Below are 458,462 nucleotides of genomic sequence, written 5' to 3' on the forward strand. Positions count from 1 at the left end.
CGCGTCCAGGCGTCGGCGTCGCGGTAGAGCGCATCGACCTCGGCCTGCTTCGCGACGTAGCTCGCGTAGTCGGCCAGCAGCAGGTAGTGGTCGCCCCAGTTCACCAGCGCGTCGTAGATGCCCTGGTAGCGCGCGGGTTCAGCCGGCGAGAAGGCGCCGTCGCGGATCGCGTCGAGCACGCGCCGCAGCTCCTCGTTCCCGTCGTAGATGTCGCGTGGCTGGTAGCCGCGCGCGCGGATCTCGGCCACCTCGGGCGTGGTGTTGCCGAAGATGAAGATGTTCTCGGGCCCGACGTTCTCGCGCATCTCGACGTTGGCGCCGTCGAGCGTGCCGATGGTCAGCGCGCCGTTGAGCGCGAACTTCATGTTGCCGGTGCCCGAGGCCTCGGTGCCGGCGGTGGAGATCTGCTCGGACAGGTCGGCCGCCGGCATGATGATCTCGGCCAGGCTCACGCTGTAGTTGGGCAGGAACACCACCTTCAGCAGCTTGCCCACGCGCGCGTCGGCGTTGATGGTCGCGGCCACGTCGTTGATGAGGCGGATCACCTGCTTGGCCATCACGTAGGCCGAGGCCGCCTTGCCCGCGAACACCACCACGCGCGGCACGAGGTCGGCGCTGCCGCCCGCGGCCTGGGCGTCGAGGATGCGGTGGTAGCGCGAGATCACGTGCAGCACGTTGAGCAGCTGGCGCTTGTATTCGTGGATGCGCTTGACCTGCACGTCGAACATCGCGTCGGTGTCGACCACGATGTTCATGTGCTGCTCGATCCAGTTGGCCAGCCGCAGCTTGTTCTCGCGCTTGGCGTGGCGGAAGGCGCGCACGAAGGGCGGCTGCACCGCCATCGGCCGCAGCGCCTCGAGCTGCGAGAGGTCGCGCCGCCAGCCCTTGCCCAGCCGTTGGTCGAGCAGCGCGGCCAGCGGCGGGTTGGCCTGCGCGAGCCAGCGCCTGGGCGTGACGCCGTTGGTCTTGTTGTTGAAGCGCTCGGGAAAGATCTTCGCGAAGTCCGCGAAGATCGACTGCTTCATCAGCTCCGAGTGCAGCCCCGACACGCCGTTGATCGAGTGGCTCGCGAGCACCGCCACGTAGGCCATGCGCACGCGGCGCTCGCCGGCCTCGTCGACCAGCGAGAGGCGGCGCATCAGCTCGACGTCGTTGCCGTGCGTCTGCGTGATGGTGGCGAGGAAGCGCGCGTTGATGTCGTAGATGATCTGCAGGTGGCGCGGCAGGATGCGCCCGAGCATCTCGACCGGCCAGGTCTCGAGCGCCTCGTGCATCAGCGTGTGGTTGGTGTAGCTGAACACCTTCTGCGTGTGGGCCCAGGCCGTGTCCCAGGGCAGTCCGTGCTCGTCGAGCAGCAGCCGCATCAGCTCGGGCACCGCGAGCACCGGATGGGTGTCGTTGAGGTGGATGCTGACCTTCTCCGAGAGCCGGTCGAAGCTGGTGTGGTTGCGCAGGTAGCGCCGCAGCAGGTCCTGCACGCTGGCGCTGCAGAAGAAGTACTCCTGGTGCAGCCGCAGCTCGCGGCCCGAGGGCGTGGAGTCGTCGGGGTAGAGCACGCGCGAGACGTTCTCGGAGTGGTTCTTGCTCTCCACCGCCGCCATGTAGTTGCCGCGGTTGAAGGCCGAGAGGTCGATCTCCTCGGTGGCGCGCGCCGACCACAGGCGCAGCGTGTTGGTGGCCTGCGTGCCGTAGCCGGGAATGATGGTGTCGTAGGCCACGGCGCGCACGTCGTGGGTGTCGACCCAGTCGGCCGCGCCGTAGGGCGCGTTGGTGCCCTCGCGCTTCTGCACGCGGCCGCCGAAGCGCACGCGGTAGTTGACCTCGGGCCGCTTGAATTCCCAGGGGTTGCCGCGCGTGAGCCAGTAGTCGGGCGTCTCCACCTGCTGGCCGTCGACGATGCGCTGGCGGAACATGCCGTACTCGTAGCGGATGCCGTAGCCCATGCCCGGCACGCCGAGCGTGGCCATCGAGTCGAGGAAGCAGGCCGCGAGCCGGCCGAGGCCGCCATTGCCCAGCGCCGCGTCGGGCTCGCGCTCGGACAGCGCCTCCATGTCGACGCCGAAGTCGGCCAGCGCGTCGCGCACGGTGGCATGGAGGTCGACCGCGAGCAGCGCGTTGGTGAAGGTGCGCCCGATCAGGAACTCCATCGACAGGTAGTACACGCGCTTGAGGTCCTGCGCGTAGTTGGCGCGCGTGGTCGCCATCCAGCGCTCCACCAGCTGGTCGCGCACCGCGAGCGCGGTGGCGTACAGCCAGTCGTCCTGGCTCGCGGCCACGGGGTCCTTGCCGACCGCGTAGATCAGCTTGTTGGCCACGGCGCGCTTGAAGGCCGCGACATCGCGGTCGGGATGGTCGTAGGCGAAGTCTTCGATCGTCATGGTGGGTGTGTCTTGTGTCTGCGGGTTGAACGGATGCCCTGCGCCTTCTTCAGTGGGGCAGGGGCGTCGGTGCCTGGGCCGCGGCCAGCGCCTGACGGTACACGGCCACGTACTGCGCGGCCGCGGTGGCCCAGTCGGCGGGGCGCCGCATCGCGTGGCCGCGCACGCGCCGCCAGTCGGGCGCGCGCTGATACAGCGCGAAGGCGCGGCGCACCGCGCGATCGTAGTCCGCCGAGTCGAAACGGTCGAACACGAAGCCGGTGGCCTCGCCGCTGGCCATGTCCTCGAGCGTGCTGTCGACCACCGTGTCGGCCAGCCCGCCGACGCGGCGCACCAGCGGCAGGCTGCCGTACTTGAGGCCGTACATCTGCGTCAGGCCGCAGGGCTCGAACAGCGAGGGCACCAGGGTCACGTCGCCCGCGCCGAAGAGCTGGTGCGCGAGCGTCTCGTTGTAGCCGATGGTGACGCTGACCGCGTCGGGCGCGGCGGCCGCGCGCTGGCGGAAGGCGTCTTCGAGCCAGGCTTCGCCGCTGCCCAGCAGCGCGAGCTGGCCGCCCTGCGCGAGCAGCGCGTCGAGGCCCTGCAGCACCAGGCGCAGCCCCTTCTGCTCGGTGAGCCGGCTCACGAGGATGAACAGCGGCGCATCGGGCCGCGCGGCCAGCCCGAGCTGGTGCTGCAGCACGGACTTGCAGCGCGCCTTGCCCGCCATGTGGCGGCCCTCGGGCGTCTGGTAGCCCTGCACCAGCGCCGGGTCGGCGGCCGGGTTCCAGACTTGGTCGTCGACCGCGTTGAGGATGCCGTCGAGCACGCCGCCGCGCTGGCGCAGCAGGCCGTCCAGGCCGCAGCCCTGGTCGGGCGTCTGGATCTCGCGCGCGTAGGTCGGGCTCACGGTGGTGAGCCGGTCGGCATAGGCGAGCCCGCCCTTCATGAACGAGAGCTGGCCGTGGTATTCGAGCCCGTTCATCTGGAAGGCCGGCGCGGGCAGGCCGAGCTCGGGGAAGTGCCAGGGCGCGAACAGGCCCTGGTAGGCGAGGTTGTGGACCGTGAAGACGCTGCCCACGCGCGGCCCGTCCACGCCGCGCGCGAAGGCCATGTAGGCCGGCGCGAGACCGGCGTGCCAGTCGTGCGCATGGACCACCTCGGGCAGCCAGGCGGGATCGAGCCCCCGTGCGAGTTCGGCCGCGGTCCAGCCCAGCAGCGCGAAGCGCCGGTGGTTGTCGCCATAGGGCTGGCGGTTGGCGTCTTCGTAGGGATTGCCGGGCCGGTCGAACAGCGCGGGCGCGTCGACCACGTAGGCCGGAATCGGCGGCGCACCGTCGATCTCGATGCGCCCCCGCAGCAGCCCGAAGCGCTCGCCCCAGGGCGCCGCGAAAGTGGCGACCGGCGCGAGCCCGCGCACGCCCGCCACGATGGCCGGGAAGCCCGGCAGCAGCACGCGCGCGTCCTGGCCCGCGGCCATCAGCGCGAGCGGCAGCGCGCCGGCGACGTCGGCCAGGCCGCCGGTCTTGAGCAGGGGAAAGAGTTCGGCGCTGACCTGGAGGACTCTCATCGGCGACATCAGGCGGCGGGTGCCGCGGAGCGCTCCGCCAGCCGCTTGAGCATTTCGCGCGTGACCAGCACCACGCCCGTTTCGGTGCGCTCGAAGCGCGCGGCATCGGCCTCCGCGTCCTCGCCGATCACCATCTCGTCGGGGATCACGCAGGCGCGGTCGATCACCACCCGGCTGAGCCGGCAGCCGCGCCCGACCTCCACGTCGGGCAGCAGCACCGCCTCGTGGATGGTGCAGAACGAATGGATGCGCACGCCCGAGAACAGCACCGAGCTGCTGACCTGCGAGCCCGAGACGATGCAGCCGCCCGAGACGATGGTGTTGACCGTCATGCCATGGCGGCCGTCGTGGTCGAGCACGAACTTCGCCGGAGGCAGCTGCCGCTGGTAGGTCCAGATGGGCCAGTCGGTGTCATAGATGTCCAGCTCCGGGGTGATCGACGCGAGGTCGAGGTTCGCAGCCCAGAATGCATCAATCGTGCCCACGTCGCGCCAGTAGGCCTTGGCGCCCGGCCCGCGCGAGGCGCGCGTGACGCAGGACATGCCGAACGGATGCGCGAGCGCCCGGCCCTCGGCCACCGCGCGCGGGATGATGTCCTTGCCGAAGTCGTGGCTGGAGTTCGGGTCGCGGCTGTCGTCCTCGAGCAGCTTGTAGAGATAGGCCGAATCGAACACGTAGATGCCCATGCTGGCCAGCGCCACGTCGGGGTGGCCCGGCATCGCGGGCGGGTCGGCCGGCTTCTCGAGGAAGCTGGTGATGCGGCGGCTGTCGTCGATCGCCATCACGCCGAAGGCCGTGGCCTCCATGCGCGGCACCTCGATGCAGCCCACGGTGCAGCCGGCGCCGCTCTCGGCATGGTCCTTGACCATGATCGAGTAGTCCATCTTGTAGATGTGGTCGCCCGCGAGCACCACCACGTAGTCGTGCGGCGTGGAGCGGGTCTGGATGATGTCTAGGTTCTGGTAGACCGCGTCGGCCGTGCCGCGATACCAGTGCTCGTCGCCCATGCGCTGCTGCGCGGGCAGCACGTCGACCATCTCGTTGAGCTCGGCGCGCAGGAAGCTCCAGCCGCGCTGCAGGTGGCGCATCAGCGAATGCGACTTGTACTGCGTGACCACCGCCATGCGCCGGATGCCCGAGTTGAGGCAGTTGGAAAGCGCGAAATCGATGATGCGGAACTTGCCGCCGAAATACACGGCCGGCTTGGCGCGCCGGTCGGTCAGCTGCTTGAGCCGGGAGCCGCGTCCGCCGGCCAGGACCAGCGCGATGGTGCGGCGCACGAGCTGGTGCGATTGCAGCGGCGTGCCGGGGGCGGCCGCGGGTGTCTTGTGATCCATCCTGTGTCTCCGTTCTTTCGTTCGTTCGTTCGTTCGTGTGTCGTCAGAGTTTCTGTGCGTGCGTGTACCCGCTCGGGCCCTTGCACACTAGCACCGCCGCGCGGCGCAGGCTCCTACGTCGTTGCAATCCAGAGGCTCGAGGGCGGTATCTCGACCTCGGTGGCGTTCACCGCCGAGGGCTCGGGGCCCGGGTCGATGGCGGGGTCGCTCGCGAGGACGCACCTCCAGGCGCCGGGCGGCAGGCGGAACGGCTGCGCCCGCGCGCCCGCGTTCACGAGCAGCAGCCAGGCCGGCGCTGCCTTCGGTGTCGAGGGGGGGGTGGTCGATGTCGGTGTCTCCTTGGCGGTGCCTGCCTCCAGGCTGCCGAACAGGATTGCAAGGGCCGTGCCGCCTTCCCAGTCCGGCGGCTGCATCGGTGCGCCGTCGGGCCGCAGCCAGCGGATGCCGGCCGTGCCCGGCGCCGGGTCGGCCGGCCACCAGCGCGTGCTGCGCAGCACCGGCGCCGCGCGCCGCAGCGCGGCCAGCCGCGCCACGAAGGCGCTCAGTTGCGCCGGCTCGCCGGCCGGGTCGGTGCTGCCGACCCAGTGCAGCCAGGTGGTCTCGTTGTCCTGGCAGTAGGCGTTGTTGTTGCCTTGTTGCGTGTGGCCGATCTCGTCGCCGGCCAGCAGCATCGGCGTGCCCTGCGACAGCATCAGCGCGGCCAGCAGCGCGCGCGAGAGCCGCAGCCGTTCGGCCCGCACCGCGGGATCGTCGCTCGGGCCTTCCACGCCGCAGTTGCGGCTCAGGTTGTGGCCATGGCCGTCGCGGTTGTTCTCGCCGTTGGCCTCGTTGTGGCGCGTGTCGTAGCTCAGCAGGTCGCGCAGGGTGAAGCCGTCGTGCGCGGTCACGAAGTTCACGCTCGCGGCGGGCGAGCGCCCGTCGTGCGCGAACTGCGCGCTCGAGGCCGCGAAGCGGTGCGCGAAGTCGCCGAGGCCCGCGCGCCCCTCGCGGTCCTGGCGCAGCCAGAAGCCGCGCTGCGTGTCGCGAAAGCGATCGTTCCATTCGAGCCAGCCCGGCGGGAATTCGCCGAGCCGGTAGCCGCCCGGTCCGATGTCCCAGGGCTCGGCGATCAGCAGCGTGCGCGACAGCAGCGGGTCCTGCGCGATGGCCGCGAAGAAGGGCGCGCGCGGATCGAAGCCCGTGGCCGTGGCGCGGCCCAGCACCGGCGCGAGGTCGAAGCGGAAGCCATCGACCCCCATCTCGCCGGCCCAGAAGCGCAGACTGTCCATCACGAGTTGCAGCACGCGCGGCTCGCCGAGGTTCAGGCAGTTGCCCGTGCCGGCCCAGTTCTCGTAGAGGGCGCGGTCGTCGGCGCGCAGGTGGTAGTAGAGGGCGTTGTCGATGCCGCGCAGCGACAGCGTGGGGCCGAGCTCGTCGCTCTCGGCGCTGTGGTTGTAGACCACGTCGATCACCAGTTCCATGCCGCGCGCATGCACCGCGTCGGCCAGCGCGCGGAACTCGCCGGCCGGCGTGGTGCCAGGGCGGCCGCTCCAGTAGCGCGCCTCGGGCGCGAACCAGCCGATGGTGTTGTAGCCCCAGTAGTTCGCGAGGCCCATCGCGAGCAGCCGCTCCTCGTCGGCGCGGTGCTGCACCGGCATCAGGCTCAGCGTGGTGACACCCAGGCGCTGCAGGTGGTCGAGCACGGCCGGCTCGGCGAGGGCGGCGTAGCTGCCGCGCAGGGGGGCGGGGACGGCGGGGTGCAGTTGCGTGTGGCCGCGGACGTGGAGTTCGCAGATCACGCGGTCGGTGGAGGGGATGCGGGCGTGGCCTGAGTTCGAATGGGTTGGCGCGGGCACCACGCGGGCCTTGAGGGCGATGCTGGCGTTGTCCCGTGTGTCGCGCTGCGTTGGGTCGGCGGTGGTGTGGCCGTGGAAGAGGTCGCTGCCGTCGTAGCGGCCGACGATCTCGCGGGCGTAGGGGTCTAGCAGCAGCTTCGATGGGTTGAAGCGATGGCCCTCGCTCGGGGACCAGGGGCCGTGGACGCGGTAGGCGTAGACGAGGCCGGGGCGGGCGCTGGGGAGTTGGCCGTGCCAGATGCCGTCTGTGAATTCGGGGAGCTTGAGTCGTTGTTGTTCGTTGCGGCCCTCGGGGTCGAAGAGGCAGAGTTCTACCTTCTCGGCTGCTGGTGCTGCCAGGGCGAAGTTGACGCCTGTCTGGGTTGCTGTGGCGCCCAGGGGGAAAGGTTGGCCTGGGTTCAGCACGATGGGTGAGGCTTTCTTTTGCTGAGGCTGTTGGCCGGGACTCGCCCCGGCGGGCGAGTCACTTTCTTTTGCTTCGCCAAAAGAAAGTAACCAAAGAAAAGGCGACCCCGCTGTCTGCGACCCCTGCGCTGCGCTGCGGGGCAACCTGCGGTGCTCGCGTTTCGCGGGGTCTCGCAGAACTCGCTTCGCTCAAACAGCTGCGAGCCCTGATCCGCGAAACGCTGCGCTCCTCGGCGCAGCCAGAGGGGGGCGCTCGGGCCTTTGCTTCGCTCGGCCTTGGAATGCCGCTCGGGCCATCGCTTCGCTCGGCTTCTTGTTCCCTCTCCCTCTGGGAGAGGGTTAGGGTGAGGGCACCGGGCCTTACCGATGTTGCGACGGTATCCACCGCCCGGAGCCCTCACCCCAGCCCTCTCCCAGAGGGAGAGGGAGCAAGACCGCCGAGCGAAGCGATGGCCCGTTGGATATGCAAGGCCGAGCGCAGCGATGGCCCGACCACTCCCCTCTGGCTGTGCCGAGGAGCGCAGGAGAAAGCGGGATAAGGGCCGCAGCTGTCTGAGCGGAACGAAGTGCAGCGAGTTCTGCGGCCCCCCGCTTTCTCCGAGCACCGCAGGTTGCCCGTAGCGAAGCGGAGGGACACAGACAGTGGGGTCGCCTTTTCTTTGCCTACTTTCTTTTGGCGAAGCAAAAGAAAGTAGGTCCGCCGCCGGGCGGAATTCCCGGCCCCTGCCGTCGCAAGGCAAACAACTCAAATTCAAACCAACACCCACATCAACGTAGCCAAGGGCGGCAAGTCAATAACCACCGAGTCGACTTTCCCATGCCAAGCCAAAGCCTCACTGGCAACCACCCCATTCCCCACCCCACTCCCCCCATAAACAACCCCATCGGTATTGATGATCTCGCGGTAGGACCCCGAACAAGGCACCCCCACCCGATACCCATGCCGAACCACAGGCGTGAAGTTGCAAACCGCCAGAACGAATGCCCCATCCCGCCCCCGACGAACAAAGGCAAACACCGACTGCGCCGTATCGTCATGCACCAGCCACTCGAACCCCGCCCCTTCATGGTCGAGCTCGTGCAACGCCGGATAGTGCTGATACACGTTGTTGAGATCCCGCACCAGCCGCCGAACCCCCTGATGCGATGCATGCTCGAGCAGATGCCAGTCCAGGCTGCGGTCCGCATTCCACTCCGCCACCTGCGCGAACTCGCAGCCCATGAACAGCAGCTTCTTTCCCGGATAGGCCCAGAGGTAGCCGTACAGGTTGCGCAGGCCCGCGAATTTCTGCCACTCGTCGCCCGGCATGCGCGCGATCATCGAGCCCTTGCCGTGCACCACCTCGTCGTGCGAGAACGGCAGCACGAAGTTCTCGCTGTGCGCGTACATCAGCCCGAAGGTGATCTCGCGGTGGTGATGCGGCCGGTACAGCGGGTCCTTGCCCGCGTAGGCCAGGGTGTCGTTCATCCAGCCCATGTTCCACTTGTAGTGGAAGCCCAGCCCGCCGTCCTCGGGCGGGCGCGTCACGCCGGGGAAGCTGGTCGACTCCTCGGCGATCGTCACCGCGCCGGGGCGCTCGGTGCCCACCACGCGGTTCATGCGGCGCAGGAACTCGATCGCCTCGAGGTTCTCGCGTCCGCCCTGCGCGTTCGGCACCCACTCGCCGGGCCCGCGGCTGTAGTCGCGGTAGAGCATCGAGGCCACGGCGTCCACGCGCAGGCCGTCGATGCCGTAGCGCTCGAGCCAGTACAGCGCGTTGCCCACGAGGTAGTTGCGCACCTCCGTGCGCGACCAGTTGAAGATCAGCGTGTTCCAGTCGTTGTGGAAGCCCTCGCGCGGATCGGCGTACTCGTACAGCGCCGTGCCGTCGAAGCTGCCCAGGCCGTGCGCGTCGGTCGGGAAGTGCGCGGGCACCCAGTCGAGGATCACGCCGAGCCCGGCCGCATGGGCCGCGGCCACGAAGAAGCGGAAGTCGCTCGGGGTGCCGAAGCGCGAGGTCGGCGCATAGAGGCCGATCGGCTGGTAGCCCCAGGAGCCGTCGAACGGATGCTCGGTGATGGGCAGCAGCTCGATGTGCGTGAAGCCGAGGTCACGCACGTAGGGCACCAGGGTGTCGGCGAGCTCGATGTAGTCCAGCCATTCGTGGCCGTTCTTGCGCCGCCACGAGCCCAGGTGCACCTCGTAGATGCTGATCGGCGCGTCGCGCCCGTTGGCCCTGGCGCGGCCCGTGGGCATGGTGGCGACCGGCGGCAGCGGGCGCACCACGCAGGCGGTGTCGGGCCGCAGCCGCGACGAGAAGGCGAAGGGATCGGCCTTGCGCAGCAGCTCGCCCTGCGCCGACAGGATCTCGAACTCGTAGGCATCGCCCACCGCCACGTGCGGCGCGAAGACCTCCCACACGCCGCATTCGCGGCGCAGCCGCATCATGTGGCGCCGGCCGTCCCAGTTGTTGAAGTCGCCGACCACCGACACGCGCCGCGCATTCGGCGCCCAGACCGCGAAGGCCACGCCCTTGACGCCGTCCATCTCGCGCAGGTGCGCGCCCAGGCGCTCCCAGGGGCGCAGGTGCGTGCCCTCGGCCAGCAGCCAGATGTCGGTGTCGCCGAGCACGAAGGGAAAGCGGTAGGGGTCGTCGATGCGCGAGACGTGCGAGCCCCAGTCGACCTGGAACGCATAGCCCATGCGCGCCTCGGCCGCGGGCACCAGGCCCGCGAAGATGTCGGAGCCCTCGTGCCGCTCGAGCGTGGCCAGCGGCCAGCCGGTGCGCGCATGCAGCACCGTCACGCCCTGCGCGCCGGGCAGCAGCGCGCGCACCACCAGGCCGCGCGAGGTCTCGTGCGGGCCGAGCACGCCGAAGGGGTTGCCGTGCTCGGCGCGCATCAGCGCATGGACTTCGGTTTCGGACAGTTGCGTCGGGGCCATGGGGTCAGTCGGTGATCGGTTCGCCGAAGAAGGCACCGAAGGGCGTCAGCGTGAGCGTGCGAGCGTCGGCGCCGCCGAGCGTCGCGGTCGAGGCCAGCGGCGCGCCGGCCAACGGCCGCAGGTCGTCGCGCAGCACGATCGACACCGGCGCCGCGCCGAGGTTGAACACGGCCTGCAACGAGCGCGCGCCCTCGCGCCGCTCGAACCACAGCAGCGGCTCGGGCGCGTCGAAGAAGGCGATGGCTGCCGTGTGCAGCAGCGGCTGTGCGCGGCGCCAGTGCAGCATCGCGCGGCTGAAGGCCAGCATCGACCGCGCATCGTCTTCCTGGCGGTCGACCGCCAGCGGCAGGTGCGCGGGCGACATCGGCAGCCACGGCGTGCCGGTGGTGAAGCCGCCCTGCACGTCGTCGCCGCGCCAGGGCATCGGTGTGCGGCAGCCGTCGCGGCCCTTGAACTCGGGCCAGAAGGCGCGGCCGTAGGGGTCCTGCAGCAGTTCGAACGGCACCTCGGCCTCGGGCAGGCCCAGCTCCTCGCCCTGGTACATGCCGGCGCTGCCGCGCAGCGACAGCAGCAGCGCGAGCCACAGGCGGTTGCGCCGGACGTCGGGCGCCGCGCCGTCGCTCCAGCGCGTGGCCACGCGCGGCACGTCGTGGTTCGACACCGCCCAGCAGCCCCAGCCGCCGGTGGCCGCGAGCGCATGGTCGAGCGCCTCGACCTGCTGGCGCAGGTGCCTGGCCGTGTGGTCGGCGGTCAGCAGGCTGAAGCTGTAGGCCAGGTGCAGGCGCCGGTCGCGCGCGGTGTACTGCGCCATCACGGGCGGGGCGTTCTCGTCGCCGACCTCGCCGAGCGCGACCGCGCCGTGGCGGTCGAGCAGGGCGCGCAGCCGCTCGAGGAACAGCAGGTTCTCGCCCTGGCTCTTGTCGTACAGGTGCTGCTGCATCGCATAGGGGTTGTCGGCGCGCACCGTGCTGACCTCGCCCACCGACTGCGCCGAGGCCGGCGGGTTGCTGCGCAGCAGGGCATCGTGGAACTGGTGGTTGCAGGCGTCGAAGCGGAAGCCGTCGACGCCGCGCTCGCACCAGAAGCCGACCTCGCCGAGCAGCGCGTCCTGCACCGCGGGGCAATGGAAGTTGAGGTCGGGCTGCTCGGCCAGGAAGCTGTGCAGGTAGTACTGGCGGCGGCGCGAATCCCATTGCCAGGCCGGCCCGCCGAAGACCGAGAGCCAGTTGTTGGGCGGCGTGCCGTCGGGCTTGGGGTCGGCCCACACGTACCAGTCGGCCTTGGGGTTGTCGCGGCTCGCGCGGCTCTCGGCGAACCAGGCGTGCTGGTCGGAGGTGTGCGAAAGCACCTGGTCGATGATGAGCTTCAGGCCCAGTTCGTGCGCCCGCGCGAGCATGGCGTCGAAGTCGGCCAGGGTGCCGAACATCGGGTCGACCGCGCGGTAGTCGGCCACGTCGTAGCCGAAGTCCTTCATCGGCGAACGGAAGAAGGGCGAGACCCAGATCGCATCGACTCCGAGCGAGGCCACGTGCGGCAGCCGCGCCGTGATGCCGGGCAGGTCGCCGATGCCATCGCCGTTGCTGTCCATGAAACTGCGCGGATAGATCTGGTAGATCACCGCGCCGCGCCACCAGTCATCGCTCTTGCTGCCGTTGCTGCTGCTGCTGCCCATGCTGTCCCTTGGTCTGAAATCATTGTGACATGCGAAATCCGGGCCAGCGGTACGCTCGTGCGCGCCCCGCGACTCTCTACACTGCACGCCCTCCATGACAGAGACGACTCCCCACGCCGCCGCGGGTTCCCCGCTCCCCGCTTCCGATGCCGAAGGCCTGCCCGCGCTCGAGCGCCGGCTCGCGCGCGACCTCGACATCCTGGGCTGGCGCGCCCGTGCCTGGATGCCGGCCTGCGAACACGAAGGCGAGGCGGTGCTCGATGTGGCCATCGTCGGCGGCGGGCAGGCCGGGCTGGCCGCGGCGGCCGCGCTCGCGAACCAGGGCATCCGCGCCGTGGTGTTCGACCGCGCGCCCGAGGGTTTCGAGGGGCCCTGGGCCACCACCGCGCGCATGGAGACGCTGCGCTCGCCGAAGGAGCTCACCGGCCCGGCGCTGGGGCTCGCGGCGCTGAGCTTCCGCGCCTGGTTCGAGGCCCAGCACGGCAGCGCCGCCTGGGCCGCGCTCGACAAGATCCCGCGGCTGCAGTGGATGGACTACCTGCGCTGGTACCGGCGCGCGATGGCGCTCGAGGTGCGCAACGACTGCGCGGTGACGGCGATCGTGCCCGAGGCCGATGGGGCGCTGGTGCGGCTGGACCTGCGCACGCCCGCCGGTGCGCGGCGCGTGTTCGCGCGCCGCGTGGTGCTGGCCACCGGGCGCGACGGCCTCGGCGGCCCGGCGGTGCCGGATTTCGTGGGCCGCCTGCCGCGCGAGCGCTGGGCGCATTCGTCCGACGCCATGGACTACGGCCGGCTCGCCGGGCTGCGCGTGGGCGTGATCGGCGCGGGCTCCTCGGCCATGGACAGTGCCGCCACCGCGCTGGAGGCCGGCGCCCACAGCGTCGAGCTGCTGATCCGCCGCCCCGACCTGCCGCGCGTCAACAAGGGCAAGGGCGCGGGCGTGCCGGGCCTGACCCAGGGGCACTACGACCTGCCCGACGAGCACAAGTGGCGCGTGCGCCACTACATCAACCGGCTCAACGTGCCGCCGCCGCACGGCAGCACCCTGCGCGTGTCGCGCTTCGCCAACGCCTTCTTCAACTTCGGCTGCCCGGTCGAGGCGGTGGCGCTGGCCGGCGACGGCGCGATCCGCGTGGCGACGCCGCGCGCGAATTTCGAGTTCGACTTCCTGATCGTCTCGACCGGCTTCAAGGTCGACTGGGCCGCGCGCCCCGAGTTCGCCGCCATCGCACCCCATGTGCGGACCTGGAAGGAGCGTTACGTGCCCGCGCCCGGCGAGGAGGACCAGGAGCTGGCCGATTCGCCCGACCTGGGCCCGGTGTTCGAGTTCAAGGAACGGGTGGCGGACGCGTGCCCCGGGCTCGCGCGCATCCACTGCTTCTGCTATCCGGCCGCGCTCTCGCACGGCACGGTCTCGGGCGACATCCCGGCCATCAGCGACGGTGCCAAGCGGCTGGCCGCGGGCATCGCGGGGCTGTTCTACCGCGAGGACTTCGAGCGGCATTTCGCCAACATCGAGGCCTACGCCGAGCCCGAGCTGTACGGCGACGAATGGACGCCCGCGCCGCCGCCCGACCGGCGGCCGGCACCCAAAGCCGGCTGAATGGCCCGGCCCGGCGGGAGCCCGGCGGCCGGGGCGCGATAATCCGCCTTCCCGGCCGCCCCGCGCCGGGCTCCTGCCGAAGCCCCGTCATGAACCCCAGCTACAAACCCAGCGACGTCGAGTCCGCTGCCCAGGCGCAATGGAGCGCCGCCGATGCCTACCGCGTGACCGAGGACGCGAGCCGCAAGAAGTACTACGCCTGCTCGATGCTGCCGTACCCCAGCGGCAAGCTGCACATGGGCCACGTGCGCAACTACACGATCAACGACATGCTCACGCGCTACCTGCGCATGAGCGGCTACAACGTGCTGATGCCCATGGGCTGGGACGCCTTCGGCCTGCCGGCCGAGAATGCGGCGCTCAAGAACGGCGTGCCGCCGGCCAAGTGGACCTACGAGAACATCGCCTACATGAAGGGCCAGCTCCAGGCCATGGGCCTGGCGATCGACTGGAGCCGCGAGATCGCCACCTGCGATCCGAGCTACTACAAGTGGAACCAGTGGCTGTTCCTCAAGATGCTCGAGAAGGGCATCGCCTACCGCAAGACCCAGGTCGTGAACTGGGACCCGGTCGACCAGACCGTGCTGGCCAACGAGCAGGTGATCGACGGCAAGGGCTGGCGCACCGGCGCCACGGTCGAGCGCCGCGAGATCCCGGGCTACTACCTGAAGATCAGCGACTACGCCGAGGAACTGCTCGAGCACACCCAGCACAAGCTGCCGGGCTGGCCCGAGCGCGTCAAGCTGATGCAGGAGAACTGGATCGGCAAGAGCGAGGGCGTGCGCTTCGCCTTCACCCATGACATCCAGGGTGCCGACGGCCAGCCGATCCAGGACGGCCGCATGTACGTGTTCACCACGCGCGCCGACACCATCATGGGCGTGACCTTCTGCGCCGTCGCGCCCGAGCATCCGCTGGCCGCGCATGCCGCCACGCTCGACCCGAAGGTCGCGGCCTTCATCGAGGAGTGCAAGAGCGGCGGCACCACCGAGGCCGAGCTCGCCACGCAGGAGAAGAAGGGCGTGCCCACGGGCCTGACCGTGACGCACCCGATCACCGAGGAGCAGGTGCCGGTGTGGGTCGGCAACTACGTGCTGATCGGCTACGGCGACGGCGCCGTGATGGGCGTGCCCGCGCACGACGAGCGCGACTTCGCCTTCGCCAACAAGTACGGCATCGAGATCATCCAGGTGGTGCTGGTCGACGACGAGCCGCACTTCGACTATCACAAGTGGCAGGACTGGTACGGCGACAAGCAGCGCGGCGTGACCATCAACTCCGACAACTTCAGCGGCATGAGCTACAAGGAGGCCGTGGCCGCCGTGGCGCATGCGCTGGGCCAGAAGGGCCTGGGCGAGCTGCAGACCACCTGGCGCCTGCGCGACTGGGGCGTGAGCCGCCAGCGCTATTGGGGCACGCCGATCCCGATCATCCATTGCGAGGAGCACGGCGCGGTGCCGGTGCCCGAGAAGGACCTGCCGGTGGTGCTGCCCACCGACTGCGTGCCCGACGGTTCCGGCAATCCGCTGAACAAGCACGAAGGCTTCCATGCCGGCGTGGTGTGCCCGGTGTGCGGCAAGGCCGCGCGGCGCGAGACCGACACGATGGACACCTTCGTCGACTCGTCGTGGTACTTCATGCGCTACTGCGACCCGAAGAACGACCAGGCGATGGTGGCCGAGGGCGCCGACTACTGGATGCCGATGGACCAGTACATCGGCGGCATCGAGCACGCGATTCTTCACCTGCTGTACGCGCGCTTCTGGACCAAGGTGATGCGCGACCTCGGCCTGGTGAAGGCCGACGAGCCCTTCAGCAAGCTGCTGACGCAGGGCATGGTGCTCAACCAGATCTTCTACGCGCGCAACGAGAAGGGCGGCAAGGACTACTTCCCGCCCTCGGAAGTCACGCCGGAGCTCGATGCGCAGGGCCGCATCGTCGGCGGCACCGCGGCCGACGGCACCAAGGTCGAGTACGGCGGCGTCGGCAAGATGGGCAAGAGCGAGCGCAACGGCGTCGACCCGCAGGACCTGATCGAGAAGTACGGCGCCGACACCGCGCGCCTGTACACCATGTTCACGGCGCCGCCCGAAGCCACGCTCGAGTGGAACGACGCGGCCGTCGAGGGCAGCTACCGCTTCCTGCGCCGGGTGTGGAACTTCGGCGCGGCGCAGTCCGCGCTCGCGGCGCCCGCGGGCGGCAAGCCGGCCTACGGCAAGCCGGCCCAGGCGCTGCGCCGCGACGTGCACACCGTGCTGCGCCAGGTCGACTACGACTACCAGCGCATGCAATACAACACCGTGGTGTCGGGCGCGATGAAGCTGCTCAACGCGCTCGAGGGCTTCAAGCCCGACGGCAGCGCGGGCGACGCGGCCGCGCTGCACGAAGGCTTCGGCATCCTGCTGCGCTGCCTCTATCCCGCCACGCCGCACATCGCCCAGCAGCTGTGGACCGAGCTCGGCTACGAAAAGGCGCTCGGCGCCCTGCTCGACGCGCCGTGGCCCGTGGTCGACGTCGAGGCGCTGGCGCAGGACGAGATCGAGCTGATGCTGCAGGTCAACGGCAAGCTGCGCGGCAAGCTGCTGGTGCCGGCCGGCGCTTCCAAGGACGAGATCGAGAAGCTCGCGCTGGCCTGCGAGGACTTCACCGCCTTCGCGCCGGGCGCGAGCGCCAAGCGCGTGATCGTGGTGCCGGGCCGCCTGGTCAACGTGGTCATTTGAACGAGCAAGCATGAACATCCGCACTGTCTCGCTGCCGCGCCGCGGCTTCCTCCTGGGCCTGGCGGCCGGCGGCGCCTCGCTGGGCCTGGCCGGTTGCGGCTTCGAGCTGCGCAAGCCGCCGGTCTTCGCCTTCAAGTCGATCGCGATCTCGGGCAACTCGGCACTCGTCAGCCAGATCCGCCGCAACCTGCGCGCGGCCGGCACGGTGACCCTGCTGCCGGGCGACGACAAGAGCGCCGAGGCGGTGCTCGAGATCCTCGGCGAGGACCGCGAGCGGCTGGTGGTGTCGACCAACTCGGTCGGCCTGCTGCGCGAGACCCAGCTCGTGCTCAAGGTGCGCTTCCGGCTGCGCTCGCAGGACGGCAAGGACCTGCTGGCGGCCACCGAGCTCACGCAGACACGCGACCTGACCTTCAACGAGACCAACGCGCTGGCCAAGGAAGGCGAGGCCGAACTGTTGTACCGCGACATGCAGATCGACATCGCGCAGCAGCTGGTGCGCCGCCTCGGGGCGGTGAAGGCGCTGTGAGCGGCCGCTGACGCGATGCAGCTTGCCAGCGCCCAGCTTTCGGCCCACCTGCAGAAGGGGCTGAAGCCGCTCTACACCATCCACGGCGACGAGCCGCTGCTCGCGCAGGAGGCGGCCGACGCCATCCGCGCGGCGGCGCGCGCGCAGGGCCATACCGAGCGCAGCTCGTACACCGTGGCCGGCGCGCACTTCGACTGGAGCGCGGTGCTCGCGGCCGGCGGATCGCTCTCGCTGTTCGCCGACAAGCAGATGGTCGAGATCCGCATCCCCTCGGGCAAGCCCGGCAAGGACGGCAGCGTCGCGCTGCAGCAGATCGCCGAGGGCGCGGCGTCGAACGAGGGCACGCTCACGCTGGTGATGCTGCCGCGGCTCGACAAGGCCACGCGCACCGGCGCCTGGTTCTCGGCGCTCGAGAACCACGGCGCCAGCATCCAGGTCGACCCGATCGAGCGCGCCGCGCTGCCGCAGTGGATCGCGCAGCGGCTCGCGCTGCAGGGCCAACGCGTGAAGCCCGGCGACGAGGGCCAGCGCACGCTGCAGTTCTTCGCCGACCGCGTCGAGGGCAACCTGCTCGCGGCGCACCAGGAGATCCAGAAGCTCGCGCTGCTGCATCCGGAGGGCGAACTCGGCTGGGAGGAGGTCGAGGGCGCGGTCAACAACGTCGCGCGCTACGACGTCTTCAAGCTGTCGGAGGCCGTGCTCGGCGGCAACCCGCAGCGCGTGGCGCGCATGCTCGACGGCCTGCAGGCCGAGGGCGAGGCCGAGGTGCTGGTGCACTACACGCTGGCCGAGGACATCCGCGCGCTCAAGCGCGTGAAGGACGCCATGGCCGCGGGCCGGCCGCTGCCGATGGCGCTGCGCGAGAACCGCATCTGGGGCCCGCGCGAGCGCGCCTTCGAGCGCGTGCTGCCGCGGCTGGACGACCGCATGCTCGCGCGGCTGCTGCGCGCGGCGCACCTGGTCGACGGCATCGTCAAGGGCCTGAAGCAGCCCGACTGGCCGGCCGGCGGCTGGCAGGCGCTGCAGCGGCTGGCGCTGATGCTGTGCCGCGCCTGCGGCAACGGCGGCGCCGCGGCATCGCGCCGCGCCTGAATTCCCGGCGTCAGCCGCCCGCGAGGTTGGCGTGGGAAAATGCCCACATGAACGCGTTCAATGTCAGTGAACACATGCAGACCCTGGGTCTGCAGGCAAAAACGGCCGCCGCCCTCATGGCGCGTGCGGATGTAGCTACCAAAAACGTAGCGTTGAAGGCGCTGGCCCGGCGCCTGCGCGAAGCCGGCGCGGTGCTGGCCACGGCCAACCAGAAGGATCTCGAGCGCGCCACGGCCGCCGGCCTGTCGGCGCCGATGGTCGACCGCCTGAAGCTCGGGCCCAAGGTGATCGAGACCGTCGCCCTCGGCTGCGAGCAGCTCGCGGGCATGGCCGACGTGATCGGCGAGATCATCGGCATGAGGCAGCAGCCCAGCGGCATCCGCGTCGGCCAGATGCGCGTGCCGATCGGCGTCTTCGGCATGATCTACGAGAGCCGTCCCAACGTGACCATCGAGGCCGCGAGCCTGGCGATCAAGTCGGGCAACGCCGCCATCCTGCGCGGCGGCTCGGAGGCCATCGAGTCGAACAAGGCGCTGGCGCTGCTGGTGTCCGAGGCACTGGCCGAGGCCGGCCTGCCGGTCGAGGCGGTGCAGCTGGTGCAGACCACCGACCGCGAGGCCGTCGGCCAGCTGATCGCGATGCCGCAGTTCGTCGACGTGATCATCCCGCGCGGCGGCAAGGGCCTGATCGAGCGCATCAGCCGCGACGCCAAGGTGCCGGTCATCAAGCACCTGGACGGCAACTGCCACGTCTACGTCGACGACACGGCCGAGTTCGGCATGGCGCTGCGCATCGTCGACAACGCCAAGACCCAGAAGTACAGCCCCTGCAACGCCGCCGAAGGCCTGCTGGTGGCGGCCTCGGTGGCCGAGGACTTCCTGCCGAAGATCGGCGCCGTCTTCGCCGCCAAGGGCGTCGAGATGCGCTGCGATCCGGCCGCGGCCCAGATCTTGCGCGCCGATGGTGCTATCGATCCGGGAGCAAAGGTGGTCGATGCGGTCGAATCCGACTGGTCCGAGGAATACCTGGCCGCGGTGATCAGCATCAAGGTGGTGGCGGGCCTCGAGGAGGCCATCGCGCACATCAACCACTACTCGAGCCACCACACCGACGCGATCGTCACGCGCGACCACGTGAATGCCCAGCGTTTCCTGCGCGAGGTCGATTCGGCCAGCGTCATGGTCAATGCGAGCACACGCTTCGCCGACGGTTTCGAGTTCGGCCTGGGGGCCGAAATCGGCATCAGCACCGACAAGTTCCACGCCCGCGGACCGGTGGGCATCGAAGGGCTGACCTCGCTCAAGTACGTGGTGCTGGGGCAGGGCGAAGTCCGGACCTGAAGGGGCGCGACGGGCGCCGTTCGGTGCCCTTCGCACCGGCGGCGCGTGTGGATTCCACGTAGGCCATGGTGCTTGTCATCGGGGTTCGTGTCCCCAAATCCTAGAATCCCGCATACCGTTCAGTAGAAAACAAAGAAGGCCGCCGCATGGTTCCGCATCTCGTCACAGCCTTGACCGGCCCGATCAACGAACTGGAGCAGCGGGTGCTCGACTCGATGCCCGCCATCGAGCGCTGGTTCCGGCTCGAGTGGATGGAGCACACGCCGCCGTTCTACAGCGCGGTCGACATCCGCAACGCGGGCTTCAAGCTGGCGCCGGTCGACACCAACCTCTTCCCCGGCGGCTGGAACAACCTCACCAAGGAAATGCTGCCGCTGGCGGTGCAGGCCGCGCAGGCCGCGATCGAGAAGATCTGTCCGGAGGCGCGCAACCTGCTGGTGATCCCCGAGAACAACGCCAAGAGCAGCAGCTTCTACCTCGCCAACGTGGCGCAGATGGTGCGGATCTTCCACATGGCCGGGCTCAACGTGCGCGTGGGCTCGATCGATCCGGCGATCAAGTCGCCCAAGAAGATCGAGCTGCCGCACGGCGACGTCGTCACGCTCGAGCCGGTGGTGCGCACCAAGCGCCGCCTGGGGCTGAAGAACTTCGATCCCTGCACCATCCTGCTGAACAACTCGCTCTCGGCGGGCACGCCGGGCATCCTCGAGGACCTGCACGAGCAGTACCTGCTGCCGCCGCTGCACGCGGGCTGGTCGGTGCGCCGCAAGAGCAACCACCTGCACAGCTACGAAGAACTGTCCAAGCGCTTCGGCAAGCTGCTGGGCATCGATCCCTGGCTCATCAACCCGATCTACGCGCGCGCCGACGGCGTCGACCTGGCCGAGGGCCGCGGCCTCGACGTGCTGACCAGCCACGTCGACGCGGTGCTGACCAAGGTGCGGCGCAAGTACAAGGAATACGGCATCAACGAGAAGCCGTTCGTGGTGGTCAAGGGCCAGAGCGGCGCCGAGGGCCCGCGCGTGCTGACGGTGCGCGACGCCAAGGAGGTCGAGGGCCTCGTGGCCAAGGCGCGCGGCGCGGCCGCCCGGCCGGCCGGTGCGCGCGAACCCGGCGAGATCATCGTGCAGGAAGGCGTGCTGACCAACGAGCGCGTGCACAACGGCGTGGCCGAGCCGGTGGTCTACATGATGGACCGCTACGTGGTCGGCGGCTTCTACCGCGTGCATGCCGACAGCGCGCCCGACGAGAACCTCAAGCTGCCGGGCGCGAGCTTCGTGCCGCTGGCCTTCTCCGAGAGCGCCCACATGCCGCAGCCCGGCGCCAAGCCCGGCGCCAGCGCGCCCAACCGCTTCTACATGTATGGCGTGGTCGGCCGGCTCGCGATGGTCGCCGCCAGCTACGAGATGGAAGCCACCGACCCGGACGCCGAAGTCTACGAATGACCCCCTCCGCGCGCCGTCTTTGCGGCCCGCGCGGGTGACGGCAGAATAGCGGCCCCACAGCAACGGAAATCGAAGGGCGGCGAGGGCGAGGATCGAGGCGCGGCGGATGCACCGTCCGCCCGGGCACGCCCCCTGGCATACCTGATGCGTCGTCATCGCGAGCCACCGGCCCTTTTCCCATCGACCTCGTGTCAGCCCCCAAATCCCTCTCCGCCGGCCTGATCGTCGGCGCCATCGGCGTCGTCTATGGCGACATCGGCACCAGCGTGCTGTACGCCGTCAAGGAAGTCTTCGGCCACGGCCACGTTCCCTTCACCGTCGAGAACGTCTACGGCATCCTCTCGATGTTCGTCTGGACGCTCACCACCATCGTCTCGCTCAAGTACGTGGTGCTCGTGCTGCGCGCCGACAACGAGGGCGAGGGCGGCCTGGTCGCGATGCTGGCGCTGGCCTCGCGCGCCGTGGCCGACAAGCCGCGGCTTCGCCACCTGCTGCTGGTGATCGGCATCTTCGGCACCTCGCTGTTCTACGGCGACGGGGTCATCACGCCGGCGATCTCGGTGCTCTCGGCGGTCGAGGGCCTGGAGGTGGTGTCGCCGCACTTCAAGCACTACGTGATCCCGATCACCCTGGTGGTGCTGTTCGGCCTGTTCGCGGTGCAGAAGCACGGCACCGCGGGCATCGGCCGCTTCTTCGGGCCGATCACGCTGGTGTGGTTCCTCGCGCTGGCGGTGCTGGGCGTGTGGCACATCGTCGACCACCCCGAGATCCTCAAGGCCCTGAGCCCGTTCTACGCGCTCAAGTTCATCTGGGACAACCCCGGCACCAGCTTCATCCTGCTGGGCGCCATCGTGCTGTGCGTGACCGGCGCCGAGGCGCTGTACGCCGACCTCGGCCACTTCGGCAAGGCGCCGATCCGCATCGCCTGGTTCACCGTGGTGATGCCGGCGCTGATCCTCAACTACTTCGGCCAGGGCGCGCTGCTCCTGGCCAACCCCGAGGCGGTGAAGAACCCGTTCTTCATGATGGCGCCCGAGTGGGCGCTGATCCCGCTGGTGCTGCTGGCCACCGCCTCGACGGTGATCGCCTCGCAGGCCCTGATCACCGGCGCCTTCAGCGTCACGCGCCAGGTGATCCAGCTCGGCTACCTGCCGCGCCTGAACATCGAGCACACCAGCGTGCGCACGGCCGGCCAGATCTACATCCCGCTGGTCAACTGGGGCCTGTTCGTGGCGATCGTGCTGGCGGTCGTCATGTTCCGCTCCTCGAGCAGCCTGGCCGCGGCCTACGGCATCGCCGTGACCACCGACATGCTGATCACCACGGTGCTGACCTTCTTCGTGATCCGCTACGCCTGGAAGCTGCCGCTGGCGCTGTGCATCGCCTCGACCGCGGCCTTCTTCTTCATCGACTTCATGTTCTTCGCGTCGAACCTGCTCAAGCTGCCCGAGGGCGGCTGGTTCCCGCTGGTGATCGGCGGCGCGGTGTTCATGCTCATGATCACCTGGAAGGAAGGGCGCCGCCTCATGGGCGAGGTGCAGCGCTCCGACGCGATCGAGCTGCAGGCCTTCCTCGACTCGGTGTTCGAGAACCCGCCGGTGCGCGTGGACGGCACCGCCGTGTTTCTCACGGCCGAGCCCGGCGTGGTGCCCAACGCGCTGCTGCACAACCTCAAGCACAACAAGGTGCTGCACGAGCAGAACCTGTTCGTCACCGTGCGCAACCACGAGGTGCCGTGGATCCCGATGGACAAGCGCATAGAGATCGAGCCGCTGGGCCGCCATTGCTGGCAGGTGATCGTGCACTACGGCTTCAAGAACGACATCGACCTGCCGCGCGCGCTCGACAACGCGCGCCTGCGCGGCTGCCAGCTCGAGCCGATGCTGACCAGCTACTTCCTCTCGCGCGACGTCGTGATCCCCACGCTGGGCAGCGGCATGGCGCCCTGGCGCGAGAAGCTGTTCGCGCAGATGCACCACAACGCGAGCGGCGCGGCGGCCTTCCTGGGGCTGCCGAATAACGCGGTGGTGGAGCTGGGCTCGAAGATAGAGATCTGAATTCGGACAGCCGAACGCAGAAGTCGCGGCCTCTGCGTGCTTTTGGCTTTCTTCTGCGTTCGGCTGTCCGCTTTCAGTCGAAGTCCGTTGGCCGCTCCCGCGCGAGCTGCCCCATGTGCGCCGCGATCGCGCCGGGCGTGGTGAACCAGATCTCGCCGCGGTCGCGCGCGAACGCCAGCTGCGTCAGCACGCCACGCAGGTGGCGCAGCCGGTAGGGCTGGCCCACGATGTAGGGATGCAGCGCGAGGCCCATCACCAGCGGCTGGGCGCGCGACTGAGCGAGCATCTCCTCGAAGTTGTCGAGCACCATCGCGCAGAAGTCCTTCGCGTCCATCAGCCGGCCCACGATCATCGGGATGTCGTTGAGCTCCTGCGGATAGGGCACCGACCAGATCGCGCCGCCGCCGCGCGTGCGCATGCGCACCGGCTGGTCGTCGTGGCACCAGTTGAGCGTGTAGCCGTAGCCGGTCTCGGCCAGCAGGTCGGGCGTGCGCGGGCTCTCGGAGATCCACGGCGACAGCCAGCCCGCGGGCGCCTGCCCGCTCTCGCGCGCCATGCGCTCGCGGCAGCGCACCAGCAGCGCGCGCTCGTGGTCTTCGCCGAGCGTGCCCTGGCGCTCGGCATTGCTGTGGCCGTGGCCGATCAGCTCGTCGCCGCGCGCCACCACCGCCTGCACCAGTTCCGGGCAGTGGTCGTAGAGCGCGGTGTTGACCAGCGCGCCCGTGGGCAGCGCGAGCGCGTCGAACAGCTCGAGGCAGCGCCAGGCGCCCACGCGGTTGCCGTACTCGCGCCAGCCGTGGTTGAGCACGTCGGGCTGCGGCGAGGCCGGGCCGAGGCAGGCGCCCAGCCCGTCGCCGAAGGCGAAGTGCTCGAGGTTGAAGCCGAGGTAGACCGCGAGCCGCGCGCCGTTGGGCCAGCGGTAGTCGGGCCGGCGCGTGATCGGCCGGTAGTCGAAGCGGTCGTGCGAGGGCAGCAGTTCGGGCCAGCGTGTCGTCATGCCCAGGCCGCCTGCAAGCCTCGTGCCCGATGGTCGACATATCGATCGAAAATTGTTGACCATCGTTCGGCCAGCGCGAGCCAGCGCGGGCGGCCCGGCACAATCGCGCGATGCGTTTCTTCAAGGACCTGAGCCTCTCCGCCTTCACCGCCGGCTTCGTCGCCGTGCTCGTCGGTTTCACGAGTTCGGTGGCCATCGTGTTCCAGGCCGCGCAGGCCTTCGGCGCCACGCCCGAGATGGTGGCCTCGTGGATGTGGGCGCTGGGCATCGGCATGGGGCTGGCCTCGGCGCTGCCCTCGCTGTGGTGGCGCAAGCCCGTGATGATCGCCTGGAGCACGCCCGGCGCCGCGGTGCTGGCGGTGGCCGGCGTGGGCCACGGCATGGGCGAGGCGGTCGGCGCCTTCGTCGTCTGCGCGCTGCTGATCGTGGCGGCCGGTGCCACCGGCTGGTTCGAGCGCGTGATGAACCGCATCCCGATGGCCATCGCCTCGGCGCTGCTGGCCGGCGTGCTCGCGCGCTTCGGCCTCGCGGCCTTCACCGCGGCGCAGACCGCGCTGCCGCTGGTGCTGCTGATGCTGGCCACCTACCTCGTGGGCAAGCGCTGGCTGCCGCGCTATGCGGTGCCGCTCACGCTGCTGGTGGCGATCGCCTTCGCGGCCGCGCGCGGCGAGCTCGCCTGGTCGGCGGTGCATGTTTCGCTGACCTGGCCGGTGTTCGTCATGCCGGTGTTCCACTGGCAGGCGATCGTGAGCCTGGCGCTGCCGCTGTTCGTCGTCACCATGGCCTCGCAGAACCTGCCGGGCGTGGCCGCGATCCGCGCCGCCGGCTATGGCGAGCTGCCGGTCAGCAAGCTCATCACCCTCAGCGGCCTCGCCACGCTGGTGCTCGCGCCCTTCGGCGCCTTCGCGCTCAACCTCAGCGCCATCACCGCCGCGATCTGCATGGGCCGCGAAGCCCATGAAGACCCGGCGCGGCGCTACACCGCGGCCGTGAGCTGCGGCGCGATCTACGTCGTGATCGGCCTGTTCGGCGCGGCCGTGACCGGGCTGCTCACGGCCTTCCCGAAGGAGCTGGTGGCGGCCATCGCGGGACTCGCGCTGCTCGGCACCATCGGCGGCGGGCTGGCCGCGGCGGTACGCGACGAGCCGCACCGCGAGGCCGCGCTGATCACCTTCCTGGTCACGCTCTCGGGCGTGACCATCGCCGGCATCGGCTCGGCCTTCTGGGGCGTGGTGGCGGGCGCGTTCGCGCTCGCGGTGCAGCGGCTGGGCCGCCGGCCGGGCCTGCCAAAAGCCCCGGCCGGCCAGGGCCTCGCGGCTTCCGGCAACATCGCGACCGACAGCAGCAACATGGCGGCCCCGCCGGGCGCCGGAAAGACCTCCTGATGAAAAACATCCTCTTCGTGGCCGACCCGCTCGATCACTTCAAGATCTACAAGGACACCACCTTCTCGATGATGCGCGAGGCCCAGCGCCGCGGCCACCGCATCGCGGCCTGCCTGCCGCAGGACCTGCAGTGGGTGTCGGGCGGCAAGGTCACGGCCACGGTGCGCCAGGTCACGCTGACCGGCGACCCGAAGGACTGGTATGCCGTCGACATCGTCGAGAGCAAGGAGCTGGCCGACTTCGACGCCGTGCTGATGCGCAAGGACCCGCCCTTCGACGCCGAGTACATCTACGCCACCCACCTGCTCGAGCAGGCCGAGCGCGAGGGCGCGCGCGTGGTGAACAAGCCGCGCGCGCTGCGCGACCACCCAGAGAAGCTCGCCATCATGGAGTTTCCGCAGTTCACCGCGCCCACGCTGGTCACGCGCAGCGCGCAGGCGGTGCGCGACTTCCATGCGCAGCACGGCGACATCATCCTGAAGCCGCTCGACGGCATGGGCGGCATGGGCATCTTCCGCGTGAAGCAGGACGCGCTGAACCTCGGCTCGATCGTCGAGACGCTCAACAAGGACGGCGCCGAAACCATCATGGTGCAGCGCTTCGTGCCCGACGTGGTCGAGGGCGACAAGCGCATCCTGATCATCGCGGGCGAGCCCGCGCCCTTCGTGCTGGCGCGAATCCCGCAGGGCACCGAGGTGCGCGGCAACCTCGCGGCCGGCGGCAAGGGCGTGGCCCAGCCGCTCACGCCGCGCAACCGCGAGATCGCCGAGATCGTGGGCCGCGCGCTCGCGCCGCGCGGGCTGCTCTTGATCGGCCTCGACGTGATCGGCGACTCGGTGACCGAGATCAACGTGACCAGCCCGACCTGCTTCCAGGAGATCACCGAGCAGACCGGCTTCGACGTGCCGGCGATGTTCGTCGATGCGCTGGAGGCGCATCTGAAGCAGGCGGCCTGAGGGCGAGCCCCCAACGACAACGGCCCCGGCGACGCGTCATGCGCCGCCGGGGCCGTTGCTCATGGGGCGATCAGAAGTCGACGGTGCCGCTGACCGAGAAGGTGCGCGGGGCGCCGAGCACGAGGTAGTTGGCGCCCGGATAGCCGCCGGTCGAGGCCCAGTACGACTTGTCGAACAGGTTGTCGATGCGCGCGCGCAGCGTCAGTGCACGGCCGTTGCCGATGTCCATCAGGTAGCGCACGCCGGCGTCAACGCGGGTCCAGGCGGGCAGCACCTGCGTGTTGGCGGCATTGGCGTACTGCTTCGTGGTGTGGATCACGCGCGCATTGAGCGCCAGGCCGCGCACGCCTGGCACGTCCCATTCGCCGCCGATGTTGAGCTGCGTCTTGGGCACGCCGATGGCGGTCTTGCCGTCGGTGGCGCCGTTGGCGGTGCGGCGCTGTTCGGCGTCGAGCCAGGTCAGGCCGCCCAGCAGGCGCAGGCCCTTGACGGGTTCGCCGAAGAGGTTGAGTTCCACGCCCTGGTTGCGCTGCTCGCCGTTGGGGCCGAAGGTGCCGCTCTGCACGAAGTATTGCGGCTGGGTGGTCGAGAAGGCCGAGAGACTGCCGCCGAGGTTGCCGCCGTCGTACTTGACGCCGATTTCCTTCTGCTTCGAGCGATAGGGGGCGAACACCGTGCCGCCGTTCAGCACGATGCCGCTGGACGTCGTGCTCGGGGCCGTTTCGCCGGGCAGCAGCGCCTCGATGTAGTTGGCGTAGACCGAGACTTCCTTCGTGGCCTTGAACACGACGCCGGCCACCGGCGTCGTGCGCGCCGACTCGTAGCCGTCGGTGGGCAGCCCGGTGGTGTAGCTGTAGGTGTCCTGGTCGATGTTCTGGCGACGCGCGCCGAGCGTGACCAGCAGGCGGTCGTCGACGAAGGACATGGTGTCCGCGATCGCCACGCTCTTGGAGCGGTAGCGCGATTGCACCAGCGGATTGGACAGGATCCCGCCCGCCGTGGTCGCATTTGCGAGCGGGATGAAGGAGTCGTAGTGGGCGTAGAGGTTGTCCGTCAGGCCGCCGAAGCTCGAGAAGGCATAGGCGTTGCGGCGCTTGTTGTCGTACATGGCCGCCGATACCGTCACCGTGTGGCCGACGGAGCCGGTCTGGAACTTGCCGCGCAGGCCGATCTCGCCGGTGCTGACTTCGTCCTTGCGCACGTTGTCGAAGCGGTAGTTCGACAGGTTGCCGAAGGCATTGGTGAGGGTGGGATTGGCCAGCACGTTCGACTCCGTGCCGCGGCGCACGCCGGCGGCGGCCCAGGCCGTGACGTTGTCGGTGACGTCGACTTCGGCGCGTGCGGTGGCGAAGGTGTCGCGTTCCTTCGCGTAGGTCCAGGATTGCGCGAAGTTGCTGCTGGCGTCGGGCGCGCGCGGAATCGGCAGGTTGGAGGCCGGCGTCACGTTGGGGCGGCCGCCGCGGATCTCGTGGTCCTGGAAGCCGACGTCGGCCGAGATGCGCACGTTGCGGTTGCGCCAGTCGAAGCCCAGGCCCAGCGCGCTGAGTTCGCGCTTCTCGTCGTCGATGCCGGTGCCGCCGTCGCGGCGCACGGCATTCAGGCGGATGCCGGTGCTCTGGTCGGGGCCGAAGCGGCGCGCGATGTCGGCCGCCACGTAGCCCTGGCCGCCGCTCTGCACGCCGGCGCTCACGCGCGTGATCGGATCGTTGGGCGCGCGCTTGGGCAGCAGGTTGATCGCGCCACCGATGCCGCTGCCGGCCGGTGCCGCGCCGTTGAGGAAGGTGCTGGCGCCGAGGAAGACCTCGACGCGCTCGAACAGCTCGGACGCCACGTACTGGCGCGGCAGCATGCCGTACAGGCCGTTGTAGGAGATGTCGTCGGAGCCCAGCTGGAAGCCGCGCACCATGTAGAGCTCCTGGAAGTTGCCGAAGCCGCGCGCCTGCCGGATCGAGGGATTGTTGAGCAGCACGTCGGCCACGCTCTTGGCCTGCTGGTCCTGGATCAGGTCGGCGGTGTAGCTGGTGGCCGAGAACGGCGTCGACATCATGTCCTGGTTGCCCAGGATGCCGACCCGGCCGCCGCGCGCCACCTGGCCGCCCGCGTAGGGCTTGGTCAGGCCTTCAGCCGAGGCATCGGCGCTGGCTTCGACGGTGATGGTGCCCAGCGCGGCGCCGGGGGCGGTGGGCGCGGTCGCGGCAGCCGGTGCCGGCGCGGCGGTCTGCGCCGAGGCCGTCAGGGCATGGAGGGCGAGCAGCGTCGCGGCGACGGTCGGGCGGAGGCTGGCACGGAGTAGGGCGGAGGAGGCGGGCATGGACGGTTCGTTTTCACGCAAATGAGAACCGTTATTGTTAACGGACTCCGTCGGTCCACCGATACTTTCTTGCAATGTTGCAAAAATGTGTCAGAAAAAACGTTTCATTTGGAGGGGCATTGCCCGAATAAACCGGGCACTCGTCCAACAAGCCGCGCCGGGCGGCAGCCCCTCAGCGCCCCTCAGCGCCCCGAACGCCGCCCGTCCACGAACACGTGCAGCTCGCCCGGCTGGAACGCGGTCCATTCCTCGTTGGTGGTCAGCGGCGCGGTCACCACCACCGCGACGCGGTCGTTGGGCGTGGTGTGCTGGGCGAAGTCGATCTCGAGGTCCTCGTCCGACAGCTGCGCGGTCACGAAGGGATGGCGCCGCTCCACGTACCAGAGGTTCGTGGAGGCATGGGCCCACAGCGCCTGCCCGTTCGAGAGCATGAAGTTGAAGGTGCCGTGCCGCGCGAGCTGCGGCGCGAGTTCGCGCAAGGTGAGCGTGAGCTCCTCGACGCTGGGCACGCCCGCATGCGACTTCGCGAGCTCCTGCATCAGCCAGCAGAAGGCGTGCTCGCTGTCGGTGTTGCCCACCGGGTGGAAGTTGCCGTGCAGCCGCGGGCGGAAGTCCTTCAGGTCGCCGTTGTGCGCGAACACCCAGTAGCGGCCCCACAGCTCGCGCACGAAGGGGTGGCAGTTCTGCAGGTTGACCTCGCCCTGGGTGGCCTTGCGGATGTGGGCGATGACGTTGCGGCTCTGGATCGGGTAGCGCCGGATCAGCTCGGCCACCGGCGACTCGCAGGCCGGCTGGTGGTCGACGAAATGGCGCAGCCCGCGGTCCTCGAAGAAGGCGATGCCCCAGCCGTCGGCGTGGTGGTCGGTGCGGCCACCGCGCTGCGCGAACCCCGTGAAGCTGAAGGTCACGTCGGTCGGCGTGTTGCAGTTCATCCCTAGCAATTGACACATGGGGCCATTAGACACCGCCCCCGCTTACCCGAGCGCCCGGGTTTGCTTCCGCCTCAGCGCAGGAAGCGGCCTTCCTTGGTCACGCGGACCATCTCGATGAAGCGCGAGCCGGTGTTGCTGGCGCCGGTGAAGTCGACCTCCATGCCGGCGATGCGCAGCTTCATCGCCTTGAGCGCCGCATGCAGCCGCGCGCGCGTGAGGTCGCGGCCGGCGCGGCGCAGCGACTCGATCATCACCAGCGCGTTCACGTAGCCCTCGAAGCTCAGGTAGCCGATGTCGACCTTGGCGCGCTCGGCGAGCTGGCGGTAGTCGCGCGTCACCGGATCGACCTCGCTCCAGGGATAGGGCACCACCTGCGAGATCGCCAGCCCGCTGGTCTTGTCGCCCACCAGCCTGGCCGTGACGTCGCCCGGCACGATCGACATGCCGTAGAACATCTGGCGCCCGCCCGCGTCCCAGGCGCTCTTCATCACCTCGCCGCCGATGGCGCCGCCCAGGTACATGATCACCGCCTGCGCCTTGCTGTCGGCCAGCGCCTTGCCCATGGCGGCGTTGGTCGAGCCGTCGCCCTTGACCGCCACCGCCGCCACCGGCTTGAGCTGGTGCGCCGCGAGCGCGGCCTCGACCAGCTTCGTGACTTCGGCGCCGCCCGGGTTGTCGAGGCAGGCCGAGGCGATGCGCGTCACGCCGATGGTCGTGAGGTGCTGCACCAGCGCCTGCGCCTCGCGCGCGAAGGTGGCGCGCACGAAGTAGCCCGAGCCCATGACCTTCTCGCGCGCCGAATCCGACACCGCGTAGCCCGCGACCATCGGCGCGCCGCTTTGCGACAGCACCTTGGCCGCGGCCGCGGTGGTGGCCGAGCCGACGCAGCCGAAGAAGGCGAACGCGCGGTGTTCGCCGAGCAGCTTCTCGTAGTTGGCCACCGCCTTCTCGGGCGAGAGCTCGTCGTCGAGCGACACCAGCCGGATCTTGCGGCCCGAAACGCCGCCCTGCGCGTTGACGGCGTCGAAGGCCAGCCCCGCGCCGGCCATCACCACCTTGATCGGCGCGCCCAGCGGGCCGCTCAGGATGCCGGTGTGGCCGAGCACCACCTCGGTGTCGGTGACGCCGTTCTCGGCCGCGCGGGCCACGGGAAAAAGGCCAAGGCTGGCCGCGGCCGCCGAGGCGGCCATGAAATTCCGACGATGCATGGGAGAAAACCGTCCAATCGATACAACTGATAACAATTGAAATCGATGGGCGGCCGTTTGCCCGCAGGGGTTTACCCCGGCTTGCGGGGCGCGTCGTCGGCGTTCGGGCGGATGCGCAGCTGCCAGGCCGCGCAGATCGCGAGCGCGCACAGGCCGGCCAGCATCGCGAACACCTCGTCGAAGGCCGCCAGCCGCGCCGGGCTGGTCTGCGGGTTGGCGAGCGAGTCGCCGTGCGCCGCCAGCCGCCACTCGAGCACGATCGCGCACAGGCTCACGCCGGCCGCGCCGCCGAGCATGCGCACGAAGTTGATGGCGCTCGCGCCCTGCGGGATCAGCGGCTTGGCCAGCGGCCGCATCGAGCCCAGGTTCAGCGAGGGCAGGATGAAGCCCAGCCCGATGCGCCCGACGATCGCGAAGGCCACCAGCAGCCACAGCGCGCTGTCGGCGCGCAGCACCATCATCAGCGCGAACGAGGCCGCCAGCAGCGCCAGCCCGATGCTCACCAGCGCCCAGGTCGGCTGCCGGTCGGCCAGCCGGCCCACGCCCGCGATGGTGGCCGCCAGCACGAAGCCCGCCGGCAGCAGGATCGTGCCCACGTGCGAGGCCGACAGGTGCAGCCCGACCTGCATGTAGACCGGCAGCAGGTAGGTGGAGCCGAACAGCGCGGTGCCGTAGATGAAGGCGACCACGCTGCCCATCGCGAACTGGCGGTAGCCGAACAGCGCGAGGTTCATCAGCGGCGTGCCGCCCGCGGCCGCCAGCCGCCGCTGCCACCAGATGAAGAGCCCGAACGAGAGCAGCGCGCCGCCCAGCAGCGCGACCGCCTCGAGCGGCGAATCGCCGCGCAGCGCCACCAGGCCGTTGAGCAGGCACAGCGTGCCCACGGTGCCGAGCGCGAGGCCGCGCACGTCGAGCCCGCCGCTGCGCGCCGCGACCGCGCCGCCGGGCGCGGTGGTCGGGACGAACTTGTAGGCCAGCCACAGCGAGGCCAGGCAGAACGGCACCACCATGTAGAAGATCGAGCGCCAGCCGAACAGGTCGACCAGCACGCCGCCGATGCTCGGGCCGATGGCCGGCGCCAACACCACGCCCATGCCGAAGATGCCGCTCGCGCGGCCCTGCTCGTGGGGCTCGAAGGCGCGCAGGATGATGATCGCGGGGATCGGCTGCACCACGCCCGCGGCCAGGCCCTCGGCCACGCGCGCCAGCAGCACCAGCGAGAAATCGTTGGCCATGCCGCCCGCGACGCCGCCGGCCAGCAGCAGCAGCATGGTGCCGACGTAGGTGCGCCGGTAGCCGTAGCGCGCCAGCAGCCAGGGCGTGGTGAGCATCGAGACCGTCATCGCCACCATGAAGCCCGAGCTCACCCACTGGGCGCGCTCCTGGCCCAGCGAGAAGTGGTGGCTCATGCCGGGGATCGCCACGTTGACGATGGTCGAGGACATGATCGAGGCCATCGTGCCGACCATCACCGACAGCAGCAGGTACCAGCGGTAGCGTTCGCCGTAGCGCGCGCGCAGCGGGCCCATGGCGGGGGGCGGGGCCGGCGTGGCGGCTTCGGGCGTCTCGTGGTGGGTCATCGGAAGTGGGGAAGCGTCGGGCGTGAAGGTCGGCGATGCCGGGCCCGTCGTCCTACAAGCATATCGGGCTTTGCGCGGCGGCCCGCGCGGGGGCCGGCTCCACAATGCCCCGGCTGTCCCGCATCCGACCCGCCGCAGGCACCACACAAAGACGACCATGGATCACTCTCCCTCCGCGACGAACGACGAAACGACGCCCGAACCCGCCGAAGGCGCGACCACCCTGGCCGCCGAGCTCGCCGCGCCCACCGTCACGCGCGCCTACCGTTGCCAGTGCGGCCGGCCCGTGTTCCTGCGCAACAGCGAATGCCTGGCCTGCCACACGCCGCTGGGCTACGTGGAGGACAGCCTCGGCGTGGTGCCGCTCGCGCCCGCCGCGGCCGAGGACGCCAACGGCAACGCCGTCGCCGAGCCCGACAGCTACACCCTCTTCGGCGACCCGCAGGGCCCGACCTACCGGCGCTGCGCCAACCTGATGACGCCCGCGGCCTGCAACTGGATGGTGCCGGTGGCGCGCCCCGGCCAGGCGCCCGCGCCCGACACGCACGGCCTCGCGCCCGGCTACTGCCTGGCCTGCAGCGTCACGCGCACCATCCCCGATCTCTCGGTGGCCGGCAACGACGAACTCTGGCGCAAGCTCGAGCAGGCCAAGCGGCGCCTGATCTCGCAGCTGCTCGCGCTGCGGCTGCCCGTGGTGAGCCGCCATGCCGACCCGGTGCACGGCCTGGCCTTCGACTTCCTGAGCAACGTGCCGGGCGGACCGCACGTGATGACCGGCCACGACACCGGCATCATCACCCTCAATGCCGAGGAGGCCGAGGACGCGGTGCGCGAGCGCATCCGCACCGAGATGCACGAGCCCTACCGCACGCTGGTGGGCCACTTCCGCCACGAGATCGGCCACTACTACTGGGACCTGCTGGTGCTGCCCTCGGCCTGGCTCGAGGACTTCCGCACCTTGTTCGGCGACGAGCGCGCCGACTACGGCGCCGCGCTGCAGCAGCACTACAACCAGGGCCCGCCGCCCGACTGGGCGCAGCGGCTCGTGAGCAGCTACGCCAGCATGCATCCGTGGGAGGACTGGGCCGAGACCTGGGCCCACTACCTGCACATGGCCGACTCGGCCGACACCGCGATGAGCTTCGGCGTCGACGCCACCAACGTCGAACTCACGAGCGACCTCTTCACGCCCGAGGACCTGTGGCGGCCCGAGCATCCCGAGGCCGCGAAATTCCTCGACTTCATCAACAGCTGGGTGCGGCTGACCAACGTGCTCAACGAGCTGTCGCGCAGCATGGGCCAGCCCGACTTCTATCCCTTCGTGCTGCCGCGCACCGCGGTCGGCAAGCTGCAGTTCATCCACTGCGTGGTGACCGAGCTGCGCGGCGACGGCGGGCCGTCGCTGGTGACGGCGCAGGACGTGGAGGCGGCGGCCGAGGCCACGGCGCAATCGCAATCGCAAGCGCAGGAGCAGGAGCAGGAGCAGGAGCAGGTGGCCGAGGTCGAGGCCCAGCCCGCGGTTCAGTCGTCCTGAGCGCCCGCCGCGCAGCGCGCGCAGAGGCAGGCCTGGCCGCGCAGCGCCTCGGGCAGGCGCTCGAGCGGTGCCTGCGAGAAATCCATCGCCATGCACCAGCACGGCGGCTGCGGCTGGCCGGTCTCGCGCTCGATCTCCATCGCGCAGCGGTTCGACTCGCCGCACAGCGGGCAGCGCGTGGCGTCGAGCGCCTGCACGGTGTTCGCCATCACGCGAGTTCGAACGGCGGCAGCTTCTTCGGCACCGCCACGTTGTTCAGCGTGGCGTAGACCGGCAGGCCGCCGCGGTAGGCCGGGTAGTCCTCGCCCTCGATCAGCGGCAGCAGGTAGCGCTTGCATTGCTCGGTGATGCCATAGCCGTCGTCGGAGATGAAGTCGCGCGGCATCGGCTTCTCGACATTGGCCACCGAGGCCAGCGGCGCGCTGCCGATGACGTAGGCATAGGGCACATCGCTGGTGCGCTCGATGGTCGGCATCACCGCGTTGTGGCCTTCGAGCGCGAGCTCGACCGCGCGCTGGCCGAGTTCGTAGGCCTGGCGCACGTCGGTGGCCGAGGCGATGTGGCGCGCCGCGCGCTGCAGGTAGTCGGCCACCGCCCAGTGGAACTTGTGACCCAGCGCGTCCTTCACCATCTGCGCCACCACGGGCGCCGCGCCGCCGAGCTGCGCATGGCCGAAGGCGTCGCGCGTGCCCTGCTCGGCGAGGAAGGTGCCGTCGGGATGGTGGCAGCCCTCGGACACCACCACCGAGCAGTAGCCGTGCTGCTTCACCAGCGCGTCGACGCGCGCGAGGAAGCGCTGCTTGTCGAACTCGATCTCGGGGAACAGCACCACCACCGGAATGCCCTGGTCGGCCACGAGCCCGCCGGCCGCCGCGATCCAGCCCGCGTGCCGGCCCATGACCTCGAGCACGAACACCTTGGTCGAGGTCGCGGCCATCGAGCGCACGTCGAACGAGGCCTCGAGCGTGGACACCGCCACGTACTTCGCGACCGAGCCGAAGCCCGGGCAGCAGTCGGTCAGCGGCAGGTCGTTGTCGATGGTCTTGGGCACGTGGATGGCCTGCAGCGCATAGCCCATCGACTGCGAGAGCTGGCTCACCTTGAAGCAGGTGTCGGCCGAATCGCCGCCGCCGTTGTAGAAGAAGTAGCCGATGCCGTGCGCCTTGAAGACCTCGATCAGCCGCTCGTACTCGCGCCGGTTCTTCTCGAGCGACTTGAGCTTGTAGCGGCAGGAGCCGAAGGCGCCCGCGGGCGTGCTGCGCAGCGCGGCGATGGCCTCGGCCGGCTCGGCGCCGGTGTCGATCAGGTCCTCGGTCAGCGCGCCGATGATGCCGTTGCGACCGGCATACACCTTGCCGATGCGCTCGGGATGACGGCGCGCCGTCTCGATCACGCCGCAGGCCGAGGCATTGATGACCGAGGTGACGCCGCCCGACTGGGCGTAGAAGGCGTTGGTGGGGTTCGTGGGCATGCGGGGCTCCTTCGCGCGGGAAGGCCATTCTGGCGCACTCGCATGACAGCGGCCAGCCGCGCGCCGGCCTCGCTCAGCGGCCCGGGAATTCGGGCGCGCGCTTCTGCAGGAACGCGCTCACGCCTTCGCGGAAGGTCGGCCGCTCGATCAGCTCGCGCTGGCGCTCGCTCTCGTAGTGCAACTGCTCGGGCAGCGTGTGGCGCTCGGCCGCGGCGAAGGCGGCACGCGCCTCGGTCACCGCATGCGCGGGCAGCCGCGCGAGTCGCTGCGCGGTCTCGCGCGCCTCGGCCATCAGGTTCTCGTCGTCCACGCAGCCCCAGATCAGGCCCCACTGCACCGCGCGCCCGGCGCCGAGCCTCTCGTCGAGCAGCGCCATGCCCATCGCGCGCGCCCGGCCCGCGCGGTGTGGAATGGCCCAGGTGCAGCCCAGGTCCGGCACGATGCCGAGCTTGGGCAGGAAGGGCAGGTAGAAGTAGGCACTGCGCGCCGCCAGCGTGATGTCGGCCGCGAGCGCGAGGCCCACGCCGGCACCGGCGGCTGCGCCGTTGACGGCGGCCACGACCGGGATCGGCATCGACTGCAGCGTCTCGATCAGCGGATTGCTCAGCGACTGCATCCATTCGGCGGTCTGGTCGCCGAGCGTGTTGCCATCCTGCGGCGGGCGCATCGCGCTGAGGTCGGCGCCCACGCAGAAGGCCTTGCCCGCGCCCGTGAGGATCAGCGCGCGCACCGCGCGGTCGTCGCGGATGCGCTCGAGGTGGGCGCGCAGTTCCTGCTGCAGCTCGATCGCGAGCGGATTGAGCTTGGCCGGCAGGTTGAGCGTGAGGGTGGCGATGCCCTCGTCGAGCGCGTAGATCACGCTGGGCTGGGCGCCCGGGTCCTGGGGTGGCTGCTGCGTCATCGGAATCTCTCCACGTGTTCGTCGGCTCGGATGTTCGGGGCGAATGGATGACCGTGCGTGGCGCCCAAAGAAAAAGCCGCCCGTCGACGGGGCGGCTCTGGATGGCCTGCTCCGGTTCCCTGGCATCGATGGTTCGATGCCGGGGCGCCCCGGGTCAAGCCGGGGACAACCCGTGGGGCAGCAGTCGCCAAGGCGACCGCCGGCGCGCGGGCACCGGCAGCGGGATCGCGGCCGGCTGCGCGTCCGACACCGTGATGCGCGCGGGCTCGAGCGCCGACACCAGGATGCGGCGGTGCTCGGTGCCCTCGAAGCGCTCGCCGGGCTCGAGCACGATGTCGCGCGGATCGCGGTCCAGGGTGACCCAGACCGAGCCGCTGCGGCATTCGATGCCCACGCCGGCGCCATCGGCCACGGCGAAGACCGCGCGCGCCGGCAGGCTGAGCTGGAAGCAGGAAGGGAAGGGGGTGCTCATGGCAAGCTCCATTGCATTCGTCATGCGAATGAATATATTGAGCGCCCAGTCCTTTACAAACGGTCTTTTGGAACTCATTGCATGCGTATCGAGAATGCAAAGAAGGCCTCGCCGGCCCCGCCCCAGAGCACGGTCGACCTGCCGCCGCTGGAACTCATGCGCAGCTTCGAGGCGGCCGCGCGCCGGCTCAGCTTCACGCTGGCCGCGACCGAGCTGCATCTCACGCAGTCGGCCGTGAGCCGCCAGATCCAGCAGCTCGAGGCGAGCCTGGGCGTGCTGCTGTTCGAGCGCCGCCATCGCGCGCTGGTGCTCACCGAGGCCGGCGGCGTGATGCAGCGCGCCGTCACCGACAGCCTGGAGCGGCTGCGCGATGCCACCGCGCGCGTGCGCGCCGGCTCGGCGCCGCGCCAGGTCGCGATCACCACCACGCCGGGCTTCGCTTCGCTGTGGCTGATCCCGCGGCTCGCGCGCTTCACCGGCAGCCATCCGCAGGTCGACGTGCGCGTGTCGGCCACGCTCGAGGTGCTCGACCTCGAGCGCAGCCGCGTCGACGTGGCGGTGCGGCTGATGCCGGTCTCGCGCGGCAAGGGGCCGGCGCTGTTCGAGGAGAGCGTGGTGCCGCTGTGCTCGCCCGCGCTCGCCAAGTCGCTGCGCAAGCCGGCCGATCTCGCGAACCTCACCTTGCTCACGGTCGAGTACCCCGACCACAGCGAGGCGCCCACCGTCGACTGGGAGCCCTGGCTCAAGGTGATGGGGCTGCACGACCTGCGCATGAAGAGCACGCTGCGCTTCACGCAGTACGCCGACGCGGTGGGCGCGGCGGTGGCGGGGCAGGGCGTGGTGATCGGGCGCCTGCCGCTGTTGCGCGAGCTGATGCGCGAGGGCCGGCTGGTGGCGCCGCTGGGCGAGGGCGCGGCCTCGCAGCGCGGCTACTTCGTCGAGACCTCGCGGCGTGCCGCGGGCAACCGCGATGCGCTCGAGTTCGCGCAGTGGCTGCGCGAGGAGGCCGAAGAGGCCGAGGCGGCGCAGCGCGCCTGAGCGCGCCGCGCCGGCGGGCGATCAGCCCGGCAGCAGCACCTTGTTCACGACGTGGATCACGCCGTTCGACTGGTAGACGTCGGCGATCGTCACCATCGCGGTGCCGCCCTTCGCGTCGGTCACGAGCACGTTGCTGCCGCTCATCATCGCGGTCAGCGTGCCGCCGCTCGCGGTCTTCAGCGTGGCCTTGCCGCCGCCGGCCTTGATCGCGTTCATCAGCGCGGCGCTGTCCATGCGGCCGGGCACCACGTGGTAGGTCAGCACCGTCGTCAGCGTGCCCTTGTTCTCGGGCTTGAGCAGCGTGTCGACCGTGCCGGGCGGCAGCGCGGCGAAGGCCGCGTTGGTCGGTGCGAACACGGTGAACGGGCCGGGGCTCTTGAGCGTGTCGACCAGGCCCGCGGCCTTCACTGCCGCGACCAGCGTGGTGTGGTCCTTCGAATTCACGGCGTTGTCGACGATGTCCTTCGTCGGATACATCGGCGCGCCGCCGACCATGGGCGTGTTCATGCTGCTGCTGCTGCTGCTGCTGCTGCTGCTGCTGCCACCCATGCCCATGCCGCCGCCCGCGCAAGCGCCGAGCAGGACCGAGACGCCGAGTGCGATGACGAGTTTCTTCATGAAGGTCTCCTTGAGGGATGCGCCATGCGCGCATCGCCGTGTGTCTGTGGAACCGCCAACAGCGCGGGGGCGCGATGCGCTTGAGACCAATACGGGGCGCATGCGCGGCTGGATTCGCGCGGCGGTTTTTTTCTTCGATGACGGTGAAACGAGCACGTCGCCTTCACGCCACAGCGTTGCACAACGGTCTTGCGCGCCGTGCGCGGCCTCGCCAGAATCCGGCCTTCATTTTTCAGCGACAGTTTTTCCTTCACGCGCGCACGGCGACGATCGACCTCCCGGGCGCACCACCACTTCAATGAACCGTCCTCTGAACTCCTGACCGCACACCGACCGCCCCGGCCGGATGTGCATCCACGCATCCCGCCGCGGCCGTATCGACAAGGGCCCCGCGCGCAGACATTCGCCGGGGCCTTTTTGTTTTTGATCCGGAGTGTGTGCACATGAGTGCTCAGCGAAAGGCCCGCGACGACGAGAAGCGTCTGGGCCGGTTCTATTTCTCGGTGCCGGGCGAAGCCCCGCGCAATCCCGTCGTGGCCGCGATGGCACGCCGCGCATCCAGCCAGGGTGCGGGCCGCCACCTGCGCACGCATCGCGCCGAGCGGCGCGCGCAGAAGGTCGCGCTGCAGAAGGCGGCGCGCGGACTGAAGGAGGACTGACCATGCGCGAAGACATGGACAAGGTGATCGTCGAACGCCCGCGCGGCGGCTGGCGCGTGCAGGGCGACGGCCGCCTGTGGCGCAACAGCCGCGAGCGCGGATCGCACCTGGGCATGCGGCGCGGCTACCAGCACCCCAAGTGGCTCAGCGAGAACCTGCAGCCGCTCAAGCGCTGGCTGCACAAGCAGGTGCATCGGCCCTGGGACAAGGTGTGGAGCGAGCTCTGCGAAGGCATCGACCGGCGCAACACGGTGCAGGCGCACCTCTTCGTGCACATCGACCAGTTCGTCGAACGCCAGGCCGAGCTGCGCGAGGGCGAGGTGTGGGTGCCGGGCCGCGTGTGGCAACGGTCGCTGGTGCCGCTGCGCGAGTCGGCGTCGGTGGAGCTGTTCGTGCATCCCGCCACGGGCATCCTGCTGCCCAACCGCCATCTGCAGCGCGCGAAGCAGCAGCGCAAGGCCGAGTGGGCCGAGCGCTACGGCGGCCACGAGACGGTGCGGCCCTATGCGCCCTATCACGTCATCGATGCCGTCACGCAGTGGCACCGCGTCGATGGCGCCTGGTGGGAGGTGCGGCTCGAGCGCGTGCCCGAGGCGCGCGCCGGCGAGGCCGAGCCGCGGCACTACGACGTGCTGCGCCGCTGCTTCGTCACGCGCAAGGGTTGCGAGACCCCGGCCTTCGGCAGCGCCGATGCGCGGGCGATGTACGGCCGGCCGCAGGTGTACGCGCAAGAGATGCGCCGGCTGGGCCGCGTGGAGGTGCGCTCGCGGCTCGGCTGAGCCGCAGCCTCAGCGTTGGGCAGCGACCGCGCGCGGCAGCAGCAGGAAGGCCGTGGTGCCCGCGGCCAGCATCAGCGCGATCGTGAGGAACACCGCGCGGAACGGCTCGACGCCGTTCGTGGCCGCCCACGAGGCGGCCACGCCGGTGGTCCACTGCATCAGCGAGACGCCGAGGAACATCGCCATGTTGAGCAGCGACAGCGCGCGCCCGGTCATCGCGGCCGGATAGGCGGCGCGCGTGTACGAGTACTGCAGCACCGAATAGCCCGAGAGCAGGCCGTAGAGGATCGGCAGGCCGATGTCGACCGCCAGCGACTGCGTGAACGCCATCACCCCGAACATGACCGCGGCCACCGAGGCGCAGCCCATGAGCCAGCGCCCGCGGCGCGCGCCGCCGGGATCGAGCCGGCCGAACAGCGCCGGGCTGATCATGCCCGCGACGGTCATCACCAGCGCCACGTTGCCGCTGCTCACGAGCGAGAGCCCGTGGCGGTCGTGCAGCACCGGGCCGAGCCACAGGCCGCGCAAGGTGATGAAGGCCGCATACGAGACGCAGGCGAAGCACAGCAGGCCCAGCGTGTGCGGCATCGCGAACAGCGGCAGCAGCTCGCGCACCGCCTGGCCCACCGTCTGGCGCTGCGTGGCCTGCGCATGCGGCGGCTCGTGCACGCGCCAGAACACGAAGCCCCACGACAGCACCGCGAAGCCCGCCAGGCAGGCATAGCCCGCGCGCCAGCTCGCGGCCTCGATCAAGAGCGCCAGCGGCGTGCCGGTGAACAGGATGCCCAGGCCCGCGAGGCTCATGACCAGGCCCGACATCGCGGTGAAGCGCGCGGCCTCGAAGTGGCGCGCGATGAACACGGTGCAGGCCAGGAAGGCCGGCGCGCAGCCGACGCCGATCATCGCCTGGCCCAGCAGCAGCGCATGGAAGCTCGGCGCCAGCGCGCACAGCACCGCGCCCGCGATCGCGAGCGGAAAGGCCGTGAGCACGGTGCGGCGCACGCCGTACATGTCGATCGACACGCCCATCGCGAGCTGCGTGGCGCCGAACATGAAGTGGAAGGTGCCGGCCCACAGGCCGAGTGCCTGCGCCGTGAGGCCGAAGTGCTGCGAGAGCGGCGTGGCCATCATCGCGCCAACGGTGCGGAAGGCCTGGCTCAGCGCGAAGGCCGAGGCCAGCACGATCAGCATCGAGGTGGCCGAACGTGCGCGGGCCGGGGAGAACGTCATGGAGCAGCGGGAAACGGAGAGCGGCCCGCATCCTAACCAGCCATGAAAAACGGCGCCCGAAGGCGCCGCGTTTCGCGAGTCGTTCGCTCGGCGATCAGGCTTCGCCCTTGACCTTCAGGCGCCAGGCGTGCAGCAGCGGCTCGGTGTAGCCGCTGGGCTGCTCGATGCCCTTGAACACCAGGTCCTGCGCGGCCTTGTAGGCGGCCGAGGTATCGAAGTGGCCGGCCATCGGCTGGTACAGCGGGTCGCTGGCGTTCTGCCCGTCGACCACCTTGGCCATGCGCTGAAAGGTCTCGTCGACCTGCGCCTTCGTGACCACGCCGTGCAGCAGCCAGTTGGCGATGTGCTGGCTCGAGATGCGCAGCGTGGCGCGGTCTTCCATCAGGCCCACGTCGTGGATGTCGGGCACCTTCGAGCAGCCCACGCCCTGGTCGATCCAGCGCACCACGTAGCCCAGGATGCCCTGCACGTTGTTGTCGATCTCCTGCTGCTTCTCGGCCTCGGTCCACTTGGCTTCGGCGGCGATCGGCACCTGCAGCAGCGCGTTCAGGATGTTGTCGCGCTCGGCATCGGCGTCGATCTTCTCGAGCTCCTGCTGCACCGCGGTCACGCTGACCTGGTGGTAGTGCAGCGCATGCAGCGTGGCGGCGGTGGGCGAGGGCACCCAGGCGGTGTTGGCGCCGGCCTTCGGGTGGCCGATCTTCTGCTCGAGCATGGCGGCCATCAGGTCGGGCATGGCCCACATGCCCTTGCCGATCTGCGCCTTGCCGCGCAGGCCGCACGACAGGCCGACCAGCACGTTGTTCTTCTCGTAGGCGCCGATCCAGGCGCTGGCCTTCATGTCGCCCTTGCGGATCATCGGGCCGCCCTGCATGGCGGTGTGCATCTCGTCGCCGGTGCGGTCGAGGAAGCCGGTGTTGATGAAGGCCACGCGCGCGGCGGCCTCGGCGATGCAGGCCTTGAGGTTCACGCTGGTGCGGCGCTCCTCGTCCATGATGCCGAGCTTCACGGTGTTGGCCGGCAGGCCCAGCAGCTGCTCGACGCGGCCGAACAGCTCGCTCGCGAAGGCCACTTCGGCCGGGCCGTGCATCTTGGGCTTGACGATGTAGATGCTGCCGGTGCGCGAGTTGCCCTTGCGCTTGAGGTCGATCATCGCGATGGTGGTGGTCACCACGGCATCGAGGATGCCTTCGGGGATTTCCTTGCCGCCGTCGTACAGCACGGCCGGGTTGGTCATCAGGTGGCCCACGTTGCGCAGGAACATCAGCGAGCGGCCATGCAGCTTGATCGGCTGGCCGTTGGCGCCGGTGTATTCGCGGTCGGGGTTGAGGCCGCGCGTGAAGGTCTTGCCGCCCTTGGCGACTTCTTCCGTCAGCGTGCCCTGCACGATGCCGAGCCAGTTCGAGTAGGCGACCACCTTGTCGGCGGCATCGACCACGGCCACCGAGTCCTCGAGGTCGAGGATGGTCGACAGCGCGGCCTCGAGCACCAGGTCGCTGACGCCGGCGGCGTCGCTCTTGCCGATCGGCGTGGAGCGGTCGATGCGGATGTCGAGGTGGATGCCGTTGTGCTTGAGCAGCACCGACGACGGGGCCGCGGCATCGCCCTGGTAGCCGACGAACTGCGAGGGATCGGCCAGCGCGGTGCTGCTGCTCTGCAGCGCGACGACCAGCTGGCCGTCCTTCACGCTGTAGCCGGTGGCGTTCTTGTGCGAGCCGTTGACCAGCGGCGCGGCCTGGTCGAGCACGTTGCGCGCGAACTCGATGACCTTGGCGCCGCGCACGGGGTTGTAGCCCTTGCCCTTCTCTGCGCCGTCGGTCTCGGGAATGGCGTCGGTGCCGTAGAGCGCGTCGTACAGCGAGCCCCAGCGCGCGTTGGCGGCGTTGAGCGCGTAGCGCGCGTTGAGGATCGGCACCACGAGCTGCGGGCCGGCCTGCTGCGCCAGTTCGGCGTCGACGTTGGCGGTGGTCGCCTTCGCGCCCTTGGGTTGCGGCAGCAGGTAGCCGATCTTCTCGAGGAAGGCGCGGTAGGCCGGCATGTCGGCGATCGGGCCGGGGTTCTTCTTGTGCCAGGCGTCGAGTTCGCTCTGCAGGCGGTCGCGCTCGGCGAGCAGCGCCACGTTCTTGGGCGCGAGGTCGGTGACGATGGCGTCGAAACCCTTCCAGAAGGTCTCGCTGGCCACGCCGCTGGCGGGCAGCACCTTCTCCTCGACGAAGCGGTGGAGTTCGGTCGCGACCTGGAGTCCGTGGGCGGTGGTGCGGGCGGTCATGTTTTCTCCTCGGGGACGAAATGCGATGCGGGGGATGTATTCGGATTCGGGGCGCGCGCATGCGCGATCCATAAGCTCCACTTTATTGCATACCGTAGTGAAGAGTAATAGCTCAAAGCGGGATTAATCGATGACAAAAATGAATGTAATCGGCGCCGCTCACCGCCATTGCGTTCACCCGCGGCCTGCAATGCGTTCACCCGCCCGCCACCGCGGGAAGGGTAGGCCCCGATGGCCACGCGGGGCCGGCCGGATAAATTTAACTTCTTAAATAAATCCGCCTTCTGTACCGACGACATGACCGCCCCGAAGATCCTCCTGGCCTCCAACGAAAACCCGCTCGGCATGCCCGAATCGGCGCGCCGCGCGGCCGCCGACGCGCTCGCGGGCGCCGGCACCTACCCCGACAGCAACGGCAGCGCGCTCAAGCAGGCGCTGGCCGCGCGCCTGGACGTGCCGCCCGAATGGCTGGTGCTGGGCAGCGGCTCGAGCGAGATCCTCGAGCTGGCCGCGCAGGTCAGCCTGAAGCCGGGCGAGAGCGTGGTCTATTCGCAGTACGGCTTCGTGGTCTACGCCCAGGCCACGGCGCACGCCCATGCGCGCGCCACCGTGGTGCCGGCGCGCGACTTCGGCCACGACCTCGACGCGATGCGCGCGGCGATCGGCGAGGACACGCAACTGGTCTTCGTCGCCAACCCCAACAACCCCACCGGCAGCTTCATCGAGGCCGCGCCGCTCGAGGCCTTCCTGCAGTCGGTGCCGGCGCACGTGACGGTGCTGCTCGACGAGGCCTACACCGAGTACCTCGCGCCCGCGCAGCGCTACGACAGCATCGGCTGGGTGCGGCGGCTGCCGAACCTGATCGTGGCGCGCACCTTCTCCAAGGCCTTCGGCCTCGCGGGCCTGCGCATCGGCTACGGCGTGGCGCAGCCCGCGCTGGCCGCGCGCATGAACGCGCAGCGCCCGCGCTTCAACGTCACGACGCCGGCGCTGGCCGCGGCCACGGCCGCGCTGGGCGACGCGGACTTCCTCGCGCGCAGCTACGAACTCAACACCGCCGGGCGCGCGCAGCTCGCCGCGGGCTTCGACGAACTCGGCCTCGCGCACCTGCCCTCGTCGGGCAACTTCCTGGCGGTGAAGGTGGGCGACAGCGCCGCGGTGCATGCGCGCCTGCTGGCCGCGGGCATCGAGGTCTCGCTGCTGGGCAACTACGGCCTGGGCGAATGGCTGCGCGTCTCGGTCGGCCTGCCCGAGCAGAACCGCGCGCTGCTGGCCGCCTTGCGCTGAAGAACGAAGAAATCCAGGGACGACGACACGACAACAACGCGACAGACCATCCACCCCCGAGGAGACAGACCCCCATGAAACGCCGTCAGTTCGCAGCGCAGGCCGCTGCATTCGCCACCGCCGCCGCCATCGCGCCGCGGTCCTTCGCGCAGGAGCGCACCCTGCGCATCCTGGTGGGCTTCCCGCCCGGTGGCTCGGCCGACGTGGTCGCGCGCCTGCTGGCCGACAAGATGCGCGTGACGCTCAACCAGAACGTCATCATCGACAACAAGCCCGGCGCGGCCGGCCGGCTCGCGCTCGCCGAGGTCAAGCGCTCGGCGCCCGACGGCAACACGCTGGTGTTCTCGCCGAGCGGCGCGCTGGTGATCCATCCGTGGCTCTACCCGAGCCTCGGCTACGACCCGGTCAAGGACTTCACGCCGGTCGCGCTCGCGGGCACCTTCGACTTCGCGGTCACGGCCGGCCCCGGCGCGCCGGCCGGCGACCTGAAGGCCGTGCTGGCCTGGATGAAGGCCAACCCCACCAAGGCCAACTACGCGACCTCGGGCGCGGGCACCGTGCCGCACTTCGCGGGCCAACTGCTGGCGCAGGCCTCGGGCGTGCCGATGACGCACGTGGCCTACCGCGGCGGCGCGCCGGCCGCGCAGGACCTGATCGGCGGCCAGGTGCCGCTGATGGTCGACACGGCCTCGGAGACCATCGAGCACCACCGCGCGGGCAAGGTGCGCATCCTCGCGATGACCGGCGCGCAGCGCAACCGCTCGCTGCCCGAGGTGCCCACGCTCAAGGAGGCCGGCATCGACGTCACGGCCAATGCCTTCTTCGGCCTCTACGGCCCGGCGGGCCTGCCGGCCGAGACGGTGCAGCGCCTCGACCGCGCCGTGGCCGAGTCGCTGCGCGCGCCCGACGTGCAGGAACGCATCTACGCGCTGGGCCTGGTGCCCACGCACGCCGGCCCGGCCGAACTCGCCGCCACGCAGGCGGCGCACCTGAAGATGTGGGAGCTGCCGATCAAGAACTCGGGCTTCAAGGCCGAGGGCTGAAGCCGAACAGCCGAACAGCCGGACAGCCGAACGCAGAAGGAAGACAAAAACTACGCAGAGGTCGCAGAAGGAAAACCATTTTTTGGCTGTTCCTTTCGCGACTTCTGCGAAATCTTCGCGACCTCTGCGTTCGGCTGTCCGATCCCGCTTTCCTAAACCAGCCCGGTCAGCTCGCGCGCCGCCGCGCGCACCGCCTCGGCGTGGCGCGCGTCGTAGCGGTGCGCGGGCATGGTCAAGGTGACCGCCGCGGCCAGGCGGCCGTCGCCATGGAACACCGGCGCCGAGATGCCCGCGAGCTCGGCGCTGCGGTCGCCCACCAGCGCGCAGAAGCCCTGCGCGCGGATCTCCTCGTAGCGCCGGCGCTCGGCCGCGGCGCGCGGCAGCTCGGCCTCGGGCCCCCAGGCGATCAGCACGCGCGCGCCCGCGCCGCGGTCGTTGGGCAGCAGGTCGCCGGCGCGCACGTGGTCGCGCACCACCTGCGGCGAATCGACGCGGAACTGGCACAGCCGCACCCAGCCCGTGCCCTGCGGCTGCCGCACGTGGTAGGCCGCGCTCTCGCCGGTGGCCGCGACCAGCGCGCGCAGCACCGGCAGCACGATGCGGTCGAGCGACTGCGCGGCCGCGTAGAGCCCGTGCAGCCGCGCGATCTCCGAACCGAGCGCGTAGCGGCCGTCGTCCTGGCGGCGGATCAGCCGTGCGTGCTCGAGCGAGGCCAGGAGGCGCAGCACCGTGCTCTTGTAGAGCTGCGTGCGCTCGGCGAACTGCGCGAGCGACAGCGCCTCGTCGCCGGGGCGGAAGGCGCCGAGCAGACTCAAGGCACGGTCGACCGCGGCCGCGCCACCGGGCGCGGCATCGCGGTCGGACATCGATTCGGTCTGGGCTTTGCGGGGCATGGGCGGGGCCTGTGGCTTGACAGCGATGCCGGGGGCGGCGTCTAATTCTGTTCTGCAAAATATAGTTCTGTCAGATAGAACTGTCAAATAGAGCCTTCAAATAGAACCGTCAAATTTCCGATGACAACCCCAGATGTGCTCATCAGCGAGGTCGGTCCGCGCGACGGCCTCCAATCGGTCGCGGCCACCATGCCCACGGCCGACAAATTGCGCTGGATCGATGCGCTGCACGCCGCCGGCGTGCGCGAGATCGAGGTCGCCTCCTTCGTGCCCGCGAAGCTGCTGCCCCAGATGGCCGACGCGGCCGAGGTGGTGCGCCATGCGATCACCTTGCCCGGCCTCGTCGTGATGGCGCTGGTGCCCAACCGCAAGGGCGCGCAGGCCGCGCTCGAGGCCGGCGTGCACAAGCTCACCATGCCGGTGTCGGCCAGCGTGGCGCACTCGCTGGCCAACGTGCGCAAGACGCCCACCGAGATGGTCGAGGAGGTGCGTGCCATCGCCGAGCTGCGGCGCGCGATCGCGCCCCAGGTGAAGCTCGAGGCCAGCATCTCCACCGCCTTCGGCTGCACCCTGCAGGGCCTGGTGCCCGAGGACGACGTGATCCGCCTCGCGGCCCAGTGCATCGAGGCCGGCGCCGACGAGTCGGGCCTGTCGGACACCGTGGGCTATGCCAATCCCGCCCAGGTGCGGCGGCTGTTCAAGCGGCTGCGCGCCGAGCTCGGCGCCCATGCCGGCGCGGCCCACATGCACAACACGCGCGGCCTCGGCATCGCCAACTGCCTCGCGGCCTGGGACGAGGGCGTGCGCACCTTCGACGCCTCGCTCGGCGGCCTCGGCGGCTGCCCCTATGCGCCCGGCGCCTCGGGCAACGCGGTCACCGAGGACCTGGTCTTCATGTTCGAGGCCATGGGCGTGCGCACCGGCATCGACATCGAGAAACTCATCGCGGCGCGCGCGCCGCTCATGGCCGGCTTGCCCGGCGAACCGGTCTACGGCATGACGCCCGAGGCCGGCCTGCCCAAGGGCTTCGCCCAGGAGAACACCGCACATGGCTGACACCAATCCGCTGCCCTACGCCGGCGTGCGCGTGGTCGAGTTCACCCACATGGTGATGGGGCCGACCTGCGGCCTGATCCTGGCCGACCTCGGCGCCGAGGTCATCAAGGTCGAGCCGGTCGAGGGCGACAACACGCGCCGCCTGCTCGGCTCGGGCGCCGGCTTTTTCCCGACCTTCAACCGCAACAAGAAGAGCATCGCGCTCGACCTCAAGCAGCCCGAGGGCATCGAGGCCGCGCTGCGGCTGATCGCCACGGCCGACATCGTGAGCGAGAACTTCAAGCCCGGCACGATGAAGAAGCTGGGCCTGGACTACGACACGCTCAAGACCCTGCACCCGGGTCTGATCTACGTGAGCCACAAGGGCTTCCTGCCCGGCCCCTACGACCACCGCACCGCGCTCGACGAGGTGGTGCAGATGATGGGCGGCCTGGCCTACATGACCGGCCGCTCGGGCGATCCGCTGCGCGCGGGCACCAGCGTCAACGACATCATGGGCGGCATGTTCGGCGCCATCGGCGCGATGGCCGCGCTGCGCCAGCGCGAGCTCACGGGCAAGGGCTGCGAGGTGCAGTCGGCGCTGTTCGAGAACAACGTGTTCCTGGTGGCGCAGCACATGATGCAGTTCGCCGCCACCGGCAAGCCGGCCGACCCGATGCCCAGCCGCATCTCGGCCTGGGCGGTGTACGACGTGTTCACGGTCAAGGACGGCGAGCAGATCTTCCTCGCGGCCGTCAGCGACAAGCAGTGGGCCGTGTTCTGCCAGGCCTTCGGCCTCGAGGAACTGGCGGCCGATCCGCGCCTGAAGACCAACAACGACCGCGTGCTGGCGCGCGAATGGATGATGCCGATCCTGCGCTCGCACCTCGCCGGGCGCAGCGCGGCCGAGCTCGCCGCGGTGTTCGAGAAGAACGAGCTGCCGTTCGCGCCCATCACCAAGCCGCAGGCGCTGTTCGACGACCCGCACCTCAACGCCACCGGCGGCCTCGCGCCGGTGCGCATGAACGACGGCCACATGGCCAAGGTGCCGCTGGCACCGTTCACCCTCGACGGCGTGCGGCCCGGCATCCGCCTGCAGCCGCCGCGCCTGGGCGAACACACCGTCGAGCTGCTGCGCGAAGCCGGCTACGACGACGCAGCGATCGAGACGCTCCGGCGCCGCCACATCACCACAGGAGACTGATCCCATGACATCCATCCCACGGCGCGGCCTGCTGGCCGGCGCCGCGACCGCGTTCGCCTGCGCCCTGGCGCTCAGCGCCTGGCCGGCCCATGCCGACACCGCCTGGCCCGACAAGCCGGTGCGCCTGGTCGTGCCCTACACGCCCGGCGGCGCCACCGACATCGTTTCGCGGCTGGTCGCGCAGAAGCTCGCCGAGGACACGAAGTGGAGCTTCATCGTCGACAACCGCGCGGGCGGCAACGGCAACATCGGCATCGACGTGGTGGCCAAGGCCAGGCCCGACGGCTACACCATCGGCATGGGCCAGACCGCGAACCTCGCGATCAACCCGACGCTGTTCCCGAAGATGCCCTACGACGCGCTGAAGGACGTGGTGCCGGTCTCGGTCGTCGCCGCGCAGCCCGTGGTGCTGGTGGTGCGCGCCGATTCGCCCTACCGCTCGCTGGCCGACTTCGTCGCCGCGGCCAAGGCCAGGCCCGGCGAGATCAAGCAGGCGCTCGCGGGCACCGGCACCCTGGGCCACATGGCCGGCGAGGTGCTCGCCAAGCGCGTGGGCTTCAAGGTGCTCAACGTGCCCTACAAGGGCGCGGCGCCGGCCATCACCGACCTGCTCGGCGGCCAGACCGACTGCATGTTCGCGACGCCGCAGGGCGCGCTGTCGATGGTCAAGGCCGGCAAGCTGCGCGCGCTGGCCGTGACCTCGGCCAAACGGCTGCCGGTGATGCCCGACATCCCCACCGTGGCCGAGACCTACAAGGGCTTCGAGGCGGTCGACTGGAAGGCGGTGGTGGTGCCCGCGGGCACGCCGAGCGAGATCGTGAAGAAGCTCAACGCCGCGATCGACAAGGCGCTGGCCAAGCCCGCGACCATCGCGCAGCTGCAGGCCGAGGGCAGCATGCCGGTGGGCGGCAGCCCCGAGCAGGCGGCGCAGTACGTGCGCGCCGAGCATGCGCGCTGGGGCGCGGCGGTGCGCGAGGCCGGGGTGCAGCCCGAATAGCCGGTCCCCGGGATGAGCCCGCGCGGCGCCGGGCTTCCCGCCGCCTCTATATAGTTCGGGCGCCATGGACCGCCTGAAGCAGCTCGAATCCTTCGTCTCGGTCGCCACGCGCGGCAGCCTCACCGCGGCCGCCAAGGCCGAGGGCGTGGCGCCCGCGATCATGGGCCGCCGGCTCGATGCGCTCGAGGAGCGGCTGGGCGTGAAGCTTTTGGTTCGCACCACGCGGCGCATCACGCTCACGCACGAGGGCAGCGCCTTCCTCGAGGACTGCCAGCGCCTGCTGGTGGAGTTCGCCAATGCCGAGGCCAGCGTGAGCGCGGGCGGCGTCAAGGCCAGCGGCCACCTGCGCGTGACCGCGCCCGCGGGCTTCGGCCGCCGCCACGTCGCGCCGCTGGTGCCGCGCTTCCATGCGCTGCATCCCGAGGTGACGATCTCGCTGAACCTCAGCGACCGCGTGGTCGACGTGGCCGGCGAGAGCTTCGACTGCGCGGTGCGCGTGGGCGATCTGCCCGATTCCTCGCTGGTCAGCGTGCGGCTGGCCGACAACCGGCGCCGCTGCGTGGCCACGCCCGAGTTCGTGCTGCGCCATGGCGCGCCGCGCCATCCGAACGAGCTGTCGCGCTTCGCCTGCCTCGCGCTCACCAGCGATGCCTCGCAGACGCGCGGCTGGGCCTTCCGCATTCCCGACGACCAGGGCGGCCACGAGCTGATCCACCTGCGGCCCAGCGGCCCGCTCGACTGCTCCGACGGCCAGGTGCTGCACGACTGGTGCCTGGCCGGCCACGGCATCGCCTGGCGCAGCACCTGGGAGGTCGAGGCCGAGATCGACGCCGGTCTGCTGGTGCCGCTGCTCGACGAGTTCGCGGCGCCGCCCAACGGCATCTACGCGGTGTTCGCGGGCGCCAAGCACCTGCCGCTGCGCGTGCGACTGTGGCTTGATTTCCTCAAAGACCAATACGGGCGGCCCGAATTCTGGGGTGGACGGACCTGAGCCGGGCGCGCGGCTGCACAATCTGTTTGCATTTGCAAACCCCACGCGCCCCGACGAAGAGAACGCCACGATGACCCTCGAAGCCATCCTCGCCTACCTGCATCTGCTGGCCATCCTCACGATGGTCGTCTTCATCGCCAGCGAGGCGGCGCTGTGCCGCGTCGAGTGGCTCAATGCCGCGGTGGTCGAGCGGCTCGCGCGCGTCGACATGGTCTACGGCATCGCCGCCGTGGCCGTGCTGCTGACCGGCATCGCGCGCACCCTCTGGGGCGTGAAGGGCACGGCCTGGTACTGGACCAACCCGCTGCTGCACCTGAAGCTGGGCCTGTTCATCGTGGTCGGCGTGCTGTCGATCTTCCCGACCCTGAACTACCTGCGCTGGCGCAAGGCGCTGCGCGCCAGCGGCACGCTGCCGTCGGAGGCCGAGGTGAAGAAGACGCGCAAGCTGGTGATGATCCAGGCCCACCTGATCGCCGTGATCCCGCTGGCCGCGGTGTTCTTCGCGCGCGGCTTCGGCAGCAAGTAGTCGCATGGCGAACGCCGGCATCCAGTTCCTGTTTGCCGGCACGATCTTCGGCAGCGCCTTCCTCCTCTTCCTCGTCCAGCCGCTGATCGCCAAGCAGATCCTGCCGTGGTTCGGCGGCTCGGCCGCCGTGTGGTCGATCTGCATGGTGTTCTTCCAGGTCGCGCTGCTCGCGGGCTATGCCTATTCGGACTGGATCTCGCGCCACCTGCGCATGCGCGCGCAGGCGCTGCTGCATGTGGCGCTGCTGCTCGCGAGCCTGGCGTTTCTGCCGATCGTGGCTGGCGCGCAGTGGAAGCCGGCCGGCGCCGAGGATCCGGCCTGGCGCATCCTGGGCCTGCTGGTGGGCACCATCGGCCTGCCGTATTTCCTGCTCTCGACCACCGGGCCGCTGGTGCAGTCGTGGGTGTCGCGCACGCCCTGGGGCGCGCGCGTGTACCGCTACTTCTCGTTGTCGAACCTCGCATCGCTGCTCTCGCTGCTGAGCTACCCGGTGCTGATCGAGCCGCGCAGCACGCTGATGCAGCAGGCCATCGGCTGGTCGTGGGGCTACGCGGGCTTCGTCGTGCTCTGCGCGGGCACCACGCTATACATGGCGCGCCGCTGGAGCCACGACCTGCCGGCCGCCGCCGAGATTGCCGATGCGTCCACCGATGCGCCCGGCGCGGCGCCGCGCCGCATCGACCAACTGCTGTGGCTCGCGCTGCCCGCGCTCGGCTCCTGGCTGCTGCTGGCCGTCACCAACCACATCACGCAGAACATCGCGGCCGTGCCCTTCCTGTGGGTGCTGCCGCTGTCGCTCTACCTGCTGAGCTTCGTGCTGTGCTTCGAGAGCGACCGCTGGTACCGGCGCGGCCTGTTCGTGCCGCTCGCGGCCGCGATGCTGGCGCTGTGCGCCTACCAGCTGCAGGACGGCGCCGGGCTCAAGATCCACACCGCGCTGACGATCCACGTGGCGGGCCTGTTCGTGCTGTGCATGTTCCTGCACGGCGAGACCGCGCGGCTGCGGCCCGCTCCCGCGCACCTCACGCGCTTCTACCTGATGCTGTCGCTGGGCGGCGCCATCGGCGGCGTGACGGTCGGGCTGGGCGCGCCGTACCTGCTGCCGGCCTACTACGAGCTCGGCATCGGGCTGGTGCTGGCGGCGCTGCTCGGCGCGCTGGTGCTGCGCGCGCGCTGGCTGCTGTGGGTGCCCGGCGTGGGGCTCGCGGCCTGCTGCGCCTGGCTGCTGGCGGAGCAGGTGCGCAGCGACCACGAGGGGCTGCGCACCCTGGGGCGCAATTTCTACGGCTCGATGCACACCTACGACGTGCGGCGCCAGGACCCGCCCGACTACGTGCGCCAGTTCGTCCACGGCTCGATCAAGCATGGCGAGCAGTTCCTCTCGCCCGAGCGCCGCCGCGAGCCCACCACCTATTACGGCGCCACCTCGGGCGTCGGCCGCGCCATCGAGGCGCTGCCGATCGGCGCGCGCCGCGTCGGGCTGATCGGGCTGGGCGCCGGCACGCTCGCGGCCTACGGGCGCACCGGCGACGTCTACCGCTTCTACGAGATCAATCCCGAGGTGTTCGACATCGCCGACCGCGAATTCACCTTCCTGCGCGACAGCCGCGCGCAGATCGAGCGCGTGCTCGGCGACGCGCGGCTGGCGCTGGAGCGCGAGAGCGCGCAGGGCTTCGACGTGCTGGCGGTCGATGCCTTCTCGGGCGACTCGGTGCCGGTGCACCTGCTGACCGCGCAGGCCATGCAGGTCTATCTGCGGCACCTGCGGCCCGACGGCGTGGTGGCCTTCCACGTCACCAACCACTTCCTCGCGCTCGCGCCCGTGGTGGCCCGCATCGCGCAGTCGCAGGGGCTGCATGCGGTGCTGGTCAGCGACGACGCGGAGGATTCGGCCTGGCTGCACGCCACCGACTGGGTGCTGGTGGCGCGCGATCCGCAGGTGCTGGCGCGCGCGCCGATCGCGGCGGCGGCGCAGCCGATCGCGGTCGACCCCACCGCGCGGCCCTGGACCGACGACTACAACAACCTGTTGGGCGTGCTCAAGTAACAAAGCCCGCACGAGGCGGGCTTTGTTTGCAAAGGTTGCTCAGAGACGCGGTTCGGGTCTCAGCCCTTGGCGGCGTCCGCTTCGCACTTCTTGACGAAGCTGTTCTTGGCGGCGCCGGCGAGCGCCTTGCCGTTCTTGTCGACCGCCTTGGCGGCGCAGGCGGGAGCGGCGGCGGCCTTGGCTTCCTTCTCGCACTTCTTGATCGAGCTGGCCTTGGCGGCGCCGGCCAGGGCCTTGCCGTTCTTGTCGACGGCCTTGGCTTCGCAGCCGCCGGCGGCTGCGGCGGGGGCTGCCGCGGCGGGAGCGGCCGGGGTGGCGGCCTTGTCCTGGGCCTGGGCGGCGCCGAATGAAAGGCAGGCGCCGAGCGCGATGGTGGAGGCGACCAGGGAAAGGAGCTTCTTCATGGTGTGTGTCCTTGCAAACGGGTTGTGACAGTGGCTGCCCCGCCTCGGGGTTGACCATCGTAGCGGGCCAGGGGGACGGTCGGATGACGATCGTCAACTGCGGCCGAGTTTGCCCCCGGTAAAATTCGGCGATGCTATTGGTCAAACAGGAGCTGCTCGCGGCGCTCGCGAACACGCTCGAATCCTTCTCCCCCGGCGCCGGCCTCAAGGCCGCGTTCGAGTCTCCCAAGGTCGCGGCCCACGGCGACTTCGCCAGCAATGCCGCCATGCAGCTGGCGAAGCCGCTCGGCCGCAAGCCGCGCGAGCTCGCCGAGGAACTGAGCGCCGCGCTGCTCGCCACCCCCGCCTTCGCCCAGTGGGTGCAGGCGGTCGAGATCGCCGGTCCCGGCTTCCTCAACATCCGGCTGAAGACCGCCGCCAAGCAGCAGGTGGTGCGCGAGGTGCTCGACGCCGGCGCCGCTTTCGGCCAGCGCCCGGCCACCGGCGAGAAGGTGCTGGTCGAGTTCGTCTCGGCCAATCCCACCGGCCCGCTGCACGTGGGCCACGGCCGCCAGGCCGCGCTCGGCGACGCCATCTGCAACCTGCGCGCTTCGCAGGGCGAGAGCGTCTGGCGCGAGTACTACTACAACGACGCCGGCGTGCAGATCCAGACCCTGGCCAACAGCACGCAGCTGCGCGCGCGCGGCTTCAAGCCCGGCGACGCCGAATGGCCGAGCGGCGAGAAGGCACCGGCCTACAACGGCGACTACATCGCCGACATCGCGGCCGACTTCATCGCGAAGAAGACCGTGAAGTCGGAGGACCGCGAGGTTACGGCCAACGGCGACATCGAGGACCTGGACGCGATCCGCGAGTTCGCCGTCGCCTACCTGCGCCGCGAGCAGGACCTGGACCTGCAGGCCTTCCGCGTGCGCTTCGACCAGTACTACCTCGAGTCCAGCCTCTACACCAGCGGCCGCGTCGAGCGCGCGGTGGCGCAGCTGGTCGCCGCGGGCAAGACCTACGAGCAGGACGGCGCGCTGTGGCTCAAGTCGACCGACTACGGCGACGACAAGGACCGCGTGATGAAGAAGCAGGACGGCACGTACACCTACTTCGTGCCCGACGTCGCCTATCACATCGCCAAGTGGGAGCGCGGCTTCCACAAGGTCATCAACATCCAGGGCACCGACCACCACGGCACGATCGCGCGCGTGCGCGCCGGGCTGCAAGCTGCCGGCGAGGGCATTCCCGAGGGCTACCCCGACTACGTGCTGCACACCATGGTGCGCGTCACCAAGGGCGGCGAGGAGGTCAAGATCAGCAAGCGCGCCGGCAGCTACGTCACGCTGCGCGACCTGATCGAGTGGACCAGCACCGACGCCGTGCGCTTCTTCCTGCTGAGCCGCAAGCCCGACACCGAATACACCTTCGACGTCGACCTGGCCGTGGCGCAGAACAACGACAACCCGGTGTACTACGTGCAGTACGCGCATGCGCGCATCTGCTCGGTGCTCGCGGCCTGGGGCGGCGACGCGGCCGTGCTGCAGGGCGTCGACCTGTCGCCGCTCGAGAGCCCGGCGGCCCAGTCGCTGATGCTGCTGCTGGCCAAGTACCCCGAGATGCTGAGCGCCGCGGCCAAGGATTTCGCGCCGCACGACGTCACCTTCTACCTGCGCGAACTGGCGGCCACGTACCACAGCTACTACGACGCCGAGCGCATCCTGGTCGACGACGAGGCGGTGAAGCTGGCGCGCCTGGCGCTGGTCGCCGCGACCGCGCAGGTGCTGCACAATGGCCTCGCGATCCTCGGCGTCACCGCGCCGCGCAAGATGTGAACCCCCTCCCCATGAAGAAGACAACCAGACAACGCGGCAACATCGTCATCGGCCTGATCATCGGGCTGGTGCTCGGCCTGGGCGTCGCGCTGGGCATCGCGGTCTACGTGACCAAGGTGCCGATCCCCTTCGTCACCAAGACGCAGCGCGGCGGTGCCGAGCAGGACGAGGCCGAGGCGCGCAAGAACCGCGACTGGGACCCGAACGCCCCGCTGGCCGGCAAGCCGCAGCAGCCGCGCCCCGCGGCCGCCGGCCCGGTCGGCGCGCCGCCGGCCGATGGCAGCAATCCCGCCACCGCCGCGGTCTCGCCCGGCACCCCGCCGCCCACGGCGCCGGTGCCCGTGGTGGTCGCGCCCAAGCCCGCGCGGCCCGCGCCGGTTCCGGCCGAGGCCAATGCGCTGCCGCCCTCGAACGATCCGCTCGGCGATCTGGCCCGGGCCCGCGCCGGCAGCGTCGGCGGCAGCACCACGGTGGCCGCCGCCCCGTCCTCGAGCAGCGGCAATGCCGCGGCCGCCACCGGCTCCGGCGGTGCCGATCCCTTCATGTACTTCGTGCAGGCCGGCGCCTTCCGCACCACCGAGGACGCCGAGGCGCAGCGCGCCAAGCTCTCGCTGATGGGCGTCGAGGCCCGCGTGACCGAGCGCGAGCAGGCCGGCCGCACCGTCTACCGCGTGCGCGCCGGTCCGTTCAACAAGAAGGACGACGCCGACCGCCTCAAGGAACGGATGGACGGCGCCGGCCTCGACTCGGCGCTGGTGCGCGTCCAGCGCTGAGCGCCGTCCGGCCGGGGGAGGGCGCCGCCGGGTGGCCCCCCACGGCAACGGTCATGGTTTTTCTTTAAGCTTCGCCGCGGTCCGCGCCGCCCCCGGGTTTCCCGGAGCCCCGAGCACCGCGCGCGGGAACTCCGCTTCACCGGCCCGGCTCAGTCTGCCGTCTACCAACTGGAGAGCTCTTTCCCATGAAACGTCGTGATTTCTCGCTGGCCGTCGCCGCTGGCTCGCTCGGCCTGATGGCCCACCTGCCCGCGCAAGCCCAGGCCCGCGCGCCCAAGGCCGGCACCGAATACCTCGTGCTCGACAAGCGCGTGCCGGTCGACGCACCGGCCGGCAAGATCGAGGTGATCGAGTTCTTCTCGTACAACTGCCCGCACTGCAACGACTTCGAGCCCGCGCTCGAGGCCTGGGCCAAGAGCAAGCCCGCCGACGTGGTGCTGCGCCGCGTGCCGGTGCCCTTCGTGGGCAACGACGTCGAGGCCAAGCAGCGCCTGTACTACGCGCTCGAGGCGATGGGCAAGGTCGACGAATACCAGCCCAAGGTCTTCAACGCGATCCACGCCCAGCGCCAGAACGTGAACGGCGACGCCAACATCGTGGCCTGGGCCGAGAAGAGCGGCCTCGACGCCGCGAAGTTCAAGGAACTGTTCACCTCCTTCGGCGTGGCGAGCAAGGCCAAGCGCGCCTCGCAGCTGACCGACGCCTACAAGGTGGCCGGCGTGCCGGCGCTGGCCGTGGCCGGCCGCTGGTACGTGGATGGCGAAACCGCCGGCAACATGAACAAGGCGCTGTCGGTCACGAACTACCTGATCGGCGAAGCCCGCAAGGGTTGACAAGGGCGTGAATAAACCTGCCGCGCGCCCCGATCTCGCACCTGCGGTCCTCACCGTACAGAGTACGGCTCCGGTCCTCGGCGCAACCTCGGGGCGCTCGCGACGGTTTCTTCACACCTTGTAGCCGCTCCGCCGCCGGGAGGCCGGAATCCCGTCGAGGGTTCCGGGGCGGCCAAGCCGCCATCCGGCGGAACGCGGGGCCATCCCGCGAGGGGCCGCAACCCGGGTTCGCCACCCCGGGGCTTTTTCATCCGCGCGCATGGGTCTGGCGCGATGGGCCGCATACAATGCAGAGCAAGTTTCGTGCCTCTATGACATCGCACTCTCACCCCACCTCCTCCCTTCGCCGCACCGGTCGCCTCGTGCTGGCCGCGCTGCTGCTGGCCGGCTCCGCCGCCACGGCCCTGGCCGAAACGGCCGACCGGACCAAGCCGATGAACATCGAATCCGATTCGATGCGCTACGACGATCTCAAGCAGACCAGCGTCTTCACCGGCAACGTGGTGGTCACCAAGGGCACCATCATCATCCGCGGCGCGCGCATCGACGTGCGCCAGGACCCCGAGGGCTACCAGTACGGGGTGGTCACCGCGGCGCCCGGCAAGCTCGCCTATTACAAGCAGAAGCGCAACGGCAACGGCGACGAGTGGATCGAGGGCGAGTCCGAGGTCATCGAGTACGACAGCCGCGCCGACAACGTCAAGTTCATCCGCCGCGCCGTCATGCGCCGCCTGGTCGGCGCCACGCCCAACGACGAGAGCAGCGGCGCGCTGATCGTCTACGACCAGGGCAACGACACCTACACCGTCAACGGCTCGACCGTGCCGCCGAACGCCGGCGTGTCGGCGCCGGGCGGCGGCGGCCGCGTCAAGGCCATCCTCACGCCGAAGTCGGCCGCGCCCGCGGCACCCGGTGCCTCGGCCCCGGCCACGCGCCGTCCCGCGGCCCCGACGTCCACGCCGGCCCCGGGCGCCGGCCTGCGCCCGAGCACCACGCTCAGCGGCGAAGCGGAAGAACGCAAGTGATCGAAGCCGCCGGAACCCAGGAAGCCAACGGCGTGCCGGGCAGCCGCCTCGTCGCGCGCGGCCTGCAGAAGAGCTATGGCAGCCGCAAGGTGGTCAAGGACGTCTCGCTCGACGTGCAGAAGGGCGAAGTCGTCGGACTGCTCGGCCCCAACGGCGCCGGCAAGACCACCTCGTTCTACATGATCGTCGGGCTGGTTCGCGCCGACGCGGGCGAGATCTCCATCGACGGCGAGCCGATCGCCCACATGCCGATCCACCGCCGCGCGCGCATGGGCCTGAGCTACCTGCCGCAGGAAGCCTCGATCTTCCGCAAGCTCACGGTCGAGGAGAACGTGCGCGCGGTGCTCGAACTGCAGCGCGAACCCGATGCCAACGGCCGGCTGCAGGCGCTGTCGAAGCAGCGCATGGAAGAGCGCCTGTCGGAGCTGCTGGCCGACCTGCGCGTCGACCACCTGCGCGATTCGCCCGCGCTCGCGCTGTCGGGCGGCGAACGCCGCCGCGTCGAGATCGCGCGCGCGCTGGCCACCCAGCCGCGCTTCATCCTGCTCGACGAACCCTTCGCCGGCATCGACCCGATCGCGGTGATCGAGATCCAGCGCATCATCAGTTTCCTGAAGGAGCGCGGCATCGGCGTGCTCATCACCGACCACAACGTGCGCGAGACGCTGGGCATCTGCGATCACGCTTTCATCATCAGCGACGGCCATGTGCTGGCACAGGGCACGCCCTCGGAGATCGTCGACAACGCCGAAGTGCGCCGGGTCTACCTGGGCGAGCACTTCCGGATGTGATGAAGCTCGCGCCAGTCATTTGCTGAGGGCATGAAACAAGGCTTGTCGCTGCGCGTTTCGCAGCATCTCGCGCTGACGCCTCAGCTGCAGCAGTCGATCCGGCTGCTGCAGCTCTCCACGCTCGAACTGAGCCAGGAGGTCGAGCAGATGCTCGACGAGAACCCCTTCCTCGAGCGCACCGCCGAGGAAGCCGCGCGCGAGGAATTCGGCCTCGACGCCGCCGACACGCCCGCGCCGCGCGAGGACACCGAGCGCGAGGCCGAGAGCGACTACGCGAGCGCCGCGCCCTCGACCTCGACCACGTCCACCGAGACCACCTCGTCGTCCGAGGCCGAGCCGGCCCTCGACTCGCCCGAGCGCGAGCCCGACTGGGAAGGCGACGGCACCGTCGACATGGCGCCCGACGACAGCGAATGGGGCAGCGACGCGCCCGCGCGCAACAACAGCAGCACCGGCGACGACGAGCGCGCCGATGCCACCGAGCTCGCGCGCAGCCAGGAATCGCTGCAGTCCTTCCTGCACCGCCAGGCGCTGAGCCTGCGGCTCAACGAGAACGACAGCGCCGCGCTGCGCTTCTTGATCGAATCGCTCAACGACGACGGCTACCTCGAGGATTCGCTGCCGGCGCTGGCCTCGGGCCTCGCGGGCGACGACAACGACCAGTTCGACGAGCTGGTGCATCACTTCCAGGTCGCGCTCGGCCTGCTGCAGAGCCTGGAGCCCGCGGGCGTGGGCGCGCGCGACCTCGGCGAATGCCTCGCGATCCAGCTGCGCGCGCTGGCCGACGAGGACGAGACCGAGGACGAGGAGCTGGTGCGCAAGACCGCGCTCGCCATCTGCAAGCAGCCGATGGAGCTGCTCGCGCGGCGCGACTTCAAGCGCCTGGCCACGCTCACGCGAACTAATGAAGAACTGGTGCGCTCGGCGCTGCAGATCATCGCGCGCCTGGAGCCCAAGCCGGGCCGCCGCTTCGTCGACGTCGAGCGCAACATCGTCATTCCCGATGTGATCGTCACCAAGACCGGCCGCGGCACCAACGTGAAGTTCCGCGTCATGCTCAACCCCGAGGTGATGCCGCGGCTGCGCGTGCACGACATCTACGCCGGCGCGCTCAAGTCGCACAAGGGCGAGGGCAGCCAGGCGCTGTCGCAGCGGCTGCAGGAAGCGCGCTGGTTCATCAAGAACATCCAGCAGCGCTTCGACACCATTCTTCGCGTCAGCAACGCCATCGTCGAGCGGCAGAAGAGCTACTTCGTGCACGGCGAACTCGCGATGCGCCCGCTGGTGCTGCGCGAGATCGCCGACGAGCTCGGGCTGCACGAGTCCACCATCTCGCGCGTGACCACCGCCAAGTACATGTCGACGCCCTTCGGCACGGTCGAGCTCAAGTACTTCTTCGGCTCGGCGCTGGGCACCGAGACCGGCGGCAATGCCTCGAGCACGGCCGTGCGCGCGCTGATCAAGCAGTTCGTCGGTTCGGAGAGCGTGAAGAAGCCGCTGTCGGACAGCCAGATCTCCGAGATGCTCAAGGAGCAGGGCATCGAGTGCGCGCGCCGCACGGTCGCCAAGTACCGCGAGGCGCTGCGCATCGCGCCCGCCAACCTGCGCAAGGCCCTCTAGAAAGCCGCCGATGGCCCGACGCCTGCTGTCGCGCCGTGGGCTTCGGGCGTTCGCCATCGCGGCCACGCTGCTGGCCGCCGGCTGCGCGAGCTTGCCCGACCAGGCCCCGCGCGCGCCCACCCAGGCCATCGCCGTGTCGAAGGACACCGCGCTCGGGCGCATCGCGCTGGCCGCGCAGCCCGACCCCGACCTCAGCGGTTTTCGCCTCATGCCCGGCGGCGACTTCGCCTTCGACACCCGCATCCAGCTCGCGCGCCGCGCCCAGCGCACGCTCGACGTCCAGTACTACCAGATCGAGAACGACGAGACCGGCCGCTACCTGCTGCGCACCCTGCGCGATGCCGCGCAGCGCGGCGTGCGCGTGCGCGTGCTGATGGACGACCTCTACACCGCGGGCGAGGACGAGCTGCTGCGCGGCTTCGCGGCCACGCCCAATGTCGAGCTGCGCCTGTTCAACCCCTTCCCGGCCGGCCGCGGCAGCCTGCTCGCGCGCTTCGGCGCCTCGCTGTTCGACTTCAACCGCGTCAACCGGCGCATGCACAACAAGCTGTTCATCGCCGACGGCGCGATGGCGGTGGCGGGCGGGCGCAACATCGGCAACCAGTACTTCCGGCGCACCGCGGGCGAGAACTTCATCGACCTCGACACCTTCGTGACGGGCGCGCTGATCCCGCGCCTGGGCAGCCTGTTCGACCAGTACTGGAACAGCCCCTACGTGCGGCCCGTCGAATCGGTGGTGGCGAGCACGCTGCCTGCCGACGAACTGCAGCGCCGCTTCGAGGCCGCCACCGGCCCCGACACCACGCCGCCGCCGCCGAAGCCCGCGCCCAACGACCTGCTGGGCTACGGCCCGATCGCCGAGGACCTCGACGCCGGCCGGCTCGGCCTGATCTGGACCACGGCCGAGGCTTATGCCGATTCGCCCGACCGCGTGATCGGCAAGACCGCCTCGTACGGCGGCGTGCCGCTGCTCGATGTCGACAGCGTGCGCTACAACGTGGTCGAGCAGATGCGCCGCGCGCGCAGCGAGGTGACCATCGTCTCGCCCTACCTGATCCCGGGCGCCGCGGGGCTCGAGGCGATGAACGAGATCCGCCGGCGCGACGTGAAGATCAGCGTGGTGACCAACTCGCTCGCCGCCACCGACGAGCCGCTGGTGCACACCGCCTACCGCCGCTACCGCCCCGACATGCTGCGCCTGGGCGCCGAGCTCTACGAACTGAGCACCAACCGCACGCGTCGCAGCGTGCGGCTCGGCCTGTTCGGCACCTCGGTCGGCCGGCTGCATGCCAAGTCGGCGGTGATCGACCAGCGCATCCTGTTCGTCGGCTCGATGAATTTCGACCCGCGCTCCGAGGTCCACAACACCGAGATCGGCCTGTTCATCCGCAGCCCCGAGATGGCGCAGCAGGCGCTGAAGCTGCTCGAGGTGCTCAAGCAGCAGGGCGCTTACCGGCTGCGTTTCGCCGAAGGCAGCGACTCGCGGCTGGAGTGGATCAGCGAGGAGGCCGGCAAGACCACGGTGCTGAGCGAGGAGCCCGACTCGGGCTTCTGGGACCGGACCATGCTCGAGCTGCTGGCGCCGTTGACGCCGGAGAGCCTGCTCTAGGCGGTTTGGGCGGTTTTCGCAAACCGTCGGTTTCCGTTCCGCAAACCTCGGCCTGTCATGCTGTGGTGCCCCTGCGAGCAGGGGCCCGAACACCACCGACAGGAGCACGCGCATGAAATGGATCCACTACACCGCGCCCGGCGCGGCCGCCAGCAGCTACGGCGTGCTGGAGGACGACCGCGTCCGCGCGGTGAACGGCAGCCCCTTCGGCGGCCACGACTTCACGGGCGCCGTGCATCGCTTGGCCGACGTGAGGATCGAGGTGCCGCTGCTGCCGCGCACCTTCTATGCGGCGGGGCTCAACTACGTGCGCCACATCAGGGAATACGCCGAGCAAAGCGGCCAGACGCTCGCGATCCCCGACAAGGCCGACATCGGCTACCGCGCGGTCAACGCCCTGGTTCCGCACGAGGCGGCCGTCGTCATTCCGTCCAACGCGAAGCAGGTGGAATACGAAGGCGAGCTGGTCGTGGTGATCGGCCAGAAGGCCCGCCACCTGAGCGAGGCCGACGCGTTGTCGTGCGTGCTGGGCTACACCATCGGCAACGACGTGAGCGAGCGGCTCTGGCAGGCCTCGGACCGCACCTTCTGGCGCGCCAAGAACAGCGACACCTTCAAGCCGATGGGGCCGTGGATCGAAACCGACTTCGACCTCGACGCAGCTCGGACCACGGTGCGCGTCAACGGCGAGGTGAAGACGCAGTTCCGCACCGGCGAGATGCTGTTCGGCATCGCGACCTTCATCAGCGCGATGACGCGGCATCTTACGCTGTACCCGGGCGACGTGATCTGGATGGGCACCGACGGCAAGTCGCCGCACCTGGAGGCCGGCGATGTCGTCGAGGTGGAGATCTCGGGCCTCGGCTGCCTGCGCAATCCCTTCGTCGCCGAAGAGGCCTGAGGACGACCGTTCAACGGCCCGCGGTGCCGCGCGCCGCGGTGGTGGCCGGCAAGGCCCAGTCGGGCGGATGGCGCGACCATTCGCGCAGGAACTCCAGCAGGTGGCGCACGCGGCTGGGCATGTTGCGCCGGGTCGAGAACACCACGTGGATGTCGAGCTCCTCGGGCACCGCGCCGGGCAGCAGGGCCTCGAGCGTGCCGGCCTTCAGTTCCTCCGACACCATGTAGTGCGGGTGCAGCGAGATGCCGGTGCCCAGCAGCGCGCACTGCTTGATCGCATCGCCCATGTTGGCGCGCACGGTGCCGCGCACGCGCACCTCCTGCGGCGGGTTGCCGGCGAACTTCCACACGCCCGAGCCCGACTTGATGATGTGCACCAGGCAGTTGTGGCGCGCCAGGTCGGCCGGCGTGGCGGGGCGGCCGTAGGCCTTCAGGTAGGCCGGCGACGCCACCACCACCTGCGGCGCCTTCAGCAGCGATTGCGCGACGTAGCTCGCGTCCTCGAGCGAGGGCGCAATGCGGATCGAGAGATCGAGCGCCTCGGCCACCAGGTCGGAGCGGCCGTCGTCATGGACCACCGTCACCTCGATGTCCGGGTAGCGGTGGGTGAACTGCGCCACCACGCGCATCAGGTGGTAGGCGCCGAACGAGGGCGGCGTGCCCACGCGGATCGCGCCGCGCGGCAGCTGCACGGCATCGCGCACCTCGCCCTCGATCGCCTCGTAGCGCTCCAGCAGGTCGCGCCCCGAGTCGAGCACGCGCGCGCCGGCCTCGGTCAATGCCACCTGCTTGGAGGTGCGCTTGAGCAACTGCGCGCCCATCGAGGCTTCGAGCCAGGCCACGTGCTTGGTGATGGTGGCGCGCGATACCGAGAGCTGCATGGCTGCGCGCGCGAAGCTGCCGCAGCGCGCGACCTCGGTGAATATCTGAAGGCAGCGAAGGCGATCCACGTCGTTCGACCCGGTTCAAGGTTTCCAAATCGCAAACCTTGGATTGTCGAACAGGGTGTGTCAGCGGGCAAGCCGACTCCTAGACTCGTTCGCCACATGACCGCCGATGTTTCCATTCCCGACGCCGCGCGCCTGCTGCCCGAGCTGACGCAGGCGCTGCACCGCTTCTTCCATGCGCTCGACCGGCGCGACTACGACGCGATGCTCGCGCTGTTCGCCGACGACTGCCGCTGGCTGCGCCAGGGCCGGTGGCTCGAGGGCAAGCCGGCCGTGCGCGCCGCGCTCGAAGCGCGCGCCGCCGATGTCGAGACGCGCCATGTGCTCACCAATGCCCATGTGAGCGCGCAGGACGGCACATCGACCGAGGTCGAGGCCTACATGACGGCCTACCGCCATCCCGCCGCAGCGCAGCCCGACGGCGCGCCGCCGCGCATTGCCGGGCCGTTGCGCTTCAACCTGACGACCACCGTCTTCCGCCGCGATCCGGGCCAGGGCTGGCGCATCGCCGAGCAGCGCATGGTGACGGCCTTCGACTTCGCCTCCGCTTCCGCCGAATGAACGCCTTGCCCGCCTCCTTCGTCCACCGCGGCGTCGTCACGCGGCTGGTGATGCGCGAAGGCGCCATCGACGGCCTGCGCGCCGAGCTCGATGCGCTGGGTGTCGCGCGGCCGCTGGTGCTGGGCGGTGCGCGCACGCAGCGCTCGGCCCTGTTCGCGCGCAGCCTCGCGGCGCTGGGCGACCTGCCGCATCTGCTGGCCGACCCGGTGCCTGCGCATTCGAGCGTGGCGCTGGTCGAGCAACTGGCCGCGCGGGCGCTGGCCGAGGGGGTCGACGGCTTCGTCGCCATCGGCGGCGGCAGTGCCTCCGACACGGCCAAGGCGATCGCGCTGCTGATGGCGGAGGGTGGTGCGCTCGCCGACCACGCGGTGCGCTTCACGCCGCCCGACTCGCTGGTGGCGCCGCGCCTCCTCGCGCCGAAGCTGCCGATCGTGGCCATTCCGCAGACCGCCTCCGGCGCCGAAGTCACGGTGTCGCTCGGCGTGCGCGGCGACGACGGCGCCAAGCTGTTGTTCACCGATGTGCAGCTCGCCGCGCGGCTGGTGCTGATCGACCCGCGCGCCAACCTCGAGATCCCCGCGGCGCTGATGTGCGCCACCGGCATGAACGGCCTCGCGCATTGCCTCGAGGGCCTCTATTCGATGGAACGTTCGCCGCTGGCCGAGACGCTGGCGCTCGATGCGATGGCGCGCTTCGCGCAGGCGCTGCCCGCCGTCCACCGCGATCCGCGGGACGTCGCGGCGCGCGCCGCGCTGCTCTATGCCGCGCACCTTTCGGGCCAGGTGCTGGTCAACGCGCGCACCTGCCTGCATCACGCCGTGTGCCATGCGATCGGTTCGGTGACCGGCGTCGGCCACGGCGATGCCAATGCCGTGATGCTGCCGCACGCCATCGCCTTCAATGCCGAAGCCGCGGCCGGGCCGCTGATGCGCGCCGCCGCGGCGTGGGGCGCGCCCGGCGTGCCTGCGCTGGTGGACGCCCTGCGTGCGCTGCAGGCGGCCATCGGCGTGCCCACGCGGTTGCGCGACATCGGCGTGCCGCGCGATGCGCTCGACCGCATTGGCGCCAAGACGATGCGCGAACGCGGCCTCTACTACAACCCGCGGCGCGTCGCGGGCGCGCACGAGGTTCGCGCGCTGCTCGACGCCGCGTACTGACGGCCTTCCCCGAACACGACTCCCTTCATCCGCCAGAGGACTCCATCCATGACCATCCGCATCGTTCCCGGCGGCGCCACCCTCGGTGCCCGCGTCGAGGGACTCGACCTGTCGCGCCCGCTGTCCGCCGAGGTCTTCGAACAGCTGCTGCAGGCGCTCGGCCGCCACGGCGTGCTGAGCTACCCGCGGCAGGAGCTGTCCGCGACCCAGCTGCGCGACTTCTCGGCGAACTTCGGCCGGCTCGAGGTCAACGTGGCGGGCGCCTACCAGGAGCCGGGACTGCCCGAGGTCATGGTGCTGTCGAACATCGTCGAGAACGGCAAGCCGCTCGGACTCTCCGACGCGGGGCAGGACTGGCACACCGACATGTCCTACAACCGGATGATCGCGTTCACCAACGTGCTCTACGGCATCCGGATTCCGCACCGCGACGGCCAGCCGCTCGGCAACACCGAGTTCTGCAACATGCATGCGGCGCACGAGGCCCTGCCCGATGCGTGGAAGCGGCGCCTCGAGGGCATGACCGTGCTGCACGACTTCGACAAGTTCTGGGAAATGATGCGCCGCGAGCGCGGCAGCACACGCCCGCCGCTCACGCCCGCGCAGCGCGCGGCGCGGCCGCCGGTCTCGCATCCGCTGTTCCTCGTGCACCCGATCACGGGCCGGCGCGTGCTCTACGCCAACCCGGGCTATGCGATCCGCATCAACGAGATGGACGAGAAGGAAAGCGCCGAGGCGCTCGAATTCCTCTTCGCGCACCAGACCCGGCCCGAGTTCCGCTACGCGCATCGCTGGGAGGTCGGCGACGTGCTCATGTGGGACAACATGGGCACCATCCACAACGCGATCCCCGACTACCGGCCCGACGAGCCGCGCTACATCAAGCGCTGCCAGGTGATGGCGACGCGCTTCTTCCATGACGACGGCACGCCGCGCGCGGTGGCCGACACGGCGCTGGCCGGCGCATGACGCGCAGCGCGGCCGCCTGCTATTCGATCGCCGACCTGCGCACGCTCGCGCGCCGGCGGCTGCCGCGCGCCGTGTTCGATTTCTTCGACGGTGGCGCCGAGGACGAGCGCACGCTCGTCGGCAACGGCCGCGCCTTCGAGCGCTGGCAGCTCGCGCCGCGCGTGCTGGTCGACGTGGCGGATGCCTCGTCCGCCTGCAGCCTGCTGGGCGCGCCCGCGGGCATGCCGGCCGCCATCGCGCCGACCGGCGCGGCGGGCTTCGGCTGGCGCGGCGCGGACCTGGCGCTCGCGCGCGCGGCGGCCAGGATGGGTTTGCCCTACACCCTGTCGAGCAGCGCCACCGCCGCCATCGAGACCATCGCCGAGCAGGCGCCCGGGCGCCTGTGGTTCCAGGCCTATGTGCTGCGCAACCGGGACTTCTTCTGGCAACTGGTCGACCGTGCCCGCGAGGCCGGGTACGAGGCGCTGGTGATCACCGTCGACCTGCCCGTCGGCGGCAAGCGCGAGCGCGATTTCCGCAACCACTTCTCGATCCCGTTCCGCTTCACCTCGCGCAACGTGCTCGACTTCGCCTCGCGGCCGCGCTGGGCCCTCGACATGCTGCTGCGCGGCCTGCCCGCGATGGAGAACCTGCGCGGGCTCGAGACGGCGGCGACCAGCGCGGGCGCCATCGCCTCGTCCGTCGGTCGCAGCTACGACCCCGCCTTCGACTGGGCGCGGCTGGCCGAGGTGCGCGAGCGCTGGCCGCGCAAGCTGATCGTCAAGGGCGTGAGCCGCGCCGACGATGCCACGCGCCTGGCCGCCATGGGCGTGGACGCCATCGTCGTCTCCAACCATGGCGGCCGGCAGCTCGACGGCGCCGTTCCCAGCCTGCAGGCACTGCCCGAGGTTCTGCAGGGCGTGGCCGGGCGCTGCCCGGTGCTGGTCGACGGCGGCATCCGCCGCGGCGCGGACATCGCGAAGGCGCTGGCCCTGGGCGCGCACGGCGTGCTGCTGGGCCGCGCGACGCTGTTCGGCGCGGTGGCCGCGGGTGACGCCGGTGCGCAGCGCGCCCTCGACATCCTGCACGACGAACTGCTGCGCACGATGCGCCTGTGTGGCGCCCCGGGCGTGGCGCAGCTCTCGGCCGACCTGCTGCGGCCGGCCCCGTGAATCCCCGAACCGAAAGGAAAAACAAGATGACGAGACATCTGCCCACCCGCCGCCTGCTGCTGATCGCTGCCGCATTGCTCGGCAGCGCCGGCCTCCATGGCCGCGCGCAGGCCCAGAACGACTACCCCGACAAGCCGATCAAGCTCGTGGTCGGCTACAGCGCCGGCGGTCCCACCGACATCCTGGCGCGCGTGTTCGCGCAGGACATCGGCAGCGCGCTCGGGCAGTCGGTCATCGTGGAGAACAAGCCGGGCGCCAACGGCAACATCGCCACCGAGTACGTGCAGCGCGCCGCGCCCGACGGCTACACGCTGGTCGTCAACACCATCTCGCACAACGTGAATCCGCTGCTGCAGCCCGAGCGCGTCAAGTACGACCCGGTCAAGGACTTCACGCCCGTGAGCATGGTCGCGGTGCTGCCGCAGCTCATCGTCGTGGCCGGCGACTCGCCGTACCGGACGCTCGGCGACCTGGTGAAGAAGGCGCAGAGCGGGCCGAGCGCGGTCAGCTACGGCACGGCCGGCGTGGGCGGCTCGGCGCACCTGGCGGCCGCGCTGCTCGAGCAGCGCACGAAGACGAAGATGAACCACATCCCGTTCAAGGGCAACGCGCCGGCGCTGACCGAGGTGATGGCGGGCCGGGTCGACTTCATGTTCTTCCCGATGGTCGGCGTGTCCGACTTCGTCGCGAGCGGCCGCATCCGCATCCTGGCCGCCACCACCGCCCAGCGGCATCCCGACTATCCGCAGGTGCCCACCACCGCCGAGCTCGGCTTCAAGGGCTTCGAGGACTATGCGCAGCCGATCGGCTTCATCGCGCCCGCGGGCCTGCCCGCGCCCATCGCGGCCAAGCTCGACACCGCCATCGCCGCGGCGCTCGCCAAGCCGGCCATGCAGGCCAAGCTCAAGTCGCTGGGCGCCGAGGTCAAGCACCTCGGGCCGGCCGCGTACCGCCAGTGGCTCGGCGAGGACCGGGCCCGCTGGGCCCAGCTGATCCAGAGCGCCGGCATCAAGGGCGAGTGAGCGTTCCGCCTCAGGTCCCGCGCACCGCCGACCACACCAGCCGCAGCCCCAGCAGCCCCATCACGCCGCCGGCCGCGCGGTCGATCCAGGTCTTGTAGCGCAGGTAGGCCGAGCGCGGCGCCGCCGACGACAGCGCGAGCGCGACGATGGCGTACCAGCCGGTCTCGATGCAGAAGATCACGGCCGGCACGGCGAGCGCCAGCACCAGTGGCACCTCGCGCGGCAGGAAGGCCGCGAAGATGCTCGCGTAGACCACGGCCGTCTTCGGGTTGCTGACCTGCGTGGCCAGCCCGAGCAGGAAGGTGCGCTTGCCGCGGCCTGACTGCGGAAGCGACGCATCGGCGTCCTGCGCCATCGCGAGCGGCTGCCGCGCGCCGCGCCAGATGCGGATGCCCAGGTAGACCAGGTAGGCGCCGCCGAAGCCCTTGATCGCGAGGTAGAGCGCCGGCACCGCGAGGAACGCGGCCTGCAGCCCCGCGAGCGCCGCGATCGCGAACACCAGCCCGCCCGCGCCCATGCCGAGCGCGGCCGCGAGGCCATCGGCGCGCGAGGCCACGGCCGTGCGCGCCACCATCACGAAGCTCGGGCCCGGGCTCATCGCGCCCACGGCCATGGCGCCGGCGATGCCGAGCAGGGAAAGGGTGGTGTCGATCATCGGGGGGCTCTCCTTGAGTTCAGGTTCGTACAGTCTCGGCCCATGCGGGCCATCGCACATGCCAGCGGTCGCGAAGATCACCGACTCGCCGTCATCGTGCAGGGCCTACAAGCGCTTCCATTCCTCGACGACCACCTGAAAGCGGTCTTCATAGAGCACCTTGCCGGGATTCCGGGAGCGAAGCATTCGTACAGGACGTTCGTGCTGCGTCAAAAGAGCGGCCAGTATGCGCATCTGCTGGATGGATTCGATCGCACCGTCCTTGAACCAGGCCACGGCATTTTTCGACCAGCCGGACCCCGCGAACGGAGGGCAGGGCAGGTTCGTGTTCAACCACGCATAGGTGGCCTCGAGCAGTTCCTCCTCGGCGGCGGTGAGCTCGTTCCTGTCCCGAAGAAACCGTGCCTCGGACACCAACCCGTTGAGCAGGCGGTGATCCTCGTCATCGGCCCCGACCACGAATCGGACGAACACCGTGCCGGCTTATTGCTGCACGTTGACCGCCTCGACCTGCACCAGCAGCTTCACCTTGTTCTCGAAGCCGAAGTTCAGCCCCCAGGTGATGCCCCAGTCGCTGCGCTCGACGGTGGTCTCGAAGTCGCCGCCGCAGACCTGGCGGTTGATCAGCGGGCTCAGGTAGCAGTTGAAGCGCACGGCCTTGAGCGTGACGGGTTTGGTCTGGCCCATCAGCGTGAGCGTGCCGGGCACCTCGGCCACCTTGTCGCCGCTGAAGGCGATGCGCTCGGCGACGAAGCGGCCGGTGGGGAATTCGGCGACGTTGAAGAAGTCCTTGCTCTGCACGTGCCGGTTCAGCAGGTCGACGCCGGTGTTGATCGAGCTGATGTCCATGGTGATGTCGACCTTGCCGCTGGTGCCGGCGGCATCGATCTGCACCGAGCCGTCCTTGGTGCTGAAGCGGCCGCGGTTGGTGGTGGTGCCGTAGTGGCCCATCTCGTACATGACGAAGGTGTGGGTCGGGTCGACCACGTAGCTGGCGCCCTTGACCGGGCCGCCCGCGGGCTTGGCCGCGACGGCCGGGGCGGTGTATTCCTGCGCGGCGGCAAGGCCGGACGCGGCGAGCGCTAGGCCCAGCAGGACGGCGGAAAGCAGTGTCTTGTTCTTCATGGCGAATGCTGCATGCGGGGGAGTGTGTGGGGGTCAGGGCGCGCCGAGGCCGTCGACGACGAGCTTGAAGCGCACCTGCACGTCGTTGGCGATCACCGAGGTGTCGGTCCATTCGCCGTCGCCGACCTTGTAGTCGATGCGCTGCAGCACGAAGCTGCCGCTGGCCACCGACTGGCCGTTGGCGGCCGGCGCGATCGTCACGGGCACGGTCAGCGGCCTGGCGATGCCCTTGAGCGTGAGCTTGCCGGCCATCTCGAAGCGGCCGTCGCCGAGCGCCCTGATGGCCGTGGTCTGGAAGCCGGCCTGCGGGAAATGCGCGGCATCGAACCACGGCGCCTTGGGCAGCTCGGCATCGGTCATCGGGATGCCGAAGGCCGCGCTCGCGGTGTCGATCTGCAGCGCCACGCTGCCGCCCTCGGGCTTCCTCGGGTCGAAGGCGATGCGCGCGTCGAACTTCTTGAACGAACCCTCGACCGGCACGCCCATCTGCTTGCTCACGAACACGATCTGGCTTTTCTCGGGCACCAGCCGCGCGGGCGGCGGCTCGGCATGGGCCGCCGGAAGGAGAAGGGCGGCAAGCGCCAGCGCGCCGTGCCAGCGGTGAAGAAGCGAAGTCATGCGTTGGGTTTCCTGGAAGTCGACGACGGCCCGGGCCACATGCGCCGCAGCAGGCCGTCGCGCGCGATCCACTGGTGCTTGACGACGGCCGCGACGTGCAGCACCGAGACGGCACCCAGCAGGTAGGCGCCGGCCCGGTGCAGCGGCTGCAGCCACTGCTCGGCGAGCGCGCGGTCCACGGGCACGACATCGGGCAGCGGCAGCACGCCGAACCACACCACCGGCACGCCGAGCGCCGAGCTCTGGGCCCAGCCCAGCAGCGGCACGGCGAAGAACAGCAGGTACATCAGGCGATGGCTGATCGTGCGGCCCGTGCGCTGCCAGCGCGGCATGGCGGCCAGCACGAAGTCGGGCAAGGCGGGCGCCGGATGGCCGAGGCGCCACAGCAGGCGCACGGCGGACAGCAGCAGGATCGCGATGCCGGTCCATTTGTGCCAGCTGTAGAGGCGCACGCGCTGCGGCGAGAACGGCAGCCCGGTCATGTACAGGCCCAGTGCGAGCGCGCCGAGGATCAGCAGCGCCAGCAGCCAGTGCAGCCCGATCGCGACCGGCGTGTAGCGGGCCGCCTTCAGTTCGGCGAGGGTCGGGGGGGAGGGGGCGCTGGGCATCGGCGGGCGGGCCGGCATCGGGGATGGCGCGCAGCATAGCTCGGAACGCCGCGCCCGGTGGCGCCGCGCCCAGGAGGCTGCTACCGCGGCGGCGCCTGCTGCGCGCGCCGCAGCAGCGCATGCAGCTCGGCCGGCTGCACCGGCTTGCGCAGCGCATGCCAGCCGCGCTCGTTGGCCAGCCGCTGCGTGGCCTCGTCGATGTCGGCCGACACCAGCGAGATGGCCAGCGCGGGCTTGAGCTGCTGCAGTCGGGTGGCGAGCGCGATGCCGTCGAGCGCGCCCGGCAGCCGGATGTCGCACAGCGCGAGGTCGAGTGCCTGCAGGTCGGCCAGCGCCAGCGCCTCGGCGGCGCTGCCGTAGACGCGCGGCTGCGCGCCCCACTGGCGCAGCAGCGACTGCAGGCTGTCGGCGACCACGGCGTTGTCCTCGACCACCAGCACCGCGAGGCCGGGGCGCAGCGCGGGCGCGGCATCGGCCGGCGGCTTGAGGGCGGACGGCGCCGGCGGCGCGGCGTCGGCGGGCGCGGCCGCGAGCTCGAAGGCGAACACCGAGCCGCGCCCGGGCGCCGAGCGCAGCACGACCTCGATGCCGAGCTGGGTCGCGAGCCGCCGCACGATCGCCAGCCCCAGGCCGTGGCCGCGCTGCAGGTTGCGCTCGACGTTGCCGATCTGCTCGAAGTCGCCGAACACGCGCTCGTGCGCCTCGGGCGCGATGCCGATGCCGCTGTCGCGCACCTCGACGCGCCAGGCGGCCTCACCCTCGCGCCGGCGCGCGCGCACCGCCAGCAGCACCCGGCCCGCGGGCGTGAACTTGACGGCGTTGTCCACCAGGTTGGCGAGCACGCGGCGCAGCGAGACCGCGTCGCTCCAGGCCACCGCGTCGCTCGGGCAGCGCACCAGCACGCGGCGCTCGCCGGCCTGGCGCGCCAGTTCGTGCAGCAGCGGCGCCAGCGCGACCGCGGCCGGGCGCAGCGGGTCGGCCGCGGCCTCGATGCGGCCGATCTCCAGCAGCTGGTTGGTGAGTCCTTCCAGCGCCTGCTGGGCGCGTGCCAGCGAGCCCACCGTGTGCTGCACCGCCATCGTGTCGGCGCCCTCGCGCAGCTGCTGGCGCAGCACCTCGGCCTGCAGGCCGATCGCCATCACCGGCTGGCGCAGGTCGTGGTTGGCGGCCGAGAAGAAGCGCAGCCGCTCGGCCTGGGCCTGCTCGGAGGCGCGCAGGCCGGCCAGCGCCTGCTCGCGCAGGGTGCGCTCGTTGAGGCGCAGGCCGATGTTCTCCTCCAGCTGGCGCGAGCGCTCGGCCACCAGCTTCCACATCATGGCGGTGAGGCCGGCGCCGATGACGGCGACCGCGATCATCATCGGCGGCCCGAGCCAGATGCCCATCACGATGATCGGCGCCAGCAGCAGGGTGATCGCGAGCTGCGTGGCCGGCGTGTAGAACGAGACCGAGAAGGCGGCCGACAGCGTCATGCCCATCACGATCACGCCCAGCAGCAGCTGCAGCTCGATGCGCGAGGGGTCGAACAGCAGCACGCCGGCCGCGCCGTGCGCCAGCTCCCAGATGCCGGTGCGCAGCACGTGCACGCGCTGGGCGCGGCGCAGGCTCGCGGGCGTGAAGGGCTCGGGCAGGCGCTGCGGCACGAAGGCGCGCATCACCGTCACCAGCGTGATCAGGCCCAGCCAGGCCAGCGACAGCGGCAGCGAGAACTGCCAGGCGAACAGCGCCGCGATGCCGCAGTTCAGCAGGTACTGCACCGCCAGGATCGGGCCGATCGGCTGCACCGAGATGCGCAGCACCTCGCACTGGATGGCGAAGCCGTCGTCCCGCGCCGCCCCGGGGGAAGAGGGGTTACCGCCGGCGCTGGCGGGGTGGGCGGCGGGCGCCGCGGAGTCGTGCAGGGGCTTCATGGACCGGACCACTATAGGCAAGCAGGGCGACACAGCGACAATGGCAATCCCGTAGCCGGCCGTCGACCAAGCGAACTTCCGTGAATGATCTCTCCCTTTTCCTGCCTTGCGCCGCCGGCGTCGAGGAGTTTCTCGCGCAGGAGGTGCATGCGCTCACCGGCCGTGCCGGCGACGACCTGCTGATGCTGCGCGGCGGCGTGCGGGTGCGCGCCGACTGGCGCGAGGTGCTGCAGCTCAACCTGCACTGCCGCCTCGCGCAGCGCGTGCTGGTCGAGCTGGCCCAGGGCCTGTACCGCAACGAGAACGACCTCTACGGGCTGGCCAGCGGCGTGGCCTGGGAGATCTGGTTCACGCCCAAGCAGACCTTCAAGATCGAGACCACGGCCCAGCACAGCCCGCTGCAGAGCCTGAACTTCGCCACCCTGCGCATCAAGGACGCGATCGCCGACCGCTTCCGCGCCCGCGCCGGCGGGGTGCGCCCCAGCATCGAGACCCAGTGGCCCGACTGCCGCGTGTTCGCGCACCTGACCACCGACACCTGCACCCTCTACATCGACACCTCGGGCGAGCCGCTGTTCAAGCGCGGCTGGCGCCAGGACAAGGGCGACGCGCCGCTGAAGGAAACCCTGGCCGCCGCCATGCTGGCCGCCAGCGGCTGGTGGAACCCCGAGACCGGCGAGGTCGCCGGGCAGCCGCTGTACGACCCCTGCTGCGGCAGCGGCACCATCGCCATCGAGGCGGCCCAGATCGCGCTCGGCATTCCGGCCGGCTGGCTGCGCCGCTTCGGCTTCGAGAAGCTGCTGCCGTTCCAGCCCCATGTGTGGGCCGCGGTGCGCGCCGCGTCCGAACCGCCGGCGGCCGAAGCCGGCGCCGCGCCGCGCATCTTCGGCTCCGACGTCTCGCACCGCATGGTCGACTTCGCGCAGCGCAACGCCGAGCGCGCGGGCGTCGACCACGCGGTCGAGTTCCGCGGCGGCGACGCGCTGCAGCGCATGCCGCCCGCCGAGGCCGGCCTGATCGTGCTGAACCCGCCCTACGGCGAGCGCATCGGCATCGGCGGCGTGGCGCGCAGCGGCGCGCGCGAGACCGCGCAGGTGGCGGCGCCCGCCGCGGGCGAGGCGGAAGGCGACGGCGGCGAATTCTTCCCGCAGCTCGCGAGCCACTGGAAGAAGAACTACCCGGGCTGGACCGCCTGGGTGCTCACGCCCGACCTCAAGCTGCCCAAGCGCATGCGCCTGAAGGAATCGCGCCGCGTGCCGATGTGGAACGGCCCGATCGAGTGCCGGCTGTTCCGTTTCGACATGGTCGCGGGCTCGGCGCGGGGCTAGCGGCTTCATGCGCGTGTCCGCAGACAGCCCGGCGCTGCCCGCGCCGCCGTCGATCGTCATCGACACCAACATCGCGCTCGACCTGCTGGTGTTCGAGGACCCGGCCTGGGCCCCGCTGGCGGCCGTGCTCGCGGCCGGCGAACTGCGCTGGATCGCCACCGAGCCCATGCGCGGCGAACTCGCGCGCGTGCTGCGCTATCCGCTGATCGCGCGCCGCATGGCGCAGCGCGCGCTCGAGCTGCCGGCCGTGCTGGCCGATTTCGATGCGCGCGCGCGGCTGGTGGAGGGCGTGCCCAAGCGTGCGCCCTACGTCTGCAGCGACCCCGACGACCAGATGTTCGTCGACCTCGCGGTGGCGCACCGCGCGCGGCTGCTCAGCAAGGACAAGGCGGTGCTCTCGATGCGCAAGCGGCTGGGCACGCTCGGCGTGGCGGTGCAGGCGGCCTTCGAGCCGCTGCCGTAGCCGGCCGGCGCTCAGGCGCCGTGCCAGCGCCCGAGCAGCCGTGCCACGGCGCGCACGCGCTGCGTGTCGCGGCCCCAGCGCCGGCTCGCGGGCAGCTTCTGCGCCCACTTCATGCGCCGTGCCGCGTTCGCGATGCGCTCGCGCACGTCGGCGTTCACCTCGGCCAGCGCCGCATGCCAGTGCTGGCCGGCGGCATCGGGCGCCGCGGCCTCGAGCATCATGGCCGTGGAATGCAGGTAGCTGAGCCAGTCGCGCGCCTGGCATTCGGCCAGCGTCATCACCTCCGAGGGGTCGTCCTCGAAGTCGATGTAGCCGATCACGCCGTCGGGGCACTGCACCAGGTTGCGGTCGAAGGCCTGGCTCAGGTGCTGGCCGTGCGCATGCACGGTGGCGATCGCCGCCAGCCCTTCGCGCCAGACCGCGAGCAGCGCGGCCGGGCCGGCGGTGGCGGCCTGGTCGAGCCGCTCCTGCAGCACCACGGTGCCGCGGCCGCTGGCGCCCAGGTCCGAGATCAAGAGGCCGTCGGCCTGCTCGGCCAGCACCCGGGGCACGCGCAGTCCGGCCGCGGCCAGCTGGCGCAGCCGGCGCGCCTCGGTCGCGATGGCGGCCTCGCCGCCGGGGTTCGGCACCGGCTTGATGATGTCCAGCCGCGCCATGCGCGCGACCGCGGCCATCACCCGGTAGCCCCACTTGCCGTGGCGCGGGCCGGCCTTCTTGAGCCACACGCGCTCGTCGCCGAAGCGGTGGCTGGCCACGTTCTTGGCCTGGCGCGGCAGGGTGGTGCGCAGGAAGGCGGCGTAGTCGCCCGGCGCGGGCGCGGAGGGGATCGCGTCCAGCGGGGCCGGGCCCGAGGCCACGCCCTTGCGCATCGAAAGGCGCGCACCGGCGCCGCCACGTCGCAACGGATTCATGCGGCCAGCGCGAGCCCCTGGGGCGCCGTCGCGAGCGCCTCCTGCGTGCCCTGGATCCCCTGCGTCAGGGGCTGGAAACTGTCGGCGCTGGCCAGCGGCCAGTAGGTGCGGAACACGTTGTGCTGCGCGTCGAGCGGGCCCAGCAGCGCGCCGGGCTGCACCTGCATCACCAGGTTGCTCAGCAGGCGCACCTCGGTGTCGGAGATGCGGCGCACGATGTGGTGGGCCGTGATCTGCTGCGGATGGTCGAGGCCGGCGGCCTGCACCAGTTCCTTGAGCGCATGCAGCGTGCTGTGGTGGAAGTTGCGCACCCGCTCGGCCTTGGTCGGCACCACCAGCGCCTGCTGGCGCACCGGGTCCTGCGTGGTCACGCCGGTCGGGCAGTGGCCGGTGTGGCAGCTCTGCGCCTGGATGCAGCCCAGCGCCATCATGAAGCCGCGCCCCGCGTTGCACCAGTCGGCGCCCAGCGCCATCATGCGCGCCAGGTCGAAGGCGGTGATGACCTTGCCGGCGCAGCCCAGCTTGATGCGGTGACGCAGGTTCACGCCCAGCAGCGTGTTGTGCACCAGCAGCAGCCCTTCCTGCAGCGGCGCGCCCACGTGGTCGCTGAACTCGACCGGCGCCGCGCCGGTGCCGCCCTCGGCGCCGTCGACCACGATGAAGTCGGGCGTGATGCCGGTGGCCTGCATCGCCTTGACGATGCCGAACCATTCCCAGGGATGGCCGAGGCAGAACTTGAAGCCGGTGGGCTTGCCGCCCGAGAGCTCGCGCAGCCGGGCCACGAAATGCATCATCTCGGTGGGTGTGGAGAAGGCGCTGTGCGAGGACGGCGAGATGCAGTCCACGCCGATCGGCACGCCGCGCGCGGCCGCGATCTCGGGCGTGACCTTGGGCGCCGGCAGCACGCCGCCGTGGCCGGGCTTGGCGCCCTGGCTCAGCTTGATCTCGATCATCTTCACCTGCGGGTCGCGCGCGTTGGCGACGAAGCGTTCCTCGCTGAACGAGCCGTCGTCGTTGCGGCAGCCGAAGTAGCCCGAGCCGATCTCCCAGATCAGGTCGCCGCCGTGCACCCGGTGGTGTTGCGAGATCGAGCCCTCGCCGGTGTCGTGCGCGAAGCCGCCGCTCCTGGCGCCCTGGTTGAGCGCGAGGATGGCGTTGGCCGAGAGCGCGCCGAAGCTCATGGCCGAGATGTTGAACACGCTGGCGCTGTACGGCTGCGTGCAGACCTGGGCCGGGTTGGCATCGGCCGGCTGCGGCGTGCCGCCGATCACGATGCGGAAGTCGTGGCCGGCCAGTTTCGTCGGCTGCATCGAGTGGTTGATCCACTCGTAGCCCGCGATGGTCACGTCGAGCTGGGTGCCGAAGGGACGGTTGTCGGGCTCGCCCTTGGCGCGCTGGTAGACCAGCGAGCGCTGGGCGCGCGAGAAGGGCGCGGCCTCGGCGTCGCTCTCGATGAAGTACTGGCGGATCTCGGGCCGGATGAATTCGAGCAGGAAGCGCAGGTGCCCGATCACCGGGTAGTTGCGCAGGATCGCGTGCCGGGTCTGCCGCAGGTCGTGCACGCCGGTGCCCGCGAGCACCGCGAACACCACCAGCGCGAGCCAGGCGAACCAGAGATGGGGGGAGGCCAGAACGAAGGCCAGGCTGGCCGCGAAGCCGGCCACGCACAGGGCGAAGGCGGTGTAGCGGACCGGAAACGGAGTGATCGTGGGCATGGTTGTTGGGGGCTGCCGGAGCCTGCTGCATCATAGAGGGCTGCTTCGAACTTGCCATGACGACCACCCCACCCGACTCCGCCGGCACGAATCCGGCCCCCGCCACCGACCTGCAACCCCTCGGTCCCGACGACTTCGACGCCCTCGACCGGGCGCTCGACGCGATGCGCGAGCACGACGAGGAAATTCCCCAATGGGAGTTCTGCGAGGGCTTCCTGGCAGCGCTGGTTTGTACCCGCCGCGTCATCGAGCCCGCGGAGTACTGGCCCGTGCTACTGGGCGACGGCTTCGTGCCGGCCCAGCAGATGGAATTCGTCTGGCACTGGAAGCGCCGCTGGCGCGAGATCGAGACCGGCCTCGATGCCGACGTCGAGACGCTCGAGGACGAGCGCAGCTGGCAGCCCGAGGTGCTCGACACCCGCGGCGCCGTCGCCGCGCTGCCGCCCGAGGAGCGCGCCGAGATGGACGGCGAGGCGCTGCCCTCGTTCGCCCAGGTCTGGGCGCTGGGCTTCATGTACGCGGTCGAGAACTGGCCCGAGGACTGGACCCCGCCCCGCGACAAGGAGGCGGCCCAGATGCTCGACGACGCGCTCGAGAACATCGTCGTGCTGACCGAGGACGACAAGGCCAAGCCGGTGCTCTCGATGTACGACGAGAACGGCCCGCCCAGCGTGAGCCAGCAGCGCCTGGACGACTTCGGCGCCGCCATCTGGGCCGTGTACGACCTGCGCCAGCTCTGGAAGAGCCTGGGCCCGAAGGTCGAGACCCTCCGCAAGGAGGCCACGCCGGGCCGCAACGACCCCTGCCCCTGCGGCAGCGGCAAGAAGTACAAGAAGTGCCACGGTGCCGGCTGAGGGCGCCAGCACCGCTTCACCACCGGCCGGCGGGCTGAACGCGCGCGCCGCCTGGGCCATGGTGCTCGCGCTGTGCGCGGGCGTGGCGCTGAGCCAGGCCTTCCGCACCGTCGGCGCCATCATGGCCAGCCCGCTGCAGGCCGAGTTCGGCCTGTCGCCGCAGGCGCTGGGCATCTTCTCGGGCGCCTTCCATTTCGCCTTCGGCGCGATGCAGCTGTTCATGGGCATCGGCATCGACCTGCACGGCGTGCGGCGCACCGTGCTGGTGGCCTTCCCGGTCGCGATCGCGGGCGCGCTGCTGTCGGCCCTGTCCTCGAACTACCTGGTGCTGGTGCTGGCCCAGGCGCTGATCGGCGTGGGCTGCGCGCCGGCCTTCCTGGTCTGCACCGTCTTCATCGCGCGCCACTTTCCTGCCGAGCGCTTCGCCACCGTCTCGGGGCTGGTGCTGGCGATCGGCGGCCTGGGCATGCTGGTCACCGGCACGCCGCTGGCCTGGCTGGTGCAGGCGCATTCCTGGCGCGCCGGCTTCGTGCTGCTGGCGCTGGCGGCCGCGCTGGCCTGGCTCGCGATCTGGCACTGGGTGCGAGAGCCCGCGGCGGCCGCGCCGGCGCGGCGCGAGTCGGTGCCCGAGGCGATCCGCCAGTTCGGCGCGCTGCTGATGCTGCGCCACACGCTGGGCATCGTGGTGCTGGGCGGCGTGACCTACGCCGCCTTCATCTCGCTGCGCGGGCTCTGGCTCGGGCCGCTGATGATCGAGCGGCACGGCTTCTCGCTGGTGCACAGCGGCAACGTCGCGCTGGCGGTGTCGGTGATCTCGCTGGTCGGCGCGCCGCTGTTCGGCCGGCTCGACAGCGCCGAGCCCGGCGCGCGGCGCCGCCGCATCGTCGTCTGGGCGCTGGCCTACGCGGGCCTGTTCGCGCTGATCGCCTTCGTGCACTCGGCCTGGCTCGACATCGCCGGCATGCTGCTGATCGGCCTGCTCTCGGGCTTCATCGTCTGGCAGTACGCCGACGTGCGTGGCGCCTACCCGGCGGCGCTCACGGGGCGTGCGATGGCGGTCTTCACCATGGCGATGTTCATGGGCGTGGCGCTGATGCAGTGGGGCACGGGCGTCGCCGCCTCGGTGGCGGTGGCGCATGGCGGCGATCCGCTCACGGCCGTGCTGGCCACCATCGCCGCGCTGCTGCTGGCGGGCATCGCGGCCTTCGCCTGGCTGCCGGCGCCGGCCGTGAAGCAGCGTTCCTAGATCTTGAAGGCGCGCTGGATGTCCGGCCGCACCAGGTCGGCGTACTCGCGGTGCTTGCGGATGTAGCCCGCGATGAACTGGCACACCGGGATGACGTGCAGGCCGCGCGCGCGGGCCTCGTCGAGCACGTGCTTCGCGATCTTCGAGCCCAGGCCCTTGCCTTCGTGCGCGGGCATCACCTCGGTGTGGGTGAACATGATCGCGTCGGTCAGCAGGTTGTATTCGGCCAGCGCGGCGAGCTCGCCGCCGATGCGGGCCTCGTAGCGATGCTCGGCCTCGTTGTTCGAGAGGATCGGGGCGTTGTCGTCGGTGCTCATGGTTTTCCTTGCAAGGTTGGTGTTCAGGCGGGCCGGCTCGCGAGGTACCTGGCGAGGTTGGCGGCGGCGGTGGCGCGCACCTTGTTGCGCAGCATCGGCGACCAGCCCAGCAGCAGCCCCGGCGTGCCCAGCGCCTGGCGCGACCAGGTCCAGAACGGGAAGCTGTCGCGGTGGGTGGCGATCAGGCCCTCGGGCGTGAAGCCGAAGCGCGCGTCGATGCTGTTGTCGACCAGGCGGCCGGTGGCGCTGAAGCGGTAGTGGGCGTCCCAGTGGGCGCTGCCGCCGCGCTCGTCGGCGCGCACGTCGCGATGGCTCAGGCGCCAGACGTCCGCGCCCTTGGCCTTCGTGGCCTCGCACAGCATGCGCCACATGCCGCCGATCTCGCGTCGCCCGCGCAGCGAGAAGGCCTCGTCGTCGAACACCGCGTCGGGTGCATAGCAGGCTTCCATGGTGGCGGCGTCGAGCTGGGCGAACGCGCCGTAGAAGCGCTCGATGGTCTGCGCGTTGGTGGTGGCTGTCATGGGCCTCGGGCGCCGGCGGCGCGGTGGTTGGGGAAGAGGGTCAGAGCGCGGCCGGAAGGCTGCGCACCAGGAAATCATAGACCGCGCGGATGCGCCGGTCGGTGCGGACCTCGCGGTGCACCGCCAGCCACACCGGCAGCACGGGCAGCTTGAGCGCGGGCAGCACGCGCACCACCTCGGGGTCGCTGCGCGCCAGCGACTCGGCCACGAAGCCGATGCCCATGCCGTGGCGCAGCGCCTCCCAGTAGACGCTGACGTCGTCGGTGCGAAAGCAGAAGTCCTCGCGCTGCAGCGGCGCGCCGAGCGCGGCCGAGCTGCGCAGGATGCTCTCGTCGCGGTCGTAGCCCAGCAGGTCGTGCCGCGGCAGGTCGCTCCAGTGGCGCGGCGTGCCGCGCCGGCGCAGGTAGTCGCGCTGCGCGAAGGCACCGAGCGCGAAGCGGCCCACGCGCCGCGCCACCAGGCTCGCCGTTTCGGGCCGGGTCATGCGCAGCGCGATGTCGGCCTCGCGCCGCAGCAGGTTGCTGACCTCGTTGCTGGCCACCAGCTCGATCTGGATCTCGGGCAGCTCCAGCCGCATGCGCGCCAGGATCGCCGGCAGCAGGTGGCGCGCCGTCGCCTGGCTGGCCGACAGCCGCACCGTGCCCGAACTGGCGGCATTGGCGCCGGCCACGCTGCGCGACAGCGCGAGCGCGCCGTTCTCCATGACGCGCGCCGACTCGGCCAGCTGCGTGGCCATGGCGGTGGGACGCAGGCCCTGGCCGGTGCGCTCGAACAGCAGCACGCCGAGCTGCGATTCGAGCTCGGCGATGTGCCGCCCCAGCGTCGGCTGGCTCGCATTGAGCAGGCGCGAGGCGGCCAGCAGGCTGCCGCTGTCGAGGGCCGCGAGGAAGGAGCGGATCAGTCGCCAGTCGAAATCGAGGTCGGTGCCGCGCCGCATGGGATATTCAATTCTGAATATCTGTTGTCAACGGGTGTCTAATTGTGAAGTCATTCTTGACTTCCGATAATCCCCGGCATGGACGAGCGAAGAAACTTTGTCCGGCTGCTGGGAGGCGGTGTGGTGTTGGCCGCGGGCGCCGCGGCACTGGCCACCTGGTGGCTGCACGACGACATGCCGGCGGCGGCCCTGGAGATCTGGAACGGTCCGGGCGACGAGCCCGACGTGCGCCGGCGCGCGCTCGCCTATGCGGTGACCGCGCCCTCGGCCTACAACCGGCAGCCCTGGCGCGTGGACCTGCGCGAGCCCGATGCGATCGTCCTGTACTGCGACCGCGAGCGCCTGCTGCCCGAGACCGACCCCTTCGGCCGCCAGCTGGTGATCGGCCAGGGCGCCTTCCTCGAGCTGCTGGTGATGGCGCTGGCCCAGCAGGGCGTGGCGGCCAGCGTGCAGCTGTGGCCGCAGGGCGAACTGCCCGCCGACCCGCGCCAGTGGGGCCACCTGCCGGTGGCGCGGCTGCGGCTCGCGGGCGGCGGCACGCCCGATCCGCTGTTCGCCCAGGTGCTGCGCCGGCGCACGCCGAAGCAGCGCTTCGACACCGCGCGCCCGGTCTCGGCCGAACTGCTGCAGGGCGTGATCGCGGCGGTGCCCGACGGTGGCTCGCTGCGTGCCGACGGCACCGTCGAGATGGCCCGCGTGCTGCCGCTGCGCGGGCTCTGCCTGGCCGCGGCGCGGGTGGAGATCACCACGCCCCACACCGCGCGCGAGAACCTGCGGCTGCTGCGCGTGGGGCCCGAGGAGATCCTCGCGCACCGCGACGGCTTCTCGCTCAACGACCCGGCGCTGCGCGTGGCCGTGGCGCTGGGCCGCTTCGACCGCGAGGTGCCGGCGCGCGAGGGCAGCCGCGCCTTCGAGCGCACGCTGGCGCTGTATGCCGACCAGGCCAGCACCGCCATGGGCTTCACCTGGATCAGCACCGCCGGCAACAGCCGCACCGACCAGCTCAACGCCGGCCGCGCCTACCTGCGCCAGCAGCTGCGCGCCACCGACCTCGGGCTGGGCATGCACCCGATGAGCCAGTCGCTCGAGGAGTTCGCGGAGATGGCTGCGCACCACGCGGCGGCGCACGAGATGCTGCTCGGCCTGCCGCCGCCGCGCGACGCGCGCGGCCGCACGCTGCAGCTGCTGTGCCGCATCGGCTATCCGACGGCGCTGGTGCCGCCCGCGCCGCGCCGGCCGCTGGGCGAGTTCGCGCTGGCCTGATCAGGCCGCGGTCGGGGTTTCGAGCAGCTGCACCAGCGTGTGCAGCGCATGCCGCACCGTGGCCGCGCGCACCGTGGCGCGGTCGCCGTCGAAGCGGCGCCGCTCGGTGCGTACCTGGCCGTCGACCGACCAGCCGAACCACACGGTGCCGACCGGTTTGTCGGGCGTGCCGCCCGTGGGGCCGGCGATGCCGGTGACCGCCACCGCGGCGCGCGCCGGCGCCGAATGCGCGATCGCGCCCAGCGCCATCGCGCGCGCCACCGGCTCGCTGACCGCGCCATGCGCCTCGACCAGCGCGGCGTCCACGCCCAGCAGTTCGGTCTTGGCCGCGTTGGAGTAGGTCACGAAGCCGCGCTCGAACCAGGCGCTGGAGCCCGCGAGCTCGGTGCAGGCGGCGCCGATCAGGCCGCCGGTGCAGCTCTCGGCGGTGGCCAGCAGCCAGCCCTTCTTCAGCAGCAGGCCGGCCAGGGCCTCCACCAGCTCGGGCGTGTCGAGGTCGTGCGACGAAGGGGGCGGGAACGAGGATTCCATGGGTCGGGGTCTCACCAGGCGCGCCAGAGCGCGATCACCAGCAGCGAGCAGAAGGCCGCCACCAGGTCGTCGAGCATGATGCCGAAGCCCGCGTGCCACCAGCGCACCTGCGCGGCATCGCGCTGCTTGAACAGGCCGTCGGCCCAGGCCACCGGGCCCGGCTTGGCGGCATCGAAGAAACGGAACAGGGCGAAGGCGACGATCTGCGCCCACAGGCCGGCCGGCGTCACCAGCCACAGCACGATCCAGAACGCGACCACCTCGTCCCACACCACCGCGCCGGGGTCGGCCAGGTTCATGTCGCGCGCCGTCAGCGTGCAGGCCCACCAGCCCAGCGGCAGCGAGACCCCGATGATCCAGCCGATCGCGGCCGGCGACAGCCAGTGCTGCATCACCGAGAACGCGGCCCAGGCCCACAGCGTGCCCACCGTGCCGGGCGCGAAGCGCGACAGGCCGGAACCCAGGCCCAGCCCGATGAAATGCGCGGGATGCGAGAACAGGAAGCGCGCGCTCGGGCGGCGGATGGAGGGCGGGGGCATGGCGCCGGAAGTGGGCATCGGACGGGCGGGATCGGAGACGGGAACGGCGGCGTGCATCAGCCGGGAGTGTCGCGCATCTTGCCGCAGCGGGTGCCGCCGGGGCGCGCGGCGCGTCGTCTTCGATTTTATTTATCAAAGAGATTGCTTGTTTAATTTGGGGCGGCGGCCTAGGATCCAGGCACCTTTCCAGATCCGGGCCCGGGCGCTTTCGCCGCCGGGGCCGACGCTTCCACCATGGCCTCTTCCTCCTCCCCCGCCCTCGACCGCTCCCGCGCCGACCCGCCGGCCACCGCCGGCTGGGGCGAACTCTTCAGCGGCCGCAACGGCTGGCGCGCGCTCGCGCTGACCGGCGGCGTCGCGCTGCATGCGGTCAACGTCCACATCGTGACCACCGTGCTGCCCTCGGTGGTGCGCGAGATCGGCGGGCTCGACTGGTACGCCTGGAGCACCACGCTGTTCGTGCTCGGCTCGATCCTCGGCGCGGCGCTGTCGGTGCGCCTGCTCGCGGTGCTGGGCCCGCGCGGCGCCTGCCTCGCGGCGCTGGCGGTGTTCAGCGCCGGCGCCATCGGCTGCGCGCTCGCGCCGGCCATGCCGTGGATGCTGGCCGGCCGCACGGTGCAGGGCCTGGGCGGCGGGCTGCTGGCGGCGCTGAGCTACGGCCTGATCCAGCTGGTGTTCGCGCCGCGGCTGTGGCCGCGCGCGGTGGCGCTGGTGTCGGGCATGTGGGGCGTGGCCACGCTGTGCGGGCCGGCGGTGGGCGGGCTTTTCGCGCAGGGCGGCCACTGGCGCTGGGCCTTCTGGACCCTGCTGCCGGTGGCGGCCGCGCAGGCGCTGCTGGTGGCGCTGCAGCTGCGCCCGCGGCCGGCGTGCGGCACGAGCGCCCCGCCGCCGCGCCGCGCATCGCGCTGCCGCAGATCGCGCTGCTGCTGGCCTCGGTGCTGGTGATCGCGGCCAGCGAATTCGGCGCCTCGCTGCCGGTGCAGGCCGCGGGCGTCGCGCTCGGGCTGGCGCTCGGCATCGCCGCCACCCGCGTCGACCGCGCGGCCGCGGTGCGGCTGCTGCCCACGGGCGCCTATTCGATCGCCGCGCCGCTGGGCGCGATCTACGCGAGCGTGGCGCTGCTGCTGATCGGCACCACCACCGAGATCTTCGTGCCCTATTTCCTGCAGCTGCTGCACGGCCACACGCCGCTCGCGGCCGGCTACCTCACGGCCGCGATGGCCGGCGGCTGGAGCGTGGGCTCGCTGCTGTCGTCGGGGCGCGGCGGCGCCGGTGCCGACCGCATGCTGCGCGCCGGTCCGGTCGTCTGCACGCTGGGCCTGGCGGCGCTGGCCGTGCTGCTGCCGGCGCCGGGGCATCTACCGGCCGCGCTGGAGACGCTGGCCGTCGCGTTCGCGCTGGCGGCCGTGGGGCTCGGCGTGGGCATCGGCTGGCCGCATCTGTTGACGCGCGTGATGTCGCGCGCGCCGGCCGGCGAGGAAGGCCTGGCCTCGGCCTCGATCACCACGGTGCAGCTCTACGGCATGGCGGTCGGCGCCGCGGTGGCCGGGCTGGTGGCGAACGCGGCCGGGCTCACGCAGCCGGGCGGCGTCGAGGGCGCGCGCTCGGCGGCCGTGTGGCTGTTCGCGAGCTTCGCGATCGCGCCGGCGCTGGTGGTGCTGCTGGCGCGGCGCGTGGTGTCGACCACGCGCGAGTCCTAGGCCAGCACCCCTTCCCACGGCAGCGCGCGCTTGGCCGCGCGCTCGCGCTGCGGCTCGCCGCGCAGCCGCGCCACCAGTTCGTACACGTCGGCCGGGACGTAGGCGCCGCGCCAGGCCACGTGCTGGTCGGCGCGGCACAGCACCAGGCGGTGCGCGTAGGCCGGCGGCACCACGGCGGCGTCGATGTCGAGCACCGTGAGCGGCATGCGGTAGGCGTCGGCCGCGCGTTCCAGCGCGCGCACGTCGGCGCTGCGGTCGAAGCGCAGCAGCGTGTAGCCCGGGCCGAAGGCGTCGTAGAGCGAGCGGCCGTCGGCCAGCCAGAAGTGCGGCGCGCGGCAGCCCGGCACGGTCGAGGCCGTGAAGGCGCCCATCGAATAGGCCGGCGGCACGTGCTCGCCGTCGGGCACGATGATCGGCGAGCCGGTGTAGAAGTAGCCGAAGTTCAGGCCCGCGCAGCAGAACTGCTGCACGTTGAGCTCGTAGGCCTCCTGGCCGATGTCGGCGCGCAGCGCGTCGCCCTCGGGGCCGGGCGCCTCGATGTTCGAAGGCACCGCGCGCCGCGCGCGGATCATCTTCTGCGCATGGTCCATCGCGAACTGCGAGACCTGCTCGGTGATCGGCAGCCGTTCGGCCTCGTAGGCGTCGAGGATGCCCTCGTCGGCCCAGCCCTGCACGCAGGCCGCGAGCAGCCACGCGAGGTTGAGCGCGTCGGCGATGCCGGCGTTCATGCCGTAGCCCGCGTAGGGCACCCACAGGTGGGCGGCATCGCCCGCGAGGAACACGCGGCCGTTGCGGAAGCGGTCGGCCACCAGGCGGCGGCCCACCCAGTCCTCCTTGCTGAGGATCTCGTACTCGAAATCGGGACCGACGCCGAGGATCTCGCGCAGCGAGCGGTCGCGGTCCACCGAGTCGAACTCGGGCTCCTCGGCGTTGAGGTGGTTGTGCACCAGCCAGGTCTCGTGGCCGTCGATGGCGAACATGGTGCCGCAGCGGCGCGGGTTCATCGCGTAGTACGACCACGCGGGCTTGCCCGGGATCAGCGCGCGCAGGCCGGGCGCGCGGATGCAGGTCGACTGCACGCGCTGGATCACCGCCGTGCCCTCGAGCTTCGCGCCCATCTGCTTGCGCACCGCCGAGCTGCCGCCGTCGCAGCCCACCATGTAGCGCCCGCGCAGGCTGCGCGTCACGCCGCTGTCGAGATCGGTGGCGATCGCCGTCACGCCCTCGGCGTCCTGCGTGAAGCCGCCGACCTGCGTGCGGTTGAGCAGGGTCACGCCCGGCAGCGCGGCCGTGTGGCGCAGCAGGATCGGCTCGAGGTAGATCTGGTTGATGCGGTGCGGCGGCTCGGGCGTGGGCCACCAGGCATCGGGGCCCTCGGTCTCGGTGTAGCGGTCGCGCCGGCAGGGAATCGGGATGCGCGCGAGCTCGGTGCCGGTCACGCTGGTGCGGAACACCACGTCGTTCGGATGCTCGGGCGGCAGGCCCGCGTCGCGCAGCTTCTGCGCCACGCCCAGGCGGCGGAACTGCTCCATGGTGCGCGACGCCACATGGTTGCATTTCACGTTCGGCGGCTCGGCGAAGGCGCGCGTCTCGCACACGATCGTGCTGACGCCGCGCGAGGCCAGGTCCATCGCGAGCGAGAGGCCCACCGGGCCGGCGCCGACGATCAGCACGTCGGCCTGGAGATCGAGGTCTTGCTTCATGCGCAGGGGGTCTATTCGAGCTTGATGTTGGCGGTGCGGATCACCTGGGCCCACTTGCGCGTCTCGGAGCGGATGTAGGCATCGAAGGCTTCGCTCGAACCGGGCGCGGGTTCCACGCCGAGGTTGCGCATCGCGGCCTTGATCTGTTCGTCGCCCAGCGCCGCGTTGATCTCGGCATTGAGCCGCGCGACCACCGGCGCGGGCGTGGCCGCCGGCGCCACCACGCCGAACCAGCCGGTCGAGTCGTAGCCGGGCAGGCCGGCCTCGGCCACCGTGGGCACCTCGGGCAGCATCGGCAGCCGCGCCGGGCTGGTGACGGCGAAGGCGAGCAGCTTGCCGGCCTTGATCTGCTGCAGCGCCGAGGGCAGGTCGACCACCGCGAGCGGCACCTGCCCCGCGAGCGCGTCGAGCGCGGCCGGGCCTGAGCCGCGGTAGGGCACCTCGACCAGCTTGACCTCGGCCATCTGCGCGAACAGCGCAGCCGACAGGTGCATCGCCGTGCCGTTGCCGCCATGGCCGATCGACAGGCCGCCGGGCTGCGTCTTCGCGAGCGCGATCAGCTCGCGCTGCGTGCGTGCCGCGATCGAGGGATGGCCGACGATCACGAACGGGATCGCGGCCAGCATGCCCACGGGCTTGAAGTCCTTCAGCGGATCGAAGGGCATCTGCGCATAGAGGCTCGCGTTGGCCGCGAGCGCGCCCGCCGCGCCCACGCCCAGCGTGTAGCCGTCGCCGGGCGCCTTGGCCACCAGCGTGAGCCCGACGTTGCCGCCCGCGCCGGGCCGGTTGTCGACCACCACCGGCTGGCCCAGCTTCTCGTTGAGCCGCGGCACCAGCATGCGCACCACCGCGTCGGCGCTGCCGCCGGGCGGGAAGGTCACGACCATGCGGATCGGCTTGTCGGGAAAGGCGCCCGCCGCGGGCGCCTGCGCGAAGGAGGTGCCGCCGGACAGCGCGGCGGCCGCGGCCAGCAGCAATTGCCTGCGCAGCGGTTGTGTCGCGCCGCGGGCGATCGTTGCGGTCATCGGGACTCCTTGAATGTGTGCATCCGGGTTCTGGCGCCCGATTGAACGCTGGGCGCATTCATTCGTAAATCAAGAAATTCAGAATCAAATATCATGTTTCCTGATGAAAGCGAACTTCAGTCCTACGATCCGCCAGCTGCGCGCCTTCCTCGCGGTCTACCAGCTGCGGCAGCTCAGCGCCGCCGCGCAGCGGCTGTTCGTCACGCAGTCGGCGGTGAGCATGCTGCTGCGCCAGCTCGAGGACGGACTGGGCACGCGGCTGTTCGATCGCACCACGCGCTCGCTCAAGCCCACGGCCGCCGCGCAGGAGATGCTGCCGGCGGCCGAGCGCATCCTGCGCGACGTCGATGCGCTCGCGGCCGGCTTTCGCGACCTGGCCACGCTCGAGCGCGGCCGCGTCTCGATCGCGATCACGCCGACCCTGGCTTCGTTCCTGCTGCCCGAGGCGATCGCACAGTTCCAGCAGCAGCATCCCAAGGTGCGCGTGGTGGTCAACGACTGCGCGCCCGACCAGTTCATCGCGCGCATCCTCGGCGAGCACGTGGACTTCGGCATCGGCACGCCCGAGCGGCCCGGTGCCGAGGTCGAGACGCAGCGCCTCTTGCGCGACCATCTCGCGCTGGTCTGCCGCGACGACCATCCGCTGGCGCAGGCGCGCGTGGTGCGCTGGACCGACCTCGGCCGCCATCCGGTGATCACGGTGCGGCCCGGCTATGGCGTGCGGCCGCTGATCGACGGCACCGCCAGCGATGCGGGCGTGGCGCTCGAGGTCGCGCACGAGGTGTCCTTTCTCTCGACCGCGCTGTGGATGACCGCCTGCGGCATGGGTCCGTCGATCATGCCCTCGGCCTTCGCGCGCGCGGCCGGCGATCCCGCGCTGGTCATCAAGCTGCTGAGCGCGCCGCGCGTGGCGCGCGACATCTCGGTGGTCACCAAGCGCGGCCACACGCTGTCGGAGGCGGCGCGCCAGTTCCTCGACGTGCTCAAGCGCACGCTGTGAGGCGGCGTGGCGTTCAGGCGAAGTGATCGAAGGAGCCGAAGCGCTGCGCCACCGGCGCGCCCGCGGCATCGACGAAGCGCAGCCCGCTCTCGGCATCGATGCGCCCGATGCGCGTGACCGGCGTCGCGCTGTCGCGGCCGGCCTGCTCGACCGCCGCGCGCGCCGAGGCGGGCGCGGTGAACACCAGCTCGTAGTCGTCGCCGCCCGAGATCGCCATCGCGCGCAGCGTGTCGCGCTCCAGCCCCGCGGCGGCGGCCGAGCCGTCGGCCACGGCCGCGATGCAGTGCATCGCCGCGTCGACGTCGAGCGTCGCGCCCACGCGGCTCGCGCGCAGGATGTGGCCGAGGTCGCCCGCGAGGCCGTCGCTCACGTCGGCCGCCGCGCTCGCGATGCCGCGCAGCGCCTGGCCCAGCGCCACGCGCGGCGCGGGCTGCTCCATGCGCGCGCGCGCTCTCTCGAACAGCGGGCCCGGCAGCGACAGCGTGCCGCGGAAGTTCTCGAGCGCCAGTCGCGCATCGCCGAGCGTGCCGCTGGTCCACAGCTCGTCGCCGGCGCGCGCGCCCGAGCGCAGCAGCGCCGCGCCGGCGGGCACTTCGCCGAACACGGTGATGCAGAGGTTGAGCGGGCCGCGCGTGGTGTCGCCGCCCACCAGCTCGCAGCCGTGTTGGTCGGCCAGCGCGAACAGGCCGCGCGAGAAGCCCTCGAGCCAGCCCTCGTCCACGCCCGGCAGCGCCAGCGCGAGCGTGAAGGCCAGCGGCTTCGCGCCGCAGGCCGCGAGATCGCTGAGGTTGACCGCCAGCGCCTTGTGGCCGAGCCGCGCCGGATCGACGGTCGAGAGGAAGTGCCGGCCCTCGACCAGCATGTCCGAGGAGACCGCGAGCTGCATGCCCGGCGCGGGCGCGAGCAGCGCGCAGTCGTCGCCCACACCGAGCGGCGAGCGTGTGGCGGGGCGCTGGAAATAGCGCTGGATCAGGTCGAATTCACCCATGCGCCGAGCATAAGCGGGGAAAGGCATGCGCCGATGGCCGACACGCGGCGCCGCGACGATGCATTAGATTGAAGGGCTGTACGAGGAGACCCGCCGGATGCCCGATACCCTGACCCTGTCCGCGACCGAACGCGTCGGCGAAGCCATGCGCCGTTCGCTCCCGCTGCTGCCCGGCGAGGCGCGCGGCACGGTCGAGGCGATGCTGCAACCCGAGGCGCTGGCGATCGTCGCCGGCACGCTGGTGGTGTGGGCCGGCTCGCATTTCTTCGGCGTGGGCGAGGTGGTCGACATCATCCTGCTGGTGGTCGGCTTCGCGGCGCTCGGCATGTCGGTGTTCTCGGGCGCGGGCGAGCTGTCGGAGTTCACCGCCAAGGCCGTCAACGGCCGCACCAGCGCCGACCTCGACGAGGCCGCCGGCCACTTCGCGAAGGCCGTGATGCTGCTGGGGATCTCCGCGATCCAGGCGATGCTGCTGCGCGGCGCCGCGAAGCCCGTGGTCCAGCGCGGCATGCCGCGCGTCGAACCGCTGCCCGACGTGGGCACGCCGCCGCCGGCCGGCAACGGGCTGTCGCTGAGCCGGCCGCGCTCGCTGCCCGGCGGCGAGCTCGGCGGCACCAGCATGTACGGCGAGATCGCGGTCTCGCGCGCCCAGAGCCTCACCGAGCAGAAGGTCACGCTGTTCCACGAGCTCGTGCACCGCTACTTCTCGCCGCGCACCGGCCCGCTGCGGCAGCTGCGCGCGCAGTTCCGCTGGAACGCCTATTCGAAGTCCTCGCTGCTGCGCTATCTCGAGGAGGCGATGGCCGAGGGCTACGGCCAGCTGCGGGTGCACGGCCTGTCGCAGGCGCTCGGCGCCTACCGCTTTCCCATTCAATTCGGCTACGTCACCGTGTCGCAGATGCGCGCCGAGGGCATGGCCATCGGCACCATCTCGCTGGGCGGCACCCTGTTCTGGGTCGGCGTGAGCGACGGGCCGATGCCCACGCATCCCCGCATGCCGCAGGCACTGCCGCCGTTGCCGCCACTGCCCGCTCCACCGTCCTCGCCGCGGCTGCAGCCCGCGCCCGCGCGATGATCGACGAAGCCACCGCCATCGGCGTCGCGCGCCGCATCGCGCTGCAGCAGGGCTGGGCCTTCGTGGAGCCGGTGCAGGCGCGGCTGCGCAAGCCCTGGTTCTTCTCGAAGCAGCCCGCGCGCTGGGAGATCGAGAGCAATGCCGTCGCCTTCGGCGCGCGCGCGCGCTTCGTGATCGATGCCGAGAGCGGCGCGGTGCTCGAGAAGGGCTACGTGCCGCGCTGAGGCGCGCGCTACGCCGCCCCGCGAAAGCGCAGCGACGCCTGCCGCACCACCTCGGCCAGCAGCCGCTCGCGCCCCTGCCGCTCGCGCAGCCAGCGCGCGTCGTTGCGGTTGGTCTCGACGCTGGTGCGCAGCTCGCCCAGCGCCTGCGTGGCGTTGAGCGCCTCGCTGTGCCATTCGAGCTGGGTCATGGTCATCAGGATGTGGTCGCGCAGCGGCATGTGCTGGCCGCTGGCCGGGTCGACGTAGACCGCGTCGAGGCCGAAGCGGCAGGCCTGGAAGCGGTTGTAGGTGTAGACCAGATAGTCGTCCTCGCTGGGCTCGAAGGGCTGCTCCTGCAGGAACCAGGCGGCCAGCGACTGCACGTAGCCCGCGAGCGCGGCGGCGCGCGCCACGGTCAGCGGGGTGTCGAAGACGCGGATCTCGATGGTGCCGAACTCGGGCTTGGGCCGGATGTCCCAGTAGAAGTCCTTCATGCTGCGCACGACGCCGGTGCGGGTCATGCGCTCGAAGTAGGCCTCGAATTCCTTCCAGCTGGTGGTGAAGGGCGCGCGGCCCGACAGCGGGAAGGCGAACACCGAGTTCAGCCGCGCCGAGTCGAACTGCGTGTCCTGCCCCTGCACGAAGGGCGAGGAGGCCGACAGCGCGATGAAGTGCGGGATGTAGCGCGACATGCGGTGCAGCATCAGCAGCGCCGAGTCGGCATCGGGGCAGCCGATGTGCACGTGTTGGCCGAAGATGGTGAACTGCTTGCTCAGGTAGCCGTAGAGCTCCGACAGCTCGCGAAAGCGCGGCTTGTCGTAGATGCGCCGCTCGTGCCATTGCTGGAAGGCATGCGTGCCGCCGCCGACCACCGCGATGTTGAGCTTGTCGGCGTTCTTGATCAGCGCGTCGCGGATCGGCGTGAGCTGCGCGATCACGTCCTGCGCCGAATGGCAGATGCCGGTCGAGATCTCGATCATGCTCGAGGTCATCTCGGGCACCACGCTGCCGGGCAGCGGGGTCTGCGCCATCAGCCGCAGCATGTCTTCGGCATACGGCGCGAGGTCGTAGTCGTGCGTGTTCACGAGCTGCAGCTCGAGCTCGACGCCGAGCGACAGCGCCTCCGACTTGTTGAAGGGCTCGAGCTTGACGGCGCGGCTCGCGGGATCGGCGGCGAGCGGCGCCGAGCGCACGTCGTCGCTGTCGGGGTCGATCGCGGGGCTTGGGGGAGTGGTCGTGTGGCTGCTCATCGCTGCGTGTCCTCGGCGGTGCTGCTGAAGGCCTCGGGCGCCCAGGGCACCGAACTCTCGCCGACCGCGTGGATCGCGACCGTGGCGAGTACCGCGCCCAGCAGCTCCATCAGCAGGATCGAGGGCAGCGCGACCTGGGTGATCATGGTGCCGAGCAGCGGCGAGGCGGTGGCGAAATTGGAGGCGATCAGCAGCGCGATCGACGACAGCGGCGACATCGCGCAGCCGACCCAGAAGGCCTGCTTCCAGCTCGCGCCGCTGCCGGGATTGGCGATCGCCACGCCGGCGATCTTGGCGACCATGCGCACGGCGATCAGCGCCAGCACCACGCTGGCCACTGGCAGCGTCCAGTCGGCCTGCGCGGCGACGATCGACACCAGCACGAACATCAGCATGGTGAGCAGCGAGGCCGCGGTGCCGAGCTGGCGCTGCCAGGCCCAGGGCTTGGGGTTCAGGGTCTTGAGCAGCACGCCGCCGATCAGCGCGGCCAGCGGCGCGGAGCCGCCGATGTGCGCCGTGACGGCGGCGCCGGCCGCGATCAGCGCCAGCAGCAGCAGCGAGGTGTTCTCGCTGGTCGGGCTCATCACGCGCAGCGCGGTGCGCAGCGCCAGCGCCATCAGCGCGCCGACCACGAAGGACAGGCCCAGCACCACCGCGATCGGATAGAGCTTCTGCAGCACGGTCTGCGGCGCGCGCTCGATCAGGCCGGCCTGCGCATAGCCGAGCGCGAGCGCATAGAAGGTGTTGAGCGTGGCCAGCGTCATCGCGCGCTCGGTCACCGGGCCGGCGGCGCGGGTGTCCATGATCACGCGGCTGAGCACCGCGGGCGAGGCGACGATCGCCATCAGCGCGAGCGGGTTGGCCACCGGGTCGGGCAGGCCCAGCAGGCGCAGCACCCAGAACACGCCGAAGTAGGTCAGCGTGGCCTCGAGCAGGCTCTGCACCAGCACCATCGGGTTGTGGCGGAACCAGCGCAGCGGCAGCCGGCCGCCGGCCTCGAACAGCACCACGGCCACGCCGAGCTCGAGCAGGAACAGGCTGATGCCGCGCAGCGGCCAGATCGCGCCCTCGAAGCCGGCGAAGCCGACGATGGTGCCCACGATCGAATAGCCGACCACCTTGGGCATGCCCATGTAGCGGCGCACCAGGTGGCCGGAGGCGGCGGCCGCGGCCAGCAGCAGCGACCACAGCACGGTGGGAAGGCCGGCCGACGGGCGGGCCCATTCGGACCAGAAGCCCATCAGGTCGGCGGTGAGACTCGTCAGGTTCATGCGGGTAGGAAGAAGCTCATGGGCCGGCTGCGCCAGCGCTCGCGCAGCGCGCCGCGGATGCGGGCGCGGTCGGCGAGGCTCACGCTGTGCGCGCGCAGCGCCAGCCGGAATGCGAAATAGAAGCTCACGCTCACGTTGAGCGCACCGATCACCGGGATCGCCGCCACCGCCCACCACAGCAGCGGCTGCTGCAGCACCGGCAGGCCGAGCGACACCGCGGCCGCGCCGATCTGGCCGGCCGACAGCGTCACGTGGCGCACGTCGAGGCCGAGCCCGAAGAAGCCCGCGACCGCTGGCAGCAGTCCGAGCATCAGGCCCAGCGAAATGTTGGCGGCGAAACCGGAGATGTGGGTGCGCATGAAGTCGGCCCATCGACGGGCCCGGGCGGCGCCCAGGACGGCGCCGATGCGGGGGTTGTACCGCATGGCCGAGTCCAGCCGATGCAGGACAAAGGCGTTTTCTGCCCAGCCCGCGATCAGGCTGGAGGCGAACAGCAGCACGCCGGTGAAGGCCGCGAACAGCGCCGTCGGGCCCGCGAGCGACAGCGACCGCAGCACCGCGCCCGCATGCGCGGCATCGAGCAGCGGCTGCTGCAGCGCCAGCTGCCAGGCTATGGCGAGCGCGGCCACGGCCGGCACCACCACCAGCACGTTGCCCAGCACCGCCGCCACCTGCGAGCGCACCAGATTGGCGACCTCGTCGACGAATTCGTCGAGGCCGCTGTGGTCCCGGATCCCGCGCAGCCGCGCGGCCAGCGCCGGCGCCGTCATGGCCGGCTGCTTGGTGGCGAGCGTGAGGTGCAGCAGCTGGATCGCGACGAAGCTGGCGGCGTACATCACGCCCGAGCCCAGGCCGCTCCAGAAGGCCGACAGGCCCAGCGCGTAGATGCCGAACTTCGCGAGCACCGTGAGCGAGGTCAGTGCGCCGCCGCCCGCGGCCTTGCGCACCATCTGCCGGTAGCTCGCGCGGTCGCGCGTGATGTAGTGCTCGCCGGTCTCGGCGCTGCGCTCGGTGACCTTGGCCGCGAGCATCGACGAGTTCGAGGCGATCAGCGCGCGGATGCTGTTGCGCTCGCTGCCGGCCTGCACCAGCCGGCCGACCAGCCGCGCGATGCTGACCGCGGGCGTGGGCGACATCAGGCCGTCGAGCAGTTCGCGGATGCGCAGCACCCGCTCGCGCATCTGGCGCACGCGGAACACCAGGCCGACCGAGATGCCGTTGTCCTCGAGGTGTTCGTAGACCGAGGCGGCGCTCGCGCGGCAGGCATCGAGCCGGTCGCGGAACGCGACGAAGGCCGCCTGCACCGCGGCCTCGTCGCGCGGGCGGTCGTCGAACAGCCGCTCGCGCAGTTCGTCGAGCTCGGCCATCAGCGCATGGAAGGGCCGGCTCTCCTCGGTGCTGCGCATGCGCAGCCGCAGCTCGGACGAGAAGCCCGCGGCCACCAGCTGGCTCGCGCAGTAGGTGATGGCGTCCATCAGCGTGGCGCGCCAGCGCGGCACGGTGAGGCCGTCGTCCGCCGTTTCATCGGCCAGCAGCGCGCCGATGCGCACCAACTGCGGCGCCTCGAGCAGCGCGATCCAGCGCGCGTCGAAGACGCCCGGCAGCACCAGGCGGAACAGGTCCGAGGCATCGGTGGTCTCGGGCGTGCCCGGCAGGATCTTGCGGCGCAGCCGCTCGTTGAATTCGCTGAGGAAGGCGGTGCGCGGCGCGAAGCCGTAGTCGGCCAAAAGCGTCGACAGGTCGACGTCGCGCGTGAAGACGCGCCACCAGGCGCGCACGCGCTCGCGCAGCTCGGGCCGCGCCTCGATGGCGTCGAGCAGCAGCAGCACGCGGCCCATGGCCGCCTGCGGCGAGGCACGGTCGCCGCGCAGCCAGTCGAACAGGTCGATGAGCCAGATGTGGCGCCGAGCGACGTCGGCGGAAGGATCGAGGCCGGCGAGCAGCCCCTGCAGGTCGCGCGAAGCGGCAGCCATGGGGAGGAGGGAGCGAGAAGGGAAGAGGAGGGCGATTGCCGCAGCGGGAGGAATTCCGTGCGGTGCCCGAGCGGGAAAGGCTAGTGCAGCACGCGCGAGACCGGCGCGCCGCCGATGTCGGCCTCGAGCACGAACATCGGGATCGGCACGTCGAAGCGCTCGCCGTCCTCGGTCACCACGAGGTAGCTGCCGTGCATGGTGCCGCTGGCGGCCTGCAGCCGGCAGCCGCTGGTGTAGCGGAAGCTCTCGCCGGGCGCCAGCAGCGGCTGCTGGCCGATCACGCCCAGGCCCTTGACCTCCTGCGCATGCCCCGAGGCGTCGTTGATCAGCCAGTGCCGCGCGATCACCTGGGCGCCGGTCGAGCCGGTGTTGGTGATCGTGATGGTGTAGGCGAAGGTGTAGATGCCTTCCTTCGGCGAGGACTGGTCGGCGAGGTAGCGCGGCTCGACCTCGATGGAAAGGGGGCTGTGTGACATGCGCGCGATGGTAACTGCTGAGGTTTTGGCGCGGGGCGAGCGCCCTGGCGCCGGACCGGCTTTCTTGCCGAAAGTGCGATAAAGGCATATTCTGGTCGGTATGACCAGAATTTCTCTTCCAGGCCATTGGCCGCTGCAGGACGCCAAGGCGCGCTTCAGCGAACTGGTGCGTCGCGTCCACAGCGAGGGGCCGCAGCACGTCACGGTCCACGGGCGCGACGAGGTCGTGGTGATCGCGGCCGAGGACTTCCAGCGCCTGCAGGGCGCGCGAACGGGTCAGGCCCTGGTCGACGTGCTGCAGGCTTCGCCGCATCGGGACATCGAGCTGTCGGTCGGCGCCTCCGAAGCTTCGCCGGTGCGCAGCGTCGAGCTGTGAATGCCGTGAGCGCCATGAGCGCCATGAGCGGCTTCCTGCTCGACACCAACGTCCTGTCCGAGCTGCGGCGCCCGCGGCCCGACCCGCGGGTCGTCGCCTTCGTCGGCGCGCAGCCGCTCGAGCGCCTGTTCGTCAGCACCGTCACCTTCGCCGAGATCCGCTTCGGCATCGAGCTGGTGGCCGACATCCACAAGCGCGCTCAGCTCAACGACTGGCTGCAACTGCAGCTGCGGCCGATGTTCGGCTACCGCGTGCTGCCGGTCAGCGAGGACGTGATGTTCAAGTGGCGGCTCATGGTCGAGCAGGGCCGCAAGGCCGGGCGCACCTTCTCGCAGCCCGACCTGATCATCGCCGCCACCGCCGCGCAGCACGGCCTCGCGGTGGTCTCGCGCGACACGGGCGGCTATGCCGGCACCGGCGTGACGCTGGTCGATCCCTGGCGGGCATAGAAGTCCGGCAGCTGCGCTGCGCCTTTGGCCGGCTGCGACAATTGCCGCCCATGACCTTCCGCATCGCCCCCTCCATCCTTTCCGCCGACTTCGCCCAGCTCGGCCAAGAACTCTCGGACGTGATCGCCGCGGGCGCGGACTGGATCCATTTCGACGTGATGGACAACCACTACGTGCCGAACCTGACCTTCGGTCCGATGATCTGCCAAGCGCTCAAGCCGCATGCCAAGACGGCCGACGGCACGCCGGTGCCGATCGACGTGCACCTGATGGTGCAGCCGGTCGATGCGCTCGCGGCCTCGTTCGCGCAGGCCGGGGCCGACTACATCAGCTTCCATCCCGACGCCGCGCCGCACGTGCACCGCAGCATCCAGGCGATCCGCGCGGCCGGCTGCAAGCCGGGGCTGGTGTTCAATCCGGCGCGCGGGCTCGAGGTGCTCGACTGGGTCATCGACGACATCGACCTGATCCTGATCATGAGCGTCAACCCCGGCTTCGGCGGCCAGAGCTTCATCGACTCGGCGCTGCGCAAGATCGAGCAGGCGCGCAAGCGCATCGAGCAGAGCGGGCGCGACATCCGCCTCGAGGTCGACGGCGGCATCAAGGCCGACAACATCGCGCGCGTGGCCTCGGCCGGCGCCGACACCTTCGTGGCCGGCAGCGCGATCTTCAACGCCAAGGACTACGGCGCGGTGATCTCGCAGATGCGCACGCAACTGGCGGGCGTGGCCGCCGCCTGAGCGGCAACGCGCCGCCGCCGAATCAGCGCCTGGCCTGCTCGCCGACCTTGTCGGCGCGAAGGCCCTCGTCGGTGTCGACCAGGCCGCGTTCGACGTCGTCGTGCGCGCGGCGGCCGCGCTCGGTCGGCTTGCCGTCGCGGGTCTGCTGGCTGTCCGAGGACTGGTCGCGTTCGTGCGGCAGCCGCGGCGACGATTCGCCGTCCTGCGCGACCTTGGTCTTGCCGCCGCCCGCGTCCTTCTGCGGATCGGCGGGCTGCTTGCGGGTCGGGGTGCTGTCCTTGGCCATGAAGGCTCCTTCGGTCGTTGGTGGGCACCAGCTTGCGTGGCCGTCCGCGCGGGGCCGGTAGGACAGCCCAGGGCACGGCTGTAGGCTGCGCGTCGATCGCGGCCATGGCCTCGCGGCCGCGAAGGTCGGTGCTATGAAAAGCGAAGCATCTTTGCGCCTGTCGAAACGCCTCCTCATAATCCCCGCATGGCTTCCTCTCCCTTCGACGCCGTCGCGCACGACAGCATCCGACTCCACGCCTTCGCCTCCCTGAACCCCGGCCCCCGGCTGCTCGTGATGGGCGGCGTGCATGGCAACGAGACCAGCGGCACCGCCGGCATCGAGCGGGTGCTGGCCGAATTCGCGGCGGGCGAGCTCGCGCTGCTGCGCGGCGAGCTCACGCTGGTGCCGGTGGCGAATCCGCTCGCACGGCGCCGTCTGCAACGCGAGGGCGAGCGCAACCTCAACCGGCTGTTCAAGCCCGCGGCCGAGCCGGCCGACTACGAGGCCCGCGTGACTAACGTGCTGGCGCCCGTGATCGCGCGCCACGAGGTGCTGCTCGACCTGCACTCGTTCCAGAGCGCGGGCGAGGCCTTCGCGATGATCGGCCCGCGCGACAACACCGGCACGCTCGAGCCCTTCGCGCGCGCCGCCGAGGAAGGCCGACTCGCGCTGCACCTGGGCACGCCGATCGTGGTCGAGGGCTGGCTCGACATCTATGCCGCGGGCCTCGCGCAGCGCGGCGCCGCGGTCGACGAGGCCGCCATCGACTTCGGCCGCGGCACCAACGAATACATCCGCAGCTGCGGCGGCTACGGCGTCACGCTCGAATGCGGTCAGCACCAGGATCCGCAGGCGCCCGAGGTGGCCTGGCGCGCGATCCGCCGCACGCTGGCGCTGCTGGGCATGGCGGCGCTGCCGCCGGGCCTGTCGGCCGGGCCGGAACAACCGCCGCGGCTGCTGCGCCTGGCCAGCGTGACCGACCGCCTGCACGCCGACGACCGCTTCGCGCGCGACTGGGCCACCTTCGACCCGGTGCGCCGCGGCGAACTCATCGGCACGCGGCACGACGGCACGCCGCTGACCGCGCCCGACGATGGCTGCATCGTGTTCCCCAACGCGCTCGCGCTGCCGGACACCGAGTGGTTCTACTTCGCGCGGCCCAGCGAACGGCGGCTCGACGGCACGGCCTGAGCGCCAGGGATACACGGCGCGCCGTCGCGTTCCTACATCCGCCGCCCCAGGCGCGCATGACCATGGCGGGCCAAGGAGCCGAACCATGGCCGCTGCCCGCAAGCAATCCACGCCGCGCATCACCCATGCCGACCGCCTCGTCGACGCGCAGAGCGGCATCACCAAGGGCGAGCTCGCCGCCTACTACGCGCGCGTCGCGCCGCTGATGCTGCCGCATCTGCGCGGCCGGCCGGTGGCGCTGGTGCGCGCGCTCGACGGCATCGCGGGCGAGCTGTTCTTCCAGAAGCATGCGCAGCACGGCGAGATGGCCGGCGTGGGCCTGCTCGACCCGGCGCTCGATCCCGGCCACGAGCCGCTGCTGCAGATCGATGTGGCCGAGGGCCTGCTCGGCGCCGCGCAGTTCAACGTGGTGGAGTTCCACACCTGGAACGCGCTCTCGCGCGCCTTCGCCCAGCCCGACCGCATGACCTTCGACCTCGACCCCGGCGAGGGCGTCGAATGGCCGCGCATGCAGGAGGCCGCGCTGCTGGTGCGCACCCTGCTCGACGAGCTCGGGCTGCCGTCCTTCCTCAAGACCAGCGGCGGCAAGGGCCTGCACGTGGTGGTGCCGATCCGGCGCGCGCACGGCTGGGACGAGGTCAAGGGCTTCTCGCAGGCCATCGTGCAGCAGCTCGCGCGCAGCGTGCCCGAGCGCATCGTCGCCAAGAGCGGGCCGCGCAACCGCGTCGGCAAGATCTTCGCCGACTACCTGCGCAACGGCTTCGGCGCCACCACCATCAGCGCCTGGTCGGCGCGCGCGCGGCCGGGCCTGGCCGTGTCGGTGCCGCTGGACTGGGACGAGCTGTTCGAGGTCGACAGCTCCGACCACTGGACCGTGGCGACCATCGCTGAGCGGCTCGAGATCGGCAACGCGCCCTGGGCCGCGATGGAGCGCAGCCGCAAGGGGCTCGGCGACGCGATGCGCAGGCTCGGCTACCTGGTGAACTAGCCTCCTGCCCCGCGCGGGCAAGCCGATTCTGATCGCGCGACATCACATCGAATTCATCGATGTGTAACTCCCATTCCATCGATTGGGCAAATGAACGGGTACTCCTAAAGTCCCCGTCCACGAGCCACCCACGATGAAATCCGGCGCTTCCCGCGGCGCCGGCCGGAGACAAGAAACACCATGGAGCGATCCTTCGCCGAAGAAGTCAAGCGCCTCTCGCTGGGCGCGAACGAGGAATTCCACGGCGAGGGCATCCTGGCCGTCACCAAGGCCCTGCTGCAATCGGGCGTGAGCTACATCGGCGGCTACCAGGGCGCGCCGGTCTCGCACCTGATCGACGTGCTCGGCGATGCGCGCGAGCTGCTCGACGAGCTCGGCATCTACTTCGAGAACAGCGCCTCCGAGGCCGGCGCGGCCGCGATGCTCGGCGCCTCCATCAACTACCCGGTGCGCGGTGCCGTCACGTGGAAGTCCACGGTCGGCACCAACGTCGCGTCCGATGCGCTGTCCAACCTGGCCTCGGCCGGCGTGCAGGGCGGCGCGCTGGTGATCCTCGGCGAGGACTACGGCGAGGGCTCGAGCATCATCCAGGAGCGCACCCACGCCTTCGCGATGAAGTCGCAGATGTGGCTGCTCGATCCGCGGCCCAACCTGGGCTCGATCGTCGATGCGGTGGAGCATGGCTTCGAGCTGTCCGAGGCGAGCCAGACGCCCGTCATGCTGCAGCTGCGCATCCGCGCCTGCCACGTGCATGGCAGCTTCGTCTGCAAGGACAACCGCGCGCCGGCCATCTCCACGCGCGAGGCCATCGCGCAGCCGCGCTTCGACTTCGCCAACATCAACCTGCCGCCCTCGATCTACGCGCAGGAGCGCATGAAGATCGAGTCGCGCTGGCCGGCCGCGCTGGCCTACATCCGCGACGCGCGGCTCAACGAGCGCTTCGACGGCGACTGCGCCGACGTCGGCCTGGTGCTGCCGGGCGGCCTCTACAACGGCACCCTGCGCGCGCTGCAGCAACTCGGCCTGGCCGATGCCTTCGGCAACAGCCGCATTCCGCTGCAGGTGCTCAACGTGGTCTACCCGATGGTGCCCGACGAGCTCGTCGACTTCTGCCGCGGCAAGCGCGCGGTGCTGATGGTGGAAGAGGGCCAGCCCAACTACATGGAGGACGCGCTGCACGCGATGCTGCGCAAGGCCGGCTGCGACACGCGGCTGCATGGCAAGGACATCTTCCCGATGGCCGGCGAATACACCGGCGAGGTGCTGGTGCGCGGCCTGGCCGAGTTCATCCGCCAGGCGCGGCCCCAAGCACTCGGCGACCAGGGCGCCGTGCGGGTGGCCGACAGCGCCGCGCCGCTGGCCGCGCTCAAGCCGCGCGCGGTCGAGGCGCTCGGCGAGCCCGTGCCGAGCCGGCCGCCGGGCTTCTGCATCGGCTGCCCCGAGCGCCCGGTGTTCGCCGCCATCAAGCTGATGCAGAAGGAACTCGGCAGCGTGCACGTCAGCGCCGACATCGGCTGCCACACCTTCGGCACCCTGCCGCCGTTCAACACCGGCAGCACGGTGCTCGGCTACGGCCTGGGCCTCGCGAGCTCCTCGGGCATCGCGCCGCTGATGGGCAACCGGGTCGTCAGCATCATGGGCGACGGTGGCTTCTGGCACAACGGCTTCACCAGCGGCGTGGTCAACGCGGTCTACAACGGCCAGGACTCGGTGCTCGTGATCCTGAAGAACGGCTACACCTCGGCCACCGGCACGCAGGCCATTCCCTCCTCGCCCACGCAGCCCGCGGCCAGGCCGCTGACCTTGGACATCGAGGCCGCGCTCAAGGGCGTGGGCGTGGGCTGGGTGCGCAAGGTGCGCAGCTACAGCGTGGCCGAGATGCGCGACACGCTGCAGGAGGCGATGACCACCGAGGAGGGCGGCCTCAAGGTCATCATCGCCGACGGCGAATGCCAGCTCGAGCGCCAGCGCCGCATCAAGCCCGTCACGGCCGCGAAGCTCAAGCGCGGCGAGCGCGTGGTGCGCACGCGCTTCGGCATCGACGACGACGTCTGCACCGGCGACCACTCGTGCATCCGGCTGTCGGGCTGCCCGTCGCTGACCATCAAGCCCAACCCGAGCGCGCTGCGCACCGATCCCGTGGCCACCGTCAACCAGGGCTGCGTGGGCTGCGGCCTGTGCGGCGAGAACGCGCACGCCGCGATCCTCTGCCCCTCGTTCTACAAGGCCGAGATCGTGCAGAACGCCGGCACCTGGGAGCGCCTCTTGCACCGGCTGCGCAGCGGCGTCATCGGCCTCATGGCCGGCAAGGCGCGCGACCGCGCGGAGGCACTGGCGGCATGAACGACATTGCCTTCGAAGACGCACCGCGCATCGTGACCGTGCTGGTCGCCGCCATGGGCGGCGAGGGCGGCGGCGTGCTGGCCGACTGGCTGATCGCCGCGGCCGCGGCCCAGGGCTTCCCGGTGCAGAGCACCTCGGTGCCCGGCGTGGCGCAGCGCACCGGCGCCACCAACTACTACATCGAGATCTACCCGGTCGAGGCCGCGCGGCTCGGCGGCGCGCGCCCGGTGTTCTCGCTCACGCCGAGCCCGGGCGACGTCGACATCGTCGCCGCTTCCGAGCTGATGGAGGCGGGGCGCGTGCTGCAGGGCGGCTTCGTGCATCCGCGGCGCACCACGCTCGTGGCCTCGACGCACCGCGAGTTCGCGGTGGCCGAGAAATCCGCCATGGGCGACGGCCGCTACGACGGCCGGCGCGTGAGCGAGGCCGCGCGCGAACTCGCGCGGCACAGCCACCTGTTCGACATGCGCGCGCTGGCCTGGCGCCACGGCACGGTGATCAACACCGTGATGTTCGGCGCCATGGCCGGCAGCGGCGCGCTGCCGTTCTCGCGCGAGGCCTGCGAGCAGGCGATCCGCGCCTCGGGCAAGGCGGTGGAGGCCAGCCTCAAGGGCTTCGCGGCGGGCTTCGAGCAGGTGACTCGTCCCGCGCCGGAGGCCGCTGCAGGCACCGCTGCGGCAACGCCGCGCGCGCCCGTCGACCCGCGCATCGCCGCCATGCCCGAGCCGCTGCACGAACTGCTGGGCCACGGCCTGCAGCAGGTGCTCGACTACCAGGACACGCGCTACGGCGCGCTCTACCTGCGGCGCGTCGACGCGGTGCTCGCGCTCGAGCGGCCCTTCGGCGGTGAGCTGCCCGTGACGCGCGAGACCGCGCGTTATCTCGCGCTGTGGATGAGCTACGAGGACGTGATCCGCGTGGCCGACCTCAAGACGCGCGGCGAGCGGCTGCAACGCGTGCGCGAGGAAGTGGGCGCGCGCCAGGGCGAGCCGCTGCGCCTGACCGAATACCTGAAGCCCGGCCTCGACGAGGTCTGTTCGCTGCTGCCGCCGCGTGCCTCGGCCTGGCTGCGCCGGCGCCTGGCCCACAAGGCGCACCGGCTCAACGTGGGCCTGCACATGCGCACCGACACCGTGCTGGGCTTCGCCATGCTGTGCGGCCTGCGCTCGCTGCGCGTGCTGCGCCGCGCCGGCGCGCGCTACGCCGTCGAGCAGGCCATGATCGAGCGCTGGCTCGGCACCGTGCGCGCCGCGCTCGCGCTGAGCCCGCGCCTGGCCTACGAGATCGCGCTGTGCGGCAACCTGGTCAAGGGCTACGGCGAGACCAGCGAGCGCGGCCACCGCAACCTCGGCGCGGTGCTCGACGACATGCAGGCCCAGTTCGCCGCGCCGCCCGGCGACGCCGCCGCGCTCGCGCAGGCGGCCGAGCGCGTGCGCGCCGCGCGCGAAGCCGCGCTGGCCGACCCCGAGGGCCGCACCCTGGCGCGCGCGCTGGGCCTGCCGCCGCCCGCGCCGCGCGTCCACCCCATCCACATCGTGCGGCGAAAGCCGGCGCGCTGAGGGCCCGCATCCCTTCCCCAAAGAGAACGACGACAGGAGACAAGACGATGAGAAACAGCACCCCTTCCACCTCCCTCGGCCGCCGCGCCGTCAACGCGCTGCTGGCCGGCGCGATGCTGCTGCCGCTGGCCGCGCAGGTCCATGCGGCCGGGCCCATCAAGATCGGCGCCGTGGTCTCGGCCACCGGCCCGGCCTCCTTCCTCGGCGATCCGCAGCAGAAGACGCTCGAGATGTACGTGCGCAAGATCAACGCGGCCGGCGGCGTGCTCGGCCGCAAGCTCGAGCTGGTGCTCTACGACGACGCCAGCGACGCGAACAAGGCCAATGCCTTCACGCGCCGCCTCATCATGCAGGACGAGGTCGATGCCATCCTCGGCGCTTCGACCACCGGGTCGACCATGGCGATGGTGCCGCAGGCCGAGGCCGCGAAGATGCCGCTGATCTCGCTGGCCGCCGCCTCGGTCATCGTCGAGCCGGTCAAGCCCTACGTCTTCAAGATGCCGCACTCCGACCGCATGGCGGCCGAGAAGGTGCTCGGCGAGATGAAGAAGCGCGGCTTCACGCAGTTCGCGCTGCTGTCGGACACCGGCGGCTTCGGCAAGTCGGGCCGCACCGAGACGCTCAAGCTCGCCGAGTCGCTGGGCCTGAAGGTGGTGGAGGACCAGACCTATGGCGAGAAGGACACCGACGTCACGCCGCAGCTCACGCGCATCAAGTCCTCGGGCGCGCAGGCCGTGTTCGTGTTCGGCACCGGCCAGGCGCCGGCCATCATCGCGCGCAACCACCAGCAGCTCGCGATGAAGCAGCCGCTGTACACCTCGCATGGCCAGGCCTCGACCGAGTTCATCCGCATCGCGGGCAAGTCCTCCGAGGGCATCCGCATGCCTTCGCCCGCGCTGCTGATCGCCCAGGCGCTGCCCGACGCCGATCCGCAGAAGAAGGTCAGCGTGTCGTATGCGAAGGACTACGAGTCGACCGCGAAGATGGACGTGTCGACCTTCGGCGGCTACGCGCACGATGCGCTGTACCTGCTGATCGACGCGATCCAGCGCGCCGGCGGCACCGACAAGCAGAAGCTGCGCGACGCCATCGAGGCCACCAAGGACTTCGTCGGCGTGAGCGGCATCTACCGCATGTCGGCCACCGACCACATGGGCCTGGACGTCTCCGCGTTCCGCATGGTCGAGATCAAGGACGGCAAGTTCGTGGAAGTCCGCTGAGTTCGCGCGCGTCACCGGAGAGCGCATGAAGCTCAATGCGAACGATCACCGCCGGCATGCCCGCCGGCGGCTGCCGCGCTTCGTCTTCGACTACGTCGACGGCGGCGCGGAGACCGAGGACTGCCTGCGGCGCAACGAGGCCGACCTGGCCGCGCTGCACCTGGTGCCGACCGCGCTGCGCGACACGCGCCATGCCGACCCCGGCATCACGGTGTTCGGCCGGCGCTGGGCCGCGCCGCTGGGCGTGGCGCCCGTGGGCTTCTCGGGCCTGGTGCGCCCGCATGGCGACACCCTGCTGGCCTGCGCGGCCGCCGCCACCGGCGTGCCGCACGTGCTGTCGACGCCGTCGAACGACCGCCTCGAGGCGGTGCGCGAGGCCGCGCTGCGGCGCGACCCCGAGGCGCTGCAATGGATGCAGCTCTACGTGATGGGCGATCGCGCCATCGCCGAGCAGCTCGTGCGCCGCGCGCGCGCCGCCGGCTATTCGGCGCTGGTGCTGACGGTCGATGCGGCGGTGAGCGGTTATCGCGAGCGCGATGTGCGCAACGGCTTTCGGCTGCCGTTCCGCTTCACGCCCTCGACCCTGCTCGACCTCGCGCTGCATCCGCGCTGGTCGCTCGCGATGGCGATGCAGGGCCGCTCGCCCTCGTTCGTCAACCTGGCCGAGGCCGACGACGGCGCCACCTCGGCCCAGCTGCAGGCCGCGCTGCTGTCGCGCACCATGGATCGCACGCTGGCCTGGGAGCACCTGGCCTGGCTGCGCCGGCTGTGGGACGGCCCGCTGCTGGTCAAGGGCCTGCTGCATCCGGGCGATGCCGCGCTGGCCGTGCGCCACGGCGCCGACGGCATCGTGGTGTCGAACCACGGCGGGCGCCAGCTCGACGCGGCGCCCTCGACCATCTCGGTGCTGCCGCGCATGGTCGATGCCGTGGCCGGGCGCATCCCGGTGTTCGTCGACGGCGGTTTCCGCCGCGGCAGCGACGTGGTCAAGGCGCTGGCCGCCGGCGCCACCGCGGCCTTCGTCGGCCGCGCCGCGGTCTGGGGCATGGCCTGCGACGGCGAGGCGGGCGCGCGCGGCGTGCTGGCCGGCCTGGTCGACGACATCGCCCGCACCCTGGTGCTGCTGGGCGCCGACCGCGTGGACGAGGTCGCGCCCCACCACCTGCTCGCCAACCTTCCCTTTCCCGGCAGTGCCGGGCTTTCCCACGCCGGAGCACGCCATGGCTGACTTCATGCAATTCGTCTTCTCGGGACTCACCACCGGCGCGATCTACGCGCTGGCCGCGCTGGGCTTCTCGCTGATCTACAACGCCAGCGGCGTCATCAACTTCGCGCAGGGCGACTTCCTCATGCTCGGCGCCATGATCACGGCCGCGCTGCTCGGCGCCAGCCTGCCCTACGGCGTGGCCGTGGCCGGCGGCGTGTTGGCCACGGTGGTGGCGGGCCTGCTGCTGTACCGGCTCGCGATCAAGCCCGCGGGCGAGGCCAGCGTGGTGTCGCTGATCATCATCACCATCGGCGCCTCGATCTTCATCCAGGGCGTGGTGCAGATCGTGCTCGGCAAGAACCAGCAGACCCTGCCGGCCTTCAGCGGCGACGCGGCGCTGTCGATCCTTGGCGCCTACGTGCTGCCGCAGAGCCTGTGGGTGCTGGGCACCGCCGCGCTGCTGGTGGCGCTGTGCTTCGCCTTCTTCCGCTTCACCATGGTGGGCAAGGCCATGCTCGCGGTGGCGGCCAATGCGCTGGCCGCGCGCGCGGTCGGCATCCCGACCTCGCGCGTGCTGCAGCTCTCGTTCGGCCTGTCGGCGCTGCTGGGCGCCGTGGCCGGCGTGGTGGCCGCGCCGATCACCACCACGGTCTACGACATCGGCCTGATGCTGGGCATGAAGGGCTTCGTCGCGGCCACGCTGGGCGGGCTCGGCAGCGCGGGCGGCGCGGTGGTCGGCGGCCTCATCGTCGGCCTGCTCGAGGCGCTGATGGCGGGCTATGTCTCCTCGGCCTACAAGGATGCCGTGCCCTTCGTGCTGATCGTGTTCATCCTGCTGGTCATGCCGCACGGCCTGTTCGGCAGCAAGGGAGCGGAGCGGGTATGAAGGCGTCCTCGCGGGCGCTGCTGCGTCCCTCCCTGCTGCTGCTGGCCCTGGTGCTGGCGCTGCTGCCGCTGGCCCTGCCCAACAACTACGTGATCGACGTCGCGGTGCGCATCGCGCTGGCGGCTATCGCCGCCATCGGCCTCAACCTGCTGATGGGCTTCGCGGGCCAGATCAGCATCGGCCACGCGGCCTTCGTCGCCATCGGCGCCTACGGCAGCGGCATCGTGACGGCGCGCTTCGGCTGGCCCGCGCTGCCGGCCATCTGCGCCGCGGCCGTGGGCGCGGCGCTGGTGGCCTGGCTGATCGCCAAGCCGATCCTGCGCCTCAAGGGTCATTCGCTGACCATGGCCACGCTCGGGCTGGGCGTGATCGTCAACATCGTGCTGATCAACGAGGTCGCCTGGACCGGCGGCCCCGACGGCATGCCGGTGCCGCCGCTGGCGGTGGCCGGCTTCGCCTTCGCCAAGGTGCTGCACTGGTATGCGCTGGCGGCGGTGCTGCTGTGGCTCGCGGTGCTGCTGTCGCTCAACCTCTACGAATCGCCGGCCGGGCGCGCGCTGCGCGGGCTCAACGGCTCCGAGGTGGCGGCGCGCGTGATGGGCGTGGACGTGGCGCGCTTCAAGGTGCGCGCCTTCGTGGTGTCGGCCGTGTTCGCCGCGGTCTCGGGCAGCCTCACGGCGCATTACCTGGGCTTCATCAGTCCCTCGCTGGCGGCCTTCACGCATTCGGTGGAGCTCGCGACCATGGTGGTGCTCGGCGGCATGGCCTCGACCTTCGGCGCGCTGCTCGGCGCCGCGCTGCTGACCGCGCTGCCGCAGCTGCTGGGCGGCCTGCACGGCTACGAGATGGTGTTCTTCGGCCTGGTGCTGATGCTCACCATGATGTTCCTGCCCAAGGGGCTGGTGCCCACGCTCGCGCTGCGGCTGCGCAGGAAGGGCTGAGCCATGCTCGAAGTGAAGAACCTCAGCAAGTCCTTCGGCGGCGTGCACGCCATGCAGGACGTGAGCTTCAGCGTGCGCGCCGGCTCGGTGCATTCGGTGATCGGGCCCAACGGCGCCGGCAAGACCACGCTGTTCAACCTGATCAGCGGCGTCTACGAGCCCACGCGCGGCGAGATCCTGCTCGACGGCGAGAACGTGGCGGGCATGGCGCCCGACCGGCTGGCGCGGCGCGGCATGAGCCGCACCTTCCAGAACCTGCAGGTGTGCATGAACATGACCGCCTGCGAGAACGTGATGCTCGGCGCGCACCTGCACACGCGCAGCTCGCTGCTGGGCGGCATGACCGGCGCCACGCGCCGCGCCGACGCCGCGCTGCGCGAGGAGGCGCTGCGGCTGATCGACTACGTGGGCGTGGGCCGCCATGCGCATGCCCATGCCACGCAGCTCTCGTTCGGCCTGCTCAAGCGGCTCGAGATCGCGCGCGCCCTCGCGAGCCGGCCGCGCCTGCTGCTGCTCGACGAGCCGGCCGCGGGCCTCAACGACACCGAGACCCACGAGATCACCGAACTGATCCGCAGCATCGCCGCCTCGGGCGTGACGGTGCTGCTGGTGGAACACGACATGAAGCTGGTGATGAACATCTCCGACCACCTGCTGGTGCTCGACTACGGCCGCAAGCTCGCCGAGGGCACCGCCGCCGAGGTGCGCGCCAATCCGCAGGTGATCGCGGCCTATCTCGGCACCGAGGCGGAGGCCTCGGCATGAGCGGCATCGCACTGGAAGTCAGCGGCCTGCGCGCCGGCTACGGCCGCATCGAGGCGCTGCACGGCATCGACCTGCAGGTCGGCGCGGGCGAACTGGTGGCGCTGGTCGGCGCCAACGGCGCGGGCAAGACCACCTTGCTGCGCGCGGTCTCGGGCCTGATCCGCGGCAGCGCCGGCAGCGTGCGCCTGTTCGGCCGCGAGATCGCGCGCGACAGCGCCGACGCGCGCGTGCGCGCGGGCCTGGCGCAGGTGCTCGAGGGCCGGCAGGTGTTCGGCCCGCTGTCGGTGCAGGACAACCTGCTGCTGGGCGGCTACACGCGCGCCGAGCGCCGCGCGCAGCGGCTGGACGAGATGTACGCGCTGTTCCCGGTGCTCGGCGAGAAGCGCCTGCTGGCGGCCGGCACGCTCTCGGGCGGCCAGCAGCAGATGCTGGCGATCGCGCGCGCGCTGATGTGCGAGCCGCGCATGCTGCTGCTCGACGAGCCCTCGATGGGGCTGGCGCCGCTGCTGGTGAAGGAGATCTTCGGCGTCATCGCGCGGCTCAAGTCGCGCGGCATCCCGATCCTGCTGGTGGAGCAGAACGCGCATGCCGCCCTCTCGGTGGCCGACCGCGGCTACGTGCTCGAGACCGGCGCCATCGCGCTCGGTGGACCGGCCGCGCAGCTGCTCGGCGACGAGCGCGTGAAGGCCGCCTACCTGGGCCTGTGAGGAACGACGCACGCATGAACTCCCTTCCCGATACCGGCCTGCGCGTGGCCGACGTGCAGGCGCGCAGCGTCAACGTGCCGCTCGAGCATCCGGTGCGCACCAGCGTGGGCGTGGTGGCGACCGCGCCGCTGGTGCTGGTCGACCTGCACGCGGACGACGGCACCGTCGGCCATGCCTACCTGTTCACCTACACGCCGCTCGCGCTGCGCGCCACGCGGCGCATGGTGCTGACCCTGGGCAGCGTGCTCAAGGACCAGCCGCTCGCGCCCTTCGACCTCGACCGGCTGCTGGCGCAGCGGCTGCGCCTGCTGGGCCGCACCGGCATCGCACTGATGGCCGGCGCCGGGCTCGACATGGCGGCCTGGGACGCGCTGGCCAGGGCGCGCGGCGTGCCGCTGGTCGAGCTGCTGGGCGGCACGCGCCGCGCCATCGCCGCCTACGACAGCCACAGCATGGACGGCCTCGCGCTCGGCACGAAGCGCGCCGCGCTCGCGGTGGCGCAGGGCTTTCGCGCCATCAAGACCAAGATCGGCCATGCCACGCTGGCCGAGGACCTCGAGGTGGTGCGCGCGCTGCGCGCCGTGGTCGGCGACCGCGTCGAGCTGCTGGTGGACTACAACCAGGGCCTGAGCGTGCCGGAGGCGGTGCGCCGCATCCGCGCGCTCGAGGACGAGGGCATCGGCTGGGTCGAGGAGCCCACCTTGCAGGAGGACTACGCGGGCCATGCGCGCATCCGCGAGCGCGTGCGGCTGCCGCTGCAGATGGGCGAGAACTGGTGCGGTCCCGAGGAGATGGCCAAGGCGCTGCAGGCCGGTGCCTGCGATCTCGCGATGCCCGATGCGATGAAGATCGGCGGCGTGACCGGCTGGCTGCGCGCCGCCGCGCTGGCGCAGGCGCATGGCGTGCCGATGTCGAGCCACATCTTCCAGGAGGTCAGCGTGCACCTGATGGCGGTGACGCCGACGGCCCACCTGCTCGAGCGCATGGACCTCGCGGCACCGGTGCTGGCGCGGCCGCTGGCCTTCGAGGATGGCATGGCCACCGCGCCGGCCGAGCCCGGCACCGGCATCGCGTGGGACGAGGAGGCCGTGCGGCGCTATCTGGTCTAGAGCTTGCCGAGCGTGCGCACGATCTCGTCGACCAGCCAGCGGTGCGCCGCGCTGTACTCGTGGCGCGCATGCCAGTGCGCCTGCACCTGGAAGTCGGGCAGCGCCAGCGGCAGCGGCAGCGCCTTGAGCCCGCCCTGGCGCACGTAGAGGTCGGCCACGCGCGAGGGCAGCAGCACCAGCAGGTCGCTCTGCGACAGCAGCTGCGGCAGCACGGTGAACTGCGGCACGCGCGCCACGATGTTGCGGTTGATGCCGCGCTCGGCCAGCATGTCCTCGATCAGGAAGTGGCCCGAGCGCGGCGACGACACCATCACGTGGCGCGCCGCCGAGAAGGCCGCGAGGCTCATGCGCTCGCCGATGCTCGGATGGCTGGCCGACATCAGGCACACGTAGTGCTCGCGGAACAGCAGCGCGCCGTGCATCGGCGAACCGAGCGAAGGGATGTTGCCGACCGCCATGTCCAGGCGCCCGGTCGACAGCTCCTCGCCGAGCGTGTCGGAGATCTGCGCGATCTCGATCTCGATGCGCGGCGCCACCTCCTGGAAGCGGCGCAGCAGCGGCGGCACGAAGTACAGCACGCCGATGTCCGACATCGCGAGCCGGAAGCGCCGCGTCGAGCGCAGCGGATCGAAGCTGGCGTTCTGCTCGAGCGTGCCCTCGACCATGGTCAGCGCCTCGCGGAAGCGCTGGAACAGCTGCTCGGCCATGCCCGTGGGCACCAGCCCGTCGCTGCCGCGCGAGAACAGCCGGTCGAGGTAGACCTTGCGCAGCTTCGCGAGCGCATAGCTCACGGTCGACTGCGTGACGTCGAGCCGCTCGGCCGCATGGGTCACGCTGCGGGTTTCGTAGATCGCGACGAACACGCGAACGAGGTTCAGGTCGAGGTGGCTCATGCGGGGCTGAATGTGCCACACCAATACGGGATCGGACAGCCGTACGCAGAGGACGCGAAGGTTACGCGAAGGACGCAAAAGGAAAACCCCAAAGGTGGGCTGTCGTCGCGCGACCGCCTCGCCCGATTCCGGCCATGTTCGGCGCACGGCGGCCGCTTGGGCGCGGCCCACACATTTCGGCTGTTCTTTCGCGTCCTTCGCGTAACCTTCGCGCCCTCTGCGTACGGATGTCCGTATTCAGAACCCCCTAGACCTCCACAGTCGTCACCTCGAAGCGCGCCAGCGTGTGCGCGCCGAACATCATCGTGATCGGCACGTCGGCCGCGTCGCGTCCGCGCGCCACCGTCACGCGGCCGATGCGGCGCTGGTTGTGGCGCGCGTCGAAGGTGTGCCAGCGGTCGCCGAGGTAGACCTCGAACCAGGCGCTGAAGTCCATCGGCGAGCGAACCGGCGGCACGCCGATGTCGCCGAGGTAGCCGGTCACGTAGCGCGCCGGGATGTTCATGCAGCGGCACAGCGTGATCGCCAGGTGCGCGAAGTCGCGGCACACGCCGGTGCCCTCGCGCAGGCCCTGCGCGGCGGTGCGCGTGGCGCGCGCGCTGGCGTAGTCGAAGCGCAGGTGGCCGTGCACGAAGTCCGAGATCGCCTGCACGCGCGACCAGCCCGGTGCCACCGTGCCGAAGCGGTCCCAGGCGAACTGCAGCAGCTCGCTGTCGACCTCGCAGTAGCGGCTGGGCAGCAGGAAGGCCAGGGTCTCCACCGGCAGCGCGGCGGGATTGTGCTCGATGGCGTCGCGCTCCACCGGCTCGGGCGTGCCCGGGTCGGCGATCACGGCCTGGTTGCGCAGCCGCACGTTCGTCACGCCCGCGGGAATCTGCACGCGCGCGCAGGCATTGCCGAAGGTGTCGAAGTAGTGGTCGGTGAACAGCGGCGGCTCGATCGTGAGCTGCTCGCCGCCGCCGCGCAGGTCCGCCACCCGCGAGGGATGGACCTGCAGCATGTAGACCAGCGCGGTGGGCGCTATGGGGGCCGTGGCGAGCGCGAGCTCGATGTCGTAGCCGATCCGGATGAGCATGGGTTCTTTCGCGGGGGAGATTCCCCAACACCGATCTTGGGGCCGGCGACACCCGCGCGCGTGGGGTCAACGCGCGCATCGCTCGTAGTCCGTCGCGCTGTCGGCGCCTTCCTACCGCAGGGGCGTCCGCTCTCCCACAGACGGGGGCGGGCCGCCACTACGGGTTTTGCGCGGTGCGACCCCTACGCTCGGTCTCCGCCCGCATCGAAGCCAGGCAGGGAGCGTTCGCAAGTCCTGGCCAGAGCGATCCATATCGCACGGGCGCGTTCAACCGGTCCGCTGGAGGGAATCATGGAGTTTTCGTCGCTGTTCGACTCGTTCGCCACCCATTGGGGCGACGAGATCCTGATCTGGTCCGTTGCCGCCGTCGCCGGCTGCATCTGCCTGGTCGCCGTGGTGAATGTGCTGGACATGCTTCTGGACAACGGCGGCGCTGGATGAGCCTGAGCTCCCTACACGACACCTGAAAGCCCCTCGATGACGCCACAGAACAAGGCCGCCGCCCGGCGCGCCAAGCCCGCCAAGAATTCCAAAGCGGGGGACGCCAGCGACGCCAAGCAGCAGCAGCTCGAGGGCTTCACGCTCGACCATGGAGCCGAGCTGACGACCAACCAGGGACTGCGGATTCCCGACAACCACAACTCGCTGAAGGCCGGACGGCGCGGACCCACGCTGCTCGAGGACTTCATCCTGCGCGAGAAGATCACGCACTTCGACCACGAGCGCATTCCCGAGCGCGTGGTGCATGCGCGTGGCGAGGCCGCCCACGGCTACTTCCAGGTCTACAAGTCGATGTCGCAGTTCACCAGCGCCGACTTCCTGCAGGACCCCGATGCGCGCACGCCGGTGTTCGTGCGCTTCTCGACCGTGGCCGGCTCGCGCGGCTCGGCCGACACCGTGCGCGACGTGCGCGGCTTCGCCGTCAAGTTCTACACCCGCGAAGGCAACTACGACCTCGTGGGCAACAACGTGCCGGTGTTCTTCATCCAGGACGCGATGAAGTTCCCCGACCTGATCCACTCCGTCAAGCCCGAGCCGCACCACGAGATGCCGCAGGCCGCGAGCGCGCACGACACCTTCTGGGACTTCGCCTCGCTGATGCCCGAGACCACCCACATGCTGATGTGGGCCATGAGCGACCGCGCGATCCCGCGCAGCCTGCGCATGATGGAAGGCTTCGGCGTCCACACCTTCCGCCTGGTCAACGCGCGCGGCGAGAGCCACTTCGTCAAGTTCCACTGGAAGCCCAAGCTCGGCATCCACGGCCTGGCCTGGGACGAGGCGCAGAAGATCGCGGGCAAGGACCCCGACTTCCATCGCCGCGACCTCTGGGAGGCGATCGAGAACGGCGACTTCCCCGAATGGGAGCTCGGCGTGCAGATGATCCCCGAGGGCAAGGAAGGCACGCTGGGCTTCGACCTGCTCGATCCCACCAAGCTGATCCCCGAGGAGATGGTGCCGGTGCAGAAGATCGGCCGCATGGTGCTCAACCGCAACCCCGACAACTTCTTCGCCGAGACCGAGCAGGTGGCGTTCCACCCGGGCCACCTGGTGCCGGGCATCGACTTCACCAACGACCCGCTGCTGCAGGGCCGGCTGTTCTCGTACACCGATACGCAGATCTCGCGCCTGGGCGGCGCCAACTTCCACGAGCTGCCGATCAACAAGGGCGTGTGCCCGTTCCACAACTTCCAGCGCGACGGCATGCACCGCCAGACCATCGCGCGCGGCCAGGTCGCCTACGAGCCCAACACGCTGGGCAGCGGCGCCGAGTTCCGCGTGGACGGCGACAGCGCCGGCTTCCAGAGCTACCCCGACACCGACTACGAGGCGCCCAAGCTGCGCCGCCGCAGCCACACCTTCGACGACCACTTCACGCAGGCGCGCCTGTTCTTCGAGAGCCAGAGCGCGCCCGAGAAGGAGCACATCATCGCGGCCTTCCGCTTCGAGCTGTCGAAGGTGGAGGTGCCGGCGATCCGCCAGCGCATGGTCGACAACCTCGCGCACGTCGACGAGAAGCTGGCGCGCCGCGTGGCCGAGCCGCTGGGCATCGGCGAGCCCGATGCGCGCGCCGCGGCCGGGCGCGCGGGCTTCCGCGAGCACCGCATCCACATGCCGATCGAGGAGTCGCCCGCGCTCAGCATGGCGGGCACCGGCGACGGTTCGATCCGCACGCGCAAGGTCGCGATCCTGGTGGCCGACGGCATCGACTCGGCCTCGCTCAAGCCGATCCGCGAGGCGCTCGAGCAGGCAGGCGCGCAATGCAAGGTCGTGGGCCCGCGCCTGGGCTCGGTCGTCAGCGGCTCCAAGCGCCAGGTCGACACCGACGCCACCTTCGTCAACATGCCCTCGGTGATGTTCGACGCGGTGCTGGTGCCCGCGGGCGCCGAGGGCGCGCGTGCCTTGGCCGCCAGCGGCGACGCGGTGCACTTCGTGCTCGAGGCCTTCAAGCACTGCAAGGCCGTGTGCACCGTGGGCGAGGGCGTGCAACTGCTTTCCACCCTGGGCATCGCCGCCGACACGCCGGCCGACAGCCTGCCGCCGGGCGTGGTGGTGGCGGCCACGCCGGTCACCAACCTCGGCGACGCCAGCGCCGCGCAGCAGATCGCGCAGGACTTCGTGGCCGCGATCGCGAAGCACCGGCACTGGGACCGGCCGAACATCGACGCCGTGCCGGCCTGAGTCCGCTCAGAACGTGTTTGTGATCTATTCATGGTGCCCGCAAGGCAGCAAAGCGTCGCAATCTAGGCGCGCGCCGCCGTCCAGGCTGATGCCTGGACAAGGTGCGCAACGACGAGTGCGGCGCTTTGCTGCCTTGCCCGAAGGGTTGCCCCGCAAAGCTGGCATCTGCGGCGTTGCAAATGCTCGCCGGGCCACCAGCCCGGCTGCGCTTTGCGCCTTGCACCTGCCAGCTTTGCGGGGCAACGGGCACCATGAATAGATCACAAACACGTTCTCAGACCCGTGCCGAGCGCCGCAGCTGCTTGAGCAGCAGGCCCAGGTACGGGTTCGGGTCGGCCTCGCGGTAGCCCAGGTGCAGCGCCGACACGGCGCTCTTCTCGCGCAGCCGCTGGTAGACCACGCCCTCGAGCCGGATCGACTCGGTGCCGCTGGGCACGATCGCGAGGCCCACGCCGGCCGACACCAGGCCGACGATGGTCGAGGCGTCGCGTGCCTCCTGCACCATGCGCGGGCGGAAGCCCGCCTTCGAGCACAGCTCCTGCACCTTCCAGTACAGCCCGATGCCCGAATGGCGCGGGTAGAGGATCAGCGGCTCGTCGCGCAGGTCGGCGATGCGCACCGGGGCCTGGCTCAGCGGATGGGTGGCCGGCACCGCCACCATCAGCGGCGCCTGGTACCAGGCCTCGATCGCGATGCCCGCGGGGATCGGCACGTTGGGATGGCGCAGGATGCCGAGGTCGAGCCGGTGGCCGTGCACCGCGTCGAGCTGGTCGAGCGAGGTCATCTCGTGCAGCGCCAGCGCGATGCGCGGATGCGCGGCCTGGAACTCGCGGATCGCGGCCGGCAGCGTGGCCGACAGCATCGACGAAGCGGTGTAGCCCAGCGCGATCTTGCCGATGCCGCCGGTGGCCGCGTCGCGCGCCTCGCCCTTGGCCGACTCGACCGACGCGAGGATCGCCTGCGCGCGCTCGAGGAAGTGGCGCCCGGCCTGCGTGAGATGCACGCGGCGCTTGTCGCGGTCGAGCAGGCGCACCTGCAGCTCCTCCTCGAGCAGGCGGATCTGCGTGCTCAGCGGCGGCTGCGCCATGTGCAGCCGCTGCGCCGCGCGCGTGAAGTTCAGCTCCTCCGCCACCGCCACGAAATAGCGCAGATGCCGTAGTTCCATCGATATCTCCTGCGTATGGAAATCTGTGACCAATCAGTATTTCCAAATATAAGGCCGACTGCCTACAGTCGCCGCCATGGAGACAAGAGACACCCCTTCGCCGGCCTCCGCCGGCAGCACCAGCCCCGTGATGCAGCGGCTCGCGCGCCGCCAATGGGTGGCCGCGCTCGGCGTGCGCCATGCGCGCGGCGCCGAGATCGCGCGGCTGGCCAAGGCCAGCGGCCACCATGCGATCTGGGTCGACCTCGAGCACAGCGCGATGCCGATCGACGCGGCCGGCGCCATCTGCGCCACCGCGCTCGACATCGGCCTGGTGCCCTTCGTGCGCGTGCCCGAACGCGAATACGGCGTGATCGGCCGGCTGCTCGACGCGGGCGCGGCCGGCATCATCGTGCCGCGCGTCGAAACCGCCGGACAGGCGGCCGACGTGGTCGCGGCCTGCCGCTTCCCGCCCGAGGGCCATCGCTCGGCCATCGCCGCGCTGCCCGCCTTCGGCTACCGCCGGCTGCCCGCGGCCGAACTGCGCGAGCGCGCCAACCGCTCGACCGTGGTCAAGCTCTTGATCGAGAGCCCGCGCGGCATCGAGAACATCGAGGCCATCGCACGCGTGCCGGGCGTGGACCTGCTGGCGATCGGCAGCAATGACCTCGGCGCCGAGATGAACCTGCAGGGCGGCCCCGCCGTGCATCCGCGGCTGCGCGAGGCGCACGACGCCGCGCTCGCGGCCTGCGCGCGCGCCGGCAAGCCGCTGGCCATCGGCGGCGTGGCCGACATCGCCTACGTGGCCGACTGCATCCGCCGTGGCGCCGCGCCCTTCCTCATGACCGGCATCGACACCGACCTGCTGCTCGCCGTGCTGCACGAGCGCGTGGCGCAGGCGCTCGATTCGGTGCGGCCGCTCGACGGCGCCGTGCTGCTCGACTGAGTCTCTTCAAATTTCCGATTCGACCTTTTCCATGACCGACCAGATCCTCGTTTCCAAGCCGATGCGCGACGCGCAGACCCTGACCCGCGCCGCCTTCGAGGTGCCCGCCGGTGCCTGCGACGCGCACGTGCACGTGTTCGGCCCCGAGGCGCGCTACCCGCGCGTGCCCGCGCCGCACTACACGCTGCCCGACGGCGACCTGCCGCAGCTGCGCGCCGCGCTCGGCGTGCTCGGCCTCGAGCGTTTCGTGATCGTGCAGCCCAGCTTCTACGGCACCGACAACCGCTGCATGCTCGATGCGCTCGACATCGCGGGCGATGCCGCGCGCGGCGTGGCGATGGTCGAGGACGGCACCTCGGCGGAGGAACTCGTCGCCATGCATGCGCGCGGCGTGCGCGCGCTGCGCCTCGACCTGTTCCTGCGCTCGGGCCTGCCCACGGCCGAGCTGCAGCGCTTCATCGCGCGCAGCGTGGAGCGCACGCGCGCGCTCGGCTGGCATGTCCAGTTCTACACGCCGGGCTGGGTGGTGCGCGACCTGATCCCCTTCCTGCCCGAGATCGAGAGCGACTTCGTGATCGACCACATGGGCTACATGCTCGAGAGCGACGGCCTCACGCGCGCCGACTTCGACCGCCTGCTGCGCGCGGTGCACGACGGCCGCGGCTGGTTCAAGCTCTCGGGCCCGTACCGGCTCGCCAAGGACGGCAACTACGCGCGGCTGCGCCCGCTCGCGCAGGCCATCGTCGAGGCCGTGCCCGAGCGCGTGATCTGGGGCAGCGACTGGCCGCACATTCCCGAAGGCGGGCGCGACACCGGCGAGTTGCTGAACCTGCTGGGCGACTGGATCCCCGACGCCGCCGCGCGCCGGCGCATCCTGGCCGACAACCCGGCGCGGCTGTTCGGGTTCTGAGACCATGGATGCCTCCACGATCGAAAGCCCGGCCATGCAACTGAACTGCATCCAGGAACTCGCCACCACCGGCGCGCGCGCGGTGGCCGGCTTCGTCCACGGCGGCACGCGCTACCTCGCGGTGCCGCAGCTGGCGCGCGACGTCGAAGGGCAGCCCGCGAAGATGACGCTGGGCGACAGCGACCTCGAGATGTCGGTGTACCGCTGGGACGGCGGGCGCTTCGTGCCGCATGCCAGCCTGCCGGTGCCCGGCGGCGAGGACGCCGAGTTCTTCCGCATCGGCGAGCGCGCCTTCCTCGCCACCGCGAGCCTGCGCAGCGGGCGCGATCCCTACACGCTGGCCGTGCCGTCGACGATCTTCGAACTGGTCGACGGCCGCTTCGAGCCCTTCCAGCGCATCGACGGCTTCGCGGCCAAGCAGTGGCACCACTTCGCGATCGGCGAGCGCCACTTCCTCGCGCTCGCGCAGGGCGTGACCCTGCCGGGCGAGCAGCCCGCGCGGCCGGTGTCGTCGTGCCTCCTCGAATGGGATGGCGCGCGCTTCGTGCCGTTCCAGGACGTGCCCTCGGCCTGGGGCTACAACTGGGCCTTCTTCGAGGTCGGCGGCGAGCGGCTGCTGGCCCATGCCGACCATGCCGTGCCCTCGCTGCTGCTGCGCTGGAACGGCGAGCGCTTCGAGCCGTTCCAGCAGCTCGATGGCCGCAGCGGCCGCGCCTTCTGCTTCTTCGAGACCCAGGGCCAGGCCTGGCTGGCCTTCGCCAACCTGCATGGCGACACGCTGCTCTACCGCTGGCAGGACGGCGGCTTCGCGGTGCATCAGGTGCTCGCGGGCCCGGGCGGGCGCGAGTTCGCCTGGCGCGGCGATGCGCAGGGCGGGCACCTCGTGCTCGTCAACTTCCTGCACGGCACGCGCGAGGCGCCGATCCCCGAGCTCGAGTCGATCGTGTTCCGCATGCAGGAGGGCCGGCTGGTCGAGGCCGCGCGCTTCGCGACCTCGGGCGGCACCGACGCCGCCTTCTTCGAGGCCGACGGCGCGCTGCATCTCGCGGTGGCCAACAGCCTGAGCGCGGCGGTGCGCTTCGCGACGCCCAGCCGCATCTACCGCGTCGAGGGCCTCGGCGCCTCCATCACGGGCTGATCCGCCATGGCCACCTACGCACCTCACGAGAGCCCCGAGCTGGTCCGCCTGTTCGAGACCTACACGGCCGGGCCCACGAGCATCGGCGCCACGCTGACGGCACGCACCGCCGCGGCCACCGCGCACGATCCGCTGATCGTCGCGACCAGCACCGACATCGTGCTGTTCCCCGGCGGCGGCCGGCCGCCCGAGATCGAGGGCTTCCGCCTGTCGACGCGCGGCTTCAAGGAACTCGCGGGCATCTCGCACCACGGGCCCGCGGTGGCTTCGCTGCTGCGGCTGCGCGAGCTCGATCCCGAGGGCGAGCTCTGGCGCGCCGAGACCCGACGCCTGATCGAGAGCACGCGCGCCGCGCGCGCCGCCAACTCCGAGGCGCTGTGGCGCGACACCGTCGCGGTGCCCGCCTACCGCGGCCGCGAGGCGCGCATCGCGCAGCTGGTCGACTACTCGTGCGCGCTGACCGAGCGCTACCTCGAGCGCGCGCTGCGCGAGCCCGAGAGCTTCACCGCCGCCGACCTGCGCGAGCACTACATCGAGGCGCGCGGCGATGCCGTGGGCGCCACGGTGCCGATGAACGCCGTGATGATCGCGACCTTCTTCCTGGTCGGCATGGACACCGGCCACCGCGTGATCGGCTGGTTCGACCGCCATGCGATCGACTGGTCGCGCGCCATGGTGCTGATCGTCGGCCGCCAGGGCCGGCCCACGGCCGGCGTGACCTGGACCACCAACTCGGTCGCCGCCATGATCCTCGCGGCCTCGGGCCAGCGGCTCGCGCTCGACCGGCTCTACATCGCGCCGCACGGCCCGAGCTTCAAGGTGGCCGAGCTGCCCGACCTCGCGGCGGTGCGCGCCTTCGAGGAGCCGCTGCGCCAGATCTGGGCCCATACGCGCACCGTGAGCGAACTCGGGCCGCTGATGTACGAGGGCTATCCGCGCTTCGAGCCCGGCGCCGCGGGGCGGCCCCATATCGACGCGCGGACGGAGTCGGTCGGCGAGATGCCCGCGATCGCGAGTCCCGACGACTGGTTCGCGCTCAACACGCGGTTGCGCGTGGTGCTCGAGGACCCGCGGCAGCTGCTTTCGGGCTGCGTGGTCGACTATGCGGTCGACCAGCTGCGCGCCAACGGCAACGACCCTGCGCGGCTGGTGGTGCCGGGGCTGGACAACGTGAGCTATCCACCGTTGGCGCCACGCGCCGGCGGTTGAGCGGAACGCGGCGGACCGATCGGGTTCGCGGAGGCGGGACAACAAGACAAGAGCAGAACGGCAGGCACGCCGGCGGCGACGCCGCGCGCATTCGATTCATAGAAAAGAGAAACGGAGACAAGACACCATGAGAAAGCTTGCAACCCTGTGGGGCGCCGCCCTCGCGCTGACGCTGGCCGGCGCCGGCGCGCAGGCGCAGTCCGGCGCCTGGCCCCAGCGCCCGATCCGGATCATCACGCCCACGCCGGCCGGCGTGGGCTCGGACGTGTTCGCGCGCGCCTACGCCGAGCGGCTCGGCCAGATGCTCAAGACACCGGTGGTGGTCGAGAACCGCCCCGGCGCGCTCGCGGCCATCGGCACCGACGCGGTCGCCAAGGCCGCGCCCGACGGCTACACCATCCTGTTCTCGACCAGCAACCCGTTCACCATGACGCCGTTCCTGCTGTCGAAGCTGCCCTACAACCCGCAGGCCGACCTGGTGCCGGTCACGCAGGCGCTCAAGGGCGGCTCGTTCATCGTCGCCAATCCCTCGGTGCCCGCGAAGAACCTGGTGGAACTGGTGGCGCTCGCGAAGAAGGACCCGGGCCGCGTGAGCTTCGCCTCCTATGGCTCGGGCAGCACCGCGCACCTGGGCTTCGAGCTGCTGCAGGACGCCGCGGGCATCGAGCTGCTGCACGTGCCCTACAAGCAGAGCGCCATGCCCGACGTGATCGCGGGCCAGGTGATGCTGGGCTTCGAGCCGCCGATCTCGGCGCTGCCCAACATCCGCGCCGGCCGCATCAAGCCCATCGCCTACACCGGCAGCCAGCGCAGCGCCGCGCTGCCCGACGTGCCCACGCTGGCCGAACGTTATCCGGGCCTGGAGGTGTTCACCTGGCTGGGCTTCTGGCTGCCCGCGAAGACGCCGCCCGAGATCGTCGACCGCTTCAACCGCGAGATCCGCGCGGCCACGCAGTCGCCCGAGATGCAGCGGCTGATCGCCGAGGCCGGGCTCGAGCCGATGGGCACCACGCCCGAGGAGACGCGCGCCATCGTGCGGCGCGAGGCCGAGGCGATGGGCAAGCTGATCAAGGCCAAGAACATCCGCATCGACTGAGCGCTCTCGGGGCGCGCCCCCAGCGCCGCATTCCGCACCACCACCATCACGCCGCGCCGGCCCAAGGGCCGCAGCGCCGGCTTTCGCTCGCCCATTTTTCGGAAGACACCCATGCGCCACATCCCCTTCGCGTTCCGCGCCGTCCTGGCCGCCCTGTTCCTTGCCTCCTTGCCGCTGCTCGCGCAGGCCCAGTCGAGCGTGCAGGTCTTCGGCACCGTCGACCTCAACTTCACCTACAGCAAGGCCGGCGGCAAGAGCGTGCGCGCCATGGACCAGGGCGGCAACATCTTCCCGAGCCGGCTGGGCTTTCGCGGCAGCGAGGACCTGGGCGGCGGGCTGGTCGCGAGCTTCTGGCTCGAGTCGGCGCTGCTGCCCGACACCGGCGAGTACCAGGGCGTCTACTGGCACCGGCGTTCCACGCTGAGCCTGTCGAGCCGCACCTGGGGCGAGCTGCGGCTGGGCCGCGACTACGTGCCCACCTTCTGGAACGTCTCGCAGTTCTCGCCCTTCGGCACGGTGGGCGTGGGCGGCTCGGCCGCGATGGTCGAGGGCTGGCCCATGGGCCTGGGCGGCGCGCGCACGCTGGTGCGGGTCGACAACTCGGTCGGCTACTTCCTGCCGCGCGACCTCGGCGGCTTCTACGGCCAGGCGATGTACGCGATGCCCGAGGGCGCGGAAGGCATGCGCTATGCGGGCGCGCGCCTGGGCTATGCCAGCGGCCCGCTCGACGTCGCGGCCGCCTATGGCCGCACGCCGGTGGCCAACGGGCAGGTCTACCGCACCGCGACCGTGGGCGGCACCTACGACTTCGGGCCGGTGAAGCTCTATGCCAACTACCACCGCCACCAGGCCTTCAACGACCGCCAGGTGCACGTGATGGTGGGCGCGAGCATGCCGGTGGGCCCGGGTGTCATCAAGGTGTCGGCCGCGCGCGCCAATCGCAGCGGCCCCGGCCTCGATGCCGACGACGCGACCCAGTTCGCGGTCGGCTACGTGCACTGGCTCAGCAAGCGCACGGCGGTCTACACGGCCTATTCGCGCATCCGCAACCGCGGCAACGCGGCCTACGTGGTGGCCGATTCCTCGCCCGCCGGCTCGCCCGGCATGCCCTCGAGCGGGCTGCAGTTCGGCATCTCGCACAACTTCTGAGACCGGGGCGTGACGTCCCCCTAGTCCATTTGCGCTAGACCGTATTGCGAATAGGCGGGGGTAGGGGCCGTCCCTAGACTTTCCCCACGAGGCCAGAACGGCGCGCACTTCCGCGGCGTCGATGCCCGCCAAGGCGGGCATGCCGGCCGCGCGCGGGGGTCCAATGGCGAGGTTTTCGAGAATGGGATGGGCGCTGGGATGGGCCGGCGTGGTGCTGCTGACGCAGCTGTCGCCGGCGCAGGCGCAGGAAGGCCCGAGTGCCGAGGCCGCGGCCAGCAAGATGGAGCAGGCCCGGCTCGCCGACACCGACACGCTGCTGGCGCTGACCAGCGAAGGCGCGGTGCTCTACGGCCAGGACAACGTCAAGCTGTCGGGCTACCAGTACTGCAGCCAGGCGGTGGCGCTGGCCGAGGCCGGCGAGTTCCGCCAGAGCGTGCGCGCCGCGAGCAAGGCGCTGCACCTGGCGAACACCACCAACGACCCGAACCTGCGCGCGATGGCCAACCGCGACCTGGCCATCGTCTACAGCTATTCGGGCCAGCTCGAGAAGGCCGAGCAGTTCGCCCGCGAAGCGCTCAAGAGCGAGGCGCGCGATCCCAAGCTGGTGGTGGGACCGGTGCAGAAGGTGATCGGCGACGTGCGCACGCGCCGCGCCGACTACGACGGCGCGATCCTCAGCTACGACGAGGCCCTGGCCAACAGCTCGCCGCGGTATGCGCCGCTGGTGCAGGCCTCGCTGGTCAATGCGCTGATCGAATCGGGCACGCCGGCCAACACGCAGCGTGCGCGCGAACTGATCGGCACGCTGCCGCAACCGAAGGACGCGCCGCTGGCCGCGCAGCTCGACCGCACGCGCGCACGGCTGCTGCTGGCCGAAAACAAGCCGGCCGAGGCGCGCGATCTCTACCGCACGCTGGCCACGCGCCAGGTCGGCGCCGACAGCGGCTACTACCAGCTCTGGGCCTGGGACGGCGTGGCGCGCAGCGAGGTGGCGCTGGGCCAGAAGCAGGCCGCGGCCGAGGCCGTGGGCCGCGCGCTCGATGGCGTGGACAAGGTGCGCGCGAAGTTCCGCAGCGAAGAATTCAAGATGGGGCTGTTCTCGGACCTGCAGTCGGTGTTCGAGCGCGGCGTGGCGATCTACAGCGACGCGGGCGACAGCGGCCGCGCCTTCGAAGTCAGCGAGCACAGCCGCTCGCGCGCGCTGCTCGACGCGGTGCGCGGCCGCGCGAAGCTCAGCGAGCAGGCCGCCGCCACGGTGGACCTGGCGACGCTGCAGCGCACGCTGGCCGCCGACGAGCGCGTGGTGCAGTTCCATTCGCTGCCCGACCGGCTGATGGTGTGGGTGGTGAGCCCCGCGGGCATCGAGAGCAAGACGATCCCGGTCAAGCGCGAGGAGCTGACCGAGCTGGTCGAGACCTTTCGCAACACCATCGTGCGCGGCCGCCGCACCGCGATCACCAACGCCGACAAGCTCGGCGCCGCGCTGCTCGGCCCGCTCAACCTGCAGCCCGGCCAGCGGCTGGTGATCGTGCCGCACGGCCCGCTGCACTACCTGCCGTTCCAGGCGCTGCGGCTGAACGGCCGCTACGTGATCGAGACGCACCCGGTGGCGGTGGCGCCCTCGATCAGCATCGCGGTGCAGCTCGCGCAGCGCACGCCGCGCGTGAACGCCACGCTCACGGCCTTCGGCAATCCGCGCATCGAGGACAAGTACGACCTGCCGGGCGCGGAGAGCGAGGTCAAGCAGCTCGCCCAATACTTCCCGAGCAACACCGTCTACATGGGCGCGGCCGCGACCAAGACGCAGTTCCGCGACGTGGCCTCGCGCTCGCCGCTGATGCACGTGGCGGCGCACGCGGAGGCCGACGAGGTCGATCCGCTGTACTCGCGCATCCTGCTGGCCAACGAGGGCGGCAAGCAGAACTTCCTCGAGGCGCACGAGATCCTCGAGCTGCCGATGCAGGGTACGGCCCTGGTGACGCTGTCGGCCTGCGAGTCGGGCCTGGGCCGCATCGCGCAGGGCGACGAGGTGCTGGGCTTCACGCGCTCCTTCCTCTCCGCGGGCAGCTCCAGCCTGATCGCATCGCTGTGGCCGGTGTCGGACGACGCGACGGCCGTGCTGATGAGCACGCTCTACGGCGAACTCGCCAAGGGCCGCGACCTGCAGAAGGCGATGCAGGCGGGGCAGCTCGCGGTGCTCAAGGATCCCAAGATGTCGCATCCCTTCTTCTGGGCGCCGTTCAATCTGATCGGCAACTGGCGTCTGACGGTGGGGAGCTGAAATGAAACACCAACAGCCGGACGCAGAGGACGCGAAGATTTCGCAAAGGGCGCGAAAGAGAAATTCAAAATTTTCTTGCCTTCCTTTTGCGTCCTTCGCGCAACCTTCGCGCCCTCTGCGTCCGGAAGTCCGCTTTCGTCTTCGACCCCATCTGTCGCTTCATGCGATGCGGGTGGCGCGCAGCGCAATGGATAACTGAGATGCGAAACGAAAACCTCTCGAAAAGCCCGCGCCCCGATGCGCGGCGGAGCATCCCCATGCGCGTCCTGCAACGCTCCACGCCGATCGCCCTCGCCGTCTCCGCCCTGTTCGGCGCCGCCTTGCTCGTGGCCGCCCAGCGTGCCCATGCCACCGAGGCCGAGGAGACCGCCTTGCTGCCCACGCAGGACCCCTGCGGCAGTTGCAACCGACCGATCGCCCAGGCCACCGGCGGTGTCGCGCCGCAGACCCTGCCCGCGCCGTCGCGCAACACCTCCGCCACCGGTGCCTTCAAGCTCAACGACCTGCGCCTCAATGGCGTGAAGGCGCTGAGCAACGAGGAACTGCAGTCGATCACCTCGCCCTACATCGGCCGCGACGTCACGCTGGCCGACCTCGAGGAACTGGCGAAGGCGATCACCGCGCGCTACAAGGAGCGCGGCTACTTCCTCGCGCAGGCCGTGGTGCCCGTGCAGACCGTGCGCGACGGCATCGTCGAGATCAGCGTGATCGAAGGGCGGCTGGGTCGCGTCGACGTGCTGGTGGCGCCCGAGGCACCGATCGCCGAGGCGCGCGTGCGCGGCTTCCTCGCGCCGCTGCAGCCGGGCGAGGCCGTCAATGCACCCGCCTACGAACGCGCCATGCTGCTGCTGTCGGACCAGCCCGGCGTCAAGGTCTCGTCGGCGCTGCAGGAAGGCACGCAGCCCGGCACCACCGATCTGTCGGTCGAGGTCGCGGCCGCGCCGCGCTGGGCCTTCACCGCCGAGGGCGACAACCACGGCACCAAGGAGTCGGGCCGCTACCGGCTCGGCGGCACCGTGCGCTGGCTCAGCCCCTTCGGCATCGGCGACAACCTCGACGCGCGCGTCATGGTGTCCGACAGCAATGCGCTGCAGTACGGCCGCATCGCCTACGAGGCGCCGATCGGCACCAGCGGCCTGCGCGCCGGCATGGGCCTGGCGCGCGTGAGCTACGACCTCGGCGGCCAGTTCTCGGACCTCGACGCGCAGGGCCGCGCCGACGTGCTCGATTTTTCGCTCAACTATCCGTTGATCCGCCAGCGCCAGCAGAACCTGTTCCTGCGGATGACCGCCGACCTCAAGGACCTCAAGGACGAGATCCGCGTCGTCGACTACGACGTGAAGAAGCGCGTGCGCGGCATCGGCCTGGGCTGGGCCTGGGAGCGGCGCGACGACGTCTTCGGCGGCGGCTACTGGGCCAGCACCGGCACGCTGTATCACGGCTCGCTCTCGATCCGCGACCCGCAGACCCTCGCGGCCGACCAGGCCTTCGGCGGCCGCCGCACCGAGGGCGGCTTCACCAAGATGAGCTTCCAGCTCTCGCGGCTGCAGTCGATCGTGCCGCGCCATTCGTTGTACCTCGCCATCGGCGGCCAGTGGGCCAGCAAGAACCTCGACGCGTCGGAGAAGCTCGCGCTCGGCGGCGCGCGCGCCGTGCGCGCCTACCCCTCGGGCGAACTGCTGGCCGACCAGGGCGTGATCGGCACCGTCGAATGGCGCTGGTCGGTCAACGAGGAGTTCACGCCCTTCGTGTTCTACGACGCGGCGCGCGGCAAGCTCGCGCGCCGTCCCTCGCCCTTCGACGGCGAGAACTCGCACAGCCTGCGCGGCTACGGGATCGGCATGAGCTGGTCGCGCCCCGGCAATTTCTCGATCAACGCGACGCTGGCCTGGCGTGACGGCACACCGCGGGCGCAGACCGACGGCGGCGGCCACAACCCGCGGCTGTACGTCCAGGTTCAAAAGGCGTTCTGACCATGAAGCAACGCACGTCTCCTCTTCTTCGCGCCACCACGCGCCGCCTGCGGCTGCGGCCGGTCGCGTTCTCGCTGCTGTGCGCGGGCGCCGTGCCCGCGATGGCGCAGGTGCTGCCCACGGGCTTCCTGCCCTCGGCGCTGCCGGGCAACGTGGTCTCGATGACCCAGGCCGGCAACATCATGAGCATCGTGCAGGGCAGCCAGCGCGGCATCGTCAACTGGACCACGTTCTCGATCGGCGCCAAGAACATCGTCAACATCCAGCAGCCCAATGCCTCGGCGATCCTGCTCAACCGCGTGACCGGCAACGAGGTCTCGAACATCGCGGGCCAGCTCAATGCCAACGGCCGCGTGTTCCTGATCAACCCGAACGGCGTGATGTTCGGCGCCGGTGCCACCGTCAACGTGGGCGGGCTCGTGGCGTCGACCCTGCGCCTGACCACCAGCGACGAGAGCTTTCTCGGCGGCACGACCAACTTCACGTTCGAGCGGCTCAACGGCGAGGCGAAGATCGTCGACAACGCCGGCACCATCACGGCGTCGGGCGGACCCGTGGTGCTGATGGGTGCGGGCGTGAGCAACAGCGGCACCATCACCGCCGACGGTCAGACCGTTGGGCTGGCCTCGGGCCGCAAGATCACGCTCGACCTCGCGGGCGACGGCCTCACCAGCATCGCGATCGCACCCGACTCGATGGCGACCAATGCCTCGGTCAACAACACGGGCACCGTGCAGGCCGACGGCGGCAAGGTCGTGATGGTGGGCCAGTCGACCACCATCGGCGAGCTGGTGGTGAACCAGACCGGCGTGGTGCGCGCGCGTTCCGTGGGCACGAAGAACGGTGAGATCGTGCTCGGCGGCGGTGCCGACAACGAGGTGCGCGTGGGCGGCACGCTCGACGCGACCTCGACCGGCACGGTGGCCGGCGGCCGTATCTCCGTGGCCGCGGGCAATGTGCGCGTGGTGGATCGCGCGCTGCTCGACGCGAGCGGCGATGCGGGCGGTGGTTCGGTGCAGGTCAAGGCACTCAACGGCCTGTCGATCGCGTCGGCCCCGCCGGAAGCGCGGGCCGCGCTGGACGAGTCGGGCGCGGTCCTGCGTGCCAACGGCCGCGCGGGCAATGCGGCGGGTGGCGAGATCCGCATCGAGCAAGCCACCTACGCCTCGCTGCCGGGCACCGGCAGCGAAGCGCCGCCGGCCACCCGGCTCGGCCTGCATCTGTCGGGCACGCTGTCGGCCACCGGGTCCGGCTCGGGCGCGGGCGGCAACATCGTCACCAGCGCCGATGCGATCCAGGTCGGCGACGACCTCGCGCTGTCGGCCGCAGGCGGCGCGAACGGCGGTGCCAACGGCAAGTGGACGCTGAATTCGAACAAGCAGATCGTGGTGACGCCCGACGCGCCGAACTACGACCCCGGCAGCTTTCTCGGCGCCGGCGGCATGGCCTCGAGTCCGATCAGTGCGCAGGCGCTGGGCGGCGCGCTCGGCCAGGGCACCGACGTCACGCTCGCGAGCAACGCGGCCAATGCCGAGGGCGGGCAGGAGCGCTTCGGCGTGCTGTTCGACACCGCGGCCCAGGTGGTCAAGAACGAGAGCGGCACCTCGTCGCTGCGCGTGGATTCGGCCACCGGCATCGCGATGCTCGACGGTTCGACCATCCAGTCGAAGAGCGGCGCGTTGAACGTGGACTTCAATGTCGATGCCAACGGCACGGTGCCTGGGGCCGGCAACACCCCGATCGTGACCTCCGAAGGCGAGGGGGCCGCGCAGATCCAGATGACGAACGCGCGCATCGAGACCAACGGCGGCAACGTGCGCTTCTATGGGCAGGGCGATGCCGCCAACGGCCGCGCCATCGGCTATGCCTCCGAGTTCGGCGATTCGGGCGTGGGCGCCGGCATCGAATTGCGCAACAGCCGCATCTCGGCCTGCGGCGTCGATGCCGCCAGCTGCACCGAGGGCGGCGTCATCAATCTGCGCGGCGAGGGCCGCACGCTGTATTCGAGCTCCACGCTCAACGGCAGCTCGGGCGTGCTGATCTCGAGCTCCGAACTCATCACCGGCAGCGGCGCCATCACCGTCGACGGCGTCGGCGGGCTGGCCGCCAAGGGCGTGGAGATCGGTCGCGAGGCCGGCAGCGTCCCGGGCCCTCGCAGCCGCATCGCATCCACCGGCGGGGACATCGTGCTGCGCGGCAGCACGCGCGGATGGAGCACCGGCGATGCCGTGGGTCGGCTGCGCTTCAACGTCGCGGGTGCGGGCGTGCAGGCCGAAGGGGTCGACATCGCCACCGGCGGCAACGTGCGCGTGGAGGGCCAGGGCGCCGACCTCGGCACGCTGCTGGGCACCGACGAATTCGCCAAGCTCTCGGCCTCGGCCACCATCAATGCATCGCACGGCGTGCTGATCGGCGACGCCGGCATCACGGCCGGCCAGGGCCGGCGCATCGACGTCGTCGGCACCGCCGGCAGCGCGGGCGTGATCTACGACTTCAACGGCGTGCCGACCCCGCCACCGGCCGGCATCGACGAAGGCATCACGCCCGCGGCGGTGTGGATCCGCGCCAGCGGCGACGGCCAGGGCCTGCGTGCCGAGGGCGGCCAGATCAACGTGGTCGGCGGCAACGGCGACGTGCTGCTGCAGCGCGGCGGGCAGGCCGATGCGCTGCTGAGCACCGCGAGCCGCACCGTGGCCGGCGGCGCCATCGCCGTGACCGGCCGCAACATCTACGGCGGCGGCCTCGCGGGCGCCACCGGCAAGCTGGCCGACGCGAGCGGCGCGGGCACGGGCGGCGACATCCGCTTCGAGGCCAGCGTGAGCGACAAGACCGGCGGCATGCTCGCGCTGGCCACGGGCATGGGCGTGCTCGCCGACAGCACCTCGGCCAGCGGCAACGGCGGCAACATCCGGCTGCTCGCGGGCAACGGCCTGCGCGCCCACGGCACGCTGTCGGCGCGCGGCGGCAGCGCGGGCGGCAACGGCGGCTTCATCGAGACCTCGGGCACGCAGTTCGACCTGACCGGCATCCGCGTCAACGCGGGCGCGCCGGCGGGCACCGCGGGGCAGTGGCTGATCGATCCCTACGCGGTCACCATCGTCAATGGCGCGGCGGCCGGCACGCTGCCGACCAATCCCTTCGACGCGGTTGCCACCTCGACCATCCAGGACGGCGACATCAACGCCGCGCTCAACGGCGGCGCGAGCGTGAAGATCACCACCGGCACCGGCGGGCCGGGCGCGGGCAGCATCACGCTCGCGAACAACGCGCTGATCGACTACAACGCCGCCTTCGGCCCGCTGAGCTTCGAGCTGGCCTCGGGCAACAGCATCCAGGGCGGCCTGGGCACGGTGATCCGTTCGTCGGGCAAGGGCGGGCCGCTCACCGTGCTGTTCAACGCGGGCGTCAATCCCGACGGCACGCCCGCGGCCACGCCCGGCTCGATCAGCTACAACGGCACCATCGCCACGCGCGGCGGCAGCGTCACGATGAACGCGCGCGGCGACGGCAGCCCCACCAGCGGCTTCATCCAGCTGAACGGCGCCACGGTGCAGACCGATGGCGGCGCGGTCACGCTCTACAGCGGCCAGCCCGGCGCGCCCACCGGCTACGTCGCGCTGGTCGACAGCCAGATCGACACCCGCGTCGGCCAGACCGATGCGGGCGCGGGCGGCGCGGTGCAGATCGCCGGCGGCAACGTGACGCTGGCGGGCGCGCAGATCGCGAGCTCGACCGGCAACGTCGACATCCGCGGCACCTCGGCCGACTGGAACAGCGGCGTGGTCATCACCGACGGCCGCACGCCGTCGACCATCTCGACCACCAGCGGCAACGTGACGGTGCAGGGCGTGGCGCGGCGCCAGGCCTCGTCGACCTTCGCGGCGGCGCATGGCGTGCTGGTCAACGGCGGCAGCAGCATCACCACCGGCAGCGGCAGCATCGCGCTGCGCGGCTACAACTTTAACAACGACACCACCGTGCCCGCGGCCACACCCGACTCGGGCGTGCGGCTGGAGAACGGCGCGCGCATCGTCACCACCGGCGGCGGCGACATCGAGATCACGGGCCGGTCGCAGAACGGCGGCACCGGCGTCTCGATCGAGGCCGGCGGCTCGCCGAGCCTGCCCGGCACGGCGCCCGTGGTGCAGGGCAGCCGCAACGTGGTGCTGCGCGCCGTCAACGACGGCAGCACCGACGCGATCGTGATCGGCACGCCGGTCAGCGCGGCCAACGCGATCAACCTGAGGCCCGGCGGCATGGACGCCAACTTCGTGGTGTCGGACGCCACCAATGCGCCGATCGTGCTCGGCGGCGCGGGCACCGGCGGCTTCTCGGTCTCGAGCGCCGAGTTCGCGCGCCTCACCGCACCCACCATCGTGGCGGGCAGCGCCACCCATGCGGCCGACATCACGGTGGCTGGCGCCATCGCCACGCCGGGCGCGCTCACCCTGCAGAACGACGCCGGCGGCAACATCGCGGTCAACGGCACGGTCGGCGCCTCGCAGCTGGGCCTGCTGTCCGACGGCCGCATCACGCAGTCGGCCGCGGGCGCGATCACCGCCACCGGGCTGCTCGCGCGCTCGAGCGGCGCGAGCGTCGACCTGCAGAACCCGGCGAACAACGTCGCCACCGTGAGCGGCGGCGCCGAGGGCGGCTTCGCCTACGTCGACGCGAATGCCGTGACCATCGGCGCGCTGAGCGTGAACGGCTTCAACGCCGCGACCAACCAGCTCGCGCCGACGGCCGCCGCGTCGATGTCGGCCGGCACCGTGTTCGTGCGCACGCTGGCCGGCGACCTCACGCTGGGCACCGGCGTCACCGCGAGCACCAGCGCCGACCTGGTGGCGGCGGCGCGCTTCCAGAACCCGGGCGCCTTCACCATCGGCGCCGGCACCTGGCGCGTCTGGGCCGACACCTGGATCGGCGAGACGCGCGGCGGCCTCGCGGGCTCGGGCCCGCTGCCCAACCTCTACCACTGCGCCTACCTGGGCCTGTGCACGGTGACGGTGCCGGCCACCGACAACCACTTCATCTACGCGCAGCAGCCGACCGCGATCGTGACCGTGGGCAATGCCGCGCGCCAGGAAGGCGCGCCCAACCCCAGCTTCACCTACAGCGTCAGCGGGCTGATCCTCGGCGACAACGCCTCGAGCTTCAGCGGCGCGCCGGGCACCAGCGCGAACGCCTCGAGCCCGCCGGGCAACTACCCGATCGATGGCGCCTTCGCCTCGGCGGCCGGCTATGCGATCCAGGTGGTGCCGGGCAACCTGCGCGTCGATCCGGGACCGCCGCCGCCGCCCGCGCCCCCAGCGCCGCCGGTCGCGCCGCCGCCACCGCCCTTCGTCTTCCTCGAGCGGCCCGAGCTGCCCTCGGTCGACGTGGTGCGCGACCAGCCCTCGACCTACCTCTACGACCGCAACATCGGCCAGGCGCCGATCTGCGTGGCGACCGGACCGCTGGACGGCGACCGCGCCGCGCAGGGCGGCGACGTGCTGGCGCGCGAATGGTCGCGCGTGCGTTCTCGGCCGAACCTGCTGAGCTGCGTGAACACGGAACGGCGCAACGGCTGCGCCGACTTCTAGGCGTCCCGCGCCGTGATGACGAACAGCTGCGCCATCAGGTCGGCCAGCAGGCGCAGTTTCGGATCGTCGGTCAGCGCCGCGTGGCGGTAGCCGGCCACATGGGACTCGAGCCCATCGATCGGGCCGGCGAAGAACAGCCGGCGCAGCGCGCCGCCGAGCGCGTCGTTCTCCGCCGCGCGCGGGCGGTCGTCGATGGTGCTGTGCGCATGGCTCTCGAGCCGCGGCGTGGCGAGGAAGGGCGCGAGCACCGCCGCGCGCAGGCGGCCCTCGGCCACCCAGCGGTTCAATGCCATGTCGAAGGCCTGCGCCGGTCCCTCGGCCAGCGCCTCGCGCAGCAGCGGCGGCAAGGCGCGCAGTCCCTTCGGCGTGGCGAGGTAAGCGACCGCGCCCCAGTTGTAGAGGCCGCGCGCGTCGAGCACCTCGATGCCGGCGATCGCATCGCGCGGCACGGTGGGATCGGCGGGCAGCTGCTTCTTCAGCGCCTGCCACAGCGCGAGCAGGACGGGGGCCGAGGTGTAGGGCAGGCATTCGAGGAACACCAGGTCCCAGTCGGCGAGCTGCGCGAGCGCCTCGGGCCGCAGCAGCGGCGGCAGCGCGCGGCTCAGCAATGCGTCATCTTCCAGCACCAGGAAGAAGTCATCGGGCGGCGCGCCCTCGAGCGCGCGCGCATGCGAGAGAAAGCAGGCGCGCTCGCCGGCGCTGGTGGTGGCATCGGGTGCCGCCGCGGGCAGGGTGGCCGCGTCGATCGCCTCGAAGCGCGCCACGCCCTCGATGCCGAGCGCGCGCAGCTGCGCTTCCATGGCCGCGCGGCGATCGCCACTGCGTTGCAGATTGATGAAGCAACCGTTCATGATGCGGGGATGAAGCAGGTCCTGCCATTGTCTCCCTTGTCGCTTGCCATCGCGCCGATCGCCGAAGGGCGGACCGCATGATGCTCAGCGTGGTGCTGCCGTTCTATCGCAAGCTCGCCGAGTTCGAGCGCGTGGCCGCGCTCAACGCGCCGCACTGGTCGCGCGCCGGCATCGAGGTGGTGATCGCGCTCGACGAACCGGCCGAAGAACAGGGCCTGCTGCAACTGCTCGCGCGCTTCGATGCGGTGCGCTGGCGCGTGGTCGTCAACGACCGGCCGCATGGCTGGCGCCCGCCTTGCCGCGCCATCAACGTCGGCGTGCGCCATGCGCGCGGCCGCTTCGTGCTCGTGCATTCGCCCGAGTCGGCCTACGTGGGCGACGCTCCCGCGCTGGCGCTGCAGGCCGCGCTGTCGGTCGAGCGCGGCGTGGTGCTGGGCCGCGTGGGCTTCGCGCGCTTCGACGCGGTCGACGGGCCACCGGCCACGCTGGCCGCGCTGTTCGCGCGCCAGGTGCCCGAGGCGCTGTTCCTGCGCACCTTCTACGGCTCGCTGTGCGGCCCGCGCGAGGCCTTCGAGGCGGTCGGCGGCTACGACGAATCCTTCACCGGCTGGGGTGGCGACGACGACGACTTCCGCGTGCGGCTCGAGATGGCGGGCTGGCGGCTGTCGGCCTGCGCCGAACTGAAGCTGCTGCACCTGTCGTTCGAGACGCGCGACGGCGCCGAGCAGTTCGATCCCGACAACGACTGGCGCAAGTGCACGCCCGCGCAGGCGCGCGCGAACGGCGAAGACTGGGGGCGCGATTTCGCGCGCATCGCCCGCGACGACGCGCCGCCGGCCGATGCCGGGGCCGTGCCCGCATGGCTGCAACCCGCACCGGTGTTCGCGATGGGCTCGCGCCGCCAGTGCGAACTCTGCGCGCGCATGCTGCACCACGAACCGGCGCCGCACTACTTCTGCCCGCGCTGCAGCGCCGAGCCGCCGAAGCCGCTGGCCGCGCGGCCGCGCATCGTCTGCGTGCTGCAGCTGCGCAGCGAGGCGCGGCTGCTCGAAGGCTGCCTCGCGCACCTGCGCGAGCATGTCGACGGTTTCATCGCGCTCGACGACGGCTCGACCGACGACACCGCGCAAATACTGCAACGCGAACCCAAGCTGCTCGAGCTGCTGTCGAACCCGCCCGGTGGCGACTGGAACGAAACGCGGAACAAGCAGCGGCTGCTCGAATGCGCGCGGCGCCATGGCGCGGGCTGGGTGCTGGTCTGCGATGCCGACGAGCGCTACGAGACCTTGTTCCTCGAGCACCTCGGCGCCATCGTCGATTCGCTGTTCGAAACGCAACTGGGTTGCCTCTCGCTCGCGGTGCGCGAACTCTGGGACGCGCCCGACCGCTTCCGCGACGACGGCCGCTGGGGCAGCAAGTCGCGCGTGTGTCTGTTCCGGCTGCCGCGCGAGATCGCCTTCGACGCGGCGCCCGCGCTGCACGGACCCTGGTATCCCGACGCGGTCGCGCAGCATGGCCGGATGTTCCGCAGCTACTTCCGGCTCTACCACCTGCACATGATCCGGCGCGAGGACCGCATCGCGCGGCGCGACCGCTACCGGCAACTCGATCCCGAGCGTCGCTGGCAGCCCATCGGCTACGACTACCTCACCGAGGAAGGGCCGGAACTGCGGCTCGAGAAGATCGCGCCCGATCGCGGCTACGACCTGGCGAGCCTGCCGGCCGACCTGGCCGATCTGCTTCAGGCCGACGGCCCGGCGCTGGCCGCGAGAGAGCGCGCGTAGTCGCCGCGGTAGACGCGCGTGCCGGTGTGGGTGAGGCGCGAGTGCGTGTCGACGAAGACCTGGCCGCCGATCGATTGCCAGCGGCGGCAGAAGGCGAAGTCCTCGCTGAGGTAGCGGCCGTTGCCGGGCTCGGCCCAGACGTCGAAGAAGCGGTGGTGCGGCCAGGCCGCGGCCGCCTCGTCCTCCATGCGGTCGGGCGTGTAGCGCAGCTCGGGCAGGGCCTGCGCGAGCCGCTCGAACACGGCGCGCTCGATCAGCATGAAGCCGGTGGGCGCGTCGAGCACCTCGACGAAGCCGTCGGCATCGACGCGCGCCGCGACGTCGGGGCCCGTGAGGTTGACCGGGTACACCGCGTGCTTCGCCTCGAAGTCCTCGCGCGTGCTGCCCGCGGGCAGCGGCTGCGCGAGGCCGGCGCGCGGCCAGCCGTCGTTCTTGTGCGGATAGGCGCCGGCCACCACCGCGCGGCCGGCCAGCAGCAGGCGCAGCGCGGCCTCGGGCTCGAAGCCGATGTCGGCATCGATCCAGAACAGGTGGGTCCAGCGGCTGTCGGCCATGAACTCGGCCACCAGCCGGTTGCGCGCGCGCGGGATCAGGCTGTCGCCGTCGAGGAAGCGCGTCTGCATCGGGAAGCCGTGGCGCCACGCGAGGTTGACCAGCCCGAGCAGGCTGCGCACGTAGTCGCTGGTCATCGCGCCGCTGTAGCTGGGCGTGGCGATGAAGGGGCGGATGTCTTTCAGGGCGTCGATGGGCAGCATCGTGGAGGGGAAAGGACCGTGTTCATGCGGGCTGCGCATGCCGCCGCGTCGACAGCAGCGCCCGAAGCTTCGCCGGTGCCACCGGCTTCGTCAACAGCGTCGCGCCGCTGTGGCGCAGCCGCTGCAGCGCGTCGGGCCCGGTGGCGCCCGAGACCAGCACCGCGAGCGCCTCGGGCTGCAGCCGCTTGGCGGCGTCGATCACGTCCATGCCGTCGGTGTCGCCGGGCAGCTGCAGGTCGCACAGCACGGCGTCGTAGGGGATGTCGCCGGTGCCCAGCCGCGCGATCGCCTCGGCGCCGGTGGCCACGCATTCGACCTGGCAGCCCCACTGCTCGAGCAGCGCGCGGCTGCCGTCGAGGATGGCGGGGTCGTCGTCCACCACCAGGCAGCGCAGGCCCGCGAGCGGCGCGGGCGCGGGCGGCGCCGGCTGCGGCGGCGCGATGTCGGCGGCATTGGCCGCGGGCAGGGTCAGCGCGAAGGTGCTGCCGGCGCCGAGCGCCGAGCGCAGCGCGATGCGCGTGCCCAGCAGGGTGGCGATGCGCGCGCAGATCGCGAGGCCCAGGCCGAAGCCGCGGCGGCGGTCGCGCTCGGTGTTCGCCACCTGGTAGAACTCCTCGAAGATGCGCTGCTGGTGGATCGGCGCGATGCCCACGCCGTTGTCGCGCACCTCGATGCGCACGCCGCGCCCGCCGTCGGGGCCGCTGCGCGCGCGGCGCGCGGCCACCAGCACGGTGCTGCCCGCGGGCGCATGGCGCAGCGCATTGCTCACGAAGTTGCCGACGATGCGCTTGAGCAGCGCCGCGTCGCTGCGCACCGCGAGGCCGCGGTCGCTCCAGCGCAGCCGCACGCGCAGCTCGGCGGCGCTGGCCGCGTGCTGGGCCTCTAGCTGGTCGAACAGCGCGGCCAGCGAGACCTTGGCGATGGCCGGCGTCAGCACCTGCGCGTCGAGCCGCGAGATCTCGAGCAGGTCGTCGAGCAGCACGCCCATGAACTCGGTGCTCTCCTGCAGCCGCAGCACGGCCGGGCGCTGCGCCTCGCTGGCGCCGGGCAGCAGGCCGTCGATGAACAGGCCCATGGCATGCAGCGGCTGGCGCAGGTCGTGGCTGGCCGCGGCCAGGAAGCGCGCGCGCGACAGCGCGGCCTGCTCGGCCTCGGCCATGCGCTGCAGCGCGACCGCGGTGGCCTCGCGCACGCGCTCCTCGCTGACTTGGCGGTTGTGCTGCAGCCGCTCGGCGAGGCGGTCGATGTCGTGCGCGAGCATGGCCAGCTCGTGCGTGCCGCGCGAGCCGCCCTCGACCACGCCGCAGCGCATCTCGAAATGCCCGGCCTCGAGCGCCGCCACCGTGCGCGACACGCGGCGCAGCGGCCGCGCCACGGTGCGCGCCATGTGGCGCACCGAGGCCCAGGCCGCGAGCAGCGCCACCATCGCGATGCCGATGCCCGCGAGCAGCGAACGCGTGCGCTCGCGCGAATAGGCGGTGGTGTCGCGGAAGGTCTGCACCAGGCCGACCGGCGTCTCGCCCGCGGCGGTCGAGCCCGCGGGCGCGAAGGCGCTGGCGCGCGAGGCCTCGCGCAGCGTGACCGGCGCGGTGAACATGCGCAGCTGCGCGAGCGAGCCGGCCTTGGGCCCGGCCGTCACGTAGACGCCGGCGCTGTTGCTGATCTCCACGCGCATCACCTGGCCGCCGCGCAGCGCGGCATTGGCCACGTTCTGCAGCGCGGGCAGGTCGCCCGCGTAGAGGCTCAGGTCGGACATCGCCGCCACCTGGCGCGCCACCGCCTGGCCCTCGGCGTCGAAGGCGGCCTCGAGCGTCTGCAGACGGTTGTGGGTGAACCAGGCGGTGAGCGCGAGCGCCACCGCGACGCAGGGCACGACGCCGAGGCGGAACAGGTCGCGCTGCAGGTTGCCGCGCACCACCAGCGCGCCGGCGCTCGGCACGGGCGTCTGGGCCGGCGCCGTGGCCGGGCTGGGATCCGCGCCCTCGGGCGGCCGGGTGGCGCTCATCGGGTGGCGGTCAGGCGCTCGGTCAGTTCGCGTTCCTCGGGCAGCCGCAGCCCGAGCCCGCGCGCGACGGTGGGATTGATGCGCACGGTGGCGGGCGTCGCGGCCTCCACCAGCGGATTGCCGCCGCTGCCCGCGCCGCCGCCGCCCGTGACCTTCTGCGCCAGCAGCCGCGCCTGCTGCGCGAGCTGCGCCGGCGTGGAGACCGCGGCCGCGAGGCCGCCCGAGCGCACCAGGCCCTCGCTGGCGCCGAACACCGGCAGGCCGGCGCCGGCACCGGCGCGCAGCACCGACAGCGTGGCCGCCTGGTTGTCGCCGATCAGGTCGGGCAGCACCATCAGCGCATCGCTGCGCGGCACCACGGCGCGCAGCGCGGTGGCGAGCGAGCGCGCATCGGGCGCGTACTCCACCTGCAGGTCCCAGCCGCCGCCGGACTGCGCCTGCGCGGCGCGCTGCAGGTCGCGCACCAGCGGCTCGGATTCGGGCGTGGCGACCACGCCGATGCGGTGGCGCTGCGCCGGCAGCACCGCGCTCACCAGCGCGAGCTGGTCGGTCATGGCCGGATCGCGCAGCAGCACGCCGACGCGGCGGTCGGCGCGGCGCAGCGCGGGGCTGGCGCGCAGGCCCTCGTAGTCGAGCCGGCTCAGCATCGCGAGCACCAGCGGCTCCTGGCCCGGACGCTCGATGGCGGCGCGCGCGGCCACCGCGCCCACCGCCATGGTCAGCGAGCCGCCGTCGGCGCTCGAGATCGAGGACCGCATGCTGCGCGTGCGCACGCCGACGTTGACGTCGCCGGGCTCCGCCGCTGCCGTGTCGGGTGCGCCTGGAGCGAGCCGCACCAGCTCGAAGCGGCTCGCGGGGTCCAGCCCCTGGCGCAGCTGCTGCACGAACTCGGCATGCGCGGCGAGGTCGTCGCCCATCAGCACCGTGAAGCCGGCGGCCGGGCACAGCGCGGCGCCCAGCAGCGCGGCGCAGGCCAGCAGCGCACGCGTGGCACCGCGCAGCAACCGGTTCGTGCAGGGGAGGGGGAGAGAGGTTTTCGCGGCGACGGACATGAAGGCTTCTGCCACAAGGGGCGACGGTTCAATGTACGGAAGCGCCCCCCTTCGCGCGATAAGGCAGAGGGCTTATGCCCGCGGCGCGCACCCTGATGGGGTGTGAGGAAGTTCACACGGCAACGGCCGCTTGGCCTATCTCCGATGGCGTATCGCCACCGAAGCCCGTTGCCCGGGACGTTCTCAGGCCTGCACGGCCTGCGCCGCGGCCGCGCGCTGCGCCAGGATCGCCTGGCGCAGCACGCGCGGCGACACCGGCTTGTAGAGCACGGTGATGCCCGCGCTCTGCACCTCGCGCAGGCGGTCGGGCTTGGTCTCGCCGGTGACCAGCAGCCGCGCGGTGCCGATGCCGATGCCGCGCGGATGGCGCTCGAGCGCGGCGATCACGTCGAGGCCGTTGTCGCCGCCCTGCAGCAGCAGGTCGCTGACCACCACGTCGGGCGGCGTGGTCCAGCGCTCGGCCATGGCCAGCGCCTCGGCGCGGGTCTGCGCGGCCAGCACCTCGGCGCCCCAGTTCGACAGCACCACCGTCAGGCCCTCGAGGATGGTGCGCTCGTCGTCGATCACCAGGATGCGCAGGCCCGTGAGGCAGTGCTCGTCGTTCTCGGGCACGGGCAGCGCGGCCACGGTCGGTGCCGGCAAGGCGGCCGGCGCCGAGCGCACCAGCACGCGCACGCAGGTGCCCTTGTTGACGCGCGAGCTCAGCTCCACGCGCGTGTTGAGCAGCTCGGCCAGCCGCTGCACCGTGGCCAGCCCCAGGCCCATGCCGCGCGTGCCGCGCGCGGCATGGCGGCCCGAGGGCTCGACCTGGTAGAACTCCTCGAACACCCGCGCCTGGTGCTGCTGCGCGATGCCCACGCCGGTGTCGACCACGTCGATGCGCACGCCGCGCCCGCGCTGGCGCGCGCCGATCAGCACGCCGCCCTCGAGCGTGTGGCGCAGCGAGTTCGACACCAGGTTGTTGAGGATGCGCGACAGCATCACGTAGTCGCAGCGCACCCACAGGTCGGTCTTGCGCGCCACCAGCCGCAGGCCCTGCTGCTCGGCCACCGGGCGGAAGTTGCGGCTGATCTCGTCGAACAGCCGGTCGAGCGGGAAGTCGACCCACTGCGGCTGCAGCACGCCGGCGTCGAGCTGCGAGAGGTTCAGCAGCTCGGAGAACAGCCGGTCGAGCGAGTCCACGCATTCACGGATGTGGCCGATGCGCTGCAGCCGCAGCGGATCGGTCTCGCCGTTGGCCAGGCCGTCGGAGAACAGCGTGAGCGCATGCAGCGGCTGGCGCAGGTCGTGGCTGGCGGCGGCCAGCAGGCGGGTCTTGGCCTGGCTCGCGACCTCGAGCTGCTGGTTCTTGCGCGCCAGTTCGGCCGTGGCCTCGGTGATGCGGCTCTGCAGCAGCCGGTGGCTCTCGGCCAGCGCGCGCGCGGCCTCGTTGAAGCCGCGCTGCAGATGCTGCACTTCGGAGGTGCCCTCGATCGTCACGCTCGCGGCCTCGCCCGCGCCGAGCCGGTCGACCGCCTTGCCGAGCGCGCGGATCGGCTCGCTGATGCGGCGTGCCGCCCACCAGCCGGCCAGGCCCACGCCCACCAGGCTGGCGCCGAGCACCAGCACCACGTTGAGCCAGACCGAGCGGCGCGCGTTCTGCACCGCGCCGAGGCTGATCTCGACCATCACCTTGCCGCTGGCGCGGCCGTCGTCGCCCACGATCGGCACCACCACCTGCAGGCCCTCGCCGCGCGCGCGGTCCATGGTCTCGGAATTGGCCACGATCTCGCCGTCCTCCGACCAGATCTGCACCTGCTGCACGTGCGGCTGGTAGGTGCCCGACTGCGCGGTGCGCTGCAGCGCGCGCCGGTCCATGCGCGCGATCGGCGCCTGCGCCACCGTGGCCACCTGCAGCGCCACCGTCTGCGCATTGGCGCGCATCAGCTCGGTGAGGTTGTCCAGGTGCTGGCGCGTGAGCACCGTGATCGCCACCAGCGTCGCCACCATGGCCGGCAGCATCGCCAGCAGGATCAGCTGCTGCGCGAAGGTGAGCCGCGCCAGGCCGCGGACGACGGCGAAGTTCCAGTTCATGGATGCGGGAAGGGCATGGCCGGCGAGCCTACGGAGGCCTTGCAAGGCAGGGAAGACGGGAAAAACATCACGAAAACTGCTTCTGGTTGATATCTAATGGCGTCCGCTTCGCCATGTTAGACCGGCCGGTTCGTTGCGGCCCTTCTCGTTCGTCCAAATATGCCGGCTTTCCCGCGCCGTTCCAAAGGCCCCTCCGAACCCACCGGTAGCCGTCGCCCCGCCTGGCGGCGCTGGCTGGCGGTGGCGCTGCTGGGTGCGGCGCTGCCGCTGGCGGCCGCGGCCCAGGGGCAGGCCGCCCCGTCGTTGCCCTCGGTCTCGACCATTCCCCCCTCGACCCAGCCCACGCCGACCCAGCCCGTCAAGGGCGGCTTCACGGCCGCCGCCGGCCATGGCGCAGAGGCCGCGCCGCTGCGCTTCGGCATCCTGCCGCTGGGCGGCGCCTTCGAATCGCGCAGCGACTGGGACCCGCTGCTGGCCGAGCTCAGCCGCGCGCTCGGCCGGCCGGTGGCGGTGCTCTCGGTCAATTCGTACGAGGCGCTCGAGCAGGCGATCCAGCGCGACGACGTCGACATGGCCTTCCTGTCGGGCAAGATGGCGCTCGACGCCGTGAGCCAGCGCCGCATGAAGGTGGTGGCGCAGGTGGTGCGGCACGACGGCCTGCCCGGCTACCGCGCGCTGCTGCTGGCGCGCAAGGCGCCGCCGTTCAACACGCTGGCGGGCCTCTTGGCCGACCCCGACCGCTGGCGCCTCGCGCGCGGCGAGAAGCAGTCGGTGTCGGGCTTCATCGTGCCGCAGCTGCAGTTCTTCCTGCCCCACCACATCGCCATGGAGACCCGCTTCGCGAGCGAGGTGGTGGGCACGCACCAGGTCACGGCGCTGGCCGTGGCCAACAACGAGGCGGACGTCGCCACCAACAACACGGCCGACTTCGAGCGCTTCAGGCTGCGCTTCCCGGCCGAGGCCGGCCGGCTGCAGGTGCTGTGGGAGTCGGAGCTGATCCCGCATGCGCAGATCGTGATGCGGCGCGACTACCCGAGCGAGCTGCGCCAGCGCGTGCAGGCCTTCCTCGTGGCCTACGGCCGCGCCAAGGGGCCGCGCGGCGATGCCGAGCGCGTGGTGCTGAAGTCGCTGCACGACCTCGCGGGCTTCGTGCCGGCCGACAACAGCTCGCTGCTGCCCGCGGCCCGGCTGGCCTACCAGCTCGCCACGCAGAACGCGAAGACCGCGCAATGGGTCAACGACGCCGCGCGCCAGGCCCGGCTGCAGCGGCTGGACAGCGGCTATGCCGAGCAGGTCGGCGTGCTGAAGGACGTCTCGCCTTGATCGCCTGGCTGCGCGCCGCCTTGCTGGCCGTGCTGGCCTGCGCCGTGGCGCCCGCCGCGCTGGCGACGCAGCCGGCGCCCGTCAAGGCGATCCGCTTCGGCGTGCTGCCGCTGGGCGGCGCGGTCGAGTCGCGCGCGCTGTGGACGCCGCTCCTGGCCGACCTCGGCCGCGCCATCGGCGTGCCCGTGAGCGCCTACTCGGTCTCGTCGTACGAGGAGCTCGACCGTGCCATCGGCCGCGACGAGGTCGACATGGCCTTCCTGTCGGCCAAGATGGCGCTCGATGCCGTGACCCAGGGCCGCATGAAGGTGATCGCGCAGATCGCGCGCCGCCCCGGCATGCCCGACCACCGCGCCGTGCTGCTGACGCGCAAGGCGCCGCCCTTCAACAGCCTCGAGGCGCTGCTCGCCAAGCCCGAGTCGTGGCGGCTCGCGCGCGGCGACAGCCGCTCGGTGACCGGCTTCCAGGTGCCGCAGAGCGAGCTGTTCCTGCCCAACCACATCGTGATGGAGACGCGCTTTCGCAGCGAGATCGTCGACACCCACCAGGCCACCGCGCTGGCCGTGGCCAATGGCGACGCCGACGTGGCGACCAACAACACGACCGACTTCGAGCGCTTCCGCGAGCAGTTCCCGGTCGAGGCCGAGCGGCTGCAGGTGGTGTGGGAATCGCAGCCGCCGCCGGGCGCGCCGATGGTGGTGCGGCGCGACTGGCCGCCCGAGTTCCAGGCCCGGCTGCAGTCCTTCCTGACCCACTACGGCCAGGGCAAGGGCGCGCGCGCCGATGCCGAGCGCGAGGTGCTCCGGACCCTGCGCGCGGGCTTCGGCTACGCGGCGGCCGACGACAGCGCGCTGCTGCCGCAGGCGCGGCTCGACCGCCAGCTCGGCCGCCAGCGCGCGATGGCCGCGCAGTGGGTCAACGATGCCGCGCGCGAGCAGCGGCTGCAGCGCATCGAGAAGGTCTACGCCGACCAGGTGCGCTTGCTGGGCGGTAACCCCGCGCGCTGAGACATATCTCCCGCCCGGCGGCGCCGGCGCAACCATTGTTCGCAGTGCCAACGCGATGGCGCTTGCACACTGCGCGACCTCGTTTCCCTGGAGGTCACGCCGATGTCGAATCTGCCGCGCACGCTGTCGGTCCTTGGACCGGCGCTTCCCCTCGTCGATGGTCAGCCCGCGCTGCGGGCCGTGCGGTTGTCGGGCCGCGAGGGGCTCAATGCGCTGTTTTGTTATGAGCTGCTGCTCGAGTCGCCCGGTGACGCCGACCTCGACCTCGATGCCTTCATCGGGCGCGAGATCCACTGCCGCATCGCGCTCGACGACGGGCTGGAGGGCGTGCGCGAGATCAACGCGCTCGTCACCGAGGCCGCCTTTCTGGGCGAGGCGGGCCGCCACGCGCAGTACCTGCTGACATTGCGGCCCTGGCTGCACCTGGCCGAATTGCGCACCGACTGCAGGATCTTCCAGGACCTGACGGTCGTCCAGATCCTCGAGGCCCTGCTCGCGCGCTACCCCTTTCCCGTCTGCTGGCGCCTGGCCGAGCACTATCCGCCGCGTGACTACCAGACCCAGTTCAACGAGAGCGACTTCGCCTTCTTCGAGCGGCTGTGCCAGGAGTGGGGCATCGGCTATCACTTCGAGCATGCGGGCGGGGTGCACCGGCTGGTGCTCGGCGATGGGGCGGGGGCTTTCTGCCCCGCTGCCGGGCGCTACCGCGACCTGGACTTCCACCCGCCGGGCTGGAAGCTCGATGCGGAGTACGTTCACAGCTTCGTGCCCATGCGCCGGCTGGTCAGCGCGCGGTATGCGAGCCGGGAGTACGACTACATGCGGCCGCGGGCCGATCTTTCCGTCAGCCAGGGTGGTGATTCACAGGCCGAGGTCTACAACTGGCATGACTCGGTGGGCGGCAGCCACTGGGCGCAGCCGAGGGCCGGGCGCGGGGGATTCGAGGAGGCGGCGAACGATCCGTTCGCCGAGGGACGTCAGCTCGCACTGCTTCGCCTGCAGGCCCTGCGCGCCGACGCGGTCCGCGCAAATGGCTGCGGCCCTCTCCGCGGCCTGGCTCCGGGCTCCACCTTCCGTCTCCACGGCCATCCGCGCCAGGAAGTCGAAGCCACCGAGTACCTCGCGCTCGACACCCGCTTCCTGATCGAGGAAGTCGGCGCCGACAGCAATCGCCGCGAACACTGGCGCGTGAATCTCGACTTCACCGCCCACCCGCTGGCCGAACCGCTGCGCCCCGCGCTCGTGCGGCCCAAGCCCGTGGCCGTCGGCCCGCAGGTGGCAAGAGTGGTCGGCCCTGCAGGCCAGAACCTCTGGACCGACGCCCTGGGCCGCATCAAGGTGCAGTTCCCCTGGGACCGCGAGGGTGCGCACGACGCCCACAGCAGCTGCTGGCTGCGCGTGAGCGCGCCGTGGGCCGGCAACCAGCTCGGCGGTGTCTTCCTGCCGCGCATCGGCCAGGAAGTGATCGTGAGCTTCATCGGCGGCGACGCCGACCTGCCGATCTGCACGGGGCGGGTGCATGACCGGGACAACCTGCCGCCGTGGGCGCTGCCGGGTCAAGCCGCGCTCAGCGGGTTCAGGAGCCGCGAGCTGACCGAGGGCGGCGGCAATGCCGCGGCGGGGCGCAGCAACCATCTGGTGCTCGACGACACGCCCGACCGCATCCAGGCCCAGCTCAGGAGCGACCACCAGTGCAGCGTGCTGAGCCTGGGGTGCTTGGCGCGCATCGAGGACCATGCGGGGCGCAAGGAGGAGCGAGGCGAGGGCTTCGAGCTGCGCACCGACGGGCACGGCGTGCTGCGGGCGGCGCGCGGGATGCTGATCACCACCGAGGCCCGGCCGAACGCGGCGAACCATGCGCTGGACATGGGCGAGACCACGGCGCGGCTGGCCGGTGCGCAGGAGCAGCACCGCACGCTGGCCGAAGCCGCCCTCGCCGCGAAGGCCCAGGACGCCGGCGACGATCAGGCGCGGGTGGCGCGCGCGTTGGCAGCCCAGAACGATGCGATTCGCGGCGGCCCCGGCGATCCGCCCGCGGCCCGCTTCCCGGAACTGCGGGCAGCGCAGTTGGCGCTCGCCAGCGCGGGAGGCATCGCCGCCACGACGCCCGGCAGCCTGCACCTGCAGGCCGGCGGTCCCCTCGCGCTCACGAGCGAAGGCCCCGCGAGCTTCAGCGCGCTGCGCCGGCTGCTGGTCGCCGCGCGCGAGGGCGTGCGCCTGTTCGCGCTGCGCCACGGCATGCGGTGGGTCGCGGCCAGCGGCGCGGTCCGCCTCGAGGCGCGCGCCGACGCGATCGGCGTCCGGGCCCGCGGCGCCGTGCGCATCACCAGCAGCACCACGGAAATCCGGATCGCGGCGCCGAAGCGCGTCGTCGTCAACGGCGGCGGCAGCTTCAGCGAATGGAGCAGCGCGGGCATCGTGCACGGCACGCCGGGCCGCTGGGTCGAGCACGCGGCCAGCCACCTCAAGACCGGGCCGGTCGACCCTCCCGAATAAGCACGCGTCTACTCCCTTCGCCGTACGTCCTCGCGCGCCGCCTATGCCGTTAGCTAGGCCTTAAGGCGGATTTGCCCACGACTTCGCGCGCCGGAAACTCACCGCTTCTTACAGGCAGCCCTTGCCGTTGACGGAGTGCGAGCGGATGAGTTGGCGAACAAAAGTGGTCTGGAGCGAGGGGATGCTGCTGCAGCCCCAGCACCTGCAGCAGAGCGAACGACATGCCGATCACGCGCGGCACGTGCTGCTGCGCTCCACCACGCCCTATGCCTGGGGCTTCGCCGAACTGGAGATCGACCAGGCCGCGCTGACGCTGGGCAAGCTGGCGCTGGTGCGCGCGGTGGGCGTGTTCGGCGACGGCACGGTGTTCGACATGCCGGCGGTCGATCCGCTGCCCGAACCGATCGACATCCCGCAGGCGATGCGCGACGAAGCCGTGGTGCTGGCGCTGCCGCTGCGCCGCGCCGGGGCGCGCGAGGCCGATGCCGAGGAATACGAGGAACTGGTGCGCCACCGCGTGCTCGAGTCCGACGTGCCCGACTCCAACACCGCCGGCGAGCGCACCGCGATGCTGCAGCTGGGCCAGCTCCACACGCGCCTGATGCGCGCCAGCGAGGCCACCGACGCCTGGACCACGCTGGGCGTGGCGCGCGTGGTCGAGCGCCGCGTCGACAACCAGGTGCAGCTCGAGCGCGCGATGCTGCCGCCGCTGCTCGACGTGGCCGGCCATGCGGTGATACGCGCCTGGCTCGACGAGCTGCTGGGCCTGCTGCGCCAGCGCGGCGAGGCGCTGGCCGGGCGCATGACGCAGGGCGGCACCGGCGGCGTGGCCGAGATCGCCGACTTCATGCTGCTGCAGACCGTGAACCGCAACGAGGCGGTGTTCGCGCACCTCGCCAGGAGCGCGATGCTGCATCCGCAGCGCTTCTTCGAGCAGGCGCTGGGCCTGGCCGGCGACCTCGCGAGCTTCCGCGACTCACGCCGCGTGGCGCGCTTCGGTCCCTACATCCACGACGACCTCGCGATGAGCTTCCGGCCGCTGATGGACGACCTGCGCCGCAGCCTGTCGATGGTGCTCGAGCAGTCGGCGATCCGCATCGACCTGCACGACCGCAAGCACGGCGTGCGCGTGGCGGTGATCAGCGACGTCGAGCTGCAGCGCAACGCGGTGTTCGTGCTCGCGGTCAACGCCCACATGCCCAGCGAGGCGCTGCGCGCGCGCTTCCCGACGCAGGTCAAGATCGGCCCGGTCGAGCGCATCCGCGACCTCGTCAACCTCGCGCTGCCGGGCGTCACGCTGACGCCGATGCCGGTGGCGCCGCGCCAGATCCCGTTCCATTCGGGCGCGAACTACTTCGAACTCGAGACCCGCAACAGCGACCTCTGGCGCCAGCTCGAGCAGTCGGGCGGCGTCGCGATGCACATCGCGGGCGACTTCCCGGGCCTCGACCTCGCGTTCTGGGCGATCCGTGGCTAGCCACCGGCAAAGGACGGACACACCATGACCACACCCGACCCCTTCGCCGCCTTCGAGTCCGAGCGCACGGTCATCAAGCCCAAGCCGCGCACGCCGGCCAACGCGCCGGCGGCCTCGGCCGCGCCCGCGCCTTTCTTTCCCGCCACCGATCCCACGCCGGCCGCCGACCTCGGCGAGCTCGGCCTGCTCAATCCGCTGGTGTCGGCGGCCGGCAAGCTGCTGGTGCTGATCGGCAAGCTGCGCAACCTGGTGCAGCCGCCCAACGTGCCGGCGCTGCGCGCCTCCACCGCCGAGGCCGTCAACCAGTTCGACCAGAATGCGCGCCGCGCGGGCGTCGGCAACGAATCGGTGCTGGCCGCGCGCTACGTGCTGTGCACCGCGCTCGACGAGGCGGTGGCCAACACGCCCTGGGGCGTGCAGGCCGGCTGGAACAAGCAGAGCCTGCTGGTGCAGTTCCACAACGAGACCTGGGGCGGCGAGAAGGTGTTCCAGCTGCTGGCCAAGCTCGCGCAGGACGTGCCCACGCACCGCCAGCTGCTCGAGCTGATCTACAGCGTGCTGGCGCTCGGCTTCGAGGGCCGCTACCGCGTGGTCGACAACGGCCGCGCGCAGCTCGACTCGGTGCGCCAGCGGCTGGCCGACCTGATCGCCAAGGACCGCCCCGCGGTCGAGCCCGAGCTCTCGCCGCACTGGCGCGGGCAGGGCGCGGGCACGGTGCGGCTGCGCGAGTCGCTGCCGCTGTGGGTGTTCGCGGCCGGCTTCGCGCTGCTGCTCGCGCTGGCCTGGTTCGGCCTGCGGCTCACGCTCAACTACCGCTCCGACACCACCTACTCGGCGCTGTCGAGCCTGCGCGTGCCCAACATCCAGATCGCGCCGCCGGCCGCGCCGGCCAAGACGCCGCGGCTCGCGCGCTTCCTCGAGCCCGAGGTCAAGCAGGGCCTGGTCACCGTGACCGACGAGGCCGACCGCAGCGTGGTGCGCCTGCGCGGCGACTCCTTCTTCGGCTCGGGCAGCGCCGACCCGATGGCGCAGTCGCTGCCGGTGCTGCGCCGCATCGGCCAGGCGCTGGCCGAGGTCAAGGGCGAGGTGCTGATCACCGGCCACTCCGACAACCAGCCGATCCGCTCGCTGCGCTATCCGTCGAACTGGCACCTGTCGGCCGCGCGCGCCGACGCGGTCAAGGGCGCGCTGTCGACGCTGGTCGATCCGGCGCGCATGCGTTCCGACGGCAAGGCCGATGCCGAGCCGGTCGCGCCCAACGACACCCCCGCCAACCGCGCGCGCAACCGCCGCGTCGAGGTGGTGCTGCTGACCGAGCCCGAGCGCCTGGCGTCGGCACCACCCGCTGCCGCCGCCGCGCCCGCCACGCCGTCGCCCGCCACGGGAGCGACCAAATGATCAAGAAAATCCTCGGCTTCCTGTTCAGCCCGCTGCTGCTGACGCTGCTCGCGCTGATCGTCGTCGCGCTGCTGATCTGGTGGATCGGCCCGCTGGTGAAGATCGGCGCGCTGGCGCCGCTCGAGAGCGAGACCACGCGCGCCATCGTCATCGGCGTGATCGTGCTGGTGGTGCTGCTGCGCGCCATCTACCGCCGCTGGCGCGCGCGCCGCGCCAGCCAGCACCTGACCGACGGCCTGATGAAGGCGCCCGCGGCCAAGTCCGGCACGCCGGTGGCCGGCGAGCAGCAGATCCTCGACACCCGCTTCAACGAGGCGGTGGCCACGCTCAAGCAGATGAAGCTGCACGCCGCCGGCAAGAAGCCCGGCTGGCGCGACTGGCTCTCGATCTCGGGCGGCAGCTATCTCTACGACCTGCCCTGGTACGTGTTCATCGGCGCGCCGGGCGCTGGCAAGACCACCGCGCTGGTCAACTCGGGCCTGTCGTTCCCGCTGGCCGAGAAGTTCGGCCCCGGCGCCATCCGCGGCGTGGGCGGCACGCGCAACTGCGACTGGTGGTTCACCGACGAGGCCGTGCTGATCGACACCGCGGGCCGCTACACCACGCAGGACAGCCACCAGTCGGAGGACAAGAGCGCGTGGGAAGGCTTCCTCGGCCTGCTCAAGAAGGTGCGCCCGCGCCGGCCGCTCAACGGCGTGTTCCTCACCGTCAGCGTCGGCGACCTGCTGAGCCAGGGCCCCGAGGCGCGCTCGCAGCTCGCGGCCTCGATCCGCGCGCGCCTGCTCGAGCTCGACGGCAAGCTCACGACGCGGCTGCCGGTCTACGTGCTGGTCACCAAGAGCGACCTGCTGTACGGCTTCACCGACTACTTCGACGACCTCGGCAAGGAGCAGCGCGCGCAGGTGTTCGGCTTCACGCTGCCGCCCGAGGAGAACCAGCAGGTCGACGAGAAGGGCCTGTCGCTGGCCTTCCAGCGCGAGTTCGCGTTGCTGCACCACCGCGTCAACGACGGCCTGATCGCGCGCATGCAGCGCGAGACCGACGGCACGCGGCGCGCCGCGATCTTCGGCTTCCCGGCGCAGTTCGGCTCCATCGGCCCGCTGCTGTCGGACCTGCTCGACCAGGTCTTCACCGGCTCGCGCTTCACCCAGCCGCCGTGGGTGCGCGGCGTGTACTTCACCAGCGGCACGCAGGAAGGCAGCCCGATCGACCGCGTGATGGGCAGCCTGGCGCGCAGCTTCGGCATCGAGCGCGCGATGCTCGCGCCGCAGAAGTCGAGCGGGCGCAGCTACTTCCTCACCACGCTGCTGCGCGAGGTGGTGTTCCCCGAGCAGCGCCTGGCCGGCGCCGACGTCAAGCTCGAGCGCCGTCGCCACACGCTGCGCTTCGCGGCCGTGGCCGCGATGACGCTGCTCACGGTGGGCCTGCTCGCGGCCTGGGGCTACAGCACGCTGCGCAACATGGACTACCTGAAGTCGGTCGAGGCGCGCGTCGATCCGGCCAGGCAGAACCTGGCCGCGCTGCCGGCGCGCGTGCAGAACCTGGTCGAGGTGGCGCCGGTGCTGCAGAACCTGCGCGACATCTGGCGCACGCCCGAGAACCGCCTGGGCGACGAGCCGCTGGCCATGACCCTGGGCCTCTACCAGGGCGACAAGCTCGATGCCGCCGCCATGCTGGTGCACCAGCGCGCGCTCAACGAGGCCTTCCTGCCGCAGATCGCCAAGCGGCTCGAGGACCAGCTGCGCACCGCGCAGAAGGACAACCTCGAGTACACCTACGAGGCGCTCAAGAGCTACCTGATGCTCTACCAGCCCGAGCACTTCGATCCCGAGGCGCTCAAGGCCTGGATCACGCTCGACTGGTCGCGCAGCCTCGACCGCGGCATTCCCGAGGACCAGCGCAAGCAGCTCGAGGACCAGCTCGACGTGCTGATCGCGCAGGGCCCGCCGCGCTCGCCGCTCAAGGTGGACGAGAACCTGGTGCGCAGCGTGCGCGCCGTGCTCGCGAGCTATCCGCTCGAGCAGCGCGTGTTCAGCCGCCTGAAGCGCCAGCGTGCCTCGCGCGACATCCCGGCCTTCAGCGTCGCGCAGGCCACCGGCCCCTCGGGCCCGCTGGTGTTCGAGCGCATCAGCGGCAAGCCGCTGACCGAGGGCGTACCGGGCATGTTCACCTACGACGGCTACCACAAGCGCTTCCAGAACGAGGTGGTGGTGCTGACCGGCCTGCTCGCGCAGGAGGACCCGTGGGTGCTGGGCCAGGACCGCAGCACCGCCGACCGGCTGCGCGACGCGGCCGCGCTCGGCGAGCTCACCGACCGCGTGCGCCGGCTCTACCTGGCCGAGTACGTCAAGCAGTGGGAAGCGCTGCTGGCCGACGTGCGGCTGATCCGCGTCACCGGCCTCGACAAGAACATCGAGACCGCGCGCATCCTCTCGGGCGTGGATTCGCCGCTCGCGAACTTCCTGCGCGCCGTGGTCAAGCAGACCACGCTGATTCCCGCCGCCGACGCCAACAAGGACGTGGTGAGCAAGGCCTCGGAGACCGTGCGCAACACGCGCAAGGGCCTGGAGGACCTGTTTGGCGGCGACCCCGGCCGCCAGGTCGCGCCCGGCAAGCGCATCGAGAGCATCGTCGACGACCGCTTCGAATCGCTGCGTCGCCTCGTCACCGCCGGCGGCCCGAACCAGCCGGCGCCGATCGACGACGCGCTCAAGCTGTTCAACGAGGTCTACGTCTACCTCAACGCCGTCGACACCGCGGTCAAGGGCCGCACCTCGCCGCCGCCCGGCGACGTGGCCGGCAAGCTCAAGTCCGATGCCGGCCGCCTGCCCGAGCCGGTGCGCAGCATGATCGAGAACCTGAGCCAGACCGGCGCCACGCAGGCGCAGGTGGCCGAGCGCGGCAACCTGAGCCAGGACCTGCGCCCCGTGGCCGAGTTCTGCGCGCGCGCCATCGCGGGCCGCTATCCCTTCGTGCAGAACAGCAAGCGCGACGTGCTGCCCGAGGACTTCGGCCAGATGTTCGGCGCCGGCGGCCTGATGGACGACTTCTTCCAGAAGCGGCTGGCCGCGCTGGTCGACACCAGCACGCGGCCGTGGCGCTACAAGCCCGTGGCCGAGCGCGGCGCCATCACCACGCAGGCGCTGGCGCAGTTCGAGCGCGCGGCGCGCATCAAGGAGATCTTCTTCCGCGGCGGCGGGCGCGGTCCGTCGATGCGGCTCGACTTCAAGCCGGTGGAGATGGACGCGAGCATCACGCAGTTCATCCTCGACGTCGACGGCCAGCTCGTGAAGTACGCGCACGGCCCCGTGGTGCCGATGGCGGTGCAGTGGCCCGGCCCGAAGGGCAGCAACCAGGTGCGCGTGCAGGTCAGCCCGCCTTCGGCCACGGGCAGCTCGGGTTCGGCGGTCGATGGGCCGTGGGCGCTGTTCCGCACGCTCGACGACGGCCAGCTCGAGGCCGGCGACGCGCCCGAGAAGTTCTTCATCACCTTCCAGGTCGGCAACCGGCGCACCCGCTTCGAGGTGACGACCAACAGCGTGCAGCACCCGATCCGGTTGAAGGAACTGCGCGAGTTCTCGTGCCCGGAGGGCTTGTGAACCTGGCCTCGTCCCCGTTGTTCGCTTCCACGCAATTGCCGGGATGGTTCGGCAAGTTGCCGGGGATGGGGGACTTCGCGCATCGCCGGCTGCCCGAATCGTTTCGGGGGGTGTGGGATGCGTGGCTGCAGCAGGGGCTCGCGCGGCTGCGGGATCGGCATGCGGACTGGACTTCGCATTACCTCGAGGCGCCGGTGTGGTGCTTCGTGCTCGGGCCTCGGGTGGCGGGGGAGCGGGGGTGGATCGGGGTGTTGATGCCTTCGGTCGATGGGGTGGGGCGGTACTTTCCGTTCACCGTGGCTGTGGAGTTGGAAGACCCGCTGCTCTCTGGGCTCGAGGGGGCTGCGTTGGTGGCTGCCTTGCGGTGGTGGGGGGTGGCTACTCAGGCTGCTCTGGAAGGGCTGGAGCTGGATCTGGATGCGGCGCGGTTTGATGCTGCTTTGGCTCGGTTGTTTGGTGGTGCTGCTGGGTCTGAGGCTTCGTCTTCTGAAGGTGCGTTGGCTTTGCCTTTGGAAGGGGCCTCTTTGTGGATTGGGGATCCTTCTGTTGAAAGCGGGCTGCGGATGGTTTGCGTTGGGCTGCCAATGGATTTGCAGTTCGAGGCGCTGTTTCTTGGGGGAGGGGAGTGAGCTTTGTCTTCCTCTGATTGTTTTTTTGAGGGTGTCGGCCGGGAATTCGCCCCGGCGGGCGAGTCACTTTCTTTTGCTTCGCCAAAAGAAAGTAACCAAAGAAAAGGCGACCCCACTGTCTGTGTCCCTCCGCTTCGCTGCGGGCAACCTGCGGTGCTCGGCTACGGCGGGGGTCCGCAGAACTCGCTGCACTGCGTTCCGCTCAGACAGCTGCGGCCCTTATCCCGCCTACGCCTGCGCTCCTCGGCACAGCCAGAGGGGAGTGACTCGGGCCATCGCTGCGCTCGGCCACACGACATCCACTCGGGCCTTCGCTTCGCTCGGCATTGGTCTTGCTCCCTCTCCCTCTGGGAGAGGGCTGGGGTGAGGGCACTGGGCGGTGGATACCGTCGCAACATCGGTGAGGCCCGGTGCCCTCACCCTAACCCTCTCCCAGAGGGAGAGGGAACAAGAAGCCGAGCGAAGCGATGGCCCGAGCCGCATTCCAAGGCCGAGCGAAGCAAAGGCCCGAGCGCCCCCCTCTGGCTGCGCCGAGGAGCGCAGCGTTTCGCGGATCAGGGCTCGCAGCTGTTTGAGCGAAGCGAGTTCTGCGAGACCCCGCGAAACGCGAGCACCGCAGGTTGCCCCGTAGCGCAGCGGAGGGGTCGCAGACAGTGGGGTCGCCTTCTTTTGCTTACTTTTCTTGGCGAGACAAGAAAAGTGAGTCGCCCGCCGGGGCGAGACCCGGCCAACAGCCTCCCGCAGGGAGCAAGCCACCTCGAGGCCCCCATCCCATGACCGAGGAAATCAAGCCCGAAGGCAGCGACGACCGCACCAGAGTCGTCCCCCGAACCACGCCCCTGGACGACAGCGCCACAGTCATCACATCCGGCCAACCCACGCGCACCAACAGCCCGCTGTTCGCCCCCACGAACCCCCCGACGAACCCCACCACAGGCCCGTCACAAGCAGGAACGCACGAAGCCGGCCTCCTCCCCGTAGGCAGCCGCCTCGCAGAATTCGAAATCACCCGGGTCATCGGCCAGGGCGGCTTCGGCGTCGTCTACGAAGCCTGGGACCACACCCTCGAACGCGTCGTAGCGATCAAGGAATACCTCCCGTCCTCCCTCTCCACCCGCCAGGGCGACGGCAGCGTCGTCCCCTTGTCGGAACGCCATCGCGAAACCTTCGACCTCGGCATGCGCAGCTTCATCAACGAAGCCCGCCTGCTCGCCCAGTTCGACCACCCCTCGCTGCTCAAGGTCTACCGCTTCTGGCAGGAACGCGGCACCACCTACATGGTGATGCCCTTCTACCGCGGCGACACCCTGCGCCAGGCGCTGGTGTCGATCCCCGCGGGCGTCGACGAGGCCTGGCTCATCCGCATCATGGACGGCGTCACGCAGGCGCTCGGCGTGATGCACGGCGCCAACTGCTACCACCGCGACATCGCGCCCGACAACATCATCCTGCTCGAAGGCTCGGGCCGGCCGGTGGTGCTCGACTTCGGCGCGGCACGGCGCGTGATCACCGACAAGACGCAGGCGATCACGGTGATCCTCAAGCCGGGCTACGCGCCGATCGAACAGTACGCCGAGATGCCCGACATGTCGCAGGGCGCCTGGACCGACGTCTACGCGCTCGCGGCCGTGATGCACGTGGCCGTGTGCGGCCGCGCGCCGCCGCCGTCGGTGGCGCGCCTCCTGTCCGACAGCTACGTGCCGCTCGCGGGCAACGAGATCCTGCGCCAGCGCTACAGCCCGCAGCTGCTCGCGGCGATCGACGCCGGGCTCGGCGTGCGGCCCGAGGCGCGGCCGCAATCGATGGCCGAGCTGCGCGCGGCGCTCGGGCTCGAGACCAGCCAGAGCATCGCGCCGCCCGCGCATCCCTCGCAGCATGCGCGCGGCACCTCGGCGGCGCCGGGGCCGAACAGCCGCAGCGGCGGTGGCGGCAAGACCGTGGTGCTGCCGCCCGCGCCGGCACCGTCGGCCGGTGCGCGTTCTGGCGGCAACAAGACGGCCGTGGCGCTGGTCTCGGTGGCGCTGCTCGCGGCCGTGGCCGGCGGCGGCTGGTGGTGGTTCCAGGGGCGCGGCACCGGCGACACGCCGCCGACGACCGCGAGCGCGCCGCCGCCATCGGGCGGCGACACGCAGCAGGTCGCGCAGACACCGCCGCCCCCGCCACCGCCGCCGCCCGCGCCGCCGCCGGCACCGCGCACGGCGCTCGAATCGCTGCAGTCGCTGGCCGGCGGCGCCGCGGCCGGCTTCGATGTCACGGCCTCGGCGAAGAAGCCCGAGGTGACGATCGGCAAGGACAAGCTGGCCTTCGAGGTGCGCAGCAAGCGCGACGGCTTCGTCTACGTGTTCCTGCTGTCCAGCGGCGGCGAGATGTTCCTGCTGTTCCCGAACCTGCTCGACAAATACAACAAGATCACCGCCGGCAGCCCCCTCGCGCTGCCGCGTGCCTCGTGGCCGATGGAGGCCGGTGGGCCCGCCGGGACCAACCAGTTCGCGGTGCTCGTCAGCGAGCACGAGCGCGACTTCAGCGCCTCGGGCGTGCAGAACGAGGGCGTGTTCCCGCAGTTCCCGCTGCCGGTGCTCGCGGCCCTCGAAGCCACCCGTGGCAGCGGGCCCTCGCCGCTGCTCGGCAAGCCGGTGTGCGCGCCCGGCACCCCCTGCGACGACGTCTATGGCGTCGCCAATTTCAAAATCGTCGAGAAGTAATCGTCTGTAGAGCGTGACCCGACGGGCCACCTTTCCACGAAGGAGATCTTCACCATGAACAAGCACCTGCCGGCCCTCGCGCCGACGCCCGCGCCGGCCCCGCACCGGGCCGCCGTGGCTGCCGCGACCGCCGTGACCGCCGCCTGCGCCTTCCTCGCGGGCTGCGCCGTGCCGCCGCCCGCCGCCGCCCCGGCCCCCGCCCCCAGCACCGACACGGCCGCCGCGGCACCCGCGCCCGCGCCGGCGCCACGCCCGCCCTCGAGCGGCAGCGTGGCCGGGCAGGCACGCACCTTCTCGACCCAGCTCGCGACCTACACCGCGGTCGGCTTCGACGCGGTGCCGGGCTGGACCCGCGACGACTTCGCCGAGAGCTGGCCCGCCTTCCTCGGCAGCTGCAAGGTGCTCAACGGCCGCGGCACCGAATGGAAGTCGGTCTGCGACCGCGCGGTCAAGGTCGACGGCAAGAGCAATCCCTCGATCCGCAACTTCTTCGAGACCGAGTTCTCCGTCTACCAGATCCGCGACGACGACCGGCGCCCCGACGGCGTGGTCACCGGCTACTTCGAGCCCGAGATCCAGGGCAGCCGCAGCTATGCGCCGCCCTTCATCTACCCGGTATACGGCCAGCCCGAGGACATGCTGTTCGCCGACGCGCGCAAGCTGCCCGCGGGCGACGGCACCGTGGCCGCGCGCGTGCAGGGCCGCAACGTGGTGGTGCAGACCGGCCTGAGCACGCGCGACATGGGCGCGCCCGGCCTCTACGCGCTCGACCTCTCGGGCATCGTGCGCGACACGCTCGACCGCAAGGTGCGCCTGCGCATCGAGGGCAAGCAGCTGCTGCCGTACTACACCCGCGAGGAGATCGAGACCAAGGGCGCGCCGAACGCCAAGGTGCTGGCCTTCGTCTCGAGCGCCACCGCGCTCTACGAGATGCAGATCCAGGGCTCGGGCCGCATCCGCCTGGCCAGCGGCGAGATGATCCGCGTCGCCTACGCCGAGCAGAACGGCCAGCCGTTCCGGCCCACGCTGGCGCAGGCCGCCAACGGCAAGCCGCGCAGCCCGGTCAAGGTGCGCGGCTCGTCGATCGAGCTCGACCTCGACGACGGCGACGACGACGATTCGGGCAACGTCTCGACCACCATCCGCACGCGCGGCTTCACGCTGGCGCGGCCCGCCGCAAGCGGCGCGGTGGTGGTGCCCGGGCGGCGCGCGGCCGGCCCGGTGGCCGGCACCGGCATCAAGGACCCGAGCTACGTGTTCTTCAAGGAAGCGGCCACGCCCGGCGGTCCGGTGGGCGCCTTCGGCGTGCCGCTGTCGGCCGGCCGCTCGATCGCGGTCGATCCGCGCAGCACGCCGCTGGGCTATCCGGTGTTCGTCTCGACGCGCACGCCCGGCAGCGGCGCGCCGATGCAGCGCCTGACCATCGCCCAGGACACCGGCGGCGCGATCCGCGGCGCGGTGCGGGCCGACTATTTCTTCGGCAACGGCCAGCAGGCCGCGACCAACGCGCGCCGCATGAAGGAGCGCGGCCAGCTCTGGATCCTGCTGCCGCGCGGCCTGGCGGTGGCGAGCGCCGCCGTGTCCTCGGCGATCCGCACGCGCGGCGGACCGGTGGGCGCCGGCCTCGCGCAATGCCTGGTGCCGACCGAGGGCGTCTGCGAGGACGACTGAGGAGACGACAGCGTGAATGCCGCCACGAGGCCCGGCTCCGGCCGTTGAATCCATGCAGGAAACGCTGTCGTCCGAGGAAAGCGGAGAACTTGTGCGCCTGTGGCGCCGGCGCCAGACGCTGACGTCGAACGACATGGGCCGCATGTACCGCATCGTGGGCGATGCGCTGGTGGCCTGCAATCCGCCCGAGCTGCAGGTGCTCGGCGAAGGGCGCCAGGAGCTGGTGGCGCAGTTCATCTACGTCAAGGTGCTGCGGCTCGATGCCGATCCCGACGAGGCCGAGGAGCGCGCGGGCCACAGCGCGCCCTCGACCGCCTTCGCGCTGTGCGCGTACTTCCGCCGCTACCTGATCGACTGCACGCGCTCGGCCGCCTTCAAGCGCAAGCTGTCGATCGGCGACCAGATCACCGAGGCCCAGCTCGAGGACGAACTGGGCGCCGACGAGGACCTCGAGGGCTGCCTGGCCGAGCACGGCCTCAGCAGCCTCGCGGTGCAGCAGGCGGCGCGCGCCTTCATCGCCGAGCTGCCCGAGCCCGAGCGCATCCTGCTGTGCGAGGGCTTCGGCAAGGAGGCCGAGGGCGGCCTGTCGGGCATCGCCTCGCGCCATGCCATCGCCTCCTACCACTACCGCGCGGGCCGGCTCGGCCTGGTGCACAAGCGCGAGGGCCTGACCGCCGACTACGCCAAGACCCGGCTCGGCGGCTGGATCCAGGGCACGCTGGGCATCGCCATCCAGGCGGACAACATGGCGGCGATCCTGCAGGTTTTCAAAATCCTGGGCGCTGAAGCGTCTTATGCCTGAAGACATAGCCATTCAGGAACAGACGCCATGACCACCCATCTCTGGCCACCGCTCAGCGCGATCCGCAGCGCCTTCGAAACCGGACCCGGCGCCGCCTCGGCGTTCGCGCCCGAGACGCCCGGGCTCGCGACCGTCGCCATGCCCGGCGCGCGCGTCGCGGTGCCCGAAACGGCCGCGCCGCCGCCGGTCGACCTGCTGCTGCCGCTGGCCGAACTCGCGCGCCGCCGCGAGGCCGTGGCGCAGCGCAGCTTCGGCGCGCGCTGGGCGCCGGGCCGGCTGGTCAGCGTGGTGCACGAGGGCCGGCTGCTCGGCGTGCTGCTCGACCGCTGCATCCACGGCGAGCTCTGGCAGGGCTGGATGGCGGCCGGCGAGGCCGACTGGGCCGGCGCCTTCGACGTGCTGCTCGAGCCCGACGACGAACCCTTCGAGCCGGCCTTCGGCCTGATCCAGGCCTGGAACGTGCTGACGCTCGAGCCCAGCCCGCAGCTGGCCGCGCGCGTGCTCGGCGAGGTCTCGGCCACGCGGCTCGCCGCCATCCGCGCGGTGCACGACGAGTGGGCCGCGCAGGCGGCGCCGGCCATCGCGCCCGAGCCCGGCCGCATCGCGCTGCGCACCGTGGGCGGCGTGTTCGCGGTGCTGTCGGGCACGCCGCTGGGCCCGAAGGATCCGCGCGCCGAATACCAGTCGCTCTACCGCGACGCCGCCGCGCAGCTCGGCGCGGCCTGGCTGCCCGCCGCGCGCAACGCACCCGGCCCGGCCGCCGCGCGCGCGCGCGCGGCCCCAGCCCGGTCCCGAGGGCGGCTGGTGGGGCAGCGTGCGGCGCTGGCTCGGCGCCGACGGCTGGATGCGGCCCGCGTTCGCGGTGCTGGCCCTGTGCGTGGTGGTGCAGAACGTCGGCCTGTTTGGTGGCCACGAGGCGCAGGACGAGGTGCGCTTTCGCGCCGTGCCCGCGGCACCAGCCGCGGCGGTGGCCGACCTCACGGTGCGCTGGAAGGACGGCGTGCGCGTGGACGAGGCCGACCGCCTGCTGCAGACGATCTCGGCCGACGTGGTCGGCGGTCCCGGCAGCAACGGCGTATGGCGGCTGCGCGTGCCCGACGTGGAGAAGAGCCTGCAGGTGCTGGCCGCGTCGCCGCTGGTCGAAGCGGCCGGACGGGCGTCGGAGCGGCCATGAGCCATGGCGCGCGGCCGCCGGCCCGGCTCCCTCCCCCGCTGGGGGAGGGCTGGGGTGGGGGCACGCGGCGCTCGACAGTGGCGCGGCAATGCCAATCCCTGCCCTGGTTCTCCTGGCTCCTGCTGCTCGCCCTCGCCTGCCTCGCCCCGCGCGCCTTCGCCACCCAGCGCGCGCTGCTCGTGGGCGTGTCCGAACTCGTCAACCAGCCGCAGTCGCTGTGGCTGCAGGCGCCGCGCAACGACGTGGCGCTGATGCGCGACGCCCTGCTCCGCCAGGGCTTCGGCGCGGGCGACATCACCACGCTGGCCGACGGCGTGAGCGGTGCCGCGCTGCCCGAGTCGCAGGCCATCCATGAGGCGCTGTCGCGGCTGCTCGCGCAGTCGCGCAGCGGCGACTTCGTGCTGCTCTATTTCTCGGGCCACGGCACGCGCTGGCGCGATGCCACCAAGCGCTACCAGGAACCCGACGGCCTGGCCGAGAACTTCTTGGCGCGCGACGTGCGCGGTGCCGTCGGCGTCGACAGCGCGCTCGCGGGCGGCGTGCGCGACGTCGACTTCGACGGCTGGGTGCAGGCCTTCCTCGCGCGCGGCGTGTTCGTCTGGTCGGTGTTCGACACCTGCGCCGCCACCTCGATGACGCGCAATGCCGCTGCCGCCGTGCCCGCCGTCGCCGAAGGCCCGGCCGACGACGAGGTGCGCTGGCGCGGCCTGCGCGCGGGCCAGCTGCGCGCCGTGCCGGCGGCCGTGCCGCTCGCCGCACCGGCCGCGCCACCCGTGGCCGAGCGCGTGGCGCGCGCGCGCTACGTCGCCTTCTTCGCTTCCGAGAGCCACCAGATCACGCCCGAGCTGCGGCTGCCGCGCCAGGGCCGCAACGCGCGGCCTCAGGGCCTGCTGACCTGGGCCGTGGCCGGCGCGCTCGAACGCCGGCCCGCCACCTGGCGCGAGCTGTTCGACGGCGTGCTCGCGCTCTATCCGCCGGTGATCGACGAACTGGCGCAGCGCTTCCCGACCCGCGAGCTGCCCTCGCCGGTGGCCGAGGGCAACCTCGACGCGCCGCTGTTCGCCAACAGCGCCGGCGCCGTCTCCACCTTGCCGGTGTGGCGCGCGCAGCGCAGCGGCGACAGCCTGGTGCTGCAGGCCGGCCTGGCCGATGGCCTGCAGCCGCAGCAGGAACTGCGCATCAACGCCACGCTCGAGGACGGCACCGTGCGCAGCGTGCAGGCGCGCGCATCGCAGGTCGACCTCGACGGTGCGAGCCTCGCGGTGCCCGCCGCGCTGCGCGAGTTGCCGGGCGCGGTGCTGTGGAGCGCCTCGCCGCTGACCGCGCCGCCCGCGATCGCGCTGCGCGTGCGCAGCGACGGCCCGCTGCCGGCCGGCATCGGCCTCGACTACCCGGCCTCGGTGGTGGCGGTGGGCGCGGGCGCGCCGGCCGACCTGCGCTGGAGCGACCTCGGCGCGGCCGGCCAGCGCATCGAATGGCAGTCGCCGGCGCTCGGTGCCGGCAGCGAGCGCCTGGGCGACAAGGCCGCGGTGCGGCGCCGGCTCGAGACGCTGGCGCGGCTCAAGTGGTGGCGCCAGCTCTGCGCGCTCGGCGAGGGCGCGCAGATGCCGATCGACGGCTTCGAGGCCGTGCTCGAGATCTGGAACGGCGACCGGCTCGCGCGCAGCGGGCCGTTGCGCACCAGCGGGCCCGGCCTCCTGCCGCTGCGCGACGGCGAGCGCGCGGCGCTCAACGTGCGCAACACCAGCGGCCATTCGGTCGACATGGTGGTGGCGGGCATCGATGCGCAGGGCCGACCGCGCGCCGAGTACCCGTCCGACCCCGGCGAGAGCAACCGCTTCGAGCGCGGCACGCGCGAGGCGCCGGCCGCCAAGCGCTTCGAGCTGCCCTGGCTCTCGGCCGAGGGCGCGCGCCTGTTCGTGCTGGCCACGCCGGCCGCGCCGCAGAGCGGGCCGCGGCTGTTCGGCGCCGCCATCGAGCCGGTGCTGGCCGACCTGCGCGTGCGCGGCCAGGTGGAGCCGCCGCGGCGCCGCCTCTATGCGGCGATGTTGTCCTGGGGTAGCGCGGACGCCGCGTCCCGATGATTTTTTCAAGGAGATTGCAATGAGCTTTTCTGCAGAAGGCGCCCTCGATCCCGACGAGCTGCTGCGCCTGCTCGACCTGATGGCCGGCGAACCGGCCAACGACTTCCTGATGTCGATCGACAACCGCGGCACCAAGGTCAAGGGCGAATCGGAACGCGGCATCGAGTTCATCGACATCGGCGGCTACTGCCATCAGATGGAGGTGGTGTCGCCGCCCGGCTCGACCAAGGGCTCGGTGCGCGTGCATCCCTTCGTCATCGTGCGCGAGGTCGATGCCGCCACCGCCTCGATCGCGAGCCTGCTGTTCAGCCAGGAGGCCAACCTCGAGGTCTCGATCTTCGTCTACCGCGCCAGCGGCGACCACCTGCCGTCGCAGCCCTTCTTCGAGGTCATCCTGACCGGCGCGCGCGTCGTGAGCCAGGCCATCGTGACCGGCGGCAAGCCGCGCCAGCCGCGCGAGGTGACCGTGTTCGAGAGCCGCAACGTGCAGGTCAAGACGGCGCCGCAGCTCGCCTCGGGCATCCGCGGCGCCGTGCGCACCGCGGTCATCGCCGCCACCCAGTGAAACGGAGCCAGCCATGACCACCGCCGCCGAATTCCTCAAGGCCGCCGATCCGGTGTCCGCCCTCAAGGCGCTCAGCGACGACGTGCGCGCCAAGCCCGCCGACAGCAAGCCGCGCGTCTTCATGGCCCAGTTGCTGTGCGTGCTGGGCCAGTGGGAGCGCGCGCTCAACCAGCTGACGGTCGCGGCCGAGCTCGATGCGCTCGCCGTGCCGATGAAGCAGGTGTACGGCGAGGCCGTGCGCTGCGAAGGCCTGCGCGCCGAAGTGTTCGCCGGCACGCGCACGCCCATGATCTTCGGCCAGCCCGACGAATGGCTGGCGCTGCTCATCGAGTCGCTGCTGCGGCAGGGACGCGGTGAGGCCGAGCTGGCCGAAGACCTGCGCCAGCGCGCCTTCGAGGCGGCGCCGGCCATCGCCGGCAGCATCGACGGCGTGCCCTTCGAATGGCTGTCCGACGCCGACATGCGGCTGGGCCCGGTGCTCGAGGCCTTCGTCAACGGCAAGTACTACTGGATCCCCTATGCGCGGCTCGCGCGCGTGAAGATCGAACCGCCCGAGGACCTGCGCGACTGCGTGTGGATGCCCGCGCACCTCGACTTCGAGAACGGCGGCGAGACGCTGGCGCTGATCCCCACGCGCTACGAGGGCACCGAGCGCTGCACCGACGGCCAGCTGCTGCTCGCGCGCCGCACCGAGTGGCGCGAGCTGCGGCCCGAGGTCTGGGCCGGCCATGGCCAGCGCGTGTTCGGCACCGACGCCGGCGAGTACGCGCTGATGGACGTGCGCGAGATCGTGTTCGAGACCGTCGCGCAGGAAGAAGAGAGCGGCGCAGCAGGCAGCGAAGAAGGCGGCGCGGGTGGTTGACCTCACCGCGCAGGAGCGGCTGCAGCCCTCGCTGCTGGACCGGCTCGTCGACAGCGCGCCCGACGAGCAGCGCGAGGGCGACGACAAGCGCACGCTCACCAAGCAGGCGCTGCGCGCGGCCGTGCTGCGCGACCTGAGCTGGCTCTTCAACGCCACCAGCTACGGCCTCGGCATGGACGACCGCCAGTACCCGAACGCCGCGCGCTCCGTCATCAACTACGGATTGCCTATGCTGTCTGGCCAGTTCACCTCGTCGATACAGCGTGTCAGCATGGAACAGGCTCTGAAGAACGCGATCCTGCAGTTCGAGCCTCGCATCCTCTCACGCACTCTCGAAGTGGAACTCGTCATGGAAGGCTCCGCCCTGGACTCGCACAACTGCGTCGGCCTGCAGATCCGCGGCATGCTGTGGGCGCAGCCCGTGCCGTTGGAGTTCCTCATGCGCAGCCGGGTCGACCTGGAAGAAGGACGCATCGAGATCGAGGACGCGACCCAGAAGCCATGACCCGAAGGTAGCGCCGCGATGGATCCCCGACTGCTGAGCCTGTACGAGCAGGAACTGCGCTACTTCCGCGAGAGCTCGGCCGAGTTCGCGCGCGCCTTCCCGAAGATCGCCAACCGGCTCGGCATCGAAGGCCAGGAGGTCGCCGACCCTTATGTCGAGCGCCTGATCGAGGCCACCGCCTTCCTGTCGGCGCGCGTCAACCTCAAGCTCGATGCCGAGTACCCGCGCTTCACCGGCCACCTGCTCGACATCGTCTATCCGCACTTCCTCGCGCCCACGCCCGCGATGGCGGTGGTCAGCATGGCGCACGACCCCGACGACGCCAACCTCGCCGCGGGGCCGACGCTGCCGCGCGGCGCCGGCCTGCGCGCGCGCCATGCGGTGGGTCAGAGCACCTACTGCGAGTTCCGCACCGCGAGCGCGATGCGGCTGTGGCCGCTCGAGCTGCTGCGCGCCCAGTACTTCAGCTACGCGCCCGACCTGCCGCTGGCCACGCACCCGCAGTCGCGCGCCATCCGCGGCGGCCTGCGCATGGTGCTGCGCACCACCGCCGACCTGAACTTCAGCCAGATCGCGCTCGACGACCTGGTGCTGCACCTGGGCGGCGCCGACGACGTGGCCTGGCAGCTGCACGAATGCGCGCTGGGCCAGCCCATCGGCGTGATGGTGCGGCCGCTGGGCGCCGGCGGCGCGCTGCAGGGCGAGGCGCGCAGCCTGCCGCCGAGCGCCATCGGCCTGGTCGGCTTCGAGGACGACGAGGCGCTGCTGCCGGTCACGGCCACCGGCTTCTCGGGCTTCCGGCTGCTGCAGGAGTACTTCGCGTTCCCGCAGCGCTTCCAGTTCCTCAAGATCGCGGGCCTGCAGTCGGTGCTGCCCTCGATGCCGGTGACGCAGATCGAGATCGTGCTGCTGTTCTCGCGCGGCGACGCGGCGCTCGAGAAGCTGGTGACGGCCGAGAACGTGCAGCTGCATTGCGTGCCGATCGTCAATCTGTTCAACAAGCGGCTCGACCGCGTGCCGCTCAGCGAGGGCGTGAGCCAGTTCCACCTGGTGCCCGACCGCACGCGGCCGCAGGACTTCGAGGTGCACACCGTGACCGAGGTCGTCGGCCATGGCGCGCCGGGCGCGGACTCGGGCTCGGCGGCCGCGGTCGAGCAGCTGTTCCGGCCCTTCTATTCGGCCTTCCACGGCACGCGCCACAGCCACCCGGCCTACTACACGACCACGCGCGAGCCGCGCATGCTGTCGGTGCGCCAGCGCACCGAGGGCAACCGCAGCAGCCACATCGGCTCCGAGGTCTACATGCAGATCGTCGATCCGCAGCAGGCGCCGTACGCGGCCAGCCTGCGCCAGCTCGCGGTGTCGGCGCTGTGCACCAACCGCGACCTGCCGCTCTTGCTGCCGATGGGCCGCGACAACGACTTCGACTGCGTCGACTCCTTCCCCGCGCAGCGCGTGCGCATGGTGCGCGGGCCCTCGCGGCCGGTGTCGCCGGTGGTGAGCCAGGGGCTGGGCTGGCGCGTGCTCGACCACCTCGCGCTCAACTACCTGTCGATCTCCGACAGCTCGCCGCAGCAGGGCGCGGCCGCGCTGCGCGAGACGCTGATGCTCTATGCCTCGCATGCCGACGAGATGCGCCAGGGCCAGGTGCGCGGGCTGCTGTCGGTCAGCAGCAAGGCGGTGGCGCGCCGGCTGCCGATGAAGGGGCCGATCGCCTTCGGGCGCGGCCTGGAGGTCACGCTCGAGGTCGACAAGGACGCCTTCCACGGCCACAGCGTGTTCCTGTTCGGTGCCGTGCTCGCGCGCTACCTGGCGCGCCACGTCGAGGTCAACCATTTCGTCGAGACCGTGGTGCGCGTCGCGGGCAAGGGCGAGAACATGCGCTGGAGGCCGCTGTGCGGAATGCGCCAGATCCTCTAGCCGCGCCCGCGGTGCCTTTGGCGCCGGTCGCACCCGAGGGAACGGTGGCGGGGCGCGTCGATGCCGCGCTGCGCCAGTGGTCCCACCAGCCCTGGGCCTACGACTACTTCGCGGTGCTGCGCCGGCTCGAATCGGCCGCCGCGACCACGCCGCGCTGGGGCCGCGCGCTGCTGCCGAGCGCCGAGCCGGTGCGCGTGGGCCAGGAGCCCTCGCTGTCGTTCGCGCCCGCCGCCTTCAGCCGCTTCGAGCCGGCCGGTGCGCATTCGCCGCCGCGGCTGCGCCAGCACTTCTTCGCCTACATCGGTCCCAACGGGCCGCTGCCGGTGCACCTGAGCGATTTCATCCGCGAGCGCAGCCTGAACCACGGCGACCCGACCTGGCTCGCCTTCCTCGACAGCTTCCTGCACCGCTTCTCGCTGCACTTCTACCGCGCCTGGGCGCAGGCGCGGCCCGCGGTCGCGCTCGACCGGCCGGGCGAGGACCGCTTCCGGCTGCAGATCGGCGCGCTGGTGGGCATCGGCACGCCGGGGCGCATCGGGCGCGACGAGATCCACGACGACGCGCGGCTGCACTTCTCGGGCTGGCTCGCGCGCCGCGTGCACAGCGCCGAGGGCGTGGAGTCGGTGCTGTGCAGCTACTTCGGCGTGCCGATGAAGCTCGAGCGCTGGGTCGGCCACTGGATGAGCCTGCCCGATGCCGAACTCACGCGGCTGGGCCGCGGCGAGAGCTCGCGCGCCATGGGCATGGGCGCGATGCTCGGCACCCGCGCCTGGGACCGCCAGCACCGCGTGCGCCTGCACGTCGGGCCGCTCGACCTCGCGCGCTACCGCATGTTCCTGCCGATCGGCGACGCGCAGCCGGTGCTGCAGCGCTGGATGCTGCAGCTGCTGGGCGGCGAGCTCGAGTGGGATGCCGAACTGGTGCTGCGCAAGGAGCAGGTACCGCCCACCCGGCTCGGCCAGCAGCGCGGCAACGCGCCGCGGCTGGGCTGGATCTCGTGGCTCGGCGAGCGCCCGCGTTCGCGCGACGCGAGCGACGTGCGCATCGCGAGCCGTCCCGGTGGCGAGGCGCATCCGCGCGCGCCGGCCTTTCAATGAAACCCCTTTCGTTCGTCTTGAAGAGATACGGAGTCCTCCATGAGTGAAATCAGCCGCACCGCCCTGTTCGGGAAACTCAATTCGCTGGCCTACAAGGCCATCGAAGGCGCGACCGTCTTCTGCAAGATGCGCGGCAACCCGTACGTCGAGCTCGAGCACTGGTTCGCGCAGCTGCTGCAGGCGCAGGACTCCGACCTGCACCGCGTGATCCAGCACTACGGCCTCGACGTCTCGGTGATCGCCAAGGACATGACGGCCGCGCTCGACCGCCTGCCGCGCGGCGCCACCGCCATCAGCGACTTCTCGCCGCACATCGAGAACGCGATCGAGCGCGCCTGGACCTACGCCACCCTGCAGTTCGGCGAGGCGCAGGTGCGCACCGGCTACCTGCTGGTGGGCATGCTCAAGACGCAGAGCCTGCGCAACCCGCTGTTCGGCCTGTCGAAGCAGTTCGAGAAGGTCAAGGTCGAGGATCTGGCCGAGAACTTCGTGAAGATCTGCGATGCCTCGCCCGAGGCCCAGATGCGCGCGCAGGACGGCACCGGCATGGGCAGCGGCGCGCCGGGCGAGGAAGCGGGCGCGATGGCGCCGGCCGCCATGGGCAAGGGCGATGCGCTCAAGAAGTTCGCGGTCGACCTGACCGAGAAGGCCAAGAAGGGCGAGATGGACCCGGTGACGGGCCGCGACGAGGAGATCCGCCAGATCGTCGACATCCTGATGCGCCGGCGCCAGAACAACCCGCTCTTGACCGGCGAGGCCGGCGTCGGCAAGACCGCCGTGGTCGAGGGCTTCGCGCAGCGCCTGGCGCGCGGCGACGTGCCGCCGCAGCTCAAGGACGTGAAGCTGCTGACGCTCGACATCGGCCTGCTGCAGGCCGGCGCCAGCATGAAGGGCGAGTTCGAGCAGCGGCTGCGCCAGGTGATCGACGAGGTGCAGAGTTCGCCCACGCCGATCATTCTCTTCATCGACGAGATCCACACCCTGGTGGGCGCGGGCGGCGCGGCCGGCACCGGCGACGCCGCCAACCTGCTGAAGCCCGCGCTGGCGCGCGGCAACCTGCGCACCATCGGCGCCACCACCTGGGCCGAGTACAAGAAGTACATCGAGAAGGACCCGGCGCTGACGCGGCGCTTCCAGGTCGTGCAGGTGCCCGAGCCCGACGAGACCAAGGCCATCCTGATGCTGCGCGGCGTGGCCAGCGTGCTCGAGAAGCACCATCGCGTGCAACTGCTCGACGAGGCCATCGAGGCCGCCGTGAAGCTGTCGCACCGCTACATTCCCGCGCGCCAGCTGCCCGACAAGGCCGTGAGCCTGCTCGACACCGCCTGCGCGCGCGTGGCCGTGAGCCAGCATGCGACGCCGCCCGAGGTCGAGGACTGCATGCGCCGCATCGAGGGCCTGACGGTCGAGCAGGAGATCATCGGCCGCGAGGAGGCCATCGGCATCGACGTCACCAAGCGCGCGGCGCAGGTGTCGGCGCTGCTGGCCGAGTCGAAGGCGCAGCTGGAAGTGCTCAATGCACGCTGGCAGGAGGAGAAGGGCCTGGTCGACCGGCTGCTGGAACTGCGCGCCAAGCTGCGCACGGGGAACAAGCCGGTGGATGCGCCACAGGACGCCGCCGCGAATGCATCCCCAACCGTTCGCACTGAGCCTGTCGAAGTGCCGGTCCCGGCTTCGACAAGCTCAGCCCGAACGGATGAGGGCGCATCCCCCGACCGCGCCGCGCTGCTCGCCGAACTGCACGAGCTGCAGGCGAAGATCCACGCCGTGCAGGGCGAGTCGCCGCTGATCCTGCCCTCGGTCGACGAGCAGGCCGTGGCCTCGGTGGTCGCCGACTGGACCGGCATCCCGGTCGGGCGCATGGTCAAGAACGAGGTCGAGGCGGTGCTCAAGCTCGCCGACACGCTGAACCAGCGCGTGATCGGCCAGAAGCACGGCCTCGAGATGATCGCGCGCCGCATCCAGACCTCGCGCGCGCGGCTGGACAACCCGCAAAAACCCATCGGCGTGTTCATGCTGTGCGGCACCTCGGGCGTCGGCAAGACCGAGACCGCGCTCGCGCTGGCCGAGGCGCTGTACGGCGGCGAGCAGAACATCATCACCATCAACATGAGCGAGTTCCAGGAGGCGCACACCGTCTCCACGCTGAAGGGCGCGCCTCCGGGCTACGTGGGCTACGGCGAGGGCGGCATCCTGACCGAGGCCGTGCGCCGCCGGCCCTACAGCGTGGTGCTGCTCGACGAAGTGGAGAAGGCGCACCCCGACGTGCACGAGATCTTCTTCCAGGTCTTCGACAAGGGCTGGATGGAGGACGGCGAGGGCCGCATGATCGACTTCAAGAACACGATCATCCTGCTGACCACCAACGCCGGCAGCGAGCTCGTCATGAGCATGTGCCGCGACCCCGAGCTGCTGCCCGACCCGAACGCGCTGGCCGATGCGCTGAAGGCGCCGCTGATGAAGGTGTTCCCGCCCGCGCTGCTGGGCCGCATCGTCACCATTCCCTACTACCCGCTGTCGCCCGAGATGATGAAAAAGATCGTGCGGCTGCAGCTGGGCCGCATCAAGAAGCGCGTCGAGACCAACCACGGCGTGCCCTTCGAGTACAGCGACGCGGTGGTCGACCAGGTGGTCGCGCGCTGCCAGGACCCGGAGTCGGGCGGCCGCGTGATCGACGCCATCCTGACCAACACCGTGCTGCCGACGATCTCGGTCGAGTACCTGCAGCGCCTGGCCGCCGGCGGCGAGATCCGCCGCGTCGCGCTCGACGTCAAGGACGCCGACTTCACCTACGCCTTCGATTGACCTGGCGCCGCGGCCGGCACGCTGAGGCGCTCCCAACCAGAAAGACAGCAAGATGGCCGAGCACGAGTTCCGCATCGACAGCGAATCCCCCGTCAACCAGGACCTGAAGTTCTGGCGCATCGTGGGCCACGAGGGGCTGTCGCGTCCGTCGTCCTACGAGCTCACCGTGCTCTCGCAGGACCGCACCATCGATCCGCGCCAGATCCTCGGCCACGCCTTCGACGTGGTGATCGGCTTCGTCGATGCCGACGACCAGAAGCACGAGCGGCATGCGCGCGGCCATGCGGTGCGCGTGGTGCGCGGCGGGCAGGTGGGGCGCTTCTTCGAATACCGCATCAGCCTGCGCTCGTGGTTCGGCCTGCTGACCAAGCGCATCAACTCGCGCATCCTGCAGGAGAAGCCGGTGCTCGACGTGCTCGATGCCGTGCTGACCGACAGCCCCATCAAGGCCCATGCGAAGACCGAGCCCGCGGGCGTGATCGGCGTGCACGAGCCGCGCCGCTACTGCGTGCAGTTCCAGGAGAGCGACTACAACTTCCTGTCGCGCATCCTCGAGGACGAGGGCGTGTACTACTGGTTCGATTCCTTCGACTCGCCCGGCATGATGCACCTGGCCGATTCCACCGGCATGGCGCACGGGCCGCTGCCGGCCAAGGGCGTGCTGAACTACGCCGGCGACGGTGCGAGCGAGGCGCGCTACAACGAGATCGAGCGCTGGATCAGCGGTCGCCAGCTGCGCTCGGGCAAGTACGAGTCGCGTGACGTGAACTACAAGGCGATCAACACATTGCTGAGCACGCACGGCGAGATGGTGCCCGCGCACGAGCTGGCGGACCTCGAGGTGTTCGAGTACCCGGGCGGCTATTTCACGAGCGAGCAGTCCGACGTCGTGCTCGAGATCCGCGCGGGCGAGCTGCCGGCGCGCCAGACGCTGCACTGGGCCGTCACGCGCTGGCCCGACGTGGCGGTGGGCCACACCTTCACCTTCAAGGGCGACCCCGACGGCACGCGCGACGGCGACTACCTGATCGGCGGCTGCGTCTTCGTCGCCACCCATCCGGGCTACGAGGGCATGGGCACCTTCGTCGCGCCGCGGCCGACCGCGGAGCTGCTGCGCGAGGCGCTGCGCGACGACGCGGTCAACGCCGGCTGCACCGATGCCCTGCTCGAGCTGATCGACACCACGCCGACCTTGCGCGAGGGCGTGCGCGGCACCAGCGCCTTCCTGATCACCGCGCTGCCCGCCGACCACATCTTCCGTCCGCCGCGCCTCACGCCGCGCGTGACCATGCCGGGCCCGCAGAGCGCCATCGTCGTGGGCGGCAAGGGCAAGGAGCACGACGTCGACCCGATGGGCCGCGTCAAGGTGCACTTCCACTGGGACCGCAACGATTTCCGCGACGACCGTTCGACCTGCTGGATCCGCGTCTCGCAGCCCTGGGCCGGCAAGGGCTGGGGCGGCTACTTCGCGCCGCGCATCAACCAGGAGGTGATCGTCGAGTTCATGAACGGCGATCCCGACCGGCCGATCGTCACCGGCCGCGTCTACAACGACGACCAGCCGATCCCCTACAAGTCGGCCACGCAGAGCGGCTTCAAGACCCGCTCCACGCCCGGTGGCGGGCCCTCGAACTACAACGAGATCATGTTCGAGGACAAGAAGGGGGGCGAGCTGGTCAATATCCATGCCGAGCGGAACATGACGACGACGGTGGAGAACGACGACACCACCCACGTCATGAACGACCAGTCGCTGACGGTCGACCGCCACCGGACCATCACGGTGAAGGGCAAGGAAGAGCACACGGTGCTCAAGACGCAGATGAACCACGTGGTCCTGAACCAGACCAACAAGTTCGACGCCGACACCTTCACCACCACGCTGGGCAACCAGAGCATCGGCACCAAGGGCAAGCAGGACACCGTGGTCAACGGGCCGGTGACCTCGCACACGAACAACACCTACACGCTGACCACGGTGGGTGCGTTCTCGCAGACCTCGGCCTCGATGAAGATCAACTCGGTGGGCGCGGTCACGCTGACCTCGGGCGCGAACGTGGCGCTGGGCTCCACCGCCGAGATGAAGATGAGCACCAACGCCGACCGCATCGACTCGGCGGCCGGCGCGCACAAGATCTACGCCAACGCGATCAAGGCGGTGTCGAACTCGAACATCGAGATGTTCGCGGTCGGCAACATCAACGCCACCTCGAACGGATCGAACACCACGGTGCTGGGCGCCAACTCCAGCGGCTACATCGGGGTGAACACCGAGGCCAACATGGGCATGGCCCGCTCGACCTTCATGGGCATGTCGATCGACACCATGGTGGGCCTGAGCATGGCGTCTTGCCTCGCGCTGCAGATGGAGACGGCGGCCGCGCTCAAGCTCGGCTTCGCGGGTGTGGACCTGAGCATCTCGCCGGTGGACGTCGAGCAGCGCCAGGCCAAGGTGATCATGCCCGGCGGCGGCGCGGGCGGCGGCGGCGGCGCCTTCGCGATGGGCGCCTCGATCGGCGCGGCCATCGATGCCGTCGGCTTCTCGCTGTGGGCCGCCATCACCGACATCCAGGCGACCAACAAGCAGTACGACGATGCCGCGGCCGCGCTGAAGGAGGCCCAGGAAGAGGCAAAGAACCTCGGGCTGGCCGGCATGGCGGCGCGGCTGCAGGCCGCCGCGGAGATCGCCGCGGCGCGGCGCGCGAGCGGCTTGCTCGATTCCGTGCGTCTGCATTCGGCGCCCGCCGACAGGTCCGGGAACTACACCGACGACCAGAACCCGCTCTCCAGCCCCGGCAACGCGGTCGAGGCCGACTCCGCCACGCACGGCCTCGGACCGACGCCGATGCCCAATTCCGCGCCGGGCCCGGCCGCGAGCCGCGACCTGCCGGTGCCACCCACGCCCGCGGAATGAACGCGCAACGCCAGGCGCCGACCACCGCGCGATACCGATGCACATACTGAAGCCTCATGTCGTCGCCCTGAGCTTCCGGCCGATCGAGTACCGGTCCAAGGCCGGGCTGTGCCTGAGCGGCATGCTGTTCCTGCCGATGTCGCCCGCCGATGGCGGACTGCTGCGCGAGCAGTCGATGTGGAACACCGTCTCCCGCCTGATGGCGGTGCCGCTGGTCGACGAAGGCGTGGCCAAGCTCACGCCCGAGTACCTGGTGGTGGGCCGCGTGCACACCAGCGAGCCCGGTGCGCGCGGCGCCGTGGCCCGGGTGCGCCTGGGCGGCGCGAGCAAGTCGGTGCTGGCCTTCGCGCCGCGCTACTGGGACGGCGCGCGCGTGGTGCAGTCGCCCGACTACCGGCCCGTGCCGCTCGACTGGAGCCAGGCCTACGGCGGCGCCGGCCACGACGAGAACCCGCAGGGCATGGGCGCCGCGCCGGTGGACGGCGTGCAGTGGCTGCCGCCGCTGGAGCTGCCCGATTCGCGCATCACCGCGCCCGGCGACGTGGTGCGCCCGGCCGGCTTCGGCGCGCTCGACGTGCTGCATCCGCAGCGCGCCGCGCTGCGCGGCACCTACGACGAGGCCTACCTGCAGAACCATGCGCCGGGCTTTCCGCCCGACGTCGACTGGCGGCACTTCAACATGGCGCCGCGCGACCAGTGGCTGGCCGCGCCGCTGCGCGGCGACGAGCCCTTCGCGCTCGAGAACCTGCATCCCGAGAAGCCGCTGCTGCAGGGTCAACTGCCGGGCCTGCGGCTGCGCGTGTTCGCCGACTACCGCCTGCCCGGCACGGCGGCGGCGGGCGGCGAGGCCTTCAAGCTCAAGGAAGTGCCGATGCGGCTGACCACCATCTGGTTCTTCCCCGAGGTGGAGCGCATGCTGCTGATCTGGCACGGCCTGGCCGAGGTGGCGGAGAACGACGGCAGCGACATCGCGCACCTCATGGCCGCGGTCGAGCGGCAGGGCGAGCCGCGCGAGGACGCCCATTACGCCGACGTGCTGGCGCGCCGGCTCGATCCGGTGCACGGCGGCATCGACAGCCTCGACGACGGCGAGCTGCTGCCCGAGGGGCAGGACACCACCGATCCCGACTTCGAGCGCGCCACCGAGGTCTACAAGATGGACGGCCTGCGCGGCGACGCCCAGATGCGCCGCGCCGAGATCGACGTGGCGCTCGCGCGCGAGAAGGCCGTCGCGATGGGCAAGGACCCCGATGCGATGGGGCTGAAGCCGCCGGTGCGCGAGAAGCCGCCCACCATGGCCGAACTGCCGGCCTACATCAAGGACAAGCAGAAGCTGGCCGAGGCGCAGCAGATCGCGGTCGCCGAGGACCTGCTCGCGCAGGTCGAGAAGCTGCTCGCGATGGACGACGCGCAGCGCCAGCGCCTGGCGCAGCTGGCCCATCGCGGGCCGCCCCTCTTCGGCGCCGAGCGGCACCTGGCCGAGCTCAAGGCCGCGTTCGGCCGGCTGCCGATGCCCGAGCCGCAGCTGCTCGACAGGCTGCGCGCCCGCGAGCAGGCCGAGCGGCAGGGCTACCTGCAGGGCGCCCACATGCAGCCCCCGGCCTTCGCGCTCGCGGGCGGGGAGGGCGCGCAGCGCCGCGCCGAGGTGCAGCGGCTGGTCGAGAAGGGCCACCGCACCCTGCCGTGGATCGACCTCACGGGCGTCGACCTGTCGGGGCTCGACCTGCATGGTGTCGACTTCTCGGGCGCCTGGCTCGAGAGCGTGAACCTGCGCAATGCCAACGTCTCGGGCTGCGATTTCTCGGGCGCGGTGCTGGCCCATGCCGACCTGCGCGGCTGCCTCGCGGTGGAGGCGAACCTCTGCGGCGCCAACCTCGGCCGCGCGCAACTGGCCGGCGCGGTGTTCGACCGCGCGCGCCTGGGCAGCACGATGCTGATGCACACCGAGCTCGCGCAGACCCAGATGCGCGGCGCCGACCTCGCTGGCGCCAACCTGCTCGAGACCCGGTGGGGTCCGGCCGACTGGAGCGGCGCGCGGCTGGCCGGCAATGTCTTCTACAAGCTGTCGCTGCGGGGCGTGGATCTGCGCGAGGCCGACCTCTCGGGCGCGAGCTTCGTCGAATGCGACCTGCGCGGCGTGGAACTCTCGGGCGCCAACCTGCAGTCGACCGCCTTCATCACCTGCCAGCTGCAGGGCGCGCGCCTGGTCGCGGCGCGTGCCAAGGGTGTGGTGTTCGCGAAGAACACCGTGCTCGACGGGGTGGATGCGAGCGGCGCCGATCTCTCGAACGCCAACCTGGGCGAGTGCAGCGCGATCGGCCTGCGCGCGCCCAAGGCGCTGCTCGACGGCGCCAACCTCGGCATGGCCGACCTGCGCGACGCCGACCTGCGCCTCGCGTCGGTCAAGGGCGCGCTGCTGCGCAAGGCGCGCTGCAGCCGCGCGCGGCTCGCGGGTGCGAACTTCCAGGATGCGGTGTTCAGCCATGCCGATTTGATCGGCACCGACTTCCGGCGCGCCAACCTCTTCGGCGCCGACCTCACGCGCGTCGCGCTCAGCGGCGACAGCCGCTTCGACGGCGCGCTGCTCGCGCGCAGCCGGACCTGGCCGCGGCTGAGCCCCGAGCAGCAGGCGGTGGCGGCGGCGCGCGCCGCGGCGCCGACCGATGGCGGAGGTGCCGCATGAGCGCAGCGCCGGGCCGCCCCGAACAAGCTCGCACCGCGGTGCGAAGCACGAAAGCATTTCAATGAGCGTGAGCGCGGAACTGCTGTCGCTGGGCGCCGGCCTGGGCGAGACCTTCGAGGGCCAGGACTTCGAAGGCGGCCACTATGCGAAGAGTTTTCTCGGCGGCGGCCTGTTCACCGCCTGCCGCTGGAATGGCGCGGACCTGCGCGGCGCGGACGTGCGCGAAGCCGTGTTCGACCAGTGCGCGATGGCCGGCACGCTGTTCGCCGGCGCCAACCTGCGCCATGCGGTGTTCAACCGCTGCAAGCTCGACCATGCCGACTTCCGCAACGCGAACCTGCACACCGCCACCTTCAACGAGTGCGACCTGTCGCATGCGCAGTTCGGCGACGCGGCATTGAGCATGGCGCGCTTCCACGGCTGCGTGCTCGACCATGCGGGAATGCAGCGCGCGGGCCTGGAATCGACCGTGTTCTCGAGCTCGAAGCTGCTCGACGTGAATGCCGACCACACGCAGTGGCTGCACACGGTGGTCACCGGCTGCGACCTGGCACGCATGACCTGGGCCGGGGCGTCGATGACCCGCGCGGTGTTCTCGAACCAGGCGCTGCCGAACCGCCGCTTCGATGGATGCCGGCTCGAGGGGTGCCAGTTCAACGGCGCCGACCTCGGCGGCAGCAGCTTCGCGGGCGTGCAGCTGAATCAGTGCAACTTCCAGGGCGCCAAGCTCGATGGCTGCGACTTCTCCGAGGTGAAGGCACCGCATGCGGTCTTCTGCGACGCGGCGGGCGAGGGCGTGCGCTTCACGAAGGCCCAGTTGACGCAGTCGCTGTTCACCGGCGCCGTGCTGCCGGGCGCGCACTTCGGCGGCGCGCGGCTGCACCAGTGCCATTTCGCGCAGGCCAGGCTGGCCCGCGCCGTGTTCGTCACCGCCGACTGCACCTACGCCGATTTCCGCCATGCCGACCTGCAGGGCGCCGACCTGCGCGATGCCGAGCTGTTCCGCGCCGTCTTCCATGCCGCGCAACTGCAGGACGCGCAGTTCACCGACCGCAGCCGCGCGCTCGGCACCGATGCCGAACTCGCGCGCGCCGAGCAATGGAGCGCCGCCTGAGGCGGCTCCCGTTCATCGTTCTTCCCGAGGCAACACCATGACCACCCTTCTTTCCACGCGCCGGCCCACCCGGGTCGCGTCGCCTGTGTCGCCCGCACCGAAGGCTTCGGCCACGCCGGCCGCCGGCTGGCACCGCGCCACCGTCTCGGCCGATCCGGCCACCGGGCTGCGATTGCGCGTCGGCACGCACGAGGTGTCCGCGCGCCAGGCCTTCAGCTGCCTGGTCGCGCTGCAGCGCGGCGACACCGTGGCGGCGCTGCTCGACGAGGGCGCGCAGTGGTGGGTGATGTCCGTGCTCGAGCGCGAGGGCACGCAGGACGTGGTGCTGCGCAGCGAGGGATCGCTGGCGCTCGAGGCGCCCGTGCTTCGCGCGCGCGCGTCCGAGTCGCTCGAGCTCGCCGCGCCGCAGGTGCGGCTGCAGTGCGAGCAGGCCGACGCGGTCGGCGACCGGCTGAACCTGATCGGCGGCGCGATGAAGGCGATCGGCGCCACGCTGTCGACCCTGTTCGATCGCGCGCACCACCACGCCGGGCAACACCTGCGCACCACCGAGGGCCTGGACCGCACGCAGGCGCAGCACCTGGAGCTGCAGGCGAAGCAGCTGCTGCAGATCCACGCCGAGCACGCGCTGATCGAGGGCGAGCAGCTGGTCAAGGCGCGCGGCGGCCAGATCCACTTCGGCTGAGGTCGCGCCATGTTCGCCAACTGCCAGATGATGGGCACCGACATGGGATTTCCCGATGTCTGCCTCACGCCCACGCCCGCCGGACCGGTGCCGATCCCCTATCCCAACATCGCGATGGGGCCGATGGCGATTCCGAACTGCCCCACGATCCTGTTCATGTGCATGCCGGCCCACAACCTGGCTACCACCATCCCGATGACCAACGGCGACAACGTGGGCGTGAACATGGGCGTGGCCTCGGGCACCGTGATGGGACCGTCGCGCCATGTCACCGGCGCCTTCACCGTGCTGCTCAACGGCATGCCGGCCTCGCGCCTGACGAGCGTGTCGCTGCAGAACAGCACCAACTGCCCGGGCGTTCGCCTGGTGCCGAGCCAGGCGCTGGTGCTGCTGCTGGCGCCCTGAGCGCGGCGGCGGAAACGGCCTATCTCTTAAGGCGAGATTGCCAATGCGCCCCACCGAATGAATACTCCTTGCGAGTTGCCGCGCCCGCGCAGGCGGGCGGTGTTTGGGCGTCGCCCGGGAGCCGGTTCATGATCCAGATCGCTGTTATCTCCCGCCAGGGCGTGCCGACGGGGGCGTCCCTGGCCGCCGAGTTCGGTCCCGCCGGCGGCACCATCGGCCGCGCCGAGAGCAATGCACTGGTGCTCGACGATCCCGACCGCACCGTCTCGCGCGTGCATGCGCAGGTGCTGTGCCGCGACGGCCGGTACTTCATCGTCGACCGCGGCAGCAATCCGATGCAGTGCAACGGGCAGCCGCTCGGGCCCGGCAACGAAGCCGCGCTGGTCGACGGCGCCCGCCTGGTGGTCGGCAGCTTCGAACTCGTGGTGCGCGTGCAGGCCGCCGCGCCCGCACCGGCACCGGCCGCGGCACCGTTCGCGATCCCCGAAACCATCATGGGCCTGTCGGGCGCGAAGTCGGCACCGGCGCCGGCATCCGCCGCGGCGAGCAGCGACGATCCCTTCGCCGACCTGCTCGCGGGCCTGGGGTCGCCGCCCGCGCCCGCACCCGCGCCGGGCCGGTCGCCCGCGCCGTCGTCGTCGTCGTTGTCGTCGTCCTCGCCGTCAGCCGACTCGCTGCTGTTCCCCGACCCCATGGCCACCGGTTCGCGCAACGCGCAGGCCGCGCAGATCGATCCCTTCGCCAACCTGCTCGGTCCCGACCCGGCTTCGGCACCCGCCGGCGGCCTCGGCGCGCTCGACGACTTCTCCGACCTGGGCGCGCCGCCCGCGCACGGCAAGGCCGCGAGCATCGACGCGCTGTTCGGCGGCACGGCCGGTGCCGGCGGCATCGGCGGCGATCCGCTCGCGCTGTCGCCGCTGGCCGATCCGCTGCTGCAGCCCAACACCGCGAACGACGCCGATCCGCTGGCCGCGCTGCAGCGCGCCGCGCCGGCCACGCCGATGGCGCGTTCCGACCACCTGCCGATCGAGCAGTTCGGCTTCACGCCGCCGAAGGCCATCACGCCGCCGGCCGCCGTGCCGGTGCCGCCACCGGCCCCCGCGCCCACCCCTGCGCCCGTGCCGCGCGCCGCGCCGCTGCCCGAGCTGCCCGCCTTCGACGACATGACGGGCCTGCCGATCCGCATCAGCGGCCCCGACACCGCGGGCCGCCCGCTGCCGCCGCTGTCCGCGCCGGCACCGGCGCCCGCGCGCGCGCGCCCGCGCCTGCCCCTGTCGCCGCCGCGCCTGTCGAGCGCATCGCGAGCGACGACGAGCTGCTGGCCGCCTTCCTGCGCGGCCTCGGCGGCACGCACCAGCCGCCCGAGATGCTCACGCCGGGGCTGATGGAGCGTATCGGCTCGATGCTGCGCAGCGCCACCGAGGGCACGCTGCAGCTGCTGCTCACGCGCCAGGAGTTCAAGCGCGAGGTGCGCGCCGAGGTCACGATGATCGCGGCCCAGGCCAACAACCCGCTGAAGTTCTCGCCCACGGTCGAGGTCGCGCTGGCGCACCTGCTGGGGCCGGGCGTGCGCGGCTTCATGCCGGCCGAGGCCGCGATGCGCGATGCCTTCAACGACCTGCGCGCGCACCAGTTCGGCGTGATGGTCGGCCTGCGCGCGGCGCTGGCGCACGTCATCGCGCGCTTCGAGCCCGAGGAGCTCGAGAAGAAGATCAGCTCGAAGTCGGCGCTCGACGCGCTGTTCGCGGCCAACCGCAAGGCCAAGCTGTGGGACCAGTTCGTGGCGCTGTACGGCGGCATCGCGACGGAAGCCGAGGACGACTTCCACAACCTGTTCGGCAAGGCCTTCCTCGAGGCCTACGAGGCGCAGATGGCGCGCCTGAAATCCGACGACTGAGGCGCGCGCGACCGCTGCACCCAGAACAAGAACCCACGACACGCACGACCGACGCGAGGAGCCCCGCTTGGAAATCGAAATCGTCACGCTGTCCCGCCAGGGCGGCCGCAGCTACAACGAAGACGTTCATGGCCATTGGCACGACGAGCGCCATGTGGCCTGCCTGGTGGCCGACGGCGCCGGCGGCCATGGCGGCGGCGACGTGGCGGCGGCCACGGTGCGCGCGAGCGTGCTGGGCGCGTTCTCGGCCGGCCCCAGCCTCGACGCGGGCGTGCTGCGCGCCTTGATCGAGCAGGCCAACCGCGACGTGGTGACGCGCCAGGCCGAGGGCGGCACGCTGGCGGGCATGCGCTCGACGGTGGTGTTCGCGGCCATCGACCTCGAGATCCATGCGCTGGCCTGGGTGCACAGCGGCGACAGCCGGGCCTACCTGTTCCGCGGCGGCGCGATCGTCGCGCGCACCACCGACCACAGCCTGGTGCAGCAGATGGTGGCCGGCGGCATGCTCGACGAGGAGGGCGCGCGCCTGCATCCGCAGCGCAACATGCTGCTGTCGGCGCTGGGCTCGCTCGAGGAGGAACCCGACATCGCGGTGTCGGACCGCATGCGGCTCCTGCCGGGCGACGTGCTGCTGCTGTGCAGCGACGGCGTGTGGGAGCCGCTGGGCGACGAATGCCTGGTCGAGACCCTGCATGCCTCGCGCACGCCCAGCCAGTGGGTCGAGCAGATCGAGGCGCAGATCGTCGCGCGCGCGAAGCCGGGGCACGACAACTACACGGCGCTCACGCTGTGGGTGATCGACGCCGCCGAGGACGAGACGCGGCTGCTGCCGGTCGAGGCGCAGCCCGAGCCGGGCGATCCCGAAGACACCGTCCTCGGTTGACGCAACGGGCGGCGGCGCGCCGCCGTCCTTTTTCTTCTTCTTCTTTCTTCCTCGCAAAGAGAAACGGCCCGCGATGCCCTCGAGCAGAGGACGCGGGCCGAATGGCGTGGAGCTTGCCGCGCTCGCGCGGCGAAGTCCCCGGGGAGATCTCAGCGGGTCTCGGTGGTGGCCACGTTCCAGCCGAACTTGACGTCGCCGGTGGTGGCGCCCTTGTCGTTCTGGGCCTTGTAGGCGAACTCGATGTCCTTGTAGGTCACGACCACGTTCTCGAGCACGTCGCCGCCTTGCGAACCGGCCGGGGCCACGTTCGAGATGAAGACTTCCTTCATCGTGACCTTGAGGTACTCGCCCTGGCCGTCGCCGGACTTGCGGCAGGTCAGCACCGCGTCCTTGAAGTGCTTGCCGCTGACGCAGTTCTTGGCCAGCACGGGCGAGGCCTTGTCGAAGATGTGGACGAAGGTGAAGAAGCCGGGCTGCGCCTTGCCCTTGCCCGAGCCGCCGCCCGATGCCGCGCCGGAGGTGTTCGCCACGTCCCACGACCACGACAGGATCTCGATCTCGTCCTTGTGATCCTTGTGGGTGGCCTCGCCGGTGACGCCGTCGAACTTGATGTGGAAATCGGATGCCATCTTGCTACTCCTGTGATGCCTGCGATGCGCGGGCGATGGTTGACGAAAGAGAAGGTTTTTTCGGGGCTACCGGCCGCTGCGGGTGGGGCTTCGGCCGGTAGTGATCTCAGAACGAAGAAGCGGGCGGGATTTCAAACCCACCCGATGGCCTATGCCGCGCCCTTGGCGGACGGCAGCTTGGAGACCAGGCGCAGCGAGACCGTCAGGCCCTCGAGCTGGTAGTGCGGGCGCAGGAAGAACTTGGAGGAGTAGTAGCCGGGATTGCCTTCCACCTCCTCGACCACCACCTCGGCCGCGGCCAGCGGCTTCTGGGCCTTGGTGACCTCGGACGAGTTCGCCGGGTCGCCGTCGACGTAGTTCATGATCCACTTGTTGAGCCAGCGCTGCATCTCGTCGCGTTCCTTGAACGAGCCGACCTTGTCGCGCACGATGCACTTGAGGTAGTGCGCGAAGCGGTTGCAGGCGAACAGGTAGGGCAGGCGCGCGGCCAGGTTGGCGTTGGCGGTGGCGTCGGGATCGTCGTACTCGGCCGGCTTGTGCAGCGACTGGGCGCCGATGAAGGCCGCGAAGTCGGAGTTCTTGCGGTGGATCAGCGACAGCAGGCCGGCCTTCGAGAGCTCGGCCTCGCGCCGGTCGCTGATCGCGATCTCGGTCGGGCACTTCTGGTCCACGCCGCCGTCGTCGCTCGGGAAGGTGTGCAGCGGCAGGTTCTCGACCGCGCCGCCCGACTCGATGCCGCGGATGCGCGAACCCCAGCCGTAAAGCTTGTACGAGCGGTTGATGTTGGTGGCCATCGCATAGGCCGCGTTGGCCCAGGCGTACTTGCTGTGGTCGGCGCCGGCGGTGTCCTCCTCGAAGTCGAACTCCTCCACCGGGTTGGTGTTGGCGCCGTAGGGCGTGCGCGCCAGGAAGCGCGGCATGCACAGGCCCAGGTACTTCGCGTCGTCCGACTCGCGCAGCGAGCGCCAGCCCGCGTACTCGGGCGTGAGGAAGATCTTGGTCAGGTCGCGCGGGTTGGCGAGCTCCTGCCACGACTCCATCTGCATCAGGTTCGGGCTTGCGCCGGTGATGAAGGGGGCGTGGGCCGAGGCGGCGATCTTGGCCATCTCGCCGAGCAGCTCGACGTCGGGCGGGCTCTGGTCGAAGTGGTAGTCGCCGACGATCGCGCCGAAGGGCTCGCCGCCGAACTGGCCGTATTCCTGTTCGTAGATCTTCTTGAACATCGGGCTCTGGTCCCAGGCCGCGCCCTTGAACTTCTTGAGGTTCTTGGCAAGCTCCTGCTTCGAGATGTCCATCACCCGGATCTTCAGGTTCTCGTCGGTCTCGGTGTTGTTCACCATGTAGTGCAGGCCGCGCCACGCACTCTCGAGCTTCTGGTAGTCGGGGTGGTGGATGATCCGGTTGACCTGCTCGGTGAGCTTGGCGTCGATCGCCGCGATCATCGACTGGATCGACTTCGTGACGTCCTTGCCGATGACCTCGGTGTTGGCCAGCGCCTGCTGGGCCAGCGTGAGCACGGCGGCTTCGACCGCGCTCTTGGCTTCGTCGCTGCGCGGCTTGAATTCCTTCTGCAGCAGCGACGAAAAGTCGCTGCCCGCGTACGCGACGTCTTTCAACGCGCTCTGTTCGAGTGCTTCGGCCATGGTGGGTTACTCCTCGTGAACCGGATGTGGAAGTCGGAAAGGGACAGGAATCAGGCGGCCGGCGGGGTGGTGCCGTCCTCGGGCTTCTTGGTCGCGGCCAGCGACTGCAGCAGCGCCGGGTCCTCGAGCACCTTGGCCAGCAGTTCCTCGGCGCCGTTCTTGCCGTCCATGTAGGTGACGAGGTTCGACAGCTGGGTGCGCGCCTCGAGCAGCTTGTTGAGCGCGCCGACCTTGCGGGCCACGGCGGCGGGCGAGAAGTCCTCCATGTTCTCGAAGGTCAGCTCGACCTTGAGCTCGCCCTCGCCGGTCAGCGAGTTCTCGACCGCGAAGGCCGCGCGCGGCTTCATGGCCTTCATGCGCGAGTCGAAGTTGTCGACGTCGAACTCGAGGAACTTGCGGTCGGTCACGGGCGCCAGCGGGTCGGCGGGCTTGCCCGACAGATCGGCCAGCACGCCCATCACGAAGGGCAGCTGGATCTTCTTCTCGGCGCCGTAGAGTTCGACGTCGTATTCGATCTGCACCCGGGGCGCCCGGTTGCGGGCGATGAATTTCTGACTGCTCTTGGCCATGGCGATGCTCCTTGCGAGGGTGAAACGGGGTGGGTCGATCCAGGGATGGAAAGGGGAGGGGACGAGGGGAAGAGGCGGCGGAAGGGCCTCAGTCCGAGGCGCGGCGACCGGTCACGTTCTCGATCGTGTCGAGCGCGTTCGGCGCGAGGTTGGCCATGATCTCGAGGAAGCTCACGCCGATCAGCTTCTTGGCGCGCTCGATCAGGAGCGGCGCGGGATTGCCGGGCTCGGTGGTCTCGAGGAAGCGGATCACGCGGTCGAGCATCTTCAGCGCGTCCTCGCGGGTCTGGATCTCGCCGCGCGCGGCCGCGGGGCGTGCAGCGCCACCGCCCGCCACGGCTTCGCCGCCGTCCGCCGCGTCCGCCGCGCCGGCTTCCTCGGGCGCGCCGATCGCGGCGCCGCAGGCCTTCTGCACGGTGCGCGCGATGGTGCGCAGTGCGCCCAGGTCGATGGCATCGGAACGGCCGGTGCGCTCCACCAGCAGCGCCTGCAGCTGGTCGATCAGGGCCGGCGCGCCGATCGCGGCCTCGATGCGCTCGGGCTGCGCGGCCTGCAGGGCCTCGAGGCCGGCCTGCAGCTGCGGCGCGGAATAGAGCGGCTCGCCGTTCGCCGCGAGCGTGCCCTGCACCACCGCGATGTCGCGCACGCGGATCGAGCCCACGCCCGGCGCCGCCCCCACCTGGGCGTCGTAGAGGTCGCGCAGCACCATGGTCTCGTCGTTCAACGGCGCGAGCGCGTTCAGGCGCATCGTCGGATCGTTGTCGTCGTCGGCATCGAGCGTTGGATGTATGCCGTCCCAGAAGCGGTCGAGCAATCCGGTCAGAAGGCGCAGGCCGGCGACGAAGCCGGGCACGCCCTGCAACCGGGTGGCGGCACGCAGCATCAGCACGGCGGCGCGCACGTCCTTGCTGCGGCGCAGGATCGCGTCCGACTGCTCGGCCACGCTGCGCCAGTCCGGCTCCACCGCGGGAATGACGGTGTCGCCGAACTGCTGTTCGGGCTTGCCCTGCGACGCGGTCACGAGCGCGGTGAAGTCCGCGTCGTACTCGAGGTCGGTGCCGCTCGGCGCGCTGTCGCCGATCGGTATGAGCAGTGCATCTGCGAGTTCGTTGGTGAGCATGTTGCCTGTTGAATGTGGCTGGTGATAATCAAAGATGCCTCTCAACCGGTCAATGCAACGAAGGGAATAGCATGCGAGCGCTCGGTACACACCATTCGTCCTATGGAGGCCTGCTGGCCACGGCTTCGCGCCGGCACGTGGCGGCCTTCGGCCTCGCTGCCGCGGGGCTCTTTCTCGCGGGCTGCGCGAGCAAGCCGCCACCCGAAGTGAAGACGCCGGTGTCGCTGACGCTGGTGGCGGGCCCCGATGCCAATCCCGACGCGCGCGGCCGCGCATCGCCGCTCACCGTGCGCGCCTACATCCTCAAGACGCCGGGTGCCTTCGAGGGCGCCGACTTCTTCTCGCTGTTCGAGAAGGACCAGGCCACGCTCGGCGCCGAGCTGGTGCAGCGCGAGGAGACGCTGCTGCGACCCGGCGAGAGCCGCAAGTTCGACTTCGTGCTGCAGCCCGACGCCAAGATGATCGGCGTGATGGGCGCATTCCGCGACCTCGACCGCGCGCGCTGGCGCGAGGTGCGCCCGCTCGAGGTCGGCAAGATCAACACCATCACCGTGACCTACGGTGCGCGCCAGATCCGCATCGATCAGAAGGCCGAGCCGATCAAGGAGAAGTAGGCGCTGCACAGGGCACGCACGGCACGCACGGGCCGCGTTCACATCGCGTCCATGCCCGTGTCGTGCGCCGACGGCGGCAGCCGGCCGGGCCGCACCAGCGAAGGGTCCGCCGGCAGGAAGCGATGGAACAGGTCGCCCGTGAAGGCCCCGTTGCCGCCCGCCGCGCCGCCGGCCGCCGTCAGGTAGAGGCCGCGCCAGCGCAGTCCCCGGGCCTCGCGTGCCTTGCGGCCATGGCTGTCGAACAGCGCCTCGGCCGCCAGCCGCAGCCCCGGCTGCAGGCTTCGCACCCCCTCCACGAACGAATGCACCGCGAGCCGGCCCGAGGCGCCCGGTTGTTCGCGCAGCAATCCCATGCGCAGCGCATGCAGCCGCGCGGCCAGCGGCTCGAAGGCCGCGTCGAGCCGTTCGGCGGCGCCGCGCGTGTCGGTCGCCGCGCTCTCCAGCGCCAGCCGATGGCCCAGCGCCTGCGCCAGCACCTCGGGCGGCAGCGTGCCGCGCAGCGCGCCATAGCCCTCGAGCCCTTCGAGGCCCGTCACCACGAGATAGAACGGCAGCTGCAGCCGCAAGGTGCGGCCCGCTTCCTCGGCCAGCCGGCGCAGCCGCGCGACGCGGGCGCGGAAGGCGACCGCATCGGCCGGTGCCTCGCGCAGCGCCTGCGCGCCGATGCAGGCCACGATGCCGTGCAATGGGATGCGCTCGCGCCGCTCGGCCAGCGCCAGCAGCGAAGCGAGCCAGAGGGCGCGCGACTGCGGCGCGTCGGCCGGGTCCTCGAGCACGCGCGCGTCGATCTCGATCGCGGCCATGGCGCCGCCGGTCCACCAGCGCCAGCCGTCGCGCACCGGGCCGGTCGGCGCGTCGTCCGACGGGTCCGCGTCGAGCGGCGAGGCCGCGAGCAGCCCCGGCAGCCCGGCCGCCGCGTCGCCGAGGAACAGCAGCCACGGCACGCCCGGCGTCGCGCAGCGGCCGAAGTCCTCGTCGTCGAGCTTCTCGCCGGCCGCGCGCGGACGCGGCGCCAGCCGCAGCCGCTGCTGCGCGCGCGCCATCGCCTCGTGCAGGCGCTCGAGCGCCTGCGCATCGGCCGCGCGCGAGGGCGGCCGCAGCGTGGCGATGCGCTGCTGCAGCGCGCGCCGGCGGCGCGCCGCGGCCGGCATCGCGCACCACGGCGCACAGCACCGCGAAGCCGAGCGCGCACAGCGCGAACAGCGGCCAGAAGAGGTGGGCGGGCGGCAGGGTGTGCATGGCGGCGGCGCGGCGCTCAGCGCGCCTCGGTCTCGAGGAACACGAAGTCGGCGACCAGTCGATCGCCGCCCTTGTTGGCCGCGAGCGCCTCGCGCAGCTGCAGCAGGTAGGCCGAGGCCAGTTCGAACGGCGGCCGGTCGGCGGTCTCGTGGAAGGGCATCGGCGAGGAGATCACGGTCACCAGCACGCTGCCGAAGGGCGGGCTCACGAGCCAGCTCGAGGGGATGTCGCGCCCGAGCTCGAGCTTCTCGCCGGCGCGCAGCCGGGTCGGCGCCTGGCCCGCGTTGAGGTGCATCACCGAGCCGTCGGCCGTGTAGTAGTCGACCCACAGCACGCTGTCGTGGCGCGGCGCGGTCACCTCCACGCGCACGTTGTCGCCCTCGCGCAGGCGCCCCTGCCGCGCGGAGGGCAGGGCCAGTCCGAGGCCGTAGGCCTTGTCGGCATTGCGTGCCTGGTAGGGCTTGAGGATCGCGAACACCTCGCAGTGCGGCCACACGCGCACGCCGAGCTCGAAGCGCGGCGCCTTCACGCCCGGCAGCCGGCCCACGTCGTGCTGCACGTTGGCCACGTCGGCCGGCAGCGAGACGAAGCCGCTGACCTTGAGCGTGCCGCCGGCCTCCACCGCCACGGCCAGGTCGGCGCAGGCGTAGCCCTGCAGCTGCTGCTCGACGCGCTGCGCGAGGTCGGCCTCGGGCCGCGGCGCGCCGGCCAGCCAGGCCCACAGCAGGTAGAGCAGCGGCACCAGCAGCGCCAGCGCCGCGCTCGCGCGCAGCATCGAGCGGTCGCGCCGGTGCATGTCGATGGGGGCGGGCGGATCGGGCTCGGCGTAGGGCTGGGGCGTGATGCGCTGCTGCGCGAGGCTGCCGAGCGCGAGCGGCGGCAGCCGCAGCTGGCGCCCGTGCAGCTCCTTGAGCTTGCCGAGCTCGCCGCGGTCGCCGTGCTCGAAGTAGTACTGGCCCTTGAAGCCCAGCGCCAGCGCATGCCAGTAGACCTCGCGCACCTCGTCGTCGCGCGCGCCCAGCGCCGAGAGGTGGTGGAAGAACTCGCTGTGGGCGTTGTTCGAGGCGAACAGCTGCACCTGCAGCGGCGCCGCGCCCTGGGCCGCGCCCGGGTGGCGCGCGAGGATCTCGTCGATCCAGGCGACCATCGCGAAGGCGGCCGATTCGAGTTGCGCGGGCGACAGCGGCGTCGCGCTCGCGCGCGCGCGTTCGCGCGCCTCGTCGAGCAGCAGGCGGGCCTGGCGCTGCGCGGCGTCGTGGTCGAGCGTGGGGCGGTTCGCGGCGATCGCGGCATCGAGCGCGAGCCCGAACGAGACGAAGGCCGAATGGCAGTCGATCAGGCGGGCCATGAAGACACGCGTGCCGGCTCAGGCCGCAGGCAGCGCGGGGCGCCGCCCGAGAGATGCCCTGCACCGGCGCCGGCTTCGTTGGCACATGCCCATGTCTCGCTTCCTTCGGGTTGGCGACCATTCTTCTCAGCGGGCCCGCAAGGCGCCATATCGCTTGGGGCCTATGCCGTTCGGGCAGCGCGCCAGCCTTGCTGCGCCGGGCATTCGCCGGTATCGTCGGCGGTCGCTGAGTCAATGCACGCTGGGGTTAAGCCATGAAAATTCTGATCGCCGACGACCACCGGCTCGTCATCGAGGCGGTCAAGGCCAAGTTGTCCGAGCTGGAGCCCGGCATCGAGTTCGTGCTGGTCATGAGCGTCGACGAGCTGCTCGCCGGCGCCACCGACGACCTCGACCTGGCATTGATCGACCTCAACATGCCCGGCGCCGACGGGCAGGCCCACATCGACGAGATCCGCCGCCGTCATCCGGCCGTGCCGGTGATCGTGCTGTCGGGCTACGAAGACCCGGCCATCATGCGTGCCGCCCTCGAGCGCGGCGTGCTCGGCTTCATTCCCAAGGCCTACTCGCCCGAGGTCATGCTGTCGGCCGTGCGGCTGGTGCTGGCCGGCGGCGTCTACGTGCCGCCGATGATGCTGACCGCGCTGCCGCCGGGCATCGTGGCCGGCGTGGCGCCGCAGGCCGACGCCGCGCGCGCGCCCGGTGCCCCGGCCGCCTCGCAGACGCTCGAGCACCTGCGCAACGTGCTGACCGAGCGGCAGGTCGAGGTGCTGCAGCTGCTGTCGCAGGGCAAGCCCAACAAGCTGATCGGCCGCAGCCTCGGCATCAGCGAGGGCACAGTCAAGATCCACCTCGCGGCGATCTTCCGCGCGCTCAACGTGCGCAACCGCACCGAGGCGGTGGTCGCGGCGCAGGCCTTGACCGAGGCGCAGGCCTGAGCTGACCTGACCCAGACAAGCCCGTTCGGGCTGAGCCTGTCGAAGCCTCGCGCAAGGCTTCGATCCTTCGACAAGCTCAGGACGGGCCGAGCTCAGCCCGAACGGTTTTGGAGCATCCCACGCGCGGGCCGCCGCCCCCGTTTCAGCGCCGTTGCGCCGCCTGCGCCACCGCGCGCGGCACTTTCACGCGCATGTCGAGCAGCATCTGCCCCATGCCCTTGCCCAGCGGGTCCAGGCGCATCGACGAGGGCCCGCCGCCGTCGAGCGCCCCATGCAACAGCAGGTTCATCGCCGCGATGCCCGGCAGGTGGAAGCGCTCGACCCTGCCGTGCACCAGGTGCGCGAAGTAGGCGCCCACCGCTTCGGGCGTGACGCGCGACCACAGCAGCGGCAGCCATTCGGGCCGGCGCGCCACCAGGCCGATGTTCGAGAGGTCGCCCTTGTCGCCGCTGCGGGCCCAGGCCAGCTCGATGAGCCGCAGCTCGACCTGTTCGCCGCCGTCGTCAGCGAACGGTGGCGGTTCCGCCACCGGCGGCGCGGCGCCATCGCCCGTGCCCGGCGGGATCGCGACGGCCCGCCGCTCGCCGTCGATCTCGAACCACACCGGCACCTGCGCCTTGTCGAGCAGGAAGGCGAAGGGCTTGATGAGCGGCGACACGGAAGGCCGGCCGCCGCCGGGCCCGGTGGTGCCCGGCGACCACGAGGTGCCCGCGGGCGCGATCTCGCGCGCGAAGATCTCGAGCGCGGCCTTCTGCGGATGATCGACCGCCACGCGCATCATCGCCTCGCGCACGCCGTGGGTGCGCGCATGCGGGCCGTAGAGCGTCTCGGCGCCGATCGCCTCGATGTGGCTGCGCGTGAAGGGCGCGAGGCCCAGGCGCGCGAGGATGCCGCCGGTGCGCTCGAGGATCGCCTCGGCCGTGCGCCGTGCCTTGCGATCGGCGTCGATGCCCACGATCACCAGGCTGCCCGCGCAGCGGAAGCCGTCGAGCTGCGTGGCCGAGACCTTGTAGGCCGAGGTCGGTGCGCGGCCGCGCGCGGGGCCCACGCGCACGCGGTCGGGGCCTTCCTGCTCGATCGTCACTTCGCGGAAATCGCAGCTCACGTCGGGCAGCAGGTAGGCGCCCGGGTCGCCGATCTCGTAGAGCAGCTGCTCGGCCACCGCGGCGCGGATCACCTTGCCGCCCGTGCCCTCGGGCTTGGTCACGACGAAGCTGCCGTCGGCATGGCATTCGACGATCGGGTAGCCGATGTTCGCCCAGTCGGGGATGTCCTCCCAGTCGGTGTGCAGACCGCCCGTGGCCTGGCAGCCGCATTCGATGATGTGGCCCGCGAGGCTGCCCGAGGCCAGCCGGTCGAAGTCGCCGGGCTGCCAGCCGAATTCGTGCATCAGCGGGCCGAGCGTGACCGCGCTGTCGACGCAGCGGCCGGTGATCACCACGTCGGCGCCCGCGGCCAGCGCCGCGGCGATCGGCAGCGCGCCCAGGTAGGCGTTGGCGCTCAGCACCTTCTCGGGCAGGGCCTCGGCCGTGAACATGTCGCGCGTGCCCGCGGCGCGCAGTTCGGCCATGCGCGCGCCGAGGTCGTCGCCCTCGACCACCGCGATGCGCAGCGGCACGCCCTGGGCCTCGGCCAGCGCGCGCAGCGCCGCGGCGCAGCCCTGCGGATGGATGCCGCCCGCGTTGCTCACCACCTTGATGCCCTGGCGCTTGATCTCGGCGAGCACCGGTTTCATCGCGATCTCGACGAAGTCGGTGGCGTAGCCGAGCTCGGGCTTCTTCGCGCGCGCCGCGGCCAGGATCGCCATCGTGGTTTCGGCCAGATAGTCGAACACCAGGTAGTCGAGCCGCCCGTGCTGCACCAGTTGCGGCGCGGCCACCATGCTGTCGCCCCAGAAGCCCGAGGCGCCGCCGATGCGGACGGTCTTGGTCGGTGCGGCGGCGGATGAAGGCATGGCGGTCCTCGGGTGGCGGATGGAAGGGCCAGCTTAGCGAGGCGGGCGCGGCGCGGCTTGCGTCGAGTCGCTGCACCTCGCGTGGCCGGGCGCAGCCTGTTGGCGCAAGACCCGTGGAGCGCCCGCCGCTAGCCTCGTGCGCCAAGGAGACACCATGGAATTCCTGGACGCCCCGCCGCTGCCCTTCTACTTCTCCGCCGAGCACGAAGCCTTCCGCGCCGGCCTGCGCGCCTTCGTGGCACGCGAGATCGCGCCCTTCGTGGCCGAGTGGGACGAGGCCGAGACCTTTCCGCGCGATCTCTACCGGCGCGCGGCCGAACTCGGCGTGCTGGGCCTGGGCTATCCCGAGGCGCTCGGCGGCACGCCGGCCGACCTGTTCCATCATCTGATCGTGGCCGAGGAATTCGCGCGTTGCGGCGCGGGCGGCGTGCAGGCCTCGCTGAACTCGCACAGCATCGCGCTGCCGCCGATCCTCAAGGCCGGCAGCGAGGACCTGAAGCAGCGCGTGATCCCGCCGGTGCTGGCCGGCGAGAAGATCGCCGCGCTCGCGATCACCGAGCCCTCGGGCGGCTCCGACGTCGCGGCGCTTCGGACCACCGCGGTGCGCGACGGCGACCACTACGTGGTCAACGGCGAGAAGACCTTCATCACCTCGGGCGTGCGCGCCGACTTCATCACCACCGCCGTGCGCACCGATCCCGCGAACAAGGGCGCGGGCGGCATCTCGCTGCTGGTGATCGAGGGCGACACGCCGGGCCTCTCGCGCACCTCGCTCGACAAGATGGGCTGGTGGAGCTCCGACACCGCGCACCCGCGCTTCGAGAACTGCCGCGTGCCCGTGCGCAACCTGGTGGGCACGGAGAACCAGGGCTTCAAGCTGGTGATGAACAACTTCAACGGCGAGCGCCTCTTGATGTCGGCGCTGGCCTGCGGCTTCGCCGAGGTCTGCCTCGAGGAGGCGGTGGACTGGGCGCGGCAGCGCGTCACCTTCGGCGTGCCGCTGGCAGAGCGCCAGGTGGTGCGCCACAAGCTCATGGACATGACCCTCCGCGTCGATGCCGCGCGCACCCTGGTCTACGACCTGGCCTACCGCATCGAGCACGGCCTGGCCGATCCGGCGAAACTCGTGGCGCGCGTGTGCCTCGCGAAGGTGCAGGCGACTCAGGCCATGCAGTTCTGCGCCGACCAGGCGGTGCAGTTGCTGGGCGGCATGGGTTTCATGCGCGGCACGCGCAGCGAACGCATCTACCGCGAGGTCAAGGTGATGATGATCGGCGGCGGGTCGGAAGAGATCATGAAGGACCTGGCGGCCCGGCAGCTCGGGCTCTGAAGAACGAGAAGGACGACACCCACGATGAACGATTCGACGAACGGCCCCAACGCGGAGACCGCGCGCGACCTGCGCGACGAATACGCCGAGCTCGCCGCGCTGTGCGCCACGCTCACGCCCGAACAGTGGCGCGCGCCCAGCGTGTTCTACGGCTGGTCGCCCTGGGACGAGATCGCCCACCTGTGCTTCTTCGACGAGACCTCGATGCTCGCGCTGAACGACCCCGAGGCCTTCGTGCGCGATGCCGCGGCGCTCAACGCGCAGTTCGCGCAGGGCCGCGAGATCAGTTCGCTGGCGCGCGAGAAGTACGGCCAGCTCGACGGCCCCGCGATGCTCGCGCTGTGGCAGCCGATCTCGATGCAGCTGGCCGACGCGCTCGCGGTGCTCGACCCGAAGGCGCGGCTGCCCTGGTACGGGCCGATGATGAGCGCGCGTTCGTTCGCGACCGCGCGGCTGATGGAGACCTGGGCCCATGGCCAGGACATCTGGGACCTGATGCGCCGGCGCCGGCCGGCCAGCGCGCGGCTGCGCCACATCGCCCACATCGGCGCCACCACCTTCGGCTGGACCTTCGTCAACCGCCAGCTGCCGGTGCCCGAGCCCGCGCCCTTCATCGAGCTCGACGCGCCCGACGGCCAGACCTGGCGCTGGGGCGATCCGGCCTCGGCGGAATCGGTGCGCGGCGATGCGCTCGACTTCTGCCTGGTCGTGACCCAGCGCCGCCACCTCGCCGACACCGTGCTGCGCTGCACGCCGGGCAGCGCCACGCAGTGGCTGTCGATCGCCCAGTGCTTCGCGGGGCCGCCGGCCGATCCGCCGGCGCCGGGTGTGCGCGCGGTGGTCTACGACGCTGCATGAGGACAGGGCGACCGCTGTCGCTGGCGCTGCGCGAGGCGATCGAACCGGCGCTCGCGCGGCTGCGCGCGCGCAGCGCCGAGGGCTGCCTGTCGGACCTGACGTTCTCGAACCTCTGGCTGTTCCGCGAGGCCCACGACTACCGCTACATCGGGCCCGAAGACGACGGCTGGCCGCGCATCTCGGGCCGCACCTACGACGGCACGCGCCACCTGGTCCCGCTGTTCGCGCTGTCGCAGGCGCCGCCCGAGGCGCTGGCCGCGATGCTCGAAGACCACGACTGCTTCTATCCGCTGTCGCGGCGCGACATCGAAGGCCTGAGCGCCGACCGCTTCGCGCTGAGCGCCTCGCCCGACGACGCCGACTACCTCTACGACGCCAGCCGCTTCGCCGACTACGCCGGCCGCGCGCTGGCCTGGAAGCGCAGCCAGGTGCGGCAGCTGTTCGCGCAGTGCACGCCGCGCGCCGAGGCCTTCGGTCCCGCCTCGGCCGGTGCCGCGCTGCGCGTGCTCGAGGCCTGGATGGCGCAGAAGGGCAAGGCCGCGGGCGAGGCCGACGAGGCGCCGTGCCGCGAAGCCATCGCCGACGCGGCGGCGCTCGGGCTCGAGGGCTTCGTGCATTTCGCGCACGACGAGCCGCTGGGCTTCGTGCTCGCGCAGGAACTGCAGCCCGGCGTGTTCGCGATGCGCTTCGCCAAGGGGCTCGACAGCCACGCGGGCATCTACCCGCACATGTTCCAGCACTTCTGCCGGCAGTTCGAGGCCCGATTCGGCCGGCCGGTGCGCTGGCTCAACTTCGAGCAGGACATGGGCATCGCGGGCTTCCGGCGCAGCAAGCGTTCGTATGCGCCGGCGGCGATGGTGCAGAAGTTCAGGGCACGGTTATTGCGCTGAGCCGGCGTGGCGGCGGGTATTCTTCCACCGCCCACCGTACCGACCGCACCCGCCGCGAGGAGCCCGCATGACCCGGACCACCGATTCCCTTCATCGACGCTGGACGCGCGCCGCGCTGGTCGCTGTCGCCGCCAGCCTCGCAGTCGCGGCCCACGCGGCCGACTACACCGGCCCGCTGTTCGACACCCACCTGCACTACAACGAAGAGGCCTGGAACGGCAGCAGCGGCCCGTTCCCGCCGGCCGAGGCGCTCGCGCGCATGCAGCGCAACGGCGTGCGTGCCATCGTCGGCAACTCGCGGCCCAACGACGGCACGCGCACGCTCGCGGCGCTGCGCGAGACCCGCGAGGCCGGCGTCACCGTGGTGCCCTTCGTGCGGCTGTACCGCAACCGCGCCGACTACAGCAACTGGTTCCGCGACGAGAGCATCCACGAGATGGTGCTGGCCGAACTCGAGCGCGGCACCGCGAGCGGGCCCTACCGCGGCATCGGCGAGTTCCATCTCTACGAGAGCGCCAATGCCAACGGCCCGGTGGCCAAGAAGCTGATGGTGCTGGCCGAGCGCAGGCAGCTCGCGGTGCTGGCACACGTGGACGACGAGGCGGTCGACCTGCTGATGGCGAACACGCCGAGCCAGGGCCGCGACACGCGGCTGATCTGGGCCCACACCGGCATCGGCGGCACGCCGGTGGCGCGCGTGCGCCAGATGCTCGAGCGCTATCCGAAGCTGATGGGCGAGCTGTCGTATCGCCCGGGCCTGGTCTGCGAGGGCGGCACGCTGTGCGCGCCGTGGCGCGAGCTGATCCTGGCCTTTCCCGACCGCTTCCTGATCGGCTCCGACACCTGGGTCAACCAGCGCTGGAGCGCCTACGACGAGCTGATGCGCGGCTACCGCGGCTGGCTCGGCGAGCTGCCGCCCGCGGTGGCGCAGCGCGTGGCGTGGGACAACGCGGCCGGGCTGTTCGGCGTGCGCTGATCCCCAGCCACTGGGCACAAGACGCCCCGAGGGGCGCTGCCTAAGCTGCCATGGACTCTTCCGCAGACCATGGCCACCATCGAATCGACCCTCTCCCCCCACGGCGAAGCCTTCCAGGCCAATCGCGCCCACATGCTCGCGTTGCTCGAGCGCGTACGCGGCTGCGAGCAGCGCGCCGCCGCCACCTCGGAGCGTTCGCGCGAACGCTTCGAGAAGCGCGGCCAGCTGCTGCCGCGCGAGCGGCTGTCGCTGCTGCTCGACCCGGGCACGCCCTTCCTCGAACTCTGCTCGCTGGCCGGGCTCGGCCTGGACAACCCCGACCTCGACAAGAGCGTGCCCGGCGGCGGCGTGATCGCGGGCATCGGCCAGGTCTCGGGCCTGCGCGTGATGGTCAATGCCTCCGACTCGGGCATCGACGCCGGCGCGCTGCAGCCCATGGGCATTCCGAAGCAGCTGCGCATCCAGGAGCTCGCGCTCGAGAACCGGCTGCCCTACGTGCAGCTGGTCGAGAGCGCGGGCGCCAACCTCATGACCTACAAGGTCGAGGAATTCGTGACCGGCGGCAGCCTGTTCCGCAACCTCGCGCGGCTGTCGGCCGCCGGCTTGCCGGTGCTGACGGTCACGCACGGTTCCTCGACCGCGGGCGGCGCCTACCAGACCGGCCTGTCGGACTACATCGTGATGGTGCGCGACCGCTCGCGCGCCTTCCTCGCGGGGCCGCCGCTGCTGAAGGCCGCCACCGGCGAGATCGCGACCGAGGAGGAACTGGGCGGTGCGCTCATGCACAGCTCGGTGTCGGGGCTCGGCGACTATTTGGCCGAGGACGACCGCGACGCGATCCGCATCGCGCGCGAGATCCTCGCCCACATCGACTGGAACCGCGAGCTGCCGGCGCCGCCGCCGCGCCGCTTCAAGCCGCCGCGCTTCGATGCCGAGGAACTGCTGGGCATCATGCCGGCCGACCTCAAGCGGCCGGTCGACATGAAGCAGGTGATCGCGCGCATCGCCGACGACTCCGAGTTCCTCGAGTTCGGCGCCGGCTACGGCAGCGCCACCGTGGTGGGTCACTTCAAGATCGAGGGTCTGCCCGTGGGCGTGGTCACCAACAACGGCCCGATCGACAACGCGGGCGCCACCAAGGCCGCCCATTTCATCCAGGCCTGCTGCCAGTCGCGCACGCCGATCCTCTACCTGCAGAACACCACCGGCTTCATGGTCGGGCGCGCGCACGAGGAGGGCGGGATGATCAAGCACGGCTCGAAGATGATCCAGGCCGTGACCAATGCGACCGTGCCGCAGATCACCATCCATTGCGGCGCTTCGTTCGGCGCCGGCAACTACGGCATGTGCGGGCGCGGCTTCCATCCGCGCTTCTGCTTCTCGTGGCCCAACGCGCGCACCGCGGTGATGGGCGGCGAGCAGGCGGCGCAGACCATGGTCAACGTGACCGAGGCCGCGATGCGGCGCAAGGGCGGCGAGGTCGACCGTGCGAAGCTCGCCGAGATGGAGCGCCGCATCGTCGAGCGCTTCGACAGCCAGATGAGCGTGTTCACCACCAGCGCGCACGTGCTCGACGACGGCGTGATCGATCCGCGCGACACGCGCGCCGTGCTCGCGAAGCTGCTGGCCGTGTGCCGCGAGGCCGAGCTGCGCGAGCCGCAGCCGATGCAGTTCTCGGTGGCGCGGCCATGAGCGAGGGGGAACAGTCCATGACCCAGGCCACGCCCTTCCACAAGATCCTGATCGCCAATCGCGGCGAGATCGCGCTGCGCGTGATGCGCAGCGCGCGCGCCCTTGGCTATCGCACGGTGGCGGTGTATTCGAGCGCCGATGCCAACGCGCGCCACGTGCGCGAGGCCGACCAGGCCGTGTGCATCGGCGAGGCGCTGCCCGCGCGGTCCTACCTGCGCATCGAGGCCATCGTCGAGGCCGCGCGTCGCACCGGCGCCGACGCGGTGCACCCGGGCTACGGCTTCCTGGCCGAGAACGCCGCCTTCGCGCGTGCGTGCGCACAGGCCGGGCTGGTCTTCATCGGCCCCTCGGCCGAGGCCATCGAGGCCATGGGCCACAAGGCCGGTGCCAAGGCGTTGATGCAGGCCGCGGGCGTGCCCTGCATTCCGGGCTACCAGGGCGAGGACCAGGGCGAGGAGCGGCTCGCGCGGGAGGCCGCGCGCATCGGCTTCCCGGTGATGATCAAGGCCACGGCCGGCGGCGGCGGGCGCGGCATGCGGCTGGTGCCATCGGCCGACGAATTCGCGCCCCTGCTGCGCAGCGCGCGCTCGGAGGCGCAGAGCGCCTTCGGCGATCCCGAGGTGATCCTCGAGCGAGCGATCGCGCAGCCGCGGCACATCGAGATCCAGGTCTTCGCCGACCGCCACGGCCATGCCATCCACCTGGGCGAGCGCGATTGCTCGGTACAGCGGCGGCACCAGAAGCTGATCGAGGAGGCGCCCTCGCCGGCGGTGGACGGCGCGCTGCGCGAACGCATGGGCGCGGCCGCGGTGGCGGCCGTAAAGGCGATCCGCTACGAGGGCGCGGGCACGCTCGAGTTCCTGCTCGACGGCGGCGGCAACTTCTACTTCATGGAGATGAACACGCGGCTGCAGGTCGAGCATCCGGTGACCGAGGCCGTGACCGGCCTCGACCTGGTGGAACTGCAACTGCGCGTGGCCGCGGGCGAGCCGCTGCCGCTCGCGCAGCAGGACGTGCGCTTCGAGGGCCATGCGATCGAGGTGCGGCTGTGCGCGGAAGATGCGGCGCAGGGCTTCGTGCCGCAGAGCGGCACGCTCGCGCTGTGGAAGATGCCGCCGCAACTGCGCGCCGAGCATGCGCTGCATTCGGGCGCCGAGGTGCCGCCGTACTACGACTCGATGATCGCCAAGCTCGTGGCCCATGGCCGCACGCGCGAGGAGGCGCGGCGCAAGCTGGCCACGGGGCTCGAGGACGCGGTGGCGCTGGGCGTGACCACCAACCAGGCCTTCCTGCGCGCCTGCCTCGTGCACCCGGTGTTCGCGGCGGGCGGTGCCACCACGGCCTTCATCGGCGAGCACCAGGCGGCGCTGCTGCGGGCCGACGAGGCCGCGGCCGCACGCGCGGCCGCACTCGCGGCGGTGCTGCTGTACGAGCGCGCCGACGACACGCAGGCGCGGCGGCTGCCGCACAAGCTGCCGATCTCGCTGCGCTTCGAACTCGCGGGACAGACGCGGCATGCGAGCGTCGCGTTGATCGCGTCGCGCCGGTTCCAGGTCAGGCTCGATGCGCAGGCCTTTGCGATCGAACTGATCGAGCACGGCGACGACAGCGTGCGCTTCGCCTGCGATGGCGTGCACGAGAGCGCCGCGTACTGGCGCGACGGCACCTTGCTGTGGCTGCAGTACCGCGACCGTGCGCTGCGCATCGAGGACACCACGCGCGCGGCTTCCGAACGCCAGGGCGTCGCGGGCGGCGGCGACGGCAAGCTGCGCGCCTCCATGAACGGCCGCGTGGTCGCGGTGCTGGCCGAGCCCGGCCAGGTCGTGCGCGCGGGGCAGCCGCTGCTCACGCTCGAGGCCATGAAGATGGAGCATGTGCATGCCGCGCCGGTGAGTGGCCGGCTGGCCGCGCTGCATGTGCGCATCGGCGACCAGGTCGAGGCGCGGCGTGTCGTGGCCGAAATCGAGGTCGATGCCCCCGTTGCCGAAGGAGCCGCTTCATGAGCACCGCCGCCGTCCTGCACGAGAAGCGCGACCGTGCCTTCTGGATCACGATCAACCGGCCCGACAAGCGCAACGCGCTCAACGCCGAGGTGGTGGCCGGCCTGCGCGAAGGCTGGCGCCTCGCGCATGCCGATCCCGAGGTGCGCGCCATCGTGCTGACCGGCGCGGGCGAGAAGGCCTTCTGCGCCGGCGGCGACCTGCAGCCCGGCGCGGGCTTCGCGTTCGACCTCGCGCAGCCCACGCTCGACTACGCCGACCTGCTGCGCGAGACGCAGGCCGGCACCCTGCCGAGCATCGCGCGCATCAACGGCAGCTGCATGGCCGGCGGCATCGGCCTCCTGTGCATGACCGACCTCGCGGTGGCCGCCGACACGGTGCAGTTCGGCCTGCCCGAAGTGAAGATCGGCCTGTTCCCGATGCAGGTGCTGAGCCTGCTGCAGCGCATCGTGCCGCGCCGCACCCTGCGCGAGTGGTGCCTGAGCGGCGAGCCCTTCGGCGCGGCCGAGGCGAAGGAGGCCGGCCTGCTGAACCACGTGGTGCCGGCCGATGCGCTCGATGCGAAGACGCAATGGCTGCTCGAGCGCCTGACCGACAAGTCGCCGACCGCGATCCGCCGCGGCAAGTACGCGATGCGCGCGCTCGAGGCCATGTCCTTCGACGAGGGCATCGCGTTCACCGAGGGGCAGATCGCGCTGCTCGCGGGCACGCAGGATGCGAGGGAAGGGCTGGCCTCGTTCAACGAGAAGCGCAGGCCGGTCTGGACCGGGCGCTGAGCGCGGCACGCCGCGCTCAGACGAAGGGCGCGCTGGCCACCTCGTCCATGAGCCACTGCGTGAACGACTGCAGCGCCGCGCTCGGCGCGCGGTCGGCGGGACGCACGAGGTAGTAGGCGCTCCCCGGATCGACGGTGTGCGCGAACGGCGCCACCAGCAGTCCGGCATCGAGGTCCTCGCGCACCAGCGCCGTGAAGAACAGCGCGAAGCCATGGCCGTCGAGCGCGGTGCGGCGCAGCGCGTGGGAGTCGTCGATGCGGGTGGTGTCGAGCGGGCCCGCGTCCACGCCCGCCGCCGTGAACCAGGCGCTCCAGTGCGCGGCATCGAACTCGTGGAACAGGCGGCGGCCGCGCAGGTCGCGCGGCTTGACCTTGCGCGGCAGCGTGGCCAGGAAGGCCGGGCTGCACACGGGCGTGAGCGTGCCCGGCACGACCAGCCGGGCCTCGACGCCGGGCCAGCGTCCGTCGCCCCAACCGATGCCGGCATCGACCGGATCGCGCAGGAAATCGGCGGGCTGGTAGGCATGGTGCAGCTGCAGATGCAGCCGCGGATGCCGCGCCCAGAGCCGCCCGAGGCGCGGCGTGAGCCAGCGTGCCGAGAAATACGGGGCGACGCTCAGCGCCAGGGTGTCGGGCCGCGCGGCGCGGCGCAGCCGGTCGATTGCCGCCTCGAGGCCCTGGAAGCCCTGGGCGCAGTCGGCGCAGAGCTGCCGTCCTTCGGCCGTGAGCTCGATGCGGCGGTGCGAGCGCAGCACCAGCGGCATGCCGAGCTCGGCCTCGAGATGGCGCACATGGTGGCTCAGGGCCGACTGGGTGACGTGCAGCTCCTCGGCCGCGCGCTTGAAACTGCCGTGGCGGGCCACCGACTCGAAGGCGCGCAGCTTCGTGAGCAGGAACAGGGGCAGCGGCATGCGGGCGATCCTAGGAGTGAGTTTGCTTCACGTCAACGCGAAACGAATCAATTGAGCGAAGCAGGGCGGCTTCGCAGAATTCCCCTTCACATCAATGAAGGAGATTCACATGAGCAACCAGCCCGCCGCGTTCGAGATCGAGAAGGGTCCGCGCTGCGTCATGACGCTGAGCGAAGCCGAGGTGGCGCGCCTTCTCGATCCGCGCGAGCTGCTCGATGGGCTCGAGGACGGCTTTCGCGCACTGGCACGCGGCGAAGTGCAGTCGCCGGCGCGGCCCGAGCTCACGGTGCCGGGCCAGGGCTTCTCGCTCGCGATGCCGGCGTGGCGCCCGGGCATGCAGATGGCGATCAAGGTGGTCAACGTCTTCGACGGCAACCTCGCGCTCGGGCTGCCGAACCACCTGGCGATGATCCTGCTGTTCGAGCCCGAGACCGGCATGGCCTCGTGCGTGATGGACGGCACCTTCATCACCGGCATCCGCACGGCCGCTTCGGCGGTGCTGTCGGCGCGGCTGCTGGCGCGCCCGGACGCGCGCGTCGCGACCATCGTGGGCGCGGGCGTGCAGGCGCGCGAGCACCTGCGGCTGCTGCCGCTGGTGCGCGACCTCGAGCGCATCCATGTCTGCGCGCTGCACCCCGAGGAGGCGCGGCGGCTCGCGGCGCGGCATCCGCTCGCGCGGGCCGGCGAGGACATCGAGGCGGCGGTGCGCGGCTCGGACATCGTCTGCCTCGCGAGCCACAGCGCCCAGCCCGTGATCCGGCCCGAGTGGCTCAAGCCCGGCGCCCACGTGAGCTCGGTCGGCTACCACCCGCCGGCGGGCGAACTGCCGGTGGCGCTCGCGCGCGAGGCGCGCCTGTTCGTGGAGACGCTCGATGCCTTCGAGCCCGTGCCCGTGGGTTGCGCCGAGCTCGCGGGCTGCGATCGCCGGCGCGCGACCACGCTCGGCGAGGTCGTGCTCGGCACTTCGCCGGGCCGGCGCGATGCGCGCGAGATCACGGTCTACAAGGCCATGGGGATCGCGATGGAGGACATGGTGGCGGCCAACCTGGCCCATGCGGCCGCGCTGCGTGAGGGCGGCGGTGAGGCGATGGCGTGGTGAGCCACGTCATCCAGCGAGGCTCTGTAAAGTCGCGGGCAGTCTTCGCAACGCCATGAGCCCTTCTTCCTTGAACTCCATCGATTTCGACCTCACCCGCTTCGACGCCGCCATCGTCGACCTCGACGGCACCACCATCGACACGCTCGGCGATTTCGCCGTGGCCCTGAACCGCATGCTCGAGGACCTCGGCCTCGCCACGCTGCCGCGCGAGCGCATCGAGCGGATGATCGGCAAGGGTTCGGAGCACCTGATCCTGTCGGCGCTGCAGCACGTGGCCGCGGCGGACGGTGCCGACACACCCGGCGCCCTGGCCAGCGCGCAGGCGCGGTTCGACCGCGGCTGGGAGCGCTACCAGCACCACTACCTCGCGATCAACGGCCAGCATGCGGCGGTGTATCCGGGCGTGGTCGAGGGACTGCAGGCGCTGCGCGACCGGGGGCTGAAGCTGGCCTGCCTCACGAACAAGCCGACCGCCTTCGCGAAGCCGCTGCTGGCCCAGAAGGGGCTCGATGGCTTCTTCGAACGCGTGTTCGGCGGCGATGCCTTCGAGCGCAAGAAGCCCGATCCGCTGCCGCTTTTGAAGACCTGCGAGGCGCTGGGCACGCAGCCCGCGCGCACGCTGATGATCGGCGACTCGAGCAACGATGCGCGCGCCGCGCGCGCGGCCGGCTGTCCGGTGGTGCTGGTCACCTACGGCTACAACCACGGCGAGCCGGTGCGCGCGGTCGATGCCGACGGCTTCGTCGATTCGCTGGCCGAACTGGCGGCGCCGCGCGACTGAGGCGCTGGCCGCCGCTCAGGACGGCTTGCCGAGCAGCGCGTCCTTGAGCTTCCAGTCGGCCGGGCTCGGGCCGAGCCAGATGCGCAGCAGCGCGTTGAAGAAGGCGGGCTCCTTCACGGGATCGGGCTGCGGCACGCCGCGCACCGTGATCAGCGTGCCGGTGCCGGGCAGCCAGTCGATGGTGAAGGTGTCGCCGGCCTTGAGCTGCTTCTGGTCGGCGAACATCTGGCCCATGCGCAAGAGGCCGGGGATCAGCTGGCCCATCTCGCTCTTGGGCGAGTTGTCCTCCACGCCCTTGATGAAGAGCTTGCCGAGCTCGTTGGCGTCGATGTCGCGCAGCATGGTGATCGCCACGCGCTTCGGGCCGGGCACGGCCTGCGCCTCCTCGGGGGTCGAGGCCTTGCGGCCCATGTAGAGGCCGGCCGTGTAGACCTTGAGGATGGCCTTGTAGCGCACGCCGGCGCCATTGAGTTGCAGCGGCGTGCCGCGCAGCTCGAGGCTGTCGTCGAGCTTGACGCCCGCGACCTCGACCGGGGCGGCGCGCGCGGGCGCGGCGACGGCCAGCGCCGCCGCGAGACCGGCCAGCAGGCACAGGCGCGCGAGCGGTCGTGACACGAGCGGAAGTGCGATCGAGCGTGCGGACAAGGCGGCCTCCTCTGGAATTTGCGAACGGTCGTGCGAATGTATCTTTTCGTTCTATCGCGCCGGCTCCGGACGAACCCTGAAGCGCGGGTTTGCGCGCGGCTTCGTTCGCGTGGGCTAAACTCCGGCCCTCATGTTCGTTCATCACATCCATCAAACAGGTGAAGGCAGCCGGGGAGCCTGGCCCTGGCGTACGCCATCGACGCTGCCTGTTTGATTGCACGGCGCACGCCGTGCGCCCGCGGTTCCGGACGCATCGACGCCGAACCACCTCCTCTGTTTGTGAATGAGACCGCTCCCGGCCGATGAAAGCGCGCCGGGCCGGCTTTCCGGAGAACGACACGTGATCACCGAACTCGAATTCAAGAGCCTCAGCGCCCAGGGCTACAACCGCATCCCGCTGATGGCCGAGGCCTTTGCCGACCTCGAAACCCCCCTGTCCCTGTACCTCAAGCTGGCCCATTCGCAGGGCGGCGGCAAGCACAGCTTCCTGCTCGAATCGGTCGTGGGCGGCGAGCGCTTCGGCCGCTACAGCTTCATCGGCCTGCCGGCGCGCACCCTGCTGCGCGCCAGCGGCTTCGGCGCCGAAGCCGTCACCGAGGTCGTGACCGACGGCCAGGTGGTCGAGACCGCCGCGGGCAATCCGCTGGACTTCGTGGCGCAGTACCAGAAGCGTTTCAAGGTCGCGCTGCGGCCCGGGCTGCCGCGCTTCTGCGGCGGGCTGGCCGGCTACTTCGGCTACGACACCGTGCGCCACATCGAGCGCAAGCTCGAGAAGAGCTGCCCGCCCGACACGCTGGGCTGCCCCGACATCCTGCTGCTGCAGTGCGAGGAACTGGCGGTCATCGACAACCTCTCGGGCAAGCTCTACCTGATCGTCTATGCCGATCCGAAGCAGCCCGAGGCCTATGCCAACGCCAAGCGCCGGCTGCGCGAGCTCAAGGAGAAGCTCAAGTACTCGGTGAGCGCGCCGATCGTGAAGCCCACGCAGCCGCATCCGGCCGAGCGCAGCTTCGCCAAGGCCGACTACCTCGCGGCGGTGGAGCGCGCCAAGGAGATGATCGCCGCCGGCGACTTCATGCAGGTGCAGGTGGGGCAGCGCATCAGCAAGCGCTACACCGAGTCGCCGCTGTCGCTGTACCGCGCGCTGCGCTCGCTCAATCCCTCGCCCTACATGTACTACTACCACCTGGGCGACTTCCACGTGGTGGGCGCCTCGCCCGAGATCCTGGTGCGCCAGGAGAACACCGGCGAGGGCGAGCAGAAGATCACCATCCGCCCGCTGGCCGGCACGCGCCCGCGCGGCGCGTCGATCGAGCTCGACAAGGCGGCCGAGGTCGAACTCATCAACGATCCGAAGGAACGCGCCGAGCACGTGATGCTGATCGACCTCGCGCGCAACGACATCGGCCGCATCGCCAAGACCGGCACGGTGAAGGTGACGGAAGCCTTCGCGGTGGAGCGCTACAGCCACGTGATGCACATCGTGAGCAACGTCGAGGGCACGCTGAAGGACGGCATGACCGCCATCGACGTGCTCAAGGCCACCTTCCCGGCCGGCACCTTGACCGGCGCGCCCAAGGTGCATGCGATGGAACTGATCGACCAGCTCGAGCCCACCAAGCGCGGCCTGTACGGCGGCGCCTGCGGCTACATCAGCTACGCGGGTGACATGGACGTCGCGATCGCGATCCGCACCGGCATCGTGAAGGACCAGGTGCTGCACGTGCAGGCCGCGGCCGGCGTGGTGGCCGATTCGGTCCCCGAGCTCGAGTGGAAGGAAACCGAGGCCAAGGCGCGCGCGCTGCTGCGGGCGGCGGAGCTTGTTGAGGAGGGGTTGGAATGAATTCCGAATACGGGCAGCCGGACGCAGAGGACGCGAAGGATTCGCGAAGGACGCAAAAGGAAGACAAGAATTTTTTAGATGACTTCTCGCACGACATCATCGGGGCGGCTGTCGAGGTGCAACGAGTGCTGGGTGTGGGCTTGCTTGAAAGCGCCTACGCAGCGGCGTTGGCGGTCGAATTGAATGAACGAGAGCTCCGGTTCGAACGCGAGGTGCCCATCACCGCGTACTACAAGGGCCGTAGCGTGGGTGTTGCGTATCGCGCAGATTTCGTTGTCGAGGACTCAGTGATCGTAGAGCTCAAGGCCATCGATGTCCTGGCCGACCTGCATCGCGCGCAACTGTTGTCCTATCTGCGCTTGTCGGGACTGAAGCTGGGGCTGTTGATCAACTTCCACGCATTTCCCGTCGTCAAAGGCATCCAGAGAATGGTGAACAAGCTATGAGTGGAGCCCTGAATTTTCTTTTTCATTCTTCTTTGAATTCCTTTCGCGTTCTTCGCGAATCCTTCGCGTCCTCTGCGTCCGGAAGTCCGTATTCGAAAGGCCAGTCATGAAGCTCCTCATGATCGACAACTACGACAGCTTCACCTACAACATCGTCCAGTACTTCGGCGAGCTGGGCGCGGACGTGCAGGTGCACCGCAACGACGAGATCACGGTCGCGCAGATCGGCGAGCTGATCGCCTCGGGCGTGACGCGGCTGGTGGTGTCGCCGGGGCCGTGCTCGCCGGCGGAGGCGGGCGTCTCGGTGGCAGCCATCGAGGCCTTCGCGGGCAAGCTGCCCATTCTCGGCGTGTGCCTCGGCCACCAGGCCATCGGCGCGGCCTTCGGCGGCAGGATCGTGCGCGCGCAGCAGCTCATGCACGGCAAGACCAGCGAGATCACGACCACGCAGGAGGGCGTGTTCGCGGGGCTGCCGAAGACCTTCGTCGTCAACCGCTACCACTCGCTGTCGATCGAGCGCGCGAGCTGCCCCGAGGCGCTGGCCGTCACGGCCTGGACCGACGACGGCGAGATCATGGGGGTGCGGCACACCGGGTATGCGCACGACGTGCGCATCGAAGGCGTGCAGTTCCACCCCGAATCGATACTCACCGAGCATGGCCACGCCATGCTCAAGAACTTCCTGGACTGAAGCCATGACCGACCGCAGCGCCATCGTCGACCTTCGCAGCGACACCGTCACCCAACCCACGCCCGCGATGCGCGAGGCCATGATGGCGGCGCCGCTGGGCGACGACGTCTTCGGCACCGATCCGAGCGTGAACGCGCTGCAGGAGAAGATCGCGGCGCTGCTGGGCTTCGAGGCGGCGCTGTTCGTGCCGACCGGCACGCAAAGCAACCTCAGCGCGATCCTCGCGCATTGCGGCCGCGGCGACGAGTACATCGTGGGCCAGATGGCGCACTGCTACCGCTGGGAAGGCGGCGGCGCGGCGGTGTTCGGAAGCGTGCAGCCGCAGCCGCTGGACCATGCGGCCGACGGCACGCTGCCGCTCGCGCAGATCGAGGCGGCGATCAAGCCCGACGACGCGCATTTCGCGCGCACCCGGCTGCTGGCGCTCGAGAACACGCTGGGCGGCAAGCTGCTGCCCTTCGACTACGTGCAGGCAGCGACCGAACTGGCCGCGCGCCACGGGCTGCAGCGGCACCTGGACGGCGCGCGACTCTTCAACGCGGCGACCGCGCAGGCTGCGCAGAGCGGAAGCACTGACGTGCGCGCGGAGGCGCGCCGCATCGCGCAGTGCTTCGACAGCGTGTCGGTGTGCTTCAGCAAGGGCCTGGGCGCGCCGATCGGCTCGGCGCTGGTCGGTTCGCGCGACTTCATCGCGCGCGCCCACCGCATCCGCAAGATGGCGGGCGGCGGCATGCGCCAGGCCGGGCTGCTCGCGGCAGCGGCCGCGCATGCGCTCGAGCACCACGTCGACCGGCTGGCCGACGACCATGCGCTGGCGCTGCGCCTCGCGCAGGGGCTCGCGGGCATCGAGGGGCTGAAGCTCGAGATGCCGCACACCAACATCGTCTTCGTCGACCTCGAGGGCGAGGCCAAGGCGCGCTCGGCGGGGCTGATCGAGAGCCTCGAGCGCCAGGGCATCCTTGCCACGGGTCTGTACCGGCTGCGCTTCGTGACGCACCTCGATGTCGATGCCGCCGGCGTCGACCGCGCGGTGGCCGCGATCCGGGCCTACTTCGCCGCCTGATCCGTCGTTCGAGGAGAGGAGAACGCGATGCCCGATCTTCCCCATCTGCTGGCCTTCATCGCCGCCGGCTGGCTGCTGAACCTGACGCCGGGTCCCGACGTGCTCTACGTGGTCACCCACTCGCTGCGCTCGGGCGTGCGCGCCGGCATCGTCGCCGGGCTCGGCATCACCGCCGGCTGCTTCGTCCACATCTTCGCGGCGGCCATCGGCGTCGGCACGCTGATGGCGACCTCGGCCGCGGCCTTCACCGTGCTCAAGTACATCGGCGCGGCCTACCTGCTGTACCTGGGCGTTCGCATGCTGCTGTCGCGCGCCGCGCCGCCCACCGACCTGGCGCAGGCCGCGGCCGCCACCGCAACGCGCAGCCTCAAGGCGATCTTCCTCGGCGGCTTCTGGACCAACGTGCTCAACCCCAAGGTGGCGCTGTTCTTCCTGGCCTTCGTGCCGCAGTTCATCGCGCCCGGGGCCGACCACAAGGCGCTGTACTTCGTGCTGCTCGGCGTGCTGTTCAACCTCAACGCGATCCCCGTCAACGTGGGCTGGGCGCTGGCGGCGGGCTGGATGGCGCGCCGCGGTGCCGTGCAGAAGGGCATGCACTGGCTCGACCGCGCCGCCGGCCTTCTTTTCATCGGCTTCGGCCTCAAGCTCGCGTTCACCGACGCCCCCGCGGCGCGCATCGGCCGCTGATTCATCCCGAGGAGACTTTCCATGATCACCCCCCAGGAAGCGCTGCAGCGCACCATCGAGCACCGCGAAGTCTTCCACGACGAGATGCTGCACATCGTGCGGCTCATCATGAGCGGCGAGTGCTCGCCCGTGATGATGGCCGCGCTGATCACCGGCCTGCGCGTGAAGAAGGAAACCATCGGCGAGATCACCGCCGCCGCGCAGGTGATGCGCGAGGTGTCGACCAAGGTGGCGGTGGCCGACACCACGAACCTGGTCGACATCGTGGGCACCGGCGGCGACGGTTCGCACACCTTCAACATCTCGACCTGCTCGATGTTCGTCGCGGCCGCGGCCGGCGCCAAGGTCAGCAAGCACGGCGGGCGCAGCGTGTCGAGCAAGTCGGGCAGTGCCGACGTGCTGGAGTCGCTGGGCGTCAACATCAACCTCAAGCCCGAGCAGATCGCGCGCTCGATCGAGCAGTCGGGCATCGGCTTCATGTTCGCGCCGAACCACCATCCGGCGATGAAGAACGTGGCACCGGTGCGCAAGGAGCTCGGCATCAAGACCATCTTCAACATCCTGGGCCCGCTGACCAACCCGGCCGGCGCGCCCAACATCCTGATGGGCGTGTTCCATCCCGACCTGGTGGGCATCCAGGTGCGCGCGTTGCAGCGCCTGGGCACCGAGCATGCGATGGTGGTCTACGGCCGCGACGGCATGGACGAGATCTCGCTGGGCGCGGCCACGCTGGTGGGCGAGCTCAAGAACGGCGAGATCAGCGAGTACGAGCTGCACCCCGAGGACTTCGGCTTCCAGATGTCGAGCAATCGCGCGCTGCGCGTGGAGACGCCCGAGCAGTCGAAGGCGATGCTGCTGGGCGTGCTCGACAATCAGGCCGGCCCGGCGCTCGACATCGTGCTGCTCAATGCCGGCGCGGCGCTGTACGCGGCCAACGTGGTCGATTCGGTGGCCGCGGGCGTGACGCGTTCGCGCGAGGCCATCGCCTCGGGCGCCGCCAAGGCGAAGCTCGCCGAGCTGGTGCGGGTCACCACCTCGGTCTGAGCCGGGAATCCAGGAGCAAGAGAGAAGCCATGTCCGACATCCTCGACAAGATCGTTGCCGTCAAGCACCAGGAAGTGGCCGCCGCGAAACGGCGCAGCCCGCTGGAGGCGGTTCGCTTCGATGCCGAAAGCCGCGTGCTGACGCGCGATTTCGAAGGCGCGCTGCGCGCCAAGATCGCGGCCGGCCACGCCGCCGTGATCGCCGAAGTCAAGAAGGCCAGCCCGAGCAAGGGCGTGCTGCGCGCCGATTTCATTCCGGCCGACATCGCGCAGAGCTATGCCGAAGGCGACGGGAAGATCAGCGCGGCCTGCCTCTCGGTGCTGACCGACAAGCAGTTCTTCCAGGGCGGCATCGACTACCTGAAGCAGGCGCGCGCCTCGTGCGAGCTGCCGGTGCTGCGCAAGGACTTCATCGTCGACGCCTACCAGGTGTACGAGTCGCGCGCGATCGGCGCCGATGCGATCCTGCTGATCGCGGCCTGCCTCGACGATGCGCAGATGAAGGACTTCGAGGCCATCGCGCACGGCCTGGGCATGGCGGTGCTGGTCGAGGTGCACGATGCGGCCGAGCTCGAGCGCGCGCTGCGGCTCAAGACCCCTTTGGTGGGCGTCAACAACCGCAACCTGCGCAATTTCGAGGTCTCGATCCAGGCCACCATCGACCTGCTGCCGGGCCTGCCGAAGGAGCGCCTCGCGGTGACCGAGTCGGGCATCGCCACGCGCGAGGACGTCGCCACGCTGCGCGCCGCGGGCGTCCATGCCTTCCTGGTCGGCGAGGCCTTCATGCGCGCCGAGGAACCTGGCGAGGCCCTCGCGGCGTTGTTCGAATGAGCGCCGCGGATCAGCTGTCGAGCAGCGATCCTGCAGACTGGCCGGTGGCGCCTGGTTGGCAGCCGCTGGTCGACGGCTTCTTCGGCGGTGCCGTGGGGCAGAAGCTGCAGGCCTTCCTGCGCGAGCGCCTCGATGCGGGCACGGTGATCTTCCCGCCGCAGCCGCTGCGCGCGCTGGCGCTCACGCCGCCCGAGGACGTGCGTGTCGTGATCCTGGGCCAGGACCCGTACCACGGGCGCGGGCAGGCCGAGGGACTGGCCTTCTCGGTGGCGCCCGGCGTGGCGCTGCCGCCCTCGCTGCGCAACATCTTCAAGGAGCTCCAGCGCGACCTCGGCACGCCGCCGCCGCCGTTCCCGAACCCGGGCGGCAGCCTGGTGAAGTGGGCGACGCACGGCGTGCTGCTGCTCAACACCTGCCTCACGGTCGAGGAAGCCCAGCCGGCCAGCCATTCGGGCCGCGGTTGGGAGGTGCTCACGGACGCGGTGATCCGCCATGTTTCCGACGGTCCCAAGCCTGTTGTTTTCATGCTATGGGGCTCGCACGCCCAGAGTAAGCGTGCGTTGATCGACGTTGGCCGCCATAAGGTGCTGATGTCGAATCATCCGTCGCCGCTCTCGGCGTTGCGCCCGCCCGTGCCGTTCATCGGATGCGGTCATTTCAGCGAAGCGCGTGCCTGGCGCGAGGAGCACCAGAAGGGGGCCTGAAAATTCGCGGATAATCGCCCGCAGTTCATTCCTCGAACGGTTTCCTTCGCTCCTTTTGGTGCTCGGGTTTCTGCATAGTCACAAAACCGTGCTATATTTCGAGGTTCGCCGGAGAGGTGGCCGAGTGGTTAATGGCAGCAGACTGTAAATCTGCCCTCTAACGAGTACGCTGGTTCGAATCCAGCCCTCTCCACCAGCGATGAATTTGGTTTCTAAGAGCGATTGGATCTAGCGCTTTGGGTGCCTTGAAGTGCCCCCGATGCGGGAGTAGTTCAATGGTAGAACCCCAGCCTTCCAAGCTGATGACGCGGGTTCGATTCCCGTCTCCCGCTCCAGAGACCGAGTTTGATGCAGGTTAGGCAAAAGCCCTTTTGGCTCAGTGGTAGAGCACTCCCTTGGTAAGGGAGAGGTCGCGGGTCCGATTCCCGCAAAGGGCACCAGTTTTTCCCAGGGGTTGCAAGAGCAGCGTTGCGACCTTATCTGCGTACGTTGATATCGTTTTTTTCGGAGTCGAAAAATGGCAAAAGGTAAATTCACCCGCACGAAGCCGCACGTGAACGTGGGCACGATCGGTCACGTTGACCATGGCAAGACGACGCTGACGGCCGCGATCGCGACGGTGCTGTCGTCGAAGTTCGGCGGCGAAGCGAAGGCCTACGACCAGATCGACGCTGCGCCCGAAGAAAAGGCCCGCGGCATCACGATCAACACCGCGCACGTCGAGTACGAAACGGCCAACCGCCACTACGCGCACGTCGACTGCCCCGGCCACGCCGACTACGTGAAGAACATGATCACCGGCGCCGCCCAGATGGACGGCGCGATCCTGGTGTGCTCGGCCGCCGACGGCCCGATGCCCCAGACGCGTGAACACATCCTGCTGGCTCGCCAGGTGGGCGTGGGCTACATCATCGTGTTCCTGAACAAGTGCGACATGGTCGACGACAAGGAACTGCTCGAGCTGGTCGAAATGGAAGTTCGCGAACTCCTCGACAAGTACGAATTCCCCGGCGACGACACCCCGATCATCCACGGCTCGGCGAAGCTGGCCCTGGAAGGCGACAAGGGCGAGCTCGGCGAAGGCGCGATCATGAAGCTGGCCGAAGCCCTGGACACGTACATCCCGACGCCCGAGCGCGCCGTGGACGGCACGTTCCTGATGCCCGTGGAAGACGTGTTCTCGATCTCGGGTCGCGGCACCGTGGTGACCGGCGCCGTCGAGCGCGGCGTGATCAAGGTCGGTGAAGAAATCGAAATCGTGGGCATCCGCCCGACGGTCAAGACCACCTGCACCGGCGTGGAAATGTTCCGCAAGCTGCTGGACCAAGGTCAAGCCGGCGACAACGTGGGCGTGCTGCTGCGCGGCACGAAGCGCGAAGAAGTCGAGCGCGGCCAGGTGCTGTGCAAGCCCGGTTCGATCAAGCCGCACACGCACTTCACCGCCGAGGTGTACGTGCTGTCGAAGGACGAAGGCGGCCGTCACACGCCGTTCTTCAACAACTATCGCCCGCAGTTCTACTTCCGCACGACGGACGTGACCGGCGCGATCGAGCTGCCGAAGGACAAGGAAATGGTCATGCCTGGCGACAACGTCAGCATCACCGTGAAGCTGATCAACCCGATCGCGATGGAAGAAGGCCTGCGCTTCGCCATCCGCGAAGGCGGCCGTACCGTGGGTTCGGGCGTCGTGGCCAAGATCCTCGACATCTAAGTCGGGCAAGAGTAACGGAGGGGTATAGCTCAATTGGCAGAGCGTCGGTCTCCAAAACCGAAGGTTGTAGGTTCGATTCCTACTGCCCCTGCCACCTAGGGTGGCCTCCGAAAACGACCCGCCGGCCTCCGGCGGGAAGGCAAAAAAGCCCGTCGAGACCCGACGGGCTTCGCCGTCTCAACGCGGCGACGTGAATTGAGGCCGAGAGGCCGCAGGAAATCAGCCGAACATGGCCACTTCTCAAATCGAAACCGTGAGCACCGGTGCCGACAAGGCCAAGCTGGCCGTGGCAGCACTGCTGGCAGTGGGCGCCATCGTGGCGTTCTATCTGCTGTCGCGCCAGGGCTCGCTGGTTCAGTGGGCCGCGCTGCTCGTGGGCCTGGCCGCCGCCGTGGCGACCTTCGGCAGTTCCGAGAACGGCCGCCAGCTCTGGGCTTTCGGCCGCGATTCGTGGCGCGAGGTCAAGAAGGTCGTCTGGCCGACCCGCAAGGAAGCGATGCAGATGACGGCTTATGTGTTCGCCTTCGTGGCGATCATGTCCGTCTTCCTCTGGCTCACCGACAAAACGCTCGAATGGGTGTTTTTTGACCTCATTCTGGGCTGGAAAAAGTAAGAACCAATGACCGACGACGCTGTTGAAACCACGCCGCCGGAGGAAAACGCCTCCGTCCTTGCGCCCGCTGCCAATCCCGATCTGCGTTGGTACGTGGTGCATGCCTATTCGGGCATGGAGAAGGCCGTCGAGCGGAACATCACCGAGCGCATCAACCGCGCCGGCATGCAGGACAAGTTCGGCCGCATCCTGGTCCCGACCGAGGAAGTGGTCGAGATCAAGAATGGCCAGAAGCGCACCACCGAGCGTCGCTTCTTCCCGGGCTACGTGCTGGTCGAGATGATCATGGACGACGAGAGCTGGCACCTGGTGAAGCACACCAACAAGGTGACGGGCTTCGTGGGCGGCGCCAAGAACCGTCCGGCCCCGATCTCGCAGAAAGAGGTCGAGGACATCGTCAGCCAGATGCAGCAGGGCACCGAGAAGCCGCGCCACAAGGTCGAGTTCACCGTGGGCGAACTCGTGCGCGTCAAGGAAGGCCCGTTCACCGACTTCAACGGCTCGGTCGAGGAAGTCAACTACGAGAAGAGCAAGGTGCGCGTCTCGGTCATGATCTTCGGCCGCGCCACCCCGGTGGAACTCGAATTCAGCCAGGTCGAGAAGACCTGACGCCCGCCCGGTCTTCGGATCGGGCCCTATTCCGGCAGCGCGCTATCCGACTCGGCGCGCGGCCTTGATCGAAGAGTCGTTCACCCCGGGGAGCCCAGGCCACAGGCCTCGGCGATATCACCCGCAAGGAGCAAAGCATGGCGAAAAAAATCGTCGGCTTCATCAAGCTGCAAGTGCCAGCTGGTAAGGCCAACCCGTCCCCGCCGATCGGTCCCGCACTCGGTCAGCGCGGTCTGAACATCATGGAATTCTGCAAGGCGTTCAACGCCCAGACGCAGAGCTACGAGCCGGGTCTGGCGCTGCCGGTGGTCATCACCGCCTTCGCCGACAAGAGCTTCACCTTCATCATCAAGTCGCCGCCCGCTGGCGTCCTGATCAAGAAGGCCATCAAGCTCGACAAGGGCTCCGCGCGCCCGCACACCGACAAGGTCGGCAAGATCACGCGCGCTCAGCTCGAAGAGATCGCAAAGACCAAGATGAAGGACCTGACCGCTGCCGACATGGACGCCGCGGTTCGCACCATCGCTGGTACGGCCCGTTCCATGGGCGTGAATGTGGAGGGCGTGTAAATGGCCAAGATCACCAAGAAGCAGAAGTCGCTCGAAGGCAAGGTCGACAGCACCAAGCTGTACCCGCTGACTGACGCGATCACCATCGTCAAGGAAGCCGCCACCGCCAAGTTCGACGAATCGATCGACGTGGCCGTGCAGCTCGGCATCGACGCGAAGAAGTCGGACCAGGTCGTGCGTGGCGCCGTCGTGCTGCCCAACGGCACCGGCAAGACCAAGCGCGTGGCCGTGTTCGCCCAGGGCGCCAAGGCTGAAGAGGCCAAGGCCGCCGGCGCCGACATCGTCGGCATGGACGACCTGGCTGCCATGGTCAAGGCGGGCGACATGCCCTTCGACGTCGTGATCGCCGCTCCCGACGCGATGCGCGTGGTCGGTACGCTCGGCCAGATCCTCGGCCCGCGCGGCCTGATGCCGAACCCGAAGGTCGGCACCGTGACGCCCGACGTCGCGACCGCCGTGAAGAACGCCAAGGCTGGCCAGGTGCAGTTCCGCGTCGACAAGGCCGGCATCGTGCACGGCACGATCGGCCGTCGTTCGTTCGACAGCGACAAGCTGCAAGGCAACCTCGCCGCGCTGATCGATGCCCTGGTCAAGGCCAAGCCGGCCTCGAGCAAGGGTGTCTACCTGCGCAAGGTCGCCGTGTCGTCGACGATGGGCGTGGGTGTCCGCGTGGACACGCAGACCATCGCCGCTGCCTGATCCCGGGCAGGAGCGAAGGCAAGAGTAGATTGGCCCGGCCCGGTTCCGCAAGGAACGGGGCAGGGCGAATGTGGTGGGTCGCGGCGGCTTCGGTTGCCGCGGGCCATCCAAGACCGCTGGTGTGCAGGTCGCCTGCACTTAATCACCCGGCCCCCGCCGGGCAGCCAGCGCAGATGGCGATCCCGCTGCAAGGAATTCGAGTTTTCTGACGAATGGGTTCCAAAACAGTTGGTCGCTGCATGAGGCGCGGTCCGAGGTTCATGAAACAACCGAAGACCGCATTGAAAAGGAGTAGACCTTGAGTCTGAATCGCAGTGAGAAAGAAGCGGTCATCGTTGAAGTGACCAGCCTCGCCGCAAAAGCTCAAACGCTCGTGATGGCGGAATACCGTGGCATCACGGTGGCCGACATGACCAAACTGCGCAGCGAAGCTCGCAGCAAGGGTGTGAGCCTGAGTGTTCTGAAGAACACCCTGGCCCGCCGTGCTGTGGCTGGCAGCGCGTTTGAGATCGTCGGCGACCAGATGACCGGTCCGCTGATCTATGGCTTCTCCGAAGACGCTGTGGCCGCCGCGAAGGTGGTGGCCGATTTCGCGAAAACCAACGACAAGCTGGTGATTCGCGGCGGCGCATTCGGTGGCAAGGCCCTGGACGTCGACGGCGTGAAGCAACTGGCCAACATCCCTTCCAAGGAAGTGCTGCTGGCGCAACTGCTGGGCTTGATGCAATCGCCGATCTCTCGTACCGCCCGCGTGCTCGCGGCGCTGGCCGAGAAGCGCGGTGGTGGCGAAGCTGCACCCGCCGACGAAGCACCGGCAGAAGCGCAGGCGGCTTGATAGCCAAGCCTTGCGTTTGAAAAATTCAACCCAATTGTTAGGAAACCAAAATGGCATTCGATAAAGACGCATTTCTGACCGCGCTGGACAGCATGACGGTCCTCGAACTCAACGACCTGGTCAAGGCCATCGAAGAGAAGTTCGGCGTGAGCGCCGCTGCGATGTCGGCTCCGGCCCAAGGTGGTGGCGCAGCCGCTGCCGTGGTCGAAGAGAAGACCGAATTCAACGTCGTGCTGGCCGATGTCGGCGCGAACAAGGTGTCGGTCATCAAGGCCGTGCGCGAAATCACCGGCCTGGGCCTCAAGGAAGCCAAGGACCTGGTGGAAGCCGCTCCCAAGGCCGTCAAGGAAGGCCTGTCGAAGGCTGACGCCGACGCTGCCAAGAAGAAGCTGGAAGAAGCCGGCGCCAAGGTGGAACTGAAGTAATTCAGACCCCCTCGAGGGCTGGAGGTGCCTGAAAAAGGCCCTCCAGCCTTTGCCGCTTTCAGAGCGCACTCAAAAGTCGGCTTGATGCCGGCTTTCCCGGAGGCCCGAAGGACTCCGGAAAAGCCTCACCGAGGCTTTCCCGGAGACCAAGAGGTCCAGGGAAATGCCAAATCAAGACGTTTTTTGAGTGTCTTCTGACCCCGACTGCAGAAGACCCCTTGGTTCGGGCGATGTGCAACGCATCGCTGTCCGCCAACGGCTGGTAGTGGCCAGCCGCCAAGCAGTGGTGCCGTTCGTCCCGGCATTGCTGACAAGTCGCTGAAGATCTCAAGCACCGGAGCTCTCATGGCCCAATCGTCCGCGTACAGTTACACCGAACGCAAGCGCATCCGAAAAAGTTTCGGCAGCCGCGACAGCGTCGTCGAAATTCCCTACCTGCTGCAGATGCAGAAGGACGCCTACACGGCGTTCCTGCAAGCGGGCATCGCTCCCCAGAAACGCACCGTCGAAGGCCTGCAGGCCGCGTTCGACGCCGCCTTCCCGATCGTCTCGCACAATGGTTTCGTCGAGATGAAGTTCCTCGAGTACAACCTGGCGAAGCCGGCGTTCGATGTGCGCGAGTGCCAGACCCGTGGTCTGACCTTCGCCTCGGCGGTGCGCGCCAAGGTCCAGCTCATCATCTATGACCGCGAGTCGTCGACCTCGCAGTCGAAGGTGGTCAAGGAAGTGAAGGAGCAAGAGGTCTACATGGGCGAAGTGCCGCTCATGACCGAGAAGGGCTCGTTCATCATCAACGGCACGGAACGCGTGATCGTTTCGCAGCTGCACCGTTCGCCGGGCGTGTTCTTCGAACACGACAAGGGCAAGACGCACAGCTCGGGCAAGCTGCTGTTCTCGGCCCGCGTGATTCCCTACCGCGGCTCGTGGCTCGACTTCGAGTTCGACCCGAAGGACATGCTGTACTTCCGCGTCGACCGTCGCCGCAAGATGCCGGTCACGATCCTGCTGAAGGCCATCGGCCTGAACCCGGAATCGATCCTGGCGAACTTCTTCGTCAACGACAACTTCCGCCTGATGGACAGCGGCGCGCAGATGGAGTTCGTCTCCGAGCGCCTGCGCGGCGAAGTCGCGCGCTTCGACATCACCGACAAGTCGGGCAAGGTCGTGGTCGCCAAGGACAAGCGGGTCACCGCGCGCCACACGCGCGAACTCGAGCAGTCGGGCACCACGCACATCAGCGTGCCGGAAGACTTCCTGATCGGCCGCGTGATCGCACGCAACATCGTCGATGCCGACTCGGGCGAGATCCTGTCGAAGGCCAACGACGAGCTGACCGAAGCGCTGCTGAAGAAGCTGCGCGGCGCCGGCGTGCAGGACATCCAGGTCATCTACACCAACGAACTCGACCAGGGCGCGTACATCTCGCAGACCCTGCGCATCGACGAAACGGTGGACGAGTTCGCCGCGCGCGTGGCGATCTACCGCATGATGCGCCCCGGCGAGCCGCCGACGGAAGACGCGGTGCAGGCCCTGTTCCAGCGCCTGTTCTACAACCCGGACACGTACGACCTGTCGCGCGTCGGCCGCATGAAGTTCAACGCCAAGGTCGGCCGCGACGAATCGACCGGCCCGATGGTGCTGACCAACGAGGACATCCTGGCCGTCGTCAAGATCCTCGTCGACCTGCGCAACGGCAACGGCGAAGTCGACGACATCGACCACCTCGGCAACCGCCGCGTGCGTTGCGTCGGCGAACTGGCCGAGAACCAGTACCGCACCGGCCTGGCCCGTATCGAGAAGGCCGTGAAGGAACGTCTGGGTCAGGCGGAGCAAGAGCCGCTGATGCCGCACGACCTGATCAACAGCAAGCCGATCTCGGCCGCGCTGAAGGAATTCTTCGGCGCCTCGCAGCTGTCGCAGTTCATGGACCAGACGAACCCGCTGTCCGAAATCACCCACAAGCGCCGCGTGTCGGCCCTTGGCCCGGGCGGTCTGACGCGTGAACGTGCCGGCTTCGAAGTGCGCGACGTGCACGTGACCCACTACGGTCGCGTGTGCCCGATCGAAACGCCCGAAGGCCCGAACATCGGCCTGATCAACTCGCTGGCCCTGTACGCCCGCCTGAACGAATACGGCTTCATCGAGACGCCGTATCGCCGCGTGGTCGACAGCAAGGTCACGAACGAGATCGACTACCTGTCGGCCATCGAGGAAGGCAAGTACGTCATCGCCCAGGCCAACGCGGCCCTGGACAAGGACGGCGTGCTGACCGGCGACCTGGTCTCGGCGCGTGAAGCCGGCGAATCGATCCTGGTCGGTGCCGAGCGCATCCAGTACATGGACGTGTCGCCCGCGCAGATCGTGTCGGTGGCCGCCTCGCTGGTGCCGTTCCTCGAGCACGACGACGCGAACCGCGCGCTGATGGGCGCCAACATGCAGCGTCAGGCCGTGCCCGTGCTGCGCCCCGAGAAGCCGATGGTCGGCACCGGCATCGAGCGCGTCTCCGCGGTCGACTCCGGCACCGTGGTCACGGCCACCCGCGGCGGTATCGTCGACTACGTCGACGCGACCCGTGTCGTGGTGCGCGTGAACGACGACGAGGCCGCGGCCGGCGAAGTCGGCGTGGACATCTACAACCTGATCAAGTATCAGCGTTCGAACCAGAACACCAACATCCACCAGCGTCCGATCGTCAAGCGCGGCGACAAGATCGCCAAGGGCGACGTGGTGGCCGACGGTGCATCGACCGACCTCGGCGAACTGGCCCTGGGCCAGAACATGCTGATCGCGTTCATGCCCTGGAACGGCTACAACTTCGAAGATTCGATCCTGATCTCCGAACGCATCGTGGCCGACGACCGCTACACCTCGATCCACATCGAGGAACTGGTGGTGATGGCCCGCGACACCAAGCTCGGTGCCGAGGAAATCACGCGCGACATCCCGAACCTGGCCGAACAGCAGCTCAACCGCCTCGACGAGTCCGGCATCATCTACGTGGGTGCCGAAGTCATGCCCGGCGACACGCTGGTGGGCAAGGTCACGCCGAAGGGCGAGACCACGCTGACGCCGGAAGAGAAGCTGCTGCGCGCCATCTTCGGCGAGAAGGCTTCGGACGTGAAGGACACCTCGCTGCGCGTGGACCAGGGCTCGCAAGGCACCGTGATCGACGTGCAGGTGTTCACCCGCGAAGGCATCCAGCGCGACAAGCGCGCCCAGCAGATCATCGACGACGAGCTCAAGCGCTTCCGTCTCGACCTGAACGACCAGCTTCGCATCGTCGAGGCCGACGCGTTCGACCGGATCGAGAAGCTGCTGATCGGCAAGGCCGCCAACGGCGGCCCGAACAAGCTCGCCAAGGGCACCAAGCTCGACAAGGCCTACCTGTCGTCGGTCGAGAAGTTCCACTGGTTCGACATCCGTCCGGCCGACGAGGAAGTGGCCTCGCAGCTCGAATCGATCAAGAACTCGCTCGAGCAGACGCGCCACAGCTTCGACCTCGCGTTCGAAGAAAAGCGCAAGAAGCTCACGCAGGGCGACGAGCTGCCCGCGGGCGTGCTCAAGATGGTCAAGGTCTACCTGGCCGTCAAGCGCCGCCTGCAACCCGGCGACAAGATGGCCGGCCGCCACGGCAACAAGGGTGTGGTGTCGAAGATCGTTCCGATCGAGGACATGCCGCACATGGCCGACGGCACGCCGTGCGACATCTGCCTGAACCCGCTGGGCGTGCCCTCGCGGATGAACGTGGGGCAGGTGCTCGAGGTGCATCTGGGCTGGGCCGGCAAGGGCATCGGCCAGCGCATCGGCGACCTGCTGCAGCAGGAGGCCAAGGCGGCCGAGCTGCGCAAGTTCATGGAGCAGCTGTACAACGGCTCGGGCCGCGAAGAGAACATCGCCTCGCTGAGCGACGGCGAAGTGCTCGAGATGGCGGCGAACCTGCAGAACGGCGCGACCTTCGCGACGCCCGTGTTCGACGGTGCCTCGGAAGAGGAAATCCGCGGCATGCTGAAGCTGGCCTACCCGGACGACATCGCGAAGGCCAAGGGCCTGACCGACACGCGCACGCAGGCCTACCTGTTCGACGGCCGCACCGGCGACCAGTTCGAGCGTCCCGTCACCGTCGGCTACATGCACTTCCTGAAGCTGCATCACCTGGTGGACGACAAGATGCACGCCCGCTCGACCGGCCCGTACTCGCTGGTCACGCAACAGCCGCTGGGCGGCAAGGCGCAATTCGGCGGCCAGCGTTTCGGGGAAATGGAAGTGTGGGCGCTCGAAGCGTACGGCGCTGCCTACGTCCTGCAGGAAATGCTGACCGTGAAGTCCGACGACGTGCAGGGCCGTACCAAGGTCTACGAAAGCATCGTCAAGGGCGAGCATTCGATCGAAGCCGGCATGCCGGAATCGTTCAACGTGCTGGTCAAGGAAATCCGTTCGCTGGGTCTCGACATCGAGCTCGAGCGTTCGTAAACGAAGGGGATAGAGTCTTATGAAATCGCTACTCGACCTGTTCAAGCAGTTCACCCCGGATGAGCATTTCGATGCCATCAAGATCGGCATGGCTTCGCCCGAAAAGATCCGCTCGTGGTCTTTCGGCGAGGTGAAGAAGCCCGAGACGATCAACTACCGCACGTTCAAGCCCGAACGCGACGGCCTGTTCTGCGCCAAGATCTTCGGCCCGATCAAGGACTACGAGTGCCTGTGCGGCAAGTACAAGCGCCTCAAGCACCGCGGCGTGATCTGCGAGAAGTGCGGCGTCGAAGTCACGCAGACCAAGGTCCGCCGCGAGCGCATGGGTCACATCGACCTGGCCGCTCCCTGCGCGCACATCTGGTTCCTGAAGTCGCTGCCGTCGCGCCTGGGCCTCGTGCTCGACATGACGCTGCGCGACATCGAACGCGTGCTGTACTTCGAAGCCTACGTGGTGACCGACCCCGGCATGACCCCGCTGAAGAAGTTCAGCATCATGTCCGAGGACGACTACGACACGAAGCGCAAGGAATACGGTGACGAGTTCATCGCCAAGATGGGCGCCGAAGGCATCAAGGACCTGCTGGAGGGCATCGAGCTCGACAGCGAGATCGAGAAGCTGCGCGGCGACCTGACCGGTTCCGAAGTCAAGGTCAAGAAGAACTCCAAGCGCCTGAAGGTGCTCGAGGCCTTCCGCAAGTCGGGCATCAAGCCCAACTGGATGGTGCTCGACGTGCTGCCCGTGCTGCCGCCGGACCTGCGTCCGCTGGTGCCGCTGGACGGCGGCCGCTTCGCGACCTCCGACCTGAACGACCTGTACCGCCGCGTCATCAACCGCAACTCGCGTCTGCGCCGCCTGCTGGAGCTCAAGGCTCCGGAAATCATCGCGCGCAACGAGAAGCGGATGCTGCAGGAAGCCGTCGACTCGCTGCTCGACAACGGCCGCCGCGGCAAGGCCATGACGGGCGCCAACAAGCGCGCGCTCAAGTCGCTGGCCGACATGATCAAGGGCAAGAGCGGTCGCTTCCGCCAGAACCTGCTGGGCAAGCGCGTCGACTACTCGGGCCGTTCGGTCATCGTGGTGGGCCCGACGCTCAAGCTGCACCAGTGCGGCCTGCCGAAGCTGATGGCGCTCGAGCTGTTCAAGCCCTTCATCTTCTCGCGCCTCGAAGCCATGGGCATCGCGACCACGATCAAGGCTGCCAAGAAGGAAGTCGAATCGGGCACGCCGGTGGTCTGGGACATCCTGGAAGAGGTCATCAAGGAGCACCCGGTCATGCTGAACCGCGCTCCGACGCTGCACCGTCTGGGCATCCAGGCCTTCGAGCCGATCCTGATCGAAGGCAAGGCGATCCAGCTGCACCCGCTGGTCTGCGCGGCCTTCAACGCCGACTTCGACGGCGACCAGATGGCCGTCCACGTGCCGCTGTCGGTGGAAGCGCAGATGGAAGCCCGCACGCTGATGCTGGCCTCCAACAACGTGCTGTTCCCGGCTTCGGGCGAACCGTCGATCGTTCCCTCGCAGGACGTGGTGCTGGGTCTGTACTACACGACCCGCGACCGCATCAACGGCAAGGGCGAAGGCCTGATGTTCTCGGACATCGGTGAAGTGCAGCGCGCGCTCGACGCCAACGTGGTCGAGCTGACCGCGAAGGTCGCCGTGCGCATCACGGAGTACACCAAGAACAAGGAAAGCGGCGAATTCGAGCCGTCGACCTCGCTCGTGGACACCACCGTGGGCCGTGCCCTGCTGTCCGAGATCCTGCCCAAGGGCCTGCCGTTCTCGAACATCAACAAGGCGCTGAAGAAGAAGGAAATCTCCAAGCTCATCAACGTGAGCTTCCGCAAGTGCGGCCTGAAGGAGACCGTGGTCTTCGCCGACAAGCTGCTGCAGAACGGTTTCCGTCTCGCGACCAAGGCCGGCATCTCGATCGCCATCGACGACATGCTGGTGCCGGCCGAGAAGCACGGCATCATCGACCGCTCGGCCAAGGAAGTGAAGGAGATCGAACAGCAGTACGTCTCCGGTCTCGTGACCTCCGGCGAGCGCTACAACAAGGTGGTGGACATCTGGGGCAAGGCCGGCGACGAAGTGTCGAAGGTGATGATGGCCAAGCTGTCGAAGCAGAAGGTCGTCGATCGCCACGGCAAGGAAGTCGAGCAGGAGTCCTTCAACTCGATCTACATGATGGCCGACTCGGGCGCCCGCGGTTCCGCGGCCCAGATCCGCCAGGTGGCCGGCATGCGTGGCCTGATGGCCAAGCCCGACGGCTCGATCATCGAGACGCCCATCACCGCGAACTTCCGCGAAGGCCTGAACGTGCTGGAGTACTTCATCTCCACCCACGGTGCCCGCAAGGGTCTGGCCGACACGGCGCTGAAGACGGCGAACTCGGGTTACCTGACCCGTCGTCTGGTCGACGTGACGCAGGATCTGGTGGTGATCGAGCAGGACTGCGGCACGCACGACGGCGCGCTGATGCGCGCGATCGTGGAGGGCGGCGAAGTCATCGAATCGCTGCGCGACCGTATCCTCGGCCGCAGCGTGGCCGAGGACGTGCTGCACCCCGAGACGCGTGCCGTGCTGGTCAAGGCCGGCGACATGCTCGACGAGGACACGATCGATGCCATCGAAGCCGACGGCGTGGACGAAGTCAAGGTCCGCACCGCGCTGACCTGCGCCACGCGCTTCGGCATCTGCGCCAAGTGCTACGGCCGCGACCTCGGCCGCGGCGGCCTGGTGAACAACGGCGAAGCGGTCGGCGTGATCGCGGCGCAGTCGATCGGCGAACCGGGCACGCAGCTCACGATGCGTACCTTCCACATCGGTGGTGCGGCTTCGCGCGCGGCTGTCGCTTCGAGCGTCGAGGCCAAGTCCAACGGCGTGATCGGCTTCAATGCCACGATGCGCTACGTGACCAACAGCAAGAACGAGCTGGTGGTGATCGCACGTTCGGGCGAGATCGTCATCCATGACGAGCACGGCCGCGAGCGCGAACGCCACAAGGTGCCGTACGGCGCGACGCTGACGGTCAAGGCCGACCAGCAGATCAAGGCCGGCCACGTGCTCGCCAACTGGGACCCGCTGACGCGCCCGATCATCACGGAATTCGCCGGCAAGACCCAGTTCGAGAACGTCGAGGAAGGCCTCACGGTCGCCAAGCAGGTGGACGAAGTGACCGGTCTGTCGACCCTGGTCGTGATCGACCCGAAGCGCCGCGGCGCCGCCAAGGTCGTGCGTCCGCAGGTCAAGCTGATCGACGCCTCGGGCGCCGAGGTGAAGATCCCCGGCACCGACCACTCGGTGACGATCGGCTTCCCGATCGGCGCGCTGATCCAGGTGCGCGACGGCCAGGACGTGGGCCCCGGCGAAGTGCTGGCGCGTATTCCGGTCGAAGGCCAGAAGACCCGCGACATCACCGGCGGTCTGCCGCGCGTGGCCGAGCTGTTCGAAGCCCGTTCGCCGAAGGACAAGGGCATGCTGGCCGAGATGACCGGCACCGTTTCGTTCGGCAAGGAAACGAAGGGCAAGATCCGCCTGCAGATCACCGACCCGGAAGGCAAGGTCTGGGAAGAACTCGTGCCGAAGGAAAAGAACATCCTGGTGCACGAAGGCCAGGTGGTGAACAAGGGCGAAAGCGTGGTCGACGGTCCGGCGGACCCGCAGGACATCCTGCGCCTGCTGGGTTCGGAAGAACTCGCGCGCTACATCGTGGACGAGGTGCAGGACGTGTACCGCCTGCAGGGCGTGAAGATCAACGACAAGCACATCGAGGTGATCGTTCGCCAGATGCTGCGTCGCGTCGTGGTCGACAACGTCGGCGACACCAACTACATCTCGGGTGAACAGGTCGAACGCAGCGAAATGCTCAACACCAACGACGCCCTGCGCGCCGAAGGCAAGATCCCCGCGACGTACACCAACCTGCTGCTCGGTATCACGAAGGCCTCGCTGTCGACGGACTCGTTCATCTCCGCCGCTTCGTTCCAGGAAACGACGCGCGTGCTGACCGAAGCCGCGATCATGGGCAAGCGCGACGAGCTGCGTGGCCTGAAGGAAAACGTCATCGTCGGCCGCCTGATCCCCGCGGGCACCGGCATGGCGTACCACCAGGCACGCAAGGCCAAGGACGAGATGGACGAGGCCGAGCGCCGCGCCATCGCCGAGTCCGAAGCCGCCGAGCTCGCCGGTTCGTCCAGCGATGCCACCACCACGGTCGACGCCAGCGAAGGCGCCGCGACCGAATAACTGGTTAGCATCGCCCGGCCATGACCGGTCGTGAACGCCTCCCGGCCCTGGCGGTCGGGAGGCGTTTTTCATGGGGGCGGCGGTTTTCCGCCGGCCCTTTCCGTCTTCCTTTTCAGCCTTTCATGGAGTGCCGTCGATGAGCGTGTTGCCCGATTCGCTGGCTGGCTGGATCGTCGTGGCCGTGCTGCTGTTCTGGTTCGTCGGCGCCTACAACCGGCTGGTGCGCCTGCGCGCGGCGGTCCTGCAGGCCTATGCCACGCTGGACGCCGCGCTGGCGCGCCAGCTCGACTTCGTGCAGGCCAGCCTGAGCGCGCCGTCGGTGGCCGAGGAATCGACCGAGCCCGCGGTGGGCGCCTCCTCGCTGCAGGCCGCGACCACGCAGATGGCGACCTTGCTCGGCGCGACCCGCCAGCGCCCGCTCGAGGCCGGCAGCATGTCGGCGCTCGCGACCGCGCTGCAGGTGCTGCTGACCGCCTGGCAGCGCCGGCATCCCGATGCGGTGACTGCCTTCCATCCCGACGGCACGCTGTCGCGTCCCGCGGGGCAGGCCGCGACGGCGAACGCGCTGGTGCCGGTCACGGCCACCGGCGCGATCGCGGCCGAGCCCATGGCCTGGCCCGAGCCCTCGGCCGCCGCCGAGATCGCGCGCACCCAGTTCAACCTCGCGGTCGCCAGCTACAACGCGGCGATCGCGCAGTTTCCGGCGCTGCTGGTGGCATGGGCCGTGCGTCTGAGGCCCGCGGCGCCGCTGCACTGACTGAACTTCGGCCGCCAATTCCATTCATGACATTGCCCGGGTGGCGGACATCCGGGCCCTTTAACATCGCCCGCATTGCCTGCTCTTCCATCTGACCCCTCGCACGGCGGCAACCCGCCGCTGCAACCGCCGCTCTGGCGCCAACTGCAATTGACCGCGGGGGCGCTGGCGTCGATCCGCGCCGGCACCTCGGGCTCGGTCGCCTTCGAGGCCGTCGAACCGGCGCTGCGCCCCGGCGTCCAGGCGCTGGGCTTCCAGGTGCTGCGCTGGCTGGGCCGCGCCGAGGCCCTGCGCCGCCACCTCGCCAAGCGCACGCCGCCGCCGCTGCCCGATGCGCTGCTGTGCACCGCGCTCGCGCTGGCCTGGGATGCGGGGCAGTCGCCCTACGAGCCCTTCACGCTGGTCGACCAGACCGTGGAGGCCGCCAAGCGCAACCCCGCCACGCGCGCGCAGGCCAGCTTCATCAACGCCTGCCTGCGGCGCTTCCTGCGCGAGCGCGACGAGCTCGTGGCGGCGACCGATGCCGAACCGGTGGCGCACTGGAACCATCCGCGCTGGTGGATCGAGAAGCTCAAGCGCGACCATCCGCGCGACTGGCAGCGCGTGCTGCAGGCCGACAACTCCCAGGCGCCGATGACCTTGCGCGTGAACCTGCGCAAGACCGCCGCCGGCCCTTACCGCAACGAACTTGCGGCACTCGACATGCCTGCCACGCCGGTCGCTCTCGGCGGGCTGCAGCTCGCGCGCGCGCGGCCGGTGCAGCAGCTGCCCGGCTTTGCCGACGGCGCCTGCTCGGTGCAGGACGCCGCGGCCCAGCTGGCCGCGCCGCTGCTGCTCGACGGGCTCGCGGCGCCGTCGGGCCGGCGGCTGCGCGTGCTCGACGCCTGCGCCGCGCCCGGCGGCAAGACCGCCCACCTGCTCGAGTTCGCGGGTCCCGATGCGCTCGAACTGACCGCGCTCGAGGTCGACGCCGTGCGCAGCCGCCGCATCGACGAGACCCTGGCCCGCCTCGACCTGCGGGCCAAGGTGGTGGTGGCCGACGCGGCCCGGCCCGCCGACTGGTGGGACCGCACGCCTTTCGACGCCATCCTGCTCGACGCCCCCTGCACCGCCTCGGGCATCGTGCGCCGCCATCCCGACGTGCGCTGGCTGCGCCGCGAGAGCGACACCGCCCAGCTGGCGCTGCAGCAGGCCGCGCTGCTGGCGGCGCTCTGGCCCCTGGTCCGGCCCGGCGGACGGCTGCTTTACTGCACCTGTTCGGTGTTTCGGGAAGAGGGTTCGCAACAGATCGATGCGTTTCTTGCACACAACACCGACGCCCGATTGCTGCCATCGCCGGGGCATTTGCTGCCTCAAAGCGGGGCGAATGCCCGTGGCGTCCCGGACAATCCCCTGGGTGACCACGACGGCTTTTTCTACGCCCTGCTTGAAAAGCACCCGGGTTGAACCGCGCAAGCCCCGGTGGCTCGTGCTGCTGGCGCTGTTGGTCGTGCTGCTGCTGACGGTGCTGGCGCCGCCCGTGCTGGCCCAGTCGCGCAACGCCGCCGCCGTCACCCAGATGCGGCTCGAGCAATCCGACGATGCCGTCTACCTCAATGCCGCCGTGCAGTTCGAACTGCCCACGCTGGTCGAGGACGTGCTCGACAAGGGCATCGCGATCTATTTCGTGGCCGAGGCCGAGATGTTCCAGGAGCGCTGGTACTGGACCGACCGCAAGGTCGCGCAGGCCACGCGCCACATGCGGCTGGCCTACCAGCCGCTGACCCGCCGCTGGCGACTCAACGTCTCGCCGCTGCCGCTGTCGGGCTCGGCCAGCTTCAGCCTGTCGCTGAACCAGAACTTCGACAGCCTCGCCGACGCGCTCGAGGCCGTGCGGCGCGTGGGCCGGCTGCGCATGGGCGATCCGGCCGAGATCGGCGACGACCCGCTGCACCAGGTCACCTTCCGCTTCCGGCTCGACACCTCGCAGCTGCCGCGGCCGTTCCAGATCGGTGTGGCCGGCCAGGCCGACTGGAACATCTCCGCCGAGCGCAGCGCGCGCCTGGCGGTGGAGAAGCAGCGGTGAGTTCGAAGCCGCGCAGCGGTGCCGCGGCCACGCCCGCCGCGCGCCGCTCGCGCGCGATGCGCTGGGCCGTGGGTGTCGGCGCCGCGCTGGTCACCGCCATCGGCCTGGTGCTGATGTTCCTGCTGGCCCAGGCCACCAACAACCGCGAGCTCTACGAGCGCTACTACGTGCGCCTGTTCGGCATCAACGTCGTGGTGGCGGTGGTGCTGGTGCTGGTGATCGGCTGGGTCGCGTTCCGGCTGCTGCGCCGGCTGCGGCAGGGCAAGTTCGGCAGCCGGCTGCTGATCAAGCTCGCCGCCATCTTCGCGCTGGTGGGCGTGGTGCCGGGCGCGCTGGTCTACGTCGTGTCCTACCAGTTCGTCGAGCGCTCGATCGAGAGCTGGTTCGACGTCAAGGTCGAGGGCGCGCTGAACTCGGGCCTGAACCTCGGGCGCGCCACGCTCGATGCGCTGTCCGACGACCTCGCGGCCAAGACGCGCGCGGCCGGCGGCCAGCTCGCGCAGGTCTCCGATGCCAGCGCGGGCCTCGCGCTCGAACGCATCCGCGACCAGCTCGAGGCCACCGACGTGGTGCTGTGGACCAACGCGGGCCAGCTCATCGCCACCGCGGGCGCCTCGCGCTTCCAGCTCAATCCCGAGCGGCCCACGCCGCAGCAGCTGCGCCAGGTGCGCGCCGACCGCGCGATCGCCCACATCGAGGGACTCGACGAACCGCCGCCGGGCATCCTGCTGCCGCCGGCCACCGTGCGCGCGCTCGCGATGGTGCAGCGCCCGGGCTTCGACCTCGATGCCGCGCCGCGCTTCCTGCAGGTCACGCGGCCGCTGCCGCCCAACGTGGTGGCCAACGCGCTCGCGGTCGACAAGGCCAATCGCGAATACCAGGAGCGCGCGCTCGGGCGCGTGGGCCTGCGCCGCATGTACATCGGCACGCTCACGCTGAGCCTGTTCCTCGCGGTGTTCGGTGCCGTGCTGCTCGCGGTGCTGTTCGGCAACCAGCTCGCGCGGCCGCTGCTGGTGCTGGCCGACGGCGTGCGCCAGGTGGCCGCCGGCGACCTGCGGCCCACGGCCGTGTCGCAGGGCAAGGACGAGCTCGGCGGCCTCACGCGTTCGTTCGCCGTCATGACGCAGCAGCTGGCCGAGGCGCGCACCGCGGTCGAGAAGACCATGGGCCAGCTCGATGCCGCGCGCGCCAACCTGCAGACCATCCTCGACAACCTGACCTCGGGCGTGATCGTGCTCGATGCCGCCGGCACCGTGCTGTCGACCAACCCCGGCGCCACGCGCGTGCTGCGCGCGCCGCTGGCCGCCTACGAAGGCCAGCCGCTCACCGAGGTGCCGGGCCTGGCCGACTTCGGCGCCGCCGTGCAGCAGCAGTTCGAGGACTTCCTCGTCGAGCGCATGCAGCATGGCCTCGACCACTGGCAGCATGCCTTCGAGCTGCACGCCACCGGCACCGACCTGCCGCAGCAGGAGGGCGCCATCAACATCGTGGCGCGCGGTGCCGAGCTGCCCGGGGCCGCGCGGCTGCTGGTGTTCGACGACATCTCCGAGATCGTCTCGGCGCAGCGCGCGCAGGCCTGGGGCGAAGTCGCGCGGCGTCTCGCGCACGAGATCAAGAATCCGCTCACGCCGATCCAGCTCTCGGCCGAGCGGCTCGAGATGAAGCTCTCGGGCAAGGTCGCCGCGCCCGAGCAGGCGGTGCTGGTCAAGTCGGTGAAGACCATCGTCGACCAGGTCGATGCGATGAAGCGGCTGGTCAACGAATTCCGCGACTACGCGCGCCTGCCGGCGGCCGACCTCAAGCCCGTCGACCTCAATGCGCTGCTGGTCGACGTGCTCCATCTCTACAACGCCGAGGCCATGCCGATCGCGTTGCGCTTCGAGCCCGACGAGCGCTGCCGCCCGATCCGCGGCGACGCGCAGCAACTGCGCCAGGTCATCCACAACCTGCTGCAGAACGCGCAGGACGCCGCCGAGGCCGCGGCCGGTGCCACCGGTCGGCGCGGCGAGGTCGTCATCCGCACGCGGCTCGGCGATTCGGGACAGCGCGTGCGGCTCACCGTGCAGGACAGCGGACCGGGTTTCGCCGAGAACATCCTCAAGCGCGCGTTCGAGCCCTACGTCACGACGAAAACAAAAGGTACAGGTTTGGGGCTCGCGGTCGTGAAGAAGATCGCCGACGAGCACGGCGCGCGCATCGAGCTGTCCAACCGCGTCGTCGACGGGGCTATAGCGGGGGCGCAAGTCTCGCTATCATTCGCGCTGGCAGGCGAGCCGCAGGCAGCGGCCGCTCACACCGAAGATTCGAAGTAAATCTTCCGCCGCGCGGCGCGACCGAAAGAGGCCGTCGCACCAACACACCAGCGCACACAACAAGCAGCACTCATGGCAAACATTCTCGTGGTCGATGACGAGCTGGGCATCAGGGACCTGCTCTTCGAAATTCTCAATGACGAGGGCCACAACGTCGAACTCGCGGAGAACGCGGCCGAGGCACGTGCCGCGCGCCAGCGTGCGCGTCCCGACCTCGTGCTGCTCGACATCTGGATGCCCGACACCGATGGCGTGACCTTGCTCAAGGAGTGGTCCACCGCGGGCCTGCTCACGATGCCCGTCATCATGATGAGCGGCCACGCCACCATCGACACCGCCGTCGATGCCACGCGCATCGGTGCCTTCGCCTTCCTCGAGAAGCCCATCACCCTGCAGAAGTTGCTGAAGGCCGTCGAGCAGGGCCTCGCGCGCGAGAGCGCGCGCCGCGCCGCGGCCGGTGTCGTGCCCACGCCCACCGGCCATGGCCAGCCCAGCGCCATCACCACCACGGGCGACAGCCTGCTGATGGCGTCGCTCGCATCGGTGCCCGTGCCCGACCAGGGCCCGCAGTCCACCCAGAGCTTCGATCTCGACCGTCCGCTGCGCGATGCGCGCGACGGTTTCGAGAAGGCCTACTTCGAGTTCCACCTCGCGATGGAGAACGGTTCGATGACGCGCGTGGCCGAAAAGACCGGCCTCGAGCGCACCCATCTGTACCGAAAGCTCAAACAACTTGGTGTGGATCTTTCGCGAGGCCGCAGAAGCGCTGTATAATCGCAGGCTCCACACTGCAACACAGTGGTTGAACAGGCTCCAAAGCCGGTTTTCCCCCCAGTGAATCGGTGAGGTGCCATACCAGGCCCGGTAGCTCAGTTGGTAGAGCAGCGGATTGAAAATCCGCGTGTCGGTGGTTCGATTCCGCCCCAGGCCACCAAATTGCAAGGCGCTGCAACTTTCCGAGTTGCAGCGCCTTTTGCTTTGGGCGTTCGCCCGCGCGGGCCCCGCTCAGCGATAGGCGACCAGCAACAGAAGGATCAGCGTGATCCCCGCCGCGAGCATGCCGGCCTTGAGCAGCCTGCCGCCCAGCCCCTGCTGCGGCAGAAACTGCCGGTCGGCCAGCGAGCGCAGGTCGAGGGCATCGGGATCGAAGCGCGCCAGGCCGACGCGGCGCCGGGCCTCGGTCTCGAGCAGATGGGCCGTGCCCCTGGCGTGCAGTTCGCCCTCCAGCGCGCGCTTGCGCCAGACGCGTGCCTGCTCCTCGAGTTCTCGGTCCGACAGTCCCTCTACGTTTCGCATGCCTGGATTTTGCCTACGGAATCCGGTTGGCGCTGTCATGCGCGCTTTCACGCTCGCAACGACCAGCGAGCGCGGGCAGAAAAAAGAGCCCGCGCGAGGCGGGCTCAAGGGTCCGTACTCGCGTGGGACCAGGAGGAAGCCCACCCGAGGGAGGAGGAGAGGTGGGCGAAGCGAATTCTGGCGATCGATCTGGGAGACATCTTGTCGACGTGGGGCGGTCGAACTTTCATGCCGGTGACCGATACTGCCGCGCTCCGCCATGAACCCCTCGCAGCAACCCGCCCCCGACCTTCCCGCCGATGAGGGCCACGACACCGCCCGCGCACGCGGCTCGGTGCTCGAGGTCTTCCTCGCCTTCCTCCAGCTCGGCCTGACTTCCTTCGGCGGACCGGTGGCCCATCTCGGCTACTTCCGCGCGGCCTTCGTCGAGCGCCGCGGCTGGCTCGACGACAGGAGCTATTCGGACCTGGTGGCGCTGTGCCAATTCCTGCCCGGCCCCGCGAGCAGCCAGGTGGGCATCGCGCTGGGCCTGGGGCGCGCGGGCTGGGGCGGGGCGATCGCGGCGTGGATCGGGTTCACGCTTCCTTCGGCCGTGGCGCTCGTGCTGTTCGCGGCCGGCGTCGCGCAATGGTCCGCGCTCTCGCAGTCCGGCGCCGTGCATGGGCTCAAGGTGGTCGCGGTGGCCGTGGTCGCGCAAGCCGTCTGGGGCATGGCCAGGACCTTGTGTCCCGATCGCCTGCGCGCGGGCGTGGCCATCGTCGCGGCGCTGCTGGTGCTCGCGGTGCCTTCGGCATGGGGGCAGGTCGCGGCCATCGTCGCGGGCGGCGTGGTGGGACGATGGGCGCTGAAGCTGGTCCCTCTGCCCGCGGCCCGGCATCGCGACTACGGCGTGCGCAAGACGACCGGCGCCGCGTTGCTCGGCCTGTTCGCCGTGCTGCTCGTGGCATTGCCCCTGGAGGCGGCCGCATGGCGCTCGCCGGGGCTTGCCGTCGTCGCGGACTTCTACCGGGCCGGCGCCCTGGTGTTCGGCGGTGGCCACGTCGTGCTTCCGTTGCTGGAGGCCGGGGTGGTGCCGAGCGGACTGGTGTCGAACGATGTCTTCCTCGCGGGCTACGGCGCCGCGCAGGCGGTGCCCGGTCCCTTGTTCACCTTCGCCGCCTTCCTCGGCGCCGTCATGCCCGGCCCCTTCGGTGGCTGGCTCGGTGGATTGGCCTTGCTGCTCGCGATCTTCCTGCCCGCGTTCCTGCTGGTGGCGGGTGCGCTGCCGTTCTGGGAGACGCTGCGCCAGCGCGAGGGCGTGCAGCGCGCGATGGCCGGCGTCAACGCGGCCGTGGTCGGCGTGCTGGTGGCCGCGCTCTACGACCCGGTGTGGACCAGCGCCATCCACACGCGCGCCGATTTCGGATTGGCGCTCGCGGCCTTCGGGCTCTTGGTCTATGCGCGCATGTCGCCGGTGCTGGTGGTCGTGCTGGCGGCCGTCGCCGGCGGGCTGATGGCGCTCTGAATCAGGCGCCGATCAACGCAAGCGTTGCTTCGTCGCGCACCCCGCCGTAGTAGCGCGCGAGCACCTCGCCGAAGCCCGGCTCGCCGCGCGCGGCGACCTCGAACAGCGTCATGCACGAGCACAGCTTGAGATCGTCGGGCGAGCCGAAGATCTGGTGCGCGCTCTTGTCCTGCACGTCGAGCACGAGCTGCGTGCACTGCCTCAGTCGCTGCGAGAGCACCGGATGCGCCCAATAGGCCCGCGCCTCATCGATGCCCTCGAGCCCGAAGAAGCGCGCCGTCGAACTGCGGCCCAGCGCCGCGAGCTGCGGGAACACGAACCAGATCCAGTGGCTGCGCTTGCGCCCCGCGGCGAGTTCGGCGCAGACCTCGGCGTACACCGGGTCCTGCGCGTTCACGAAGCGTTCGAGGTCCCACGCGGTCGATGTCATCTCGCGCTCCTTGCGCCGGGATGCGGCGCGTGCATGTCCGCATCAGACGCAAGCCCGGCGCGCGCGTCAAGCCCGCGCGCCGGGGGGGCGCTCAGGACTTGATGAACGCGAGCAGGTCCGCGTTGAAACGGTCCTTGTGCGTATCGGTCAGGCCGTGCGGCGCGCCCGGGTAGACGATCAGCTTGTTGTTCTTCACGAGCCTGGCCGAGGCCAGGCCGGCGGCGCCGATCGGCACGATCTGGTCGTCGTCGCCGTGCACGATGAGCGTGGGCACGTCGAACTTCTTCAGGTCCTCGGTGAAGTCGGTTTCCGAGAAGGCCTTGATCGAGTCGTAGGTGTTCTTGTGGCCCCCTTGCATGCCCTGCGCCCACCACGAATCGATCAGGCCCTGCGAGGGCTTGGCACCGGGCCGGTTGAAGCCGAAGAAGGGACCCGAGGGCACGTCCTTGTAGAACTGCGAACGGTTCGCGAGCTGCGCCGCGCGCAGGCCGTCGAACACCTCGATCGGCAGGCCGCCGGGGTTGGCGGCCGTCTTGAGCATCAGCGGCGGCACCGCCGAGATCAGCGCGGCCTTGGCCACGCGCTTCGTGCCATGGCGGCCGATGTAGCGCGCGACTTCGCCGCCGCCGGTCGAGAAGCCGACCAGCACCACGTTCTTCAGGTCCAGCGTCTCGATGACGGTGGCGAGGTCGTCGGCATAGGTGTCCATGTCGTTGCCGTTCCACGGCTGGCTCGAGCGGCCATGGCCGCGGCGGTCGTGCGCCACGGCGCGGAAGCCCTGCGAGGCGAGGAACAGCATCTGCGATTCCCAGCTGTCGGAATTCAGCGGCCAGCCATGGCTGAAGACCACGGGCTGCCCGCTGCCCCAGTCCTTGAAATAGAGCTGCGTGCCGTCCTTGGTGACGATGGTGTTGCCCGAGCCGCGTTGGCCCTTGACGGCGCGCGCGGGCGCGGCCTCGGCGTTGCGCGCGAGGCCCGCGCCGACGAGGGCACCGGTCGCGAGCGTGGCGGCGCTGCCGGTCAGCAGGCTGCGGCGCGTGGTGGAGGAAGAGGTGGTCTGGTTCGAGGACATGGTGATTTCCTTTGACTGGAGGGGTGGGAACGGGTGGATGGGAGAACTAGCGCATGAATGAATATCGCATGCGATATAAATGCCTTGAAAAAAGGCAGCCGGCAACGACTGCCTCGCGAGGGAGTGGAGTGCTCATGCGTTCCTGTCGAGGCTGGCGCGCAGCGTCTGCAGTTGTTCGCGCAGGCCGTCGATCTCTTCGCCCGACAGCTCCATCGCCTGCGCGACGCAGGCCGGGATGGCCTTGGCCTTGGTGCGCAGCGCGCGCCCCTCGGCAGTGAGCGACACGATGACCTGCCGTTCGTCGAGCGCCGAACGTGCGCGCGCGATGAGGCCGCGGGCCTCGAGCCGCTTGAGCAGCGGCGTGAGCGTGGTGGTCTCGAGCGAGAGGCGGGTGCAGATCTCGGACACGTTGAGGCCGTCGCGCTCCCACAGCACCAGCATCACGAGGTACTGCAGGTAGGTGAGATCGAGATCGCGCAGCAGGCCGCGGTAGACCTTGTTGAGGCTCAACATGGTCGAGTAGACGGAGAAGCACAGCTGCTCGTCCAGCGTGAGCTTGTCGGCACTGGGGTCGACAGGTCGGGAGGAGGAGCTTCTCTTTGCTGGCATGGGCCGAATATTAGATCGCATGCGATTCAATTGCAAGCGCTTTATTCGACGAGGTGCGATGCGGTCCACGAACAGGCACGCGCGCCTGCGACGGCGCCGCGCGCCTTTCTCCTACGGCATCGCGCCGTCCGGCCGCTATCTTGGTGCTTCGCGGCGCAGGCCTTCGGCCTCTTCGAGCCAGGCGGATCCCCGATCCGCCCGCCGGCGCCATTCCCCCGATCTCCCGATCTCAGCCTTTGCATCCATCATGAAGACTTCTCGCACCCTCTGGCCCCTGGGCCTCGCCGCCGCGCTCGCGCTCGGCGCCTGTTCCACCGGCACGCCCAAGGTCTCGGCCGTCGACAACCAGGCCGAGCCCACCGTGCTGCTCGTGCCGCTGCGCGTCGAGGACCCGGCGCACGGCTCCGGCTGCTGGGCCCAGTTCTATTCGAAGCGCGACTTCCAGGGCGACGTCGTGACGCTGGTCGGTCCCGCCACCCTCCAGACCCTCGACAAGGGCACGGCGCGCCAACTGCAGCGCGACATCGACAGCGTGACGGTGGGCCCGCGCGCCACGCTCGAGGTCTACCAGCGCGCGATGTTCCGCGACCGCACCGTGAGCTTCCCCGCCAACAGCCGCGAAGGCGGGCTGATCAGCCGGCTCGGTTTCGGCGGCCGCATCGAGGCGATGAAGCTCAACTGCAGCTGAGCCGCTCAGGCGGTCCGCAAAAAAAAGAGCCCGGCATGCCGGGCTCTTCGTCATTAAGGGCACCGCGGTCAACGTGCGTCGCGCTCCGCGTTGCGCAGGTCGCGGATCTGATCGTGGTTTCGTTGCGCACCGCGCGCCTGCGTCTCGACGATCTCGCGCACGCCCGCCGGCAGCATCTGCTTGAGCGCCTTGCGGTAGCGCGCCACGGCCGTGTCCTCGCCACGCTCGCACTCCTCGAGGATCGACAGCCTGCTGTTGGCGCCGACCGCGCCCTTCACATGGACCCAGCCGCGGTGCATCGCACCGCTGGCCGTGCCGCCCGCGGCCGGTTGTCCGCCATAGGACTCGACGATGCGCACCAGCTGTGCCGCCGCGTCGGCGCACTCGACGGCACGCGCGGCGAACACGCGCTTGAGCTGCGCGTCGTCGATCTCCTCGGCGCAGACACGGAAGCCGTACTCGCCATCGCGGCTGGTCTCGAGCAGGTCGTTGATCACGTCGACCACGTCATCGTTCGCCAGCGGCAGGCCGTCCACCGCGGGAATCGCGCTGTCCTCGTCGCTGTAGTAGATGCGGTCGGCGCGCTCCCACGCGGCCTGCGACGCGGGACGCGCACGCGTCCAGTCGAGCGTCGAGGCGCCGCGGCGTGCTTCCCACTCGCGCGCGAGCGAGGGCTCGACGGCCGCGAACTCGTCATGGCCCGAGGCGCGTCCGCTCCAGCCCAGCTCATAGGCCGGCGCATAGTCGTCGTAGCTGCGGCCGGCTTCGTAGTAGGGCTCGCGCTCGTAGGCCGAGGCCCAGTGCGCGCGTTCCACGCTCGGGTTCACGCGTTCCGCGACGGCCTTGCCGCCCATGCCGCCGAGCACGGCGCCCGCGATCAGGCCGGCCGCCGCGCCGCGCCGGGGCCGCCCACCGCGCCGACCGCCGCGCCCGCGAGCGCGCCGCCGGTGGCGCCGACACCGGTGCCCACCGGATGCGAGCCGGGCTCGCCGGTGATCGGGTCGCGGTGCAGGTTGTTGTTCGTGTCGAGCAGATGCTTTTCCTTGGCCATGTCTGACTCCTTTCGGTGTGTGCTGTGTGGATGAAGAGGTGAAGAAACTTCATCCTCGGGCCGCACCGGCCGCGCATCGTCGGTGCGCCGCCTGCATCGCTGTAGGCGAGCGCGCGGGTCGCTCAGGCGGGCCCGCTCGTGCGCGCGGTCGCCTTCGACGCGAGCGCCACCGCCGGCGTCGTGCCCGTCGACGCGCCCTCGCAGAAGCTCAGGAATTCGTTGATCTCTTCGGACTTGTCGAACACCGCGTCGGCGCCGAGTTGCAGGCATTGCTCGCGGTTCGCGCGCGTGGCCGCATTGGTCAGCGCGATCACCGTGCGGCCGTTCTTCATCGGCGCGAGCCACGACAGCACGCCCAGGCCGGTGCCCTGCTGCAGGAACAGGTCCACCACGGCGATTCGCCAGGCATCGTCGTGCGCCTGCAGCCACGAGATCGCCTCGGCCTCGCTGTTCGCCGAGCCCACCACCTCGGCGCCGAGGAAGCCGCCGAGCACCACGCGCAGGCTGTCCTGCACCAGCGGCTCGTCCTCCACCATGAAGATGGAGAGCGGGCCGCGCGGCGGGCGCGCGCGGCGGGTCGTGTTGGATGCGGTGGGCATGGCGGGGGCGTGGTGCAGTGTGGTGGCACTGTGCGGCCGCGCCGCCGCCCAACGAGGCACCCTTCGTCGCGACAGCGCGTAGGACCGCGCCGCCGCGCGCGAATCAATCGCCCGGCGCGCCGCGCCACAGCGCGGCCCATGGCAGGCGCGCGAACAGCAGCGCGAGGTCGAGCTCGCGGCCCGATTCGAACGGCGCATCGGTCAGCAGCTCGGTGAAACCGACCCGCGCATCGGGCGTGCCCTCGTCGGACAGCCACACGCGCGTGCCGCGCCAGGCCTCGCCCACCGGCAGCACTGGCGCGGCCTCGTCGATCACGCCGCCGCACAGGCCCGCGAAGAAGCGCGCGGCCACCACCACCAGCGTGCGTCCCTCGTGGCGCCGCTCGAACGCGACCACGTGCCGCGCGAGCGGTCCTTCGACGCGCAGCCCGCGGTAGCCGGCATCGCGAAAGAACGCGTCCTGCGCGCGGCGCAGCGCCAGCAGCCGCCAGGCGAACCAGAGCTTGGCGCGGCCGTCGTGCGGCGCGCGCGCGAACGCGTCCACGCTTTCGGCGGATCGCGCACCGGCCGCGCGCCGCTCGAAGTCCTCGAGCAGGTCTTCGCGGCATGCATAGTCCACGGCGCGCCGGTTGTCGGGGTCTACCAGCGTCAGCGGCATCAGCTCGGTGCCCTGGTAGACGTCGGGCACGCCGGGCGAGGCGAACTTCAAGAGCATCAGCGAGAGGCTGTTCCACGCGCCGAACAGCGCGATGCGCGACGCGAAGGCCTGCAGGTCTGCCCACCACGCGGCCGGCTGCGCCGCATCGAGCGTCAGCTCCACGAAGCGCCGCAGCGCGTCCTCGTAGCCCGCGTCGGGCCGGGTCCACGCGGTGCGCAGCTTGGCCTCGCGCGCGGCCTTGTGCATGTACTGCACGATGCGCTCGCTGTAGTCGGCCAGCGCCTCGCCGTCGAGTTCTTCGACGGGCAGCGTGCCGACCAGCGTCTGGCACAGCAGGTAGAGGTCGGCGCCCGAGGGCGCGTCGGCCGGCGCGCCCTCGGCGGCCATGCGCTCGCGCAGCGGCTGCTGCAGCCGGCGCCAGCGCATCAGCGCGGCGCGCCATTCGCGCGGAATCTCCGACAGCACGTCGATGCGCGTGCGCACGTCCTCCGAGCGCTTGTTGTCGTGGGTCGAGGTCGCGAGCATGGTGTGCGGCCAGCGCGCGGCACGGTCGGCGCTCGCCGCGTGGAAGTCCTCCACGTCGACACCGAACACGTCGGGATCGCCACCCACCTCGTTGAGCGCGGCGAGCGGGAAGTAGCGATAGAAGGCCGTGTCCTCGACGCCCTTGGCCGCCACCGGCGCGCTGAACTGCTGGAAGCGCACCGCGAAGCGCCGCACCCGGTCGCGCAGCGCGGGTCCGGCCGTGGGCACGGCCTCGCCGCTCAAGGTCTGGCGCAGGAACGCGTAGACCGAGGTGTCGCCGTCGCCGAAGTGCCGCTCGGCCTCGGCCACCGCGTGGTCGATGAAGCGGCGGTCCTGCGCCGAGGGCCGGTCGACGATGTAGCTGCGGTAGACCGGCAGGCAGGCCACCACCGCCGCGAGCGCGCGGCGCAGCGTGTTGAGCGTGTGGTCGCGCGTGTCGCGGTCGGCGCGCGCGATGCGCAGCAGCGCGTTCGACAGCACCGAGAGCTCCGAGGCCAGCGCATGGCGCATCACGGCCGCCTTGCCGTCGCGCACGTGGGTCTCGAAGTGCGCGGGCGACTCGGTGAAGCGATGCCACAGCACCGCGAAACGCCCGGCCGCGGCGGTGTCGATCAGCACGCCGTTGGCCACGTTCGCGAAGCGGTAGCCGGTGGTGCCGTGCACATGCCAGTCCTCGGGCACCTCCTCGCCGCGCGCCACGATCTTCTCGGCCACCACGTACAGCGGCCGCGCCGGTCGGCCGCGCGCGTCATTGCCGGTCAGCGGCAGCCCGGCGCGGCGCGCATAGCCCTCCTGCAGCTGCAGGAAGTAGCGCGCCGGATCGTGCAGGCCGTCGGGATGGTCGATGCGCAGCCCGTCGACGATGCCCTGCGAAGCCAGGTCCAGCGCCAGCGACTGCGTGGCCTCGAACACCTCGTCGCGCTCCATGCGCAGCGCCGCGAGGTCGTTGATGTCGAAGAAGCGCCGGTAGTTGATCTCGTCGGCCGCCACGCGCCAGTAGGTCAGGCGCCAGTGCTGGGCCTCGATCAACGCATGCAGCGCGTCGCGCGCGCCGCCGTCGTTGAAGCCGGCCGTGGCCTGTGCCAGCGCCTGCGCCACCTCGGCGTGCGCATCGGCGAGTTCGCCCAGCCGTGCCTTCAGCAATGCATGCTCGCGCGAGCGCGCCTCGCGCACGGCCGGGTCGGCCGCGGGCGCGTCGTCGGCGCTGGCATCGTGCACCGGCCATTGCGCCCAGGCCTCGGCCAGCGCCTGCAGCCGCGCGCGCGGCCCGGCGTCCGACACCGCCTCGACGGCGCGCGCCAGCACGCTGGCGTGGCTGCGCGGCGCGATCGGGAAGCGGTGCTCGTAGTAGCGCAGCGCGAAGCCGGCCTCGCCGCGCGCCGTGCCTTCGCCGCGCTCGAAGTGAAGCACCAGCTCGCCGTTGGAGAGCGCCTCGCCGTAGGGCACGCCGAGCACCGGCAGCAGCACCTTGCCGCGCAGCTCCGGGTTCAGCGGTTCCCAGTCGATGTCGAAGTGCTGCGCATAGACCGAGGCCGGGCCGTGCTCGAGCACGTCCATCCACCAGCCGTTGTCGGCGCCGAACACGCCCATGTGGTTGGGCACCATGTCGAGCAGCAGGCCCAGGCCCTGTTCGCGCAGGGTGCGCGTGAAGCGCTCGAAGCCCTCGGCGCCGCCGAGCTCGGGATTGATCTGGTCGTGCGCGACCACGTCGTAGCCGTGCATGCTGCCGGCGCGCGCGCGCTGGATCGGCGAGCAGTAGACATGGCTGATGCCCAGCCGCGCGAGGTAGGGCACGATCGCCGCCGCGGCATCGAAGCCGAAGTCGCGGTGCAGCTGCAGGCGGTAGGTGGCGCGCGGAATGCGCGCCTCGGGCACGCGCTGCCCGACGTCCTGCGTGGGGCTCGCGCGCGGCCGCTCGGCGGCCAGCCGCGCCGCCACCGCGCGCACCGTCTCGCGCGTGGCCAGGGTCTCGAGCTCGGCCTCGAGCTTGCGGCGCCAGTTGGGCTGCAGCTCGTCGGTGGTGCCCGGCAGGTTCGCCTGGTCGAGCGTGCCCAGCAGGTCCTCGGGCTGCACCATCGCCAGCGCGCAGGGCGTGGCGCCGATGTAGGCATGCACGGCGGCCGTCAGCGCGGCATCGGGCTGCGTGGCCGTGGCGGCCGCGGCCGTCTCTTCGGCCGACAGCAGGCCCTGCCGATGCAGCGCGCGCAACAGGCCCACGCGCTGCGCAGCGCGGTCGGCCTGCTGCTTCTCGAACAGCTCCTGCGAGGGGAACAGCCCGAGCTGCGCGCGCAGCCGCAGATCGTGGCCCGACCACCAGCCGGCCAGGGTCGCGAGGTCGTGCGTGCCGAAGGTCGCGAGCGCCGCGCCCGGGTAGTCGCCGGGCGGCAGGAACTCGCTGCCGCGGGTCTCGAAGACGAGCACGCGGTACGACAGCACGTCGGCCTGCGCCAGCGCCTCGCGCACGCGCGGCGCCACCGTGCCCAGGTCCTCGCCGATCACCATGCAGTGGTGGCGATGGCTCTCGAGCGTGAGGATCCCGAGCATCTCCTCGAGCGGGTACTGCACATAGGCGCCGTCGCGCGGCGAACTGCCCTCGGGAATCCAGAACAGCCGCATCAGCCCCATCACGTGGTCGATGCGCAGCGCGCCGCCATGGCGCATGTTGGCGCGCAGCGTGTCGGCGAACAGCCGGTAGCCGCTCGTGCGCAGCCGGTCGGCGCGCAGCGGCGGCAGGCCCCAGCCCTGGCCCTGGGGATTGAACTCGTCGGGCGGCGCGCCCACGCTCGCGCCGAGCGCGAATACCGACTGGCCGCCCCAGGCGTCCGAGCCCGCGCGGTCGACCGAGATCGCGAGGTCGAGGTACAGGCCCACGCGCATGCCGAGCGCGCGGCAGCGCGCCCCGGCCTCCGCCAGCTGCATCGAGGCCAGCCACTGCAGGTACTGGTGGAAGTGCAGCTCGCTCGCATGCGTGCGCTCGAACTGCGCCACCGCCTCCGAGGCCGGATCGCGGTAGGCCTCGGGCCAGCCGGTCCAGCCATGCACCGAGGCGTCGGCGGCATGGAAATGCGCCTGCAGCGCCTCGAACAGCGCATGGCGGTGCAGCGCCTCGCCGCGGTCGGCCACGAAGGAACGGAAGATGCGCGCGCGATCGCTGCCGGGCTCGGTGTCGGGCCCCAGGTGCGCGCGCTCGAAGTGGGCGAACAGGCAGCGCAGCACCTCGTGCTTGGCCTGCGCCACGCCCGCGCGGTCGACCAGCGGCGCGGCGCGCAGCGCCTTCAGCCGGGTCTGGAACGCGGGCTCGGCGACCATGCGCCGCGCCTCCTCGCACTCGGCGAAGTCGGGCACCGCCTCCACCGCGATGTAGAGCGCGTCGATCTGCTGCCGCGTCGACGGGCTGTAGGGGCTCGCATGCAGCGGGTTGTGCGCGAACAGCGCATGCAGCGGGTTGAGACCGATCGCATCCACGCCCAGCGGCGCCATGCGCGCGGCCAGTTCCGAGAGATCGCCGAAGTCGCCCATGCCCCAGTTGCGCCGCGAGCGCAGCGCGGGCAGCTGCACCGCGAGGCCCCAGGCGCGGCCGCCGCCCTCGGGCGCGAGCGAGGGCGGCCGGTAGCAGCGTCCCGGCGTCGCGATCAGCAGCGTCTCGCCCTCGGCGCCTTCGATCGACAGGCGGTGGTAGCCGGGCTGCAGCTCGACGTCGAAGGCCAGCATGCCGTCGGCGCCGATCCGCGCCTCGCCCGTGCTGGGCTCGCCGTATTCGTCGCGCAGGTGCCAGAGGTGACGGCCGTCGGCCGTGGTCGGCAGGACGGCAGGATCGAGCGTCAGCGACCACGGTGCCTGCTCGGCGCGCACCACGTGCACCGCGGGCAGCACGGCACCGGCCTCGGGCGGCACCGTGGCCGGCGTGTCGTCGTCCTCGCCGCGCCAGGCCACGCCGAAGGTGGCCAGCAGCGCGCGCAAGGTAGCGCGCGGTACCTGGTGCTCGTGGCCGAAGACATCGTGGTAGCGGGTGTCGATGCCGAAGCGCGCGCACAGCGCCTCGATCGTGGGGTGCTCGCGGGATTCACTCGACATCGGACACCTGCAGGCTCAGATGCACCGCGCCGCGCGCGAGGCGCAGCCGTTGCGGATGTCCATCGGGTGCGCTCGCGGCATCGACCGCCTCGCCGAGCGCGCCGGCCGAATGCAGCGTCTCGCCCGGCGGCGCGTCGACCGCATGCTGGTGCTCGCCGAAGCAGGCCAGCAGGTGCAGCACCGCGCCGTCCGACAGCGTCCAGCGCACGCGCAGCAGGTCGTCCTCGACCTCGTAGTCGCCGCCGCGCTGGCGCCCGCCGAAATGCGGCACCAGCCGCTCGCGGCGCAAGCGCAGCAGCTGCCGCACGCCCTCGAGGTTCTCGCGGTGCGGCGAGCGCTCGCGCTCGCTCCAGTCGAGCTTGGCCAGCGCGAAGCTCTCGGGCGCGTTGCAGTCGGGGATGGCCGCGCGCGCGGCTTCGTCGGCGAAGGCGGCGAAACGGCCGAACTCGTCGCGCCGGCCCTGCGACACCGCGGCCGCGAGCTCGGGCCCGAAGTCGCAGAAGTAGGGGAAGGGCGTGGCGGCCGCGTACTCCTCGCCCATGAACAGCATCGGCGTGTGCGGCGACAACAGCAGGCAGGCGCGCGCGGCGCGCACCAGCACCGGGTCGGCCAGCGCGTCGATGCGTTCGCCGAAGGCGCGGTTGCCGACCTGGTCGTGCGTCTGCAGGTAGGACACGAAGGCGCCCGAGGGCAGGTTGGCGCTCGGCTCGCCGCGCGTCTCGCCCTCGCGGAACACCGAGGCCTGGCCCTGGTAGACGAAGCCCTCGGCCAGCGCGCGCGCGAACAGCTCGAGCGGCTGCTGCGCATAGTCGGCGTAGTAGCCGTCGCGCTCGCCGGTCAGGAGCACGTGGGCCGCATGGTGCAGGTCGTCGTTCCATTGCGCGGTGGCGATGCGCGGCCGGCCTTCCTCGTCGCGCTCGAGCAGGTGCGCGAGGTTGCGGTCCTCTTCCAGCACCACGTGCACTTCGCGCGTGCGGCCCGGTCCCTCGCGCAGCGCGGCGCAGATGGCCTGCACGATGCCCACCGGCGAGTCGTCGCGGATCGCGTGCACCGCGTCCATGCGCAGGCCGTCGGCATGGAACTCCTCGACCCAGTAGAGCGCGTTGTGGATGAAGAAGTCGCGCACGGTCGCGCTGCCGGGCCCGTCGTAGTTGATCGCGGCGCCCCAGGGCGTGCGGTGCGCGTCGTTGAAGAACTGCGGGCAGCAGGCATGCAGGTAGTTGCCTTCGGGCCCGAAGTGGTTGTAGACCACGTCGACCAGCACCATCATGCCGAGTGCGTGGGCCTCGTCGATCAGCGCCTTGAGCGCCTCGGGCCGGCCGTAGACGGCATCGGGCGCGAAGGGCAGCACGCCGTCGTAGCCCCAGCCGCGCCGGCCCGGGAAGTCCGCCAGCGGCATCAGCTCGATGGCCGTGATACCGAGCGCCGCGAGCTCGGGCAGCCGCGCGCGCGTGGCGTCGAAGGTGCCCTCGGGCGTGAAGCTGCCCACGTGCAACTCGTAGATCACGGCCTCGGACCAGGGCCGGCCGCGCCAGCCGCCGTCGCGCCAGGCGTAGGCGGCCGGGTCGATGACCTCGCTCGGGCCGTGCACGTCCTCGGGATTGAAGCGCGAGGCCGGGTCGGGCACCTGCACCCCGTCGGGCATGCGGAAGCGGTAGCGGTCGCCGGCGCGTGCCTGCGCGAGCCGCAGCCGGTGCCAGCCCTCGGCATCGCGCGCCATGGCATGCGCCGCGGTGCCGAGTTCGAGCAGCACCTGCGGCGCATCGGGCGCCCAGAAGCGGAAGTCGACGCCGCCGGCGGGATTCGGCAAGGCGCCGAAGGGCATCGCGTGCGTGCGTGGCTGCGTGAGGATCGCGTCGTTCATTCGGGGGTTCCCATGTTCTCTCGGCCCAGCAGTACCAGCGAGCGGCTGGGCAGCGCATAGGCCGCGCCTTCCAGCTTGCCCGTCTCGCCGGCGCCATCGTCCTTGGTGGTGTCGAGCAGCACGCGCCAGGGCGCGGCGCTCGGCGGCAGTCGAAACGGGATCGCGTCGTGGTGCGCGTTGAGCAGCAGCAGGAAGTCGTCGTCGCGCAGCGTCTCGCCGCGCGGCCCGCGGTCGGGCAGGGCGCTGCCCGAGACCAGCGCCGCGAGGCAGCGCACGTGGTCGGTGTTCCAGTCCTCGGAGCTCATCTCGTCGCCGTCGGGGCGCAGCCAGCAGATGTCCTTGGCCGACTGCCCCTCGGGCACGCGGCCCTCGAAGAAGCTGCGGCGGCGGAACGCCGGGTGCCGGCGCCGCAGCGCGATGGCGCGCTGCACGAAGCGCGTGAGCGCGGCGCGCTCGGGCGTGTCGCTCCAGTCGATCCAGCTCAGCGCGTTGTCCTGGCAGTAGGCGTTGTTGTTGCCGTTCTGGCTGTGGCTGCGCTCGTCGCCCGCCAGCAGCATCGGCACGCCCTGCGACAGCAGCAGGGTGGCCAGCAGGTTGCGCTTCTGCCGCGCGCGCAGCGCGTTCACCTCGGCATCGTCGGTCGCGCCCTCGGCGCCGCAGTTCCACGACACGTTGTGGTTGCTGCCGTCGCGGTTGTCTTCGCCGTTGGCCTCGTTGTGCTTGTCGTTGTAGGAGACCAGGTCCTCGAGGCAGAAGCCGTCGTGCGCGGTCACGAAGTTGATGCTCGCGAACGGCCGTTTGCCCGACCAGCCGTAGAGGTCCTGCGAGCCCGTGAGCCGCAGCGCCATCTCGCCGGTGACGCCCGCGTCGCCCTTCCAGAAGCCGCGCATGCCGTCGCGGTAGCGGTCGTTCCACTCGGCCCAGCCGAGCGGGAAGTTGCCGACCTGGTAGCCGCCATGGCCCAGGTCCCAGGGCTCGGCGATCAGCTTCACGCGGCTCAGGGTCGGGTCCTGCCGGATCGCGTCGAAGAAGCCGCCGAGGTTCTCGACCCGGCCCGACTCGCGCGCCAGCGCCGAGGCGAGGTCGAAACGGAAGCCGTCGACGTGCATCTCCTCGACCCAGTAGCGCAGCGAGTCCATCACCAGTTGCAGCGCGCGCGGATGCTCGAGGTTGACGGTGTTGCCGCAGCCCGTGAAGTCGTCGTAGTAGCGGCGCTGGTCGGCGTTGAGGATGTAGTAGGAGGCGTTGTCCACGCCGCGCATCGACAGCGTGGGCCCGAGCTGGTTGCCCTCGCAGCTGTGGTTGTAGACCACGTCGAGGATCACCTCGATGCCGGCCGAGTGCAGCGTCTTGACCAGGGTCTTGAACTCCTTCACCTTGCCCGACGCGCTGTAGCGCATCTCGGGCGCGAAGTAGGTCAGCGTGTTGTAGCCCCAGTAGTTCTGCAGGCCGCGCTCGGCCAGGTGGCGATCGTTGAGGAAGCCGTGCACCGGCAAGAGCTCGACCGTGGTCACGCCCAGCCGGCGCAGGTGGTCGATCACCGGCGCGCAGCCCAGGCCCGCGTAGGTGCCGCGCAGCTGCGGCGGCACCTCGGGATGCTGCATCGTGAAGCCGCGCACGTTCAGCTCGTAGATCACCATGTCCTGCCAGGGGATCGACGGCCGGCGGTCCTCGCCCCAGGTGAAGGCGGTCTCGAGCACGCGGCTCTTGGGCATCAGCGGCGCGCTGTCGCGGCGGTCGAAGGACAGGTCCTCGCGCCGGCCGCCCACGGTGTAGCCGTAGAGCGCGTCGCCCCAGCGCAGCGAGCCGACGAGGTCCTTGGCATAGGGGTCGACCAGCAGCTTGTGCGGATTGAAGCGGTGGCCCTCCTCGGGCTTGTAGGGGCCGTGCACGCGGTAGCCGTAGGCCAGGCCGGGGCGCGCCTCGGGCAGGTAGCAGTGCCACACGTCGTCGGTGCGGTCGCGCAGCTCGATGCGCTGCAGCTCGCGCCGGCCGCTCTCGTCGAACAGGCACAGCTCGACCTTGTGCGCATGCTGCGTGAACAGCGCGAAGTTGACGCCCTGGCCGTCCCAGGTCGCGCCGCGCGGATAGGGCTCGCCGGGCCAGACGGCGGAGATGGGGCTGTAGGTGGCCTTCTTCATGAATGGGTCAATGCGAGGGATCGGTCGGGGTCGGGAAACACGAAAAAGGTCAGGGTGCCGATGGCCGCGTTCAGCGCGGTGGCGGCCAGCGCTCGCCGCTGTCGTACGGGCCCGGCGCGTGGTCGCTGCGCGGTGCCACGGGCTGGCGCACGGAAGGCGCTGGAGCGCTCTCGGTGCCGGCGGCGGCGGCAGGCGCCGAGGGCGTGGCGGGCGCGGTGGGCGTCAGCGGCGCGGCCGGCGTCACCGGCGTGCGCACCGGCGCCACCCCAGGCCCGCGCGGGCGTTCGCGCGGCCACCAGTGCTCGATGCGCTCGGCCGCCCAGTCCTTGCCCGCGAGGCCGAAGGCCAGTGCAAGAGCAAGAACGATGCCGGCGAGCATCACGAGGAAGGTTTCGCGCACGATGTCGCCGCCCACCTTGACCTGGTCGAGCGCGATCAGCACCACGAACACCATCACCGCATACTGCGCGGCCTTGCCCAGCAGCTGGCCGTCCTGCATGCCGGCGTTGCGGCAGTAGGTCTGCACCGCGCCGCCGACGAAGCGCGCGAAGTAGGCGCCGAAGGCCAGCACCAGCAGCGCGATGAAGATGTTGGGCACGAACCAGACCGCGCGCCCCAGCAGGTCGGCGATGTAGCTCAGCCCCAGCCCGTTGAAGGCGATCAGCAGCGCGGCCAGGATCACCACCCAATAGAACAGCGCGCCCACGATCGCCGAGGTGTCGCTCATGAGCCCGCCCTGGCGCCAGAAGTTGTCCAGCCCCGAGCGCTCGGTCAGCACGTTGAAGTTGAACGCGCGCAGCGCCTTGATGACCGCGAAGCGCACCACCTTGGCGATCAGCCAGCCCGCGAACACGACCACCAGCGCCACCAGCAGCCGCGGCAGGTAGGCGCCGATCTGGTAGAGGATCGCGCGCAAGGGTTCCAGGTGGAAGCCGAAGTTGTCCATGATGAGTTCCTCCTTCTGTGGACCGTCGCGTCAGCGCGCGGTGGAATGGTTCGGCGCAACGAGGGCGAGCAGGCCGTGCAGCGGCACCTCGACCCAGTCGTTGCGGTTGTTGAGTTCGTAGCGCAGCTCGTAGAGCGCCTTCTCGATCTCGAACAGGCGCAGCAGTCCGGCATCGGCCGGCACCGCCTCGGCCGCGCCGGCCAGCGTGCCGGTGTAGGCCGAGAGGAAGGCGTCGCGCGTGACGCGCTCCCAGTCGCGCACCGCGGCATCGAGGCGCACCGCCTCCTCGGCGTTCTGCGCCACGCGCCGCAGCGCGGTCCAGCGCGCGTAGTTGAACGAGCGCAGCATGCCCGCCACGTCGCGCAGCGGCGAGGCCTTGGCGCGGCGCTCCTCGAAGTCGCGCGCCGGCTCGCCCTCGAAATCGATGATCACGAAGTCGTTGCCGCTCACCAGCACCTGGCCCAGGTGGTAGTCGCCGTGGTAGCGGGTCTTGCGACCGCCGCCCTGCGCGGGCACGCTGGCGGCCACCGCCGCGTGCAGCGCCTCGCGCAGGCCCAGCAGCTGCTGCGCCTGCTCGCGCACCGGGTCGCTCAGCTGGCCCAGCCGCTGCTGCAGCAGCGCCAGCGTGGTGTCGACCTCGGCCTGCGCATGGGTCTGCAACGCGGTGGCGTCGGCCGCGCTGGTGGGTTCGGGATCGAAGGCCGGGTCGCCGGTGGGGCGCGCCAGCGCGAGGTGCAGCTCGGCGGTGCGCTGGCCCAGGGTCGCGGCCAGTGCCATGAAGCCGCCGTGCGCATCGGCCGGCGCCGGCGCGTCGGGCAGGTCGGCCGGCGCGGTGCGCAGTTCCTCGAGGTAGCGCTCGACGTAGTCGCGCGTGAAGGTCCAGCCGTCGCCCTGGTTCGCCATGTACGACTGCACCATCGCGAGCGCCATCACCTGGCCGTCGTTGCCCACGTACTCGAGCGCGCCGAGCACCGGCACGCAGTTCGCGTACTGCACCACGTCGGTCAGGAAGCGGCCCATCTCGAGCTCGGGATTGATGCCCTTGCGCGCGCGGCGGTAGCCCTTGAGGAACAGCGTGTCGTTGAGCGTCACCACCGTGTTGCTGCTCTGCGCGCTCGGCCGGCCCACGGGCATGGCTTCGATGTCCAGGCCCAGCTTCGCGAACGCGGCCGTGGGGCGGAACTGCAGCCGGCCCGCGGCCGTCGGCAGTTCCAGGCCCTGCTGGATGGCGCGCACCAGCGCGCGGCAGAAGGGCTCGTCGTAGAAGGCATCGCCCATCAGCCCGACCTGGGCCTGCTGGCGCACCTTGGCGAGGCCGGCCTGCGCGAGGCGGTTCATGCGTTCCTCCTCGCGCTCTTCCCAGGCCAGCGTCAGCGGCATGAAGTAGGTGGCGCTCTCGCGCGGGCCCTCGAGGTCGAACAGCGGCAGCAGGTAGCGGTCGGCGCCGTCCTCCCACACCGCATGGTCGGCCAGCCGGGCGCGCGCGATGGTCTCGCCCTTGGAGGCGTACCAGCGCTGGATCTCGATGTGGCGCGGCAGCGTGTCGGTCTCGAACTGGGTGCGCATGCGCTCGGCCATGCCGATGCGCCACGGCATCACGCGTTCGCGGAAGAAGCTGTCCCAGCCGTCGAACAGCACCAGCGTCGGCTGCTCCTGCAGCGCCACGCCCTCCTGGTGCCACACCGGCATCTCGGCATCGAGCGTGAGCTTGAACCAGTAGAAGCCGTACGAGGCCAGCGTGAGCAGGTAGGGCAGCTCGCCGATCGGCGGGAAGGGCGCGCGACCGAGCATCTCCACCGGCACTCGGCCCTTGAAGGCCGCGAGGTCGAGCTCGACCGGCTGCGCCGCGCGCGAGAGGTTGAACACCGTCAGGATGATGTCGTCGCCGTACTCGCTGACGTAGGCCAGGATCTTGCGGTTGCCGGGCTTGAGGAAGCGGCGCCGGCCGCGCCCGAAGGCATGGCTGGTCTTGCGCACCGCGAGCATGCGGCGCGTCCAGTTCAGCAGCGAGCTGGCGTCGCGCGCCTGCGCCTCCACGTTGAGCGCCTCGTAGCCGAACATCGGGTCCATGATCGGCTGCAGGTACAGGCGCTGCGGATCGGCGCGCGAGAAGCCGGCGTTGCGGTCGGGGCTCCACTGCATCGGCGTGCGCACGCCGTTGCGGTCGCCCACGAACACGTTGTCGCCCATGCCGATCTCGTCGCCGTAGTAGATGATCGGCGAGCCCGGCATCGACAGCAGCATGCCGTTCATGAGCTTCACGCGGTCGAGGTCGTTCTCCATCAGCGGCGCCAGGCGCCGGCGGATGCCGAGGTTGATGCGCGCGCGCTGGTCGGCCGCGTACATGTTGTACATGTAGTCGCGCTCCTTGCTGGTCACCATCTCGAGCGTGAGCTCGTCGTGGTTGCGCAGGAAGATCGCCCACTGGCAGCCCTCGGGGATGTCGGGCGTCTGCTGCAGGATCTCGACCACCGGATGCCGGTCCTCCTGCGCGATCGCCATGTACATGCGCGGCATCAGCGGGAAGTGGTAGGCCATGTGGCACTCGTCGCCGTCGCCGAAGTACTCGCGCACGTCCTCGGGCCACATGTTGGCCTCGGCCAGCAGGAAGCGGTTCCTGTACTCGGCGTCGATCGCCGCGCGCAGCTTCTTGATCACCGCGTGCGTCTCGGGCAGGTTCTCGTTGCTGGTGCCGTCGCGCTCCACCAGGTAGGGGATGGCGTCGAGCCGGAAGCCGTCCACGCCCATGTCGAGCCAGAAGCGCATGACCTTGAGCACCGCCTCCAGCACCGCCGGGTTGTCGAAGTTCAGGTCGGGCTGGTGGCTGAAGAAGCGGTGCCAGTAGTAGGCCTTGGCCACCGGGTCCCACGACCAGTTCGAGGTCTCGGTGTCGGTGAAGATGATCCGCGTGCCCTGGTAGAGCTGGTCGGTGTCGCTCCAGACGTAGAAGTCGCGCTCGGGCGAACCGGGCGGCGCCTTGCGCGCGGCCTGGAACCACGGGTGCTCGCTCGAGGTGTGGTTGATGACCAGCTCGGTGATCACGCGCAGCCCGCGCTTGTGCGCCTCGTCGAGCATCTCGCGGAAGTCGTCGAGCGTGCCGAACTGCGGGTTCACGTCCTCGTAGGCCGAGATGTCGTAGCCGTCGTCGCGCAGCGGCGAGGGATAGAAGGGCATCAGCCAGATCGTGTTGACGCCCAGCTCCTTCACGTAGTCGAGCTTCGCGGTCACGCCCTTGAAGTCGCCGACGCCATCGTTGTTGGTGTCGAAGAAGGCCTTGACGTTGAGCTGGTAGATCACCGCATCGCGGTACCACAGCGGATCGTCGCTGTTGTCGATCTCGACGGTTTCCAGCGCGATGCGCGAAACGGGTGCATTCATCGCTCTCTCCCTCAGAGGAAGTAATCGAAATCGCGCTCGCTGCGCACGCGCCGGCGCACCACGAGGATGTGGGCGGGCACGCTGTGCGGATCGAGCTTCACGTAGTGGTGATGGCCGCGCCAGGTGTAGCGCTGGTTGGTGAGCAGGTCGTGCACCTGGAAGTCCTCGTCGGGACCGACGCCGATGCTGGCCGGGTCGAGGTGGATCCAGCCCGACTGCGCCTGGTGCGGATCGAGGTTGACCGCGACGATCACCACGTTGGCCTCGAGCGCGTCGTTCTCGGGCGCCGACTCGCGCGCGTAGGCCAGCAGCATGTCGTTCTCGACCGGCAGGAAGCGCACGCCGCGGTGCGTCTGCAGCGCGGGGTTGTCGTGGCGGATGCGGTTCACGCGCGCGATGAAGGGCGCGAGGCTTTCGGGATCGTCGTGGTTCCAGTGCCGCAGCTGGTACTTCTCGGAGTCGAGGTACTCCTCGCTGCCGTGCTCGCGCGGGCGGTGCTCGCGCAGCTCGTAGGCCGGACCGTAGATGCCGTAGCTGCCCGCGAGCGTGGCCGCGAGCACCAGCCGCGCCATGTAGGTCGGCGCGTCGCCGGCCTGCAGCTGCTCGTGCAGGATGTCGGGCGTGTTGGGCCAGGCGTTGGGGCGGAAGTAGTCGGCGCCCGGGCCGCTCGACAGCTCGGTGAAGTACTCGACCAGCTCGGCCTTGCCGGTGCGCCAGGTGAAGTAGGTGTAGGACTGGGTGAAGCCCAGCTTCGCGAGTCGGTGCATCACCTTCGGCCGCGTGAAGGCCTCGGCCAGGAAGATCACGTCGGGGTGCTCGCGGTTGATCTCGCCGATCACCCACTGCCAGAACGCGAAGGACTTGGTGTGCGGGTTGTCGACGCGGAAGATGCGCACGCCCTCGCCGATCCAGTGGTCGAGCACGCTCTTGAGCTCGGCCCACAGCGCGCGCCAGTCATCGCTCTCGAAGTGGAAGGGATAGATGTCCTGGTACTTCTTCGGCGGATTCTCGGCGTACTGCACGCTGCCGTCGGGCCGGCGGCGGAACCACTCGGGGTGGTCCTTCACGTAGGGATGGTCGGGCGCGCACTGGAAGGCGATGTCGAGCGCGATCTCGATGCCCTGCGCGTTCGCGGCCTGCACCAGGTGGCGGAAGTCCTCGGGCGTGCCGAGCGCGGGCAGGATCGACTTGTGGCCGCCTTCCTTCGCGCCGATGGCCCAGGGGCTGCCCACGTCGTCGGGGCCGGCCACCAGCGTGTTGTTCGGGCCCTTGCGCTGCTCGCGGCCGATCGGATGGATCGGCGGCATGTAGAGCACGTCGAAGCCCATCGCGGCAATGGCGGGCAGCCGCGTCTCGACGTCGCGGAAGGTGCCGTGGCGGCCCGGTTCGCTCGAGGCCGAACGCGGAAAGAGCTCGTACCAGGTGCTGAAGCCCGCGCGCGTGCGTTGCGCCCACAGCGGCAGTTCGGCCGAGGTCACGGCGAGGCTGCGGTCGGGATAACGGCGCGCCACCTCGGCCAGCGAGGCGTCGAGCGCCAGCGCCTGCACCGCGCGCAGCTCGGTCGCGCCATCGGCCGCGGCGCGCGCGAGTTCCTCGCCCCAGCGCGCCAGTGCCTCGCGGTCGGCGCCGTCGGCGCGGCCCGCGGCCGCCACGATGTCCTTGGCCGCGGCGAGCGCCGCGATGCGGATGTCCTCGCCCACGCGGCGCGCCATCTCGTGGCGCCACGACTCGAAGGAATCGACCCAGGCGCTGACGCAGTAGAGGTAGCGCCCGATCGCGGGCGGCGCGAACGCGGCTTCCCACACGTCGTTGCCCAGCGCGCGCATCGGCAGCTCGCGCACCGCGTCGCGTGCCTCGTTGCTCGCTTCGGGTCGCCAGCGCAGCATCACGCGCAGCACGTCGTGGCCATCGGTGAAGCAGTGCGCCGTGATCGTCGTGCGCTGGCCCACGATGGCCTTGACCGGGAAGCGGCCCTCGTCGACCGAGGGCAGCACCGCGCCGATCACCGCGCGGATCCGGCCGTCGGAGCCGTCGGCCGGAGCGGGCGCATCGGGTGCGGCGGTTGCCGGCGCGAAGCTCAGCGGCGGCTCGGGCGGCGGCAGCGAGCGCTTGCGCGCGGGGGCCTTGGTCTCGGTGCGGGGGATGGGGGTGCTTTCGCTCGCGGTCTGGGTCTGGGTCTTGCCCTTGGGCGCCTTGGCGCCGATCGGGGTGGTTTCACGCTTCATCGTTGGCCCTCGGATTGCAGGATCACGGTGGACAGCGGCGGCAGCGTGAGGCTCAGCGAGTGGCGCCGGCCGTGCGCGCGCACGGGCGATGCCTCGACCTCGCCGAAGTTGCCCCAGCCCGCGCCGCCGAATTCGGTGGCGTCGGTGTTGAGCACCTCGCGCCAGGTGCCGTCGCACGGCACGCCCACCAGCAAGTTGGTGCGCGGCACCGGTGTCATGTTCACGGCCACCAGCACGGGCGGGCCGTCGTGCGCGGGCTTGCGCAGGAACAGGAACACGCTGCGCTCGGCATCGTCGGCATCGATCCATTCGAAGCCCGCGGGCGTGAAGTCCTGGCTGTGCAGCGCCGGCTGCTCGCGGTAGACGCGGTTGAGCTGGCGCACCATGCGCTGCAGCCCGGCATGGGCCGGCAGGCCGCAGAGCCACCATTCGAGCTCGCCGTCGTGCGTCCATTCGCGGCGCTGGCCGAACTCGGCGCCCATGAACAGCAGCTTCTTGCCCGGATGCGCCCACATGAGGGCCAGCAGCGCGCGCAGGTTGGCGAACTGCTGCCAGTCGTCGCCGGGCATCTTGTTGATCAGCGAACCCTTGCCGTGCACCACCTCGTCGTGCGAGAGCGGCAGCACGAAGTTCTCGTGGAAGGCATAGACCAGCGAGAAGGTCAGCGCGTGGTGGTGGTGGCGGCGATGCACCGGGTCGTGGCGCATGTAGTCCAGCGTGTCGTGCATCCAGCCCATGTTCCACTTGAGGCCGAAGCCCAGCCCGTCCATCTCGATCGGACGCGACACGCGCGGCCAGGCGGTCGATTCCTCGGCCACGGTGAAGGTGTCGGGATGGTCGCGGTAGACCGCGCGGTTGAGCGTGCGCAGGAACTCGATGGCCTCGAGGTTCTCGCGCCCGCCGTGGCGGTTGGGCACCCAGCCGCCGGGGCCGCGTGCGTAGTCGAGGTAGAGCATCGAAGCCACCGCGTCCACGCGCAGGCCGTCGATGTGGTACTTGTCGAGCCAGAACAGCGCCGACGACACCAGGAAGCTGCGCACCTCGGGACGGCCGTAGTTGAAGATCGCCGAATTCCATTCGGGATGGAAGCCCTGGCGCGGATCGGCATGCTCGAACAGGTGCGTGCCGTCGAAGAAGGCGAGGCCATGCGCATCGGTCGGGAAGTGCGAGGGCACCCAGTCCAGCAGCACGCCGATGCCGCGCTGGTGCAGGTGGTCGACGAAGTACATGAAGTCCTCGGGCGTGCCGTAGCGCGCGGTCGGCGCGAAGTAGCCCGTGGTCTGGTAGCCCCAGGAACCGTAGAACGGATGCTCGGTCACGGGCATCAGCTCGACGTGCGTGAAGCCCATGTCGTTCACGTAGTCGGCCAGTGCGTGGGCCAGCGCGCGGTAGCCCATGAACTGGCCGTCCTCGCGCCGCCACGAGCCCAGGTGCACCTCGTACATGGCCATCGGCGCGTCGAGCGCGTTGCGCGCATGGCGCGTCGCCATCCACTCGCCGTCGGCCCAGTCGTGGCCCTCGCCGAGCCGGTGCACGCGCGAGGCGGTGGCCGGCGCGAGCTCCGACGAGAAGGCGAAGGGGTCGGCCTTGTCCTCGACATGGCCGCGCAGGCGCGAGCGGATGCGGTACTTGTAGGTCTGGCCCGGCCGCACGTCCTCGACGTGGCCGCGCCACACGCCGCTGTCGCCGGGCACGGGGCTCAGCGGATCGGCGTCGCCGTTCCAGCCGTTCCAGTCGCCCACCACCGAGACCGACTCGGCATTGGGCGCCCACACCGCGAAGTCGGCGCCGCCGTCCTCATGGGGATGGCAGCCGAGCTTGTCGAACAGGCGGGCGTGGGTTCCTTCGCGAAAAAGATAGGCGTCGGTGTCGTCGAAGACGACGGGGGAATGGACAGCAAGCACGGTATTTCCTTGGAGCGGCGTTCCCGGGCGCGAACCTCTTTGCGAGTCCATGGCCGAAGATCGTTAGGCGGGGAGAAATGCATTTCCCCCGAAGCGCGACGGCTTGCGTCGAAGCGTTCACCGCTTCGATTTGTCGGAGAAGAAGCCGTCCGGAAAAATGAAACACCGGTGCAGTGCGCTCGCGCGGTCGGCGAGCCGGAACGAAAGGAAGAAGGCGTGCCGCGCGGGCCCTTGCGCGGCCAGGCTCAGGCCGCGTCGCGCACCGGGCCCGAGCAGGCGCGCGCGAGCGCGCGGGCCAGGTCGTCGAGCGCATAGGGCTTGCGCAGCCACACGCTGCCGGCCGGCGGCTGCGCGGGCTCGGGTTCGCCCGAGGCGAAGATCACCGGGATGCGTTCGATCGCCATCAGCTTGGCCGCGAGGTCCTTGCCCGAGAGGCCCGGCAGGCCCACGTCGAGCATCAGCAGGTCGAAGGCGCCGCGCATGTAGCGCGTGATCGCCGCCTCCGCGCTGCGCACGCCGGTGGCCCAGTGCCCGATCGCGCGCAGGGCCTCGAGCGAGGTGGCCATCGCGTCCGCGTCGTCCTCGACCACGAGGATGCGCAATCGGTTCGGGTCGGCGGACGGTGATGGATCGGAGGACAAGGAGGAAGGGCGTTCGACGAAGCGGGGTGCGTTCGCGGAGGGTGCCGAAGGTGCTGAGGGCGTGCTGGCGGTGGCGTTCATGTCGGGATGACGGAAGTGCCGTGCACCCGGGGCTTCGGCGCGGGACGTCGACGCGACAGGCGGCAGGGCGTTGCCGAATGAATGTGTGTGGTGGATGAAGGGATTGCATCCCAAGCTAACCACCGTAAGAAGATGCGTCTGTCGGACGGCACCGCGTGCCCGCGCGGGCAAGGCGCCGCGAACCCGACGGCCCCGCGCAGCCGAGCCTGCGTGCCAATGGCCACGGACTTCCGCGCTTGCGACCCTTTTCGAAGCGGGAGGGGGTGCCGTGTCGGCGCAGTCCGTCGTTCCCGCAAGACGCCGTTCCATTCGCGTGCAGGACAAGGGCCCGTGTTGGGGGCGAGGCCTGCCGCGCGGGCCTTTGCTATGGCATCGTTGCGCCCTGCCCGAATTCCGGGCGCCTCATGTGAATGGACCAGGAGAAACGCATCATGATCAAGATCGGAATAGTGGATGACCATGCCGTGGTTCGCGAGGGCCTGAAGGCGCTGTTCTCGGGTTTCGTCGAATTCCGCGTCGCCGGCGAGGCCTCGTCGGGCCGCGAGGCGATCGACCTCGTGCGCACCACCGAACTCGACGTGCTGCTGATGGACCTCTCGATGCCCGGCCAGAGCGGCATCGACGCGCTCGGCATGATCCGCGCGAAGGCGCCCGACCTCGGCATCCTCGTGCTGAGCGCCTACCCCGAGGAGCACTATGCGGTGAACCTGATCCGCCAGGGTGCCTCGGGCTACCTCAACAAGGACTGCGAGCCCGAGGAGATCGCCAACGCGATCCGCACCGTGGCGCTGGGCCGGCGCTACATCACGCCCTCGGTGGCCGAGATCCTCGCCAACCAGCTCGACCGCAAGGACGACGCGCCGCCGCACAAGCACCTGTCGGAGCGCGAGTTCCAGGTCTTCCTGAAGCTCGCCAAGGGCGAATCGGTGGGCAGCATCGGCGATGCGCTGTCGCTGTCGGTCAAGACCGTGAGCACCTACCGCACGCGGCTGCTCGAGAAGCTGCACCTCAACACGAACAGCGACCTCACCTACTACGCGATGAAGGCGCAGCTGATCGACTGAAGCCAACGGCTTCAGCACCAGATGCGCGCCGCGTAGTACGCGCTCATGAAGAGCCCGGCCGCGATCACCGCGCGCCGCACGGCCCGCGCGGGCAGCACCCGCACCAGGTGACCGCCGGCCCAGCCGCCCGGCACCGCGCCGGCCAGCATCGCGAGCGTGGCGCCCCAGTGCACCGCGCCCTGCACCACGAAGATGACGATCGCCGCCAGGCTCACGGCCGTGGCGAGCAGGTTCTTCATCACCTTCACGCGCCGGATGTCGTCGGGGTCCTCGATCGCCAGCAGCGCGCTGAGCATCACGCCCAGTCCCGCGCCGAAGAAGCCGCCATAGACCGAGACGGCGGCGAGCGCGGCCGTGCCCGCGAGCGCGCTCGGCGCCGCGCCTTCGCGCCGCCGCGCGGCCCAGGCCTGGATTCGTGGCGCGAAGGCGAACAGCGCGGTCGCGAGTCCGATCAGCAGCGGCACCGGCTGCAGGAAGGCGGCCTCGGGCAGCGCGAGCAGCAGCAGCGCGCCCGCGATGCCGCCGAGCGTGGCGGCGGCCAGCGAGAGCGCGAGCCGGCGATCGGCCGCGGGCAGCTTCGCGCGATCGGCCACGGCCGCGAGCAGGTGGCCCGGCGAGATCGCGACCGCGTTCGATGCATTGGCCACCACCGGCGGCAGGCCGGCCGCGAGCATGGCCGGAAAGGTGATCAGCGTGGCGCCGCCCGCGATCGCATTGACCACGCCGCCCGCCGCGCCGGCCGCGAACAGCAGCGCCATGACCTTCGGTTCCATCGCCCACTTCCCGTGCAAAAGACGGGATGCTAGGAACGCGCGCGGCTTCGATCTAGGACGTTTGTGAGGGAGGCCGCATGCCGCGCCGGTAGCGGCCCGGCGAGACGCCGAACACGCGGCGGAAGTGGCGCCCCAGGTGGCTCTGGTCGGTGAAGCCCAGCTCGAGCGCGAGCTCCGCCAGCTCGGCATCGCCGCGCAGCCGCTCGCGCGCGACGTTGAGCCGGTCGACCAGCCGCCAGGCATGCGGCGGCAGCCCGGTCTGGGCGGCGAAGCGGCGCGTGAAGGCCTCGCGGCTCAGGCCGAGGCGCCGCGCGATCCTCGACACCGGTTCGTGCCATGCGAGCGCGTCGAGCGCCTGCCCGTCGAGCACGCAGGCCGCGCCCATCCGCTCGGCCGGCGCGTAGACGTTGAGGCAGACCGTGCCCGCGTGCGTGTGCGCGAGGCCGCGATGCGCCACGCCCGCCGGTATGGCGAGGCAGTCGCCCGCCCGCAGTTCGAAGCGCCGGCCGCCGGCCTCGACGACGCGGCTGCCGCGCAACACGAAACTCAGTTGCGTCTGGCGATGGAAGTGCGGCTGCAGCAGCGGCACCTGCGTGCCCTGCCAGTGGGCGAGCTCGACGCCGTCGTGCGGCGCCGGCGCGTAGTGCCAGCAGGGCGGGGCGGCATCGGGCCTGGTCATGGCCCGATTATTGGCTCGACGCTGGGCGCGCTCAGGCGCCCGGCGCGCTCGCCGCGGCCGGATCGTGCTGCAGCCGCGCCGGCAGCCGCTCGTCGAGCCAGTCCATGCGCCAGGCCAGCACCGCGACCGCGCCGACGATGCACGCGGCCGCCACCGCGCCCGTGAGCCCGTGCCGCTCGCGGTAGGGGTCGGGCGTGATCCGGCGCGCGCCCGGCGGCACGTGCGCGGTCTGCGACAGCATGCCGCCGAGCCGCACGTTGACCTTCATGCGGCCGTTGATGGCCCAGCCGCTGGCGTCGAGGATCGGCCCCAGGCTGCGCTGGCGCAGCTTGAGCCAGGCGATCAGCATGCTCGGCCCCGAGATCGCGATCACGATGCCGATCAGCGCCACCGGGATCCATTGCCCCAGGTCGATGAACTTGCCGAAGATGCCGACCAGCACCGCGCTGATGCTGCCGAGCGCCACGCCGATCGCGGCCACCGTGCCGACGTCGACCCGGCTGGTGGCCGGCAGCGGCGGCTTGGCGGCCGCCTTCGCGGGATCGGCGCCCGCGGCCTGGTCGGCGGTCGCGACCTTGCCGGCCAGCGACTGCAGCGCCGTCTGCGAACCGGCCTCGCTCGCGGCCGCGCGCTTGGCCACCTGCTCCTCGATCATGCGCACGAACTTCTTGTAGGGCGCGAAGAAGGCCTGGGCCACGCTGGTCGGGTTCTCGATCAGCTTGGTGATGGTGGCGTCCCAGTCGCGGCCCTGGCGGTCGTAGAACACGCCGTTGCGCCCGACGAACAGGAAGTCCACGTCGCCCGCGGTGAAGGCCGCGACGATGCTCATCTTCTGCCCCTGACGCGTGCAGTCGCAATAGGCCAGGCAGGTCTTCGCGAGGCCCGCGAGGACCGCGTGCTTGGCCGTGTCCTGCACCTGCACCGTGAGCTCGCAGCTGCGCCCGTCGAGGTAGAGCGTGCCGGCCTGGAAGATCGCGCCCTCGCGCCGGTAGAAGGCCTTGAACGAGACGAAGTTGTCGAGCAGCAGCTTGAGGTCGCGCTGCAGCCGCAGCAGCTTCTCGAGATCGACCAGCAGCTTGTTGTGGGTCTCGGCCGCCTCGTCCTCGGCGATCAGCGCGAGCAGCGCCTCGCGCGTGGCGAGCAGCGCCTCGATGCGTTCGTGCGACAGGCTCGCGAGCGCGTTGGCCGGCCGCGACGCGATCCAGCCCTCGCAGGCGCCGAGCTGCTGGCGCAGCGCCTGCCATTCGTCGTCCTCGAGGCTGTCGCGCGCGCCGAGCAGCGGCGCGACCGCGTCGCGCGCGAAGGCCGCGATGGCCTCGGCCCAGGCCGGGTTGAGGCTGGTGCCGCGCAGCGGCAGCGAGCGGTGCGGCGTGATCGGTGCCAGCGGCAGCTCGGCGATCGGGTGCGCGTTGGCATCGAGCGTGTGGCCCGCGAGCGCGTCGTAGGCCTCGGGCGAGGGGTTGAGCGCCGTCACGGCCTGCACGTCGTAGGCGGCCACGCGGCAGCGCGCGAAGAAATCGTCGATCTTGGCCGCCACCTTGCGCATCGCCTCGGCCGCGGCCAGCGTGCGATCGCCGAGCGCCAGCAGCGCGGCGTCGGTGCCCTTGGCGTACCAGTCGCGCATCGCGGCCGCGTCGGCCATGAAGGCCTCGGCGCGCGCGCGGTCGATGCCGGCGGTCTGCTTGTGGCGGTCGGGCGTGCTGCCGTGGCTGCGCATCGCTTCGGCGATGGTGGCGCGCAGCGCCTCGTCCTCGGCGGTCTCGGGCGTCACCACGCCGTCGCCGTTGAAGCGCATCGAGGCCAGCCATTCGCCGCGGTCGGAGATGTCGGCCAGCGTGAGGGTGTTGGTGCCTTCCTTGCCGAGCAGGTCGAGGATGCGCCGGCCCTCCTTCGCGAGTTCGGCGCCGGGTGCCTTCGCGCCGTCGAGGTCGTCGAGCGACAGCGTGCCGCCGCCCGAGAGCAGCACGTCGGCGCTGCGCAGCCGCTCGCAGGCCCACTGGCAGGCCGCGATCACCTCGGGCGGGCGCACGCGAGCGTCACGGTCGGTGTCGATCAGGTCCAGCGTGCGCGGATCGAAGTCGATGCCGCGCGTGGGGCAGGCCAGCGCGACCCAGAGCTTCTGGTCGAGCTCGGCGATGCGCGCGATGTCCTCGCCGCTGCGGAACACCACCTGGTCGACGCCGCCGGCACGCATGAACTGCCAGCGGTGCGGCGTCGCCGCGGGGCCTGCGGAGCCGGGCGTGCCGGCGGCTTGTGCGGTCGTTGCCTCCGTCATCGGTCGTGCTGCCCTCAGACGGCGACCTTCTTGTGCTCGCCGAGGTTCTTCGGCGGCTCGCCGGTGAGGGCGGCCTTGGCCATCTTGTAGAGCTGGACCATCTTGCTGTCGTCGACGTCCCAGTACTCGGCCTCGACCACGTCCACGGCCAGCAGGCCGAGGTTGGGATCGTCCACGCCCTTGGGGAACCAGGCCTCGACCATCTTGCTGAACAGGGCGCGCTTCTTGGCGGCGTCCTCGCGCAGTTCGGCGCGGCCCGAGATCGACACGTAGCTGTCGCTGTCGGTGTTGGCGTAGGCGATGTTCACGACCGGATCGCTCGCGACATGGCGCGCGATGTCGCCATCCTTCGGCACGAAGAAGTAGAGCGTGCCGGCCTCGTCGCCGTCCTTGTTCTGCGTGGTGAGCGGGTGGCTGTGCAGCTGGCTGTCGCCGTGGCGGTGCGTGAGCATGCCGAAGCGCGTGTCCTTGATCAGGTCCCAGAGCTTGCTTTGGTCGGTGGTGGTGGCGGTCATGGAGATCTCCTTGCGAAAGCGAAAAACGTAGGGTGGAAGGGAAGCGGGCAGTTCGACCCTAAGAGGCGTCCGCGCCCCGCCGCGCGGTCACGCGGCGCACGGGCGTGTCATCCGATACCGACAACGCAACGCAGGCCGCGGGCCTGGTGCGCAGCGCGATGTCGGCGTCCATGCCCACGGCATGGCCTACACGCGCGGCCGCGTCCTTCCCACAGCGGGCGCGCGGGGGCCGCCGAAGCATGGTCTTCATTCATCAAGAAGGAGCTTCCCATGGCACTGAGCAAATCCAGGGACGAGATCCCGAGCGACGACACCGGCCTGCCCGACGCGATCGGTCCGCACGGCGACAAGCCGCCCACGCGCGCACGCGTGGAGACCGGTGGCGGTCCCGGCGAGCCGCCGCTCGATTTCGACGACGACGAGATCTATTCGGGTCGCGGCCGCAGCCGCAACGGCGGCACGCAGCAAAGTGGCGCCGACAGTGGCCTGCTGGGCACACCTGCGGAGCAACTGTCGGACCGCAATGGGCCGACCGAACACCGCAACGGCAAGGGCGAGCCCTGAGCGGGCGAGCGCCCCGATGCGCTCAGGCGGGCGCGACGGCCTGCTGTCGTATCTCGCTGTGCAGCGCGCGCTCGCCGCTGGCGAGCGCCACTTCGTAGCTGTCGGCAGGGTCGAAGGCGCTGCGCAGCACGCGGGGATGGCCCCCGCCGTCGTCGGTCTCGAGCAGGCGCCAGACAAAGGATCCGGGTGCCGGCTCGTCCACGATGAGTTCGATCGGATGTGTCATGAATCGACCTAGATCCGATCGGCCCGCCCTGTCTGTAGGCCGTGGGCGACGAAAGTCTTCCTCAGCCGCGCGCCGCGGCGCGGAACTCGCCGGGCGTCATGCCCTTGATGCGCCGAAAGTGGCGGTTGAAGTTCGAGATGTTGTTGAAGCCCACCTCGTAGCAGATGCTGCTCACGTGCTGGCGCGTGGAGGCCAGCAGGCGGCAGGCGCGCGCCACGCGCAGGCCGATCACGAAGTCGGTGAAGGTCTGGCCGGTGGCGCGGCGGAAGCTGCGCGAGAAGGCGTTCTCGCGCATGCCGACGATGGCGCCCACCTCGGCCAGCGACAGCCCCTCGGCATAGTTGTCGCGGATGTGGTCGAGCGCCTTGTGGATGCGCAGCGCGGCGCCATGCTCGCCGAGCGAATCGTCGGTGAAGGCGGCGTCGGCCAGCAGCCGGTACTCGGACCACTGCGAGAGTTCGTTGAGCAGCACGGTGAACTCGGCGAAGCGCGCCAGGCCCTGCAGCATCTCGATGCGCCGCAGCCGCGAGACGATGCCTTCGCCCAGGCCCACGAAGTGCACCCCCTGCCGCGCGCGCGCCAGCAGCGGCGCGGCGTCGCGCAGTTCGGGAAACAGCTCCATGCCGCGGCGCAGCGGCTCGTCGCCGAAGCGCAGCACCAGGCCGCCGGCATTGCCGCCGCCGTGCAGCGGATGGTGCTCGAATGCGAGGCTGTGCGGCAGCCGCGGCCCCAGCAGCACCAGGCTGCCGGGCGCGAAGCGATGGGTTTCCTCGTCGAGGCCCTGGCCCACGCGCAGGCGCGCGGGCGCGGCGCCGATCAGGTGCAGCTCGTGCTCGTGCAGGCAGTTGGTTTCCTGGCCGCGTGCCGACGAGGCGGGCGAGCTTTCGCAGTGAATGGTGACGCGCGTGTCGGCCGGCTCGGGCGTGGCGGCGGCCGCGTTGCGCCGCGCATCGAGCGCACGCGCGCGCGCGCCGCCGCGCGGGCGCGGCGCCACCGCGGGCAGCGGCAGCTTGGGGCGCGGCGCGCTGGGCGTGTGGGGCCGGGAGGCGGAGGCCGGGGGGATCGTGTTCAGCAAGACCGAATCTCCAACGGACGAAGGGGAAGAACGCCTCAGCTGCGGCGCGGCGGCGGCGGGGCGGCCGTCTGCTGCTGGAACGCGGCCAGCAGCCGGTATTCCTCGCCGAGCTTGCGCGGCAGCGAGAGGTACACCGGCAGCAGCTGCCGGTAGAGCGCGGCGTTCTTCGCATTGGGCGTGTGGCGGTGCGTGGCGCCCACCATGCCCGCCACCACGTCGAGCGAATCGACATGGCCCAGCGCATAGAGCCCGAGCACCGCGGCGCCGAGGCAGGAGCTCTCGAAGCTCTCGGGCACCACCACCTCGCGGTCGAACACGTCGGCCATCATCTGGCGCCACATGCCCGAGCGCGCGAAGCCGCCGGTGGCCTTGATGTGGGCGCTGCGGCCCGCGATCGCCTCGACCGCCGGCAGGATGCTGTGCAGGTTGAAGATCACGCCCTCGAGCACCGCGCGGATCATGTGCTCCTTGCGGTGGTGGATGCCCAGGCCGAAGAAGGAGCCGCGCAGGTTGGCGTTCCAGTAGGGCGCGCGCTCGCCGGTGAGGAAGGGATGGAACACCAGCCCCTCGCTGCCGGCCGACACGCGTTCGGCGATGCGCGTGAGCACCTCGTAGGTGTCGATGCCCAGGCGCTTGGCGGTCTCGGCCTCGGCCGCGGCGAACTCGTCGCGCACCCAGCGCAGGATGATGCCGCCGTTGTTCACCGGACCGCCCACCACCCAGCGCCGCTCGGCCAGCGCATAGCAGAAGGTGCGGCCCTCGGGGTCGGTCATCGGATGGTCGACCACGGTGCGCATCGCGCCGCTGGTGCCGATGGTCACGGCCACCTCGCCGGGCGAGACCGCGTTGACGCCGAGGTTCGACAGCACGCCGTCGTTGGCGCCGATCACGAAGGGCGTGTGTTCGGCCAGGCCGAGTTTGGCCGCGACGTCGGCCGCCAGGCCCTCGATGTGCCAGGTGGTGGGCACCGGCCGCGAGAGCTGCTCGGCGCGCACGCCGGCCAGTTCGAGCGCGCCCTCGTCCCAGGCCAGCCGCTCGATGTTGAACAGGCCCGTGGCCGAGGCGATCGAATGGTCGACCTGCCACTGGCCGAACAGCCGGAAGAACACGTACTCCTTGATGCCGACGAAGCGCTCGGCGCGCGCGAACAGCTCGGCGCGCTCGTGGCGCAGCCACACCAGCTTGGCCAGCGGCGACATCGGATGGATCGGCGTGCCGGTGCGGCGGTAGATCGCGAGCCCGTCCCATTCGTCGCGGATGCGCTCGGCCCAGGGCGCGGCGCGCTGGTCGGCCCAGGTGATGCTGGGCGTGAGCGGCGCGCCCGCGCCGTCGACCAGGATCAGGCTGTGCATGGCCGCGCTGAAGGACACGGCGAGCACGTCGGCGGGCGCGGCCTTGCTCTCCTGCACGCAGCCCGCGATGGCCGCGAGCACGGCCTGGAAGATCTGCTCGGGGTCCTGCTCGGCGGCGCCCGCCTCGGGCGCGAGCAGCGGATAGCCGACCGTTTGATGGGCCAGCACGCGCCCCGCGGGCGTGAAGGCCACGGCCTTGGTGCTGGTGGTTCCGATGTCGACGCCGATGACGGTGCGGCCCATGGGTGCTTCCTCCTCAGACCACCATGCTCAGCAGCATGATGAACACGATGCCGACGACCGAGATCAGCGTTTCCATCACGGTCCAGGTCTTGAAGGTCTCGGCCACCGTCATGTTGAAGTACTGCTTGACCAGCCAGAAGCCCGCGTCGTTGACGTGCGACAGGATCAGCGAACCCGCGCCCGTGGCCAGCACCAGCAGCTCGCGGTTCACGCCCGGCACCATGGTGGCCAGCGGCGCGACGATGCCCGCGCCCGTGATGGTGGCGACCGTGGCCGAGCCGGTGGCGATGCGGATCAGGCCCGCGACCAGCCAGGCCAGCAGGATCGGCGAGACCTGCGCGTTCAGCGCCATGTGGCCGATCGCGTTGCCCACGCCGCTGGCCACCAGCATCTGCTTGAAGCCGCCGCCCGCGCCGATGATCAGCACGATGGCCGCCGTGGGCGCCAGGCTGTCGTCGACGAACTTCATGATCTGCTTGCTCGTGAAGCCGCGCGCATAGCCGAAGGTGTAGAGCGACAGCAGGAGCGCCGCCAGCAGCGCGGTGATCGGATGGCCGATGAAGTCCATCCACTGGCGCACGATGTTCTTCTCGTCGAGCGCCACGTCGGCGAAGGTCTTGAGCAGCATCAGCCCCACGGGCAGCAGCACCGTCAAGAGCGTGACGCCGAAGCCCGGCAGCTCGCGCGCCTCGGGCTCGCGCGCCAGCTGCTCGAGCAGCTCGGGCGAGGCCTCGCCGGGCACGTACTTCGAGATGAACTTGCCGAAGATCGGGCCCGCGATCATCGCGGTGGGCAGGCCGACGATCAGGCCGTAGAAGATGGTCTTGCCGATGTCGGCGCCGAACACGCCGATGGCCAGCAGCGGCCCCGGATGCGGCGGCACCAGGCCGTGCACCACCGACAGGCCCGCCAGGAGCGGAATGCCGATGCGGATCAGCGACACGCCGGTGCGCCGCGCCACGATGAACACCAGCGGGATCAGCAGCACGAAGCCGATCTCGAAGAACAGCGGGATGCCGACCAGGAAGGCCGCGAACATCATCGCCCAGTGCACGCGCTCCTTGCCGAAGGCGTCGATCAGCGTGCGCGCGATGCGGTCGGCGCCGCCCGACTCGGCCATCATCTTGCCGAGCATGGTGCCCAGGCCGAGCACGATGCCCACGAAGCCCAGCACGCCGCCGAAGCCGTCCTGGAAGGACTTCATCACCAGGTCCACCGGCATGCCCGAGGTCAGGCCGAGGAAGCCCGCGGCCAGGGTCAGCGCGATGAAGGGGTGCACGCGCCAGCGCGTGATCAGAAGGATGAGCCCGAGGATCGCCACCAGGGCGTCGACGAGCAGGAACACCTCTTTGCTCATTCCGAACATGTCTGTCTCCTGAAGCCGGGCGCTGCAAGGGCGGCCGGCGGGGTTGGGATAGCGCTATCCTGCACAACCCAAAAAAACCAGCCTCTGAAGCATCCTCGGGTTTTTCCGAGGCGGCAAGGGCCGGGACAGCGCTATCCTAGGACAGCGCTGTCCAATCCCGGATCGGTAGTAACCCTAGATTTCGCCATGGCCGATGCCCCCGAGCGCCCGCGCTCCCGTTCTTCCAGCCGCGTGACCCTCGACGACGTGGCGCGCGTCTCGGGCGTGAGCCCGATCACCGTCTCGCGCGCGCTGCGCGGCGCGCGCAACGTGGCGCCCGACCTGAAGGCGCGGGTGCAGGCCGCGGTCGACGAGCTCGGCTACGTGCCCAACGTGGCGGCGCGCGCGCTGGCCTCGGCGCGCAGCTCGCACGTGGCGGTGCTGATCCCGTCGCTGACCAACCAGCTGTTCGTGGAGCTGCTCGAGGCGGTGCAGGACACGCTGGCGCCGCACGGCTTCCAGTCGCTGATCGGCGTGACCCACTACGACCCCGCGCAGGAGGAGGCGCTGCTGCGCAGCTATCTCTCGCAGCGGCCCGCGGGCCTCTTGCTGACCGGCTTCGACCGCAGCACGGGCGCCACGCGCCTGCTCGAGGCCAGCGACGCGCCCTGCGTGCACCTGATGGAGACCTCGGAGGCACCCGGCATCCACAGCGTGGGCTTCTCGCAGCAGGATGCGGGCCGCGCCATCGTCGAGCACCTGCTCGCGCGCGGCCGCCGCCGCATCGCCTATGCCGCGGGCCAGCTCGATCCGCGCGTGCTGCAGCGCCTGGCCGGCTACCGCGAGGCGCTGCGCGCGGCCGGCTGCCACGACCCGGCGCTCGAGCTGCTGACGCCCGGGCCCACCTCGCTCGCGCTCGGCGGGCGCCAGTTCGAGGAACTGCTCGCGCGCCATCCCGACCTCGACGCGATCTTCTATTGCAACGACGACCTGGCCCAGGGCGGGCTGCTGGCCGCGCTGCGCACCGGCGTGCCGGTGCCGCAACGCGTGGCGATCGCGGGCTTCAACGACCTCGGCGGCAGCGACCAGATGCTGCCGCCGCTGACCACCGTGCGCACGCCGCGCCGCGAGATCGGCGAGCGCGCGGCCGGCATGCTGCTCGCGCTGATGCGCGACGAGCCCGTGGCCGACGCGCGTCGCACCGTGGACCTGGGCTTCGAGCTCGTGGTGCGGCAGAGCAGCTGAGCCGCGCCCCGTCGCTCACTGGCGCTCACTGGCCGTAGAGGCCCACCACGCTCTGTCCCATCAGCGTGCGGCCCTTGAGCGCCGCCAGCAGTTCGTCGCGCGTGAGTCCCTCGGGCAGCGAGCCCGGCTCGGCCTCGGTGGCGATTACCGTCAGCACGTAGTGGTGCGGCAGGTCGCCGGCCGGCGGGCACATGCCGCGGTAGGCGAGGGCGCCGGCCACGTTCTTGCCGACGCTGAACTCGGCGTTCGCGGCCTGGCCCTCGCCCTGCCGCAGCTGGCCCCTGGCGGCCGGGATGTTGTAGGCCACCCAGTGCGAGACGCCGAGGCCCTTGCCGCCATCGGGATCGCTCATCAGCACCGCGACCGAGCGCGTGCCCGCGGGCAGGTCGCTCCAGGCCACGGGCGGCGACACGCCCTGGCCGCCGCAGCCCGGTGCGTCGCCGGCGTGGATCTTTGGCATCGTCGCGCCGTCGGCGAAGGCGCTCGACGTGACCTTCATGCCCGCGGCCTGGGCACCGAGCGCGAGGCCGGCCAGCAGGGCCGCGCCGAGGAGTCGTGTCGTGTTCCTCATGGCCTCAGACCACCTTGACCGACAGGTTCGGCAGCCCGTCGATGTGGATCTCGATCAGGTCGCCGCGCACCACCGGGCCCACGTTCTCGGGCGTGCCGGCGTAGATGATGTCGCCGGGCTGCAGCTCGAAGGCCTGCGACAGCCGGCTGATCTGCTCGGCCACCGACCAGATCATGTGCTTGAGCGTGGCGCTCTGCTTCGTCTCGCCGTTGACCTTGAGCCAGATCGCGCCGTCGCTGAAGTGGCCGACCTGCGCCACCGGATGGATCGGGCCCACGGGCGCCGAATGGTCGAAGCTCTTGCCGATCTCCCAGGGCTTCTTCTGGTCGCCCATGCCGCGCTGCAGGTCGCGCCGCGTCATGTCCAGGCCCAGCGAGTAGCCGTAGACCAGGCCCAGCGCATCGTCGATCGAGACGTCGCGCCCGCCCTTGCCGAGCGCCACCACGAGCTCGGCCTCGTGGTGGTAGTTCTTCGTCAGCGTGGGATAGGGGTGGTCGGCCACGGTGCCGGGCAGCACCACCTGCACCGCGTCGGCCGGCTTCTGGAAGAAGAAGGGCGGTTCGCGCGTCGGGTCGGAGCCCATCTCGCGCGCATGCGCGGCGTAGTTGCGGCCGATGCAGTAGATGCGGCGCACCGGGAACACCTGGTCGCTGCCGGCGATCGGGATGGTCGCGGCGGGCACGTCGAACGGCGTCTTCGCATTGCGCGCGGCGCCCGCGGGCAGCGCGCAGCCGGCGATGGCGCCGGTGGCCATGGCGGCGCCGGCCAGCAGGCCGCGGCGGGAGGAATTGCTCATGAGTGGTCTCCTTCGGTAGTAGCGAGACGATTCTGGGAGCCCGGGTGCGCGCGCTTGCGCACGCATCTACGCAAAAGCAGCACGCAGGCAACACCCGGGGCCCGGGCGTACCATCGCGCGATGCCCGCTTCGAGCTCGAGCCATCGCCTCTACGGCATGCAGGAGCGCGCCGACCACCTCGATTTCGACATCCGCTTCGAGGGCGCGCGCGACGTGCTCGCGCGCCCGCACCGCCACGAGTACTTCCAGATCCAGGTCGGCATCGAGGGCGACTCGCGGCAGCTGATCGGCGGCGCCGCGCGGCCTTTCGGCGCGGGCTGCCTGAGCTTCGTGCTGCCGTACCGGCTGCACGTGGTGCCGCATCCGCCGGGCGCGCGCTATGCCATCGTCAACTTCGACCAGTCCTTCCTCTGGCCCGAACTGGCGGTCGAGCCGCTCGATCTCGAGGAGGTGCCGATCGCGCGCCATCCCGAGCTCGCACCCTTCCTGTTCCAGGAGTACGTGGACTTCCATTTCGAGGCCGAGGACTTCGCGCGCATCCTCGGCTGGCTCGAGGAGCTGTCGGCGCTCAATCGCGAAGGGCGCTTCGCGGCCGGCGGCGCGATCCGCGGCATCCTGCTGCAGCTGCTCTCGCTGGCCTGCCGAAGGCACGAGGCGGTGCTGCGCGAGCAGGCGGCGCGCCACCGCGGCCACAGCTCGCGGCGCGATGCGCTGCAGCGCGTGCTGCACTACGTGCGCGAGCACCTGGGCGAGGAGATGTCGCTCAACGACGCGGCCGCGGCCGCGATGCTGTCGCCGAACTACCTCGCGCACCTGCTGAAGAAGCAGACCCAGCGCACCTTCACCGAACTGGTGACCGAAAGGCGGCTGGAACGCGCGCGCGAACTGCTGCTGGCCTCGGACGGCCGCATCGCCGACATCGCGCGGCAGTGCGGCTTCGCCGATGCGGTGTATTTCAGCCGGCGCTTCCGGCAGCACATGGGGCTGACGCCGCGCGAGTTTCGCGCGCAGTCGATGGCCGGGGGCGGCGCTTCGATCCTTCGACCGGCTCAGGACTCGGCGTGAACGGGTGGGGTGGCACCGTACCTCGATCATTTCCAGCCGTTCAGGCTGAGCTTGTCGAAGCCGGGGCACTCCGTATCAGGCGGCCGGCGGCTCGACCGGCAGCGCGCGCTTGTGCGCGCTCTTGCGGTGCGTCGACAGGATGACCTCGCGCGCCGCGGCCGACACCGGCTTGCCCTCGAGGAAATCGTCGATCTGCTCGTAGGTCACGCCGAAGGCGTCCTCGTCGGGCTTGCCCGGCACCAGCGACTCGAGGTCGGCCGTGGGCACCTTGTAGACCAGCGCATCGGGCGCGCCGAGCAACTGCGCCACCGCGCGCACGCGGCGCTTGTTGAGGCCGGTCAGCGGCGTGATGTCGGCCGCGCCGTCGCCGAACTTGGTGAAGAAGCCCATCAGCGCCTCGGCCGCGTGGTCGGTGCCGATCACGATGCCGTTGTGCGCGCCCGCCACCGCGAACTGCGCGATCATGCGCTGGCGCGCCTTGATGTTGCCGAGCACGAAGTCCTCGTGCGCCGCGTCGCGGAAGGCGAGGTCGCCGGCCTTGAGCGCCGCGAGCATCGCGTCGGCCGCGGGCCGCACGTCCACCGTCAGCAGGCGGTCGGGACGGATCACGGCCAGCGAGGCCTGCGCCTCGGCCTCGTCCTTCTGCACGCCGTAGGGCAGCCGCATCGCGATGAAGGTGGCCTCGCGGCCCTCGGCGCGCAGCCGCTCGACCGCGCGCTGCGCGAGGCAGCCGGCGGTCAGCGAATCCACGCCGCCGCTGATGCCCAGCACGTAGGTCGACAGGCCCGTGCGGCGCAGGTAGGCGGCGAGGAACTCGACGCGCCGCTCGAGCTCGGCGGCGGCGTCGAACACGGGCGCGACGGCCAGCGCCGCGATGATCTCGCGCTGGGTGGCGTCGACGGGGGACAGTTCGGTGCTCATGGACAAGGTCTCCGTGGGTTCGCGGACATCAGAAGTCGACCAGGCTCAGGCCGATGCTCAACACCGTGCGCTTGCGGTTGTAGTCCACCAGCGTGTCGCCATAGCCGTAGAACAGCTGCGTGTGGAAGCGCAGGTTGCTCTTGGTCGGATCGCCGATCGCTTTCAGCCATTCGAGCCGCACCGAGCCGCGCCCGCTGTCGCGAAGGTTGTTGCGCACGGTGATGCCCAGCGTGTTGTTGCGGTCGAGGTTCCAGCGGCCGGTGACTTCGGCGCGGCCGATGTAGTCGGCGATGTCGGGGTTGTCGTCCTTGGCCGGGTCCTCCGAGATGCGCTTCCAGATCCGGCCCGTGATGCTGAAGCGGTCGTCGAGCTCGGCGCCGCCCATCAGGTAGACGCGGTTCCAGCTGCGCGACAGCGGCAGGCTCTGGCCGTTCGACTGGTGCACGATGCCCAGCCCGGTGTAGCGCCAGCGCCAGCCGCCCGGCAGCTTGAAGTCGGTCGGGTAGACATACATCAGCTCGGGTTCGTGGTCGGTGGTGCGGAAGGGCCGCGAGATCGCGCCGTTGAACAGCTGCCAGGTCGACTGCTGCGTGTAGGCGAACCACAGCGAGTCCTTCTTGACCGGGTCGTTCTGCGTCAGCAGGCCCTGCGCGAGCTTGGTGCGCACCGACAGGCCGATGCGCATCTCGTTGGCCTGGTAGGCCACCGGCTCGCCGGTGTGGCCGGCCGAGGGCGAGGTGGGCGTGTCGGGCTTGCTGCCCGCGGCCGAGACCGAAACATTGAGCGGCCGGTAGCCGCGAAAGCCGAAGGTGCCGCAGTCGGTGGCGTTCTCGAGTTCCCAGAAGCGCGACAGCGCCGAGTACTGGCGGTCGCGGCAGCCCTCGGTGGTGGCGACCGAGACCACGCGCGTGGCCGGGATCGAGCCGTCGACCGGCGGCGCGGGCTGGGTGTTGGCCAGCACCGGCGGCGCGACCGGCACCGACACCGAGGGCAGCGTCTGCTGCTGCGACCAGCGGTCGTAGCAGGCCAGCCGCGCCGCGTTGTCGGCGCCGAGCGCGGCGCAGCTCTGCCAGGTGAGCTGGTTGTCGGCCAGCGGGCTCTTGGGCTGGTCGACGGCCTGCGCCTGCGCGGCGCCGGTCAGCAGCAGCGCCGCGGTGGCCAGCACCGCGCGCGGGCGGCCTTGCATGGTGGTGTTCATTTCCCTGACCCTTCCTTTTTCGTCAGCACGAAGGGATGCGTGCTCTCATCGGTGGCGTCGCGCCAGGTTCCGCGGAATTCGCGGCCGCAGCCGCCGGGCGCCATCGCGCCGACCCAGACGCCGCTGATGCTGCGGCCGTCGAGCGATTCGTCGATGGCCAGCGTGCCGTCGTCGCCGATGTCGCCCGCCAGTTGCGCCACCGCGGCCGGCCGGCCGGTGACGGCGGGGCGGGCGATGGTGCCGCGCACGCCGGCGTATTCGGGATGGCGGGCCAGCTGCACGACGGCCACGGCCGGCAGGCCGTCGAAGCGCGCCTCCCAGCGGCCGTAGAGCGCCTCGGGCGGCAGGTCCTGCACGCTGTCGGGGCAACTGCTGGCCTGAGCGAGCGCGCCGGCCGAAGCCAGCAGGGCGAGGGTCGCGAGGGCCAGGCCTCGAACGCGGCGCTTCATGGCGCGGCCGACGAAGCCGCCGCGGCGGCCGCGCCCTCCTGGGCCTTGCGCGCGAACTCGGCGCGCAGGGCCTTGAGCTTCTCGCGCGGGTCCTCGCGCGTGGTGCTCTTGTCGAGCGCCATCTCGGCGATGAAGCGGCTCGGTTGCGCGAGCACCATCTCGCGGCCCTTCTTGCGGCGCTTGGTCCAGCTCACCGCGAGGCTGCGCTGCGCGCGCGTGATGCCCACGTACATCAGCCGGCGCTCCTCCTGCAGCCGCTCGAGCGTGCTCTCGCTGACCTGCTGCTGGCGGCCGTCGTCGTCGTCGAGCTTGAAGGGCAGCAGGCCCTCGTTGCAGCCGATCAGCATCACGTGCGGCCACTCGAGGCCCTTGGAGGCGTGCAGCGTCGACAGCGTGACCACGTTTTGGTCCTGCTCGCGCTCGCTGATGGTCGACAGCAGCGAGATCGTCTGCGCCACCTCGAGCAGGCTCTTGGGCTCGCTGGTGTTGTTGACGCCGGCCGCGTCGTCGAGCTCGCCGCCGCAGCGCTGCGCCATCCAGTCGCAGAACTCCATCACGTTGGTCCAGCGCGAGGCCGCGGCCTGCTCGCTGTCCTCGCCGTCGTAGATGTGCTTCTCGTACTCGATCTCCTTGAGCCAGGTGTCGAGGAAGGCGCGCGCGTTCTCGGCGCCCAGGGTCTGGCGCGCGCGGTATTCGAGGTCGTTGATGTAGCGGCCGAACTCGTGCAGGCTTTCGAGCGCGCGCTTGGGCATCACGCTGGGCAGCGAGGAGGAGAACAGCGCCTCGAACAGGCTCAGCTTGTACTGGCTGCCGAAGGTGCCCAGCGCCGCCAGCGTGGTGTGGCCGATGCCGCGCTTGGGCGTGGTGATGGCGCGCAGGAACGCGGGATCGTCGTCGTTGTTGACCCACAGGCGGAACCAGCCGCAGAGGTCCTTGATCTCGGCGCGGTCGAAGAAGCTCTGGCCGCCCGAGACCTTGTAGGGCACCTGCGCGCGCCGCAGCGCCTGCTCGAACACGCGCGCCTGATGGTTGGCGCGGTAGAGGATCGCGAAGTCGCGGAACTCCTTGTGGCTCGAGGTCTCGCGCAGGCTCACGAGGCGCGCCACCGTGCGCTCGGCCTCGTGCATCTCGCTGTCGCAGTCGACCACGCGCACCGGCTCGCCTTCGCCGAGCTCGGAGAACAGCGTCTTCGGGAACAGCTTGGGGTTGGGGCCGATCACGTTGTTGGCCGCGCGCAGGATGGCGCTGGTCGAGCGGTAGTTCTGCTCGAGCTTGATGACCTTGAGCGTGGGGTAGTCGACCGGCAGCTTGCGCAGGTTGTCGAGCGTGGCACCGCGCCAGCCGTAGATCGACTGGTCGTCGTCGCCCACCGCGGTGAAGTGGCCGCGCGTGCCCGACAGCGCCTTGAGCACCTCGTACTGGGTGGCGTTGGTGTCCTGGTATTCGTCGACCAGGATGTGGCCCAGCGTGGACTGCCACTTGCTGCGCACCTCCTCGAAGTCGCGCAGCAGCTTGAGCGGCATGCCGATCAGGTCGTCGAAGTCCACGCTCTGGTAGGCGGTCAGGCGTTCCTCGTAGCGCGCCATGATGGTGGCCGTGATGCGCTCGTTGTCGTCGGCCGCGATGGCCTCGGCCTGGGCCGCGTTCAGGCCCATGTTCTTCCACTTGCTGATGGTCCACTGCCAGATGCGCGCGGTCGCCAGATCGCTGGTGCCGCCCGCGTCCTTGAGGATCTTGGTCACGTCGTCGGCATCGAGGATGCTGAACTGCGACTTCAGGCCCAGCACCGCGCCGTCCTCGCGCATCATGCGCACGCCCAGCGCGTGGAAGGTGCAGATCACCACCTTCTTGGCATCGCGCCCGATCAGCCCCTTGGCGCGCTCGCGCATCTCGGCGGCGGCCTTGTTGGTGAAGGTGATGGCCGCGATCCGCTTGGGCTCGAGCCCGGCCTGGATCAGGCGCGCGATCTTGTGCGTGATCACCCGCGTCTTGCCCGAGCCCGCGCCCGCGAGCACGAGGCAGGGGCCGTGCATGTAGTTGACCGCTTCTTGTTGCGCGAGATTGAGACCGTGGGACATGGAAAGGGGAGGGGAGCCGGCAGGGGCCGCAGGGCGCGGCGGGCGCGAAAGCGGGCAATGATACGGGGGCCGCAGGGGCCGTGGCGTCGGCCGATACCGCGATGTGGGAAGCGCGGTAAACGCACCGTAAAGGGGCATCGGCGGCCTTCGGCGAGGGCCGGGGCCGGCGGCGACAATCGCGCCGTGCTGCCCGTCTTTCTCGTTACCTTTCCCTTCTTCGCGTTGATCGCCGCCGGCTACGGCGCCGCCCGTGCCCGCATCCTCCCGCTCGATGCGATCCCCGGCCTCAACAGCTTCGTCCTCTACTTCGCGCTGCCCTGCATGCTGCTGCGCTTCGGCGCCGGCACGCCGATCGGGCAACTGCTCGACGGCAGCGTCGCGCTGGTCTGGGGCCTGAGCGCGCTGGCGGTGGTGGGCGGCGTGGTGGCGTTCACGCGCAATGCGCGCATCGGCTGGAACGACGCCGCCTTCGGCGCGCTGGTGGCGGCCTTCCCGAACACCGGCTTCATGGGCGTGCCGCTGCTGGTGGCCATCCTCGGCGCGCAGGCGGCCGGGCCGATGATCATCACGATCGCCTTCGACCTCGTGGTCACCTCCTCGCTGTGCATCGCGCTGTCGCGGCTCGACGGCGCAGGCCCGGGTGGCGCGCACCACGGGCCGCGGCAGGCCGCGCGCCAGGCGCTGCGCGGCATCCTCGTCAATCCGATGCCGTGGTCGATCCTGCTCGGCGTGCTGCTGTCGGCCGCGCGCTGGAAGTTGCCGGGCCCGGTGGAGCGCACGGTCGCGATGCTGGCCGACGCCGCCTCGCCGGTGGCTTTGTTCACCATCGGCGCGGTGCTCGCGCGTTCGGCGCTGGTGGCGCGCGAGCATGGCGCGAGCGCGGCCGTGGCCCAGGCCATGGGCAGCGGCGCGCGGCCCCTGCCGAAGGCGCCGCTGGCCGACGTGCTGCCGGTGGTGCTGGTGAAACTGCTCGCGCACCCGCTGCTGGTGTGGGGGCTGGGGCTCGCGGCGATCGCGCTGGGCCTGCCGCTGTCGTGGCCGGCGCTGGTGGCGATCGTGCTGGTGGCGGCGTTGCCGAGCGCGAGCAACGTGTCGATGCTGGCCGAGCGCTTCGGCGCCGACAACGGGCGCATCGCACGCATCATCCTGTGGACGACGGTGGCGGCCTTCTTCAGCTTTCCGCTGGCGGTGGGGCTGCTGAAGTGACGCCGGCTACGGCGTCAGCACGCCGAGCTTGAACGGATCGGCATCGGGCAGGCGCTCGCACTTCGAGAAATCGCGGCCCTGCGTGCCGTCGCAATAGAAGGCGTTGTAGATGCGGCCGAACAGCGAAGGGCTGGCGGTGAACAGCACGCCATGCTCGGGCTGCCAGTGGTCGTTCGCGCCGCGGCCGTCGGCCGAGGCCTCGATCACCTTGGGCGCGCTGGCGCCCGTCGTGAAATCGGCCGGTGTCCTGTGCGCATCGTCGCGCCAGCGCACCGCGAGCTCGGCCGCCGTGGGCCGCGCCGCCACCGGCAGCATCAGGCCGGTGACCTGGAAGCCGTCGCTGAAGCGGTGCGTCTTGCCCGCGAGGAAGGCGTAGGCGCAGGCCGCCATGCACTGGCCGCGCACCTCGGTCTCGACGCCGCTCGCGCGGATCGCGTCGGCGAAGGCGCCGGCCGCCTCGGCGGTGCCGCCGAAGGAGTCCTCCAGCACCACGGTGCGCACCGTGCCGCTGTTGAGATGGTCGATGAAGCTGGCGAGCTCGCTGCCGTCGAGCATGCCCGAGACCAGCAGCAGCCGGCCCTGGCGTTCGATCTCGGCGGCGTGCGCGGTGACGGGTGCGAGCACCAGGAGGCAGGCCCAAGCGGAGGCCGCGACGGACAGAATCCCACTTGCGAAATGGAGCGGTTTCACGAGCGACCTTTGCCTTCAGGAGAGCGGGCTCGATGGGCGCCCGGGGCCCGGAGGAGCGCGTCGTTGCGGACCCCTCCACGGAGTCTTTTGCAGCGGCGCGCGCGCGGCGTCAACTCTTTTTTCAGAGTTTTTCCCGTCCGACATGCCGGCCGTAAGACATAGCTATCCGATACCACTTCGGATGAATGCTTGAGTTCGCATTTGCGCTGCTAAAGTGGGCCGCAGACCGGAAGATGGCATGGGAGCTCGCACGATGATGGCAACACTGTTTCGAATTCTCTTGTGGCTGGCCTGGCTCGCCGGCGCGGCCTGGCTCTGGCAGGCCGGCAAGCTCGGCACCGCCTCGGCGCTGGCGCTCGGCGCGCTGAGCCTGGTGGTGTTCGCCTGGCCCGGCAGCGTCGCGCGGCGGCGCCATGCGGACCGCGAACTGCGCTATGTCGAGATGGGCAAGGAGCCGATGAGCCTGCACTGAGCGCGGGCCCATGGCGACGAGGTTCAGATCCCCTGCGGATCGACGTCGATCAGCCAGCGGATCACGCCCTTGCCCGCGGGCGTGCGCCGCAACGCATGCAGCTGCGGCTGCCACAGCGCGAGCATGCGCTGCAGCGCGGCGCGCGAATGGCTCTCCAGCAGCATTTGCGCGCGCTCCACGTTGGCCACGCGCTGGATCGCCAGCGGCACCGCCGGATAGCGCATCACCTGTGCCGCCCCCTCCAGTCCATCGGCCGCGGCGCTCGCCGCGTTGAGGAAGGCCTGCGCCGCCTCCTGCGTGCGCGCATCGGCGCGCACCAGCGCCTGGTAGGCGAAGGGCGGCATCGCGGCGGCCTGCCGCTCCTCGAGCTGCTGCGCCGCGAAGGCCGGGTAGTCGTGCCGGCGCAGCGCCTGGAACAGCGGATGTTCCGCGTGGTGCGTCTGGATCCACATCTCGGCCGTGCTGCCCTGCGTGGCCAGGTAGGCGGCATCGCGGCCCGCGCGGCCGGCCGACTGCATCAGCAGGCTGAACAGCCGCTCGGGCGCGCGGAAGTCGCTCGAGAACAGCGCGCCGTCGGGGTTCACCGCGGCTACCAGCGTGATGCGGCGGAAGTCGTGGCCCTTGGCGATCATCTGCGTGCCGACCAGAACGTCGACCTCGCCCGCGTGCACGGCCGCGAGCTGCGATTCGAGCGCGCCCTGCTTCTTCGTGCTGTCGGCATCGATGCGCGCGATGCTCACGGCGCTGCCGTCGGGCCGCTTCACGGCCGAGAACAGCTCGGCCAGGTGCTCCTCGAGCCGCTCGGTGCCGCGGCCCACGGGCGCGATGTCGAGGTTGCCGCAGACCGGGCAGGCACGCGGCACGCGTTCGGTGTGGCCGCAGTGGTGGCAGCGCAGCGTGCGGTCGATCTTGTGGAACACGCGGTAGGCGCTGCAGTGCGGGCACTCGCTCTTCCAGCCGCAGTCGCCGCAGGCCAGCACCGGCGCATAGCCGCGCCGGTTGAGGAAGATCATGCTCTGCTCGCCGCGCGCGATGCGCTGGCCGATGGCGTCGAGCAGCTTGGCCGACAGCACGGTCTTCGCGGGCTGCAGCGTCATGTCGACCAGCCGCACCGTGGGCAGCTCGCCCGCGCCGATGCGCGAGGGCATGGCCAGCCGCACGTAGCGCCCGCCGGGGTCGCCGTCGGCCGGCGGGCGGCTCTGGTGCCAGCTCTCGAGCGAGGGCGTGGCCGAGCCCAGGATCACCTTGACCTTCTCGCGGTGGCCGCGCCACACGGCGAGGTCGCGCGCCGAATAGCGCGCGCCTTCCTGCTGCTTGTAGCTCGGGTCGTGCTCCTCGTCGACCACGATCAGCGCCAGGCCCGGCATCGAGGCGAACACCGCCATGCGCGTGCCCAGCACGATGCGCGCGGCGCCCGCGTGCGCCGCCAGCCAGCTCGCGAGGCGCTGCGGGTTGGTCATGCCGCTGTGCAGCGACACCACCGCCTGCGCGCCGAAGCGCGCCTTGAATCGGGCCTCGAGCTGCGGCGTGAGGTTGATCTCGGGCACCATCACCAGCGCCTGGGCCTCGGGCGAGCGCGCGAGCAGCGCGGCCACGCAGCGCAGGTAGACCTCGGTCTTGCCGCTGCCGGTGCTGCCGGCCAGCAGGAACGGGCCGTCCTCGGCCTCGATGCGCGCCAGCGCGGCCGCCTGCTCGGGGCTGGGCTCGACCGGGGAGGGCGTGCCGGTGTCGGCCGCGGCCTCGTCGTCGGCTCCCTTGCGCTTGAGCCGGCGCGCGAGCTGCACCGTGCTCAGGTCGCGCAGCTGCGGCGGCAGCGCCGCCAGCGCGATCTCGCCGATCGAGCGCTGGTAGTAGCGCCCGGCGAAGGCCACGAGGTCGCGCCAGGCCGGGCCCAGCGGCGCGAGCGCGTCGAGCGCGGCGGCCACCGGCTTGAGCGCCAGGTCGGGCGCGGCCAGTTCCTCGGCCGTCCGCGCCTCGGCATGCCAGACCACCCCGAGCACCTCGCGCCGGCCCAGCGGCACCCGCACCAGCGTGCCGGCCGGCAATGGCGCGTCGCCGCCATAGCTCAGCACGTCGCCCAGCGCGCTGTGCGCGGGCGTCTGCACCGCCACGTCGATGCGCCAGGGCAACGCGGCGCCGGACGTGCCCGGACTGCCGTTCGTCGGCTCGCCGAGCAGGTCTTCGCTGGGAATGGGACGGGTTGGGATGGTGTCCTCGTTGGCAGGGTTTGTTAAAGCAGTGTTGAGCAAAGTCACTTAAGTCGTTGATTTTTCAGTGCTTTGCGACCCGTCCAGGGTTTCTGTGGATAACTTTGTTGAAAACCGGGCTGGACTCGCCGCCAAGCCTTGAAAATCAAGGCTCTGGCTGGAATGCCCGCAAAAAGGGCAAAGTTCAAACTCCATATAAATCAACGACTTAGCTTCGCTATTGCTTTGGTAGCGGGGCCGCACCCGCCTAACGCAATCTTGCGCAGTGCAACACGCGTTTTGTGCATAAGTCGGTCGCCGAAGCCCGTTTTGGGCCTTGACAAAGCCGCCGCGCCGCACTCTGGCCATCTTCTTTTCCACATCCGCCATGCGGACGGGCGGCCGCGGCCGGCGGCGCGCGGGCCGTGTCAGGCGGACTGCCGCAACTGGCGCGATTGCGCGTGCACCGCCTGCACCAGCGCCGACACGTGCTCGGGCGGCGTGAACTGGCTGATGCCGTGGCCCAGGTTGAAGATGTGGGTCGGCCCGGCGGTCGCGCGGTCGGCATGCGGCGCGCCGAAGGCCTGCAGCACCTTCGCCACCTCGGCCTCGATGCGCGCGGGCGGCGCGAACAGCACGTTGGGGTCGATGTTGCCCTGCAGCGCCTTGGCCTGACCATCGCTGCCCTCGGCCACGCGGCGGCGCGCGGCGCCGAGGTTCACGGTCCAGTCCACGCCCAGCACCTGGCAGTCGAGCGCGCGCATGTCCTCGAGCCAGAGCCCGCCGCCCTTGGTGAAGACGATGCGCGGCACCGGCTGGCCGTCGGGGCCGTGGCGCTTGAGGCCCGCGAGCACGCGCGCGGTGTAGGCCAGGCTGAATTCCTGGAACGCGCCGTCGGCCAGCACGCCGCCCCAGCTGTCGAACACCATCACGGCCTGCGCGCCGGCGTCGATCTGGGCATTGAGGTAGGCGGCCACGGCGTCGGCATTGATCGCGAGCACGCGGTGCATCAGGTCGGGGCGGCCGTAGAGCATGCCCTTCACGAGCCGGTAGTCGCTCGAGCCCGCGCCCTCGACCATGTAGCAGGCCAGGGTCCATGGGCTGCCCGAGAAGCCGATCAGCGGCACGCGGCCGTCGAGCGCCTTGCGGATCGAGGCCACGGCGTCGAAGACGTAGCGCAGCTTGTCCATGTCGGGCACCTCGAGCGCGGCCACGGCGGCTTCGTCGCGCAGCGGGCGCGCGAAGCGCGGACCCTCGCCGGCCTCGAACGAGAGGCCCAGGCCCATCGCGTCGGGCACGGTGAGGATGTCGGAGAACAGGATCGCCGCGTCGAGCGGATAGCGCGCCAGCGGCTGCAGCGTGACCTCGGTCGCGTAGTCGACGTTGGTGGCCAGTCCCATGAAGCTGCCGGCCTGTGCGCGGGTGGCGACGTACTCGGGCAGGTAGCGGCCGGCCTGGCGCATCAGCCAGACGGGCGTGTGGTCGGTGGCCTGGCGCCAGCAGGCTCGCAGGAAGGTGTCGTTTTGCAGGGGGGCGAAGGGCATCGGGCGATTGTCGCAGGGCCCCCGCCGTGACGGCGTCAGACCGCCGGAACGCGCCGCGCGTCGGCCGGATTCACGTTGCGCCGGTAGAGCACCAGCGTCGCGACCAGCCCGCAGACCGCGGCCGCCGTCATCCACAGGCCCGGCGCGCCCTTGTCGCCGGTCATCTCGATCAGGCCGGTGGCCACGGCCGGCGTGAAGCCGCCGAACAGCGCGGTCGCGAGGCTGTAGGCCAGCGAGAAGCCGGCGGTGCGCACGCTGACCGGCATCACCTCGGTCAGCGCCACCACCATCGCGCCGTTGTAGCTCGCGTAGAGGAACGAGAGCCACAGCTCGACCTCGAGCATGCGCGCGAAGCTCGGCGCGCCGACCAGCCACTTGAGCGAGGGGTAGGCCGTGAGGATGGTCAGCACGGTGAACGCGATCAGCAGGGGCTTGCGGCCCACGCGGTCCGACAGCGCGCCCATGATCGGCAGCCAGATGAAGTTGGAGACCGCCACGCACAGCGTGACGACCAGCGCGTCGGTGGTGCTCAGGTGGAGCACGGCCTTGCCGAAGGTCGGCGTGTAGACCGTGATCAGGTAGAAGGACACGGTGGTCATCGACACCAGCATCATCCCGGCGATGACCAGGCCCCAGTTGGCGACCATCGAGCGGAAGATCTCGCGCGCGTCGGGGCGGTGCTTGCGCGCCATGAATTCCTCGGTCTCCTGCAGCGAGCGGCGGATCACGAACAGCACCGGCACGATCAGGCAGCCGACGAAGAAGGGCACGCGCCAGTAGAAGTCGCCGATCTCCTGCGCGCTGAAAGTCACGTTGAGCCAGTAGCCGAGCGCGGCCGCCACCACGATGGCCACCTGCTGGCTGGCCGACTGCCAGCTCACGTAGAAGCCCTTGCGGGCCGGCGTGGCCATCTCCGACAGGTAGACCGACACGCCGCCGAGCTCCACGCCGGCCGAGAAGCCCTGCAGCAGCCGCCCGATCAGCACCAGCAGCGGCGCGGCGAAGCCGATGGTGGCGTAGGAGGGCACGCAGGCGATCAGCAGCGTGCCCAGCGCCATCAGCGCGAGCGTGACGATCAGGCCCTTGCGGCGGCCCACGCGGTCGACGTAGGCGCCGAGGAAGATCGCGCCCAGCGGCCGCATCAGGAAGCCGGCGCCGAAGGTCATGAAGGTCAGCATCAGCGAGGCGAACTCGTCGCCGGCCGGGAAGAAGGCCTTCGAGATCTGCGTGGCGTAGAAGCCGAACAGGAAGAAGTCGAACATCTCCATGAAGTTGCCGCCGGTCACGCGCAGGACGGTGGCGAACTTGGAACTGGAGGCGGTGGTGGCCGCGCCTTTGGACGCTGTGGTCATGTGTGGAGTCCCCTGGGTTGTGCGTGCGCGATGTGTGCACCCCGAGGGTAGGAAGCCTTGCCCGACGGCAAGCTGACGCGCGTGGTCAGGTACCTGTCAAAGCCGGCCCCAAAGAAAAGAGGCGCCGCGGCGCCTCTTGCTGGATGACGGTCCCGGGGACGGGCTCAGGTCTTGTACTTGATCGAGCAGCCGTAGGGCCGCGTGCTGGCCGCCGTGATCGGCTTGTTGCCGAAGGCCTCGCCGAGCGCCTGGTTCACGTAGTTGACGGCGGTCTTGATGTCGTCCACGCGCGCCGAAGCGATGGAGTCGATGCCGCCCGCGTACACCAGCGTGCCCTTGGGATCGATGATGAAGATGTGCGGTGTGGTGCGTGCGCCGTAGGCCTGGCCGATCATGCCGTCCTCGTCCATCAGCACCGCGGTGGGCGCGGCCGACTGCGACTTCATCCAGTCGGCCAGCGCGGCCGGCTTCAGGTAGTCGCTGGCGGCGCGCTCGGTGGAATTGATGGCCAGCCAGACCACGCCCTTGTCGGTGGCGGCCTTCTGGGTGGCGGGCATGTTGCCGCTGCCGTAGTGCTTGCGCACGAAGGGGCAGCCGGGGTTGGTCCATTCGAGCACCACGAACTTGCCCGCGAAGTCGGACAGCTTGTGCTTGGCACCGCTGGTGTCGACGGCGACGAAGTCGGGCGCCTGCTGGCCCACGGCGGGCGCGGCGACGGCGTTGTTGCTCACGAGGAAGGTGGCGCCCAGCGCGACGGCGGCGGCCATGACGGCACGGCGCGAGGCACGGCTGAGGGCGGCGCGGGCTCGGCGCGCGGCGCGCACCGAGCGCGAGTCGGGGCGCAGCTCGGTGGAGGGGGGAAGGGACATGGGCTGATCGAACTCCATGGGAATATTTCCGAATGACGGCGACAGCTTAGAGCGGTTTTTTCATGTGCCTGTGACAACCCATGCCGCAGCCGTGGTCAAAGTGCCGCGAGCGCCGCGCGGACCTCGTCCTTGCCGAGGATCTCGGTCAGCACCACGGGCGGCTTGCCCGGGGCCTGCAGCACGTAGACCGGCACGCCGCTGCGGCCGAGCGCGGTCAGCGCGGCGGTGATCGCGGGATCGCGGCGGGTCCAGTCGGCGCGCAGCATCGCGACCTTCTTGTCGTCGAAGGCGGCCAAGAGCTCGGTGTCGGACAGCGTGGTCCTCTTGTTGTATTGGCAGGTCACGCACCAGGCGGCGGTGAAATCGATGAACACCGGGCGGCCGTCGCCGGCCAGCTCGGCCACGCGCTCGGCCGACCAGGGCTGCCAGCGGGCTTCCTTCGAGCCCGCGGCGCCCGCGAGCTTCGCGGGCTCGACGGTGGTCAGCACGTTGCGGCCGATGGCGCTGGTGAGCACCACGGTGAAGCCGATCAGCACGGTGGCGATCACCAGCCGCGAGCGGCCGCGCAGCGTGAGCGCCCAGACGATCGCCGACAGGCACACCAGCAGCGCCAGCAGGGTGCCGGCGCCATCGATGCCGGTCTGCTGGCCCAGCACCCAGACCAGCCAGGCGACGGTGGCGAACATCGGGAAGGCCAGCAGCTTGCGCAGCGTGCTCATCCACGGGCCGGGCTTGGGCAGCAGCCAGGCGATGGCCGGCACGAAGCCCGCCACCAGGTAGGGCAGCGCGAGGCCGAAGCCCAGCGCCGCGAACAGCAGCAGCGCCTGGCCGGCCGGCAGGCCGATCGCGAAGCCCAGCGAGGCGCCCATGAACGGCGCGGTGCACGGCGAGGCGATGACCACCGCAAGCACGCCCGAGAGGAAGTCGTTGGCGATCGGGTGCTTGGCCTGCGCGCTGCACACCGACGAGGGCACGGTGCGCATGAACTCGAACACGCCCACCAGGTTCAGGCCGATCAGCGTGAACAGCGCGGCCAGCACCGCCACCACCGCGGGCGACTGCAGCTGGAAGCCCCAGCCAAGGCCGGCACCGGCCGCGCGCAGCGCGAGCATGGCGCCGCCGAGCGCGAGGAAGGACAGGATCACGCCGGCCGTGTAGGCCAGCCCGGCCTGCCGGTGCGCGCTGCGGTTGCCGGCCTGGCGCGCGAAGCCCAGCACCTTGATCGCGAGGATCGGGAACACGCAGGGCATGAGGTTGAGCAGCAGGCCGCCGAGGAAGGCGCCGAGCAGCGCGGCCAGCAGCGTGCCCATGGGCTGGGGCGCGATCTCGTTCGAGGCGGCGGCGGTCTTCACGGCATCGGCCGCGTTGGCGGCCAGCGCCGCCTGCAGCGCGGGCGAAACCTGGGCGTCGGGCGCGGCGGCAGCCGCGGGCCAGCTGCCGCTCACGGGCGGTTCGGCGCGCCAGGCGATCGGCTGGCCGGGCTGGCGGTCGGCCTCGGCCAGCGCCACCACCACCGGCATCGCCGTAGGGCTCGCGCTGCGCTGGTCGGCCAGCGGCAGCGTGGCGGTCCAGGCGCCGCCCTGCCAGGATTGGGTCCAGTCCTTGCCGGAGACGGCCGCGGTGCGGATCACCTCGGGGGTCTCGGGGAAGAAGGCCAGCGTCTTGCCCTGGGCGGCGGCCGGCAGGCCCTCGAGGCGCACCTGCAGGTTGTTGCCCTGCACCTCGATCGCGCCGGGCGCGGCGAGCTGTGCCGGCTGCGCGGCCTGGGCGGCGTCGAACTCGGCCTTGTGCAGCGCGGTCGAGCCCTGCACCGGCAGCGCCAGCGAGAACTCGCCTTCCTCGGGGATGCATTCCTTGCGGCAGACCAGCCACGAGGCCTTGAGCCGCACCTGGAGTTCGGCCGGCCCGCCGGCGCCCGTGAGGGCCAGCGGCGGCTTGAAGGTGCTCGCCACCTCGAGCGGCACCGGCAGCAGCACCGTGTTCTCGTAGCCGTAGTTGGCGAGGTTGCCGACCGGGATCTTCTTCGGCACCGGCCAGGCGATGTCGCCGGCCGCCACGCCGGGCGGCAGGGTCCAGCTGAGCTCGGTGGGCAGGCCGGAGTCGCCGGCGTTCTTCCAGTAGGTGTGCCACTCGGGCTGGTGCGCGATCTGCAGGCCGACCCAGACCGGCGCGCCGGGCGTCACGCCGTCGGGCGCGTGCGCCACCAGTTCGGCGCGCACATGCGGGGTGGTCACGACCGCGCCCGCCTTGGCTGGAGTCAATTGGGCCAGAGCCGGCATCCAGGCTGCGGATGCTGCTATGAGAAGCGTAGCGAATCGGAGGCGCGTGAAGGTCATGCCGACAGTCGGAGCGTTCAGGGGAGGCGAAGTTCCGGGCGGGATCAGGCGGCGGCGGCCCAGCCCAGCACCACGCGCCGGCTGTTGGCGCTCTTCTTCTCGATCTTGGTGACCACCACGGCGCCGATCTCGGCGGTGTTGGCCACGTGCGTGCCGCCGCAGGGCTGGAAATCGATCTGCGCCTCGCCCTCGCCGCCGATGCGGATGGTGCGCACCGTGCCCGTGCCGCGCGGCGGCTGCACGCTCATGCTCTTGACCAGCGCCGGGTTGGCGTCGAGTTCGGCGTCGGTGATGGCGCCGACGGTCAGCGGATGGGCCGCGCCCACCAGCGCCGCGAGTCCCTGGGTCAGCGCTTCCTTGTCGAGCGGGTCGGTCATGTGGAAGTCGAGCCGCGCGTAGTCGGGCGTGATCGAGCAGCCGTTGACCGGCTGCGGCACCAGGTGGCAGAGCAGGTGGGTGGCCGTGTGGAAGCGCATCAGCCGGTGGCGACGCTCCCAGTCGATGGTCGCGGTGACGGCGTCGCCGGGCTTCAGCGCGGCCAGCAGGGCCTCCTGGCCCGGCGCGGGCACGTGCACGATCTCGTCGGTGGCGCGGCCCTCGGCGTCCTTGCCCTTGCGCGTATCGGCGATCGCGATCTCGTCGCCGCCGGCCAGCGCCAGCACGCCGCTGTCTCCGGCCTGTCCGCCGCCCAGCGGGTAGAACACGCTGCGGTCCAGCACGATGCCGGTCTCGTCGATGCGCTCGACGCGCGCTTCGCAGGAGCGCAGATAGGCGTCGGCACGGAACAGGTCGTGGGTCATCCCGGCGATGGTAGCGGCGATGCGCGAACGGGGTGCGCCCACGCCGGAAAGCGCCCACGACCGACAGCCCCGGGGCCGCCGCCCGCTCGAAGATCGCTCGATGCGCGGCGTCCGGCTGCGCCGCAACGCATGAAGGATGGCGCATGAAGACACGGCAGCAAGCACCCACCCCCAAGATGGCCGCGGCCTTGCTGGCGGCGGTCCTGGTCCCGCTGGTGCTGGCGGGCTGCGGCGAGGCGGCCAAGCTCACGCCCGAACTGACCACCGGCCCGCGGCCGCAGCTGGTCGAGCCCAACAAGACCCTGATCCCCACCGTCAACGTCGCGCCCGTGGTCGGCTGGAACGACACCGCCGCGCCCACGCCGGCCGATGGCCTCAAGGTGGCGGCGCTGGCGCGCGGGCTCGACCATCCGCGCTGGGTCTACACCCTGCCCAACGGCGACGTGCTGGTGGCCGAGAGCAACAAGCCGCCCAAGCCCGAGGGCACGACCGACGGCGGCAGCGGCCTGATGGCCAAGGCGCGCAACTTCGTGATGAACAAGCTGATGGCGCGCGCCGGCGCCGGCGTGCCCAGCGCGAACCGCATCACCCTGCTGCGCGATGCCGACGGCGACGGCGCGGCCGAGGTCAAGCAGGTGTTCCTCTCCAACCTCACCTCGCCCTACGGCATGGCGCTGGTGGGCAACGAGCTCTTCATCGCCAACGCCGATGCGCTCGTGAAGGTGCCCTACACCGAGGGCCAGACCTCGATCGATGCCAAGCCCACCGTGGTGACGCCGCTGCCCGCGGGCATCAACCACCACTGGACCAAGAACGTGATCGCCAACGCCGACGGCAGCAAGCTCTACGTGACCGTGGGCTCGAACAGCAACATCGGCGAGAACGGCCTGGCCGCCGAGGAGGGCCGCGCCGCCATCTGGGAGGTCGACACCAAGAGCGGCGAGAAGCGCCTGTTCGCGAGCGGCCTGCGCAACCCCAACGGCCTGGGCTGGGACCCCGACACGCAGGCGCTGTGGACCGTGGTCAACGAGCGCGACGAGATCGGCAGCGACCTCGTGCCCGACTACCTGACCTCGGTGAAGGACGGCGCCTTCTACGGCTGGCCCTGGAGCTATTACGGCGGCGTGGTCGACGTGCGCGTGCAGCCGCAGAACCCCGAGATGGTGGCCAAGTCGATCGCGCCCGACTACGCGCTGGGCTCGCACGTCGCGCCGCTGGGTCTCGCGTTCTCGCGCCCGGGCGGCATGCCCGAGCAGTTCGCCAGCGGCGTCTTCATCGGCGAGCACGGCTCGTGGAACCGCAAGCCCAAGTCGGGCTACAAGGTGGTGTTCGTGCCCTTCATCGGCGGCAAGCCCAGCGGCCCGCCGGTCGACGTGCTCACGGGCTTCCTCGATGCCCAGGAGAAGGCCCAGGGCCGGCCGGTGGGCGTGGCGCTCGACAAGAGCGGCGCGCTGCTGGTGGCCGACGACGTGGGCAACGTCGTGTGGCGGGTGTCGCGCGCCAAGCAGAACTGAAGAAGCTCAGCCGCTGCGCACCGACGAGGGCCGCGCCACCAGCTGCGCGGCCGGGCCCTCGACCCGGTGGCGCGAGACGTCGCCGCGCAGGTGGTCGAACAGCAGCGCGATCGCCTGCTGCGCCACTTCCTCCAGGTGCAGGTCGACCGCGGTAAGCGGCGGCACGCTGGTGCGCGCGCGCAGGCCGTCGTAGCGGGTCGCGACCATCACGTCGTCGGGCACGCGGCGCCCGCTCTGCACGATCGCGGCCAGCGCGCCGGCGGCGAAGGCATCGACCGGCACGCAGAAGGCGTCGATGCCGGGATGGGCCGCGAGCAGCGCCTGCGCGGCCTCGTGGCCGCCGGCCTCGCCCCGCACCTCCTCGACCAGCGACAGCAGCGGCGGCTGGCCGCGCGCGGCCATCGCTTCCTCGTAGGCCGTGCGCGCCTCGAGGTAGGAGTTGCGCTGCGCCGCGCCCAGGATCATCGCGACCTGGCGCGCGCCCTGGCCGTGCAGGTGCTCGAGCAGCAGCCGCGTGGTGCGGCCCGAATGGATGTCGACGTAGGGCGGCATCACCGGCCCCTCGGCCGGCTTGCCGATGGCCACCACCGGCAGGCCGCGGCGCAGCAGGTTCGCGAGGTTGGGGTCGCCGGCCGAAGGCTCGATGACCAGCGCGCCGTCGACGTCGAGCAGCTCCATCGGCACCAGGCCGTTCTCCATCGCGGGCGCCAGCACCAGCGCGAGGCCGCGGTCGAGCGCCGCCGCCGCGGCCACCGCCGCCACCTCCATCAGGAAGCCCAGCCGCGAGGGCCCGCCCGCCACCGCCAGCGGCATCGAGGACAGCAGGGCGATCATGTGCGCCTGCCCGGTGCGCAGCCGCTGCGCATTGCGGTTCGGCCGGTAGCCGAGCTTGGCGGCCGCGCGCTCGACGCGCGCGCGGGTCTCGGCATCGACCTGCCCGCGCGCGTTCAGGGCGTGCGACACGGTGGTCGGCGACACGCCGGCCTCGCGCGCCACGTCCTTGATGTTCGCCCGTGGCGTTCGCTCGGTGTTCATCCCGTATTGACCTTCCACGAAAGCGGTGCTTCAATTCCCAAATCGTTTTGGGCGTCTGCCCGGAATGTACTTCACCCGCTGCGGCGGATTTTTTTGCCAGTGCGCCCAAATCGATTTGGGCGCGGACCGATCCAAGGAAAAACGATCATGTCCCGTGCGAACGAGGTTGCGCCCGTCGATGCCGTGCTGCCCTTTTCCCAATTGCTGCTGTTCGGCCTGCAGCATGTGCTGGTGATGGCCGCGGTGCCGATCACCTCGGTGTTCCTGGTGGCCAAGGCGCTGGGCCTGTCGGCCGCGCTCACGGTCAACCTGATCAGTGCCACCTTCCTGCTGTGCGGGCTCGGCACCCTGCTGCAGTCCTTCGGGCCCTGGAAGTTCGGCGCGCGGCTGCCCTTCGTGATGGTGCCGGGCGGCGCGCCGATCGTGATGTTCGTGACCATCGCCCAGCAGCGCGACCTGCAGACCGCCTCGGGCGCGGTGATCCTCACGGCGCTGTTCTATTTCCTGATCCTGCCGGTGTTCGCGCGCTGCCTGCGCTTCTTCCCGAAGATCGTCATCGGCACGCTGCTGCTGCTGGTGTCGATCAACCTGGTGAAGGTCTACGGCGGCATCATCGCCGGCAAGGCCGGCACGCCGACCTTCGGCGACCCGGTGAACATCGGGCTGGCGCTCGCCACCATCGGCTTCACGCTGCTGTTCGCGCGCCTGTTCAAGGGCATGCTGGGCCAGCTCGCGGTGCTGCTGGGCCTGCTGGCCGGCACGCTCTTGGCGGCCGCCTTCGGGCTGATGGACTTCTCGCCCGTGGCCGCCGGCCCGGTGTGGAGCACCCCGACCCTGCTGCCCTTCGGCCTGCCGCACTTCGACCTCGTGGCCGCGGTGCCGCTCCTGATCTTCAGCGTGATCTCGATGGTCGAGGCCACCGGCCAGACGGTGGCCGTGGCCGAGGTGGTGGGCCGGTCCATCGACCCGCGCGACGCGGTGCCGCGCACCGTGCGCGGCGACGCGCTGGTGTCGCTGCTCGGCGGCCTGTTCGGCACCTCGATGATCATCACCAGCGGCGAGAACATCGGCATCGTGCGCGCCACCAACGTGCGCTCGCGCTACGTGACGGCCATGGCCGGCGCGATCCTGGTGCTGATCGCGCTGTCGGCGCCGCTGGGCCGGCTCGCCAGCGCGATTCCCGTCGCCGTGGTGGGCGGCACCGCGATGGTGGTGTTCGCGATCATCGGCACCATGGGCATCGACATGCTGCGCCGCACCGACCTGCACGAGCGCGGCAACATGTTCGTGCTGGCGGGCGCGCTGACCATGGGCCTGCTGCCGATCCTGGTGCCGGGGCTCTACAGCCGCTTTCCCGACACCCTGCAACTGGTGCTGGGCAACGGCCTCGCGATGGGCTCGATCACCGCGGTGGTGCTCAACCTGCTGTTCAACCGGCCACCGGACGAACGCGCGGCGCCCCTGCCGTCGGCGGTGCCGCCGCCGGTCTCGCCGCAGTGAGCTTCTTCTCTTTCCTTTCTTTCGGATCCAGACATGTCCCCTGACCACGAGGCCGCGCCCTTCGCGGCCCGCGAGCTGCTGCTCGTGCCCGACCACTTGATGCTGCGCGACGGCCCGGCCACCGGCCACGCCGTGCACATCGCCGACGGCCGCTTCGCCGACATCGGCCCCGCCGAGCTGCTGGCCGTGCGCCATCCTCGACTGGTGCCGCAACGCCTGCCCGGCCGGCTGCTGATGCCCGGCATGATCGACGCGCACCACCATCTCACGCAGTCCTTCGGCAAGTCGCTGGCCTACGGCGAGCCGTCCGAGATCTTCCGCCGCGTGTGGGTGCCGCTCGAATCCAGCCTCGACGACGAGTTCGTCTACCTCGCGACCAAGCTCGCGGCGCTCGAGTCGCTGCGCGGCGGCTTCACCACCGTGTGCGACGCCGGCACCCGCGCGCCGGGCGACATCGGCGCGATGGCGCGCGCGCTGCACGAGACCGGCCTGCGCTGCGTGCTCGGGCTGATCTGCAACGACGGCGGCAACGAGAGCGGCGATGCGGAGCGCCGCGCGCTGAAGGCGCAGGCCGAGCGCTTCCTCGCGCGCTGGCAGGGCGATGCGCTGGTGCATCCCTCGCTCGCGATCTCGGTGCCCGAAGCGGCCTCCGACGAGATGCTGACGAGCGTCTCCGCGCTGTGCGCCGAGGCCGGCACCGTGTTCCAGACCCACGTCAACGAGCACCTGGCCTCGGTCGAGCGCTCGGTGGTCGCGCGCGGCCGGCGCCCGCTCGAACTGCTCGCGCAGCTGGGCGCGCTCGGCCCGCAGGTGCTGATCGCGCACGGCACGCTGGTCACGCCGCCGGAGCTCATGCTGCTGCGCGACACCGACACCGCCGTCAGCTACAACCCGGTCGCGAGCCAGTGGAAGGGCAACGCGGTGGCGCCGGCCCATCTGATGGACGCGCTCGGCATCCGCTTCGGCCTGGGCACCGATGCCACGCGCAGCGACGGCTTCCGCCTGATGGATGCGGCCGAGGCCGCGCAGAAGATCGCCTTCGGCCTGGCCGTGGGCGATGCCTCCAGCGGCGGCGGCTGGACCTGGTTCGACCATGCGACGCACGAGGGCGCGCGTGCCGCGGGCCTGGGCGCGCGCACCGGCGAGATCGCCGTCGGCAAGGCCGCCGACTTCCTGCTCGTGGACGTCGACACGCCCGAGATGTGCACCTCGGTCGACCTGACCTGGGACCTGGTGCGACTGGGCAACCGCGACCAGATCGAGGCGGTGTTCGTCGACGGCCGGCTGCGGCTGTGGAAGGGCTGGCCCACCGACTGGGACGCGCGCGCGCTGCAACGGCAGCTCGCGCGCACCGCCCAGGCCGCGATCGCGCGCGCGCCGATCGTGCGGCTGCATCCCACGGCCGCCGAGCACCGGCGGCAGGTCGCCCGATGAGCGCGCAGCACCTCGTGCTGATGTCGCTGGCCGTGCTGGTCGCCGCCTTCGTGCAGGGCGCGACCGGCGTCGGCTTCGCGCTCATCGCCGCGCCGGTGATCGGGCTCGTGCGCCCCGAGCTGCTGCCGGTGTGCGTGCTGGTGCTGATGCTGCCGCTGAACCTCTACGTGGCCTGGCGCGAGCGCGGCGCCATCGACGGCACCGGCGCGCGCTGGATCACCGGCGGGCGCGTCGCGGGCACCGCGGGCGGCCTGTGGGTGCTGGCGGCGCTCAGCGCGGGCCAGCTCTCGCTGTTCGTCGGCGCCTCGACCGTCGTGGCCGCGCTGGTCACCCTGCTGATGCCGGCCTTCTCGCCGGGGCGCGGCGCCTTCGTCGGCGCCGGGCTGGTCACGGGCATCACCGAGACCGCCACCGGCATCGGCGGCCCGCCGCTGGCGCTGGTCTACCAGCACCAGCCGGCGCCCACCATGCGTTCGACCATCGCGCTGTGCTTCCTGCTCGGCGAGCTGGTGTCGCTGGCCGTGCTGCTGGCCACCGGCCGCGTCGGCCTGCCGCAGCTGCAGGCCGCGGCGCTGCTGCTGCCGGCGCTGGTCGTGGGCGCGGTGCTGAGCCGCCTCGTGCATCGCCGCGTGAACGGGCGGCTGCTGCGCATCTTCGTGCAGCTGTTCGCGATCGTCTCGGGGCTGGTGCTGCTGGTGAAGGCCTTCTGACCTCAGGCGCCTCGTTGCGCCTGCCAGGCCGCGCGGTCGAGCCGGTAGAGGCAATGGCGGCGCAGCGGATGGCCCTCGGCCAGCAGCGGATGGTCGAACGCGCCGGACGGGTCCTCGCGCATGCCCAGGCGCTGCATCACCGCGCTCGAGCGCCGGTTGGGCAGCGCGGTGAAGGACACGATCTCGTCCAGCCCGAGCCGCTCGAAGCCCACGGCCAATGAGGCGCGCGCCGCCTCGCTCGCGAGGCCCTGGCCCCACCACTGGCGCGCGAGCCGCCAGCCGATCTCCACGCAGGGCGAGAAGGGCAGGGGATAGGCCGGCGCGTTGAGGCCGGTGAAGCCGATCAGCTCGCCCGACTCCTTGTGCTCGGCGGCCCAGAAGCCCCAGCCGTTCTGTTCGATGCGCTCGACGAAGCGCGCGACCAGCGCGTCGCTCTCCGCGCGCGACAGCGTGGCGGGAAAGAACTCCATCACCTGCGGATCGGCGACCAGCGCGGCGAAGGGCGCGAGGTCGCTCTCGCGCCACTGGCGCAGGCGAAGACGGGGCGTTTCGGGTTCGATGAGCGTGCGGTCCATCGGGCGATTCTGGCGCAGGGGCAAGACGGCCACGATCGGCGATTTATGTCATGAAGTGATATATTTGCGCGCTTTCGCGCCACTGGCTTCCGGCCCCTCCATGTCCACTTCCACCCATCGCCGCGGCGACTTCGCGCTCGACGCGCGCCTGCTGCGCATCGCCACCCTGGCCGCCGTCATCGGCGCCGCGAGCACCGTGGCCGCGCGCGTGCTGCTCGACCTGATCCGCTTCTTCACCAACCTGTTCTTCTTCCAGAGCTTCTCGCTGGCCGACCGCTCGCCGGCCGGCCACACGATGGGCGCCTGGGTGATCGCGGTGCCGGTGGTCGGCGGGCTGGTGATCGGGCTGATCGCGCGCTACGGCTCCGAGAAGATCCGCGGCCACGGCATTCCCGAGGCCATCGAGGCGATCCTGTTCGGCCGCAGCAAGATGTCGCCGAAGGTGGCGGTGCTCAAGCCGCTGTCCTCGGGCATCGCGATCGGCAGCGGCGGGCCTTTCGGCGCCGAGGGGCCGATCATCATGACCGGCGGCGCCATCGGCTCCCTGATCGCGCAGCACTTCCACCTGTCGGCGGCCGAGCGCAAGGCGCTGCTGGTGGCCGGCGCCACCGCGGGCATGACGGCGGTGTTCGGCACGCCGGTGGCCGCGGTGCTGCTGGCGGTCGAGCTGCTGCTGTTCGAGCTGCGCCCGCGCAGCCTGCTGCCGGTGGCGATCGCCTGCGCGGTCGCGGGCTTCACGCGGCCGCTGCTGATGGAGGCCGGGCCGCTGTTCCCGCTGCAGACCGCGGCGCCGGGCCCGCTCGCGCTGCTGTCGTGCGTGGTGGCCGGACTGCTGTGCGGCGCGCTCTCGGCCAGCCTCTCGCTGTCGCTCTACAAGGTCGAGGACCTGTTCGGCAAGCTGCCGCTGCACTGGATGTGGTGGCCGGCGCTCGGCGGCCTCGCGGTGGGCATCGGCGGTTATTTCGAGCCGCGCGCGCTCGGCGTGGGCTACGACGTGATCGGCGACCTGCTGCACAACCAGCTGGCCTGGCAGGCGGTGCTGGCGCTGATCGCGGTCAAGGCGATCATCTGGGTGATCGCGCTCGGCTCGGGCACCTCGGGCGGCGTGCTGGCGCCGCTCCTGATGATGGGCGCGGCGCTCGGCGCGGTGCTCTCGCACCTGCTGCCGGGCGGCGACCCGATGCTGTGGCCGCTGGTCTGCATGGCCGCCACGCTCGGCGGCACCATGCGCGCGCCGCTGATGGCCACCGTGTTCGCCTTCGGGCTCACGCACGACAGCAATGCGCTGCTGCCGCTGCTGGCCACCTCGGCCACCGCCTACGGCTTCACCGTGCTCACCATGCGTCGTTCGATCCTCACCGAGAAGATCGCGCGTCGCGGCCATCACATCTACCGCGAGTACGGCATCGATCCGCTCGAGCGCCAGTTCGTGGAAGAGGTGATGACGCGCGAGGTGCACACCATCGACGCCGCCCTGCCGGTGGCCGAGGCGCTGGCCGTGTACTTCGGCGAGGGCCAGGCGCACCGCGCGTTCCCGGTGCTGCGCGGGCGCGAGGTGATCGGCGTGGCCGACCGCACCGTGCTTGCCGCCTGGAGCAACGGCACCGTCGGCGATGCCGTGGCCGGCACGCCGCCGGTGGTCGCGCTGCCCGGCGAGAACTGCCGCGCGGTCGCCACGCGGCTCGCGCGCCACGGGCTCGAGCGGCTGCCGGTGGTGCGCGATGCCGATTCGCGCCTCTTGGTCGGCATCGTGGCGCGCAGCGACCTCATCAAGCCCTCGCTCGCGCACTTCCACGAGGAAGAGCAGCGCGAGCGGGTGCGCAGCCTGCGCTGGAGACGCTGAGCTTCGTTCAGAACCCGGCCAGCACCACCTTGCCCTGCGCCTTGCCGCTTTCGATCAGCGCATGGGCGCGGCGCAGATTGGCGGCGTTGATGGTGCCGAAGCTCGCGTTCGCGGTGGTGCGCACGCGGCCGGCGTCGACCAGCGCGGCCACCTCGGCCAGCAGCGCGCCCTGCTCGGCGATGTCGGGCGTCTCGAAGCGCGAGCGCGCGAACATCATTTCCCAGTGCAGCGATAGGCTCTTGGTCTTCAGCGGCATCGCGTCGAGCGTCTTCATGTCGTCGATCACCGCGAGCTGGCCCTGGGGCTTGAGGCTCTCGATGATCTGCGCGTAGTGCTGCTCGGTCTGCGTGAGGCTCGCGACCATGTCGACCGCGGCGATGCCGGCGGCCTTGAGCTCGGCCGCGAGCGGCTTCGAATGGTCGATGACGAGGTGCGCGCCCAGTTCCAGGCACCAGGCGCGGGTTTCGGCGCGCGAGGCGGTGGCGACCACGCGCAGCTGCGTGAGCTGGCGCGCGAGCTGGATCAGGATCGAGCCCACGCCGCCGGCGCCGCCGGTGATCAGCAGGGTCTGGCCCGCGCCGCCGCCCTTGGGCACGCGCAGGCGGTCGAACAGCAGTTCGTAGGCGGTGATGGTGGTCAGCGGCAGCGCGGCGGCCTGGGCGTCGTCGAGCGTGCCCGGTGCGATCGCGGCGATGCGCTCGTCGACCGCATGCAGTTCCGAGTTGGCGCCCGGGCGCACGATCGAGCCCGCGTAGTAGACGCGGTCGCCGACCTTGAAGCCCGTCACGCCCGCGCCGATGGCCTCGACCGTGCCGACCGCGTCCCAGCCCAGCACCTTGGCCTGGCCGGCCTCGGGGGCGGCGTTCCTGCGCACCTTGGTGTCGACCGGATTGACCGACACCGCCTTCACGCGCACCAGCAGGTCGCGCGCGCCGGGCTGGGGCGCGGGCAGCTCGATGTCCTGCAGCGCTTCGGGGTTGTCGATGGGGAGGGGCTGGTAGTAGCCGACGGCTTTCATGGCGGTTCCTTTGTGGCGGATCTGGAGATGGATCGAATGTAGGGTGACAATCTCAATTTGATAAGACCGGCTTCGCGAGCAACACTTTCAAATGAAGATTGAAAATATCTCGGACCTGCAGGTGCTGGTGCAGACCGCGCGCGCCGGCACGCTGACGGCCGCGGCCCATGCGCTGGGCATCACGCCGGCGGCCGCGAGCGCCACGCTCAAGCGGCTCGAGACGCAGCTCGGTGCGCGCCTGTTCGAGCGCTCCACGCGCGCCATGCGCCTGACACCGCAGGGCCAGACCCTGCTGGACTACGCGGTGCGCGCCTTCGAGCTCCTGGCCGAGGGCGAATCGCTGGTCACGGCCGACCGCGGCGAGCTGGTCGGCACGCTGCGCGTGGCCGCGCCCTCGGACCTCACGCGCAGCACCCTCTTGCCCTGGTTCGACGAGTTCCTCGCGCTGCACACGGGCGTGCAGCTGTCGCTGTCGGTGGGCGACCGGCCGCTGGACGTGATGCGCGACGAGGTCGACGTGGCGCTGCGCTACGGCGCGCTGGCCGATTCTCGGCTGGTGGCGCGGCCGTTCGCGATGACCAACCCCTTGTTGACCGCCTCGCCGGACTATCTGCGGCGGCATCCGGCGCCGAAGGTGCCGCAGGACCTGGTGCATCACAACTGCCTGATCTTCAATCGCGGGGGGCGGCTGCATCGGGTCTGGCGCTTTGCGCAGAACGGGCAGTGGATGCAGGTGCGGGTCGATGGGAATCGCAGCGTGGACGATGCTTCGCTGGCGCGGGAATGGGCGGTGGCGGGGCATGGGGTGACCTTGAAGTCGGCGCTCGATGTGCGCGGTGACATCGAAGCCGGGCGGCTGGTGCACCTGATGACGGATTGGGAGACGGAGCCTTATCCGTTGCATGCGTTGTTGCCTAGTGGGAGGTTTGTTGCGGCTCGGGTTCGGGCTTTGGTTGATTTCCTGGCTTTGAAGTTTGATTTGTTGGGGCGGGGTGTTTTCTCTGGGTAGGCTGTTGGCCGGGTCTCGCCCCGGCGGGCGAGTCACTTTCTTTTGCTTCGCCAAAAGAAAGTAACCAAAGAAAAGGCGACCCACTGTCTGCGACCCTTCGCTTCGCTACGGGCAACCTGCGGTGCTCGCGTTTCGCGGGGTCTCGCAGAACTCGCTTCGCTCAAACAGCTGCGAGCCCTGATCCGCGAAACGCTGCGCTCCTCGGCGCAGCCAGAGGGGATGGGTCGGGCCTTTGCTTCGCTCGGCCTTGGAATGCCGCTCGGGCCATCGCTTCGCTCGGCCTGGCAATGTCGCGCGGGCCATCGCTTCGCTCGGCCTTGTGTTTGTCTTGTCCCCTCTCCCTCTGGGAGAGGGTTAGGGTGAGGGCACCGGGCCTCACCAAGGGTCTGACGGTATCCACCGCCCAGTGCCCTCACCCCAGCCCTCTCCCAGAGGGAGAGGGGGCAATACCAATGCCGAGCGAAGCGAAGGCCCGAGTGGATGTCGTGTGGCCGAGCGAAGCAAAGGCCCGAACGCCCCCCTCTGGCTGTGCCGAGGAGCGCAGGGGAAAGCGGGATAAGGGCCGCAGCTGTCTGAGCGAAGCGAGTTCTGCGGACCCCCGCTTTCCCCGAGCACCGCAGGTTGCCCGTAGCGAAGCGAAGGGACACAGACAGTGGGGTCGCCTTCTTTTGCTTACTTTTCTTGGCGAGACAAGAAAAGTAAGTCGCCCGCCGGGGCGAGACCCGGTCAACAGCCTCAAGAAGAAGAGCAGAGCCAAGAAAAACCTCAGCCCAAATAAAACGCCACTCAAATCATCGGCGTAACCGCCCCATCCATCGCCACAATCGCCCCCGTCACATAACTAGCCTTCCCCGAAGCCAGAAACAGCACCGTATTCGCCACTTCTTCCGGCGTAGCAATCCGCCCCAGCGGCAGCCGCGCAGTAGCCCGCTTCAGCGCCTCGTCGGTATCGATACCCTGCAACTTCGCATCCGCCTTCATCCCTTCAGCCAGCCGCGCAGTCAGCGTAAGTCCAGGATTCACCGCATTCACGCGCACCCCCTTGGCGGCATAAGCGGCAGCCATCCCCGCACTGACCAGCATCAGCGCCGCATTGGCGGCACCACCGGCCATGTGCACGGGGCTCGCGACCTTGCCGCCCTGCCCGATGACATTGACGATGGCCCCGCTGCCGCGCTGCCCCATGCGCTTGACCACCGGGTCGATCATGTGGATGTAGCTGAAGTACTTCGCGTCCATCGCGTCGTGCCAGGCGGCGGGCGTGAGGTCGTCGGGCGGGGTGCGGCGCGCGGCGCCGGCCGAGTTGACGAGCACGTCGACGGGGCCGAAGGCCTGTTCGGCGGCGTCGAGCGCGGCCAGGGCGGCCGACGGGTCCTTGAGGTCGGCGGCATGCAGCGAGACGCGGCCCTCGGCCTGCGCGTGGGCCGCGAGCAGCTCCTGGCGGCCCTGTTCGAGGTTGGCCGGATCGCGCGACACCAGGCTCACGCGCGCGCCCTCGCGCAGGAAGCCGAGCGCGCAGGCCAGGCCGATGCCCTTGCTGCCGCCGGTGATGAGTACGTGGCGGTCCTGGAGTTCGAGATCCATGAAGGTGTCCTTGGGTTGGTTGGCGAAGTCGCGTGGATTGAATCACCGCTCTAAGATCGCCGGATGAACGCTCCCACGGTATCCCTGCCCCGCTTCTGGTCACAGCTGTCCACGCGCGACTTCGCCGCGCTCGATGTGGCAGCCACGGTGGCGGTGCTGCCGCTGGGCGCCACCGAGCAGCACGGGCCGCACCTGCCCCTCGGGGTCGACACGGTGCTGGCCGACGGCATCGTCGCGGCGGCGCTGCCGCTGCTGCCGGCCGAGCTGCCGGTGCTGTTCCTGCCGACCCAGCAGATCGGCCTGAGCCCCGAGCACGCGCGCTTCGCGGGCACGCTCACGCTGTCGGCCGAGACGCTGATCCGCATGTGGAGCGAGATCGGCGCCGGGGTGGCGCGCGCCGGGGTGAAGAAGCTGGTGCTGTTCAACGCGCATGGCGGCCACGTGGGCGCGATGGACATCGTGGCGCGCGAGCTGCGCGCCGCGCACGGGCTGATCGTCTATTCCGCGAGCTGGTTCAACCTGCCGCTGGGCGAGGCGGGCGCCCGATTCAGCGCGCACGAGCACCGCTTCGGCGTGCATGCGGGCGAGATCGAGACCTCGATGATGCTGGCGCTCGCGCCGCAGCTGGTGCGCATGGACGCGGCACAGGATTTCCGCTCCAGCTCGGAGCAGCGCGCGGCCGACTACGCGATCCTCGGCAACGGCAGGAGCGCGAAGCTGGGCTGGGCGATCGAGGACTACAACGCGCAGGGCGCGGCGGGCAATGCGGCGGCCGCCACGGCGCCGGCGGGCCAGGCGGTCGTCGATGCCGCGGCGGCGCAGCTCGCGCTGCTGCTGGCCGAGGTGTCGCGCCTGCCCTTGAGCACCGCGAACACCGGTCCGCTGCCCTGAAGCGAGCTGCGGCCGCTCAGGCCCTCGCCAGCACCTCGGCGAACATGCCCGAGTCGACGTTGCCGCCCGTCAGGCTGATGCCCACCGTCTTGCCGCGCCAGCGTTCCCGCTGCTGAAGCGCGCCGGCGAGCGCGGCGGCGCCCGCGCCCTCGGCCACGTTGTGGGTGTCGCTGAAGAGGATGCGCATCGCCTCGCCGACCTCCTCGTCGCTGACCGCGATCACGTCTTCGGCCTCGCGCAGCAGCACCTCGAGCGACTCGGGCACCGGCACGCGGCAGGCCATGCCGTCGGCCAGGCGCGTGCTGACCGGCGACTCGACCGGGCTGCGCGCGCGGAACGAATCAAGGTAGGCCGTGGCATGGGCCGACACCACGCCGACGATCTTGGTGGCGACGCCGCAGTGCGCGCGCGCCGCGGCCGCGCCCGCGAAGCCCGAGCCCAGGCCGATGGGCACGAACAGCACGTCGGGCGGCGCGTGCTCGAGCGCCTCGAAGAACTCGACGTAGGCGGTCGACACGCCGCGCACCAGCTCGCGATGGAACGAGGGCACGCGGTGCAAGCCGTCGCGCTCGGCCAGCACGGCCGCATGCTCGGACGCGGCCTGGAAGTCCTCGCCGTGCTCGACCAGCTCGACGCCGAGCGCGCGCATGGCGGCGTTCTTCTCGACCGAGTTGCCATGCGGCACCACGATGGTCGCGGCCAGGCCGTGGCGGCGCGCCGCGAAGCCCAGCGACTGGCCATGGTTGCCGCGCGTGGCGCTGATCACGTGGCGCGCCTCGGGCTGTTCGCGCGCCAGCGTCTCGAAGTAGGTCAGGCCGCCGCGGATCTTGAAGGCGCCGACCGGCGTGTGGTTCTCGTGCTTGGCCCAGAGCTTCGCGCCCAGGCGCCGTTCGAGCAGCGGCCAGGCGTACTGCGGCGTGGGCGGCATCGCCGCGTGCACGGTGGCGAGCGCGGCTTCCATTTCTTCGCGGGTGAATCGCATGGGGGTCACTTTCTTTCGGTCAGCGCCACGCGCACCGCCAGCGCGGCCAGCACGCTGCCCATCACGTAGCGCTGCGCGCGCAGCCAGCCTTCGCTCTTCGACAGCACGGCCGTGATGCTCGCGGCGCCGACGATCATGGTCGTGTTGACCACGGCGCTGCTGGCCATCTGCGCGGCGCCGAGCTGCAGGCTCTGCAGCAGCACCGAGCCGCGCTCGGGATGGATGAACTGCGGAAAGAACGAGAGATAGAACATCGCCACCTTCGGGTTCAGCAGGTTGGTGAGGAAGCCCATGCGGAACAGCTTGCCCGGCGGGTCGGCCGGCAGCGCGCGGGCCTCGAAGGGCGCGGCGCCGCCGGGGCGCACCGCCTGCCATGCGAGCCACATCAGGTAGGCCGCGCCCGCGAAGCGGATCGCGTCGAAGGCCAGCGGCACCGCGAGCAGCAGCGCCGTGAGCCCGAGCGCGGCCGCGCACAGGTGCACCAGGAAGGCCATCAGCACGCCGCCCAGCGAGATCAGCCCGGCGCGGCGGCCCTGGATCAGGGTGCGCGAGACGCAATAGATCATGTTCGGCCCGGGCGTGAGCGCGAGCAGCAGCGAGGCGAGGGCGAACCAGGCGATTTCGGTCAGGGTCAGCATGTCAGAGTCCTCGGGATTCCAGGGTGACGGGGCCGCGCGGCGTGTCGAACACGGCCACGAGGTTCGGTGGGCCGGCATCGACCTGCAGCGCGCGCAGGCCGATGGCCGAGAGCGCGGCCGACAGCGCCGGCGCGCGCGGATGGGTGGCATGCAGCGAGCGCAGCGCGAGGCCCGAGGCCGGCATGGCGTCGACCGGATGCACCGGGCCCCACTGGATCAGCGTGGGCAGCGCGCCGTAGAACAGCCGCTGGCCGTCGTCGCGCACCGCGATCTGCCATTCGAGCCGGCCGGCCGCGGTGTCGCGCGAGGCCTCGAGCAACTGGCCGCGGTCGATCTGCGCATGCTCCTCGCGCGCCAGGGCCTGGATGGCGGCGCGCGCATCGGGCACGCGCGCCACGAAGTGGATCAGCCGCGGGCCGTGCTGCGCGAGCCCGGCCTGCAGTTCGGCATCGTCGAGATCGAACCAGCGGCGCGTGTTCGGGCGCGACGGCGCCTGGCCCGGTTCGATCGCGATGATCTCGGCGTAGGCGCGCGGATAGGCCTCGCTCGCGACGTTCAGCAGCCGGTTGTGCGTGCCCATCAGCGGATGCGCGCCGCCGGGCGCGGGCACCACGCCCAGCGTGGCCTCGCACCAGGCCACGCCCTCGGCCAGCGAGGCGGCGGCGATCACGAGGTGGTCGACTTCGGCATGCATGGCGGTGCCTCCGTTCAGAGCGCGACGCGGCCGTCGACGCAGGTCACGGCATCGCCGCCGACCCAGATCCGGCCCTCGGCATCGCGCTCGATGTGGACGCGGCCCGCGCGGCCCAGGCATTGGCCCTGCGCCGCCAGGTAGCGCGCGGGCATGTGGCCGTCGGCGATCAGCCATTCGGCCAGGCCCGCGTTGAGGCTGCCGGTGACCGGGTCTTCCTGCACGCCGATCGGCTCGGCGAAGGCGCGCACCTCGAGGTCGATCTTCGCGCCGTCGTCCAGCGGCACGGCGGGGCGGTTGCCGAAGGCGCGCGCCTCGCGGTTCGAGCGGCCGATCAGGAGCGAGGTGTCGTGCACCGAGGGCACGCCGGCCACGCCGGCCTTCACGCCCAGTTCCTTCAGCGCGCGATGGTCGGGCGCGAGCGCGAGCACCGCGTCGGCATCCTCGAGCAGCAGGCCGAACCAGACCGGGCCGTTGTCGAGCACCTGCGCGGCGATCACCTGCTGCGCCTTCAGGCCCAGCGCGCCGGCCACCTTGGCCAGCAGCGCGGGGCTCGGCGCGCTGCGCTTGAGCGGCGGCGCCGCGAAGGCCAGCCGCGTGCCCTCGCGCCGCAGCGGCACCAGGCCGGCGCCGCACTGCTGCACCACCTGGCCGGGGGCCTTGGGCTTGCCGCCGGCCTGCAGCCAGGCATGGCAGCTGCCGATGGTGGGATGGCCCGCGAACGGCAGCTCGCCGCCGGGCGTGAAGATGCGCACCCGGTAGTCGGCCGCGGGGTCGGTGGGCGGCAGCAGGAAGGTGGTTTCGGACAGGTTGGTCCACTGCGCGAAGCGCAGCATGGCCGCATCGTCGAGCTCGCTGCCATCGATCACCACGGCCAGCGGGTTGCCGAAGTAGGGATGGGCGGTGAAGACGTCGACTTGCTTGAAAAGCCTGTCCTGAGCTTGTCGAAGGGGGTTTTTCATTGCTTACTCGAGAGGGAGATCGAGCACGCCGCGCGCGCCCGGACGGATGAGCAGGTCGTTGAACCAGCGCTCGACATTCGGCCAGCCGGGCCGGCGGTATTCGGCGGCCGGCAGGTTGAACCAGCGGTGCGCCTCGCAGCCGATCGGGATGTCGGCCATCGTGAAGCGCTCGCCGGCGATGTAGGGATGGCGCGCGAGGTGGGCGTCGAGCAGGCCGAACAGCGCTTCGCTCTCGCGCACCGAGGCCTCGATCAGCACCGGCTGGCGTTCGGCCGGCGGCGTGCGCACCCATTGCACGAAGGCATCGCGGCTCGCGCGGTTGAGCGTGGTCTGCTGCCAGTCCATCCAGCGCTCGGCGTCGAAGCGCGCGGGCAGGTCGGCCGGGTAGAAGGCGCCGTGCGAGTACTTGGCGCAGAGGTAGCGCACGATCACGTTCGATTCCCAGAGCACCACGCGCTCCGCGCCCTCGCCGTCGTCGATGGTGGGCACCATGGCGTTGGGATTCAGTGCCAGGTACTCGTCGGTCTGCACCACGCCGAAGCGGCCACCGGCCTCGGTGCGCTGGAAGTCCAGCCCGAGTTCCTGTGCGCACCACACCACCTTGCGCACGTTGATCGAGCTGATGCGGCCCCAGATGTTGAGCATGTCGTCGTCTTTCCTTGAAGCTTGTGTGTTCGTGTTCGGGTCAGTCCCGCATGATGCGCGCGGTGCCCGAGACGCGGATCGAGCTGCCGGGCGCGGCCGGGATGCCGGCATGCAGGCGCGACAGCATGCCCATGTCCTCGCCCTGCACCACGTCGATCGCGCCGCCGTGCGGCCAGCCGATATCGCGCAGGTAGCCGGCCAGCGCGGCGGTGGCGGCGCCGGTCGCGGGGTCTTCGTAAATGCCGCCGGAGGCGAAGGGATTGCGCGTGTGGAAGCGCTGTGCGCTCTCGGCATGCAGCAGCACGATGGTCGTGAGATCGAAGCGGGCCATCAGCGCGCGGCCGGCCTCGAGCTCGTAGTGCATCGCCGCCAGCGCCGCGCGGCTCTCGAGCGCCAGCACCAGGTGATCGGCGCCCGCATGGGCGACGGCCGGCGGAATGCGCGCATCGAGCGCGGCCGCGTCGAGCCCGAACAGTTCCAGCGCCGCCGACAGCAGGGCCGGCACGGCGGCGGCGCTGCGCGTGGGCGGCGACTGCAGCGCGGCCTCGACGGTGGCGCCGTTGCGGCGGCCCTCGACCGTGATCCGCGCCTGGTTCAGCGTGAGCGGAAACACGCCGTCGCCGTGCTGCAGCGCGAGCGCCGCGCCGAGCGCGATCGTCGCGTGGCCGCAGAACGGCACTTCGGACTGCGGCGCGAAGTAGCGCACGCGCCAGCCGTCGCCGGCGCGCGCGGCGAAGGCGGTTTCCGAGAAGCCCACGTCGGCGGCGATGCGCTGCATCCGGGCCTCGGGCGGCAGGGCCTCGGCGATGACGACGCCGGCGGGATTGCCGCCTTGCTCGCCATCCGAGAAGGCCGCGATCTTCAGGACATTCATGGGGGACCTCTTCAGCGCGGCACGGGCCGGTCGAGGAACAGCAGGCGCACCGCGAGCGCCAGCATCACGGTGGCGAGCAGGCCGCGCTGGAACTTCTCGGCGCCGGGGCGGCGCTGCAGCCAGCGGCCGACCTGTCCGCTGCAGGCACCCAGCAGGGTGTTGAAGCCCAGCGCCGCCAGCGACAGCACGACGCCGAGCTGCACCAGCTGCAGCGGCACGCTGCCGCGCGCGGGATCGACGAACTGCGGCAGGAACACCATGAAGAACAGCAGCGCCTTCGGATTGACCAGGTTGTTCAACAGGGCCATGCGCACGATGCGGCCGAAGCCGGCCGGCCGCGCCTGCGCGCCGAGCCGCAGGCCGCCGCCGCTGCGCAGCGCCTGCACGGCGAGCCACAGCAGGTACAGCGCGCCGGCATAGCGCAGCAGGTCGAAGGACGGCGGCCAGGCGGCCACCAGCGCGGTCACGCCGGTGGCGGCGAACAGCGTGTGCACCAGGTCGGCGGCCGAGATCCCGAGCGCCGCCGCGAAGCCGCCGCGCGGGCCATGGGCCACGCCGTGCGAGAGCACGAAAGCCATGTTCGGGCCCGGCGACAGGAACAGCGCCAGCACCGCGAGCAGGAACAGCGAGAGGGTCGTGAGGCCGATCAAGGCTGGCTCCGGTGGCTGCGCGCGCTCAGATCTGCGCGGCCGCGAGCTGCTTGTCGCCGGCCAGCGCGAGTTCCTCGCGCACCGTCTGCGCCAGCGCGGCGATCGCGGTGTCGATCTCCTCGACGCTCGCGGTCACGAACGACAGCCGCAGCGTGCGCGCGTCGCCTTCGCCGGCATAGAAGGGCGCGCCGGGCACGAAGGCCACGTTGCGCTCGACCGCCTTGGGCAGCAGGGTCACGGTGTCGATGCCCTCGGGCAGGCGCGCCCACAGGAACATGCCGCCCTTGGGCGCGTTGAACTTCACGTCCAGGCCGGCCATCTCGCGCGTGAGTGCCGCGCTCATCGCATCGCGCTGGCGCTTGTAGAGCGCGCGGATGGTGGGCACGTGGCGCTCGAGGAAGTTGTCCTTCATCACGGCCGACACCATGCGCTGCGTGAAGATCGGCGTGTGCAGGTCGACCGCCTGCTTGGCCTGCAGCAGCTTCGGGTAGATGGACTTGGGCGCCACCAGGAAGCCCAGGCGCAGGCCCGGCGCCAGCACCTTCGAGAACGAGCCCAGGTAGATCACGCCCTCGGGGTTGCGCGCGGCCAGCGGCAGCGGCGGGGCTTCGTCGAACCAGAGCTCGCCGTAGGGGTTGTCCTCGACGATCGGCAGGCCGGCCTCGGCGGCGGCGGCCGACACGGCGGCGCGGCGCTCCTCGGTCATGGTGCGGCCGGTGGGGTTCTGGAAATTGGGCAGCAGGTAGATGAAGCGCGCGTCCTTGGCCTTGGCGACCAGGTCCTCGACGATCACACCGTCGTCGTCGCTGGCCACGCCCACGGGGTTGGGCTCCATCGGGCCGAAGGCCTGCAGCGCGCCGAGGTAGGTCGGCGTCTCGACCAGCACCTTGCTGCCCGGGTCGATCAGCACCTTGGCGACCAGGTCGAGGCCCTGCTGCGAGCCGGTGGTGATCAGCACCTGCGAGGGATCGACGTTCCACGGCAGCATGTCGGCCACGGCCTGGCGCAGCGGCGCGAAGCCCTCGCTGGCGGCGTACTGCAGCGCGGCCTGGCCGTCGTTGTGCAGCACCTCGGCGCAGGCGTCGGCGAAGGCCTGGATCGGGAAGGTCTTGGGCGAGGGCAGGCCGCCGGCCAGGCTGATGATGCCGGGGCGCTCGGTGACCTTGAGGATTTCACGCAGCACCGACGGGTTCATCTTGGCGGCGCGGGCGGCGAGTTTCCAGTTCATGGGAGTCTTCTTTCTGACGGTGAGGGGCGATGCGAACGAACGGGGTGCGGATGCGAGGGTAAGACGGTGGGCGCGATCAGTCCACGGCGCCGACCGGCGCGCGCAGGGTCGGTGCGGCGGGCGCCGGCGGCTGCGACAGCCGCTTGCCGACCACCACCGTGGCCACCACCGCGGCCGCGAAGCCCAGCGTGACCACGTCGAGCGGCTCGCCCAAGAGCGGGATCGACACCATGATCGACAGGAAGGGCTGCAGCAGCTGCGTCTGGCTCACGCGCAGCGCGCCGCCGAGGGCCAGGCCGCGGTACCAGGCGAAGAAGCCGATCCACATCGAGAACATGCCGACGTAGACGAAGCCCAGCCAGGAGGCGGTGGCGATCGGCTGCGTGGGCCACAGCACGAGCGTGGCCGGCAGGGTGAGCGGCAGCGCCATCACGCAGACCCAGCAGATCACGCGCTCGGCGCCGAGCGCGGGCGTGACCTGCGCGCCGTAGATGTAGCCGAAGGAGGCGGCGATCACGGCGCCGACCAGCAGCAGGTCGGCCCATTCGAAGCCGAAACCGTGACCGTTCTGGCTCGCGCGCACCAGCGAGAACACCACCACCAGCAGGCTGCCCGCGACGGCGCAGAGCCAGAAGCCGAGCCGCGCGCGCTGGTGCAGCACCCAGGCCGCGACCGCGGCCGTGACCAGCGGCAGCAGCGCCGTCACCACCGCCGCATGGCTGGCCGTGACCACGCGCAGCGCATAGGCCAGCAGCAGCGGAAAGCCGATGCAGTTGCCGAGCACCGCGATACCCAGCGGCCTCCACTGGTGGGGCGCCGGCCGCGGCGAGCGCGTGACCAGCAGGAACACGGCCGACAGCAGGCCCGCGAGCGCGGCCCGGCCGAGCGTGACGAACCACGGCGAGAGCTGCGGCTGCGCCTGCGTGCCGGTGGCCAGCCGCGTCATCGGCAGCGTGACCGCGAACAGCGCCACGCCGATCACGCCGAGCCACATGCCGAGGGTTTCGTCCTTGATCTTCATGGCGGCCCTAGACGCGCAGCATCCACCAGGCGGTGAGCACCAGCACGGCGGCCATCGCGCGGTTGAACCAGGCCAGGCGCTTGCCCTTCGACAGCCAGTCGCGCAGCAGCGCGCCGGCCAGCGCATAGGTGAAGTTGCTCGCGAAGGCGTAGATCAGCATCACCGGCGCGACGATCGCGAAGCGGTGCAGCGGCTCGGCCTGGCCCGCGATCCAGCCGGCGACCAGCGTGAGCGCCAGCAGCCAGGCCTTGATGTTGAGGAACTGCAGCATCACGCCCTGCACGAAGCCGACCGACAGGTTCGCGTCGTCGGCGCGGCCCAGCGTGGTGCTGGTGCCGAGCTTGAACGCAAGGTACAGCAGGTAGGCGATGCCCAGCGCCTTGATCGCCCAGCGCAGCGCGGGCGCCGCCATCACCAGCGCGCCCAGGCCGGCCGCGCACAGCGCGAGCAGCAGCGTCCAGCCCACCGGCACCGCGACCACGAAGCGCATCGCGCGCGGCAGGCCGCCGTTGGCCGCGAGGGTGGTCGACAGCGTGGTGTTGGGGCCGGGCGAGAAGCTCATCGCCGTGGCCAGCACCAGCAGCGCGGTGAATTCTTGCCAGTTCATGACACACACTCTAAACTTTGGACCATTACAGTTCCAGTACAGATGGCCGTACACACAGTCAATCTGTATCGGGCTTGCGTACAACACAGATCGAACGTCGATGCTGACACGAACCTCGTCCCAGTCGCTGACCGCCCAGTTGGCCGATCGCCTGGCCGAACGCATCCGCAACCGGCTGCTGCTGCCGGGCGCGCGCCTGCCCTCGGTGCGCGAATGCGCGCGCCAGCAGGGCGTGAGCCCCTACACCGTGGTGGCGGCCTACGACCAGCTGCTGGCGCTCGGGCTGGTGGAGGCGCGGCGCCAGCGCGGCTTCTTCGTACGCGATTCGGGCCGCGATCCTGCGCGCGACCCGGCCCAGCCGCCCGGCGACCCGCTGCAGGTCAGCGCGATGTCGATGGTCACGCAGATGATGGCCTCGCGCACGCCGGCCGACGCCAGCTCGCTGATCCGCAGCATGTTCCACCGCCCGAGCGACAAGCCGCAGCCCGGCATGGGCGTGTTCCCGCCCGACTGGCTCGATTCCTCGTTCATGCCGACGGCGGTGCGGCGCATGACCAGCACCGCGATGCTGCAGGAACTGTCGCTGCAGTACGGCGAGCCCGCGGGCGACGCGGCGCTGCGGCGCAGCCTGTCGCAGAAGCTGGTGGGCATCAACGTGCCGGCCGCGCCCGACCAGATCGTGACCACCATCGGCGCCACCCATGCGCTGGACATCGTGAGCCGCACCATGCTGCGCGCCGGCGATCCGGTGATGGTCGAGGAGCCCGGCTGGGCCCTGGAGTTCGCGCGGCTCGAGGCGCTGGGCATGCGCATCCTGCCGGTGCCGCGCCGCGCCGACGGGCCCGACCTCGACGTGATGGCGCAGTACTGCGCGCTGCACAGCCCCAAGCTGTTCGTCAGCGTGAGCGTGCTGCACAACCCGACCGGCTACAGCCTGTCGCCCAACAGCGCGCACCGCGTGCTGAAGCTGGCCAACGAGCACGACTTCCACATCGTCGAGGACGACACCTACAGCCATCTCGCGCCCGAGCACGCGACCCGGCTCAGCGCGCTCGACGGGCTGCAGCGCACCATCTACGTCAGCGGCTTCGCGAAGATCCTCGCGCCCAACTGGCGCATCGGCTTCCTGGCCGCCTCGCCCGCGCTCAAGGAGCGGCTGCTCGAGACCAAGCTGCTGGCCACCCTGACCTCGCCCGCGCTGTTCGAGCGGGCGCTCTCGTGGTGCATCGACCAGGGCCAGCTGCGGCGCCATTCGGAGCGCGTGCGCATCCGGCTGGAGGGCGCCCGCGCGCGCGCCGCCAAGCTGGTGCTGGCGCACGGCTGCACCTTCGCGTCCGAGCCCGCGGGGCTGTTCGGCTGGGTCGACACCGGCGTCGACACCGACGTGCTGACCCAGCGCATGCTCGACCAGGGCTACCTGCTGGCGCCGGGCTCGCTGTTCCATGCGCGCCGGCCGCCGACCACGCTGATGCGCATCAACTTCGCGAGCTCGCAGGACGCGAGCTTCTGGAAGGTCTTCGCCAGGACGCGCGACGAGCTTTGAGCCGGGCGAGGCGGGCCCTGCCTTGGAGTAAGCTGGCAGCACAACACCCGCCCGACCGGAGACCGCCGCATGAACAAAGCCAGCCAACCCTTCGATTTCAGCCAGTTCGTACCCGGCTTCGACTTCCTCAAGAACCTCGCGGCCGGCGCGACCGGCGCCGGTTCCGTGCCCGGCATCCCGAGCCTGGCGAGCTGGGTGGCGCCCACCATGAGCGTCGAGGAGGTCGACAAGCGCATCCAGGAACTCAAGACGGTGCAGTACTGGCTCGAGCAGAACGGCCATGCGCTCAAGGCCACGATCCAGGCGCTCGAGGTGCAGAAGATGACGCTGTCCACCCTGCGCGGCATGAACGTGCGCATGGAGGACCTCGCGGGCGCGTTCACGCGGCAGGCGAACGCGGCGGCCGCGGCGGTCAGCCCGGCGCCGGCAGTCGCGCCGGCCGCGGCGCCCGAACCGGAGGTCGAGCTCGAGGACGAAGAGGAGCTCGACGAAGAGGAGGAAGAGGAAGAGGAAGAGGCACCCCCGCCGCGCCGCAAGGCCAGGCCGGCCGCCAAGGCCTCCTCCGATGCCGCCGCCGGCGGCGCGGTCGACCCGCTCAAGTGGTGGGGTTCGCTGACCGAACAGTTCCAGCAGATCGCGAGCACCGCGCTGCAGGACGCGGCCCAGCTCAAGATGCCCGCCGTGACCCAGCCGCTGGCCGACGCCGTCGACAAGGCCATGGGAACCCCGAGCGCCTCGCGCAAGTCCACCCCCCGCAAGGCCTCGACCGCCGCCAAGCGACCGGCGGCGAAGAAGCCGGCCGCGGCGCCCGCGGCCCGCAAGCGAACGGGCGGCCGACGCTGAGCCCCCTTGTCCTGAACATCGAATGAAGCAGGTTGGCACGATGAAGTTGTTTCCCTCCGGTCACGCCACCCATCCGCAATGGCGCATGGCGGCCGGCCTCGTGCTGGCCCAGCTGCGCGCGCAGATGGCGTTGCCCGACTACGCCTCGGCACCCACGCTCGGGCTGCTCTACATCACCGACCACTATGCGGTCGACGCGCGGGAGATCCTCGACCACCTGAGCGCCGAGCTGCCCGAGGTGACCGACTGGGCCGGCACCGTGGGCGTCGGCGTGTCGGCCAACAATGCCGAGTACTTCGACGAGCCCGGCCTGAGCCTGATGCTCTGCGCGCTGCCGAGCGACCAGTACCGCGTGTTCTCGGGCGTGGCGCCGCTCGCCAGCTCCGAGATGAGCGGCTTCGAGGCCCACACGGCGCTGGTGCATGCCGATCCCGCCACCCCCGACCTGACCGAGCTCATCGGCGAGATGGCCGGGCGTACCGACACCGGCTACCTGTTCGGCGGCCTCTCCTCGGGCCGCGGCGGCGCGCTGCAGTTCGCGGTCGGCGGCAACGGCAACATCCGCGGCCAGGGCGCGGCCGGCGGCGTGTTCTCGGGCGGCCTGTCGGGCGTGGTGTTCGGCGAGGGCGTGCGGCTGGTGTCGCGCGTCACGCAGGGCTGCCAGCCGCTGCGCTCGGGCAGCGCGCGCGAGCGCGAGATCACCGAGGCCGACGGCAACCTCGTGCTGCAGCTCGACGGCGAGCCCGCGCTCGACGTGCTGCTGGCCGACCTGCAGGTCTCGCTCGAGCGGCCGCAGGAAGCCATCGAGGCCGTGCGCGCCACCCTGGTGGGCCTGGTCGATGCCGGCAGCGACGGCATCCGCCGCACCGGCGACCTCGGCGCCGACGTGCTGGTGCGCCACATCATCGGCCTCGACCCCACGCGCCGCGGCATCGCGATCGCCGACGTGGCCGAGGCCGGCATGCGCCTGAGCTTCTGCCGCCGCAACGCCCAGGCCGCGCGCGCCGACCTGATGCGCATCTGCGCCGAGATCCGCGAGGAGCTCGAGCCCGAGGAACAGACCCTGGCCACCGCGCGCGCCGTCGCCGCCGGCGAGGCCGAGGCGGCGCCGCATCCCGCGCGGCGCATCGCCGGTGCCGTCTACGTGAGCTGCTCGGGCCGCGGCGGCCCGCATTTCGGCGCACCCGGCGCCGAACTGCAGATCGTGCGCCATGCGCTGGGCGACGTGCCGCTGGTCGGCTTCTTCGCCGCGGGCGAGATCGCAAGGCACCACGTGTATGGCTACACGGGGGTGCTGACGGTGTTCACGGCGGACGACTGAAATCGGGATCGGACAGCCGAACGCGGAAGGAAGACCAAGCAGCGCGGAAGTCGCGAAGAAAACCATCAAGAATTCTTCTTGACGGTTTCTTCCGCGTCCTTCGCGAAACCTTCGCGTCCTCTGCGTGCGGCAGTCCGCTTTCCGGGCCTCAGCTCAACGCGGGCCGTGCCATTCCGGTCACGGGCCTGGGCAGCCCCGTGAACGCGAAATCCACCTCCGGCGCCAGCCCGCTCACGATGCGCGCGATCGACTTGCCCGAGCCGCAGGCATGGGTCCAGCCGAGCGTGCCGTGTCCGGTGTTGAGGTAGAGGTTCGCGAGTTTCGTGCGGCCGATCAGCGGCACGTTGCTCGGCGTGGCCGGGCGCAGGCCGGTCCAGAACTGGGCCTGGGCGGTGTCGCCGGCGCCGGGGAACAACTGCTCGACGCGGCGCACGATGGCTTCGCAGCGCACGCGGTTGAGGTCGCGGTCGTAGCCGTTGAGCTCGGCCGTGCCGGCGATGCGCATGCGGTCGCCCGATTCCGAGGTGTAGCGCGAGAACACCAGCTTGTATTCGTCGTCGGTCAGCGAGACCTGGTAGGCCTTGCTCGCGTCCTTCACCGGCAGCGTGACCGAATAGCCCTTGGCCGGATAGATCGGCAGCCGGATGCCCAGCGGCGCCGCCAGCAGCGGGCTCAGCGAGCCCATCGCCATCACGAAGGCATCGCCGCGGATGCGCTGGAAGCGGCCCTCGGCGTCGGTGGCCTCGACGTGGTCGATCGCGCCGCCCGCCTCGCGCAGCGCGGTGATGGTGTGGCTCATCAGGAACTTCACGCCGGCCTCGGCCGCGCGCTTCGCGAGTTCGCGCGCGAAGCGGTTGGCGTCGCCCGATTCGTCCTCGGCCGTGTAGGTGGCGCCGGCCAGTTGCGGGCGGATGTGGGCCAGCGCGGGCTCGAGCTTCACGGCCTCGTCGGCCGAGATCACCTGGCGCTCGCAGCCCAGCGCGCGCATCTGCTCGGCGGGCGCGAGGGCGCCGTCGAACTCCTTTTGCGTCGTGTAGAAGTGCAGGATGCCCTGCGTGCGCTCGTCGTAGCGGATGCCGGCGTCGCGGCGCAGCTGCTGCAAGGTGTCGCGGCTGTAGGTGCCCAGGCGCACGATCTGCTCGATGTTGTGGCGCGTGCGCGCGGGCGTGCACTCGCGCAGGAACTGCAGGCCCCAGAGCCACTGGCGCATGTCGGCGCGGATGCGGAACAGCAGCGGGGCGTCTTCCTTGCCCAGCCATTGCAGCACCTTGAGCGGCGCGCTGGGATTGGCCCAGGGCTCGGCATGGCTCACCGAGATCTGGCCGCCGTTGGCGAAGCTGGTTTCGGCGGCCGGGGTGGCCTGGCGGTCGATCACGGTCACGTCGTGGCCGAGTTGCTGGAGGTAGTAGGCCGAGGTCACGCCGAGCAGGCCGGCGCCCAATACGATCACGCGCATTTCAAGTACCTTTCGAGGTCGAAGCGCTTGAACGGCGTGAAGGTTGTGCTACTGAAAAGATAGCGCGCAACCGGACGACCGTCCAATTGCCGCTCCCCCTGTCCTCGGTACCTGAGAGTTTCATCCGTTGCACCTCGCAACGGACTTGCTCCTTCGGCGCAGCACGGCCGCGATGGGCGTTTGTGCTGGCTCTCCAGACGGCGTTTCAGTGGTTGCAGTACAGGCCCCGCGCGAAGCGTGGAGCCGACCTGAGCGTTTATGGGAGTTTGCGCCTTCGGTGGGGCTGCCTGCGCGATGCATGCGGCCCGCTCTCCTGCAATGGGTGGCGATTGTAGGCGCGCCGCACACACCCGCCAACCGGAGGATTCGGCCTTGCGCACGGGTGGGATAATTCACGCCCGGCCGCGCCCGCGCGGCTTCGACCCAACAACTCAGCAATCACACAGCACAGGGGACCCCATGATCCTGGTTACCGGCGGCGCCGGCTTCATCGGCGCCAATTTCGTCCTCGACTGGATCGCCCAAGGCGACGAACCGGTCGTCAACCTCGACAAGCTCACCTACGCCGGCAATCTCGAGACCCTGGCCTCGCTCAAGGACGATCCGCGCCACATCTTCGTCCAGGGCGACATCGGCGACAGCGCGCTGCTCGACCGCCTGCTGGCCGAGCACAAGCCGCGCGCGGTGGTCAATTTCGCGGCCGAATCGCACGTGGACCGTTCGATCCACGGCCCCGAGGATTTCGTGCAGACCAACGTGCTCGGCACCTTCCGCCTGCTCGAGTCGGTGCGCGGTCACTGGAACGCCCTGCCTGCCGACCAGAAGGCGGCCTTCCGCTTCCTGCACGTGTCGACCGACGAGGTCTACGGCTCGCTCTCGAAGACCGACCCGGCCTTCACCGAGGAGAACAAGTACGAGCCCAACAGCCCGTACTCGGCCAGCAAGGCCGCCAGCGACCACCTCGTGCGCGCCTGGCACCACACCTACGGCCTGCCGGTGCTCACCACCAACTGCTCGAACAACTACGGCCCCTTCCATTTCCCCGAGAAGCTGATCCCGCTGATGATCGTCAACGCGCTGGCCGGCAAGCCGCTGCCCGTGTATGGCGACGGCATGCAGGTGCGCGACTGGCTCTACGTCAAGGACCACTGCAGCGCCATCCGCCGCGTGCTCGAGGCCGGCCGGCTCGGCGAGACCTACAACGTGGGCGGCTGGAACGAGAAGCCGAACATCGAGATCGTGAAGACCGTCTGCGCGCTGCTCGACGAACTGCGCCCGCGCGCCGACGGCAAGGGCTACGCCGAGCAGATCGCCTACGTGACCGACCGCCCCGGCCACGACCGCCGTTACGCCATCGACGCGCGCAAGCTCGAGCGCGAGCTCGGCTGGAAGCCGGCCGAGACCTTCGACACCGGCATCCGCAAGACGGTCGAGTGGTACCTCGCCAACGGCGACTGGGTGCGCAACGTGCAAAGCGGCGCCTACCGCGCCTGGGTCGAGAAGCAGTACGACGCGAAGGCCCCCGCATGAAGCTGCTGCTGCTGGGCAAGGGCGGACAGGTCGGCTGGGAACTGCAGCGCAGCCTCGCGCCGCTGGGCGAGCTGGTCGCGCTCGATTTCGACAGCACCGATTTCCACGCCGACTTCAGCCGGCCCGAGCAACTGGCCGATACCGTGCGGCAGGTGCGCCCCGACGTGATCGTCAATGCCGCCGCCCACACCGCCGTCGACAAGGCGGAGAGCGAGCCCGAGTTCGCGCGCAAGCTCAACGCCACCTCGCCCGGCGTGGTGGCGCAGGCCGCGCAGGAGATCGGCGCGCTGATGGTCCACTACTCGACCGACTACGTCTTCGACGGCAGCGGCAGCAAGCCCTGGAAGGAAGACGATGCGACCGGGCCGCTGAGCGTTTACGGCAGCACCAAGCTCGAAGGCGAGCGACTGGTGGCGCGGCACTGCGCGAAGCACCTGATCTTTCGCACCAGCTGGGTCTATGCGGCGCGCGGCGGCAACTTCGCCAAGACCATGCTGCGGCTGGCCAAGGAGCGCGACAAGCTGACCGTCATCGACGACCAGTTCGGCGCCCCCACCGGTGCGGAACTGCTGGCGGACGTCACGGCGCATGCGATTCGCGCGACGCTGCAGGATCCGTCGAAGGCCGGGCTCTATCACGCGATCGCGGGTGGCGAGACCAACTGGTACGACTACGCGCGCTATGTGCTCGAACTCGCGCAGCAGGCCGGCGTCGAGCTCAAGGCCGGGCCGCAGCAGGTCGAGGCGGTGCCAACCAGCGCCTTTCCCACGCCGGCCACGCGGCCGCACAACTCGCGCCTCGATACGAGCAAGCTGCAGGCCGCCTTTGGCCTGGTGCTTCCGCCGTGGCGAAACGGCGTCGCGCGCATGCTGCGCGAAATTCTCTGATTCACAGGAAAGCAGAACCCCCCATGACGCAACGCAAAGGCATCATCCTCGCCGGCGGTTCCGGCACCCGGTTGCACCCGGCAACGCTCGCCATGAGCAAGCAACTGCTGCCGGTGTACGACAAGCCGATGATCTATTACCCGCTCAGCACGTTGATGCTCGGTGGCATGCGAGACATTCTCATCATCAGCACGCCGCAGGACACGCCGCGCTTTCAGCAATTGCTGGGCGACGGCAGCCAGTGGGGCATCAACCTGCAGTACGCGGTGCAGCCGAGTCCCGATGGGTTGGCGCAGGCCTTCATCATCGGAGAGAAGTTCCTGGGCAACGCGTCGAGCGCTCTCGTGCTGGGCGACAACATCTTTTACGGGCACGATTTCGCACAGTTGCTTGGAAATGCCGATGCGCATGCGACCGGTGCGACGGTCTTCGCGTACCACGTGCAGGATCCGGAGCGCTATGGCGTGGTCGCATTCGATGCCCAGGGAAAGGCCAGCGACATCGAGGAAAAGCCGGCCAAGCCCAAGAGCAACTACGCGGTCACGGGTCTCTACTTCTACGACAACCAGGTCGTCGACATCGCCAAGGCCGTCAAGCCCAGCGCGCGCGGCGAACTAGAGATCACCGCGGTCAACCAGGCCTACCTCGACCTCGGCCAGCTCAACGTTCAGATCATGCAGCGCGGCTACGCGTGGCTGGACACCGGTACCCACGAAAGCCTGCTTGAGGCGGGACAGTTCATCGCAACGCTCGAGCATCGCCAGGGGCTGAAGATCGCATGTCCCGAAGAGATCTCGTGGCGCCACGGCTTCATCGACGACGAGCAATTGGCAAAGCTGGCAGCGCCGCTGCAGAAGAACGGGTACGGCAAGTATCTCAGTCGCCTGCTGACCGAAGGAGCGCAACCATGAAGGTGACCGAGACGGCCATCAAGGACGTTTTGCTGATCGAGCCGAAGGTGTTCGGCGATGCGCGCGGGTTCTTCTTCGAAAGCTTCAATCAAAAGGCGTTCGACGAGGCTGTAGGCCAGCATGTCGAGTTCGTTCAAGACAATCACTCGCGATCGGCGAAGGGCGTCCTGCGCGGGCTTCACTACCAGGTCCGACAGCCGCAAGGCAAGCTCGTGCGCGTGGTGCGCGGCGCTGTGTTCGATGTCGCTGTCGACATTCGTCGTTCTTCGCCGACATTCGGCCAATGGGTGGGCAGCGTACTTTCGGAAGAAAACCAGACGCAGATGTGGGTGCCTGCGGGCCTCGCGCACGGGTTTCTGGTGTTGAGCGATTCCGCCGATTTTCTCTACAAGACCACCGACTACTACGCGCCGACGCATGAGCGTTGCATTGCATGGAACGATGAAACCCTGGCCATCGGATGGCCCGAGATCGGAATGGCGCCCTTGCTGTCCGCCAAGGATGCGGCGGCGCCCAGTTTTGCCATGGCCGAACTGCCGGGATAGGCGTCGGCAGACGGAGTTTCGATTTTCAGGGGTTGCCGAATCGGGTTCGGCGGCGCACCAGGCATTTCCAATAAAAAAAGCCAAGCAACGATGAGACCACCTATCGACCTTGCGGACTCGGCCGCATGCGCGGGATTGTGTACGGAGATATTCGCAAACGAATTCGGCAGCGTGAAGGCTGCAAAGTCGTGAGAAGCACTTCGACTCAGGAAAAGAAAGCTACTCTGCTTGCGGCCGCCAAGGGGGCCATCCGCAGGCGGATTCCGCGCAAGCGGCCGTCCTTGTCCGAGCTTTTCGACGCCGATTGGTACCGCAAGGGATTTCAAGCGAATGAGGTGATCGGCAACCCCTGGGAGCATTTCCTCGACGGCGGCTTTCTGAAGGGCAATCCCAACCGAATGTTCGATACCAGCTGGTATCTGGACCGCCATCCGGAGCTGCGTGCCACGCGGAGCAATCCGCTGCAGCACTACCTGGAAATCGGAGAACGGGCGGGCGAGTCACCCAGTGAGCGATTCGATCCGCAATGGTATCTGGATGAGTATCCGGACGTGGCTGCCGCCAATTTGAGCCCCTTGTTGCACTACCTGAAATTCGGCGCGACTGAAGGGCGCCTCCCGCAGCGGCTCGCGCATTTCGACTCCGTGATGGCGCTGTCTGGGTTCTTGGCAGGCCTGCCGCCTTCTTTTTTGTCGCGACCCTGCTCCGTGGATCTGCAGGTCAGTTCGGTTTATTCGCTTGCATCGGCGGGAATAGGTGCTGCCCGTATTTTTCACGAGGCGCCTGGAAATTTTTGCGAAGGCGTCGACGGTGCACCCGAGTATCCGAAAAATGCATTCGTCGCCGAAATCGATGATTCGATCGCGATTGCGGGAACGCGTTATCTGATCGGGCCTGGCGAAGATGTGTTGCATGACGAAAACGCGCATTTCCTCGAAAAAGAAGATGCCGCCATCAAATATTCGAAGGCAACGCGATCTCCGGTTCTTGGCCACTTGAATATCGAAATCACTGCGCGTCAGTCGGCATGGGTCGCGTCTGGACTCAATATCATGCATGAATATGAAAACAATTATTTTCATTTCATCGCAGAAACAATTCCGAGGATGATTCTTGCGGAGGAGGCTGGCGTCCCTCCGAATATCCCGTTTCTTTCGACCGACGGCCTTCATCCAAATATCAAGAAGCTGTTCGAGCTTGCCAATGTGGCAGGGCGACCTATCATCGAATTGGAAAAAGGTACCTTGTACCGGGTCAAGCGGATGTATTACCCATCGGACTTGACATCTGTCGTCGATGCGTACAAGGGGGGCTGGATGGCGCGCCAGACCGGGCTGGACGTCGGGCGCATCCGAAAGGGCGTAGATCGCTTGCGGAGCGCCTTTCCTGCCGAAACCTCCGCCGGAAAACGAAAGATCTTCGCGGCCCGTGATGGCAACTACCGCAGGCTGCTGAACCAGGAAAGCATCGAGAAGCGTATCTCGGATATCGGGTTCGAAGTCCTTCGGGCGGAGAAACTGGATGTCGAGTCGCAAATTCGAATATTCCAGGAAGCGGAAATCATCGTGGGACCCACGGGTGCGCAGATGACCAATCTGGTCTGGTGCCGCCCGGGTGTCCACGTCATCGTTCTAGCCTCCGATCATCCGAGTCATCAGCTTTATTTCTGGCAACTGCTCGGCAGGGTTTCCGGCGCTACGGTGACGATTTTGCAAGGCCCGAGGGCCTACGCACGAGACGATCTTTACAGCGTGCACGATGATTATCATGTGGATGAAGATGCGGTCATTGCCGCGGCTTTGAATATGACATAAAAAAACAAAAGGGCCTACCATGAAAGAAGTAATAAACCCTCGGCATTCGTTGAGCAATGCCGTCGAACTGCTTGATCTGGAGCGATTGAGCGACCCTCGAGGCAATCTGACCTTCGTTGAAGGCGGCCGGCACATCCCCTTCGACGTCAAGCGGGTCTATTACCTTTACGACGTACCCGCCGGGGAATCTCGAGGCGGCCACGCCCACCATGAGTTGCAGCAATTGATCATTGCGGTAGCCGGAAGTTTCGACGTCGTCCTGGACAACGGATTTGAAAGAAAGACGATCACCTGCAATCGGCCGTTCCAGGGGATTTTCATGAAATCCCTGGTGTGGCGGGAGTTGGAGAATTTTTCTTCCGGCGCCGTTTGTCTGGTTCTTGCTTCCATGCGATACGAGGAATCGGATTACATCCGAAATTACGAAGATTTTATTTCTGTGGCGCGCAAAGGGTAAATTATGATTCCGTTTTTCGATATTCATGCCGGCCATGCCGAATTGGCGAACGAATTCACCGAGGCTTTTTCGAGGGTCATGACCAGTGGTCACGTCATCATGGGGCCGGAAGTCAGCGCCTTTGAAAAGGAATTTGCCACCTATTGCGGCGCCAAGCATTGCATTGGCGTGGGCAACGGCCTTGACGCGTTGGCGTTGACGCTGCGTGCGCGCGGCATCGGACCCGGCGACGAGGTGCTGGTGCCCTCGCAGACCTTCATCGCCTCGTGGCTGGGCGTCTCCATGGTGGGCGCAACGCCCGTGCCGGTCGAGATCGATCCGGCCACGTACCTGATCGACCCGGCGCGAATCAAGGAAAAGCTGACGAGCAAGACCAAGGCCATCATGCCTGTCCATCTGTACGGCCTTCCCGCCGCGATGGACAAGATCAACGAGATCGCCCGCCCACTGGGCATCTTCGTTCTCGAAGATGCGGCACAGGCGCACGGTGCGACCCATCACGGTAAGCGGACCGGCACGCTGGGAAATGCGGCCGCCTTCAGCTTCTATCCCACCAAGAACCTGGGCGCCATGGGCGATGCGGGCGCGGTGGTGACCGACGACGACCAGTTGGCCGCCGACCTGCGCATGCTGCGCAACTACGGCTCCACCCAGAAGTACATCCATGAAGTCGCCGGCGTGAACTCACGCCTGGACGAACTGCAGGCCGCCTTGTTGCGCACGAAGATCGGGCGGCTCGATGCGTGGAACGACAAGCGCCGAGCCTTGGCCGCGCGATATTCCGAGGGCCTGAAGGGCGTGGGCGACTTGCGCGTCCCCTTCGTGCCCGCGGACAGCACGCACGTGTTCCACCTCTACGTGGTCAGCACCCAGCGTCGCGCCGAGCTGTCGGCCCACCTCACGGCAGCGGGTGTACAGACGCTGGTTCACTATCCCATCGCGCCCCACATGCAGGGCGCTTACGCCGGACTCGGCCTGCCGGCCGACAGCCTGCCGCTGGGCACCGCCGCCGCCAACGAGACCCTGTCGCTTCCCATCTGGCCGCAAATGAAGCCCGAGCAGGTCGATACGGTGGTGGGCCACATCCGCGGCTTCTTCGCCTGAGCCGGGTTCGCTTCATGCCTTCCACGCTGGTCACTGTCGTCATCCCCATCTTCAACCAGGCGGAGTTCGTCGTCGAAACGGTGGGCAGTGCGGTCCGGCAGACCTGCCGAGACCTGCAGATCGTGGTCGTGGACGATGGCTCGACCGATGGGAGCGCCGATCGGCTCGCCGCCGAATTCGGTGATCGCATCGTGCTGCTGCGGCAGAAGAACGGGGGGCCGTCGGCGGCGATCAATGCCGGCATCGCGGCGGCCACCGGATCGTTCATCGCGCTGCTGGGCGGCGACGACGTGTGCGTCGACGACCGCATGGACATCCAGCTGGAGATCATGCGGACGACGTCGCACGACATCGTGTTCTCGAAGCCGCTGCTGATCGACGGTTCCGGCCAACCGCTGGATGACGCCTCGTTCCCGGTGTTCTTCGACGAGCGGCCCGACCAGCCGTTGCTGCGCACCTTGCTGCTCGAAGGCAACTTCCTCTGCGCACCCACCGCGTTCATGCGCCGCGAGGCCGTGCAGATGGTCGGATGGTTCCGCCCCGGCCTGATCCAGCTGCAGGACTACGACTACTGGCTGCGCGCCGCGGCGGCGGGGTTGAGCCTGGCGGAAACCGGTCCACGTGTCGTCAAGTACCGCAGGCACTCGGCCAATCTCTCTTCGCCGCGCGCGAGTTTCGCGTCGACCGCGGAGTCGATCCCGATCTTCAAGTCGGTCCTGGACACCGGCGGTGCCGCCGAATTCCGGCGCGCGTTTCCCTACCTCTTCGAGCCCGTGGCCGATCCCGCCACGCCGTTGACCCGCTTCGACAAGGCGCTGTTCCTCCTGTCCCACCCCCGGGACGAGATGCGCATGATCGGCGTCGAATATCTGGTGGCGCTGTCCGAAGACCCGGCTTTCCTCGCCAAAGCCGAGAGCTTCGGACTCAACCTTCCCCGATTCGTCCAGAACGCCCTGTGAGTCGACCGGCGCGAGCGCCGGCGATCGATCAGGAACAATCCCGTCCCGTGCTGCCCGAAAACACTCAACGATGACCATTCGAACAAGACTGAAGGCGGCTGCACACAGGCTTTTCGGATCTTCGCCCGAGGCGCCCGCGCCGGTGGCCCCGCCGGCGATCGAACCGGCGACCGAGGCCCGCCCGGCCGCGCCCGAGATCGACATCTACGCCGAGAACGCCAGGTGGATGGCATTGGCCGCGGAGCGTCGCTTCGACGAGGCCATCGATCTGTGCCGGGCCACGATCGCATCGCCGGACACGAGCTTCATGGCCTCGCTGTTCCTCGGCTACGCCGCCGCGCAGACGGGCCGGCCGGCCGACGCGCGGCCGCACCTGCGCACGGCGAGGAAGCTGAATCCGAGCGACTACTACGCGAACCTGCTCCTCGCGAACGTGGAAAGCGCGCTGGGCAACCGCCACGAGGCGATCGTGTACTACATGCACTGCTGCGGGCTGCCGGTCGACTCCGTCGTCGAGCCTTTCGAGGCGGCGATGACGCTGGCGAAAGCGCAGGTCGACAGCGCGGACGGCAACGCGCTCTCCGCGCTCTTCGACGAGCTGTCGGCGCGGGACAGGCTTCCCGAGCTGTTGACGCTGAAGTTCTTGTTCTACTGGCGGCGCGATGCCGACCTGGCTCGAAGGCTCGCGCACGCAGCCGATGGCAAGGGAGAGACGAAGCCGTCATTCAGGCGCATCCGTTCCGTGGCGGCCTGGACGCGCGAAGAAGGCCAGCCTTATGTGCGTCTCGGAGAACCGGCCTCGATCCGCCTCGTCGCGCCGACGGAGGACTATGCCGGCGATCCGCAGGAGAAGCACGTGCTGGCAAGCGAGCCTTACATCGCCGAGGTGCGGGACGCGACGATCGTCGGCAACTCGAGCCTCGTCTATCTCGGCGACCACGACATCGTGTCCGACGTGCTCGCGCATCCCCAATACGGCATCCAGGTGAGCCTGGACTACGACAAGACCGTGTTGGCCCAGCGCTCCGATGCCCTGCTACTCGCCCCCTTGCCAGCCCCTGCGCACCTGGCCGAGGGGATCATGCTCTCGGGCCTTGCGAGCAATGCCTACGGGCACTGGTTCGCTGAGTTCCTGCCGAAGCTGCGCCACTTCGAAAAACATCCTCGCTTCGAGGAGCTGCCGATCGTCGTCGACGCCGACATGCCGGCATCCCATTTCGATTTCCTCGCGACGCTCGTGCGCAACCCCGTGCATCGCCTGGAGCGTGGTGCCGCACTGAAGGTCGGCTGCCTTCATCTGGCGCCGACGACCACCTTCTTTCCCGTGGAGCTCTTCAAGGACCACACCGTGCCGCCCGAGGACCAAGCGTCATGGACGGCGGAGGCCATGCGCTACATCAAGGAGGGCGTTGCCAGGAGCCACGCGCTTGCGCCCGAGCGCACGCGCAGGCTGTTCCTGTCGCGCAAGAACAGCGCCTGGCGAATCCTGCGCAACGAAGCCGAGATCATCGACGGCCTGTGGGACCTGGGCTTCGAAACGATCTTCCTGGAGGACTACGACTTCGCTCGCCAGGTGCGCACCTTCGGCGAGGCCGAGTTCATCGTCGCGCCCAACGGGTCCGCGCTCAATAGCCTCATCTTCGCGGCCACCGACGTGAAGACCCTCATTCTTGGCCAGCAGAACAGCTTCAACTGGGGCGGTTGGCTGGGCCCGATGCTGGACCTCGGGTTCGAGCCGCAGTTCATGGAAGGCGAAGCCACCGAGAGCACCAGCTTCAAGCATTCCGACTATGTCGTCCCGGCGGACAGGGTGCGCGCGAAAGTGCTTGCCATGCTGGGCTCGTGAATATCCAGAGAACAATGCCCATGACCAACCCTGTCTACGTGACCCAGCCCTACTTGCCGCCGCTGGACGAGTTCCTGCCTTACCTGCAGCAGATCTGGGACAAGAAGATCCTCACCAACGGCGGTCCTTTCCACCAGCAGTTGGAAAAGGCGCTGTGCGAGTACCTGGGCGTGGAGCACATCGCGCTCTTCACCAACGGCACGATCGCGCTGGTCACCGCACTTCAGTCGATGCGCATCACCGGCGAAGTCATCACCACGCCGTACTCGTTCGTTGCCACGTCGCACTCGCTGCTGTGGAACGGCATCAAACCGGTCTTCGCCGACGTCGATCCGCGCACGCTGAACCTCGATCCGGCGTGCATCGAGGCGCTGATCACGCCGCAGACCACGGCGATCATGCCGGTGCACTGCTACGGTCATCCCTGCGATACCAAGGCCATCCAGACGATCGCCGACACCTACAACCTGCGCGTGATCTACGACGCGGCCCATGCCTTCGGCGTGCAGGACGAGGGCGGCAGCATCCTGCGGCACGGAGACATGTCCGTGCTGAGCTTTCACGCGACGAAGGTCTTCAACACCTTCGAGGGCGGCGCCATCGTCTGCAAGGATGCAACCACCAAGACCCGTATCGACCAGCTGAAGAACTTCGGCCACGTGGGCGAGGTCACCGTGGTGGCGCCCGGCATCAACGGCAAGATGAGCGAGTTCAATGCCGCGCTGGGCCTGCTTCAGCTGAAGCACCTGCACACCGCACTGGATCTGCGCCGAGCCATCGACGTCGCGTACAGGCGCCTGCTCGCGGATGTACCGGGCATCGTGTGCCTGCCCGACGCCGGCGAGTCGGTGGCGAACTTCGCGTACTTCCCGATCCTCGTGGGGCCCGAGTACCGACTGTCGCGCGACGAGCTCTACGCCCACCTGAAGGAGCACGGCGTCCATCCGCGCCGCTACTTCTATCCGCTGATCTCCGAATTCCCGATGTACCGCGGCCTTCCGACGGCGAGCCGCGATCAGCTGCCGAACGCGAGCCGTGCGGCCGATCGCATTCTCTGCCTGCCGATCTATCCGGACCTCGGTCTCGATCAGGTCGAGCGCATCGTCGACCTGATCGCGGCGTTGTGAGCGCATTCATGCAATGGATGGAGACGCGATGAAGGTCGGGATCATGCAGCCGTACTTTCTGCCCTACATCGGCTATTTCCAGTTGATCGCGGCGGTGGATCTCTTCGTGGTGTACGACAACATCAAGTACACGAAGAAGGGCTGGATCAACCGCAACCGGCTGCTGCAGGGCGACACCGACGGTATCTTCTCGCTGCCGCTGAAGAAGGACTCCGATGCGCTGGACGTCGTCGAGCGCGAGCTGGCGGCCGATTTCAACCGGCAGAAGCTGCTGAACCAGTTCATCGGCGCCTACCGCGGGGCGCCGTATTTCGAGCCTTGCATCGAGCTGCTGCGCTCGCTCGTCATGAACGAGGAGGCGAACCTCTTTCGCTACCTCCATGCCTCGATCGTCCAGACCTGCAAGTACCTCGGCATTTCCACGCGCATCGAGATATCTTCCGATGTGCCGGCCGACCATGCGCAAAAGGGCGAAGACCGCGTTCTCTCCATCTGCGCGGCCTGCCAAGCCGACACCTACATCAACACCATCGGCGGCCTGGAGCTCTATTCGCGCGAACGCTTCGCGCGGGAAGGCATCGTGCTGCAGTTCATCCGGTCCTTGCCCGTCGAGTACCGGCAGTTCGGCAAGGCCCCCTTCGTGCCGTGGCTGTCGATGGTCGACGTCATGATGTTCAATCCGGCCGACGAGATCAGGGACTCGTTGCTGACGAAATTCGAATTGGTCTGAACATGTTCAAGTGGAAAAAACTGGGCAAGGTCTTCAACCCCGGCCCGCAACATGGCCGTGAATGGCTCAACGAGTTCGCGCAGGCGCCCGCGACGCTGCTGTTCGACGACTTCGTGCGCGTGTATTTTTCATGCCGGCCCAAGGCCGACGCCAAGGGCCAGTACGTGAGCTATTCGGCCTTTCTCGACCTGGACCGCCGCGACCTTTTCAAGGTGGTGAACATCGGCGCGGACCCGATCCTGCCGCTGGGGCCGTTGGGTGCCTTCGACGAGTTCGGCATCTATCCCGTGTCGGTGGCGCGCGACGGCGCGGACGTTCGCGCGTACTACGCGGGATGGACGCGCTGCGAATCGGTGCCGTTCAACGTGGCCATCGGCAGCGCGATCAGTCACGACAACGGGGAAACCTTCACCAAGCTCGGCCTCGGGCCGGTGATCGGATATTCACCCGACGAGCCGTTCGTGATGAGCGGCCCGAAGATCCGTCGCTTCAACGATCGCTGGTACCTCTGGTACATCGCCGGGCGCAAATGGAAGGTGGTCGACGGGCGCGCCGAGCCGGTCTACAAGATCCGCATGGCCACGTCGGACGACGGCGTCACCTGGCACAAGGAGAACCGCGACCTCGTCGAGAGCCGCATCGAGGAGGACGAGGCGCAGGCCAGTCCCGACGTGTTCTTCGCGAACGGCAAGTACCACATGTTCTTCTGCTACCGCTACAGCGCCGGCTACCGTGGCAAGACCTTCGGCTATCGCATCGGCTATGCCTCCAGCACCGACCTGCTGCACTGGACGCGCGACGACTACAAGGCCGGAATCGATGTCGCCGACGAGGGCTGGGATTCGGAAATGATCAGCTATCCGCACGTCTTCGAGGTGGACGGGCAGGTCTACATGGCCTACCTGGGCAACCAGGTTGGTCGCGAGGGCTTCGGCCTTGCGGTGCTCGACGGAAAGCTGGAGTAAGGACATGGCGATGAAGTGGAAGAGGCTGGGCAAGATATTCGACCCGACGGCGCACGCGCTCCCCAACGGATGCGCGCAGTTCGCGCAGTCGCCGCAGACGCTGGTCTTCGACGACTTTGTGCGGATCTACTTTTCGACGCGCGCCATCGATCCGAAGAACGGCAAGTTCCTGAGCCACATCGCCTTCGTCGACGTCGCCGCCGACATGCGGACCGTGATCCGTGTGGCCGACAAGCCGGTCATCCCGCTGGGCGAACTGGGCTGCTTCGATGAGCACGGCATCTTCCCGATCAACGTGGTGCGCCACGACGGAAAGATCTCGGCCTTCACCTGCGGCTGGAACCGGCGCGTGTCGGTGTCGGTCGATACCGCGGTTGGCCTGGCCGAGAGCCATGACGACGGCCTCACCTTCAACAAGCTGGGCCATGGGCCGGTCATGGGCGCATCGTTGCACGAGCCCTGCCTGGTGGGCGATGCCTTCGTGCTGCCGGTCGATGGCGTGTTTCATATGTGGTACATCTTCGGCACCGGCTGGAAGCAGTACGCCGACGGCGCGGCGCCCGACCGTACCTACAAGATCGGCCACGCGACCTCGACCGACCGGATCCACTGGAGCAAGGAGGAGGCACGGCAGATCGTCTCCGACAGCCTCGGGCCGGACGAGAGCCAGGCGCTGCCCACGGTCGTCAGGATTGGCAGCCGCTTCCACATGTTCTTCTGCTTTCGCCAGTCGTTCGATTTCCGCACGACCAAGGGCCGCGGCTACCGCATCGGCCACGCGTGGTCGGACGACCTCTCCAACTGGATGCGCGACGACGACAACCCGCGGCTGGACATCCCCGAGGCGGACTGGGATTCGGACATGCAGTGCTACCCGCATGCCTTTGCCTTCCGGGACAAGGTCTACCTGCTCTACAACGGCAACGAGTTCGGACGCCACGGCTTCGGGCTGGCCGTGCTCGAGTGATACGGAAAACGATGCAGCCAGAGCGCTTCGAGTTGGCGGTCGACCGGGCCTCGGCCGACCAGATCGCCGGGCACCTGCGGGAGTGCAGCGAGAGCTTCACGCCGCCGCTCGCCGGGCGCGTGGACATCGCCGCCTACGCCGAGAAGATCGCGCGCAGGGCGACGCGTTTCGAGGCCTGGGACGCGGCGTCGGGGCTCGTGGGACTGGTCGCGGTGTATGACAATCCGCAACTCGAGGTCTTCGTGACCAACGTCAGCGTGGCGCCTTCCTGCCGCGGCGCGGGTCTGGCCCGGCGCCTGCTGCAGGGTTGCTTCGATCGGATGGACATTCCTCATGCCAGGCGCTACAGGCTCGAGGTCGATCCGCGCAGCGAGGCGGCGGTCCGCCTGTACACCCGCATGGGCTTCGTCCCGGTATCGCAGGTGGGAGAAATGATCAGCATGGAGCGCCCGGCGACGGGTGGGGACAAGGAATGAGCACAGAACGCAACTACGACCAAGAGATCTCGGACGCGGCGGACCACCAGTACGCGTATGGATTTGACTTCGACGTCATGCATCCGTACATGCTGAGGTCGTTCGAGCCCTTCATCCGGCCGGGAAAGGTGCTGGAGCTGGGCAGCTTCAAGGGCGACTTCACGCGGCGCCTGGTGGAACGGTTCGACGACGTGACCTGCGTCGAGGCCTCCGAGGTGGCGCTGGGCGAAGCGAGGAGGCGGCTGGGCGACAAGGCGCAGTTCATCCATTCGCGCTTCGAGGATGCGACGCTGCCGCACCGCTACGACAACATCGTGCTCACCCATGTGCTCGAACACCTGGACGATCCGGTCAAGGTGCTCAAGCGGATCAACGAGGAGTGGCTGAGCGACGACGGGCGCTTCTTCCTGGTGTGCCCGAACGCGAATGCGCCCTCGCGGCAGATCGCGGTGAAGATGGGCCTGATCACGCACAACGCCGCGGTCACGCCGGCCGAGGCGCAGCACGGGCACCGGTGCACCTACTCGCTGGACACGCTGGAGCGCGATGCGGTGGCGGCGGGGCTGCGGGTGGTGCACCGCAGCGGGATCTTCTTCAAGGCGCTGGCGAACTTCCAGTGGGACCGCCTGTTGAAGACCGACATCATTTCCAAGGAGTACCTGGAAGGCTGCTACCAGCTCGGACAGGTCTATCCGGACCTGTGCTCCAGCATCTTTCTCATGTGCGAACGCGGGCCCGGAAAATGAAGATTTCCTTTGTCGTCGCCGTCTATCAGAACGAGGGCGCGATCTCCAAGACGCACGAGAAGATCGCGGGCGTCTTCGCGGACCGACTCAAGGCGCACGAGTACGAGGTGGTCTTCATCGACGACGGTTCGACCGATGGCTCGCTGGAGGAGATCCGCAGCTTGCGCGCGATCGATCCCAACGTGAAGGGCCTGACCTTCACGCGCAACTTCGGCCAGATGGCCGCGATGCTGGCGGGCTTCAAGGAGGCGACAGGCGACGCCGTCATCAATATCTCGGCGGACCTGCAAGACCCGGTGGACCTGATCCCCGAGATGGTCGACAAGTGGATCGCGGGATCGGAGATCGTCATCTGCCACCGCACGGACCGTGCGGACACCTGGCTGGCCAAGACGTACTCGAGCCTGGCCTACGGCATGCTGCGCATGGCCATTCCGCAGATGCCGTCGGGCGGCTTCGACTTCGTGCTGATGGACCGCAAGGTCATGGACGAATTCAACGCCATCGACGTGCGTCACCGGTTCTTCCAGGGCGACCTGTTGTGGACCGGCTACCGGACCAGCCTGATCCCCTACGAGAGGCAGAAGCGCACCATCGGCAAGTCGCAGTACAACTTCGGCAAGAAGCTGAAGAATTTCCTCGATGCGATGCTGGATGCGTCCTATCTGCCCATCCGTTTCATCTCCCTGGTGGGGTTGCTGACTTCCAGTCTGGGTGTGCTCTACAGCATCAGCATCGTAGTTGCATGGGCACGGGGGGAGACGCCCTTCGACGGCTGGGCGCCGCTCATGATCGCCGTCCTGCTGATCGGCGGACTCATCATGGTGATGCTGGGCGTGGTCGGTGAATACGTGTGGCGTATCAACGAGGAAGTGCGCAAGCGGCCGAACTATATCGTCAGGGACCGCTTCTGAAATCCGGCGCGTGATTCGTCTCAAGTCTCTCGCCGCGCAGTTCTCCAAGTTCACCGTCGTCGGGGGGGTGAACTTCTTTTTCACGCTGGTGCTTTTCTATCTGGCCGTGGTCGTGCTGCGCATCAACCACCTGATCGCGTTGGTGCTGGTCTCGCTGATCGGGATGCTGCTCACCTACACGCTCAACTACTACTGGGTCTTCAAGCCGAGCGAGAAGATCACCTTCGGCTCACGGCTGGCCAAGTACATCGGCGCGGGCCTGGTCTCGGTGGCGCTGAACGTGCTGTTGCTGCATCTGCTCACCTCGAACACGCACATCGCGCCGTTCTATGGGCAACTGCTGCTGATCCCGTTCGTCGTGCTGTTCAATTTTCTTTCCGCGAAGCTCTGGTCGTTGCGGGTCGAGCAGCCCTCGACGCCATGAGATCCGTGGACGAGGGCACGCCCGTCGACGAGGCGGGTGGCAGTGCAACAGCCCCGTGGCGAGCGCTGGAGGCGGCGGTCGCCGCGTTCGTGCTGGTCGCCGCATGCGCGGTGATCGTCTATGCGGTCTGGTCGCGCAACCGCGGCTTCGAGATCACGGACGAGGCCTACTACCTCCTGCTCGCGATCCATCCCGCCGAGACCCGGTTCTATATCAGCGCCCAGCAATGGGCGACGGCGCCGATCTGGCAGCTCACCGGCAGCCTTGCATCGTTCCGAATGGCCGGCCTCGTGCTGCTGGCGGGCAGCGCGGCGGTGCTCGGCATGGGCGCGCTGGCTGCGGCGCGCGGGCTTGCCACGCCTGGCCGGCCGCCGATGTCGGGGCGTGTGGCCGTGATCGGCGGCGCGGTCGTTTGCGCGCTGCTGTATGCGATCACCATCAACGTGTCGCCGAGCTACAACCTGCTGGCTTCCGCGGGTGCCTATCTGGCTCTGGGACTGGTGTTGCTGGCTGGCGGCAAGACATCGACGGTCTCGCGCACCGCGCTTTTCGGCGTGGCCGGCGTCGCGCTTGCGGTGGAGTTCGTCTGCAAGCCATCGTCGGGCGTGGCCACCTTCGTGCTCGTGGCAGTCGCCGTGCTGTGGCTGGACCGGTCGGGCGGTCGCAAGACGGTGGCATTGGCAACCGTGGTCGCCGGCGGATCGCTCGGGCTTGCCGCGCTGCTCTTCTCGCAATCCACGCCAGGCGAAGCCGTGCAGGCCTTCAGTGGCGGCATGGCGCTCTTCAGGATGGTCCAGTCCGAGCCCATCTTCACGCGGCTGGCTCGCTATGCCATCGAGTTCGGGGGCTACGCAGCCGATGCGATGCGCGCGAACGTATTCCTGATCGTCGCGGTGCTCGTGTACCTGATCAGGACAAGTCGGGTGACGATCGCACTTGTGATCGCCGCGGTCGGCCAAACGCTTCTCGCCACTCGGTACTTCGAGTACGGAATGCCGCAATACATCGAGTACATGCAACGGGCACTGGTTTTCCTGGCGCTCATGCTCGCGGTCCTGTGGCAGGCCATGCCTGTGCGCTTCAGAGGGCTCATTTCCGTGCTGGCCCTGTTGCCCTACACCGTGGCCATGGGAACCGGCAACGCGCTCTTCGGGCAGGTGATCATTTCTCTGGCCTCCTGGGGCGCCTTGATGGCGCTCGCCGCCTATGCCAGGCCGTCGGCGAGCAGGGATGCGGCGGTGCCGATGGCCATCCTCGTCGGGTTCGTCGCACTGACGAGCGCCCAGATCCTCGTCTACAAGGCCAAGATCCCCTACAACCTGAACGAGCGCATGGACCGGCAGTCGTTTCCCGCCACGATCGGCCCGTTGGGGCGGGTGAAGGTGGATGCGGAAACCGTGCGGTTCATGCAGCAGGTCGACGCGGCGGTCGCGAAATGCCGCATTGCGCCGGGCGCGCCGTTCCTGGGGCTCTACAACGTTCCTGGCCTCGCGCTGGCGCTGAACGCGGTGCCCATCGATACGCCCTGGCTGAACAACGTCGCCCAGGCCGATGCGGTGCTCTCGTCGAACGAAGCCATTGTCGGCAACGCCGTGCTTGCCATCCGGCTGAACGCCGACGCGAGCCTACCGCCGCTCCCCGTCGCGCTGAAGGGGTTTTCAGCGAATTTCGAGCACTGTGGGGATGCGGTGTTTCCTCACGAGCAGCAGAAGATCCAGATCTGGAGCGGTCTCTCGCGCAGATAAGCTCAACGGGCCGTTCGCCGCTCGATTTCGTCGAGTTCGATGGCCAGCCGATCCGGATCTATCGTGTAGCTGTCCTGAAAGAGGCCGGGGTCTGCAATGGTGAGTTCGTCGCCCGGTCGAAACAGCGGATGACTCCCCGCAAGAACTCTGTAGCGACAGCCTGCGAACAATGCCATGTTGGATTGCGAGCAGAAGAGCTGAGCATAAGGCGATGCAAGCGCGAGCACTTCCGTCTCCGGCTTGCAGAAGATCAGGTTGGTGAAGGCCGCGCCCATCGCTCCGATGATCGTTCTCGCTTCGGAGAACAGGCGTACCTGCTGCTCGAAGGAAAGGGTTCCGGTATCGACGACCTCGTACCCGAACGATGCGACGAGTGCTTCGATCTCCGATGCGTTGGCGATGTTGCGCCCGCTGCGACGCGCCAGGAATACCTTGCGCACTCCCCTGACGGACGGGTCGATGCCGAATTTCGAGAAAACCGTGGTCTGCATATGCTGCAGTGTCTTGAAGCAAACCGCGGAGGTTTTCCACATGGGCTCGCGCAGGTTGTCGGCCAAATTGGTACACGACGACGGCACGTAGAGATTGTCGACATTCAGCAGCGTTGAGTTGTCGAGGCGATATATCGGCCAATCGGGTAGAAGAGCCTGTAGCGATTCGAATTCCTGTTCGAACATGCCGTCGGCCACGAGCAACGGGATTTTTTCCAATTGGGGTTGCCCCGACAACAGGTAGGCCTTCCCCAGATACTCGATCAGCCAATGATAGTAATTGGGGCTGCATCGGCCACCGAGCAAGATGGCTGCCGGAAGCGTGATCGTCTTCTCATGGCGAAACCAGAGGAAAATATCGCGTTTGTGGTTCAGCGATACAACGTATTGCCAGATTCCCGCGACAAAGCCCTCGTGAGGATTTGCCGCCGGTTCGTAAATAACAAATTGATCGCCGGACAATACCTGAAATCCGCCGACGACTTTCGCGTCCTTTATCGACGCGATCCATTGTTCAGGGACTTCGACCGTTCGAGGTGGCCGCTCTGCGGTCGAGTCGACGACCTCCGGCTCTCGAAATGTCATTGGGTAGGACGGTTCGAGGATTTGAATCTCATGGCCTGCGTCGACCAGTTCCGTATATGAAATCGTTTTGAACTTACCCAGCAAAATCTGATTTTCGTGCAGGTTCAATTGGCGAGAGATTTCGTTTGCCACGAAACTCGTGAAAATCCCCTTTTGAGCATCTTCGAAAAGCATGCGCCTGTAACTTTCCAGGACAGCCTCGGTGGGTGGGATTTTCTTGAAGTCCCTGATTTTCAGCTTCAAGAAAAAGGCCCATGTAGCGAGCGTCGCCGAAGCCTCGTTGATCTTCCTGTTTTCCTTGCGCCCAATGCTGGCGTAGTGTTCAGCGGGAGAAAGCCCTTTGCCGGCGACATCCGGGTAGTATTTCAGGTAGAATTTTTCGTCGAGAAAAAACCTGATCAGAAAACTGGTGGTTTTTTCGAAATGCCAAATTGAAAACTTTTCCATCCCGAGGTTGGGGTGCCTTCCCTCGGAAAATCCGTAGTGGAAATAATGATAGTTCGTGTCGAGGCCGGATCTTGCCACGTCACGATATTTATTCTTATAATACTCGTCGTCGACAATCCTGGTCTTGGACAGGATTTTTAATGCCAAGGCGTTGAGTCGGTTCATTTTATGGTGCTGTGTGTTCCGGTAAGGCGAGCAATTGTTCCGCTTTTAAACTTCTTGATTAAATGAATTCTGATAATTCAATATTCATTCACCCTCTGGCGGATGTTCAGGCAACCGAAATCGGAGCGGGAACGAAGATCTGGCAATTCAATGTCGTGGCGGCGGGGGCTCGCATAGGAAAGAATTGCAATATCTCGGCGCATTGTTTCATAGAGGGCGGAGCGGTGGTCGGCGACAACGTCACATTGAAATGCGGTGTCTATCTATGGGATGGAATTACGCTCGAATCCGATGTTTTCGTGGGCCCGGGAGCCTTGTTCACCAACGACATGTTTCCTCGGTCCAAGGTCTATCCTGAGTCCTTTTTGCGAACTACGGTTTGCGAGGGTGCGTCGATCGGTGCGGGAGCCGTCTTGACGCCTGGTATCACCATAGGACGGCATGCCATGATAGCGGCAGGTGCAGTGGTGAAGAGGGATGTCGAACCTTTTTCTCTCGTAAGAGGAGTGCCGGCCCGGCATGTGAGATTCATTGATGTTTGAGTTGAAGATATAAAAATCCCGGGAATCGATTGTTCGAAAGCTCGCATTTTAATCCGGCTCTACATAAATATTTACTTGGATCAATTTGGCGTCCGGTCCGCGTGACTTCGCGCTCTGGCGGGAAGGCCGGTCTGGGGCACCACGGTAAACTTCGTGAACCTAAAGAAATCAGGAGAAGCAGATGATTCATCCCACCGCGCACATCGAAAAGGGCGCACAGCTAGGAGAGGGCGTTTCCATCGGAGCATTCTCGATCGTCCATCGCGAGGCAATCATCGGCGACAGGACTGTCATCGAGAGCCACTGTGAAATCGCGTATCCCTCCAAGTTGGCGAACGGAGAGCTGCTCACGATCGGCCAGGACTCCTTGATTCGCTCGCACAGCGTTTTTTACGCTGGCTCCACCTTCGGGGAGAAATTGGTGACCGGCCACCGCGTTACCGTTCGCGAATTGACAAAAGCTGGGAAGAATTTCCAGATCGGGACATTGGGCGACATACAAGGCCATTGCGAAATTGGCGACTATGTGCGAACCCACAGCAACGTTCACATCGGGCACGCATCGAAGGTCGGAAGCTTCGTATGGATCTTCCCGTATGTCGTCCTGACCAATGATCCTCACCCGCCGAGCGAGACCTGCATTGGCTGCGAGATCGGTGACTATGCCGCCATCGCGACCATGTCGGTGGTGTTGCCAGGCGTCAAGGTTGGCGAACACTCGTTGATTGCGGCACTCAGCTGCGTCGGAAGGGATGTCGAACCGCACACGGTTGTCGGTGGTTCGCCCGCGAAGTTCCTGTGCAAGACCGAGAAGATCAAGCTGCGCGATGGCACTGGCCGTAATGCCTATCCGTGGACCACCCATTTTCACCGCGGGTACCCAGAGGAGGTCGTATCGCAGTGGCTGGCGGAGGCTGCCACCCGAGCCACGGCGTGACGCCGTAGTTCGAGCTCGGCCCTTCGCACCGGGCCACCATTCCTTCAGCCGCGAGAGGCGGGAGGCCTGACTGCTAGCACTCCACGATCCGCCCGTGCTCCAGGCGGATCACGCGGTTGCACTCCTTGGAAATCAGGTCGGGGGAGTGCGACGCCAGCACCAGGATGCCGGACTTGGCCACCACTTCGCGCATGCGCCGCTCGGCCTTTTCGGTGAACTCGGCGTCACCGACCGACAGCCATTCGTCCATGAGCAGGATGTCGGCCTCGATGCTGGTCGAGATCGAGAAGGCCAGGCGCATCAGCATGCCGGTGGAGTAGGTGCGCACGGGCATGTTCACGTACTCGCCCAGGCCGCTGAATTCGCAGATGTCCTGCGTGAGCTGTTCCACCCGCTTGCGGCTCATGCCCATGACCAGGCCGCGCAGCATGATGTTCTCCAGGCCGCTGGCATCGACTTCGATGCCCAGCACCGGGTCGATCAGGCTGGCGACGGTGCCTTGCCGCGTGAAATCGCCCGAGGAGGGCTCGTAGACGCCGGCCAGCGTACGCAGGAGCGTCGACTTGCCGGCGCCGTTGTGGCCGATCAGGCCCAGCCGGTCGCCGCTGTTGAGCTCGATGCTGATGTCGCTGAGCGCCTGCACGACGGTCACGCCCGTCTCCTTGCCGAGCCGTCCGCCCGTCACGGAGGCAGCCAGGGTCTTGCGCAGCGAACTCGCGCCGGCCCCGTAGATGGGGAAGTTGACCGAAACGTTCTTGAGGGAAATCAGAGCCATGGGTCAGAGCCAGTAGACGACGCGGCGGCGGTACTTGATGAACAGCAGGCTGGCGCAGATCACGCTGAAGACGGTCCAGCCTGCGATCGCCAGCCAGTGGTGCAGGTCCGGTATGCCGCCCATCAGCGGCGTGCGCAGCAGGTCGAGCATCTGCGCCAGCGGGTTCCAGAGCACGTAGCGGGCACGTCCCGGCAGGTTCTCGGGCAGCCAGAAGACCGGAGTGAGGAACATCAGCATCTGCATCATGCTCGTGACGATCTGCGTCACGTCGCGAAAACGCGTGCACACCAGCCCGAGCACCAGCCCGACGGCGTGCGCGTTGATGATCAGGAGCATGAACGCCGGCACGAACAGCAGCGCATGCCAGGACAGCGAGATGCCGGCCCACAGCGCGACCGGAACGTAAAGCACGATCTGGTGTGCGAACTGGATGATGTTGCGCGACAGGCCGCGCCAGACGAACAGCGTGATCGGAAAGTAGCCCTGCTTGAGGTAGTGGGCCGAATTCACGAAGGTATGGCACGCATCCGTCACGATGTTGGAGAAAAAGCCCCAGAAGATGACGCCCAGTGCCAGGTGCGGGAAGAAGCGTGAGAGTTCGGTGCCGAACAGGCCGCTGTAGAGCGGCCCCATGCCGCCGATCATGATGCCCATGCTCAGAGTCAGCCACAGCGGGCCGAGCAGGGAGCGGCGATAGCGCAGGACGATGTCGAACCACGCGAGGGTCCACCAGATGTCGGGCCTACGGGTGCCGTCCCACCAGTCGGCCCAGGCGCCACGGTGGAGGTTGGAATGGACTTGGCTCATGTGTGCAGGGAATCGCCGGCCGCTGAGGCGCCGTTGCTTCGGCTTGTTGGGAGGGGGGGCTGGGCAGCGATGGCCGCCAGCTTCTGGTCGCCTATGGTAGTCAAGCGAGATTTCTCTTTCCGTGAATGGCCCGGTCGGCGATCGTCTGTGGCAAACGCAGGCCGGGACGCGAAAGCCGCGTCCCGGGGTCAGGGTCCACTGGGTTGGGAGTGAAGTGGGCGATAATTTTACCGGCGCTGATCAGGCTGTACGCCAGACTCCAGCCGCCGGTGGCTGGCAGAACAAAAAAGCGTCCGCGAATAACGAATCGACGGGCAGCGCTTCGAAGAGCGAGCAACCCATGAGCAATCTCCATCCTATCCAGGTTTCCGTTGCGCTGTGCACGCACAACGGCGCGCGCTTCCTGCGCGAGCAGGTGCGCAGCATCTGCCTGCAGACCGTGCCGCCGGCGGAAATCGTCCTGTCCGACGACGCGTCGAGCGACGGCTCGGTCGAGGTGGTGCGGGCCACGGTCGCCGAATGCGCGGCCGAATCGGGCCGCACGGTGCCATTGCGCGTGTTCGAGAACGCGGTGGCGCTGCGTGTCGTCAAGAACTTCGAACAGGCCATCCGGGCCTGCAGCCACGAGCTGATCGCGCTCAGCGACCAGGACGACGTGTGGATGCCCGACCGGCTGGCCAGGATGGTTCCGCTCTTCGAACAGGACCCGAAGCTGCTGCTGCTGCACACGGACGCGCGGCTGGTGGATGCGCAGCGAAAGGATCTCGGGCAATCGCTGTTCTACGCGCTGGAGGTGACCCCCGCCGAGATCGAGCGCGTGCATGCGGGCGCGGCATTCGACGTGTTCCTGCGGCGCAACCTCGTCACGGGCGCGACGGCCATCTTCCGGCGTTCGCTGGTCGACGCCGCGGTACCGCTTCCCGTGGAATGGGTGCACGACGAGTGGCTGGCGATCGTCGCCTCGGCGATCGGACGGGTCGACCTGCTCCAGGATGCGCTGATCGAGTACCGGCAGCACGAGTCCAACCAGATCGGCGCGCGGCGCGACAGCTTCATGGGCAAGGTGCGCAAGGCGCTGGCCTCGCGCGGCACCATCCACGCGGAGCGCGGCGCCAAGGCCGATCTGCTCCTGGCCAAGCTGCTCGAACTGGGCGGGCGCGTCGATCCGGTCGCCATCGACAAGGTGCGTGGCAAGATCGAACACCAGCGCTTCAGGGCTGCGCTGCCGGCGTCCCGGATCGCGCGCTGCCTGCCGATCCTGCGCGAAGCCATGACGGGCCGCTACGACAAGTTCGGCCGGGGCTTTCGCGGCGTGGTCCGCGACCTCTTCGAATCCGTCTAGATCCGGGTTGAACCGACAACTACAACAGATGACCACCATGAACGCTTCCCTGGTCCCCAATCCTGCCGACCCGAGCGGCATCCCGCCGGATGTCGTGGTGATCATCCCGTTCTACAACGGCGCCGATTTCATCGAGCGTTCCGTGCGCAGCGTGTTCGAGCAATCCATGCCCGCCAGCGAAGTGATCGTGGTCAACGACGGTTCGCGCCCCGAGGAGCGGGCCGCGCTCGATGCCCTGGCGCTCCGGTACCCGTTCCGCATCCTCGACAAGGAAAACGGTGGCCAGGGTTCGGCGCGCAATGCCGGCGTGGCGGCCTCGAGCGCGCCCTTCATCTGCTTCCTCGACCAGGACGACTTCTATCTTCCCAACCACATCGAGACCCTGGTGACCTCGATCCCGGCGGATGACCGGCTGTTCGGCTACATCTATGCCGACCTCTACGAGGCCGACGGCGACGGCAACGTGATCCGCACCGGCGTCATCAAGGAGCACTCGACGCATCCGAAGCGCAGCATCTTCGATCTTCTGCGCAACGACATGTTCGTGCTGCCTTCCGCCGCGCTGGTGAGCCGCAAGGCCTTCGACGCGGTCGGTGGCTTCGATCCCCAGTTCATGGGCTACGAGGACGATGACCTGTTCCTGCGCATCTTCCGCAAGGGCTACAGCAATCACTTCGTCGACAAGGCGGTCACGGTGTGGTGCATCCACACCGCGAGCACCTCGTTCAGCATCCGCATGCTGCGCAGCCGCTTCAAGTACTTCAAGAAGCTGCTGCAGATGTTCCCCGACGAGCATCAGCGCGGCCGCTACTACTTGCGCGAATACCTGATGCCCCGCTTCCAGGTGTTCTTCGTGAACGAGGTGATCGAGGCCATCAAGAAGGACGACCAGTACCGCGACGAGATGAGTGCCGTGCTCGACGAGTACGCGGCGGTCGTGTTCGCGAATCCCTATGTGGGGCGCAAGAAGAAGCTGCGGCTGTGGATCACGGTGTTCCTGCTGCGCCACAGCACGCCGGGAATCATCCGCTTCATCGGCGCGCTCACGCGGCTGCCGATCATTCGCAACCTGCGCAAGGTCTACAAGTCCTGAGCGAGGCCCGCGCGTGCTGCGGCGGGCCTTCGCCGGGAGTCGCAGGCCTCGGCTAACGGGGCGCCGCGACCGGCACGGAGGTCATGGCGGGGTCCATGAAGGTCGCGAACTTGCGCACGTACTCGGCGCGCAGGTGGCCGGCGTCCTTGTAGATCGGCGTGGCGTCGGCGTCGGCGCGCGTGCACCAGTCCTTGTCGCACAGCGTGGGGATCGGGTCGATCACGATGGCGCCGCTGCGCTCGGCGATCTGCCGCATGCGCTCGTGCAGTGCCTTCTGCTTCGCGTCCCACGGCGCCGTTGGCGACATGCGGCCCACCGTCATGTCGCCGAGGCGCCCTCCCTTGACGAACTCCTCGGGGCCGAAACCGTTGCTGGTCGGGTGGTCCAGCACCAGGTAGACCTGCTTGTGCTTGGCGAGATTGGTCAGCACCGTCTCGAGCATCGCGAGCGCCATGTCGACGCCGCCGCCGCCCATGAAGCGGTGCTTGTTCTTTCCATCGAAGAAGTAGTAGCGATCCGCCTTGGCGGTCTTCGCGTCGGGCTTGCCGGTTTCGGTGAAGTAGCAGTTCCAGCAGCCGCCGAAAACCACGGCGTCGAACTTGTCGCTCACCGCGAGGCGCATGCCGCCATCCCTGCGCTCGGCGCACACGCTGTTCCCCTCGTCGACCACATTGGGAATGGGCGGGCAGGCCCCCCAGGTCGCGAACGAGAGCGAGTCCAGCGTGTCCGGCGAGGTCTTCGACAACTCGACGGCGCGCGGCCCGTACTGCTCGATGTGGCTGTCGCCGAAGAGCAGCACCCTGCGCTTGCCGTGGCCGATCTGCATGACCACTTCGCCATCGACCTTGATCGGGTTCAGGCCGTCGGGATAGGCCCAGTCCTTGGCCGCGGCAGCGGTCTTGACGAAGTAGGGATCGCTGTGGCGGCCCACGTAGTAGCGCGTGGTGGCCAGCAGGCCGAGCACCACGAAGCCCACCATCACGGCCGTCAGGGCGGCGGTGACCGCCGGGTTCTCGCTGCGGCGCGCATGGCGCTCGGCGAAGCGATAGGTCAGCCAGGCGAGCACGAACGCGATGGCGAGCATCAGGGCGCGCATGCCTTCGGAGGGCAGGTCGCCCTCGATGATGCGCGCGTAGCTCAGGAGCGGCCAGTGCCAGAGGTACAGCGGATAGCTGATCAGCCCCACCCACACCATCGGCCGCGAGGCCAGCACGTAGCGGTTCAGCACACCGCTCGGACCGGCCGCGATGCAGAAGAAGGCGCCCAGCGTCGGCAGGATCGCCCAGAAGCCCGGGAAGGCCTTGCCCCCGCGGATGAAGCACAGGCCCAGCACGATCAGCGCCACCCCCGCGATGGACTGGGCATGGCGGCCCCAGCCGGGCTTCGGCGCTGGCCGGTGCAGCCGTGCGTAGGCCAGCATGCCGCCGAGCATCAGCTCCCAGAAGCGCGACAGCGGAGAGTAGAACGCCGCGGTGCGGTGGCTGTGGATCGTTCCGACGTTGAGCAGGAACGAGAGGCCCGCCACGATGCCCAGCACGGTCAGCACGCGCCACTTGCGCTTCCACGCCAGGCCCAGCAGCACGGGCCAGAAGATGTAGAACTGTTCTTCGATGGCCAGCGACCACAGGTGCAGCAGCGGCTTGGTTTCGGCGGCATTGTCGAAGTAGCCGGCCTCGCTCCAGAAGGCGAAGTTCGACACGAAACCCGCGCCCGCGGCCACGTGCTTGCCGAGCTGCTCCCATTCGTGCGGCAGCAGCGTGTACCAGCCGAAGGCCAGCGACGCCGCCAGCACCAGCGCGAGCGCCGGAAAGATCCGCTTGACGCGCCGGGCGTAGAACTCGCGATAGCTGAAGCCGTCGCCCTCGAAGCTGCCCAGGATGATCGTGGTGATCAGGAAGCCCGAGATGACGAAGAAGATGTCGACGCCGATGAAGCCGCCCTTGATCCACTGCGGGAACGCGTGGTAGCCCAGGACCGAGAGCACCGCCACGGCGCGCAGCCCGTCGATGTCCGGGCGGTATTTGGGGTGGACCAGGTGGGCGTCGTGGGGCGTGGGGCTCGTCGTTGTCGTCGTCATCGTTGCTGTGAAGGCGCGCTTGCTTTTTTCGTTCCCCATTGTCCCCGCAAACGCTTTTCGCCCCGCTCAGGCGCCGGAGCGACGCAGCCGGCGATAGCGCCAGAACGCGCCCGAGCTCCAGATCTTCAGCAGGCTGGTGACATGCCAGTAGAGGTACTTGCTGCTGCGATGGCTCGCGCGCTGGGCGTCGTGCCGCGCGCGGAGCTGCTCGCCGACCTGCAGCCGCCAGCCGGCCAATCGCACCCGCGCGCAGATGTCGAAGTCCTCGCCGTACATGAAGAAGCGTTCGTCGAAGCCGTGGATGGCGGCATAGGCCTCGGCGCGAAACAGCATGAACAGGCCCGGCACCCAGGCCGGCACGGCCGGGCGCGCATAGCCGGGCTTCTTGCGCGTGAGGATCTCCAGCGGCGTCAGGATGTCGCGGTGCTGCTCGGGCTCGCGCTTGCCGGGCTCCATGATGCGCGGCGTGAGCAGCCCCGCATCGGGCGCGGCCAGGGCGATCAACGGCGCCAGCACGTCGGCATCGAAGCGGATGTCGGGGTTGAGCACCAGGAACCATGGCGTGGCGCAGCGCTCGAAGGCCTGGTTGTGGTTGGCGCCGAAGCCCTTGGGCTGCGCGTTCTCGATGCGTTCGAGCGCGAAGCCCCAGGCGGCGCCGGCCAGTGGGGCGTCGGACTCGGGGATGTTCAGCGTCAGCACCACCTTGGCCACCTGCGCGCGGCTGAAGCGGTCGATCTGGTCGAGCAGCGGTCGCACGAGCTCGAGCTGCCCATGGCTCACGATCGAAATCGTGACGGCGGGGGAGGTCGTAGCGGGGATGGCCATGGTCTAATTTCGCCCGGGGATTCTAGGGGCCCCGTTACCACCCATGATTGCCCTGATCGTCATCAGCTTCTTCGTCGCCGCCTTCGCGGTCCAGATCTTCATGCGCCGCGCCCGCCGCCATGCGCGGCTGTACGGTGCCGACATGCCGCAGCGCTTCCACAAGGGCCACGTGCCGCGGCTGGGGGGCGCGGGCATCATCCTCGGCATGGGCGTGGCCTGGCTCGCGGCCGGCATCACGGGCACCGATCCGTTCAACGTCTCGTGGCCCGTGTCGGCCTCGATGCTGATGCTGGTCTGCATCCTGCCGGCCGTGCTCGGCGGCATCGTCGAGGACGTCACGCAGCGCGTGCAGGTGCGCTGGCGGCTGATGCTCACCCTGGGCGCGGCGCTGCTCGTGTGCTGGGTGCACGGCCTGAGTCTCGCGCGCACCGGCATCCCGCTGCTCGACGGCTGGCTCGCGGCCGTGCCCTATGCCTCGGTGCTGTTCGCCGCGCTCGCCATCGGCGGCCTGCCGCATGCCTTCAACATCATCGACGGCTACAACGGCCTCGCGGGCACGGTGGCGGTCTTAGTCTGCCTCGCCATCTCGCATGTGGCGCTGCAGCTCGGCGACCGCCAGCTCGCGGCCATGATGGTCTGCCTGGTCGGCGCGACCTTCGGTTTCCTGATCTGGAACTATCCGCGCGGCAAGATCTTCGCGGGCGACGGCGGCGCCTACGTCTGGGGCATGGTGATCGCGGTGGCCTGCGTGACGCTGGTGCAGCGCCACCGCGTCGTTTCGCCCTGGTTCCCGATGCTGCTGCTCATCTATCCGGTGTGGGAGACCCTGTTCTCCATCTACCGCAAGCTCGCGCGCGGCCAGTCGCCGGGCACGGCCGACGCGCTGCACTTCCACCAGCTGATCTTCCGCCGCATCGTGCGCGTGGCCTTCGCCGACGACGAGGCGCGCCAGCTGCTCGCGCGCAACAACCGCACCTCGCCCTACCTGTGGATCTTCGCGGCGATGTCGGTGGTGCCCGCGGTGCTGTTCTGGAACAACACCTGGGTGCTGATGTTCTTCTGTCTTCTGTTCGTCACGACCTACGTCGGCGCCTACCTCATGATCGTGCGATTCAAGGTGCCGCGCTGGCTGCGCCCCTGATCGTTTCTCTTTGCGAGAATCCCGTCCCATCGTTCACCGTCCCGGAGCCTGACCGCCCATGACCGATCCCGTCCTCAACATTCCCCCGCGCGACAAGGCCGAGATCCTGGCCCAGGCGCTGCCGTACATCCGCAAGTTCCACGGCAAGACCATCGTCATCAAGTACGGCGGCAACGCCATGACCGACCCGGCGCTGCAGGCCGACTTCGCGGAAGACGTGGTGCTGCTCAAGCTGGTCGGCATGAATCCGGTGGTGGTGCACGGCGGCGGCCCGCAGATCGAGGCCGCGCTCAACCGCCTGGGCAAGAAGGGCAGCTTCATCCAGGGCATGCGCGTGACCGACGCCGAGACCATGGAAGTCGTCGAATGGGTGCTGGCCGGCGAGGTGCAGCAGGACATCGTGGGCCTGATCAACCAGGCCGGCGGCAAGGCCGTGGGCCTGACCGGGCGCGACGGCGGCCTGATCCGCGCGCAGAAGCTCAAGCTGGCCGACCGCGCCGATCCCAGCGTGCACCACGACGTGGGCCAGGTCGGCGACATCGTCTCGATCGACCCGAGCGTGGTCAAGGCGCTGCAGGACGACGCCTTCATCCCGGTCGTGAGCCCGATCGGCTTCGGCGAGGAGAACGAGAGCTACAACATCAACGCCGACGTGGTGGCCGGCAAGCTGGCGACCGTGCTCAAGGCCGAGAAGCTGATGCTGCTGACCAACACCCCCGGCGTGCTCGACAAGAACGGCAAGCTGCTCACCAACCTGAGCGCGCGCGAGATCGACGACCTGTTCGCCGACGGCACGATCTCGGGCGGCATGCTGCCGAAGATCGAGGGCGCGCTCGACGCGGCCAAGAGCGGCGTCAACGCCGTGCACATCATCGACGGCCGCGTGCCGCACGCGATGCTGCTCGAGATCCTGACCGACCAGGCTTACGGCACGATGATCCGCGCGCGCTGAGCGCGTTGGGCTGCGAAGGCCGGTCCCGAGGCGGGCCGGCGGCCAGCGGGCGCGCGGGGAGGCGCGCGCTCACTGCTGTGCGAGAATCAATTGTTTACATCTTCCGCACGCGCCTCCCATGCAAAACGAAGAGACAGTCGTCCCCGGTGCAGAGACCCAGGCCGAGACCGCGCCGGCCGCTCCGGCGCGCAAGCGTCCCAAGCCCGGCGAGCGGCGCGTGCAGATCCTGCAGGCCCTGGCCGCGATGCTCGAGCAGCCCGGCGCCGAGCGCGTGACCACCGCGGCGCTGGCCGCCCGCCTCGAGGTCAGCGAGGCCGCGCTCTACCGCCACTTCGCGAGCAAGGCGCAGATGTTCGAGGGCCTGATCGACTTCATCGAGCAGAGCGTGTTCACCCTGGTCAACCAGATCCTCGAGCGCGAATCCACGGGCAAGGAACAGGCGGCCCGCATCATCGCGATGCTGGTGCAGTTCGCCGAGCGCAACCCCGGCATGACGCGCGTCATGGTCGGCGATGCGCTGGTCTACGAGAACGAGCGGCTGCAGCAGCGCATGAACCAGTTCTTCGACAAGATCGAAGCCAGCATCCGCCAGGCGCTGCGCGAGGACCGCGCCGCCGAAGGCTCGGCCACGCCGAGCGTCGATGCGCAGGTGCGCGCCTCGGCGCTGACCTCGCTGGCGGTCGGCCGCCTGCAGCGCTTCGCGCGCTCGGGCTTTCGCCGCGAGCCTTCCGAACACCTCGACGCACTGCTCGCGCTGGTGCTCTGAGCCGCTGAGGCACGGGGCCGCGCCGCGGCCCCGGCTTATCGCCGGCATAGGCAATCGCAATCGAAACCGGTCATTCGATTGTTGAAAATAAACGGGCTCACACAACCGATAGGAAAAGCCCAATGACCGAATCCCGCACGCTCACCACCGAGAACGGCGCGCCCGTCGAGAACAACCAGCAGTCGCAGACCGCCGGCGTGAACGGCCCCGTGCTGATGCAGGACCACCACCTGATCGAGAAGCTCGCGCGCTTCGACCGCGAACGCATTCCCGAGCGCGTGGTGCATGCGCGCGGCTCGGGTGCCTTCGGCACTTTCGAGGTGACGGCCGACGTCACGAAATGGACCAAGGCGAAGTTCCTCGGCCAGGTCGGCAAGAAGACGGAGGTGCTCGCGCGCTTCTCGACCGTCGCGCTCGAGCTCGGCTCGGCCGACACGGTGCGCGATCCGCGCGGCTTCGCGCTCAAGTTCTACACCGAGGAAGGCAACTACGACCTGGTGGGCAACAACACGCCGATCTTCTTCATCCGCGATCCGCTCAAGTTCCCCGACTTCATCCATTCGCAGAAGCGCGACCCCTACAGCCACGTGCAGGAGCCCGACAACGCCTGGGACTTCTTCTCGCACTCGCCCGAGGCCACGCACCAGTTCACCTGGCTGTTCGGCGACCGCGGCATTCCGAGGAGCTACCGCCACATGGACGGCTTCGGCTCGCACACCTTCCAGTGGGTGAACGCGCAGGGCGAGGCCTTCTGGGTCAAGTACCACTTCAAGACCAACCAGGGCATCGAGACCTTCGTCGCGGAAGAAGCGCAGCGCGTGGGCGGCGAGAACCCGAACCACCACCACCTTGACCTGCTGCACTCGATCGAGCGCGGCGAGTTCCCGAGCTGGCGCGTGCAGGTGCAGATCATGCCGGTGGCCGAGGCGCAGAGCTACCGCTTCAATCCCTTCGACCTGACCAAGGTCTGGTCGCACAAGGACTATCCGAAGATCGACATCGGCATCCTCACGCTGAACCGCAACCCCGACAACTACTTCGCCGAGATCGAGCAGGCCGCGTTCAACCCGGCCAACTTCGTGCCCGGCATCGGCCCCTCGCCCGACAAGATGCTGCAGGGTCGCCTGTTCAGCTACGGCGACACGCAGCGCTACCGCCTGGGCATCAACCACACGCAACTGCCCGTGAACCGGCCGCATGCGACCACGGCACGGAACTACGGCCGCGACGGCGCGATGCGTGGCGACGGCAACGGCGGCCGCGGCCCGAACTACGAGCCCAACAGCTTCAGCGATGCGCCCAAGCAGAGCAACGAGCCGGTCTATGCGCCGCTGCAGATCCACGGCTGGACCGGCAGCCACCAGTGGCAGCAGCACGAGGCCGACACCGACTTCGCGCAGGCCGGCGACCTCTACCGTCTGATGGACGAGGCCGCGAAGGAGCGCCTGGTGAACAACATCGCGGGTGGCCTGGGCGCGGTCCGGCGGCAGGACATCATCGACCGCTCGGTGAGCTATTTCCGCCAGGCCGATGCCGACTACGGCGCGCGGCTCGAGAAGGCGATCAAGGCGGTGCAGGCCAGGATCAAGGGCGACGACAACAGCGTGCAGGTCGGCCAGCCCGCGCACGACGCGAGCAAGAGCTAGCGAACTCAGCCGGCGACCGCGACCCCCACCTTCGCGCCCGCCGCCACGATCTCGCCCCAGGTCGCATCGTCGACCCAGATCCCGTCGCGCCGCCGCGCCGCGCGCGCCTGGCGCTCGGGCTCGCCCGCGATCTGCACCGCGTCGAAACCCTGGCCCGGCGGGCTGCGGCGCAGCCAGTCGACGAACTCGCGCGCCTCCTGATCGAAGCTGGCCTGGGTGCCTAGGCGCTCGGGATCGATCAGCACGGTGAGCATGCCGTTGATCACGCTGCGGCTGGTGTCGGCCGGCCGGTGCCAGGTGCCGCCGCCGGTCAGCGCGCCGCCCAGCAGCTCGCAGGCCAGCGCCATGCCGTAGCCCTTGTGCTCGCCGAAGGTCATGAGCGCGCCGAACAGGCCGTTGCCCTGCGGCACCACCACCACGCCGGGGTCGTCGGTGGGCGCGCCCTTCTCGTCGATGAGGTAGCCCGGCGGCACGCGCTCGCCCTTGTTGTGGGCCACGCGCATCTTGCCCTGCGCCACGCGGCTGGTGGCGTAGTCGAGCACGAAGGGCTCGGCCCCCGCGAGCGGTATGCCGATGCAGCAGGGGTTGGTGCCGAAGCGCCCGTCGCCGCCGCCCCAGGGCGCGACCACCGGGCGCGAGAGCACGTTGACGAAGTGCATCGACACCAGCCCCTGCGAGGTCGCCATCTCGGCGAAGTGGCCGATGCGGCCCAGGTGGTGCGCATGCGCGAGCGTGAGGATGCAGCTGCCATGGCGGCGCGCGCGCTCGATGCCGAGCTCCATCGCCTGCACGCCCACCACCTGCCCGTAGCCGTGCTGGCCGTCGAGCGACAGCATGGTGCCGATGTCGAGGTTGATGCGCACCGCCGCGTTGGGATGCAGGCCGCCTTCGGCCACCGCGTCGATGTAGCGCGGCAGCATGCCCACGCCGTGCGAGTCGTGGCCGCTGAGGTTGGCCATCACGAGGTTGGCTGCGACCTGTTCGGCCTCGGCCTGCTGGCTGCCCGCCGCGCGCAGGATGCTCGCGACGGTGGATTGCAGGCTCTCGGCCTGCAGTGTTCTCGGCATGGTTCAGATTCCTTTGGCGTTCACGGTGATGGCGTAGAGCGAGCTGGTGGCGCAGACGAACAGGCGGTTGCGCTTGGGCCCGCCGAAGCAGACGTTGGCCACGCGCTCGGGCACCAGCAGCTTGCCCAGCAGCGTGCCGTCGGGGTGGTAGACATGCACGCCGTCGGCGGCGCTGGTCCAGATGCGGCCCTCGGTGTCGAGCCGGAAGCCGTCGAACAGGCCCGTGGTGCATTCGGCGAACACCTCGCCGCCACGCAGGCTCTTCTTGTCCGGGTTGACGAGAAAGCGGCGGATGTGCCGCGGCCCGTTCGCATCGTGGCTCGCGCCGGTGTCGGCGATGTAGAGCATGTGCTCGTCGGGCGAGAAGGCCAGCCCGTTGGGCTTCACGAAGTCGTCGGCCACTTGCTCGACCGCGCCACTGGCCGGGTCGATGCGATAGACATGGCAGGTCCCGATCTCGCTGTCGGCGCGCAGGCCCTCGTAGTCCGACAGGATGCCGTAGCTCGGGTCGGTGAACCACACGCCGCCGTCCGAATGCACCACCACGTCGTTCGGCGAGTTGAGCCGCCGGCCCTGCCAATGCGAGGCCAGCACGGTGATCGAGCCGTCGTGCTCGGTGCGCACCACGCGGCGCGCCAGGTGCTCGCAGCTCACGAGCCGGCCCTGGCGGTCGACGGTGTTGCCGTTGGTGTTGTTCGCGGGTTCGCGCAGCACCGCGGCCTGGCCGTTGCGCTCGTCCCAGCGCAGCAGGCGGTCGTTCGGAATGTCGGACCACACCAGCGTGCGCAGCGCGCCGAACCAGGCCGGGCCCTCGCACCAGCGCCCGCCGGTCCACAGCCGCTCGAGCCGCTCGGGCTTGGGCACCAGGCCCGTGAAGCGCGGGTCCAGCGTCTCGAAGCCGGTGCCTTCCAGCGCACCGAAGGGAAGCGTCGTCATCGGCCGCGCGCTCCTACATCACCGCGCCGACCTGCCAGGGCACGAACTCGTTCTGCCCGTAGCCGTGCTGCTCGCTCTTCGAGGGCGTGCCCGAGGCCGTGGCCAGCACCAGCTCGAAGATGCGCTGGCCCATCTCCTGGATCGAGGTCGTGCCGTCGACGATCTCGCCGCAGTTGATGTCCATGTCCTCTTCCTGCCGCTTCCACAGCGCCGAGTTGGTCGCGAGCTTGAGCGAAGGCGAGGGCGCGCAGCCGTAGGCCGAGCCGCGGCCGGTGGTGAAGCAGATCAGGTTGGCGCCGCCGGCCACCTGGCCCGTGGCGCTCACCGGGTCGTAGCCCGGCGTGTCCATGTAGACGAAGCCGTGCGCGGTCACCGGCTCGGCGTATTCGTAGACCGCCTCGAGGTTGCTGGTGCCGCCCTTGGCCACCGCGCCCAGCGACTTCTCGAGAATAGTGGTGAGGCCGCCGGCCTTGTTGCCCGGCGAAGGGTTGTTGTTCATCTCGCCCTCGTTGATGGCCGTGTAGTGCTCCCACCACTTGATGCGGTCCACCAGCTTCTGGCCCACCTCGCGCCGTACCGCGCGCCGCGTCAGCAGGTGCTCGGCGCCGTAGACCTCGGGCGTCTCGCTGAGGATCGCGGTGCCGCCGTGCGCCACCAGCAGGTCGACGGCCACGCCCAGCGCGGGGTTGGCGCTGATGCCCGAGTAGCCGTCGGAGCCGCCGCACTGCAGCCCGATCGTGATGTGGGCCGCGCTGCAGGGTTCGCGCGTCACGGCATTGGCGCGCGGCAGCATCTCCTCGATCAGCGCCACGCCCTTGTCGACCGTCTTGCGCGTGCCGCCCGTGTCCTGGATGTTGAAGACGCGCAGGTTCTCGCCCTCGGCGAGGTTGCCGGTCGCGAGCCAGGCGTTGATCTGGTTGGCCTCGCAGCCCAGGCCCACCACCAGCACGGCCGCGAAGTTGGCGTGCGTGGCATAGCCGGTCAGCGTGCGCTCGAGGATCTGCATGCCCGTGCCCTGCGTGTCCATGCCGCAGCCGGTGCCGTGCGTCAGCGCGATCACGCCGTCGACGTTGGGGTAGGCCGCGAGCGCCGCCGGGTTGGTCTTGCGCGAGAAGTGGTCGGCGATCGCGCGCGCGGCCGTGGCCGAGCAGTTCACGCTGGTCAGCACGCCGATGTAGTTGCGCGTGGCCACGCGGCCGTCGGCGCGCCTGATGCCCATGAAGGTGGCCTCGCGCTTCGCGGGCGCGGGCTTCACGTCGGCGCCGAAGGCGTAGTCGCGTTCGAAGTCGCCCTTGTCGGGCCCCATGTCGAGGTTGTGCACGTGCACGTGCTCGCCGGGCGCGATCGCCTTGCTCGCGAAGCCGATGATCTGGTTGTAGCGGCGCACCGGTTCGCCGGCCGCGATGGCGCGCATCGCGACCTTGTGGCCCGGCGGTATCAGGCCATGGACCTTGACGTTCTCGACGACGGTGCCGCCGAGCAGTTGCGAGCGCGCGATGACGACGTCGTCGGCGGGGTGGAGTCTTATGTAGGGATTCATCGTGTGGGGGCCGGCGCGGGATCGCCGGTCGGGGTCATTGCATGATCTTCGGCAGCCACAGCACCGTGGCGGGCCAGTAGGTGATGATGCCCAGGCTCAGCAGCAACGGCACCAGCCAGGGCAGGATCGCCATCGTCGTGCGCTCGATGCTGAGGTTGGCGATGCGCGCGAGCACGAACAGCACCATCCCCATCGGCGGATGCAGCACGCCGATCATGAGGTTGAGCACCATCACCACGCCGAAGTGCACCGGGTCGATGCCGAGCTGGTTCGAGATCGGCAGCAGGATCGGCACCAGGATCGTGATCGCGGCCGTGGTCTCGAGGAAGCAGCCGACGAACAGCATCAGCAGGTTCGCGAGCAGCAGGAAGACCCAGGCCTCCTTCGTGAAGTTGAGCACCCAGCTCGCGATGTCGGCCGTGACGCCGGTGGCGGTCAGCATCCAGCCGAAGATCGAGGCCGCCGCCACGATGAAGAGCACGGTCGAGGTCGATTCCACCGTCTCGAGGCAGACCTTGACGAACATCTTCCACTTGAGCGTGCGATACCAGAAGAAGCCCAGCACCATCGCCCACACGCAGGCCGCGATCGCGCCCTCGGTGGCGGTGAACAGGCCGGTCGCCATGCCGCCGATCAGCAGCACCGGCGTCATGATCGGCAGCACCGCCTCGAACCGGAAGACCTTGTCGGCCACGAACAGGATCGCCAGCGCGATCAGCACCGCGGGCTGCGCGGGCGCGCCGAACTTGTCGACCGCGAACCACAGCAGCGTGGGCCACAGGCACACCACCAGCAGCTCGACCAGCGCCTTCATGAGCCGCGGCCACTGGAACTTCACGTCCGCGCCCCAGCCGTTCTTGTGCGCGTAGTAGGCCACCGTGAGCATCATCAGCAGGGTCATGATCAGGCCCGGCATCAGGCCCGCGATGAACAGCGCGCCCACCGACACGTTGGCCATCATCCCGTAGATCACGAACGGCAGGCTCGGCGGAATGATCGGGCCCAGCGTGGCCGAGGCCGCGGTCACGCCGACCGCGAACTCGGTCGAGTAGCCGTGTTCCTTCATGGCCTTGATCTCGATCGTGCCCAGGCCGGCCGCGTCCGCGATCGCGGTGCCGCTCATGCCCGAGAAGATCACCGAGCCGAGGATGTTGACGTGGCCCAGCCCGCCCTTGAGCCAGCCCACCAGCGCGAGCGCGAAGTTGTAGATGCGGTTGGTGATGCCGGCGTTGTTCATCAGGTTGCCGGCGAGGATGAAGAAGGGAACGGCCAGGAGCGGGAAACTGTCGACGCCGCTCACCATGCGGTGGATGACGACGAAGCCCGGCAGGTTGCCGCTCCAGAGGATGTAGACCAGCGAGGCGCCGGCCATGGCCACGGCGACCGGGATACCGGCGCTCATGAACAGCAGAAAGACGATCTTCAGCATGTCGTGGGAATGGTTCTGACCTCAGCGGTCGTCGATCGTGGATTCGGGCCGTTCGAGCACGCAGTAGCCGCGGCGCCAGTGCACCACGCTGACCTGCACCGAGCGGACCAGCATGGCGGCGAAGCCCAGCAGGCAGACGCCGTAGACGATGTTCATCGGCAGGTCGACGATGGTCATGCTGGCGTTGTTGCCGATCTTGATCATCATCTGCACCGTCATCACCACCGCGGCCGCGAAGAAGGCGGTGCGCAGCACGTCGACCAGCAGGCCCAGCGCGCGGCCCACCTTGAGCGGCAGGTGGCGGTAGAAGAAGTCGACCTGGATGTGGTTGTTGCGCGCCACGCCGATCGCGGCGCCGACGAACACCGTGCCCACGAGCAGGTAGCGCGCGATCTCCTCGGTCCAGGAGGCCGAGTCGTTCAGCACGTAGCGCGTGATGAACTGGTAGAGGACGGTCAGTCCCAGCACCCAGAACAGGCCCAGCGCGACCCAGCCCTCGATCGTGGTGCCGGACAGGTCGACGGCCTCGTCGGTGACGTGGAACTCGCCGTCGTCGCCCAGCAGCTTTTCATCGCTCATCGTGTCTCCTCGTTGTCGTGCAAGGGCGGCCGGCCATGACGGCCGGCCGCGCGCGGCTTCACTGGATGGCGATGATCCGGTCGTAGTCCTGCTGGCGGTAGCCGTGGTCGGTCGGCTTGGTGTTCTTGAGCACGGCCTCGCGGAACGCGTTCTTGTCGACCACGATCACGTTGTTGCCCTTCTTCTTGAACTCCTCCACCAGCCGGGCCTCGGAGGCGATGATCTCGCGGCCGGTCTTCTCGGCCGCTTCCTGCATCACGTCGCTGAACATCTTCTTCTCGTCGGCGCTGAGCTTGCCCCAGAGCTGGCCCGAGACCACGGTCAGCAGCGAGTCGACGATGTGGCCGGTCAGCGAGATGTTCTTCTGCACCTCGAAGAACTTCTTCGCCTCGATGGTGGGCAGCGGGTTCTCCTGCGCGTCGACCGTGCCGCTCTGCAACGCGAGGTAGACCTCGGCGAAGGCGATCGGCGTGGCATTGGCGCCCAGCGACTTGGGGAAGGCCAGGTAGGCCGGCGCGTCGGGCACGCGGATCTTCAGGCCCTTCATGTCTTCCGGCTTGGCCACCGGCCGCGCCGCGCTCGAGGTCACGTGGCGCGCGCCGTAGTAGTTGAGCGCCGTGATGTGGTTGCCGGTCTTGTCGTCGTAGCCCTTGGCGAGCTCCCTGAACACGTCGCTCTTGGCGTACTTGAGCTGGTGCTCGGCGTCGCGGAAGATGAACGGGAAGTAGGTGATGGCCAGCGGCTTGTAGCTGTTGCCCGCGAAGCTCGCGCCGGTCAGCACGATGTCGACCGTGCCGAGCGTCAGGCCCTGGTTGATGTCGGCTTCCTTGCCGAGGCTGGAGGCCGGGAAGACCTGGATGTCGTACTTGCCGTTGCTGCGCTTCTTGATCTCCTCGGCGGCCCACACCGAGTACTTGTGGAAGGGCTCCGAGGTCTCGTAGACGTGGGCCCACTTGAGCTTGGTCTGGGCCGAGGCGAGGCCCGACACGCCGAGCGCGCCGGCCGCGAGGGCGCAGGCGGCCAGGGCCTTGAGGGCGGTGCGCTTGCTGTTCTTGCTGTCTCTGATCATGTGGCTTGTCTCCGTTGTATTCGTTGGGGCAGTTGGCAGGAATGCTGGCGAGGTGTCAGGAAGGCTTCGCGCGTCGCCAGCTCGCGCTGAATCGCTGATGGGACTTGTCCATGTGCTCGTGCATCGCGGCGCGCGCGGCCTCGGCGTCGCGCGCGGCCACCGCGTCGCGGATCGCCTCGTGCTCGGCGATGGCCGAGCGCCACGAGGACACCGTCTCGAAGTAGCCGCCCAGGCGCGTGAAGATCGGGCCCTTGCGCGAGTCCCAGAAGTTCTGCACCGTCTCGATCAGCACCGCGTTGCCGCTGGCGCCGACGATCGCGAGGTGGAAGGCACGGTCGCCCTCGAGCGGCATCACCGTGCGGTCGGCCAGTTCGCGCATGACCTCGATGGCGCGCGTCATCGCGTCGACGTCCTTGCGCTTGCCCGTCTGCGCCGCGATGGCCGCGGTCTCGCCCTCGATCACGCGGCGCGCGCGGATCAGCTCGAGCGGCCCCCATTCGGTGGGCGCCACCGGCGCGCTCGCGCGGTGCGAGCGGTCGAGCACGTAGACGCCCGAGCCCGTGCGCACCTCGACCCAGCCCTCGACCTCGAGCGCGATCAGCGCCTCGCGCACCGAGGGGCGGCTCACGCCGAGCTGCTTGGCCAGGTCGCGCTCGGCCGGCAGGCGCGCGCCCACGGCGAACTCGCCCTGGCCGATCAGCGCACGCAGCTGGTCGGCGATCTGGCGATAGAGGCGTTGGGGTTCGACGGTCTGCAGCGGCACGGAGACGAGAAGGCGAGTGGGTTTAAGGGTTGTCCTGAATTGGACAAGTGGTAAGGCCAATTCAGAATACGATGCGCGGCCCGTGCCACCCATCGGGCCAAACCCGAATCGGAGACACCATGAGATTGAAGGGAAAGACCGCGCTCGTCACCGCGGCCGGCCAGGGCATCGGCCATGCGAGCGTGCTCGCGCTCGCGGCCGAGGGCGCGCAGGTCTGGGCCACCGACGTCAATGCGCAGCTGCTCGAGCGCTACGCCGGCGTGCCGAACGTCACGGCCGCCAGGCTCGACGTGCTCGACAAGGCCGCCATCGGCGCGCTGGTGTCGACCCTGCCGCCGCTCGACGTGCTGTTCAACTGCGCGGGCGTGGTGCACAACGGCACCATCGAGCAGGCCAGCGACGACGACCTCGCCTTCGCCTTCGCGCTCAACGTGCGCGCCCAGATGTGGACCATCCAGGCCGTGCTGCCCGGCATGCTCGCGGCGGGTCGCGGCAGCATCATCAACATGGCGAGCGTGTGCTCGAGCATGAAGGGCCTGCCCAACCGCTTCGTCTACGGCACCACCAAGGCCGCGGTGCTGGGCCTCACCAAGAGCGTGGCGGCCGACTACGTCACGCGCGGCATCCGCTGCAATGCGGTGTGCCCCGGCACGGTCGACACGCCCTCGCTCGGCGACCGCATCAACGCCAACGCCGACCCCGAGGCCGCGCGCAAGGCCTTCGTCGCGCGCCAGCCCATGGGCCGGCTCGCGCGCGCCGAGGAGATCGCGCCCGTGGTCGTGTTCCTCGCCAGCGACGAATCCATCTTCGCGACCGGCCAGGCCTTCACGGTCGACGGCGGCATCACCATATGAACCAGCTCGACTTCGCCGGCCGCCACGCGGTGGTCACCGGCGGCGCCACCGGGCTGGGCTTCGGCATCGCGCAGCGGCTGGTCGCCTCGGGCGGCACCGTCACGCTGTGGGACCGCGACGAGGCCGCGGCCGCGCGCGCCGCCGAGTCGCTGGGTCCGGGCAAGGCGCGCGCGCTCAAGGTCGACGTCTCGCAGCAGCCCTCGGTGGCCAAGGCGGTGGCGGCCACGCTCGCGCAGGCGCCGCGCATCGATGCGCTGGTCAACAGCGCCGGCATCACCGGCCCCAACGCCAAGCTCTGGGACTACCCGGTGGACGACTGGCGCCAGGTGATGGAGGTCAACGTCAACGGCGTGTTCCTGTGCTGCCGCGAGGTGGTGGCGCAGATGCGCGCGCAGGGCGGGCAAGGGCGCATCGTCAACATCGCCTCGGTGGCCGGCAAGGACGGCAATCCCAACGCCAGCGCCTACAGCGCCAGCAAGGCCGCGGTGATCGGCCTCACCAAGTCGCTCGGCAAGGAGCTCGCCGACACCGGCATCCGCGTCAACTGCGTGACGCCGGCCGCGGTCAAGACCGCGATCTTCGACCAGATGACGCCCGACCACATCGCCTTCATGCTGTCGAAGATCCCGCAGGGCCGCTTCGGCACCGTCGAGGAGGTCGCGGCGCTGGTAGGCTGGCTGTGCACCGACGACTGTTCGTTCTCGACCGGCGCGGTGTTCGACCTCTCGGGCGGCCGCTCGACCTACTGATCGCCCCTTCCCACAGAACCATCCAACCACCCAAGGAAAAGCAAGCATGAAACTCGTCCGCTACGGCAACCCCGGCAAGGAGAAGCCGGGCCTCGTCGACGCCAACGGCCAGCTGCGCGACCTGAGCGCCGTCGTCAAGGACATCGGTCCCGAGCAGCTCGGCGATGCCGCCATCGCCAAGCTGCGCAAGCTCAAGACCGACAAGCTGCCGCTGGTCAGGGGCAAGCCGCGCTACGGCAGCCCCGTGGCCCGCGTCGGCAAGTTCATCGCCATCGGCCTCAACTACGCCGACCATGCGGCCGAGTCCGGCCTGCCGGTGCCCAAGGAACCCGTGGTGTTCATGAAGGCCACGAGCTGCATCCAGGGCCCGAACGATCCCGTGATGCTGCCCAAGGGCTCGGTCAAGAGCGACTGGGAAGTCGAGCTCGGCGTGGTCATCGGCACGCGCGCGCGCTACGTCTCGCAGAAGAGCGCGCTCGATCACGTGGCCGGCTACTGCGTCATCAACGACGTCAGCGAACGCGAGTTCCAGATCGAGCGCGGCGGCACCTGGGACAAGGGCAAGGGCTGCGACACCTTCGGCCCCATCGGTCCCTGGCTGGTGACGCGCGACGAAGTCGAGAACCCGCAGAAGCTCGCGATGTGGCTCGACCTCAACGGCCAGCGCGTGCAGACCGGCAGCACCAAGACCATGATCTTCAGCGTGGCGAAGATCGTGAGCTACGTGAGCCAGTTCATGACGCTGGAACCCGGCGACGTGATCACCACCGGCACCCCGCCCGGCGTGGGCATGGGCATGAAGCCGCCGCTGTTCCTCAAGAAGGGCGACGTGATGGCGCTCGGCATCGAGGGCCTGGGCGAGCAGCGCCAGGAAGTGCTGCCCTTCAAGCTCTGAGTCCGGCGGCAGCCGGGCCTCTCGCTGCCTGCCATCGACGGCCCCTTCGGGGGCCGTTTTCGTTTCCGCGCGCATTCAAATGTCCCATTGACAGAACATTGAAACTGCAAAAACATCGCCTGCATGTCGCAGATGCCCTTGCCCAAGTACCACCAGATCTACCTGGTGCTGCGGGAGCAGTTGCATGAGGGCCGCTTCGCCGCCGACGGGCTGCCGGGCGAGCTCGCGCTCATGCAGCAGTTCGGCGTGGCGCGCGTCACCGTGCGGCGCGCGCTCGAGCAGCTCGCCGCCGAAGGGCTGATCTCGCGCACGCCGGGCCGCCGCACGCGGCCCATCGGCCCGGTCGCGGGCGAGCCGCCGAGCGCGCCGGCCACCGAGCGCGCCAACCTGCGCGGCCTGCTCGAGAACCTCGTGACCATGGGCCTGCACACCTCGGTCAAGGTGCTCGAGGTCGCGACCATCACGGCCTCCTCGCAGGTGGCCGAGGCGCTGCAGTTGCAGCTCGGCGACCCGGTGCAGAAGGCGGTGCGCGTGCGCGCCACGCGCGAAGGCCCGCTCTCGCACATCACCACCTACGTGCCCGACACGATCGCGCGCCGCTTCGGCCGCCGCGAACTCTCGAAGAAGCCGATCCTGGTGCTGCTCGAGGAGTCGGGCGTGAAGGTGGGCCGGGCCCACCAGACCCTCTCCGCGCGCCTGGCCGACAACGTGCTCGCGCAGCACCTCGACGTCTCGGTCGGCTCGGCCCTGCTCGCGGTGCGCCGCCTGATCTACGACGAAGACGAGCGCCCGGTGCAGTGGCTGCACGGCTTCTACCGTCCCGACCGCTACACCTACGAGATGCAACTGTCCCGCGTCGGCAGCATCGACGCCAAGGTCTGGGTCAGCCGGGACGTGTCGGCCAAGTTCAACTGAAGACAAAGAAAAGGAAACGCCCCATGCAGACCCGTCGCCGCTTCGTTTCGCAGTCCGCCACCCTGGCCTCCGCGCTCGCCTTCCCGCTGATCGGCGGGGCCCAACCCAAGCCGCTGAAGGTGGGCGTGCTGCACCCGGTGACGGGCGCGCTCGCCTACTCGGGCCAGCAGTGCCGGCTCGGCGCGCAGCTCGCGATCGAGGACATCAACGCCGCGGGCGGCATCAAGTCGCTCGGCGGCGCGAAGCTCGAGGCCCTGCTGGGCGACGCGCAGTCGCAGCCGCAGGCGGGCGCGGCCGAGGTCGAGAAGATGAACGAGGCCGGCGTCAGCGCCATCGTCGGTGCCTTCGCCTCGGCGATCTGCCTGGCCACCACGCAGGCCGCGGCCAAGTACAACCTGCCGCACGTAGTCGACGTCGGCGTGGCCGACCAGATCGTCGAGCGTGGCCTGAAGAACACCTTCCGCTTCGGCCCCGGCTACCGCAAGTCGACCGAGGTCGCGATGGCCAACCTGCTGGTGCTCAACAAGGCCGCGGGCAACCCGGCCAAGACGGTGATGGTGATCCACGAGGAGTCGCTGTTCGGCGCCGGCACCGCGCAGCTGCTGTCGCGCGAGCTGCCCGGCTACGGCTTCGAGGTGAAGGAGGTGGTGAAGCACGCCAACCCCACGCGCGACTTCAACAACATCGTGCTGCGCATGAAGTCGATCAACCCCGACATCGTGATCCCGGCCAACTACTACAACGAGTACGCGCTGCTGGTGCGCACCATGCAGCAGCAGAAGGTGGTGCCGAAGGCGATCTTCTCGGTGCTCGGCGGCGCGGCCTCGAGCTACAAGTTCGTGAAGGAGTTTCCCGACGCGGCCAACGGCATCATCGACTGCAACCACTGGTTCAACCCCAAGGACAAGCGCGCGCAGGACCTGCGCAAGCGCGTCGAGGCCAAGGGCCAGTTCTTCAGCTACGAGGTCTTCATGACCTATGCCGCGATGTGGCTGCTGGCCGATGCACTGGAGCGTGCCAGGTCGGGCGAGCGCGCCGCGATCGTCGACGCGCTCGAGAAGAGCACCTTCTCGAACCACTTCATGCCCTATGGCCCCACCAAGTTCGTCAACGGCCAGAACGAGGGCGCGCAGCCGCTGATGACGCAGGTGGTGAAGAACGACATCAAGGTCATCATCCCGCGCGACTACCGCGAGGTGGAGCCGCTGTTCCCGCTGAAGGCATGAGCGTGCGACGCACCATGTCACGGTATTCAGGCAGCCGTCGATCAGGCGCGGAGCCCGGCGTGCGGTGTGGGGCGGGCGATCCCCTCTGCGCCGCCGAGGAGCGCAGCGTTTCGCGGATCAGGGCTCGCAGCTGTTTGAGCGAAGCGAGTTCTGCGAGACCCCGCGAAACGCGAGCACCGCAGGGCAGCCGCGAAGCGGCCGGCGCAGTGGGGTCGCTCGACCCGCACCGCATGCCGGGCGGTCTCCACCCCACGCGCGACGACAAAAAATGCTAGACCCCAGCATCCTCTTCCCCTCGGTGCTCAACGGCCTCACGACAGGCGCCGTCTACGCACTGATCGCCTTGGGCCTCACGCTGATCTACGGCGTGCTGCACATCATCAACTTCGCGCACGGCGCCTGCCTGATGGTGGCGCTGTACGCGGTGTACTTCCTCAAGGAGCGGCTGGGCATCGATCCCTACCTCGCGCTGCCCGTGGTGGTGCTCGGCATGTTCGCGCTCGGCTATGCGCTGCAGCGCGTGGTCATCAACCGCGCGGGCCATGGCAAGGACGAGAACATCCTGCTGGCCACGCTCGGCATCGCGATCGTGATGGAGAACCTCGCGCTGCTGTTCTTCAAGTCCGACACGCGCAACATCGACACCGCCTATTCGCTGAGCACCGTGGCCATCGGCCCCGCGATGATCGCCGTGCCCAAGCTGGTGGCCTTCGCGGGCGCGCTCGTGGTCTCGGGCATCCTGTTCTGGATCATGGGCCGCACCGACCTCGGCCGCGCCATCCGCGCCGTTGCCAAGGAGAAGGAGGGCGCCAAGCTCATGGGCATCGACGTCGACCACGTCTACGCCATGAGCTTCGGCATCGGCCTGGCCTGCCTCGGCGCGGCCGCCTGCTTCCTGCTGCCGGCCTACTACGTCAACCCGCAGGTCGGCGGCGGCTTCGTGCTCGTGGCCTTCACCATCGTCGTGCTCGGCGGCATGGGCAGCTTCGTCGGCGCGCTGATCGGCGGCTTCCTGGTCGGCGTGGTGGAGTCGCTCGGCGGCCTCTACCTCGGCGAATCGCTGGGACAGATCGGCATCTTCGCGATCTTCATCGGCGTGGTGCTGTTCCGGCCGCAGGGCATGTTCGGGGCCAAGGCATGAGCGCCGCGAAGCAACTCGCTGGCATCGCGATGTTCGCGGTATTGGTGGCGTGCGTGCCGCTGGTCACGACCTCGGGCGTCACGCTCAACTTCGTGATGATGGCGCTCTACGCCACGCTGATCGCGCAGGCCTGGAACATCCTCGGCGGCTTCGGCGGCCAGTTCTCGTTCGGCCATGCGCTGTTCTTCGGCACCGGTGCCTACATCCAGGCCATCGCGCAGCTGCAGGGCGGCATCAATGCCTGGGTCGCGCTGCCGCTGGCCATCGCCGGTGCGGCGCTGGTGGGCCTGTTCATCGGCGCGCTGAGCTTCCGCTACGGCCTCAAGGGCTCGTACTTCGCGCTGGTCACGCTGGCCTTCGCCGAGGTGTTCCGCATCCTCGCGCTGTCGGTCGACTTCACGGGCGGCGGCGTCGGCCTGATGGTGCCGCTGCGCGAATCGGTCGCCAACCTGCAGTTCGCCACGCGCGCCGGCTACCTGTGGGTGGTACTCGCGATGGTCGTGGTGGCGCTGCTCGTCACCTGCTGGCTGCGCAACGGCCGCTTCGGCGCCTACCTGCAGGCGGTGCGCGACAACGAGGACGCGGCGCGCGCCGTCGGCGTCAACCCCTTCCGCGTCAAGCTCGCGGCCATCGGCCTGTCGGCCGCCTTCATGGGCGCGGCCGGTGCCTTCTACGTGCAGGTGTTCCAGTACATCGATGCCGGCATCGCCTACGGCGCGGGCGTGTCGGTCGAGGCGCTGGTGGCGGCCATCGTCGGCGGCATGGGCACCGTGTGGGGCCCGGTGCTCGGCGCGGTCGTGCTGCACCTGCTGTCGGACTTCACGCGCAACCTGTTCGGCGAGCTGCCGGGCATCAACATGGTGATCTACGGCACCGTGCTCGTGCTGATCGTGATCTTCGTGCCGCGCGGCATCGCGGGCATCGGCCAGTCGGTGCGGCAGCTCTGGAACGCGAAGGGAGGCCGCGATGAGTGAATCGTCCCTGCTGGTGCTCGAGGGCGTCTCGCGTTCCTTCGGCGGGCTCAAGGCCGTGCAGAACGTGAGCCTCGCCGTGCGCGAGGGCAGCCTCAGCGCGCTGATCGGGCCGAACGGCGCGGGCAAGACCACGCTGTTCGCGCTGATGTCGGGCTTCCTCAAGCCCGACGCCGGCAGCGTGCGCTTCGCGGGCCAGGACATCACCGGCCGCGAGCCGCATCGCAATGCCGCGCTCGGCATGACCCGCACCTTCCAGATCGTGAAGCCCTTCGCCGCGCAGACCGTGCGCGAGAACATCGCGGTCGGCGCGCACCTGCACCTGCGCGGCCGCACCGAGGCGCTGCGCGAGGCCGAGGCCGTGGCACAGCGCGTGGGCCTCGCGCCGCAGCTCGACAAGCCCGCTTCCGACCTCACCGTGGCCGGCCGCAAGCGCCTCGAGCTCGCGCGCGCGCTCGCCACCCGGCCGCGCCTGCTGCTGCTCGACGAGGTGCTGGCCGGCCTCAACCCGCAGGAGATCGCCGAGATGATGCCGGTGGTGCGCGGCATCGCCGCGAGCGGCGTGACCGTGCTGATGATCGAACACGTGATGCAGGCCGTGATGAACCTCGCCGAGCACGTCTGGGTGCTGGCGCAGGGCCAGCTGATCGCCGAGGGCAGCCCGGCGCAGGTGACCTCCGACGACAGGGTGGTCGAGGCCTACCTGGGCCATGGCACCGCAGCACGGCTGCGCAAGGCCGCAACGGGAGCCGCGGCATGAGCGCATTGCTTGAAATCGAAGGCCTGCGCGGCGGCTATGGCCGCGTCGAGGTGCTGCGCGGCGTCGACCTGAAGGTGAACGCCGGCGAGATGGTCGCGCTGCTCGGCAGCAACGGCGCGGGCAAGTCCACCCTCAACAAGATGGTCTGCGGCCTCTGCCCGGCCTGGGGCGGCACCGTGCGTTTCGACGGCAAGGACCTGAGCGGCGCGCACTACCGCGACGTCGTCAAGGCCGGCCTGATCCAGGTGCCCGAGGGCCGCAAGGTGTTTCCCAACCTCAGCGTGCGCGAGAACCTCGAGCTCGGCTCGTTCACGCGGGCGCGCGAGCGCCGGGCACGGAACCTCGAGAAATCGTTCGAACTGTTCCCGCGCCTGCGCGAGCGCATGGACCAGCATGCCGGCACCATGAGCGGCGGCGAGCAGCAGATGCTGGCCATCGCGCGCGGCCTCATGGCCGAGCCCGTGCTGCTGATCCTCGACGAGCCCTCGCTGGGCCTCTCGCCGCTGCTGGTCGAGGAGATGTTCACGCTGATCCGCGAACTGCGCGACGGCGGGCTGGCCGTGCTGCTGGTCGAGCAGAACGTCGGCCAGTCGCTCGAGATCGCCGACCGCGCCTACGTGCTCGAGAACGGCAGCGTGCGCTTCTCGGGGCTGCCCGGCGAACTGCTCGTGAGCGACGAACTGCGGCGCGCCTACCTGGGACTCTGAGGCGCTCCTCCCCACGATCTCTTTCGGAGAACAACACATGAAAAGACGCGACATCCTTCTCTCGTCGCTGGCCGCGGCATGGGCCGGCAACAGCCTGGCGCAGATCGGCGGCGCGCCGGTGCGCATCCTGGTCGGCGCACCCGCGGGCGGCTCCACCGACACGCTGGCGCGCTCGCTGGCCGTGAGCATGGGCCCGGCGCTGGGCCGCAACGTCATCGTCGAGAACAAGCCCGGCGCGGGCGGCAACATCGCGGCCGATGCCGTGGCCAAGGCCGCGCCCGACGGCAACACGCTGCTGATGAGCTTCACCAGCCATGCGATCAACGCCACGCTCTATCCGAGCCTGCCCTTCGATCCGGTCAAGGACTTCACCGCGCTCACCTGCGTCGCGACCTCGCCTTCGATCCTGGTCGCCCATCCCTCGGTGCCCGCGAAGGACGTGCGCGAGCTGATCGCGCTCGCCAAGGCCAAGCCGGGCCAGCTCAACTTCGCCATCGGCGCCGTGGGCTCGTCGCTGCACATGGCGGGCGAGGCCTTCAAGATGCAGTCGGGCGTGGACATCGTGAACATCCCCTACAAGGGGACCTCGCCCGCGGTGCAGGACGTGCTCGCGGGCCAGGTGCAGCTGATGTTCGCGGCCGTGGGCAACGTCAAGGCCCACATCCAGGCCGGCAAGCTCAAGGCGCTGGGCGTGACCACGGCCAAGCGGCTGCCGGCCTTCCCCGAGGTGCCGGCCATCGCCGAGGCGCTGCCCGGCTACGAGTCGAGCGCCTGGTTCGGCCTGTTCGGCCCGGCGCGCATGCCCGCCGAGCGCATCAAGCAGATCGGCGATGCCGCACGCCATGCGCTGCAGCAGGCCGACATGCGCCAGCGCCTCGAGATCGAGGGCGCGATCCCCGTCGGCAATTCGAGCGAGCAGTTCTCGGCCTTCGTGCAGAGCGAGATCGTGCGCTGGGCCAAGGTGGTCAAGTTCTCGGGAGCCAAGCCCGAATGACCTCGACGGCTTCAGCACAGACCCTGGCGCAGAAGCTGATCGCGCGCGCCAGCGGCCGCGAGCGGGTGGCGGTGGGCGAGATCGTGACCTGCGGCGTCGACCTCGCGATGTTCCACGACTCCTCGGGACCGCGCCGCCTGCAGCCCATGCTCGAGGAACTGGGCGCGCAGATCTGGGACCGCTCGCGCGTGGTGCTCGTGATGGACCACTACGTGCCCGAGCGCGACGACGACTCGCGCCGCATCGTGCGCATCGCGCGCGACTGGGCGCGCGACCAGAAGCTGCCGCACGTCTACGACAGCCAGGGCATCTGCCACGTGGTGGTGCCGCAGCACGGCCACATCCGCCCCGGCATGCTGTGCGTGGGCGGCGACTCGCACTCGCCCACGGGCGGCGCCTTCGGTGCCTACATGTTCGGCGTCGGCAGCACCGAGATGCTCGGCGTGGTGGTCACGGGCGAGATCTGGCTGCGCGTGCCCGAGACCCTGCGCATGTGGTGGGACGGCGCGCTGCCCGCGGGCGTGACCGCCAAGGACATGATGCTGCACATGATCGGCCGCTTCGGCATGAACGGTGGCCGCTACCAGGCCGTGGAGTTCGCGGGGCCGGCGGTGGTCGCGCTGTCGATGCAGGAGCGCATGACGCTCTCGAACATGAGCGCCGAACTCGGCGCGCAGGCCGGGCTGATCGCACCCGATGCCACCACGGCCGCGTTCCTGGCCGGTGCCGGCGCGCCGCCGGTCGACATGGCGCCGTGGTTCACCGACGCTGATGCGGCGCTCACGGACCACCGCTTCGATGCCGCCACGCTAGAACCCCATGTGGCCGCGCCGCACAGCCCGGCCAATGCGCATGGCGTGAGCCGCTTCGTCGGCACGCCGGTCGACGTCGCCTACATCGGCGCCTGCACCGGCGCCAAGCTCGACGACCTGCGCGCCGCCGCGCAGGTGCTGCGCGGCCACAAGGTCGCGAACGGCATCCGCCTGATCGTGGCGCCCGCGAGCCTGCGCGACCAGGAACAGGCGCGCGAGGAGGGCGTGCTGCAGGTGCTGATGGAGGCCGGCGCCGAGCTGTTCCCCACCGCCTGCGGCGCCTGCTCGGGCTATGGCGATCCGATGGGCGACGACATCACCGTCATCTCGACCACCGCGCGCAACTTCAAGGGCCGCATGGGCTCGCCGACCGCGCAGGTCTACCTGGGCTCGCCCTACACGGTGGCGGCCGCCGCGCTGCGCGGCTGCGTGACCGATCCGCGCGAGGTGCTGGCATGAGCGGTCAGAACCTGCACCGTGTCTGGCGCCTGGGCGCCGACATCGACACCGACGCGCTCGCGCCCGGCCATGCGATGAAGCATGGCATCGACCGCATCGCGCAGCACTGCCTCGAAGCCATCCGCCCCGAGTTCGCGCGCGAGGTTCGCTCGGGCGACGTGATCGTGGCCGGCCCCAACTTCGGCATCGGCTCCTCGCGCGAGCAGGCCGCGGCCGTGCTGGTGCAGCTGGGCGTGGCCGCGGTGATCGCGCCCTCGTACAGCGGGCTCTTCTTCCGCAATGCCTTCAACGTCGGCCTGCTGCTGCTGACCTGCGCCGAGGCCGAGTCGCTGCACGACGGCGAACGCATCGCGCTCGACATCGGCACGCCCGCGCTGCGCGGCGCCGATGGGCGCACGCTGGCCTGCGAGCCCGTGCCGGGCTTCCTGACCGAGATGGTCGAGGCCGGTGGCCTGCTGCCGCTGTTGCGCCGTCGCATGGCGCCGAAGAAGGAAGCCGATGCCGCCTGACATCGATGCGCAACGCGCGGTGCTGCAGGCCGTGGTGGCGCTGCATGCGGCGCAACCGGCCGATGCCGAAGCCGCCTTGCAGGCGCGCCGGCTGCTGGTCGACACCGTCGGCTGCGCGCTCGCGGGCCGGCAGGCGGGCGAGGTGCGCCGGCTCGAGGCCGCGCTCGCCGCCTGCGAACCGGGCGGCTTCGCGTTCCCCACCGGGCAGTCGTTGTCGGTGCAGGCGGCCGCGCAGGTCATCGCCATGGCCGCGACCTGGGACGAGGCCTGCGAAGGCCATGCGCTCGCGCACGGCCGGCCGGGCGTGCCGCTGGTGGCGGCGCTGCTGCCGCTCGCATTGCGGCGCGATGCCAGCCTCGGTGACTTCGTCGATGCCTTCGTGCTCGGCTACGAGGTCGGCGCGCGCTGCGGCGCCTGGCTGCGCATCCGCCCCGGCATGCATGTGGACGCCAACTGGCCCGCGCTCGGCGTGGCGGCGGGCGCGGCGCGGCTGCTGGGCCTGGCGCCCGAGGCCATCGTGCAGGCCATCGACATCGCGGCCTGCCAGCTCGCCACCAGCCTCTACCTGCCGGTGGCGCAGGGCCGCACCGCCCGCAACACCTACCTGGGACACAGCGCCTCGCTGGGGCTGCAGGCGGCCTTCGCGAGCGCGGCCGGCATCAACGCGCCCGAGGGCGCGCTGGCCCACTACGCGGCGAATCATGCGGCGTCCTCCGCGCAGCCTTTGCCCGACGCGTCGACGCTGCTGCTGCGCGACGCCTACCTCAAGCCCTTCGCGGCCGTGCGCCACGTGCACTACGGCGCGACCGCCGCGCGTGCGTTGCGTGAACGGCTGGCCGGCGACACCACGGGCATCCGCCGCATCGTGCTCACGGTCTACGAGGAGGCGATCGTCTATTGCGGCAACCGCGCGCCGCGCACGCCGATCCAGGCGCAGTTCAGCCTGAGCTTCGGCCTCGCGGCGATGCTGCGCTTCGGCGACGTCGATCCCTCGGTCTATGCCGCGCCGCGCTTCGACGACGCCGAGCTGCGCCGGCTCGAGGCGCTGGTCGAGCTCGAGGTCGATGCCGGTCTCACGGCGCGCCGCGAGCGTGGCGCCACGCTTGCGCTGACGCACGACGGCGGCAGGCTCGAAGAGAGCGTGACCACCATCGCGGGCGACGCCCAGAACCCGCTGGACCGCGCGGCCCTGTTCGCCAAGTTCGCGCACTACGCCGCGCAGTCCGTCGCACCCGCGCGCGCCCAGGCCTTCTGCGAGGGCGTGCTCGACGCGCCCGCCGGCACCGCGCTCGGCGCGCTGTGGCAACGGCTCTGACCCGATTCCTCTTCACCACCTTCACGCCCCACCCACCATGAAACTCCTGCGCTACCTCGCCAGCACGCTGCTCGTGTGCCTGCCGCTCGTTGCCGCCGCCCAGGCCGGCGGCTTTCCCGACAAGGCGATCCGCATCGTCGTGCCCTTCCCGCCGGGCGGCGCCACCGATGCCGCGGCGCGGCTGGTCGCGGTGAAGATGAGCGAGCACTGGGGCCAGCCCGTGGTGGTCGACAACCGCGCGGGCGCGGGCGGCAACGTGGGTTCGGACCTCGTGGCCAAGGCGCCGGCCGACGGCTACACGCTGGTGATGGGCGTGACCGGTTCGCACGCCATCAACACCTCGCTCTACAGCCGGATGCCCTACGACCCGGTGGCCGACTTCGTCGCCATCAGCCAGGTGGCCGTGGTGCCCAACGTGCTGGTGGTGCATCCCTCGGTGCCCGCTAAGAACCTGGCCGAGCTGGTCGCGCTCGCGAAGAAGGAGCCCGGCAAGCTCAACTACGCCTCGCTGGGCAATGGCACGGCCGCGCACCTGGGCATGGAGATGCTCAAGGCCGAGGCCGGCGTCGACATCACGCACGTGCCCTACAAGGGCAGCGCGCCCGCGGTGTCCGATCTGCTGGCCGGCCAGGTTCAGATGATGGTCGACGGGCTGCCCTCGGCGCTGCCGCACGTCAAGGCCGGCAAGCTGCGCGCGATCGCGCTCACCAGCCTGCGCCGCTCGCCCTCGCTGCCCGATCTGCCGACCATCGCCGAGAGCTACCCGGGCTTCTATGCCGATGCCTGGTCGGGCCTGTTCGCGCCCAAGGGCACGCCGCAGCCGGTGGTCGACAAGCTCTCGGCCGAGGTGCAGCGCATTCTCAAGCTGCCCGAGGTGCGCGAGAAGCTGGCCGCGCTGGGCGCCGAACCGGTGGGTTCCACGCAGGCGGAATTCGCCGCCCACGTGAAAAAGGAAATCGACAAGTGGGCCAAGGTCGTGAAGACCAGCGGCGCCAAGGTGGATTGAAATGAAACACGAACAGCCGGACGCGGAGGACGCGAAGGTTTCGCGAAGAACGCAAAAGGGATTCAGGAAAACTTTCGAGGTTTTCTTTCGCGACCTTCGCGGAACCTTCGCGTCCTCTGCGTCCGGAAGTCCGATCCCGTTTCGTGCCCATCCGTCGCCTCGTGCGATGCGGGTGGCACTCAGTGCAATGGAAAACTGACATGAACGACACACTCGACCCCGTCACGCTCGCCGTGCTGCGCGGCCGCCTCGAGCAGGTGGCCGACGAGATGGACGCCACGCTCTACCGCAGCGCGTTCAATCCCATCATCGCCGAGGCGCACGACGCCTGCCACGGCCTGTACGACGCGACCAGCGGCGACACGCTGGTGCAGGGCAAGTCGGGCCTGCCGGTGTTCGTCGGTGCCATGGCCTTCGCGGTGCGCGCCACCGTCGCCGCGGCCGCGCCGCGCGGCGGCATGAAGGACGGCGACATCTGGATCAGCAACGATGCCTACGACGGCGGCACGCACGCCAACGACTTCAAGCTGGTCAAGCCCTTCTTCCGCAACGGCAAGCTCTACTGCCACATGGCCTCGGCCGCGCACTGGCACGACGTGGGCGGCGCGGTGCCCGGCAACTACAACCCCGCGGCTACCGAGTGCTGGCAGGAAGCGGTGCAGATCCCGCCGGTGCGCATCGTGCGCGACGGCAAGCTCGATGCCGACGTGCTCGCGATCCTGCAGGCCAACACGCGCCTGCCCGACAGCTTGTGGGGCGACCTCAACGGCCAGCTCGCGGCGCTCGAGCTCGGCGCGAAGCGGCTGAACGGCCTGCTCGACGAGTACGGCGACGACCTGGTGCTGAACGCGCTCGGCGAGCTGCGCGGCCGCGCGCTGCGGCTGATGCGCTCGCACATCGCCTCGCTGCCCGACGGCCGCTACAGCTTCGAGGACCTGCTCGACAACGACGGCATCGTGAACGAGCCGCTGACCATCGCGCTCGACATGACGGTGGCCGGCGACCGGCTGCTGCTCGACTTCTCGCGCACCTCGGCGCAATGCGCGGGACCGGTCAACATCTCGCGCGCCACCGCCGTGGCGGCCTGCTACGTCGCGCTCAAGCACCTGTTCCCCGACGTGCCGGCCAATGCCGGCGTGCTCGACGCGGTGGACTTCGATATCCCCGACCGGCTGGTGATCAGCGCCGAGCGCCCGCGTCCGGTCGGCGGCTACACCGAGACCATCCTGCGCATGATCGACGTGATCTTCAGCGCCGCCGCGCAGGCCGATCCCACGCGCGCCGTCGCGCAGGCCTACGGCACCATCAACGCGCTGTCGATCGCGGGCCACCGCAGCGACAAGGGCCGCGAGGGCCAGCGCTGGGTGATGTTCAGCTTCTTCGGCGGCGGCCATGGCGGTCACTCGGGCGGCGACGGGCTCTCGCACGGCAATGCGCCGATCTCGACCGCGACCATTCCGCCGCTGGAGATCCTCGAGGCGGCCTATCCGGTGCGCTTCACCGAATGGTCGCTGCGCGCCGATTCGGGCGGCGACGGCCGGCACCGCGGCGGCCTCGGCGCCGTCTACGAGATCGAGCTGCTCGAGCAGGACGCCGAGGTCTTCGTGTTCGGCGAGCGCGGCACCTCGCCGCCCAAGGGCATCGCGGGCGGCGGCGCGGGCGCGGTCAACGTGTTCCGCTACGAGAACGCGGGCGAATGGCACGTGCCGCCGATGGTCTCGAAGATGCGCGGCATCCGGCTCGAGCGCGGCGAGCGCGTGCGGCTCGAGACGCCGGGCGGCGGCGGCTGGGGCGAGGCCGCCGAGCGGCCCGCGGCGCAGCGCGCGGCCGACCGCGCGATGGGCTATGTGACGACCGGCAACGACAAGAACGACAAGGACGAGGCATCCGAATGAGCTCCCCTGGCAACCCCCGCAATTCCCTGGTCGTCGGCGTCGACGTCGGCGGCACCTTCACCGACCTGTTCGTGCTCGACGAGGCGAACGGCACGGCGCGCATCGTCAAGGTGCCGTCCACACGCGGCGAGGAAGCGCGCGGCTTCATGAACGGCGTGGCACGCGTGGCCGATTCGGCCGCGGCCATCGCCACCATCGTGCACGGCACCACCGTCGGCACCAACGCGCTGCTCGAGCGCAAGGTGGCGCGCACCGGCATCATCACCACGCGCGGCTTCCGCGACGTGCTCGAGATGCGCCGCCGCGACCGGCCCCAGACCTGGGGCCTGCGCGGCAGCTTCCTGCCCGTGGTGCCGCGCGACCTGCGCCGCGAGGTCGACGAGCGCGTGCTGGCCGACGGCACCCTGCACACCGCGGTCGATCTCGACCAGGTGCGCGCCGAGGCGCGCGCGCTGCTCGAGGCCGGCTGCGAGGCGGTCTGCGTGTTCTTCATCAACACCTACGCCAACCCGGCGAACGAACGGCTCGCGGTCGCGGCAGTGCGCGAGCTCTGGCCGAATCCGCACGTCACATCGGCCAGCGAGGTGCTGCCCGAGATCCGCGAGTTCGAGCGCTGCTCGACCGCCACGCTCAATGCCGCGCTGCAGCCGGTGGTGGGCAGCTACCTCGGCCGGCTCGAGTCGGACCTGCGCGCGCAGGGCTTCGCGGGCGAGCTGCTGGTGGTGCAGAGCAACGGCGGCGTGATGTCGCGCCAGACCGCGAGCGACCTGCCGGTGCGCACCGCGCTGTCGGGCCCGGCCGCCGGCGTGATCGCCTGCGCGGCCATCGCGCGCGCGGCCGGCTTCCCGAACGCGATCACCGGCGACATGGGCGGCACCTCGTTCGACGTCTCGCTGGTGGCCAACGGCGAGGCCGCGCTGGCGGCGCAGACCGCGATCGAGTTCGGCATGGTGATCCGCTCGCCGATGATCCAGATCGAGACCATCGGCGCGGGCGGCGGCTCCATCGCCTCGGTGGATGCGAGCGGCATGCTGCAGGTGGGCCCCGAGTCGGCCGGCAGCGTGCCGGGCCCGGCCTGCTACGGGCGCGGCAACATGCGCCCCACGGTGACCGATGCCAACGTGCTGCTGGGCCGCATCGCGGCGGACCGGCCGCTGGGCGGCGGCCTGCTCGCGGCGCTCGACGGCGAGAAGTCGCGCCAGGCCATCGAGGAGCACGTCGCGCGCCCGCTGGGCCTGGACGTGCATGCGGCCGCCGAGGCCATCCTCACGGTCGCCAACGCACGCATGGCCGGCGCCATTCGCCTGGTGTCGATCGAGCGCGGGCACGACCCGCGCCGCTTCGCCTACATGCCCTTCGGCGGCGGCGGCGCGCTGCACGTGTGCGCGATGATGCGCGAGGTCGGCGTGGCCACCGGCATCGTGCCGCGCTATCCCGGCGTGACCTCGGCGCTGGGCTGCGTGATCGCCGACATGCGTCACGACGCGGTGCAGACCCTCAACAAGCCGCTGGCCGAACTCGACGTGGCGGACGTCCAGCGTCGCATCGACGAGCTGGCCGCGAGCTGCCAGCAGCGCCTCGACTCCTCGGGCGTGCGCTTCGAGGAGGTGCGCGAGGTGATCGCGCTCGACATGCTCTACGCCGGCCAGACGCACACGCTGCCCGTGGTGCTGGGCAGCGCGCCGCTCACGGCCGCGGCCATCCGCGCCGCCTTCGAGGCCAGCTACACGGCCGCCTTCGGCCGCGTGCTCGAGGGCATCGCGATCCGCGTGATGAACCTGCGCTATGCACGCATCGGCGTGCGGCCCAAGTTCGACCTCAAGGTGCTCGCGCCCGAGGGGCAGGGCAGCACCGCGCCGCTGGGCACGCAGCGCGTGTTCCATGACGGCCGCTGGCACGAGGCGCAACGCTATGCGCGCCTCGAGCTGCCGGTGGCCGCGCGCATCGAAGGGCCCGCGATCCTCGAGCAGGCCGACACCACCGTGTGGCTCGAACCTGGCTTCCATGCCGAGGTCGATGCGCACGGCAACCTGCTCGTGAGGCTGTCATGAGCGAAACGAAACACCCGATCGCGGCACGCACCGCGCTGGTCGTCATCGACCTGCAGAACGACTTCCTCGACCCAAGGGGCGCCTATGCGCGCGGCGGCGACGCCAACCCGCCCGCGCTGCTGCTACCGGCGCGCGTGGCCACGGTGGCGCGCGCGCTCAAGGCCGCGGGCGGCATGGTGGTGGCGAGCCAGTTCACGCTGTGGCCCGATGCCGCGGGCGAGCCGATGGTGTCGCCGCACCTGAAGGCGCTGCGCCCCTACCTCGCCAAGGGCGACTTCGCGCCCGGCAGCTGGGGCCAGGCCAACGTCGACGCGCTGGTTGGGCTGGTCGACGTGACCGTGAGCAAGGTCGCGTACTCGGCCTTCTTCAACACCCAGCTCGACTGGGTGCTGCGCCGCGCGGGCATCGACACGGTGGCGGTCTGCGGCATCGTCACCAACGGCGGCGTCGCGAGCACGGTGCGCGATGCGCACATGCGCGACTACCGCACGCTGGTGCTGGCCGACGGCTGCGCGGCCTTCGGCGAGGAGCGCCACCAGACCTCGCTGGCCGACATGCGCAACGTGGCCGAGGTGACGGACTGCGCGGCCTTCGCCGCGTCGCTGCGATGAAGTACAACAACCGGACGCAGAGGACGCGAAGGTTTCGCAAAGAGCGCGAAAAAGAAATTCAAAATTTTTTGCTGTCTTCCTTTGGCGTCCTTCGCGGAACCTTCGCGTCCTCTGCGTCCGGAAGTCCGTTCCCGCCTTCCGACGAATCCACCCCCTCATGGCTGAAATGACCCCCATGCTTTCACGCAGGATCCGTCGCGCGGCCTCGGTCGAGGCCGAGGTGCGCGTGCCGGTGGCGATCGTCGGCGGCGGCGCCTGCGGGCTCACGGCCGCGCTGATGCTGGCCGACGCGGGCGTGGACTGCGTGGTGCTCGAGCGCGATGCGCTGCCGAGTGGATCGACCGCGCTGTCCTCGGGCTTCATCCCCGCGCCCGGCACGCTCGCGCAGCGCGCGCACGGCGTGCTCGACGACAGCGCCGAGCGCTTCGCCGCCGACATCCAGGCCAAGGCCCATGGCCGCGCGGCGCCCGCGCTGGTCGCGGCCTATGCGGGCGCCATCGGCCCGGCGCTCGATGCGCTGCAGGCGCGGCACGGGCTGCGGTGGCTGCTGCTCGATGGCTTCCTCTACCCGGGCCATGGCGTGCATCGCATGCATGCGCTCGAACAGAAGACCGGCGCCGCGCTGATGGCGGCGCTGCAGTCGGCCGCCGAGGCGGCAGGCATTCCGGTGCTGACGCAGGCGCTGGTCGACACGCTGGTGCTCGATGACGGCGACCGCGTGGTCGGCGTCGAGTACGCGCGCCCCGACGGCAGCCGCGAGACGCTGGGCTGCGATGCGCTGCTGCTGGCCTGCAACGGCTTCGGCGGCAATGCGCCGATGGTGCGCGCGCTGCTGCCCGAGATGGCCGAGGCCGCGTTCGGCGGCCATGTGGGCAACGACGGCAGCGCGATCCTCTGGGGCCAGGCGCTGGGCGCGCGACTGCGCGACCTCGGCGGCTACCAGGGCCATGGCTCGTGGGTCACGCCGCAGGGCGCGCTGATGTCCTGGGCCGTGATGATGGAAGGCGGCGTGCAGCTCAACTGCGAGGGCCGGCGCTTCCACGACGAGACCCAGGGCTACTCGGAGGCCGCGGTGCATGTGCTCGCGCAGCCGGGCGGCATCGCCTGGAACGTGTTCGACGCGCCGCTGCTCGCGCTGGCGCGCGGCTTTCCCGACTTTTGCGAGGCCGAGGCGGCGGGTGCCGTGCGGCGCTGCGAGTCGGTGGCCGCGCTCGCCGACTGCATCGGCTGCGAGGCCGCGGTGCTGCAGGCCACGCTCGACGCGATGCGCGCCGGCGAACCCGCACCCGACGGCCGCGCGTTCGCGCGCGGCCTCGACGCTCCGTACTTCGCGGTCAAGGTCACGGGCGCGCTGTTCCACACCCAGGGCGGTCTCGACACCGCGCCCGACATGCGCGTGCTGCGCCACGACGGCACGCCCTTTCACAACCTGCTGGCCGCGGGCGGCGCGGCGGGTGGCGTGTCGGGCGACGCGGTCTGGGGCTATCTCTCCGGCAACGGCCTCCTGAGCGCCGTGGCCGGCGGCTACATCGCGGCGCGCACGCTCGCCGCGCCCATCCCAACCAGGACGAACTCCGCATGACGAATCCCTCCTTCAAGACCCGGCTCGCGCGCAACGACATCGTGCTCGCGCCCGGCGTGTACGACGCGCTCAGCGCACTGGTGGCCGAGCAGGCCGGCTTCGAGGCGCTGTACCTCTCGGGCGCCTCCATCGCCTACACGCGGCTCGGCCGTTCCGACGTCGGCCTCACCACCTTCACCGAGGTGGCCGACACGCTGGCGCGCATCACCGAGCGCGTGCGCGTGCCGGTGATCGTCGATGCCGACACCGGCTTCGGCAACGCGCTCAACACCCAGCGCACCGTGCGCGGCTTCGAGCGCGCGGGCGCGGCCATGGTGCAGATCGAGGACCAGACCTTTCCCAAGCGTTGCGGCCATCTCGACGGCAAGGCCGTGGTGTCCGAGCGCGAGATGGTCGGCAAGCTCAAGGCCGCGCTCGATGCACGCAGCTCGAGCGAGACCCTGATCCTCGCGCGCACCGACGCGGTGGCGGTCGAGGGCATGGAGGCCGCGCTCGACCGCGCCGAGGCCTATCTCGCCTGCGGCGTGGACGCGCTCTTCATCGAGGCGCTGCGTTCGCCGGAGCAGATGGACGCGGCCTGCCGGCGCTTCGGCGACCGCGTGCCGCTGCTGGCCAACATGGTCGAAGGCGGCAAGACGCCGATCGAGGATGCCGATGCATTGCAGCGGCACGGCTTTCGCATCGCGATCTTTCCGGGCGGCACGGCGCGCGCCGTGACGCACACGCTGCAGGGCTACTACGCGAGCCTGCACCGGCACCGCACCACGCAGCCGTGGCGGCCGCAGATGCTCGACTTCGATGCGCTCAACGCGGTGATCGGCACGCCCGAGCTGATGCTCGAAGGACAGAAGTACGAATAGGCTTCAGCGCAGCGCGCGCACGAGCTCGTCGTAGACCAGCCGCACGCGCGCCGGCACCGGCGCGCGCTGCGAGCGGTAGACATGGATCGGCCAGGACTCGGGCGCCTCGGCCTCGAGCACCTCGACCAGCTCGCCCGAGGCGATCAGCGGCTCGGCCAGTGGCCCCGCGAGCTGGCCGAAGCCCAGGCCCGCGCGCACGGCGGTGCACTCGGCCTCCACGTCGTCGCTGATGAAGGCCGGCGCCGCGACCGGCATCTGCCGCCCCTTGCTGAAGAACCAGGACCAGGGCCGGCCCACGCTGCGGTCGAGCAGCGCCGTGAGCGGAAAGCCCGGCAGCGCCTCGATGTTCTCGGGGATGCCGGTGCGCGCGATCAGCGCCGGCGCCGCCACCACGCGCAGCTGCATGCGCCCGACCGTGCGCGCGACGAAGCGCGCATCGCGGATCGGGCCGGCGCGCACGCCGATGTCGATCTGCTCGTCGACCACGTCGGCATGTTCCTCCGACAGCCGCAGGTCGAGCACCAGGCCCGGGTGCGCCGCCAGCATCGGCGCCAGCGCCTCGGGAATCAGCCGCCGGCCGTAGACGTTGGGCGCGGTGACGCGCACCGTGCCCGCGTGCTGCGACAGCGCGCGCCGGTCGGTGCGGTGGAACAGCGCATCGACGCCGCCGACCGCGGTGCGCGCGCGCTGCGCGAGCTGGCGTCCGAAGTCGGTGAGCTGTACGCCGCGCGTGCTGCGGTGAAACAGCGGCTCGCCCAGTTCCTCCTCGAGCTCGCGCACGGCGCGCGTGACCACCTGCGGCGAGACCGCCAGGCGCACCGCGGCATCGCGGAAGTTGGCCGCATCGGCGGCGGCGCAGAACACGCGCAGGGCTTCGAGCCGGTTCGACATGGGTGGGCGGATGGGTGGGTTGACGGGAGAGCTGGGTGTTCCTGAATCAGGAATTCTGAAGTCGTGAGAGTTTCATTTACGGGAACGCCCGGATTTTCCACACTGCAAGCACTTCTTCAAGTTCTTCAACGCCCACCCCAAGGAAAACACCATGACTTCCGTTCAAGACAACATCCGCGGCAAGGTTGCCATCGTCACCGGCGCCAGCAGCGGCCTCGGCGAATCCACCGCCCGCCACCTGGCCGCCCGCGGCGCGAAAGTGGTGCTGGCCGCGCGCCGCACCGACCGCCTCGAGAAGGTCGTCGCCGAGATCCGCGAAGCCGGCGGCGAGGCCATCGCGGTCGCCACCGACGTGGCGAAGCGCGAGGACCTCGAGCGGCTCGCCGCCGCCACGGTCGAGGCCTTCGGCCGCATCGACGTGCTGGTCAACAACGCCGGCGTGATGCCGCTGTCGCCGATCGAGAAGCTCAAGGTCGACGAATGGGACCGCACCATCGACGTCAACATCAAGGGCGTGCTCTACGGCATCGCCGCCGTGTTGCCGCGCATGCAGGCGCAGGGCAGCGGTCACATCGTCAACGTGGCCTCGATCGCCGGCATCAAGGTGTTCACGCCGATCGGCACCGTCTACAGCGCCACCAAGTACGCGGTGCGCGCCATCTCGGAAGGCCTGCGCGTGGAGGTCGGCAACACCGGCATCCGCGTGACCATCGTCTCGCCCGGCGCGGTCGAGTCCGAGCTGAAGTTCGGCACCACCGATGCCGAGACCGCCGCGGGCGTGCAGGCCTTCTACGAGGCCAGCCAGATTCCCTCGGACTCGGTGGCGCGCGCGGTGGTGTACGCGGTGGAGCAGCCGGCGAACGTGGACATCAACGAAGTCGTGCTGCGGCCGGTGGCGCAGGACTTCTGATCAACGGGCCCGGCTTTTCCGCTCCCCTGCAACGCCCCGTGCGCCTCGTGCGCACGGGGCGTTTCGCTTGCGAGGAGTGCCACGCCACTGCCATGCGAGCGGTATAACCTTTGTTAAATCAAGGTCTTTGCCGGCGAAGAATCGAAAGCCCCTGCAAAATAGAACGACCGTTCGTTTTTGTCTGGAACCCCACGATGTCCGTCAATGCCGTTTCCGCCAAGCCGGCCCGCGCCGCCCAGAAGGGCCAGCAGACCAAGGCCGTGATCGTCGACGCCGCATTGGCGCTCGCCGCGCAGATCGGGCTCGAGGGCCTGTCGATCGGCGCCGTGGCCGAGATCACCAAGATGAGCAAGTCGGGCGTGTTCGCCCACTTCGGCTCGCGCGAGGAGCTGCAGATCTCGGTGGTGCGCGAGTACCACGCGCGCTTCGAGCAGGAAGTGTTCTTCCCCGCGATCGAGGCCGATCGCGGCCTGCCGCGGCTGCGCGCGATGTTCGCCAACTGGATGAAGCGCACCTCGACCGAGATCGACTCGGGCTGCATCTACATCAGCGGCGCTTCCGAATTCGACGACCGCCCGGGCCCGGTGCGCGACGCGCTGGTGGAATCGGTCTCGATCTGGCAGGCCGCCGTGCTGCGCGCGATCGTGCAGTCGAAGGAGGAGGGCCACCTCGACGCCGACGCCGACGAGCGCCAGGTCGCATTCGAGATCCACGGCCTGATCCTCGCGCTGCACTACGAGGCCCGCTTCCTGCGCGTGCCCGGTTCCATCGCCCGCGCCAACACCGGCTTCGACAACATCCTCGGCCGCTATGCGGCGGCCGGCACGCCTGCCCCGGCAGCACCCGCCGCGCCCTCGCGCGTGCGCCGCCTCAAGACCGTGCGCTGAGCGCGCGGCACCGTTTTCCTTTTTCTTTTCCCCTTTCATCTTTCAGTTCGACCAGGAGAGTTCCGGATGCCCAGCTACAACCCACCCGTGCGCGACATGCAGTTCGTGCTGCACGAAGTGCTCAACGTCGCCGAGGAACTCAAGGCGCTGCCCGCGCATGCCGAGACCGACGCCGACACCATCAACGCGGTGATCGAGGAGGCCGGCAAGTTCGCGGCCGAAGTCACCTTCCCGCTCAACATCAGCGGCGACGAGGAAGGCTGCGTGCTCGACAAGACCACGCACGAGGTGAAGACGCCCAAGGGCTTCAAGGAGGCCTACGCCAAGTACGTCGAGGGCGGCTGGCCCGCGCTGTCGTGCGACCCGGCCTTCGGCGGCCAGGGCCTGCCCTTCGTGGTCAACCAGTGCCTGTTCGAGATGCTCAACAGCGCGAACCAGGCCTGGACCATGTACCCGGGCCTCTCGCACGGCGCCTACGAGGCGCTGGTGGCGCACGGCACCGACGAGCAGAAGAAGACCTACCTGCCCAAGCTGGTGAGCGGCGAATGGACCGGCACCATGTGCCTGACCGAACCTCATTGCGGCACCGACCTCGGCTTGCTGCGCACCAAGGCCGAACCGCAGGCCGACGGCAGCTACCGCATCACCGGCAACAAGATCTTCATCTCGGCCGGCGAGCACGACATGGCCGGCAACATCATCCACCTGGTGCTGGCCCGCCTGCCCGACGCGCCCAAGGGCAGCAAGGGTATCAGCCTGTTCGTGGTGCCGAAGTTCAAGGTCAAGGCCGACGGTTCGCTCGGCGAGCGCAACCCGATCTTCTGCTCCGGCCTCGAGCACAAGATGGGCATCCACGGCAACGCCACCGCGCAGATCGTGATCGAGGGCGCCACCGGTTCGCTGGTGGGCGAGCCCAACAAGGGCCTGGCCGCAATGTTCGTGATGATGAACGCCGCGCGCCTGGGCGTGGGCAACCAGTCGCTGGGCCTGACCGAGGTGGCGTTCCAGAACGCGCTGGCCTATGCCAAGGACCGCTTGCAGATGCGCTCGCTGTCGGGTGTGAAGGCCAAGGACAAGGAAGCCGATCCGATCATCGTGCACCCCGACGTGCGCAAGATGCTGCTGACCGCCAAGGCCTATGCCGAGGGTGGCCGCGCGCTGCAGGTGTTCTGCACCCTGCTGCTCGACAAGGAGCACCACCATCCCGACGAGAAGGTGCGCAAGGACAGCGGCGAACTGGTCGCGCTGCTCACGCCGATCGTGAAGGCCTTCATCACCGACAACGGCCACATCGCGACCAACGCCTGCATGCAGGTCTTCGGCGGCCATGGCTTCATCAAGGAATGGGGCATGGAGCAGTACGTGCGCGACAACCGCATCAACATGATCTACGAAGGCACGAACACCGTGCAGTCGCTCGACCTGCTGGGCCGCAAGGTGCTGGGCAACAACGGCGCCTCGCTCAAGAAGTTCGGCAAGCTGGTCGCGAAGCTGGTGGAAGAAGAGGGCGTGAACGAGAAGATGGCCGAGTTCATCAACCCGATCGCGGGCCTGGGCGACCAGCTCACCAAGTTCACGACCGAGATCGGCTTCAAGGGCTTCCAGAACCCCGACGAGGTCGGCGCCGCCGCGGTGGACTACCTGCGCGTGGCCGGCCACTTCGTGTTCGGCTACCTGTTCGCCCGCATGGCGCAGGTCGCGCTGCGCGAGATCGCGGCCGGCAACACCGACCCGTTCTACGTCGCCAAGCTGCAGACCGCTCGTTTCTATTTCGCCAAGCTGTTCCCCGAGACCGCGACGCTGATGCGCACGGCCCGTGCCGGCAGCAAGGTGCTGATGGACACCGACGCCGCGCTGGCCTGAGTCCGCGCTTCCCCTCTTCCACCACTTCCCGGAGCCGACCATGAAAGCAAAGCTTGCAGCCCTCGTTCTCGCCGCACTCTCGGCCACGGCCCTGGCCCAGACCACCCCGGTGGGCCTGTGGCGCAACGTCGACGACAAGACCGGCGAGGCCAAGGCCGAGATCCGCATCGGCGAGGCCGGCGGCGCGCTGGTCGGCCGCATCGAGAAGTCGTTGAAGAAGGACGGCAAGCCCGACGCGGTCTGCGACGAATGCTCGGACGACCGCAAGGGCCAGCCGATCGCCGGCCCGGAGATCATCCGCGGCGGAAAGAAGGCCGACGGCAAGGACGTCTGGGAGGGCGGGAAGATCCTCGACCCCGAGAACGGCAAGGAATACCGCGCGAGCTTCACGCCGATCGACGGCGGCAAGAAGCTGGAAGTGCGCGGCTACCTGGGCCCGTTCTGGCGCACCCAAACCTGGAACCGTGTGCAGTAAGCCTGCGCGCAACCTATCCAAGAAATACCAAACATGTCCCGATTTCAAGTGAAGAAGGTCGCCGTGCTCGGCGCCGGCGTGATGGGCGCGCAGATCGCGGCCCACCTCGTCAACGTGCGCGTGCCGGTGGTGCTGTTCGACCTGGCGGCCAAGGAAGGCCCGAAGAACGGCATCGTCACGCGCGCCATCGACAACCTCAAGAAGCTCAAGCCCGCGCCGCTGGGCGACGTGGCCGATGCGGGTCTGATCGAACAGGCCAACTACGACGACAACCTCGACTTGCTCGGCGAGTGCGACCTGGTGATCGAGGCGATCGCCGAGCGCATGGACTGGAAGCTCGATCTTTACAAGAAGATCGCGCCGCACGTCGCCAAGCACGCGATCCTGGCCTCGAACACCTCGGGCCTTTCGATCACCAAGCTCAGTGAAGCGCTCCCCGAAGCACTGAAGCCGCGCTTCTGCGGCATCCACTTCTTCAATCCGCCGCGCTACATGTTCCTGGTGGAGCTGATCAACACGCCCACCACGCAGCCGCAGGTGCTCGACGACCTCGAGGCCTTCGTCACCAGCACGCTCGGCAAGGGCGTGGTGCGCGCGCACGACACGCCCAACTTCATCGCCAACCGCGTCGGCATCGCCGGCATGCTGGCCACGCTGAAGGAAGTCGAGAAGTTCGGCCTCACGCCCGACGTGGTGGACGACCTCACGGGCAAGAAGCTGGGCCGCGCGAGCTCGGGCACCTTCCGCACCGCCGATGTGGTGGGCCTGGACACCATGGCCCACGTGGTGAAGACGCTGCAGGACAACCTGAACGCCGAGACCGATCCCTTCTACGCCAACTTCGCGACGCCGCCGGTGCTCGCCAAGCTGCTGGAACTGAAGAACCTGGGCCAGAAGACCAAGGCCGGCTTCTTCAAGAAGGTGGGCCGCGACATCCTGCGCTTCGACCTCCAGAGCGGCGACTACGTGCCCGCCGGCGCCAAGGCCGACGAGGTCTACGGCCGCATGCTCAAGAAGCCCGCGGGCGAGCGCCTGAAGCTGCTGCGCGAGAGCGAAGGGCCGCAGGGCCAGTTCCTCTGGGCGATCCTGCGCGACGGCTTCCATTACGCGGCCGTGCACCTGGGCGACATCGCCGAGAGCGCGCGCGACATCGACTTCGCGATGCGCTGGGGCTTCGGCATGAAGCAGGGCCCGTTCGAGCTCTGGCAGGAGGCTGGCTGGGCGCAGGTCGCGAAGTGGGTGCAGGAAGACATCGACGCCGGCAAGGCGCTGAGCAGCGCGCCGCTGCCCAAGTGGGTGTTCGAAGGCCCGGTGGCCGAGGCCGGCGGCGTGCACACGCCCGAAGGCTCGTGGAGCGCCTCGCAGAACAAGTTCGTGCCGCAGCGCAAGCTGCCGGTGCACGACCGCCAGCTGTTCCCCGAGAGCGTGCTCGGCGCGAACGCGGCCGATGCCAACACGGCAGGCACCACGATCAGCGATGAAGGCGACGTGCGCGTGTGGACGCTCGACGGGGAAGTGCTGATCGCGAGCATCCACTCGAAGATGCACGCCATCAGCCCCGACGTGGCCGAGGCGCTCGGCGCCGCGGTCGATCTCGCCGAGGCCGAATACAAGGGCCTGGTGATCTGGTCGCCCGACGAGATGTTCTCGGTCGGCGCCGACCTGCAGGCGATGCTGCCGGCCTTCGTGGTCGCTGGCATCGGCGCGGTCGAGGGCGCGGAGGAAGAGCTGCAGAACGTGATGCTCAAGATCCGCTATGCCAACGTGCCGGTGGTCTCGGCCGTGCGCGGCCTGGCGCTGGGCGGCGGCTGCGAACTGGCCGTGTACTCGTCGAAGCGCGTGGCGGCGATGGAAAGCTACATCGGCCTGGTCGAGGTCGGCGTGGGCCTGATCCCCGGCGCCGGCGGCCTGACCTACATCGCGCGCCGCGCGGCCGAGAACGCCTCGGCCTCGACCGGCACCGACCTGCTGCCCTTCCTCACCGAAGGCTTCACGGCCGCGGCGATGGCGAAGGTGGGCACGGGCGCGCTCGATTCGAGGAAGCTCGGCTACCTGCTCGACAGCGACGTGATCGTGCCGAACAAGGACGAACTGCTCTACGTGGCGCTGCAGCAGGCCAAGGCCATGGCCGACGCCGGCTATCGCCCGCCGCTGCGCCGCAGCTTCCGCGTGGCGGGCCGCAGCGGCGCCGCGACGATCAAGGGCCAGCTCGTGAACATGCGCGACGGCGGCTTCATCAGCGCGCACGACTTCCACATCGCGAGCCTGATCGCGAACGTGGTCACCGGCGGCGACGTGGACGCGGGCTCGCTCGTGACCGAGGAATACCTGATGGCGCTGGAACGCAAGGCGTTCTGCTCGCTCATCGTGCATCCCAAGACGCAGGAGCGGATCATGGGGATGCTGAGCACGGGGAAGCCGGTGCGGAATTGATGCGGACCCCTCTTCCTCCTTCCCCCTCTGGGGGAAGGCCGGGATGGGGGCAAGCAGCCCATGCAGAACCAATCCTCTCCCAATGCACAGCGGAACGCCCGCGCCCTGAGGCGCGAGATGACCGACTCGGAGCGCAAGCTCTGGAGCGGCCTGCGTGGCGAGCAATTGGGCGTGAAGTTCCGCCGGCAGCATCCGCTCGGCAGCTACATCGCCGACTTCGCATGCCTCGATCCGAAGCTGATCGTCGAACTCGACGGATCGCAGCATCAGGCGCAAGCAGACTACGACGCTCGGCGCGACGCCTTCCTGCGTGCCCAGGGATTCGATGTGCTGCGTTTCGGATCGAACGATCCATTCGTCAATCTTGAAGGGGTGCTGCAGGCGATCGTCAACCGACTTGCCGAGTTGACGGCCGCGTGCCCCCATCCCGACCTTCCCCCAGAGGGGGAAGGAGCCCAATCCAGGAGCCTTCCATGAAACAAGTCCAAGACGCCTACATCGTCTCCGCCACCCGCACCCCCATTGGCAAGTCCCACCGCGGCTACTTCCGCAACCACCGCCCCGACGACCTGCTCGCGACCACGCTGAAGGCCGCGCTGGCGGCAGTGCCCGGTCTCGATCCGAAGGCCATCGAGGACATCATCTGCGGCTGCGCGATCCCCGAGGCGCAGCAGGGCCTGAACGTCGCGCGCATCGGTGCGGTCCTCGCGGGCCTGCCGACCAGCGTCGGCGGCATCACGGTCAACCGCTTCTGCGCCTCGGGCCTGTCGGCGGTGCAGATGGCGGCCGACCGCATCCGCGTCGGCGAGGCCGACGTGATGATCGCGGCCGGCGTCGAGAGCATGAGCATGGTGCCGATGATGGGCAACTCGCCCTCGCTGTCGCCGTCCATCTTCGAGCGCGATGGCGACGTGGGCATCGCCTACGGCATGGGCCTGACGGCCGAGAAGGTCGCGCAGCAGTGGAAGGTGAGCCGCCAGGCCCAGGACGAATTCGCGCTGGCCTCGCACCAGAAGGCGCTGGCCGCTCAGAAGGCCGGCAAGTTCGCGGACGAGATCACGCCGATCGAGGTGACCGACCGCGCGCCCGATCTCGAGAGCGGCGAAGCGATCGCGACCACGCGCACCGTGAACCTCGACGAAGGCGCGCGCCCCGACACCTCGATCGAAGGCCTCGCCAGGCTGCGCACCGTGTTCGCCGCGCGCGGCACGGTCACGGCCGGCAACAGCTCGCAGACCTCCGACGGCGCGGGCGCGCTGATCCTGGCGAGCGAGAAGGCGGTCAAGCAGTTCGGCCTGACGCCGCTGGCGCGCTTCGTGAGCTTCGCGAGCAAGGGCGTGCCGCCGCACATCATGGGCATCGGCCCGATCGAGGCGATCCCCGCGGCGCTGCGCTATGCCGGCCTGAGCCAGCAGGACATCGACTGGATCGAGCTCAACGAGGCCTTCGCGGCCCAGTCGCTCGCGGTCATCGACACCCTGGGGCTCGACCCGTCGAAGGTCAACCCGATGGGCGGCGCGATCGCGCTGGGCCATCCGCTGGGTGCCACCGGTGCGATCCGCTCGGCCACGGTGGTGCACGCGCTGCAGCGCGAGAAGCTCAAGTACGGCATGGTCACAATGTGCGTGGGCATGGGGCAGGGCGCCGCCGGCATCTTCGAGCGCGTCTGATCGATCACGCGCCAGGCCACGCGACGAGGGCCGGCGCCAGAAGGAGACAAGCCATGCATCAGACGCAGCAGTTGCCGGTCGACGGCGGCGCGCACGAACTGGCGGTGCGCCGCTACGAACCCGCCGGCGCGCCGCGCGCCAGCATCGTGATCGGCGGCGCGATGGGCGTGCGCCAGTCCTTCTACGAGGCCTTCGCGCGCTGGCTCGCGGGCCAGGGGCTGCGCGTCTGGACCTTCGACTACCGCGGCTCGGGCGATTCGCGCGGCGCCGCCTCGCTGCGCGGCTTCGAGGCCGATCTGTTCGACTGGGCGCGCGACTACGAGGCCGTCATCGACGCCGCCCGGGCCGCGCTGCCCGCGCAGCCGCTCTACCTGCTGGGCCACAGCCTCGGCGCGCAGCTGCCGGGCTTCCTGCAGCGCCCCGAGCAGGTCGACGGCCTGGTGAGCATCGCGGCCGGCAGCGGCTACTGGCGCGAGAACGCACCGCGGCTCAAGCGCAGCATCCTCTACTTCTGGTTCGTGCTGGTGCCGCTGGTCACGCGGCTGTGCGGCTACTTCCCGGGCCGCAGGCTCCGAAAGGTGGGCGACCTGCCGCGCGGCGTGATCCTGCAATGGCGGCGCTGGTGCCTGAACCCGCGCTACAGCGTAGGCGCCGAGGGCGAGCTCGCGCAGAAGAGCTACAGCCGCGTGCGCTTCCCGGTGCTCGCGCTGTCGATGACCGACGACGAGCTGATGACGCTGGCCGGCACGCACAGCCTGGTGAGCTTCTACGACCAGGCGCCGCGCGCCATCGAACGCATCGCGCCGGCCGACGTGCAGGCGCGGCGCATCGGCCACTTCGGCTTCTTCCGCGAGCAGTTCAGCCAGAGCCTGTGGCCCGCCACGGTCGACAAGCTGCATCGGCTGGGCGCGCTGACATCGCCGGCCGCGGGCGTCCCGCACACGACTGCCTGAGGCCGCGCGCCGGAGCACACTGCGGCCATGAGCACGAGCACCTCCCACCCCTTCGACAAGGCCATCGCGCTGGAGCACAGCGACCTGCGCGCGGGCCATTTCACGGGCACCACCAGCCCCGACTACTGGAACATGGTCGGTCCCTTCGGCGGCACCACCGCGGCGGTCGCGCTGCAGGCGGTGCTGCGGCATCCGGACCTGCTGGGCACGCCGATCGCGCTGACCGTGAACTACGCGGCCGCGCTCGAGGCCGGTGCCTTCGACGTGCAGGCGACCGCGGTGCGCACCAACCGCTCGACCCAGCACTGGACCGTGCAGATCACGCAGCCCGGCGCGAGCGGCGCGCCGAACATGACGACCACGGCCACCGTGGTGACGGCCGCGCGGCGCGAGACCTGGGGCCGGAGCGACCTCGCCATGCCCGAGGTGCCGAAGCCCGAGGCGGTCGAGCCGATCCGCATCGGCCCGGCCGGCGTGGCCTGGGTGCAGCAGTACGAGATGCGTCCGTTCAGCGGCGGCATTCCCCCGCAGTGGGACGGGAGCCTGCAACGCAGCGAGACCCGCATCTGGGTGCGCGATGCGCAGCCGCGGCCGCTCGACCTGCCTTCGCTCGCGGCGATGAGCGACGTGTTCTATCCGCGCATCTGGCTGCGCCGCGCGAAGCACGTGCCGGCCGGTACGGTGTCGATCACCACCTACTTCCACGCCGACGCGGCGCAGCTGGCCGAGGTCGGCACCGGCTTCCTGCTCGGGCAGGCGACGGGGCAGCAGTTCTTCAACGGCTTCTTCGACCAGACCGCGCAGCTGTGGAGCGAGGCCGGCGTGCTGCTCGCGACCTCGAACCAGATCGTCTACTACAAGGAATAGCCTCCGGTTTCGCAAGGCCCGCGGCCGCCCGGAGAGAATCCAGCCCACCCAGGAGACAACGCCGCATGACGAAGACCGTCGAGTTCTATTTCGATTTCGGCAGCCCCGCCGCCTACCTCGCCGCGACCCAGCTGCCCCACGTGTGCGCCGACACCGGCGCCGAGCTGGTCTGGAAGCCGATGCTGCTGGGCGGCGTGTTCCAGGCCACGGGCAACCACTCGCCGGCCGAGATCGCGCCCAAGGGCCCGTACATGACCGTCGACCTGCAGCGCTTCGCCAGGCGCTATGGCGTGCCCTTCGTGCACAACCCGCACTTCCCGATCAACACGCTGCTGCTGATGCGCGGTGCCACCGCGATCCAGTTGCAGCAGCCGGCGCGCTTCGATGCCTACGTCGATGCGATCTACCACGCGATGTGGGTCGAGCCGCGCAACCTCAACGATGCGGCCGAGGTCGGCGCGGTGCTGCAGGCGGCGGGCTTCGATCCCGCGGCGCTGCTCGCGGCCGCGGGCCAGCAGGAGGTCAAGGACCGCCTGAAGGCCGTCACGCAGGAGGCCGTGGCGCGCGGCGTGTTCGGCGCGCCCACCATGTTCGTGGGCAGCGACATGTTCTGGGGCCAGGACCGGCTCGACTTCGTGCGCGAGGCGCTGGCCGCCTGATCCCCTTTCCCTTTCTTCTTTCCACAGGACACCAGCCATGAGCGACATCCTCGTCCACGCCGAAGCCGGCGTGATGACCATCACCTTCAACCGCGTCGACAAGAAGAACTCGATCACCAGCGCCATGTACGCAGAGCTGGCCGATGCGCTGGCCAGGGCCGAGGGCGACGCGGCCGTGCGCTGCGTGCTGATCCAGGGCGACCCGACCATCTTCAGCGCCGGCAACGACATCGGCGACTTCCTCAATGCGCCGCCCGCGGGCAAGGACTCGCCGGTGTTCCGCTTCCTGCGCGGCATCGCGACCTTCCCGAAGCCGATCGTCGCGGCCGTCTGCGGCCCGGCCGTGGGCATCGGCACCACGATGCTGTTCCATTGCGACCTGGTCTACGCGGGCGACAACGCGGCCTTCTCGATGCCCTTCGTCAACCTCGGCCTGTGCCCCGAGGCGGCCTCGAGCCTGCTGGTGCCGCAGATGCTCGGCTATCACCGTGCGGCCGAGGCGCTGCTGCTGGGCGAACCCTTCATGGCCGAGGCCGCGCTCGAGGTCGGCCTGGTCAACCGCGTGGTGCCGCCGACCGAGGCCAATGCCATCGCCCAGACCCAGGCGCGCAAGCTCGCGGCCAAGCCGCTGAGCGCGCTGGTCGAGACCAAGCGGCTGCTCAAGAAGGCGCAGCTGCCCGCGGTCATCGAGCGCATGGACGAGGAGGGCGCGAGCTTCGGCCGCATGCTGCGCGAGCCCGCGGCGCGCGAGGCCTTCGGTGCGTTCATGGAGAAGCGCAAGCCGGATTTCTCCAAGCTCTGAGCACGGCGCGGGTCCTTACCTACAACCTGCGTTCTACGGGCTTTCCACAGGCCGCCGGGGCCCTCCAGCCGGGGACGCGCGCGTACACTGGTCCGCGTGCCAGTCCTCTCGTCACACACGCCAGCAGCCCGCAGCCAGCGGTCGTTCGGTGCTACTGAAAAGGTAGCATCCCGGCCGACGCGCAGGCAGGCGCTGGGCCTGCTCGGCGCCACCCTGGCGGCGCCTTCGGTGGTGCTCGCGCGCGTGCGGCCGCTGCGCATCGGCGTCATCGGTCCCTGGTCGGGTGCCTACGTGGGCGGCGGGCGGCAGTTCGATGCCGGCATGGCGGTCTGGCTGGCCGCGCACAACCAGCAGATCGCGGGCCGCCCGGTCGAGCTGCTGCGGCGCGACGTGCCCGTGAGCGCGCCCGACATGGCGCGCCGGCTCGCGCTCGACCTGGTGGAGAACGAGCGCGTCGACCTGCTGACCGGCCTGCACTTCAGCTCCAACGCCTACGCGGTGGCGGCCGTCGCCACGCAGGCCAAGGTGCCCACGGTGGTCATGAACGCCGCCTCGTCGGGCATCACCGCGCGCTCGCCCTACACGGTGCGCGTGTCCTTCACCATCGCGCAGGTCACGCTGCCGCTGGCGCGCTGGGCGCTCAAGGAGGGGCTGCGCGAGGTCTGCACCGTGACCGCCGACTACGCCTCGGGCGTCGATGCCGAGACCGCCTTCGTCTCGGGCATCACGGCCGGCGGCGGCAACGTCGGCGCGATGCTGCGCGTGCCGCTGGCCACGCAGGACTACACGGCCTACATGCTGCGGCTGCGCGAGCTCAAGCCGCAGGCGGTGTTCTTCTTCCTGCCCTCGGGCCAGATGCCGGCCGGCTTCCTGCGCGCCTGGCGCGACCGCGGCATGGCCGACACCGGCATCCGGCTGCTGTCGACCGGCGAGGCCACCGACGACCACTACCTGCAGAACATTGGCGAGCTGGCCGAAGGGCTGGTCACCAGCCACCACTACTCGTACGCGCACGAGTCGCCCGAGAACCGCCGCTTCGCCGCGGCCTTCGAGACCGAGTACGGCTCGCACCTGCGGCCCGGCTATTTCGCGGTGGCCGCGCACGATGCCTTCGCGGCGCTCGACCTCGCGATGGCCTCGCCGCTGATGCGCGGCGGCGGCAGCCCCGAGAAACTGATCGACGCCTTCCGCGGCCTCAAGCTCGAGAGCCCGCGCGGCCCGATCGAGATCGACGCCTACACGCGCGACATCGTGCAGACGGTCTACATCCGCCGCACCGAGCGCCGCGACGGGCGCTGGATCAACCGGGAGTTCGAGCGCTTCGAGAAGGTGCGCGATCCGGCGCTGTGAAAAACCACGACCGTTCGGGCTGAGCTTGTCGAAGCCTCGCGCGGCGCTTCGACAGGCTCAGCGTGAACGGTTTTCCCTGTGCGAACCGCTGATTCGACTCAAGCCGCCGGCTGCTCGATCGCCCGCGGCCGCCCGCTGTCGTCGATCGCCACGTAGGTGAAGGTGGCCTGCGTCACCTTGATGTACTCGCCCTGGGCCCGGAAGCGCTCGGCGAAGACCTCCACGGTCACGGTGATCGAGGTGCGGCCGATGCGCACCAGCTTCGAATAGAAGGACAGGATGTCGCCGATGCGCACCGGCTGCTTGAAGATGAATTCGTTGACCGCCACCGTGGCCTGGCGCCCCTTGGCGTAGCGCGCCGGGATCACCGAGCCGGCCAGGTCGCACTGGGCCATGACCCAGCCGCCGAAGATGTCGCCGTTGGCATTGCAGTCCGCCGGCATCGGGATCACCTTGAGCACCAGCTCCATGTCGGTGGGCAGGCTCTTCAGGGTGGCGGCGGCGTCGGCACTGGGGGAATCGGACATGGGCAACAATCAGGGCAGAAAAACGACCACGATTGTCCCTCATGCGCCGCGCCGGCGAAGCCATCCCCACCCCCACCTCCTCCCCACCGCACGCCGGCGGCCACGCGCCAGCGCGCGCCGACCGCTCCGACTGGGCCACGCTGCGGCGTCTCTTTCCCTACCTCTGGGACTACAAATGGCGCGTGCTGTTCGCGCTGGGCTTCATGGTGGCGGCCAAGGTGGCCAACGTCGGCGTGCCGCTGCTGCTGAAGAACCTGGTCGACACCATGACGCCCAAGCCCGACATGGCGCAGGCGCTGCTCGTGGTGCCGATCGCGCTGCTGGTGGCCTATGGGCTGCTGCGCTTCAGCACCTCGCTGTTCAACGAGCTGCGCGAGCTGATCTTCGCCAAGGCCACCGAGGGCGCGGCGCGCCGCATCGCGCTCGAGGTGTTCGGCCACCTGCATTCGCTGAGCCTGCGCTTCCACCTCGAGCGCCAGACCGGCGGCATGACGCGCGACATCGAGCGCGGCACGCGTGGCGTGCATTCGCTGATCTCGATGTCGCTCTACAGCATCGTGCCGACCATCATCGAGCTGGTGCTGGTGCTCGCCATCCTCGGCGTGAAGTTCGATGCGCTGTTCGTCTGGATCACGCTGGCGGCGCTGGTGCTCTACATCGGCTTCACGGTCACGGTGACCGAGTGGCGCACCCAGTTCCGCAAGACCATGAACGAGCTCGACTCGCTGGCGCAGAGCCGCGCGGTCGATTCGCTGCTGAACTACGAGACCGTCAAGTACTTCAACAACGAGGCCTTCGAGGCCAAGCGCTACGACGCCAGCCTCGACCGCTACCGCAAGGCCGCGATCACCAGCCAGCGCACGCTGAGCATGCTCAACGCGGGCCAGCAGGCGCTGATCGCGGTCAGCCTGGTGCTGATGCTGTGGCGCGCCACCTCGGGCGTGGTCGAGGGCCGCATGACCCTGGGCGACCTGGTGATGGTCAACGCCTTCATGATCCAGCTCTACATCCCGCTCAACTTCCTGGGCGTGATCTACCGCGAGATCAAGCAGAGCCTGACCGACCTCGACAAGATGTTCGTGCTGATGGAGAAGGAGCGCGAGGTGCGCGACGCGCCCGATGCCCAGCCGCTGGCCGGTGCCGACGCCACGGTGCGCTTCGAGGACGTGAGCTTCGCCTACGAGGCCGCGCGGCCGATCCTCAGGCACGTGAGCTTCGAGATCCCCGCGGGCAAGACGGTGGCCGTGGTGGGCCCCTCGGGCTCGGGCAAGTCGACCCTGGCGCGACTGCTCTATCGCTTCTACGACGTGCAGCAGGGCCGCATCACCATCGGCGGCGAGGACATCCGCGCGGTGCAGCAGGCCAGCGTGCGCCGCGCGATCGGCATCGTGCCGCAGGACACGGTGCTGTTCAACGACACGGTCGAATACAACATCGCCTACGGCCGCCCGGGCGCCACGCGCGAGGAGGTCGAGGAAGCGGCTCGCGCGGCGCGCATCCACGACTTCATCGCCGCCACGCCGCAGGGCTATGCCACCACGGTGGGCGAGCGCGGCCTGAAGCTGTCGGGTGGCGAGAAGCAGCGCGTGGCGATCGCGCGCACGCTGCTGAAGAACCCGCCGATCGTGATCTTCGACGAGGCCACCTCGGCGCTCGACTCGGCCAACGAGCGCGCGATCCAGGCCGAGCTCAAGAGCGCGGCGCAGGACAAGACCACGCTGGTGATCGCGCACCGCCTGTCGACCGTGGTCGACGCGCACGAGATCCTGGTGCTCGAGGCCGGCGTGATCGTCGAGCGCGGCACCCATGGCGAGCTGCTCGCGAAGCAGGGCCGCTATGCCCAGATGTGGGCTTTGCAGAAGAGCGAGGCGGCGCCGCTGCTCTAGCCCGATCATTGCTTTTTTGTTTTTTCCGAAGACTCCAGGAGTTCAGACGTGTCGACCAAGATTCCCCTGCTGGTGCTCAACAGCCTCTCGAGCGCCCACCAGGCCCAGATTGCCGAGCTCTACGACGTGGCCTATGCGCCGGGCGACGAAGCCCGCGCGGCCGCGATCGCCGCGCGCGGCCATGAATTCCGCGCGGTGCTGACGATCGGCGTGATCGGCATCACGCCGGCCGAGATCGAGGCCATGCCCAAGGTCGAGCTGATCTGCTGCCTGGGCGCGGGCTTCGAGGGCGTGCCGCTCGAGGTGACCCGCGCGCGCGGCATCGTCACCGCCAACGGCGCCGGCACCAACGACGACTGCGTGGCCGACCATGCCTTCGGCCTGCTGATCGCCATCGTGCGCGGCTTCCGCACCCTCGACCGCCAGTGCCGCGAAGGCGTGTGGCGCGAGTCGATCCCGCAGCCGCCGAACGTGTCGGGCAAGAAGCTGGGCATCCTCGGCCTGGGCACCATCGGCCAGAAGATCGCCAAGCGCGCGGCGGGCTTCGACATGGAGATCGGCTATCACAACCGCTCGCCGCGCGAGGGTTCGCCGCACCGCTACTTCGGCGACCTGAAGTCGCTGGCCACCTGGGCCGACGTGCTGATGCTGGCCGCGCCCGGCGGCGCCGCCACGCGCCACCTGGTGAATGCCGAGGTGCTCGACGCGATCGGCCCCCGGGGCTACCTGGTGAACATCGGCCGCGGCAGCGTGGTCGACACCGAGGCGCTGGCCGCGGCGCTGCGCGAGAACCGCATCGCGGGCGCGGCGCTCGACGTCTACGAGAGCGAGCCGAAGCCGCCGCAACAGCTGATCGGCCTCGACAACGTGCTGCTGACGCCGCACCTGGCGGGCTGGTCGCCCGAGGCGACGCAGAAGTCGGTGGACCATTTCATCGCGAATGCGCAAGGGCACTTCGCGGGGCGCGGCGTGCTCACGCCGGTCTGACCGGCTGTTCCTCCTTCCCCACTTCCTTCCCCGTCTTGGGGAAGGCCGGGATGGGGGCACCGGGCGGTGGATGAGCCTGTAGCGGTCGATGCGCCGCGTGCCCCCACCCCAACCCTCCCCCAGCGGGGGAGGGAGTCAGGCCAGTACCGGCGGGCGGCGTGAGCCCCACCCACAGGCCTGGTCGTACGCATGCCCGAGCCGCAGCACCTCGAGGTCCGCATGGATCGGCCCCGCGAGCTGCAGCCCCATCGGCAGGCCCGCTTCGTTGAAGCCCGCGCGCACGTTGAGCGTGGGCAGCCCCGCCAGCGTGAACGGCGTGACGATCTCCATCCAGCGGTGGTAGGTGTCGCTCGGCACGCCGGCCACCTGCGCGGGCCAGTGCAGTTCGGCGTCGAAGGGGAAGACCTGCGCGGTCGGCGCCAGCACGAAGTCGAAGCGCTCGAACAGCGACAGGAAGGCGCGGTAGACGTTCGAGCGCCACACCGAGGCCTGGAACAGCGAGGCGGCATCGAGGTGCCGGCTCTGCTCGATCTCCCAGCGCGCCTCGGGCTTGAGCTGCTCGATCAGCGCGGGCGTGTTCATGTAGGCACCGAGCTTGCCGCCCACCAGCAGCTGGCGCAGCCGCAGCCAGGCGCTCCAGTTGTGGGCGCGCGGCACGTCGAGGGTGCAGGGCTCGACCTCGCAGCCCAGCGCGCGGAAGGTGGCGAGCGCGCTCTCGCCGAGCGCGAGCACGCCGGGCTCGAGCGGCAGGTCGTTCCAGATGCTGCCGAGCCAGCCGATGCGCAGGCCGCGCACCTCGCCCTCGATCCGCAAGTCGTCGGGCGCGGGCAGGGCGTGCGGCGAGGACAGCGGCACGCGGCCGTCGAAGCCGGCCTGCACCGAGAGCAGCCGCGCGGTGTCCTCCACCGTGCGCGCCATCGGGCCTTCGCAACCGAGCTGCTGGAAGAACAGCTCCTCGTCGGGATCGCCGGGCACGCGCCCGCGCGAGGGCCGCATGCCGATCACGTTGTTGAAGGCCGCCGGGTTGCGCAGCGAACCCATCATGTCGCTGCCGTCGGCCACCGGCAGCATGCCGAGCGCCAGGGCCACGGCCGCGCCGCCGCTGCTGCCGCCCGCGCTGCGCTCGGGCGCGTAGGCGTTGCGCGTGGTGCCGAACACCGTGTTGTAGGTGTGCGAGCCGAGGCCGAACTCGGGCGTGTTGGTCTTGCCGATGACGATCGCGCCGGCCGCGCGCATGCGCGCCACGTGCAGGCTGTCGGTGCGCGCGGGCGTGCGCGGCGGCAAGGGCGAGCCCTTCGAGGTCGGCAGGCCGGCCGCGTGGCTCAGGTCCTTCACCGCGAGCGGGAAGCCGTGCATCCAGCCGCGGCGCTCGCCGCGCGCCAGCTCGGCGTCGCGCTGGTCGGCCTCGGCCAGCAGCGCCGCGGGGTCCCGCAGCGAGACGATGGCGTTGAAGCGCGGGTTCAGGGCGTCGATGCGCGCGAGCGTGGCTCGCATGAGCTCGCGGCACGAGAGGCCGCGATCGGCGATACGACGGGAAAGCTCGGTGGCGCTGAGGTCGAGGAAGTCGTCGGTGGGCATGGCATGGAGGGAGGGAAGGGCGAGCCGCCAGTATGTGGCAGCCGGGCGCGGGTTGTCCCCGAGCGCCGCCGGCCGCGGCTTCGCGCGCGGCGGCACATAATCGCCCGCCATGGAAACCAAGTGGCTCGAAGACTTCATCAGCCTGGCCGAGACGCGCAGCTTCAGCCGCTCCGCCCAGTTGCGGCACGTGACCCAGCCGGCGTTCTCGCGGCGCATCCAGGCGCTGGAGGGCTGGGCCGGCACCGACCTCGTCGATCGCAGCTCCTATCCCACGCGGCTCACGCCCGCGGGCCAGACGCTCTACAGCCAGGCGATCGAGATGCTGCAGGCGCTGCAGAGCACGCGCGCCATGCTGCGCGGCCATTCGGCCGCCGGGCAGGACGTGATCGAGTTCGCGATCCCGCACACGCTGGCCTTCACCTTCTTCCCCTCGTGGGTCACCAGCCTGCGCGAGCACTTCGGCCCGATCAAGAGCCGGCTGATCGCGCTCAACGTGCACGACGCCGTGCTGCGGCTGGTCGAGGGCAGCTGCGACCTGCTGATCGCCTACCACCACCCCTCGCAGCCGCTGCAGCTCGACGCCAACAAGTACGAGATGGTGAGCCTGGGCGAGGAGACCGTGGCGCCCTGGGTCAAGGCCGACGCCGAGGGCGCGCCGCGCTACCGGCTGCCGGGCCGTGCCGGCCAGCCGCTGCCCTACCTGGGCTATGCGCCGGGCGCCTACCTGGGGCGCGTGGTCGACCAGCTGCTCAAGGAATCGGGCACCGCGATCCACCTCGACCGGGTCTACGAGACCGACATGGCCGAGGGCCTGAAGGTGATGGCGCTCGAGGGCCATGGCATCGCCTTCCTGCCGCAGAGCGCGGTGCGCAAGGAGGTGCGCATGCGCAAGCTGGTGAGCGCGCTGCCGCCCGAGATCGACCGGCTCGAGGCCACGATGGAGATCCGCGCCTACCGCGAGCGCCCGCAGGCGCCGCTGCAGCCGCGCGCGGGCGGCCGGGCCGCGGCCAAGGCCGCCGGGCTCGAGTCGCTGCAGCCCAAGAGCTCGGCCGACGCGCTGTGGTCGTACCTCGTCGGCACCCAGCCGCCGCGCTGATTCCGGGGCCTCGTAGGGGGCGCGCCACTGGTCGGGCCGGTCGTTTGGGTATAGCCTTTGGCGACGGGTTTGTGCACTGCACAATCTATAAAAGTCAGGCATAAGTGTTCCCGTAAACAGCATTGGCGTCCGTGCCATGACGCCCCTACAGTCCGGGCAGTTTTTCGGCCGCGCGTCGAACGACCGCAACTCCATGGCACGCGTTCTCGCGTGCTTTTTTTCAGCCGAGAGGTGGGTATGGGCTCCAACTTCAGAACCGAACACGACTTTCTCGGCGAGAAGCAGATTCCCGCCGTCGCCTACTGGGGCGTGCACACGGCCCGGGCGGTCGAGAACTTCGCGATCTCCGGCACCCGCGTGTCGGCCATGCCCGACCTGGTGCGCGCGCTGGCCTTCGTGAAGAAGGCCGCCACGCGCGCCAATGCCGACCTCGGCGCGATCGACCGCGACCGCGCGGCCGCGATCATCCTGGCCTGCGACGACCTGATCGAGGGCAAGCTGCTCGACGAGTTCGTGGTCGACGTGATCCAGGGCGGCGCCGGCACCTCGACCAACATGAACGCCAACGAGGTCATCTGCAACCTCGCGCTCGAGAAGCTCGGCCACGAGAAGGGCCGCTACGACGTGCTGCATCCCAACGACCACGTCAACGCCTCGCAGAGCACCAACGACGTCTACCCGACCGCCGTGCGGCTGGCGCTGTGGTTCGCGATCGGCAAGCTGCTCGAGGCCATGGCAGCGCTGCGCCGCAGCTTCGAGGCCAAGGCGCTCGAGTTCAAGGACGTGCTCAAGATCGGCCGCACCCAGCTGCAGGACGCGGTGCCGATGACCCTGGGCCAGGAGTTCCTGACCTACGCCATCATGATCGGCGAGGACGAGGCCCGCCTCGGCGAGGCCCGCGCGCTGATCGAGGAGATCAACCTCGGCGCCACCGCCATCGGCACCGGCATCAACGCGCCGCACGGCTATGCCAACCTGGCCTGCCAGTACCTGGCCGAGCAGACCGGCGTGCCGCTCAAGCAGGCCGCCAACCTGATCGAGGCCACGCAGGACACCGGCGCCTTCGTGCAGCTGTCGGGCGTGCTCAAGCGCGTGGCCACCAAGCTCAGCAAGACCTGCAACGACCTGCGGCTGCTCTCGAGCGGCCCGCAGGCCGGCTTCGGCGAGATCCGGTTGCCCGCGCGGCAGGCCGGCTCGTCGATCATGCCGGGCAAGGTCAACCCGGTGATCCCGGAGGTGATGAACCAGGTGGCCTTCGAGGTGATCGGCAACGACATCACCGTGACCATGGCGTCCGAAGCCGGCCAGCTGCAGCTCAACGCCTTCGAGCCGATCATGGGCTGGAGCCTGTTCAAGAGCATCAAGCACCTGGGCAACGCCTGCAACACCCTGCAGCTCCACTGCGTCGATGGCATCGAGGCCAACCGCGAGTTCCTCGCCAAGCGGGTGCGCGAATCGGTCACGCTGGTCACCGCGCTCAATCCGCTGATCGGCTACGAGAAGGCCGCGCTGATCGCCAAGACCGCGCTGGCCACGGGCGGACCGATCGACCTGGTCGCCGAATCGCTGGGCATCATGACGCGCGCCGAGATGGACGCGCTGCTCGTTCCGGAGAACCTGACCCAGCCCGTGCGGCTGTCCGTGCCGGTGCCGCTGGCCGCGGAACCGTCGGGCACAAAGGCTGCTTTGTGAAAGCCGGACAATGCCAATTCCAGTGTCCGCACCAGCCAGGCGCCTTATGCGCCCGCCCGGTGCGCGGCTCGGGGAAAATGCACCGGGTTGGTCCGGGTATTCCCCCGAGACATCCTGTCTAGAATTTCGTTGTATCTCTCATTTCCGTCACCCTCAGGAGTTTTCCGTATGAAAAAGCAAGTACTGGCATTGGCAATCGCGGCGCTGACCGCCGGCGGCGCGATGGCGCAGGCCAATGACACGCTGGCCAAGATCAAGGCATCGGGCGTCATCACCGAAGGTGTGCGTGAATCCTCGGGTCTGTCGTACACGCTGGGCAACGGCCAATACACCGGCTTCCACTACGACGTCTGCGCCAACATCATCAAGGACCTCGAGAAGGCCGCCGGCAAGAAGCTCGAAGTCAAGTACCAGCCCGTGACCTCGCAGAACCGCATCCCGCTGGTGCAGAACGGCACCGTCGACATCGAGTGCGGCTCCACCACCAACAACGCCACGCGCCAGAAGGACGTGGCCTTCGGCGTGACCACCTACGTCGAGGAAACCAAGATCGTCGTGAAGGCGAACTCGGGCATCAACTCGCTGGCCGACCTGAAGGACAAGACCGTCGCCACCACCACCGGCACCACGCCGCTGCAGACCGTGCGCAAGCAGAAGCGCGCCGAGAACCTGACCTTCAAGGAGGTCTACGGCAAGGACCACTCCGACAGCTTCCTGCTGCTCGAGACCGGCCGTGCCGACGCCTTCGTGATGGACGGCTCGATCCTGGCCGCGCTGGCCGCCAAGTCGAAGTCGCCGAAGGACTACAAGATCCTGAACGACGTGCTCGCCGTCGAGCCCATCGCCATCATGATCCGCAAGGACGACCCCGCTTTCAAGAAGGCCGTGGACGACAGCATCAAGGCCCAGGCCAAGTCGGGCGAACTCGCCAAGCTCTACGACAAGTGGTTCCTGAAGCCGATCCCCCCGGCAAACGTCACCATCAACCTGCCGCTGGGCGAAGCCACCAAGAACGCATGGGCCAACCCGAACGACAAGCCCGCTGAAGAGTACGTGACCAAGGAATAAGCGTCGCGTCGCTGCGTGAATGACGCCCACCTTTCGCGGTGGGCGTTTCTTTTCAGGGACTGATTTTCGGAAGAAGGCGAAGGAGTAAGAAAAATGGGCAACTGGGATTGGCAGGTCTTCCTGCAGGACCCCGGGGGGGAATATCCGACCTATCTGCAATGGATGCTGTCGGCCTGGGGCTGGACGGTGTCCGTGGCACTGTTGGCGTTGATCGTCGCGTTGGTATTGGGTTCGCTGGTCGGCATCGTCCGCACCCTGCCCGACAACCCGTGGCTGGTGCGCCTGGGCAATGCCTGGGTCGAGCTGTTCCGCAACATTCCGCTGCTGGTGCAGATCTTCCTCTGGTACCACGTCATTCCGGCGCTGGTGCCGGTCATGAAGGGCGTGCCGAGCTTCATCCTGGTGGTGCTGGCGCTGGGCTTCTTCACTTCCGCGCGTATCGCCGAGCAGGTGCGCTCGGGCATCCAGGCGCTGCCCAAGGGCCAGCGCTACGCGGGCATGGCGGTGGGCTTCACCACGACGCAGTACTACCGCTACGTGATCCTGCCCATGGCCTATCGCATCATCATCCCGCCGCTCACGAGCGAGACGATGAACATCTTCAAGAACTCGTCGGTCGCGTTCGCCGTGTCGGTCGCCGAACTCACCATGTTCGCCATGCAGGCGCAGGAAGAAACCTCGCGCGGCATCGAGGTCTACCTCGCGGTGACGGCGTGCTACGTGGTGTCGGCCCTGGCGATCAACCGGCTCATGGCCTTCATCGAGAAGAAGACCCGCGTGCCGGGCTTCATCGTCTCGGCCAGCGGCGGCGGAGGACACTGACATGATGAATCTCGACCTGTCCTTCTACAACTGGGACGTCATCAGCAACTTCGTCGTCAAGGGCTTCTACTTCAGCATCATGCTGACGGTGGTGGCCACGATCGGCGGCGTGATCTTCGGCACGATCCTCGCGCTCATGCGCCTGTCGGGCAAGAAGTGGCTCGATGCGCCCGCGGCGCTCTACGTCAACGGCATGCGCAGCATTCCGCTGGTGATGGTGATCCTGTGGTTCTTCCTGCTGGTGCCGGCGTCGTTCTATTCGCTGTTCGGCTCGGTGGGTTCCAACTACCGCTCCGAGATCTCGGCCGTGATCACCTTCGTCGCGTTCGAGGCCGCCTACTTCAGCGAGATCATGCGCGCGGGCATCCAGTCGATCCCGCGCGGCCAGGTGAACGCGGGCCAGGCGGTGGGCATGACCTACGGCCAGAACATGCGTCTCGTGGTGCTGCCGCAGGCCTTCCGCAACATGCTGCCGGTGCTGCTCACGCAGACCATCATCCTGTTCCAGGACACCTCGCTGGTCTACGCCATCGGCGCCTACGACATGCTCAAGGGCTTCGAGACCGCGGGCAAGAACTTCGGCCGCCCGATCGAGGCCTACCTGCTCGCCGCGGTCGTGTACTTCGTGATGTGCTATGCGCTGTCGTACCTGGTGAAGCGCCTGCACAAGAAAATCGCCATCATCCGCTGACAGAGCACTGAACCGGAGAGAAAGAAATGTCCGAAAAAATGATCGAAATCAAGAACGTCTCCAAGTGGTACGGCCCCGTGCAGGTGCTCAACGACTGCTCGGTCAGCATCGCCAAGGGCGACGTGGTCGTGGTCTGCGGCCCCTCGGGCTCGGGCAAGTCCACGCTCATCAAGACCGTGAACGCGCTCGAACCCTTCCAGAAGGGCGAGATCACCGTCAACGGCATCCCGCTGCACGACCCCAAGACCAACCTGCCGAAGCTGCGCTCCAAGGTCGGCATGGTGTTCCAGCACTTCGAGCTGTTCCCGCACCTGTCGGTGACCGAGAACCTCACGATCGCGCAGATCAAGGTGCTGGGCCGCACGCCCGACGAGGCCAAGACCCGCGGCCTCAAGATGCTCGACCGCGTGGGCCTGATGGCGCACAAGGACAAGTTCCCGGGCCAGCTCTCGGGCGGCCAGCAGCAGCGCGTGGCGATCGCCCGCGCGCTGAGCATGGACCCGATCGTGATGCTGTTCGACGAACCCACCTCGGCGCTCGACCCCGAGATGGTCGGCGAAGTGCTCGACGTGATGGTGAGCCTGGCCAAGGAAGGCATGACCATGATGGTGGTCACGCACGAAATGGGCTTCGCCCGCAAGGTCGCGAGCCGCGTGATCTTCATCGACGTCGGCGGCCGCATCCTCGAGGACTGCACCAAGGACGAGTTCTTCGGCCAGCCCGAGAACCGCCAGCCGCGCACCAAGGACTTCCTCAACAAGATCCTGCAGCACTGAGCGCTGCGCCTTGCGGCGAACGACGAGGGCCATGCCGGCGACGGCGTAGCCCTTTTTTCATGGCGCCGAACTCCTGGCCGTCGGGGCTTTCATGCGACCATCTCTCGCTGTTGCCGTATTCGCACGGAGGTGAAAAGAATGGGCGTCCATCCATCCAGATACCGCGCCGCGGCGCTCTGCACGGCGGCTGCTTTGATGACGCTGATGCCGGCGCATGCCGCCGAGAACTGGACCGAGATCGCGTCCACCCCGCGCAAGAAGGTGCTGCTGCAACGCGATTCGATCCGTCCGCATGGCGATGCCGTCGAGGCCTGGACGCTTTACCGCTACGACGAACTGCAGACCGATGTCGGCAAGACACCGTTCCGCACCTCGCGCTACCTCTACGACTACGACTGCAAGGGCGCGCGCGAGAAGATGCGCCGCGTCGTGAGCCACAACGGGCCACTGGAAGCGCACGACATCGACTTGAGCCGGCGCAGCGAATGGAAGGCGGTGGGTGGGCCGACGACGGTGAGCGGGATCGTGTTCGAGAACGTGTGTGCCAAGCGGCGTTGACCGGTGCGTGACGACGCCACGATGGCGCCGTCCTACCTGAGCCCTTCGGCATCGAGCGCCTTGCGAACCGCGGGCCGCGCCCGCACGCGTCGATACCAGTCCCGCAGGTTGTCCAGCCCATCGAAATGGATGTCGGCCCTGTAGACGGACGCCAGCCACGCGGCCTGGCCCCATTGGGTCAGCGCATAGAGGTACGCGTCGGCGGCCGTGAAAGTGTCGCCCATCAGGTAGTCGCGGCCGGCAAGCTGCGCGTCGATCCAGGCATAGCGCTGCTCGAGCTTGGGCTTCGCGGTCTCGACGCCGTACTTTCCGGCGAGCACGGCATAGAGCAGGGGAATGAAGCCCTTGTGGATTTCCGAGGTCAGGAAGCTCAACCACTCCTGCAGGCGATAGCGCTCGAGGCTGCCGTTCTCCGGCGCGAGGCGCGATGCCGGCTTCAGGTCGGCCAGGTACTGGACGATGGCGGGGCCTTCGCGCAGCAACGTGCCGTCGTCGAGCTCGAGCAGCGGGACATAGCCGAAGGGACTGAGTTCGCGGAAGTCGCGGCCGTCCTGCGTCCTGTGCGTCTTGTGGTCGACCTTGACGAGGTCGAAGTCGAGGCCGAGTTCGTTCAGCACGATGTGGGGCGAGAGCGAGCACGCGCCGGGGATGTAGTAGAGCTTCATGGGTTCTTCGATGGGCGGGAGGCATGGCGCTGGGGAGCACCTCGGGCCATGTTAGGAACCGGGCGTGGATTTGGAAGAAGGCACATAAACTGCCTCTAGGTTAAAAAAATATACCTGTGGCCCTCTTCTCACTCGCGTGCTATGAAATCGAACGTCTCGGGTTGTTCCGTCGAGGAAGCCATGCGCCTCCTGGGCGGCCGCTGGCGACTGCTTCTGGTGTCCTATCTGGTCGACGGACCCAAGCGATTCAACGAATTGCGCCGCGACGTGCCCGGCATTTCTCAGCGTTCGCTGACCCTGGACCTGCGCGCGCTGGAGGAGGCCGGGCTCGTGCAGCGAACCGTTCATGCCACGGTGCCGGTCAAGGTCGTGTACCAGCTCACGCCGGACGGCGAGCGCCTGAAGCCCGTCGTCAGCGTGATGATGGAATTCGGGCTGTGGCTGAAGGCCAGGGCCGCGGTCTGAGCCGCGCGTTCGAGCGCTGACCCGGCCCTCTCAAGGCAAGCGCGCGATCCCCCGCGTCAGCAAATCGAAGAACCCCTGCGCATCCCCGTCCGCGATCCAGCGCACGTTCGCCGGCTTCTTCAGCCCCCCATACCAGTCCACCACCGTCTGCCCGAACCCCAGCCCTTCGCGGCTGTCGATCGCCACGTTGACCCAGCGGCCGTCGAACAGCGAGGGCTGTAGCAGGTAGCCGATCACGGTCGCGTCGTGCACCGGCCCGCCGGGCAGGCCGTAGTACTGCATGTCGTGCCGCACATAGGCATCGAGGATGTCGGCCACGATCCGGCCGGCCTCGTTACCGAGGCCGCGCAGCCGCGCGATGCGCTCGGGGGTGGCCAGCACCTTGTGCGTGAGGTCCAGCGGCAGCATGGTGATCGGTACGCCGCTGCCAAGCACGATCTCGGCCGCATGCGGATCGGCGAAGACGTTGAACTCGGCCGTCGGCGTGATGTTGCCGCCGTTGAAATGCGCGCCGGCCATGAGCACCAGCTCGCGCAGGCCGCGCACGATGTCGGGCGCCTGCGCGAGCGCCAGCGCGAGGTTGGTCTGCGGGCCGAGCATCGCGAGCGTCACGCTTTGCGCGGGCGCGGCGCGCAGGGTGTCGATCAGGTAGTCGACCGCATGCCCTTCGGCCAGCGGCTGCGCGGGCTCGTGCACCTGCACGCCGGTGATGCCCTCGCTGCCGTGGATGTCGGCCGCGTAGATCGGTGCGCGCAGCAGCGGTCGCTGCGCGCCGCCGTAGATAGGAACGTCGGGCCGCTGCCCCCACTCGCGCGCCAGCCGCGCGTTGCGCGAGGTCTTGGCGAGCGGCACGTTGCCGGCCACTGTCGTCAGCGCCCGGATCTTCAGGCGCTCGGGCGAGGCCATGGCGAGCAGCAGCGCGATCACGTCGTCGGCACCGGGGTCGGTGTCGATGATCAGCGTGTGGACGGTGGTGTCGTCGGAAAGCGGGGGCGTGTTCGTCGGCATGCGGGCTCCATGCAGGCGCGACGGAGCGCGCGCCTGCGGGCAGCCAGTCTGCCAGAGCTTCAGCCCAGGAGCCGCCTGGCGAAGAAGGCCAGGATCTCGTTGCGCGCGGCGATGGTCGGCTGCCCGGCCTCGTCGATCAGGTGCGCGGTGACCACGCTGTGCGGGCTCGCGACCATTTGGGCGAAGAAGGGCGGCGTGTCGGGATTGGCCGCGCTGTCGGGCAGCACGCGCGCCACGAAGCGGTCGCCCAGCGCCTGCGAGAACGCAGCGAAGCGCTCGGCCTTGCAGAACCTGTCGCCGTCGAAGCGGTAGGCCATCACCGTCAGGTCCTCGCGCTCCAGGCGCTCGCGCACGGCGGCCAGCTCGTCGGCGGCCACGTTGGTACCGGCCGCGTCGTCGAGCGGCAGCGAGGGCTGGCACACCACGGGCGCGAGCACGGCGCGCTCGAGCATCATCGACAGCGCGAAGTTGCCGGTGAAGCACATGCCGATCGCGCCCACGCCGGCGCCGCCGCATTCGGCGTGCGCGAGCCGCGCGAGCGCGCGCAGCCATTGCGTGACGGGGCTCGAGGCGTTCGATGCGAAGGCGCGGAACTCGGCGCTCACGCAAGCGCGCTTGAACACCGCCGCGCCTTCCTCGGCCTGCGGCACGGCCCCGTCGCGGCCGAACAGCGAGGGCATGTAGACGGTGAAGCCCGCATCGCGCACCCAGCGCGCGAAGCGCGCCACCTGCGGGCTGATGCCGGGCATCTCGGTCATCACGATCACGGCGGGGCCGTGGCCCATCAGGTAGACCTTCTTGGCGACGCCGTCGAGTTCGATCTCGCGCGAGGAGAAGTCGTCGAGCGGGTCGTCGCGGTCGAGCGCTCGGGTGGCGGGTGCGTGGGTCATGGCGTGGGCGGTGGGTTGGTCAGCGGGGTGGATGAAGCTTGTATTGGGCCCACCGGCCGTTCAGAATGGCAGTGTCCTGTTTGACTGTTTCAGGGCCAAATCGGACAAAGCTTCACCATGCACGACTTCACGATCCTGGTGCTGCCCGGCGCCTTCGCCTCCAGCGTGGCCGCCACGGCCGACATCCTCGGCGCCGCGCGCTCGGTGGCCGCGCGCGCCGGCGTGGCGCCGCCGCGCTGGCGGCTGTGCTCGCCGGCAGGCGGCATGGTTGCGCTGCGCTCGGGCATGCACATCGACACCGTGCGCCTGCCGACTCGCGCGCGCGACGACCGCTCGACCTGGGTGGTGCCGGGGCTCGGCCTCGACACGCCCGAGCAGATCCGCCACTGCCTCGAGAGCGAGGACGCCGCGCGCGCCATCGACGGGCTCGCGCGCCATGCGCGCGCCGGTGGCCAGGTCGCGGCCTCGTGCTCGGCGGTGTTCCTGCTCAATGCGGCGGGCCTGCTGCAGGGCCGCCGCGCGACCACCTCGTGGTGGTATGCCGCGCTGCTCAAGCGCATGGCGCCCGATTGCACCGTCGACGTCGACCGCATGGTCTGCGCCGACGGCCCGGTGGTCACGGCCGGCGCGGCCTTCGCGCAGACCGACCTGATGCTGCACCTGCTGCGCGAACGCTGCGGCAGCGCGCTCACCGACCTGGTGTCGCGGCTGCTGCTGATCGACGGGCGCCAGGCGCAGGCGCCGTTCATCGTTCCCGAGCTGCTGGCCAACGGCAACGACCTGGTGGCGCGGCTCGCGGCGCGTGTGGAAGCGGCGCTGCCCGCGCCCCCCTCGGTGAGCGAGCTGGCGCGCGAGTTCTGCATGTCGGAGCGCACGCTCGCGCGCCACGTGATGAAGGCCACCGGCAAGAGCACGCAGGCGCTGTTGCAGGGGGTGCGGCTGCGGCGCGCGCGGGCGCTGCTCGAGTCCAGCCGGATGACGGTCGACCAGGTGGCCGGCGCCGTCGGGTATCAGGACGCCACCGCGCTGCGGCGCCTGATGAAGAAGGTGGCGGGCGCGAACCCCAGCCGCTATCGCAACTGAGGCGCGCTGGCCCGCGCGGCGCTTGGCCCTTACTTCTTGCGCGCCGCGATCGCCTTCTCGGCGCGCGTCACGAGGTCGGCACCCACCGTCGGCTTCCACTTCTCGTACACCGGACGCGTGGCCTTCACGAAGGCGTCGCGTTCAGCGGGCGTGAGGCTGGTGACCGTCACGCCCATGGCCGCGATGTCCTTGAGCACGGGCTTGTCGGCTTCCACCAGGCCCTTGCGCGCGATGACGATTTCTTCCTTGCCGGCGTCGATCGCGGCCTGGCGCACGATCGCCTGGTCGGCCGGCGTCCACGAGGCCCAGATCTCCTTGTTGACCACGAACACCAGCGGGTCGGCCACATAGCCCCAGGTGGTCACGAACTTCTGGCCCACGGTGTGCATCTTGAGCACGGTGAACAGGAACAGCGGGTTCTCCTGGCCGTCGACGGCGCCGCTGGCGAGCGCGGGCTGCGCATCGGCCCAGCTCATCTGCGTGGGATTGGCACCCAGCGCGGTCAGCATGTCGGAGTAGATCGGCGAGCCGACGACGCGGATCTTCATGCCCTTGACGTCGGCCGGCGTCTTGATCGGCCGCTTCGAGTTGGTGATCTCGCGGAAGCCGTTCTCGCCCCAGGCCAGCGGTACCACGCCCGCCTTGTCGAGGGTCTTGAAGATCTCCTGGCCGACCTCGCCCTGCGTGAGGGCGTCGATGGCCGCGTAGTCGGGCATCAGGAAGGGCATCGAGAACAGGTTGAGCTGCTTGACCTGCGGCGACCAGTTGATGGTCGAGCCCACGGCCATGTCGATCACGCCCTGGCGCAGCGCGCTGAACTCGCGCGTCTGGTCGCCTTGAATGAGCGACACGCCCGGGTACAGCTTGATGTTGATGCGGCCCTGGGTGCGCTCCTTCACGAGGTCGGCCCAGATCTTTCCGGCCTGGCCCCAGGGCGTGGGCGGGCCCAGCACCAGCGACATCTTGTACTCGGCCTTGTAGGCGGCCTGCGCCATGGCGCCGGTCGTGAATGCTAGAGCGGTGGCGGCCATCGCGAGGCCCAGCAGAGTGCGGCGGAATTTCATCTGATCTATCTCCTCGTTGAAAAAATCGGGCAGCCGGACGCGAAGAACGCGAAGGTTTCGCGAAGGACGCGAAAGGAACATCCTTTTTCTTTTTTGCGTCCTTCGCGAAACCTTCGCGTCCTCTGCGTTCGGCTGTCCGCGTTCAATACCCCAGCTTCCTGGGCAGCCACAGCGCGAGTTCGGGGAAGGCGATCACCAGCACCATCACCACGAACATCGAGAACAGCATCCAGCCGACCCAGCGCACGGTCTCCTCCATGCGCACCTTGGCGATGCGGCACGACACCATCAGGTTGACGGCCAGCGGCGGCGTGAACTGGCCGAGCGCGACCTTGAGCGTGAGGATCACGCCGAACCAGACCGGGTCCCACTTGTAGTACTGAACGATCGGCAGCAAGAGCGGCACGAAGATCAGGAAGATCGAGACACCGTCGAGGAACATGCCGACCGTGATGAGCAGCAGGATCAGCAGCGCGAGCACGCCGTATTCGCCCAGGCCCGAGTTGACGATGGCGCGCGTCACCGGATCGATCACGCCGAGCGTCGACAGCGAGTAGGCGAAGATGCCCGCGAGCGAGACCACCAGCAGGATCACCGCCGACAGTTCGCCCGATTCGCGCAGGATGACGAACAGGTCGCGGACCTTGATGGTGCGGTGGATGCACATGCCGACGAAGAGGCCGTAGAACACGGCGACCACGGCCGCCTCGGTGGGCGTGAACCAGCCCGCGCGCATGCCGCCGAGGATCAGCACCGGCGCCGCCAGGCCCCAGGTGGCTTCGCGGAAGCTCTTCCAGAACGGCGGGCGCGGCAGGGTGGATTCGAGCGCGCCCATCTTGTGCTTGCGCGCCAGCCACACGGCCGGAATCATCAGCGCCAGGCCGGCCAGCACGCCGGGCACCATGCCGGCGGCGAACAGCGCCGGCACCGAGGCGCCGGGCACCAGCACCGAGTAGACGATGAAGGCCACCGAGGGCGGGATCAGGATGTCGGTGGCCGCGGCGGCGCCGACCACGCTGGCCGAGTAGGCGGCCGGATAGCCGGCGCGCGACATCGCGGCGATCATCACCGCGCCCACCGCGGCGGCATTGGCCGGGCCCGAGCCCGAGATGCCGCCGAGGAACATCGCGACCGCGATCGCCACCAGCGGCAGCATGCCCGAGCCGCGGCCCACGATGGCGATGGCGAAGTTCACCAGCCGCAGCGCGACGCCCGAGCGGTCGAAGATCGAGCCGACCAGCACGAACATCGGAATGGCGAGCAGCGGGTACTTGCCGAGGCCGGCGTAGAAGTTCTGCGGCACCGCGAGCAGGCCGAACCACTGGGCGTCGGTGTTGGCGAGCGCGATGCAGGCCGCGCCGGCGAGGCCGAGCGCCGCGCCGATGGGCACGCCCACCAGCATCATCAGCAGGAAGGCGACGAACAGGAGCGTGGCGATCATTCGGCGGCGTCCTGCTGGTCGTTGTTCTTGTGCTTGCGGCCGCGCCGCACGAACAGCCCGATGGCGCGCAGCGCGATGGCCAGCGACACGATCGGCAGCCAGATCGAATACCACCAGGCCGGCACCCCGATGCCCGGCGAGGTCTCCTCGAAGCGGTAGTCGTCCCAGACCATGCGCACGCTGAGCGCGGCGATCAGGCCGAACAGCGCGGCGATCATCAGCGCGCCGAACTGCGCCAGCCGGCGGCGCCGGGCCATCGAGCCGCTCTCGGCGAAGTACTCGATGCGGATGTGGCGGTCGCGCGCGACCGCGGCCGAGCCGGCGACCAGCGCCAGCATGATCATCAGGAACACGGAGAACTCCTCGGTCCAGGCGAAGGAGGAGTCGGTGAAGTAGCGCACCAGGACGTTGGCGAAGGTGATGAGCGCGAGCGCGCCCATGATGAGCACGGTGAGCCAGTCCTCGATGCCCAGGGGCACCTTGGTGGGCTCGTCGGCGGCTTCGATGTCGGGGGGGAGGGGGCTGGCGGCGTCCAGCGTGGGGCCGGACTCAGGAGGAGTGGTCATCGGAGAAAACGGGCAGCTGGGGCAGGCGCCATGTCACCGGGCGGTCGCCGGGACGCGATCCGTACACCTCGACAGGGAAGCAGCCGTCGATTCTGGGGCGTCAATGTCCACTGATATATCGGGGGTTTCCTTAGCTGTTGCCTGGGCTTTGGGGGCGCTGGAAGGGGTAGGTTTTCTGCGTTTTGGCGGCTATGGGCGGTTGCCTGGGGCGTCCGGGGCGTGCACAGGACACCGGGTGCTTCCCTCCGCGAATGTCCCCCGGCCTTCGGCCTCCTCCTTGATTTCGCTGCGGGAAGCACCCGGTGCCCTGTGCATGGTGAGTGCGGGGGTGAGATTGGGATAACTGCTGCGGCGAATTGCAGTTAGAGATGCGTGGGCGCGTTCATGTCAAACGCGGTTATTGCTATCGCTAGGAATGGTCGAGGGAACGCCTCACGTGAACGTTGGTCACGTACCATTTCCAGCAGGAGAGAAGACTATGCACATAGAGACCATCTGGATTCGCAACTTTCGGCGCATCAAGGACACTCGCATCGATCTTGCACCCGACATATCGCTCTTTGTCGGCGCCAACAACAGTGGAAAGACTTCTGCCGCGCACGCCCTGCAGCTGTTCACCTCCGCGTCTAGAGATAGGTTCTCGCTTCACGACTTCAGCTCGGAATGCTGGGACGCCATCAATGCCTACGGTGAGGGCGCCGAGGGCAGCGAGCTTCCGACCATCTCCATCGATATCTGGTTCACCGTGAATCCGGCGGACCTGCACCGCGTAGTGGATCTCCTGCCCAGCCTCGCTTGGCAGGGCAACCAAGTAGGGATCCGTGTCGAGCTAGCCCCGACGGATCCGGTAGCGTTGAGGTCCGCGTTCCAGGAGGCTCGCACGAGGGCCCGGCGCGCACGCGTGCAGCAAGAGGCACCGGACGGCCAAGTTGCTCAGGTCGTGGCCGGATATGACCCGCAGCCGCGCACGCTCAGTGATTACCTAGCGGATGTCGCTGGCGACCGCGTCCGGCGGGACTTCGAGCTGCGCTACTACGTCCTCGACCGCGCTAAGTTCGACGATGTCCTGCAACCGGTCGAGGGGTATACCCCCCTGCGCTTGATGCCCGACAAGGGCCGCAGTGGCAAGGATGTTCTGACGAGCCTCGTTAAGGTGGACTTCCTCCATGCGCAGCGTCATCTGTCAGATGCCAATGGTGGAGCCCGGTCTGAGGACCTATCGCGCTGCCTAAGTCGCTTCTACGAGAGAAACCTCGAGAAACACGAAGAGGACCACGACGCCAGGCATGCGCTCGCACAGTCGGAGTCCTTGCTGAACGAGCATCTTGAGCGCGTCTTCGGCCCGACGCTCGAACGTTTGGCGCACCTCGGCTACCCAGGTGTCAACAATCCGCGCCTCCTGATCAAGACGGCCCTTAACCCGGCCACGATCCTCAGCAGCCATGAAGGTGCGCGTGTCCACTACGCGGTGGGAGCTGTGGGCGCGGAGTTGTCTGCGACCCTGCCGGACCGTTATAACGGCCTTGGCTTCAAGAACCTCATCTACATGGTCGTTGAGCTGCTGGATGTACACGCCAGATGGCTTGACATCGAGGAGAACCGACCGCCGTTGCATCTCATCTTCATCGAGGAGCCGGAAGCGCACTTGCATGCCCAGTTGCAGCAGGTGTTCATCCGCAAGGTCTTGGACATCTTGACGGTCCCCGATGGGGACGCGCCGTACTGCACTAGCCAACTCGTCGTTTCGACGCATTCGCCGCATGTACTGTTTGAACGCGGATTCCGGCCCATTCGTTATTTCCGTCGCACGGCGGACAGGGGCGTGCAGCGTTCCCAAGTGCTCAGCATGGCCAAGTTCTACGAGACGGCCAACGATCCGGCGGATCCCGCCGACCGCACCAGGGATTTTCTGGAGCGGTACTTGAGGCTCACGCACTGCGACATCTTCTTCGCCGACGCCGCCATCCTAGTGGAGGGGAACGTCGAGCGGCTGCTGATGCCGCAGATGATCGCCAAGGTTGCGCCGCGCTTGCAGTCCAATTACGTCAGCATTTTGGAGATCGGCGGGGCGTTCGGGCATCGCTTCAAGGGACTGATTGAGTTCCTCGGCTTAACTTCCCTGATCGTGACGGACATTGACAGTGTTTTGCCACCAGTCGCCGATGTGGCTGGTGACGAAGCGGTGCTGCACGACGAGGACGACGCCGACGCGGATCCGGATGCCGACGAAGATGCCGAGGAGGCGGCTGCGGCGCGGCGCGGGCGTCAGGCTTGCATGGTCCACGAGAACGGGGCACTCACGTCGAACCAGACGCTGGTCAAGTGGCTTCCCGCATGCAGCACCATTGCCGAGTTGCTGGCGGCCACACCAGAACAACGCACCCAAGCACGAGCAGCGCCGGGCGGCGCGCATGTGCGGGTTTCGTACCAGACGCAGGTGGACGTGAGTTGGCGCGGCATGACGGAGGTCAGAGTAGGTCGAACTCTGGAGGAGGCGTTCGCGCTGCAGAACCTCGCTTGGTGCCAGGATGTCGATCGCAAGGATCTTGGTCTACGCATCAAGGGCTGCAACAAGCTGGGCGTCGGGGAACTGGCCGAGAGCCTGTACCGCAAGGTCAAGAAGGCGAGCTTTCACAAGACCGACTTTGCGTTGGCGCTACTGGCACAGGATCCGGCAGCGTGGACGGTACCGCACTACATCCAAGACGGACTGCGCTGGCTTGAGGAACAGGTCGCTCCACCTCCGCCGGCCGCGGCACTCGTACAACTCCCGGACGTTGCAGTATGACGCGTCGCGTTGGACAACCAGATACTCAGGCAGACTTGGAACTGCGCGCGTGCCTCGATGAGCGGCCCCAGAGAAGCTTTGTCATGGTCGCTGGCGCGGGTTCTGGCAAGACGACTTCGCTGGTGAAGGCGCTGGCGCACATTGCGCAGACGCGGCGACGGGATCTTCACACTCGCGGACAGCGCATTGCTTGCATCACATACACCGAGATAGCGGTCAATGAGATCTGGGGTGATGTGGGGAACGATCCGCTGTTCCATGTTTCGACGATTCACAGCTTCCTGTGGACGGTAGTGCGTCCGTTCCAGATTAATCTGAAAGCCTGGGTGATCGCCCGGGTCCAGGAAAAGATTAACGAGGCTCAGGCGCACCATGACAGGCCGAGAACTCGCCAGGCAACACGCGAGCGTTTGGTGGCCGATATCGCCCGGTATCACCAGCAGCTCTTGGATCTAGAACAGCGGGCCCATTTCAGCTATGGAGCGGGCAGTGACTTGGGCAGGGGTGTCCTTGGTCATTCCGACGTCATCACCGCAGCGGTGGACCTGATCGACCAAAGTCAGTTGCTTCGCGATGTCGTCGCGAGCCGGTATCCGGTGGTGTTTATCGACGAAAGCCAAGACACCCGACCCGAGATCGTCGCGGCGTTCCGCAGCATCGCCGAGACCACGCCCGTGCAGTTTTGCCTGGGATTCTTCGGGGACCCGATGCAAAAAATCTACACGGATGGCGCCGGCGCTATCGAGGTGCCGGAGGGTTGGAGGCTCATCGCCAAGCCGGAGAACTTCAGGTGTCCGCAGCGGGTCCTGCGCGTCGTGAATGCGGTCCGCCATCCGGGGGATGGCTTGGTTCAGACGCGCGGTCGGATGGCTTGGGCCGACGACGTGCTGGTTCCGGTTGAAGGCTCGGCCAGAGTTTTCCTGCTTGCGGCCGACCAACTCCGGTCGGCAAAGCTCGGTAAGGTTCGTGAGTGGCTTAGACGCACCAACCAGGATGATCATTGGGTGAGTGAGGATCGCGCGGCCGATGTCCGGGTCTTGGTGGTTGTGCACCGCATGGCGGCAACACGGCTGGGTTTCCCGAACTTGTACTCAGCCTTGAACGACAACGCTCCTTCCAGTATCAAGGAGGGCCTCAAGGACGGAAGCTCTTGGCCGCTTCGGGTATTCCTGACGTACTTGGTTCCCTTGGCTATGGCAGTGGATGAGGACCGCGCGTTCGACGTAATGAGCCTGCTGCGTGGCCAGTGTCCGCTGTTGGCACCCGCACGACTGGGAGGCGAAGGCGCCAACGTGACTCTAGCCACGCTGCAGGCTTCCACCAACGAGCTCGCACGGCGCATGCGTTCAAACGATACATCGCTTCGGGACATACTCCTTTTCGCGGCCGAAGCTGAGATGCTGCAACTCGACGAAGCGTGGTCCAGGCATCTCGCGGCCGAAGGAGGAGAGGCTATAGACGGCGAAGATCCAGAGGCTGTGTCCGTGTCTGCGTTCCTGGACTGCCGCGTTGCCGAGTTGAAGGGCTACCGTCATTACCTGGAAGATCTATCCCCGTTCGCGACCCAGCAGGGTGTGAAAGGCGCTGAGTTCGAGCGCGTGGTGGTCCTGATTGACGACGAGGAGGGGCAAAATCAGCGGCAGTTTTCCTACGGAAAGTATTTCGGTATGGCTCCGTTGTCGGAAACGGACCAAGAGAACATCGCAGCTGGCGAAGACAACGTCATAGACCGCACCCGGCGCCTGTTCTATGTGTGCTGCTCACGCGCAACGCGCGATCTTGCAGTTGTCATGTTCGTGCCCGACGTTGCCGCCGCCCGTGCGCGGGTCGAGGCGGCCGGCATCTTTCCGCCAGAGGACATCATCGATGAGGGGACTCTGGAAGCGATGCTCGCATGAGGTAGGTTGAGCCGCCGGAGTGCCTAGAGAGGCTTGGGGCCATTTTCGTTCTACCCCGCAAACCTCAACCGAACCGAATTCCCTCATCTCGAAGGCTTTAGCCATCGTTCCCCAAAGGGCCTGTCCCTCAAGCGGGCCGCGAACCCCGCAGCCCGCAGACCAGCCCCTACCCGCCAGCCTCAAGCCCCCCATATCGCGTCATCTCGCTCATCTGATACAACTCCCCCGCCTCGCGCGCGAGTCCAGCCGCAAGCCAGAGCAGGTTGTCCAGTTGTCGAGGTCCGTCGCCGCTGCACCAATCGATGTCTTTCCCGTGGCAGACCCACAGAAGCGCTTCGAGCTGGGAGAGGGTGTTTTCGAGGAGATCCGCCGGGCCTTGGGCGTTGTCTCCGGAAGCTACCGGCGTGCGACGCCGGGCTATAGTCTTGGTAGCCATTTTTGTGCGTCCTTTCGAGGGTTGTGCACGAACTTGGTTAGACGGCTGGGGTGCTCGCTACATCCTGGCCGTCGCCTTTTGATACCTCGCATCTGCATCGCTGCTTTCGCACCGACAACCTGCCGCGAGGCAAGCAGCCTTCGAACATCTCAATACTGATTGGGTGTGTCGCGCCTTTCTTCTCCCCTAGTTGGGGTATCGAGTGAGAGGGGCATTCACTCTAGAGAAGAAGCCGGCAGGTTGCCGTGCCGTTCGGCACGAAGTCGAGGCAATCGCGACTAAATGCAGCTTCCGCGATGCGCTGCGCGCGAGCCGCTCGGGACCTGTGTCGTGTCGGCCCGCAGCGGCTCCAACGATCACGTCGATGGGGTGCCTTGCGCAGCGAAATCAAGGAGGAGGCCGCAGGCCGGGGGACATTCGCGGAGCAAGGTGCCCCGTCGGCGTGATCGCCCCCGGACGCGAACGAACAAAAAGACTCAGTCCATCCAGCCCCGAGCCCGGTCCAGATGCTCGCGGCACTCGCGCACCATGCGTTCCAGCAGTTCCGCGCAAGTCGGAATGTCGTCGATCAACCCGATGCACTGGCCAGCCGAGACCACGCCGTCCTGCACCGCGCCCGACTCCAGCGCCGCGCGGCCGCGCGCGCCAGCCACCAGCGGACGGATCTCCTCGAACTCGCAGCCGCCCGGACGGTTCTCCGTGGCCACCACTTCTTCGGAGATCGCGTTGCGGAACACGCGCGCGGTGTTGCGCATGGTGCGGAACATCAGCTTGGTGTCGCGCTCGCTCGCATCGACCAGCGCCTGCTTGATGTTGTCGTGGATCGGCGCTTCCTGGGTCACGCAGAAGCGCGTGCCCATGTTCACGCCCTCGGCGCCCAGCGCGAGCGCGGCCGCCATGCCGCGGCCGTCGGCGATGCCGCCCGAGGCGATGATGGGAATGCGCAGCTTGCGTGCCGCGATCGGCAGCAGGATCAGGCCCGGCACGTCGTCCTCGCCCGGATGGCCCGCGCACTCGAAGCCGTCGACCGACACGGCGTCGACGCCATTGCGTTCGGCCGACAGCGCATGGCGCACCGAGGTGCACTTGTGGACGATCTTCACGTCGTGGCGCTTGAGCGCCTCGATGAAGTCCTTCGGGCTGTTGCCCGCGGTCTCCACGATCTTCACGCCGCTGTCGATGATCGCCTGCACGTACTCGGCATAGGGCGGCGGCTTCACGGCCGGCAGGATGGTGAGGTTCACGCCGAAGGGCTTGTCGGTAAGCGCGCGGGTGCGCTCGACCTCGCGGCGCAGGTCGTCGGGCGTGGGCTGCGTGAGCGCGGTCACGATGCCCAGCCCGCCGGCGTTGGAGACGGCCGCGGCCAGTTCGGCGCGGCCCACCCACTGCATGCCGCCCTGCACGATCGGGTAGCGGATGCCGAGCAGCTCGGTGATGCGGGTCTTCATGCGGGCGCTTCCTCTTACAGCGTCTTCACCAGCTCGGGCACGGCCGTGAACAGGTCGGCCACGAGGCCGTAGTCGGCCACCGAGAAGATCGGCGCTTCCTCGTCCTTGTTGATCGCCACGATCACCTTGGAGTCCTTCATGCCGGCCAGATGCTGGATGGCACCCGAGATGCCCGCGGCGATGTACAGCTGCGGCGCGACGATCTTGCCGGTCTGGCCCACTTGCCAGTCGTTCGGCGCATAGCCCGCGTCGACGGCCGCGCGGCTGGCACCCAGGCCCGCGTTGAGCTTGTCGGCCAGCGGGGCCATCACTTCGGTGAACTTCTCGGCGCTGCCCAGGGCACGGCCACCCGAGACGATGATCTTGGCGGCCGTCAGTTCGGGGCGCTCGCTCTTCGTGACCTCGCGGCCCACGAAGCTGCTCTTGCCGCTGTCGGCCACGCCTTCGGCGGTCTCGACCGTTGCGCTGCCACCGGTGGCGGCCGCGGCGTCGAAGCCGGTGGTGCGAACGGTGATGACCTTGGTCGCATCGCTGCTCTGCACGGTGGCAATGGCGTTGCCGGCGTAGATCGGGCGCTCGAAGGTGTCGGGGCTGTCGACCTTGGTGATGTCGCTGATCTGCGCGACGTCGAGCTTGGCGGCCACGCGCGGCGCGACGTTCTTGCCGTTGGCGGTCGAGGGGAACAGGATGTGGGTGTAGTTGCTGGCGATCGCGAGGACTTGCGCCGCGACGTTCTCGGCCAGGTTCTCGGCGAGGCTTGGGCTGTCGGCGGCGATGACCTTGGTGACACCGGCGATCTGGGCGGCGGCCTTGGCGGCTTCGGCCGCGTTGGCAACGGCCACGAGCACGTGGACGTCGCCACCGCAGGCGAGCGCGGCGGTCACGGTGTTGAGGGTGGCCGGCTTGATGCTGGCGTGGTCGTGTTCGGCAATGACGAGTGCGGTCATGTTCGTTGTCTTCCTCAGATCACTTTGGCTTCGTTCTTCAGCTTGTCCACCAGGGTCGCCACATCGGGCACCTTGATGCCGGCACCGCGCTTCGGCGGTTCCGAGACCTTCAGGGTCTTCAGGCGCGGCTTGACGTCCACGCCGAGGTCCTCGGGCTTGAAGGTGTCGAGCTGCTTCTTCTTGGCCTTCATGATGTTGGGCAGCGTGACGTAGCGCGGCTCGTTGAGGCGCAGGTCGGTCGTGATGACGGCCGGCAGCGTGAGCGAGACGGTCTCGAGGCCGCCGTCGACTTCACGCGTCACGTTGGCCTTGTCGCCGGCGACTTCGACCTTCGAGGCGAAGGTGGCTTGAGGCAGGTCGGCCAGCGCGGCCAGCATCTGGCCGGTCTGGTTGGCATCGTCGTCGATGGCCTGCTTGCCGAGGATGATCAGCTGCGGCTGTTCCTTGTCGACCAGCGCCTTGAGCAGCTTGGCGACGGCCAGCGGCTGCAGCTCTTCCGAGGTCTCGACCAGGATGCCGCGGTCGGCACCGATGGCCATCGCGGTGCGCAGGGTTTCCTGCGACTTGGCATCGCCGCACGAGACGGCGATGACCTCGGTCACCACGCCCTTCTCCTTCAACCGCACGGCCTCTTCGACGGCGATCTCGTCGAAGGGGTTCATGCTCATCTTGACGTTGGCGATGTCCACGCCCGTGCCGTCGCTCTTGACGCGCACCTTCACGTTGTAGTCGAGGACCCGTTTGACGGGCACGAGAATCTTCATGGCTGGTCCTTCAATGAAAACGGAGGGGGTTCACTCGAGCTTCGCGCCCGACTGCTTGATGAGGCGCTCCCAGATCGGCCGCTCGGCCTTCCAGGCGGCGGCGAAGTGTTCGGGCGAGCTGTCCTTGAGCTCGAAGCCCATGGCCGCGATGCGCTCGCGCACGTCGGGCTGCTGCGAGGCCTTGCGCACTTCCTCGGCGATGCGGTCCACGATGGGCTTGGGCGTCTTGGCGGGCACGGCGAAGGCAAGCCAGCCGGTCACGCGGTAGGCCTCGTCCTTCAAGCCCTGCTCGGCCATCGTCGGCACGGTGGGCAGCGCGGCCATGCGGCGTTCGCCGCTCACGCCGATGGCCCGCACCTTGCCCGCGTCGATGTGCGGCTTGGCGACCAGCGCGCTCGCATAGGCCATCTGGATCTGGCCGCCGATCAGGTCCTGCATCATCGGCGCCTCGCCCTTGTAGGCGACGTGGTTCATGTCGGCCTGCTGCGTGAGGCTCATGTGCGCGCCCGCCAGGTGCGGGTAGGCGCCCACGCCGTACGAGCCATAGGCGACCTTGCCCTTGTTCGCGGCCACGTACTTCAGCAGTTCGGGCGCGGTCTTGGCCGGCACGCTGGGATGCACCACCAGCACCAGCGGCCCCATCGCCACCTGGTAGACCAGCGTGAGGTCGCGCTGCGTGTCGTAGGGCAGCTTCTCGTAGAGGAACTCGTTGGTCAGGAGCGAATTGCTCAGCGAGAAGACGATGGTGTAGCCATCGGGCGCTGCCTTGGCGACCATGTCGGTGCCGATGATGCCGGCCGCGCCGGGCTTGTTGTCGATCACCACGGGCTGGCCGAGGCCGGCCGCCATCTTCTGGCCCAGCACGCGCGCGAGCACGTCGGTGGCGCCGCCGGCCTGGAAGGGCACGACCATGCGGATCGGCTTGTTCGGATAAGGCGCCTGGGCCTGGGCCGGCGCATGAGCCAGCGCGAGCAGCGCGGCGGCGCCTGCGGTGGTGGCGCGCAGCAGCGCGCGACGGGTCGGGTGTCGGGTGATGGTCATGGTGTCCCTGATGGTTCTTGGGGTCGGAGAAACGAAAGGCGGCGGGCCGTGCGCTGCGGCCCGCCGTGCGGCGGCTTCAGGCCGTCGCCACGCGGGTCTTGAAAGGCAGCGGCTCGAGCGCCTTGCGCAGCCGCTCGGCGAGCGCCGCGGCCTGCGCGCCGGCGGCGGCGGGGTCGATCGTCACGCGCACCAGGCTCTCGCCCTCGTGCGTCACGCTCGGGCGCGCGGCCTCGGGCAGGCGGAGTTCGGCACACAGCTCGGCCACGGTGGCGGCCACCACGCGGCTCGCGGCCATGGCGCGCAGCTCGGGCTTGTAGATCTTGCCGACGTTGGTCATCGGCAGCGCATCGACCAGCGCCACCCACTTGGGCTTGGCGGGAGCCTCGTCGACGCGCGCGGCGGTGAAGGCCAGCAGCTCGTCTTCGGTGGCGGCGCCGCCGGGCACCAGCGTCGCGAACACCACGGGCAGTTCGCCCGCGTAGGCATCGGGCGCGCCGACCGCGGCGCAGACCTGCACCGCCGGGTGGGCGCTCAGTGCGTCCTCGATCACCTTGGGATCGATGTTGTGGCCGCTTCGGATGATCAGGTCCTTCGAGCGGCCCGTGAGGTTGAGCCGCTCCTCGCTGTCGATCCAGCCCAGGTCGCCGGTCGCGAGCCAGCCGTCGCCCGTGAAGGCCTTGGCGTTGTCGGCCGGATCGACGAAGCCCGAGAACACGTTGGGCGACTTGAACAGCACCATGCCGGTCTCGCCGCGCGCCACTTCGCGATCGCTCGCGTTGCCGTGCTCGTCGAGCGCCACCACGCGCATCTGCATGTAGGGCAGCCGAAAGCCGACGCAGCCCGCGGGGCCGTCGACGCCGGGCGGCGTGATGGTCGAGATGCCGGCCATCTCGGTCATGCCCAGGCTCTCGTGCACGTGCAGGCCGAACAGGCGCTCGAAGCGCGCGGCGAGTTCGGGCGAGAGCACGGCCGCGCCGGTGCGGCAGTAGGTGATCGAGGAGATGTCGGCGCCGTCGAGCGGCACGTTGGCCAGCGCGGCCAGCACCGTGGGCACGGCCGACAGCGAGGTCGGGCGGTACTTCGCGACCAGCTTCCAGTAGTTGGCCAGCACCTGCTTGTTGCGCAGCAGCGAGGGCGTGGGAATCACCACCTCCACGCCGGCCGAGAGCGAGGCCAGCGAGGCCGGCAGCACGCCCGCGACGTGGAACAGCGGATAGCCGTTGATCGAGATGCCGTGCTCGTTCATGCCCGCGACCTGCACGCTGGCCCAGGCGGTGAACACCTGCGCGCCATGGCTGTGGCGCGCGAGCTTGGGCGCGCCGGTGGTGCCGCCGGTGTGAAAGTAGGCGGCGATGTCGCTCGAGGCGATGTCGCGGCCGCTCACGAGGCGGTCATCGGGTTGCGCGGTGCGCAGCGCTTCGAAGTCGGCCACGCCCTCGGGCAGCGCGCCGGCCGCGCCCGGTGCCTCGTCGTGCGGCGCCACGCGCAGCAGGGTGGTCAGGCCCGGCACCTGGCCGCGCAGCCGCAGCGCCTTCGACCACATGCCCGACTCGGCGTCCGAGCCGTAGGCGATCAGCACCTTGGCGCGGGCCGCGGTCATCAGCGCGACCAGCTTCTCGTCGGTGAGCAGCGGATTGAGCGGCTGCACGATGCCGGCCGCCTCGCCGCCCCAGAGCGCGAGGTGGTATTCGAGGCAGCCCGGCAGCAGCACCGCCACCGCGTCGTTCGGGCCCACGCCCAGGCCATGCAGCAGGTTCGCGGTCTGGTGGATGCGCGCGAGCAGCTCGGCATACGACCAGCGGATCGGCGCATCGTCCGGGTTGCCGGTGCGCAGGAAGGTCAGCGCCGTCTTGTCGCCGAAGGCATGGCCCGCGTTGCGGAAGATCTCGTAGGTGCTGCGCACCGTGAGCGCCTGCGCCAGCGGGGTCTGCTCGAGCGCGTGGATGTCGGCGAGGCTGCGCACGGGGCGCGCGGGCCGGAACGGCGCGCCCACGGGCGTCGCGTAGTCGTTGTCGTGCCGTACGTTCCTGTCGGTCATGGCCTGTCTCCTTGTTCCCTTGAAATCGTCGCCGTGTCGGCCCGGCTGTTTTACTGGTTCGTGATGTGGTTGTCGCGGATGACCTTGCCCCAGCGCTCGAAGTCCTGGCGCATGCGCTCGGCGGTCTGGTCGGCGGTGCGGTAGGCGGCGAACGAGCCCACGCCCTGCAGCTTCTCCTGCACTTCCTTGTCGGCCAGCGCCTTCTTGAGTTCGGCGCTCATGCGCTCGACCACGTCCTTGGGCGTGCCGGCCGGTGCCAGCAGGCCGCCCCACGAGGTGGCGTCGAAGCCCGGGAAGCCCTGCTCGGCCACCGTCTTCACGTCGGGCAAGAGGCTCACGCGCTGGCCCGAGCCGACCGCGATGGCGCGCAGCTTGCCCGCGCGGATGTGCGGGATCACGGCCACCAGGTCCGAGAACATCGCGGGCACCTGGCCGCCGATCAGGTCGGTCACGGCCGGCGCGCTGCCGCGGTAGGGCACGTGCTGCATCTCGAACTTGCCGATGTTCTTGAGCTGCTCGGTCGTCAGGTGGCCGAAGCTGCCGGCACCCGCGGTCGTGTAGTTGAGCTTGCCGTTCTCGGCCTTGGCCTTGGCGATCAGGCCCTGCAGGCCGGTCACCTCGGGCAGCGCCTTGGGATTGACCACCAGCACGATCGGCAGGTCGTAGACGCTGCCCACGGGCGTGAAGTTCTTGAAGATGTCGTAGCCGGTCGGGCCGTAGAGGTGCGAGGCCAGCAGCGTGGGCGTGGCCAGCATCACGAAGGTGTAGCCGTCGGCCGGCGCGCGCGCGGCGGCGGCCGCGCCCACGGTGCCCGAGGCGCCGCTGCGGTTGTCGATCACGATGTTCTGGCCGAGCGCGGCCGACATCTTCTGCGCCACGATGCGTGAGGCCACGTCGGTGGGGCCGCCGGGCGGGAAGGGCACGATCAGCGTGATCGGCTTGGCCGGCCAGGCCTGCGCGAAGGCGGCACCGGCGGCGAGGGGAAGGGCGAGCGCGAGGAGTGCACGGCGAAGAGGACTGCGGAGGGTACGGAGAGAGAGGGAGGCCATGACTTCTGCTTCAGGGGAACAAGGAGGCGCCGTCAGACGACGCCGCTGCTTTTCAGCGCTGCCAGCTTTTCATCCGACAGGCCGAGCAAGGACTGGAGCACGTCGTGCGTGCCTTCGCCCAGGGTGGGCGGCGCGCTGCGCACCGGCAGGCGCTCGCCATCGAAACGGTAGGGGGGAGCGAGCACGTCGACCGTGCCCGCGACCGGATGCGGCTGGCGCGTGACCAGGCCGGCGTCGGTGGCGCGCTTCGATTGCAGCGCCTCGAGCAGGCCCAGCACCTCGCCGCAGGGGATGCCGGCGGCGCTCAGTTTGTCGAGCAGCGCGGCGCGCGGGCGCTTCGCGAGTTCGGCATGCAGTTGCGGCAACAGCACCGCGCGGTTGGCCGAGCGCAGGATGTTGGTCTTGAAGCGCTCGTCGGCCGCGAGGTCGGGCCGCTCGATCACCTCGGAGCAGAAGCGCGCGAACTGCGCGTTGTTGCCCACGGTGATGACCAGCGGGCCGTCGGCCGCATCGAACACGCCGTAGGGCACGATCGAGGGATGCGAGTTGCCGTAGCGCGGCGGGTCCTCGCCCAGCAGCAGCGCCTCGAGGCCGTAGTAGGCGGTGATCATCAGGCCGCAGTCGAAGAGGGCCATCTCCACGTGCCGGCCGCGGCCGGTCTTCTCGCGCTGGTAGAGCGCGGCGAGGATGGCCTGCGCCGAGTACATGCCGGTGAACAGGTCGACGGCCGCCACGCCGAACTTCAGCGGCGGCTGGCTGGCCTCGCCGTTGAGCGCCATCAGGCCGGCCTCGCCCTGCACCACGAGGTCGTAGCCGGGGCGCGCGGCCTCGGGGCCGGTGCGGTCGTAGCCCGAGATCGAGCAGTAGATGAGGCCAGGGTGTTCCTGGCTCAGCTGCTCGTAGCCCAGGCCCAGCTTGTCGATGCCGCCGAACTTGAAGTTCTGGATCAGCACGTCGCACTGCTTCGCGAGATCGCGCGCGAGCTGCTGGCCCTCGGGCGTCTGCAGGTCGAGCGTGACCGAGCGCTTGTTGCGATTGACGCTGTTGAAGTAGGCGGTCTCGGTCTTGCCGACGCGCAGGCCCCAGTCGCGCGTGTCGTCGCCGCGGCCCGGGTGCTCGACCTTGATGACCTCGGCGCCCATGTCGGCCAGCACCATGCCGCACCAGGGGCCGGCGAGGATGCGGGAGAGGTCGAGGACGCGCACGCCGGCGAGCGGCAGCGAGGAATTCAGCGAGGGCATGGTGGCTCCAGGAAGACGTGGCACCGGATGGGTTCCGGGGAAGGGGACCTAGACAGATTCAGGTAGATCCAGATCCGTTCACGCTGAGCTTGTCGAAGCGCTGTGCAAGGCTTCGACAGGCTCAGCCCGAACGGTTTGGGGTTTGACTCGGTTACGCGGTTGGACCCGGAGCCGTTCACGCTGAGCTTGTCGAAGCGCCGCGCGAGGCTTCGATCCTTCAGGACTTGTCCTGCCGCCGCAGCGCGGCGAAGTCGGCCTTGCGCTTGCCGAGGAAGGCTCCGATGCCTTCGGCGGCCTCGGCATCGGCCTGCGACTCCACCATGTAGACGGCCTCGGCCTCGAGTTGTTCCTCGAGCGTGGCGCGGTGCGCCTGGCGGCACAGCGACTTGATGCGCGCGCTCGCGCGCTGCGGGCCGTTCGCGACCTTGGCCGCGAGCGCGATCGCCTCGGCCAGTGCCGCGCCCTTGTCGGTCAGGCGGTTGACCGCGCCCAGCGCATGCAGGCGCTCGGCCGGCAGGCGGTCGCCGGTCAGGCACAGCTCGGTCAGCAGCTGGCGCGAGACGAACTCGGACAGGAAGGCGGTGGCGCCGCCATCGGGCGTGAGGCCGACCTTGACGTAGGCCACGGTGTAGAAGGCATCGCGCGCCGACACGAGCATGTCGCAGGCCAGCGCCATCGACAGGCCCGCGCCCGCGGCCCCGCCCTCGACGGCCGCGATCACGGGCTTGCCGCAGTCGCGCAGCGCGCGGATCAGGTTGTGCAGGCCCTCGAGCTTCTCGCGGCGTTCCGAGGCGGGCAGCTCGCGGCGCTTGGCCAGCAGGTTGAGGTCGCCGCCCGAGCAGAAGAAATCGCCGGCGCCGGTGAAGACGATGGCGCCGACCTCGGGGTCGTCCTGCGCATCGGCCAGCGCGGCCGCGAGCTCGGCATACAGCGTGGGCGTGATCGCGTTGCGCGCGCCGGGGTTGCTGTTGGTGAGGATGCGCACGGCACCCTCCTGCGAGATCAGCACGGTCTTGTCGCTGCTCATGCCGCCACCTCCTTGCCGAGCGAGATGTAGCGCTGCAGGTGATGGTCCTCGTCGCCGAGCTGGTGGTCGATCATCACGAGGCGCTTGGCGTAGTGGGGCAGCGGCAGCTCCCAGGTCATGCCGATGCCGCCGTGCATCTGGATGCTTTCCTCCGCCACCAGCGCGCCGATGCGGCCGATGCTGAACTTGGCGGCCGACAGCGCGCGCTCGCGCGCGAGGCGGTCGCCGCCGTCGATGGCGGCCGCGGCATTGATGACGGCCGAGCGCGCCTGTTCGATCTCGAGCAGCAGGTCGGCCATGCGGTGCTGCAGCGCCTGGAAGCTGCCGATCAGCGTGCCGAACTGCTTGCGCGTGCGCAGGTAGTCGAGCGTGGCGGTCTTGGCCGCTTCCATCGCGCCCACGGCCTCGGCGCACAGCGCGAGCACGCCGCGGCCGATGGCACGCTCGAGCGTCGCGGCGCCCTGGCCCTCGGCGCCCAGCAGTGCGTCGGCGCTCAGCTTCAGGCCGTCGAACGAGAGTTCGGCGACACGGCCGCCGTCGATCGACGGGCAGCCGCGCACCGTGAGGCCTGCCGTCTTGGCGGGCACGAGGAACAGCGAGATGCCGGCTTCGTCGTCCACGTTGCCCGAGGTGCGGGCCGAGACCAGGAACAGGTCGGCCTGCTCGCCTTGCGGCACCACCGCCTTGGCGCCGTTGAGCACCCAGCCGTCGCCGCTGCGCTCGGCCTTGGTCTGCACACGCGTGCGTTCGTAATGCGTGTCGGCCTCGTCGTGCGCGAAGGCCGCGACGGTCACGCCGTTGATGATGTCGACCAGCTTCTCCTTCTGCGCATCCGTGCCGGCCGCGCCGAGCGCCTCGCCGACCATCACCGCGCCCAGCAGCGGCTCGACCACGAGGCCGCGGCCCAGGGCCTCGAAGACCACGGCGATGTCGAAGCCGCCGCCGCCGAAGCCGCCATCGGCCTCGCTGAACAGCGCGCCGATCACGCCGAGCTCGGCGAACTGCTGGAAGATCTCCTTGCTGAAGCCGTGCGCCGACTTCGCGATGCGGTCGCGCGCATCGAAGGCGTACTGCTCGCTGATGAAGCGGTTCAGGCTGTCGGCGAGCATGCGCCGGTCTTCGCTGTGTTCGAAGTTCATTGCATCTCTCCTTACAGGCCCAGGATCATCTTGCTGATGATGTTCTTCTGGATCTCGTTCGAGCCGCCGAAGATCGACAGCTTGCGGTTGTTGAAGTAGCGCGAGGCGGCGGCCGAGGCGTAGGCCGGGCCGAAGGTCTCGCCGGTGAAGCCGTCCTTCAGCGCCTCGGCGATGAAGGGGCGGCCATGCACGCCCATCGCGCGGCGCGCCAGCGACGAGATCTCCTGGCGAATCTCGGTGCCGCGGATCTTGAGCATCGAGCTCTCGGCGCCCGGCACCCCGCCGCCGGCCACCGCCGCGATCACGCGCAGGTTGGTGGTCTTCATGTTCTCGAGGTCGATCTCCACGCGCGCCATGCGCGCCGCGAAGGCCGGGTCTTCCGACAGCGGCTTGCCGTTCTTCGTCTGCGTGGCGGCGATGCCCTTGAGCTGCTCGAGCGCGGCCACCGAGAAGCCCACGCCCGCGATGTTGGTGCGCTCGTAGGTCAGCAGGTATTTGGCGCAGGTCCAGCCCTTGTTCTCCTCGCCCACGAGGTTCTCGGCCGGCACGCGCACGTCGGCGAAGAACACCTCGTTGACCTCGTGCTCGCCGTCGAGCGTGATGATCGGGCGCACTTCGACGCCCGGCGACTTCATGTCGATCAGCAGGAAGCTGATGCCTTCCTGCTTCTTCGCCTCGCGGTTGGTGCGCACCAGGCAGAAGATCATGTTGGCGTGCTGGCCCAGCGTGGTCCAGGTCTTCTGGCCGTTCACGATGTAGTGGTCGCCCTGGGCGTCGATGCCGCGCACGGCCGAGGTCTTCACGGCCGCGAGGTCGGAGCCCGCGCCGGGTTCCGAATAGCCCTGGCACCACCAGTCGGCGCCGTTGAGGATGCGCGGCAGCCAGTGACGCTTCTGCGTCTCGTTGCCGTACTTGATCAGCACCGGCCCGAGCATGTTCACGCCGAAGGGCACGATGCGCGGCGCGAAGGCCAGGGCGCATTCGTTCTCGAAGATGAACTTCTCCACCGCCGTCCAGCCCGGGCCGCCGTATTGCTCGGGCCAGTGGTTGGCGAGCCAGCCGCGCGCATCGAGGATGGCATGCCATTCCTCCATGTCGGCCTTCTCGAGGATCTTGCCGCCGCGCACCTTGTCCGACAGCCGCGCGGGCAGCTTGTCGGCCAGGAAGGCGCGCACCTCGCCGCGGAAGGCTTCTTCTTCGGGGGTGAAGTTCAGGTCCATCGCGCGCTCCTCAATAAATTTCGAACAGGCCGGCGGCGCCCATGCCGCCGGCGATGCACATCGTGACCACGGCGTACTTCGCGCCGCGGCGCTTGCCTTCGATCAGCACATGGCCCGCGAGGCGCGCGCCGGTCATGCCGAAGGGATGGCCGATCGAGATCGCGCCGCCGTTGACGTTGAGGCGTTCCGAGGGAATGCCCAGCCGGTCCTGGCAGTAGATCGACTGCGAGGCGAAGGCTTCGTTGAGTTCCCACAGGTCGATGTCCTCGACCTTGAGGCCGTGGCGCGCGAGCAGCTTGGGCACGGCGAACACCGGGCCGATGCCCATCTCGTCGGGCTCGCAGCCCGCGACCGCGAGCCCGCGGAAGGCGCCCAGGGGTTTGATGTTGGCGCGTTCGGCGTCCTTGGCTTCCATCAGCACGCAGGCCGAGGCGCCATCGGAGAGCTGCGAGGCATTGCCCGCGGTGATGAACTTGTCGTCGCCCATCACGGGCTTGAGCTTGGCCAGCGCCTCGTAGGTGGTGCCGCGGCGGTTGCAGTTGTCCTCGGTGGCCGTGACCTCGCGGTGCGTGACCTCCTTGGTCTCCTTGTCGGTCACCGCCATGGTGGTGGTGCAGGCGACGATCTCGTCCTTGTAGCGGCCGGCGAGCTGCGCTTCCTCGGTGCGGCGCTGGCTCTCGGCCGAGAAGCGGTCCTGCGCCTCGCGGCTGATGTTGTAGCGCTGGGCCACGATGTCGGCGGTCTCGATCATGGCCATGTAGAGCGCGGGCTTGTGCTCGACGATCCAGGGGTCCATGCCGTTGTCGCCGCTGTCGGTGGCGCTGCGGCTGCGGATCTGCGAGATGCTTTCCACGCCGCCCGCGATCATGGCCGGCGCGCCGTCCACCACGATGCGGCCCGCGGCCATCGCGATCGCCTGCAGGCCCGAGGCGCAGAAGCGGTTGACGGTGGTGCCGGCGATCGAGATCGGCAGGCCCGCGCGCACGATGGCCTGGCGCGCGATGTTGCGGCCCGTGGTGCCCTCGGGATAGCCGCAGCCGAGGATGGCGTCCTCGATCAGCGCCGGGTCGAGGCCCGAGCGCTCGACCGCGGCCTTGACCGCGAAGGCCGCCAGCGTGGGGCCGGGGGTGATGTTGAATTCGCCGCGGTGCGCCTTGGTGAGCGGGGTGCGGGCGGTGGAAACGATGACGGCTTCACGCATGGGAATGTCTCCTGGAGGCTGGCTCTGTGATTACTCGGATTGGTTGAGGCTCGCGAAGTCGGCGCCGCGCTCGACCAGCTGCACCAGCAGCGGCGACGGCTTCCAGAAGATCGGGTCTTCCTTCGCGAACTCCTGGATGTCGGCCAGCACCTTGGGCAGGCCCACCATGTCGGCGTACTTCATCGGGCCGCCGCGGTGGCGCGGGAAGCCGTAGCCGTAGAGGAAGGTCACGTCGACGTCGAGCGGGCGCAGCGCGATGCGCTGCAGCACGACGTTGGCGCCCTCGTTGATCATCGCGGCCATATAGCGGCGCATGATTTCCTCCTCGGTGAAGGCGCGTGGCTTGACGCCCGCACGTTCGCGCTCGGCGTCGATGATCGTCAGCACCTCGGGGTCGGGCTGGCCGGTGCGCGCGCCTTCGGGATAGAGGTAGTAGCCGCGCTGCGTCTTCTGGCCGAACCAGCCGCGCTCGCAGATGCGGTCGGCCACCTGCACGTAGCGCGCCTGCGGGTCGCGCGTGGCGGCCTTGCGCTTGCGCGTGGCCCAGCCGATGTCGCCGCCCGCGAGGTCCGAGACCTGGAACGGGCCCATCGGGTAGCCGAAGTTGCGCACGGCGGCGTCGATCTCGTAGGGCGAGGCGCCGTCCTCCATCATGTGGTCGGCGGCCTGGCGGTACACGGCCAGGATGCGGTTGCCGATGAAGCCGTCGCACACGCCCGCGCGCACCGGCACCTTCTTGAGCTTCTTCGCGAGCTCGAAGCCGGTGGCGACCACGTCGGCGCGCACCTTGGCGGGCACCACGATCTCGAGCAGCTTCATGATGTTGGCCGGCGAGAAGAAGTGCAGGCCCACCACGTCCTGCGGCCGCGAGATGCTGGCGGCGATCTCGTCGATGTCGAGGTACGAGGTGTTGGTGGCCAGCACCGCGCCCTGCTTGCAGACGCGGTCGAGCTCGGCGAACACGGCCTTCTTCACGCCCATGTCCTCGAACACGGCCTCGACCACGATGTCAACGTCGGCGAGCGCGTCGTACGAGGTGGAGCCCGAGAAGCGCGCCATCACGGCGGCCTTGGCCTCGGGCGTGATGCGGCCCTTGGCGATCAGGCCGTCGTAGACCTTCTCGACGTTGGCGCGGCCGCGCGCGAGCTGGGTGTCGTCGCGCTCGATCATGGTCACGGGCAGGCCGGCGTCGAGCATCGCCACCGCGATGCCCGCGCCCATGGTGCCGCCGCCGACGATGCCGGCCGACGCCAGCGGCCGCGGGCTGGCGGAGCGGGTCTCGGGCGCCTTCAGCACTTCGCGCTCGGCGAAGAAGGCGTGGATCAGGCCCGCGCGCTGCGGGCTGTCGATGCACTGCAGGAACAGCTTGCGCTCGAGCGCCATGCCTTCGTCGAAGGGCAGTGTGAGGGCGCCCTCGATCGCCTCGACGATCTTCATCGGCGAGAACAGGCCGCGGCTCTTCTTGGCGGTGTCGGCGCGCGCGGCCTCGAGGGCGGCGCGGCTGGCTTCCTGGTCGGCCAGCGCGCCGGCCTCGCGCGTGCGGCGCACCGGGGCGTTGGCGGCGATCAGTTCCCTGGCATAGGCCAGGCCTTCGGCGCGCGCGTCGGCGTCGCTGCCGAGGCGGTCGACCAGGCCCAGCGACAGCGCTTCCTTCGCGAGCGCGTGGCGGCCGCTGAGCATCAGCTCGATCGCGGGCTTCACGCCGATCAGGCGCGGCGTGCGCTGCGTGCCGCCCGAGCCGGGCAGCAGGCCCAGCGCGACTTCGGGCAGGCCCAGCTTGGCGGTGGGCGAGGCCAGGCGGTAGTGGGCCGACAGCGCCACCTCGAGGCCGCCGCCGAGCGCGGCGCCATGGATGGCGGCGATCACGGGCTTGCTGCAGTTCTCGATCTTCAGGCAGGCCTCGGGCAGCGAGGGCGGCTGCGGCGCCTTGCCGAACTCGCGGATGTCGGCGCCGGCGATGAAGTTGCGGCCCGCGCCCACGATGAGCACGGCCTTGGCCGCGGCGTCGGCCTCGGCCGCGTCGATGGCGGCCACGAGGCCGCGGCGCACGTCCACGCCCAGGGCGTTGACGGGCGGGTTGTCGATGGTCACGACGAAGACGTCGCCCTGGCGCTCGAAGGCGACGGGACCGGAGGACGTGGAGGGGCTGGAGGTCGGGGTGGCCATGTGCGTGTCGCTTGTCTCGGTGACGCGCCGGAGCGGCGCGAGGCTCTGGGGGTGAACCCCGCATTCTTTGCACCGCTGCCGGTTTTGACAATTGCATAGCCGGTTGACAGACTGTCAAAGGATTTTTGACAAAATCCCGGCCATGGACCTCCAATCGCTGACCCTGCTGGTCGAAATCATCGATGCCGGCAACCTGAGCGCGGCCGCGCGCCGGCTCAAGATGACCCGGGCCAACGTCAGCTACCACCTGAACCAGCTCGAGCGCTCGGTCGGCGCGCAGCTGGTGCGGCGCACCACCCGGCGCGCCGAGCCGACCGAGATCGGTCTGCGCCTGTACCAGCACGGCGTCGCGATCCAGGGCGAGCTGCGTGCGGCGCGCGAATCGGTCACCACGCTGGGCGAGGGGCTGCAGGGCCAGGTGCGGCTGAGCGTGCCCAGCGGCTACGGGCAGCTGGTCATGGCCGACTGGCTGATCGACTTCAAGCGCCGCTACCCGGGCATCGTGCTCGACGTGGTGTTCGAGAACCGCATCGAGGACCTGCTGCGCGACGAGGTCGACATCGCGATCCGCGTGATCCCCGAGCCGCCGCAGAACCTGGTGGCGCGCGCGATGGGCCCGGTGCGCTACGTGGCCTGCGCCTCGCGCGACTACGCGGCGCGGCATCCGCTGCCCGAGCAGCTCGACGGGCTGCATGGCGCGCCGGTGGTCACGGCGGCGGTCATCGGGCGGCAGCTGCGGGTGTCGGCCTACCAGGGCGAGATCCGGCGCGAGGTGGTGCTCGAGCCGACCCTGATCTCGGAGAACTTCCTGTTCCTGCGCCAGGCCATCCTCGCGGGCCTGGGCATCGGCCTGGTGCCCGACTACGTGGTGGCCGAGGACGTGCGCCGCGGCGAGGTGCTGACCACGCTCGACGACTGGCGGCTGTCGATCTTCGGCACCCAGATGTTCATGCTCTACATGCCGAACCGCCAGCACACGCGCGCGATCCGCACCTTCATCGACTACACGCTGGAGCGCGTGCGCGAGGTCAGCCCCGGATCGTGACGTGCGAGTGGAAGCGGTCCGACGGACCGCGCAGGCGCTGGAACTCGAAGGGCCGGTCGGCCTCGTCGTGGCCGATGCGCAGCACGTCGACCAGCGCCGAGGCCATCGGCACGCCGAGCAGCGCGGCCAGCGGCGCGTCGGCCAGCGTGGCGCGCGTGAGCATCTCGATGCGGCCGTAGCGGATGCCCTGGCCCTGCAGCAGCTCGGTCAGCGACAGCCGCGAGAAATCGGCCCGCACGAAGCGCCGGCCCACGTCCTCGATGAGGTGGACGATGCTGTGCAGGATCGGCAGCCGCCCGGTGCTGCGCAGCCGCACCACCTGGAGCACCGGCGTGCCTTCCTCGAGCCGCAGCGCGGTGGCCACGTCGGCGGGCGCGGGCACGAAGCCGAACTCCTTGACCGACGGCTTGCTGCGCGAGCGGCGCTCGGCCATGGTCGCGAGGAACGACTCCATCGGCATCGGCAGCGGCGCCGAGCGCAACGGCGCCGACACGTAGGTGCCGCGGCCGCGCTGGCGCTTGAGCAGGCCGCGCTCCTCCAGCGACTGCAGCGCGCGCCGCACCGTGACGCGCGAGACGCCGTACTTCTCGCGCAGCTCCTCCTCGGTGGGGAGCTGGTCGCCGTCGCGCAGCCGCCCGCTGGCGACCATGTCCTCGATCAGGGTCGAGATCTGGTGATGCAGTGCCACGCCGGGCTGCCTGTTGAGGTCCATGGGCAAATCTTAGCGGTCGATGACGGGGCGGACCGGGGTGTTGGCTAAAAGTATTGATGTCAATACAATAAGACCAACAACGCTCCACGACGGCTCACGCCGACAGACCCCGCATGCCCGGCCGCACGCTCTTCGAGAAGATATGGGACGCCCACGTGGTGTCCGACCTGGGCGGCGGCTTCTCGCTGCTGCACGTCGACCGCCACCTGGTCAGCGATCCCGGCAGCAAGGCGCTCGCGGCGCTGCGCCGGCGCGGGCTGCCGGTGCGCCATCCCGAGCTGACCTTCGCGATGCCCGACCACACGGTGTCGACCGCGCCGGGCCGCGAGGGCCACACGTCCAACGCCATCCGCTACCTGGCCGACCTGCGCCACGAGACGCGGCTGCAGGGCATCCGCCTGTTCGACGTCGGCCAGCCGGGGCAGGGCATCGTGCACGTGGTCGGGCCCGAGCTCGGGCTCACGCTGCCGGGCGCCTCGGTGGTCTGCAGCGACAGCCACACCTGCACCCACGGCGCGCTCGGCGCGCTGGCCTTCGGCATCGGCGCCACCGAGTTCCAGCACGTGGCCGCGACCCAGACCATCGTGCTGCAGCGCCCGCGCCAGATGCGCATCCGCTTCGAGGGCACGCTGCCCGCGGGCACCAGCGCGAAGGACCTGATCCTGCATGCCATCGGCCGGCTCGGCGCCACCGGGGCCTCGGGCTGCGCGGTCGAGTACGCGGGTGCGGCCATCGACGCGCTCGACATCGAGGCGCGCATGACGGTGTGCAACCTGTCGGTGGAGATGGGCGGGCGCTTCGGCATCGTCGCGCCCGACGCGCGCACGCTGGCCTACGTGCGCGGCCGGCCGTTCGCGCCCGGCGGCGCGCAGTGGGACCTGGCCGCGGCGCAATGGGCCACCTTGCGCAGCGACGACGACGCGGTGTTCGACCGCGAGGTGCGCATCGACGTCTCGCAGGTCGTGCCGCAGGTCACCTGGGGCACGAGCCCGCAGGACACCATCGGCATCGACGCGCGCATCCCCGATCCGGCCGCGGCCAGCGATCCGGCGCAGCGCGCCGCGCGGCAGGCCGCGCTCGACTACATGGGCCTGCGCGCCGGCGATGCGATCGCGGGCACGCCGGTGGACTGGGTGTTCATCGGCTCGTGCACCAATGCGCGCATCTCCGACCTGCGGCTCGCGGCCGAGACCGTGCGCGGCCGGCGCGTGGCGCGCGGCGTGCGCGCCTGGATCGTGCCGGGCTCGGAGCTGGTCAAGCGCGAGGCCGAGGCCGAAGGGCTGGCGCAGGTGTTCCTCGACGCCGGCTTCGAATGGCGCGAGTCGGGCTGCTCGCTGTGCGTGGCGGCCAACGGCGAGGCCGTGCCGCCGGGCCTGCGCGTGGTGTCGACCTCGAACCGCAACTTCGTCGGCCGCCAGGGGCCGGGCGCGCGCACCCATCTCGCGAGCCCGCAGCTCGCGGCCGCTTCGGCCATCGCGGGCTGCCTGGTCGATCCGCGTGAAATGAAGGCCCGGCCATGACCCCGTTCGGCGTGCTCACCGCCACCGCCGCGCCGCTCGTGCGCGACAACATCGACACCGACCTGATCGTGCGCGTCGAGCCGCTGTTCGGCGGCGTGCCGCGCGAGGAGCTCGGCCCCCATGCGCTGGCCGCGCTGCGCTTTCGCGCCGACGGCAGCGAGGACCCGGCCTGCGTGCTGAACCAGCCGCGCTACCGCGGCGCGGGCATCCTGCTGGCGGGCGACAACTTCGGCTGCGGCAGCTCGCGCGAAGGCGCGGTGTGGGCGCTGATGGCGCTGGGCATCCGCTGCATCGTCGCGCCGAGCTTCGGCGACATCTTCCAGGGCAACTGCTTCCAGAACGGCCTGCTGCCGGTGCGCCTGCCGCGCGCGCAGGTGGAGGGGCTCGCGCGCGCCGTGGCCGAGGGCGCCGATGCCGTGCTCACGGTCGACCTGCAGGCCTGCACCGTGCGGCGCGCGGGCCTGCCGACGCTGCCCTTCGCCCTGCCGCCGCGGCGCCGCGAGGGGCTGCTGCGCGGCCTCGACGACCTCGAGCTCACGCTCGCGCGCAGCGCCGAGATCGACGCCTTCCAGCGCCGCGACCGGGCGCTGCATCCCTGGCTGCACCTCGACGGCGCGCGGCGCCCGAGCCTCGCCACCGACCTCGCCCCCCATACCCATAAGGAGACACCGTGACGTCCGAACAACCCCCGCGCCTGCCGCCCGTGGCCGCTCGTGCCACCCGCCGCGGCCTGCTGCGCGCCGGCGCCGCCCTCGCCGCGAGCGGCGCATTGCCGCTGCGCGCGCTGGCGCAGGAGCCCGCTTCCGCCTTCCCCTCGCATCCCGTGCGGATGGTGATCCCGCTGCCGCCGGGCGGCGCCACCGACGTCATCGGCCGCCTGCTCGGGCAGAAGCTCGGCGAGCTCTGGCGCCAGAGCGTGATCGTCGACAACAAGCCCGGCGCCGGCACCATCGTCGGCACCCAGGCCATCGCGCGGGCGCCGGCCGACGGCTACACCTTCGGCATCGTCATCAGCGCCTTCACCATCAATCCCTCGCTGCGCAACGACCTGCCGTACGACGCCACCAAGGACTTCACGCCGCTGAGCCTGCTGGGCTTCCCGGTGATCGCGCTGGTCGCCATTCCCTCGTTCCCCGCCAACGACGTGGCCGGGCTGATCGCGAAGGCGCGCGCCAAGCCCGGATCGGTCAGCTATGCCTCGCTGGGCATCGGCACCGCCACCCACCTGGCGGGCGAGATGATGAACGTGCGCGCCGAGACCGGCATGGTCCACATCCCCTACAACGGCAGCGCGCCCGCGTACAACGACCTGCTCAGCGGCCGCGTGCAGGTGGGCTTCGTGCTGCTCGACTCGGCGCTGCCGCACGTGAAGGCCGGCAAGCTCAAGGTGCTGGCCGTGACCAATGCGAAGCGCAGCCGCATCTATCCCGACTACCCGACCGTTGGCGAGACCATTCCCGGCTATTCGCTCGAGAGCCTGTTCGGCTTCGTCGCGCCGCGCGGCCTCCCCGCGCCGATCGCGGCCAGGCTCTCGGGCGACATCGTCAAGGTGATCCAGCTGCCCGAGGTGCGCCAGCGCCTGGCCGAGCTCAGCGTCGAGCCCGTGGGGTCGAGCGCGTCCGAGTTCGAGGCGACGATCCGCAGCGAGATCGTGAAGTGGGCGCCGGTGGTGAAGGCCGCGGGCGTGAAGGCAGACTAGCTAAGGATGCCACTGGCTGCGCGCGCGGCCTTCGAGCGGCTCGTAGCGTGTGGCCGCGAGCGCATCCGACAGCCTGCGCGCGGCTTCCATCAGCGTGGCCGCATGGCGCGCGAGTTCGCCGGCCGCGGCCGCATCGGCCGGCACCGCCACGCTGAGCGCGCCCAGCACCGTGCCGCGCGCGGCGAACACCGGCGCGGCCACGCTCGCGGCGGCCGCGTCGGCCTCGCCCACGGTCAGGTGATGGCCGCGCCGGCGGATGGCGTCGAGCGCGGCGCCCGGCGCGCCCGAGAACGCGAGGATCACCTGGCCGGCCGCGCCGCGCTCGAGCGGCAGCGGCTCGCCGACACGGCTCGGGCTCACGAAGCCGTCGGCGCCGCGCACGCGCAGGAGGCGCACGCGCTGGCCTTCCTCGAGCGCGAAGAAGGAGGCGCTGTGGCCGGTCCGTTCGGCCAGTTGCTGCAGGGCCGGCTCGATCACGTTGCGCAGGTCGAAGGCGCGCTGGTAGCGCGCGCCCAGTCGCGCGGCCGCCGGGCCCAGGCGCCAGGCACCGCCCTCGAGCGCCACCAGGTAGCCGGCCGCGGCCAGCGTGCGCGCGAGCCGCAGCGCGGTGGGCTTGGCGAGCGCGGTGCGGCGCGCGATCTCGGCCAGCGCGAGCTGCGCGTCGGCGGTGCCGAAGGCATCGAGGATGGCGAGCGAACGCGCCACCGCGGTCACGCCGTCGGCACGCGGCTGGGGCTTGCCGGCGCGCGGAGCGGTGCGGGTGGGAGCGCGTGCGGAGGAGGCCATCGTTTCGCGGAGTGGAACGGCATTGTGCGACCGCGATGCGAATCCTAGGCTCGCGGCTTTCCCGGGGCGCTGGGCCCCTTGCTTCCACGTCGCTTCGAACATCCGCAGGAGACTCGCTCATGACATCCACCGCCCCGCTGCGCCGCCGCCTTGGCGCGCTCTTCCTCGCCTGCCTCGCCGCGCCCTCGCTGGCGCTCGCGCAGGCGCCGTATCCGAGCAAGCCGATCCGGCTGGTCGTGCCCTTCGCGGCCGGCGGCGCGGTCGACACCGTGGGCCGCGTGGTCGGCGAGCGGCTGTCGACGCAGATGGGCCAGCCGGTGATCGTCGACAACCGGCCCGGCGCCAATGCCAACATCGGCACCGAGAACGTCGCGCGCTCGGCGCCCGACGGCTACTCGCTGCTGGTGGCGGCCAACGGCGTGGTGACCAACAACACGCTCTATCCCAAGCTGTCGTTCAACGGCCTGCGCGACTTCGTTGCCGTGGCGCGCCTCGGCTATGCGCCGCTGGTGCTGGTGGTGCCGGCCAGCGCGCCCTACAAGAGCGTGCCCGAGCTGCTCGCGGCCGCGCGCGCCAAGCCCGGCGACATGAGCTACGGCTCGGCCGGCAACGGCAGCTCGGGCCACCTGGCCGGCGCGCTGCTGGCCTCGGTCGGCAAGTTCGATGCGCTGCACGTGGCCTACAAGGGCGGCTCGCCCGCGCTGGTCGACCTGATCGCCGGGCGCACCTCGTTCATGCTGCTGAACCCGCTCGAGGTGCTGCCGCACATCCAGTCGGGCCGGCTGCGCGCGCTGGCGGTCAGCGGCGCCCAGCGCGCGCCGATGCTGCCGAACGTGCCCACCATGGCCGAGGCCGGCCTGCCGAATTTCGACGCCAGCGTCTGGTGGACGCTGCTCGCGCCGGCCGGCACCGCGCCCGAGGTGGTCGCCAAGCTCAATGCCGAGACGCGCAAGGCGCTGGCCGATGCCGGCACGCGCGAGAAGCTGGGCGCGCTCGGCGCGGTCATCACGCCCTCGAGCCCGCAGGAGGCCGCGGCCTTCCTCAAGAGCGAATCGGCCAAGTGGGAGCAGGTGATCCGCGCGGCCGACATCAAGGCCGACTGAGCACGGCGTCGACTTCATGATCATCGACTGCCACGGTCACTACACCACCGCGCCGGCCGCGCTCGAGGCCTGGCGCCGGCGCCAGGTCGAGGCCTTCGGCGCGGGGCGGCCCGCGCCGGCCGCGTCCGAGCTGCGCATCGGCGACGACGAGCTGCGCGAATCCATCGAGGGCAACCAGCTGCGGCTGATGGACGAGCGCGGCATCGACCTCACCGTCTTCAGCCCGCGCGCGAGCTTCATGGCGCATCACGTCGGCGACTTCGCCGTGTCCTCGACCTGGGCCGCGATCTGCAACGAGCTGTGCCACCGCGTGAGCGCGATGTTCCCCGAGCGCTTCGCGGGCGCGGCCATGCTGCCGCAGTCGCCGGGCGTGCCGGTCGCCTCGTGCATCGCCGAGCTCGAGCGGTGCGTGCGCGACTACGGTTTCGTCGGCGTCAACCTCAACCCCGACCCCTCGGGCGGTTTCTGGAACAGCCCGCCGCTGACCGACCGCCACTGGTATCCGCTCTACGAGAAGATGGTCGAGCTCGACGTGCCGGCCATGATCCATGTGAGCACCAGCTGCAACGCCTGCTTCCACACCACGGGCGCGCACTACCTCAATGCCGACACCACGGCCGTGATGCAGTGCATCCAGGGCGACCTGTTCGCCGACTTCCCCACCCTGCGCTTCGTGATCCCGCACGGCGGCGGCGCGGCGCCCTACCACTGGGGGCGCTTTCGCGGCCTGGCGCAGGAGATGAAGAAGCCGCCGCTCGCGCAGCACTTGCTGAAGAACCTGTTCTTCGACACCTGCGTCTACCACCAGCCGGGCATCGACCTGCTCGCGCGGGTGATCCCGGTCGAGAACATCCTGTTCGCCTCCGAGATGATCGGCGCCGTGCGCGGCATCGATCCCGAGACCGGCCACTTCTACGACGACACGCGGCGCTACATCGAAGCGGCCGCGCTCAGCGCCGACCAGCGCGCGCAGGTCTACGAAGGCAATGCGCGCCGCGTCTTTCCGCGGCTCGATGCGCAACTGAACGCGCGCGGCCAGCGGTTCGATCCTCCATCACATGCCACCCAAGGAGCCCGCCATGCATGAACTCGGCGTCGTCCATCGCCACATCGAACGCGCCGACGCGCAGGTCGTCGACGCCCTCGCGGCACTGGGCTCGGCCACGGTGCACGAGGCCATGGGCCGGGTCGGCCTGCTCGCGTCGTACATGCGGCCGATCTACCCGGGCGCGCAGGTCAGCGGCAGCGCCGTCACCGTGCTGCTGCATCCGGGCGACAACTGGATGCTGCACGTCGCGGCCGAGCAGATCCGCCCCGGCGACATCGTGGTGGCGGCCGTCACCGCGCCGAGCAGCGACGGCTTCTTCGGCGACCTGCTGGCCACCAGCTTCCAGGCCCGCGGCGCGCGCGCGCTGGTGATCGACGGCGGCGTGCGCGACGTGCGCACGCTGCAGCAGATGGGCTTTGCGGTCTGGAGCAAGGCCATCAGCAGCAAGGGCTGCGTGAAGGCCACGCTGGGCTCGGTCAACATCCCCGTGGTGTGCGCCGGCATGTCGGTGCAGCCCGGCGACGCGATCGTGGCCGACGACGACGGCGTGGTCTGCGTGCCGCGCGCGATGGCCGCGGCCACGCTCGAGAAGGCGCGCCAGCGCGAGGCGCTGGAGACGTCGAAGCGCGAGAAGCTCGCGAGCGGCGTGCTCGGGCTCGACATGTACGACATGCGGCCGGCGCTGGCGGCGGCGGGGCTGCGCTACATCGACTGAAAGGGCGCGGCGGGCAATGCCCGACCCGCGCGCATGGCCGCAGGGCCATCGGGGCGACGGGACGGTTAACATCTGTATAAACATACAGTGTTCTTCGCCCGCCCCATGGACCTCCAGCACAAGCTCGCCATCCTGGCCGATGCCGCCAAGTACGACGCCTCGTGCGCGTCGAGCGGCTCGCAGCCGCGCGACTCGGTGGGCGGGCGCGGCATCGGCTCGACCGAGGGCATGGGCATCTGCCACAGCTATGCGCCCGACGGCCGCTGCATCTCGCTGCTCAAGGTGCTGCTGACCAACCACTGCCAGTACGACTGCCTCTACTGCGTGAACCGTGCCTCGAGCAACGTGCCGCGCGCGCGTTTCCGTGCCGACGAGGTGGTGCAGCTCACGCTCGACTTCTACCGCCGCAACTGCATCGAGGGGCTGTTCCTGTCGAGCGGCATCATCAAGTCGCCTGACCACACGATGGAGCAGGTGGTCGAGGTCGCGCGCTCGCTGCGCGAGGACCACGACTTCCGCGGCTACATCCATCTCAAGACCATTCCCGATGCCAGCGACGAGTTGATCGCGCGCGCCGGCCGCTATGCCGACCGGCTCAGCATCAACGTCGAGATGCCGACCACCGAGGGCCTGCAGGCCCTCGCACCCGAGAAGGACGAGAGCGCGATCCGCCGCTCGATGGCGCGACTGCGTTTGCAGATCGACGACACGCGCGAGGAGGCGCGCCGCGTGGTGCCGATCCGCGCGCTGCCGGGCGCGGCGCCCGTGGCCGCGAAGCCGCCGCCGTTCGCGCCCGCGGGCCAGAGCACGCAGATGATCGTGGGCGCCGACGCCACCGACGACCGCGCCATCCTCGCGACCAGCGCCACGCTCTATGGCGCCTACCGGCTGCGCCGCGTCTACTACTCGGCCTTCAGCCCGATCCCCGACGCGGCGCGCGCGCTGCCGCTGGTCGCGCCGCCGCTGATGCGCGAGCACCGGCTCTACCAGGCCGACTGGCTGATGCGCTTCTACGGCTTCGAGCACGGCGAGATCGTGGCCGAGCGCGACGGCCTGCTGCGGCTCGACGTCGATCCCAAGATGGCCTGGGCGCTCGCGCATTCGGAGCGCTTCCCGGTCGACCTCAACCATGCGCCGCGCGAGCTGCTGCTGCGCGTGCCGGGCCTGGGCGTGAAGGCGGTCGATCGGCTGCTGCAGGCGCGGCGCGTGCGCCGCGTGCGCGCCGACGACCTGCGGCGGCTGCATGTGCCCGCGCGCAAGGTGCTGCCCTTCGTGGTGGCCGACGGGCACCGGCCCGCGGCCGGGGCGATGGCGGCTTCGGCGCGCGTCGAGCCGGCGCGGCAGGCCTCGCTGTTCTGAGCCATCGCCATGCAGGTGCGGCTCGACGACGCGGTCGACCTCGACGGTTTCCGGCGCCGCGCGCGGCAGCTGCTGGCCGATGGCGTGCCGCCCGAGCGGGTCGAGTGGGGCGTGGCACAGCCCGAGGGCGGGGAAGGCCTGTTCGGCGATGCACCCGAGCAGGCCATCGCACCGTCGACCGTGGCGCTGCAGCCCGTGCCCGCGGCCTTCGTCGCGCTGTGCACCGACGTGATCCTGCACCGCGATCCCCAGCGCTTCGCGCTGCTCTACCGCCTGCTCTGGCGCCTCGCGCACGAACCCGCGCTGCGCCACGATCCGCTCGACGCCGACATGATGCGGGCGCAGCGCATGGCAAAGGCGGTGCACCGCGACATTCACAAGATGCGCGCCTTCGTGCGCTTCACGCAGGTCACGGACGAGGACGGGCTCGAGCGCCATGTCGCGTGGTTCGAGCCCGAGCACCGCATCGTCGAGGCCAATGCCGACTTCTTCGCGCGCCGCTTCGCGCAGATGCGCTGGGCCATCCTCACGCCCGAGCGCTGCGTCGAATGGGATGGCCATGCGCTGTCGTTCCGCGCGGGCGCCGACCGCCGCGAGAAGCCGCCGCCCGATGCGGGCGAGCAGCTCTGGCTCACCTACTACGCCCACATCTTCAATCCGGCGCGGCTCAAGTTCGCGACCATGCAGCGCGAGATGCCGCGCCGCTACTGGCACAACCTGCCCGAGGCCGCGCTGATCCAGCCGCTGGCCGACGCGGCCGACGCGCGCAGCCAGTCGATGATCGAGGCGCCGGCCACGCCCGCGCGGCGCATCCGCGCGCCGATGGCGCTGCACCCGCTTCCGGCCGAGGGCGCGATGCATGCCGGCCGACCTCGGCGAACTGCGCGCGGCCGCCCATGCCTGCCGCGCCTGCCCGATCGGCGCGCACGCCACCCAGGCCGTGCGGCGAGGGGCCGCTCGCGCCGCGCCACATGCTGGTCGGCGAGCAGCCCGGCGACCAGGAGGACCTCGCGGGCCGGCCCTTCGTCGGCCCGGCCGGCCAGTTGCTCGAGCGCGCGATGGCGCAGCTCGGCTGGGCGCGCGAGGGCGTCTACCTCGCCAATGCGGTGAAGCACTTCAAGTACGAGCTGCGCGGCAAGCGGCGCATCCACAAGACGCCGGGGCAGCGCGAGGCCGAGGCCTGCGCCCATTGGCTCGATGCCGAGATCGCGCTGGTGCGGCCGCAGTCGCTGGTCGCGCTCGGCGCCACGGCGGCGCGCGCGCTGCTGGGCCGGCCGGTGGCGGTGCAGGCCGAGCGCGGCGCCTGGCTGCACGAACGCGCGGATGGACGGCCGGTGTTCGTCACGCTGCATCCGTCGGCGCTGCTGCGGCTGCCCGACGAGGAGCGCGAGGCGGCCCATGCGCGCTGGCGCGAGGACCTGGCCCGCGCGCGCGACACGGCGCCCGTGGCCTGAACAGGTTCAGGTGCCGGGACCTTCCGCGCGGCGTTCGGCCGGCACCAGCTCGGCCATGGCCTGCATCAGCATGGCCGCGGTCACCGGCTTGAACAGCACCGGCACGCCCGAGGCGCGCACGCGCTGCAGCCGCTCGGGCGCGGTCTCGCCGGTGATCAGCAGCATCGGCGCGTCGAGCCGGAAGCGCTCGCGCAGGCGCAGGCCGAGCTCGAGCCCGTCGACGCCGCTCGACAGCCGGTAGTCGCACAGCAGCAGCGCGACCGGCGGGGCCTGCGCGCCGGGCCCGGTCAGCAGCGCCACCGCCTCGGCCTCGTCGGCCACCGCCGCGACCTCGATGCCGTAGGCGCTCATGAGCTCGGTCATGGCCTTGCGGATCTCCTCCTCGTCGTCGATCAGCAGCACGCGGCCGCGCAGCGCCGGCACCTCGAAGCGCTGGCGCACCGGCAGCTCGAGGTCGAGCGGACTGAAGGCGCCCGCCGAGGCCTCGGACGCTTCGGCCAGCGGCAGCACCACCCGAAAGCGCGTGCCGCGCCCGATGTGGGAGCGCAGCTCGATGCGGTGGCCGAGCAGGCGCGAGAGCCGCTGCACGATCGACAGGCCGATGCCCAGGCCGCGCGAGCGGTCGCGCCCGAGGTTGTCGACCTGGTAGAACTCCTCGAAGATGCGGTCGCGCTGCTCGGGCGCGATGCCGATGCCGGTGTCGCGCACCTCGATCCAGGCCTGGCCGCCGCGCGGGCGCGCGATCACCGTGACGCCGCCCTGCGTCGTGTACTTGAGCGCGTTGTCGACCAGGTTCGACAGCATGCGGTAGAGCAGCTGCGGATCGCTGTGGATCCACAGGCCGCTGGCGCGCACGCGCAGCTGCAGCCGCTTGCGCTCGGCCTGGGCCGAGAAGGTGTGGTGCAGCGGGATCAGCAGGGCATCGAGCGACAGCGCGCGCGGCGCCGCCTGGACCACGCCCGCGTCGAGGCGCGAGATGTCGAGCATGGTGTCGAGCGAGGCGCCCAGCGCGTCGACCGCGCGCATCAGCCGCTCCACGTTCTGGATCTCGGGCCGACGGCGCAGCGTGCTGCCCAGCGCCGCGCCGAACAGCGCGATCGCATGCATGGGCTGGCGCAGGTCGTGGCTGGCGGCGGCCAGGAAGCGGGTCTTCTCGGCGCTCGCGCGCTCGGTGGCCGCGACCTGCTCGCGCAGCTGGGCGGCCAGCGCCTCGTTCTCGAAGCGCAGCATCAGCGAGGCCGTCAGGCGCTCGTTCTGCTTCACGCCTTCGCGCAGCGTGAGCACCAGGTTGAGCAGCGCGAAGCCGGCCAGGAACCAGTTCAGCATGTGGCCGTACCAGACCAGCGCGGCGATCAGCCCGCTCATCATCGGGATGCCGTAGCCGAACATCGCGCCCTTGAGCGGCCAGCGCGCCTGCACCGCGCGGGTCCAGCTGCCCATGATCACGACCGTCACGAAGGTGGTCATCGCGGGGCTCTGCAGCGCCACAAGGAACAGGCTGAACGGCGCGGTCATCGCGCTGACCAGCGTGACGTGGACGGTGTAGCGGCGGGCCCAGCGCGGGCTGTCGGCCAGCGGCACCGCGGGCGTCCAGCGCTTCGACAGCAACACGTACAGGTCCATCAGCACGATGGTCGCGACGATGCCCAGCACCAGCGCGCGGTGCCCGGGCGCCACGTTGAAGTAGCCGAACACGCCGATCGCGAGCGCGAAGACGCCATGCGCCGCAATCGCCGTCGTGTGGCCGGCGTAGACCGAGGCCAGGTGCTCGCGCAGCACGCGCAGCGCGAGCGTGCCGTCCTGCGCCAGCGGCCCCGGCGTGGTGTCGTTCATCGGCCTGTGTCTCCCCGCGAGGTGGTTCCCCGTCCCGGTTTCGCGCACCGGGCGGTTCATCGCCGCATCCTAGGCGGCAGCCCCGCGTCGCCGTAAGTGCCCAAAGTCATGCCCGGCGGGGGCCGCGCGGCCGGTGAGAGGGCGGGTGCGACAATCGCCGCGCCATGACTGACACCCTCACGATCACCCGCCCCGACGACTGGCACCTGCACGTGCGCGATGGCGCCGCCCTCGAAGCCGTCGTGCCCCACAGCGCGCGCCAGTTCGGCCGCGCGCTGATCATGCCGAACCTGCGTCCCCCCGTGACCACCGCCGCCCAGGCCGTGGCCTACCGCGACCGCATCCGCGCCGCCGTACCCGCGGGCAGCGCCTTCGAGCCCGTGATGTCGCTCTACCTGACCGACAAGCTGCCGCCCGAGGAGATCGCGCTGGCGGCCGAGGCCGGCGTGCGCGCGCTCAAGCTCTACCCGGCCGGCGCCACCACCAACAGCGATGCCGGCGTGACCGACATCCGCAAGACCTACAAGACGCTCGAGGCCATGCAGAAGCACGGCCTCCTGCTGCTGGTGCACGGCGAAGTCACCGATCCCGCGATCGACCAGTTCGACCGCGAGGCCGTGTTCGTCGACCGCGTGATGATCCCGCTGCGCCGCGACTTCCCCGAGCTCAAGGTGGTGTTCGAGCACCTGACCACGAAGGAGGGCGCCGACTACGTGCGCGACGCCGACCGCTTCACGGCCGCCACCATCACCGCGCACCACCTGCTGTACAACCGCAACGCCATCTTCACCGGCGGCATCCGCCCGCACTACTACTGCCTGCCGGTGCTCAAGCGCGAGACCCATCGCGTGGCGCTGGTCGAGGCCGCCACCAGCGGCAGCGACCGCTTCTTCCTCGGCACCGACAGCGCGCCGCACCCCGCGCACCTGAAGGAACACGCCCTGGGCTGCGCCGGCTGCTACACCGCGCTGACCGCCATCGAGCTCTATGCCGAGGCCTTCGACAACGCCGGTGCGCTCGACAAGCTCGAAGGCTTCGCGAGCTTCCACGGCCCCGACTTCTACGGCCTGCCGCGCCATGCCGACACCGTCACGCTCAAGCGCGAGAGCTGGACCGTGCCCGAGACCGTGCCTTACGGCGATGCCACGCTCAAGCCGCTGCGCGGCGGCGAAACCCTGAACTGGAAACTTTCATGAGAGCTCCATCACTCGATCGGTTGGCGCGATCCAGTCCAGAAACACCACGGAACCGGCTTTGCCGGGCCGTTGGTGTTGCCCCCGGTGAGGGGGGTGGCGAAGCGACACGAAGTGCGCGTAGCCTGGGGGAGAGCCAATGCGTCGCGTGATGCTGCTGATCGACGCCGACAACGTCTCGGCCGATGTGATCGAGCAGGCCGTGCAGCGCACGATGGACGAGTACGGCGCCATCCACGTGCGCCGCGCCTACTGCAATGCCGAGATGGCCGTGAACCGGCAGGCGCTGTTCAAGCGGCTGTCGGTGCGGCCGATGGTCAACCTCTCGGCCGGCAAGAACAGCACCGACATCGCGCTGTCGGTCGACGCGATCGACCTCGCGATCGCCGAGCGGCCCGACGTGGTGGTGCTGGTGTCCTCCGATTCCGACTTCGCGCCGCTGGTGATCCGGCTGCGCGAGAAGGGCTGCCGCGTCTGCGGGATCGGCCAGCAGGGCAAGACGGGCGAGGAGACGGTCGGCATCTACGACAGCTTCATGGACCTCGCGCACCACGGCGTGGCGCCGGCCGCGCGCACCGTGCCCGCGAAGAAGACGGCGGCGAAGAAGGCCGCCGCGAAGACGGCGCCGGCCAAGAAGGCGCCGGCGAAGAAGGCCGCGGCCAAGACCGCGAGGAAGACCGCGGCCAAGAAGGTGGCGAAGGCCGCGGCGCCCGCGGTCGCGGCCGCCGTGCCGGTGGCTCCCCGCCGCCCGCGCCCGCGCCGGCGCGCGCGCCCGAGATCTCCGAGGCCGCCGAATTCGTGCTGCGGGCCGCGCCCGCGCTGCGCGCCGGCACCGACGTGCCGCTCAACGAGGTGGCGAAGGCGCTGCGCGCGGCGGGCCTGCTCGGCAAGAACGGCAGCTCGCTCAAGCTGTTCGACAAGCTCACGGCCGAGTTCAAGTTCACGCAGCATCCCGACCGCATCCGCTGGACGGGCGCGGACGCCGCCTGATCCTGCCGGCGATGGCGGGCACGGCCGCGATCGACTGGACCCGTCCCTGGCTCGCGCCCTACCGCGCGCAGGGCGAGGCGGCGGCCAGCGCCATGGCGCAAGGCCTGCCGGTGGCGCAGGCGCTGCAGGGCGCGGGGCCGCCGACCTTCGTGCCGCAGCACGCGCTGCCCGCGGGCCGGGCCTACGAGGCCCACGTCTTCGAGACCGGCACCGTGCCCACGCGCGACAACCTGCACGACTTCTTCAACGGCCTCGTGTGGCGCGCCTTTCCGCAGGCCAAGCGCCGCCTCAACGAACTGCAGGCGACCGAGATCGAGCGCGCCGGCGTCGGCGCCACGCGCGGGCCGCTGCGCGACGCGCTCACGCTGTTCGACGAGAACGGCGCGCTGCTCGAGGCGCCGCCCGCGTTGTGGCGCGCGCTGGTCGCACGCGACTGGCCGGCGCTGTTCGGCGCGCGGCGCGGGCTGTGGGCGCAGGCGCGGCTGCGCGTGTTCGGCCATGCGCTGCTCGAGAAGCTGGTGGCGCCGCGCAAGGCCGCCACGGCGCACGTGCTGCTGACCCAAGGTGTCGATGGACTGGACGACGAGGCGCTCGCGCGTCGCCTCGACCCCGCCTGGCTCGCCACCAAGCCCTTCGTGCCGCTGCCGGTGCTCGGCGTACCGGGCTGGTGGGCCGGCAACGAGGCGCCCGATTTCTATGCCGACGCCCAGGTCTTCCGCCCCGCGAGGGCCGCCGCCGAATCCCCCGCAGCGGGGCCCGGATAGCGGGTGGCTAGAACTTTTGCTCCTATCATCTGTCTACCCGCCTGCCGCCGCACGGCCGCGCGCGACGCCTTCTTCCAGAACCAACAACAACCCAGGCAGGGAGGCGGACGCGGCGGCAACGGCTTGAAGCGGGCCGCAAGGCCCTCATCTGGTCGGCAGCGTTCCCCCACGGAGAATTCAACTTGAAACGTATCCTTCTGTTCGTTTTGACCAATGTGATGGTCGTCGCGGTGCTCGGCGTGGTCGCCAGCCTGCTCGGCGTCAATCGCTTCCTCACGGCCAACGGGCTGAACCTCACGGCGCTGCTCGGCTTCGCGCTGATCATGGGCTTCGGCGGCGCGATCATCTCGCTGCTCATCAGCAAGCCCATGGCCAAGTGGACCGCCGGCCTGCAGATGATCGACAACCCCCAGACGCCCGACGAGGCCTGGATCGTCGGCACGGTGCGCAAGTTCGCCGACAAGGCCGGCATCGGCATGCCCGAGGTCGGCATCTTCGAGGGCGAGCCCAATGCCTTCGCGACCGGCGCGTTCAAGAACTCCTCGCTGGTGGCGGTGTCCACCGGCCTGCTGCAGAACATGACGCGCGAGGAGGTCGAGGCCGTGATCGGCCACGAGGTGGCCCACATCGCCAACGGCGACATGGTCACGATGACGCTGATCCAGGGCGTGATGAACACCTTCGTCGTGTTCCTCTCGCGCGTGATCGGCTACGCGGTCGACAGCTTCCTGCGCCGCGGCGACGACCGTTCCTCGGGCCCCGGCATCGGCTACTACGTGAGCACCATCGTGCTCGACATCGTGCTGGGCTTCGCCGCCGCGATCGTGGTGGCCTGGTTCTCGCGCCAGCGCGAGTTCCGCGCCGACGCCGGCGCCGCCGCGCTGATGGGCAACCGCCAGCCGATGGTCAACGCGCTCGCGCGCCTGGGCGGCCTGCCGGCCGGCGAACTGCCGAAGGCGGTCGAGGCCATGGGCATCACCGGCGCCATGGGCAAGCTGTTCGCCACCCATCCGCCGATCGAGGAGCGCATCGCCGCGCTGCAGAACGCGCGCTGAGCACGGTCTCATCCGGACATCGAGCCGCCACCTTCGGGTGGCGGCTTTTTTTTGGGCCCGGGACTTCCGCGCCCAGGCCGGGCGCTCAGTCCGCCGACGGCGCGACTTCGGACGCGGGCGCCGCCGCCTCGGGCGTGGCTTCAGGTGCTGCCACGGTTTCGGCTTCCGCCGCGACCACCGGTGCCGGCGCCGCCACGGGCGCCTCGCGCTCCTTGCGCGCGCGCTGCAGCGTGCGCGTCACCTCGCCGGGCTTCATGCCGTACATGTCGGCGAACTCCTGCTCGCCGCGGCCGCTGGCCTCGAAGGCGCGCAGCAGGGCCTCGCGCTTGGCGGCCTGCGCCGCCAGTTCGGCGAGCGCCTCGTCGACCACGGCATTGGCCTTCTCGTCGCGCGAACGCACGAGCACAGCATAGGCCTCGCGTTCCAGGCCCGAGCTCTCGATCGCGCGCGCGATGCGCGTGACCAGCTGCGGGCGCAGGTCGTCCTCGGTGCGCTGCGAGCGGCGGCGGTGCAGCTCGAGGATGGCGTGGTGCACATGCTCGGGCGCGACCGGGTCGAGCGCGTTGCCGTCGAGGTCGTGGCGCGGATGGCCGGCGGCCACGCTCTCGAGGTAGCGCGTGGAGCGCGCATGCTGGCCCATCGCGACCTTGAGGTCCTCGGTCTTGAAGTCCTCGGGATGGCGCGCGAGCAGGTCCTCGTAGACGCCGAGCTTCAGCGGCACGAAGCGCGCGCCGAACAGCTGCGGGTAGAGCTCGAACAGGCGCTCGAGCACCGGGCTGGCCTTGCGCGGCGGGCGCGCCGGTTGCTGCTGCTGGGCCTGCGGCTGGCCTTGCGGCGCGGCGCCCTGCGGGCCGCGCGGGCCCTGGCCGCGCTGCGGCCGCTGGGGCTTGCGGCGCGGGTTGTTGTCGCGCTGCGCCTGGCCCTCGGGGCGGGCACCGGCCGCGGGCGCGGCTTCGGCGCCGGGCTCCTGCGCGGCGTCGGCACCGCCGCGCAGTTGCTGCAGCTGGGAAGCCAGGTCCGGGCGGGGGCCGCGCGGCTTGTTGCGCGAATTCGTCTTCGGGGCGGTGGTGGGGGCGTCGGTCATTGCTCGGGATTCGGCGCGGGGCGCGAAGTCGGAATTAGGGGTTGGAAGTCGGTGGGGCGGCGCGCGGTGCGCGTCAGCGGGGCCGGAACATCTTGAACAGATTGTCGTGCCGGATCTCGAAATAGTCCGCCGGGCCGCCGCCGCGCAGGATCGGCTGCGCCGCGGCGGTGTCGTAGATGCCTTCGCGCAGCAGGTGGCGCGCGATGTGCACGCCCACCACTTCGCCGAGCACCAGCCAGGTCTCGATGGCGCGGCCGTCGGCGGCCTGCAGCTGCACGATCTGCGTCAGCCGGCATTCGAAGGACACCGGGCTCTCGGCCACGCGCGGCACCGCGATGCGGCGCGAGGGCGCGGGCGTGAGCCCGGCGAGCGCGAATTCGTCGACCTCGGGCGGCACCGCGGCGCAGCTCTGGTTCATCGGCTCGGCCAGCGGGCGGGTGGCGAGGTTCCAGCCGAACTCGCCGGTCTCGCGGATGTTGCGCAGGCTGTCCTTGGCCGTGATGCTCGCAAAGCCGACGATCGGCGGCGTGTAGTTGAAGCCGTTGAAGAAGCTGTAGGGCGCAAGGTTGAGCACGCCCTGCGCATCGTGCGAGGAGATCCAGCCGATGGGCCGCGGGCCGACGATCGCGTTGAACGGATCGTGCGGCAGGCCGTGGCCCAGTGCGGGTTCGTAGAAATGGAAGCGGTCGTCGTCCTGCATGGAATGGGTCCCGGGTTGTTCGGTCAGCGCAGGGCCGGGTGCATCGCCTGGCGGCCGATCAGCAGGCGGAACGGCAGCAGCATGAACACGCCGACCGCCAGCTTCACGCCGAGGTCGCCGAGCGCCCAGGTGAGCCAGGGGCCGTCGGTGCCCGCGAAGGCGATGCCCCAGAACACGATGCTGTCGAGCACCGCCGCGACCACGGTGGCCACCAGCGGCGCGCGCCACCAGAGGCCGCGGCGCAGGCGGTCGAAGACGCGGATGTCGAGCAGCTGCGAGGCGATGAAGGCGCTGCCCGAGGCCAGCGCGATGCGCGCCGGCGCGAGCAGCAGCGACACCACCACAGCCACCGCGAAGCCGATCCAGGCCACGCGGCGCGCCATGCCGGGGCCGAAGCGCCGGTTGACGAGGTCGCTCACGAGGTAGGCGACCGGGTAGGTGAAGGCACCCCAGGTCAGCCAGTCGTTGATCGCGAACTGCACCAGGATGTTGGAGGCGAGCACCACCAGCGCCATCGCGCCGATGGCCAGCGCGAAGGCGCCGGTGCCCGGTCGAGCGAAGGCGAGGGGAGCGCGGTCGTGCGTCGTCGTCATGGCGTTCTCAGACGGCGGCGGTGCGCTGCCGTTCGGCCTCGGCCCGCAGGCCGCGCGCCACGGCTTCCGCGACCTTGATGCCGTCCACGCCGGCCGACAGGATGCCGCCCGCGTAGCTCGCGCCTTCGCCGGCCGGGTACAGGCCGCGCACGTTGAGGCTCTGGAAGTCCTCGCCGCGCGTGATCCGGATCGGCGAGGAGGTGCGCGTCTCGACGCCGGTGAGCACCGCGTCGTGCAGGTCGAAGCCCTTGATCTTGCGGCCGAAGGCCGGGAAGGCCTCGCGCATCGCCTCGATCGCGAAGTCGGGCAGCGCGCGGTGCAGGTCGGTCGGCGTCACGCCCGGCTTGTACGAGGGCATCACCTCGCCGAGCTGGGTGGAGGGCTTGCCGGCGATGAAGTCGCCCACCAGCTGGCCCGGCGCACGGTAGTCGCCGCCGCCGAGCACGAAGGCGTTGGACTCGAGCGCGCGCTGCAGCGCGATGCCGGCCAGCGGGCCCTCGGGATAGTCGCGCGGGTCGATGCCCACCACGATGCCCGCGTTGGCGTTGCGCTCGGCGCGCGAGTACTGGCTCATGCCGTTGGTGACCACGCGGCCCGGCTCGCTGGTGGCCGCGACCACGGTGCCGCCCGGGCACATGCAGAAGCTGTAGACCGAGCGGCCGTTGCTCGCGTGGTGCACCAGCTTGTAGTCGGCCGCGCCCAGCATCGGGTGGCCCGCATGGCGGCCCCAGCGCGCGCGGTCGATCAGGCCCTGCGGATGCTCGACGCGAAAGCCGATCGAGAAGGGCTTGGCCTCGATATGCACGCCGCGCTCGTGCAGCATCGCGAAGGTGTCGCGCGAGCTGTGGCCGAGCGCCATCACGACGTGGTCGGCGCGCAGCTCGTGGCTCTGGCCCGTGGCCTGGTCGAGCACGGTGAGGCCGCGCAGGTGCCCATCCTCGATGCGCACGTCGGTCACGCGCTGCTCGAAGCGGATCTCGCCGCCGAGCGCCACGATCTGCTCGCGGATGTTCTCCACCACCTTCACCAGCTTGAAGGTGCCGATGTGCGGATGCGCGACGTAGAGGATCTCGGGCGGCGCGCCGGCCTTCACGAACTCCTCCATCACCTTGCGGCCGAGGAAGCGCGGGTCCTTGATCTGGCTGTAGAGCTTGCCGTCGGAGAAGGTGCCGGCGCCGCCCTCGCCGAACTGCACGTTCGACTCGGGGTCGAGCACGCTCTTGCGCCACAGGCCCCAGGTGTCCTTGGTGCGCTGGCGCACGGTCTTGCCGCGCTCCAGCACGATCGGGCGCAGGCCCATCTGCGCGAGCAGCAGCGCCGCGAAGATGCCGCAGGGGCCGAAGCCGATCACCACCGGGCGGCTCGCGCCCGCGGGCACGTCCGCCGGCAGCGTGTGGCGCATGTCGGGCGCGCTCTGGATGTGCGGATGGCCGGCGTGCTGCGCGAGCAGCGCGGCCTCGCGCTTCGCGTCGGCGAGCGCCACGTCGCAGATGTAGACCGTCAGCAGCTCGGCCTTGCGCGCATCGAAGCTGCGCTTGTAGACGGTGTGGGAGGCGATCGCCTCGGGCGGGACCTCGAGGGTGCGGGCGATCAGCGCGGCCAGCGCCTCGGGCGCGTGGTCGAGCGGAAGTTTGAGTTCGGAGATTCTCAGCATGTCGTGGGGCTTGTGTTTATCAAGCAGGCCGACGATTTTACGCGTTGGGCCGCTATCAAAGGGATAGCTGACCGCAACGCAGGGGAGCGAGGGGATCAGGCGGGCAGGAAGCCTTCGACCGACAGGTAGCGCTCGCCCGTGTCGTAGTTGAAGCCCAGCACCACCGCGTTCTCGGGCAGCGAGGGCAGCTTCTGCGCGATGGCCGCCAGCGTGGCGCCCGAGGAGATGCCCACCAGCATGCCTTCCTCGGTGGCGCAGCGACGCGCCATCTCGCGCGCGGGTTCGGCATCGACCTGCAGCACGCCGTCGAGCAGCGCGGTGTCGAGGTTCTTCGGGATGAAGCCGGCGCCGATGCCCTGGATCGGGTGCGGCGCGGGCTGGCCGCCCGAGATCACGGGCGAGGCCACGGGCTCGACCGCGAACACCTGCAGCTTCGGCCACTTCTTCTTGAGCACGCGCGCCACGCCGGTGATGTGGCCGCCGGTGCCCACGCCGGTGATCAGCACGTCGATGCCCTCGGGGAAGTCGGCGGCGATCTCCTCGGCCGTGGTGCGCACGTGCACCTCGACGTTGGCCGGGTTGTTGAACTGCTGCGGCATCCAGGCGCCGGGCGTGCCCGCCACGATCTCCTCGGCGCGCGCGATCGAGGCCTTCATGCCGCCCGCGCGCGGCGTCAGGTCGAAGGTGGCGCCGTAGGCCAGCATCAGCCGGCGGCGCTCCACCGACATGCTGTCGGGCATCACCAGGATCAGCTTGTAGCCCTTGACGGCCGCGACCATCGCCAGGCCGATGCCGGTGTTGCCCGAGGTGGGCTCGACGATGGTGCCGCCGGGCTTGAGCGCGCCGCTCTTCTCGGCGTCCTCCACCATCGCCAGCGCGATGCGGTCCTTGATCGAGCCGCCGGGGTTGGCGCGCTCGGCCTTGACCCAGACCTGCTGCTTCGCGTTGCCGAACAGGCGCTGGATGCGCACGTGCGGCGTGTTGCCGATGGTCTGGAGGATGTTCTGGGCCTTCATGGATGGATCTCCTTGGATGCGTTCGGTTCGATGGTTGTCGCAACGACAGCGCGCATTGTGAGACCAGCCCGCGGACCTTTCAGCGCGAAGGTGTTGCAACCGGCAGCAACCGGCCGCGCACCAGCAGCGCCACGGTGCGCGCCACGAGCAGCCCGACGATCGCGTTGGCGGCCACGAACAAGAGCGGCGCGAGCCAGCGCACCGGCCCGGTGGCGCCGGCCGCCACCAGCCGCATCGCGAGCGTCGGCAGCGCGCCCACGCCGAAGCTGAAGGCCCAGTAGCCGGGCGTGAACGACTGGCGCGAGATCCACGGCAGCAGGCGCAGCAGCAGCAGGGCCTGGTAGAGGCCGTAGCCCAGCAGGATCTGCGCGAACAGGTCGGGCACGCCGCCGTTGACCGCGAGCCAGGTGCCGCCGCCGACCACGGCCGGCGCGAGCTGGATGCCCAGCAGCGGGCGCTGCGCCTCGGGCAGCGGCTCCTGCGTGGCGGCGCGGTGCAGGATCAGCGATTCGAGCGCGAGCCACGAGAACAGCCCCGCGCCGAAGAACAGCAGGCCCAGCTGCGGCCAGCCGAAGGCCGCGGCCGCGGTGCCGGCGACGAAGTTCTGCGCCACGGCCGGCAGGTAGATCGCGGGCGTGACCGAGGCCGGCGCGCGGCCGCCCTGCCAGGTGCGGCCATAGAGCCGCAGGCCGAGCGCGAGCTGCGCCGTGACGGCGAGCGCGAACACGGCCAGCGCCACCGGGCGGGCGTAGGGCAGCAGCGCGACCGCCGCCAGCATGCTGGCCACCGGGCCCAGTGCCGCGAACGACGACTGCACCGGGTGCTCGAGCTCGGCGCGCGCCTCGTCGGGATGGCGCAGCCACTTGGCGGCATAGAGCGCCAGCAGCACCAGCCAGACGGCGATGCCGGCCCAGGTCAGGGCCTGCGCGGCCTCGGGTGGCAGGTGCCACAGCGGCGTCGCCACGCGCCAGGCCGCGGCCAGCGCGAGCAGGCCGACGGCGATGCTGAAGAAGGAGACGGGAACGGGGCCGCGGGCCGATGCCGCGGGTGCGGGTGCGGCGGTGGGAGCGGCGGGGACGAGATCGGAAGTCATTCTGTTCACCTCGTGGAAGTCGGTGAATGAACTGTAGGCCTGCGTGCTAGGATTTTGAATGCCGATCCGGCTGGAAAAATTGCTCCAACGTCTCACACCATGGATGCCCTGAGCGAACTCGTCGACTGGCTGGCCCCGCGCGGCCGCATGGACCTGCGCTGCCTGTTCGGCCAGGACTGGGCCGCGCCGCACGAGGCCATCGGCCCGTGGCGCGCGCCCTTCCACATCCTGATGCGCGGGCGCTGCGAGCTGTGGCTGCCGGCCAGCGGCACGCTGCTGCCGCTGGAGGAGGGCAGCCTCGTGATCCTGCCGCACGGCCAGGCGCACGTGCTGCGCACCGCGGGGCTCGCGTCGGAGCCGGGAGAGCCGCAAGAGGACATGCGCCCGATCCGCCTGCGCAAGGGCGAGCTGGTCGACCTCAAGACCAACCTGCCGCGCCCTGCGAAGGCCGACACCGACATCCTCTGCGGCGAGTTCGAGTTCCCGGGCCGGCGCCGCAGCACGCTGCTCGAGGCGCTGCCCGATCCGCTGGTGATCCCCTTCGGCCAGCGGCCCGAGTACGGCTGGCTGCAGGGCCTGGTGCGGCTGATGGCGCACGAGATCGAGCAGCAGAACGCCGGCGCGCAGGCCATCGTGGCGCAGCTCTCGGGCACGCTGTTCACGCTGGCGGTGCGCGCCTGCCTCGACACCCGGCCCGAGCTCTCGGGCGTGCTGGGACTGATGGCCAGCCCGCGGCTGGCGGGCGCGCTCAAGGCCATGCTCGACGCGCCGCAGCACGACTGGACCGTGGCCTCGCTGGCCGAGCGCTGCCACCTCTCGCGCGCCACCTTCGCGCGCGAGTTCGCGCGCCGCACGGGCACCGGCCCGCTCGAGCTGCTGACCAGCCTGCGCATGGAACTCGCGTCGCGCCTGCTCGCGCATGGCGGGCAGGACACGGCCTCGGTCGGCGAGGCCGTCGGCTACCGTTCCGAGGCCGCGTTCAACCGCGCCTTCGCGCGCCACGCGGGCCTTACGCCGGGCCGCTTCCGGCGCGCCGCCGCGGCCGGCTGAACCGCCTCAGGACCCGGCCAGCATCGGGCGCCGCAGCGGCGCCTTCCACAGCTCGGCCAGCAGCACGCCGGCCACCGTCAGCACGCCGCCGACCGCGTGATAGGCCGCGAGCGATTCGCCGATCACCGCCGCCGCGATCAGCGCGGTGAACAGCGGGATCAGGTTGAAGAACATGCTCGCGCGGCTCGGTCCGATGTGGGCCACCGTGTGCATCCACACCAGCGGCGCGAGCATCGAGGCGCCGAGGCCCGCGAAGCCGATCAGCGGCAGGTTGGCGGCCGACAGGCCCATGCGCGGCGTCAGCAGGTACAGCGGCAGCAGCACGATCACCGCGCACACGATCTGCAGGTAGAGCAGCTGCAGCGCGGGCACTTCCTTCATGCCCCAGCGCTTGAGCAGGATCACGTAGACCGCATAGGCCAGCATCGCCAGCAGCATCAGGCCGTCGCCCATGTTGGCGCCGCTCTTGAGCAGCGTGCCGAGGTCGCCCGACGACACCACCACCGCCACGCCCGCGATCGACACCAGCGAGCCCGCCACCGCGCCGGCCGTGAGCCGCTGGCCCAGCAGCAGGATCGACAGCGCCAGCACCATCATCGGCGTGAGCGAGCCGATGATCCCCATGTGCGTGGCCGTGGTCAGGTAGGCCGCGTAGTAGGCGAGGCTCTGGTAGACCACCATGCCCAGCAGGCCGAGCACCGCGATGCGGCCCAGCTGCGGGCGGATCGCGCGCCAGTTGCGCAGCACCGGGCGCAGCGCCAGCGGCGTGAACAGCAGGGCTGCGAGCAGCCAGCGGTAGAAGCTGATCTCGGCCGGCGCGATGGTGCCGGCCGCCATCTTGCTGACGACGGTGTTGCCCGACCAGATGACGACGGCGAGCAGGGGGAAGGCATAGGGCCACATGGAACAGGACTTTCAGGAGGAGGCGGGGCTATCATCGGTGCGTCCGTCCTGCGGCATATAGCTCGATCAGGACAACCGGTCCGGAATTCCGGACGCTCTTTCGAGGAACCGCCCCGCCATGGCCGATCGCGCGCGCTACCTGTCGATCCAGGACGTGGAGCACAAGGCCGGCCCGTTCTATTTCAACTGGGACGAGTTCGGCGCCGACACCCTGGCCGCGCCGCACAGCCACAGCTGGGGCCATCTCAACTACACGGCGCACGGCACCATGCAGATGGAGGCCGAGGGCCTGCGCTTCCTCTCGCCGCCGCAGTACGCGGTGTGGATCCCGCCGCGGGTGGTGCACAGCTGCACGCTGCGCCATGCCGTCGTCTACCGCACCGTCTACATCGTGCCCGCGCTGTGCGCCGAGCTGCCCGCGCAGCCCTGCACCGTGCGCATCAGCCCGATCATCCGCAGCGTGCTGGCCGACTTCGCCGCGCGCGATGTGAACGAGCCCGTCACGCCGGCCGACCTGCGGCTCGCGCAGGTGGTGGTCGACCAGCTCGCGCGCGCCGAGGTGCTGCGCTGCTATCTGCCCGCGGCCGCTTCGCCCGCGCTGGTCGGCGTGCTCGAGGCGCTGCAGGCCGAGCCCGGCGACCACCGCTCGCTGGCCGAGTGGGCCGCGAACGTGTACATGACCGAGCGCACGCTCGCGCGCCAGTGCCAGCGCGAACTCGGCATGTCCTTCGGCGACTGGCGCCAGCGGCTGCGCTTCCTGCGCGCCATCGATGCGCTGGAGGCCGGCCGCACGGTGCAGGAGATCGCCTTCGACCTCGGCTACAGCACGGCCTCGGCCTTCATCGCGATGTTCCAGCGCGAGGCGGGCACGACGCCGGAGCAGTACCGGCGGGAGTTCTGCGGCATCGCTTGAAGGCAAACAGCCGGACGCAGAGGACGCGAAGATTCCGCGAAGGTCGCGAAAGGACTTCCATGAGGATTTTTCGGGGGTTCTTTTGCGTTCTTCGCGAAACCTTCGCGTCCTCTGCGTCCGGTTGTCCGATCCCGCTTTCGGCTCTGGTCGCTTCGTGCAGCGATAATCGGCACCGTGAAGCGTGCCAGACCGCCGCTGGTGCAAGTGCCGAAAGGCCGCACTGGAGGAACGTCCGGACTGCACAGGACAGCGCAGGAGCTAACGGCTCTCCACCGTGAGGTGAGGATCAGAGCAACAGAGACGAGCCGATTCAGTTCGGGTGAAACGGGCAATCTCTGCGCGCAGCAACACCAAGTAGGCCAGTATCGAGGTGGTTCCGCTGAGCTGGCGGGTAGGTGGCATCGAGCCGTCTGGCGACAGACGGCCCAGAGTAATGGCGGTCACGCCGGGCATTTCGCAAGAGATGTCCGGTGCACAGAATCCGGCTTATCGGCGCGCTTCACACTTTTATTTCTTCTTCCCCAACGTTCTTCGTCGGGTCATGCCAGGCGGTGCATGACCCGCCCGTCGGCATGGCCGGCGCGATTTCGGGTAAACCCGTATAATCGATAGCAAGCTAACTAATTGGGAGCCTTGCCATGGCCGAACCGGTCACGCCGCCCGCCGGCCGTAAGAAGAAAAAGGAAGCGCGCGAAGCCGCGCTGATGAAGCTCGGCATGCAGTTCTCGACCCTGCAGCGCGGCTACCGCGCCGCGGCCGACAAGGCGGTCGCGCACGTGGGCCTGTCGCAGACCCTGGCCTGGCCGGTGGTGATGATCGGCCGCATGGAGCAGGGCGTGCGCCAGGGCATGCTGGCCGAGGCGCTGGGCATCGAGGGGCCCTCGCTGGTGCGCTCGCTCGACCAGCTCGTGGAGGCCGGCTATGTCGAGCGCCGCGAGGACCCGGCCGACCGCCGCGCCAAGACCCTGCATCTCACGCCCGCGGGCGAGGCCGCCTGCGAACCCATCGAGGCCGCGCTGAGCCTGATGCGCGCCGCGCTGTTCGAGGGCGTGTCCGACGAGGACCTCGCGGCCTGCCTGCGCGTGTTCGGGGTGCTCGAGGAACGGCTGGGCCGCACGGCACCGGCCGAGGGGCGCCGCTAGATGCCTGCCTTGAGCCTGCCGCGCTTCAGCCGCGCCGAGATCGTCTTCTCCACCAAGAGCTTCGCCGCCGCGATGCTCGCGATGTACCTCGCCAGCCGCGCCGGCCTGCCGCGTCCGTTCTGGGCCCTGATGACCACCTACGTCGTCGCCCATCCGCTGGCCGGTGCGGTGCGCTCCAAGGCGGTCTACCGTTTCTGCGGCACGCTGATCGGCAGTACCGCCACCGTGCTGCTGGTGCCCGCGCTGTCGAACGCGCCCGAGCTGCTGACGCTGGTGCTCGCGCTGTGGGTCGGCCTGTGCCTGTGCATCTCGCTGTTCGACCGCACGCCGCGCTCCTACGTCTTCATGCTCGCGGGCTACACCGCCGCGCTGATCGGCTTTCCCTCGGTGCAGGCGCCCGAGGCGCTGTTCGACACCGCCGTCGCGCGCGTCGAGGAGATCGGCCTGGGCATCTTCTGCGCCACGCTGCTGCACAGCCTGGTGCTGCCGGCCGGCATGGGCCCCACGGTGCTGGGCCTGCTCGACCGCACCCTGCAGGACGCGCGCAAGTGGCTCGGCGACCTGCTGCAGCCGCCCGCGAGCGCCACCGGCACGCCCGCGCGCCGCGCCGATGCCGACCCGAAGCGCCTGGCCGACGACCGGCGTCGCCTCGCGGGCGACATCACGCAGCTGCGCATCCTGTCGACCCACGTGCCCTTCGACACCACGCACCTGCGCTGGACCGCCGGCGCGATCCGCGCGATGCAGGACCGCGTGGCCGCGCTCACGCCCGCGCTGTCGGCGGTCGAAGACCGGCTGCTCGCGCTCGAACAGGCCGAGGGCGCCATCGCACCCGACGTGGCCGCGCTGCTCGCGCAGACCGGGCAGTGGCTGCGCGAGGAGGGCGCCGGGACCTCCGACGATGCGCGCCTGCAGGCCCTGCGCGCGACCCTTGCCGCGCTCGCCGCCACGCGACCCGATGCCGCCATCTCCCCCTGGGGCCGCGCGCTGCGCATCGCGCTCGCGGGCCGGCTCGAGGAGCTGGTCGAAGGCTGGCGCGCCTGCGCGCGGCTGCGCGCCGACATCGACGACGGCCTGAAGGGCGCGGTGCCGCCGCGCCGCATCGCCGCGCTCGGCAACCGCGTGCTGCACCTCGACCGCGGCATGGCGCTGCTGTCGGCGCTCGCGGCCGTGCTCGCCATCTGCCTGTGCGGCGCGTTCTGGATCCTCACCGGCTGGCCGATGGGCTCGGCCGCCACCATGATGGCCGCGGTCTTCTGCTGCTTCTTCGCCACCATGGACGACCCGGTGCCCGCGATCCAGGGCTTCCTCAAGTGGACGCTGTGGTCGATCCCGATCTCCGCGCTCTACGTGCTGGTGCTGCTGCCGCTGGTGCACGACTTCGGCATGCTGGTCGCGGTCTGCGCACCGGTGTTCCTGGCGCTGGGCCTGTACATGGCGCGGCCGGCCTATTTCATGGCCGCGATGGCGCTGCTGTTCGGCGTCTCGGGCACGCTGGCGATGCACGACACCGCCACCGCCGACATCGTGAGCTTCATCAACAGCATGCTGGGCCAGGTCTTCGGCGTGGTGGCCGCGGCCTTCGTCACGCGGCTGGTGCGCTCGGTGGGCGCCGACTGGAGCGCGCGCCGCATCCAGCGCGCCACCTGGCGCGAGCTCGGCGAGATGGCCGGCGCGGCCGCCGCCACGCCCGTGACCCTGTCGCCGTCGGCCCAGCGCCGTGGCGTGCCCGGCGACGCCTACGCGGTGCGCATGCTCGACCGCATCGGCCTGCTGGCACCGCGCATCGCGCAGGCCGGCGGCCGCATCGAGGGCGTGGCCGCCGACGACGCGCTGCGCGACCTGCGCATGGGCGCCGACATCGATGCGCTGCAGCGCGTGCGCGCGCAGCTGCCGCTGGCCTCGGCGAGCGCGCTGCTCGGCGACATCGCGCGCTTCTTCCGCCAGCGCGCCGGTGGCCGCGTGGCCGCGCGGCCCGCGCGCCTCTTGGCGCGCATCGACGAGGCGCTGGCCTCGATGCTCGGCGCTGCGAGCACGTTGAGCGCCGACGCGCGCTCGGCCGTTACCGCGCTGGTGGGGCTGCGCCGCAATCTCTTTCCGGAGGCGCCGCCGATGCGCGCGGCTTCCGCTGTCCCCGTTCCCGTTGCCGCGCAAGGAGTGTCCCGATGATCGGCGAAGCGAGTTTCTACGGCCTCTACGTGCCCTGGCTGATGCTGCTAGCCGGTGCCGCGCTGCTCGCCCTGTGGGGCGTGCGCCGGCTGCTGGCCGCCACCGGCCTCTACCGCTGGGTCTGGCACCCGGCCCTGTTCGACATGGCGCTCTACCTGCTGCTGCTCTATGCGCTGAGCCGCGCCACGACCTCCTTGCAATGACCACACCATGACCGCCAACACATCCAACGACAACAACAAGGCCGGCGCCCGCACCTGGCCCGCCGGCGCGCTGCGCATCCTCGTCACCGCCGCCGTGGTGGCCGCCGCCGTCTGGGCGGGTTTTCGCCTCTGGGACCACTACGAGCTCGCGCCCTGGACGCGCGACGGCCGCGTGCGCGCCAACGTGGTCCAGATCGCGCCCGACGTCTCGGGCCTGGTCACCGCCGTGCCGGTGCAGGACAACCAGTCGGTGGCCGCCGGCACCCTGCTGTTCGAGGTCGACCGCGCGCGCTACGACCTGGCCGTGCGCCAGGCCCAGGCCGCGCTCGCCGCGCAGCGCGCCATGAGCGCGCAGGCCCAGCGCGAGAACACGCGCAACGCGGGGCTCGAGGCGCTGGTCTCGCAGGAGGCGCGCGAACAGACCCGCGCGCGCGTCGAGCAGGCACGCGCCGCCGTCGCGCAGGCCGAGGTCGCGCTCGATTCGGCGCGGCTGAACCTGCAGCGCGCCGAGGTGCGCGCGCCGGCCGACGGCCTGGTCACCAACCTCGACCTGCGGCAGGGCAGCTACGCGGCCGCGGGCCGGCCGGTGCTCGCGCTGGTCGATGCGCGCTCCTTCTACGTCGAGGGCTACTTCGAGGAAACCAAGCTGCCGCGCATCCACCTCGGCGACCGCGTGCACGTCATGCCGATGGGCGGCGGCGCGGTGCTCGGCGGCACCGTCGAGAGCGTCGCCGCCGGCATCGCCGACCGCGACCGTTCGACCAGCGCCAACCTGCTGCCGAGCGTGAATCCCACCTTCAACTGGGTGCGGCTCGCGCAGCGCATCCCGGTGCGCGTGAAGCTCGATCCGCTGCCCGCGGGCGCGCGGCTGGTGGCGGGGCAGACGGTGACGGTGCAGGTGCTCGAGCAGGCCGAGGCGCAGCGCGAGAAGACCGCGGCCGATGCCGATGCCGAGGTCAAGACCGGCGCCAGGAAGGAAGGATGATGGTCAACGCATCCCGCACCGTGCTGCGCATCGCCGCGCTGGCCGCCGCCGCGGCGCTCGCGGCCTGCGGCAGCGTCGGCCCCGACTACCGCCAGCCCGACGAGGCCATCGCGAGCCAGCCCGCGGCCGCCCGGCCCTTCGCCGAAGCCGATCCCGCCGCCGGCCTGCAGGCCGTGCCGCTGCCGCCGCACTGGTGGCGCCTGTACCGCGACCCGCGGCTCGACCGGCTGGTGGAGCAGGCGCTCGCGCACAACACCGACCTGCGCCAGGCGGTCGCCAACCTCGAGCGCGAGCGCGCCATCGAGGCCGAGGTGGCCGGCGGCAAGCGCCCCGTCATCGGCGTGAACGGCGGGCCCTCGTTCGGCCACGTCTCGGGCCTGCAATTGCTGCAGAAGGACTACGAGCCGCCGGACCGCTTCAACTACAGCAGCGGCCTGTCGCTGTCCTACCAGGTCGACCTGTTCGGCCAGATCCGCCGCGCCGCCGAGGCCGCCGAGGCCGGCACCGAGTCGGCCGCCGCCGCGCTCGACCTGGTGCGCGTGAACGTCGCGGCCGGCACCGCGCGCGCCTATGCCGAGGCCTGTTCCACCGGCCTGCGGCTGGAGATCGCGCGGAAGTCGGTGCGGCTGCAGCAGGAGGCGGTCGACGTCACCGCGAAGCTGCACGAGGCCGGCCGCGCCGGTGCGCTCGACACCGGCCGTGCCCGCGCGCAGCTGCAGCAGCTCACGGCCGCGCTGCCGCCGCTCGTGGCCGAGCGCCAGAACGCGCTCTACCGCCTCGCCACGCTCACGGGCGAGCTGCCGCAGGACTTTCCGCGCGAGCTCGCCGACTGCGCCGTGCCGCCGCGCGTGGCCGGCACCGTGCCGGTGGGCGACGGCGCCGCGCTGCTACGCCGCCGGCCCGACATCCGCCAGGCCGAGCGCGGCCTGGCCCAGGCCACCGCGCGCATCGGCGTCGCCACGGCCGACCTCTATCCGAAGATCACGCTGGGCCTGTCGGCCTCGTCGGCCGGCCCGGCCGAGGACTTCGGCCGCAAGGGCACCTTCGGCTGGAGCCTCGGCCCGCTGATCTCGTGGACCGTGCCCAACACCGGCATCGCGCAGGCCCGCATCGCGCAGGCCGAGGCCGGCACGCGCGCGGCGCTCGCGAAGTTCGACGGCACCGTGCTCACCGCGCTGCGCGAGACCGAATCGGCGCTCGGCAACTACGCGCGCGAACTCGACCGCCGCGCCGCGCTGCAGGCCGCGCGCGACGAGAGCGCCACCGTCGCCGCGCAGGCGCGCCAGCTCTACCGCAACGGCCGCACCGCCTACCTCGACACGCTCGACGCCGAGCGCGCGCTGGCCGCGAGCGATGCCGCGCTGGCGGCCAGCGAGGCGCAGCTGTCGGACGACCAGATCGTGCTGTTCATGGCGCTCGGCGGCGGCTGGGAGACCGACGACGGCGACCGCCTCGCGGCCGGCGGCAGCGAGGTGCGCAAGCAGTGAAGTCGAACGCCGTTCCTGCGCCACGCGCCGCGCACGCGCCGCTGTGGCTGCTCGCGCTCGTCACCTTCAGCGGCACGCTGGCCATGCACATCTTCGTGCCCGCGCTACCGATCGCGGCGCGCAGCCTCGGCGCCGGCATCGGCGAGATGCAGATGACGGTGAGCCTCTACATCTTCGGCCTGGCCGTCGGGCAGCTGGTGTACGGGCCGCTGGCCGACCGCTTCGGCCGCCGGCCGGTGCTGCTCGCGGGCCTCGCCCTCTACACCGCCGCCGGACTGGCCGCCGCGCTCGCGCCCGAGGTGCATGCGCTGATCACCGCGCGGCTGTTCCAGGCCATGGGCGGCTGCGCGGGCCTGGTGCTCGGGCGCAGCATCGTGCGCGACACCGCCGAGGCGCAGGAAGCCACGCGCCGCCTCGCGCTGATGAACCTGATGGTGACCGTGGGCCCGAGCATCGCGCCGCTGGTGGGCGGGGCGCTCGCCACCGCGCTGGGCTGGCGCTCGATCTTCTACGGCCTGTTTGCGCTCGGCATCGTCGGCCTGCTGTTCACCTGGCGCCTGCTGCCCGAGACCGGCCGGCCCGGCGCGCCCGTGAGCGCGCCCGCGCTCGCGCGCAACTACGCGCGGCTGTTGCGCTCGCCGGCCTTCCTCGGCTTCTCCATCGGCGGCGGCTGCGCCACCACCTCGATGTATGCCTTCGTCGCCTCGGCGCCGTTCATCTTCGTCGACCAGCTGCACCGGCCCGCTCACGAGGCCGGCATCTACCTCGCCATCCTGGTCTCGGGCGTGTGGCTCGGCAGCTTTCTCACCAGCCACCTGATCGCGCGCGTGCGCGTCGACCGGCTGATGATCCGCTCCAACGCACTCAGCGTGCTCGCGGC

382 protein-coding genes, 5 tRNA genes, 1 other RNA gene, 7 pseudogenes and 1 riboswitch (2 of these 396 running past the window's edge) are annotated in these 458,462 nt (G+C 70.0%); of the genes and pseudogenes, 242 read left to right on the top strand and 153 right to left on the bottom strand.

Going from position 1 to position 458,462, the window contains the following annotated elements; all coding sequences use genetic code 11:
- The 6 genes from INQ48_03255 to INQ48_03280 all read right to left on the bottom strand — a co-directional run.
- Positions 1 to 2,378: the 5' portion of a glycogen/starch/alpha-glucan phosphorylase gene (locus tag INQ48_03255; protein ID QRF58298.1), read on the bottom strand. It extends 106 nt beyond the left edge of the window; only the first 2,378 of its 2,484 coding nucleotides appear in the window; its start codon is at positions 2,376 to 2,378; its stop codon lies beyond the left edge, outside the window.
- Between the two features lie 49 nt (positions 2,379 to 2,427).
- Positions 2,428 to 3,927 carry a glycogen synthase GlgA gene (gene glgA / locus INQ48_03260; protein QRF58299.1) on the bottom strand — a complete coding sequence of 500 codons (1,500 nt, stop codon included), beginning with the start codon at positions 3,925 to 3,927 and terminating at the stop codon, positions 2,428 to 2,430.
- Between the two features lie 8 nt (positions 3,928 to 3,935).
- A complete protein-coding gene (gene glgC / locus INQ48_03265; protein QRF58300.1) occupies positions 3,936 to 5,264 on the bottom strand; it encodes a glucose-1-phosphate adenylyltransferase in 1,329 nt (442 codons plus the stop codon).
- 113 nt (positions 5,265 to 5,377) lie between these two features.
- Entirely contained in the window at positions 5,378 to 7,504 is a 2,127-nt protein-coding gene (gene glgX, locus INQ48_03270) for a glycogen debranching protein GlgX (GenBank protein QRF58301.1), read from the bottom strand.
- Between the two features lie 751 nt (positions 7,505 to 8,255).
- On the bottom strand, positions 8,256 to 10,427 hold the full coding sequence (gene glgB, locus INQ48_03275) for a 1,4-alpha-glucan branching protein GlgB (protein QRF58302.1): 2,172 nt from the start codon (positions 10,425 to 10,427) through the stop codon (positions 8,256 to 8,258).
- Between the two features lie 4 nt (positions 10,428 to 10,431).
- A complete protein-coding gene (locus INQ48_03280) occupies positions 10,432 to 12,099 on the bottom strand; it encodes an alpha-glucosidase (GenBank protein ID QRF58303.1) in 1,668 nt (555 codons plus the stop codon).
- Between the two features lie 94 nt (positions 12,100 to 12,193).
- Between INQ48_03280 and INQ48_03285 the strand changes: the two genes are divergently transcribed.
- From INQ48_03285 to INQ48_03315, 7 genes are all read left to right on the top strand, one after another.
- A complete protein-coding gene (locus INQ48_03285) occupies positions 12,194 to 13,702 on the top strand; it encodes an NAD(P)/FAD-dependent oxidoreductase (GenBank protein ID QRF58304.1) in 1,509 nt (502 codons plus the stop codon).
- Between the two features lie 89 nt (positions 13,703 to 13,791).
- On the top strand, positions 13,792 to 16,422 hold the full coding sequence (locus tag INQ48_03290; GenBank protein ID QRF58305.1) for a leucine--tRNA ligase: 2,631 nt from the start codon (positions 13,792 to 13,794) through the stop codon (positions 16,420 to 16,422).
- 10 nt (positions 16,423 to 16,432) lie between these two features.
- Positions 16,433 to 16,951, top strand: a complete 519-nt coding sequence (locus INQ48_03295) for a hypothetical protein (GenBank protein QRF58306.1) — start codon at positions 16,433 to 16,435, stop codon at positions 16,949 to 16,951.
- A gap of 15 nt (positions 16,952 to 16,966) precedes the next feature.
- On the top strand, positions 16,967 to 18,043 hold the full coding sequence (locus INQ48_03300) for a DNA polymerase III subunit delta (protein QRF58307.1): 1,077 nt from the start codon (positions 16,967 to 16,969) through the stop codon (positions 18,041 to 18,043).
- Between the two features lie 47 nt (positions 18,044 to 18,090).
- The gene (locus INQ48_03305; protein QRF58308.1) at positions 18,091 to 19,383 is read left to right on the top strand and encodes a glutamate-5-semialdehyde dehydrogenase; all 1,293 of its coding nucleotides are present in this window, start codon (positions 18,091 to 18,093) and stop codon (positions 19,381 to 19,383) included.
- A gap of 146 nt (positions 19,384 to 19,529) precedes the next feature.
- Positions 19,530 to 20,828, top strand: a complete 1,299-nt coding sequence (gene gshA / locus INQ48_03310; protein QRF58309.1) for a glutamate--cysteine ligase — start codon at positions 19,530 to 19,532, stop codon at positions 20,826 to 20,828.
- Between the two features lie 188 nt (positions 20,829 to 21,016).
- Positions 21,017 to 22,885 carry a potassium transporter Kup gene (locus INQ48_03315; protein ID QRF58310.1) on the top strand — a complete coding sequence of 623 codons (1,869 nt, stop codon included), beginning with the start codon at positions 21,017 to 21,019 and terminating at the stop codon, positions 22,883 to 22,885.
- A 73-nt stretch (positions 22,886 to 22,958) separates the two neighbouring features.
- On the opposite strand, the gene INQ48_03320 is transcribed toward INQ48_03315, so the two are convergent.
- Entirely contained in the window at positions 22,959 to 23,882 is a 924-nt protein-coding gene (locus tag INQ48_03320; GenBank protein QRF58311.1) for a polysaccharide deacetylase family protein, read from the bottom strand.
- Between the two features lie 110 nt (positions 23,883 to 23,992).
- Here INQ48_03320 and benE point away from each other — a divergent pair, with 110 nt between their 5' ends.
- Positions 23,993 to 25,267 (top strand): benzoate/H(+) symporter BenE family transporter, encoded by a 1,275-nt coding sequence (gene benE / locus INQ48_03325; protein QRF58312.1) that lies wholly within the window; start codon positions 23,993 to 23,995, stop codon positions 25,265 to 25,267.
- Positions 25,267 to 26,223, top strand: a complete 957-nt coding sequence (gene gshB / locus INQ48_03330; GenBank protein ID QRF58313.1) for a glutathione synthase — start codon at positions 25,267 to 25,269, stop codon at positions 26,221 to 26,223. Before benE ends, gshB begins: the two co-directional genes overlap by 1 nt.
- Positions 26,224 to 26,293: 70 nt before the next feature.
- Here the strand turns inward: gshB and INQ48_03335 are convergent, their stop codons facing one another.
- The 4 genes from INQ48_03335 to INQ48_03350 form a co-directional block, all read right to left on the bottom strand.
- A complete protein-coding gene (locus INQ48_03335) occupies positions 26,294 to 28,534 on the bottom strand; it encodes a TonB-dependent receptor (GenBank protein QRF58314.1) in 2,241 nt (746 codons plus the stop codon).
- Between the two features lie 182 nt (positions 28,535 to 28,716).
- The gene (locus INQ48_03340) at positions 28,717 to 29,484 is read right to left on the bottom strand and encodes a class II glutamine amidotransferase (protein QRF58315.1); all 768 of its coding nucleotides are present in this window, start codon (positions 29,482 to 29,484) and stop codon (positions 28,717 to 28,719) included.
- Positions 29,485 to 29,537: 53 nt separating this feature from the next.
- Positions 29,538 to 30,674, bottom strand: coding sequence for an ABC transporter substrate-binding protein (locus INQ48_03345; protein QRF58316.1), 1,137 nt, complete (start codon positions 30,672 to 30,674; stop codon positions 29,538 to 29,540).
- Between the two features lie 71 nt (positions 30,675 to 30,745).
- Positions 30,746 to 32,254, bottom strand: a complete 1,509-nt coding sequence (locus tag INQ48_03350) for an MFS transporter (GenBank protein QRF58317.1) — start codon at positions 32,252 to 32,254, stop codon at positions 30,746 to 30,748.
- 157 nt (positions 32,255 to 32,411) lie between these two features.
- Between INQ48_03350 and INQ48_03355 the strand changes: the two genes are divergently transcribed.
- On the top strand, positions 32,412 to 33,788 hold the full coding sequence (locus tag INQ48_03355) for a putative zinc-binding metallopeptidase (GenBank protein QRF58318.1): 1,377 nt from the start codon (positions 32,412 to 32,414) through the stop codon (positions 33,786 to 33,788).
- Here INQ48_03355 and INQ48_03360 read toward each other — a convergent pair.
- The 4 genes from INQ48_03360 to INQ48_03375 all read right to left on the bottom strand — a co-directional run bounded on the left by INQ48_03360 (position 33,776) and on the right by INQ48_03375 (position 36,644).
- On the bottom strand, positions 33,776 to 33,997 hold the full coding sequence (locus tag INQ48_03360; GenBank protein QRF58319.1) for a cysteine-rich CWC family protein: 222 nt from the start codon (positions 33,995 to 33,997) through the stop codon (positions 33,776 to 33,778). The genes INQ48_03355 and INQ48_03360 overlap by 13 nt on opposite strands.
- Entirely contained in the window at positions 33,997 to 35,259 is a 1,263-nt protein-coding gene (locus INQ48_03365; GenBank protein ID QRF58320.1) for a 6-phosphofructokinase, read from the bottom strand. The genes INQ48_03360 and INQ48_03365 overlap by 1 nt, the downstream gene beginning before the upstream one ends.
- Before the next feature lie 73 nt (positions 35,260 to 35,332).
- A complete protein-coding gene (locus INQ48_03370) occupies positions 35,333 to 36,160 on the bottom strand; it encodes an enoyl-CoA hydratase/isomerase family protein (protein ID QRF58321.1) in 828 nt (275 codons plus the stop codon).
- A 154-nt stretch (positions 36,161 to 36,314) separates the two neighbouring features.
- On the bottom strand, positions 36,315 to 36,644 hold the full coding sequence (locus INQ48_03375; GenBank protein ID QRF60591.1) for a DUF2917 domain-containing protein: 330 nt from the start codon (positions 36,642 to 36,644) through the stop codon (positions 36,315 to 36,317).
- A 69-nt stretch (positions 36,645 to 36,713) separates the two neighbouring features.
- On the opposite strand from INQ48_03375, the gene INQ48_03380 reads away from it, so the two are divergent.
- The gene (locus INQ48_03380) at positions 36,714 to 37,670 is read left to right on the top strand and encodes a LysR family transcriptional regulator (GenBank protein ID QRF58322.1); all 957 of its coding nucleotides are present in this window, start codon (positions 36,714 to 36,716) and stop codon (positions 37,668 to 37,670) included.
- Between the two features lie 21 nt (positions 37,671 to 37,691).
- On the opposite strand, the gene INQ48_03385 is transcribed toward INQ48_03380, so the two are convergent.
- Positions 37,692 to 38,288, bottom strand: coding sequence for a fasciclin domain-containing protein (locus INQ48_03385; protein QRF58323.1), 597 nt, complete (start codon positions 38,286 to 38,288; stop codon positions 37,692 to 37,694).
- A gap of 443 nt (positions 38,289 to 38,731) precedes the next feature.
- Between INQ48_03385 and INQ48_03390 the strand changes: the two genes are divergently transcribed.
- Complete coding sequence (locus INQ48_03390) at positions 38,732 to 38,947, top strand: hypothetical protein (protein QRF58324.1); 216 nt, start codon at positions 38,732 to 38,734, stop codon at positions 38,945 to 38,947.
- Between the two features lie 2 nt (positions 38,948 to 38,949).
- Entirely contained in the window at positions 38,950 to 39,726 is a 777-nt protein-coding gene (locus tag INQ48_03395) for a hypothetical protein (protein QRF58325.1), read from the top strand.
- Positions 39,727 to 39,735: 9 nt separating this feature from the next.
- Here INQ48_03395 and INQ48_03400 read toward each other — a convergent pair whose 3' ends face one another.
- Together INQ48_03400 and INQ48_03405 are read right to left on the bottom strand one after the other, a co-directional pair.
- Entirely contained in the window at positions 39,736 to 40,956 is a 1,221-nt protein-coding gene (locus INQ48_03400; GenBank protein QRF58326.1) for an MFS transporter, read from the bottom strand.
- Positions 40,957 to 41,050: 94 nt separating this feature from the next.
- Entirely contained in the window at positions 41,051 to 43,225 is a 2,175-nt protein-coding gene (locus INQ48_03405; GenBank protein QRF58327.1) for a malate synthase G, read from the bottom strand.
- Between the two features lie 231 nt (positions 43,226 to 43,456).
- Here INQ48_03405 and INQ48_03410 point away from each other — a divergent pair, with 231 nt between their 5' ends.
- Together INQ48_03410 and INQ48_03415 are read left to right on the top strand one after the other, a co-directional pair.
- Entirely contained in the window at positions 43,457 to 44,512 is a 1,056-nt protein-coding gene (locus INQ48_03410) for a histidinol-phosphate transaminase (GenBank protein ID QRF58328.1), read from the top strand.
- Between the two features lie 74 nt (positions 44,513 to 44,586).
- Complete coding sequence (locus tag INQ48_03415) at positions 44,587 to 45,555, top strand: Bug family tripartite tricarboxylate transporter substrate binding protein (protein QRF58329.1); 969 nt, start codon at positions 44,587 to 44,589, stop codon at positions 45,553 to 45,555.
- A gap of 152 nt (positions 45,556 to 45,707) precedes the next feature.
- Here the strand turns inward: INQ48_03415 and INQ48_03420 are convergent, their stop codons facing one another.
- Positions 45,708 to 46,448, bottom strand: a complete 741-nt coding sequence (locus tag INQ48_03420) for a helix-turn-helix domain-containing protein (protein ID QRF58330.1) — start codon at positions 46,446 to 46,448, stop codon at positions 45,708 to 45,710.
- 120 nt (positions 46,449 to 46,568) lie between these two features.
- Between INQ48_03420 and INQ48_03425 the strand changes: the two genes are divergently transcribed.
- From INQ48_03425 to INQ48_03450, 6 genes are all read left to right on the top strand, one after another.
- The gene (locus tag INQ48_03425) at positions 46,569 to 47,504 is read left to right on the top strand and encodes a hydroxymethylglutaryl-CoA lyase (GenBank protein ID QRF58331.1); all 936 of its coding nucleotides are present in this window, start codon (positions 46,569 to 46,571) and stop codon (positions 47,502 to 47,504) included.
- On the top strand, positions 47,497 to 48,687 hold the full coding sequence (locus INQ48_03430; GenBank protein ID QRF58332.1) for a CoA transferase: 1,191 nt from the start codon (positions 47,497 to 47,499) through the stop codon (positions 48,685 to 48,687). The genes INQ48_03425 and INQ48_03430 overlap by 8 nt, the downstream gene beginning before the upstream one ends.
- A gap of 4 nt (positions 48,688 to 48,691) precedes the next feature.
- The gene (locus tag INQ48_03435; protein QRF58333.1) at positions 48,692 to 49,684 is read left to right on the top strand and encodes a tripartite tricarboxylate transporter substrate binding protein; all 993 of its coding nucleotides are present in this window, start codon (positions 48,692 to 48,694) and stop codon (positions 49,682 to 49,684) included.
- 64 nt (positions 49,685 to 49,748) lie between these two features.
- Positions 49,749 to 50,675, top strand: a complete 927-nt coding sequence (locus tag INQ48_03440; protein QRF58334.1) for a LysR family transcriptional regulator — start codon at positions 49,749 to 49,751, stop codon at positions 50,673 to 50,675.
- Positions 50,676 to 50,745: 70 nt separating this feature from the next.
- Positions 50,746 to 51,201 (top strand): DUF2214 family protein, encoded by a 456-nt coding sequence (locus tag INQ48_03445; protein ID QRF58335.1) that lies wholly within the window; start codon positions 50,746 to 50,748, stop codon positions 51,199 to 51,201.
- 4 nt (positions 51,202 to 51,205) lie between these two features.
- Positions 51,206 to 53,248 (top strand): fused MFS/spermidine synthase, encoded by a 2,043-nt coding sequence (locus tag INQ48_03450; GenBank protein ID QRF58336.1) that lies wholly within the window; start codon positions 51,206 to 51,208, stop codon positions 53,246 to 53,248.
- A 59-nt stretch (positions 53,249 to 53,307) separates the two neighbouring features.
- Here INQ48_03450 and INQ48_03455 read toward each other — a convergent pair whose 3' ends face one another.
- Positions 53,308 to 53,652 carry a hypothetical protein gene (locus INQ48_03455; GenBank protein QRF58337.1) on the bottom strand — a complete coding sequence of 115 codons (345 nt, stop codon included), beginning with the start codon at positions 53,650 to 53,652 and terminating at the stop codon, positions 53,308 to 53,310.
- 131 nt (positions 53,653 to 53,783) lie between these two features.
- On the opposite strand from INQ48_03455, the gene INQ48_03460 reads away from it, so the two are divergent.
- The 8 genes from INQ48_03460 to INQ48_03495 all read left to right on the top strand — a co-directional run bounded on the left by INQ48_03460 (position 53,784) and on the right by INQ48_03495 (position 63,021).
- The gene (locus tag INQ48_03460; protein ID QRF58338.1) at positions 53,784 to 55,469 is read left to right on the top strand and encodes an arginine--tRNA ligase; all 1,686 of its coding nucleotides are present in this window, start codon (positions 53,784 to 53,786) and stop codon (positions 55,467 to 55,469) included.
- An 11-nt stretch (positions 55,470 to 55,480) separates the two neighbouring features.
- Positions 55,481 to 56,242 (top strand): SPOR domain-containing protein, encoded by a 762-nt coding sequence (locus INQ48_03465; GenBank protein QRF58339.1) that lies wholly within the window; start codon positions 55,481 to 55,483, stop codon positions 56,240 to 56,242.
- 185 nt (positions 56,243 to 56,427) lie between these two features.
- Complete coding sequence (locus tag INQ48_03470) at positions 56,428 to 57,075, top strand: thiol:disulfide interchange protein DsbA/DsbL (protein QRF58340.1); 648 nt, start codon at positions 56,428 to 56,430, stop codon at positions 57,073 to 57,075.
- Positions 57,076 to 57,386: 311 nt separating this feature from the next.
- Complete coding sequence (lptA, locus tag INQ48_03475; GenBank protein QRF58341.1) at positions 57,387 to 58,100, top strand: lipopolysaccharide transport periplasmic protein LptA; 714 nt, start codon at positions 57,387 to 57,389, stop codon at positions 58,098 to 58,100.
- On the top strand, positions 58,097 to 58,891 hold the full coding sequence (gene lptB / locus INQ48_03480; GenBank protein ID QRF58342.1) for an LPS export ABC transporter ATP-binding protein: 795 nt from the start codon (positions 58,097 to 58,099) through the stop codon (positions 58,889 to 58,891). The genes lptA and lptB overlap by 4 nt, the downstream gene beginning before the upstream one ends.
- Before the next feature lie 30 nt (positions 58,892 to 58,921).
- Positions 58,922 to 60,511: an RNA polymerase factor sigma-54 gene (locus INQ48_03485; GenBank protein QRF58343.1), complete on the top strand. Its 1,590-nt coding sequence runs from the start codon at positions 58,922 to 58,924 to the stop codon at positions 60,509 to 60,511.
- Between the two features lie 10 nt (positions 60,512 to 60,521).
- Positions 60,522 to 62,120: a phospholipase D family protein gene (locus tag INQ48_03490; protein QRF58344.1), complete on the top strand. Its 1,599-nt coding sequence runs from the start codon at positions 60,522 to 60,524 to the stop codon at positions 62,118 to 62,120.
- Between the two features lie 112 nt (positions 62,121 to 62,232).
- Entirely contained in the window at positions 62,233 to 63,021 is a 789-nt protein-coding gene (locus tag INQ48_03495; GenBank protein ID QRF58345.1) for a fumarylacetoacetate hydrolase family protein, read from the top strand.
- Positions 63,022 to 63,031: 10 nt separating this feature from the next.
- Here the strand turns inward: INQ48_03495 and INQ48_03500 are convergent, their stop codons facing one another.
- The gene (locus tag INQ48_03500) at positions 63,032 to 63,970 is read right to left on the bottom strand and encodes a LysR family transcriptional regulator (GenBank protein ID QRF58346.1); all 939 of its coding nucleotides are present in this window, start codon (positions 63,968 to 63,970) and stop codon (positions 63,032 to 63,034) included.
- 96 nt (positions 63,971 to 64,066) lie between these two features.
- On the opposite strand from INQ48_03500, the gene INQ48_03505 reads away from it, so the two are divergent.
- From INQ48_03505 to INQ48_03525, 5 genes are read left to right on the top strand one after another with little or no spacing between them, the layout of a single operon-like run.
- Positions 64,067 to 64,528 (top strand): nuclear transport factor 2 family protein, encoded by a 462-nt coding sequence (locus INQ48_03505; GenBank protein QRF58347.1) that lies wholly within the window; start codon positions 64,067 to 64,069, stop codon positions 64,526 to 64,528.
- On the top strand, positions 64,525 to 65,685 hold the full coding sequence (locus INQ48_03510; protein QRF58348.1) for an iron-containing alcohol dehydrogenase: 1,161 nt from the start codon (positions 64,525 to 64,527) through the stop codon (positions 65,683 to 65,685). The genes INQ48_03505 and INQ48_03510 overlap by 4 nt, the downstream gene beginning before the upstream one ends.
- Positions 65,686 to 65,739: 54 nt before the next feature.
- Positions 65,740 to 66,654 carry a TauD/TfdA family dioxygenase gene (locus INQ48_03515; GenBank protein QRF60592.1) on the top strand — a complete coding sequence of 305 codons (915 nt, stop codon included), beginning with the start codon at positions 65,740 to 65,742 and terminating at the stop codon, positions 66,652 to 66,654.
- A complete protein-coding gene (locus INQ48_03520) occupies positions 66,651 to 67,805 on the top strand; it encodes an alpha-hydroxy-acid oxidizing protein (protein ID QRF58349.1) in 1,155 nt (384 codons plus the stop codon). The genes INQ48_03515 and INQ48_03520 overlap by 4 nt, the downstream gene beginning before the upstream one ends.
- Positions 67,806 to 67,831: 26 nt before the next feature.
- Positions 67,832 to 68,827, top strand: coding sequence for a tripartite tricarboxylate transporter substrate binding protein (locus INQ48_03525; protein ID QRF58350.1), 996 nt, complete (start codon positions 67,832 to 67,834; stop codon positions 68,825 to 68,827).
- A gap of 10 nt (positions 68,828 to 68,837) precedes the next feature.
- Here the strand turns inward: INQ48_03525 and INQ48_03530 are convergent, their stop codons facing one another.
- The 6 genes from INQ48_03530 to INQ48_03555 form a co-directional block, all read right to left on the bottom strand.
- The gene (locus INQ48_03530) at positions 68,838 to 69,482 is read right to left on the bottom strand and encodes a LysE family translocator (protein ID QRF58351.1); all 645 of its coding nucleotides are present in this window, start codon (positions 69,480 to 69,482) and stop codon (positions 68,838 to 68,840) included.
- Between the two features lie 105 nt (positions 69,483 to 69,587).
- Positions 69,588 to 69,956 carry a hypothetical protein gene (locus INQ48_03535; GenBank protein QRF58352.1) on the bottom strand — a complete coding sequence of 123 codons (369 nt, stop codon included), beginning with the start codon at positions 69,954 to 69,956 and terminating at the stop codon, positions 69,588 to 69,590.
- 9 nt (positions 69,957 to 69,965) lie between these two features.
- Entirely contained in the window at positions 69,966 to 70,607 is a 642-nt protein-coding gene (locus tag INQ48_03540) for a polyisoprenoid-binding protein (GenBank protein QRF58353.1), read from the bottom strand.
- A 33-nt stretch (positions 70,608 to 70,640) separates the two neighbouring features.
- The gene (locus INQ48_03545; GenBank protein ID QRF58354.1) at positions 70,641 to 71,225 is read right to left on the bottom strand and encodes a YceI family protein; all 585 of its coding nucleotides are present in this window, start codon (positions 71,223 to 71,225) and stop codon (positions 70,641 to 70,643) included.
- Positions 71,222 to 71,833, bottom strand: coding sequence for a cytochrome b (locus INQ48_03550; protein ID QRF58355.1), 612 nt, complete (start codon positions 71,831 to 71,833; stop codon positions 71,222 to 71,224). Before INQ48_03550 ends, INQ48_03545 begins: the two co-directional genes overlap by 4 nt.
- A gap of 80 nt (positions 71,834 to 71,913) precedes the next feature.
- Entirely contained in the window at positions 71,914 to 73,740 is a 1,827-nt protein-coding gene (locus INQ48_03555; GenBank protein QRF58356.1) for a response regulator, read from the bottom strand.
- Positions 73,741 to 73,820: 80 nt separating this feature from the next.
- Here INQ48_03555 and INQ48_03560 point away from each other — a divergent pair, with 80 nt between their 5' ends.
- Both INQ48_03560 and INQ48_03565 read left to right on the top strand, forming a co-directional pair.
- Positions 73,821 to 75,068, top strand: a complete 1,248-nt coding sequence (locus INQ48_03560; protein ID QRF58357.1) for a class I SAM-dependent RNA methyltransferase — start codon at positions 73,821 to 73,823, stop codon at positions 75,066 to 75,068.
- Between the two features lie 7 nt (positions 75,069 to 75,075).
- Positions 75,076 to 75,531 (top strand): PIN domain-containing protein, encoded by a 456-nt coding sequence (locus INQ48_03565; protein QRF58358.1) that lies wholly within the window; start codon positions 75,076 to 75,078, stop codon positions 75,529 to 75,531.
- Positions 75,532 to 75,542: 11 nt separating this feature from the next.
- Here the strand turns inward: INQ48_03565 and INQ48_03570 are convergent, their stop codons facing one another.
- Entirely contained in the window at positions 75,543 to 76,442 is a 900-nt protein-coding gene (locus INQ48_03570) for a hypothetical protein (GenBank protein QRF58359.1), read from the bottom strand.
- Positions 76,439 to 78,157, bottom strand: coding sequence for an FMN-binding glutamate synthase family protein (locus INQ48_03575; GenBank protein ID QRF58360.1), 1,719 nt, complete (start codon positions 78,155 to 78,157; stop codon positions 76,439 to 76,441). Before INQ48_03575 ends, INQ48_03570 begins: the two co-directional genes overlap by 4 nt.
- A 56-nt stretch (positions 78,158 to 78,213) precedes the next feature.
- On the opposite strand from INQ48_03575, the gene INQ48_03580 reads away from it, so the two are divergent.
- Positions 78,214 to 79,011 (top strand): UPF0149 family protein, encoded by a 798-nt coding sequence (locus INQ48_03580; GenBank protein ID QRF58361.1) that lies wholly within the window; start codon positions 78,214 to 78,216, stop codon positions 79,009 to 79,011.
- A 58-nt stretch (positions 79,012 to 79,069) separates the two neighbouring features.
- Positions 79,070 to 80,257 (top strand): MFS transporter, encoded by a 1,188-nt coding sequence (locus tag INQ48_03585; GenBank protein ID QRF60593.1) that lies wholly within the window; start codon positions 79,070 to 79,072, stop codon positions 80,255 to 80,257.
- Here the strand turns inward: INQ48_03585 and INQ48_03590 are convergent.
- The 3 genes from INQ48_03590 to INQ48_03600 are packed head-to-tail and all read right to left on the bottom strand — an operon-like array spanning position 80,254 to position 82,032.
- On the bottom strand, positions 80,254 to 80,574 hold the full coding sequence (locus tag INQ48_03590; GenBank protein ID QRF58362.1) for an N-acetyltransferase: 321 nt from the start codon (positions 80,572 to 80,574) through the stop codon (positions 80,254 to 80,256). The two genes, INQ48_03585 and INQ48_03590, sit on opposite strands and share 4 nt — an antisense overlap.
- A 23-nt stretch (positions 80,575 to 80,597) precedes the next feature.
- Positions 80,598 to 81,095 carry a nuclear transport factor 2 family protein gene (locus INQ48_03595; protein ID QRF58363.1) on the bottom strand — a complete coding sequence of 166 codons (498 nt, stop codon included), beginning with the start codon at positions 81,093 to 81,095 and terminating at the stop codon, positions 80,598 to 80,600.
- 40 nt (positions 81,096 to 81,135) lie between these two features.
- Positions 81,136 to 82,032 carry a LysR family transcriptional regulator gene (locus INQ48_03600; GenBank protein QRF58364.1) on the bottom strand — a complete coding sequence of 299 codons (897 nt, stop codon included), beginning with the start codon at positions 82,030 to 82,032 and terminating at the stop codon, positions 81,136 to 81,138.
- A gap of 78 nt (positions 82,033 to 82,110) precedes the next feature.
- On the opposite strand from INQ48_03600, the gene INQ48_03605 reads away from it, so the two are divergent.
- Positions 82,111 to 83,295: a twin-arginine translocation pathway signal protein gene (locus INQ48_03605; GenBank protein QRF58365.1), complete on the top strand. Its 1,185-nt coding sequence runs from the start codon at positions 82,111 to 82,113 to the stop codon at positions 83,293 to 83,295.
- Here the strand turns inward: INQ48_03605 and INQ48_03610 are convergent, their stop codons facing one another.
- Both INQ48_03610 and INQ48_03615 read right to left on the bottom strand, forming a co-directional pair.
- The gene (locus INQ48_03610; GenBank protein ID QRF58366.1) at positions 83,296 to 83,826 is read right to left on the bottom strand and encodes a CinA family protein; all 531 of its coding nucleotides are present in this window, start codon (positions 83,824 to 83,826) and stop codon (positions 83,296 to 83,298) included.
- An 11-nt stretch (positions 83,827 to 83,837) separates the two neighbouring features.
- Positions 83,838 to 84,365: a phosphatidylglycerophosphatase A gene (locus tag INQ48_03615; protein ID QRF58367.1), complete on the bottom strand. Its 528-nt coding sequence runs from the start codon at positions 84,363 to 84,365 to the stop codon at positions 83,838 to 83,840.
- A 234-nt stretch (positions 84,366 to 84,599) separates the two neighbouring features.
- Between INQ48_03615 and INQ48_03620 the strand changes: the two are divergent.
- Positions 84,600 to 86,065: pseudogene (locus tag INQ48_03620) on the top strand (MFS transporter).
- Here INQ48_03620 and INQ48_03625 read toward each other — a convergent pair.
- Both INQ48_03625 and INQ48_03630 read right to left on the bottom strand, forming a co-directional pair.
- Positions 86,062 to 87,768, bottom strand: a complete 1,707-nt coding sequence (locus INQ48_03625; protein QRF58368.1) for an FAD-dependent oxidoreductase — start codon at positions 87,766 to 87,768, stop codon at positions 86,062 to 86,064. The pseudogene INQ48_03620 and the gene INQ48_03625 sit on opposite strands and share 4 nt — an antisense overlap.
- A gap of 11 nt (positions 87,769 to 87,779) precedes the next feature.
- A complete protein-coding gene (locus INQ48_03630; GenBank protein ID QRF58369.1) occupies positions 87,780 to 88,793 on the bottom strand; it encodes a tripartite tricarboxylate transporter substrate binding protein in 1,014 nt (337 codons plus the stop codon).
- Positions 88,794 to 88,896: 103 nt separating this feature from the next.
- Between INQ48_03630 and INQ48_03635 the strand changes: the two genes are divergently transcribed.
- Positions 88,897 to 89,793 carry a LysR family transcriptional regulator gene (locus INQ48_03635; protein ID QRF58370.1) on the top strand — a complete coding sequence of 299 codons (897 nt, stop codon included), beginning with the start codon at positions 88,897 to 88,899 and terminating at the stop codon, positions 89,791 to 89,793.
- A gap of 13 nt (positions 89,794 to 89,806) precedes the next feature.
- On the opposite strand, the gene thiL is transcribed toward INQ48_03635, so the two are convergent.
- Positions 89,807 to 90,781: a thiamine-phosphate kinase gene (gene thiL / locus INQ48_03640; GenBank protein ID QRF58371.1), complete on the bottom strand. Its 975-nt coding sequence runs from the start codon at positions 90,779 to 90,781 to the stop codon at positions 89,807 to 89,809.
- Positions 90,782 to 90,878: 97 nt separating this feature from the next.
- Here thiL and INQ48_03645 point away from each other — a divergent pair, with 97 nt between their 5' ends.
- Both INQ48_03645 and INQ48_03650 read left to right on the top strand, forming a co-directional pair.
- Complete coding sequence (locus INQ48_03645) at positions 90,879 to 91,856, top strand: hypothetical protein (GenBank protein QRF58372.1); 978 nt, start codon at positions 90,879 to 90,881, stop codon at positions 91,854 to 91,856.
- Positions 91,853 to 92,080: a hypothetical protein gene (locus INQ48_03650; GenBank protein QRF58373.1), complete on the top strand. Its 228-nt coding sequence runs from the start codon at positions 91,853 to 91,855 to the stop codon at positions 92,078 to 92,080. The genes INQ48_03645 and INQ48_03650 overlap by 4 nt, the downstream gene beginning before the upstream one ends.
- An 8-nt stretch (positions 92,081 to 92,088) precedes the next feature.
- On the opposite strand, the gene INQ48_03655 is transcribed toward INQ48_03650, so the two are convergent.
- From INQ48_03655 to apaG, 4 genes are all read right to left on the bottom strand, one after another.
- Entirely contained in the window at positions 92,089 to 93,252 is a 1,164-nt protein-coding gene (locus INQ48_03655; GenBank protein QRF60594.1) for a glutamate--cysteine ligase, read from the bottom strand.
- 53 nt (positions 93,253 to 93,305) lie between these two features.
- A complete protein-coding gene (locus tag INQ48_03660; GenBank protein ID QRF58374.1) occupies positions 93,306 to 94,580 on the bottom strand; it encodes a cation:proton antiporter in 1,275 nt (424 codons plus the stop codon).
- A complete protein-coding gene (locus INQ48_03665) occupies positions 94,577 to 96,553 on the bottom strand; it encodes a site-specific recombinase (GenBank protein ID QRF58375.1) in 1,977 nt (658 codons plus the stop codon). The genes INQ48_03660 and INQ48_03665 overlap by 4 nt, the downstream gene beginning before the upstream one ends.
- An 80-nt stretch (positions 96,554 to 96,633) precedes the next feature.
- The gene (gene apaG / locus INQ48_03670) at positions 96,634 to 97,029 is read right to left on the bottom strand and encodes a Co2+/Mg2+ efflux protein ApaG (GenBank protein ID QRF58376.1); all 396 of its coding nucleotides are present in this window, start codon (positions 97,027 to 97,029) and stop codon (positions 96,634 to 96,636) included.
- A 100-nt stretch (positions 97,030 to 97,129) separates the two neighbouring features.
- On the opposite strand from apaG, the gene INQ48_03675 reads away from it, so the two are divergent.
- The 3 genes from INQ48_03675 to rpe are packed head-to-tail and all read left to right on the top strand — an operon-like array spanning position 97,130 to position 98,594.
- A complete protein-coding gene (locus INQ48_03675; GenBank protein QRF58377.1) occupies positions 97,130 to 97,405 on the top strand; it encodes a type II toxin-antitoxin system Phd/YefM family antitoxin in 276 nt (91 codons plus the stop codon).
- Positions 97,406 to 97,428: 23 nt separating this feature from the next.
- Positions 97,429 to 97,854 carry a type II toxin-antitoxin system VapC family toxin gene (locus tag INQ48_03680; protein QRF60595.1) on the top strand — a complete coding sequence of 142 codons (426 nt, stop codon included), beginning with the start codon at positions 97,429 to 97,431 and terminating at the stop codon, positions 97,852 to 97,854.
- Positions 97,855 to 97,904: 50 nt separating this feature from the next.
- The gene (gene rpe, locus INQ48_03685) at positions 97,905 to 98,594 is read left to right on the top strand and encodes a ribulose-phosphate 3-epimerase (protein QRF58378.1); all 690 of its coding nucleotides are present in this window, start codon (positions 97,905 to 97,907) and stop codon (positions 98,592 to 98,594) included.
- A 22-nt stretch (positions 98,595 to 98,616) separates the two neighbouring features.
- On the opposite strand, the gene INQ48_03690 is transcribed toward rpe, so the two are convergent.
- The gene (locus INQ48_03690; protein QRF58379.1) at positions 98,617 to 98,880 is read right to left on the bottom strand and encodes a hypothetical protein; all 264 of its coding nucleotides are present in this window, start codon (positions 98,878 to 98,880) and stop codon (positions 98,617 to 98,619) included.
- Positions 98,881 to 99,066: 186 nt separating this feature from the next.
- Between INQ48_03690 and INQ48_03695 the strand changes: the two genes are divergently transcribed.
- The 11 genes from INQ48_03695 (at position 99,067) to INQ48_03745 (ending at position 111,778) form a co-directional block, all read left to right on the top strand.
- A complete protein-coding gene (locus tag INQ48_03695) occupies positions 99,067 to 100,053 on the top strand; it encodes a succinylglutamate desuccinylase/aspartoacylase family protein (protein QRF58380.1) in 987 nt (328 codons plus the stop codon).
- Between the two features lie 85 nt (positions 100,054 to 100,138).
- Entirely contained in the window at positions 100,139 to 101,041 is a 903-nt protein-coding gene (gene ligD, locus INQ48_03700; GenBank protein QRF58381.1) for a non-homologous end-joining DNA ligase, read from the top strand.
- A gap of 180 nt (positions 101,042 to 101,221) precedes the next feature.
- Positions 101,222 to 103,384, top strand: coding sequence for an indolepyruvate ferredoxin oxidoreductase subunit alpha (locus INQ48_03705; protein ID QRF58382.1), 2,163 nt, complete (start codon positions 101,222 to 101,224; stop codon positions 103,382 to 103,384).
- Positions 103,381 to 104,943 (top strand): indolepyruvate oxidoreductase subunit beta family protein, encoded by a 1,563-nt coding sequence (locus INQ48_03710; protein ID QRF58383.1) that lies wholly within the window; start codon positions 103,381 to 103,383, stop codon positions 104,941 to 104,943. Before INQ48_03705 ends, INQ48_03710 begins: the two co-directional genes overlap by 4 nt.
- Positions 104,944 to 104,990: 47 nt before the next feature.
- Complete coding sequence (locus INQ48_03715; GenBank protein QRF58384.1) at positions 104,991 to 106,163, top strand: ABC transporter substrate-binding protein; 1,173 nt, start codon at positions 104,991 to 104,993, stop codon at positions 106,161 to 106,163.
- A 25-nt stretch (positions 106,164 to 106,188) separates the two neighbouring features.
- The gene (locus tag INQ48_03720; GenBank protein ID QRF58385.1) at positions 106,189 to 107,391 is read left to right on the top strand and encodes an alpha-hydroxy-acid oxidizing protein; all 1,203 of its coding nucleotides are present in this window, start codon (positions 106,189 to 106,191) and stop codon (positions 107,389 to 107,391) included.
- Positions 107,384 to 108,256: a branched-chain amino acid ABC transporter permease gene (locus INQ48_03725; GenBank protein ID QRF58386.1), complete on the top strand. Its 873-nt coding sequence runs from the start codon at positions 107,384 to 107,386 to the stop codon at positions 108,254 to 108,256. The genes INQ48_03720 and INQ48_03725 overlap by 8 nt, the downstream gene beginning before the upstream one ends.
- A complete protein-coding gene (locus INQ48_03730) occupies positions 108,253 to 109,197 on the top strand; it encodes a branched-chain amino acid ABC transporter permease (GenBank protein QRF58387.1) in 945 nt (314 codons plus the stop codon). The genes INQ48_03725 and INQ48_03730 overlap by 4 nt, the downstream gene beginning before the upstream one ends.
- 3 nt (positions 109,198 to 109,200) lie before the next feature.
- Positions 109,201 to 109,962, top strand: coding sequence for an ABC transporter ATP-binding protein (locus tag INQ48_03735; GenBank protein QRF58388.1), 762 nt, complete (start codon positions 109,201 to 109,203; stop codon positions 109,960 to 109,962).
- The gene (locus INQ48_03740; protein ID QRF58389.1) at positions 109,959 to 110,669 is read left to right on the top strand and encodes an ABC transporter ATP-binding protein; all 711 of its coding nucleotides are present in this window, start codon (positions 109,959 to 109,961) and stop codon (positions 110,667 to 110,669) included. The genes INQ48_03735 and INQ48_03740 overlap by 4 nt, the downstream gene beginning before the upstream one ends.
- A gap of 14 nt (positions 110,670 to 110,683) precedes the next feature.
- Entirely contained in the window at positions 110,684 to 111,778 is a 1,095-nt protein-coding gene (locus INQ48_03745) for a mandelate racemase (GenBank protein QRF58390.1), read from the top strand.
- Here INQ48_03745 and INQ48_03750 read toward each other — a convergent pair.
- Positions 111,775 to 112,671: a LysR family transcriptional regulator gene (locus tag INQ48_03750; GenBank protein QRF58391.1), complete on the bottom strand. Its 897-nt coding sequence runs from the start codon at positions 112,669 to 112,671 to the stop codon at positions 111,775 to 111,777. The two genes, INQ48_03745 and INQ48_03750, sit on opposite strands and share 4 nt — an antisense overlap.
- Before the next feature lie 247 nt (positions 112,672 to 112,918).
- Positions 112,919 to 113,746, bottom strand: a complete 828-nt coding sequence (locus INQ48_03755; protein QRF58392.1) for a transglutaminase family protein — start codon at positions 113,744 to 113,746, stop codon at positions 112,919 to 112,921.
- Between the two features lie 291 nt (positions 113,747 to 114,037).
- Between INQ48_03755 and INQ48_03760 the strand changes: the two genes are divergently transcribed.
- Together INQ48_03760 and INQ48_03765 are read left to right on the top strand one after the other, a co-directional pair.
- Positions 114,038 to 114,187: a hypothetical protein gene (locus INQ48_03760; GenBank protein ID QRF58393.1), complete on the top strand. Its 150-nt coding sequence runs from the start codon at positions 114,038 to 114,040 to the stop codon at positions 114,185 to 114,187.
- Between the two features lie 36 nt (positions 114,188 to 114,223).
- Positions 114,224 to 116,428 carry a catalase gene (locus INQ48_03765; protein QRF58394.1) on the top strand — a complete coding sequence of 735 codons (2,205 nt, stop codon included), beginning with the start codon at positions 114,224 to 114,226 and terminating at the stop codon, positions 116,426 to 116,428.
- A 274-nt stretch (positions 116,429 to 116,702) separates the two neighbouring features.
- Here the strand turns inward: INQ48_03765 and INQ48_03770 are convergent, their stop codons facing one another.
- Positions 116,703 to 117,593 (bottom strand): LysR family transcriptional regulator, encoded by an 891-nt coding sequence (locus tag INQ48_03770; protein ID QRF58395.1) that lies wholly within the window; start codon positions 117,591 to 117,593, stop codon positions 116,703 to 116,705.
- A gap of 76 nt (positions 117,594 to 117,669) precedes the next feature.
- Between INQ48_03770 and INQ48_03775 the strand changes: the two genes are divergently transcribed.
- From INQ48_03775 to INQ48_03815, 9 genes are all read left to right on the top strand, one after another.
- Positions 117,670 to 118,518, top strand: a complete 849-nt coding sequence (locus INQ48_03775) for an aldolase (GenBank protein ID QRF58396.1) — start codon at positions 117,670 to 117,672, stop codon at positions 118,516 to 118,518.
- Between the two features lie 31 nt (positions 118,519 to 118,549).
- A complete protein-coding gene (locus INQ48_03780; GenBank protein ID QRF58397.1) occupies positions 118,550 to 119,428 on the top strand; it encodes an amidohydrolase family protein in 879 nt (292 codons plus the stop codon).
- Between the two features lie 34 nt (positions 119,429 to 119,462).
- Positions 119,463 to 120,566, top strand: a complete 1,104-nt coding sequence (locus tag INQ48_03785; protein ID QRF60596.1) for a hypothetical protein — start codon at positions 119,463 to 119,465, stop codon at positions 120,564 to 120,566.
- A 6-nt stretch (positions 120,567 to 120,572) separates the two neighbouring features.
- Positions 120,573 to 121,775 carry a DUF5624 domain-containing protein gene (locus INQ48_03790; protein QRF58398.1) on the top strand — a complete coding sequence of 401 codons (1,203 nt, stop codon included), beginning with the start codon at positions 120,573 to 120,575 and terminating at the stop codon, positions 121,773 to 121,775.
- 127 nt (positions 121,776 to 121,902) lie between these two features.
- Positions 121,903 to 122,871, top strand: coding sequence for a tripartite tricarboxylate transporter substrate binding protein (locus INQ48_03795; protein QRF58399.1), 969 nt, complete (start codon positions 121,903 to 121,905; stop codon positions 122,869 to 122,871).
- A gap of 111 nt (positions 122,872 to 122,982) precedes the next feature.
- A complete protein-coding gene (locus INQ48_03800; protein ID QRF58400.1) occupies positions 122,983 to 124,020 on the top strand; it encodes a porin in 1,038 nt (345 codons plus the stop codon).
- A 139-nt stretch (positions 124,021 to 124,159) separates the two neighbouring features.
- Positions 124,160 to 126,301, top strand: coding sequence for a CHAT domain-containing protein (locus tag INQ48_03805; GenBank protein ID QRF60597.1), 2,142 nt, complete (start codon positions 124,160 to 124,162; stop codon positions 126,299 to 126,301).
- 257 nt (positions 126,302 to 126,558) lie between these two features.
- Positions 126,559 to 128,274, top strand: coding sequence for a ShlB/FhaC/HecB family hemolysin secretion/activation protein (locus INQ48_03810; GenBank protein ID QRF58401.1), 1,716 nt, complete (start codon positions 126,559 to 126,561; stop codon positions 128,272 to 128,274).
- A gap of 2 nt (positions 128,275 to 128,276) precedes the next feature.
- Positions 128,277 to 133,856 (top strand): filamentous hemagglutinin N-terminal domain-containing protein, encoded by a 5,580-nt coding sequence (locus INQ48_03815; GenBank protein QRF58402.1) that lies wholly within the window; start codon positions 128,277 to 128,279, stop codon positions 133,854 to 133,856.
- Here the strand turns inward: INQ48_03815 and INQ48_03820 are convergent.
- Positions 133,853 to 134,707, bottom strand: coding sequence for a glycosyltransferase family 25 protein (locus tag INQ48_03820; protein ID QRF58403.1), 855 nt, complete (start codon positions 134,705 to 134,707; stop codon positions 133,853 to 133,855). The two genes, INQ48_03815 and INQ48_03820, sit on opposite strands and share 4 nt — an antisense overlap.
- A gap of 77 nt (positions 134,708 to 134,784) precedes the next feature.
- Here INQ48_03820 and INQ48_03825 point away from each other — a divergent pair, with 77 nt between their 5' ends.
- Positions 134,785 to 136,491, top strand: coding sequence for a glycosyltransferase family 2 protein (locus INQ48_03825; protein QRF58404.1), 1,707 nt, complete (start codon positions 134,785 to 134,787; stop codon positions 136,489 to 136,491).
- Here the strand turns inward: INQ48_03825 and INQ48_03830 are convergent.
- From INQ48_03830 to INQ48_03845, 4 genes are all read right to left on the bottom strand, one after another.
- Positions 136,449 to 137,246 (bottom strand): hypothetical protein, encoded by a 798-nt coding sequence (locus INQ48_03830; GenBank protein QRF58405.1) that lies wholly within the window; start codon positions 137,244 to 137,246, stop codon positions 136,449 to 136,451. The genes INQ48_03825 and INQ48_03830 overlap by 43 nt on opposite strands.
- A 22-nt stretch (positions 137,247 to 137,268) precedes the next feature.
- Positions 137,269 to 139,251: a response regulator gene (locus INQ48_03835; GenBank protein QRF58406.1), complete on the bottom strand. Its 1,983-nt coding sequence runs from the start codon at positions 139,249 to 139,251 to the stop codon at positions 137,269 to 137,271.
- Positions 139,248 to 140,303, bottom strand: coding sequence for an ABC transporter substrate-binding protein (locus INQ48_03840; GenBank protein QRF58407.1), 1,056 nt, complete (start codon positions 140,301 to 140,303; stop codon positions 139,248 to 139,250). Before INQ48_03840 ends, INQ48_03835 begins: the two co-directional genes overlap by 4 nt.
- A 183-nt stretch (positions 140,304 to 140,486) precedes the next feature.
- A complete protein-coding gene (locus INQ48_03845) occupies positions 140,487 to 142,376 on the bottom strand; it encodes a hybrid sensor histidine kinase/response regulator (GenBank protein ID QRF58408.1) in 1,890 nt (629 codons plus the stop codon).
- A gap of 321 nt (positions 142,377 to 142,697) precedes the next feature.
- Here INQ48_03845 and phnD point away from each other — a divergent pair, with 321 nt between their 5' ends.
- The 25 genes and pseudogenes from phnD (at position 142,698) to INQ48_03970 (ending at position 181,073) form a co-directional block, all read left to right on the top strand.
- Positions 142,698 to 143,699 carry a phosphate/phosphite/phosphonate ABC transporter substrate-binding protein gene (phnD, locus tag INQ48_03850; GenBank protein ID QRF60598.1) on the top strand — a complete coding sequence of 334 codons (1,002 nt, stop codon included), beginning with the start codon at positions 142,698 to 142,700 and terminating at the stop codon, positions 143,697 to 143,699.
- Entirely contained in the window at positions 143,606 to 144,706 is a 1,101-nt protein-coding gene (locus INQ48_03855) for a phosphate/phosphite/phosphonate ABC transporter substrate-binding protein (protein QRF58409.1), read from the top strand. Before phnD ends, INQ48_03855 begins: the two co-directional genes overlap by 94 nt.
- A 102-nt stretch (positions 144,707 to 144,808) precedes the next feature.
- The gene (gene tssI, locus INQ48_03860; GenBank protein QRF58410.1) at positions 144,809 to 147,202 is read left to right on the top strand and encodes a type VI secretion system tip protein VgrG; all 2,394 of its coding nucleotides are present in this window, start codon (positions 144,809 to 144,811) and stop codon (positions 147,200 to 147,202) included.
- Positions 147,203 to 147,347: 145 nt separating this feature from the next.
- Positions 147,348 to 148,679, top strand: a complete 1,332-nt coding sequence (tssK, locus tag INQ48_03865) for a type VI secretion system baseplate subunit TssK (GenBank protein QRF58411.1) — start codon at positions 147,348 to 147,350, stop codon at positions 148,677 to 148,679.
- Positions 148,680 to 148,703: 24 nt separating this feature from the next.
- Positions 148,704 to 150,077 (top strand): DotU family type VI secretion system protein, encoded by a 1,374-nt coding sequence (locus INQ48_03870; protein QRF58412.1) that lies wholly within the window; start codon positions 148,704 to 148,706, stop codon positions 150,075 to 150,077.
- Entirely contained in the window at positions 150,074 to 153,676 is a 3,603-nt protein-coding gene (gene tssM / locus INQ48_03875; GenBank protein ID QRF58413.1) for a type VI secretion system membrane subunit TssM, read from the top strand. The genes INQ48_03870 and tssM overlap by 4 nt, the downstream gene beginning before the upstream one ends.
- A 2-nt stretch (positions 153,677 to 153,678) precedes the next feature.
- Positions 153,679 to 154,305 (top strand): type VI secretion system-associated protein TagF, encoded by a 627-nt coding sequence (gene tagF / locus INQ48_03880; GenBank protein QRF60599.1) that lies wholly within the window; start codon positions 153,679 to 153,681, stop codon positions 154,303 to 154,305.
- 773 nt (positions 154,306 to 155,078) lie between these two features.
- Entirely contained in the window at positions 155,079 to 157,007 is a 1,929-nt protein-coding gene (locus INQ48_03885; GenBank protein ID QRF58414.1) for a protein kinase, read from the top strand.
- A gap of 54 nt (positions 157,008 to 157,061) precedes the next feature.
- A complete protein-coding gene (locus tag INQ48_03890; protein ID QRF58415.1) occupies positions 157,062 to 158,678 on the top strand; it encodes an MltA domain-containing protein in 1,617 nt (538 codons plus the stop codon).
- A 52-nt stretch (positions 158,679 to 158,730) separates the two neighbouring features.
- Positions 158,731 to 159,480 (top strand): hypothetical protein, encoded by a 750-nt coding sequence (locus INQ48_03895; GenBank protein ID QRF58416.1) that lies wholly within the window; start codon positions 158,731 to 158,733, stop codon positions 159,478 to 159,480.
- Between the two features lie 27 nt (positions 159,481 to 159,507).
- A pseudogene (locus INQ48_03900) lies at positions 159,508 to 160,654 on the top strand (hypothetical protein).
- A complete protein-coding gene (locus INQ48_03905) occupies positions 160,558 to 162,738 on the top strand; it encodes a caspase family protein (protein ID QRF58417.1) in 2,181 nt (726 codons plus the stop codon). Before INQ48_03900 ends, INQ48_03905 begins: the two are co-directional and overlap by 97 nt.
- A 19-nt stretch (positions 162,739 to 162,757) precedes the next feature.
- Positions 162,758 to 163,303, top strand: coding sequence for a type VI secretion system tube protein Hcp (locus INQ48_03910; GenBank protein ID QRF58418.1), 546 nt, complete (start codon positions 162,758 to 162,760; stop codon positions 163,301 to 163,303).
- Positions 163,304 to 163,316: 13 nt separating this feature from the next.
- A complete protein-coding gene (locus INQ48_03915; protein QRF58419.1) occupies positions 163,317 to 164,165 on the top strand; it encodes a virulence protein SciE type in 849 nt (282 codons plus the stop codon).
- A complete protein-coding gene (gene tssE, locus INQ48_03920) occupies positions 164,158 to 164,670 on the top strand; it encodes a type VI secretion system baseplate subunit TssE (protein QRF58420.1) in 513 nt (170 codons plus the stop codon). The genes INQ48_03915 and tssE overlap by 8 nt, the downstream gene beginning before the upstream one ends.
- An 18-nt stretch (positions 164,671 to 164,688) precedes the next feature.
- Entirely contained in the window at positions 164,689 to 166,590 is a 1,902-nt protein-coding gene (gene tssF, locus INQ48_03925) for a type VI secretion system baseplate subunit TssF (protein ID QRF58421.1), read from the top strand.
- Positions 166,591 to 166,601: 11 nt separating this feature from the next.
- Positions 166,602 to 167,687, top strand: coding sequence for a type VI secretion system baseplate subunit TssG (gene tssG / locus INQ48_03930; GenBank protein ID QRF58422.1), 1,086 nt, complete (start codon positions 166,602 to 166,604; stop codon positions 167,685 to 167,687).
- 39 nt (positions 167,688 to 167,726) lie between these two features.
- Complete coding sequence (gene tssH / locus INQ48_03935; protein ID QRF58423.1) at positions 167,727 to 170,492, top strand: type VI secretion system ATPase TssH; 2,766 nt, start codon at positions 167,727 to 167,729, stop codon at positions 170,490 to 170,492.
- Between the two features lie 52 nt (positions 170,493 to 170,544).
- On the top strand, positions 170,545 to 173,406 hold the full coding sequence (tssI, locus tag INQ48_03940) for a type VI secretion system tip protein VgrG (protein QRF58424.1): 2,862 nt from the start codon (positions 170,545 to 170,547) through the stop codon (positions 173,404 to 173,406).
- 37 nt (positions 173,407 to 173,443) lie between these two features.
- Positions 173,444 to 176,089: a DUF2169 domain-containing protein gene (locus INQ48_03945; protein ID QRF58425.1), complete on the top strand. Its 2,646-nt coding sequence runs from the start codon at positions 173,444 to 173,446 to the stop codon at positions 176,087 to 176,089.
- 67 nt (positions 176,090 to 176,156) lie between these two features.
- Positions 176,157 to 177,203 carry a pentapeptide repeat-containing protein gene (locus tag INQ48_03950; protein ID QRF60600.1) on the top strand — a complete coding sequence of 349 codons (1,047 nt, stop codon included), beginning with the start codon at positions 176,157 to 176,159 and terminating at the stop codon, positions 177,201 to 177,203.
- 37 nt (positions 177,204 to 177,240) lie between these two features.
- Positions 177,241 to 177,888, top strand: coding sequence for a DUF3540 domain-containing protein (locus INQ48_03955; protein QRF58426.1), 648 nt, complete (start codon positions 177,241 to 177,243; stop codon positions 177,886 to 177,888).
- Positions 177,889 to 177,897: 9 nt separating this feature from the next.
- Entirely contained in the window at positions 177,898 to 178,293 is a 396-nt protein-coding gene (locus INQ48_03960) for a DUF4150 domain-containing protein (protein ID QRF58427.1), read from the top strand.
- 128 nt (positions 178,294 to 178,421) lie between these two features.
- Positions 178,422 to 180,190: pseudogene (gene tagH, locus INQ48_03965) on the top strand (type VI secretion system-associated FHA domain protein TagH).
- Between the two features lie 67 nt (positions 180,191 to 180,257).
- The gene (locus INQ48_03970) at positions 180,258 to 181,073 is read left to right on the top strand and encodes a serine/threonine-protein phosphatase (protein QRF58428.1); all 816 of its coding nucleotides are present in this window, start codon (positions 180,258 to 180,260) and stop codon (positions 181,071 to 181,073) included.
- 149 nt (positions 181,074 to 181,222) lie between these two features.
- On the opposite strand, the gene INQ48_03975 is transcribed toward INQ48_03970, so the two are convergent.
- The 4 genes from INQ48_03975 to tssA all read right to left on the bottom strand — a co-directional run bounded on the left by INQ48_03975 (position 181,223) and on the right by tssA (position 185,034).
- Positions 181,223 to 181,702 carry a type VI secretion system tube protein Hcp gene (locus INQ48_03975; protein QRF58429.1) on the bottom strand — a complete coding sequence of 160 codons (480 nt, stop codon included), beginning with the start codon at positions 181,700 to 181,702 and terminating at the stop codon, positions 181,223 to 181,225.
- Between the two features lie 149 nt (positions 181,703 to 181,851).
- Complete coding sequence (gene tssC / locus INQ48_03980) at positions 181,852 to 183,345, bottom strand: type VI secretion system contractile sheath large subunit (GenBank protein QRF58430.1); 1,494 nt, start codon at positions 183,343 to 183,345, stop codon at positions 181,852 to 181,854.
- Between the two features lie 50 nt (positions 183,346 to 183,395).
- Positions 183,396 to 183,914 (bottom strand): type VI secretion system contractile sheath small subunit, encoded by a 519-nt coding sequence (gene tssB, locus INQ48_03985; protein QRF58431.1) that lies wholly within the window; start codon positions 183,912 to 183,914, stop codon positions 183,396 to 183,398.
- Positions 183,915 to 184,002: 88 nt separating this feature from the next.
- Positions 184,003 to 185,034 (bottom strand): type VI secretion system protein TssA, encoded by a 1,032-nt coding sequence (gene tssA / locus INQ48_03990; GenBank protein ID QRF58432.1) that lies wholly within the window; start codon positions 185,032 to 185,034, stop codon positions 184,003 to 184,005.
- A gap of 71 nt (positions 185,035 to 185,105) precedes the next feature.
- On the opposite strand from tssA, the gene tssJ reads away from it, so the two are divergent.
- Positions 185,106 to 185,648, top strand: coding sequence for a type VI secretion system lipoprotein TssJ (tssJ, locus tag INQ48_03995; protein ID QRF58433.1), 543 nt, complete (start codon positions 185,106 to 185,108; stop codon positions 185,646 to 185,648).
- 38 nt (positions 185,649 to 185,686) lie between these two features.
- On the opposite strand, the pseudogene INQ48_04000 reads toward tssJ, so the two are convergent.
- Positions 185,687 to 186,887: pseudogene (locus INQ48_04000) on the bottom strand (hypothetical protein).
- Between the two features lie 16 nt (positions 186,888 to 186,903).
- Positions 186,904 to 188,235 (bottom strand): DotU family type IV/VI secretion system protein, encoded by a 1,332-nt coding sequence (locus INQ48_04005; protein ID QRF58434.1) that lies wholly within the window; start codon positions 188,233 to 188,235, stop codon positions 186,904 to 186,906.
- A gap of 254 nt (positions 188,236 to 188,489) precedes the next feature.
- Here INQ48_04005 and INQ48_04010 point away from each other — a divergent pair, with 254 nt between their 5' ends.
- Positions 188,490 to 189,173, top strand: a complete 684-nt coding sequence (locus INQ48_04010; GenBank protein QRF58435.1) for a response regulator transcription factor — start codon at positions 188,490 to 188,492, stop codon at positions 189,171 to 189,173.
- A gap of 142 nt (positions 189,174 to 189,315) precedes the next feature.
- Here INQ48_04010 and INQ48_04015 read toward each other — a convergent pair whose 3' ends face one another.
- Positions 189,316 to 191,127, bottom strand: a complete 1,812-nt coding sequence (locus INQ48_04015) for a DUF1446 domain-containing protein (protein ID QRF58436.1) — start codon at positions 191,125 to 191,127, stop codon at positions 189,316 to 189,318.
- A 154-nt stretch (positions 191,128 to 191,281) separates the two neighbouring features.
- Between INQ48_04015 and INQ48_04020 the strand changes: the two genes are divergently transcribed.
- The 7 genes from INQ48_04020 (at position 191,282) to INQ48_04050 (ending at position 199,649) form a co-directional block, all read left to right on the top strand.
- Positions 191,282 to 192,457, top strand: coding sequence for an acyl-CoA dehydrogenase family protein (locus INQ48_04020; protein ID QRF58437.1), 1,176 nt, complete (start codon positions 191,282 to 191,284; stop codon positions 192,455 to 192,457).
- A 24-nt stretch (positions 192,458 to 192,481) separates the two neighbouring features.
- Positions 192,482 to 193,315, top strand: coding sequence for a TIGR03084 family protein (locus INQ48_04025; GenBank protein ID QRF58438.1), 834 nt, complete (start codon positions 192,482 to 192,484; stop codon positions 193,313 to 193,315).
- A complete protein-coding gene (locus INQ48_04030) occupies positions 193,312 to 194,205 on the top strand; it encodes a DUF2156 domain-containing protein (GenBank protein ID QRF58439.1) in 894 nt (297 codons plus the stop codon). Before INQ48_04025 ends, INQ48_04030 begins: the two co-directional genes overlap by 4 nt.
- A 67-nt stretch (positions 194,206 to 194,272) precedes the next feature.
- Entirely contained in the window at positions 194,273 to 195,181 is a 909-nt protein-coding gene (locus INQ48_04035) for an amidohydrolase family protein (protein QRF58440.1), read from the top strand.
- 69 nt (positions 195,182 to 195,250) lie between these two features.
- Positions 195,251 to 196,873, top strand: a complete 1,623-nt coding sequence (locus INQ48_04040; protein ID QRF58441.1) for an acyl-CoA carboxylase subunit beta — start codon at positions 195,251 to 195,253, stop codon at positions 196,871 to 196,873.
- 17 nt (positions 196,874 to 196,890) lie between these two features.
- On the top strand, positions 196,891 to 198,876 hold the full coding sequence (locus INQ48_04045) for an acetyl-CoA carboxylase biotin carboxylase subunit (protein QRF58442.1): 1,986 nt from the start codon (positions 196,891 to 196,893) through the stop codon (positions 198,874 to 198,876).
- A complete protein-coding gene (locus INQ48_04050; GenBank protein ID QRF58443.1) occupies positions 198,873 to 199,649 on the top strand; it encodes an enoyl-CoA hydratase/isomerase family protein in 777 nt (258 codons plus the stop codon). The genes INQ48_04045 and INQ48_04050 overlap by 4 nt, the downstream gene beginning before the upstream one ends.
- Before the next feature lie 16 nt (positions 199,650 to 199,665).
- On the opposite strand, the gene INQ48_04055 is transcribed toward INQ48_04050, so the two are convergent.
- Entirely contained in the window at positions 199,666 to 200,559 is an 894-nt protein-coding gene (locus tag INQ48_04055; GenBank protein ID QRF58444.1) for a LysR family transcriptional regulator, read from the bottom strand.
- Between the two features lie 109 nt (positions 200,560 to 200,668).
- On the opposite strand from INQ48_04055, the gene INQ48_04060 reads away from it, so the two are divergent.
- Both INQ48_04060 and INQ48_04065 read left to right on the top strand, forming a co-directional pair.
- On the top strand, positions 200,669 to 201,658 hold the full coding sequence (locus tag INQ48_04060; protein QRF58445.1) for an ornithine cyclodeaminase family protein: 990 nt from the start codon (positions 200,669 to 200,671) through the stop codon (positions 201,656 to 201,658).
- A gap of 52 nt (positions 201,659 to 201,710) precedes the next feature.
- On the top strand, positions 201,711 to 202,439 hold the full coding sequence (locus INQ48_04065) for a phosphoglycolate phosphatase (protein ID QRF58446.1): 729 nt from the start codon (positions 201,711 to 201,713) through the stop codon (positions 202,437 to 202,439).
- Between the two features lie 15 nt (positions 202,440 to 202,454).
- On the opposite strand, the gene INQ48_04070 is transcribed toward INQ48_04065, so the two are convergent.
- The gene (locus INQ48_04070; GenBank protein ID QRF60601.1) at positions 202,455 to 203,069 is read right to left on the bottom strand and encodes a chalcone isomerase family protein; all 615 of its coding nucleotides are present in this window, start codon (positions 203,067 to 203,069) and stop codon (positions 202,455 to 202,457) included.
- Positions 203,070 to 203,424: 355 nt separating this feature from the next.
- On the opposite strand from INQ48_04070, the gene INQ48_04075 reads away from it, so the two are divergent.
- The 27 genes from INQ48_04075 to INQ48_04205 all read left to right on the top strand — a co-directional run bounded on the left by INQ48_04075 (position 203,425) and on the right by INQ48_04205 (position 230,640).
- The gene (locus INQ48_04075; GenBank protein ID QRF58447.1) at positions 203,425 to 204,927 is read left to right on the top strand and encodes an anthranilate synthase component I; all 1,503 of its coding nucleotides are present in this window, start codon (positions 203,425 to 203,427) and stop codon (positions 204,925 to 204,927) included.
- Positions 204,924 to 205,373 carry a GxxExxY protein gene (locus INQ48_04080; GenBank protein ID QRF58448.1) on the top strand — a complete coding sequence of 150 codons (450 nt, stop codon included), beginning with the start codon at positions 204,924 to 204,926 and terminating at the stop codon, positions 205,371 to 205,373. Before INQ48_04075 ends, INQ48_04080 begins: the two co-directional genes overlap by 4 nt.
- Positions 205,374 to 205,479: 106 nt before the next feature.
- On the top strand, positions 205,480 to 206,064 hold the full coding sequence (locus tag INQ48_04085; GenBank protein QRF58449.1) for an aminodeoxychorismate/anthranilate synthase component II: 585 nt from the start codon (positions 205,480 to 205,482) through the stop codon (positions 206,062 to 206,064).
- 4 nt (positions 206,065 to 206,068) lie between these two features.
- Complete coding sequence (gene ltaE, locus INQ48_04090) at positions 206,069 to 207,127, top strand: low-specificity L-threonine aldolase (GenBank protein QRF58450.1); 1,059 nt, start codon at positions 206,069 to 206,071, stop codon at positions 207,125 to 207,127.
- A 27-nt stretch (positions 207,128 to 207,154) separates the two neighbouring features.
- Complete coding sequence (locus INQ48_04095) at positions 207,155 to 207,814, top strand: LysE family translocator (GenBank protein QRF58451.1); 660 nt, start codon at positions 207,155 to 207,157, stop codon at positions 207,812 to 207,814.
- 21 nt (positions 207,815 to 207,835) lie between these two features.
- On the top strand, positions 207,836 to 208,858 hold the full coding sequence (gene trpD / locus INQ48_04100; GenBank protein ID QRF58452.1) for an anthranilate phosphoribosyltransferase: 1,023 nt from the start codon (positions 207,836 to 207,838) through the stop codon (positions 208,856 to 208,858).
- A 29-nt stretch (positions 208,859 to 208,887) separates the two neighbouring features.
- Positions 208,888 to 209,688 carry an indole-3-glycerol phosphate synthase TrpC gene (trpC, locus tag INQ48_04105; GenBank protein QRF58453.1) on the top strand — a complete coding sequence of 267 codons (801 nt, stop codon included), beginning with the start codon at positions 208,888 to 208,890 and terminating at the stop codon, positions 209,686 to 209,688.
- Entirely contained in the window at positions 209,685 to 210,392 is a 708-nt protein-coding gene (locus INQ48_04110; GenBank protein ID QRF58454.1) for a uracil-DNA glycosylase, read from the top strand. Before trpC ends, INQ48_04110 begins: the two co-directional genes overlap by 4 nt.
- A gap of 110 nt (positions 210,393 to 210,502) precedes the next feature.
- Positions 210,503 to 210,588, top strand: a tRNA-Tyr gene (locus tag INQ48_04115).
- 65 nt (positions 210,589 to 210,653) lie between these two features.
- Positions 210,654 to 210,727, top strand: a tRNA-Gly gene (locus INQ48_04120).
- 30 nt (positions 210,728 to 210,757) lie between these two features.
- Positions 210,758 to 210,832 (top strand) — tRNA-Thr (locus INQ48_04125).
- 77 nt (positions 210,833 to 210,909) lie between these two features.
- Positions 210,910 to 212,103 (top strand): elongation factor Tu, encoded by a 1,194-nt coding sequence (tuf, locus tag INQ48_04130; protein QRF58455.1) that lies wholly within the window; start codon positions 210,910 to 210,912, stop codon positions 212,101 to 212,103.
- 18 nt (positions 212,104 to 212,121) lie between these two features.
- Positions 212,122 to 212,197 (top strand) — tRNA-Trp (locus tag INQ48_04135).
- Between the two features lie 135 nt (positions 212,198 to 212,332).
- The gene (gene secE, locus INQ48_04140; GenBank protein ID QRF58456.1) at positions 212,333 to 212,716 is read left to right on the top strand and encodes a preprotein translocase subunit SecE; all 384 of its coding nucleotides are present in this window, start codon (positions 212,333 to 212,335) and stop codon (positions 212,714 to 212,716) included.
- Between the two features lie 6 nt (positions 212,717 to 212,722).
- The gene (nusG, locus tag INQ48_04145) at positions 212,723 to 213,325 is read left to right on the top strand and encodes a transcription termination/antitermination protein NusG (protein ID QRF58457.1); all 603 of its coding nucleotides are present in this window, start codon (positions 212,723 to 212,725) and stop codon (positions 213,323 to 213,325) included.
- Between the two features lie 137 nt (positions 213,326 to 213,462).
- Positions 213,463 to 213,894, top strand: a complete 432-nt coding sequence (rplK, locus tag INQ48_04150) for a 50S ribosomal protein L11 (protein QRF58458.1) — start codon at positions 213,463 to 213,465, stop codon at positions 213,892 to 213,894.
- Positions 213,895 to 214,593, top strand: a complete 699-nt coding sequence (rplA, locus tag INQ48_04155; protein ID QRF58459.1) for a 50S ribosomal protein L1 — start codon at positions 213,895 to 213,897, stop codon at positions 214,591 to 214,593.
- A 298-nt stretch (positions 214,594 to 214,891) separates the two neighbouring features.
- Positions 214,892 to 215,428 (top strand): 50S ribosomal protein L10, encoded by a 537-nt coding sequence (gene rplJ / locus INQ48_04160; protein QRF58460.1) that lies wholly within the window; start codon positions 214,892 to 214,894, stop codon positions 215,426 to 215,428.
- Between the two features lie 50 nt (positions 215,429 to 215,478).
- Positions 215,479 to 215,853 (top strand): 50S ribosomal protein L7/L12, encoded by a 375-nt coding sequence (gene rplL / locus INQ48_04165; protein QRF58461.1) that lies wholly within the window; start codon positions 215,479 to 215,481, stop codon positions 215,851 to 215,853.
- 345 nt (positions 215,854 to 216,198) lie between these two features.
- On the top strand, positions 216,199 to 220,323 hold the full coding sequence (rpoB, locus tag INQ48_04170; GenBank protein ID QRF58462.1) for a DNA-directed RNA polymerase subunit beta: 4,125 nt from the start codon (positions 216,199 to 216,201) through the stop codon (positions 220,321 to 220,323).
- A gap of 19 nt (positions 220,324 to 220,342) precedes the next feature.
- A complete protein-coding gene (rpoC, locus tag INQ48_04175) occupies positions 220,343 to 224,572 on the top strand; it encodes a DNA-directed RNA polymerase subunit beta' (protein QRF58463.1) in 4,230 nt (1,409 codons plus the stop codon).
- Positions 224,573 to 224,708: 136 nt separating this feature from the next.
- A complete protein-coding gene (locus INQ48_04180) occupies positions 224,709 to 225,329 on the top strand; it encodes a lema family protein (protein ID QRF58464.1) in 621 nt (206 codons plus the stop codon).
- Positions 225,330 to 225,449: 120 nt separating this feature from the next.
- The gene (rsmB, locus tag INQ48_04185) at positions 225,450 to 226,775 is read left to right on the top strand and encodes a 16S rRNA (cytosine(967)-C(5))-methyltransferase RsmB (GenBank protein QRF60602.1); all 1,326 of its coding nucleotides are present in this window, start codon (positions 225,450 to 225,452) and stop codon (positions 226,773 to 226,775) included.
- Positions 226,696 to 227,394 (top strand): DUF4390 domain-containing protein, encoded by a 699-nt coding sequence (locus tag INQ48_04190; protein ID QRF58465.1) that lies wholly within the window; start codon positions 226,696 to 226,698, stop codon positions 227,392 to 227,394. Before rsmB ends, INQ48_04190 begins: the two co-directional genes overlap by 80 nt.
- On the top strand, positions 227,391 to 229,706 hold the full coding sequence (locus INQ48_04195) for a HAMP domain-containing protein (protein QRF58466.1): 2,316 nt from the start codon (positions 227,391 to 227,393) through the stop codon (positions 229,704 to 229,706). Before INQ48_04190 ends, INQ48_04195 begins: the two co-directional genes overlap by 4 nt.
- A 72-nt stretch (positions 229,707 to 229,778) precedes the next feature.
- Positions 229,779 to 230,480 (top strand): response regulator, encoded by a 702-nt coding sequence (locus INQ48_04200; protein QRF58467.1) that lies wholly within the window; start codon positions 229,779 to 229,781, stop codon positions 230,478 to 230,480.
- A gap of 84 nt (positions 230,481 to 230,564) precedes the next feature.
- Positions 230,565 to 230,640 (top strand) — tRNA-Phe (locus INQ48_04205).
- 71 nt (positions 230,641 to 230,711) lie between these two features.
- Here the strand turns inward: INQ48_04205 and INQ48_04210 are convergent.
- The gene (locus INQ48_04210; GenBank protein QRF58468.1) at positions 230,712 to 231,002 is read right to left on the bottom strand and encodes a hypothetical protein; all 291 of its coding nucleotides are present in this window, start codon (positions 231,000 to 231,002) and stop codon (positions 230,712 to 230,714) included.
- A 259-nt stretch (positions 231,003 to 231,261) separates the two neighbouring features.
- Between INQ48_04210 and chrA the strand changes: the two genes are divergently transcribed.
- A complete protein-coding gene (gene chrA, locus INQ48_04215; protein QRF58469.1) occupies positions 231,262 to 232,506 on the top strand; it encodes a chromate efflux transporter in 1,245 nt (414 codons plus the stop codon).
- 1 nt (position 232,507) lies between these two features.
- On the opposite strand, the gene INQ48_04220 is transcribed toward chrA, so the two are convergent.
- The 3 genes from INQ48_04220 to INQ48_04230 form a co-directional block, all read right to left on the bottom strand.
- Entirely contained in the window at positions 232,508 to 232,936 is a 429-nt protein-coding gene (locus tag INQ48_04220) for a DUF1810 domain-containing protein (protein ID QRF58470.1), read from the bottom strand.
- Between the two features lie 91 nt (positions 232,937 to 233,027).
- Entirely contained in the window at positions 233,028 to 234,008 is a 981-nt protein-coding gene (locus INQ48_04225; GenBank protein ID QRF58471.1) for an alpha/beta hydrolase, read from the bottom strand.
- Between the two features lie 132 nt (positions 234,009 to 234,140).
- Positions 234,141 to 234,617, bottom strand: coding sequence for a MarR family transcriptional regulator (locus INQ48_04230; GenBank protein ID QRF58472.1), 477 nt, complete (start codon positions 234,615 to 234,617; stop codon positions 234,141 to 234,143).
- Positions 234,618 to 234,864: 247 nt separating this feature from the next.
- On the opposite strand from INQ48_04230, the gene INQ48_04235 reads away from it, so the two are divergent.
- Positions 234,865 to 235,305 carry a hypothetical protein gene (locus tag INQ48_04235; protein ID QRF58473.1) on the top strand — a complete coding sequence of 147 codons (441 nt, stop codon included), beginning with the start codon at positions 234,865 to 234,867 and terminating at the stop codon, positions 235,303 to 235,305.
- A gap of 68 nt (positions 235,306 to 235,373) precedes the next feature.
- Here INQ48_04235 and INQ48_04240 read toward each other — a convergent pair.
- From INQ48_04240 to INQ48_04285, 10 genes and pseudogenes are all read right to left on the bottom strand, one after another.
- Positions 235,374 to 236,356, bottom strand: a pseudogene (locus INQ48_04240) (PA2169 family four-helix-bundle protein).
- 122 nt (positions 236,357 to 236,478) lie between these two features.
- Complete coding sequence (locus INQ48_04245) at positions 236,479 to 236,955, bottom strand: response regulator (GenBank protein QRF58474.1); 477 nt, start codon at positions 236,953 to 236,955, stop codon at positions 236,479 to 236,481.
- Between the two features lie 103 nt (positions 236,956 to 237,058).
- The gene (locus tag INQ48_04250) at positions 237,059 to 242,212 is read right to left on the bottom strand and encodes a malto-oligosyltrehalose synthase (GenBank protein ID QRF58475.1); all 5,154 of its coding nucleotides are present in this window, start codon (positions 242,210 to 242,212) and stop codon (positions 237,059 to 237,061) included.
- Positions 242,202 to 244,037, bottom strand: coding sequence for a malto-oligosyltrehalose trehalohydrolase (treZ, locus tag INQ48_04255; protein QRF60603.1), 1,836 nt, complete (start codon positions 244,035 to 244,037; stop codon positions 242,202 to 242,204). Before treZ ends, INQ48_04250 begins: the two co-directional genes overlap by 11 nt.
- Positions 244,038 to 244,072: 35 nt before the next feature.
- On the bottom strand, positions 244,073 to 246,217 hold the full coding sequence (gene glgX / locus INQ48_04260; protein QRF58476.1) for a glycogen debranching protein GlgX: 2,145 nt from the start codon (positions 246,215 to 246,217) through the stop codon (positions 244,073 to 244,075).
- A 70-nt stretch (positions 246,218 to 246,287) separates the two neighbouring features.
- A complete protein-coding gene (locus INQ48_04265; GenBank protein ID QRF58477.1) occupies positions 246,288 to 247,163 on the bottom strand; it encodes a hypothetical protein in 876 nt (291 codons plus the stop codon).
- A 30-nt stretch (positions 247,164 to 247,193) separates the two neighbouring features.
- Positions 247,194 to 250,541 (bottom strand): maltose alpha-D-glucosyltransferase, encoded by a 3,348-nt coding sequence (treS, locus tag INQ48_04270; GenBank protein ID QRF58478.1) that lies wholly within the window; start codon positions 250,539 to 250,541, stop codon positions 247,194 to 247,196.
- 11 nt (positions 250,542 to 250,552) lie between these two features.
- On the bottom strand, positions 250,553 to 252,766 hold the full coding sequence (locus tag INQ48_04275) for an alpha-1,4-glucan--maltose-1-phosphate maltosyltransferase (protein ID QRF58479.1): 2,214 nt from the start codon (positions 252,764 to 252,766) through the stop codon (positions 250,553 to 250,555).
- On the bottom strand, positions 252,763 to 254,721 hold the full coding sequence (glgB, locus tag INQ48_04280) for a 1,4-alpha-glucan branching protein GlgB (protein ID QRF58480.1): 1,959 nt from the start codon (positions 254,719 to 254,721) through the stop codon (positions 252,763 to 252,765). The genes INQ48_04275 and glgB (INQ48_04280) overlap by 4 nt, the downstream gene beginning before the upstream one ends.
- 194 nt (positions 254,722 to 254,915) lie before the next feature.
- Positions 254,916 to 255,311, bottom strand: a complete 396-nt coding sequence (locus INQ48_04285; GenBank protein ID QRF58481.1) for a response regulator — start codon at positions 255,309 to 255,311, stop codon at positions 254,916 to 254,918.
- Between the two features lie 512 nt (positions 255,312 to 255,823).
- On the opposite strand from INQ48_04285, the gene INQ48_04290 reads away from it, so the two are divergent.
- Positions 255,824 to 256,456 (top strand): response regulator transcription factor, encoded by a 633-nt coding sequence (locus INQ48_04290; protein ID QRF58482.1) that lies wholly within the window; start codon positions 255,824 to 255,826, stop codon positions 256,454 to 256,456.
- Between the two features lie 11 nt (positions 256,457 to 256,467).
- On the opposite strand, the gene INQ48_04295 is transcribed toward INQ48_04290, so the two are convergent.
- The 4 genes from INQ48_04295 to INQ48_04310 form a co-directional block, all read right to left on the bottom strand.
- Entirely contained in the window at positions 256,468 to 257,229 is a 762-nt protein-coding gene (locus tag INQ48_04295) for a sulfite exporter TauE/SafE family protein (GenBank protein ID QRF58483.1), read from the bottom strand.
- 52 nt (positions 257,230 to 257,281) lie between these two features.
- Positions 257,282 to 257,908: a helix-turn-helix domain-containing protein gene (locus INQ48_04300; protein ID QRF58484.1), complete on the bottom strand. Its 627-nt coding sequence runs from the start codon at positions 257,906 to 257,908 to the stop codon at positions 257,282 to 257,284.
- A gap of 31 nt (positions 257,909 to 257,939) precedes the next feature.
- A complete protein-coding gene (locus tag INQ48_04305) occupies positions 257,940 to 260,102 on the bottom strand; it encodes a hypothetical protein (GenBank protein ID QRF60604.1) in 2,163 nt (720 codons plus the stop codon).
- Between the two features lie 95 nt (positions 260,103 to 260,197).
- A complete protein-coding gene (locus INQ48_04310; GenBank protein QRF58485.1) occupies positions 260,198 to 260,698 on the bottom strand; it encodes a pyridoxamine 5'-phosphate oxidase family protein in 501 nt (166 codons plus the stop codon).
- Positions 260,699 to 260,968: 270 nt separating this feature from the next.
- Here INQ48_04310 and INQ48_04315 point away from each other — a divergent pair, with 270 nt between their 5' ends.
- A complete protein-coding gene (locus INQ48_04315) occupies positions 260,969 to 261,262 on the top strand; it encodes a hypothetical protein (GenBank protein QRF58486.1) in 294 nt (97 codons plus the stop codon).
- A gap of 22 nt (positions 261,263 to 261,284) precedes the next feature.
- On the opposite strand, the gene INQ48_04320 is transcribed toward INQ48_04315, so the two are convergent.
- From INQ48_04320 to INQ48_04335, 4 genes are all read right to left on the bottom strand, one after another.
- A complete protein-coding gene (locus INQ48_04320) occupies positions 261,285 to 261,488 on the bottom strand; it encodes a hypothetical protein (GenBank protein ID QRF58487.1) in 204 nt (67 codons plus the stop codon).
- A 61-nt stretch (positions 261,489 to 261,549) separates the two neighbouring features.
- On the bottom strand, positions 261,550 to 262,383 hold the full coding sequence (locus INQ48_04325) for a helix-turn-helix domain-containing protein (protein QRF60605.1): 834 nt from the start codon (positions 262,381 to 262,383) through the stop codon (positions 261,550 to 261,552).
- Positions 262,384 to 262,598: 215 nt separating this feature from the next.
- On the bottom strand, positions 262,599 to 264,158 hold the full coding sequence (gntK, locus tag INQ48_04330) for a gluconokinase (GenBank protein ID QRF58488.1): 1,560 nt from the start codon (positions 264,156 to 264,158) through the stop codon (positions 262,599 to 262,601).
- 13 nt (positions 264,159 to 264,171) lie between these two features.
- Positions 264,172 to 265,524 (bottom strand): GntP family permease, encoded by a 1,353-nt coding sequence (locus INQ48_04335; GenBank protein QRF58489.1) that lies wholly within the window; start codon positions 265,522 to 265,524, stop codon positions 264,172 to 264,174.
- Between the two features lie 186 nt (positions 265,525 to 265,710).
- On the opposite strand from INQ48_04335, the gene INQ48_04340 reads away from it, so the two are divergent.
- On the top strand, positions 265,711 to 266,748 hold the full coding sequence (locus tag INQ48_04340) for a LacI family DNA-binding transcriptional regulator (GenBank protein QRF58490.1): 1,038 nt from the start codon (positions 265,711 to 265,713) through the stop codon (positions 266,746 to 266,748).
- A 25-nt stretch (positions 266,749 to 266,773) separates the two neighbouring features.
- Here INQ48_04340 and INQ48_04345 read toward each other — a convergent pair whose 3' ends face one another.
- The gene (locus INQ48_04345; protein QRF60606.1) at positions 266,774 to 267,247 is read right to left on the bottom strand and encodes a YbhB/YbcL family Raf kinase inhibitor-like protein; all 474 of its coding nucleotides are present in this window, start codon (positions 267,245 to 267,247) and stop codon (positions 266,774 to 266,776) included.
- Between the two features lie 76 nt (positions 267,248 to 267,323).
- Complete coding sequence (locus INQ48_04350; protein QRF58491.1) at positions 267,324 to 268,115, bottom strand: fumarylacetoacetate hydrolase family protein; 792 nt, start codon at positions 268,113 to 268,115, stop codon at positions 267,324 to 267,326.
- A gap of 156 nt (positions 268,116 to 268,271) precedes the next feature.
- On the opposite strand from INQ48_04350, the gene INQ48_04355 reads away from it, so the two are divergent.
- Positions 268,272 to 269,180 carry a helix-turn-helix transcriptional regulator gene (locus tag INQ48_04355; GenBank protein QRF60607.1) on the top strand — a complete coding sequence of 303 codons (909 nt, stop codon included), beginning with the start codon at positions 268,272 to 268,274 and terminating at the stop codon, positions 269,178 to 269,180.
- 75 nt (positions 269,181 to 269,255) lie between these two features.
- Here the strand turns inward: INQ48_04355 and nadE are convergent, their stop codons facing one another.
- From nadE to INQ48_04375, 4 genes are read right to left on the bottom strand one after another with little or no spacing between them, the layout of a single operon-like run.
- On the bottom strand, positions 269,256 to 270,101 hold the full coding sequence (gene nadE / locus INQ48_04360; protein ID QRF58492.1) for an ammonia-dependent NAD(+) synthetase: 846 nt from the start codon (positions 270,099 to 270,101) through the stop codon (positions 269,256 to 269,258).
- A 28-nt stretch (positions 270,102 to 270,129) separates the two neighbouring features.
- Positions 270,130 to 271,299 (bottom strand): phospholipase A, encoded by a 1,170-nt coding sequence (locus INQ48_04365; protein QRF58493.1) that lies wholly within the window; start codon positions 271,297 to 271,299, stop codon positions 270,130 to 270,132.
- Entirely contained in the window at positions 271,296 to 271,748 is a 453-nt protein-coding gene (locus INQ48_04370; protein ID QRF58494.1) for a hypothetical protein, read from the bottom strand. Before INQ48_04370 ends, INQ48_04365 begins: the two co-directional genes overlap by 4 nt.
- On the bottom strand, positions 271,745 to 273,826 hold the full coding sequence (locus tag INQ48_04375) for a UvrD-helicase domain-containing protein (GenBank protein QRF58495.1): 2,082 nt from the start codon (positions 273,824 to 273,826) through the stop codon (positions 271,745 to 271,747). Before INQ48_04375 ends, INQ48_04370 begins: the two co-directional genes overlap by 4 nt.
- 183 nt (positions 273,827 to 274,009) lie before the next feature.
- Between INQ48_04375 and INQ48_04380 the strand changes: the two genes are divergently transcribed.
- Complete coding sequence (locus tag INQ48_04380; protein QRF58496.1) at positions 274,010 to 275,032, top strand: AEC family transporter; 1,023 nt, start codon at positions 274,010 to 274,012, stop codon at positions 275,030 to 275,032.
- A gap of 6 nt (positions 275,033 to 275,038) precedes the next feature.
- On the opposite strand, the gene INQ48_04385 is transcribed toward INQ48_04380, so the two are convergent.
- Positions 275,039 to 275,659 (bottom strand): hypothetical protein, encoded by a 621-nt coding sequence (locus tag INQ48_04385; GenBank protein ID QRF60608.1) that lies wholly within the window; start codon positions 275,657 to 275,659, stop codon positions 275,039 to 275,041.
- A 319-nt stretch (positions 275,660 to 275,978) separates the two neighbouring features.
- Here INQ48_04385 and INQ48_04390 point away from each other — a divergent pair, with 319 nt between their 5' ends.
- Positions 275,979 to 276,194 carry a hypothetical protein gene (locus INQ48_04390; GenBank protein ID QRF60609.1) on the top strand — a complete coding sequence of 72 codons (216 nt, stop codon included), beginning with the start codon at positions 275,979 to 275,981 and terminating at the stop codon, positions 276,192 to 276,194.
- Between the two features lie 23 nt (positions 276,195 to 276,217).
- On the opposite strand, the gene INQ48_04395 is transcribed toward INQ48_04390, so the two are convergent.
- The 6 genes from INQ48_04395 to INQ48_04420 form a co-directional block, all read right to left on the bottom strand.
- Positions 276,218 to 278,323 carry a primosomal protein N' gene (locus INQ48_04395; GenBank protein ID QRF60610.1) on the bottom strand — a complete coding sequence of 702 codons (2,106 nt, stop codon included), beginning with the start codon at positions 278,321 to 278,323 and terminating at the stop codon, positions 276,218 to 276,220.
- A gap of 485 nt (positions 278,324 to 278,808) precedes the next feature.
- Entirely contained in the window at positions 278,809 to 279,924 is a 1,116-nt protein-coding gene (locus INQ48_04400; protein QRF58497.1) for a uroporphyrinogen decarboxylase, read from the bottom strand.
- Positions 279,925 to 279,959: 35 nt separating this feature from the next.
- Positions 279,960 to 281,276, bottom strand: a complete 1,317-nt coding sequence (locus INQ48_04405; GenBank protein ID QRF58498.1) for an MFS transporter — start codon at positions 281,274 to 281,276, stop codon at positions 279,960 to 279,962.
- A gap of 164 nt (positions 281,277 to 281,440) precedes the next feature.
- A complete protein-coding gene (locus INQ48_04410; protein ID QRF58499.1) occupies positions 281,441 to 282,163 on the bottom strand; it encodes a redoxin domain-containing protein in 723 nt (240 codons plus the stop codon).
- 77 nt (positions 282,164 to 282,240) lie between these two features.
- A complete protein-coding gene (locus INQ48_04415; GenBank protein ID QRF58500.1) occupies positions 282,241 to 284,481 on the bottom strand; it encodes a thioredoxin family protein in 2,241 nt (746 codons plus the stop codon).
- Positions 284,482 to 284,525: 44 nt separating this feature from the next.
- Positions 284,526 to 285,281: an alanyl-tRNA editing protein gene (locus INQ48_04420; GenBank protein QRF58501.1), complete on the bottom strand. Its 756-nt coding sequence runs from the start codon at positions 285,279 to 285,281 to the stop codon at positions 284,526 to 284,528.
- A gap of 143 nt (positions 285,282 to 285,424) precedes the next feature.
- Here INQ48_04420 and INQ48_04425 point away from each other — a divergent pair, with 143 nt between their 5' ends.
- Positions 285,425 to 286,795: a sorbosone dehydrogenase family protein gene (locus tag INQ48_04425; GenBank protein ID QRF58502.1), complete on the top strand. Its 1,371-nt coding sequence runs from the start codon at positions 285,425 to 285,427 to the stop codon at positions 286,793 to 286,795.
- A 6-nt stretch (positions 286,796 to 286,801) separates the two neighbouring features.
- Here the strand turns inward: INQ48_04425 and INQ48_04430 are convergent, their stop codons facing one another.
- Positions 286,802 to 287,830, bottom strand: a complete 1,029-nt coding sequence (locus INQ48_04430; GenBank protein QRF58503.1) for a LacI family DNA-binding transcriptional regulator — start codon at positions 287,828 to 287,830, stop codon at positions 286,802 to 286,804.
- Between the two features lie 147 nt (positions 287,831 to 287,977).
- On the opposite strand from INQ48_04430, the gene INQ48_04435 reads away from it, so the two are divergent.
- From INQ48_04435 to INQ48_04445, 3 genes are read left to right on the top strand one after another with little or no spacing between them, the layout of a single operon-like run.
- Positions 287,978 to 289,330, top strand: a complete 1,353-nt coding sequence (locus INQ48_04435; protein QRF58504.1) for a purine/pyrimidine permease — start codon at positions 287,978 to 287,980, stop codon at positions 289,328 to 289,330.
- Positions 289,331 to 289,363: 33 nt separating this feature from the next.
- Positions 289,364 to 290,764 (top strand): amidohydrolase family protein, encoded by a 1,401-nt coding sequence (locus INQ48_04440; GenBank protein QRF58505.1) that lies wholly within the window; start codon positions 289,364 to 289,366, stop codon positions 290,762 to 290,764.
- Positions 290,761 to 291,474: a sulfite exporter TauE/SafE family protein gene (locus INQ48_04445; GenBank protein QRF58506.1), complete on the top strand. Its 714-nt coding sequence runs from the start codon at positions 290,761 to 290,763 to the stop codon at positions 291,472 to 291,474. Before INQ48_04440 ends, INQ48_04445 begins: the two co-directional genes overlap by 4 nt.
- A 2-nt stretch (positions 291,475 to 291,476) precedes the next feature.
- Here the strand turns inward: INQ48_04445 and INQ48_04450 are convergent, their stop codons facing one another.
- Positions 291,477 to 292,049, bottom strand: coding sequence for a GNAT family N-acetyltransferase (locus INQ48_04450; protein ID QRF58507.1), 573 nt, complete (start codon positions 292,047 to 292,049; stop codon positions 291,477 to 291,479).
- A 100-nt stretch (positions 292,050 to 292,149) separates the two neighbouring features.
- Here INQ48_04450 and INQ48_04455 point away from each other — a divergent pair, with 100 nt between their 5' ends.
- Entirely contained in the window at positions 292,150 to 293,892 is a 1,743-nt protein-coding gene (locus INQ48_04455) for a chloride channel protein (GenBank protein ID QRF58508.1), read from the top strand.
- Positions 293,893 to 293,899: 7 nt separating this feature from the next.
- On the opposite strand, the gene INQ48_04460 is transcribed toward INQ48_04455, so the two are convergent.
- Positions 293,900 to 294,910 (bottom strand): zinc-binding alcohol dehydrogenase family protein, encoded by a 1,011-nt coding sequence (locus INQ48_04460; protein ID QRF58509.1) that lies wholly within the window; start codon positions 294,908 to 294,910, stop codon positions 293,900 to 293,902.
- Positions 294,911 to 295,001: 91 nt separating this feature from the next.
- Between INQ48_04460 and INQ48_04465 the strand changes: the two genes are divergently transcribed.
- Entirely contained in the window at positions 295,002 to 295,919 is a 918-nt protein-coding gene (locus INQ48_04465; protein QRF58510.1) for a LysR family transcriptional regulator, read from the top strand.
- Positions 295,920 to 296,705: 786 nt separating this feature from the next.
- Here INQ48_04465 and INQ48_04470 read toward each other — a convergent pair.
- Complete coding sequence (locus INQ48_04470) at positions 296,706 to 297,503, bottom strand: SDR family oxidoreductase (protein ID QRF58511.1); 798 nt, start codon at positions 297,501 to 297,503, stop codon at positions 296,706 to 296,708.
- Between the two features lie 63 nt (positions 297,504 to 297,566).
- Between INQ48_04470 and INQ48_04475 the strand changes: the two genes are divergently transcribed.
- Positions 297,567 to 298,394: a creatininase family protein gene (locus tag INQ48_04475; GenBank protein QRF58512.1), complete on the top strand. Its 828-nt coding sequence runs from the start codon at positions 297,567 to 297,569 to the stop codon at positions 298,392 to 298,394.
- Between the two features lie 16 nt (positions 298,395 to 298,410).
- On the opposite strand, the gene INQ48_04480 is transcribed toward INQ48_04475, so the two are convergent.
- The 10 genes from INQ48_04480 to INQ48_04525 form a co-directional block, all read right to left on the bottom strand.
- A complete protein-coding gene (locus tag INQ48_04480) occupies positions 298,411 to 299,376 on the bottom strand; it encodes a threonine dehydratase (GenBank protein ID QRF58513.1) in 966 nt (321 codons plus the stop codon).
- 5 nt (positions 299,377 to 299,381) lie between these two features.
- Positions 299,382 to 300,014 carry a LysE family translocator gene (locus INQ48_04485; protein QRF58514.1) on the bottom strand — a complete coding sequence of 211 codons (633 nt, stop codon included), beginning with the start codon at positions 300,012 to 300,014 and terminating at the stop codon, positions 299,382 to 299,384.
- A gap of 1 nt (position 300,015) precedes the next feature.
- Positions 300,016 to 300,708: a VOC family protein gene (locus tag INQ48_04490; GenBank protein ID QRF58515.1), complete on the bottom strand. Its 693-nt coding sequence runs from the start codon at positions 300,706 to 300,708 to the stop codon at positions 300,016 to 300,018.
- A gap of 14 nt (positions 300,709 to 300,722) precedes the next feature.
- Positions 300,723 to 301,667, bottom strand: a complete 945-nt coding sequence (locus INQ48_04495; GenBank protein QRF58516.1) for a PhzF family phenazine biosynthesis protein — start codon at positions 301,665 to 301,667, stop codon at positions 300,723 to 300,725.
- 3 nt (positions 301,668 to 301,670) lie between these two features.
- Entirely contained in the window at positions 301,671 to 302,312 is a 642-nt protein-coding gene (locus INQ48_04500; GenBank protein QRF58517.1) for a glutathione S-transferase, read from the bottom strand.
- A 40-nt stretch (positions 302,313 to 302,352) separates the two neighbouring features.
- On the bottom strand, positions 302,353 to 303,186 hold the full coding sequence (locus INQ48_04505; protein ID QRF58518.1) for a PhzF family phenazine biosynthesis protein: 834 nt from the start codon (positions 303,184 to 303,186) through the stop codon (positions 302,353 to 302,355).
- Positions 303,187 to 303,197: 11 nt separating this feature from the next.
- The gene (locus INQ48_04510) at positions 303,198 to 303,836 is read right to left on the bottom strand and encodes a LysE family translocator (protein QRF58519.1); all 639 of its coding nucleotides are present in this window, start codon (positions 303,834 to 303,836) and stop codon (positions 303,198 to 303,200) included.
- Positions 303,837 to 303,861: 25 nt separating this feature from the next.
- Positions 303,862 to 305,064, bottom strand: coding sequence for a PLP-dependent aminotransferase family protein (locus tag INQ48_04515; protein QRF58520.1), 1,203 nt, complete (start codon positions 305,062 to 305,064; stop codon positions 303,862 to 303,864).
- Between the two features lie 76 nt (positions 305,065 to 305,140).
- Complete coding sequence (locus tag INQ48_04520; protein QRF58521.1) at positions 305,141 to 306,085, bottom strand: DMT family transporter; 945 nt, start codon at positions 306,083 to 306,085, stop codon at positions 305,141 to 305,143.
- Positions 306,086 to 306,092: 7 nt separating this feature from the next.
- The gene (locus tag INQ48_04525) at positions 306,093 to 306,692 is read right to left on the bottom strand and encodes a LysE family translocator (GenBank protein ID QRF58522.1); all 600 of its coding nucleotides are present in this window, start codon (positions 306,690 to 306,692) and stop codon (positions 306,093 to 306,095) included.
- A gap of 100 nt (positions 306,693 to 306,792) precedes the next feature.
- Here INQ48_04525 and INQ48_04530 point away from each other — a divergent pair, with 100 nt between their 5' ends.
- From INQ48_04530 to INQ48_04540, 3 genes are all read left to right on the top strand, one after another.
- Positions 306,793 to 308,235: a PLP-dependent aminotransferase family protein gene (locus tag INQ48_04530; GenBank protein QRF58523.1), complete on the top strand. Its 1,443-nt coding sequence runs from the start codon at positions 306,793 to 306,795 to the stop codon at positions 308,233 to 308,235.
- Between the two features lie 69 nt (positions 308,236 to 308,304).
- Complete coding sequence (locus INQ48_04535; GenBank protein QRF58524.1) at positions 308,305 to 309,078, top strand: hypothetical protein; 774 nt, start codon at positions 308,305 to 308,307, stop codon at positions 309,076 to 309,078.
- A gap of 40 nt (positions 309,079 to 309,118) precedes the next feature.
- Entirely contained in the window at positions 309,119 to 310,399 is a 1,281-nt protein-coding gene (locus tag INQ48_04540; GenBank protein ID QRF58525.1) for an FIST C-terminal domain-containing protein, read from the top strand.
- Between the two features lie 148 nt (positions 310,400 to 310,547).
- Here the strand turns inward: INQ48_04540 and INQ48_04545 are convergent, their stop codons facing one another.
- A complete protein-coding gene (locus tag INQ48_04545) occupies positions 310,548 to 311,855 on the bottom strand; it encodes a D-amino acid dehydrogenase (protein QRF58526.1) in 1,308 nt (435 codons plus the stop codon).
- A gap of 88 nt (positions 311,856 to 311,943) precedes the next feature.
- Positions 311,944 to 312,062, bottom strand: a riboswitch (glycine riboswitch).
- 252 nt (positions 312,063 to 312,314) lie between these two features.
- Here INQ48_04545 and rfbB point away from each other — a divergent pair.
- The 18 genes from rfbB (at position 312,315) to INQ48_04635 (ending at position 330,002) form a co-directional block, all read left to right on the top strand.
- Positions 312,315 to 313,385, top strand: a complete 1,071-nt coding sequence (rfbB, locus tag INQ48_04550) for a dTDP-glucose 4,6-dehydratase (protein ID QRF58527.1) — start codon at positions 312,315 to 312,317, stop codon at positions 313,383 to 313,385.
- Positions 313,382 to 314,272: a dTDP-4-dehydrorhamnose reductase gene (gene rfbD / locus INQ48_04555; protein QRF58528.1), complete on the top strand. Its 891-nt coding sequence runs from the start codon at positions 313,382 to 313,384 to the stop codon at positions 314,270 to 314,272. The genes rfbB and rfbD overlap by 4 nt, the downstream gene beginning before the upstream one ends.
- A gap of 23 nt (positions 314,273 to 314,295) precedes the next feature.
- Positions 314,296 to 315,183, top strand: a complete 888-nt coding sequence (gene rfbA, locus INQ48_04560; GenBank protein QRF58529.1) for a glucose-1-phosphate thymidylyltransferase RfbA — start codon at positions 314,296 to 314,298, stop codon at positions 315,181 to 315,183.
- Entirely contained in the window at positions 315,180 to 315,728 is a 549-nt protein-coding gene (gene rfbC / locus INQ48_04565) for a dTDP-4-dehydrorhamnose 3,5-epimerase (GenBank protein QRF58530.1), read from the top strand. Before rfbA ends, rfbC begins: the two co-directional genes overlap by 4 nt.
- 188 nt (positions 315,729 to 315,916) lie before the next feature.
- Complete coding sequence (locus INQ48_04570; protein ID QRF58531.1) at positions 315,917 to 317,542, top strand: glycosyltransferase family 61 protein; 1,626 nt, start codon at positions 315,917 to 315,919, stop codon at positions 317,540 to 317,542.
- A gap of 19 nt (positions 317,543 to 317,561) precedes the next feature.
- Positions 317,562 to 317,999 (top strand): WxcM-like domain-containing protein, encoded by a 438-nt coding sequence (locus tag INQ48_04575; GenBank protein ID QRF58532.1) that lies wholly within the window; start codon positions 317,562 to 317,564, stop codon positions 317,997 to 317,999.
- 3 nt (positions 318,000 to 318,002) lie between these two features.
- Positions 318,003 to 319,103: a DegT/DnrJ/EryC1/StrS family aminotransferase gene (locus INQ48_04580; protein QRF58533.1), complete on the top strand. Its 1,101-nt coding sequence runs from the start codon at positions 318,003 to 318,005 to the stop codon at positions 319,101 to 319,103.
- Between the two features lie 14 nt (positions 319,104 to 319,117).
- The gene (locus tag INQ48_04585; protein QRF58534.1) at positions 319,118 to 320,062 is read left to right on the top strand and encodes a glycosyltransferase; all 945 of its coding nucleotides are present in this window, start codon (positions 319,118 to 319,120) and stop codon (positions 320,060 to 320,062) included.
- A gap of 70 nt (positions 320,063 to 320,132) precedes the next feature.
- The gene (locus tag INQ48_04590; protein ID QRF58535.1) at positions 320,133 to 321,908 is read left to right on the top strand and encodes a DUF563 domain-containing protein; all 1,776 of its coding nucleotides are present in this window, start codon (positions 320,133 to 320,135) and stop codon (positions 321,906 to 321,908) included.
- A 20-nt stretch (positions 321,909 to 321,928) separates the two neighbouring features.
- Positions 321,929 to 323,035: a DegT/DnrJ/EryC1/StrS family aminotransferase gene (locus tag INQ48_04595; GenBank protein ID QRF58536.1), complete on the top strand. Its 1,107-nt coding sequence runs from the start codon at positions 321,929 to 321,931 to the stop codon at positions 323,033 to 323,035.
- Positions 323,036 to 323,063: 28 nt separating this feature from the next.
- Complete coding sequence (locus tag INQ48_04600; GenBank protein ID QRF58537.1) at positions 323,064 to 323,765, top strand: WbqC family protein; 702 nt, start codon at positions 323,064 to 323,066, stop codon at positions 323,763 to 323,765.
- Positions 323,766 to 323,767: 2 nt separating this feature from the next.
- Entirely contained in the window at positions 323,768 to 324,730 is a 963-nt protein-coding gene (locus INQ48_04605; GenBank protein QRF58538.1) for a glycosylase, read from the top strand.
- Between the two features lie 10 nt (positions 324,731 to 324,740).
- Positions 324,741 to 325,697 carry a hypothetical protein gene (locus INQ48_04610; protein QRF58539.1) on the top strand — a complete coding sequence of 319 codons (957 nt, stop codon included), beginning with the start codon at positions 324,741 to 324,743 and terminating at the stop codon, positions 325,695 to 325,697.
- A gap of 11 nt (positions 325,698 to 325,708) precedes the next feature.
- Entirely contained in the window at positions 325,709 to 326,173 is a 465-nt protein-coding gene (locus tag INQ48_04615) for a GNAT family N-acetyltransferase (GenBank protein ID QRF58540.1), read from the top strand.
- On the top strand, positions 326,170 to 326,919 hold the full coding sequence (locus INQ48_04620; GenBank protein QRF58541.1) for a class I SAM-dependent methyltransferase: 750 nt from the start codon (positions 326,170 to 326,172) through the stop codon (positions 326,917 to 326,919). The genes INQ48_04615 and INQ48_04620 overlap by 4 nt, the downstream gene beginning before the upstream one ends.
- Entirely contained in the window at positions 326,916 to 327,833 is a 918-nt protein-coding gene (locus INQ48_04625; protein ID QRF58542.1) for a glycosyltransferase family 2 protein, read from the top strand. Before INQ48_04620 ends, INQ48_04625 begins: the two co-directional genes overlap by 4 nt.
- A gap of 10 nt (positions 327,834 to 327,843) precedes the next feature.
- Positions 327,844 to 328,257, top strand: a complete 414-nt coding sequence (locus tag INQ48_04630; protein ID QRF58543.1) for a GtrA family protein — start codon at positions 327,844 to 327,846, stop codon at positions 328,255 to 328,257.
- A complete protein-coding gene (locus INQ48_04635; GenBank protein QRF58544.1) occupies positions 328,254 to 330,002 on the top strand; it encodes a hypothetical protein in 1,749 nt (582 codons plus the stop codon). Before INQ48_04630 ends, INQ48_04635 begins: the two co-directional genes overlap by 4 nt.
- Positions 330,003 to 330,004: 2 nt before the next feature.
- Here INQ48_04635 and INQ48_04640 read toward each other — a convergent pair whose 3' ends face one another.
- Entirely contained in the window at positions 330,005 to 331,690 is a 1,686-nt protein-coding gene (locus INQ48_04640; GenBank protein ID QRF58545.1) for a glycosyltransferase family 61 protein, read from the bottom strand.
- An 80-nt stretch (positions 331,691 to 331,770) separates the two neighbouring features.
- On the opposite strand from INQ48_04640, the gene INQ48_04645 reads away from it, so the two are divergent.
- Both INQ48_04645 and INQ48_04650 read left to right on the top strand, forming a co-directional pair.
- Complete coding sequence (locus INQ48_04645) at positions 331,771 to 332,232, top strand: N-acetyltransferase (protein QRF60611.1); 462 nt, start codon at positions 331,771 to 331,773, stop codon at positions 332,230 to 332,232.
- 181 nt (positions 332,233 to 332,413) lie between these two features.
- Positions 332,414 to 333,169 (top strand): N-acetyltransferase, encoded by a 756-nt coding sequence (locus tag INQ48_04650; protein ID QRF58546.1) that lies wholly within the window; start codon positions 332,414 to 332,416, stop codon positions 333,167 to 333,169.
- A 73-nt stretch (positions 333,170 to 333,242) separates the two neighbouring features.
- On the opposite strand, the gene INQ48_04655 is transcribed toward INQ48_04650, so the two are convergent.
- A complete protein-coding gene (locus tag INQ48_04655; protein ID QRF58547.1) occupies positions 333,243 to 333,944 on the bottom strand; it encodes an ABC transporter ATP-binding protein in 702 nt (233 codons plus the stop codon).
- 3 nt (positions 333,945 to 333,947) lie between these two features.
- On the bottom strand, positions 333,948 to 334,751 hold the full coding sequence (locus tag INQ48_04660) for an ABC transporter permease (GenBank protein QRF58548.1): 804 nt from the start codon (positions 334,749 to 334,751) through the stop codon (positions 333,948 to 333,950).
- Between the two features lie 340 nt (positions 334,752 to 335,091).
- On the opposite strand from INQ48_04660, the gene INQ48_04665 reads away from it, so the two are divergent.
- Together INQ48_04665 and INQ48_04670 are read left to right on the top strand one after the other, a co-directional pair.
- Positions 335,092 to 336,093 (top strand): glycosyltransferase family 2 protein, encoded by a 1,002-nt coding sequence (locus INQ48_04665; protein QRF60612.1) that lies wholly within the window; start codon positions 335,092 to 335,094, stop codon positions 336,091 to 336,093.
- A gap of 28 nt (positions 336,094 to 336,121) precedes the next feature.
- Positions 336,122 to 337,186, top strand: a complete 1,065-nt coding sequence (locus INQ48_04670; GenBank protein ID QRF58549.1) for a glycosyltransferase family 2 protein — start codon at positions 336,122 to 336,124, stop codon at positions 337,184 to 337,186.
- A gap of 52 nt (positions 337,187 to 337,238) precedes the next feature.
- Here the strand turns inward: INQ48_04670 and INQ48_04675 are convergent, their stop codons facing one another.
- A complete protein-coding gene (locus INQ48_04675; protein ID QRF58550.1) occupies positions 337,239 to 339,263 on the bottom strand; it encodes an acyltransferase in 2,025 nt (674 codons plus the stop codon).
- A gap of 66 nt (positions 339,264 to 339,329) precedes the next feature.
- A complete protein-coding gene (locus INQ48_04680; protein QRF58551.1) occupies positions 339,330 to 340,088 on the bottom strand; it encodes a glycosyltransferase in 759 nt (252 codons plus the stop codon).
- Between the two features lie 43 nt (positions 340,089 to 340,131).
- Here INQ48_04680 and INQ48_04685 point away from each other — a divergent pair, with 43 nt between their 5' ends.
- From INQ48_04685 to INQ48_04700, 4 genes are all read left to right on the top strand, one after another.
- Positions 340,132 to 341,229 (top strand): glycosyltransferase family 4 protein, encoded by a 1,098-nt coding sequence (locus INQ48_04685; GenBank protein ID QRF58552.1) that lies wholly within the window; start codon positions 340,132 to 340,134, stop codon positions 341,227 to 341,229.
- Positions 341,230 to 341,287: 58 nt separating this feature from the next.
- Positions 341,288 to 342,181, top strand: coding sequence for an acetylglutamate kinase (argB, locus tag INQ48_04690; protein ID QRF58553.1), 894 nt, complete (start codon positions 341,288 to 341,290; stop codon positions 342,179 to 342,181).
- A gap of 118 nt (positions 342,182 to 342,299) precedes the next feature.
- A complete protein-coding gene (gene slmA, locus INQ48_04695; GenBank protein QRF58554.1) occupies positions 342,300 to 342,947 on the top strand; it encodes a nucleoid occlusion factor SlmA in 648 nt (215 codons plus the stop codon).
- Positions 342,948 to 343,069: 122 nt separating this feature from the next.
- Positions 343,070 to 344,593: a catalase gene (locus INQ48_04700; protein ID QRF58555.1), complete on the top strand. Its 1,524-nt coding sequence runs from the start codon at positions 343,070 to 343,072 to the stop codon at positions 344,591 to 344,593.
- A gap of 5 nt (positions 344,594 to 344,598) precedes the next feature.
- On the opposite strand, the gene INQ48_04705 is transcribed toward INQ48_04700, so the two are convergent.
- From INQ48_04705 to INQ48_04735, 7 genes are all read right to left on the bottom strand, one after another.
- Positions 344,599 to 345,660 carry a malate/lactate/ureidoglycolate dehydrogenase gene (locus tag INQ48_04705; protein ID QRF58556.1) on the bottom strand — a complete coding sequence of 354 codons (1,062 nt, stop codon included), beginning with the start codon at positions 345,658 to 345,660 and terminating at the stop codon, positions 344,599 to 344,601.
- 3 nt (positions 345,661 to 345,663) lie between these two features.
- Positions 345,664 to 346,596 (bottom strand): SMP-30/gluconolactonase/LRE family protein, encoded by a 933-nt coding sequence (locus INQ48_04710; protein QRF58557.1) that lies wholly within the window; start codon positions 346,594 to 346,596, stop codon positions 345,664 to 345,666.
- Between the two features lie 13 nt (positions 346,597 to 346,609).
- Positions 346,610 to 348,136 (bottom strand): altronate dehydratase, encoded by a 1,527-nt coding sequence (locus tag INQ48_04715; protein QRF58558.1) that lies wholly within the window; start codon positions 348,134 to 348,136, stop codon positions 346,610 to 346,612.
- A gap of 34 nt (positions 348,137 to 348,170) precedes the next feature.
- On the bottom strand, positions 348,171 to 349,565 hold the full coding sequence (locus INQ48_04720; GenBank protein ID QRF58559.1) for a TRAP transporter large permease: 1,395 nt from the start codon (positions 349,563 to 349,565) through the stop codon (positions 348,171 to 348,173).
- Positions 349,566 to 349,586: 21 nt separating this feature from the next.
- A complete protein-coding gene (locus INQ48_04725; GenBank protein ID QRF58560.1) occupies positions 349,587 to 350,144 on the bottom strand; it encodes a TRAP transporter small permease in 558 nt (185 codons plus the stop codon).
- A gap of 58 nt (positions 350,145 to 350,202) precedes the next feature.
- Positions 350,203 to 351,168, bottom strand: a complete 966-nt coding sequence (locus INQ48_04730; GenBank protein ID QRF60613.1) for a sialic acid TRAP transporter substrate-binding protein SiaP — start codon at positions 351,166 to 351,168, stop codon at positions 350,203 to 350,205.
- Positions 351,169 to 351,268: 100 nt separating this feature from the next.
- Positions 351,269 to 351,976 (bottom strand): FadR family transcriptional regulator, encoded by a 708-nt coding sequence (locus tag INQ48_04735; GenBank protein ID QRF58561.1) that lies wholly within the window; start codon positions 351,974 to 351,976, stop codon positions 351,269 to 351,271.
- A gap of 119 nt (positions 351,977 to 352,095) precedes the next feature.
- Between INQ48_04735 and INQ48_04740 the strand changes: the two genes are divergently transcribed.
- From INQ48_04740 to INQ48_04830, 19 genes are all read left to right on the top strand, one after another.
- Positions 352,096 to 352,830, top strand: coding sequence for an SDR family oxidoreductase (locus tag INQ48_04740; protein QRF58562.1), 735 nt, complete (start codon positions 352,096 to 352,098; stop codon positions 352,828 to 352,830).
- Positions 352,827 to 353,579, top strand: a complete 753-nt coding sequence (locus INQ48_04745; protein QRF58563.1) for an SDR family oxidoreductase — start codon at positions 352,827 to 352,829, stop codon at positions 353,577 to 353,579. The genes INQ48_04740 and INQ48_04745 overlap by 4 nt, the downstream gene beginning before the upstream one ends.
- Positions 353,580 to 353,625: 46 nt before the next feature.
- Positions 353,626 to 354,474 carry a fumarylacetoacetate hydrolase family protein gene (locus tag INQ48_04750; protein ID QRF58564.1) on the top strand — a complete coding sequence of 283 codons (849 nt, stop codon included), beginning with the start codon at positions 353,626 to 353,628 and terminating at the stop codon, positions 354,472 to 354,474.
- 132 nt (positions 354,475 to 354,606) lie between these two features.
- Positions 354,607 to 355,389: a GntR family transcriptional regulator gene (locus INQ48_04755; protein QRF60614.1), complete on the top strand. Its 783-nt coding sequence runs from the start codon at positions 354,607 to 354,609 to the stop codon at positions 355,387 to 355,389.
- Between the two features lie 23 nt (positions 355,390 to 355,412).
- The gene (locus tag INQ48_04760; protein QRF58565.1) at positions 355,413 to 356,615 is read left to right on the top strand and encodes an ABC transporter substrate-binding protein; all 1,203 of its coding nucleotides are present in this window, start codon (positions 355,413 to 355,415) and stop codon (positions 356,613 to 356,615) included.
- A 268-nt stretch (positions 356,616 to 356,883) separates the two neighbouring features.
- Positions 356,884 to 357,756 carry a branched-chain amino acid ABC transporter permease gene (locus INQ48_04765; GenBank protein QRF58566.1) on the top strand — a complete coding sequence of 291 codons (873 nt, stop codon included), beginning with the start codon at positions 356,884 to 356,886 and terminating at the stop codon, positions 357,754 to 357,756.
- Positions 357,753 to 358,730: a branched-chain amino acid ABC transporter permease gene (locus INQ48_04770; protein ID QRF58567.1), complete on the top strand. Its 978-nt coding sequence runs from the start codon at positions 357,753 to 357,755 to the stop codon at positions 358,728 to 358,730. The genes INQ48_04765 and INQ48_04770 overlap by 4 nt, the downstream gene beginning before the upstream one ends.
- Complete coding sequence (locus INQ48_04775; GenBank protein ID QRF58568.1) at positions 358,723 to 359,487, top strand: ABC transporter ATP-binding protein; 765 nt, start codon at positions 358,723 to 358,725, stop codon at positions 359,485 to 359,487. The genes INQ48_04770 and INQ48_04775 overlap by 8 nt, the downstream gene beginning before the upstream one ends.
- Positions 359,484 to 360,194, top strand: coding sequence for an ABC transporter ATP-binding protein (locus INQ48_04780; protein ID QRF58569.1), 711 nt, complete (start codon positions 359,484 to 359,486; stop codon positions 360,192 to 360,194). The genes INQ48_04775 and INQ48_04780 overlap by 4 nt, the downstream gene beginning before the upstream one ends.
- Positions 360,195 to 360,231: 37 nt before the next feature.
- Complete coding sequence (locus INQ48_04785; GenBank protein ID QRF58570.1) at positions 360,232 to 361,188, top strand: tripartite tricarboxylate transporter substrate binding protein; 957 nt, start codon at positions 360,232 to 360,234, stop codon at positions 361,186 to 361,188.
- Complete coding sequence (locus INQ48_04790) at positions 361,185 to 362,459, top strand: 3-isopropylmalate dehydratase large subunit (protein QRF58571.1); 1,275 nt, start codon at positions 361,185 to 361,187, stop codon at positions 362,457 to 362,459. Before INQ48_04785 ends, INQ48_04790 begins: the two co-directional genes overlap by 4 nt.
- Positions 362,456 to 362,968: a 3-isopropylmalate dehydratase gene (locus INQ48_04795; protein ID QRF58572.1), complete on the top strand. Its 513-nt coding sequence runs from the start codon at positions 362,456 to 362,458 to the stop codon at positions 362,966 to 362,968. Before INQ48_04790 ends, INQ48_04795 begins: the two co-directional genes overlap by 4 nt.
- On the top strand, positions 362,958 to 364,283 hold the full coding sequence (locus INQ48_04800; GenBank protein ID QRF58573.1) for an MmgE/PrpD family protein: 1,326 nt from the start codon (positions 362,958 to 362,960) through the stop codon (positions 364,281 to 364,283). Before INQ48_04795 ends, INQ48_04800 begins: the two co-directional genes overlap by 11 nt.
- 37 nt (positions 364,284 to 364,320) lie before the next feature.
- Positions 364,321 to 365,289, top strand: a complete 969-nt coding sequence (locus tag INQ48_04805; GenBank protein ID QRF58574.1) for a tripartite tricarboxylate transporter substrate binding protein — start codon at positions 364,321 to 364,323, stop codon at positions 365,287 to 365,289.
- A gap of 200 nt (positions 365,290 to 365,489) precedes the next feature.
- Complete coding sequence (locus tag INQ48_04810; protein ID QRF58575.1) at positions 365,490 to 367,184, top strand: hydantoinase B/oxoprolinase family protein; 1,695 nt, start codon at positions 365,490 to 365,492, stop codon at positions 367,182 to 367,184.
- Entirely contained in the window at positions 367,181 to 369,235 is a 2,055-nt protein-coding gene (locus tag INQ48_04815; GenBank protein QRF58576.1) for a hydantoinase/oxoprolinase family protein, read from the top strand. Before INQ48_04810 ends, INQ48_04815 begins: the two co-directional genes overlap by 4 nt.
- Complete coding sequence (locus INQ48_04820) at positions 369,232 to 369,846, top strand: cysteine hydrolase (GenBank protein ID QRF58577.1); 615 nt, start codon at positions 369,232 to 369,234, stop codon at positions 369,844 to 369,846. The genes INQ48_04815 and INQ48_04820 overlap by 4 nt, the downstream gene beginning before the upstream one ends.
- 166 nt (positions 369,847 to 370,012) lie before the next feature.
- Positions 370,013 to 371,428, top strand: coding sequence for an FAD-dependent oxidoreductase (locus INQ48_04825; protein ID QRF58578.1), 1,416 nt, complete (start codon positions 370,013 to 370,015; stop codon positions 371,426 to 371,428).
- The gene (locus INQ48_04830) at positions 371,425 to 372,288 is read left to right on the top strand and encodes an isocitrate lyase/phosphoenolpyruvate mutase family protein (protein ID QRF58579.1); all 864 of its coding nucleotides are present in this window, start codon (positions 371,425 to 371,427) and stop codon (positions 372,286 to 372,288) included. The genes INQ48_04825 and INQ48_04830 overlap by 4 nt, the downstream gene beginning before the upstream one ends.
- 3 nt (positions 372,289 to 372,291) lie before the next feature.
- Here INQ48_04830 and INQ48_04835 read toward each other — a convergent pair whose 3' ends face one another.
- Positions 372,292 to 373,179, bottom strand: a complete 888-nt coding sequence (locus INQ48_04835) for a LysR family transcriptional regulator (GenBank protein QRF58580.1) — start codon at positions 373,177 to 373,179, stop codon at positions 372,292 to 372,294.
- A 151-nt stretch (positions 373,180 to 373,330) separates the two neighbouring features.
- On the opposite strand from INQ48_04835, the gene INQ48_04840 reads away from it, so the two are divergent.
- The 12 genes from INQ48_04840 to INQ48_04895 all read left to right on the top strand — a co-directional run bounded on the left by INQ48_04840 (position 373,331) and on the right by INQ48_04895 (position 386,048).
- Entirely contained in the window at positions 373,331 to 374,089 is a 759-nt protein-coding gene (locus INQ48_04840; protein QRF58581.1) for an SDR family oxidoreductase, read from the top strand.
- 194 nt (positions 374,090 to 374,283) lie between these two features.
- Positions 374,284 to 374,976, top strand: coding sequence for a TetR/AcrR family transcriptional regulator (locus INQ48_04845; protein QRF58582.1), 693 nt, complete (start codon positions 374,284 to 374,286; stop codon positions 374,974 to 374,976).
- Between the two features lie 66 nt (positions 374,977 to 375,042).
- Positions 375,043 to 376,839, top strand: coding sequence for an acyl-CoA dehydrogenase C-terminal domain-containing protein (locus INQ48_04850; protein QRF58583.1), 1,797 nt, complete (start codon positions 375,043 to 375,045; stop codon positions 376,837 to 376,839).
- 40 nt (positions 376,840 to 376,879) lie between these two features.
- Entirely contained in the window at positions 376,880 to 377,314 is a 435-nt protein-coding gene (locus tag INQ48_04855; protein QRF58584.1) for a DUF2147 domain-containing protein, read from the top strand.
- A gap of 33 nt (positions 377,315 to 377,347) precedes the next feature.
- Positions 377,348 to 379,747 carry a 3-hydroxyacyl-CoA dehydrogenase/enoyl-CoA hydratase family protein gene (locus tag INQ48_04860; protein ID QRF58585.1) on the top strand — a complete coding sequence of 800 codons (2,400 nt, stop codon included), beginning with the start codon at positions 377,348 to 377,350 and terminating at the stop codon, positions 379,745 to 379,747.
- 60 nt (positions 379,748 to 379,807) lie between these two features.
- Positions 379,808 to 380,224 carry a DUF559 domain-containing protein gene (locus INQ48_04865; GenBank protein QRF58586.1) on the top strand — a complete coding sequence of 139 codons (417 nt, stop codon included), beginning with the start codon at positions 379,808 to 379,810 and terminating at the stop codon, positions 380,222 to 380,224.
- Positions 380,221 to 381,417 (top strand): acetyl-CoA C-acyltransferase, encoded by a 1,197-nt coding sequence (locus INQ48_04870; protein ID QRF58587.1) that lies wholly within the window; start codon positions 380,221 to 380,223, stop codon positions 381,415 to 381,417. Before INQ48_04865 ends, INQ48_04870 begins: the two co-directional genes overlap by 4 nt.
- Positions 381,418 to 381,470: 53 nt before the next feature.
- Entirely contained in the window at positions 381,471 to 382,370 is a 900-nt protein-coding gene (locus INQ48_04875; protein QRF58588.1) for an alpha/beta fold hydrolase, read from the top strand.
- A gap of 27 nt (positions 382,371 to 382,397) precedes the next feature.
- Positions 382,398 to 383,237, top strand: coding sequence for a thioesterase family protein (locus tag INQ48_04880; GenBank protein QRF58589.1), 840 nt, complete (start codon positions 382,398 to 382,400; stop codon positions 383,235 to 383,237).
- Positions 383,238 to 383,302: 65 nt separating this feature from the next.
- Positions 383,303 to 383,896: a 2-hydroxychromene-2-carboxylate isomerase gene (locus INQ48_04885; protein QRF58590.1), complete on the top strand. Its 594-nt coding sequence runs from the start codon at positions 383,303 to 383,305 to the stop codon at positions 383,894 to 383,896.
- 37 nt (positions 383,897 to 383,933) lie between these two features.
- Complete coding sequence (locus INQ48_04890; protein ID QRF58591.1) at positions 383,934 to 384,698, top strand: enoyl-CoA hydratase; 765 nt, start codon at positions 383,934 to 383,936, stop codon at positions 384,696 to 384,698.
- Positions 384,699 to 384,941: 243 nt separating this feature from the next.
- Positions 384,942 to 386,048, top strand: coding sequence for an ABC transporter substrate-binding protein (locus tag INQ48_04895; GenBank protein ID QRF60615.1), 1,107 nt, complete (start codon positions 384,942 to 384,944; stop codon positions 386,046 to 386,048).
- 98 nt (positions 386,049 to 386,146) lie between these two features.
- Here INQ48_04895 and INQ48_04900 read toward each other — a convergent pair whose 3' ends face one another.
- Positions 386,147 to 386,575 (bottom strand): acyl-CoA thioesterase, encoded by a 429-nt coding sequence (locus INQ48_04900; GenBank protein ID QRF58592.1) that lies wholly within the window; start codon positions 386,573 to 386,575, stop codon positions 386,147 to 386,149.
- A gap of 41 nt (positions 386,576 to 386,616) precedes the next feature.
- On the opposite strand from INQ48_04900, the gene INQ48_04905 reads away from it, so the two are divergent.
- Positions 386,617 to 388,461, top strand: coding sequence for an ABC transporter ATP-binding protein/permease (locus INQ48_04905; GenBank protein ID QRF58593.1), 1,845 nt, complete (start codon positions 386,617 to 386,619; stop codon positions 388,459 to 388,461).
- Between the two features lie 48 nt (positions 388,462 to 388,509).
- On the top strand, positions 388,510 to 389,448 hold the full coding sequence (locus INQ48_04910; protein ID QRF58594.1) for a 2-hydroxyacid dehydrogenase: 939 nt from the start codon (positions 388,510 to 388,512) through the stop codon (positions 389,446 to 389,448).
- A gap of 135 nt (positions 389,449 to 389,583) precedes the next feature.
- On the opposite strand, the gene INQ48_04915 is transcribed toward INQ48_04910, so the two are convergent.
- Positions 389,584 to 391,026 carry an amidase gene (locus INQ48_04915; GenBank protein QRF58595.1) on the bottom strand — a complete coding sequence of 481 codons (1,443 nt, stop codon included), beginning with the start codon at positions 391,024 to 391,026 and terminating at the stop codon, positions 389,584 to 389,586.
- Positions 391,027 to 391,135: 109 nt separating this feature from the next.
- On the opposite strand from INQ48_04915, the gene INQ48_04920 reads away from it, so the two are divergent.
- From INQ48_04920 to INQ48_04950, 7 genes are all read left to right on the top strand, one after another.
- On the top strand, positions 391,136 to 392,122 hold the full coding sequence (locus INQ48_04920; protein QRF58596.1) for a LysR family transcriptional regulator: 987 nt from the start codon (positions 391,136 to 391,138) through the stop codon (positions 392,120 to 392,122).
- Between the two features lie 237 nt (positions 392,123 to 392,359).
- A complete protein-coding gene (locus tag INQ48_04925; protein QRF58597.1) occupies positions 392,360 to 393,814 on the top strand; it encodes an aspartate ammonia-lyase in 1,455 nt (484 codons plus the stop codon).
- A 168-nt stretch (positions 393,815 to 393,982) separates the two neighbouring features.
- A complete protein-coding gene (locus tag INQ48_04930; protein ID QRF58598.1) occupies positions 393,983 to 394,882 on the top strand; it encodes an amino acid ABC transporter substrate-binding protein in 900 nt (299 codons plus the stop codon).
- Positions 394,883 to 394,975: 93 nt separating this feature from the next.
- On the top strand, positions 394,976 to 395,704 hold the full coding sequence (locus tag INQ48_04935; protein ID QRF58599.1) for an amino acid ABC transporter permease: 729 nt from the start codon (positions 394,976 to 394,978) through the stop codon (positions 395,702 to 395,704).
- Between the two features lies 1 nt (position 395,705).
- Positions 395,706 to 396,395 carry an amino acid ABC transporter permease gene (locus INQ48_04940; GenBank protein QRF58600.1) on the top strand — a complete coding sequence of 230 codons (690 nt, stop codon included), beginning with the start codon at positions 395,706 to 395,708 and terminating at the stop codon, positions 396,393 to 396,395.
- Between the two features lie 38 nt (positions 396,396 to 396,433).
- Positions 396,434 to 397,171 (top strand): amino acid ABC transporter ATP-binding protein, encoded by a 738-nt coding sequence (locus INQ48_04945; GenBank protein QRF60616.1) that lies wholly within the window; start codon positions 396,434 to 396,436, stop codon positions 397,169 to 397,171.
- A gap of 195 nt (positions 397,172 to 397,366) precedes the next feature.
- Positions 397,367 to 397,729: a hypothetical protein gene (locus tag INQ48_04950; GenBank protein QRF58601.1), complete on the top strand. Its 363-nt coding sequence runs from the start codon at positions 397,367 to 397,369 to the stop codon at positions 397,727 to 397,729.
- A gap of 32 nt (positions 397,730 to 397,761) precedes the next feature.
- Here the strand turns inward: INQ48_04950 and gstA are convergent, their stop codons facing one another.
- A complete protein-coding gene (gstA, locus tag INQ48_04955; protein QRF58602.1) occupies positions 397,762 to 398,394 on the bottom strand; it encodes a glutathione transferase GstA in 633 nt (210 codons plus the stop codon).
- Positions 398,395 to 398,535: 141 nt separating this feature from the next.
- Between gstA and INQ48_04960 the strand changes: the two genes are divergently transcribed.
- A complete protein-coding gene (locus tag INQ48_04960) occupies positions 398,536 to 398,859 on the top strand; it encodes a helix-turn-helix transcriptional regulator (GenBank protein QRF58603.1) in 324 nt (107 codons plus the stop codon).
- 30 nt (positions 398,860 to 398,889) lie between these two features.
- Here INQ48_04960 and INQ48_04965 read toward each other — a convergent pair whose 3' ends face one another.
- Entirely contained in the window at positions 398,890 to 399,867 is a 978-nt protein-coding gene (locus tag INQ48_04965) for a nucleoside hydrolase (protein QRF58604.1), read from the bottom strand.
- Between the two features lie 59 nt (positions 399,868 to 399,926).
- Positions 399,927 to 400,757, bottom strand: coding sequence for a dienelactone hydrolase family protein (locus INQ48_04970; GenBank protein QRF58605.1), 831 nt, complete (start codon positions 400,755 to 400,757; stop codon positions 399,927 to 399,929).
- A gap of 117 nt (positions 400,758 to 400,874) precedes the next feature.
- Here INQ48_04970 and INQ48_04975 point away from each other — a divergent pair, with 117 nt between their 5' ends.
- On the top strand, positions 400,875 to 401,840 hold the full coding sequence (locus tag INQ48_04975; protein QRF58606.1) for a helix-turn-helix domain-containing protein: 966 nt from the start codon (positions 400,875 to 400,877) through the stop codon (positions 401,838 to 401,840).
- A gap of 29 nt (positions 401,841 to 401,869) precedes the next feature.
- On the opposite strand, the gene INQ48_04980 is transcribed toward INQ48_04975, so the two are convergent.
- From INQ48_04980 to INQ48_04990, 3 genes are all read right to left on the bottom strand, one after another.
- Positions 401,870 to 402,904 carry a DctP family TRAP transporter solute-binding subunit gene (locus INQ48_04980; protein ID QRF58607.1) on the bottom strand — a complete coding sequence of 345 codons (1,035 nt, stop codon included), beginning with the start codon at positions 402,902 to 402,904 and terminating at the stop codon, positions 401,870 to 401,872.
- A gap of 142 nt (positions 402,905 to 403,046) precedes the next feature.
- A complete protein-coding gene (locus INQ48_04985; protein ID QRF58608.1) occupies positions 403,047 to 404,345 on the bottom strand; it encodes a TRAP transporter large permease in 1,299 nt (432 codons plus the stop codon).
- The gene (locus tag INQ48_04990) at positions 404,342 to 404,911 is read right to left on the bottom strand and encodes a TRAP transporter small permease (GenBank protein QRF58609.1); all 570 of its coding nucleotides are present in this window, start codon (positions 404,909 to 404,911) and stop codon (positions 404,342 to 404,344) included. Before INQ48_04990 ends, INQ48_04985 begins: the two co-directional genes overlap by 4 nt.
- Positions 404,912 to 405,389: 478 nt before the next feature.
- On the opposite strand from INQ48_04990, the gene INQ48_04995 reads away from it, so the two are divergent.
- Both INQ48_04995 and INQ48_05000 read left to right on the top strand, forming a co-directional pair.
- Positions 405,390 to 407,699, top strand: a complete 2,310-nt coding sequence (locus INQ48_04995) for an ATP-dependent endonuclease (GenBank protein ID QRF58610.1) — start codon at positions 405,390 to 405,392, stop codon at positions 407,697 to 407,699.
- Positions 407,696 to 409,597 (top strand): ATP-dependent helicase, encoded by a 1,902-nt coding sequence (locus INQ48_05000; GenBank protein QRF58611.1) that lies wholly within the window; start codon positions 407,696 to 407,698, stop codon positions 409,595 to 409,597. The genes INQ48_04995 and INQ48_05000 overlap by 4 nt, the downstream gene beginning before the upstream one ends.
- Positions 409,598 to 409,763: 166 nt before the next feature.
- Here the strand turns inward: INQ48_05000 and INQ48_05005 are convergent, their stop codons facing one another.
- The 13 genes from INQ48_05005 to INQ48_05065 all read right to left on the bottom strand — a co-directional run bounded on the left by INQ48_05005 (position 409,764) and on the right by INQ48_05065 (position 425,314).
- The gene (locus INQ48_05005; protein QRF58612.1) at positions 409,764 to 410,033 is read right to left on the bottom strand and encodes a hypothetical protein; all 270 of its coding nucleotides are present in this window, start codon (positions 410,031 to 410,033) and stop codon (positions 409,764 to 409,766) included.
- Between the two features lie 476 nt (positions 410,034 to 410,509).
- On the bottom strand, positions 410,510 to 411,481 hold the full coding sequence (locus INQ48_05010) for a nitronate monooxygenase (protein ID QRF58613.1): 972 nt from the start codon (positions 411,479 to 411,481) through the stop codon (positions 410,510 to 410,512).
- Between the two features lie 14 nt (positions 411,482 to 411,495).
- Positions 411,496 to 412,428, bottom strand: a complete 933-nt coding sequence (locus INQ48_05015) for an electron transfer flavoprotein subunit alpha/FixB family protein (GenBank protein ID QRF58614.1) — start codon at positions 412,426 to 412,428, stop codon at positions 411,496 to 411,498.
- 14 nt (positions 412,429 to 412,442) lie between these two features.
- Complete coding sequence (locus tag INQ48_05020) at positions 412,443 to 413,192, bottom strand: electron transfer flavoprotein subunit beta/FixA family protein (GenBank protein QRF58615.1); 750 nt, start codon at positions 413,190 to 413,192, stop codon at positions 412,443 to 412,445.
- A 30-nt stretch (positions 413,193 to 413,222) separates the two neighbouring features.
- Positions 413,223 to 414,233: a tripartite tricarboxylate transporter substrate binding protein gene (locus INQ48_05025; protein QRF58616.1), complete on the bottom strand. Its 1,011-nt coding sequence runs from the start codon at positions 414,231 to 414,233 to the stop codon at positions 413,223 to 413,225.
- A gap of 76 nt (positions 414,234 to 414,309) precedes the next feature.
- Positions 414,310 to 416,271: an acyl-CoA synthetase gene (locus INQ48_05030; protein ID QRF58617.1), complete on the bottom strand. Its 1,962-nt coding sequence runs from the start codon at positions 416,269 to 416,271 to the stop codon at positions 414,310 to 414,312.
- A gap of 50 nt (positions 416,272 to 416,321) precedes the next feature.
- Positions 416,322 to 417,320: a tripartite tricarboxylate transporter substrate binding protein gene (locus INQ48_05035; protein QRF58618.1), complete on the bottom strand. Its 999-nt coding sequence runs from the start codon at positions 417,318 to 417,320 to the stop codon at positions 416,322 to 416,324.
- A 32-nt stretch (positions 417,321 to 417,352) separates the two neighbouring features.
- The gene (locus tag INQ48_05040) at positions 417,353 to 418,561 is read right to left on the bottom strand and encodes a CoA transferase (GenBank protein ID QRF58619.1); all 1,209 of its coding nucleotides are present in this window, start codon (positions 418,559 to 418,561) and stop codon (positions 417,353 to 417,355) included.
- A 217-nt stretch (positions 418,562 to 418,778) separates the two neighbouring features.
- On the bottom strand, positions 418,779 to 419,588 hold the full coding sequence (locus INQ48_05045) for an enoyl-CoA hydratase/isomerase family protein (GenBank protein ID QRF58620.1): 810 nt from the start codon (positions 419,586 to 419,588) through the stop codon (positions 418,779 to 418,781).
- Positions 419,585 to 420,727, bottom strand: coding sequence for an acyl-CoA dehydrogenase family protein (locus tag INQ48_05050; GenBank protein ID QRF58621.1), 1,143 nt, complete (start codon positions 420,725 to 420,727; stop codon positions 419,585 to 419,587). The genes INQ48_05045 and INQ48_05050 overlap by 4 nt, the downstream gene beginning before the upstream one ends.
- Positions 420,728 to 420,738: 11 nt before the next feature.
- A complete protein-coding gene (locus INQ48_05055; protein QRF58622.1) occupies positions 420,739 to 421,947 on the bottom strand; it encodes an acyl-CoA dehydrogenase family protein in 1,209 nt (402 codons plus the stop codon).
- A gap of 10 nt (positions 421,948 to 421,957) precedes the next feature.
- On the bottom strand, positions 421,958 to 423,148 hold the full coding sequence (locus tag INQ48_05060; GenBank protein QRF58623.1) for an acetyl-CoA C-acyltransferase: 1,191 nt from the start codon (positions 423,146 to 423,148) through the stop codon (positions 421,958 to 421,960).
- 30 nt (positions 423,149 to 423,178) lie between these two features.
- Complete coding sequence (locus INQ48_05065) at positions 423,179 to 425,314, bottom strand: enoyl-CoA hydratase/isomerase family protein (GenBank protein QRF58624.1); 2,136 nt, start codon at positions 425,312 to 425,314, stop codon at positions 423,179 to 423,181.
- A 142-nt stretch (positions 425,315 to 425,456) separates the two neighbouring features.
- Here INQ48_05065 and INQ48_05070 point away from each other — a divergent pair, with 142 nt between their 5' ends.
- Positions 425,457 to 426,359, top strand: a complete 903-nt coding sequence (locus tag INQ48_05070; GenBank protein ID QRF58625.1) for a LysR family transcriptional regulator — start codon at positions 425,457 to 425,459, stop codon at positions 426,357 to 426,359.
- Here INQ48_05070 and INQ48_05075 read toward each other — a convergent pair.
- On the bottom strand, positions 426,343 to 427,071 hold the full coding sequence (locus INQ48_05075) for a GntR family transcriptional regulator (protein ID QRF58626.1): 729 nt from the start codon (positions 427,069 to 427,071) through the stop codon (positions 426,343 to 426,345). The genes INQ48_05070 and INQ48_05075 overlap by 17 nt on opposite strands.
- A gap of 113 nt (positions 427,072 to 427,184) precedes the next feature.
- Between INQ48_05075 and leuC the strand changes: the two genes are divergently transcribed.
- From leuC to INQ48_05090, 3 genes are read left to right on the top strand one after another with little or no spacing between them, the layout of a single operon-like run.
- The gene (gene leuC / locus INQ48_05080; GenBank protein QRF58627.1) at positions 427,185 to 428,591 is read left to right on the top strand and encodes a 3-isopropylmalate dehydratase large subunit; all 1,407 of its coding nucleotides are present in this window, start codon (positions 427,185 to 427,187) and stop codon (positions 428,589 to 428,591) included.
- A complete protein-coding gene (gene leuD / locus INQ48_05085) occupies positions 428,588 to 429,265 on the top strand; it encodes a 3-isopropylmalate dehydratase small subunit (protein QRF58628.1) in 678 nt (225 codons plus the stop codon). Before leuC ends, leuD begins: the two co-directional genes overlap by 4 nt.
- Entirely contained in the window at positions 429,262 to 430,290 is a 1,029-nt protein-coding gene (locus tag INQ48_05090; GenBank protein QRF58629.1) for a tripartite tricarboxylate transporter substrate binding protein, read from the top strand. Before leuD ends, INQ48_05090 begins: the two co-directional genes overlap by 4 nt.
- Here INQ48_05090 and INQ48_05095 read toward each other — a convergent pair whose 3' ends face one another.
- Positions 430,291 to 431,076 (bottom strand): helix-turn-helix domain-containing protein, encoded by a 786-nt coding sequence (locus tag INQ48_05095; protein QRF58630.1) that lies wholly within the window; start codon positions 431,074 to 431,076, stop codon positions 430,291 to 430,293.
- 119 nt (positions 431,077 to 431,195) lie between these two features.
- Here INQ48_05095 and INQ48_05100 point away from each other — a divergent pair, with 119 nt between their 5' ends.
- The 5 genes and pseudogenes from INQ48_05100 to INQ48_05120 all read left to right on the top strand — a co-directional run bounded on the left by INQ48_05100 (position 431,196) and on the right by INQ48_05120 (position 436,755).
- Complete coding sequence (locus INQ48_05100) at positions 431,196 to 432,179, top strand: tripartite tricarboxylate transporter substrate binding protein (protein QRF58631.1); 984 nt, start codon at positions 431,196 to 431,198, stop codon at positions 432,177 to 432,179.
- Between the two features lie 16 nt (positions 432,180 to 432,195).
- Positions 432,196 to 433,266 (top strand): amidohydrolase, encoded by a 1,071-nt coding sequence (locus tag INQ48_05105; protein QRF58632.1) that lies wholly within the window; start codon positions 432,196 to 432,198, stop codon positions 433,264 to 433,266.
- Positions 433,259 to 433,942 carry a 4-carboxy-4-hydroxy-2-oxoadipate aldolase/oxaloacetate decarboxylase gene (ligK, locus tag INQ48_05110; protein ID QRF58633.1) on the top strand — a complete coding sequence of 228 codons (684 nt, stop codon included), beginning with the start codon at positions 433,259 to 433,261 and terminating at the stop codon, positions 433,940 to 433,942. Before INQ48_05105 ends, ligK begins: the two co-directional genes overlap by 8 nt.
- Positions 433,943 to 434,047: 105 nt before the next feature.
- On the top strand, positions 434,048 to 435,301 hold the full coding sequence (locus INQ48_05115; protein ID QRF58634.1) for a putative DNA modification/repair radical SAM protein: 1,254 nt from the start codon (positions 434,048 to 434,050) through the stop codon (positions 435,299 to 435,301).
- Positions 435,302 to 435,310: 9 nt separating this feature from the next.
- Positions 435,311 to 436,755, top strand: a pseudogene (locus tag INQ48_05120) (UdgX family uracil-DNA binding protein).
- A 6-nt stretch (positions 436,756 to 436,761) separates the two neighbouring features.
- Here INQ48_05120 and INQ48_05125 read toward each other — a convergent pair.
- On the bottom strand, positions 436,762 to 438,588 hold the full coding sequence (locus INQ48_05125; GenBank protein QRF58635.1) for a response regulator: 1,827 nt from the start codon (positions 438,586 to 438,588) through the stop codon (positions 436,762 to 436,764).
- Positions 438,589 to 438,752: 164 nt separating this feature from the next.
- Between INQ48_05125 and pyrC the strand changes: the two genes are divergently transcribed.
- The 4 genes and pseudogenes from pyrC (at position 438,753) to htpX (ending at position 442,590) form a co-directional block, all read left to right on the top strand.
- Positions 438,753 to 439,784, top strand: a complete 1,032-nt coding sequence (gene pyrC, locus INQ48_05130; protein ID QRF58636.1) for a dihydroorotase — start codon at positions 438,753 to 438,755, stop codon at positions 439,782 to 439,784.
- Positions 439,785 to 439,920: 136 nt separating this feature from the next.
- Positions 439,921 to 440,771: pseudogene (locus INQ48_05135) on the top strand (NYN domain-containing protein).
- Between the two features lie 11 nt (positions 440,772 to 440,782).
- The gene (locus INQ48_05140) at positions 440,783 to 441,535 is read left to right on the top strand and encodes a DUF3025 domain-containing protein (protein ID QRF58637.1); all 753 of its coding nucleotides are present in this window, start codon (positions 440,783 to 440,785) and stop codon (positions 441,533 to 441,535) included.
- Positions 441,536 to 441,717: 182 nt separating this feature from the next.
- Complete coding sequence (gene htpX, locus INQ48_05145) at positions 441,718 to 442,590, top strand: protease HtpX (protein QRF58638.1); 873 nt, start codon at positions 441,718 to 441,720, stop codon at positions 442,588 to 442,590.
- 85 nt (positions 442,591 to 442,675) lie between these two features.
- Here the strand turns inward: htpX and INQ48_05150 are convergent, their stop codons facing one another.
- From INQ48_05150 to tehA, 6 genes are all read right to left on the bottom strand, one after another.
- Positions 442,676 to 443,674, bottom strand: a complete 999-nt coding sequence (locus INQ48_05150) for a Fertility inhibition FinO (GenBank protein QRF58639.1) — start codon at positions 443,672 to 443,674, stop codon at positions 442,676 to 442,678.
- Positions 443,675 to 443,747: 73 nt separating this feature from the next.
- Positions 443,748 to 444,374 carry a flavin reductase family protein gene (locus tag INQ48_05155; protein QRF58640.1) on the bottom strand — a complete coding sequence of 209 codons (627 nt, stop codon included), beginning with the start codon at positions 444,372 to 444,374 and terminating at the stop codon, positions 443,748 to 443,750.
- Positions 444,375 to 444,397: 23 nt separating this feature from the next.
- Positions 444,398 to 444,904, bottom strand: coding sequence for a VUT family protein (locus tag INQ48_05160; protein ID QRF60617.1), 507 nt, complete (start codon positions 444,902 to 444,904; stop codon positions 444,398 to 444,400).
- A 70-nt stretch (positions 444,905 to 444,974) separates the two neighbouring features.
- On the bottom strand, positions 444,975 to 446,621 hold the full coding sequence (locus INQ48_05165; protein ID QRF58641.1) for an NAD(P)/FAD-dependent oxidoreductase: 1,647 nt from the start codon (positions 446,619 to 446,621) through the stop codon (positions 444,975 to 444,977).
- Between the two features lie 95 nt (positions 446,622 to 446,716).
- Positions 446,717 to 447,637: a cysteine synthase A gene (cysK, locus tag INQ48_05170; GenBank protein QRF58642.1), complete on the bottom strand. Its 921-nt coding sequence runs from the start codon at positions 447,635 to 447,637 to the stop codon at positions 446,717 to 446,719.
- Positions 447,638 to 447,716: 79 nt separating this feature from the next.
- Complete coding sequence (gene tehA, locus INQ48_05175) at positions 447,717 to 448,730, bottom strand: dicarboxylate transporter/tellurite-resistance protein TehA (GenBank protein QRF58643.1); 1,014 nt, start codon at positions 448,728 to 448,730, stop codon at positions 447,717 to 447,719.
- A 99-nt stretch (positions 448,731 to 448,829) separates the two neighbouring features.
- On the opposite strand from tehA, the gene INQ48_05180 reads away from it, so the two are divergent.
- A complete protein-coding gene (locus INQ48_05180; GenBank protein ID QRF58644.1) occupies positions 448,830 to 449,780 on the top strand; it encodes an AraC family transcriptional regulator in 951 nt (316 codons plus the stop codon).
- 6 nt (positions 449,781 to 449,786) lie between these two features.
- On the opposite strand, the gene INQ48_05185 is transcribed toward INQ48_05180, so the two are convergent.
- A complete protein-coding gene (locus tag INQ48_05185) occupies positions 449,787 to 450,683 on the bottom strand; it encodes a DMT family transporter (GenBank protein QRF58645.1) in 897 nt (298 codons plus the stop codon).
- A gap of 118 nt (positions 450,684 to 450,801) precedes the next feature.
- Between INQ48_05185 and INQ48_05190 the strand changes: the two genes are divergently transcribed.
- The 8 genes from INQ48_05190 to INQ48_05225 form a co-directional block, all read left to right on the top strand.
- Positions 450,802 to 451,596, top strand: a complete 795-nt coding sequence (locus tag INQ48_05190) for a helix-turn-helix transcriptional regulator (protein ID QRF58646.1) — start codon at positions 450,802 to 450,804, stop codon at positions 451,594 to 451,596.
- Positions 451,597 to 451,772: 176 nt separating this feature from the next.
- Positions 451,773 to 452,101, top strand: an RNA gene (rnpB, locus tag INQ48_05195) — RNase P RNA component class A.
- Between the two features lie 199 nt (positions 452,102 to 452,300).
- Positions 452,301 to 452,738 carry a winged helix DNA-binding protein gene (locus INQ48_05200; GenBank protein ID QRF60618.1) on the top strand — a complete coding sequence of 146 codons (438 nt, stop codon included), beginning with the start codon at positions 452,301 to 452,303 and terminating at the stop codon, positions 452,736 to 452,738.
- Positions 452,739 to 454,907: an FUSC family protein gene (locus tag INQ48_05205; protein ID QRF58647.1), complete on the top strand. Its 2,169-nt coding sequence runs from the start codon at positions 452,739 to 452,741 to the stop codon at positions 454,905 to 454,907.
- Complete coding sequence (locus tag INQ48_05210; protein ID QRF58648.1) at positions 454,904 to 455,110, top strand: DUF1656 domain-containing protein; 207 nt, start codon at positions 454,904 to 454,906, stop codon at positions 455,108 to 455,110. Before INQ48_05205 ends, INQ48_05210 begins: the two co-directional genes overlap by 4 nt.
- A 70-nt stretch (positions 455,111 to 455,180) precedes the next feature.
- Positions 455,181 to 456,095, top strand: a complete 915-nt coding sequence (locus INQ48_05215) for an HlyD family secretion protein (GenBank protein QRF60619.1) — start codon at positions 455,181 to 455,183, stop codon at positions 456,093 to 456,095.
- A complete protein-coding gene (locus INQ48_05220) occupies positions 456,095 to 457,582 on the top strand; it encodes a TolC family protein (protein ID QRF58649.1) in 1,488 nt (495 codons plus the stop codon). The genes INQ48_05215 and INQ48_05220 overlap by 1 nt, the downstream gene beginning before the upstream one ends.
- A protein-coding gene (locus tag INQ48_05225; GenBank protein QRF58650.1) for a multidrug effflux MFS transporter crosses the window boundary here: on the top strand, positions 457,579 to 458,462 show its 5' portion. Its footprint extends 337 nt past the window's final position; only the first 884 of its 1,221 coding nucleotides appear in the window; it begins with the start codon at positions 457,579 to 457,581; its stop codon lies beyond the right edge, outside the window. Before INQ48_05220 ends, INQ48_05225 begins: the two co-directional genes overlap by 4 nt.

The sequence above is a fragment of the Variovorax paradoxus genome, assembly GCA_016806145.1.
Lineage (GTDB): Bacteria > Pseudomonadota > Gammaproteobacteria > Burkholderiales > Burkholderiaceae_C > Variovorax.

What these genes read in the sequence shown, in the direction of transcription:
- INQ48_05045 (QRF58620.1), bottom strand. Translation starts at nt 419,588, where the DNA reads ATGAGCAGCGACAAGACCGTGCTGATCTCGCAGGAGGGTGCCGTGCGC.
- INQ48_03335 (QRF58314.1), bottom strand. Translation starts at nt 28,534, where the DNA reads ATGCCCGCCTCCTCCGCCCTACTCCGTGCCAGCCTCCGCCCGACCGTC.
- INQ48_03580 (QRF58361.1), top strand. Translation starts at nt 78,214, where the DNA reads ATGACGACCACCCCACCCGACTCCGCCGGCACGAATCCGGCCCCCGCC.
- INQ48_04905 (QRF58593.1), top strand. Translation starts at nt 386,617, where the DNA reads ATGCGCCGCGCCGGCGAAGCCATCCCCACCCCCACCTCCTCCCCACCG.
- INQ48_04350 (QRF58491.1), bottom strand. Translation starts at nt 268,115, where the DNA reads ATGAGCAATTCCTCCCGCCGCGGCCTGCTGGCCGGCGCCGCCATGGCC.
- INQ48_03615 (QRF58367.1), bottom strand. Translation starts at nt 84,365, where the DNA reads ATGCCCCCGCCCTCCATCCGCCGCCCGAGCGCGCGCTTCCTGTTCTCG.
- INQ48_03775 (QRF58396.1), top strand. Translation starts at nt 117,670, where the DNA reads ATGGAGACAAGAGACACCCCTTCGCCGGCCTCCGCCGGCAGCACCAGC.
- INQ48_04455 (QRF58508.1), top strand. Translation starts at nt 292,150, where the DNA reads ATGTCCACTTCCACCCATCGCCGCGGCGACTTCGCGCTCGACGCGCGC.
- INQ48_03895 (QRF58416.1), top strand. Translation starts at nt 158,731, where the DNA reads ATGCAGGAAACGCTGTCGTCCGAGGAAAGCGGAGAACTTGTGCGCCTG.
- INQ48_03595 (QRF58363.1), bottom strand. Translation starts at nt 81,095, where the DNA reads ATGACAGCCACCACCAACGCGCAGACCATCGAGCGCTTCTACGGCGCG.
- glgB (QRF58302.1), bottom strand. Translation starts at nt 10,427, where the DNA reads ATGGCCCCGACGCAACTGTCCGAAACCGAAGTCCATGCGCTGATGCGC.
- INQ48_03955 (QRF58426.1), top strand. Translation starts at nt 177,241, where the DNA reads ATGACCACCCTTCTTTCCACGCGCCGGCCCACCCGGGTCGCGTCGCCT.
- INQ48_03610 (QRF58366.1), bottom strand. Translation starts at nt 83,826, where the DNA reads ATGGAATCCTCGTTCCCGCCCCCTTCGTCGCACGACCTCGACACGCCC.
- INQ48_05125 (QRF58635.1), bottom strand. Translation starts at nt 438,588, where the DNA reads ATGAACGACACCACGCCGGGGCCGCTGGCGCAGGACGGCACGCTCGCG.
- lptA (QRF58341.1), top strand. Translation starts at nt 57,387, where the DNA reads ATGACATCGCACTCTCACCCCACCTCCTCCCTTCGCCGCACCGGTCGC.
- INQ48_03370 (QRF58321.1), bottom strand. Translation starts at nt 36,160, where the DNA reads ATGACGCAGCAGCCACCCCAGGACCCGGGCGCCCAGCCCAGCGTGATC.
- INQ48_05115 (QRF58634.1), top strand. Translation starts at nt 434,048, where the DNA reads ATGGACCTCCAGCACAAGCTCGCCATCCTGGCCGATGCCGCCAAGTAC.
- tssB (QRF58431.1), bottom strand. Translation starts at nt 183,914, where the DNA reads ATGGCCAAGAGCAGTCAGAAATTCATCGCCCGCAACCGGGCGCCCCGG.
- INQ48_04180 (QRF58464.1), top strand. Translation starts at nt 224,709, where the DNA reads ATGAGCGTGTTGCCCGATTCGCTGGCTGGCTGGATCGTCGTGGCCGTG.
- rfbA (QRF58529.1), top strand. Translation starts at nt 314,296, where the DNA reads ATGACGCAACGCAAAGGCATCATCCTCGCCGGCGGTTCCGGCACCCGG.
- INQ48_03470 (QRF58340.1), top strand. Translation starts at nt 56,428, where the DNA reads ATGAAACGTCGTGATTTCTCGCTGGCCGTCGCCGCTGGCTCGCTCGGC.
- trpC (QRF58453.1), top strand. Translation starts at nt 208,888, where the DNA reads ATGTCCGACATCCTCGACAAGATCGTTGCCGTCAAGCACCAGGAAGTG.
- INQ48_03845 (QRF58408.1), bottom strand. Translation starts at nt 142,376, where the DNA reads ATGAACTGGAACTTCGCCGTCGTCCGCGGCCTGGCGCGGCTCACCTTC.
- INQ48_04080 (QRF58448.1), top strand. Translation starts at nt 204,924, where the DNA reads ATGAATTCCGAATACGGGCAGCCGGACGCAGAGGACGCGAAGGATTCG.
- INQ48_04470 (QRF58511.1), bottom strand. Translation starts at nt 297,503, where the DNA reads ATGGATCTCGAACTCCAGGACCGCCACGTACTCATCACCGGCGGCAGC.
- INQ48_04365 (QRF58493.1), bottom strand. Translation starts at nt 271,299, where the DNA reads ATGAACACCACCATGCAAGGCCGCCCGCGCGCGGTGCTGGCCACCGCG.
- INQ48_04885 (QRF58590.1), top strand. Translation starts at nt 383,303, where the DNA reads ATGACGAAGACCGTCGAGTTCTATTTCGATTTCGGCAGCCCCGCCGCC.
- INQ48_03605 (QRF58365.1), top strand. Translation starts at nt 82,111, where the DNA reads ATGGACGAGCGAAGAAACTTTGTCCGGCTGCTGGGAGGCGGTGTGGTG.
- INQ48_04875 (QRF58588.1), top strand. Translation starts at nt 381,471, where the DNA reads ATGCATCAGACGCAGCAGTTGCCGGTCGACGGCGGCGCGCACGAACTG.
- INQ48_04500 (QRF58517.1), bottom strand. Translation starts at nt 302,312, where the DNA reads ATGCTCAACATCTGGGGCCGCATCAGCTCGATCAACGTGCGCAAGGTG.
- INQ48_04275 (QRF58479.1), bottom strand. Translation starts at nt 252,766, where the DNA reads ATGAAGCGTGAAACCACCCCGATCGGCGCCAAGGCGCCCAAGGGCAAG.
- INQ48_04625 (QRF58542.1), top strand. Translation starts at nt 326,916, where the DNA reads ATGAAGATTTCCTTTGTCGTCGCCGTCTATCAGAACGAGGGCGCGATC.
- INQ48_04590 (QRF58535.1), top strand. Translation starts at nt 320,133, where the DNA reads ATGACCATTCGAACAAGACTGAAGGCGGCTGCACACAGGCTTTTCGGA.
- INQ48_04035 (QRF58440.1), top strand. Translation starts at nt 194,273, where the DNA reads ATGACCCGGACCACCGATTCCCTTCATCGACGCTGGACGCGCGCCGCG.
- INQ48_04870 (QRF58587.1), top strand. Translation starts at nt 380,221, where the DNA reads ATGAAACAAGTCCAAGACGCCTACATCGTCTCCGCCACCCGCACCCCC.
- INQ48_04760 (QRF58565.1), top strand. Translation starts at nt 355,413, where the DNA reads ATGCAGACCCGTCGCCGCTTCGTTTCGCAGTCCGCCACCCTGGCCTCC.
- INQ48_04715 (QRF58558.1), bottom strand. Translation starts at nt 348,136, where the DNA reads ATGAATCCCTACATAAGACTCCACCCCGCCGACGACGTCGTCATCGCG.
- INQ48_05150 (QRF58639.1), bottom strand. Translation starts at nt 443,674, where the DNA reads ATGACCGACGCCCCCACCACCGCCCCGAAGACGAATTCGCGCAACAAG.
- INQ48_05100 (QRF58631.1), top strand. Translation starts at nt 431,196, where the DNA reads ATGACATCCACCGCCCCGCTGCGCCGCCGCCTTGGCGCGCTCTTCCTC.
- INQ48_05190 (QRF58646.1), top strand. Translation starts at nt 450,802, where the DNA reads ATGGCCGATCGCGCGCGCTACCTGTCGATCCAGGACGTGGAGCACAAG.
- INQ48_04045 (QRF58442.1), top strand. Translation starts at nt 196,891, where the DNA reads ATGACCCAGGCCACGCCCTTCCACAAGATCCTGATCGCCAATCGCGGC.
- INQ48_05020 (QRF58615.1), bottom strand. Translation starts at nt 413,192, where the DNA reads ATGAAGATTCTCGTGCCCGTCAAACGGGTCCTCGACTACAACGTGAAG.
- leuD (QRF58628.1), top strand. Translation starts at nt 428,588, where the DNA reads ATGACCCCGTTCGGCGTGCTCACCGCCACCGCCGCGCCGCTCGTGCGC.
- INQ48_03495 (QRF58345.1), top strand. Translation starts at nt 62,233, where the DNA reads ATGAAATGGATCCACTACACCGCGCCCGGCGCGGCCGCCAGCAGCTAC.
- INQ48_03485 (QRF58343.1), top strand. Translation starts at nt 58,922, where the DNA reads ATGAAACAAGGCTTGTCGCTGCGCGTTTCGCAGCATCTCGCGCTGACG.
- INQ48_04780 (QRF58569.1), top strand. Translation starts at nt 359,484, where the DNA reads ATGAGCGCATTGCTTGAAATCGAAGGCCTGCGCGGCGGCTATGGCCGC.
- INQ48_04970 (QRF58605.1), bottom strand. Translation starts at nt 400,757, where the DNA reads ATGACCCACGCACCCGCCACCCGAGCGCTCGACCGCGACGACCCGCTC.
- INQ48_04490 (QRF58515.1), bottom strand. Translation starts at nt 300,708, where the DNA reads ATGCATGCCGAAGTCGACCACCTCGTGATCGCCGCCGCCTCGCTGGCC.
- INQ48_03835 (QRF58406.1), bottom strand. Translation starts at nt 139,251, where the DNA reads ATGAGCGCCACCCGGCCGCCCGAGGGCGCGGATCCCAGCCCGGCCACG.
- INQ48_04840 (QRF58581.1), top strand. Translation starts at nt 373,331, where the DNA reads ATGACTTCCGTTCAAGACAACATCCGCGGCAAGGTTGCCATCGTCACC.
- INQ48_03765 (QRF58394.1), top strand. Translation starts at nt 114,224, where the DNA reads ATGACGCCACAGAACAAGGCCGCCGCCCGGCGCGCCAAGCCCGCCAAG.
- INQ48_05000 (QRF58611.1), top strand. Translation starts at nt 407,696, where the DNA reads ATGACGCGTCGCGTTGGACAACCAGATACTCAGGCAGACTTGGAACTG.
- tssF (QRF58421.1), top strand. Translation starts at nt 164,689, where the DNA reads ATGGATCCCCGACTGCTGAGCCTGTACGAGCAGGAACTGCGCTACTTC.
- INQ48_03870 (QRF58412.1), top strand. Translation starts at nt 148,704, where the DNA reads ATGACCACACCCGACCCCTTCGCCGCCTTCGAGTCCGAGCGCACGGTC.
- INQ48_04450 (QRF58507.1), bottom strand. Translation starts at nt 292,049, where the DNA reads ATGGACCGCACGCTCATCGAACCCGAAACGCCCCGTCTTCGCCTGCGC.
- INQ48_04790 (QRF58571.1), top strand. Translation starts at nt 361,185, where the DNA reads ATGACCTCGACGGCTTCAGCACAGACCCTGGCGCAGAAGCTGATCGCG.
- INQ48_04930 (QRF58598.1), top strand. Translation starts at nt 393,983, where the DNA reads ATGAAAAAGCAAGTACTGGCATTGGCAATCGCGGCGCTGACCGCCGGC.
- INQ48_04465 (QRF58510.1), top strand. Translation starts at nt 295,002, where the DNA reads ATGAAGATTGAAAATATCTCGGACCTGCAGGTGCTGGTGCAGACCGCG.
- INQ48_04665 (QRF60612.1), top strand. Translation starts at nt 335,092, where the DNA reads ATGAGCAATCTCCATCCTATCCAGGTTTCCGTTGCGCTGTGCACGCAC.
- INQ48_04495 (QRF58516.1), bottom strand. Translation starts at nt 301,667, where the DNA reads ATGAAAAACCCCCTTCGACAAGCTCAGGACAGGCTTTTCAAGCAAGTC.
- INQ48_03650 (QRF58373.1), top strand. Translation starts at nt 91,853, where the DNA reads ATGATCGACGAAGCCACCGCCATCGGCGTCGCGCGCCGCATCGCGCTG.
- ltaE (QRF58450.1), top strand. Translation starts at nt 206,069, where the DNA reads ATGACCGACCGCAGCGCCATCGTCGACCTTCGCAGCGACACCGTCACC.
- INQ48_04750 (QRF58564.1), top strand. Translation starts at nt 353,626, where the DNA reads ATGAAACTCGTCCGCTACGGCAACCCCGGCAAGGAGAAGCCGGGCCTC.
- INQ48_04425 (QRF58502.1), top strand. Translation starts at nt 285,425, where the DNA reads ATGAAGACACGGCAGCAAGCACCCACCCCCAAGATGGCCGCGGCCTTG.
- INQ48_03575 (QRF58360.1), bottom strand. Translation starts at nt 78,157, where the DNA reads ATGCCCACGATCACTCCGTTTCCGGTCCGCTACACCGCCTTCGCCCTG.
- INQ48_03345 (QRF58316.1), bottom strand. Translation starts at nt 30,674, where the DNA reads ATGCATCGTCGGAATTTCATGGCCGCCTCGGCGGCCGCGGCCAGCCTT.
- INQ48_03460 (QRF58338.1), top strand. Translation starts at nt 53,784, where the DNA reads ATGCTATTGGTCAAACAGGAGCTGCTCGCGGCGCTCGCGAACACGCTC.
- treZ (QRF60603.1), bottom strand. Translation starts at nt 244,037, where the DNA reads ATGCCCTTCGGCGCCTTGCCGAATCCCGCCGGCGGCGTCGACTTCCGC.
- INQ48_04890 (QRF58591.1), top strand. Translation starts at nt 383,934, where the DNA reads ATGAGCGACATCCTCGTCCACGCCGAAGCCGGCGTGATGACCATCACC.
- gstA (QRF58602.1), bottom strand. Translation starts at nt 398,394, where the DNA reads ATGAAGCTCTACTACATCCCCGGCGCGTGCTCGCTCTCGCCCCACATC.
- INQ48_04600 (QRF58537.1), top strand. Translation starts at nt 323,064, where the DNA reads ATGAAGGTCGGGATCATGCAGCCGTACTTTCTGCCCTACATCGGCTAT.
- INQ48_05060 (QRF58623.1), bottom strand. Translation starts at nt 423,148, where the DNA reads ATGCGTGAAGCCGTCATCGTTTCCACCGCCCGCACCCCGCTCACCAAG.
- trpD (QRF58452.1), top strand. Translation starts at nt 207,836, where the DNA reads ATGATCACCCCCCAGGAAGCGCTGCAGCGCACCATCGAGCACCGCGAA.
- INQ48_03295 (QRF58306.1), top strand. Translation starts at nt 16,433, where the DNA reads ATGAACATCCGCACTGTCTCGCTGCCGCGCCGCGGCTTCCTCCTGGGC.
- INQ48_04965 (QRF58604.1), bottom strand. Translation starts at nt 399,867, where the DNA reads ATGCCGACGAACACGCCCCCGCTTTCCGACGACACCACCGTCCACACG.
- INQ48_05040 (QRF58619.1), bottom strand. Translation starts at nt 418,561, where the DNA reads ATGCCCTCGCTGAATTCCTCGCTGCCGCTCGCCGGCGTGCGCGTCCTC.
- INQ48_04945 (QRF60616.1), top strand. Translation starts at nt 396,434, where the DNA reads ATGATCGAAATCAAGAACGTCTCCAAGTGGTACGGCCCCGTGCAGGTG.
- INQ48_04825 (QRF58578.1), top strand. Translation starts at nt 370,013, where the DNA reads ATGACCCCCATGCTTTCACGCAGGATCCGTCGCGCGGCCTCGGTCGAG.
- INQ48_04765 (QRF58566.1), top strand. Translation starts at nt 356,884, where the DNA reads ATGCTAGACCCCAGCATCCTCTTCCCCTCGGTGCTCAACGGCCTCACG.
- INQ48_04855 (QRF58584.1), top strand. Translation starts at nt 376,880, where the DNA reads ATGAAAGCAAAGCTTGCAGCCCTCGTTCTCGCCGCACTCTCGGCCACG.
- INQ48_05075 (QRF58626.1), bottom strand. Translation starts at nt 427,071, where the DNA reads ATGGACCTCAACAGGCAGCCCGGCGTGGCACTGCATCACCAGATCTCG.
- leuC (QRF58627.1), top strand. Translation starts at nt 427,185, where the DNA reads ATGCCCGGCCGCACGCTCTTCGAGAAGATATGGGACGCCCACGTGGTG.
- cysK (QRF58642.1), bottom strand. Translation starts at nt 447,637, where the DNA reads ATGAAGGCCCAGAACATCCTCCAGACCATCGGCAACACGCCGCACGTG.
- INQ48_05025 (QRF58616.1), bottom strand. Translation starts at nt 414,233, where the DNA reads ATGACCATCACCCGACACCCGACCCGTCGCGCGCTGCTGCGCGCCACC.
- INQ48_03810 (QRF58401.1), top strand. Translation starts at nt 126,559, where the DNA reads ATGCGCGTCCTGCAACGCTCCACGCCGATCGCCCTCGCCGTCTCCGCC.
- INQ48_03665 (QRF58375.1), bottom strand. Translation starts at nt 96,553, where the DNA reads ATGGCTGCCGCTTCGCGCGACCTGCAGGGGCTGCTCGCCGGCCTCGAT.
- INQ48_04920 (QRF58596.1), top strand. Translation starts at nt 391,136, where the DNA reads ATGGAAACCAAGTGGCTCGAAGACTTCATCAGCCTGGCCGAGACGCGC.
- INQ48_04430 (QRF58503.1), bottom strand. Translation starts at nt 287,830, where the DNA reads ATGAACACCGAGCGAACGCCACGGGCGAACATCAAGGACGTGGCGCGC.
- INQ48_04370 (QRF58494.1), bottom strand. Translation starts at nt 271,748, where the DNA reads ATGAAGCGCCGCGTTCGAGGCCTGGCCCTCGCGACCCTCGCCCTGCTG.
- INQ48_04525 (QRF58522.1), bottom strand. Translation starts at nt 306,692, where the DNA reads ATGAACTGGCAAGAATTCACCGCGCTGCTGGTGCTGGCCACGGCGATG.
- gshA (QRF58309.1), top strand. Translation starts at nt 19,530, where the DNA reads ATGGTTCCGCATCTCGTCACAGCCTTGACCGGCCCGATCAACGAACTG.
- INQ48_04860 (QRF58585.1), top strand. Translation starts at nt 377,348, where the DNA reads ATGTCCCGATTTCAAGTGAAGAAGGTCGCCGTGCTCGGCGCCGGCGTG.
- INQ48_04615 (QRF58540.1), top strand. Translation starts at nt 325,709, where the DNA reads ATGCAGCCAGAGCGCTTCGAGTTGGCGGTCGACCGGGCCTCGGCCGAC.
- INQ48_04950 (QRF58601.1), top strand. Translation starts at nt 397,367, where the DNA reads ATGACGCTGATGCCGGCGCATGCCGCCGAGAACTGGACCGAGATCGCG.
- INQ48_04605 (QRF58538.1), top strand. Translation starts at nt 323,768, where the DNA reads ATGTTCAAGTGGAAAAAACTGGGCAAGGTCTTCAACCCCGGCCCGCAA.
- INQ48_04390 (QRF60609.1), top strand. Translation starts at nt 275,979, where the DNA reads ATGGCAACACTGTTTCGAATTCTCTTGTGGCTGGCCTGGCTCGCCGGC.
- INQ48_04725 (QRF58560.1), bottom strand. Translation starts at nt 350,144, where the DNA reads ATGAGCGATGAAAAGCTGCTGGGCGACGACGGCGAGTTCCACGTCACC.
- INQ48_04010 (QRF58435.1), top strand. Translation starts at nt 188,490, where the DNA reads ATGAAAATTCTGATCGCCGACGACCACCGGCTCGTCATCGAGGCGGTC.
- INQ48_03910 (QRF58418.1), top strand. Translation starts at nt 162,758, where the DNA reads ATGAGCTTTTCTGCAGAAGGCGCCCTCGATCCCGACGAGCTGCTGCGC.
- INQ48_04620 (QRF58541.1), top strand. Translation starts at nt 326,170, where the DNA reads ATGAGCACAGAACGCAACTACGACCAAGAGATCTCGGACGCGGCGGAC.
- INQ48_04435 (QRF58504.1), top strand. Translation starts at nt 287,978, where the DNA reads ATGTCCCGTGCGAACGAGGTTGCGCCCGTCGATGCCGTGCTGCCCTTT.
- INQ48_03415 (QRF58329.1), top strand. Translation starts at nt 44,587, where the DNA reads ATGAAACGCCGTCAGTTCGCAGCGCAGGCCGCTGCATTCGCCACCGCC.
- INQ48_03960 (QRF58427.1), top strand. Translation starts at nt 177,898, where the DNA reads ATGTTCGCCAACTGCCAGATGATGGGCACCGACATGGGATTTCCCGAT.
- INQ48_04755 (QRF60614.1), top strand. Translation starts at nt 354,607, where the DNA reads ATGCCCTTGCCCAAGTACCACCAGATCTACCTGGTGCTGCGGGAGCAG.
- rpe (QRF58378.1), top strand. Translation starts at nt 97,905, where the DNA reads ATGACCTTCCGCATCGCCCCCTCCATCCTTTCCGCCGACTTCGCCCAG.
- INQ48_05070 (QRF58625.1), top strand. Translation starts at nt 425,457, where the DNA reads ATGGACCTCCAATCGCTGACCCTGCTGGTCGAAATCATCGATGCCGGC.
- INQ48_04580 (QRF58533.1), top strand. Translation starts at nt 318,003, where the DNA reads ATGATTCCGTTTTTCGATATTCATGCCGGCCATGCCGAATTGGCGAAC.
- INQ48_03745 (QRF58390.1), top strand. Translation starts at nt 110,684, where the DNA reads ATGAACTCCCTTCCCGATACCGGCCTGCGCGTGGCCGACGTGCAGGCG.
- INQ48_03505 (QRF58347.1), top strand. Translation starts at nt 64,067, where the DNA reads ATGACCGCCGATGTTTCCATTCCCGACGCCGCGCGCCTGCTGCCCGAG.
- INQ48_04345 (QRF60606.1), bottom strand. Translation starts at nt 267,247, where the DNA reads ATGAAGGTCACGTCGAGCGCCTTCGCCGACGGCGCGACGATGCCAAAG.
- INQ48_03740 (QRF58389.1), top strand. Translation starts at nt 109,959, where the DNA reads ATGAGCGGCATCGCACTGGAAGTCAGCGGCCTGCGCGCCGGCTACGGC.
- INQ48_03340 (QRF58315.1), bottom strand. Translation starts at nt 29,484, where the DNA reads ATGTGTCAATTGCTAGGGATGAACTGCAACACGCCGACCGACGTGACC.
- pyrC (QRF58636.1), top strand. Translation starts at nt 438,753, where the DNA reads ATGACTGACACCCTCACGATCACCCGCCCCGACGACTGGCACCTGCAC.
- tssJ (QRF58433.1), top strand. Translation starts at nt 185,106, where the DNA reads ATGCGAGCGCTCGGTACACACCATTCGTCCTATGGAGGCCTGCTGGCC.
- INQ48_03630 (QRF58369.1), bottom strand. Translation starts at nt 88,793, where the DNA reads ATGACCGCAACGATCGCCCGCGGCGCGACACAACCGCTGCGCAGGCAA.
- rpoC (QRF58463.1), top strand. Translation starts at nt 220,343, where the DNA reads ATGAAATCGCTACTCGACCTGTTCAAGCAGTTCACCCCGGATGAGCAT.
- INQ48_03625 (QRF58368.1), bottom strand. Translation starts at nt 87,768, where the DNA reads ATGAAGCAAGACCTCGATCTCCAGGCCGACGTGCTGATCGTCGGCGCC.
- INQ48_04405 (QRF58498.1), bottom strand. Translation starts at nt 281,276, where the DNA reads ATGACCACAGCGTCCAAAGGCGCGGCCACCACCGCCTCCAGTTCCAAG.
- tssC (QRF58430.1), bottom strand. Translation starts at nt 183,345, where the DNA reads ATGGCCGAAGCACTCGAACAGAGCGCGTTGAAAGACGTCGCGTACGCG.
- INQ48_04940 (QRF58600.1), top strand. Translation starts at nt 395,706, where the DNA reads ATGATGAATCTCGACCTGTCCTTCTACAACTGGGACGTCATCAGCAAC.
- INQ48_04315 (QRF58486.1), top strand. Translation starts at nt 260,969, where the DNA reads ATGGCACTGAGCAAATCCAGGGACGAGATCCCGAGCGACGACACCGGC.
- INQ48_04650 (QRF58546.1), top strand. Translation starts at nt 332,414, where the DNA reads ATGATTCATCCCACCGCGCACATCGAAAAGGGCGCACAGCTAGGAGAG.
- INQ48_05050 (QRF58621.1), bottom strand. Translation starts at nt 420,727, where the DNA reads ATGAACTTCGAACACAGCGAAGACCGGCGCATGCTCGCCGACAGCCTG.
- rplK (QRF58458.1), top strand. Translation starts at nt 213,463, where the DNA reads ATGGCGAAAAAAATCGTCGGCTTCATCAAGCTGCAAGTGCCAGCTGGT.
- INQ48_05105 (QRF58632.1), top strand. Translation starts at nt 432,196, where the DNA reads ATGATCATCGACTGCCACGGTCACTACACCACCGCGCCGGCCGCGCTC.
- INQ48_04220 (QRF58470.1), bottom strand. Translation starts at nt 232,936, where the DNA reads ATGACATCGACCGCGTGGGACCTCGAACGCTTCGTGAACGCGCAGGAC.
- INQ48_03690 (QRF58379.1), bottom strand. Translation starts at nt 98,880, where the DNA reads ATGGCCAAGGACAGCACCCCGACCCGCAAGCAGCCCGCCGATCCGCAG.
- INQ48_05010 (QRF58613.1), bottom strand. Translation starts at nt 411,481, where the DNA reads ATGAAGACCCGCATCACCGAGCTGCTCGGCATCCGCTACCCGATCGTG.
- INQ48_03365 (QRF58320.1), bottom strand. Translation starts at nt 35,259, where the DNA reads ATGCCCACGAACCCCACCAACGCCTTCTACGCCCAGTCGGGCGGCGTC.
- INQ48_04810 (QRF58575.1), top strand. Translation starts at nt 365,490, where the DNA reads ATGAACGACACACTCGACCCCGTCACGCTCGCCGTGCTGCGCGGCCGC.
- INQ48_03795 (QRF58399.1), top strand. Translation starts at nt 121,903, where the DNA reads ATGAGAAAGCTTGCAACCCTGTGGGGCGCCGCCCTCGCGCTGACGCTG.
- INQ48_03440 (QRF58334.1), top strand. Translation starts at nt 49,749, where the DNA reads ATGGACCGCCTGAAGCAGCTCGAATCCTTCGTCTCGGTCGCCACGCGC.
- INQ48_04680 (QRF58551.1), bottom strand. Translation starts at nt 340,088, where the DNA reads ATGGCCATCCCCGCTACGACCTCCCCCGCCGTCACGATTTCGATCGTG.
- rplL (QRF58461.1), top strand. Translation starts at nt 215,479, where the DNA reads ATGGCATTCGATAAAGACGCATTTCTGACCGCGCTGGACAGCATGACG.
- tssI (QRF58424.1), top strand. Translation starts at nt 170,545, where the DNA reads ATGGCCGAGCACGAGTTCCGCATCGACAGCGAATCCCCCGTCAACCAG.
- INQ48_05155 (QRF58640.1), bottom strand. Translation starts at nt 444,374, where the DNA reads ATGCAGGACGACGACCGCTTCCATTTCTACGAACCCGCACTGGGCCAC.
- INQ48_03380 (QRF58322.1), top strand. Translation starts at nt 36,714, where the DNA reads ATGCGTATCGAGAATGCAAAGAAGGCCTCGCCGGCCCCGCCCCAGAGC.
- INQ48_03905 (QRF58417.1), top strand. Translation starts at nt 160,558, where the DNA reads ATGGCGGCTGCGCGTGCCCGACGTGGAGAAGAGCCTGCAGGTGCTGGC.
- INQ48_03840 (QRF58407.1), bottom strand. Translation starts at nt 140,303, where the DNA reads ATGTCCGTCGCCGCGAAAACCTCTCTCCCCCTCCCCTGCACGAACCGG.
- INQ48_04985 (QRF58608.1), bottom strand. Translation starts at nt 404,345, where the DNA reads ATGATCGCCACGCTCCTGTTCGTCGCCTTCCTGCTGATGATGCTGGTG.
- INQ48_03660 (QRF58374.1), bottom strand. Translation starts at nt 94,580, where the DNA reads ATGAACCTGACGAGTCTCACCGCCGACCTGATGGGCTTCTGGTCCGAA.
- INQ48_04040 (QRF58441.1), top strand. Translation starts at nt 195,251, where the DNA reads ATGGCCACCATCGAATCGACCCTCTCCCCCCACGGCGAAGCCTTCCAG.
- INQ48_04295 (QRF58483.1), bottom strand. Translation starts at nt 257,229, where the DNA reads ATGGAACCGAAGGTCATGGCGCTGCTGTTCGCGGCCGGCGCGGCGGGC.
- INQ48_04250 (QRF58475.1), bottom strand. Translation starts at nt 242,212, where the DNA reads ATGTCGAGTGAATCCCGCGAGCACCCCACGATCGAGGCGCTGTGCGCG.
- INQ48_04805 (QRF58574.1), top strand. Translation starts at nt 364,321, where the DNA reads ATGAAACTCCTGCGCTACCTCGCCAGCACGCTGCTCGTGTGCCTGCCG.
- INQ48_04445 (QRF58506.1), top strand. Translation starts at nt 290,761, where the DNA reads ATGAGCGCGCAGCACCTCGTGCTGATGTCGCTGGCCGTGCTGGTCGCC.
- INQ48_03525 (QRF58350.1), top strand. Translation starts at nt 67,832, where the DNA reads ATGACGAGACATCTGCCCACCCGCCGCCTGCTGCTGATCGCTGCCGCA.
- INQ48_04290 (QRF58482.1), top strand. Translation starts at nt 255,824, where the DNA reads ATGATCAAGATCGGAATAGTGGATGACCATGCCGTGGTTCGCGAGGGC.
- thiL (QRF58371.1), bottom strand. Translation starts at nt 90,781, where the DNA reads ATGGGTGAATTCGACCTGATCCAGCGCTATTTCCAGCGCCCCGCCACA.
- INQ48_05055 (QRF58622.1), bottom strand. Translation starts at nt 421,947, where the DNA reads ATGGACCTGAACTTCACCCCCGAAGAAGAAGCCTTCCGCGGCGAGGTG.
- INQ48_03570 (QRF58359.1), bottom strand. Translation starts at nt 76,442, where the DNA reads ATGAATCCGTTGCGACGTGGCGGCGCCGGTGCGCGCCTTTCGATGCGC.
- INQ48_03770 (QRF58395.1), bottom strand. Translation starts at nt 117,593, where the DNA reads ATGGAACTACGGCATCTGCGCTATTTCGTGGCGGTGGCGGAGGAGCTG.
- INQ48_03800 (QRF58400.1), top strand. Translation starts at nt 122,983, where the DNA reads ATGCGCCACATCCCCTTCGCGTTCCGCGCCGTCCTGGCCGCCCTGTTC.
- rfbD (QRF58528.1), top strand. Translation starts at nt 313,382, where the DNA reads ATGAAGCTGCTGCTGCTGGGCAAGGGCGGACAGGTCGGCTGGGAACTG.
- INQ48_03550 (QRF58355.1), bottom strand. Translation starts at nt 71,833, where the DNA reads ATGCCCAGCGCCCCCTCCCCCCCGACCCTCGCCGAACTGAAGGCGGCC.
- INQ48_03585 (QRF60593.1), top strand. Translation starts at nt 79,070, where the DNA reads ATGGTGCTCGCGCTGTGCGCGGGCGTGGCGCTGAGCCAGGCCTTCCGC.
- INQ48_04235 (QRF58473.1), top strand. Translation starts at nt 234,865, where the DNA reads ATGAAGACTTCTCGCACCCTCTGGCCCCTGGGCCTCGCCGCCGCGCTC.
- INQ48_04415 (QRF58500.1), bottom strand. Translation starts at nt 284,481, where the DNA reads ATGACCTTCACGCGCCTCCGATTCGCTACGCTTCTCATAGCAGCATCC.
- INQ48_04710 (QRF58557.1), bottom strand. Translation starts at nt 346,596, where the DNA reads ATGACGACGCTTCCCTTCGGTGCGCTGGAAGGCACCGGCTTCGAGACG.
- INQ48_03355 (QRF58318.1), top strand. Translation starts at nt 32,412, where the DNA reads ATGGATCACTCTCCCTCCGCGACGAACGACGAAACGACGCCCGAACCC.
- INQ48_04585 (QRF58534.1), top strand. Translation starts at nt 319,118, where the DNA reads ATGCCTTCCACGCTGGTCACTGTCGTCATCCCCATCTTCAACCAGGCG.
- INQ48_04340 (QRF58490.1), top strand. Translation starts at nt 265,711, where the DNA reads ATGGCCGATGCCCCCGAGCGCCCGCGCTCCCGTTCTTCCAGCCGCGTG.
- INQ48_03695 (QRF58380.1), top strand. Translation starts at nt 99,067, where the DNA reads ATGGCTTCCTCTCCCTTCGACGCCGTCGCGCACGACAGCATCCGACTC.
- INQ48_03530 (QRF58351.1), bottom strand. Translation starts at nt 69,482, where the DNA reads ATGATCGACACCACCCTTTCCCTGCTCGGCATCGCCGGCGCCATGGCC.
- INQ48_03825 (QRF58404.1), top strand. Translation starts at nt 134,785, where the DNA reads ATGATGCTCAGCGTGGTGCTGCCGTTCTATCGCAAGCTCGCCGAGTTC.
- INQ48_04865 (QRF58586.1), top strand. Translation starts at nt 379,808, where the DNA reads ATGCAGAACCAATCCTCTCCCAATGCACAGCGGAACGCCCGCGCCCTG.
- rpoB (QRF58462.1), top strand. Translation starts at nt 216,199, where the DNA reads ATGGCCCAATCGTCCGCGTACAGTTACACCGAACGCAAGCGCATCCGA.
- INQ48_04530 (QRF58523.1), top strand. Translation starts at nt 306,793, where the DNA reads ATGCTGACACGAACCTCGTCCCAGTCGCTGACCGCCCAGTTGGCCGAT.
- INQ48_04880 (QRF58589.1), top strand. Translation starts at nt 382,398, where the DNA reads ATGAGCACGAGCACCTCCCACCCCTTCGACAAGGCCATCGCGCTGGAG.
- INQ48_04085 (QRF58449.1), top strand. Translation starts at nt 205,480, where the DNA reads ATGAAGCTCCTCATGATCGACAACTACGACAGCTTCACCTACAACATC.
- INQ48_03885 (QRF58414.1), top strand. Translation starts at nt 155,079, where the DNA reads ATGACCGAGGAAATCAAGCCCGAAGGCAGCGACGACCGCACCAGAGTC.
- INQ48_03600 (QRF58364.1), bottom strand. Translation starts at nt 82,032, where the DNA reads ATGCGGCGCGGCACCGACCTCGATTTCGACTGGCGACTGATCCGCTCC.
- INQ48_03735 (QRF58388.1), top strand. Translation starts at nt 109,201, where the DNA reads ATGCTCGAAGTGAAGAACCTCAGCAAGTCCTTCGGCGGCGTGCACGCC.
- INQ48_04925 (QRF58597.1), top strand. Translation starts at nt 392,360, where the DNA reads ATGGGCTCCAACTTCAGAACCGAACACGACTTTCTCGGCGAGAAGCAG.
- INQ48_03290 (QRF58305.1), top strand. Translation starts at nt 13,792, where the DNA reads ATGAACCCCAGCTACAAACCCAGCGACGTCGAGTCCGCTGCCCAGGCG.
- INQ48_03805 (QRF60597.1), top strand. Translation starts at nt 124,160, where the DNA reads ATGCCGGCCGCGCGCGGGGGTCCAATGGCGAGGTTTTCGAGAATGGGA.
- benE (QRF58312.1), top strand. Translation starts at nt 23,993, where the DNA reads ATGCGTTTCTTCAAGGACCTGAGCCTCTCCGCCTTCACCGCCGGCTTC.
- INQ48_04020 (QRF58437.1), top strand. Translation starts at nt 191,282, where the DNA reads ATGGAATTCCTGGACGCCCCGCCGCTGCCCTTCTACTTCTCCGCCGAG.
- INQ48_05065 (QRF58624.1), bottom strand. Translation starts at nt 425,314, where the DNA reads ATGGCCACCCCGACCTCCAGCCCCTCCACGTCCTCCGGTCCCGTCGCC.
- INQ48_05200 (QRF60618.1), top strand. Translation starts at nt 452,301, where the DNA reads ATGAAGCTCGGCATGCAGTTCTCGACCCTGCAGCGCGGCTACCGCGCC.
- INQ48_04775 (QRF58568.1), top strand. Translation starts at nt 358,723, where the DNA reads ATGAGTGAATCGTCCCTGCTGGTGCTCGAGGGCGTCTCGCGTTCCTTC.
- INQ48_04060 (QRF58445.1), top strand. Translation starts at nt 200,669, where the DNA reads ATGAGCAACCAGCCCGCCGCGTTCGAGATCGAGAAGGGTCCGCGCTGC.
- INQ48_03635 (QRF58370.1), top strand. Translation starts at nt 88,897, where the DNA reads ATGAAAGCGAACTTCAGTCCTACGATCCGCCAGCTGCGCGCCTTCCTC.
- INQ48_05185 (QRF58645.1), bottom strand. Translation starts at nt 450,683, where the DNA reads ATGTGGCCCTATGCCTTCCCCCTGCTCGCCGTCGTCATCTGGTCGGGC.
- INQ48_04770 (QRF58567.1), top strand. Translation starts at nt 357,753, where the DNA reads ATGAGCGCCGCGAAGCAACTCGCTGGCATCGCGATGTTCGCGGTATTG.
- chrA (QRF58469.1), top strand. Translation starts at nt 231,262, where the DNA reads ATGAACCCCTCGCAGCAACCCGCCCCCGACCTTCCCGCCGATGAGGGC.
- INQ48_04540 (QRF58525.1), top strand. Translation starts at nt 309,119, where the DNA reads ATGAAGTTGTTTCCCTCCGGTCACGCCACCCATCCGCAATGGCGCATG.
- INQ48_04055 (QRF58444.1), bottom strand. Translation starts at nt 200,559, where the DNA reads ATGCCGCTGCCCCTGTTCCTGCTCACGAAGCTGCGCGCCTTCGAGTCG.
- INQ48_04575 (QRF58532.1), top strand. Translation starts at nt 317,562, where the DNA reads ATGAAAGAAGTAATAAACCCTCGGCATTCGTTGAGCAATGCCGTCGAA.
- glgB (QRF58480.1), bottom strand. Translation starts at nt 254,721, where the DNA reads ATGGACTCGCAAAGAGGTTCGCGCCCGGGAACGCCGCTCCAAGGAAAT.
- INQ48_04310 (QRF58485.1), bottom strand. Translation starts at nt 260,698, where the DNA reads ATGACCGCCACCACCACCGACCAAAGCAAGCTCTGGGACCTGATCAAG.
- tssH (QRF58423.1), top strand. Translation starts at nt 167,727, where the DNA reads ATGAGTGAAATCAGCCGCACCGCCCTGTTCGGGAAACTCAATTCGCTG.
- INQ48_03820 (QRF58403.1), bottom strand. Translation starts at nt 134,707, where the DNA reads ATGAACGGTTGCTTCATCAATCTGCAACGCAGTGGCGATCGCCGCGCG.
- INQ48_04480 (QRF58513.1), bottom strand. Translation starts at nt 299,376, where the DNA reads ATGCGATTCACCCGCGAAGAAATGGAAGCCGCGCTCGCCACCGTGCAC.
- INQ48_04935 (QRF58599.1), top strand. Translation starts at nt 394,976, where the DNA reads ATGGGCAACTGGGATTGGCAGGTCTTCCTGCAGGACCCCGGGGGGGAA.
- INQ48_04800 (QRF58573.1), top strand. Translation starts at nt 362,958, where the DNA reads ATGCCGCCTGACATCGATGCGCAACGCGCGGTGCTGCAGGCCGTGGTG.
- INQ48_03285 (QRF58304.1), top strand. Translation starts at nt 12,194, where the DNA reads ATGACAGAGACGACTCCCCACGCCGCCGCGGGTTCCCCGCTCCCCGCT.
- tssI (QRF58410.1), top strand. Translation starts at nt 144,809, where the DNA reads ATGTCGAATCTGCCGCGCACGCTGTCGGTCCTTGGACCGGCGCTTCCC.
- INQ48_04535 (QRF58524.1), top strand. Translation starts at nt 308,305, where the DNA reads ATGAACAAAGCCAGCCAACCCTTCGATTTCAGCCAGTTCGTACCCGGC.
- INQ48_04640 (QRF58545.1), bottom strand. Translation starts at nt 331,690, where the DNA reads ATGAACCGACTCAACGCCTTGGCATTAAAAATCCTGTCCAAGACCAGG.
- INQ48_04460 (QRF58509.1), bottom strand. Translation starts at nt 294,910, where the DNA reads ATGAAAGCCGTCGGCTACTACCAGCCCCTCCCCATCGACAACCCCGAA.
- argB (QRF58553.1), top strand. Translation starts at nt 341,288, where the DNA reads ATGACCGATCCCGTCCTCAACATTCCCCCGCGCGACAAGGCCGAGATC.
- INQ48_03680 (QRF60595.1), top strand. Translation starts at nt 97,429, where the DNA reads ATGAGCGGCTTCCTGCTCGACACCAACGTCCTGTCCGAGCTGCGGCGC.
- tssM (QRF58413.1), top strand. Translation starts at nt 150,074, where the DNA reads ATGATCAAGAAAATCCTCGGCTTCCTGTTCAGCCCGCTGCTGCTGACG.
- INQ48_04210 (QRF58468.1), bottom strand. Translation starts at nt 231,002, where the DNA reads ATGCGAAACGTAGAGGGACTGTCGGACCGAGAACTCGAGGAGCAGGCA.
- INQ48_03455 (QRF58337.1), bottom strand. Translation starts at nt 53,652, where the DNA reads ATGAAGAAGCTCCTTTCCCTGGTCGCCTCCACCATCGCGCTCGGCGCC.
- INQ48_03510 (QRF58348.1), top strand. Translation starts at nt 64,525, where the DNA reads ATGAACGCCTTGCCCGCCTCCTTCGTCCACCGCGGCGTCGTCACGCGG.
- INQ48_05140 (QRF58637.1), top strand. Translation starts at nt 440,783, where the DNA reads ATGGCGGGCACGGCCGCGATCGACTGGACCCGTCCCTGGCTCGCGCCC.
- INQ48_04700 (QRF58555.1), top strand. Translation starts at nt 343,070, where the DNA reads ATGACCGAATCCCGCACGCTCACCACCGAGAACGGCGCGCCCGTCGAG.
- INQ48_04200 (QRF58467.1), top strand. Translation starts at nt 229,779, where the DNA reads ATGGCAAACATTCTCGTGGTCGATGACGAGCTGGGCATCAGGGACCTG.
- INQ48_03760 (QRF58393.1), top strand. Translation starts at nt 114,038, where the DNA reads ATGGAGTTTTCGTCGCTGTTCGACTCGTTCGCCACCCATTGGGGCGAC.
- INQ48_04610 (QRF58539.1), top strand. Translation starts at nt 324,741, where the DNA reads ATGAAGTGGAAGAGGCTGGGCAAGATATTCGACCCGACGGCGCACGCG.
- INQ48_05210 (QRF58648.1), top strand. Translation starts at nt 454,904, where the DNA reads ATGATCGGCGAAGCGAGTTTCTACGGCCTCTACGTGCCCTGGCTGATG.
- INQ48_04005 (QRF58434.1), bottom strand. Translation starts at nt 188,235, where the DNA reads ATGGCCCGCCTGATCGACTGCCATTCGGCCTTCGTCTCGTTCGGGCTC.
- INQ48_03720 (QRF58385.1), top strand. Translation starts at nt 106,189, where the DNA reads ATGAAGCTCAATGCGAACGATCACCGCCGGCATGCCCGCCGGCGGCTG.
- treS (QRF58478.1), bottom strand. Translation starts at nt 250,541, where the DNA reads ATGAATGCACCCGTTTCGCGCATCGCGCTGGAAACCGTCGAGATCGAC.
- glgC (QRF58300.1), bottom strand. Translation starts at nt 5,264, where the DNA reads ATGGATCACAAGACACCCGCGGCCGCCCCCGGCACGCCGCTGCAATCG.
- gshB (QRF58313.1), top strand. Translation starts at nt 25,267, where the DNA reads ATGAAAAACATCCTCTTCGTGGCCGACCCGCTCGATCACTTCAAGATC.
- rfbB (QRF58527.1), top strand. Translation starts at nt 312,315, where the DNA reads ATGATCCTGGTTACCGGCGGCGCCGGCTTCATCGGCGCCAATTTCGTC.
- INQ48_03590 (QRF58362.1), bottom strand. Translation starts at nt 80,574, where the DNA reads ATGAGCACCGACGACAACGCCCCGATCCTCTCGAACAACGAGGCCGAG.
- INQ48_03710 (QRF58383.1), top strand. Translation starts at nt 103,381, where the DNA reads ATGAACGACATTGCCTTCGAAGACGCACCGCGCATCGTGACCGTGCTG.
- INQ48_04975 (QRF58606.1), top strand. Translation starts at nt 400,875, where the DNA reads ATGCACGACTTCACGATCCTGGTGCTGCCCGGCGCCTTCGCCTCCAGC.
- INQ48_03280 (QRF58303.1), bottom strand. Translation starts at nt 12,099, where the DNA reads ATGGGCAGCAGCAGCAGCAACGGCAGCAAGAGCGATGACTGGTGGCGC.
- INQ48_03830 (QRF58405.1), bottom strand. Translation starts at nt 137,246, where the DNA reads ATGCTGCCCATCGACGCCCTGAAAGACATCCGCCCCTTCATCGCCACG.
- INQ48_05015 (QRF58614.1), bottom strand. Translation starts at nt 412,428, where the DNA reads ATGACCGCACTCGTCATTGCCGAACACGACCACGCCAGCATCAAGCCG.
- INQ48_03715 (QRF58384.1), top strand. Translation starts at nt 104,991, where the DNA reads ATGAGAAACAGCACCCCTTCCACCTCCCTCGGCCGCCGCGCCGTCAAC.
- INQ48_03320 (QRF58311.1), bottom strand. Translation starts at nt 23,882, where the DNA reads ATGACGACACGCTGGCCCGAACTGCTGCCCTCGCACGACCGCTTCGAC.
- INQ48_04705 (QRF58556.1), bottom strand. Translation starts at nt 345,660, where the DNA reads ATGCCGAGAACACTGCAGGCCGAGAGCCTGCAATCCACCGTCGCGAGC.
- INQ48_04320 (QRF58487.1), bottom strand. Translation starts at nt 261,488, where the DNA reads ATGACACATCCGATCGAACTCATCGTGGACGAGCCGGCACCCGGATCC.
- INQ48_04440 (QRF58505.1), top strand. Translation starts at nt 289,364, where the DNA reads ATGTCCCCTGACCACGAGGCCGCGCCCTTCGCGGCCCGCGAGCTGCTG.
- ligD (QRF58381.1), top strand. Translation starts at nt 100,139, where the DNA reads ATGGCCGCTGCCCGCAAGCAATCCACGCCGCGCATCACCCATGCCGAC.
- INQ48_04420 (QRF58501.1), bottom strand. Translation starts at nt 285,281, where the DNA reads ATGACCCACGACCTGTTCCGTGCCGACGCCTATCTGCGCTCCTGCGAA.
- INQ48_05095 (QRF58630.1), bottom strand. Translation starts at nt 431,076, where the DNA reads ATGGCCTCCTCCGCACGCGCTCCCACCCGCACCGCTCCGCGCGCCGGC.
- INQ48_04740 (QRF58562.1), top strand. Translation starts at nt 352,096, where the DNA reads ATGAGATTGAAGGGAAAGACCGCGCTCGTCACCGCGGCCGGCCAGGGC.
- INQ48_03790 (QRF58398.1), top strand. Translation starts at nt 120,573, where the DNA reads ATGGCCACCTACGCACCTCACGAGAGCCCCGAGCTGGTCCGCCTGTTC.
- INQ48_03435 (QRF58333.1), top strand. Translation starts at nt 48,692, where the DNA reads ATGACATCCATCCCACGGCGCGGCCTGCTGGCCGGCGCCGCGACCGCG.
- INQ48_03490 (QRF58344.1), top strand. Translation starts at nt 60,522, where the DNA reads ATGGCCCGACGCCTGCTGTCGCGCCGTGGGCTTCGGGCGTTCGCCATC.
- INQ48_04595 (QRF58536.1), top strand. Translation starts at nt 321,929, where the DNA reads ATGACCAACCCTGTCTACGTGACCCAGCCCTACTTGCCGCCGCTGGAC.
- tehA (QRF58643.1), bottom strand. Translation starts at nt 448,730, where the DNA reads ATGACTTCCGATCTCGTCCCCGCCGCTCCCACCGCCGCACCCGCACCC.
- INQ48_03780 (QRF58397.1), top strand. Translation starts at nt 118,550, where the DNA reads ATGACCGACCAGATCCTCGTTTCCAAGCCGATGCGCGACGCGCAGACC.
- INQ48_04375 (QRF58495.1), bottom strand. Translation starts at nt 273,826, where the DNA reads ATGTCCCACGGTCTCAATCTCGCGCAACAAGAAGCGGTCAACTACATG.
- INQ48_04505 (QRF58518.1), bottom strand. Translation starts at nt 303,186, where the DNA reads ATGAATGTCCTGAAGATCGCGGCCTTCTCGGATGGCGAGCAAGGCGGC.
- INQ48_04335 (QRF58489.1), bottom strand. Translation starts at nt 265,524, where the DNA reads ATGTTCGGAATGAGCAAAGAGGTGTTCCTGCTCGTCGACGCCCTGGTG.
- INQ48_04230 (QRF58472.1), bottom strand. Translation starts at nt 234,617, where the DNA reads ATGCCAGCAAAGAGAAGCTCCTCCTCCCGACCTGTCGACCCCAGTGCC.
- INQ48_04095 (QRF58451.1), top strand. Translation starts at nt 207,155, where the DNA reads ATGCCCGATCTTCCCCATCTGCTGGCCTTCATCGCCGCCGGCTGGCTG.
- nusG (QRF58457.1), top strand. Translation starts at nt 212,723, where the DNA reads ATGACCGACGACGCTGTTGAAACCACGCCGCCGGAGGAAAACGCCTCC.
- INQ48_03645 (QRF58372.1), top strand. Translation starts at nt 90,879, where the DNA reads ATGCCCGATACCCTGACCCTGTCCGCGACCGAACGCGTCGGCGAAGCC.
- INQ48_03755 (QRF58392.1), bottom strand. Translation starts at nt 113,746, where the DNA reads ATGCTCATCCGGATCGGCTACGACATCGAGCTCGCGCTCGCCACGGCC.
- rfbC (QRF58530.1), top strand. Translation starts at nt 315,180, where the DNA reads ATGAAGGTGACCGAGACGGCCATCAAGGACGTTTTGCTGATCGAGCCG.
- INQ48_04245 (QRF58474.1), bottom strand. Translation starts at nt 236,955, where the DNA reads ATGCCCACCGCATCCAACACGACCCGCCGCGCGCGCCCGCCGCGCGGC.
- INQ48_03945 (QRF58425.1), top strand. Translation starts at nt 173,444, where the DNA reads ATGCACATACTGAAGCCTCATGTCGTCGCCCTGAGCTTCCGGCCGATC.
- INQ48_03445 (QRF58335.1), top strand. Translation starts at nt 50,746, where the DNA reads ATGACCCTCGAAGCCATCCTCGCCTACCTGCATCTGCTGGCCATCCTC.
- INQ48_04845 (QRF58582.1), top strand. Translation starts at nt 374,284, where the DNA reads ATGTCCGTCAATGCCGTTTCCGCCAAGCCGGCCCGCGCCGCCCAGAAG.
- INQ48_04635 (QRF58544.1), top strand. Translation starts at nt 328,254, where the DNA reads ATGAGATCCGTGGACGAGGGCACGCCCGTCGACGAGGCGGGTGGCAGT.
- INQ48_03750 (QRF58391.1), bottom strand. Translation starts at nt 112,671, where the DNA reads ATGAGCCACCTCGACCTGAACCTCGTTCGCGTGTTCGTCGCGATCTAC.
- INQ48_04065 (QRF58446.1), top strand. Translation starts at nt 201,711, where the DNA reads ATGAGCCCTTCTTCCTTGAACTCCATCGATTTCGACCTCACCCGCTTC.
- INQ48_03540 (QRF58353.1), bottom strand. Translation starts at nt 70,607, where the DNA reads ATGAAGAACAAGACACTGCTTTCCGCCGTCCTGCTGGGCCTAGCGCTC.
- INQ48_03815 (QRF58402.1), top strand. Translation starts at nt 128,277, where the DNA reads ATGAAGCAACGCACGTCTCCTCTTCTTCGCGCCACCACGCGCCGCCTG.
- INQ48_03785 (QRF60596.1), top strand. Translation starts at nt 119,463, where the DNA reads ATGCAACTGAACTGCATCCAGGAACTCGCCACCACCGGCGCGCGCGCG.
- INQ48_04015 (QRF58436.1), bottom strand. Translation starts at nt 191,127, where the DNA reads ATGCCTTCATCCGCCGCCGCACCGACCAAGACCGTCCGCATCGGCGGC.
- INQ48_03395 (QRF58325.1), top strand. Translation starts at nt 38,950, where the DNA reads ATGCGCGAAGACATGGACAAGGTGATCGTCGAACGCCCGCGCGGCGGC.
- INQ48_03420 (QRF58330.1), bottom strand. Translation starts at nt 46,448, where the DNA reads ATGCCCCGCAAAGCCCAGACCGAATCGATGTCCGACCGCGATGCCGCG.
- INQ48_05005 (QRF58612.1), bottom strand. Translation starts at nt 410,033, where the DNA reads ATGGCTACCAAGACTATAGCCCGGCGTCGCACGCCGGTAGCTTCCGGA.
- INQ48_03545 (QRF58354.1), bottom strand. Translation starts at nt 71,225, where the DNA reads ATGACTTCGCTTCTTCACCGCTGGCACGGCGCGCTGGCGCTTGCCGCC.
- INQ48_04300 (QRF58484.1), bottom strand. Translation starts at nt 257,908, where the DNA reads ATGACCAGGCCCGATGCCGCCCCGCCCTGCTGGCACTACGCGCCGGCG.
- glgA (QRF58299.1), bottom strand. Translation starts at nt 3,927, where the DNA reads ATGAGAGTCCTCCAGGTCAGCGCCGAACTCTTTCCCCTGCTCAAGACC.
- INQ48_05220 (QRF58649.1), top strand. Translation starts at nt 456,095, where the DNA reads ATGGTCAACGCATCCCGCACCGTGCTGCGCATCGCCGCGCTGGCCGCC.
- nadE (QRF58492.1), bottom strand. Translation starts at nt 270,101, where the DNA reads ATGAGCACCGAACTGTCCCCCGTCGACGCCACCCAGCGCGAGATCATC.
- INQ48_04515 (QRF58520.1), bottom strand. Translation starts at nt 305,064, where the DNA reads ATGAACTGGAAACTCGCCGCCCGCGCCGCCAAGATGAACCCGTCGGTG.
- tssA (QRF58432.1), bottom strand. Translation starts at nt 185,034, where the DNA reads ATGCTCACCAACGAACTCGCAGATGCACTGCTCATACCGATCGGCGAC.
- INQ48_04475 (QRF58512.1), top strand. Translation starts at nt 297,567, where the DNA reads ATGAACGCTCCCACGGTATCCCTGCCCCGCTTCTGGTCACAGCTGTCC.
- INQ48_05030 (QRF58617.1), bottom strand. Translation starts at nt 416,271, where the DNA reads ATGACCGACAGGAACGTACGGCACGACAACGACTACGCGACGCCCGTG.
- gntK (QRF58488.1), bottom strand. Translation starts at nt 264,158, where the DNA reads ATGGGCCGCACCGTCATCGGCGTCGACATCGGAACCACCAGCACCAAG.
- INQ48_04980 (QRF58607.1), bottom strand. Translation starts at nt 402,904, where the DNA reads ATGAAATTCCGCCGCACTCTGCTGGGCCTCGCGATGGCCGCCACCGCT.
- INQ48_04545 (QRF58526.1), bottom strand. Translation starts at nt 311,855, where the DNA reads ATGCGCGTGATCGTATTGGGCGCCGGCCTGCTCGGCGTGACCTCGGCC.
- INQ48_03725 (QRF58386.1), top strand. Translation starts at nt 107,384, where the DNA reads ATGGCTGACTTCATGCAATTCGTCTTCTCGGGACTCACCACCGGCGCG.
- INQ48_04400 (QRF58497.1), bottom strand. Translation starts at nt 279,924, where the DNA reads ATGCCCTTCGCCCCCCTGCAAAACGACACCTTCCTGCGAGCCTGCTGG.
- INQ48_03565 (QRF58358.1), top strand. Translation starts at nt 75,076, where the DNA reads ATGCGCGTGTCCGCAGACAGCCCGGCGCTGCCCGCGCCGCCGTCGATC.
- INQ48_04050 (QRF58443.1), top strand. Translation starts at nt 198,873, where the DNA reads ATGAGCACCGCCGCCGTCCTGCACGAGAAGCGCGACCGTGCCTTCTGG.
- INQ48_04670 (QRF58549.1), top strand. Translation starts at nt 336,122, where the DNA reads ATGACCACCATGAACGCTTCCCTGGTCCCCAATCCTGCCGACCCGAGC.
- INQ48_03405 (QRF58327.1), bottom strand. Translation starts at nt 43,225, where the DNA reads ATGACCGCCCGCACCACCGCCCACGGACTCCAGGTCGCGACCGAACTC.
- INQ48_04225 (QRF58471.1), bottom strand. Translation starts at nt 234,008, where the DNA reads ATGTCCTCGAACCAGACCACCTCTTCCTCCACCACGCGCCGCAGCCTG.
- INQ48_03350 (QRF58317.1), bottom strand. Translation starts at nt 32,254, where the DNA reads ATGACCCACCACGAGACGCCCGAAGCCGCCACGCCGGCCCCGCCCCCC.
- INQ48_04995 (QRF58610.1), top strand. Translation starts at nt 405,390, where the DNA reads ATGCACATAGAGACCATCTGGATTCGCAACTTTCGGCGCATCAAGGAC.
- INQ48_04675 (QRF58550.1), bottom strand. Translation starts at nt 339,263, where the DNA reads ATGACGACGACAACGACGAGCCCCACGCCCCACGACGCCCACCTGGTC.
- INQ48_04850 (QRF58583.1), top strand. Translation starts at nt 375,043, where the DNA reads ATGCCCAGCTACAACCCACCCGTGCGCGACATGCAGTTCGTGCTGCAC.
- INQ48_04795 (QRF58572.1), top strand. Translation starts at nt 362,456, where the DNA reads ATGAGCGGTCAGAACCTGCACCGTGTCTGGCGCCTGGGCGCCGACATC.
- rplA (QRF58459.1), top strand. Translation starts at nt 213,895, where the DNA reads ATGGCCAAGATCACCAAGAAGCAGAAGTCGCTCGAAGGCAAGGTCGAC.
- INQ48_04900 (QRF58592.1), bottom strand. Translation starts at nt 386,575, where the DNA reads ATGTCCGATTCCCCCAGTGCCGACGCCGCCGCCACCCTGAAGAGCCTG.
- INQ48_03890 (QRF58415.1), top strand. Translation starts at nt 157,062, where the DNA reads ATGAACAAGCACCTGCCGGCCCTCGCGCCGACGCCCGCGCCGGCCCCG.
- INQ48_04660 (QRF58548.1), bottom strand. Translation starts at nt 334,751, where the DNA reads ATGAGCCAAGTCCATTCCAACCTCCACCGTGGCGCCTGGGCCGACTGG.
- INQ48_03410 (QRF58328.1), top strand. Translation starts at nt 43,457, where the DNA reads ATGGCCACGCGGGGCCGGCCGGATAAATTTAACTTCTTAAATAAATCC.
- INQ48_03375 (QRF60591.1), bottom strand. Translation starts at nt 36,644, where the DNA reads ATGGAGCTTGCCATGAGCACCCCCTTCCCTTCCTGCTTCCAGCTCAGC.
- INQ48_04830 (QRF58579.1), top strand. Translation starts at nt 371,425, where the DNA reads ATGACGAATCCCTCCTTCAAGACCCGGCTCGCGCGCAACGACATCGTG.
- INQ48_05180 (QRF58644.1), top strand. Translation starts at nt 448,830, where the DNA reads ATGGATGCCCTGAGCGAACTCGTCGACTGGCTGGCCCCGCGCGGCCGC.
- slmA (QRF58554.1), top strand. Translation starts at nt 342,300, where the DNA reads ATGCAAAACGAAGAGACAGTCGTCCCCGGTGCAGAGACCCAGGCCGAG.
- ligK (QRF58633.1), top strand. Translation starts at nt 433,259, where the DNA reads ATGCATGAACTCGGCGTCGTCCATCGCCACATCGAACGCGCCGACGCG.
- tssK (QRF58411.1), top strand. Translation starts at nt 147,348, where the DNA reads ATGAGTTGGCGAACAAAAGTGGTCTGGAGCGAGGGGATGCTGCTGCAG.
- INQ48_04720 (QRF58559.1), bottom strand. Translation starts at nt 349,565, where the DNA reads ATGCTGAAGATCGTCTTTCTGCTGTTCATGAGCGCCGGTATCCCGGTC.
- INQ48_03915 (QRF58419.1), top strand. Translation starts at nt 163,317, where the DNA reads ATGACCACCGCCGCCGAATTCCTCAAGGCCGCCGATCCGGTGTCCGCC.
- INQ48_03305 (QRF58308.1), top strand. Translation starts at nt 18,091, where the DNA reads ATGAACGCGTTCAATGTCAGTGAACACATGCAGACCCTGGGTCTGCAG.
- INQ48_04305 (QRF60604.1), bottom strand. Translation starts at nt 260,102, where the DNA reads ATGCGTGCCGGCGGCGTCGACCAGGTGGTGTTCCGCAGCGGCGAGGAC.
- INQ48_04745 (QRF58563.1), top strand. Translation starts at nt 352,827, where the DNA reads ATGAACCAGCTCGACTTCGCCGGCCGCCACGCGGTGGTCACCGGCGGC.
- INQ48_03425 (QRF58331.1), top strand. Translation starts at nt 46,569, where the DNA reads ATGACAACCCCAGATGTGCTCATCAGCGAGGTCGGTCCGCGCGACGGC.
- INQ48_03730 (QRF58387.1), top strand. Translation starts at nt 108,253, where the DNA reads ATGAAGGCGTCCTCGCGGGCGCTGCTGCGTCCCTCCCTGCTGCTGCTG.
- INQ48_03675 (QRF58377.1), top strand. Translation starts at nt 97,130, where the DNA reads ATGACCAGAATTTCTCTTCCAGGCCATTGGCCGCTGCAGGACGCCAAG.
- INQ48_03465 (QRF58339.1), top strand. Translation starts at nt 55,481, where the DNA reads ATGAAGAAGACAACCAGACAACGCGGCAACATCGTCATCGGCCTGATC.
- INQ48_04520 (QRF58521.1), bottom strand. Translation starts at nt 306,085, where the DNA reads ATGAAGATCAAGGACGAAACCCTCGGCATGTGGCTCGGCGTGATCGGC.
- INQ48_03360 (QRF58319.1), bottom strand. Translation starts at nt 33,997, where the DNA reads ATGGCGAACACCGTGCAGGCGCTCGACGCCACGCGCTGCCCGCTGTGC.
- INQ48_04410 (QRF58499.1), bottom strand. Translation starts at nt 282,163, where the DNA reads ATGGAGTTCGATCAGCCCATGTCCCTTCCCCCCTCCACCGAGCTGCGC.
- INQ48_04485 (QRF58514.1), bottom strand. Translation starts at nt 300,014, where the DNA reads ATGCTGACCCTGACCGAAATCGCCTGGTTCGCCCTCGCCTCGCTGCTG.
- INQ48_04190 (QRF58465.1), top strand. Translation starts at nt 226,696, where the DNA reads ATGCCCGTGGCGTCCCGGACAATCCCCTGGGTGACCACGACGGCTTTT.
- INQ48_04835 (QRF58580.1), bottom strand. Translation starts at nt 373,179, where the DNA reads ATGTCGAACCGGCTCGAAGCCCTGCGCGTGTTCTGCGCCGCCGCCGAT.
- INQ48_04265 (QRF58477.1), bottom strand. Translation starts at nt 247,163, where the DNA reads ATGGACAACTTCGGCTTCCACCTGGAACCCTTGCGCGCGATCCTCTAC.
- secE (QRF58456.1), top strand. Translation starts at nt 212,333, where the DNA reads ATGGCCACTTCTCAAATCGAAACCGTGAGCACCGGTGCCGACAAGGCC.
- glgX (QRF58476.1), bottom strand. Translation starts at nt 246,217, where the DNA reads ATGAAGAAGGCCACCTACAGCCCCATCTCCGCCGTCTGGCCCGGCGAG.
- INQ48_04655 (QRF58547.1), bottom strand. Translation starts at nt 333,944, where the DNA reads ATGGCTCTGATTTCCCTCAAGAACGTTTCGGTCAACTTCCCCATCTAC.
- INQ48_04990 (QRF58609.1), bottom strand. Translation starts at nt 404,911, where the DNA reads ATGACCACTCCTCCTGAGTCCGGCCCCACGCTGGACGCCGCCAGCCCC.
- INQ48_04355 (QRF60607.1), top strand. Translation starts at nt 268,272, where the DNA reads ATGCAGGAGCGCGCCGACCACCTCGATTTCGACATCCGCTTCGAGGGC.
- INQ48_03855 (QRF58409.1), top strand. Translation starts at nt 143,606, where the DNA reads ATGGGTCAACGACGCCGCGCGCCAGGCCCGGCTGCAGCGGCTGGACAG.
- INQ48_03705 (QRF58382.1), top strand. Translation starts at nt 101,222, where the DNA reads ATGGAGCGATCCTTCGCCGAAGAAGTCAAGCGCCTCTCGCTGGGCGCG.
- INQ48_04960 (QRF58603.1), top strand. Translation starts at nt 398,536, where the DNA reads ATGAAATCGAACGTCTCGGGTTGTTCCGTCGAGGAAGCCATGCGCCTC.
- INQ48_04110 (QRF58454.1), top strand. Translation starts at nt 209,685, where the DNA reads ATGAGCGCCGCGGATCAGCTGTCGAGCAGCGATCCTGCAGACTGGCCG.
- INQ48_03975 (QRF58429.1), bottom strand. Translation starts at nt 181,702, where the DNA reads ATGGCATCCGATTTCCACATCAAGTTCGACGGCGTCACCGGCGAGGCC.
- INQ48_04785 (QRF58570.1), top strand. Translation starts at nt 360,232, where the DNA reads ATGAAAAGACGCGACATCCTTCTCTCGTCGCTGGCCGCGGCATGGGCC.
- INQ48_03520 (QRF58349.1), top strand. Translation starts at nt 66,651, where the DNA reads ATGACGCGCAGCGCGGCCGCCTGCTATTCGATCGCCGACCTGCGCACG.
- INQ48_05035 (QRF58618.1), bottom strand. Translation starts at nt 417,320, where the DNA reads ATGGCCTCCCTCTCTCTCCGTACCCTCCGCAGTCCTCTTCGCCGTGCA.
- INQ48_03450 (QRF58336.1), top strand. Translation starts at nt 51,206, where the DNA reads ATGGCGAACGCCGGCATCCAGTTCCTGTTTGCCGGCACGATCTTCGGC.
- INQ48_04025 (QRF58438.1), top strand. Translation starts at nt 192,482, where the DNA reads ATGAACGATTCGACGAACGGCCCCAACGCGGAGACCGCGCGCGACCTG.
- INQ48_03300 (QRF58307.1), top strand. Translation starts at nt 16,967, where the DNA reads ATGCAGCTTGCCAGCGCCCAGCTTTCGGCCCACCTGCAGAAGGGGCTG.
- INQ48_04685 (QRF58552.1), top strand. Translation starts at nt 340,132, where the DNA reads ATGATTGCCCTGATCGTCATCAGCTTCTTCGTCGCCGCCTTCGCGGTC.
- INQ48_03400 (QRF58326.1), bottom strand. Translation starts at nt 40,956, where the DNA reads ATGACGTTCTCCCCGGCCCGCGCACGTTCGGCCACCTCGATGCTGATC.
- INQ48_05165 (QRF58641.1), bottom strand. Translation starts at nt 446,621, where the DNA reads ATGCTGAGAATCTCCGAACTCAAACTTCCGCTCGACCACGCGCCCGAG.
- tuf (QRF58455.1), top strand. Translation starts at nt 210,910, where the DNA reads ATGGCAAAAGGTAAATTCACCCGCACGAAGCCGCACGTGAACGTGGGC.
- INQ48_04030 (QRF58439.1), top strand. Translation starts at nt 193,312, where the DNA reads ATGAGGACAGGGCGACCGCTGTCGCTGGCGCTGCGCGAGGCGATCGAA.
- INQ48_04815 (QRF58576.1), top strand. Translation starts at nt 367,181, where the DNA reads ATGAGCTCCCCTGGCAACCCCCGCAATTCCCTGGTCGTCGGCGTCGAC.
- INQ48_04915 (QRF58595.1), bottom strand. Translation starts at nt 391,026, where the DNA reads ATGCCCACCGACGACTTCCTCGACCTCAGCGCCACCGAGCTTTCCCGT.
- INQ48_03390 (QRF58324.1), top strand. Translation starts at nt 38,732, where the DNA reads ATGAGTGCTCAGCGAAAGGCCCGCGACGACGAGAAGCGTCTGGGCCGG.
- INQ48_05205 (QRF58647.1), top strand. Translation starts at nt 452,739, where the DNA reads ATGCCTGCCTTGAGCCTGCCGCGCTTCAGCCGCGCCGAGATCGTCTTC.
- apaG (QRF58376.1), bottom strand. Translation starts at nt 97,029, where the DNA reads ATGTCACACAGCCCCCTTTCCATCGAGGTCGAGCCGCGCTACCTCGCC.
- INQ48_03430 (QRF58332.1), top strand. Translation starts at nt 47,497, where the DNA reads ATGGCTGACACCAATCCGCTGCCCTACGCCGGCGTGCGCGTGGTCGAG.
- INQ48_03385 (QRF58323.1), bottom strand. Translation starts at nt 38,288, where the DNA reads ATGAAGAAACTCGTCATCGCACTCGGCGTCTCGGTCCTGCTCGGCGCT.
- INQ48_04820 (QRF58577.1), top strand. Translation starts at nt 369,232, where the DNA reads ATGAGCGAAACGAAACACCCGATCGCGGCACGCACCGCGCTGGTCGTC.
- INQ48_03555 (QRF58356.1), bottom strand. Translation starts at nt 73,740, where the DNA reads ATGAAGCCCCTGCACGACTCCGCGGCGCCCGCCGCCCACCCCGCCAGC.